General features: G+C 69.9%; 431 protein-coding genes, 7 tRNA genes, 1 pseudogene and 2 riboswitches (2 of these 441 only partly in view). Of the genes and pseudogenes, 241 read left to right on the forward strand and 198 right to left on the reverse strand.

The genetic code is table 11. The features are described from left to right. Together Q7X29_RS03520 and Q7X29_RS03525 are read right to left on the reverse strand one after the other, a co-directional pair. Positions 1-528, reverse strand: the beginning of a protein-coding gene (locus Q7X29_RS03520; protein ID WP_316573288.1) for a GMC family oxidoreductase. Its footprint begins 1,428 nt before the window's first position; the window shows 528 of its 1,956 coding nt (coding positions 1-528); its start codon is at positions 526-528; the stop codon falls past the left edge of the window. 110 nt (positions 529-638) lie between these two features. Further along, positions 639-1,040 carry a carboxypeptidase regulatory-like domain-containing protein gene (locus tag Q7X29_RS03525; protein ID WP_316573289.1) on the reverse strand — a complete coding sequence of 134 codons (402 nt, stop codon included), beginning with the start codon at positions 1,038-1,040 and terminating at the stop codon, positions 639-641. Between the two features lie 239 nt (positions 1,041-1,279). On the opposite strand from Q7X29_RS03525, the gene msrA reads away from it, so the two are divergent. The 3 genes from msrA to Q7X29_RS03540 are packed head-to-tail and all read left to right on the forward strand — an operon-like array spanning position 1,280 to position 3,268. Beyond that, positions 1,280-1,795 carry a peptide-methionine (S)-S-oxide reductase MsrA gene (gene msrA, locus Q7X29_RS03530; protein WP_316573290.1) on the forward strand — a complete coding sequence of 172 codons (516 nt, stop codon included), beginning with the start codon at positions 1,280-1,282 and terminating at the stop codon, positions 1,793-1,795. Between the two features lie 36 nt (positions 1,796-1,831). Next, positions 1,832-2,104: a hypothetical protein gene (locus Q7X29_RS03535; protein WP_316573291.1), complete on the forward strand. Its 273-nt coding sequence runs from the start codon at positions 1,832-1,834 to the stop codon at positions 2,102-2,104. 15 nt (positions 2,105-2,119) lie between these two features. After that, the gene (locus Q7X29_RS03540; protein WP_316573292.1) at positions 2,120-3,268 is read left to right on the forward strand and encodes a hypothetical protein; all 1,149 of its coding nucleotides are present in this window, start codon (positions 2,120-2,122) and stop codon (positions 3,266-3,268) included. A gap of 57 nt (positions 3,269-3,325) precedes the next feature. Here Q7X29_RS03540 and Q7X29_RS03545 read toward each other — a convergent pair whose 3' ends face one another. Continuing rightward, a complete protein-coding gene (locus Q7X29_RS03545) occupies positions 3,326-3,577 on the reverse strand; it encodes an excalibur calcium-binding domain-containing protein (protein ID WP_218717143.1) in 252 nt (83 codons plus the stop codon). A gap of 116 nt (positions 3,578-3,693) precedes the next feature. On the opposite strand from Q7X29_RS03545, the gene Q7X29_RS03550 reads away from it, so the two are divergent. Next, complete coding sequence (locus Q7X29_RS03550) at positions 3,694-4,728, forward strand: glycoside hydrolase family 18 protein (protein ID WP_316573293.1); 1,035 nt, start codon at positions 3,694-3,696, stop codon at positions 4,726-4,728. An 18-nt stretch (positions 4,729-4,746) separates the two neighbouring features. Here Q7X29_RS03550 and Q7X29_RS03555 read toward each other — a convergent pair whose 3' ends face one another. Both Q7X29_RS03555 and Q7X29_RS03560 read right to left on the reverse strand, forming a co-directional pair. Beyond that, on the reverse strand, positions 4,747-5,376 hold the full coding sequence (locus tag Q7X29_RS03555) for a nucleotidyltransferase domain-containing protein (RefSeq protein ID WP_316573294.1): 630 nt from the start codon (positions 5,374-5,376) through the stop codon (positions 4,747-4,749). An 85-nt stretch (positions 5,377-5,461) separates the two neighbouring features. Further along, positions 5,462-7,003 carry a bifunctional phosphatase PAP2/diacylglycerol kinase family protein gene (locus tag Q7X29_RS03560; RefSeq protein ID WP_255587327.1) on the reverse strand — a complete coding sequence of 514 codons (1,542 nt, stop codon included), beginning with the start codon at positions 7,001-7,003 and terminating at the stop codon, positions 5,462-5,464. Positions 7,004-7,167: 164 nt separating this feature from the next. Here Q7X29_RS03560 and gcvT point away from each other — a divergent pair, with 164 nt between their 5' ends. Both gcvT and Q7X29_RS03570 read left to right on the forward strand, forming a co-directional pair. Next, complete coding sequence (gene gcvT / locus Q7X29_RS03565) at positions 7,168-8,268, forward strand: glycine cleavage system aminomethyltransferase GcvT (protein ID WP_316573295.1); 1,101 nt, start codon at positions 7,168-7,170, stop codon at positions 8,266-8,268. Between the two features lie 26 nt (positions 8,269-8,294). Continuing rightward, on the forward strand, positions 8,295-9,392 hold the full coding sequence (locus Q7X29_RS03570) for a branched-chain amino acid aminotransferase (protein WP_316573296.1): 1,098 nt from the start codon (positions 8,295-8,297) through the stop codon (positions 9,390-9,392). A gap of 173 nt (positions 9,393-9,565) precedes the next feature. Here the strand turns inward: Q7X29_RS03570 and Q7X29_RS03575 are convergent, their stop codons facing one another. From Q7X29_RS03575 to Q7X29_RS03600, 6 genes are all read right to left on the reverse strand, one after another. Continuing rightward, complete coding sequence (locus Q7X29_RS03575) at positions 9,566-10,279, reverse strand: MBL fold metallo-hydrolase (RefSeq protein ID WP_218717139.1); 714 nt, start codon at positions 10,277-10,279, stop codon at positions 9,566-9,568. 132 nt (positions 10,280-10,411) lie between these two features. Further along, the gene (locus Q7X29_RS03580) at positions 10,412-11,161 is read right to left on the reverse strand and encodes an adenosylcobinamide-GDP ribazoletransferase (RefSeq protein ID WP_218717138.1); all 750 of its coding nucleotides are present in this window, start codon (positions 11,159-11,161) and stop codon (positions 10,412-10,414) included. Positions 11,162-11,330: 169 nt separating this feature from the next. Further along, the gene (cobT, locus tag Q7X29_RS03585) at positions 11,331-12,443 is read right to left on the reverse strand and encodes a nicotinate-nucleotide--dimethylbenzimidazole phosphoribosyltransferase (RefSeq protein WP_218717137.1); all 1,113 of its coding nucleotides are present in this window, start codon (positions 12,441-12,443) and stop codon (positions 11,331-11,333) included. A 39-nt stretch (positions 12,444-12,482) separates the two neighbouring features. Continuing rightward, a complete protein-coding gene (locus Q7X29_RS03590; RefSeq protein ID WP_218717136.1) occupies positions 12,483-13,016 on the reverse strand; it encodes a bifunctional adenosylcobinamide kinase/adenosylcobinamide-phosphate guanylyltransferase in 534 nt (177 codons plus the stop codon). A gap of 16 nt (positions 13,017-13,032) precedes the next feature. Further along, the gene (locus Q7X29_RS03595; protein ID WP_316573297.1) at positions 13,033-14,013 is read right to left on the reverse strand and encodes an alpha/beta hydrolase; all 981 of its coding nucleotides are present in this window, start codon (positions 14,011-14,013) and stop codon (positions 13,033-13,035) included. Positions 14,014-14,155: 142 nt separating this feature from the next. Continuing rightward, complete coding sequence (locus Q7X29_RS03600) at positions 14,156-15,136, reverse strand: helix-turn-helix domain-containing protein (RefSeq protein WP_316573298.1); 981 nt, start codon at positions 15,134-15,136, stop codon at positions 14,156-14,158. 86 nt (positions 15,137-15,222) lie between these two features. Between Q7X29_RS03600 and Q7X29_RS03605 the strand changes: the two genes are divergently transcribed. Beyond that, on the forward strand, positions 15,223-15,390 hold the full coding sequence (locus Q7X29_RS03605; RefSeq protein WP_316573299.1) for a hypothetical protein: 168 nt from the start codon (positions 15,223-15,225) through the stop codon (positions 15,388-15,390). 52 nt (positions 15,391-15,442) lie between these two features. Here Q7X29_RS03605 and Q7X29_RS03610 read toward each other — a convergent pair whose 3' ends face one another. Further along, the gene (locus tag Q7X29_RS03610) at positions 15,443-16,102 is read right to left on the reverse strand and encodes a DUF3043 domain-containing protein (protein WP_218717133.1); all 660 of its coding nucleotides are present in this window, start codon (positions 16,100-16,102) and stop codon (positions 15,443-15,445) included. A gap of 258 nt (positions 16,103-16,360) precedes the next feature. On the opposite strand from Q7X29_RS03610, the gene erpA reads away from it, so the two are divergent. Then, positions 16,361-16,717: an iron-sulfur cluster insertion protein ErpA gene (erpA, locus tag Q7X29_RS03615; RefSeq protein WP_067496006.1), complete on the forward strand. Its 357-nt coding sequence runs from the start codon at positions 16,361-16,363 to the stop codon at positions 16,715-16,717. Positions 16,718-17,020: 303 nt separating this feature from the next. After that, positions 17,021-18,010, forward strand: a complete 990-nt coding sequence (locus Q7X29_RS03620; RefSeq protein WP_255587322.1) for a carbohydrate kinase family protein — start codon at positions 17,021-17,023, stop codon at positions 18,008-18,010. A gap of 60 nt (positions 18,011-18,070) precedes the next feature. Here Q7X29_RS03620 and asnB read toward each other — a convergent pair whose 3' ends face one another. After that, positions 18,071-20,041, reverse strand: coding sequence for an asparagine synthase (glutamine-hydrolyzing) (gene asnB, locus Q7X29_RS03625; RefSeq protein WP_316573300.1), 1,971 nt, complete (start codon positions 20,039-20,041; stop codon positions 18,071-18,073). A gap of 353 nt (positions 20,042-20,394) precedes the next feature. Here asnB and ctaC point away from each other — a divergent pair, with 353 nt between their 5' ends. Both ctaC and Q7X29_RS03635 read left to right on the forward strand, forming a co-directional pair. Then, positions 20,395-21,516, forward strand: coding sequence for an aa3-type cytochrome oxidase subunit II (gene ctaC, locus Q7X29_RS03630; RefSeq protein WP_218717130.1), 1,122 nt, complete (start codon positions 20,395-20,397; stop codon positions 21,514-21,516). A 10-nt stretch (positions 21,517-21,526) separates the two neighbouring features. After that, positions 21,527-21,943, forward strand: coding sequence for a cytochrome c oxidase subunit 4 (locus Q7X29_RS03635; RefSeq protein ID WP_218717129.1), 417 nt, complete (start codon positions 21,527-21,529; stop codon positions 21,941-21,943). Positions 21,944-22,019: 76 nt separating this feature from the next. On the opposite strand, the gene Q7X29_RS03640 is transcribed toward Q7X29_RS03635, so the two are convergent. From Q7X29_RS03640 to Q7X29_RS03705, 14 genes are all read right to left on the reverse strand, one after another. Beyond that, a complete protein-coding gene (locus Q7X29_RS03640) occupies positions 22,020-23,291 on the reverse strand; it encodes an FAD-binding oxidoreductase (RefSeq protein WP_218717128.1) in 1,272 nt (423 codons plus the stop codon). Between the two features lie 51 nt (positions 23,292-23,342). Further along, positions 23,343-24,899, reverse strand: a complete 1,557-nt coding sequence (locus tag Q7X29_RS03645; RefSeq protein ID WP_316573301.1) for an alkaline phosphatase D family protein — start codon at positions 24,897-24,899, stop codon at positions 23,343-23,345. 113 nt (positions 24,900-25,012) lie between these two features. Next, positions 25,013-26,392, reverse strand: coding sequence for an ABC1 kinase family protein (locus Q7X29_RS03650; protein WP_255587321.1), 1,380 nt, complete (start codon positions 26,390-26,392; stop codon positions 25,013-25,015). 106 nt (positions 26,393-26,498) lie between these two features. Beyond that, positions 26,499-27,272 carry a sporulation protein gene (locus Q7X29_RS03655; protein ID WP_316573302.1) on the reverse strand — a complete coding sequence of 258 codons (774 nt, stop codon included), beginning with the start codon at positions 27,270-27,272 and terminating at the stop codon, positions 26,499-26,501. A gap of 80 nt (positions 27,273-27,352) precedes the next feature. Next, complete coding sequence (locus Q7X29_RS03660; RefSeq protein ID WP_218717124.1) at positions 27,353-28,081, reverse strand: lysophospholipid acyltransferase family protein; 729 nt, start codon at positions 28,079-28,081, stop codon at positions 27,353-27,355. Between the two features lie 116 nt (positions 28,082-28,197). Continuing rightward, positions 28,198-29,193, reverse strand: a complete 996-nt coding sequence (locus Q7X29_RS03665) for an ROK family protein (RefSeq protein ID WP_316573303.1) — start codon at positions 29,191-29,193, stop codon at positions 28,198-28,200. After that, on the reverse strand, positions 29,190-30,029 hold the full coding sequence (locus Q7X29_RS03670) for a hypothetical protein (RefSeq protein ID WP_316573304.1): 840 nt from the start codon (positions 30,027-30,029) through the stop codon (positions 29,190-29,192). The genes Q7X29_RS03665 and Q7X29_RS03670 overlap by 4 nt, the downstream gene beginning before the upstream one ends. Then, a complete protein-coding gene (locus tag Q7X29_RS03675; RefSeq protein WP_316573693.1) occupies positions 30,022-31,299 on the reverse strand; it encodes an ArsA family ATPase in 1,278 nt (425 codons plus the stop codon). The genes Q7X29_RS03670 and Q7X29_RS03675 overlap by 8 nt, the downstream gene beginning before the upstream one ends. Further along, positions 31,296-31,733 (reverse strand): SRPBCC family protein, encoded by a 438-nt coding sequence (locus Q7X29_RS03680; protein WP_218717271.1) that lies wholly within the window; start codon positions 31,731-31,733, stop codon positions 31,296-31,298. Before Q7X29_RS03680 ends, Q7X29_RS03675 begins: the two co-directional genes overlap by 4 nt. Before the next feature lie 50 nt (positions 31,734-31,783). Beyond that, the gene (locus Q7X29_RS03685; RefSeq protein ID WP_218717270.1) at positions 31,784-32,179 is read right to left on the reverse strand and encodes a polyketide cyclase / dehydrase and lipid transport; all 396 of its coding nucleotides are present in this window, start codon (positions 32,177-32,179) and stop codon (positions 31,784-31,786) included. 43 nt (positions 32,180-32,222) lie between these two features. Then, the gene (locus tag Q7X29_RS03690) at positions 32,223-33,350 is read right to left on the reverse strand and encodes a glycosyltransferase family 4 protein (protein WP_316573305.1); all 1,128 of its coding nucleotides are present in this window, start codon (positions 33,348-33,350) and stop codon (positions 32,223-32,225) included. A 102-nt stretch (positions 33,351-33,452) separates the two neighbouring features. After that, the gene (locus Q7X29_RS03695) at positions 33,453-34,466 is read right to left on the reverse strand and encodes a peptidase MA family metallohydrolase (RefSeq protein ID WP_316573306.1); all 1,014 of its coding nucleotides are present in this window, start codon (positions 34,464-34,466) and stop codon (positions 33,453-33,455) included. A 7-nt stretch (positions 34,467-34,473) separates the two neighbouring features. Next, on the reverse strand, positions 34,474-35,487 hold the full coding sequence (locus Q7X29_RS03700; protein ID WP_218717267.1) for an NlpC/P60 family protein: 1,014 nt from the start codon (positions 35,485-35,487) through the stop codon (positions 34,474-34,476). Positions 35,488-35,715: 228 nt separating this feature from the next. Then, positions 35,716-36,285, reverse strand: a complete 570-nt coding sequence (locus Q7X29_RS03705) for a C40 family peptidase (RefSeq protein ID WP_218717266.1) — start codon at positions 36,283-36,285, stop codon at positions 35,716-35,718. Between the two features lie 654 nt (positions 36,286-36,939). Between Q7X29_RS03705 and Q7X29_RS03710 the strand changes: the two genes are divergently transcribed. From Q7X29_RS03710 to Q7X29_RS03720, 3 genes are all read left to right on the forward strand, one after another. Continuing rightward, positions 36,940-38,796 carry a DEDD exonuclease domain-containing protein gene (locus Q7X29_RS03710; protein ID WP_316573307.1) on the forward strand — a complete coding sequence of 619 codons (1,857 nt, stop codon included), beginning with the start codon at positions 36,940-36,942 and terminating at the stop codon, positions 38,794-38,796. Positions 38,797-38,867: 71 nt separating this feature from the next. After that, a complete protein-coding gene (gene trpF, locus Q7X29_RS03715) occupies positions 38,868-39,419 on the forward strand; it encodes a phosphoribosylanthranilate isomerase (RefSeq protein ID WP_218717264.1) in 552 nt (183 codons plus the stop codon). Between the two features lie 4 nt (positions 39,420-39,423). Next, positions 39,424-39,699, forward strand: coding sequence for an Lrp/AsnC family transcriptional regulator (locus Q7X29_RS03720; RefSeq protein ID WP_218717263.1), 276 nt, complete (start codon positions 39,424-39,426; stop codon positions 39,697-39,699). Between the two features lie 13 nt (positions 39,700-39,712). On the opposite strand, the gene trpD is transcribed toward Q7X29_RS03720, so the two are convergent. Both trpD and Q7X29_RS03730 read right to left on the reverse strand, forming a co-directional pair. Beyond that, on the reverse strand, positions 39,713-40,774 hold the full coding sequence (gene trpD, locus Q7X29_RS03725) for an anthranilate phosphoribosyltransferase (protein ID WP_218717276.1): 1,062 nt from the start codon (positions 40,772-40,774) through the stop codon (positions 39,713-39,715). An 89-nt stretch (positions 40,775-40,863) separates the two neighbouring features. Further along, positions 40,864-41,283, reverse strand: coding sequence for a hypothetical protein (locus Q7X29_RS03730; RefSeq protein ID WP_316573308.1), 420 nt, complete (start codon positions 41,281-41,283; stop codon positions 40,864-40,866). A 179-nt stretch (positions 41,284-41,462) separates the two neighbouring features. On the opposite strand from Q7X29_RS03730, the gene ctaE reads away from it, so the two are divergent. From ctaE to qcrB, 4 genes are read left to right on the forward strand one after another with little or no spacing between them, the layout of a single operon-like run. Continuing rightward, positions 41,463-42,074 (forward strand): aa3-type cytochrome oxidase subunit III, encoded by a 612-nt coding sequence (ctaE, locus tag Q7X29_RS03735; protein WP_218717261.1) that lies wholly within the window; start codon positions 41,463-41,465, stop codon positions 42,072-42,074. Between the two features lie 56 nt (positions 42,075-42,130). Further along, positions 42,131-42,994, forward strand: coding sequence for a cytochrome bc1 complex diheme cytochrome c subunit (qcrC, locus tag Q7X29_RS03740; protein WP_218717260.1), 864 nt, complete (start codon positions 42,131-42,133; stop codon positions 42,992-42,994). After that, a complete protein-coding gene (gene qcrA / locus Q7X29_RS03745; RefSeq protein WP_255587357.1) occupies positions 42,991-44,130 on the forward strand; it encodes a cytochrome bc1 complex Rieske iron-sulfur subunit in 1,140 nt (379 codons plus the stop codon). The genes qcrC and qcrA overlap by 4 nt, the downstream gene beginning before the upstream one ends. Further along, positions 44,127-45,752: a cytochrome bc1 complex cytochrome b subunit gene (gene qcrB, locus Q7X29_RS03750; RefSeq protein ID WP_218717259.1), complete on the forward strand. Its 1,626-nt coding sequence runs from the start codon at positions 44,127-44,129 to the stop codon at positions 45,750-45,752. The genes qcrA and qcrB overlap by 4 nt, the downstream gene beginning before the upstream one ends. 70 nt (positions 45,753-45,822) lie before the next feature. Here qcrB and Q7X29_RS03755 read toward each other — a convergent pair whose 3' ends face one another. After that, complete coding sequence (locus Q7X29_RS03755) at positions 45,823-46,320, reverse strand: polyadenylate-specific 3'-exoribonuclease AS (RefSeq protein ID WP_218717274.1); 498 nt, start codon at positions 46,318-46,320, stop codon at positions 45,823-45,825. A 171-nt stretch (positions 46,321-46,491) separates the two neighbouring features. Here Q7X29_RS03755 and Q7X29_RS03760 point away from each other — a divergent pair, with 171 nt between their 5' ends. Further along, positions 46,492-47,877, forward strand: coding sequence for a class II 3-deoxy-7-phosphoheptulonate synthase (locus Q7X29_RS03760; RefSeq protein ID WP_218717258.1), 1,386 nt, complete (start codon positions 46,492-46,494; stop codon positions 47,875-47,877). Between the two features lie 160 nt (positions 47,878-48,037). Here Q7X29_RS03760 and pknB read toward each other — a convergent pair whose 3' ends face one another. Further along, positions 48,038-50,002 carry a Stk1 family PASTA domain-containing Ser/Thr kinase gene (gene pknB, locus Q7X29_RS03765; RefSeq protein WP_218717257.1) on the reverse strand — a complete coding sequence of 655 codons (1,965 nt, stop codon included), beginning with the start codon at positions 50,000-50,002 and terminating at the stop codon, positions 48,038-48,040. Positions 50,003-50,130: 128 nt separating this feature from the next. Between pknB and Q7X29_RS03770 the strand changes: the two genes are divergently transcribed. After that, a complete protein-coding gene (locus tag Q7X29_RS03770) occupies positions 50,131-50,499 on the forward strand; it encodes an Rv2175c family DNA-binding protein (RefSeq protein WP_218717256.1) in 369 nt (122 codons plus the stop codon). A gap of 197 nt (positions 50,500-50,696) precedes the next feature. On the opposite strand, the gene Q7X29_RS03775 is transcribed toward Q7X29_RS03770, so the two are convergent. Then, positions 50,697-52,730, reverse strand: coding sequence for a heavy metal translocating P-type ATPase (locus Q7X29_RS03775; protein WP_316573309.1), 2,034 nt, complete (start codon positions 52,728-52,730; stop codon positions 50,697-50,699). Between the two features lie 90 nt (positions 52,731-52,820). On the opposite strand from Q7X29_RS03775, the gene Q7X29_RS03780 reads away from it, so the two are divergent. Continuing rightward, a complete protein-coding gene (locus tag Q7X29_RS03780) occupies positions 52,821-53,180 on the forward strand; it encodes an ArsR/SmtB family transcription factor (protein ID WP_218717254.1) in 360 nt (119 codons plus the stop codon). 97 nt (positions 53,181-53,277) lie between these two features. Here Q7X29_RS03780 and Q7X29_RS03785 read toward each other — a convergent pair whose 3' ends face one another. From Q7X29_RS03785 to Q7X29_RS03800, 4 genes are all read right to left on the reverse strand, one after another. Then, positions 53,278-54,231, reverse strand: a complete 954-nt coding sequence (locus Q7X29_RS03785; protein WP_374104837.1) for a phytoene/squalene synthase family protein — start codon at positions 54,229-54,231, stop codon at positions 53,278-53,280. 62 nt (positions 54,232-54,293) lie between these two features. Further along, on the reverse strand, positions 54,294-55,946 hold the full coding sequence (locus Q7X29_RS03790; RefSeq protein WP_218717252.1) for an alpha-(1->6)-mannopyranosyltransferase A: 1,653 nt from the start codon (positions 55,944-55,946) through the stop codon (positions 54,294-54,296). Between the two features lie 101 nt (positions 55,947-56,047). Then, positions 56,048-57,622 carry a phytoene desaturase family protein gene (gene crtI / locus Q7X29_RS03795; RefSeq protein ID WP_316573310.1) on the reverse strand — a complete coding sequence of 525 codons (1,575 nt, stop codon included), beginning with the start codon at positions 57,620-57,622 and terminating at the stop codon, positions 56,048-56,050. Positions 57,623-57,629: 7 nt separating this feature from the next. Further along, positions 57,630-58,784, reverse strand: a complete 1,155-nt coding sequence (locus Q7X29_RS03800; protein WP_394358666.1) for a polyprenyl synthetase family protein — start codon at positions 58,782-58,784, stop codon at positions 57,630-57,632. A 278-nt stretch (positions 58,785-59,062) separates the two neighbouring features. Here Q7X29_RS03800 and Q7X29_RS03805 point away from each other — a divergent pair, with 278 nt between their 5' ends. Continuing rightward, positions 59,063-60,064 (forward strand): methylenetetrahydrofolate reductase, encoded by a 1,002-nt coding sequence (locus tag Q7X29_RS03805; protein ID WP_374104835.1) that lies wholly within the window; start codon positions 59,063-59,065, stop codon positions 60,062-60,064. On the opposite strand, the gene Q7X29_RS03810 is transcribed toward Q7X29_RS03805, so the two are convergent. Then, positions 60,054-60,641 (reverse strand): DUF2867 domain-containing protein, encoded by a 588-nt coding sequence (locus tag Q7X29_RS03810; RefSeq protein WP_316573311.1) that lies wholly within the window; start codon positions 60,639-60,641, stop codon positions 60,054-60,056. The two genes, Q7X29_RS03805 and Q7X29_RS03810, sit on opposite strands and share 11 nt — an antisense overlap. Positions 60,642-60,881: 240 nt before the next feature. Between Q7X29_RS03810 and Q7X29_RS03815 the strand changes: the two genes are divergently transcribed. Further along, entirely contained in the window at positions 60,882-61,775 is an 894-nt protein-coding gene (locus tag Q7X29_RS03815) for a hypothetical protein (RefSeq protein WP_316573312.1), read from the forward strand. A gap of 139 nt (positions 61,776-61,914) precedes the next feature. Here Q7X29_RS03815 and Q7X29_RS03820 read toward each other — a convergent pair whose 3' ends face one another. The 9 genes from Q7X29_RS03820 to Q7X29_RS03860 are packed head-to-tail and all read right to left on the reverse strand — an operon-like array spanning position 61,915 to position 72,322. After that, a complete protein-coding gene (locus Q7X29_RS03820) occupies positions 61,915-63,066 on the reverse strand; it encodes an LLM class flavin-dependent oxidoreductase (RefSeq protein WP_316573313.1) in 1,152 nt (383 codons plus the stop codon). Further along, on the reverse strand, positions 63,063-63,872 hold the full coding sequence (locus Q7X29_RS03825; protein ID WP_316573314.1) for a DUF1684 domain-containing protein: 810 nt from the start codon (positions 63,870-63,872) through the stop codon (positions 63,063-63,065). The genes Q7X29_RS03820 and Q7X29_RS03825 overlap by 4 nt, the downstream gene beginning before the upstream one ends. After that, positions 63,869-65,236, reverse strand: coding sequence for an NtaA/DmoA family FMN-dependent monooxygenase (locus Q7X29_RS03830; RefSeq protein WP_316573315.1), 1,368 nt, complete (start codon positions 65,234-65,236; stop codon positions 63,869-63,871). The genes Q7X29_RS03825 and Q7X29_RS03830 overlap by 4 nt, the downstream gene beginning before the upstream one ends. Next, complete coding sequence (locus Q7X29_RS03835; protein ID WP_316573316.1) at positions 65,233-66,357, reverse strand: LLM class flavin-dependent oxidoreductase; 1,125 nt, start codon at positions 66,355-66,357, stop codon at positions 65,233-65,235. The genes Q7X29_RS03830 and Q7X29_RS03835 overlap by 4 nt, the downstream gene beginning before the upstream one ends. Continuing rightward, positions 66,354-68,051: an ABC transporter ATP-binding protein gene (locus Q7X29_RS03840; protein WP_316573317.1), complete on the reverse strand. Its 1,698-nt coding sequence runs from the start codon at positions 68,049-68,051 to the stop codon at positions 66,354-66,356. Before Q7X29_RS03840 ends, Q7X29_RS03835 begins: the two co-directional genes overlap by 4 nt. Beyond that, positions 68,048-68,947: an ABC transporter permease gene (locus Q7X29_RS03845; protein WP_218717242.1), complete on the reverse strand. Its 900-nt coding sequence runs from the start codon at positions 68,945-68,947 to the stop codon at positions 68,048-68,050. The genes Q7X29_RS03840 and Q7X29_RS03845 overlap by 4 nt, the downstream gene beginning before the upstream one ends. Before the next feature lie 35 nt (positions 68,948-68,982). Further along, on the reverse strand, positions 68,983-69,996 hold the full coding sequence (locus Q7X29_RS03850; protein ID WP_316573318.1) for an ABC transporter permease: 1,014 nt from the start codon (positions 69,994-69,996) through the stop codon (positions 68,983-68,985). Between the two features lie 2 nt (positions 69,997-69,998). After that, positions 69,999-71,618, reverse strand: a complete 1,620-nt coding sequence (locus Q7X29_RS03855) for an ABC transporter substrate-binding protein (protein ID WP_316573319.1) — start codon at positions 71,616-71,618, stop codon at positions 69,999-70,001. Continuing rightward, positions 71,615-72,322, reverse strand: a complete 708-nt coding sequence (locus Q7X29_RS03860; protein ID WP_316573320.1) for an LLM class flavin-dependent oxidoreductase — start codon at positions 72,320-72,322, stop codon at positions 71,615-71,617. Before Q7X29_RS03860 ends, Q7X29_RS03855 begins: the two co-directional genes overlap by 4 nt. A 27-nt stretch (positions 72,323-72,349) precedes the next feature. Next, positions 72,350-72,443: riboswitch (SAM riboswitch) on the reverse strand. 212 nt (positions 72,444-72,655) lie between these two features. Here Q7X29_RS03860 and Q7X29_RS03865 point away from each other — a divergent pair. Then, positions 72,656-73,360 (forward strand): hypothetical protein, encoded by a 705-nt coding sequence (locus Q7X29_RS03865; protein WP_316573321.1) that lies wholly within the window; start codon positions 72,656-72,658, stop codon positions 73,358-73,360. Between the two features lie 454 nt (positions 73,361-73,814). On the opposite strand, the gene Q7X29_RS03870 is transcribed toward Q7X29_RS03865, so the two are convergent. The 5 genes from Q7X29_RS03870 to Q7X29_RS03890 all read right to left on the reverse strand — a co-directional run bounded on the left by Q7X29_RS03870 (position 73,815) and on the right by Q7X29_RS03890 (position 79,118). Then, a complete protein-coding gene (locus Q7X29_RS03870; RefSeq protein WP_316573322.1) occupies positions 73,815-74,987 on the reverse strand; it encodes a glycosyltransferase in 1,173 nt (390 codons plus the stop codon). A 1-nt stretch (position 74,988) separates the two neighbouring features. Beyond that, a complete protein-coding gene (locus tag Q7X29_RS03875; protein WP_218715920.1) occupies positions 74,989-75,735 on the reverse strand; it encodes an LppM family (lipo)protein in 747 nt (248 codons plus the stop codon). A gap of 158 nt (positions 75,736-75,893) precedes the next feature. Further along, a complete protein-coding gene (locus Q7X29_RS03880) occupies positions 75,894-76,586 on the reverse strand; it encodes a carotenoid biosynthesis protein (RefSeq protein ID WP_218715919.1) in 693 nt (230 codons plus the stop codon). Positions 76,587-76,917: 331 nt separating this feature from the next. Then, on the reverse strand, positions 76,918-78,495 hold the full coding sequence (locus Q7X29_RS03885; protein WP_316573323.1) for a phytoene desaturase family protein: 1,578 nt from the start codon (positions 78,493-78,495) through the stop codon (positions 76,918-76,920). Next, positions 78,492-79,118 carry a GNAT family N-acetyltransferase gene (locus Q7X29_RS03890; RefSeq protein ID WP_218715915.1) on the reverse strand — a complete coding sequence of 209 codons (627 nt, stop codon included), beginning with the start codon at positions 79,116-79,118 and terminating at the stop codon, positions 78,492-78,494. The genes Q7X29_RS03885 and Q7X29_RS03890 overlap by 4 nt, the downstream gene beginning before the upstream one ends. 116 nt (positions 79,119-79,234) lie before the next feature. Here Q7X29_RS03890 and Q7X29_RS03895 point away from each other — a divergent pair, with 116 nt between their 5' ends. From Q7X29_RS03895 to ftsZ, 15 genes are all read left to right on the forward strand, one after another. Next, the gene (locus tag Q7X29_RS03895) at positions 79,235-79,684 is read left to right on the forward strand and encodes an SAV_6107 family HEPN domain-containing protein (RefSeq protein ID WP_316573324.1); all 450 of its coding nucleotides are present in this window, start codon (positions 79,235-79,237) and stop codon (positions 79,682-79,684) included. 125 nt (positions 79,685-79,809) lie between these two features. Next, the gene (locus Q7X29_RS03900; protein WP_218715913.1) at positions 79,810-80,238 is read left to right on the forward strand and encodes a DUF3040 domain-containing protein; all 429 of its coding nucleotides are present in this window, start codon (positions 79,810-79,812) and stop codon (positions 80,236-80,238) included. 409 nt (positions 80,239-80,647) lie between these two features. Beyond that, the gene (gene mraZ, locus Q7X29_RS03905) at positions 80,648-81,079 is read left to right on the forward strand and encodes a division/cell wall cluster transcriptional repressor MraZ (RefSeq protein ID WP_218715918.1); all 432 of its coding nucleotides are present in this window, start codon (positions 80,648-80,650) and stop codon (positions 81,077-81,079) included. Positions 81,080-81,298: 219 nt separating this feature from the next. Further along, positions 81,299-82,297: a 16S rRNA (cytosine(1402)-N(4))-methyltransferase RsmH gene (rsmH, locus tag Q7X29_RS03910; RefSeq protein ID WP_218715912.1), complete on the forward strand. Its 999-nt coding sequence runs from the start codon at positions 81,299-81,301 to the stop codon at positions 82,295-82,297. Then, positions 82,294-83,364, forward strand: a complete 1,071-nt coding sequence (locus Q7X29_RS03915; protein ID WP_316573325.1) for a hypothetical protein — start codon at positions 82,294-82,296, stop codon at positions 83,362-83,364. Before rsmH ends, Q7X29_RS03915 begins: the two co-directional genes overlap by 4 nt. Then, positions 83,361-85,244 carry a peptidoglycan D,D-transpeptidase FtsI family protein gene (locus Q7X29_RS03920; RefSeq protein WP_316573326.1) on the forward strand — a complete coding sequence of 628 codons (1,884 nt, stop codon included), beginning with the start codon at positions 83,361-83,363 and terminating at the stop codon, positions 85,242-85,244. The genes Q7X29_RS03915 and Q7X29_RS03920 overlap by 4 nt, the downstream gene beginning before the upstream one ends. A 104-nt stretch (positions 85,245-85,348) precedes the next feature. After that, positions 85,349-86,953: a UDP-N-acetylmuramoyl-L-alanyl-D-glutamate--2,6-diaminopimelate ligase gene (locus Q7X29_RS03925; protein WP_316573327.1), complete on the forward strand. Its 1,605-nt coding sequence runs from the start codon at positions 85,349-85,351 to the stop codon at positions 86,951-86,953. After that, positions 86,950-88,449, forward strand: coding sequence for a UDP-N-acetylmuramoyl-tripeptide--D-alanyl-D-alanine ligase (locus tag Q7X29_RS03930; RefSeq protein ID WP_316573328.1), 1,500 nt, complete (start codon positions 86,950-86,952; stop codon positions 88,447-88,449). The genes Q7X29_RS03925 and Q7X29_RS03930 overlap by 4 nt, the downstream gene beginning before the upstream one ends. Beyond that, a complete protein-coding gene (gene mraY, locus Q7X29_RS03935) occupies positions 88,446-89,522 on the forward strand; it encodes a phospho-N-acetylmuramoyl-pentapeptide-transferase (protein ID WP_218716002.1) in 1,077 nt (358 codons plus the stop codon). Before Q7X29_RS03930 ends, mraY begins: the two co-directional genes overlap by 4 nt. Positions 89,523-89,572: 50 nt before the next feature. Then, positions 89,573-91,009: a UDP-N-acetylmuramoyl-L-alanine--D-glutamate ligase gene (gene murD, locus Q7X29_RS03940; RefSeq protein ID WP_316573695.1), complete on the forward strand. Its 1,437-nt coding sequence runs from the start codon at positions 89,573-89,575 to the stop codon at positions 91,007-91,009. Further along, positions 91,006-92,511, forward strand: a complete 1,506-nt coding sequence (ftsW, locus tag Q7X29_RS03945; RefSeq protein WP_374104814.1) for a putative lipid II flippase FtsW — start codon at positions 91,006-91,008, stop codon at positions 92,509-92,511. The genes murD and ftsW overlap by 4 nt, the downstream gene beginning before the upstream one ends. A 58-nt stretch (positions 92,512-92,569) precedes the next feature. After that, on the forward strand, positions 92,570-93,685 hold the full coding sequence (gene murG, locus Q7X29_RS03950) for an undecaprenyldiphospho-muramoylpentapeptide beta-N-acetylglucosaminyltransferase (RefSeq protein WP_308248323.1): 1,116 nt from the start codon (positions 92,570-92,572) through the stop codon (positions 93,683-93,685). A 119-nt stretch (positions 93,686-93,804) separates the two neighbouring features. Continuing rightward, positions 93,805-95,247 carry a UDP-N-acetylmuramate--L-alanine ligase gene (gene murC, locus Q7X29_RS03955; protein WP_316573696.1) on the forward strand — a complete coding sequence of 481 codons (1,443 nt, stop codon included), beginning with the start codon at positions 93,805-93,807 and terminating at the stop codon, positions 95,245-95,247. A gap of 8 nt (positions 95,248-95,255) precedes the next feature. Beyond that, positions 95,256-95,933 (forward strand): cell division protein FtsQ/DivIB, encoded by a 678-nt coding sequence (locus Q7X29_RS03960; protein ID WP_218716001.1) that lies wholly within the window; start codon positions 95,256-95,258, stop codon positions 95,931-95,933. 160 nt (positions 95,934-96,093) lie between these two features. After that, positions 96,094-97,347, forward strand: coding sequence for a cell division protein FtsZ (ftsZ, locus tag Q7X29_RS03965; protein ID WP_218716000.1), 1,254 nt, complete (start codon positions 96,094-96,096; stop codon positions 97,345-97,347). A 61-nt stretch (positions 97,348-97,408) separates the two neighbouring features. Here the strand turns inward: ftsZ and Q7X29_RS03970 are convergent, their stop codons facing one another. Continuing rightward, positions 97,409-97,954, reverse strand: a complete 546-nt coding sequence (locus Q7X29_RS03970) for an LppU/SCO3897 family protein (protein WP_218715999.1) — start codon at positions 97,952-97,954, stop codon at positions 97,409-97,411. A gap of 162 nt (positions 97,955-98,116) precedes the next feature. Between Q7X29_RS03970 and Q7X29_RS03975 the strand changes: the two genes are divergently transcribed. From Q7X29_RS03975 to Q7X29_RS04015, 9 genes are all read left to right on the forward strand, one after another. Then, on the forward strand, positions 98,117-101,290 hold the full coding sequence (locus Q7X29_RS03975) for a helix-turn-helix transcriptional regulator (protein ID WP_316573329.1): 3,174 nt from the start codon (positions 98,117-98,119) through the stop codon (positions 101,288-101,290). A gap of 102 nt (positions 101,291-101,392) precedes the next feature. After that, positions 101,393-102,124, forward strand: a complete 732-nt coding sequence (pgeF, locus tag Q7X29_RS03980) for a peptidoglycan editing factor PgeF (protein ID WP_316573330.1) — start codon at positions 101,393-101,395, stop codon at positions 102,122-102,124. Beyond that, positions 102,121-102,864, forward strand: a complete 744-nt coding sequence (locus Q7X29_RS03985) for a YggS family pyridoxal phosphate-dependent enzyme (protein WP_316573331.1) — start codon at positions 102,121-102,123, stop codon at positions 102,862-102,864. The genes pgeF and Q7X29_RS03985 overlap by 4 nt, the downstream gene beginning before the upstream one ends. Before the next feature lie 107 nt (positions 102,865-102,971). Then, entirely contained in the window at positions 102,972-103,727 is a 756-nt protein-coding gene (locus tag Q7X29_RS03990; RefSeq protein WP_218721087.1) for a cell division protein SepF, read from the forward strand. Positions 103,728-103,816: 89 nt separating this feature from the next. Next, positions 103,817-104,119, forward strand: coding sequence for a YggT family protein (locus Q7X29_RS03995; protein WP_019046242.1), 303 nt, complete (start codon positions 103,817-103,819; stop codon positions 104,117-104,119). A gap of 60 nt (positions 104,120-104,179) precedes the next feature. Then, positions 104,180-105,040, forward strand: a complete 861-nt coding sequence (gene wag31, locus Q7X29_RS04000; protein ID WP_218721088.1) for a DivIVA-like cell division protein Wag31 — start codon at positions 104,180-104,182, stop codon at positions 105,038-105,040. A gap of 83 nt (positions 105,041-105,123) precedes the next feature. After that, complete coding sequence (locus tag Q7X29_RS04005; protein ID WP_316573332.1) at positions 105,124-105,324, forward strand: hypothetical protein; 201 nt, start codon at positions 105,124-105,126, stop codon at positions 105,322-105,324. Positions 105,325-105,600: 276 nt separating this feature from the next. Then, entirely contained in the window at positions 105,601-108,732 is a 3,132-nt protein-coding gene (gene ileS, locus Q7X29_RS04010) for an isoleucine--tRNA ligase (RefSeq protein WP_218721090.1), read from the forward strand. Between the two features lie 305 nt (positions 108,733-109,037). Beyond that, positions 109,038-109,547, forward strand: a complete 510-nt coding sequence (locus tag Q7X29_RS04015; protein ID WP_255588518.1) for an NlpC/P60 family protein — start codon at positions 109,038-109,040, stop codon at positions 109,545-109,547. Positions 109,548-109,550: 3 nt separating this feature from the next. Here Q7X29_RS04015 and Q7X29_RS04020 read toward each other — a convergent pair whose 3' ends face one another. Beyond that, on the reverse strand, positions 109,551-110,426 hold the full coding sequence (locus Q7X29_RS04020) for a UTP--glucose-1-phosphate uridylyltransferase (RefSeq protein ID WP_218721091.1): 876 nt from the start codon (positions 110,424-110,426) through the stop codon (positions 109,551-109,553). A gap of 179 nt (positions 110,427-110,605) precedes the next feature. On the opposite strand from Q7X29_RS04020, the gene Q7X29_RS04025 reads away from it, so the two are divergent. The 3 genes from Q7X29_RS04025 to Q7X29_RS04035 all read left to right on the forward strand — a co-directional run bounded on the left by Q7X29_RS04025 (position 110,606) and on the right by Q7X29_RS04035 (position 115,837). Then, entirely contained in the window at positions 110,606-111,916 is a 1,311-nt protein-coding gene (locus Q7X29_RS04025) for a DNA polymerase IV (RefSeq protein WP_394358667.1), read from the forward strand. A gap of 57 nt (positions 111,917-111,973) precedes the next feature. Continuing rightward, positions 111,974-112,471, forward strand: coding sequence for a hypothetical protein (locus Q7X29_RS04030; protein ID WP_316573335.1), 498 nt, complete (start codon positions 111,974-111,976; stop codon positions 112,469-112,471). A 129-nt stretch (positions 112,472-112,600) separates the two neighbouring features. Then, on the forward strand, positions 112,601-115,837 hold the full coding sequence (locus Q7X29_RS04035; protein ID WP_316573336.1) for an arabinosyltransferase domain-containing protein: 3,237 nt from the start codon (positions 112,601-112,603) through the stop codon (positions 115,835-115,837). Positions 115,838-115,945: 108 nt separating this feature from the next. Here Q7X29_RS04035 and Q7X29_RS04040 read toward each other — a convergent pair whose 3' ends face one another. Continuing rightward, positions 115,946-116,830 (reverse strand): ADP-ribosylglycohydrolase family protein, encoded by an 885-nt coding sequence (locus Q7X29_RS04040; protein ID WP_308248643.1) that lies wholly within the window; start codon positions 116,828-116,830, stop codon positions 115,946-115,948. A 162-nt stretch (positions 116,831-116,992) separates the two neighbouring features. Beyond that, complete coding sequence (gene rarD / locus Q7X29_RS04045) at positions 116,993-117,916, reverse strand: EamA family transporter RarD (RefSeq protein WP_218721095.1); 924 nt, start codon at positions 117,914-117,916, stop codon at positions 116,993-116,995. Positions 117,917-117,951: 35 nt separating this feature from the next. Between rarD and Q7X29_RS04050 the strand changes: the two genes are divergently transcribed. Then, positions 117,952-120,375 carry a cation-translocating P-type ATPase gene (locus Q7X29_RS04050; RefSeq protein WP_218721096.1) on the forward strand — a complete coding sequence of 808 codons (2,424 nt, stop codon included), beginning with the start codon at positions 117,952-117,954 and terminating at the stop codon, positions 120,373-120,375. Between the two features lie 80 nt (positions 120,376-120,455). After that, a complete protein-coding gene (locus Q7X29_RS04055; RefSeq protein ID WP_218721097.1) occupies positions 120,456-121,274 on the forward strand; it encodes a PhzF family phenazine biosynthesis protein in 819 nt (272 codons plus the stop codon). 171 nt (positions 121,275-121,445) lie between these two features. Here the strand turns inward: Q7X29_RS04055 and Q7X29_RS04060 are convergent, their stop codons facing one another. From Q7X29_RS04060 to lspA, 3 genes are all read right to left on the reverse strand, one after another. Beyond that, positions 121,446-122,081 carry a hypothetical protein gene (locus Q7X29_RS04060; protein ID WP_308248640.1) on the reverse strand — a complete coding sequence of 212 codons (636 nt, stop codon included), beginning with the start codon at positions 122,079-122,081 and terminating at the stop codon, positions 121,446-121,448. An 88-nt stretch (positions 122,082-122,169) separates the two neighbouring features. Continuing rightward, the gene (locus Q7X29_RS04065; RefSeq protein WP_218721098.1) at positions 122,170-123,096 is read right to left on the reverse strand and encodes an RluA family pseudouridine synthase; all 927 of its coding nucleotides are present in this window, start codon (positions 123,094-123,096) and stop codon (positions 122,170-122,172) included. Beyond that, positions 123,093-123,710, reverse strand: a complete 618-nt coding sequence (gene lspA / locus Q7X29_RS04070; RefSeq protein WP_218721099.1) for a signal peptidase II — start codon at positions 123,708-123,710, stop codon at positions 123,093-123,095. The genes Q7X29_RS04065 and lspA overlap by 4 nt, the downstream gene beginning before the upstream one ends. Before the next feature lie 148 nt (positions 123,711-123,858). Between lspA and Q7X29_RS04075 the strand changes: the two genes are divergently transcribed. Further along, positions 123,859-124,749 (forward strand): hypothetical protein, encoded by an 891-nt coding sequence (locus Q7X29_RS04075; RefSeq protein ID WP_308248641.1) that lies wholly within the window; start codon positions 123,859-123,861, stop codon positions 124,747-124,749. Continuing rightward, positions 124,746-125,453 carry a hypothetical protein gene (locus Q7X29_RS04080; RefSeq protein WP_316573337.1) on the forward strand — a complete coding sequence of 236 codons (708 nt, stop codon included), beginning with the start codon at positions 124,746-124,748 and terminating at the stop codon, positions 125,451-125,453. The genes Q7X29_RS04075 and Q7X29_RS04080 overlap by 4 nt, the downstream gene beginning before the upstream one ends. Positions 125,454-125,457: 4 nt before the next feature. On the opposite strand, the gene Q7X29_RS04085 is transcribed toward Q7X29_RS04080, so the two are convergent. Further along, positions 125,458-126,318: an LLM class F420-dependent oxidoreductase gene (locus Q7X29_RS04085; protein WP_218721102.1), complete on the reverse strand. Its 861-nt coding sequence runs from the start codon at positions 126,316-126,318 to the stop codon at positions 125,458-125,460. A gap of 154 nt (positions 126,319-126,472) precedes the next feature. Between Q7X29_RS04085 and Q7X29_RS04090 the strand changes: the two genes are divergently transcribed. Next, positions 126,473-126,943: a VOC family protein gene (locus Q7X29_RS04090; protein ID WP_218721103.1), complete on the forward strand. Its 471-nt coding sequence runs from the start codon at positions 126,473-126,475 to the stop codon at positions 126,941-126,943. Between the two features lie 8 nt (positions 126,944-126,951). On the opposite strand, the gene Q7X29_RS04095 is transcribed toward Q7X29_RS04090, so the two are convergent. Then, on the reverse strand, positions 126,952-127,371 hold the full coding sequence (locus Q7X29_RS04095; RefSeq protein ID WP_316573338.1) for a Rieske (2Fe-2S) protein: 420 nt from the start codon (positions 127,369-127,371) through the stop codon (positions 126,952-126,954). Between the two features lie 174 nt (positions 127,372-127,545). Here Q7X29_RS04095 and Q7X29_RS04100 point away from each other — a divergent pair, with 174 nt between their 5' ends. Continuing rightward, positions 127,546-128,520: an NAD(P)-dependent alcohol dehydrogenase gene (locus tag Q7X29_RS04100; protein ID WP_218721105.1), complete on the forward strand. Its 975-nt coding sequence runs from the start codon at positions 127,546-127,548 to the stop codon at positions 128,518-128,520. A 6-nt stretch (positions 128,521-128,526) separates the two neighbouring features. On the opposite strand, the gene Q7X29_RS04105 is transcribed toward Q7X29_RS04100, so the two are convergent. Further along, positions 128,527-129,159, reverse strand: a complete 633-nt coding sequence (locus Q7X29_RS04105; RefSeq protein WP_308248642.1) for an LON peptidase substrate-binding domain-containing protein — start codon at positions 129,157-129,159, stop codon at positions 128,527-128,529. Between the two features lie 67 nt (positions 129,160-129,226). Then, positions 129,227-131,164: an acetate--CoA ligase gene (gene acs, locus Q7X29_RS04110; RefSeq protein WP_316573339.1), complete on the reverse strand. Its 1,938-nt coding sequence runs from the start codon at positions 131,162-131,164 to the stop codon at positions 129,227-129,229. A gap of 359 nt (positions 131,165-131,523) precedes the next feature. Between acs and Q7X29_RS04115 the strand changes: the two genes are divergently transcribed. The 6 genes from Q7X29_RS04115 to Q7X29_RS04140 all read left to right on the forward strand — a co-directional run bounded on the left by Q7X29_RS04115 (position 131,524) and on the right by Q7X29_RS04140 (position 137,777). Then, positions 131,524-133,152 (forward strand): peptide ABC transporter substrate-binding protein, encoded by a 1,629-nt coding sequence (locus Q7X29_RS04115; protein ID WP_218720673.1) that lies wholly within the window; start codon positions 131,524-131,526, stop codon positions 133,150-133,152. Positions 133,153-133,212: 60 nt separating this feature from the next. Then, positions 133,213-134,139, forward strand: a complete 927-nt coding sequence (locus Q7X29_RS04120) for an ABC transporter permease (protein WP_218720674.1) — start codon at positions 133,213-133,215, stop codon at positions 134,137-134,139. Then, positions 134,132-135,061 (forward strand): ABC transporter permease, encoded by a 930-nt coding sequence (locus tag Q7X29_RS04125; RefSeq protein ID WP_218720675.1) that lies wholly within the window; start codon positions 134,132-134,134, stop codon positions 135,059-135,061. The genes Q7X29_RS04120 and Q7X29_RS04125 overlap by 8 nt, the downstream gene beginning before the upstream one ends. Continuing rightward, positions 135,058-136,731 (forward strand): ABC transporter ATP-binding protein, encoded by a 1,674-nt coding sequence (locus Q7X29_RS04130; protein WP_218720676.1) that lies wholly within the window; start codon positions 135,058-135,060, stop codon positions 136,729-136,731. Before Q7X29_RS04125 ends, Q7X29_RS04130 begins: the two co-directional genes overlap by 4 nt. 123 nt (positions 136,732-136,854) lie before the next feature. Next, positions 136,855-137,019 (forward strand): hypothetical protein, encoded by a 165-nt coding sequence (locus Q7X29_RS04135; RefSeq protein ID WP_218720677.1) that lies wholly within the window; start codon positions 136,855-136,857, stop codon positions 137,017-137,019. 11 nt (positions 137,020-137,030) lie between these two features. Further along, positions 137,031-137,777 carry a Fic family protein gene (locus Q7X29_RS04140; RefSeq protein WP_218720678.1) on the forward strand — a complete coding sequence of 249 codons (747 nt, stop codon included), beginning with the start codon at positions 137,031-137,033 and terminating at the stop codon, positions 137,775-137,777. Positions 137,778-138,200: 423 nt separating this feature from the next. On the opposite strand, the gene Q7X29_RS04145 is transcribed toward Q7X29_RS04140, so the two are convergent. Further along, complete coding sequence (locus tag Q7X29_RS04145) at positions 138,201-139,061, reverse strand: HAD-IB family hydrolase (RefSeq protein WP_374104900.1); 861 nt, start codon at positions 139,059-139,061, stop codon at positions 138,201-138,203. Positions 139,062-139,409: 348 nt separating this feature from the next. On the opposite strand from Q7X29_RS04145, the gene ssd reads away from it, so the two are divergent. The 7 genes from ssd to Q7X29_RS04180 all read left to right on the forward strand — a co-directional run bounded on the left by ssd (position 139,410) and on the right by Q7X29_RS04180 (position 145,774). Then, positions 139,410-140,510, forward strand: coding sequence for a septum site-determining protein Ssd (gene ssd / locus Q7X29_RS04150; RefSeq protein ID WP_316573340.1), 1,101 nt, complete (start codon positions 139,410-139,412; stop codon positions 140,508-140,510). Further along, entirely contained in the window at positions 140,507-141,688 is a 1,182-nt protein-coding gene (locus Q7X29_RS04155; protein WP_316573341.1) for a TadA family conjugal transfer-associated ATPase, read from the forward strand. Before ssd ends, Q7X29_RS04155 begins: the two co-directional genes overlap by 4 nt. Before the next feature lie 1,212 nt (positions 141,689-142,900). Further along, positions 142,901-143,689 carry a type II secretion system F family protein gene (locus tag Q7X29_RS04160; RefSeq protein WP_316573342.1) on the forward strand — a complete coding sequence of 263 codons (789 nt, stop codon included), beginning with the start codon at positions 142,901-142,903 and terminating at the stop codon, positions 143,687-143,689. A 494-nt stretch (positions 143,690-144,183) separates the two neighbouring features. Then, on the forward strand, positions 144,184-144,762 hold the full coding sequence (locus tag Q7X29_RS04165) for a type II secretion system F family protein (protein WP_316573697.1): 579 nt from the start codon (positions 144,184-144,186) through the stop codon (positions 144,760-144,762). 72 nt (positions 144,763-144,834) lie between these two features. Then, positions 144,835-145,044: a DUF4244 domain-containing protein gene (locus Q7X29_RS04170; RefSeq protein WP_218720694.1), complete on the forward strand. Its 210-nt coding sequence runs from the start codon at positions 144,835-144,837 to the stop codon at positions 145,042-145,044. Positions 145,045-145,085: 41 nt separating this feature from the next. Further along, positions 145,086-145,400 carry a TadE family type IV pilus minor pilin gene (locus Q7X29_RS04175; protein ID WP_316573343.1) on the forward strand — a complete coding sequence of 105 codons (315 nt, stop codon included), beginning with the start codon at positions 145,086-145,088 and terminating at the stop codon, positions 145,398-145,400. Next, the gene (locus Q7X29_RS04180) at positions 145,397-145,774 is read left to right on the forward strand and encodes an Rv3654c family TadE-like protein (RefSeq protein ID WP_218720696.1); all 378 of its coding nucleotides are present in this window, start codon (positions 145,397-145,399) and stop codon (positions 145,772-145,774) included. Before Q7X29_RS04175 ends, Q7X29_RS04180 begins: the two co-directional genes overlap by 4 nt. Before the next feature lie 299 nt (positions 145,775-146,073). Here Q7X29_RS04180 and Q7X29_RS04185 read toward each other — a convergent pair whose 3' ends face one another. Further along, positions 146,074-148,464: a DEAD/DEAH box helicase gene (locus tag Q7X29_RS04185; protein ID WP_316573344.1), complete on the reverse strand. Its 2,391-nt coding sequence runs from the start codon at positions 148,462-148,464 to the stop codon at positions 146,074-146,076. A 434-nt stretch (positions 148,465-148,898) separates the two neighbouring features. Between Q7X29_RS04185 and Q7X29_RS04190 the strand changes: the two genes are divergently transcribed. The 5 genes from Q7X29_RS04190 to Q7X29_RS04210 all read left to right on the forward strand — a co-directional run bounded on the left by Q7X29_RS04190 (position 148,899) and on the right by Q7X29_RS04210 (position 154,134). After that, positions 148,899-149,105, forward strand: a complete 207-nt coding sequence (locus Q7X29_RS04190; protein ID WP_019044597.1) for a cold-shock protein — start codon at positions 148,899-148,901, stop codon at positions 149,103-149,105. A gap of 258 nt (positions 149,106-149,363) precedes the next feature. Continuing rightward, positions 149,364-152,303 (forward strand): type I DNA topoisomerase, encoded by a 2,940-nt coding sequence (gene topA / locus Q7X29_RS04195; protein ID WP_449411934.1) that lies wholly within the window; start codon positions 149,364-149,366, stop codon positions 152,301-152,303. 220 nt (positions 152,304-152,523) lie between these two features. Further along, positions 152,524-153,723 (forward strand): DNA polymerase III subunit delta', encoded by a 1,200-nt coding sequence (locus tag Q7X29_RS04200; RefSeq protein WP_316573345.1) that lies wholly within the window; start codon positions 152,524-152,526, stop codon positions 153,721-153,723. 57 nt (positions 153,724-153,780) lie between these two features. Beyond that, positions 153,781-153,853, forward strand: a tRNA-Thr gene (locus Q7X29_RS04205). Positions 153,854-153,945: 92 nt separating this feature from the next. Next, complete coding sequence (locus Q7X29_RS04210; RefSeq protein ID WP_218720700.1) at positions 153,946-154,134, forward strand: hypothetical protein; 189 nt, start codon at positions 153,946-153,948, stop codon at positions 154,132-154,134. Positions 154,135-154,140: 6 nt separating this feature from the next. On the opposite strand, the gene Q7X29_RS04215 is transcribed toward Q7X29_RS04210, so the two are convergent. Then, a complete protein-coding gene (locus Q7X29_RS04215) occupies positions 154,141-155,019 on the reverse strand; it encodes a hypothetical protein (RefSeq protein ID WP_316573346.1) in 879 nt (292 codons plus the stop codon). Positions 155,020-155,131: 112 nt separating this feature from the next. On the opposite strand from Q7X29_RS04215, the gene Q7X29_RS04220 reads away from it, so the two are divergent. Genes Q7X29_RS04220 through Q7X29_RS04230 form a run of 3 tightly spaced genes read left to right on the forward strand, consistent with a single transcriptional unit; the run spans position 155,132 to position 157,683 of the window. Next, positions 155,132-155,677 carry a dihydrofolate reductase family protein gene (locus tag Q7X29_RS04220; RefSeq protein ID WP_218720702.1) on the forward strand — a complete coding sequence of 182 codons (546 nt, stop codon included), beginning with the start codon at positions 155,132-155,134 and terminating at the stop codon, positions 155,675-155,677. A gap of 50 nt (positions 155,678-155,727) precedes the next feature. Continuing rightward, positions 155,728-156,309 (forward strand): ArsR/SmtB family transcription factor, encoded by a 582-nt coding sequence (locus Q7X29_RS04225; protein WP_218720703.1) that lies wholly within the window; start codon positions 155,728-155,730, stop codon positions 156,307-156,309. Between the two features lie 9 nt (positions 156,310-156,318). Next, complete coding sequence (locus tag Q7X29_RS04230; RefSeq protein ID WP_316573347.1) at positions 156,319-157,683, forward strand: alpha/beta hydrolase family protein; 1,365 nt, start codon at positions 156,319-156,321, stop codon at positions 157,681-157,683. A gap of 49 nt (positions 157,684-157,732) precedes the next feature. Here the strand turns inward: Q7X29_RS04230 and Q7X29_RS04235 are convergent, their stop codons facing one another. The 5 genes from Q7X29_RS04235 to Q7X29_RS04255 form a co-directional block, all read right to left on the reverse strand. Next, entirely contained in the window at positions 157,733-158,095 is a 363-nt protein-coding gene (locus Q7X29_RS04235) for a DUF1036 domain-containing protein (protein WP_316573348.1), read from the reverse strand. 4 nt (positions 158,096-158,099) lie between these two features. Continuing rightward, positions 158,100-158,291, reverse strand: coding sequence for a hypothetical protein (locus Q7X29_RS04240; RefSeq protein ID WP_218720706.1), 192 nt, complete (start codon positions 158,289-158,291; stop codon positions 158,100-158,102). A 43-nt stretch (positions 158,292-158,334) separates the two neighbouring features. After that, complete coding sequence (locus Q7X29_RS04245) at positions 158,335-158,640, reverse strand: hypothetical protein (protein ID WP_316573349.1); 306 nt, start codon at positions 158,638-158,640, stop codon at positions 158,335-158,337. Continuing rightward, positions 158,624-159,529, reverse strand: coding sequence for a zinc metalloprotease (locus Q7X29_RS04250; RefSeq protein WP_218720708.1), 906 nt, complete (start codon positions 159,527-159,529; stop codon positions 158,624-158,626). The genes Q7X29_RS04245 and Q7X29_RS04250 overlap by 17 nt, the downstream gene beginning before the upstream one ends. Positions 159,530-159,712: 183 nt before the next feature. Beyond that, a complete protein-coding gene (locus Q7X29_RS04255; protein ID WP_218720709.1) occupies positions 159,713-160,765 on the reverse strand; it encodes an alpha/beta fold hydrolase in 1,053 nt (350 codons plus the stop codon). A 208-nt stretch (positions 160,766-160,973) separates the two neighbouring features. Here Q7X29_RS04255 and Q7X29_RS04260 point away from each other — a divergent pair, with 208 nt between their 5' ends. Continuing rightward, complete coding sequence (locus Q7X29_RS04260) at positions 160,974-161,435, forward strand: DUF2752 domain-containing protein (RefSeq protein WP_218720710.1); 462 nt, start codon at positions 160,974-160,976, stop codon at positions 161,433-161,435. Between the two features lie 38 nt (positions 161,436-161,473). Then, complete coding sequence (locus Q7X29_RS04265; protein ID WP_218720711.1) at positions 161,474-161,659, forward strand: hypothetical protein; 186 nt, start codon at positions 161,474-161,476, stop codon at positions 161,657-161,659. Here Q7X29_RS04265 and Q7X29_RS04270 read toward each other — a convergent pair. From Q7X29_RS04270 to Q7X29_RS04280, 3 genes are all read right to left on the reverse strand, one after another. Beyond that, positions 161,644-162,999 carry a M1 family metallopeptidase gene (locus Q7X29_RS04270; RefSeq protein WP_218720712.1) on the reverse strand — a complete coding sequence of 452 codons (1,356 nt, stop codon included), beginning with the start codon at positions 162,997-162,999 and terminating at the stop codon, positions 161,644-161,646. The genes Q7X29_RS04265 and Q7X29_RS04270 overlap by 16 nt on opposite strands. Then, positions 162,999-166,925 carry a Pls/PosA family non-ribosomal peptide synthetase gene (locus Q7X29_RS04275; protein ID WP_218720747.1) on the reverse strand — a complete coding sequence of 1,309 codons (3,927 nt, stop codon included), beginning with the start codon at positions 166,923-166,925 and terminating at the stop codon, positions 162,999-163,001. Before Q7X29_RS04275 ends, Q7X29_RS04270 begins: the two co-directional genes overlap by 1 nt. Positions 166,926-167,081: 156 nt before the next feature. Continuing rightward, positions 167,082-167,516, reverse strand: coding sequence for a MarR family winged helix-turn-helix transcriptional regulator (locus Q7X29_RS04280; protein WP_218720713.1), 435 nt, complete (start codon positions 167,514-167,516; stop codon positions 167,082-167,084). Positions 167,517-167,811: 295 nt separating this feature from the next. Next, positions 167,812-167,926, forward strand: a riboswitch (SAM riboswitch). 48 nt (positions 167,927-167,974) lie between these two features. Between Q7X29_RS04280 and Q7X29_RS04285 the strand changes: the two genes are divergently transcribed. Further along, the gene (locus Q7X29_RS04285; RefSeq protein ID WP_316573351.1) at positions 167,975-169,291 is read left to right on the forward strand and encodes an aminotransferase class V-fold PLP-dependent enzyme; all 1,317 of its coding nucleotides are present in this window, start codon (positions 167,975-167,977) and stop codon (positions 169,289-169,291) included. A 58-nt stretch (positions 169,292-169,349) separates the two neighbouring features. Beyond that, positions 169,350-169,484, forward strand: coding sequence for an excalibur calcium-binding domain-containing protein (locus Q7X29_RS04290; RefSeq protein ID WP_316573352.1), 135 nt, complete (start codon positions 169,350-169,352; stop codon positions 169,482-169,484). A 37-nt stretch (positions 169,485-169,521) separates the two neighbouring features. On the opposite strand, the gene Q7X29_RS04295 is transcribed toward Q7X29_RS04290, so the two are convergent. Continuing rightward, the gene (locus Q7X29_RS04295) at positions 169,522-169,989 is read right to left on the reverse strand and encodes a flavin reductase family protein (RefSeq protein ID WP_255588399.1); all 468 of its coding nucleotides are present in this window, start codon (positions 169,987-169,989) and stop codon (positions 169,522-169,524) included. 93 nt (positions 169,990-170,082) lie between these two features. Beyond that, positions 170,083-170,781 (reverse strand): DUF998 domain-containing protein, encoded by a 699-nt coding sequence (locus Q7X29_RS04300; protein WP_316573353.1) that lies wholly within the window; start codon positions 170,779-170,781, stop codon positions 170,083-170,085. A 39-nt stretch (positions 170,782-170,820) separates the two neighbouring features. Here Q7X29_RS04300 and Q7X29_RS04305 point away from each other — a divergent pair, with 39 nt between their 5' ends. Further along, positions 170,821-171,525 carry a TetR/AcrR family transcriptional regulator gene (locus Q7X29_RS04305; RefSeq protein ID WP_316573354.1) on the forward strand — a complete coding sequence of 235 codons (705 nt, stop codon included), beginning with the start codon at positions 170,821-170,823 and terminating at the stop codon, positions 171,523-171,525. Positions 171,526-171,567: 42 nt separating this feature from the next. Here the strand turns inward: Q7X29_RS04305 and Q7X29_RS04310 are convergent, their stop codons facing one another. Continuing rightward, positions 171,568-172,044 carry a YbaK/EbsC family protein gene (locus Q7X29_RS04310; protein WP_218720718.1) on the reverse strand — a complete coding sequence of 159 codons (477 nt, stop codon included), beginning with the start codon at positions 172,042-172,044 and terminating at the stop codon, positions 171,568-171,570. A gap of 107 nt (positions 172,045-172,151) precedes the next feature. On the opposite strand from Q7X29_RS04310, the gene Q7X29_RS04315 reads away from it, so the two are divergent. The 5 genes from Q7X29_RS04315 (at position 172,152) to Q7X29_RS04335 (ending at position 177,235) form a co-directional block, all read left to right on the forward strand. Beyond that, positions 172,152-172,973 (forward strand): crotonase/enoyl-CoA hydratase family protein, encoded by an 822-nt coding sequence (locus Q7X29_RS04315; protein WP_218720719.1) that lies wholly within the window; start codon positions 172,152-172,154, stop codon positions 172,971-172,973. A gap of 93 nt (positions 172,974-173,066) precedes the next feature. Then, positions 173,067-173,561: a MarR family winged helix-turn-helix transcriptional regulator gene (locus Q7X29_RS04320; protein WP_316573699.1), complete on the forward strand. Its 495-nt coding sequence runs from the start codon at positions 173,067-173,069 to the stop codon at positions 173,559-173,561. Beyond that, on the forward strand, positions 173,558-175,330 hold the full coding sequence (locus tag Q7X29_RS04325; protein WP_316573355.1) for an MDR family MFS transporter: 1,773 nt from the start codon (positions 173,558-173,560) through the stop codon (positions 175,328-175,330). Before Q7X29_RS04320 ends, Q7X29_RS04325 begins: the two co-directional genes overlap by 4 nt. A 7-nt stretch (positions 175,331-175,337) precedes the next feature. Next, a complete protein-coding gene (locus tag Q7X29_RS04330; RefSeq protein WP_218720722.1) occupies positions 175,338-176,588 on the forward strand; it encodes a sensor histidine kinase in 1,251 nt (416 codons plus the stop codon). Then, on the forward strand, positions 176,576-177,235 hold the full coding sequence (locus Q7X29_RS04335) for a response regulator transcription factor (RefSeq protein WP_316573356.1): 660 nt from the start codon (positions 176,576-176,578) through the stop codon (positions 177,233-177,235). Before Q7X29_RS04330 ends, Q7X29_RS04335 begins: the two co-directional genes overlap by 13 nt. 7 nt (positions 177,236-177,242) lie before the next feature. On the opposite strand, the gene Q7X29_RS04340 is transcribed toward Q7X29_RS04335, so the two are convergent. Both Q7X29_RS04340 and Q7X29_RS04345 read right to left on the reverse strand, forming a co-directional pair. Continuing rightward, on the reverse strand, positions 177,243-178,769 hold the full coding sequence (locus tag Q7X29_RS04340; protein ID WP_316573357.1) for an alpha/beta hydrolase: 1,527 nt from the start codon (positions 178,767-178,769) through the stop codon (positions 177,243-177,245). Beyond that, positions 178,766-179,938 carry a serine hydrolase domain-containing protein gene (locus Q7X29_RS04345; protein WP_316573358.1) on the reverse strand — a complete coding sequence of 391 codons (1,173 nt, stop codon included), beginning with the start codon at positions 179,936-179,938 and terminating at the stop codon, positions 178,766-178,768. Before Q7X29_RS04345 ends, Q7X29_RS04340 begins: the two co-directional genes overlap by 4 nt. Positions 179,939-180,180: 242 nt before the next feature. Here Q7X29_RS04345 and Q7X29_RS04350 point away from each other — a divergent pair, with 242 nt between their 5' ends. Together Q7X29_RS04350 and Q7X29_RS04355 are read left to right on the forward strand one after the other, a co-directional pair. Further along, complete coding sequence (locus Q7X29_RS04350; protein ID WP_316573359.1) at positions 180,181-180,408, forward strand: hypothetical protein; 228 nt, start codon at positions 180,181-180,183, stop codon at positions 180,406-180,408. Positions 180,409-180,516: 108 nt separating this feature from the next. Further along, the gene (locus Q7X29_RS04355) at positions 180,517-183,486 is read left to right on the forward strand and encodes an AfsR/SARP family transcriptional regulator (protein WP_316573360.1); all 2,970 of its coding nucleotides are present in this window, start codon (positions 180,517-180,519) and stop codon (positions 183,484-183,486) included. Between the two features lie 193 nt (positions 183,487-183,679). Here the strand turns inward: Q7X29_RS04355 and Q7X29_RS04360 are convergent, their stop codons facing one another. Next, positions 183,680-184,168, reverse strand: coding sequence for an inorganic diphosphatase (locus tag Q7X29_RS04360; RefSeq protein ID WP_218720728.1), 489 nt, complete (start codon positions 184,166-184,168; stop codon positions 183,680-183,682). A gap of 163 nt (positions 184,169-184,331) precedes the next feature. Here Q7X29_RS04360 and dacB point away from each other — a divergent pair, with 163 nt between their 5' ends. The 4 genes from dacB (at position 184,332) to hpt (ending at position 188,754) form a co-directional block, all read left to right on the forward strand. Next, positions 184,332-185,789, forward strand: a complete 1,458-nt coding sequence (dacB, locus tag Q7X29_RS04365) for a D-alanyl-D-alanine carboxypeptidase/D-alanyl-D-alanine endopeptidase (RefSeq protein WP_218720729.1) — start codon at positions 184,332-184,334, stop codon at positions 185,787-185,789. 12 nt (positions 185,790-185,801) lie between these two features. Beyond that, positions 185,802-186,866: a zinc-dependent metalloprotease gene (locus Q7X29_RS04370; RefSeq protein WP_218720730.1), complete on the forward strand. Its 1,065-nt coding sequence runs from the start codon at positions 185,802-185,804 to the stop codon at positions 186,864-186,866. A 268-nt stretch (positions 186,867-187,134) separates the two neighbouring features. Next, positions 187,135-188,154: a tRNA lysidine(34) synthetase TilS gene (gene tilS / locus Q7X29_RS04375; RefSeq protein ID WP_316573361.1), complete on the forward strand. Its 1,020-nt coding sequence runs from the start codon at positions 187,135-187,137 to the stop codon at positions 188,152-188,154. 48 nt (positions 188,155-188,202) lie between these two features. Further along, entirely contained in the window at positions 188,203-188,754 is a 552-nt protein-coding gene (gene hpt, locus Q7X29_RS04380) for a hypoxanthine phosphoribosyltransferase (RefSeq protein ID WP_218720732.1), read from the forward strand. Here hpt and Q7X29_RS04385 read toward each other — a convergent pair. After that, entirely contained in the window at positions 188,751-189,350 is a 600-nt protein-coding gene (locus Q7X29_RS04385; RefSeq protein ID WP_316573362.1) for a TetR/AcrR family transcriptional regulator, read from the reverse strand. The two genes, hpt and Q7X29_RS04385, sit on opposite strands and share 4 nt — an antisense overlap. A gap of 120 nt (positions 189,351-189,470) precedes the next feature. On the opposite strand from Q7X29_RS04385, the gene Q7X29_RS04390 reads away from it, so the two are divergent. Next, a complete protein-coding gene (locus Q7X29_RS04390) occupies positions 189,471-190,301 on the forward strand; it encodes an SDR family NAD(P)-dependent oxidoreductase (protein WP_316573363.1) in 831 nt (276 codons plus the stop codon). Here Q7X29_RS04390 and Q7X29_RS04395 read toward each other — a convergent pair. From Q7X29_RS04395 to Q7X29_RS04405, 3 genes are read right to left on the reverse strand one after another with little or no spacing between them, the layout of a single operon-like run. Next, positions 190,289-192,190: a serine/threonine-protein kinase gene (locus Q7X29_RS04395; protein ID WP_316573364.1), complete on the reverse strand. Its 1,902-nt coding sequence runs from the start codon at positions 192,188-192,190 to the stop codon at positions 190,289-190,291. The genes Q7X29_RS04390 and Q7X29_RS04395 overlap by 13 nt on opposite strands. A 31-nt stretch (positions 192,191-192,221) precedes the next feature. Next, positions 192,222-194,132 carry a serine/threonine-protein kinase gene (locus Q7X29_RS04400; RefSeq protein WP_316573365.1) on the reverse strand — a complete coding sequence of 637 codons (1,911 nt, stop codon included), beginning with the start codon at positions 194,130-194,132 and terminating at the stop codon, positions 192,222-192,224. Between the two features lie 45 nt (positions 194,133-194,177). Next, positions 194,178-196,583, reverse strand: a complete 2,406-nt coding sequence (locus Q7X29_RS04405) for a serine/threonine-protein kinase (RefSeq protein ID WP_218720737.1) — start codon at positions 196,581-196,583, stop codon at positions 194,178-194,180. Positions 196,584-196,807: 224 nt separating this feature from the next. On the opposite strand from Q7X29_RS04405, the gene Q7X29_RS04410 reads away from it, so the two are divergent. Further along, complete coding sequence (locus Q7X29_RS04410; RefSeq protein WP_218720738.1) at positions 196,808-198,157, forward strand: amidase; 1,350 nt, start codon at positions 196,808-196,810, stop codon at positions 198,155-198,157. Here the strand turns inward: Q7X29_RS04410 and Q7X29_RS04415 are convergent. The 3 genes from Q7X29_RS04415 to Q7X29_RS04425 all read right to left on the reverse strand — a co-directional run bounded on the left by Q7X29_RS04415 (position 198,154) and on the right by Q7X29_RS04425 (position 201,821). Then, positions 198,154-199,050, reverse strand: coding sequence for a LysR family transcriptional regulator (locus Q7X29_RS04415; protein WP_218720739.1), 897 nt, complete (start codon positions 199,048-199,050; stop codon positions 198,154-198,156). The genes Q7X29_RS04410 and Q7X29_RS04415 overlap by 4 nt on opposite strands. Before the next feature lie 393 nt (positions 199,051-199,443). Next, positions 199,444-200,262, reverse strand: coding sequence for an SDR family oxidoreductase (locus Q7X29_RS04420; protein WP_218720740.1), 819 nt, complete (start codon positions 200,260-200,262; stop codon positions 199,444-199,446). Further along, a complete protein-coding gene (locus Q7X29_RS04425) occupies positions 200,259-201,821 on the reverse strand; it encodes an aldehyde dehydrogenase family protein (RefSeq protein WP_218720741.1) in 1,563 nt (520 codons plus the stop codon). The genes Q7X29_RS04420 and Q7X29_RS04425 overlap by 4 nt, the downstream gene beginning before the upstream one ends. A gap of 106 nt (positions 201,822-201,927) precedes the next feature. On the opposite strand from Q7X29_RS04425, the gene Q7X29_RS04430 reads away from it, so the two are divergent. Further along, positions 201,928-203,151 (forward strand): PucR family transcriptional regulator, encoded by a 1,224-nt coding sequence (locus Q7X29_RS04430; protein ID WP_316573366.1) that lies wholly within the window; start codon positions 201,928-201,930, stop codon positions 203,149-203,151. Here the strand turns inward: Q7X29_RS04430 and Q7X29_RS04435 are convergent. Further along, positions 203,136-203,408: a DUF2277 domain-containing protein gene (locus tag Q7X29_RS04435; RefSeq protein WP_189029638.1), complete on the reverse strand. Its 273-nt coding sequence runs from the start codon at positions 203,406-203,408 to the stop codon at positions 203,136-203,138. The genes Q7X29_RS04430 and Q7X29_RS04435 overlap by 16 nt on opposite strands. 97 nt (positions 203,409-203,505) lie before the next feature. Between Q7X29_RS04435 and Q7X29_RS04440 the strand changes: the two genes are divergently transcribed. Then, complete coding sequence (locus Q7X29_RS04440) at positions 203,506-204,354, forward strand: DUF1266 domain-containing protein (protein ID WP_218720742.1); 849 nt, start codon at positions 203,506-203,508, stop codon at positions 204,352-204,354. Between the two features lie 78 nt (positions 204,355-204,432). On the opposite strand, the gene Q7X29_RS04445 is transcribed toward Q7X29_RS04440, so the two are convergent. Continuing rightward, positions 204,433-205,368 carry a hypothetical protein gene (locus Q7X29_RS04445; protein ID WP_218720743.1) on the reverse strand — a complete coding sequence of 312 codons (936 nt, stop codon included), beginning with the start codon at positions 205,366-205,368 and terminating at the stop codon, positions 204,433-204,435. A gap of 276 nt (positions 205,369-205,644) precedes the next feature. Here Q7X29_RS04445 and ftsH point away from each other — a divergent pair, with 276 nt between their 5' ends. From ftsH to Q7X29_RS04540, 19 genes are all read left to right on the forward strand, one after another. After that, positions 205,645-207,990 (forward strand): ATP-dependent zinc metalloprotease FtsH, encoded by a 2,346-nt coding sequence (gene ftsH / locus Q7X29_RS04450; protein ID WP_316573367.1) that lies wholly within the window; start codon positions 205,645-205,647, stop codon positions 207,988-207,990. A 71-nt stretch (positions 207,991-208,061) separates the two neighbouring features. Next, positions 208,062-208,736, forward strand: coding sequence for a GTP cyclohydrolase I FolE (gene folE / locus Q7X29_RS04455; RefSeq protein WP_316573368.1), 675 nt, complete (start codon positions 208,062-208,064; stop codon positions 208,734-208,736). Further along, positions 208,733-209,605: a dihydropteroate synthase gene (gene folP / locus Q7X29_RS04460; protein ID WP_316573369.1), complete on the forward strand. Its 873-nt coding sequence runs from the start codon at positions 208,733-208,735 to the stop codon at positions 209,603-209,605. Before folE ends, folP begins: the two co-directional genes overlap by 4 nt. Beyond that, positions 209,602-210,024: a dihydroneopterin aldolase gene (folB, locus tag Q7X29_RS04465; RefSeq protein ID WP_218720636.1), complete on the forward strand. Its 423-nt coding sequence runs from the start codon at positions 209,602-209,604 to the stop codon at positions 210,022-210,024. The genes folP and folB overlap by 4 nt, the downstream gene beginning before the upstream one ends. Further along, positions 210,021-210,560, forward strand: a complete 540-nt coding sequence (gene folK / locus Q7X29_RS04470) for a 2-amino-4-hydroxy-6-hydroxymethyldihydropteridine diphosphokinase (RefSeq protein WP_316573370.1) — start codon at positions 210,021-210,023, stop codon at positions 210,558-210,560. The genes folB and folK overlap by 4 nt, the downstream gene beginning before the upstream one ends. Then, positions 210,554-211,027 carry a DUF3180 domain-containing protein gene (locus Q7X29_RS04475; protein ID WP_218720634.1) on the forward strand — a complete coding sequence of 158 codons (474 nt, stop codon included), beginning with the start codon at positions 210,554-210,556 and terminating at the stop codon, positions 211,025-211,027. The genes folK and Q7X29_RS04475 overlap by 7 nt, the downstream gene beginning before the upstream one ends. Before the next feature lie 68 nt (positions 211,028-211,095). Further along, a complete protein-coding gene (locus tag Q7X29_RS04480) occupies positions 211,096-212,268 on the forward strand; it encodes a DUF6779 domain-containing protein (protein ID WP_316573371.1) in 1,173 nt (390 codons plus the stop codon). A gap of 276 nt (positions 212,269-212,544) precedes the next feature. Next, the gene (locus tag Q7X29_RS04485) at positions 212,545-213,459 is read left to right on the forward strand and encodes a Rossmann-like and DUF2520 domain-containing protein (protein ID WP_316573372.1); all 915 of its coding nucleotides are present in this window, start codon (positions 212,545-212,547) and stop codon (positions 213,457-213,459) included. Next, complete coding sequence (gene panC, locus Q7X29_RS04490; protein ID WP_218720631.1) at positions 213,459-214,415, forward strand: pantoate--beta-alanine ligase; 957 nt, start codon at positions 213,459-213,461, stop codon at positions 214,413-214,415. Before Q7X29_RS04485 ends, panC begins: the two co-directional genes overlap by 1 nt. A gap of 14 nt (positions 214,416-214,429) precedes the next feature. Next, the gene (gene panD / locus Q7X29_RS04495; protein WP_218720630.1) at positions 214,430-214,849 is read left to right on the forward strand and encodes an aspartate 1-decarboxylase; all 420 of its coding nucleotides are present in this window, start codon (positions 214,430-214,432) and stop codon (positions 214,847-214,849) included. A 19-nt stretch (positions 214,850-214,868) separates the two neighbouring features. Beyond that, a complete protein-coding gene (locus tag Q7X29_RS04500; protein WP_218720629.1) occupies positions 214,869-215,651 on the forward strand; it encodes a type III pantothenate kinase in 783 nt (260 codons plus the stop codon). A 162-nt stretch (positions 215,652-215,813) separates the two neighbouring features. Continuing rightward, positions 215,814-216,410, forward strand: coding sequence for a cysteine dioxygenase (locus Q7X29_RS04505; RefSeq protein ID WP_316573373.1), 597 nt, complete (start codon positions 215,814-215,816; stop codon positions 216,408-216,410). A gap of 8 nt (positions 216,411-216,418) precedes the next feature. Then, positions 216,419-216,841 (forward strand): rhodanese-like domain-containing protein, encoded by a 423-nt coding sequence (locus tag Q7X29_RS04510; RefSeq protein ID WP_218720644.1) that lies wholly within the window; start codon positions 216,419-216,421, stop codon positions 216,839-216,841. A gap of 316 nt (positions 216,842-217,157) precedes the next feature. After that, entirely contained in the window at positions 217,158-218,624 is a 1,467-nt protein-coding gene (gene lysS / locus Q7X29_RS04515) for a lysine--tRNA ligase (protein WP_316573700.1), read from the forward strand. A gap of 115 nt (positions 218,625-218,739) precedes the next feature. Then, complete coding sequence (locus Q7X29_RS04520) at positions 218,740-219,102, forward strand: histone-like nucleoid-structuring protein Lsr2 (protein ID WP_019044650.1); 363 nt, start codon at positions 218,740-218,742, stop codon at positions 219,100-219,102. Positions 219,103-219,393: 291 nt separating this feature from the next. Next, positions 219,394-220,008: an FHA domain-containing protein gene (locus tag Q7X29_RS04525; protein WP_218720628.1), complete on the forward strand. Its 615-nt coding sequence runs from the start codon at positions 219,394-219,396 to the stop codon at positions 220,006-220,008. A gap of 126 nt (positions 220,009-220,134) precedes the next feature. Further along, complete coding sequence (locus tag Q7X29_RS04530) at positions 220,135-220,725, forward strand: anthrone oxygenase family protein (RefSeq protein ID WP_316573374.1); 591 nt, start codon at positions 220,135-220,137, stop codon at positions 220,723-220,725. Positions 220,726-220,806: 81 nt separating this feature from the next. Further along, positions 220,807-221,745, forward strand: a complete 939-nt coding sequence (locus Q7X29_RS04535) for an esterase/lipase family protein (RefSeq protein WP_316573375.1) — start codon at positions 220,807-220,809, stop codon at positions 221,743-221,745. Positions 221,746-222,025: 280 nt separating this feature from the next. Continuing rightward, on the forward strand, positions 222,026-224,593 hold the full coding sequence (locus Q7X29_RS04540; RefSeq protein ID WP_218720626.1) for an ATP-dependent Clp protease ATP-binding subunit: 2,568 nt from the start codon (positions 222,026-222,028) through the stop codon (positions 224,591-224,593). Between the two features lie 62 nt (positions 224,594-224,655). On the opposite strand, the gene Q7X29_RS04545 is transcribed toward Q7X29_RS04540, so the two are convergent. Next, positions 224,656-225,171: a DUF1877 family protein gene (locus Q7X29_RS04545; RefSeq protein ID WP_316573376.1), complete on the reverse strand. Its 516-nt coding sequence runs from the start codon at positions 225,169-225,171 to the stop codon at positions 224,656-224,658. 140 nt (positions 225,172-225,311) lie between these two features. On the opposite strand from Q7X29_RS04545, the gene Q7X29_RS04550 reads away from it, so the two are divergent. Then, positions 225,312-225,518: a hypothetical protein gene (locus Q7X29_RS04550; protein WP_218720624.1), complete on the forward strand. Its 207-nt coding sequence runs from the start codon at positions 225,312-225,314 to the stop codon at positions 225,516-225,518. Here Q7X29_RS04550 and Q7X29_RS04555 read toward each other — a convergent pair. Further along, positions 225,512-226,309: an LLM class flavin-dependent oxidoreductase gene (locus tag Q7X29_RS04555; RefSeq protein ID WP_316573377.1), complete on the reverse strand. Its 798-nt coding sequence runs from the start codon at positions 226,307-226,309 to the stop codon at positions 225,512-225,514. The two genes, Q7X29_RS04550 and Q7X29_RS04555, sit on opposite strands and share 7 nt — an antisense overlap. 9 nt (positions 226,310-226,318) lie before the next feature. Then, positions 226,319-226,588: an SHOCT domain-containing protein gene (locus tag Q7X29_RS04560; protein WP_316573378.1), complete on the reverse strand. Its 270-nt coding sequence runs from the start codon at positions 226,586-226,588 to the stop codon at positions 226,319-226,321. Positions 226,589-226,739: 151 nt separating this feature from the next. Between Q7X29_RS04560 and Q7X29_RS04565 the strand changes: the two genes are divergently transcribed. Next, a complete protein-coding gene (locus tag Q7X29_RS04565; protein WP_218720621.1) occupies positions 226,740-227,579 on the forward strand; it encodes a helix-turn-helix domain-containing protein in 840 nt (279 codons plus the stop codon). A 1-nt stretch (position 227,580) separates the two neighbouring features. On the opposite strand, the gene Q7X29_RS04570 is transcribed toward Q7X29_RS04565, so the two are convergent. The 3 genes from Q7X29_RS04570 to Q7X29_RS04580 all read right to left on the reverse strand — a co-directional run bounded on the left by Q7X29_RS04570 (position 227,581) and on the right by Q7X29_RS04580 (position 230,959). Continuing rightward, positions 227,581-228,771 carry an MFS transporter gene (locus Q7X29_RS04570; RefSeq protein ID WP_316573379.1) on the reverse strand — a complete coding sequence of 397 codons (1,191 nt, stop codon included), beginning with the start codon at positions 228,769-228,771 and terminating at the stop codon, positions 227,581-227,583. Between the two features lie 209 nt (positions 228,772-228,980). Beyond that, positions 228,981-229,664: a response regulator transcription factor gene (locus Q7X29_RS04575; RefSeq protein WP_218720619.1), complete on the reverse strand. Its 684-nt coding sequence runs from the start codon at positions 229,662-229,664 to the stop codon at positions 228,981-228,983. Further along, complete coding sequence (locus Q7X29_RS04580) at positions 229,661-230,959, reverse strand: sensor histidine kinase (RefSeq protein ID WP_316573380.1); 1,299 nt, start codon at positions 230,957-230,959, stop codon at positions 229,661-229,663. The genes Q7X29_RS04575 and Q7X29_RS04580 overlap by 4 nt, the downstream gene beginning before the upstream one ends. 212 nt (positions 230,960-231,171) lie before the next feature. Between Q7X29_RS04580 and Q7X29_RS04585 the strand changes: the two genes are divergently transcribed. Then, the gene (locus Q7X29_RS04585; protein WP_218720618.1) at positions 231,172-232,065 is read left to right on the forward strand and encodes an ABC transporter ATP-binding protein; all 894 of its coding nucleotides are present in this window, start codon (positions 231,172-231,174) and stop codon (positions 232,063-232,065) included. After that, positions 232,062-232,922 carry an ABC transporter permease gene (locus tag Q7X29_RS04590; RefSeq protein WP_316573381.1) on the forward strand — a complete coding sequence of 287 codons (861 nt, stop codon included), beginning with the start codon at positions 232,062-232,064 and terminating at the stop codon, positions 232,920-232,922. The genes Q7X29_RS04585 and Q7X29_RS04590 overlap by 4 nt, the downstream gene beginning before the upstream one ends. 3 nt (positions 232,923-232,925) lie before the next feature. Here Q7X29_RS04590 and Q7X29_RS04595 read toward each other — a convergent pair whose 3' ends face one another. Together Q7X29_RS04595 and Q7X29_RS04600 are read right to left on the reverse strand one after the other, a co-directional pair. Further along, positions 232,926-233,408: a DUF4240 domain-containing protein gene (locus Q7X29_RS04595; RefSeq protein WP_218720616.1), complete on the reverse strand. Its 483-nt coding sequence runs from the start codon at positions 233,406-233,408 to the stop codon at positions 232,926-232,928. A gap of 31 nt (positions 233,409-233,439) precedes the next feature. Further along, positions 233,440-234,048, reverse strand: coding sequence for a TetR/AcrR family transcriptional regulator (locus tag Q7X29_RS04600; RefSeq protein WP_218720615.1), 609 nt, complete (start codon positions 234,046-234,048; stop codon positions 233,440-233,442). Between the two features lie 109 nt (positions 234,049-234,157). On the opposite strand from Q7X29_RS04600, the gene Q7X29_RS04605 reads away from it, so the two are divergent. From Q7X29_RS04605 to Q7X29_RS04620, 4 genes are all read left to right on the forward strand, one after another. After that, positions 234,158-234,811 (forward strand): FMN-dependent NADH-azoreductase, encoded by a 654-nt coding sequence (locus Q7X29_RS04605; protein WP_218720614.1) that lies wholly within the window; start codon positions 234,158-234,160, stop codon positions 234,809-234,811. Beyond that, on the forward strand, positions 234,808-235,128 hold the full coding sequence (locus tag Q7X29_RS04610; protein WP_189029701.1) for a DMT family transporter: 321 nt from the start codon (positions 234,808-234,810) through the stop codon (positions 235,126-235,128). The genes Q7X29_RS04605 and Q7X29_RS04610 overlap by 4 nt, the downstream gene beginning before the upstream one ends. 55 nt (positions 235,129-235,183) lie before the next feature. Further along, positions 235,184-235,630: an SRPBCC family protein gene (locus Q7X29_RS04615; RefSeq protein ID WP_255588351.1), complete on the forward strand. Its 447-nt coding sequence runs from the start codon at positions 235,184-235,186 to the stop codon at positions 235,628-235,630. Between the two features lie 82 nt (positions 235,631-235,712). Next, complete coding sequence (locus Q7X29_RS04620) at positions 235,713-236,150, forward strand: OsmC family peroxiredoxin (RefSeq protein WP_218720613.1); 438 nt, start codon at positions 235,713-235,715, stop codon at positions 236,148-236,150. Positions 236,151-236,207: 57 nt separating this feature from the next. On the opposite strand, the gene Q7X29_RS04625 is transcribed toward Q7X29_RS04620, so the two are convergent. The 4 genes from Q7X29_RS04625 to Q7X29_RS04640 all read right to left on the reverse strand — a co-directional run bounded on the left by Q7X29_RS04625 (position 236,208) and on the right by Q7X29_RS04640 (position 238,231). After that, complete coding sequence (locus tag Q7X29_RS04625; protein ID WP_316573382.1) at positions 236,208-236,666, reverse strand: hypothetical protein; 459 nt, start codon at positions 236,664-236,666, stop codon at positions 236,208-236,210. Positions 236,667-236,702: 36 nt separating this feature from the next. Then, entirely contained in the window at positions 236,703-237,491 is a 789-nt protein-coding gene (locus Q7X29_RS04630) for a CbtA family protein (RefSeq protein WP_316573383.1), read from the reverse strand. Beyond that, positions 237,482-237,682: a CbtB domain-containing protein gene (locus tag Q7X29_RS04635; RefSeq protein ID WP_019044677.1), complete on the reverse strand. Its 201-nt coding sequence runs from the start codon at positions 237,680-237,682 to the stop codon at positions 237,482-237,484. Before Q7X29_RS04635 ends, Q7X29_RS04630 begins: the two co-directional genes overlap by 10 nt. Before the next feature lie 225 nt (positions 237,683-237,907). After that, a complete protein-coding gene (locus Q7X29_RS04640) occupies positions 237,908-238,231 on the reverse strand; it encodes an antibiotic biosynthesis monooxygenase family protein (RefSeq protein ID WP_218720610.1) in 324 nt (107 codons plus the stop codon). A gap of 55 nt (positions 238,232-238,286) precedes the next feature. Between Q7X29_RS04640 and Q7X29_RS04645 the strand changes: the two genes are divergently transcribed. Next, a complete protein-coding gene (locus Q7X29_RS04645) occupies positions 238,287-239,030 on the forward strand; it encodes an alpha/beta fold hydrolase (RefSeq protein WP_316573384.1) in 744 nt (247 codons plus the stop codon). On the opposite strand, the gene Q7X29_RS04650 is transcribed toward Q7X29_RS04645, so the two are convergent. After that, positions 239,027-239,905 (reverse strand): HhH-GPD family protein, encoded by an 879-nt coding sequence (locus Q7X29_RS04650; RefSeq protein ID WP_218720608.1) that lies wholly within the window; start codon positions 239,903-239,905, stop codon positions 239,027-239,029. The genes Q7X29_RS04645 and Q7X29_RS04650 overlap by 4 nt on opposite strands. Before the next feature lie 90 nt (positions 239,906-239,995). Here Q7X29_RS04650 and Q7X29_RS04655 point away from each other — a divergent pair, with 90 nt between their 5' ends. Both Q7X29_RS04655 and Q7X29_RS04660 read left to right on the forward strand, forming a co-directional pair. Then, positions 239,996-240,619, forward strand: a complete 624-nt coding sequence (locus tag Q7X29_RS04655; RefSeq protein WP_218720607.1) for a carbonic anhydrase — start codon at positions 239,996-239,998, stop codon at positions 240,617-240,619. A gap of 82 nt (positions 240,620-240,701) precedes the next feature. Then, positions 240,702-241,382 carry a hypothetical protein gene (locus Q7X29_RS04660; RefSeq protein WP_316573385.1) on the forward strand — a complete coding sequence of 227 codons (681 nt, stop codon included), beginning with the start codon at positions 240,702-240,704 and terminating at the stop codon, positions 241,380-241,382. A gap of 155 nt (positions 241,383-241,537) precedes the next feature. Here Q7X29_RS04660 and radA read toward each other — a convergent pair whose 3' ends face one another. Together radA and Q7X29_RS04670 are read right to left on the reverse strand one after the other, a co-directional pair. After that, the gene (gene radA / locus Q7X29_RS04665; RefSeq protein ID WP_218720605.1) at positions 241,538-242,938 is read right to left on the reverse strand and encodes a DNA repair protein RadA; all 1,401 of its coding nucleotides are present in this window, start codon (positions 242,936-242,938) and stop codon (positions 241,538-241,540) included. A gap of 79 nt (positions 242,939-243,017) precedes the next feature. Continuing rightward, positions 243,018-243,743, reverse strand: coding sequence for a hypothetical protein (locus Q7X29_RS04670; RefSeq protein WP_316573386.1), 726 nt, complete (start codon positions 243,741-243,743; stop codon positions 243,018-243,020). A gap of 352 nt (positions 243,744-244,095) precedes the next feature. On the opposite strand from Q7X29_RS04670, the gene carD reads away from it, so the two are divergent. The 6 genes from carD to Q7X29_RS04700 all read left to right on the forward strand — a co-directional run bounded on the left by carD (position 244,096) and on the right by Q7X29_RS04700 (position 248,755). Continuing rightward, positions 244,096-244,584 (forward strand): RNA polymerase-binding transcription factor CarD, encoded by a 489-nt coding sequence (gene carD / locus Q7X29_RS04675; RefSeq protein ID WP_019044685.1) that lies wholly within the window; start codon positions 244,096-244,098, stop codon positions 244,582-244,584. A 1-nt stretch (position 244,585) separates the two neighbouring features. Continuing rightward, positions 244,586-245,320 carry a 2-C-methyl-D-erythritol 4-phosphate cytidylyltransferase gene (gene ispD, locus Q7X29_RS04680; RefSeq protein WP_218720604.1) on the forward strand — a complete coding sequence of 245 codons (735 nt, stop codon included), beginning with the start codon at positions 244,586-244,588 and terminating at the stop codon, positions 245,318-245,320. Further along, a complete protein-coding gene (gene ispF / locus Q7X29_RS04685; protein ID WP_316573387.1) occupies positions 245,317-245,784 on the forward strand; it encodes a 2-C-methyl-D-erythritol 2,4-cyclodiphosphate synthase in 468 nt (155 codons plus the stop codon). The genes ispD and ispF overlap by 4 nt, the downstream gene beginning before the upstream one ends. Positions 245,785-245,916: 132 nt before the next feature. Continuing rightward, the gene (cysS, locus tag Q7X29_RS04690) at positions 245,917-247,320 is read left to right on the forward strand and encodes a cysteine--tRNA ligase (protein WP_218720602.1); all 1,404 of its coding nucleotides are present in this window, start codon (positions 245,917-245,919) and stop codon (positions 247,318-247,320) included. Further along, positions 247,320-248,303 carry a 23S rRNA (guanosine(2251)-2'-O)-methyltransferase RlmB gene (rlmB, locus tag Q7X29_RS04695; protein ID WP_218720601.1) on the forward strand — a complete coding sequence of 328 codons (984 nt, stop codon included), beginning with the start codon at positions 247,320-247,322 and terminating at the stop codon, positions 248,301-248,303. The genes cysS and rlmB overlap by 1 nt, the downstream gene beginning before the upstream one ends. Positions 248,304-248,476: 173 nt before the next feature. Continuing rightward, positions 248,477-248,755, forward strand: a complete 279-nt coding sequence (locus Q7X29_RS04700) for a DUF4190 domain-containing protein (RefSeq protein ID WP_218720600.1) — start codon at positions 248,477-248,479, stop codon at positions 248,753-248,755. A 3-nt stretch (positions 248,756-248,758) separates the two neighbouring features. Here Q7X29_RS04700 and Q7X29_RS04705 read toward each other — a convergent pair whose 3' ends face one another. From Q7X29_RS04705 to kstR, 10 genes are all read right to left on the reverse strand, one after another. Continuing rightward, positions 248,759-249,559 (reverse strand): enoyl-CoA hydratase/isomerase family protein, encoded by an 801-nt coding sequence (locus Q7X29_RS04705; RefSeq protein ID WP_316573388.1) that lies wholly within the window; start codon positions 249,557-249,559, stop codon positions 248,759-248,761. Positions 249,560-249,654: 95 nt separating this feature from the next. Next, positions 249,655-250,827: an acyl-CoA dehydrogenase family protein gene (locus Q7X29_RS04710; RefSeq protein ID WP_218720598.1), complete on the reverse strand. Its 1,173-nt coding sequence runs from the start codon at positions 250,825-250,827 to the stop codon at positions 249,655-249,657. Between the two features lie 63 nt (positions 250,828-250,890). Further along, entirely contained in the window at positions 250,891-251,757 is an 867-nt protein-coding gene (locus Q7X29_RS04715; protein WP_218720597.1) for a metal ABC transporter permease, read from the reverse strand. After that, positions 251,757-252,650, reverse strand: coding sequence for a metal ABC transporter ATP-binding protein (locus Q7X29_RS04720; protein WP_218720596.1), 894 nt, complete (start codon positions 252,648-252,650; stop codon positions 251,757-251,759). The genes Q7X29_RS04715 and Q7X29_RS04720 overlap by 1 nt, the downstream gene beginning before the upstream one ends. Before the next feature lie 5 nt (positions 252,651-252,655). Continuing rightward, positions 252,656-253,519 carry a metal ABC transporter solute-binding protein, Zn/Mn family gene (locus Q7X29_RS04725; protein WP_316573701.1) on the reverse strand — a complete coding sequence of 288 codons (864 nt, stop codon included), beginning with the start codon at positions 253,517-253,519 and terminating at the stop codon, positions 252,656-252,658. Positions 253,520-254,135: 616 nt separating this feature from the next. Further along, entirely contained in the window at positions 254,136-255,575 is a 1,440-nt protein-coding gene (locus Q7X29_RS04730; RefSeq protein WP_316573389.1) for a WXG100-like domain-containing protein, read from the reverse strand. After that, positions 255,572-255,874 (reverse strand): WXG100 family type VII secretion target, encoded by a 303-nt coding sequence (locus tag Q7X29_RS04735; protein ID WP_218720594.1) that lies wholly within the window; start codon positions 255,872-255,874, stop codon positions 255,572-255,574. Before Q7X29_RS04735 ends, Q7X29_RS04730 begins: the two co-directional genes overlap by 4 nt. Before the next feature lie 16 nt (positions 255,875-255,890). Further along, a complete protein-coding gene (locus Q7X29_RS04740; protein WP_218720593.1) occupies positions 255,891-256,205 on the reverse strand; it encodes a WXG100 family type VII secretion target in 315 nt (104 codons plus the stop codon). 201 nt (positions 256,206-256,406) lie between these two features. After that, the gene (gene otsB, locus Q7X29_RS04745) at positions 256,407-258,977 is read right to left on the reverse strand and encodes a trehalose-phosphatase (protein WP_316573390.1); all 2,571 of its coding nucleotides are present in this window, start codon (positions 258,975-258,977) and stop codon (positions 256,407-256,409) included. A gap of 312 nt (positions 258,978-259,289) precedes the next feature. Then, positions 259,290-259,904 carry a cholesterol catabolism transcriptional regulator KstR gene (gene kstR, locus Q7X29_RS04750; RefSeq protein WP_218720591.1) on the reverse strand — a complete coding sequence of 205 codons (615 nt, stop codon included), beginning with the start codon at positions 259,902-259,904 and terminating at the stop codon, positions 259,290-259,292. Positions 259,905-260,031: 127 nt separating this feature from the next. Between kstR and Q7X29_RS04755 the strand changes: the two genes are divergently transcribed. The 7 genes from Q7X29_RS04755 to Q7X29_RS04785 are packed head-to-tail and all read left to right on the forward strand — an operon-like array spanning position 260,032 to position 267,395. Beyond that, on the forward strand, positions 260,032-262,155 hold the full coding sequence (locus Q7X29_RS04755; RefSeq protein ID WP_316573391.1) for an acyl-CoA dehydrogenase: 2,124 nt from the start codon (positions 260,032-260,034) through the stop codon (positions 262,153-262,155). Positions 262,156-262,159: 4 nt separating this feature from the next. After that, entirely contained in the window at positions 262,160-263,242 is a 1,083-nt protein-coding gene (locus tag Q7X29_RS04760) for an acyl-CoA dehydrogenase family protein (protein WP_316573392.1), read from the forward strand. Continuing rightward, positions 263,227-264,390 carry an acyl-CoA dehydrogenase family protein gene (locus Q7X29_RS04765; RefSeq protein WP_218720588.1) on the forward strand — a complete coding sequence of 388 codons (1,164 nt, stop codon included), beginning with the start codon at positions 263,227-263,229 and terminating at the stop codon, positions 264,388-264,390. The genes Q7X29_RS04760 and Q7X29_RS04765 overlap by 16 nt, the downstream gene beginning before the upstream one ends. Positions 264,391-264,405: 15 nt before the next feature. After that, positions 264,406-265,359 (forward strand): bifunctional MaoC family dehydratase N-terminal/OB-fold nucleic acid binding domain-containing protein, encoded by a 954-nt coding sequence (locus tag Q7X29_RS04770; protein WP_316573393.1) that lies wholly within the window; start codon positions 264,406-264,408, stop codon positions 265,357-265,359. Beyond that, a complete protein-coding gene (locus tag Q7X29_RS04775) occupies positions 265,356-265,778 on the forward strand; it encodes a MaoC family dehydratase (protein WP_218720586.1) in 423 nt (140 codons plus the stop codon). Before Q7X29_RS04770 ends, Q7X29_RS04775 begins: the two co-directional genes overlap by 4 nt. Next, positions 265,775-266,944, forward strand: a complete 1,170-nt coding sequence (locus Q7X29_RS04780; protein WP_218720585.1) for a lipid-transfer protein — start codon at positions 265,775-265,777, stop codon at positions 266,942-266,944. The genes Q7X29_RS04775 and Q7X29_RS04780 overlap by 4 nt, the downstream gene beginning before the upstream one ends. A 10-nt stretch (positions 266,945-266,954) precedes the next feature. After that, positions 266,955-267,395, forward strand: a complete 441-nt coding sequence (locus tag Q7X29_RS04785) for an NUDIX domain-containing protein (RefSeq protein WP_218720584.1) — start codon at positions 266,955-266,957, stop codon at positions 267,393-267,395. Here the strand turns inward: Q7X29_RS04785 and Q7X29_RS04790 are convergent. Continuing rightward, entirely contained in the window at positions 267,365-268,042 is a 678-nt protein-coding gene (locus tag Q7X29_RS04790; protein ID WP_218720583.1) for a TetR/AcrR family transcriptional regulator, read from the reverse strand. The genes Q7X29_RS04785 and Q7X29_RS04790 overlap by 31 nt on opposite strands. Positions 268,043-268,105: 63 nt before the next feature. Here Q7X29_RS04790 and zapE point away from each other — a divergent pair, with 63 nt between their 5' ends. The 6 genes from zapE (at position 268,106) to Q7X29_RS04820 (ending at position 273,416) form a co-directional block, all read left to right on the forward strand. Further along, positions 268,106-269,071, forward strand: a complete 966-nt coding sequence (gene zapE / locus Q7X29_RS04795; RefSeq protein ID WP_316573394.1) for a cell division protein ZapE — start codon at positions 268,106-268,108, stop codon at positions 269,069-269,071. Positions 269,072-269,209: 138 nt separating this feature from the next. Next, on the forward strand, positions 269,210-270,145 hold the full coding sequence (locus tag Q7X29_RS04800; protein WP_308248606.1) for a DUF4129 domain-containing protein: 936 nt from the start codon (positions 269,210-269,212) through the stop codon (positions 270,143-270,145). Positions 270,146-270,215: 70 nt separating this feature from the next. Continuing rightward, a complete protein-coding gene (locus Q7X29_RS04805; protein ID WP_218720580.1) occupies positions 270,216-270,737 on the forward strand; it encodes a hypothetical protein in 522 nt (173 codons plus the stop codon). A 17-nt stretch (positions 270,738-270,754) separates the two neighbouring features. Further along, on the forward strand, positions 270,755-271,717 hold the full coding sequence (locus Q7X29_RS04810) for an AAA family ATPase (protein WP_218720579.1): 963 nt from the start codon (positions 270,755-270,757) through the stop codon (positions 271,715-271,717). Next, complete coding sequence (locus Q7X29_RS04815; protein WP_218720578.1) at positions 271,714-272,988, forward strand: DUF58 domain-containing protein; 1,275 nt, start codon at positions 271,714-271,716, stop codon at positions 272,986-272,988. The genes Q7X29_RS04810 and Q7X29_RS04815 overlap by 4 nt, the downstream gene beginning before the upstream one ends. Continuing rightward, entirely contained in the window at positions 272,985-273,416 is a 432-nt protein-coding gene (locus tag Q7X29_RS04820) for a hypothetical protein (RefSeq protein ID WP_218720577.1), read from the forward strand. The genes Q7X29_RS04815 and Q7X29_RS04820 overlap by 4 nt, the downstream gene beginning before the upstream one ends. A 7-nt stretch (positions 273,417-273,423) precedes the next feature. On the opposite strand, the gene Q7X29_RS04825 is transcribed toward Q7X29_RS04820, so the two are convergent. The 3 genes from Q7X29_RS04825 to kstD form a co-directional block, all read right to left on the reverse strand. Next, a complete protein-coding gene (locus Q7X29_RS04825) occupies positions 273,424-273,840 on the reverse strand; it encodes a pyridoxamine 5'-phosphate oxidase family protein (protein WP_218720576.1) in 417 nt (138 codons plus the stop codon). 100 nt (positions 273,841-273,940) lie between these two features. Further along, positions 273,941-274,801 carry a MaoC/PaaZ C-terminal domain-containing protein gene (locus Q7X29_RS04830; protein ID WP_218720575.1) on the reverse strand — a complete coding sequence of 287 codons (861 nt, stop codon included), beginning with the start codon at positions 274,799-274,801 and terminating at the stop codon, positions 273,941-273,943. A gap of 37 nt (positions 274,802-274,838) precedes the next feature. Further along, on the reverse strand, positions 274,839-276,518 hold the full coding sequence (gene kstD, locus Q7X29_RS04835; protein WP_218720574.1) for a 3-oxosteroid 1-dehydrogenase: 1,680 nt from the start codon (positions 276,516-276,518) through the stop codon (positions 274,839-274,841). A gap of 214 nt (positions 276,519-276,732) precedes the next feature. Between kstD and Q7X29_RS04840 the strand changes: the two genes are divergently transcribed. From Q7X29_RS04840 to Q7X29_RS04870, 7 genes are all read left to right on the forward strand, one after another. Continuing rightward, complete coding sequence (locus Q7X29_RS04840; RefSeq protein ID WP_218720573.1) at positions 276,733-277,518, forward strand: 2-keto-4-pentenoate hydratase; 786 nt, start codon at positions 276,733-276,735, stop codon at positions 277,516-277,518. 24 nt (positions 277,519-277,542) lie between these two features. Beyond that, the gene (locus Q7X29_RS04845) at positions 277,543-278,448 is read left to right on the forward strand and encodes an acetaldehyde dehydrogenase (acetylating) (RefSeq protein WP_316573395.1); all 906 of its coding nucleotides are present in this window, start codon (positions 277,543-277,545) and stop codon (positions 278,446-278,448) included. Positions 278,449-278,460: 12 nt separating this feature from the next. Further along, complete coding sequence (dmpG, locus tag Q7X29_RS04850) at positions 278,461-279,510, forward strand: 4-hydroxy-2-oxovalerate aldolase (RefSeq protein ID WP_316573396.1); 1,050 nt, start codon at positions 278,461-278,463, stop codon at positions 279,508-279,510. 153 nt (positions 279,511-279,663) lie between these two features. After that, a complete protein-coding gene (locus Q7X29_RS04855) occupies positions 279,664-280,023 on the forward strand; it encodes a type II toxin-antitoxin system RelE/ParE family toxin (protein ID WP_316573397.1) in 360 nt (119 codons plus the stop codon). Then, the gene (locus Q7X29_RS04860) at positions 280,010-280,303 is read left to right on the forward strand and encodes a helix-turn-helix domain-containing protein (RefSeq protein WP_316573398.1); all 294 of its coding nucleotides are present in this window, start codon (positions 280,010-280,012) and stop codon (positions 280,301-280,303) included. Before Q7X29_RS04855 ends, Q7X29_RS04860 begins: the two co-directional genes overlap by 14 nt. 312 nt (positions 280,304-280,615) lie before the next feature. Next, positions 280,616-281,491, forward strand: coding sequence for a DUF559 domain-containing protein (locus Q7X29_RS04865; protein WP_316573399.1), 876 nt, complete (start codon positions 280,616-280,618; stop codon positions 281,489-281,491). Positions 281,492-281,928: 437 nt separating this feature from the next. Then, on the forward strand, positions 281,929-282,594 hold the full coding sequence (locus Q7X29_RS04870; RefSeq protein ID WP_316573400.1) for a GNAT family N-acetyltransferase: 666 nt from the start codon (positions 281,929-281,931) through the stop codon (positions 282,592-282,594). Between the two features lie 502 nt (positions 282,595-283,096). Here Q7X29_RS04870 and Q7X29_RS04875 read toward each other — a convergent pair. The 5 genes from Q7X29_RS04875 to hsaA form a co-directional block, all read right to left on the reverse strand. Next, on the reverse strand, positions 283,097-283,642 hold the full coding sequence (locus tag Q7X29_RS04875; protein ID WP_218716589.1) for a YdeI/OmpD-associated family protein: 546 nt from the start codon (positions 283,640-283,642) through the stop codon (positions 283,097-283,099). 100 nt (positions 283,643-283,742) lie between these two features. After that, the gene (hsaB, locus tag Q7X29_RS04880) at positions 283,743-284,318 is read right to left on the reverse strand and encodes a 3-hydroxy-9,10-secoandrosta-1,3,5(10)-triene-9,17-dione monooxygenase reductase subunit (RefSeq protein ID WP_218716590.1); all 576 of its coding nucleotides are present in this window, start codon (positions 284,316-284,318) and stop codon (positions 283,743-283,745) included. 17 nt (positions 284,319-284,335) lie between these two features. Next, a complete protein-coding gene (gene hsaC / locus Q7X29_RS04885) occupies positions 284,336-285,241 on the reverse strand; it encodes an iron-dependent extradiol dioxygenase HsaC (RefSeq protein WP_218716591.1) in 906 nt (301 codons plus the stop codon). Next, positions 285,238-286,110, reverse strand: a complete 873-nt coding sequence (hsaD, locus tag Q7X29_RS04890) for a 4,5:9,10-diseco-3-hydroxy-5,9,17-trioxoandrosta-1(10),2-diene-4-oate hydrolase (protein WP_218716592.1) — start codon at positions 286,108-286,110, stop codon at positions 285,238-285,240. Before hsaD ends, hsaC begins: the two co-directional genes overlap by 4 nt. A 3-nt stretch (positions 286,111-286,113) precedes the next feature. Then, complete coding sequence (gene hsaA / locus Q7X29_RS04895) at positions 286,114-287,277, reverse strand: 3-hydroxy-9,10-secoandrosta-1,3,5(10)-triene-9,17-dione monooxygenase oxygenase subunit (RefSeq protein ID WP_218716593.1); 1,164 nt, start codon at positions 287,275-287,277, stop codon at positions 286,114-286,116. Positions 287,278-287,471: 194 nt separating this feature from the next. Here hsaA and Q7X29_RS04900 point away from each other — a divergent pair, with 194 nt between their 5' ends. Next, positions 287,472-288,650 (forward strand): Rieske 2Fe-2S domain-containing protein, encoded by a 1,179-nt coding sequence (locus Q7X29_RS04900; RefSeq protein ID WP_218716594.1) that lies wholly within the window; start codon positions 287,472-287,474, stop codon positions 288,648-288,650. Between the two features lie 2 nt (positions 288,651-288,652). Continuing rightward, positions 288,653-288,985 (forward strand): hypothetical protein, encoded by a 333-nt coding sequence (locus Q7X29_RS04905; protein ID WP_218716595.1) that lies wholly within the window; start codon positions 288,653-288,655, stop codon positions 288,983-288,985. Here the strand turns inward: Q7X29_RS04905 and Q7X29_RS04910 are convergent, their stop codons facing one another. The 8 genes from Q7X29_RS04910 to Q7X29_RS04945 form a co-directional block, all read right to left on the reverse strand. After that, positions 288,986-289,735, reverse strand: coding sequence for a DUF427 domain-containing protein (locus Q7X29_RS04910; protein ID WP_316573401.1), 750 nt, complete (start codon positions 289,733-289,735; stop codon positions 288,986-288,988). A gap of 41 nt (positions 289,736-289,776) precedes the next feature. Next, a complete protein-coding gene (locus Q7X29_RS04915; protein WP_394358658.1) occupies positions 289,777-291,033 on the reverse strand; it encodes an MFS transporter in 1,257 nt (418 codons plus the stop codon). Positions 291,034-291,050: 17 nt separating this feature from the next. Next, entirely contained in the window at positions 291,051-291,503 is a 453-nt protein-coding gene (locus Q7X29_RS04920; protein ID WP_218716597.1) for a MarR family winged helix-turn-helix transcriptional regulator, read from the reverse strand. Between the two features lie 126 nt (positions 291,504-291,629). After that, entirely contained in the window at positions 291,630-292,682 is a 1,053-nt protein-coding gene (locus tag Q7X29_RS04925; protein WP_316573402.1) for an acyl-CoA dehydrogenase family protein, read from the reverse strand. Between the two features lie 67 nt (positions 292,683-292,749). Then, entirely contained in the window at positions 292,750-293,763 is a 1,014-nt protein-coding gene (locus Q7X29_RS04930; RefSeq protein WP_316573403.1) for an acyl-CoA dehydrogenase family protein, read from the reverse strand. Positions 293,764-293,869: 106 nt separating this feature from the next. Further along, a complete protein-coding gene (locus tag Q7X29_RS04935; RefSeq protein WP_218716600.1) occupies positions 293,870-295,012 on the reverse strand; it encodes an acyl-CoA dehydrogenase family protein in 1,143 nt (380 codons plus the stop codon). Next, positions 295,013-295,882, reverse strand: a complete 870-nt coding sequence (locus tag Q7X29_RS04940) for an enoyl-CoA hydratase (RefSeq protein WP_218716601.1) — start codon at positions 295,880-295,882, stop codon at positions 295,013-295,015. Further along, entirely contained in the window at positions 295,879-297,429 is a 1,551-nt protein-coding gene (locus tag Q7X29_RS04945) for a FadD3 family acyl-CoA ligase (protein ID WP_218716602.1), read from the reverse strand. The genes Q7X29_RS04940 and Q7X29_RS04945 overlap by 4 nt, the downstream gene beginning before the upstream one ends. A 55-nt stretch (positions 297,430-297,484) precedes the next feature. On the opposite strand from Q7X29_RS04945, the gene Q7X29_RS04950 reads away from it, so the two are divergent. The 4 genes from Q7X29_RS04950 to Q7X29_RS04965 all read left to right on the forward strand — a co-directional run bounded on the left by Q7X29_RS04950 (position 297,485) and on the right by Q7X29_RS04965 (position 301,348). Then, the gene (locus Q7X29_RS04950) at positions 297,485-298,672 is read left to right on the forward strand and encodes an acyl-CoA dehydrogenase family protein (RefSeq protein WP_218716603.1); all 1,188 of its coding nucleotides are present in this window, start codon (positions 297,485-297,487) and stop codon (positions 298,670-298,672) included. Next, on the forward strand, positions 298,669-299,466 hold the full coding sequence (locus tag Q7X29_RS04955) for an SDR family oxidoreductase (protein ID WP_218716604.1): 798 nt from the start codon (positions 298,669-298,671) through the stop codon (positions 299,464-299,466). Before Q7X29_RS04950 ends, Q7X29_RS04955 begins: the two co-directional genes overlap by 4 nt. Positions 299,467-299,529: 63 nt before the next feature. Further along, positions 299,530-300,141, forward strand: a complete 612-nt coding sequence (locus Q7X29_RS04960) for a TetR/AcrR family transcriptional regulator (RefSeq protein ID WP_218716605.1) — start codon at positions 299,530-299,532, stop codon at positions 300,139-300,141. 46 nt (positions 300,142-300,187) lie between these two features. Beyond that, on the forward strand, positions 300,188-301,348 hold the full coding sequence (locus Q7X29_RS04965; RefSeq protein WP_218716615.1) for an acetyl-CoA C-acetyltransferase: 1,161 nt from the start codon (positions 300,188-300,190) through the stop codon (positions 301,346-301,348). Positions 301,349-301,402: 54 nt separating this feature from the next. Here Q7X29_RS04965 and Q7X29_RS04970 read toward each other — a convergent pair whose 3' ends face one another. Beyond that, complete coding sequence (locus Q7X29_RS04970; RefSeq protein WP_218716606.1) at positions 301,403-301,738, reverse strand: hypothetical protein; 336 nt, start codon at positions 301,736-301,738, stop codon at positions 301,403-301,405. A gap of 186 nt (positions 301,739-301,924) precedes the next feature. Here Q7X29_RS04970 and Q7X29_RS04975 point away from each other — a divergent pair, with 186 nt between their 5' ends. After that, the gene (locus tag Q7X29_RS04975; RefSeq protein WP_316573404.1) at positions 301,925-303,886 is read left to right on the forward strand and encodes a molybdopterin-containing oxidoreductase family protein; all 1,962 of its coding nucleotides are present in this window, start codon (positions 301,925-301,927) and stop codon (positions 303,884-303,886) included. 82 nt (positions 303,887-303,968) lie between these two features. Beyond that, positions 303,969-304,436 (forward strand): hypothetical protein, encoded by a 468-nt coding sequence (locus Q7X29_RS04980; RefSeq protein WP_316573405.1) that lies wholly within the window; start codon positions 303,969-303,971, stop codon positions 304,434-304,436. A 140-nt stretch (positions 304,437-304,576) separates the two neighbouring features. Here Q7X29_RS04980 and Q7X29_RS04985 read toward each other — a convergent pair whose 3' ends face one another. From Q7X29_RS04985 to Q7X29_RS05000, 4 genes are all read right to left on the reverse strand, one after another. Then, positions 304,577-305,662, reverse strand: a complete 1,086-nt coding sequence (locus tag Q7X29_RS04985; protein ID WP_316573703.1) for an NAD(P)H-dependent flavin oxidoreductase — start codon at positions 305,660-305,662, stop codon at positions 304,577-304,579. 71 nt (positions 305,663-305,733) lie between these two features. Further along, positions 305,734-306,534 (reverse strand): CoA-transferase subunit beta, encoded by an 801-nt coding sequence (locus Q7X29_RS04990; RefSeq protein WP_316573406.1) that lies wholly within the window; start codon positions 306,532-306,534, stop codon positions 305,734-305,736. Next, positions 306,531-307,409 (reverse strand): CoA transferase subunit A, encoded by an 879-nt coding sequence (locus tag Q7X29_RS04995; RefSeq protein WP_218716610.1) that lies wholly within the window; start codon positions 307,407-307,409, stop codon positions 306,531-306,533. Before Q7X29_RS04995 ends, Q7X29_RS04990 begins: the two co-directional genes overlap by 4 nt. Before the next feature lie 5 nt (positions 307,410-307,414). After that, complete coding sequence (locus Q7X29_RS05000; protein ID WP_218716611.1) at positions 307,415-308,179, reverse strand: enoyl-CoA hydratase family protein; 765 nt, start codon at positions 308,177-308,179, stop codon at positions 307,415-307,417. A gap of 69 nt (positions 308,180-308,248) precedes the next feature. Between Q7X29_RS05000 and Q7X29_RS05005 the strand changes: the two genes are divergently transcribed. From Q7X29_RS05005 to Q7X29_RS05025, 5 genes are all read left to right on the forward strand, one after another. Further along, positions 308,249-309,025, forward strand: a complete 777-nt coding sequence (locus Q7X29_RS05005; RefSeq protein ID WP_218716612.1) for an SDR family oxidoreductase — start codon at positions 308,249-308,251, stop codon at positions 309,023-309,025. 137 nt (positions 309,026-309,162) lie between these two features. Then, positions 309,163-310,077 carry an SDR family oxidoreductase gene (locus tag Q7X29_RS05010; RefSeq protein WP_316573407.1) on the forward strand — a complete coding sequence of 305 codons (915 nt, stop codon included), beginning with the start codon at positions 309,163-309,165 and terminating at the stop codon, positions 310,075-310,077. 201 nt (positions 310,078-310,278) lie between these two features. Beyond that, positions 310,279-311,538 (forward strand): hypothetical protein, encoded by a 1,260-nt coding sequence (locus tag Q7X29_RS05015; protein WP_316573408.1) that lies wholly within the window; start codon positions 310,279-310,281, stop codon positions 311,536-311,538. Positions 311,539-311,549: 11 nt separating this feature from the next. After that, the gene (locus Q7X29_RS05020) at positions 311,550-312,065 is read left to right on the forward strand and encodes an ImmA/IrrE family metallo-endopeptidase (RefSeq protein ID WP_019044757.1); all 516 of its coding nucleotides are present in this window, start codon (positions 311,550-311,552) and stop codon (positions 312,063-312,065) included. Then, positions 312,062-313,096, forward strand: coding sequence for a hypothetical protein (locus Q7X29_RS05025; RefSeq protein WP_218718693.1), 1,035 nt, complete (start codon positions 312,062-312,064; stop codon positions 313,094-313,096). Before Q7X29_RS05020 ends, Q7X29_RS05025 begins: the two co-directional genes overlap by 4 nt. 130 nt (positions 313,097-313,226) lie before the next feature. On the opposite strand, the gene Q7X29_RS05030 is transcribed toward Q7X29_RS05025, so the two are convergent. Together Q7X29_RS05030 and Q7X29_RS05035 are read right to left on the reverse strand one after the other, a co-directional pair. Beyond that, the gene (locus tag Q7X29_RS05030) at positions 313,227-313,643 is read right to left on the reverse strand and encodes a helix-turn-helix domain-containing protein (RefSeq protein WP_019044759.1); all 417 of its coding nucleotides are present in this window, start codon (positions 313,641-313,643) and stop codon (positions 313,227-313,229) included. Between the two features lie 365 nt (positions 313,644-314,008). Then, on the reverse strand, positions 314,009-315,172 hold the full coding sequence (locus tag Q7X29_RS05035) for a steroid 3-ketoacyl-CoA thiolase (RefSeq protein WP_218718694.1): 1,164 nt from the start codon (positions 315,170-315,172) through the stop codon (positions 314,009-314,011). Between the two features lie 132 nt (positions 315,173-315,304). On the opposite strand from Q7X29_RS05035, the gene Q7X29_RS05040 reads away from it, so the two are divergent. After that, complete coding sequence (locus tag Q7X29_RS05040) at positions 315,305-316,603, forward strand: cytochrome P450 (protein ID WP_218718695.1); 1,299 nt, start codon at positions 315,305-315,307, stop codon at positions 316,601-316,603. Positions 316,604-316,832: 229 nt separating this feature from the next. Here the strand turns inward: Q7X29_RS05040 and Q7X29_RS05045 are convergent, their stop codons facing one another. From Q7X29_RS05045 to Q7X29_RS05065, 5 genes are read right to left on the reverse strand one after another with little or no spacing between them, the layout of a single operon-like run. Beyond that, positions 316,833-317,255, reverse strand: a complete 423-nt coding sequence (locus Q7X29_RS05045; protein WP_316573409.1) for a nuclear transport factor 2 family protein — start codon at positions 317,253-317,255, stop codon at positions 316,833-316,835. Further along, positions 317,252-318,142, reverse strand: a complete 891-nt coding sequence (locus Q7X29_RS05050; protein ID WP_218718697.1) for a TIGR03619 family F420-dependent LLM class oxidoreductase — start codon at positions 318,140-318,142, stop codon at positions 317,252-317,254. Before Q7X29_RS05050 ends, Q7X29_RS05045 begins: the two co-directional genes overlap by 4 nt. Then, positions 318,139-319,308 carry a thiolase domain-containing protein gene (locus Q7X29_RS05055; RefSeq protein WP_218718698.1) on the reverse strand — a complete coding sequence of 390 codons (1,170 nt, stop codon included), beginning with the start codon at positions 319,306-319,308 and terminating at the stop codon, positions 318,139-318,141. The genes Q7X29_RS05050 and Q7X29_RS05055 overlap by 4 nt, the downstream gene beginning before the upstream one ends. Continuing rightward, positions 319,305-320,324, reverse strand: coding sequence for a thiolase domain-containing protein (locus Q7X29_RS05060; protein WP_218718699.1), 1,020 nt, complete (start codon positions 320,322-320,324; stop codon positions 319,305-319,307). Before Q7X29_RS05060 ends, Q7X29_RS05055 begins: the two co-directional genes overlap by 4 nt. Positions 320,325-320,333: 9 nt before the next feature. Continuing rightward, the gene (locus Q7X29_RS05065; RefSeq protein WP_218718700.1) at positions 320,334-321,308 is read right to left on the reverse strand and encodes a Zn-ribbon domain-containing OB-fold protein; all 975 of its coding nucleotides are present in this window, start codon (positions 321,306-321,308) and stop codon (positions 320,334-320,336) included. A gap of 61 nt (positions 321,309-321,369) precedes the next feature. On the opposite strand from Q7X29_RS05065, the gene Q7X29_RS05070 reads away from it, so the two are divergent. Both Q7X29_RS05070 and Q7X29_RS05075 read left to right on the forward strand, forming a co-directional pair. Continuing rightward, on the forward strand, positions 321,370-322,407 hold the full coding sequence (locus Q7X29_RS05070; RefSeq protein WP_316573410.1) for an LLM class F420-dependent oxidoreductase: 1,038 nt from the start codon (positions 321,370-321,372) through the stop codon (positions 322,405-322,407). A gap of 22 nt (positions 322,408-322,429) precedes the next feature. Further along, a complete protein-coding gene (locus Q7X29_RS05075) occupies positions 322,430-323,965 on the forward strand; it encodes an acyl-CoA synthetase (protein ID WP_218718702.1) in 1,536 nt (511 codons plus the stop codon). Between the two features lie 13 nt (positions 323,966-323,978). On the opposite strand, the gene Q7X29_RS05080 is transcribed toward Q7X29_RS05075, so the two are convergent. Further along, complete coding sequence (locus Q7X29_RS05080; protein WP_218718703.1) at positions 323,979-324,977, reverse strand: sigma-70 family RNA polymerase sigma factor; 999 nt, start codon at positions 324,975-324,977, stop codon at positions 323,979-323,981. Between the two features lie 153 nt (positions 324,978-325,130). Between Q7X29_RS05080 and Q7X29_RS05085 the strand changes: the two genes are divergently transcribed. Beyond that, positions 325,131-325,544 carry a VOC family protein gene (locus Q7X29_RS05085; RefSeq protein WP_218718704.1) on the forward strand — a complete coding sequence of 138 codons (414 nt, stop codon included), beginning with the start codon at positions 325,131-325,133 and terminating at the stop codon, positions 325,542-325,544. A 177-nt stretch (positions 325,545-325,721) separates the two neighbouring features. On the opposite strand, the gene Q7X29_RS05090 is transcribed toward Q7X29_RS05085, so the two are convergent. Next, positions 325,722-326,504: a crotonase/enoyl-CoA hydratase family protein gene (locus Q7X29_RS05090; RefSeq protein ID WP_218718705.1), complete on the reverse strand. Its 783-nt coding sequence runs from the start codon at positions 326,502-326,504 to the stop codon at positions 325,722-325,724. An 89-nt stretch (positions 326,505-326,593) separates the two neighbouring features. Between Q7X29_RS05090 and Q7X29_RS05095 the strand changes: the two genes are divergently transcribed. Then, positions 326,594-328,237 (forward strand): acyl-CoA synthetase, encoded by a 1,644-nt coding sequence (locus Q7X29_RS05095; protein WP_218718706.1) that lies wholly within the window; start codon positions 326,594-326,596, stop codon positions 328,235-328,237. A 58-nt stretch (positions 328,238-328,295) separates the two neighbouring features. On the opposite strand, the gene Q7X29_RS05100 is transcribed toward Q7X29_RS05095, so the two are convergent. Then, complete coding sequence (locus tag Q7X29_RS05100; protein WP_316573411.1) at positions 328,296-329,474, reverse strand: FAD-dependent monooxygenase; 1,179 nt, start codon at positions 329,472-329,474, stop codon at positions 328,296-328,298. A 98-nt stretch (positions 329,475-329,572) separates the two neighbouring features. Here Q7X29_RS05100 and Q7X29_RS05105 point away from each other — a divergent pair, with 98 nt between their 5' ends. Further along, on the forward strand, positions 329,573-330,157 hold the full coding sequence (locus Q7X29_RS05105; RefSeq protein WP_316573412.1) for a TetR/AcrR family transcriptional regulator: 585 nt from the start codon (positions 329,573-329,575) through the stop codon (positions 330,155-330,157). 8 nt (positions 330,158-330,165) lie between these two features. Here the strand turns inward: Q7X29_RS05105 and Q7X29_RS05110 are convergent, their stop codons facing one another. Genes Q7X29_RS05110 through Q7X29_RS05120 form a run of 4 tightly spaced genes read right to left on the reverse strand, consistent with a single transcriptional unit; the run spans position 330,166 to position 333,159 of the window. Further along, positions 330,166-330,555 carry a type II toxin-antitoxin system death-on-curing family toxin gene (locus tag Q7X29_RS05110; protein ID WP_316573413.1) on the reverse strand — a complete coding sequence of 130 codons (390 nt, stop codon included), beginning with the start codon at positions 330,553-330,555 and terminating at the stop codon, positions 330,166-330,168. Further along, a complete protein-coding gene (locus Q7X29_RS33030) occupies positions 330,552-330,815 on the reverse strand; it encodes a type II toxin-antitoxin system Phd/YefM family antitoxin (protein ID WP_218718770.1) in 264 nt (87 codons plus the stop codon). The genes Q7X29_RS05110 and Q7X29_RS33030 overlap by 4 nt, the downstream gene beginning before the upstream one ends. 29 nt (positions 330,816-330,844) lie before the next feature. Continuing rightward, positions 330,845-331,942 (reverse strand): acyl-CoA dehydrogenase family protein, encoded by a 1,098-nt coding sequence (locus Q7X29_RS05115; RefSeq protein WP_316573414.1) that lies wholly within the window; start codon positions 331,940-331,942, stop codon positions 330,845-330,847. A gap of 23 nt (positions 331,943-331,965) precedes the next feature. Next, the gene (locus Q7X29_RS05120; protein ID WP_218718710.1) at positions 331,966-333,159 is read right to left on the reverse strand and encodes an acyl-CoA dehydrogenase family protein; all 1,194 of its coding nucleotides are present in this window, start codon (positions 333,157-333,159) and stop codon (positions 331,966-331,968) included. A gap of 188 nt (positions 333,160-333,347) precedes the next feature. On the opposite strand from Q7X29_RS05120, the gene Q7X29_RS05125 reads away from it, so the two are divergent. From Q7X29_RS05125 to Q7X29_RS05180, 12 genes are all read left to right on the forward strand, one after another. Further along, positions 333,348-333,536 (forward strand): ferredoxin, encoded by a 189-nt coding sequence (locus Q7X29_RS05125; protein ID WP_019044780.1) that lies wholly within the window; start codon positions 333,348-333,350, stop codon positions 333,534-333,536. 43 nt (positions 333,537-333,579) lie between these two features. Beyond that, a complete protein-coding gene (locus Q7X29_RS05130) occupies positions 333,580-334,482 on the forward strand; it encodes a 3-oxoacyl-ACP reductase (protein WP_218718711.1) in 903 nt (300 codons plus the stop codon). 324 nt (positions 334,483-334,806) lie between these two features. After that, entirely contained in the window at positions 334,807-335,571 is a 765-nt protein-coding gene (locus Q7X29_RS05135) for an MlaE family ABC transporter permease (RefSeq protein ID WP_019044782.1), read from the forward strand. Positions 335,572-335,576: 5 nt separating this feature from the next. Next, entirely contained in the window at positions 335,577-336,428 is an 852-nt protein-coding gene (locus tag Q7X29_RS05140; protein ID WP_218718712.1) for an MlaE family ABC transporter permease, read from the forward strand. Between the two features lie 4 nt (positions 336,429-336,432). Next, positions 336,433-337,632, forward strand: a complete 1,200-nt coding sequence (locus Q7X29_RS05145; protein ID WP_218718713.1) for an MCE family protein — start codon at positions 336,433-336,435, stop codon at positions 337,630-337,632. Continuing rightward, on the forward strand, positions 337,629-338,657 hold the full coding sequence (locus Q7X29_RS05150; protein ID WP_218718714.1) for an MCE family protein: 1,029 nt from the start codon (positions 337,629-337,631) through the stop codon (positions 338,655-338,657). The genes Q7X29_RS05145 and Q7X29_RS05150 overlap by 4 nt, the downstream gene beginning before the upstream one ends. Continuing rightward, entirely contained in the window at positions 338,650-339,717 is a 1,068-nt protein-coding gene (locus Q7X29_RS05155) for an MCE family protein (protein WP_218718715.1), read from the forward strand. The genes Q7X29_RS05150 and Q7X29_RS05155 overlap by 8 nt, the downstream gene beginning before the upstream one ends. Beyond that, positions 339,714-340,976 carry an MCE family protein gene (locus tag Q7X29_RS05160; protein ID WP_218718716.1) on the forward strand — a complete coding sequence of 421 codons (1,263 nt, stop codon included), beginning with the start codon at positions 339,714-339,716 and terminating at the stop codon, positions 340,974-340,976. The genes Q7X29_RS05155 and Q7X29_RS05160 overlap by 4 nt, the downstream gene beginning before the upstream one ends. Next, positions 340,973-342,199, forward strand: a complete 1,227-nt coding sequence (locus Q7X29_RS05165; RefSeq protein ID WP_316573415.1) for an MCE family protein — start codon at positions 340,973-340,975, stop codon at positions 342,197-342,199. Before Q7X29_RS05160 ends, Q7X29_RS05165 begins: the two co-directional genes overlap by 4 nt. Next, positions 342,196-343,599 carry an MCE family protein gene (locus tag Q7X29_RS05170; RefSeq protein ID WP_218718718.1) on the forward strand — a complete coding sequence of 468 codons (1,404 nt, stop codon included), beginning with the start codon at positions 342,196-342,198 and terminating at the stop codon, positions 343,597-343,599. The genes Q7X29_RS05165 and Q7X29_RS05170 overlap by 4 nt, the downstream gene beginning before the upstream one ends. After that, on the forward strand, positions 343,596-344,333 hold the full coding sequence (locus Q7X29_RS05175) for a hypothetical protein (RefSeq protein ID WP_316573416.1): 738 nt from the start codon (positions 343,596-343,598) through the stop codon (positions 344,331-344,333). Before Q7X29_RS05170 ends, Q7X29_RS05175 begins: the two co-directional genes overlap by 4 nt. Beyond that, positions 344,330-344,815 (forward strand): h domain protein, encoded by a 486-nt coding sequence (locus tag Q7X29_RS05180; protein ID WP_255587827.1) that lies wholly within the window; start codon positions 344,330-344,332, stop codon positions 344,813-344,815. The genes Q7X29_RS05175 and Q7X29_RS05180 overlap by 4 nt, the downstream gene beginning before the upstream one ends. A gap of 46 nt (positions 344,816-344,861) precedes the next feature. On the opposite strand, the gene Q7X29_RS05185 is transcribed toward Q7X29_RS05180, so the two are convergent. The 4 genes from Q7X29_RS05185 to Q7X29_RS05200 all read right to left on the reverse strand — a co-directional run bounded on the left by Q7X29_RS05185 (position 344,862) and on the right by Q7X29_RS05200 (position 348,852). Beyond that, positions 344,862-346,313: a sensor histidine kinase gene (locus Q7X29_RS05185; RefSeq protein ID WP_218718720.1), complete on the reverse strand. Its 1,452-nt coding sequence runs from the start codon at positions 346,311-346,313 to the stop codon at positions 344,862-344,864. Then, positions 346,310-347,026, reverse strand: a complete 717-nt coding sequence (locus Q7X29_RS05190) for a response regulator transcription factor (protein WP_218718721.1) — start codon at positions 347,024-347,026, stop codon at positions 346,310-346,312. The genes Q7X29_RS05185 and Q7X29_RS05190 overlap by 4 nt, the downstream gene beginning before the upstream one ends. A 67-nt stretch (positions 347,027-347,093) precedes the next feature. Next, a complete protein-coding gene (locus tag Q7X29_RS05195) occupies positions 347,094-348,629 on the reverse strand; it encodes an alpha,alpha-trehalose-phosphate synthase (UDP-forming) (protein WP_218718722.1) in 1,536 nt (511 codons plus the stop codon). 64 nt (positions 348,630-348,693) lie between these two features. Then, positions 348,694-348,852, reverse strand: a complete 159-nt coding sequence (locus tag Q7X29_RS05200) for a hypothetical protein (protein WP_019044795.1) — start codon at positions 348,850-348,852, stop codon at positions 348,694-348,696. A gap of 172 nt (positions 348,853-349,024) precedes the next feature. On the opposite strand from Q7X29_RS05200, the gene Q7X29_RS05205 reads away from it, so the two are divergent. From Q7X29_RS05205 to Q7X29_RS05225, 5 genes are all read left to right on the forward strand, one after another. Then, a complete protein-coding gene (locus Q7X29_RS05205) occupies positions 349,025-349,858 on the forward strand; it encodes an alpha/beta fold hydrolase (RefSeq protein WP_218718723.1) in 834 nt (277 codons plus the stop codon). Positions 349,859-349,977: 119 nt separating this feature from the next. After that, positions 349,978-350,214 (forward strand): MbtH family protein, encoded by a 237-nt coding sequence (locus Q7X29_RS05210; protein WP_022565839.1) that lies wholly within the window; start codon positions 349,978-349,980, stop codon positions 350,212-350,214. 127 nt (positions 350,215-350,341) lie between these two features. Next, positions 350,342-350,413: transfer RNA gene (locus tag Q7X29_RS05215), tRNA-Thr, on the forward strand. A 160-nt stretch (positions 350,414-350,573) separates the two neighbouring features. Beyond that, positions 350,574-350,984: a DUF4189 domain-containing protein gene (locus Q7X29_RS05220; RefSeq protein WP_316573417.1), complete on the forward strand. Its 411-nt coding sequence runs from the start codon at positions 350,574-350,576 to the stop codon at positions 350,982-350,984. Positions 350,985-351,153: 169 nt separating this feature from the next. Continuing rightward, complete coding sequence (locus Q7X29_RS05225; protein ID WP_316573418.1) at positions 351,154-351,378, forward strand: hypothetical protein; 225 nt, start codon at positions 351,154-351,156, stop codon at positions 351,376-351,378. A gap of 69 nt (positions 351,379-351,447) precedes the next feature. Here the strand turns inward: Q7X29_RS05225 and Q7X29_RS05230 are convergent, their stop codons facing one another. Further along, on the reverse strand, positions 351,448-351,873 hold the full coding sequence (locus Q7X29_RS05230; protein ID WP_316573419.1) for an HIT family protein: 426 nt from the start codon (positions 351,871-351,873) through the stop codon (positions 351,448-351,450). A 14-nt stretch (positions 351,874-351,887) separates the two neighbouring features. Beyond that, positions 351,888-352,265 carry a PH domain-containing protein gene (locus tag Q7X29_RS05235; RefSeq protein WP_218718727.1) on the reverse strand — a complete coding sequence of 126 codons (378 nt, stop codon included), beginning with the start codon at positions 352,263-352,265 and terminating at the stop codon, positions 351,888-351,890. Positions 352,266-352,482: 217 nt separating this feature from the next. Here Q7X29_RS05235 and purD point away from each other — a divergent pair, with 217 nt between their 5' ends. Beyond that, entirely contained in the window at positions 352,483-353,760 is a 1,278-nt protein-coding gene (gene purD, locus Q7X29_RS05240) for a phosphoribosylamine--glycine ligase (protein WP_218718728.1), read from the forward strand. Between the two features lie 62 nt (positions 353,761-353,822). On the opposite strand, the gene Q7X29_RS05245 is transcribed toward purD, so the two are convergent. After that, on the reverse strand, positions 353,823-355,034 hold the full coding sequence (locus Q7X29_RS05245; RefSeq protein WP_316573420.1) for a M23 family metallopeptidase: 1,212 nt from the start codon (positions 355,032-355,034) through the stop codon (positions 353,823-353,825). A 190-nt stretch (positions 355,035-355,224) separates the two neighbouring features. Between Q7X29_RS05245 and Q7X29_RS05250 the strand changes: the two genes are divergently transcribed. The 5 genes from Q7X29_RS05250 (at position 355,225) to Q7X29_RS05270 (ending at position 360,239) form a co-directional block, all read left to right on the forward strand. Next, complete coding sequence (locus Q7X29_RS05250; RefSeq protein WP_316573421.1) at positions 355,225-356,385, forward strand: pyridoxal phosphate-dependent aminotransferase; 1,161 nt, start codon at positions 355,225-355,227, stop codon at positions 356,383-356,385. Positions 356,386-356,541: 156 nt separating this feature from the next. Further along, on the forward strand, positions 356,542-357,195 hold the full coding sequence (locus tag Q7X29_RS05255; RefSeq protein ID WP_218718730.1) for a TetR/AcrR family transcriptional regulator: 654 nt from the start codon (positions 356,542-356,544) through the stop codon (positions 357,193-357,195). A gap of 6 nt (positions 357,196-357,201) precedes the next feature. After that, positions 357,202-358,623 carry an adenylosuccinate lyase gene (gene purB / locus Q7X29_RS05260; protein ID WP_218718731.1) on the forward strand — a complete coding sequence of 474 codons (1,422 nt, stop codon included), beginning with the start codon at positions 357,202-357,204 and terminating at the stop codon, positions 358,621-358,623. Between the two features lie 96 nt (positions 358,624-358,719). Next, positions 358,720-359,142: an HIT family protein gene (locus Q7X29_RS05265; RefSeq protein ID WP_218718732.1), complete on the forward strand. Its 423-nt coding sequence runs from the start codon at positions 358,720-358,722 to the stop codon at positions 359,140-359,142. 164 nt (positions 359,143-359,306) lie between these two features. Further along, a complete protein-coding gene (locus Q7X29_RS05270) occupies positions 359,307-360,239 on the forward strand; it encodes an alpha/beta hydrolase (RefSeq protein ID WP_218718733.1) in 933 nt (310 codons plus the stop codon). A 68-nt stretch (positions 360,240-360,307) separates the two neighbouring features. Here the strand turns inward: Q7X29_RS05270 and Q7X29_RS05275 are convergent, their stop codons facing one another. Then, on the reverse strand, positions 360,308-361,342 hold the full coding sequence (locus Q7X29_RS05275) for a DUF2330 domain-containing protein (protein WP_316573422.1): 1,035 nt from the start codon (positions 361,340-361,342) through the stop codon (positions 360,308-360,310). A gap of 127 nt (positions 361,343-361,469) precedes the next feature. On the opposite strand from Q7X29_RS05275, the gene Q7X29_RS05280 reads away from it, so the two are divergent. After that, positions 361,470-363,617, forward strand: coding sequence for a S9 family peptidase (locus Q7X29_RS05280; RefSeq protein WP_218718734.1), 2,148 nt, complete (start codon positions 361,470-361,472; stop codon positions 363,615-363,617). A 101-nt stretch (positions 363,618-363,718) separates the two neighbouring features. Continuing rightward, the gene (locus tag Q7X29_RS05285) at positions 363,719-364,420 is read left to right on the forward strand and encodes a DUF2334 domain-containing protein (RefSeq protein WP_218718735.1); all 702 of its coding nucleotides are present in this window, start codon (positions 363,719-363,721) and stop codon (positions 364,418-364,420) included. Between the two features lie 52 nt (positions 364,421-364,472). Here the strand turns inward: Q7X29_RS05285 and Q7X29_RS05290 are convergent, their stop codons facing one another. Further along, entirely contained in the window at positions 364,473-365,849 is a 1,377-nt protein-coding gene (locus tag Q7X29_RS05290; RefSeq protein ID WP_316573423.1) for a glutamate decarboxylase, read from the reverse strand. Positions 365,850-366,025: 176 nt separating this feature from the next. Between Q7X29_RS05290 and Q7X29_RS05295 the strand changes: the two genes are divergently transcribed. The 3 genes from Q7X29_RS05295 to Q7X29_RS05305 are packed head-to-tail and all read left to right on the forward strand — an operon-like array spanning position 366,026 to position 369,247. Beyond that, positions 366,026-367,450 (forward strand): APC family permease, encoded by a 1,425-nt coding sequence (locus Q7X29_RS05295; protein ID WP_218718737.1) that lies wholly within the window; start codon positions 366,026-366,028, stop codon positions 367,448-367,450. Continuing rightward, complete coding sequence (locus Q7X29_RS05300) at positions 367,447-367,884, forward strand: hypothetical protein (RefSeq protein ID WP_218718738.1); 438 nt, start codon at positions 367,447-367,449, stop codon at positions 367,882-367,884. The genes Q7X29_RS05295 and Q7X29_RS05300 overlap by 4 nt, the downstream gene beginning before the upstream one ends. A 10-nt stretch (positions 367,885-367,894) precedes the next feature. Beyond that, complete coding sequence (locus tag Q7X29_RS05305) at positions 367,895-369,247, forward strand: dipeptidase (RefSeq protein WP_316573424.1); 1,353 nt, start codon at positions 367,895-367,897, stop codon at positions 369,245-369,247. On the opposite strand, the gene Q7X29_RS05310 is transcribed toward Q7X29_RS05305, so the two are convergent. Beyond that, a complete protein-coding gene (locus Q7X29_RS05310) occupies positions 369,248-369,892 on the reverse strand; it encodes an MBL fold metallo-hydrolase (protein WP_218718740.1) in 645 nt (214 codons plus the stop codon). Positions 369,893-370,071: 179 nt separating this feature from the next. On the opposite strand from Q7X29_RS05310, the gene purS reads away from it, so the two are divergent. Together purS and purQ are read left to right on the forward strand one after the other, a co-directional pair. Then, positions 370,072-370,308, forward strand: coding sequence for a phosphoribosylformylglycinamidine synthase subunit PurS (gene purS / locus Q7X29_RS05315; RefSeq protein ID WP_218718741.1), 237 nt, complete (start codon positions 370,072-370,074; stop codon positions 370,306-370,308). Positions 370,309-370,369: 61 nt separating this feature from the next. After that, positions 370,370-371,047, forward strand: coding sequence for a phosphoribosylformylglycinamidine synthase subunit PurQ (gene purQ / locus Q7X29_RS05320; protein ID WP_218718742.1), 678 nt, complete (start codon positions 370,370-370,372; stop codon positions 371,045-371,047). 99 nt (positions 371,048-371,146) lie between these two features. Here the strand turns inward: purQ and Q7X29_RS05325 are convergent, their stop codons facing one another. Continuing rightward, a complete protein-coding gene (locus tag Q7X29_RS05325) occupies positions 371,147-372,223 on the reverse strand; it encodes a substrate-binding domain-containing protein (RefSeq protein WP_316573425.1) in 1,077 nt (358 codons plus the stop codon). Between the two features lie 60 nt (positions 372,224-372,283). Between Q7X29_RS05325 and Q7X29_RS05330 the strand changes: the two genes are divergently transcribed. Then, on the forward strand, positions 372,284-372,715 hold the full coding sequence (locus tag Q7X29_RS05330; protein WP_218718744.1) for a MarR family winged helix-turn-helix transcriptional regulator: 432 nt from the start codon (positions 372,284-372,286) through the stop codon (positions 372,713-372,715). Here the strand turns inward: Q7X29_RS05330 and Q7X29_RS05335 are convergent, their stop codons facing one another. Then, positions 372,716-373,834: a serine hydrolase domain-containing protein gene (locus Q7X29_RS05335; RefSeq protein WP_316573426.1), complete on the reverse strand. Its 1,119-nt coding sequence runs from the start codon at positions 373,832-373,834 to the stop codon at positions 372,716-372,718. A gap of 7 nt (positions 373,835-373,841) precedes the next feature. Continuing rightward, positions 373,842-374,714 (reverse strand): helix-turn-helix domain-containing protein, encoded by an 873-nt coding sequence (locus Q7X29_RS05340; protein WP_308248494.1) that lies wholly within the window; start codon positions 374,712-374,714, stop codon positions 373,842-373,844. A 53-nt stretch (positions 374,715-374,767) separates the two neighbouring features. Between Q7X29_RS05340 and Q7X29_RS05345 the strand changes: the two genes are divergently transcribed. Continuing rightward, positions 374,768-376,060, forward strand: a complete 1,293-nt coding sequence (locus Q7X29_RS05345; RefSeq protein WP_316573427.1) for a M18 family aminopeptidase — start codon at positions 374,768-374,770, stop codon at positions 376,058-376,060. Between the two features lie 154 nt (positions 376,061-376,214). On the opposite strand, the gene Q7X29_RS05350 is transcribed toward Q7X29_RS05345, so the two are convergent. Continuing rightward, positions 376,215-377,525: a glycosyltransferase 87 family protein gene (locus Q7X29_RS05350; protein WP_308248495.1), complete on the reverse strand. Its 1,311-nt coding sequence runs from the start codon at positions 377,523-377,525 to the stop codon at positions 376,215-376,217. A 162-nt stretch (positions 377,526-377,687) separates the two neighbouring features. Between Q7X29_RS05350 and purL the strand changes: the two genes are divergently transcribed. Together purL and Q7X29_RS05360 are read left to right on the forward strand one after the other, a co-directional pair. Beyond that, the gene (gene purL, locus Q7X29_RS05355; protein ID WP_218718746.1) at positions 377,688-379,982 is read left to right on the forward strand and encodes a phosphoribosylformylglycinamidine synthase subunit PurL; all 2,295 of its coding nucleotides are present in this window, start codon (positions 377,688-377,690) and stop codon (positions 379,980-379,982) included. Between the two features lie 17 nt (positions 379,983-379,999). Then, positions 380,000-381,823 (forward strand): alpha/beta hydrolase, encoded by a 1,824-nt coding sequence (locus Q7X29_RS05360; protein WP_316573428.1) that lies wholly within the window; start codon positions 380,000-380,002, stop codon positions 381,821-381,823. Positions 381,824-381,871: 48 nt separating this feature from the next. On the opposite strand, the gene Q7X29_RS05365 is transcribed toward Q7X29_RS05360, so the two are convergent. Next, the gene (locus Q7X29_RS05365; RefSeq protein WP_218718747.1) at positions 381,872-382,162 is read right to left on the reverse strand and encodes a YiaA/YiaB family inner membrane protein; all 291 of its coding nucleotides are present in this window, start codon (positions 382,160-382,162) and stop codon (positions 381,872-381,874) included. Positions 382,163-382,306: 144 nt separating this feature from the next. Between Q7X29_RS05365 and Q7X29_RS05370 the strand changes: the two genes are divergently transcribed. Both Q7X29_RS05370 and Q7X29_RS05375 read left to right on the forward strand, forming a co-directional pair. Further along, complete coding sequence (locus Q7X29_RS05370; RefSeq protein WP_316573429.1) at positions 382,307-384,037, forward strand: alpha/beta hydrolase; 1,731 nt, start codon at positions 382,307-382,309, stop codon at positions 384,035-384,037. 166 nt (positions 384,038-384,203) lie between these two features. After that, positions 384,204-384,836 (forward strand): CPBP family intramembrane glutamic endopeptidase, encoded by a 633-nt coding sequence (locus tag Q7X29_RS05375; protein ID WP_316573430.1) that lies wholly within the window; start codon positions 384,204-384,206, stop codon positions 384,834-384,836. A 142-nt stretch (positions 384,837-384,978) separates the two neighbouring features. Here Q7X29_RS05375 and Q7X29_RS05380 read toward each other — a convergent pair whose 3' ends face one another. Continuing rightward, the gene (locus Q7X29_RS05380; protein WP_316573431.1) at positions 384,979-385,848 is read right to left on the reverse strand and encodes an alpha/beta fold hydrolase; all 870 of its coding nucleotides are present in this window, start codon (positions 385,846-385,848) and stop codon (positions 384,979-384,981) included. Between the two features lie 82 nt (positions 385,849-385,930). Between Q7X29_RS05380 and Q7X29_RS05385 the strand changes: the two genes are divergently transcribed. Together Q7X29_RS05385 and Q7X29_RS05390 are read left to right on the forward strand one after the other, a co-directional pair. Next, positions 385,931-386,563 (forward strand): TetR/AcrR family transcriptional regulator, encoded by a 633-nt coding sequence (locus tag Q7X29_RS05385; protein WP_218718750.1) that lies wholly within the window; start codon positions 385,931-385,933, stop codon positions 386,561-386,563. A gap of 81 nt (positions 386,564-386,644) precedes the next feature. After that, the gene (locus Q7X29_RS05390; RefSeq protein ID WP_218718751.1) at positions 386,645-387,040 is read left to right on the forward strand and encodes a sterol carrier family protein; all 396 of its coding nucleotides are present in this window, start codon (positions 386,645-386,647) and stop codon (positions 387,038-387,040) included. Between the two features lie 13 nt (positions 387,041-387,053). Here the strand turns inward: Q7X29_RS05390 and Q7X29_RS05395 are convergent, their stop codons facing one another. Further along, positions 387,054-388,484 (reverse strand): YhgE/Pip domain-containing protein, encoded by a 1,431-nt coding sequence (locus Q7X29_RS05395; protein ID WP_316573432.1) that lies wholly within the window; start codon positions 388,482-388,484, stop codon positions 387,054-387,056. Positions 388,485-388,629: 145 nt separating this feature from the next. Between Q7X29_RS05395 and purF the strand changes: the two genes are divergently transcribed. The 6 genes from purF (at position 388,630) to purM (ending at position 396,964) form a co-directional block, all read left to right on the forward strand. Further along, positions 388,630-390,177 (forward strand): amidophosphoribosyltransferase, encoded by a 1,548-nt coding sequence (gene purF / locus Q7X29_RS05400; protein ID WP_308248498.1) that lies wholly within the window; start codon positions 388,630-388,632, stop codon positions 390,175-390,177. Between the two features lie 255 nt (positions 390,178-390,432). After that, on the forward strand, positions 390,433-392,049 hold the full coding sequence (locus tag Q7X29_RS05405; RefSeq protein ID WP_255587836.1) for an ABC transporter substrate-binding protein: 1,617 nt from the start codon (positions 390,433-390,435) through the stop codon (positions 392,047-392,049). Positions 392,050-392,132: 83 nt separating this feature from the next. Beyond that, entirely contained in the window at positions 392,133-393,143 is a 1,011-nt protein-coding gene (locus Q7X29_RS05410) for an ABC transporter permease (RefSeq protein ID WP_316573704.1), read from the forward strand. Next, positions 393,143-394,099: an ABC transporter permease gene (locus Q7X29_RS05415; RefSeq protein ID WP_218718754.1), complete on the forward strand. Its 957-nt coding sequence runs from the start codon at positions 393,143-393,145 to the stop codon at positions 394,097-394,099. The genes Q7X29_RS05410 and Q7X29_RS05415 overlap by 1 nt, the downstream gene beginning before the upstream one ends. Next, a complete protein-coding gene (locus Q7X29_RS05420; protein ID WP_316573433.1) occupies positions 394,092-395,765 on the forward strand; it encodes an ABC transporter ATP-binding protein in 1,674 nt (557 codons plus the stop codon). The genes Q7X29_RS05415 and Q7X29_RS05420 overlap by 8 nt, the downstream gene beginning before the upstream one ends. A 119-nt stretch (positions 395,766-395,884) precedes the next feature. Beyond that, positions 395,885-396,964 (forward strand): phosphoribosylformylglycinamidine cyclo-ligase, encoded by a 1,080-nt coding sequence (gene purM, locus Q7X29_RS05425; RefSeq protein WP_019044841.1) that lies wholly within the window; start codon positions 395,885-395,887, stop codon positions 396,962-396,964. Positions 396,965-397,254: 290 nt separating this feature from the next. Here purM and Q7X29_RS05430 read toward each other — a convergent pair whose 3' ends face one another. The 4 genes from Q7X29_RS05430 to ygfZ form a co-directional block, all read right to left on the reverse strand. Next, the gene (locus tag Q7X29_RS05430; RefSeq protein WP_218718756.1) at positions 397,255-397,479 is read right to left on the reverse strand and encodes a DUF3073 domain-containing protein; all 225 of its coding nucleotides are present in this window, start codon (positions 397,477-397,479) and stop codon (positions 397,255-397,257) included. 175 nt (positions 397,480-397,654) lie between these two features. Further along, on the reverse strand, positions 397,655-398,605 hold the full coding sequence (locus Q7X29_RS05435; RefSeq protein WP_316573434.1) for an asparaginase: 951 nt from the start codon (positions 398,603-398,605) through the stop codon (positions 397,655-397,657). Next, a complete protein-coding gene (locus tag Q7X29_RS05440) occupies positions 398,602-399,270 on the reverse strand; it encodes an MOSC domain-containing protein (protein ID WP_316573435.1) in 669 nt (222 codons plus the stop codon). The genes Q7X29_RS05435 and Q7X29_RS05440 overlap by 4 nt, the downstream gene beginning before the upstream one ends. An 11-nt stretch (positions 399,271-399,281) precedes the next feature. Continuing rightward, positions 399,282-400,397, reverse strand: coding sequence for a CAF17-like 4Fe-4S cluster assembly/insertion protein YgfZ (gene ygfZ, locus Q7X29_RS05445; RefSeq protein ID WP_374104864.1), 1,116 nt, complete (start codon positions 400,395-400,397; stop codon positions 399,282-399,284). 110 nt (positions 400,398-400,507) lie between these two features. On the opposite strand from ygfZ, the gene Q7X29_RS05450 reads away from it, so the two are divergent. The 5 genes and pseudogenes from Q7X29_RS05450 (at position 400,508) to cydC (ending at position 408,252) form a co-directional block, all read left to right on the forward strand. Further along, on the forward strand, positions 400,508-401,410 hold the full coding sequence (locus Q7X29_RS05450) for an aminodeoxychorismate lyase (protein WP_218718760.1): 903 nt from the start codon (positions 400,508-400,510) through the stop codon (positions 401,408-401,410). A 177-nt stretch (positions 401,411-401,587) separates the two neighbouring features. Continuing rightward, complete coding sequence (locus Q7X29_RS05455; protein ID WP_218718761.1) at positions 401,588-403,084, forward strand: cytochrome ubiquinol oxidase subunit I; 1,497 nt, start codon at positions 401,588-401,590, stop codon at positions 403,082-403,084. A 9-nt stretch (positions 403,085-403,093) separates the two neighbouring features. Next, positions 403,094-404,122: a cytochrome d ubiquinol oxidase subunit II gene (cydB, locus tag Q7X29_RS05460; RefSeq protein WP_218718762.1), complete on the forward strand. Its 1,029-nt coding sequence runs from the start codon at positions 403,094-403,096 to the stop codon at positions 404,120-404,122. A 3-nt stretch (positions 404,123-404,125) separates the two neighbouring features. Then, a pseudogene (gene cydD / locus Q7X29_RS05465) lies at positions 404,126-405,958 on the forward strand (thiol reductant ABC exporter subunit CydD); the annotation flags it as partial. Positions 405,959-406,401: 443 nt separating this feature from the next. After that, a complete protein-coding gene (gene cydC / locus Q7X29_RS05470) occupies positions 406,402-408,252 on the forward strand; it encodes a thiol reductant ABC exporter subunit CydC (protein WP_316573705.1) in 1,851 nt (616 codons plus the stop codon). Between the two features lie 284 nt (positions 408,253-408,536). Here cydC and Q7X29_RS05475 read toward each other — a convergent pair whose 3' ends face one another. The 6 genes from Q7X29_RS05475 to Q7X29_RS05500 all read right to left on the reverse strand — a co-directional run bounded on the left by Q7X29_RS05475 (position 408,537) and on the right by Q7X29_RS05500 (position 412,752). Then, positions 408,537-409,229 (reverse strand): FABP family protein, encoded by a 693-nt coding sequence (locus Q7X29_RS05475; protein ID WP_218718765.1) that lies wholly within the window; start codon positions 409,227-409,229, stop codon positions 408,537-408,539. Between the two features lie 257 nt (positions 409,230-409,486). Next, complete coding sequence (locus Q7X29_RS05480; protein WP_022565856.1) at positions 409,487-409,792, reverse strand: DUF1416 domain-containing protein; 306 nt, start codon at positions 409,790-409,792, stop codon at positions 409,487-409,489. 4 nt (positions 409,793-409,796) lie between these two features. After that, positions 409,797-410,630 (reverse strand): sulfurtransferase, encoded by an 834-nt coding sequence (locus Q7X29_RS05485; protein ID WP_019044855.1) that lies wholly within the window; start codon positions 410,628-410,630, stop codon positions 409,797-409,799. 31 nt (positions 410,631-410,661) lie between these two features. Further along, the gene (locus tag Q7X29_RS05490) at positions 410,662-411,207 is read right to left on the reverse strand and encodes a DUF4395 domain-containing protein (protein ID WP_255587837.1); all 546 of its coding nucleotides are present in this window, start codon (positions 411,205-411,207) and stop codon (positions 410,662-410,664) included. A gap of 268 nt (positions 411,208-411,475) precedes the next feature. Beyond that, the gene (locus Q7X29_RS05495; RefSeq protein ID WP_218718766.1) at positions 411,476-411,910 is read right to left on the reverse strand and encodes a thioredoxin family protein; all 435 of its coding nucleotides are present in this window, start codon (positions 411,908-411,910) and stop codon (positions 411,476-411,478) included. Beyond that, positions 411,907-412,752 carry an LmeA family phospholipid-binding protein gene (locus tag Q7X29_RS05500; protein WP_218718767.1) on the reverse strand — a complete coding sequence of 282 codons (846 nt, stop codon included), beginning with the start codon at positions 412,750-412,752 and terminating at the stop codon, positions 411,907-411,909. The genes Q7X29_RS05495 and Q7X29_RS05500 overlap by 4 nt, the downstream gene beginning before the upstream one ends. 184 nt (positions 412,753-412,936) lie before the next feature. Here Q7X29_RS05500 and Q7X29_RS05505 point away from each other — a divergent pair, with 184 nt between their 5' ends. The 6 genes from Q7X29_RS05505 to pstB all read left to right on the forward strand — a co-directional run bounded on the left by Q7X29_RS05505 (position 412,937) and on the right by pstB (position 418,843). Next, a complete protein-coding gene (locus Q7X29_RS05505; RefSeq protein WP_218718768.1) occupies positions 412,937-413,698 on the forward strand; it encodes a winged helix-turn-helix transcriptional regulator in 762 nt (253 codons plus the stop codon). A gap of 68 nt (positions 413,699-413,766) precedes the next feature. Further along, positions 413,767-414,675, forward strand: a complete 909-nt coding sequence (gene mshD, locus Q7X29_RS05510) for a mycothiol synthase (RefSeq protein ID WP_316573436.1) — start codon at positions 413,767-413,769, stop codon at positions 414,673-414,675. A 294-nt stretch (positions 414,676-414,969) separates the two neighbouring features. After that, positions 414,970-416,079 (forward strand): phosphate ABC transporter substrate-binding protein PstS, encoded by a 1,110-nt coding sequence (gene pstS / locus Q7X29_RS05515; protein ID WP_316573437.1) that lies wholly within the window; start codon positions 414,970-414,972, stop codon positions 416,077-416,079. A 91-nt stretch (positions 416,080-416,170) separates the two neighbouring features. Then, complete coding sequence (pstC, locus tag Q7X29_RS05520; RefSeq protein WP_316573438.1) at positions 416,171-417,142, forward strand: phosphate ABC transporter permease subunit PstC; 972 nt, start codon at positions 416,171-416,173, stop codon at positions 417,140-417,142. After that, entirely contained in the window at positions 417,142-418,047 is a 906-nt protein-coding gene (pstA, locus tag Q7X29_RS05525) for a phosphate ABC transporter permease PstA (protein WP_218715898.1), read from the forward strand. The genes pstC and pstA overlap by 1 nt, the downstream gene beginning before the upstream one ends. Positions 418,048-418,066: 19 nt before the next feature. Further along, entirely contained in the window at positions 418,067-418,843 is a 777-nt protein-coding gene (gene pstB, locus Q7X29_RS05530) for a phosphate ABC transporter ATP-binding protein PstB (protein WP_218715899.1), read from the forward strand. 62 nt (positions 418,844-418,905) lie between these two features. Here pstB and phoU read toward each other — a convergent pair whose 3' ends face one another. The 4 genes from phoU to dusB all read right to left on the reverse strand — a co-directional run bounded on the left by phoU (position 418,906) and on the right by dusB (position 423,700). Further along, a complete protein-coding gene (gene phoU, locus Q7X29_RS05535; RefSeq protein ID WP_218715900.1) occupies positions 418,906-419,568 on the reverse strand; it encodes a phosphate signaling complex protein PhoU in 663 nt (220 codons plus the stop codon). 221 nt (positions 419,569-419,789) lie between these two features. Then, entirely contained in the window at positions 419,790-420,017 is a 228-nt protein-coding gene (locus tag Q7X29_RS05540) for a hypothetical protein (protein ID WP_316573439.1), read from the reverse strand. A gap of 252 nt (positions 420,018-420,269) precedes the next feature. Then, positions 420,270-422,342, reverse strand: coding sequence for an LCP family protein (locus tag Q7X29_RS05545; RefSeq protein ID WP_316573440.1), 2,073 nt, complete (start codon positions 422,340-422,342; stop codon positions 420,270-420,272). 194 nt (positions 422,343-422,536) lie between these two features. Continuing rightward, the gene (gene dusB, locus Q7X29_RS05550) at positions 422,537-423,700 is read right to left on the reverse strand and encodes a tRNA dihydrouridine synthase DusB (protein ID WP_316573441.1); all 1,164 of its coding nucleotides are present in this window, start codon (positions 423,698-423,700) and stop codon (positions 422,537-422,539) included. A 421-nt stretch (positions 423,701-424,121) separates the two neighbouring features. Here dusB and Q7X29_RS05555 point away from each other — a divergent pair, with 421 nt between their 5' ends. Next, positions 424,122-424,712, forward strand: a complete 591-nt coding sequence (locus Q7X29_RS05555; protein ID WP_218717538.1) for a hypothetical protein — start codon at positions 424,122-424,124, stop codon at positions 424,710-424,712. A 60-nt stretch (positions 424,713-424,772) separates the two neighbouring features. On the opposite strand, the gene Q7X29_RS05560 is transcribed toward Q7X29_RS05555, so the two are convergent. Continuing rightward, a complete protein-coding gene (locus Q7X29_RS05560) occupies positions 424,773-425,729 on the reverse strand; it encodes an acyl-ACP desaturase (protein ID WP_218717537.1) in 957 nt (318 codons plus the stop codon). Between the two features lie 229 nt (positions 425,730-425,958). Continuing rightward, positions 425,959-426,558 carry a DUF937 domain-containing protein gene (locus Q7X29_RS05565; RefSeq protein ID WP_218717536.1) on the reverse strand — a complete coding sequence of 200 codons (600 nt, stop codon included), beginning with the start codon at positions 426,556-426,558 and terminating at the stop codon, positions 425,959-425,961. 260 nt (positions 426,559-426,818) lie between these two features. Here Q7X29_RS05565 and Q7X29_RS05570 point away from each other — a divergent pair, with 260 nt between their 5' ends. After that, positions 426,819-429,872, forward strand: a complete 3,054-nt coding sequence (locus tag Q7X29_RS05570; RefSeq protein ID WP_316573442.1) for a toll/interleukin-1 receptor domain-containing protein — start codon at positions 426,819-426,821, stop codon at positions 429,870-429,872. 196 nt (positions 429,873-430,068) lie between these two features. Here the strand turns inward: Q7X29_RS05570 and Q7X29_RS05575 are convergent. Further along, positions 430,069-430,144, reverse strand: a tRNA-Lys gene (locus tag Q7X29_RS05575). A 795-nt stretch (positions 430,145-430,939) separates the two neighbouring features. Between Q7X29_RS05575 and Q7X29_RS05580 the strand changes: the two genes are divergently transcribed. From Q7X29_RS05580 to Q7X29_RS05595, 4 genes are all read left to right on the forward strand, one after another. Further along, positions 430,940-431,611 (forward strand): TetR family transcriptional regulator, encoded by a 672-nt coding sequence (locus tag Q7X29_RS05580; protein ID WP_218717534.1) that lies wholly within the window; start codon positions 430,940-430,942, stop codon positions 431,609-431,611. Positions 431,612-431,703: 92 nt separating this feature from the next. Further along, a tRNA-Glu gene (locus tag Q7X29_RS05585) sits at positions 431,704-431,776 on the forward strand. Between the two features lie 27 nt (positions 431,777-431,803). Then, a tRNA-Asp gene (locus tag Q7X29_RS05590) sits at positions 431,804-431,877 on the forward strand. A 58-nt stretch (positions 431,878-431,935) separates the two neighbouring features. After that, positions 431,936-432,012, forward strand: a tRNA-Phe gene (locus tag Q7X29_RS05595). A gap of 41 nt (positions 432,013-432,053) precedes the next feature. Here the strand turns inward: Q7X29_RS05595 and Q7X29_RS05600 are convergent. From Q7X29_RS05600 to Q7X29_RS05630, 7 genes are all read right to left on the reverse strand, one after another. Beyond that, positions 432,054-432,731, reverse strand: a complete 678-nt coding sequence (locus Q7X29_RS05600; RefSeq protein WP_316573443.1) for a TetR/AcrR family transcriptional regulator — start codon at positions 432,729-432,731, stop codon at positions 432,054-432,056. A 16-nt stretch (positions 432,732-432,747) separates the two neighbouring features. After that, complete coding sequence (locus Q7X29_RS05605; protein ID WP_218717532.1) at positions 432,748-433,731, reverse strand: NADPH:quinone oxidoreductase family protein; 984 nt, start codon at positions 433,729-433,731, stop codon at positions 432,748-432,750. A gap of 12 nt (positions 433,732-433,743) precedes the next feature. Beyond that, the gene (locus Q7X29_RS05610; protein WP_316573444.1) at positions 433,744-434,781 is read right to left on the reverse strand and encodes a phosphotransferase family protein; all 1,038 of its coding nucleotides are present in this window, start codon (positions 434,779-434,781) and stop codon (positions 433,744-433,746) included. Continuing rightward, positions 434,774-435,556, reverse strand: coding sequence for an SDR family oxidoreductase (locus Q7X29_RS05615; RefSeq protein WP_316573445.1), 783 nt, complete (start codon positions 435,554-435,556; stop codon positions 434,774-434,776). The genes Q7X29_RS05610 and Q7X29_RS05615 overlap by 8 nt, the downstream gene beginning before the upstream one ends. Further along, positions 435,556-436,776, reverse strand: a complete 1,221-nt coding sequence (locus Q7X29_RS05620) for an acyl-CoA dehydrogenase family protein (protein WP_218717530.1) — start codon at positions 436,774-436,776, stop codon at positions 435,556-435,558. Before Q7X29_RS05620 ends, Q7X29_RS05615 begins: the two co-directional genes overlap by 1 nt. A 110-nt stretch (positions 436,777-436,886) precedes the next feature. Beyond that, the gene (locus Q7X29_RS05625; RefSeq protein WP_316573446.1) at positions 436,887-440,108 is read right to left on the reverse strand and encodes an acetyl-CoA carboxylase family protein; all 3,222 of its coding nucleotides are present in this window, start codon (positions 440,106-440,108) and stop codon (positions 436,887-436,889) included. Between the two features lie 30 nt (positions 440,109-440,138). Then, a complete protein-coding gene (locus Q7X29_RS05630) occupies positions 440,139-440,771 on the reverse strand; it encodes a TetR/AcrR family transcriptional regulator (protein WP_316573447.1) in 633 nt (210 codons plus the stop codon). A gap of 120 nt (positions 440,772-440,891) precedes the next feature. Here Q7X29_RS05630 and Q7X29_RS05635 point away from each other — a divergent pair. Next, a tRNA-Asp gene (locus Q7X29_RS05635) sits at positions 440,892-440,965 on the forward strand. A gap of 56 nt (positions 440,966-441,021) precedes the next feature. Here Q7X29_RS05635 and Q7X29_RS05640 read toward each other — a convergent pair. From Q7X29_RS05640 to Q7X29_RS05660, 5 genes are all read right to left on the reverse strand, one after another. Further along, a complete protein-coding gene (locus tag Q7X29_RS05640) occupies positions 441,022-442,056 on the reverse strand; it encodes a hypothetical protein (RefSeq protein ID WP_316573448.1) in 1,035 nt (344 codons plus the stop codon). Positions 442,057-442,065: 9 nt separating this feature from the next. Then, positions 442,066-443,346 (reverse strand): hypothetical protein, encoded by a 1,281-nt coding sequence (locus tag Q7X29_RS05645; RefSeq protein WP_316573449.1) that lies wholly within the window; start codon positions 443,344-443,346, stop codon positions 442,066-442,068. Next, on the reverse strand, positions 443,346-443,654 hold the full coding sequence (locus Q7X29_RS05650) for a hypothetical protein (protein ID WP_218717525.1): 309 nt from the start codon (positions 443,652-443,654) through the stop codon (positions 443,346-443,348). The genes Q7X29_RS05645 and Q7X29_RS05650 overlap by 1 nt, the downstream gene beginning before the upstream one ends. A gap of 83 nt (positions 443,655-443,737) precedes the next feature. Continuing rightward, positions 443,738-443,920 carry a zinc ribbon domain-containing protein gene (locus Q7X29_RS05655; RefSeq protein WP_316573706.1) on the reverse strand — a complete coding sequence of 61 codons (183 nt, stop codon included), beginning with the start codon at positions 443,918-443,920 and terminating at the stop codon, positions 443,738-443,740. After that, complete coding sequence (locus Q7X29_RS05660) at positions 443,836-444,852, reverse strand: RNA-guided endonuclease TnpB family protein (protein WP_316573450.1); 1,017 nt, start codon at positions 444,850-444,852, stop codon at positions 443,836-443,838. The genes Q7X29_RS05655 and Q7X29_RS05660 overlap by 85 nt, the downstream gene beginning before the upstream one ends. Before the next feature lie 150 nt (positions 444,853-445,002). Here Q7X29_RS05660 and Q7X29_RS05665 point away from each other — a divergent pair, with 150 nt between their 5' ends. Further along, a complete protein-coding gene (locus Q7X29_RS05665) occupies positions 445,003-445,686 on the forward strand; it encodes a GAP family protein (protein ID WP_218717523.1) in 684 nt (227 codons plus the stop codon). A gap of 124 nt (positions 445,687-445,810) precedes the next feature. Further along, entirely contained in the window at positions 445,811-446,530 is a 720-nt protein-coding gene (locus Q7X29_RS05670) for a polyprenol monophosphomannose synthase (protein ID WP_255587442.1), read from the forward strand. Positions 446,531-446,585: 55 nt separating this feature from the next. On the opposite strand, the gene Q7X29_RS05675 is transcribed toward Q7X29_RS05670, so the two are convergent. Next, a complete protein-coding gene (locus Q7X29_RS05675) occupies positions 446,586-447,026 on the reverse strand; it encodes a DUF6069 family protein (RefSeq protein WP_316573451.1) in 441 nt (146 codons plus the stop codon). 153 nt (positions 447,027-447,179) lie between these two features. Between Q7X29_RS05675 and Q7X29_RS05680 the strand changes: the two genes are divergently transcribed. From Q7X29_RS05680 to Q7X29_RS05690, 3 genes are all read left to right on the forward strand, one after another. Further along, positions 447,180-447,731 carry a hypothetical protein gene (locus Q7X29_RS05680; protein WP_316573452.1) on the forward strand — a complete coding sequence of 184 codons (552 nt, stop codon included), beginning with the start codon at positions 447,180-447,182 and terminating at the stop codon, positions 447,729-447,731. 80 nt (positions 447,732-447,811) lie between these two features. Further along, positions 447,812-448,372 carry a copper chaperone PCu(A)C gene (locus Q7X29_RS05685; protein ID WP_316573453.1) on the forward strand — a complete coding sequence of 187 codons (561 nt, stop codon included), beginning with the start codon at positions 447,812-447,814 and terminating at the stop codon, positions 448,370-448,372. Continuing rightward, positions 448,365-449,570, forward strand: a complete 1,206-nt coding sequence (locus Q7X29_RS05690) for a Dyp-type peroxidase (RefSeq protein ID WP_218717520.1) — start codon at positions 448,365-448,367, stop codon at positions 449,568-449,570. Before Q7X29_RS05685 ends, Q7X29_RS05690 begins: the two co-directional genes overlap by 8 nt. Positions 449,571-449,588: 18 nt before the next feature. On the opposite strand, the gene Q7X29_RS05695 is transcribed toward Q7X29_RS05690, so the two are convergent. Both Q7X29_RS05695 and Q7X29_RS05700 read right to left on the reverse strand, forming a co-directional pair. Beyond that, positions 449,589-451,007: an HAD-IB family hydrolase gene (locus tag Q7X29_RS05695; protein WP_316573454.1), complete on the reverse strand. Its 1,419-nt coding sequence runs from the start codon at positions 451,005-451,007 to the stop codon at positions 449,589-449,591. Beyond that, on the reverse strand, positions 451,007-453,436 hold the full coding sequence (locus Q7X29_RS05700) for a glycerol-3-phosphate 1-O-acyltransferase (protein WP_316573455.1): 2,430 nt from the start codon (positions 453,434-453,436) through the stop codon (positions 451,007-451,009). The genes Q7X29_RS05695 and Q7X29_RS05700 overlap by 1 nt, the downstream gene beginning before the upstream one ends. Positions 453,437-453,629: 193 nt before the next feature. On the opposite strand from Q7X29_RS05700, the gene Q7X29_RS05705 reads away from it, so the two are divergent. Continuing rightward, positions 453,630-454,303: the 5' portion of a salicylate synthase gene (locus tag Q7X29_RS05705; protein WP_374104843.1), read on the forward strand. The gene runs 613 nt beyond the window's last position; only the first 674 of its 1,287 coding nucleotides appear in the window; its start codon is at positions 453,630-453,632; its stop codon lies off the right edge, out of view.

The raw sequence follows: 454,303 nt of genomic DNA on the forward strand, positions 1-454,303 counted from the left end.
GGCCGCCGCGCCCCCACCGGCGCCGGAGCCGACCACGACGACATCGCAGTCGAGGGTGGTCGCTTCGGTGTATCGCTGCGGGGTGAGCGCGGGCGCGGGGGCATCCGCCAGCGGCCCGGTCGGGGCGGGATAGCCGATCTTCTCCCACAGCGGGTTGGTCCCGGTCGGGCCGGGTGTCACGTTGTAGGCCAGCAGCGAGGCCTGCTTGAGCGCTTGGAACACCGCGCGCGCCGGCGCCAGCCCGGAATCGGCCAGCCGCAGCAGCGCGGCCTCGCGACGCTGCTGCGACAGCGACGAGAACCGGCGCGGGCCACTGCCGGTCAGCAGCCCGAAGACGCGGGAATCCCACAGCCCCAACAACATCGCCAGCTGCTTCTGATCTGCTTCCCGCGGATTGCGACCCAGGATCCGGAAGATCGTGTCGACCGTCCCGAGCTCGGTCGCCGGCGGTAGTTCGAACTCGTCGCCCGGCAGGAATGTGTCACAGATCAAGCCCAGCGCTGCCCGCTGCGCGGCTGTTGGTTCCATACGGAAACCACCCCTTCTCACTCTGGGGTGATTTGTATCACGGGTCGTGCGGGCGTGCTCGGTGTCGCCGGGTTTCGGGCCGGGCAGCGCGCACCCGGCCCGATCGGCGGCTAACGGCGGCCGGTGGCGACTGTGAACTGCAGTGTCTTCAGCGTCGGTGTCGACAGTTCGACATCGGCGGTGGCGGCCGTTTTCGCCGTGGCCTCGCCGGGGTAGGCCCTCACCTGGTAGCGGCCCGGTTGCAGGCCGCGGAAGCTCACCTGTCCGTCGGCGCCGGTGGACAGGTGCCGGTGGATGGTGTCGCCACAGGCGTCGAAACCGGTCAGGACCACCTCGCCGCCGGTGATCGGCTTTCGGGTGGACTCGTCGAGCAGGACCGCGTCGATCTGCCCGGTGGCCGCCGGGTCGGGCGTGCGTAGCGCTAGGTCGTTTTGTCGCGATTGTCTGGCTTCGCAGGTCGAGGTCTGCTCGACGGTGTCGGCGCTGCCGGGATGGGCTCCCGCGGTGGTCACCGCACCCGCTGTGAGAGCGACTGCGGCCAGTCCGATCATCGAATACCGGGCAACGACGCTACGTGGCATTTCGCCGACTTCCTCCTGTTTCCTGGGTGACGCTGGGGCACACATGGACGTTCCTGAGGTATCGCTCGCGCGGCGAGCCTACTGGCGGGAATTCCGGGGCCGACAGGGGAGTTCCATAGAGGCGGTTGTGGCCGTTCTGTGCGACCGTGGAGCTCAATGAAGGAGGACGCGTGACCGAAACCCGTAAGGCGATTCTGGCCGGTGGATGCTTCTGGGGCATGCAGGATCTGATCCGCCGTCAACCGGGCGTGCTGTCGACGAGGGTCGGCTACACCGGTGGCAGCAACGATCACCCCACCTATCGCAACCACCCCGGCCACGCCGAGGCCGTCGAGATCGAATACGACCCGGCGCAGACCGACTACCGGGCCCTGCTCGAGTTCCTGTTCCAGATCCACGACCCCACCACCAAGGATCGTCAGGGCAACGACATCGGCTCGAGCTACCGCTCGGCGATCTTCTACCTCGACGAGGACCAGCGCCGCACGGCGATCGACACCATCGCCGACGTCGACGCCTCGGGCCTGTGGCCGGGCAAGGTCGTCACCGAGGTGACCCCGGCGAGCACCTTCTGGGATGCCGAGTCGGAGCATCAGGACTACCTGATCCGCTACCCCGACGGCTACACCTGCCACTTCCCGCGCCCGGGCTGGAAGCTGCCCAAGCGGGCCGAGGCCGAGAAGTAGCCCTTCGCGACCCGTTCGCCCCGGTCTCGCGCCGGGGTGTTCGGTGCGGCGGTTCTTCCCGCCGAGTTTCCCGCATTCCGCACCGACGATCCGGCCGGTAATCGTGTCGAATTCGTTGCACCGCTGATTCCGTCGAAACACGGTGCCGTTTTCCCGTGGGCCTGGGCGGCCGAATTCCCCGCTGTGCCGGGCTCGGCGCAGGAAAACCGCACGTGGGGCGGGTGGTGTGAAATGATCGGACCCATCGGCGTGACCGTGGCGCCGGATCGGAAGACTCATATCGGCGGCTTCGGTCGTCGCACAAGGTGAGGGGATGCGATTCGGATGACGTATGGACAGCAGCAACCCGGGTATCCACCGGCGGGGCCGAAACTCGGTGTCGGCGACGCCATCGGTTACGGCTGGGACAAATTCAAGAACAACGCGGTGGTGTGGATCGCGATCGTGCTGATCGCGTTCGTCATCCAGGTGGCGATCAACTTCCTGTTCGGCCTGGGGAACACGACCGATACCGACTATGACGGTGGCATCAGCATCGGCTTCGGTATCTGGCAGTTCATCGGCACCGTCGTCAGCGCCGTCATCGGCTATTTGATCTCCGCCGCGTTCGTGCGCGGCGCGCTGCACGAAACCGACGGGCGCAAACCGGGATTCGGTGATTTCTTCCAGTTCACCAATGTCGGCGCGGTGATTCTGGCCGGCATTCTGGTCGGTCTGGCCACCGGCATCGGCTTCGTGCTGTGCATCCTGCCGGGTCTGGTGATCGCCTTCTTCACCTGGTGGACGATGCAATTCGTGATCGACCGGAACCAGGATGCGGTGACGGCGATCAAATCGAGTTTCTCGGCGATCTCGAGCAATGCCGGACCCCTGCTGCTGCTGACGCTGGCGCTGTTCGGCATCAATATCGTCGGCGCGCTGCTGTGCGGTCTCGGCCTGCTGGTGACGGTCCCGCTGACGATCATCGCCTCGACCTACGCGTACCGGGTGGTGACCGGCGGACCGGTCGTCGGCGCCGCGACCGCCGTCGCCGATCCCGGCTACCCGCAGCAGTACGGCGGGCCCGCAGGCGGATTCGGTCAGCCGGGTCAGCCCGGGTACGGGCAGCCGGGGTACCCCGGTCAGCCCGGTTACGGTGGCCCGGCTCAGGGGGGTCAGCCCGGTTATGGCGGCCCCGCTCAGGGCGGTCAGCCCGGCTATGGTGGTCCGGCTCAGGGCGGTCAGCCCGGCTATGGTGGCCCGGCTCAGGGCGGTCAGCCCGGTTACGGTGGCCCGGCCGAAGGTGGTCAGCCTGGCTACGGTGGCCCTGCGCAGGGTGGGCAGCCCGGGTACGGCGGTCCGGCCGAAGGTGGTCAGCCGGGTTATGGCACCCCCGGCACGAGCCCGGGCTACGGCACGCCGGGCGGACCCGAAGGCAGGCCCGACCTGGGCAAGCCGGGCGAGGGCCCCGGCAGTCCCGATATCGACCGCTGACCCCGCACAGGAAAGGGGGCGTGCGATGCACCGCATCGCACGCCCCCTTTTTTCGTGCTACTCGCAGCCGATGCCGTCACCATCACGGTCGAGGCCGTACTCGTCGGGCCCGATCACCTGGACGCGTCCGGTGTAGACCGGTCCGTTCCCGCTGCCGCCCTCGCAGTCGACATCGCTGACGATCGGTAGGCAGGGGGAGTAGGACTTGTGGCAGTTGCCCGACGGCTGGGCGGTGGCCACGGCCGGTGTCACGATCGCGAAAGCGAAGGCCGCGAGGGCGGCCGATCCCAGGGTGACGGCGAATTTCATGGTGCTCCGTTCAGTTGTACAGCGGCGCACAGCTTTTCACGGGCTGTCGGTTTGCCGGAAATCTGCGGATCGGTACCTGCGGGTAATCTGGGGTCTCGGGCGAGAGGGAGGCCGCGATGCGGGGGATGTGGCGGAAGTGGTCGTGGTGGACGCGGAGCGCGGTGCTCGTGCTCGTGGTGCTCGCCGTGGTGTCGCTGCCGGTCGCGGGGGTGGTGACGGCGTTGCTGGCGCACAACATCGGCGAGCAGTCCGAGCACGCGCGCACCCGGGGCAAGGACGCCTTCTGGCTCGGGCACGCGTGGGTGGACGGCCGCAAGACCGACGCCGATGTCGACCGGCTGGCGACGTTGCTGGCGGGCACCGGTATCCGCGATCTCTACGTGCACACCGGCCCGCTCGAACACGACGGGAGCCTGCGCGACGAGCTGGCGCCACGGGCGCGCTGGTTCGTCGACGCGGTGCACGCGAAGGTGCCGGGCGTGCGGGTGCAGTCGTGGCTCGGTGACATCGTGCGGCCCGAATTCGATGGTCTGGACGTGGAATCGGCGCCGTCGCGCGACCGCGTGGTCGCCTCCGCGCGCCGGGTCCTGGAATACGGCTTCGACGGAATCCACTACGACCTGGAGCCGATCCGGTCCGGCTCCCCGGGCTTCCTCGCGCTGCTCGACGCGACCAGGGCGGTGACCTCGGCGGCGGGGGTCCCGCTGTCGGTCTCGGCCCCGGTCATCGATCCGCTGCCCGGCCTGCACTCGGTGGGCATCGCGCTCGTCGATCACGGGAAATGGTGGAGCCAAGCCTATTTCGCCGAGGTCGCGCGCCGCGTCGAGCAGGTGGCGGTGATGTCCTACGACACCGCGATGCCGACCCAGGCCCTCTACAGCGGATACCTGGCCCAGCAAACCGAACTGGCCGCCGAGGTGACCCCACACGAGGTCGACCTGCTCATGGGCGCACCCGCGTTCTGGGCCGACGACCCCGGCCACGACGGGTCCTCGGAAACGGTGGCCGCCGCCGTCCGCGGCATCCGGCTCGGCCTGACCCGAGCCGACGCGGACCGGGCGAATTTCGGGGTGGCGTTGTACGTGGATTTCGCGGCCAGACCCCAGGACTGGACGGACTACCGGCAGGGTTGGTGCCGCCTGCCCGGCTGAATCGGACCCGGCCGAGGGTCAGGCCGCGGTCCTGCTCAGCCACGGGTGGTCGGGGTGGACCAGTTCCAGCCACGAGGTCAGGCGGGCGCGGCGCTGCTCGGACAGCAGCGGCAGTGCTCGGCGGAGATCGGCGTCGTCCTTGGGGCGGTGGGCTTTTGCCTTGAACAGCAGGACGACCTCCGGGATCAGGTAGGGGATGCCGGAGGGGGTGGTGCGGATCAGATCGGAGTAGGGGAGGGTGATCGTCGGGTCGCGGCGGCAGATCCAGGTGTCGCCGTCGTGGGGTTCGCGGAAGACGTCGAGGTGGAACGCGCCGGTGTAGGGATCGCGGAGCCAGGTCTGGTGCAGGTCGTCGCGGTCGGCGGCGCGGGAGTAGGGCCACAGGTGGCCGTCGCCGACGATGTCCCACTCGTATTCGGGGAAGGCGTCGGCGATCTCGGGGAAAGCCGTTCGGGGGACGGCGATCTCGATGTCGCCGTGCGCGCGGGAGATCCCGCCCGCGAACAGATCGATCGCCCAGCCGCCCGCGACCGCCCACGGCGCGAAGCAGGAGTCGAGACGGGCGGCGACGACGCTCGGGGTCCACGGGTCCCAGCGGCGGGTGGCTTCGGTGTCGGTGATCGGACGGGCGCCGTCCGGTGAGCTCATGAATCCATCATGTCCACAGGTGCGGGGGCCCGCGCAAGGTTGTTGTGGCCGATGGTGATCGAGGTGAGACGGGTTCGTGAGGAAATCAGCGACGGCGGTCGGTGAGCCAGGCCAGCGGACGGCGATGGTGCGGCCGCGCCCGGTTCTCCCAGCGCGGGTTGTCCTCGTTGCGCCGGTAGACCGGGATGCGGCCCGCGATGGTGAAGCGCAGATCGCGTGCGGTACCGACGACTTCGCCGTCGGCGGCCACCGACACGGGGACGTGCACGGCCACCGACAGCTCGTGCATCTGGCGCTCGCCGTAGACCCGGCTGTGCCCGATGGCGGCCAGCATCAGCGCGATGACGGCACGGGTGCGGGAGAACCGGACGTCGGCGCGCAGCCAGCGGACATCGAGCAGGCCTTCGTCCAGCCGGGACCGGAACGCCGGGACCGCGCCGTGCGGATGGTACGGACCGTTGCCGATGAACAGGAACCACAGATCGTGCCAGCGGTCGTCGATCCGGACGCGGGTCGGTTCGGCCCGGCGCAGCATGACGATCAGCGCCGCCGCGAACGCGGGCCACTTACCCCAGCGGTCCTCCCACTTCTCGCGCAGCCGGACCAGTTCGGGGTAGGCGCCGATGCTGGCGGTATTGATCAGGTAGTGGGTGCGCGGCCCCTCGGGGGTGTCGAACTCGACGGCGGCGATGTCGACTTCGACGGCCTCGCCCGCGCCGGTCGCGTCCACGACCTCGCGCAGGTCGTAGACGCCGAGGTCGCGCGCGAAGTGATTGAGGGTGCCCGCCGGGACGACGACCAGCGGCAGATCATTGCGCACCGCGACGGCCGCCGCGGCGGCGATGGTGCCGTCACCCCCGGCCGCGCCGACCGCGACGATCGAGGAGTCGACGGCCTCCTGCAACAGTTCGACGGCGTCGCGTCCGGGCTCGGTGTGCAGCAGGGTGGCCGCGGGCAGCGCCTCGGCGATGTCGGCGGTGGGGTCGTAGGCGGAGTCGCCGGAGCGCGGATTGATCAGCAGCAGTAGACCTTTGCCGTCGACCAGGGCGGGCGCGTCGCGCACCACGTGCGCGTCCGCCTCGTCGGATTCGCGGATCGGCCACCAGCGGCGGGTGGCCAGCGCGACACCGGTGCCGACGGCGGCACCGACGAGAACGTCGGACGGCCAGTGCGCGCCGGTGTGGATGCGCGAATAGGCGACAGCGGCGGCCACCGGGGCGACGGCGAGTGCGGTCCGCGGGCTCTCCAGGGCGACGGCGGTGGCGAAGGCCGCGGCGTTGGCGCTGTGCCCCGACGGGAACGACGACGACACCGGCGCGTCGATCAGGCGCCTGCCGTGCGGCATGAGTTCGGCCGGGGGACGTCGGCGCGGGATCAGTGACTTGAGCACCAGATTCACCGTGAAGCTCGACCCCGCCAGCGCGATCACCCCGCGCAGGGCGGCCCGGCGCGGTTGGCCGGGCTTGACCGCCAGCACCGCCGCCGCGGCCAGCCACAGACCACCGGTGTTGGCGGACTTGGTCAGGCGCAGCATGCCCCGGTCCACCGACGACTCCGGGATCCTGGACACGGTCTGGCTCAGCACCCGGTCCATCCGGGAGACGGTGCGGAACCTGCGGCCGGACATCTCACTCACGGCCACGACCTTACCGCCGTTGCCCGGCATCGGCTTTCGCGCGCGGGCGACCCGGACCCCGATGACGGCGGCCGGCACCGACGCCGACGTCGGGGCTCGGACCCCCCTGCTCGGAGGTTCGCGTGGTGCCGGGAGGGACCGATAAGCTCTCGGCCATGACCGACAACGCGCTGCTCGAGGGCCCCATCCACGCTGTTCACGTCGAACTCGGAGCAACCTTCGCGCCGTTCGGCGGGTGGGAGATGCCCGTGCAGTACGGCGGCACCGTCGGCGAGCACACCGCCGTGCGCACCACCGTGGGACTCTTCGACGTGAGTCACCTGGGCAAGGCCACGGTCGCCGGCCCCGGCGCGGCGGCGTTCGTGAACTCGGCGCTGACCAACGATCTGGCCCGGATCCGTCCCGGCAAGGCCCAGTACACGCTGTGCTGTGCCGCCGACGGCGGCGTGATCGACGATCTGATCGCCTACTACGTCAGCGACGACGAGGTGTTCCTGGTGCCCAACGCCGCCAACACCGCGGCCGTCGTCGCCGAGCTGCGCACCGTGGCGCCCGAGGGCGTCACCGTGACCGACGAGCACCGCGACTACGCGGTCTTCGCGGTGCAGGGCCCCCGGTCGACCGAGGTGCTGGCCGCGCTCGGCCTGCCCACCGACATGGAATACATGGCCTACGCCGACGCCGAATGGGACGGCCGCCCGGTGCGGGTGTGCCGGACCGGCTACACCGGCGAACACGGCTACGAGCTGCTGCCCCGCTGGGCCGACGCCGAGGCGGTCTTCCGCGCGCTCACCGCGCAGGTCCTCGCCGCGGGCGGCCAGCCGGCCGGGCTGGGCGCGCGCGACACCCTGCGCACCGAGATGGGCTACCCGCTGCACGGCCACGAGCTGTCCCTCGACATCACCCCGAACCAGGCCCGCACCGGCTGGGCCGTCGGCTGGAAGAAGCCGGAGTTCTGGGGCAAGGCGGCACTCGAGCAGGAGAAGGCCGACGGCCCGCGCCGCACCCTGATGGGTTTGAAGGCGCTCGATCGCGGCGTGCTGCGGCAGGGGCAGACCGTGCTGCGCGACGGCGAACCGGTCGGCGAGACCACCTCGGGGACGTTCTCGCCGTCGTTGAAGATCGGCATCGCGCTGGCCCTGCTCGACACCACCGCGAAGCTGGAACCGGGCGATGAGGTGGAGGTCGACGTGCGTGGGCGCAGGCTGCGCTGCGAGGTGGTCAAGCCGCCGTTCGTCGACACCAAAACGAAGTAATTCCGCGCAATGGATAGGATCGCATCATGACAGTCGCTGCACAGTTCACTCGTATTCCGCATCCGGCGCCCGTTTCGGCGCAGCAGCGGGAAGAGGTACTGGCGGCCCCCGGTTTCGGGCGGTTCTTCACCGATCACATGGTGTCGATCGACTACGCCGACGGCGCGTGGGGCAACGCGCGGGTCGAGCCGTACGGCCCGCTGTCGATGGACCCGGCGACCATGGTGTTCCACTACGGGCAGGCGATCTTCGAAGGGCTCAAGGCCTACCGGCAGCCCGACGGCAGCATCGCCACCTTCCGGATCGACGCCAACGCCGCGCGCTTCCGCCGCTCGGCCGCCCGGATGGCGATGGCCGAGCTGCCGGAGGAGCTGTTCGTCGAATCCGTGCGTCAGCTGCTCGACGTGGACGCCGACTGGGTGCCCGCCGCAGGCGGCGAGGACTCGCTGTACCTGCGTCCGTTCATGTTCTCCACCGAGGCGGGCCTGGGCGTCAAGCCCGCGGCGGCCTACAAGTACCTGCTGCTGGCCTCGCCGGCCGGCGCGTACTTCCCGCGCGGGGTGAAGCCGGTGCGGGTGTGGCTGTCCACCGAGTATGTGCGCGCGGCCCCCGGCGGCACCGGCGAGGCGAAGGTGGCAGGCAACTACGCCGCCTCGCTGCTGGCCCAGGCTCAAGCCACCGAAAAGGGCTGTGACCAGGTCGTGTGGCTGGATGCCTGCGAGCGCCGCTACGTCGAGGAGATGGGCACCAACAACCTGTTCTTCGTCTACGGCACCGGTTCCGAGGCCCGGCTGGTGACCCCGGAGCTGTCCGGCTCGCTGCTGCCCGGCATCACCCGCGACTCGCTGCTCACCCTGGCCGCCGATTCCGGCTACCCGGTCGAGGAGCGCAAGGTCTCGGTCGAGGAATGGCGCACGGGTGCCGAATCCGGCGAGATCAGCGAGGTTTTCGCGTGCGGCACCGCCGCGGTGATCACCCCGGTCGGCTGGGTGCGCTCGGCCGACGGCGAGTTCAGCATCGGCGGCGGTGAGCCCGGCGAGGTGACGATGGCGCTGCGCGACACGCTGACCGGCATCCAGCGCGGCACCTTCGCCGACACCCACGGGTGGATGCGCACGGTGTAATCGGAGCGCCGGCGCGCTCGAGTCGCGGCCACTTCTGTCCCGTCGGTCAGGCACCGTTGCTCGCTCCTGTGTCGCCTACGCAACGGCAACCCGACCGACGGGACGGCCGCGACGGCCGACTGCGTCGGCCTGCCCCTCCTCGAGGTCGGGGCGTGATGGCCGAGTTCGTCTGCCTAGCCCGGCATCAGGGCCTGCCACTGCTGCAAGGTCTGCGGGCGAAGGACGTAGTTGTTGTCGCGGATGGCCGACAGTTCGGCGCTGGGCTGTTCGGAGTACCAGTGGCCGGGGTAGACGACCGGGTTGCCGTCGAGGGCGGCCAGGTGGCGCAGGCTGCGGAACATCTCGTCGGAGTCGCCGCCGGGGAAGTCGGTGCGGCCGCAGCCGTCGACGAACAGGGTGTCGCCGGAGATCAGGCGGCCGTCGAACAGGAAACACTGGCTGCCCGGGGTGTGGCCGGGGGTGTGCAGTAACTCGATCTCGAGCGCGCCGACCTTCACCTTGTCGCCGTTGTCGTGGCCGGTCAGTTCGCTCGGCGCGATTCCGGTGGTCTGGGCGACCCAGTCCAGTTCCTGCTTGTTCACGTGCACCGCGACGCTGGTCTTCTCCAGCAGCTCACGCACGCCGCCGAGGGTGAAGCCGAGCATGGTGCCGCCGACGTGGTCGGGATGGTGGTGGGTGGCGAGCACGCCGGTGACGGTCATCCCGTCGGCGGTCGCGACGTCGACCAGGTCCGATGCCTTGTAGGCGGGATCGACGACGACGGTTTCGCCGGTCTCCCGGTCGCCGATCAGATACGCGAAATTGCGCATCTGCGTGGCGATCGGATCGCCGACGGCGTAATCCCGGCCGGACAGTAGCTGGCGGAAGTAGAGGCGCTCGGAAGACATGTCAACACTGTATTGCCACCGGTGTGCTGGGGGAGCACCCGAGTACCGATGAGCGGACTGTCTGTGCGACCACACAACCGCCGCCGTCCCGAGCTTGTGACCAATGCAGGTTTCACATCGCTGGGCGGTGGACTAACCCGCGAGCGAGAACCCAACGGCCGCAAGTGAAACAGTGATCTCGACGACGGCGCCGAGCACGTCGCCGGAGAGCCCGTCGAAGCGGCGGACGCAATGCCGGGTCAGCGTGATCGTCAGCGCGAGCACCGCGACGGTCACCACGGGGCCGAGCCAGAGGTTGGCTGGCACCGCGAATACCGCCGCCACCACGGCCGCCATCGGCCAGATCAGGACGGGGCCGAGCGGCTGGGTGCCCGCCACCAGCGTGCCGAACCCGGAGTCGGGGGCCGCGCGGATGCCGCGACGGCAGGCGAGCACCACGGCGACCCGGCCCAGGGCCACGGCCAGCACGATCGCGACCCACCGCTGCTCGCCGGCCAGCGCGGCGAAGGCGACGGCCTGGATCGCGATGGCGAAGATCAGCGCCGCCACCCCGAACGGTCCCGCGCCGCCGGACTTCATGATCTGCCTGGCCCGCTCGGGCGGACCGTAGCTGCCCAGGCCGTCGACGGTGTCGGCCAGACCGTCCAGGTGCATGCCCCGGGTGAGCAGCGCGAGCAGCCCGACGGTGAGCAGTCCGGCCAGCAGTGTGGTGAGCCCTGCGGCCACCGACAGCCGCATCGCCGCGGCGGCCGCCCCGCCGAGCAGCAGCCCGACCAGCGGCGCGAGCGCGATGGCCTGGCCCGCTGCCCGCCGGTCGACGGTATCGGGGCCGCGCACCGGCAGGACGGTGAGCCAGGAAACGGCCAGCCGCACGCTGTTCACGAGGCGCTCCGCGACCGCGGCGAACGGGTTATCGTCATGGGTCCGCGGTGGTGGCGGGCCCGGCCACCTCGCGCGACGCCACGAATCGCGGATCGGCACCGGGCGCGCTGGCACGACCTGGCGTGCACAGGGAACGACCTGCGGCTGACGGTGCCCGTCGCGACCGTGCTCACTTGCTCAGGTCGACGGCGTCCAGCTCGTCGGCGGTGCTGACGCCCGCGTCGGCGAAGGTCGACATCTCCGCGAGGGTGGCGACGGCGGCGCGCAGGATCGGCAGCGCGGTGAGCGCGCCCGAGCCCTCGCCCAGTCGCATGCCCAGGTCGACCAGTGGTTCCCGGCGCAGATGCTTGAGGGCCAGGTCGTGCGCCGGTTCGGTGGAGCGGTGGCCCGGCAGCCACCATTCCTTGGCGCCCGCGGCGAGGTCCTCGGCGACCAGGGCGGCGGCGGTGACGACGACACCGTCGAGCACGACCGGGGTCCGGCGGTTCGCGGCCTGGGCCAGGAATCCGGCCATGGCGGCGAAGTCGGCGCCCGCGGCGACCCGCAGCAGGTCGACCGGATCGGTGGCGACGGGCCGGGCCCGTCGCATGGCGTCGCGGATCGCGGCGACCTTGCGGATCCAGCCCGCGTCGTCGACGCCGGTGCCGCGGCCGACGGCGGCGACCGGCTCGGTGCCGGTCAGCGTCGCGATGAGAACGGTGGCGGGGGTGGTGTTGCCGATGCCCATGTCTCCGGCGATCAACAGGTCGGCGCCCGCGTCGATCTCCTCGTCGGCGATCGCGCGGCCCGCGGCCAGTGCGGCGGCGACCTCGTCGGCGGTGAGCGCGTCCTCCCGGTCGATCGCGCCGCTGCCGCGGCGCACCTTGTGCTGGGCGACCGCGGGATCGGTGTCACCGTCGACGGCGATATCGGCCACCCGAACCGTCGCCCCCGCGACCGCGGCGAGCGCGTTGACGGCCGCCCCGCCCGCCAGGAAGTTCGCCACCATCTGCCCGGTGACCTCGCTCGGGTAGGCCGAGACGCCGTGCCGGGCGACCCCGTGATCGCCGGCGAACACCACGACCCTGGCGCGCTCGAACTGCCGGGGCGGGCACACGCCCTGGCAGGCCGCGATCCAGTTGCCGAGGGTCTCGAGCCGTCCCAGCGATCCGGCCGGTTTCGTGAGCTGCGTCTGGCGCTGCTCGGCCGCCGCGCGGACCTGCGCGTCCGGGGCCGCGACCGGTCCGAATCCGTGTGTCACTTGCAAGCCTTTCGACAGGGGTGCCGGGTGTTCGACGCTCATCTTGCCCGGATCACGGTGCGTCGCGCCGACCGACCCGGCTCATTTCAGCCGGACCGGCAGCCCGGCCACTATCAGGAACGCCTCGTCGCACACCCGGGCCAGGTGCTGGTTGAGCGCGCCGATCTCGTCGCGGAACAACCGCCCGGAGCGGGTCGCCGGGATGACACCCAGCCCGACCTCGGGCGAGACGATCACCAGCCGCTGCCGGTAGGACTCGACGGCCGCGACGAGCGCGTCGCAGTCGGGGGCGACGGTGCCGCGCGGGGCGTCCCAGGCGGCGCGGGCGTCGAGGCGGGCGGTGAGCCAGGTGCCGATGTCGTCGAGCAGGGTCGCGGGCGCCGCGGTGGTGAGAACCGTTGCGGGCTCGGTGTTCTCGACGGTCGTCCAGTGCGCGGGCCGCCGGTCGCGGTGTCCGGCGATCCGGGCGGCGAAATCCTCGTCGGCCGGATCCAGCACGGCCGTGGCGAGATAGCGCACGGTGGTCGCCTCGGCCAGCAGGTTCTCGGCGAACGCGGACTTGCCGGAGCGGGCGCCGCCGAGGACGAGGGTGCGGGTCGGGGCGCTGGCTGGCATGCCAGCACGGTAGCAATCAGCCGACGCCGAGTGCGTCGAGGATCATCGGCCGGGCGGTGGTGATCGACTGCTGCCAGTACGGCCAGGTGTGGGTGCCGGTGCCGAAATCGACCCGTGCGGGAATGCCGAGGGCCGCGGTCCGGTCGCGGAAGATACTGGCCGCGATCACCGCGAACGCCTCGATGCCCGCCGCGTTGACGGTGTCGCCGACGCCGTTGGGCAGATCCAGCGGGCCGGGGACGCCGTTGCCGGTGGTGACGTAGATCGGCAGCCCGCGCAGCCGTTCGGCCTGGACGGTGGCGTCGTTGCGGCTCCAGGCGGGATCGCCCGCGGCGCCCCACATGTCGTCGATATTGAACCCGCCCTCGTCGAGCATGGCCGCGCGCATGGCCTGATTCCACAGCGGGTAGGCCGGGTTGAGGAAGCCGGAGAACGATCCGGCGAACCGGAACTGGTCACGATGATGGGCGGCCAGGGTCAGCGCGGCATTGCCACCCATGGAGACGCCGACGATCGCGTTGTCGGTGCGCGAGACGCCGTATCCGGCCAAGAAGTCCGGCAGTTCGCGGGTGAGGAAGGTCTCCCACCGGTAGGTCGTGGCCTGCCGATTGGTGCTGCTCGGGCGGTACCAGTCGGTGTAGAAGCTCGAGTGCCCGCCGACCGGGAACACCAAGGTGACGTCGTCACCGGCGAATCGGCGCAGCACGTCGGTGTCGGTGGTCCACTGGCTGTGATCGGACGGCGCGCGCAGCCCGTCGAGCAGATACAGCGCCGAGCTGCCACCGCGCGCGGCCCACTGCACCTGCACCCGCACCGGCCCCATGCTCGACGGGACCAGCAGCTCCTCGAAACCGCCTGCGGGAGTGCGCGTTACCGGTGCGGCGAGCGGTCCGGCGGTGGCCGTCGACAAGCCGATCGACGACAGGACCACGGCCGTCGTGACGACCGAGAGCGCTCTTGTCAGCGTCCGAAGATTTCCCCACCCAGCATGAAGCACCAGACCAGCCTGTCGATGAGCGCGCGGGACAGTCAAGGCGATGCTGAGGGTCTACAGGCCGACCGGGTGGAGAACTGTGCTGTTCGCCAAGGGATCGGCGGCGCGAGACCGGATCGCGCCACACGGCGCGCGCTCGCCCCCCCTACGAGGAGGCGGGCTCGCGGGTAGGGCCGCCGAAGCGGCGGCGGTATTCGGTGGGGGCGATGCCGACCTGGCGCTGGAAGTGGTGGCGCAGCAGTGCGCCGGAGCCGAAGCCGGACTGGTCGGCGATGCGTTCGAGCGGCATGTCGGTGGCCTCGAGCAGGTGCTTGGCGAACAGGACGCGCTGGGTGGTGAGCCACTTGACCGGGGTGGTGCCGGTCTCGGCGGCGAAGCGGCGGGCGAAGGTGCGGGTGGACATGCTGGATCGGGCGGCCAGCTCGTCGACGGTATGCGGGTGCGCCAGGTTCTCGGTGAGCCAGGTCAGCGTGGTCGACAGGCCCTCGGAGCGGCATTCGGGCACCGGCTGCTCGATGAATTGGCGCTGGCCGCCGTCGCGCTGGGGCGGCACGACCATCCGGCGGGCGATGCCGTTGGCCGCGGCGGTGCCGATCTCGCGGCGCACCAGGTGCAGGCAGGCGTCGATGCCCGCCGCGGTGCCCGCGCTGGTGATCAGGTTGCCCTCGTCGACGAACAGCACGTCCGGGTCGACGGTCGCGTCGGGGAACTGGGCGGCCAGGATGTCGACGTAGCGCCAGTGCGTGGTGCATTTGCGCCCGTCCAGCAGCCCGGCCGCGCCGGCCAGGAAGGCGCCGGAGCACACGGTCAGCACGATCGCGCCCGCGTCCGAGGCCGCCCGGACCGCCTCGACGACCCGCTCGTCGTAGCTGTGGCCGACGGTGAAGGGAAAGGCCGGGATGGCGACGAGGTCGGCGTGCACCAGCTCGTCGAGGCCGTACTCGGGCGTCACCGAGACGCCCGGCGTGGTGGAGCGCAGCGGCTTGCCGGGGGTGGCCCCGCAGACCTTGAAGTCGAAGCCGGGCAGACCGTCGGCGGTGCGGTCGAGCCCGAAAACCTCACAGACGACGCCGAATTCGAACATGGCGAGTTTGTCGTTGAGGACGACCGAGACCTTGGACAGCATCACCCCATGCTATCTGGCCGGATTTTTACGCACAATGACAGTACCGCCACTTTCGGCTGAAAACTGACGAGCGCAAAATTTCTGCCATGGTTACTTTTTCGATCGTCCTCGCCACCATCATCGGACTCGCCGTCCTCATCGGGCGCGGGACCGCCGGCTCGACCGGCGTCGTCGACCGCGACGCCCAGCGCATCGACGCCGAACTGGCCGCCATCGCCGGCTATGCCACCGACATCCGCCCCGGGCATCACTGAACGCGCGAATGCCGCCCCACCCGCGGGTGGAACGGCATTCGTGAGGGCGAACTCAGACGGCGTCGCCGGGGCCGACCCGCGGCTTGGGGGCGCGCATCTTGCGGATCTGCGAGGCGCGCACGAAGGCGTACCAGCCCAGCTTGAAGCCGGTGTCGGTGGTGTCGGGGTAGCGCTCGATCACCCGGTTGTTCACGATCTTGCCGAGCACGAAGCCCTCGATGATCATGAACACCATCATCACCAGCATCGCCAGCGTCACGATGGTCTGCAGCCCGGGGGCGACGAACATCGACAGGATCAGCACCAGCGCCATCGGCATGAACAGGCCGACCAGGTTGCGGCGGGCGTCGACCAGATCGCGCACATAGGCGCGTACCGGGCCCTGATCGCGGGGCAGCAGGTACTTGTCCTCGCCGGCCAGCATCCGGGCGCGGCGGTCCTGCACGGCGGCGCGGCGGTCGGCTGCGGCGGCCTTGCGGTCTTCCTTGGAGCCCTTCGCGGCCTTGCGGCGGGCGCGGGCTTCCTTGGCGGTCATCGGGGCGGGCGCCACCGGGCCGCGCCGTTTGCCTTCGGCCTCACGCCTTTTCGGGGTCGGGCGACCCTTGCCCGGGGTGGTGGAGGCGGGTGCGGTGGCGGTCTGTTCGACATCCGGCACCGAGGGGTCGACGGACTCGTCGATGGTGCTGGACTCGTCGCGACGGAACAATTTCACGTTCACCAGGCTATTCGATAGTGCCGAGCATCGGGAAATGCGGTCCGCCGAGCGGTGCGCCCGGTCTCATCGGCGCCCGGAGTGCGAGCTGGGTCACGCCGACGCGACGCGTACTGTGGGGTGAACCACCCAGGTCGAATCCACGCTGCGTGGCGGGGGTGGCAAAATAGGAATAGCAGCCGCCGCGATGGTGTTGAAATCAGTCGTGCGCTGTGCACCTGAGGTCCGTTACGCGGGCCGGCCGACTTAGGAGTGTCCATGACTGTGCAGAACGAGACCGCCACCGAGACCCACGGTGCGACGCTGACCGACGCTGCCGCCGCCAAGGCGAAGGCGCTGCTCGACCAGGAAGGTCGCGACGACCTCGCCCTGCGCATCGCCGTCCAGCCGGGTGGCTGTGCCGGCCTGCGCTACCAGCTCTTCTTCGACGACCGCGTCCTCGACGGTGACATCGTCGTCGAGTTCTCCGGCGTGAAGCTCGCCGTCGACCGCATGAGCGCCCCCTACATCCAGGGCGCCTCGATCGACTTCGTCGACACCATCGAGAAGCAGGGCTTCACGATCGACAACCCGAACGCCACCGGCTCCTGCGCCTGCGGCGACAGTTTCAACTAGCGGCTGGCGCCGCGGGTTTTCGGCAGTGTCGATTGGCGGCTGGCGCCGCGGGTTTTCGGCAGTGTCGATTGGCGGCTGGCGCCGCGGGTTTTCGGCAGTGTCGATTGGCGGCTGGCGCCGCGGGTTTTCGGCCTCGTAACCCCGCGACCGAGGGGCGATACTCCGGCTTCGCCGTGACGTATCGCCCCTCGGTCGCGGGGCGGCCGAAAACCGTAGCGCGGAGGTGAACCCCAGGGGGTGTGGCGCTTGCTACCGTTGAAGTCCGGGATCTGGTGATCTCGGGCTTTTCTGTTCCCGCGCCTAATGTCGAAGGGGCCTCGCCTCGTGTCTGTTGCTGTGTCCGCATCCATCGCCACCGACCACCTCATGCGTTTTCCCGGCAAGTTCGCCGACGTGCTGCTCGCCGATCAGCTCGACCATGTGTCCCTGAGTTTCCTCGTCGACGACCTGCAGATCCGCCGGGGCGGCGTGGCGGGCAACATCGCCTACGCGATGGGTCTGCTCAAGCAGCGGCCCGTGCTGGTCGGCGCGGTGGGCGCCGACTTCGCCGAGTACCGGCAGTGGCTCGAGTCCAACGGTGTCGACTGCTCGGCGGTGCACGTGTCGAGCACGGCGCACACCGCGCGGTTCGTCTGTACGACCGACGAGGCGATGGCGCAGATCGCCTCGTTCTACCCGGGCGCGATGAGCGAGGCGCGCGATATCGATGTCGCCGCCATCGCCGACGCGCACGATGTCGACCTGGTGCTGGTCGGCGCGAACGACCCCGAGGCGATGGTCGCGCACACCCGCCAGGCCAAGGCCCAGCGCATCGCCTTCGCCGCCGACCCGTCCCAGCAGCTGGCCCGCCTCGACGGTGAGCAGGCCGCCGAGCTGGTCGACGGCGCGGCCTACCTGTTCACCAACAAGTACGAGTGGGGCCTGCTGCTGCAGAAGACCGGCCTGACCGAGGAGCAGATCGCCGCCAAGGTCGGCATCCGGGTGACCACCCTGGGTTCGGAGGGCGTGCTCGTCGTCGACGCCGACGGCACCGAGGTGCGTGTCGGCGTGGTGCCCGAGGTGTCCAAGGTCGACCCGACCGGTGTCGGCGACGGCTTCCGCGCCGGCTTCCTCACCGCTCACCGCGCCGGCCTGAGCCTGGAGCGCGCCGCCCAGCTCGGCTCCCTGATCGCCGTGCTGGTCCTGGAGACCACCGGCACCCAGGAATGGACCCTCAACCGGGACGAGGCCGTCGAACGCCTCACCAAGGCCTACGGCGCCGACGCCGCCGACGAGCTGTCGGTCCTGCTGTAACCGAAAACCGAACGCCCCCTCGATCTGTCGATCGAGGGGGCGTTCGCGCGTCGCGGGGGACTACAGCGAGACCGGGTAGACCGGTTCCTGGATCTCCGGCTTGATCCGGTCCTCGACGAAGATGCCGTGCCAGACCATGAACACGAGCAGGGTCCACAGGCGGCGGCTGTGGTCGGACACCCCGGCCTTGTGGTCGCGCAGCATCTGCAGCACCGCGGCCTTGTCGATCAGGTGGTCGGTCTGGGACTCGGCGATCTGGGTCTGGGCCCAGTCGTAGAGCTCGGTGCCGCGCAGCCAGTGCCGCAGCGGGACCGGGAAGCCGAGCTTGGCGCGGTGCAGGACGTGGTCGGGCACGATCCCGTCCAAGGCCTGACGCAGCGCGTACTTCGAGGTCTCCTTGGTGATCTTCTGGTCGTAGGGCAGCCCCTGGGCGACGCGCATCACCTCGTTGTCCAGGAACGGCACCCGCAGCTCCAGCGAGTTGGCCATGGTCATCTTGTCGGCCTTGACCAGGATGTCGCCGCGCAGCCAGGTGAACAGGTCCAGGTGCTGCATCCGGGCCACCGGGTCCCAGCCCGCGGACTGGGCGTAGATCGGCGCGGTGACGTCCTGGTGGGTCCACTCGGGCCGGAACTCACGCAGCACCGAGCGCAGCTGCGCGTCGTTGAAGCTGCGGGCGTTGCCGTAGTAGCGGTCCTCGAGGGTGAGCGACCCGCGCTGCAGCAGCGACTTGCCGCGCCTGCCGTCGGGCATCTTGTCGCCGAGCTTGCCGACGAGCTTGCGCAGCCCGGCGGGCAGGTACTCGAACGGCTTGAGCGACAACGGCTCCCGGTAGATGGTGTAGCCGCCGAACAGCTCGTCGGCGCCCTCGCCGGAGAGCACCACCTTGACGTGCTTGCGGGCCTCCTTGGCCACGAAGTACAGCGGCACCAGGGCCGGGTCGGCGACCGGGTCGTCGAGGTACCAGACGATCTCGGGGATCGCGGCGGCGAACTCGGCGGGGGAGACCACCTTGACGATGTGGCGCGCGCCGATCAGCTCGGCGCTCTCGGCGGCCACGTCGACCTCGGAGTAGCCCTCGCGCTCGAAGCCGGTGGTGAAGGTGATGAGCTTCGGGTTGTGCCGCATGGCCAGCGCCGCGATGGCGGTGGAGTCGATGCCGCCGGACAGGAACGACCCGACGGTGACATCGGCGCGCATGTGCTTGGCGACGGAGTCCTCGAGCGCCGCGGCGATCTCGGCGTAGCGGGCCCGCTCGGCGCCCTCGGCGAACGGGCGGACCCGGAAGTCGGGGCGGAAGTAGCGGGTGGTCGTCGGCGCCTGCCCGACCTTCACGGTGGCGTAGGTGCCGGATTCGAGGCGGCGGATGTTGCGGTGCAGCGACTCGGGCTCGGGCACGTACTGCAGCACCGTGTAGTGCTCGAGCGCGCGCGGATCCAGTTCGTCGGAGAGCCCGAGCGGGCCGAGCAGTTCCAGGACGCTCTTCTTCTCGCTGGCGAAGGCGGTGCCGCCGGGGCCGGTCGCGTAGAACAGCGGCTTGATGCCGAACGGGTCGCGCGCCAGGAACAACTCCTGGGTCTCGGTGTCCCAGATCGCGAAGGCGAACATGCCGCGCAGCTTGCGCACGGCCTCGGGGCCCCAGAAGTGGAAGGCGGCCACGATGGACTCGCCGTCACCGTCGGTGGCGAAGATCTTGCCGTCGGGGAACTCGGCGCCGTGCTCGGCGGCCAGCTGCTCGCGCAGTTCCAGGTAGTTGTAGATCTCGCCGTTGAACGTCATCGCGTAGCGCTGCGGGTTGTCCGCGGGGCCCCAGCGCAGCGGCTGGTGCGAGTGCTCGATATCGATGATGGAGAGCCGGTTGAAGCCGAAGATCATGTGATCGTCGAGGGGCCCCCGCTCCGAGGCGACGCCGTGCCAGGTTCCCTTTTCATCGGGGCCGCGGTGCCGCTGGCAGTGCAGCGCGTCGTACACCTGATCGACCACCTCGGTCGTCGCCGGATCAGCTGTCAGGAATCCGAGCAGTCCGCACACGGTGTCGGCAACCTTCTCTCGTTCGATGATGGGGTGGCCGCTCCTCGGGCCGAAACGCTGTGTCCGAGTATGCCGCACACCCGGGCGACGCGCCGCGCCCAACCCGTCGCCGCGGTGCCCGCGACCCGCCGCGGACGGCAAACCGCAGGTCGCCGCCTCCGGTGCGGTCACAGCGGAGTGTCGAACACGACCCCGCGACAAGACAGCGCCCGCTTTGGTCTACGCTGCGTAGTACTCAGGTCCTTCTCAGGTGTGCAGGCGTCACAGCGGCAATACTCGAGGGCGGCCTGAAACGTGCTTGAAAGCGGTGTCGGAACGGGCGGATCGCGGCCCGGACGACGCAATGTGTCGGAATGTGTAGCGACCAGGAAGGCGTGAGCGTGGCGCACAAGGCGAGCGAAGAGATCGGGGCACGACCCGTTCGGGGTCGGCAGGGCCGCATCCTTCGACGGGCCGGGCTGGCGGTGTCCTTGGGGATCACTGCCGTCCTCGTCTCGGGCTGCTCGATCGACAATGTATGGCTGCGGTTCGGCTGGCCCTCGGGCATCACGCCGCAGGCCACCCGGATGCGGGAGCTGTGGACCTGGTCCGTGCTGGCCGCGCTCGCCATGGGCGTGCTGGTCTGGGGTCTGACCTTCTGGACCGTCATCATGCACCGCAAGCGCAAGGACTCCCCGGAGTTCCCGCGCCAGACGGGCTACAACGTGTCGCTGGAGCTGACCTACACGGCGATCCCGTTCGTGATCATCGCGGTGCTGTTCTACTTCACCGTGGTCGTGCAGAACTACGTGCACGAGAAGACGGACAACCCGGATGTCACCGTCGACGTGACCGCCTTCCAGTGGAACTGGAAGTTCGGCTACCGCAACGTCAACAACGTCGGTGGGCTGACCTGGAACGGCATCGACTCCGAGCGTGAGCTGGCGAACGAAGAGCAGCTGGCACAGTACGAGGAGCGCAAGAACGAAGAGGGTCACCCGCAGCCGGGTCCGTTGCACGGCAAGCCGGCCAACGACATCCTCTCGTACCTGCACTACGACAAGGTCGAGACCATCGGCTCCAGCACCGAGATCCCGGTCCTGGTGCTGCCGACCGGCAAGCGCATCGAGTTCCAGCTCGCCGCCGCCGACGTGATCCACGCCTTCTGGGTGCCGGAGTTCATGTTCAAGCGCGACGTGATGCCGAACCCGAAGGAAAACCAGTCCGACAACGTCTTCCAGATCTCCGAGATCGAGAAGGAAGGCGCGTTCGTCGGCCGCTGCGCCGAGATGTGCGGCACCTACCACTCGATGATGAACTTCGAGGTCCGCGCGGTCTCGCCGGAGAAGTACGCCAAGTACATGCAGGCGCGCATCGACGGCAAGACCAACGGTGAGGCGCTCGAGTCGATCGGCGAGTCGCCGGTGGCCACCTCCACGTACCCCTTCAACACCAAGCGTGACATCAAGAGCGCTTCGGTGAACGAGAGCAAGTGAGGATTCTGATATGAGGATCGAAGCACGGATCTTCGAACTGCTCACGGCGTTCTTCATCCTGGTGGGCATCGTCTACGGCTTCTTCACCGCTCAGTCGCGCACCGGCATCGAATGGGCCGGTACCACCGCGATCGTGCTGACCGCGGGCCTGTCGCTGATCATCGGCACCTACTTCCGGTTCGTCGCGCGCCGCATCGACCTGCGGCCCGAGGACTACGAGGAGGCCGAGATCGTCGACGGCGCCGGTGACCTGGGCTTCTTCTCGCCCGGCAGCTTCTGGCCCATCACCCTGGCCGCCGCCGGTTCGGTGACCGCGCTGGGTCTGGCGTTCTTCCAGATGTGGCTGATCGCCCTGGGCGTGGTGTGCGTGCTGGGTGCCGCCGCCGGCCTGGTGTTCGAGTACTACCTCGGCGCCGAGAAGCACTGAGCGACAGCTACACAGACACAAGGGAAGGGCCCCACCGGATTCCGGTGGGGCCCTTCCCTTGTCTGGGCGGATGGGGCTAGACGCTGTAGCGCAGCGCCTGCTCCGAGCGGCAGATGTCGTCGATGCCGGAGACGATCTCGCGCAGCTGCTCCGACGGCAGCGCGGAGGGGCGCAGGCGGCAGGTGAAGGTGATCAGGCCGTAGTCGGCAGGGGACAGGCCGCGGGCGGCCGCCTCGGCGCGCAGGTACGCCGAGCGCACGCCGTAGGTCATCGCGGAGATGACGGTGAAGCAGCCGGTGCGTTCCCGGTGGTTGGAGAACAGGTCGTGCAGGCCGTAGAACACCGAGCCGTAGTTGGCCAGCGGGGCGAACACGCCGACCCGGTAGGCCGGGCCGCGCTCGGAGGAGCTGATCACGGTATCGGCCAGGTACTCCGCGTCGCGCATGGTGAGCACCTTCGGCGCGAACATCAGCGCGCCCGCCGCCGCGTTGCGGACCGGCATGCCCGCGCGCCCGCCCGCCGCGGAGGCGATGGCGCCCAGTGACTTGCGGGTGCGGGTGCCGACCTCGCGCCGCGCCCGCAGGCCGCGGGTGGGGGCGGTGGGGTACAGGCTCGACCACTGGCCGAAGCGGACGGCGCCGAGGGTCACCTGGCCGGTGCCGACCGGGCGGGCCACCTTCAGCGGGGCGGTGTCGACCCAACGGCCGACCTGCAGCGCCGCGCTGCCCGGATTGGTGATCTCGGTGGTGGCGTGCTCGACGAAGGAATCGAAGTCGAGGAACCGGTCGGCGTCGGTGGTGAGCCAGGTGTGGTCCTTGTCCACCTCGACGACGTCGAGGGTCAGCGCGGTGATGATGCCCGCCCGGCCGCCCGCGCCGAGGATGCGATGGAACCGCTCGGTGTGGTGGCCGCGCCCGCAGGTGCCGATCCGGCCGTCGGGGTCGACGTACTCCAGGTCGACGATCTGATCGATGAACATGCCGTAGCGGTGCGAGGCGGTACTGACGCCACCGACGGAGGCGAAGCCGCCCGCGGTGATGTCGCGATGGTCGCCGACCACCGGCAGCCCGAGACCGTGCGCGCCGAGGCGGCGGTCGATCTCGGAGAGCTTGGCGCCCGCCTGCACCCGGACCGTCCGCCTGCCCAGGTTGATGTCGAGCACCGAGTTCATCTTGCGCAGCGAGAGCACCGCGCGCTGATCGGCCAGCCCATAGGACTCTTCGGTCTGCTCGCCGCCGCGAACCGTCAACCGTTCCGAACGATCGCGCGAATCACGTACAGTGCGAACGACATCCGCGGTGTCCCGGGGGAGATATTCTTCGGAGATGACGGAGTGCGGCGTGCCCATGACCGCATAGCTAACCACAGCTCGGCGATTCTTGCGCACGGTACCTCGGACCTACTTCCGCGTAGGCGCGAGTTGCTTCGTGAACAGGACTTTCCCGGTCGCGTCGCACAGGTTCACGGTCAGCTCGCCGGAGCGTCCGTCGATGCGGACCTCGCCGAAATGCTGGTACTGCGCGTCCAGCGGCGAGGTGTTCGGCGCGGGCGGCGCGTGCACGAACACCGCCTCCGGTCCGAAGGTGGGATCGAGCTCGTTCGGCCCGAACGCCCCGGCGTTGAGGGGACCGGAGACGAACTCCCAGAACTCGTCGAAATCGGGGAAGGCGGCGCGGGCGGGCGAATAGTGGTGCGCCGCCGTGTAGTGCACGTCGGCGGTGAGCCAGACGACGTCGGCGACCTTGTTCGCCTTGATCGCCGTGAGCACCTGGGCGATCTCGGTCTCGCGGCCGCTCGGCGCGCCGCCGGCGGCGTTGGCCGGGCCCTCGAAGGCGGTCTTGCCGTCGGGGACGATCAGGCCCAGCGGCAGATCGGCGGCGACGATCTTCCAGGTGGCCTTCGAATCGCGCAGGCCGGCGATGAGCCATTCGGTCTGGGCGGCGCCCAAGACGGTGCCGCGCGGTGCGGTGTTGGCGCCGTTGGCGTCCTTGTAGGCGCGCATGTCCAGCACGAAGACCTCCAGCAGCGGACCGTAGGAGATCTTGCGGTACAGGCGGCCGTCGACGGCTTCCGCGGGCTCCAACGGCATCCACTCGTGGAAGGCCTGCCAGGAGCGCGCGGCCAGGGTGTCCATGCTGCGCTCGGTGTAGCCCTTGTCGGCGGCCACGGTGCCGCCGGGGTACCAGTTGTTGGTGGTCTCGTGGTCGTCCCACTGCACCACCTGCGCGACGGCGGCGTTGAAGCGGCGGTAGTTGTCGTCGGTGAGGTTGTAGGCGTAGTTGCCACGGAACTGGTCGAGGGTCTCGGCGGGCGCGTTCTTGGCCTCGGCGGTGATGTTCTTCCAGACCCGGCCGTCGGGCAGCGTCACCGATTCCTTCAGCGCGTTGTCGGCGTAGATGCAGTCGCCGGAATGCAGGAACAGATGCGGGTCGCGGGCGGCCATGGCGGAGAAGACCTGCATGCCGCCCAGGTCGGGATTGATGCCGAAGCCCTGGCCCGCCACGTCACCGGACCACAGCAGGCTGATGTCGGCGGGTGCGGTCGGAGCCGTGCGGAAGACGCCCGTGAGGGTTTCCGAGCTCGCGCCGTCCTCGCCCTCCAGACGCACCCGGTAGTGCACGAGCTGACCGGCGGGCAGGCCGTTGACGCGCACCCGGCCGGTGCCGTCGGTGGCCGGGGTGAGCAGCGGACCGGTGAAACGCTTGACGTCGCCGAACTTCTCGGTCGCCGCGGTCTCCACGACCAGGGTCGCGGGCCGGTCCGAGCGCGCCCAGATGAGCGCGCCGTCGCTGCGCGGGTCGCCGACGGCGATGCCGTGGGTCAGTGTGGGCCTGGCCCGCACCAGGCCGGGGCCGTCACCGTCAGCGCACGCGGCCAGCGCGGGCGTGGTCACCAGACCGAGGGCGGTGGCGCGCAACAGGGTGCGCCGGGACATCGCGAAATCCGATCGAGCCATGGGCCTCACGGTGCATCGCCGGACGGAACACCGGGACGCGCGCGCGGCAACGCCACATGAACGGTGTCGTACGGATGGCTAACGGTCTCCGCCGCGCTAAGCCGCCCGCTGACCTACAAGCCCGCGGCGGCGGCGGTCTCCGGGTACCAGCGGGTGCACTCGGCGCGCAGCGGGACCTCGGTCTGGAGCTGGCACAGGACGGCGACACCGCCGAGGAAGGATCGCAGGATGGGGGTGTGGCCGGGCGGCATCGTCAACTGGCGCAACACGTTCGACAGGCGCAGGTCGGTGGCGAGGCGGACCTGGGTGCGCAACCAGTCGGCGGAGAGCGGGTAGGTGGGGGCCAGCAAGGCCTCGCGCACAGGGCGCAGGCGGGCGGCCACGGTGGCGATGTCGAGGTCACGGCCCGGGGCGACGAAACCGTGGCGGCGGATGGCGGCCTCGAGATCGGCGGGGGAGTCGGCGATCACCGCGGCGCCGACGTCGCCGGCGACATCGAGGAAGGCGGCGGGCCACGGCGTGCACGCGCCGAAGTCGACCACGCCCAAGCGGCCGTCGGGCATCCGCAGGAAGTTGCCGGGATGTGGGTCGCCGTAGACCAGACCGGCGCGGGCGGGCGCGGAGAACAGGAATCGCAGGATCAGCACGCCGAGCCGGTCGAGCTCGGCCGCCTCGCCCCGGACGATCAACCGTGACAGCGGGACACCGTCGAGCCATTCGGTGACCAGGACGTCGCCGCGCTGGGCGATCACCCGGCTCACCACCACATCGGGATCGTCGGCGAAGGCGGCCGCGAACACCCGCTGGTTGGCCGCCTCGCGGGCGTAGTCGAGTTCGGCGTTGATCTCCTCGCACAGCGCCTCGATCACCGGGCGGGTGTCCGCGCCGGGCAGCAGCGCCGTGAACAGCGGTGTGGCGCCGCGCAGGGCCTGCAGATCGGCCAGGACCGCCCGACGCGCACCGGGGTACATGACCTTGACCGCGACCGGGGTGCCGTCGTGCCAGCGGGCGCGATGGACCTGGCCGACCGAGGCCGCCGCGGCGGCGCGGTCGTCGAATTCCAGGAACAGCGAACGCCAGTCGGGGCCGAGCTGCGTCGCGAGTTCGCTGTGCACGGCGGCGGGCAGCATGGCGGGCGCCGAGTCGTGCAGCCGCGCCAGCGCCTGCCGGAACGGCTCGGCCAGATCGGGAGCCAGGCCCAGTTCGAGCAGGCCGAGCAGCTGACCCAGCTTGGCCACGCAGCCCTTGAGCTCGCCGAGCACCTGGAACAGATGCTCGGCGGTGCGGGCTCGGATGTCGCGGTCGACGTCCGCGGGCACCCGCCCGATCGCCTTCTTGCCGAACCCGGCGATGCGGCGGCCGGCGTAGGCGACCGGGACCGCCGCCAGCCGGGCGCCGCGCACGACCTTGCCGGTGGGGGGATGGCCGATCCGCGAATCCGTAGCGGAGCGGGCGAACGGCATCACCCTGCCCTCGGGATCGCGCCCGACCATGTCCACCTCACTGCCCCGCCGGAATGAGTCGACGCCTGCCCGGCGTCGTGTTCTGTGCAGGTTATCAACCGGGGTGGGCGGCGCGTAGCGGGTCGGCGCGGGTAGCTCAGCCGAGCGCGCCGAGCCCGTGCAGGACGCGGTGGATCTCGGCGGTCCAGTCCCGGTGGGCCAGGTGCGCGTAGTCGACCCAGAAGGTGCCGATGCCGTCGCGGTCCTCGCGGAACCAGCCGCCCTCGATGTCGGCTTCCAGGACGACGCTCATGCCGTGCTCGGCGGCGACGAAGGTGAGTTCGAGCTGGTTCACCCGCGGGAAGTGCGGCGAGCGACCGAATTCGATCTCCTGATAGAACGGCAGCAGCTGCGGCGTGCCCGCGATGGCGCCCGCCTCCACATCGGTGCGGCGCAACCCGAAACCCATGCGCCGCACGGCATCCAGCACGACGTGCTGGGCGGGCAGCGCCCCGATGCCGAGCGGGTCGGTATCGGTGGCGTCCACGGCGCCGTGGATGTCGACCACGGTGCGCAGTGCGACGCCGGCGCCCGGCAGGTGGTGACCGTCGAAGAAGGTGATCGGTGTCTCGAAGGGAACCGGTGCGGCGAACCGTAATTCGGCGACCGTGCCCGCGATCAGGGTGAACGGACCGGCCACCCCGGCCCGGCCGAAGCCGTGATCGGTGACATGCTCCTCGCCGTCGGCGTACTCACGCTCGACGCGGGTGACGAACTCGACGGCCACGTGCCCGATCGACTGGTCGACGCGGCCGCCGCGCAGCCGGATCACACCCTCGACGAGCCCGCCGGGTTGTGCACCCGGGGTGAACAATTCGGTTTCCACCTCGGCGCCGCCGACACCGGCCGCGGCCAGCAATTGCTTGAACATGCGAGCAGTCTGGCCGACGGCGCTTACGATCCGCTTACCGTCGGCCGGTGCTGTGGATCAGCTCATCGTGCCGCGGGCACTCAGCCGGCGGCGGTGTCCGGGATGCGGGTGGCCTCGAGCTGACGGTCGGTGGGGGCGACACCCTTCTTGAGGCTGTGCGCGTAGACGTCGACGTATTCCTGGCCGGTCAGGCGCATCAGCTCGTACATCACCTCGTCGGTGACGGCGCGCTCGACGAAGCGGTTGCCGCTCATCCCTTCGTAGCGCGAGAAGTCCAGCGGGGCACCGAACTTGAGGGTGACCCGGTGCCTGCGCCACTTGAACGGTCCGGGCGGGCTCACCTTGTCGGTGCCGATGACGGCGACCGGGATGACCGGGACGCCGGTCTCCAGCGCCAGCCGCGCCATGCCGGTCTTGCCCTTGTACAGGCGACCGTCCGGGGAGCGGGTGCCCTCCGGGTACAGGCCGACGAGCATGCCCTTGTCGAGCAGCTTGCGGGCCGCGTTGAGGGCGTCCTCGGCGGCGGAGGCGCCGCTGCGGTCGATCGGGTACTGGCCGGTGCCGCTGAAGAAGAACTTCTGCAGCCGACCCTTGAGACCGGGGGTGGTGAAGTACTCGGCCTTGGCGAGGTAGCTGATCCGGCGCGGGCTCAGCAGCGGGGCGAACAGCCAGTCCGCGAACGAGAGGTGGTTGCCCGCCATGATCGCCGGTCCGTCGGTGGGCACGTTCTCGACACCCTCGACCACGGGCCGGTTGTATAGATGCATGAACGGTCCCGGGAAGACGAACTTGAGCAGCCAGTAGAACATGGCGTCCTTTCTTCGGACCGGGATCGTGGTGTGCGGCCTCGTCGGAAAACGACTTTACCGCTGGTCGCAGGTCACAACCAACCCAGGACGGTAGCCGCAGTGCATGGTTGTGACCCTCATCTCCCGGTGCGACCCGCCAGCGGCGTGTCGACCGCCGCCCTGGCCAATTCGGCCGCGCCGATCATGCCCGCCGCCTCCCCGAGCTGGGTGGTGCGCAGCCGGGCCAGCGGGCGGTGCCCGGCGCCGGTGACCGCGCTCGCGTAGTGCTCGCGCGCCTCGTCGAGGAACAGCGGCGCCGAACTGCTCACGCCGCCGGCGATCACGACCAGATCGGGATCGAAGAGGTCGCTGACGAAGGCCAGGCCGAGGCCGAGCCAGCGCGCGAAGTCGGCCATCACCCGGACCGCGAGCGGGTCGCCGTCCTGGGCGGCGCCCGCCACCCGGCGGCCGGTCAGCGAGCCGGGATCGCGGATGACATCCTTGGCGAGCACCGAGCGCACCGGATCGGTGGCCAGCAGTTCGATCGCGGTGTCGGCCAGCGCGGTGCCACTGCAGTAGCGCTCCCAGCAGCCGCGTTTGCCGCAGGCGCAGGCGCGCCCCTCCGGCACCACCTGCAGGTGCCCGAGTTCGGGGGCGATGCCGTGGCTGCCGCGATAGAGCTTCCCGTCGATGAGCAGGGCGGCGCCGATGCCGGTGCCGATCGCGACCAGGACCACGGTGTGCCCGCCCGCGGCCGCCCCGAAGCGGTACTCGGCCCAGCCCGCGGCGTTCGCGTCGTGCTCCAGGATCACCGGCAGCCCGAGTCGCGTGGTCAGCCGCTGCGCGACCGGGGCGTCCTGCCAGGGCAGGTGCGGCGCGAACCGGACGGTCGAGCGGTCCTCGGAGATGAAGCCGGCCACGGCCAGGCCGACCGCGGCGATCGGATGCCTGCGCCCCAGCTCGCGGACCGAGCGGTCGATGGCGTCCTCGAGCGCGCGCGCCGCGTGCGGTGTCGGGGACTGCACGGAATCGAGCAGCTCGCCCTCGGCGTCGACGACCGAGGCGCGGATGTTCGTGCCACCGACGTCGACGCCGACGGTGAGCAGGTGCTGACGGTCGATCCCCTGGGTCATCCCCGGATCGTCACCGGAATGTCGACATAACGCGAGCGCGGCGCGCGGGCGGTCCGCGATCGATCGTCGCGGGGACGCTCGGCGGTGTCGGCCCGGGGCGGCGCCGGGGTCGCGAAAACGCCGGTGCCGGAGTCGCTCGGGACCTGCGGTCCTGCGGCGGTGCGAGTCGATGCGCCCTGCTGTCGGGGCGCGGCGTACTCGTCGACCCGGCGCGGCCGGGGAGTGCCCTCGGGGCGGGCCGAACCCCAGCGCAGGCGGGACCGGGCCGCGGTGTCGGAGGGGGCGGTGGCGTGCTGGTCGTCCCGGGACGGGTCCGCGGGCGCGGGGGGCCCCGCGTCGCTGTCCTGCGCCGCGCCGGGGGTCGCGCGGCCGTGGTGCTGAGCTCCGGCGGCGGGCCGGGTTCCGTCGCCGTCGGCGCCGTCGTGCTGTCCGTCGGCGTCGGGGGCCGGCCGGGCGTCGGTGGCGCCGTGCTGGTGCGGCCACGCGGGGTCGTGCGAATCATGGTGTCCGGCAGCGTGTTCGGCCCACTCCGGCGGCAGGACCGGCTCCACGGGGACACCGGCGAGCGCCTCGCGCAGCACCGTCACCATCGAGGTGCCGTGCTCGGCGAGGGCGGCGACCACGTCGTGGTGTTCGCCGCGCACCAGCGCCGCGGCCGCGCAGACCGGGCACCAGGCGCAGCCGCCGAGATCGGCCTGCCCGTCGGCAGCGGTGCGGCGCAGCACCGGTTCGACTCTGGCCAGCAGCACTTCGGCCAGCAGCCGCAGCTCCTCGGTGAACTCGGCGAAGCCGTCGGGGTGGTGGCCGCGGCGGTCGGACTGGGCGTCACTACTCATCTGCGGTGGCCTTCGTGTAGTTCGGATCGGCGGGCCAGACCTGCGGATCGGGCCGGAAGCGGACCACCAGATGACCGTCGTCGAGCTCGGCGCCCGCCACCGTGCAGCGTTGCAGCACCGGCGCGAGCCGTACGCGCGTGCGCACCCCGTCGGCTCCCACGATCAGATCGTCCTCCACTCGGCCCAGCCGCAAGGTGCCGGGATCGACTACCGGCAGCCGCATCCGCATCGCGTACACGGAGTCGACACCGGAGCCCGACTCCCATCGAACCATCGGTTCGCCCGATCGCGCGCTTTGAGCGTGCGGGCCGGGCAGCGTGTCGACCGCGTAGGAGAACGCCGAGAGCGAACTCAGCCCCGCCGGCTCGGCGCCCGCGTGCTGGGCGATCAGGATCGGGACATCGGTGATCTGCTCGTGCAGCCGCGCCACCACCTCGAGCTGCTCGGCGCGACGGTTGAGATACCAGTGCACGGCCGGATGGGCGTTCTCGCCGGGCGGCGGCACCTGCGGCAGCACCTTGTTCACCACGACGGCGTCCAGCCGCAGACCGAGCAGCGCGGCCGCCGAACGCACGCGCCGGGACTCGGCGACGGCCACCTGCTCGGGACCGGTGATCAGCCGGGCGCTGGTGCGGTTGCGGTCGGCGAGCAGGTCGCGAACCCCGGTGACCGCGGCGACGATCCGTTCGACCGTGGCCGCCAGCACCGCTTTGCGCAGATCGGGGCCGATCGCGCTCATCGTGCGTTCGTGGCGCGGCCAGAGCCGTTCCAGATAGGTGAGCAGGGTGTCCGGCGCGGTGACCAGGCGCAGCATGTCGGCCGAGGGCGGGCAGTCGACGACGATGACGTCCCAGTCGTCCTCCTCGGTGTACTGGGCGATCTCCACCAGCATCAGCAGTTCCTGCACGCCGGGCAGACCGGTCAGCTCGGCCGGGTCGATCGCGGTCAAGTCCACGCCGTGATCGTGGCCGCCGCCCTTGGCCAGCATCCGCACCACATCGCGGAACCGGTCCTCGAGCAGGGCGAGGGAATCGATCTCGATCACCTCGAGCCCGGGCGCCACCCTGGCCACCCCGGCGACGGTGCCCGGATCGTGCGGGAAACGGAAGCCGAGCGCGTCGCCGAGCGAATGCGCCTGGTCGAGCGAGGCGATCAGCACCCGCTGTCCGGCGCGGGCGTGGGCCATGGCCGTCGCGCAGGCCAGCGTCGTCTTGCCGACACCGCCCTTGCCGACGAACAGTTCGACGCGGGTACCGCCCGGGGCGCTCAGCCCTCGACCCGCTTCTTCAGTTCCTTCAAGGCCGTATCGGTGATCACCTTCTCGGCCTTCCGCTTGAACATGCCGATCATCGGGATGTTCAAGTCGACGGTCAGCTCGTAGACCACCTCGGTGCTGCCGTCGGGCCGTTCGCGCAGTTCGTAGCTGCCGTCCTGGGCCTTCTGCAGGTCACCGCTGAGCAGCCGCCAGCTCACCGCGTGGCCGTCGGCGCGCCAGGTGTAGGCCAGCACGTAGGTGTCCTTGACGACGCCGGCGTCGAGCACGAACCTGGCGGTCGCCGCCCGCCCGGCGGCGTCGGTGTCGAGCACCTCGACCGACTGCGCGGCCGCGACCCATTCCGGATAGGACTCCAGGTCCGCGATGACGGCCATCACCTGCTGCGACGGCGCCTCGATGACGATCGATCTCTGGGTCCGGTCGGCCATGGCGGACAACGGTTCCTTTCGTGCGGGACGAGCAGTCGGTGCCGGTGGCGTCAGGACGCCGCGGCGACCGCGGGCGCGACGCCGGCGGGTCGGCCTGCCTCGAGTCGAGCCTTCAATTCGAACGACATGTGCTTGCCCGCCACCCGGCGGGCCCGATTCGCCGCGGCCAGCGCGCGCGGGGTCAGCGGCTTGGCGGCGGTGGGCTCGGCGTGGAGGAAGTAGTGCAGGATGGCGCCCTCGGGGACGGCCTCCAGCCACACTTCCATGGTCCCGTCCAGCGGGCCCGCCACCGTCCAGCGGATGCCCTTGTCGCCGCGATCCTCCCGCACGTCGAGACGGAGATCGGGCCACCAGCGACGCCAGTTGTTCGTGGCGCTCAGCACGTCGGCGATCGCGGCGGGCGGCGCCGCGAGAAAGGTCTGATCTGCGACCTGGATACTGCTCACCTCGCTGAGCGTAGTGGACGCCACACCGGACGCGGCCGGGGTGTCACCGCAGCAGCTCCCGCAGCCGGGCGCCCTGACGGTCCCAATGCCAGTTCTGTTCCACCCACGCGCGCCCGGCGGCGCCCATGGCGGCCGCCTTGTCGCGGTCGGTGAGCAGTTCGACGAGGGCGTCGCTGATCTGCTCGGCGGAGCGGCCGTGTACGACCAGCCCGGTCTCGCCCTCCCGCACGGTCTCGGGCGCGCCGCCGGAACTGCCCGCCACCACCGGCACCCCGGTGGCCGAGGCCTCCAGGTAGACGATGCCGAGGCCTTCGACATCCAGGCCCGCGCCGCGGGTGCGGCACGGCATCGCGAACACGTCGGCGATGGTGTGGTGGGCGGCGAGCTCGCCCGAGGGCACCCGACCGGTGAACACCACGGAGTCGGAGACCCCGAGCGCCTCGGCCAGCCCCCGCAGCCGGATCTCGTAGGGGCCACCGCCCGCGATCACCAGGACCGCCCCGTCGACGCGTTCACGGATCTCGCTCATCGCCACGATCAGCATGTCCTGGCCCTTGCGCGGGACCAGGCGCGACAGACACAGCACCGTCGGCCGGTCACCGAGGCCGTAGCGAGCGCGCAGTTCGGCGCGCGCGCCCGGGTCGGGCCGGAACTCGGCCGGATCGACGCCCGGCGGCAGGTACTCGAGCGCGGCGCGCGGACCGAACGCCGAGGCGAACCGGCCCCGGGTGTACTTGCTGACATAGGTGACGACGTCGGTGTTCTCGCCGATCGAGCGCAGCACCTGCCGCGCGCCCGGCAGCATCGACCAGCCCACCTCGTGGCCGTGGGTGCTGGCCAGGATGCGCTCGGCACCCGCGCGGCGCAGCATCGGCGCCATCGCCGCCAGCGGCGCGGCCGCGCCGAACCACACGGTGTCGCAGTCGTGTTCGCGCAGCAGCTTGCCCGCGCGCTTGATCACCCCCGGCGTCGGCAGCATGAGGGTCGTCGGATGGCGAACGACGCGGAACTTCTGCGCGGCGTCGAACTTCTCGTGGCTGTCACCACGCCAGCGCGGCGCGTAGACGACCAGGTCGTCGGGCGGCAGCTGCTCGGCCAGCGCGTGCAGATAGGACTGGATGCCGCCCGGCCGAGGCGGGAAATCGTTGGTAACCAGCAGAGTTCGGGCCATAAGTGAACAACCTAATAGGTGAGTGTCACGGAGTGACTCGATGAGGGGTGGTGGTCGGGCGACGGGTGGGCGAGTGTCACGGAGTGACTCGATGAGGGGTGGTCAGACGGCGCGGCCCCGTAACCAGGCGCGCCAGCCGTCGAGCAGGTCGGTGCGCGAGGTGCCGAGTACGGCGGCGAAGGCGGCGTCCTGGGTCGCGGCGGACTGCGGGCCGGTCGCGAGCCGCTTGTACAGCGCGGTGAGGGCGGCCGGGCCGTAGCGGTCGGCGAGGAAGGCGCAGGCACTCCAGGCCGATTCGTAGGCGTAGGGGGCGTCGGTGCCGGTGAAGTCGGCGTCACCGATCAGATCGGTGGGCAGGGCGCCCGCGCGCAGCCGGGTGGTCAGCGTGGGGGCGATCTGGGAGAAGGTGCTGGCACCCGTGCGCTGGGCGACGTACTCGGCGTAGCCCTCGACCAGCCACAGCGGCGCACCGTCGGCGGTGGCCGCCCTGGTCGCGACGTGGGTCAGTTCGTGGCGCAGCAGCGTCGCCATGCCCTCGTCGCCGACGCGGCGGCGGGCGTCGGGATTGAACACGATCCGCTGATCGGTCGGCCGGGTGCCGGGCGCGTAGGAGCCGGTGAGCGACACCGCGGCCACATCGGCACCGGTCGAGGCGCCCGCCGCCCTGGTGAGCGCGGTGAACTCGGTGGGCGTGCCCGCGACGACGATCACCGGTGCGCGATTCCAGTCGGTGCCCCAGGCGGTGCTCACGTCGGCGATCGCCGGGGCGAGTTCCTGCTCGAGGACGTCGATGTCGGTGCGGTGGCCGGAGTGGGCGACCACGAGCGCGTCGGCCTCGTCGCCCGCGGCGACCCGGCGCACCAGGATCGGCCCGAACGGCTGCAGCTCGCGGCGGACCGGGGTCAGCCGGGGGTCGTCGATGCCCTCGGTGGTGTCGAGTACCTCGGCCTCGTCGGTGGCCAGCTGTAGCGGACCGGCGTTGCGCGGCACCAGGATCAGTGCGACGCACGCCCCGGTCAACAGCGTGACCGAGGCGAGCGTGAGCGCGAATTCGAGGCGGCCGTTGGCCGAGAACCAGGATCGTAGGCCGGAGGTACGGCGGGACGGATCGGTCACCGCCGGCTCAGTATCGCCGGGCCGAGTGGAAGGGGGTGGTGTTGATCGGCGCGACGGCCACCGGGACACCGAAGGTGGAGGCGTGCACCATCATGCCGTTGCCCGCGTAGATCCCGACGTGGGAGATCTCGGGATAGAACAGCACGACGTCGCCGGGCTGCAGGTCGTCCTTGGCCACCGGGGTGCCGAAGTTCGCCTGCTGGGAGCTGGTGCGCGGGACGTTCTTGCCCACCTGCTTGAAAGCCCACTGCACGAGCCCGGAGCAGTCGAACTGGTCGGGGCCGGTGGCGCCCCAGACATACGGGTCGCCGATGCGGGTCAGGGCGGCGGCCAGCGCGCTGGTGCCGCTGCCGGGGACCAGGCCCTGCAGCAGGGAGTCGCGGTCGAAGCCGGGCGGGAAGGGGGAACCGGCCAGGGTCGACTTGTCCTTGGCCGAGAGCGCGCCCCAGGCCTCGACGACCTGGGTGGTGGCCAGGCTGAGATCGTGGCGCTTGCGGTCGACGTCGGCGCGCACGGCCTCGGCGGCCGCGGTCGCGGCGCGGGCGGTGTCGGCGGCCGCGCGGGTCACCGATTCGGCGGCGGTGGCCGCGTCGGCGGCCTTCTTGAACTGGCGCACGCTGTCGGCGGTCTGCTGTGCGAGCACGTCCAGCGTGGACATCTTGTCCAGCAGCTGCTGCGGTGAATTGCTCGACAGCACCGCGAACATGCGATCGGTGCGGGCGCCGGTGTAGGTGGCGATCGCGGTGCGATCGATCATCGGCTGGAACTTGCGGACCTCGGCGCGGGCGGCGTCGGCGACGGCGGTGCTGGCGGCCAGCTTGTCGTCGGCCTCGCGCTGCACGGCCCATTTGGCGTCGAGATCGGACTGCGCGTCGAGCGAGGCCTGGTTGAGCACCTCGGCCTGCCGGGAGAGGTCGATCATCCGGGCGATGGCGTCACCGGCGGTGGTCGGCAGGGCGATCGGGTCGGCGAGGGCGGGGCCCGCGGCGTAGGTGGCGCACACCAGGATCGCGGCGGACATGGCTCCGGCGATGCCCCGCGCAACGCGTGGGTTCCGGTGGTGGTCAGTCACAGTGCGCCGTGCCCCGTTCTCTCGATGTCCGCCGATGCAGCGCCTTACCCGAACCGGATCCTCTCGTCCGGCGAGAAGGTCTCGATCAGGTTACGGAACCGCGTATGCCCGTGTCCAGTAGGCCACGGAGGGGTCACGGTGCGCCCTTCCCCGCGAACGACGCACCGTACCCGTCGATCAGAAGCGGCGAGCGCCCGCGAACGGCATCGAGGAGATCGGCGCCAGTTGGACCGGGGTGCCCGAGGTCGAGGCGTGCACGACGTTGCCGTCGCCCGCGTACAGACCCGAGTGGCCGCCGCCGTAGAACGACACGAGGTCGCCGGGCTGCAGGCTGTCGAGGGAGACCGGGGTGCCTGCGCCGAGCTGGGCGCCGCTGGTGCGCGGCAGCTCCATGCCGGCCTGCCGGTAGGCCCACTGGACCAGGCCCGAGCAGTCGAAGGCGTCCGGGCCTGCGGCGCCGTAGACGTAGGGGGAGCCGACCTTGCTCAGCGCGGCATCGAGAGCGATGTCGGCGGCGGTGGCGCGCGGCGCGGTGAAGGCCTGCGGGACCGAGGGGGTCTCGATGCCGGGGATGCCCTGCGGCAGCGGGATCTCGTTGGGCACCTCGAAGGTGCCGATACCGGGGACAGTGACCGGCGTCGCCGACGCGGGAGCGGCCGGCAGGAGGAACGCGCCGATGGTGGCAGCGCCGACGGCTCCGGCGGCAACGGCTCGCTGCGCCTGACGCTTGACGGTGTTGGTCGCCATGATGCGGGTACTTCCAATCTGCCCCACGACGCCGGGTCCGTATGACGCGGCGGGCTTCATCCCGTTGAACCGTTCGTGGCCGTGGGGACTCCGTGAGGTCTCGAAAAGGTTACGAAGACATCACGGTGGTTTGTAAAGTCGGACATCGGTCCGAGAGGCAATTCGGAAGATCTGCCCGAACTTTGTGTGCGAGCTGCGTCACACCAATCACGAAACGATAACGCCAGGTCGACTTCGGGCGGCTTCCGGACTGCCGCCCGGCGCGTCGTGGACGGCTTGTTCGCGGCCTATTGGTCTACCCCTAGGGGTGAACCCCCAGGTCGCCTCCGCGCGTCGACCCTCGAACCGGTCGGTCGACCAAGCGTGCCCGCGGGCGGCGCGCCGCCCGCTCCGGCGGCCGCCGATCGGTAATCGGTCTTACCCGATGAAATTCGGCCCGGTCATGTGATGTTCGGCAAACTGTGAGCCCGGTCTCATTCGAGTCTGATCAAGGTCATTTTGTTCGCATCGGAACGAAAGTCTCGCGGCGAATGGCCGGGCGCGGGCTTCTCGGCGGCGCCCGGCGAACCGGTTCCCGTGCGGCGCGCGAGGCCCGGCGCGGAACCGGGTTCGGCGACGGCGAGCGTGTCGTACCCCCGTCCTACGCTGCTCGCCGTGCCCGATCCCGTTCCGCTCCCGGCCGCCGCGCGTCAGCTGGCGTTCGACGAACTCGACACACCGCTCTACGACACCACCTTCGTCGTCGTCGACCTGGAAACGACCGGGACCAGCCCGGACGGGGACTCCATCACCGAGATCGGGGCGGTGAAGGTGCGCGGGGGAGAAGTGCTGGGGGAGTTCGCGACTCTGGTGAATCCGGGATTCGCGATCCCGCCCGCGATCGTGCAGATCACCGGGATCACCACGGCGATGGTGTACGAGGCGCCGCGGATCGAGGCGGTGCTGCCGGGTTTCCTCGAGTTCGCCGCCGGCGCGGTCCTGGTGGCGCACAACGCCCGTTTCGACACCGCCTTCCTCAAGGCCGCCGCCGCCCGGCAGGACATCGCCTGGCCGAATCCGCAGGTGCTGTGCACGGTCAAGCTCGCCCGGCGGGTGCTGACCCGCGACGAGGCGCCCTCGGCCCGGCTCGGCGTGCTCGCCCAGATCCTGGGCGCCTCGACCACCCCGACGCATCGCGCCCTCGACGACGCCCGCGCTACCGTCGACGTGCTGCACGCCCTGATCGGCCGGGTCGGCAACCAGGGCGTGCACAGCCTGACCGAGCTGCTCGACTATCTGCCCGGGGTGACCGGAACCCAGCGCGCCAAGCGCGCTTTCGCCGGTGATCTGCCGACCGCGCCCGGTGTCTACCTGTTCCGTGGGCCGTCCGACGAAGTCCTCTATATAGGGACGGCTGTCAACCTGCGCCGCCGTGTCCGCACCTACTTCACCGGTTCGGAGACCCGCGGCCGGATGAAAGAGATGGTGGCCCTGGCGATCCGGGTCGACCATGTGGTGTGCGCGCACGGTCTGGAAGCGGGGGTGCGGGAGTTGCGCCTGCTGGCCGCGCACGCGCCGCCCTACAACCGCCGCTCGAAATTCCCCCGGCGCGGCTGGTGGCTCACCCTCAGCGACGAAGCCTTCCCCCGGCTCACCGCGGTGCGCACACCGACGCGAACGGCATTGGGGCCGTTCGGTTCCCGCGCCGATGCCGTCGATGTGGCGGCGACGATCGCCGAGTTCGCCGGCCTGCGGACCTGCGCCACCCGGCTCACCCGCGCGGCGCGACACACCTGCCCGCCCGCCGTCGTCGGCGGTTGCCCGGCCGCACGCCCCGAGGTCGACCTGGACGCCACCGGCTACGCCCCGGCCGTGGACGCGGTGCGCGACCTGCTCGCCGGTCGCTCGGACGCGCTGCTGCGCGCCATGCTCGACCGCATCGAAACCCACTCCACCGCTGAGCATTTCGAGGCCGCCGCCCGCCTGCGCGACCGCGCCGCCGCCGTCGTCACCATGCTGCACCGCACCCAGCGTCTCGCCGCGCTGGCCCGGCTCGCGGAACTGATCGTCGCCCTGCCCGACGGCGCGGGCGGCTGGGAGTTCTCGGTGATCCGCTACGGCCGCCTCGCCGCCGCGGGCACCGCCCGGCGCGGCACCCCGCCCATGGCGGTCGTCGACCAGATCGTCGCGGCCGCCGAGACCGTCCTTCCGGACCTGGGCGACGCGGCGACCACCGGCCGCATCCGTCCGGCCGCCGCCGCGCCCGGCATGGACGCCCCGCCCGCCCACGATGCCCTGTTCGCCTGCGCGACCCCGCCCGACGACGACATTCCCCCGTTGCGCGGCGCCCCTCCCGAGGAGGTCGGCGTCATCGCCCGCTGGCTGGCCAAGCCCGGCGCCCGCATCGTCCGCACCAGCGAGGGCTATCGCGAACCCCTGCACGGCGCGGCCCGCTGGAAAGGCTGGGCCCAGCTGGCCCGCACCGCCGCCACCACGGTCGGCCCGGGGGAGCAGTACCTGGCCGAACGGTGACCGCGGGTCCGGAGGATCATGGAAGCGCCTGTCACGCCCCGGTGACGGCGGGAGAGAGGGCGAAGGCGCGAATGTTCGTGAAGGTGTGCGGTCTGACCACCGAGGAACAGATCGACTGGGCCGTCGAGCTCGGCTACTCCGCGATCGGCGTCATGGCCACGCCCAAGAGCAAGCGGTACCGCACGCCCGCGCAGGCCCGTGCCCTCGCCGACTACGCGCGCGGCCGGATCACCACCTTCGTCGTGGCTCTGGCGGCCGCCGAGGTCACCGAGGTGGCCGACGCCTTCGACGTCGTCCAGCTCTATCAGTGGGCCGACCTGCCCAACCTCGCGTTCTGCTCGTCCACGCCGCCCGCGCCCGAGCAGACCAGCGAGTACTTCTTCTACGACGCCAGCGCGGGCTCCGGGATCTTCGAGGAGTTCCCGGACTGGGTGCGCGCGCTGCCCGGCAAGGTGGTGCTGGCCGGCGGGCTCGATGCCGGCAATGTCGCCGAGACCATCGCCCGGCACCGCCCGTACGGCGTCGACGTGTCCAGTTCGGTGGAATCGGCGCCCGGGGTGAAGAGCCTGGAGCTGATGCGCCGGTTCAAAGCGGCCACCGAGCGGCCCGAAGTTCTAGGCTGATCCCATGATTACCGCGATCGTGCTGATCCAGGCCGAGAACTCTCGTATCCCCGAGACCGCGCAGGCTCTCGCCGACACCGCCGGAGTCGCCGAGGTGTACTCCTGCGCCGGTGACGTCGATCTGATCGCGATCGTGCGGGTGCGCGATCACGAGCGCATCGCCGAGGTCGTCACCAGCGGCATCGACAAGGTCCCCGGCGTAGTGCGCACCACCACCCACATCGCCTTCAAGTCGTACTCGAGCGCCGACGTGGAAGCCGGATTCTCGCTGGGGGAGTGAGGCTTTCGCGCGTTCAGGACTCGTCGAGGACCTGGGTGAGCTCGGCCCAGCTCTGCAACAGCTTCGCCGCCGCGCCGCTGTCCACCGCGGCGGCGGCGCGCTCGAGCCCGCCGGTCAGGGCGGCGTCCAGATCCAGGTCGACGTCGCCCGCGCCGCGCGAGAGATCGTAGGCGACGATCGCGGCCGCCGAGTTGAGCAGCACCGCGTCGCGCACCGCGCCCGGCGCGCCGGCGAACATCTCGCGCGCGATCCCCGCGTTGGCCACGGCGTCACCGCCGCGCAGCGCGTCCAGGTCCACCCGAGGGATGCCGAGGCGGGTCGGATCGAGCACGGTCTGCCGGATCCGCCCGCCGCTGACCACCCACACGTCGGTGACGTCGGAGGTCGTGATCTCGTCGAGTCCGTCGCGTCCGCGCACCACCAGCGCACTCGCGCCACGCTCGGCGAACACCCCGGCGATGACCGGCGCCAGGTCGGCGAAGGCGCAGCCGATCAGGCCTGCGCGCGGCTGCGCGGGGTTGGTGAGCGGGCCGAGCACGTTGAACACGGTCGGGATGCCGATCTCCTTGCGCGCCGGACCGGCGAAACGCAGCCCCGAGTGGAACAGCGGCGCGAAACAGAAGCCGATCCCGGCCTCGCGCACCGACCGCGCCACCGACTCCGGGCCCAGCGCCAGCTTCACGCCCAGCGCCTCGAGCACGTCGGCGCCGCCCGCCTTGGACGACGCGGCCCGGTTGCCGTGCTTGACCACCGGCACCCCGGCGGCCGCCACGACCACCGAGGACATGGTGGAGATGTTGACCGACCCGGAGCGGTCACCGCCGGTGCCGACGATGTCGACCGCGTCGCCGTCGACGTGCACCAGGCGGGCGTGCCCGAGCATGCCCGCGACCATCCCCGCCAGCTCGGTGGGGGTGGGGCCCTTGATCTTCATGGCGACGCCGAAAGCCGCGATCTGGGCGGCGGTGGCATTGTCGGTGAAGATCTCGTCGATCACCCAGGTCGTGTCGTCCGCGGCCAGGTCGCCGCCGTCGGCGAGGGTTCCGAGCACCTGGGGCCAGCTGCGCACGCTCATCTGCTCCGCATCTCCGTTCGACATCGCCATCGCGCAACTCTGATCGGGCGCGGCGGGGTAGCGCAAGCCTATTGCGCCGTTGGCTGAGTTTACGGCGCGGGACGCGGCGGTTGCAGCGCGTCCCAGCCGTCGGCGACGCCGTCGTGGCGTTGCGCGAGCCCGGCCATCCGCGATCGCTCCTGCGAACAGGTCAGCGGATCGAGGCGCTGCACCCGCTGCAACACGACCGGCACCAGCTCGCCCGCGGTGGTGTCCACGGCCTCGGCCCGCGCGTAGCCGTCGTAACCGGCGATCTCGGCGGCCTCGTCGATCCGGTCCGCGGGCAGGCGCAGGTGGTGGCGCAGGACCGCGTCGGCGTCCCGGTCGAGCTCGGAGGCCCGGTCCAGCGCCGCCGAGCAGGCTTCGGCGTCGTCGAAACTCGCCGCGACCACGACGAGATCGGTCCGCGCGGGGTCGAGCGACTCGCCCTGCCCGCCGAACAACCGCCGCCACATCCGCACCACGACCATCGCCGCCTCCTCGTCTCAGGTTATCCACATCCAACGCTGTCACAATGGGTCGTCACGTGATCGTCGCCAACACGCCGACGGAGGTCGTAGACCCCCTCTGTGCGTGGGTTTTCCGACTCCCGCGACAAACTTTCGTACCCGGGTACAGCTGTCGTACTACGAAGAGTCATACTTACCCCGTGACGACCGCAGTAGGCACCCCAGGATCGGCCATTACTCAGCGTGTGCATTCGCTGAACCGGCCCAACATGGTCAGCGTCGGAACCATCATCTGGCTGTCGAGCGAGCTGATGTTCTTCGCCGGCCTCTTCGCCATGTACTTCGTTGCGCGCGCGCAGGCGCACGGCAACTGGCCCCCGGAGCCGACCGAGCTGAACATGAAGCTCGCCGTTCCGGTGACGGCCGTGCTGGTCGCATCGTCGTTCACATGCCAGATGGGTGTGTTCGCCGCGGAGAAGGGCGACGTGTTCGGCCTCCGTCGCTGGTACATGATCACCCTGCTGATGGGCGCGTTCTTCGTCGCCGGCCAGGGCTACGAGTACTACCACCTGGTGGAGGAGGGGACCTCGATCTCCGGCAGCTCGTACGGCTCGGTCTTCTACATCACCACCGGCTTCCACGGTCTGCACGTGATCGGCGGTCTGATCGCGTTCGTGTTCCTGCTGATCCGCACCACGCTGAGCAAGTTCACGCCCGCCCAGGCCACCGCCGCCATCGTGGTGTCCTACTACTGGCACTTCGTCGACATCGTCTGGATCGGGCTGTTCGCCACGATCTACTTCGTCCGCTAGCGCGCGGGCGCACAGCATTTGCACAAGTCGGTTCCGTCTACTCCAAAGGGACACAGATGAGTTCATCTCCCCCGTCGGCCCCCGAGCCCGCCGGCCCTGACCACGGTCAGGCCACCAAGGCGCGTAAGCAGCGTCGCGTTCGCCGTCGTATCGCGGGTGGCCTCGCGTTGCTGGTTGGTCTGGTCGGAGCCGGCTTCCTCGCCGCGGCACTCACCCCCGCGCCTCAGGTCGCCACCGCGCACGAGGACCAGTCCGCGCTGATCCGCGAGGGCAAGCAGCTCTACGAGACCTCGTGCATCACCTGCCACGGCGCGAACCTGCAGGGTGTCGAGGATCGTGGCCCCAGCCTGATCGGCGTCGGCGAAGCCGCCGTCTACTTCCAGGTGTCCTCCGGCCGCATGCCGATGGTGCGCAACGAGGCCCAGGCCATGCGCAAGCCCGAGAAGTTCGACGCGCATCAGACCGACGCGCTCGGCGCGTTCGTCGCCGCCAACGGCGGTGGCCCCTCGGTGATCCGCGACGCCAACGGTGAGATCGCGCAGGAATCGCTGCGTGGCGACGACATCGCCCGCGGCTCGGAGCTGTTCCGCATGAACTGCGCCTCCTGCCACAACTTCACCGCCCGTGGTGGCGCGCTGTCCGGCGGCAAGTTCGCCCCGCCGCTGGCCGAGGCCAACGAGCAGCAGATCTACGACGCCATGCTCACCGGCCCGCAGAACATGCCGAAGTTCTCCGACCGGCAGCTGACGCCGGAGGAGAAGCGCGACATCGTCGCCTACGTCAAGAACGCCGCGGAAGAGAAGTCGCCCGGCGGCTGGGACCTCGGCGGTTTCGGCCCGGCGACCGAGGGTCTGGCGATCTGGGTTATCGGCATCACCGCCGTGGTGGGTGCCGCGATGTGGATCGGATCTCGCACATGAGTGGACAGGAGCACAACGACATGGGTCGGGAACCGACCGAAGCCGAACTGGACGCGATGACGCGTGACGAGCTGGTCGAGCTCGGTACCGCGCGCGACGGCGTCGACGTCGCGTACCGCGGCGAGCGCTGGCCGGTCCCCGGCACGCGCGCGGAGAAGCGCGCCGAGCGCGCGGTCACGTTCTGGTTCGCCATCTCCGGCCTGGCCGCCGCCGCGCTGATCGGTGTCTTCCTGTTCTGGCCGTGGGAGTGGAAGGGCAACGGCGACGAAGGCCATGCCGCCTACTCGCTGTTCACCCCGCTGGTCGGTCTGACCTTCGGCATCTCGGTGCTGGTCATCGGCATCGCGGTGGTGCTGATCCGCAAGCGGTTCATCCCCGCCGAGATCTCGATCCAGCAGCGCCACGACGGCCCGTCCGACGAGGTCGAGCGCCGCACCCTGGCGGCCGAGCTGCAGGACGCGCTCGACACCTCCACCCTGGGTCGCCGCAAGATGATGCTCGGTACCGCGGGCGCCGGCGTCGGCGTGCTGGGTATCGGCGCGCTGCTGGTGTTCGTCGGCGGCATGGTGAAGAACCCGTGGGCCAAGCGCGACAAGTCGCCGCTGTGGGTCTCGGGCTGGACCCCGGACTTCCCGGGCGAGACCGTCTACATCCGCCGCGACACCGGTCGCCCGCAGGATGTCGTGCTGGTGCGTCCGGAGGACCTGGACGCGGGCGCCATGGAGACCGTCTTCCCGTGGAAGGAGAAGTGGCGCGGCAACGAGCACGAGACGCTGCAGTCGCTGCGCGGCATCCGCAACGCGGTCATGCTGATCCGTCTGCGCACCGCGGACGCGGAGAAGGCCATCAAGCGCAAGGGCCAGGAGAGCTTCAACTACGGCGACTACTTCGCCTACTCGAAGATCTGCACCCACCTCGGCTGCCCCACCTCGCTGTTCGAGCAGCAGACCAACCGCATCCTGTGCCCCTGCCACCAGTCGCAGTTCTCGGCGACCGAGTGGGGTAAGCCGGTCTTCGGTCCGGCCGCCCGCGCGCTCCCGCAGCTGCCGATCACCGTCAACTCCGAGGGCTTCCTGGTCGCCAACGGCGACTTCATCGAGCCGCTCGGCCCGGCCTTCTGGGAGCGTCGTTCATGAGCACTCTGGTGGCGAACCAAGCCAACGAGATGGACGAGCGGTATCGCGCCGCCGCGTTCATGAAGCGGTCGATCAACAAGGTCTTCCCGACCCACTGGTCGTTCCTGCTCGGTGAGATCGCGCTGTACGCGTTCATCATCCTGCTGCTGTCGGGTATCTACCTGACGCTGTACTTCGACCCGTCGATGGCGCACGTGACCTACGACGGCGCCTACCAGCCGCTGCGCGGCGTCGGCATGTCGCGGGCGTACGAGACCGCGCTGAACATCTCCTTCGAGGTGCGCGGCGGTCTGTTCGTCCGGCAGATCCACCACTGGGCGGCCCTGCTGTTCGCGGCGTCGATCATCATCCACCTGTTCCGCATCTTCTTCACCGGCGCGTTCCGCAAGCCGCGTGAGGCGAACTGGGTGATCGGCTCGCTGCTGCTGATCCTGGCGATGTTCGAGGGCTTCTTCGGCTACTCGCTGCCCGACGACCTGCTCTCGGGTACCGGTCTGCGCGCCGCGTTCTCGGGTATCACCATCGGTGTCCCGGTCGTCGGTACCTGGCTGCACTGGCTGATGTTCGGCGGCGACTTCCCCGGCGACATCATCATCCCGCGCCTCTACATCGCGCACGTGCTGCTGCTGCCCGGCATCATCCTGGCGCTGATCGGCGCGCACGTCGCGCTGGTCTGGTACCAGAAGCACACCCAGTTCCCCGGCCCCGGCCGGACCGAGAACAACGTGGTCGGCGCGCGCATCGTGCCGGTGTTCGCCGCGGACCAGGGCGCGTTCTTCGCGTTCACCCTCGGCATCGTCGGCATCATGGGCGGCATCCTGCAGATCAACCCGATCTGGAACCTGGGTCCGTACAACCCGTCCCAGGTCTCGGCGGGCTCACAGCCCGACTTCTACATGATGTGGACCGACGGCATGGCGCGTCTGATGCCGCCGTGGGAGCTGTACCTGGGTCGCTACACGATCCCGGCGGTGTTCTGGGTCGCCCTCGTCATGGGCCTGGTGTTCACGCTGCTGATCGCCTACCCGTGGATCGAGAAGCGCCTCACCGGCGACACCACCGCGCACCACAACCTGCTGCAGCGTCCGCGCGACGTGCCGGTGCGTACCGCTATCGGTGCCATGGCCATCGCGTTCTACGTGGTGCTCACGCTGTCGTGCGTCAACGACATCATCGCGCTGAAGTTCGACATCTCGCTGAACGCGACCACCTGGATCGGTCGTATCGGCGTGCTGCTGCTGCCGCCGCTGGCCTACTTCGTGGCCTACCGGTTCTGCATCGGCCTGCAGCGCAGTGACCGCGCGGTGCTCGAGCACGGCATCGAGACCGGTGTCATCAAGCGCCTGCCGCACGGTGAGTACATCGAGGTGCACCAGCCGCTGGGCCCGGTCGACGACCACGGCCACGCGATCCCGCTGGAGTACCAGGGCGCTCCGGTGCCCAAGAAGATGAACAAGCTGGGTTCGGCGGGCAAGCCGGGCACGGGTAGCTTCCTGCGCCCCGACCCGAAGGCGGAGTCCGACGCCTACTTCGAGAACGAGCACGTCGAGGAGCACAAGATGCTCACGGCCCTCGCCGAGGAGCAGGCCCGCGCCAACGGTGACGAGCCGCACGGTCACTGACCGCGCACCGACGCACACGAGGAAGGCCCCGAGTCGCTACGACTCGGGGCCTTCCTCGTCATCTCGGTCGCTACAGCCGTGGGGTGCGCCGGTAGGCCTCGATCGCCTCGAACTTGGCCAGGTTGTGGCGGGCATCGGCCAGCGCGTCGTGGGCGTCGTCGGGGATCGGCGGCAGTTCGGGGCTGCCGTGCGCGGCCCAGTGCTGGCGCAGCTCGTTGGTGTAGCGCGGCATGCCCTTGGGCAGCGCGGTCATATCGCCCCAGAGCTGGCACAGCGCGACGTGGTCGTAGGCCGAGACCCAGGCCCACAGCTCCGGCTGCACGCTCGGGCGGGGCAGGAAGAACTTGAACAGGTCGTCGCGGATCTGCGCCCTGGTGCGATACAGCGGCGATCCCGCCGGCGGCAACTTCGGCAGCACATGTTTGCGCACCCACGGACCGGCCCGTCCCGCGTCGAATTCGGTGGAGACCGCGTAGTACTCGCGACCGTCCTCGCAGACGACGCCGATCGAGATCAAATCGATCGTGGTGCCGTCCTCGATGAATTCGGAGTCGTAGAAATATCGCAGGGAGATCGCCTCTTCGTGCCGGTGGGCGGCCGTGACCGTCCGAGGAGGACGACGCGGTCCGTGACCCACGATGGGTCGGGAGAAACCCTATGTCGATGGTTCGGCGACGCGACGAACGGGTAGCCGGTACGCCGGATATTCGCCGGGCGGCGAAAGCCGTATTCTGATCTGGTGACCTGGACCGTCGACGTACCCATTGACCGCCTGCCGGAACTGCCGCCGCTGCCCGCCGAGCTGCGCCACCGGCTCGACGCCGCCCTGGCCCGGCCCGCGCTGCAGCAGCCGTCCTGGGACGCCGACGAGGCCGCGACGATGCGTACCGTGCTCGAGAGCGTGCCGCCGATCTGCCTGCCCGCCGAGGTGGAGGAGCTCAAGACCCAGCTCGCCGCCGTCGCGCGCGGCGAGGCGTTCCTCATGCAGGGCGGTGACTGCGCGGAGACCTTCGCCGACAACACCGAGCCGCACATCCGCGGCAATATCCGCACCCTGCTGCAGATGGCCGTCGTGCTCACCTACGGCGCGAGCCTGCCGGTGGTGAAGGTCGCGCGCATCGCCGGGCAGTACGCCAAGCCGCGCTCCTCGGACACCGACGCGCTCGGGCTCACCTCCTACCGCGGTGACATGGTCAACTCCCTGGTCGCCGACCAGCAACTGCGCCGCCACGACCCCTCGCGCCTGGTCCGCGCCTACGCCAACGCCAGCGCCGCGATGAACCTGGTCCGCGCGCTGACCACCGCGGGCATGGCCGACCTGCACCAGGTGCACGACTGGAACCGCGACTTCGTCGCCCAGTCGCCCGCCGGCGCCCGCTACGAGGCGCTGGCCGAGGAGATCGACCGCGGCCTGCGCTTCATGACCGCCTGTCAGGTCAACGACCCGAGCCTGAAGTCGGCCCGCATCTACGCCTCGCACGAGGCGCTGGTGCTCGACTACGAGCGCGCGATGCTGCGGCTGAGCGAGTCCGAGACCGGCGAGCCGCTGCTCTACGACCTCTCGGCGCACTTCCTGTGGATCGGCGAGCGCACCCGTCAGCTCGACGGCGCGCACATCGCGCTGGCCGAGTTGCTGGCCAACCCGATCGGCCTGAAGATCGGGCCGACCACCACGCCCGATCAGGCCGTGGAGTACGTCGAGCGGCTCGACCCGCACAACGAGCCCGGTCGGCTCACCCTGGTCGCCCGCATGGGCAACGGCAAGGTGCGCGACGTGCTGCCGCCCATCATCGAGAAGGTGCAGGCCACCGGCCACCAGGTCATCTGGCAGTGCGACCCGATGCACGGCAACACCCACGAGTCCTCCACCGGCTTCAAGACCCGCCACTTCGACCGCATCGTCGACGAGGTGCAGGGCTTCTTCGAGGTGCACCACGCGCTGGGCACCCACCCCGGCGGCCTGCACATCGAGCTGACCGGCGAGAACGTCACCGAGTGCCTGGGCGGCGCGCAGGACATCTCCGACCTCGACCTCGAGGACCGCTACGAGACCGCGTGCGACCCGCGCCTGAACACCCAGCAGTCGCTGGAGCTGTCGTTCCTGGTCGCCGAGATGCTGCGCTAGTTCGGAGCGCTGGCGCGCTCGAACCGCCGCTGCGCGGCGATCCCTCCTCGAGGCCGGGATGTGCGGGGCCGGGAGTGCGGTGTGTGCCTGGGCGCGGTCAGCGGTGACCGCGCCCGGGCTTGTCCTTGTCCTTGTCGTCTTTGTCCGGGGCCGGATCTCTTCAAGGCAGGGCGGTGAGCGTCACGACGCTGCCCGCTTCCACGTTCGAGTTGAAGCCAGGGACCTGGCCGATCACCAGGGAACTGTCGGAGTCGGTGATGGACTTGACCTCGACTCGCAGGCCCAGCTGCTGGAGTTTGCTGCGGGCGTTGCCGACGGTCTGACCCATCACATTGGGCACCTTCACCGCGTTCGACACGATCAGCGTCACGCTGTCGCCGGACTGCAGGGTGGTGCCGACGGCGGGGTCGGTGCCGATCGCCTTGTCGCCCTCGATGCTCTTGTCGTATTGCACGCGGGTCTCGCGCACGGTCAGCCCGGCGGTGGTCAGGGCTCTGGCCGCCTCCTCGGCGGTCTTGCCGCGCACGTCCGGCACGTTGACCGGCTGCGAACCCTTGCTGCGGTACACCTTGACCTGGGCGCCCATCGGCAGGATGGTGCCCGGCGCCGGTTCCACTTTGGCCAGCGAGCCCTTCGGAGCGGTGCTCGGGGCCTCGCCGCTGTCGATCGGCTGCAGGCCCGCGTCGCGGATGGCCTGGTTGGTGGCGCTGATCTGGTCGCCCGGCGTGATGTCGGGCACGCGGGGCTTGCCGTTGGAGATCAGCACCGCGATGGTCGAGCTCTTGGTGACCCGCGACCCGGCCGACGGATCGGTGCCGACCACGCCGCCCACCGGGATGGTGTCGGAGGCCTTGTTGCGCAGGACCGTCTCGAAACCGGCCTCCTGCAGCACCGCCACGGCGCGTTCGGAGTCCATGCCCGCGATCGGCGGCACGGCCGTGTAGCGGCCCACGCCCAGCCACCAGCCGCCGATGCCGACCAGCAGGGTCAGCGCGGTGACGATCGCGGCCCAGACCACGCCGGTGCGGCGCGAGGGATTCTCGTTGGACGCGAACGGGTTGTGCTGTGGTGCGGGGGAGTGCGCGTGCTGGTAGTCGTCGGGGCGCGGGCGAGGCGCGGTGACCACCCTGGTGTGCTGTGGCTGGGCGTTCGGCATCGCGTGCGCGACAACGGGATTCGGGGTGACCGGGCGGTCTCCGGGGTGGTGTGCGTCGCCGGTGCGGTAGCTCTCGCTGAGGTGCTCGGCCGAATCGCGGGGCGCCGGAACCCGGTACGGCGGCAGATTCAGCTCCATGGCGATCATCTGCAGCTGCGCGGCCATCTCGTTGGCGTCGGCGTAGCGGCGCTCGGGATCGCGGGAGGTGGCCTTGGCGACCAGAGCGTCGAGTTCCGGCGGCACGCCGCCGATGAACTGGCTCGGCGGCGGCACGTCGTTCTCGACCCGCTGATACGCCACCGACAGCGAGTTGTCGCCGGTGAACGGCACCCGGCCGGTGAGCAGTTCGAAGATCAGGATGCCGAAGGAGTACACATCGCTGCGGGCGTCGGCGGTGCCGGTGGTGACCTGCTCGGGCGCCAGGTAGGCGGCGGTACCGAGGATGACGCTGGCCGAGGTGGTGTTGGCGGCGGCGACGGCGCGGACCAGGCCGAAGTCGGCGATCTTCACCTCGCCGGCGTCGGAGATCAGGACGTTCTCCGGCTTGATGTCGCGGTGCACGAGTCCGGCGTCGTGGGCGGTGCCGATGGCGCGCAGGACCGGCTCGGCGACGGCGCGCACCGCGTGCGGCGGCATCGGGCCGCGCTCGCGCAGCAGTTCGCGCAGCGTGCCGCCCTCGACCAGTTCCATGATCAGGAAGGGGTACTCGCCGTCGACGCCTTGGTCGTAGACGGCCACCAGCGAGGGGTGCTTCAGCTTGGCCACCGCGCGCGCCTCGAACTCGAAGCGGGTCAGGAACTGGGGGTCGCCGGCGAACTTCGGATCCATCACCTTGACCGCCACCGGGCGATCCAGCCGGGTGTCGGTGCCCCGGAACACCATCGACATCCCGCCGCGAGCGATCGGCGCATCGATGCGATAGCGCCCTTCCAGCATCTGGCCGATCAAGTGATGTCCTCCGGCTTTCACAAACTTCTCACCCCTCGCGACACTGCGACAAGCGACCAGGCCACCGTGTGCGGCCCCCACGATCGTAACCGGGTCATGATGGCATGCCAGCCGATGCACGCGAGGTCGCACGTACTACGGTTGTGCGAGTGAGTGCCTTCCCTTGCAGCGACGATGTGCTGCCCGACACCGAAACCGTCGTCTCGCTCCCCGAGGCCGCCGACATACTCGGTATCCCGGTCACCGCGGTGCACCAGTTGCTGCGTGACCACCAGCTCCTCGCGATCCGCCGCAACGGCGTCGCCGGCATTCCGTCCCGCTTCTTCGACGACAACGACGAGATCGTCCGGATGCTGCCCGGCCTCATCACCGTGATGCGCGACGGCAAGTACTCCGACGAGGACATCCTGCGCTGGATCTACACCGAGGACGACTCGCTGCCCGGCCGCCCCGTCGACGCCCTGCACGGCCCGCTGGCGCGCGAGGTCGTCCGCCGCGCCGCCGCCGAACCCTTCTGATCCCGCGCGTTCCTGCCGCCGCCCGCCGGCCCGGCCCATGGCGTGTCCGGTCGGCGGCCCGGTAGCCCGCATCCGTCGCTCCAGCCCTGATCCTCGTCAGCGGGCCTCGGTCCGCTTCTGTCGACCTGCGCCTGAGCTCGGTCGGCGGCGCGCCGGGTACGTGGCTCAGACCTGCGGCCCCGGGCAGACGCCAGCGCTCAGGATGCGCCGTGTCCGGCCGCCTGATCGTGTGCCCGCCGCCAGGCGGACGAGCGCAGCAGTCGCAGGCCGTTGAGGCCGACGAGGACCGTCGAACCCTCGTGCCCGAGCACGCCGAGCGGCAAGGGGAGATGACCGAGCAGGTCCCAGACGACCAGGACGCCGAGGAAGCTCGCCGCGATGGCGAGGTTGGCCAGCACCACCCGGCGCGCGCGCCGTGACAGCGCGATGACGGCCGGAATGGTGGTCAGGTCGTCCCGGACGACGATGGCGTCCGCGGTCCGCACCGTCAGATCCGAGCCCGCGCCTCCCATCGCGATCCCCACGTGTGCGGCGGCCAGGGCGGGCGCGTCGTTGATCCCGTCACCGACCATGGTCACCCGGTGGCCGCCCGCGGCCAGCTCCCGCACGGCCGTGACCTTGTCGTGCGGCAGCAGCCCGGCGCGCATCTCGCCGATCCCGAGCTGCCGGGCGAGCCGGTCCGCGGTGGTGGGGTTGTCGCCGGTCAGCAGAACCGGTGTGCTGCCGTTGGATTCGGCGAGCGCGGCCACCGCGCCCGCCGCCTCGGGGCGGACCTGATCGGTGAAGCCGAGCACCGCCACCGGTTCGTCGTCGCGCAGCATCACGACCGCCGTGCGGCCACGGGACTGCACCGACACGACGATGTCCGCGGCGGCGATCGAGCGCGTCGGCCTGGCGCTGGACCCGTGCCGCACTCGCGCGGCGTCCGCGACCGAGCTGAGATCGCCGGCGAGCACGGTGGGCGAGCCGATGCGCAGGTGGTGGCCGTCGACCCGCCCCGACACGCCACGACCGGGTTGTGCGGCGAAGTCGTGGACGACAGGGAAATCCAGATCCCGCTGCCGGGCAGCGCGGACGGTCGCCGCGGCCAGCGGATGTTCGCTCGGGTGCTCGACCGCGGCGGCCAGGCGCAGGATCTGATCCTCGGAGACCGCACTGCCCGGCAGCGGGTGGATCTCCACGAGGTCCGGGATGCCGCGGGTGAGCGTGCCGGTCTTGTCGAAGGCGACCCGGGTGGTCGCGCCCAGCTGTTCCATCACCACCGCCGACTTCACCAGCACGCCGTGGCGGCCCGCGGTGGCGATCGCGGCCAGCAGCGGCGGCATCGTGGCCAGGACCACCGCGCAGGGGGAGGCGACGATCATGAACGTCATCGCGCGCAACAGGGAATCCCGCAGCGGCGCACCGTAGATCAGCGGAACGATGAAGACGGCCAGCGTCGCGACGACCATGCCGATCGAATAGCGCTGCTCGATCTTCTCGATGAACAGCTGGGTCCTGGCCTTGGTGCGACCCGCCTCCTCGACCAGCGCCGCGATCCGCGCGACCACCGAATCCTCGGCCCGGCGCTCGACCCGGACCCGCAGCGCGCCGGTGCCGTTGAGCGTCCCGGCGAACACCTCGTCGCCGGTGGCCTTGTCCACCGGCAGGGGTTCACCGGTGATGGTGGCCTGGTCGACCTCGCTCGCCCCGTCGACGACCCGCCCGTCGGCGGCGATCCGGTCGCCGGGACGGATCAGGATCACCTCGCCGATCGCGAGATCGACGGCGGCGACGGTCTGTTCACCGTCGTCGGTGAGCCGGGTCGCGGTGTCGGGGGCGAGGGTGAGCAGGCCGCGCACCGAGTCCTCGGTGCGCGTGGTCGCCAGCGCCTCGAGCGCACCCGAGGTCGCGAAGATGACGATGAGCAGCGCCCCGTCCACGACCTGGCCGATCGCCGCCGCCCCGAGTGCGGCCGCCACCATCAGCAGATCCACGTCGAGGGTCTTGTCCCGCAACGCTTTCAGACCCGCCAGGCCCGGTTCCCAGCCGCCGGCGAGGTAGCAGGCCAGCAGCAGCGACCACCACAGCCAGGACGGTCCGCCGGTCAGCTTCGCGAGCAGACCGAGCGCGAACAGCGCGGTCGCCGTGGCGGCCCAGCGCATCTCGGGAATCGCGAACAGTCCGGTCCGCGTGGTCGAAGCGCGGGACGCGGTGACGGCGCGGGTCGGCGTGGCGGTGGACGAGACCACAGGGCACCTCCGAGGCGGGGAACGAGGACCCGAGAATAACAGATCATATGAAGAGATATTCATGTGTGCTGGTCCGCTACACTCCACGCCATGGGACACGGTGTGGAAGGCGGCCGTCCGGCGACGCGGCTGGACGCCGCGGCCGCCGCGCACGTGGCGACCACCCTGCAAGCGTTGGCCACCCCGAGCCGACTGCTGATCCTGTCCGAACTGCGCCAGGGGCCCCGACCGGTCACCGAACTCGCCGAGGCGGTGGGGATGGAGCAGTCCGCGGTGTCGCATCAGCTGCGGCTGCTGCGCAATCTGGGCCTGGTCACCGGCACCCGCGCCGGCCGCAGCATCGTCTACAGCCTCTACGACCAGCACGTCGCCCAGTTGCTCGACGAGGCTGTCTACCACAGCGAGCACCTGCGCCTGGGCCTGGCCGAACGCCCTGAGATCGCGGGCTGAACCGACGGCATCGGTCGGTGCCGGGGCTTGGCACGTCGGCGGACGGCCCGAGATCGCGGCAGTCCGATGATGTGACGCCGCGGGCCGCCCGGCCGCGTCAGCGCCGTACGGTGGCGAACCCCTTGGCGGCGACCAGGATTCGCCGACGGTTGGGCACCGTCGCCCTTCGCTGGAACACCTGGAAGTCGGCCCCCTCGATACGGTCGAGGATCTCGGCGTAGAGCGCCGCCGCCGTGCGGATCGCCGGCCGGACCCGGGGCTCGAGCAGCGCGATACCGGGCTCCGCGCGGCGGTAGACATCGCGATTGACGGCGATCAGATGCGCCAGCGCGCGGCGCAGCGGCTGATCGGTGCGCCCGGTGGCACGGCACGCGCGCAGGTGGGCTTCGTCGACGCCGAAGGCGGCCAGCTCCTCGGTGGGCAGGTAGATCCGGTCGCGGTCGAGGTCCTCACCGACATCGCGCAGGAAGTTGGTGAGCTGGAAGGCCTCGCCCAGCGCGGCGGCGGCCGGTTCGGCGTCGGCGACCGGGACGACCGTGCCGAGCACCGGCAGCAATTGCAGGCCGATGGCGGCGGCGGAACCACGCATGTACTCGCGCAACTCGGTCATGGTGGCGTAGCGGGTGCGGTGGCCGTCGGTGCCGGGCACGTCCATGCGCATGGCGTCGAGGAACGTCCAGAAGTGGGTGTGCGCGATGTCGTAGCGGGCGATGGTGTCGGCGGCGGCGGTCAGGATCTGCCGACGACGCGGGTCGCCGGTATCGATCACGCCCTGTTCGAGGGCGAGCCGGAATTGCCGTTCGACCAGATCGAGGTGCTGGGCCGGGCTCAGCTCCGAACCGGCGAGGTACGCGCCGTCGCGGGGGTCGAGGACCCGGGCCGGGTTGTCGGCGTGGTCGACGATGTCGTCCACCATGCGCGCGAAGGCGTAGAGCGCGTGCACGGCTCGGCGCCGCGGTGGTGTGAGCAGGGTGGTCGCCAGGTAGTACGTGCGACCGTGCTCGGCGGCGATGCGCCGACAACTCGCGTACGCGGCATCGAGCGGGATCACGGCGGCGTCGGCCGCCGGCCCGGTCAGGTCTTCCGGCGCGACCGCGCCCGGACCCCGATCGCTCATGCCCGGACGGTGGGCGCCGGTTCCCTGGTGACGGGCCGGGAACTGGCCGATCGCAGGTGCAGGGGATCGACGGTCCGCAGCGACACCGCGGCCACGACGGCGGCGAAGGTGGCCAGCGCGACGTGCCAGAAGTTGTACAGCCCGATCGACCCGTCCGGCTGGAACACCAGCATCAACCAGGTGCACAGCCCGACCAGCCACTGCAGGGTCACTGTCGACAGCGCGAAACCGGCGGCCAGCGCCAGCGGCCACGAGTAGTACCAGGGCAGCGCGGCGGGGGAGAGCAGCACGATCGCGACGAACGCGATCACGATGCCGAGGACGGCCTCCCGCTCGGAATGCCGGAACCGCCACCAGATGGCGACCAGCAACACCACCAGGGCGATCTTGCACAGTTCGCGGGTCACGCTGAGCACGGAGTCCAGGCGCAGCGGGGTCACCCAGGTGACCATGTGCGCCAGGATCGTCGGCAGCGAGAGCCAGTTGATGATCTTGTTGGAGCCCTGCAGCGCGGTGACCCAGCCGAACCCGACCCCCGCGATCACCGAGGCGGCGCCGAACACCAGCGCGAACACCCCGACACCGATACCGGCGATCTTGGCGAAGACGAACAGCGGATGCGGCATGTCCGCCGACGGGCGGGCCGCGTCGGGATGCTTCTGGTCTTCCGACACCTCGGGATCGGAGGCGCCCCGTTCGGCGGCCCGACGCTCCTTCTCGTGCAGGATCCAGATCCACACCAGGAACGGCAGCGCGACGCCCGCGGTGGCCTTGATGGCGACGCCGATCGCGACGACCACGATGCCGGCCACATGGTGGCGTTCGAGCACCAGCGCGATGCCCGCGCACATCAGCCCGACCATCAGCATCTCGTTGTGCACGCCGCCGATCAGGTGCACCAGCACCAGCGGATTGAGCACCGCCAGCCACAGCGCCACGGTCGGCTTCCCGCCCAGGTGCTTGGTCAGGTACGGCACCGCCCACATCATCAGCGCCAGGCCGGGCAGCATGACGACGCGCAGCGCGATGGTGCCCGCGATGACGTTGTCGCCGGTGAGCATGGTGAGCACCCGGCCGATGAGCAGGAACATCGGGCCGTAGGGCGCGGTGGTGGTGGTCCAGACCGGGCTCACGTTGTCCAGCAGCACACCGGGATTGGCGACGGGACCCACCTGATAGGGGTCGTAGCCGTCGCGCAGCAGCGCGCCCTGGGCGAGGTAGGAGTAGGCGTCGCGACTGAACATCGGCGCCGCGAACAGCAGCGGCGTGATCCAGATGCCGACGATGGCCCGCAGCTCGTTCAGCGTGACGTGCCCGCCGTCCTTGCCGAGGGTGTTGCGGCCCAGCCGAACCCACGCCGTGATCATCAGCAGGACGCCGATCCAGATGACGATCGTCGAGAGCGCGTAGCCGTGGCCGAACCGCAGCCAGGACAGGTGCAGTGCCTCGAGCAGCGGGTCGCGCTTGCGCACGGCGCCCGCGCCGAAACCGCCGAAGGTGATCATGACCGCGCCGAAGAACCCCATGACGGCCGCGTGGCCTTCGGGACTGCGGATGAAGTCACCCGCGGTCCGTAGCCGGGACCGGACGCCGGGATCGGTCCCGGTGGGCATGTGGCGCTGCGGCTCGAGGGTGCGCGTGGTGTCCATGGGGCCTACGGTCGTCTCAGGGGGCGGCATGTTCGGTCGGTCCCCCCGGATGGTCGGCGGTCGCAACCGCGAGCTGATAAGTCGGCCGTCAGTTTACGGCTTCACGTTGGAACACTAGCCCGGTGGTCGGTGGCGTTGCGCGTCCGGCTGCCGGTGATTCGTGCCGCGGCCAGCTTGCCCGACAGCAACGTGGTGGGCACGCCCACCCCCGGAGTGGTGCCGCAACCTGCGAGAACGACGTTGTCCACGCCCCTTGGCAGATTGCGTGGCCGGAACGGACCTGTTTGGCGGAACAGGTGTGCCACCGAGAACGGTGTGCCGGCGATCATGCCCTGCGCCGCCCAGGTGACCGGAGTGTCGACGTGGTCGATCCGGAAGTGCTCGGCGATCCCGGTGTAGCCGCGCCGCTCCAGCTCCGCGAGCAGTTCGCGCAGATAGGCCGGGGCGAGGCGGTCCCAGTCCAGCGGCGCGGCGTCCAGGTTGGGACACGGCGCGAGCAGCGAGAACGGTTCGTGGCGGCCGTCGGCGCGCTCGACGTACAGACCGGTGTCGGTCAGCGCGGGCCGGGTCAGCAGCAGGGACGGATCGCTCATGACCCGTCCGCGGCCGCGGCGCGCGGCGATCTCGGTGAAGGTCGTGGCCCAGGCGGCCCCGAAATCGATGGTGTGATGGGCCTGCACCGGCCACCGCGCGGCGACCTCGGCGGGCACCGTGCCGTGGGCCACCACCGCCGACGGTGAGGCCCGCAGACCGCGCCGGTAGCGCAGGCCGAATCGGGGCAGTGCGCCGAGATCGGCGGTGAGGACGACGGCATCGCAGGCGACCCGGCGGCCGTCGGCGGTGCGAACCGCCTCGGCGCGGCGGCCTTTGCGCGTGCCGGCCGCATAGTCGATCCCGACGACCTCGGCCCCGAGGAGCAGGTTGCCGCCCGCCGCCGTGAACGCCTCGGCGAGCGCGGCGGTGATCGCGCGCATGCCGCCCTCGGGGAAGTAGACGCCCAGGCAGGTGTCCATGTTCGGGATCGCGCCGTAGAGCGCCAGCGCCTTGTCCGGCACCGTGCCCGCGTAGAGCGCCTGGAAGGTGAACAGCCGGGCCAGCCGCTCGTCGCGCAGGTAGGACCGCACCCGCGGTCCCAGCTTGCCGAAGCCGCCGAGGCGGGCGAGCGCCGTCAGCCCGGCCCGTGCTTCGCCGCTGCGTACCAGGTCCAGCGGCGAATCGAAGTTCGCGTCCATGAACTCGTCGTACTCGGCGTCGTAGATCCGCCCCAGCCAGGCGCGCAGCCGCCGGTAGTTGCGGGCCTCGGTCGGTCCGCAAGCTCGCTCGACCTCGGTGGCCATCGTCTCGGCGTCGTCGTAGACGCGGATGTCGGTGCCGTCGGCGTAGCGGGCGTGATAGGCGGGCGCGAGGCGGTGCACGCGCAGGCCGACGTCCGCGCGCGTCTGCCCGACCGCGGCCAGCGCCTCGTCGATCAGCTCCGGCAGCGTGAGCACGGTGGCCCCGTTGTCGATCTCGTAGTCGTCGAACCGGTAGCGCCCGACCCGGCCGCCCGGATGATCGGCCCGTTCGAGCACGGTCACCTCGCGGCCCGCGCCGCGCAGATGCAGCGCCGCGGCCAGCCCGGCCAAGCCCGCGCCGACCACGACGACATGGTTCGTCTGTCCCACCACGCTTCTCATGGCGGGCTCAGGCGGTTCGGCGGGTGGCGGCCAGCGCCATGTCGTGCAGTAATTGCTTGGCCTGCGCGGTCGCGCTGCTCGTCGCCACGGCGCGCAGGCCGGTGTCGGTGAGCTCGGTGATCCGGCGTTCCACCTCGTCGACCGCGCCGAGCTCGGTGAGCAGCGCGCGCAGCCGGTCCACGGCCGCGTCGTCGAGATCGGTGCCGAGCCCGGTGCGGATCAGGGCCGCCGGTGCCGGCTCGGCGCGCTGCAGCGCCTCCGCGATGAGCACCGTGCGCTTGCCTTCGCGCAGGTCGTCGCCGGACGGCTTGCCGGTGACGGCGGGGTCGCCGAACACCCCGAGCAGGTCGTCGCGCAGCTGGAAGGCGATGCCGACATCGGTGCCGTAGGTCCGCAGCGCCGCCACCAGGGCGTCGTCGGCTCCGGCCAGCGCGGCGCCCAGGTGCAAGGGGCGTTCGATCGTGTACGCGGCGGTCTTGTACCGGTTGATCCGCAGCGCGGCCTCCACCGATTCGTCGCCACCGGCCTCGCCGTTGATGTCGAGCAACTGCCCGCCCAGCACCTCGGTGCGCATCCGCGCCCAGACCGGCGCGAACCGGGCCAGCGCGGCGGGGGCGAGCCCGGCCTCGTGGACCAGGTCGTCGGCCCAAGCCAGGGCGAGATCGCCGATCAGGATGGCGACGGCGCGGCCGTACTCGGCACCGTCACCGGGCCAGCCCGCCGCGCGGTGCCGGTCCTCGAACTCGATGTGCACGGTCGGGTAGCCGCGCCGGGTCTGCGAGGAGTCGATGATGTCGTCGTGTACCAGCGCGCACGCCTGCACCAGTTCCAGCGCCGAGCAGGCGGTGAGCACCGCGGCCGCGTCGGGTCCGGCCGGATCGCCGCCCGCGCCGAGCCAGCCGGTCCAGGCGAAGCCGGGCCGGGTGCGCTTGCCGCCCCGGATGACGAACTGTTCCAGCGCCTCGGCGGCGTCGACGAAGACCGGGCCGAGCGGCTCGACGATCTCGCGCCGGGACGCGAAGAAATCGGCCAGCACCTGCTCGACCGCGGCGACGAACGCGGGCGTGCCCGGCGTGAGCGTGACGAGATCGACCGAAGCCGGGGTGTCGGCGACGGACCGGGAAAGCGGGGTACCGATTCCGGCGGACAGGGTGGCCTCCAGGTGCGGAAGTGGGCGAGCGGATGGACGTCGATCGCACGCGGCGGCGCGATCACCGGCGTTCCGTCGCAGAATACGCGGGTGGCGCGGGGGTGTCGTCGGCGCACGCGGCCGCTGCGACCGACCCCACACCCGGCGATTCGGCGGTGTCTGCCCCTCGCGCGGATCGCGTTCAGCGGACTTGACGAACGAGCGGCAGGTCCGTGCCCGATTTCGGCCGGTCGCGGTCGTCGATTCCCGGTCGGCGCCGCGGTGCCGGGGCGCACCACTACACTGAACCGGTGACATTCGACGATGGACGGGGACGTTCGACCCCTGATCGACCCGCCCGGAAGCAGTCGATCGTCTCGAACACCCCCTCGGTGGTGCAGAGCCTGCGTGCCCACTCGGGCAGCGGCGTGCCCTTCTCGGTGGAGTTCAATCCGCCCCGCGACGCGGCGGGCGAGGCCCGGCTGTGGCGCGCGGTCCGCGAGTTCGAGTGCATGCACCCGGCCTATGTGTCGATGACCTACGGCGCCGGCGGCTCCACCAAGGACCGCACCGTGCGGATCACCGGTGAGCTGGCCACCGAGACCACGCTGCTCCCGGTCGCCCACCTCACCGCCGTCGGTCACAGCATCGACGAGTTGCGCGCGCTGGTCGGCTCCTACGCCGATTCCGGCATCCGCAACCTGCTCGTCCTGCGCGGTGACCCGCCGGGCGATCCGCTCGGGGAGTGGCGCAAGCATCCCGAGGGCGTCGAGTACGCCGAGGAACTGGTGCGCATCGTGCGCGATCTGGGCGACTTCCACGTCGGTGTCGCCTCGTTCCCGCAGGGGCACCACCGCTCGCCCGACCTCGACCACGACACCCGCCAGCTCGCCGCGAAACTGCGTGCGGGCGCGGAGTATTCGATCACCCAGATGTTCTTCGACGTCGAGCACTACTTGCGGCTGCGGGACCGGGTGGTGGCCATGGACCCGATCGAGGGCGCCAAGCCGATCATTCCCGAGCTGATGCCGATCACCTCGCTGCGTACCGTGCAGCGCGCCGAGGAACTCTGCGGCCGTCCGCTGGAGCCGTCGGTGCTGGCCCGGCTGACCCGCGCCGCGGGCACCGGCCCCGAAGAGGACAAGGCGGCCGTGCGCGCCGAGGGCATCCAGATCGCCACCGAGATGGCTCAGCGCCTGATCGACGAGGGCGCCCCCTGCCTGCATTTCATCACCCTCAACTTCGCGAAGGCGACCAGCGAGGTGCTCACCAATCTCGGTTACGGCGTGACGGCGGCCCCGCTCAGCGCGTGAGCGCGAGCTCGGTCCACACGCGTTCCCAGTTCCTGGTCATCGCCGGATAGACGATCAGGTAGCGGAACGGCTTGATGAAGGCCATATAGGCGCGCCCGAACACCCCGTTCGGCTTCACCAGCACCGCCATCTGCAGGTGGTAGCCGGGCCCGTCGTCGTCGGGCACCCACCCCAGGTGCATCACCCCGTGCACGGTGCCGTTGGCGATCTCGGCCGCGTACTCGTCGTCGAGCGCGTACAGGCTGGTGAACGGGCTCCCCGCGTCGTCGGGTCGCGGCAGTTCCCGCAGGTCGGCGGGCAGCCGATCCCGCAACGACGCCACCCGCCGCCCGGCCCCCGCCGCCTCCCGATCCCACCCCAGCACCGCCCCCAGCTTCCACCGGATCTCGAACAACACCCCGCTCACCCCGGAAGACTCCGACGCCCGCGCCGCCCGCAACGCCGCGAGCAGCGTCGGAAAGTCCCCCGCCGCCCCACCCGGCGTCCGAAACCGCCACACGTCCTCGACCTCGAAATCCGGCGTGATCTCGTGGATACGCCACCCCCGCCCGGTATGCGCCACTGCCGGAACTCGCATGAGAAACCCCTCTCCGTACGGATGCGTATGGAGGGAGCGTACCCCTGATATACGCCTACGTATAGATCAGATCCGCGCGGCAGCGGCAATCGATCGATCTCCGCTGCGCCTGCGGGCTGCGGACACGCCTGCGTCCAAGCCGACCCGACTCCGGATATTCCGGACAGCAAACGGCGCGGCGCACCAGACTCGCCGAACGCTGTTGGCGCATCACGAAATTCGCGACCTAGGGTCCCTGGCATGCCCAGCTACCTGCACGAAGGTGTCCTGGAGTTGTTCCGCGCGGACCTCACATTGGCCGCCACTCTGGTCGCCGAAGTCTGCGATGTTCCCGTGCCCGGCTACACCGGAGCGACCGCCGAACCTTGCGACTTCTCCGATATCGGACCCAAGGAGTTCCGCGGCGACCTGGCGCTCAGTCTCCACGACGCAGACGGTGCTGCTGTCCTCGGCATCTGTGTCGAGGTCCAGCTCTCGGAGAAGCCGCACAAGCGATGGAGCTGGCCGGTCTACCTGGCCACATTGCGCGCCCGGTTGCGCTGTCCCGTAGTACTCCTGGTCGTTGTCTCCAGTACTCGCGTAGCGGCCTGGGCGGCCGAACCGATCGACCTCGGCCACCCGGGCTTCGCCCTTCGGCCGCTGGTCGTCGGCCCCGAGCGCGTGCCACTGGTGACCGATCCCATGGAGGCCGCGTCCTCCCCGGAACGGGCGGTCCTCTCAGCCATGGCGCACGGCAACGGCCCCCACTCCGACGAGGTCTTCACCGCTCTCCTCGTCGGCCTGACGAAGACCGATGACGAGCGTGCGCGGATGTACCATGACCTGGTCGATGAGGTGTTGTCCGAGGCGGCCAGCCGACGGTTGGAGGAATTGATGACGATGACCTACGAATACCAGGGCCGGATCGCCCGTAAGTATGTCGAGCAGGGCCGACAAGAAGGCCGCGAAGAGGGCCGTGAAGAGGGCCGTGAAGAAGCCACCGCGGCCAGCATCCTGACGGTCCTCGGTACCCGTCGACTCGCTGTCTCCGACGATCAGCGGGAACGTATCCAGGGTTGCCGAGACCTGAACCAGCTCGATGCTTGGCTGAGACGCGCGATCGACGCGGCGGAGACCGCGGACCTCTTCGACTGATCCCCGTAGACCTTTCCGAGCTCGGGTCGGCGGGTACGGGAAGCCGCGTGCGGCGGCCCGTTCCCGTGTTGTGGTGCAACGTATTTCGTGAATGGACGAGGGGCGGCGCCGCGGTGGTCGCGGCGCCGCCCCTCGCAGTTCAGGCGGCGCGGGCGGTGCGTAACCCCCAGGCGTCGGCCAGGAGGCGGTGGGATTCCAAGCGGTCGGTGTGGTGGTGGGTGATGGTGGTGATCAGGAGTTCGCTGGCGTCGGTGAGCTCGGCCAGGGCCCGGAGACGCTCGGCGACGGTGTCGGGGGTGCCGACGATCTGGGCGGCCAGGCGGTCCTCGACGAGGCGGAGCTGGTCGGGGGTGAGGGGGGCGGCGGTGTCGGGGTCGAGGTATTCGCAGGCGCCGGAACCGCTGCGGATGCTGTGCACCCAGTGGCCGTAGGTGCTCGCGTGGTGGCGGGCGGTGTCCTCGTCGGCGGCCACGACCACGTCGGCGGAGACGATCACGTGGGGTTCGGCGAGGGTGGCCGAGGGCCGGAACGCCGCCCGGTACGCCTCGACCGCGTCCAGCGCGGTGCCGGGGGCGACGTGGTAGGCGGCGGCGAACGGCAGGCCGAGGCGACCCGCCAGTTCCGCGCTCTCCCCGGCGGTGCTGCCGAACAGCCACAGCTCCACCTCGGCTCCCTCGCCGGGAACAGCGTGCAGCGCTACGTCATTGGAGCCGATATAGCTTCCCTCGAGCAGGGCCCGCACGTCGGCGACCTGCTCGGGGAAGTCCTGCGCCTGCGCGCCGGGCTGCTGCAAGGCCTCGAGCGAGGCGGCGAACTTGGACCGGTCGGTGATCCCGCGCGGATCGAACGGCGGTGGCACCACCACGCCGTCGCGGATCTCGGTGCGCCCGACGAGGGCGTCGAGCACCGGCCGCCCGCCCTTGGTGGTCGAGGTCTCGGCCCCGAACTGGCTGCGCCGATGTCCCGACCGGCCCAACCCCACATCCAGCCGGCCCGGCGCCACCGCGTCGACGGTGCCGAACGCCTCGACGATCGAAGCCGAGGTGTGGTGGCCCACCTGCACCGCGCCGGTGCCGACCCGGATCCGGGAGGTCGCGGCCGCGACGAGCCCGAGCAGCGTCAGCGACGACGAACTGGCCACCGACACGAAGTGGTGCTCGGCCAGCCAATACCGGTGGTAACCCCACTGTTCGGCCCGGCGGGCCAGCTCGATGGTGTTGCGCACGGCCTGCGCGGCGGAGGACCCGGCGCTGATCGGCGAGAGGTCGAGGATCGACAGCGGAACGGTCACAGCGTCGGATCCTGTTCTCCCGCTTCGATCGCCACCCGCAGCCGGTTCTCGGCCGGCGCGACCGGGCACGTCGCGAAGTCGGTGAAGGCGCACGGCAGGTTGACCGCCCGGTTGAAGTCCAGCGTCACGGTCCCGTCGGCCTCGACCGCCCCGATCGTCAGCGACCGTGCCGCGGGGTAGGTGGTGACACCGCTGGTGGCGTCGGTGAACAGCACCTTCAGATCGGCGGGGGTGCCGAAGGCGACCAGCGTCTCGGTCGTGTCACCGATCCGGAATTCGATGGTGCCCGCGGCACTGTGGTGGTGTTCGAGTCCGTCGACGACCGCGCCGGTGGTGACGGTGCGCGCGCTGTCGAACGGGGTGAACCGCCCGGTGACGACCCAGCGCGGATCGGCCGGGTAGGCGGGCACGCCGGTGAACGCGGCCAGCGTCGGCGCGGCCGGGTCGTGCACCCGCACCGCGAACTGCCCGGAGCGCCGGATCACCTCGAAGACCCGCTCCTCGTTGAACACGCTCAGCCCGGGCGCGCCCTCGGCCGGGACCAGGATCTGCACGCCGCCGATCCGCTCGCCGTCGACGTCGAGCCGGTCGGCGGGCTGGGCGGTGATGAACACCTTCCCGTCGGTCACCCACCAGGTGCCCGGCAGGCCGTTGATGCGCTCGGGGCTGTCGGTGAGCCAGTGCAGTCCGGCGAGGCTGAGCCAGCCCAGCGGGTCGCGCAGGCCGTCCTCGCGGGCGTTGTGCCAGCGGTGCCAGTCGTCGGTGAACGTGGTTGCGGTGCTGGTGGTATCGACGGTGATCGTCATGACGCGCGTGCTCCTTCGGCGACGGTGGGGTGGTGGGGATGACGCAGACCGAGGTGGTCGCGCAGCGTGGTGCCGGTGTAGGCGGTGCGGAAACTGCCGCGTTCCTGCAATTCCGGCACCACCCGGTCGACGAACTCGTCGAGCCCGGCGGGGGTGAGGTGCGGGACGAGGATGAATCCGTCGGCGGCGTCGGACTGCACGTAGTGGTCGATCTGCTCGGCGACCTGGACCGGGGTGCCGATGAACTGCTGGCGCGTGGTGACCTCGATGATGAGCTCGCGGATGCTCAGGTTCGCGGCCTCGGCCTGCGCGCGCCACGCCTTCGCCACGGCCAGTGGATCTTTCGCGTGCCGCACCCGGCCGCGGGTGATCTCGGTCGTGGTGTCGGGCTCGATGTCGGGCAGCGGACCGTCGGGGTCGTAGCCGGACAGGTCGCGGCCCCAGACCTGTTCGAGGAAGGCGATGGCGGTCTGCGGGCTCACCTGCTGGTAGCGGATGTGCCTGGCCCGCTCGTGCGCCTCGGCCTCGGTGTCGCCGAGCACGAACGTCGCCGCCGGGAACACCAGCAGTTCGTCGTGGGAGCGGCCGTATTTCGCCAGCCTGCCCTTGATGTCGGCGTAGAACGCCTGCCCCGCCTCGAGGGTGCCGTGCACGGTGAAGATGGCATCGGCGGCCTTGGCGCCGAATTCGCGGCCCTCGTCGGAATCGCCCGCCTGCAACAGCACCGGATGACCCTGCGGGCTCGGTGGCAGCACGAACGGCGCCTCGATGTCGAACTGGCTGCTGCGGACGGCCGTGGTGGGGACCTCGTGGGCGAAGACGCCGCGCTCCCGGTCGATCACGAGGGCGTCGGCGGGCCAGCTGTCCCACAGTGTCTTCGTCGCCTCGACCACCTCGGCGGCGCGGCGGTAGCGGTCGCTGTGGTCCAGATAGCCACCGCGGCGGAAGTTCTCGCCGGTGAACGCGTCGGAGGAGGTGACGACGTTCCAGGCGGCGCGGCCGCCGGAGAGGTGATCCAGCGAGGCGAACTGCTTGGCCAGCTCGAACGGCTCGTTGTAGGTGCTGTTGATGGTCCCGGCGAGGCCGAGCCTATCGGTGACCGCCGCGACGGCGTTGAGCACGGTCAAGGTGTCCGGCCTGCCCACCACGTCCAGATCGTGGATGCGCCCGCGGTGTTCGCGCAGCCGCAGCCCCTCGGCGAGGAAGAAGAAGTCGAACAGACCGCGTTCGGCGGTGCGCGCCAGGTGCTCGAACGAGGCGAAATCGACCTGCGACTTCGACGCCGGATCGGCCCACACGGTGGTGTTGTTGACGCCGGGGAAGTGCGCGGCGAGATGGACTTGCTTGCGTGGCTTCGCGTTCACAGTGCTGCTCCTTGCGTGGTCGCGGCGGCATAACGGCTGGCCGGGCGGGGGAGGCCGAGCTGTTCGCGCAGGGTGCCCGTCGCCCGTTCGGGGCGCGAGGTGAGCGCGGCGAGGGTGGCGGGCAGCGCCAGCGGTCGCAGCACCACACCGTCGGCGACGGCCGAACCGCCGATCTCGTCGAGCAGGTCGTCGAGTTCGCCCGCGGTGCCGACCTGGGTGAGCCCGGGATCGTCGATCGGCTGCCCCAGCCACTGATCCAGCTCGCGGACCTCAGCCCTGGCCCGCTCGGCCGAATCGGCCAGGTGCACGGTGAGATCGAGCAGCACCCGGACCGTGTCCGGATCGCGGCCCGCCGCGGCGAGGGCGGCGCGCAGCGAAACGCGGTGCGCGGCGGCGGTGGCCAGATCGGGGGCGCTGATCCGCACGAGATCGGCGCGGCGCACGGCGACGTCGACGGCCACGGCGTCGTCGGCGCGCACCGTCACGATCGGCTGACCCTGCGGCGAGCGCGGCGTGATGGACGGGCCCTTCACCGAGAAGTGGTCCCCGGCGAAATCGATGTAGTGCAGGCGATCCCGGTCGATGAACCGGCCGGTGGGCACGTCGCGGATCTCGGCGCCGTCCTCCCAGCTGTCCCACAGCCGGGTCACCACCTCGATCGCCTCGTCGGCCTCGTGCCACAGGTCGGTGCGATCTTGAACCGCCTTGCGGCCGAAAGCCTTCGCCTCCTGGGCCGTGGCGGACACGCCCACTTCCCAGCCGGCCCGGCCCAGGCTCGCGAAATCGAGCGCGGCGATCGCCTTGGACACGTGGAACGGCTCGGTGTGGGTGAGCGGCGCCTGCGGGATCAGCCCGATCCGTCGGGTCAGCGGGGCGACGCGGGCGGCGATCGCGACGGCGTCGAGCCTGCCGCGGGTCACCGCGGTGCCGCCGTCCTGCAGGCCGAACGCGTCGGGCAGGAATATCGCGTCGGCGCCGAGCTGTTCGGCGCGCGCCACCACCTCGGTCCAGTAGCCGGCGGTGAACAGATCCTCGGCACGCGAGTCCGCGCGTCGCCAGGACGCGGGATGCGTTCCGGTGCCCGCGGTCTCGATGCCAAGGAACAGCGTGCCTTCGCTCATCGGGTGGGGTCCTTTCCGTCGAGGGGGTCGATCCGGACGCTCGGTGTGGGGATCGCGGCGAGCAACTCGCGCGTGTAGTCGTGCTGCGGATCGGTGAACAGGGTGGCGGTGGGCCCGGTTTCGACGATGCGACCGTGGCGCAGCACCGCCACCCGGTCGCTGATCTGCCGGACCACGGCCAGATCGTGGGAGATGAACAGGTAGCCGAGCGCGAGCTCGGCTTGCAGCCCGTCGAGCAGGTCGAGGATTTGCGCCTGCACCGAGGCGTCCAGTGCCGAGACCGGCTCGTCGAGCACGAGCAGGTCGGGCCGCAGGGCGAGCGCGCGGGCGATGGCGACGCGCTGGCGCTGGCCGCCGGAGAGCTCGGCGGGCCTGCGCGCGGTGAACTCGGCGGGCAGCGCGACCTGGTCGAGCAGTTCGGTCACCCGGCGGGTTCGCGCGGCGCGGTCGCCGACGCCGTAGGCGTGCAGGGGTTCGGCGATGATGTCGCCGACCTGCCAGCGCGGATCCAGTGACGAGTACGGGTTCTGGTAGACCACCTGGAAGCGCCTGCGCAGCTCGCGCAGCCTGCGCCTGCGCGCCCTGGTGAGGTCGTGCCCGTCGAAGGTCACCGTGCCGCTGTCGGGTTCGGTCAATCGCAGCGCGATGCGCGCGGTGGTGGACTTGCCCGACCCGGATTCGCCCACCAGCGCGAGGGTCTCGCCCCGGTCGAGGGTGAACTCGACATCGTCGACCGCGGTCACCTCGGCCGCGTGGAACCGTTTGTGCAGGGCGCGCACCGACAGCAGCGGCGACTCGGCCCTGGCCCGCGGCGGGCGGAAGCCGGCGGGCGCGAGCGCGGGGGAGGCGGCGAGCAGCCGACGTGTGTACGGATGCCGCGGATGGGTGAGCACCTGTGCCGCAGGACCGGATTCGACCACCTCGCCGCGTTCGAGCACGACCAGCCGATCGGCCCGCTCGGCGGCGACGGCCAGATCGTGGGTGATCAGCAGGACGGCCGTGCCGCGGGCCGCGATCCGTTCCGCCAGCCGATCCAGCACCTGGCGGGCCACCGTCGCGTCCAGGGCGCTGGTGGGCTCGTCGGCGATGATCAGCTCCGGTCCGCAGGCCAGCGCGATGGCGATCAGCACCCGCTGCCGCTGTCCACCGGACAATTCGTGGGGGAACTGCCGTGCCCGCAGCTCGGGTCGGTCCAGCCCGACTTCCGCGAGCAGGTCCAGCGCCTGCCACCGGGCGCCGCGCCGATCGGCGAGCCGGTGCACCAGCAGCGCCTCGGCCACCTGATCACCCACGCGCAGAACCGGATTCAGCGACAGTCCCGGATCCTGCGGCACCAGTCCGACCCGGGCGCCGCGCAGGCGCCGCAGCGCCTTCTCGTCGGTCGGGTCGACCTTCTCGCCGGCGAAGTCGATGCCGCCGGAGACGAAGCGCGCGGTATCGCCGAGCAGGCCGATCACCGCGTGCGCCAGCGTGGACTTGCCCGAGCCGGATTCCCCGACCAGCGCCACCACCTCCCCGCGCCCGACCTCGATCGAGGCGCCGCGCAGGGCGTCGACCCGGCCGGAGCTGGAGTGGTAGGCGATGCGCAGCTCGTCGACGCGCAGCAGCGGACCGGCCTGGCGCGCTGGAACTTCCGCGTGTGCGGCGGACGCTTCCGCCGCCGACGTCGGGTGTGTGGCCGCCGACTCGCTCATCGGGTCTCCGCCTTTCCCACGAACCGGCCGAGGCGCTGGGCCGACAGCACGACGGTGACGATGACCAGACCCGGCAGCGTCGTCAGCCACCACGCCGACGCGAGGAAGTTGCGGCCCTCCGAGATCAGCGAACCCCATTCGGGGGTGGGCGGTTTGGTGCCGTAGCCGAGGAAACTCAGCGACGACACCGCCAGTACCGCCATCCCGAATTCCACGGCGGCCAGCGCCAGCACGGGCTGGAACGAATTGGGCAGCACGTGCCGGGCGAGCACCGCGTACCAGCGCACGCCGGACGCGTGCGCCGCCTCGACATACGGCGCGTGCTGCACCCGCAGCACCTCCGAGCGCATCACCCTGGCGAAGTTGGCGATCAGCGAGATGCCGACGGCGAGCGCGACATTGCGGGTACCGAAGCCCAGCGCGGTCACCAGGGCCAGCGACAGCAGCAGCGCGGGGATCGAGAGCAGCACGTCGACGACCCGCATGATCGCGGTGTCGACGATCCCGCCCGCCGCGCCGGACAGCAGCCCGAGCAGCGAGCCGATCACCAGGGCGATCCCGACGGCGGTCAGGGTCGCGGTGAGCGAGAGCCCGGCGCCGTGCACCATCCGGGTGTAGAGGTCACGGCCGAGATTGTCGGTGCCGAACCAGTGCGCCGCGCTGGGCGCCTGGAACTTCTCGGCGGGCACGCCGGTCAGCGGGTCGCCGGAGGCGAACACCGACGGCGCCACCGCCCAGCCGACCGCGACGACGAGCACGACGCCCGAGAGCATCAGGCCCAGATGCCCGCGGACCCAGCGCGCCGCCGCGGCGGCACGGTGCGTCCGTACGTGGCTGTCGTCGGCCGCGTCGGGCCGCTCGGCGACCGTGCCACGGCGCACGAGGATGTCAACCATGGACGTTCCCTTCGGTCTCGATGGGCGGGGTGGGATCAGGCACTGTGCACCGCCTTCGCGGCAACATCGGCCTTGGTGTCCGGGAGCGCGGCGCGCGCGGTGGCCCGCCGCCTGCTCGCACCGGTGATGCGTGGATCGAGCAGCGGATAGAGCAGGTCGACGGTCAGATTCACCGCGACGAAGATCAGCGCGGACAGCAACACCACGCCCTGCACGACCGGGATGTCCTGGTTGAGCACGGCGGTCTGGGTCAGCCTGCCCACGCCCGCGCGGGCGAACACCGACTCCACCACCACCGAACCGGCGAGCATGGTGCCGACCAGCACACCCGCGATGGTGAACGCGGGCACGCTCGCCAGCCGCGCGACGTGGCGCCGCTGCACCCACCAGCGCGACGCGCCCTTGGCCAGCGCCACCTCGGCGAACGGCTGCCGCCAGGTCTGCTGCAATCCGGCCGCGAGCACCTGGGCGATCACCGCGCCGATCGGCAGGGCCAGGGTCAGCGCGGGCAGCAGGGTGCCGCGCAGCCCGGTCCCGCCGAACGCCGGGAACCAGTGCAGCCGGAAGGAGAACAGCTGCAACAGGATCAGGCCGGTCCAGAACGTCGGCACCGACACCCCCAGCGGCGGCAGCGCGTTGAGGGTGTTGCGCAGCCACGGGCGGCGGGTGTAGGTGGCGGCGAAGGCCAGCACCACCCCGCTGAGCGTGGCGAACAGCAGCGCCAGCGCGGCCAGCCCGAGCGTGGTGGGCAGCACGTCGCGCAGGGCCTCGGTGACCGGTTGGCCGGTGGTGATGGACCGGCCGAGATCGCCGGTCACCGCGTTGCCCAGCGCGGTCACGTACTGCTCCCACAGGGGCTTGTCCAGCCCGTAGCGCGCCTGCAGTTCCGCGATCGCCGCCTTGTCGACGGCGCTGCCGGGGCCGCCGCCGTCGGCGGCCATCGACACCGGGTCGGCGGGCAGCAGGTACAGCACGGCGAAGGAAATGGTGAACGCGGCCCACATCACCCAGATCGCCTGCAGCAGGCGCGAACCCACATAGCGGACCATGACTAGCGCCCGCTCAGCCAGGTATCGAAGAACTGCAGCCGGGCCGAGGCCTCGAACTTCAGATCCTGGGTGTTGGCGGCCGCGCCGATCGCCTGGGACAACTCGACGGTGGGCAGGTAGAGGCCGTTGTCGAGGATCAGCTGCTGCGCGGTCCCGAGCAGCGCGGCGCGGGCCGCGGGATCGTTGGTGGCCAGCTGCTTGTCGAGGGTCTCGTCCAGCGCCGGGATCGGGCCGCGCGCGTTGAGGTTGCGGCCGGTGAGCGAGAACGACGTGCGCAGGATGTCACCGTCGGCGCGGGTGGAGTTGCTGTAGAAGGAGTCGTAGTCCTTGGAGTTCATCTTGGCGGTGCTCTCCGGGCCCGAGACCAGATCGAGCGTCAGCTCGACGCCGACCTGCCGCAGCTGCTGCTGCACCAGCTCCAGGATCGCCTGGTTGCCCGCGAAGACCTGGCTGAAGGTCACCGAGAAGCTCAGGCGCTCACCGTTCTTCGCGCGGATACCGTCGGCACCGGGCACCCAGCCCGCCTGGTCGAGGATCGACTTCGCCTTGGCCGGGTCGTTGGGCAGCTTCGCCGACAGGTCCGTGTAGGCCGGGGTCGCCGAGGCCAGCGACGAGGTCGCGAACTTGAACTGCGGGCCGAGCACGGTGTCGACGAGCTGCTTGCGATCGAGCGCGGGCAGCAGCGCCTGGCGCACGGCCGGATCGCGCAGCGGGCCGCGATTGACGTTGAGCTGCAAGCCGAACGGCGTGCCGGGGTTGGAGGTGGACAGGATCCGGCCGTCGACGGCCTCGATCTGCGGCGCGTCCTGGGGCAGCGCGTCGCTGATCGCGTCGAGCTGGCCGGAGACGAGACTGCCGGTGCGCACGCCGGACTCGGGAACGACGGTGAATTCGATCCGGTCCAGGTAGGCCTCGCCCTGATGGCCGAACACCGCCGAGCCCCAGTGGTATCCGGCCCGCTTGGCCAGGGTCACCGAGACGTCCTGCCTGTAGGCGGCGTAGGTGAACGGGCCGCTGCCGATGTTGTCGCCCGCGCAGCGGGCCTCGGCCGGCTTGGCATTGGTCGCCCGGCCCAGGATGCCGAGCTGCGGCGTCGAGGAGGCCTGCAGGAACTGGGCGTTGGGCTGGCTGAACTCGACCCGGGCGGTGAGCTTGTCGACCGCCGTCGTGCCGACGTAGTTGGTCAGGTAGCTCGCGCCCAGCGGCGCCTTCGCACCGCCCAGCTCGACGATCGCGTCGAAGGTGTCGCGCACCGAATCCGCGGTCAGCGCGGTGCCGTCGCTGAAGGTGACGCCGTCGGCGAGGGTGAAGGTGAACACCTTGGCGTCGGGGCTGACCTCCCAGCTCTTGGCCAGCCAGGGGGTGATCGCGCCGGTCTTGGGGTCCTGGTCGGTGAGCGAGTCGACGATCTGGCGGGTGACGTAGATGGTCTGGTTCGACCCGGCCTGGGCCGGATCCGAGCACGACGGGGCCTGGGACAACCCGTAGCGCAGGGTGCCGCCGGGCTGCGGCGGACCGGCCTGCCCACCCGCGCCGCCGGTGTCGCTGCCGCACGCGACCACGGAGGTGGCGACAGCCAGGACGCCGACGGCGGCGGCGAAACGATGACGAGGACCGATCACGGGGTGACTCCAGAGAATTCGCGGCCTGCGGCCAGGGGACGGCTGGGAATGCGGCGGCGCAGTTCGGGCGCCACCTCGGCCTGGAACAGCTCGAGGCTGCCCAGGTAGTCGGTGTCGGCGCGACCGTCGCGTTCGGCGGAGAGATGGATCACCTCGTGGCCGAGCTGCTCGTGGTACCGGCCGACCTTGTCGATGACTTCCGGCGGGCTGCCGACCAGAGCGGAGCTGCGCGCGAGGAAGTCGTCGATGGTGTCGAACACCAGGGGCAGGCCCAGCTTTCGCGCCAGCGCGCGACGCGCCTCGAACAGCGGCGTGGAGACCGCTCTGGCCTGCTGGGAGGTGGCGGCGACGTGGAAGCCCACGGTGCCCGCGCCGACGAGCGCGTCGGCGGGGTCGCGGCCGTAGTGGGCCCAGCGCTGCCGATAGTGGCGAACCAGTTCGGCAGACGGCTCGATGGGGTTGGTGACGTCGGCCGAGAGCAGCGGATCACCGTGGCGCGCGGCCAGTTCCACCGACTCGCGGCTGGTCGCGCTGCCGTGCCGGATCCGGGCCTGCGCGGGGCCGTTGCCCTTGCCGATGATCAGCTCCAGCCGGCCATCCGCCAGGTTGTCCAGCGTCGCGTAGTCCTCGGACGCGCGCACCGGGTCGAACAGGCTGAGCGTGGTCACCGCCCGGGTCACCAGCGTGAACAACAGAAACTTCATGCGACAGCAGACCTCGCCACTCTTGCTCCTCCATCGAACCCGGCGGAAGCACCCACACCCGGGAACGGGCGGGTTGCTGCGACGTCATGGAGCCAGGTCTCTCGGTCGCTCTGGATGGTTGTGACCGACCACAGGGCCGGTACCGAATCAGCATGTGGCACTGCGGCGATACTTCACAACGGTAAGGATCAGCGTGAGCGCAGAGCTTGGAACCGGGGCGGCGCTGGTGCACACTGTCCGCGACGCGCCGACGAAACGACGCGCCTCACCTGCGCGGATTCCGCCGGATACGGGCGTAGCGTCGGATGTCTCCGCGTCGATGAGGAGTGCGTTGTGACCGTGCCGCGTCGTTTCACCGCCCTGACCACGCTGGCGGCCTGCGCCGCCGCGCTGCTGCTGGCCGCGCCCACCGCGGCGGCCGTGCCCGCGACGGTAACCAGGGATGCGCCCGCCGCCACCCCGACCGCCGGTCCCGGTGACCTGCTCGGCGCGTATCAGAGCGTCGTCGACACCCTGAAAGCGCTGGGCATCCAACCGTTCCTGTACCCGACGGTCGCCGCGAACTGCGCGGGCGACGGCCTCGGGCTCGTGCCCGCCGTCGCGGGCGCGGTGCCCGGCCCGTGGCCCGCCAACGCCGTGCAGATCCCCGGTCTCGACCTCACCGCCGTGAAATCGGGCCAGACGATGTTCACCTTCCTGCCCTACGGCCTGGCACCGGACACCGCGGCCACCGAGACCTCCGGCATGCAGGTGGCCTGGCTCAATATCAGCACCGGGCGCGGCGGGCTGGCCTCGATGGGCTCCATTGCCGACGTGGTGCGCGCGCTGGTCCCGCCCGAGGTCCCCGTCGAACTGCGCCCCATCGCCGAGACCGCGATCCGCGACTTCCTCTTCGCCGCCATCCCGGTCGGCGGTGTGCGGGCCGTCCCGGTCGACACCGGCCACGGCACCGTCCTGGCCGCCGTCTTCGGCACCACCGACAACGCGGGCCGCTCCTGCTTCTTCTTCCCGACCGTGGGGATCACCGAGGTTCCCTGAGGGCTCAGCGGGGACTCGACGGACTCGCACGCGCCGCCGCGCTCGGCGGCAAGCGGGTGGTCGACGCCACCAACGGCTTCGACGGTGTTCCTGGCCGCCATGCTGGTGCTGGTCCTGGCCGATGGATCAGCGCATGCGGCAGCCGCCTTCGCCGGGCACGCGCCGACGGCCCGATACGCACGCGCCTTCCACCGCCTGCGCGCGAAGGCCTTCGCCGACCCGATGTTCGAGGGTGGTCCCGCGGATCTGCTCTCTTCCTGCGTGGCGCCGGATCGCGTGGCGCCGGATCGCTTGGGGTTCGAGGATCTCGTGGCTGTGGCCGGATCTTCGTCGGGGCGGCAATCGCGATCTCGTCGACGGTATGTCGCGGCTGCGGCTGACCCTGACGACGAGCCGGGGGATGGGCGGCGAATTCTCGTTGCGGATCACCGATCGCTGAGCGCGGCCGGGCGCGTCAGGCGTGCTGGGCGCTCGCGGTCTCCGGCGCGACCAGTGGGCGCTGCTTCCAGCGCAGCGTGCCGGTGCGATGGCGGTAGTGCGACCGGGTCCACAGCGCCAAGTAGTGCGCCACGCCCAGCGGGTGGGCGAGCGCGGAGGTGAGGTCGGCGCGGGTCGGCCGCTGCCGGGTCTCGGTGGCGCGGGCGGCGAGGCGGCCCGCCACGGCGGCGAGGTAGCCGAGCAGTCCGGCGCGGCGGACCCGGCCGCGAGCGCAGAGCGCGGCCAGCGGCGGGATCCAGTAGGCCAGGGCCGCGAGCGCGCCCACCGCGGCGCCGGCGTCGACCCGGCCGCCGTAGGCCGACCACAGCCAGCGGGTGTAGCCCTCGGTGAGTTCGGCCGCGCCGTCGTACATCCGGGTGCCCGCGCTGGGGCCCGCGGCCACCAAAGCGGTGCGATGACCCGTCCGGCGCAGCGCTCGGGCCAGGTCGAGGTCCTCGGTGGCGCTGGCGGCGACGGCCGCGTGGCCGCCAGCGGCGCGATAGGCCGCGGCGTCGACGGCCAGGAACTGTCCGCACGCCACCGCGGTCGACGGGCGCAGACTGTGATTGGCCGGGCCGACCGGCAGCGTCGAGGCCCACGACCAGGCCAGCAGCGGCTGGACCAGGCGTTCGGTGGCCGAGCCGGACTCCTGCACCGGCCAGGCCGACACCAGACCGGCTCCACGCCTGCGCAATTCGGTGACCGCCGCCGCGATCGCGTGCGGGGCGAGCCGGACGTCGGCGTCGACGAAGACCAGGGCCGCGGCGTCGGTGCGGGCGGCCAGCCGCGCGCAGGCGGCGGCCTTGCCGGTCCAGCCGGGCGCCGGGTGGGCGGCCGAGCGCAGCACGGTGAACCGATCGTCACCGCCGATCGCGGCCGAGGCGGCTTCGTAGGTGTGGTCGGTGGAGGCGTCGTCGAGGATCAGTACGCGCAGCCGGGGGACGCCGGTCTGGGCGCGCAGGTCGCCGATCAGCTCGGGCAGGCGCTCGGCTTCGTCGCGGGCGGGCACGCAGACGGTCACCGGTTCGATCACCCCCGCGACCCGGCGCGGCAGGCTGCGCAGCGTGACCAGGTTGTAGGCGGCGGTGGTCGCGCCCAGCGCGGCGAGACCGGTGCCCGCCCAGGTCAGGTAGCGGCCCGCCGCGCCCATGTCAGCGGCCCAGCCTGCGGCTGGCGATCTCGCGCCACATCTCCTGCGGCGAGAAGCCGCCGCGCGGCGCGTTCGGCGGGCCGGGGTTGCGGTCGCGGAAGGCCAGACCGGCGATCAGCGCGGCGACGGCGAGGGTGATGCCGCCGACGATGCCCGCCCAGCCGGCGAAGGAGCGGGTGTTCGGGTCGGCGTACTTCACCTCGGCGCGCAGGGTCGAGGTCTCGCCCGCGGGCAGCTTCCAGGACACGGTGTTGTCGCCCTCGCGGGTGCCGTTGGTCTTGGCGACGCGGGCCGGGAACGCGATGGAGAACTGCACGTCCGAGCCGTGCGGCGGCACCGACTCCAGGTCGACGCGGCCCTTGAGGCTCACCAGATCGCCGGTGCGCTGGAACTCGAGGGTGAACATGCCCTGGGTCTGATCCGACAGGCCGCCGAGCTGGCCGACCTCGCCGAAGGACAGGTCGTCGAAGAACACCTGGGTGCCGACGAAACCGTCCTGGTTGTAGTTCTCGACGCGCACTTTCGCCGCCAGCTGGTCCGGCGCCTCGAGCTGCGGGCCCTTGTCGGTGGGGCCGGTCGGCACCACCGCGGCGACGATCCGTCCCGACACCCGGTCGTTGGACGACACGCCCATCGACACCTGCACGCGCAGGCACCCGGCCAGGGCGGGCACCAGCATCGCCAGCAGGACGGCGACGGCCGTGACGCGCCGGGTACGCGCGGAGCGACGCGGTGAAGGAGCGGGCATGTCGGCGACGAGACTCGGCTGCACGGATGTCATCGTGCCAGGCCCGGGCCCGAGAACCCACACGACGGGCCCACCGGGGGTGCCGAACAGGCGATTCGTCGTCGAATCGCGCGTGCGGCGGGGCGGACTCGGCGCCGGTCAGCCCGCTGTCGGGTACGTCAGGCCGTGCGGTCGCCGTGTCGCGCGAACCCGCGTAGCAGCAGCGGGATGCCGAGGGAGGCCAGGCCGAGGAACCCCCAGATCGCCGAGGCGGGTAGCCCGAGAAACACCGCGTGGGCCAGGGCCGAGCCGAGCCAGGTCCAGCCGAACACCGCCACCGGAACCGCCACCGACGGATCGTGGGCGGGCGGCACCCGCCGGTCGAGCACGGTCAGCAGCACCGCCATCAGCGTGGCGACCAGCGCCCAGCCGAGGTAGTTGGTGTACGGGATCTGGGGGAGTGCGGGCAGCCCCGCATCGGTGACGGCCCAGGTCCACTGGCCGTCGGCCACCATCTGCGGATCGAGGAACAGATCCCAGCCGACCGCGCCGACGACGAACAGTCCGCCGCGACCCCACGCCCGCGACGCGATCAGTCCCGCCACGATCCAGATCGGATACAGCCCGCCGGTCCACGCCAGCGGGACCACCAGTGGCACCTCGGCGAGCGCGGGCCCGATCCGGTCGACGGCATAGGCGTAATCGCCGAACGGAAACCCGGTCGCCGTGCCGACGATCTCGGCGGCGAGCCCGAGCCCGGACACGATGACGAAGAACCCGATGGCCCAGCGCGCGCCGCGGGTCGTCGCCGCGTGCAGGAGGGCGGTCGCCGCCGACAGTGCGACGACGACGATCGTGATCCGGTCACGCATGGTGCCCGCACTCAACGGATAGGCGATCTGCGCCAGGACCAGCAGGATCGCCGTGGCCGTCGGCAACGCGCGCGACGGCTCGGTGCGTAACCATCGACCGAACGCCGCCGCGCCCCGGCCCGGCTGGTCCGCGAGCCACCGAGGGTGCCGGGTATCGATCACCGGTTCCGCCTGCCGATCGACGACCTCGAACCACGCGCCGCCGTCGCCGAAGTCTCGTCGCCGCGCTCCAGCGCGCACCGCACCGCTGGCAGCCGATACCGCCGTCGTCGCGACGGGATCCGCCGCGACGATGCCGGGCCGCACGAGAACGACACGGCGAGTCCAGGTCTCATCGCCCGCGCGCGAACGGGAACCGGCGGATCCGGCGATCGCCGAGGACGAGCCGGGCGGCGCTGCGGCCGCTGGCCCCGGACACACCGCCGCCGGGATGGGTCGACGCGCCCGTCAGGTACAGGCCGGGCGCGCCCGGCACCCGCTGTCCCGACAACTCCGGCAGCGGCCGCCACAGCATCATCTGATCCAGCGACATCTCGACGTGCATGACATTGCCGCCGCGCAACCCCATCTCGCGCTCCAGATCGACCGGTGTCTGCACGAATCGTTGCCGCACCGACGAGGCGAAGCCGGGGGCGTACCGCTCGACCTCGGCGACGATCCGGTCCGCCTCGCGCTCGCCGTGTTCGGCCCAGTCGCTGCCGTCGGCCAGCGCGTAGGGATGCCACTGCGCCCACAGCGACAGCTGGTGCTCGCCGGGCGGCGCGATGGTGGGATCGAGCGCGCTGAAGCTCATCGCCAGCACCACCGGCCGGGGCGGCAGCGCACCACCGAGGGCCGCGCCGTGCGCGCGCCGCAGCTGGTTGCGGTCCGCGACGAGGAACTGCAGTCCGCGCGCGGATTCGGCGGGGCAGGCGCCGGGGTAGTCCGGGAGCCGGTCGGTGGCCAGGCGCACCACCATGCCGATGCCGGGGCCGACCCGGATCCGGCGCTGCCAGTCGTCCAGGGTGGCCGCGTCGAAATCGCCGGCCCGCAGCAGCTCCAGGGTCGCCAGGATGTGCGAGCCGGCGATCACGGTGTCGGCGTGCAGGTCCCGGCCCGCGGCGGTGCGCACCCGCCAGCCGTCGCCGATCCGGCGCAGGGCGGTGACGGCGTCGCCGGTGTGCAGCTCGCCGCCGTCGGCGCGCAGCCGGGCGATCAGGGCCGCGCTGAGCGCCCCACTTCCCCCCACGGCCCGGCCGGGCGGCAGCGTGTGCATGAGCGCGGCGAAACCGGCCATCGGCGCCGTCCCGGGTTCCGACATCGGCGGGCCCGACTGCGCGCCGAACCAGGCCAGCGACGCCTTGAGGCGTTCGTCGTCGAACCAGTAGTCCAGCAGCGCGTCCCCGGTCTGCAGGAACTCCCGCGACAGGGCGCTGCCGCCGTCGCGCGCGTCCAGGCCCCAGAACGAGCGGACGAGCCTGCCCGGCGTCGGGGGCCCGCCGAACGCGCGCATCACCCGCGCGCTGCGCTCGCCCCACACGCCGACGAAGCGGCGGTAGGCCTCGGCGTCGCGCTCACCGCAGGCCGCGGCGATCGAGGCGCAGGTCAGGTCGAGATCGCGATGGAAGACGAGCGGCGCGCGCACGCCGTCGGACGGCGTGAAACCCCAGGGATCGCAGTCGACGTAGCGCAGCCCGAAGCGGCCGAGCTCGAGCTCCTCGATGATCCCGGTGTGCCGGATCATGATGTGCGCCGAGGACCCGCGATCGACCAGATGACCAGGGAATCGCTCGACCGTCGAGACCGCGCCGCCGGGCACCGCGTCGCGCTCGAGCACCTGCACCCGCTGTCCGGCCTTCGCCAGATAGCAGGCCGCGACCAGCGCGTTGTGCCCCGACCCGACGACGACGGTCGTGCCCGCCGTCCTCACGCGCCGGACGGGGGCAGCGGCAGCCGCCTGCCCAGGATCGCGAACGGCCGGGTGTCACCCGCGAAGACGAAATTGCGGATCACATCGGTGAATCCGGCTCGCCGGTACAGCCGCCAGGCCCGGTTGTCCTCCTCGGGCACCTCCGGCGTCGACAGCAGCACGGCGGCCTCGGCGCGGTCGGCCAGCAGCCGCTCGAGCAGCGTCGAGCCGATCCCGCGCCCCTGCGCCGCCGGATGCACGTGCAGCTCGGTGAGCTCGAAGTAGTCGGCGAGCAGCTCGCGGGTCGCGGCCTCGGGCCAGCCACACCGGCGCATGCCGGTGTGCACCTGCTGATGCCACCACTGCCGCGGCGCGCCGCTGTAGCCGTAGGCGATCGCCAGGATCGGAGCGGTGCGCAGGTCGACCCCGCCCGAGTCGTCGGGCAGCACCGCGGCCACGGCACGCCAGCCGGCCCTGGTGGTGTGCTCGGTCCACATCGGGGCGCGGTGATGCTCGGTGCCGCGCGGATAGTCCATGGCGGCGACATACACCGACAGGGCGTCGTGCAGGCGCGCGCGCAAGGCGGCGACGCTGAGGTCGACGACGACGGGTGCTGGGGTGTGATTCGGCTTGACGGCTGTCATGGCTCTCGTCGATGGCGCGCTGGCGCGGAAGTTGTCGGTGGGTGTCCCTATATTCAATCTCAATTCAAACGTTCGAATGCTTGTTCGATCTGTGCGAGGGGCGAAAGGGGCAGCAGATGGCTGGTCGCAACGATGGTCGGGAGCACGCGGGGCACGACGGTCGCGCGGGCGGGCTGCTACGTCAGGCCGACGCCCTGCTCACCGATTCGGCCTGGGAACACGATCCGGGTGAGCGGTTCCGCACCGCCTATCTGGCCGCGCTGCGCGGCGCGGGCGCGATGATCGCGCTCACCGGCGCCGATCGGGCGCCGCGGGCGCGCTCGCGCAGCGCCTGGGTCCTGCTGCGGCGTGCGAGCCCCGAATTCGCGATGTGGGCGGACTACTTCGAGGCGCACTCGCAACTGCGGGCCGATCTGGAGGCCGGGCTGGACCGCGCGGTCACCGACACCCGGGCCGACGAGTTCTGCTCACGGGTGGGCGCATTCCTCTACGACGTCGACGATGCGCTGGTCGCCGCCGTCAAGACACGCCCGCAGCCGAGTCGCGACCGGGACATGACTGCTTAGTTATCACCGAGTAGGTGGTACGGCTTCGATCGAACTCGTATCATGGGGAGCAGATAGCCGCCAAGGTCGGCTACCCGTCGCCTACCCGGAGGCGACCAGCCACGCCTAGTGCCGGGGGAGGTACCGTGCCACTCTCCGAGCACGAGCAGCGCATGCTCGAACAGATCGAGAGCGCTCTCTATGCTGAGGATCCGAAGTTCGCCTCGTCCGTCCGCGGCGGACGTCTTCGCTCCACGTCGAGTCGACGCAGACTGCAGGCCGCGGCGTTGTTCGCCATCGGCCTGTTCCTGCTCGTCGCCGGCATCGCCGCCCCGTTCAAGCCGGGCGGTTTCCCGATCATCAGCCTCGTCGGCTTCATCGCCATGTTCGGCGCCGGCGTCCTGCTCATGATCGGCAACTCCCGCAGGTCCGCTCGGCCGGACTCGTCCGAGACCCCCGCCGCGGGCTCCGGCCCCACGGGCGGCTCGACCGGACGCGGTGGTCGTCCGCGCAAGTCCGGCGGCTTCTCCGAGCGGATGGAAGACCGGTTCCGCCGAAGGTTCGAGCAGGAGTAGCTCGGCGGTAGCCGAGGCGCAACAGCATCGAAGGCGGCGCCGCACCCGATCGGGTGCGGCGCCGCCTTCGCCTGTTTCGGCGGTGGGGGTCCGCCGGATCGATGGTCAGGGCGGTTCCCCCACTTTCCCCACCATTCCCCACCGCGCCCCCACGGCGCGCATCGCCGCCGGTAGCACCTGGGATGTTTGCTGAACGTTGTCGGAACCAGGGGTTGCCGACCCGCGCGGGTTGCCCGAACACGCGATAACCCCGAATCTCGGTGATAGCTGGCATGACCTGCGGAATTGTGTTGGCGGGGAGCGAGATCACCCGGGGTTTCGATTGAAAGTGGGGGAAAGTGGGGTAATGTGGGTCGCGCACTACAGGAGAGGCCGTACGGCGAGGTGATCCAGTAGGGAGGTGGCCGAGATGTTCCTCGGTACCTACACCCCCCGACTGGACGACAAAGGGCGACTGACGTTGCCTGCGAAGTTTCGAGACGAACTGGCGGGAGGGTTGATGGTCACCAAAGGTCAAGACCACAGCCTGGCCGTGTACCCGAAAGACGAGTTCACCGCGCTCGCGCGGCGGGCCGCAGCGGCGTCTCGAAGCAACCCGCAGGCAAGGGCTTTCGTCCGAGCGCTGGCGGCGGGCACCGACGAGCAACGTCCGGATGCACAGGGCCGGATCACGCTGTCGCCGGACCATCGACGCTATGCCGATCTCACGCGAGATTGCGTGGTGATCGGTTCGGTCGACTTCCTCGAGATATGGGACAAGCAGGCGTGGGAGTCCTACCTCGCCGAGCACGAGGAGGACTACGCGCAAGCCAGAGACGAGTCGCTGGGCGGGATCTTCTAGCTCGGAGCACGCGAGTGCTGCGAGGCCTCTGCCCGGGCGTGGACCCTGACGTACTTCCCCGACGCCAGGTGCCGCGCCTCGGTCAGAGACCTCGACGCATTCGCCGGTTCCACCGCAAGGGCGGTGGAGCGGCTTCATTCAGACCGCAATCTCATTCGAAAAGCACTGTGTGGCAAGGCGACCCGTCTGCGACGCGAGGCAGTATCCCGGGAGGTCGAGGTGAACCATGACACCGAGAACCCCCGTCATGTGCCGGTCCTGCTCACCCGCGCCGACGAGCTGCTCGGCCCCGCGCTGAGCGAGCCGGGCGCGGTCTACCTCGACGCGACCCTCGGCCTGGGCGGCCATGCCGAACACTTCCTGCGCACCTATCCCCATGCGCGCCTGGTCGGGCTCGACCGCGACACCACCGCGCTGACACTGGCCGGCGAGCGGCTCGCGCCCTACGCCGACCGGATCACCCTGGTGCACACCCGCTACGACGGCATCGCCGACGCGCTCAGTCAGGCGGGCCTGCCCGAGTTCGGCTCCGTGTCAGCGATTCTGATGGACCTCGGGGTGTCGTCGATGCAGCTCGACGAGGCCGATCGCGGCTTCGCCTACTCCGTCGACGCGCCGCTGGACATGCGGATGGACCCGACCACCGGCCCGACCGCCGCCGACGTGCTCAACACCTACAGCCACGGCGACCTGGCCCGGGTGCTGAAAACCTATGGCGACGAACGGTTCGCGGGCAAGATCGCCTCGGAGGTGCTGCGCAGGCGCGCGGTCACGCCGTTCAGCACCAGCGCCCAGCTGGTCGAACTGCTCTACGACACCATTCCGGCCGCGGCGCGGCGCACCGGCGGTCATCCGGCCAAGCGCACGTTCCAAGCCCTGCGGGTGGAGGTCAACGGCGAGCTCGACTCGCTGCGGGCCGCGCTGCCCGCGGCCCTGGATTCGCTGCGCGTCGGCGGGCGGATCTGCGTCATGTCGTACCAGTCGCTGGAGGACCGGCTGGTCAAACAGGAGTTCGCGCCCCGGATCGTGTCCAGGTCACCGATGGACCTGCCGGTCGAATTGCCCGGTATGGGACCGGAGTTCCGGATGCTGACCCGAGGTGCGGAGAAGGCGACCGAGTCCGAGATCGAGGTCAATCCGCGATCCGCGCCGGTGCGGATGCGCGCGGCCGAACGGATCGCGGAGAGGTCAGGGAGGACACAGGAGGGGACACGATGAGCGTGCGGACGAGCACCGTCGCCGTGCCGGGGCGTACGGCCCGTCGCGTCGAGGCGGCCGAACGGGTGAAATCCGGTGCCGCGCAGCGGGCCTACGCGCGCAAGCGCACCAGGGAGCAGCTGCTCGACGGGATCGAGCTGCCCGAACGGGGCTCGACGATGGCCGGGCGGATTCCCTTCGTCACCGCGATCATCGGGTTGCTCGGCTGCGGTCTGGCCCTGACGCTGCTGCTGACCACCCGCGCCGCCGAGGACAGCTACCAGCTCGGCGACGCCAGGGCGGTCAACCGCAAGCTCGCCGACGAGCGGGCCGCGTTGCAGCGCGAGGTCGCCGCCGCCGACTCCGCTCCCGAATTGGCCGCGCGCGCCAGGGAACTGGGCATGATCCCCGCCAAGGACCCGGCCCGGCTGGTGCTCGGTCCCGGTGGGGAGGTGACTGTCATCGGCACGCCGACGCCCGCGCAGGGCGCGCCGGTGCCGCCGCTGAACGGCCCGCCGACCACCACTCCCAACCCCGCGCCGGGTCACGCGCAGGCGCAGGGCGAGCGGGTGGTTCCGGTGCAGCCGGGCGCCTCGACCGCAGGCCCGGCCGCCCCGAGTGGAACCCCGGCGAACGTGCTGGCCGCGCCCGCCACCCAGGGTGGCGCACCCGCCGCTCCGGCGCCCGCCGCGCCGCAGGGCCCGGCCGTCGCGCCGCAGCCCGCCGTCGCTGCGGCGCCCGCGCCGCTGGCCCCGGTCGACGCCGCCCCGCCCGCCGACGGACAAGCACCCGCGCCCGCCGAGGGACAGGTACCCGCGCCCGCGGAGGGTCCGGCGCCCGCGCCCGCGGAGGGTCCGGCGCCCGCGCCGTTGGCCCCGGTGACCGTGCCCGACCGGGTCGACGTCGCCGCGCCCGTCGAGCAGGGCGCCCCCGTCGTCGAGCAGAGCATCCCCGGAGAGCAGGGCGAGCCGCCCGCACCGGCCGACACGCCGCCACCCGCCCCGGGTGTCGCGGCGGGCCTACCAGGCCGGGTCGCGGGGCCGCCGAGCGAGTCACCGCGGATCGTCGCTCCGGAGGGCGGTCGATGAGGCAGAGCGGGCCCGCGTCGCAACAGCGACGCGGGCCGGTCTCGTCGAGGGCCCGCCGTTCGGGGTCGCTCTCGCCGGACCGGCCGATCCGGTTGCGCCTCGGCGTCGGCCGGGTCACCCTGCTGGCGACGCTGGCGGTGGTGGCGCTGCAGTTGCTCTACATCCAGAGCCTGGCCGCGCCCGCGCTCTCGGCGCAGGCCGCCTCCCAGCGCACCACCAAGGAGACCGAGGCCGCCGTGCGCGGCCCGATCACCGACCGGCACGGCAACCAGCTCGCCTTCACCATCACCGCGAAAGCGCTGACCTTCCAGCCGGTCCGGGTGCGCCAGCAGCTGGCCGACGCCAAGAAGGCCAAGTCGAGCGCGCCCGATCCCGAACAGCGTCTGAAGGACATCGCCGAGTTCGTCCACGACAAGCTCGGCGCCGCGGCACCCAAGGAAGAAGAGCTGCTGGACAAGCTGCGCAGCGACAAGACCTTCACCTATCTGGCCCGCAATGTCGATCCGCGGGTGGCCTCGGAGATCCAGGCCAAGTTCCCCGAGGTCGGCGCCGAACGCCAGGACTTGCGCGAATACCCCGGTGGCGCACTGGCGGCCAATGTGGTCGGCGCGACCGGCTGGGACGGGCACGGTCAGATCGGCCTGGAGTCCGCGCTGGACTCGGTGCTCGCGGGCACCGACGGCTCGCGCACCTACGACCGCGGCTCCGACGGCGCGGTGATCCCCGGCAGCTACCGCGATCAGCAGCCCGCGGTGAACGGCTACGGCGTGGAACTGACCCTCGACGAGGACATGCAGTACTACGTCCAGCAGCAGGTGCAGCAGGCCAAGCAGCTCTCCGGCGCGTCCTCGGCCTCGGCGGTGGTGCTCGACGCCAAGACCGGCCAGGTGCTGGCGATGGCCAACGACAACACCTTCAATCCCGCACTGGGACCCCAGCATTGGGCCTCGGCCGATATGAGCAACCCCTCGGTCGCCGAACCGTTCGAGCCCGGCTCGGTGAACAAGATCGTCACCGCGGCCGCCGCGATCGAGTACGGGCTCACCACGCCCGACGAGGTGCTGCAGGTGCCCGGCTCGATCCGGATGTCGGGGGTCACCGTCAACGACGCGTGGCAGCACGGCACCGCGCCGTACACGACCACCGGCGTCTTCGGAAAGTCCTCCAACGTGGGCACTCTCATGCTCGCGCAGCGGGTGGGCGAGGACCGCTTCGCCGACATGGTCGACCGCTTCGGCCTCGGCAAGCGCACCGGGATCGGCCTGCCCGGCGAGAGCCCGGGCCAGGTGCCCGCGCGCGACCAGTGGTCCGGCGGCACCTTCGCGAACCTGCCCATCGGTCAGGGTCTTTCGATGACGACGCTGCAGATGACCGGCATGTACCAGGCCATCGCCAACGACGGCCTGCGCATCCCACCGCGCATCGTCAAGGCCAGGATCGCCCCCGACGGCACCCGCACCGAGGAACTGCAGCCCGACGGCGTGCGCGTGGTGAGCCCGCAGACCGCAAGCACCCTGCGCACCGTCTTCCAGGCGACCGTGCAGAAGGACCCGATGGGTTACCAGATGGGCACCGGCTCCCCGGCCGCCATCGAGGGCTACCAGGTGGCGGGCAAGACCGGCACCGCGCAGAAGGTCGACCCGGCCTGCCGGTGCTATTCGTCGTCGTCGTTCTACATCACCTTCGCCGGGATGGCGCCCGCCGACAACCCCCGCTACGTGATCGGCATGATGCTCGACGCGCCGATCCGCAGCTCCGACGGCAGCGGTGGCGGGTCGGCCGCGCCGCTGTTCCACAGCATCGCCTCCTGGGCGTTGCAGCGCGACCGCGTGCCGCCGTCACCGGAGCCCAAACGGCTGGTGCTGGAGGCCGGGCTCTAACTCCTCCGCCTAGGCACAACCCGCGTTGTCCATCCGACACCGCGCGTCGGTAACCTGACTGCTCGTCTCGCCCACGCGCTCGATCACTCTCAGAGAGGAGCCTTGTGCCCGCGCAGTCCAGCCCGCACGCGCTCCGGCCCACCACGCCGCCGTCGACGTCGCTGCGGGCCCTGCTGGACCTCACCGGCGCCACGGTGGCGACCCCGGTGACCACCGAAGTAACCGTCACCGGCATCGAGCAGCGGTCCAACGCCGTGCGCCCCGGTGACCTGTTCGCCGCGCTGCCCGGCGCGAACGCGCACGGCGCGCGCTTCGCCGCCGACGCCATCGATCGCGGCGCGGTGGCCGTGTACACCGACGCCGCAGGCGCCGCCCTGATCGGCGAGGTCGCCGTCCCGGTCCTGGTGCGCGAGCGGCCGCGCGCCGCGCTCGGCGAGCTCTCGGCCGAGATCTACGGCCACCCGAGCGACCGGTTGCGCATCATCGGCATCACCGGGACCTCCGGCAAGACCACCACGTCGTACCTGGTGGAGGCCGGGCTCGCCGCGGCGGGCCTGTCCACCGGGCTGATCGGCACCATCGAGACCCGCATCGGCGGCAGGCGGGTGCCCAGCGCGCTCACCACGCCCGAGGCACCCCAGCTGCACGCGATGTTCGCGGCGATGGTCGAGCAGGGCGTGCAGGCGGTCGTGATGGAGGTCTCCAGCCACGCGCTGGCGCTGGGCCGGGTCGACGGCGTGCGCTTCGCCGTCGGCGCCTTCACCAACCTGTCCCAGGACCACCTCGACTTCCACGCCGACTTCGAGGACTACTTCGCCGCCAAACGCAAGCTCTTCGACGCGGATTCGCCGGTCGCCGCGCGCATCGCGGTGATCTGCGTCGACGACGAGTGGGGCACCCGCCTCGCGGGCGACCTCACCGCGCCGGTCACGGTGTCGACCACCGGCGCGATATCGGAGGGCGCCACCTGGCACGTGACCGGTGACGTCCGCGCCACCGGCGGTGAGCAGGAGTTCACCGCGGCCGGGCCGGACGGCGAGCTGTCCGTGCGGCTGCGGCTGCCCGGCCGCTACAACGTCGCCAACGCACTACTGGCCGTCGCGACCTGCGCCGCCGCCGGGGTCGATCCGGCCGTCGCCGCGCCCGCGCTGGCCACGGTCGACGTCCCCGGCCGCATGCAGCGGGTCGAGCGTGGCCAGGACTTCCTCGCCGTCGTCGACTACGCGCACAAGCCCGCCGCGGTCGAATCGGTGGTGGCCACCCTGCGCGGCCACCTCACCGAGGCCGGGCAGGGCAGGCTGGCCGTCGTCGTCGGCGCCGGCGGCGACCGTGACGCGGCCAAGCGCCCGTTGATGGGCGCGGCCGCCGCACGCGGCGCCGACCTGCTGATCGTCACCGACGACAATCCCCGCACCGAGGACCCGGCGGCCATCAGGGCCGCCGTGGTGGCCGGTGCGCACGAACTCCCGGCCACCGACCGCGGCGAGATCCGCGAGATCGGTGACCGCGCGGCGGCCATCGCCGCCGCCATCGCCTGGGCGCGTTCCGGCGACGTGGTGCTCATCGCGGGCAAGGGCCACGAGGCGGGGCAGGAGATCCAGGGCGTCAAGCATCCCTTCGACGACCGCGAGGTGGTCGCGGCGGCGCTGGAAACCCTGCAGACACGACACAGTCCGCAGACGGACTCGGAGGACTTGACGGTTTCATGATCGAGATGACACTGCGGGAGATCGCGGACGTCGTCGGCGGCGAGCTGCACGACGTACCCGACCCTCAGGCACTGGTGACCGGTTCGGTCGAATTCGATTCGCGCCGAATCGGTTCCGGCGATCTGTTCCTCGCGCTGCCGGGCGCCAACTCCGACGGACACGACTACGCCGCCGCCGCGGTGGCCGCGGGCGCGGTGGCCGTGCTGGCGGCCCGGCCGGTCGGGGTGCCCGCGATCGTCGTCGCGCCGGACCTCGGCTCGGTCCCGGCGTCCTCGGTGGCGCTGAGCCACGACGGCGACGGCTCCGGCGCCGCCGTGCTGGCCGCGTTGGCCGCGCTGGCGCGGGCCAGCACCGAGCGGCTGGCCGAGCGCACCGGGCTGACCGTCGTCGGCGTCACCGGGTCCTCCGGCAAGACCTCGACCAAGGACCTGCTGGCCGCCGTGCTGGCACCACTGGGTCCGGTCGTCGCCCCGCCCGGGTCGTTCAACAACGAACTCGGGCACCCCTGGACCGCGCTGCGCGCCGGCCTGGACACCAAGTTCCTCGCGCTCGAGTTGTCGGCCCGCGGACCCGGCCACATCGCCGCGCTGGCGCGCATCGCGCCGCCGCGCATCGGCGTGGTGCTCAATGTCGGCACCGCCCATCTGGGCGAGTTCGGCAGCCGGGAGGCCATCGCCCAGACCAAGGGCGAGCTGGTCGAGGCGCTGCCCGCCGACGGGCTGGCCGTGCTCAACGCCGACGATCCGAACGTCGCCGCCATGGCGTCGCGGACCCGGGCCCGGGTCGTGCGGGTCGGTATGGCCGGTGACGCCGACATCCGCGCCACCGACGTGGTCACCGACGAGCAGGCTCGTGCCCGGTTCACCCTGCACGCGGGCGGGGAGTCCGTCCCGGTGCGGCTGGCCGTGCACGGCGAGCACCAGGTCGGCAACGCGCTGGCCGCGGCCGCCGTCGCGCTGGAATGCGGCGCCGACCTGGCCACCGTCGCCCAGGCGCTGTCCGGCGCCACCGCGGCCTCGGCGCGCCGGATGGACGTGCGCACCACCGCCGAGGGCGTCACCGTCATCAACGATTCCTACAACGCCAACCCCGACTCGGTGAAGGCCGCGCTCAAGGCGCTGGTCACCCTGGCCAAGGCGGGCGACGAGCCGCGCCGCAGCTGGGCCGTGCTCGGCGAGATGGGCGAGCTCGGCGACACCTCGGTGATCGAACACGACGCGATCGGCCGCCTCGCGGTGCGCCTCGACGTCGACCGGTTGATCGTGGTCGGCACCGGACGGCCATCCCGGGGAATGCACCAGGGCGCGGTGATGGAAGGCTCATGGGGCGAGGAGTCGATCCTCGTGCCCGATATCGACGCGGCGATCGCGCTGCTCGACGACGAGATCGCCGCGGGCGATGTGGTACTGGTCAAGGCGTCGAAGGCGGTCGGTCTGTGGGCCGTCGCCGAGCACCTGACCAGGGCAGGGGAAGGTAGCACGGAGGCGGCTCGATGAGGCAGATTCTATTCGCGGCGGGGATCGCACTGGCGGTGTCGATCCTGTTGACGCCGTTGCTGATCCGGGTCTTCGCCAGGCAGGGCTTCGGCCAGGAGATCCGGGTCGACGGCCCGGCCAGTCACCAGGCCAAGCGCGGTACCCCGACCATGGGCGGCGTCGCCATCCTGATCGGCATGTGGGCGGGGTACCTCGGCTCGCACCTGATCGGCATCGGCTACGACGCGGAGGGCCCGACGGCCTCGGGTCTGCTCGTGCTCGGGCTGACCACCGCGCTCGGCGTCGTCGGTTTCCTCGACGACTTCATCAAGCTGCGCAAGCAGCGCAACCTCGGTCTGTCGGCCGCGGGCAAGTACATCGGCCAGATCGGCGCCGCGGTCCTGTTCGCGGTGCTGGTGCTGCAGTTCCGCGGCCAGAACGGCCTCACCCCGGGCAGCAAGCACATCTCCTATGTGCGCGACATCTCCACGGTGTCGATGGGCGCGATCGTGTTCGTCGTCTTCGTCTGCCTGCTGGTGGTGGCCTGGTCCAACGCGGTCAACCTGACCGACGGCCTGGACGGTCTGGCGGCGGGCTCGATGAGCCTGGTGCTCGGCGCGTACGTGATCATCACCTTCTGGCAGTACCGCAACGCGTGCTCGACCAGCCCCGAGGCCGGCTGCTACGACGTGCGCGACCCGCTGGACCTGGCGCTGGTGTGTGCCGCCGCGGCCGCCGCGTGCATCGGCTTCCTGTGGTGGAACGCCGCGCCCGCCAAGATCTTCATGGGCGACACCGGCTCGCTGGCGCTGGGCGGCATGCTGGCCGGGTTGTCGGTCACCACCCGCACCGAGCTGCTGATGGTCGTCATCGGCGCGCTGTTCGTCGCCGAGGCGGCGTCGGTGGTGCTGCAGGTGGCGGTCTACCGCACCACCCGCAACCGGTTGTTCAAGATGGCGCCGTTCCATCACCACTTCGAATTGAGCAAGTGGGCCGAAACCACGGTGATCATCAGGTTCTGGATCCTGGCCGGCATCGCCGCCGCCGTGGGTCTCGGACTGTTCTACAGCGAATATCTCTCGCAGGTCGGGTGAGGACGAACATGGTCGAACACTCTCCCCGTGCCCTCCGCTCCCCGGGCCCCATGCTCGAATTCCTGCGTGGCCGTGACGTGCTCGTCGCGGGCTGGGGCGTCTCCGGGCGCTCACTGATCGAACCGCTGCGCGATATCGGCGCGCATCCGGTGGTCACCGACAGCGGCGCCAAGGCGCTGGCCGATGCCGCCGAGCTGGGTCTCGAGGTCGCCACCAGCGTCGAGCTGGAGACCGCCGATCTGAGCAGGTTCGCGCTGGTCATCACCAGCCCGGGCTGGCGACCGGATTCACCGGTGCTGGTCTCCGCCGTCACCGAGGGCATCCCGGTCTGGGGTGACGTCGAGTTCGCCTGGTGGGTCGACCAGGCCCGGATCTACGGCCCGGTCCGCAAGTGGCTGGTCATCACCGGCACCAACGGCAAGACCACCACCACCAATATGACGCACTCGATCCTGCGTGCCGCCGGCATCTCCAGCGTGGCCTGCGGCAACATCGGTCTGCCGATCCTGGACGCGCTGCGCCGCAATCCCGGCCCGCAGGTCCTCGCGGTCGAGCTGTCCTCGTTCCAGCTGCACTGGGCGCCGTCGGTGCGCCCGGAGGCCGGTGTCGTGCTCAATGTCGCCGAGGATCACCTCGATTGGCACGGCGGCCTGGACGCCTACGCCGCCGCCAAGGCGCGCGCGCTGACCGGCCGGGTCGGCGTCGTCGGCCTCGACGATCCGGTGGCGGGCTCGCTGGCGCGCAAGGCCAAGGCCCGTCGCACCGTCGGCTTCCGCATCGGCGTGCCCGCCGACGGCGAGCTCGGCGTGGTCGACGGCAAGCTGCTGGACCGCGCGTTCACCAAGGCCGCGATCCTGGCCGAGACCTCCGACATCAGCCCGCAGGGCCCGGCAGGCATCGCCGATGCCCTCGCCGCCTCCGCGCTGACCAGGGCGATCGACGTGGCCCCGCAGTTCGTCAAGGAAGGCCTCGCCGAGCACAAGGTGGGCCCGCACCGCACCGCGTTCGTCCGCGAACTCGGCGGGGTCGACTTCATCGACGACTCCAAGGCCACCAACCCGCACGCCGCGCGCGCGGCGATCATGGCGCACCCGCACGTGGTCTGGGTGGCGGGCGGTCTGCTCAAGGGCGCCAGTGTCGACGACCTCATCGACGAAGTGGGCGACCGGCTGGTCGGCGCGGTCCTGTTCGGGGCCGACGCGCCGGTGATCGCCGCCGCATTGGCGCGACACGCACCCGAGGTCCCGGTCATCGAGCTGGACGCGCGAGACGATGCAGGCATGGAGTCGTCGAGATCCCAGCGTGCCGAAGCGGTCATGGGCCGCGCGGTGCGCGCCGCGGCGGGTCTGGCCCGTGCCGGAGACACCGTGTTGCTCGCGCCCGCGGCCGCCTCCCTGGACATGTACGACGACTACACCCACCGCGGACGCTGCTTCGTGGACGCGGTGACGGCACTGGAAGACGGTGACATCGGGCGGGCACTATGACACAGACGCGCCCGGCTGAACCGTCAGCGCCCGGAGGAGGCAGCTTGCGTAACCGCGTAGGACGCCGGGGCGGACGGAACGCGGCACAGCCGGGTTGGGCGGGGGAGCGCTTCGGCGCGTGGTTGGCCCGCCCGCTCGCGTCCTTCCATCTGATCGTCACCATCGCGACTCTGCTGACCGTGCTCGGCCTGGTCATGGTGCTCTCGGCGTCGAGCGTCGAGGCCTACGCCGGCGGCGGATCGGCGTACGCGCTGTTCATCCAGCAGGCGATGTTCGCCGGCCTCGGCGCCATCGCCTTCTATATCGCGCTACGGCTGCCGTTGCGGCTGCTGCGGCAGTGGTCGTTCCCGATCTTCAGCATCTCGGTGCTCGCGCTGGTGCTGGTGCTGATCCCCGGCATCGGCGCCATCCACGGCGGCGCGCGGCGCTGGTTCGACATCGGCCCGCTGTCGATCCAGCCGTCCGAGGTCGTCAAGGTGACGCTGGTGGTGTGGGGCGCGCATCTGCTGGCCTCACGTCGTGGCGCCCAGCTCAAGGACATCCTGGTGCCGCTGGTGCCCGCCGGCCTGCTGGTGTGTCTGCTGGTGGTGCTGGAACCGAACCTGTCGACCACGATCGCGCTCGGCATCGTGTTGATGGCGCTGCTATGGTTCGGCGGGCTGCCGGTGCGGCTGTTCGTCGGGATCATGGTCACCGGTGTGGTCGCGGCGTCGGTGCTGGCGCTGTCGGCCGGCTATCGCTCCGACCGGGTGCGCGCGTTCTTCAACCCCGGTGACGACCCGCAGGGCGTCAACTACCAGGCGCGCCAGGCCAAGTACTCCCTCGCCGACGGCGGCATCTGGGGCCGCGGCCTCGGCCAGAGCCGCGCGAAGTGGAGCTACCTGCCGAACTCGCACAACGACTTCATCTTCGCCATCATCGGCGAGGAACTCGGCTTCCTGGGCTGCATGCTGGTGCTGGCGCTGTTCGCGCTGTTCGTCTACGCCGGTATCCGGATCGCGCTGCGGTCGGTCGACCCGTTCCTGCGGCTGCTCACCGCCACCGCCACCACCTGGATCACCGCGCAGGCGCTGATCAACATCGGCTACGTCGTCGGCCTGCTGCCGGTGACCGGTCTGCAGCTGCCGCTGGTGTCGGCCGGTGGTTCCTCGCTGGCCATCACGCTGTTCATGTTCGGCATCATCGCCAGTGCCGCCCGGCACGAACCGGAGGCGGTCTCGGCGTTGCAGGCAGGACAGGACGGCCGCGTGAGCCGGATGCTGCGCCTGCCGGTGCCCGAGGTGTACACACCGTTCAAGGCAGACGCCCCGCGCCGGTCCGCCTCGAAAGCCAGGGCCGAGCGGCCTCGTCCGGCCGCGCGCCGCGAGAGCCCGGCCCCCCGGCGCCGACGCGCCCCCCAGAGCCGCGGCACCAGTTCGCTACGGTCGACCCGAGCATGGGAACCGACCTATCCGATGCCGCACCGCCCGGTGAAGAGGCGGGCCGGAGGTGGCGATGCGTGACCACGCAGGCCCTCGTGAACCGGGCAAGTCGAACACAGAGAGAACGAGGTAGATCCACGTGAGTCACCCGCGTCCCGGGTTGTCGGTGATCGTCGCAGGCGGAGGCACCGCAGGCCATATCGAACCCGCGCTCGCCGTCGCCGACGCCCTGCGCGCGCTCGACGCTTCGATCCGGGTGACCGCGCTGGGCACCGAACGCGGACTGGAGACCGAGCTCGTTCCCGAACGCGGGTACCCGCTCGAGCTGATCCCGCCGGTCCCGTTGCCACGCAAGCCCTCCGCCGACCTGCTGCGTCTGCCCGGGCGGGTGCGCGCCTCGGTGAAGGCGACCAGGGCCGTCATCGATGCGGTGCAGGCCGACGTGATCATCGGCTTCGGCGGCTATGTCGCGCTGCCCGCCTACCTCGCCGCGCGCGGTGGCCTGTTCGGCCGCAAGCGGGCCGTGCCGGTGGTGGTGCACGAGGCCAACGCCAAAGCGGGCATCGCCAACAAGGTCGGCGCCAAGCTCGCCGCGAAGGTGCTGGCCGCCGTGCCCGATTCGGGCCTGGCCAACGCCCAGGTCGTCGGCATCCCGGTGCGCGCCTCCATCACCGGCCTCGACCGCGCGGCCCTGCGCGCCGAGGCCCGCGCCCACTTCGGCCTGCCGGCCGAGGGGCCGGTGCTGCTGGTGTTCGGCGGGTCGCAGGGCGCGCGCAGCCTCAACGAGGCCGTCTCCGGCGCCGCGCCGCAGCTGGCGGCCGCGGGCATCTCGGTGCTGCACGCGCACGGCCCGAAGAACAGTGTCGAGGTGAGCACCGCCGACGCGGCCGCGCCGTATGTCGCCGTGCCGTACCTGTCCCGGATGGACCTGGCCTACGCCGCCGCCGACGCGGTGGTGTGCCGCTCCGGCGCGATGACCGTGGCCGAGGTGTCGGCGGTCGGACTGCCCGCCTTCTACGTTCCGCTGCCGCACGGCAACGGCGAGCAGGAGTTCAACGCCAGGCCCGTGGTCGCGCAGGGAGGTGGCAGAATTGTCGCCGATGCCGACCTGACCCCGAAATACGTGATCGATGAGGTGATTCCGCTGCTGCTCGACCCCGCTCGACTCGCCGAGATGAGCCGCGCCGCCGCCGGCGCCGGCCATCGCGACGCTGCCGACACGGTGGCCAGGATCGTCACCGAGGTCGCCCGATGAGCGGTCAGCGGCCGGAGGCGGCAGCGGAGCACGCGGGCCGCCCGATCATCGGCGGTGGACGCAGCTCGAGCGGCGAGGATCTCGCGACGGCGCTGCCGCCCGAACTCGAACGGGTGCACATGGTCGGCATCGGCGGCGCGGGCATGTCCGGCATCGCCCGGATCCTGCTGGCCCGTGGTGGCGCGGTCTCCGGTTCGGATGCCCGTGAGAGCCGCGGTGTGCTGTCGCTGCGGGCGCGCGGCGCGCAGGTCCGTATCGGCCACGACGCCGACGCGCTCGACCTGCTGCCCGGCGGCCCGACGGTGGTCGTCACCACCTATGCCGCGATCCCGAAGACCAATCCCGAACTGGTCGAGGCGAATCGGCGCCAGATCCCGGTGCTGCTGCGCCCGACCGTGCTCGCCGCGCTGATGCGCGGGCACAGGACGCTGCTGGTCTCGGGCACGCACGGCAAGACCTCGACCACTTCGATGCTGATCGTGTCGCTACAGCACTGCGGCGCCGACCCGTCGTTCGCGGTCGGCGGCGAGCTCAACGAGGCGGGCACCAACGCCCATCACGGCAGCGGGGACATCTTCGTCGCCGAGGCCGACGAGTCCGACGGCTCACTGCTGCAGTACGACCCGGACGTCGCCGTGGTCACCAACATCGAATCCGATCACCTCGACTTCTTCGGCACCGACGAGGCCTACATCCAGGTCTTCGACGACTTCGCCGACCGGCTCGCCCCCGGCGGTCTGCTGGTGGTGTGCCTGGACGACCCCGGCTCGCTGGCGCTGGCGCATCGGGTCGCCCCGCGCCTGGCCGAGCGCGGCGTGGCGGTCCTGGGCTACGGCTCCGGCGACCTGTCGGCGTCCCCGGTGCCGGTCGGCGCGCGCCTGATTGATTGGCAGCCGCGCGATGTCGGCGGCATCGTCGAATTCGAGCTGGCGGGGGAGAGCACACCGCGCACGGTGCGGCTGTCGGTGCCGGGCAGGCACATGGCGCTCAACGCGCTCGCCGCGCTGCTCGCCGCCCGGGCCACCGGCGCCGATATCGACGAGATCGTGCAGGGGCTGGAGGGGTTCGGCGGCGTACACCGCCGGTTCCAGTTCACCGGCCGGGAGAACGGCGTTCGCGTCTTCGACGACTACGCCCACCATCCCACCGAGGTGCGCGCCGTGCTCGAGGCCGCGGCCCAGCTGGTCGCCCAGGAGGCGCGCGACGGCGCGCGGACCCGGCGCGGCCGGGTGATCGTGGTGTTCCAGCCGCATCTGTACAGCCGCACCGCCACCTTCGCCACCGAGTTCGGCACCGCGCTGAGCCTGGCCGACGAGGTCGTCGTGCTCGATGTCTACGGCGCGCGCGAGGAGCCGCTGCCCGGTGTCAACGGCGCGCTGGTGGCGCAGGCGGTGACGAGCCCCGTGCACTACCAGCCGGATATGTCGAAGGTGGGCAAGCAGGTCGCCGGGCTCGCGCAGCCCGGTGACGTGGTGATCACCATGGGCGCCGGCGATGTCACCATGCTCGGCAGCCAGATCCTCGACGGCTTGCGCGCCCGGCCGCAACAGGGCGGCCGGTGAGATTGCCGATGCCCGCCGCGCGCGGGTGGCGCGGCTACCGGCTCTGGACGGCGGTCGGCGTCCTCGTGGTCACGGTCCTCGTCGTTCTCGCGTGGTTCACCCCGGTGTTGTCGGTGCGGACCGTGCGCGTCGACGGCTTGGCCGCGGTCTCCGAGGAGGAGGTCCGCACGCGGCTCGAAATCCCGGACGGCCGTTCGATGTTGCGCATCGATACCACCGCGATCGCCCAGCGTGTGGCCGCGATTCCGAAGGTGCGTTCGGTGCGGGTGCAGCGCAAATTCCCCTCCACCGTGCTGGTGAGCGTGGTGGAACGAACACCGGTGGTGTACCTCGAATCACCGGACGGCGCGCACCTGATCGATGCCGAGAGCGTCGAATTCGCGATCGAGCCCGCGCCGCCGATCGGGGTGCCGAAGCTGCTCACCGAGGGATCCTTCACCGGGCCCGCGGCGGCCAGGGCGGCGGTGGACGTGCTGGTCACGCTGCCACCCGCCCTGTCGGTGCAGGTGGGTGAGGTTGTCGCACGGTCGAATTCGGACGTCTCATTGAACCTACGTGACGGTAGGAAGGTAGTGTGGGGCGGCACGGGCGACGGCGAGCGCAAAGCTGCCGTCGTGTTGCCGCTGCTGACCCGTGAGGGGACCGTGTTCGACGTGTCGAGTCCGAATCTGGTCACGGTAAAGTGAGCGACACTCTTTGTGGCACAAGATTCTGGCTCTCGTCTCGGCGCGCCTGCGCCGGGATCGCAGTGGCTGCGAATAGCGTTCCGCAGCAGTCGGATACTTGACATAACGCCAACCCTATGGTTGAGGTTGAGGGTTTAAGATCGAAGGAAGGCGAGAGCCCATGACGCCCCCGCACAACTACCTTGCAGTGATCAAGGTCGTCGGTATCGGCGGCGGCGGCGTGAACGCCGTCAACCGAATGATCGAACAGGGACTCAAGGGAGTCGAGTTCATCGCGGTCAATACCGACGCCCAAGCCCTGCTGATGAGCGATGCCGACGTCAAACTCGATGTCGGCCGCGAGCTGACTCGCGGCCTCGGTGCCGGTGCCGATCCGGAAGTCGGCCGCAAGGCCGCCGAAGACCACAAGGACGAGATCGAAGAGGTGCTCAAGGGCGCCGACATGGTCTTCGTCACCGCGGGCGAGGGCGGTGGCACCGGTACCGGTGGCGCGCCCGTCGTCGCCAGCATCGCCCGTAAGCTGGGCGCGCTGACCATAGGTGTCGTGACCCGGCCGTTCTCTTTCGAGGGCAAGCGGCGTGGGAACCAGGCCGAGGTGGGGATCAACCTGCTTCGCGAGTCGTGCGACACCCTCATCGTCATTCCGAACGACCGGCTGCTGCAGCTGGGCGACGCGGCGGTGAGCCTGATGGACGCGTTCCGCTCCGCCGACGAGGTGCTCCTCAACGGTGTCCAGGGCATCACCGACCTGATCACCACCCCGGGTCTGATCAACGTCGACTTCGCCGACGTCAAGTCCGTCATGTCCGGCGCCGGTTCGGCGCTGATGGGCATCGGCTCGGCGCGCGGTGAGGGCCGGTCGGTGAAGGCCGCGGAGACGGCGATCAACTCGCCGCTGCTCGAGGCGTCGATGGACGGCGCGCACGGCGTGCTGCTCTCGATCGCCGGCGGCTCCGATCTCGGTCTGTTCGAGATCAACGAGGCGGCCTCGCTGGTGCAGGAGGCGGCCCACATCGAGGCCAACATCATCTTCGGTACGGTTATCGACGATTCGCTGGGCGACGAGGTGCGCGTCACCGTCATCGCGGCCGGTTTCGACGGTGGCGGCCCCTCCCGGCGGGCGGTGCCCGAATCGCACAGCACCCGGGTCGGGTCCAACCCGATCGGCGCCGGGCGCGCGGGCGAGGTCGGCCAGGCGCGCAGCGAGGCTCCGGTCCGCGCGACCGAACCCGCCACCAGCGGGGTGTCGAGCGGGCGGACCAGCGCCCCGAGCTACCGCGACACCGAGCGGTATCGGGAGTCGGAGCGTCAGCGGGTCACCGAGCAGGCCATGAACCGCGTCAACAACCCCGACCAGGGCGATGACGGCGACGATGACGACGACATCGAAGTGCCGATCTTCATGCGCCGATAGCCAGGACAAACGAGAAGCGCCCGGACTCCGCGGAGTCCGGGCGCTTCTCGTCGTGCGGGCCTCAGCCCTTGGCGCTGCCCAGGCAGAACGTGGTCTTCGGGTCGTTGACCACCAGGACCGAGTCGGCGTCCTCGCCGCACAGCTGCTCGTCGACCTGACCGTCGATGCGCGAGACGACCTTGAAGTCGGCCTCGGTGGCGGTGCACGGCACGAACTTGTAGCCGGTCATCATGCCCTCGTTGTAGCAGCTGCCCTCCTTGAAGTTCGGGGCGAGACACAGGAACGCGAGGGTGCCGCCGCTGCCGAAGGTCTCCTCGTAGGAGGTGTAGTCCTCGTGGCACTCGACCTTCTGGTCGTGCACCTGCACGACCTTGTAGACGGCGGTCTCGGCCGAGCAGGGGACAGGCTCGGTCTTGGAGTCGATCATCGACGCCGAGATCACGTTGATGCAGTCACCGACCTTCGAGCGGGCGGTGTCGGACTTGCCCGCGTCCTTGGCCACCTCGGTGACCTTGTCCACGGCCGAGCAGCCCGCGGCACCGAGTGCCGTGACCGCCAGCAGTGCGAGCGCGAACCGCGAAACCATTCCCTTGCCGGTGAACGTCATGCGAACCTACTTTCTGAAGAACCTCACCGCGGACCCTTCGGCGGTGATCGGCCTCGCCCACCCAACCCCACGTCCGCCCGCGGAGCATCCGGGAAACCACGGCATTTGCTCGTCGGTGACCCGGGTTAGGCTCACCCCGGACAAACCGGGCAGGAAAGGGTGATGACGGTGATCGAACGCGCCTTCGTCGGCCGAGCCCCCGAACTGGCCACCCTGACCACGACCTTCACCGGCCCCGACGCCCCCTGGCTGCTGCTGGTGGAGGGCCCCGCCGGAATCGGCAAGTCCCGCTTGATCGCCCATTTCGCCCAGGCCGCGCCGTGCCGGGTGTTCTCGGTCACCGGTGCCGAGGACGCCCGCACCCAACCGCGCTACCTCGCCGACGATCTCGCCGAACAGCTCGATGACGTCGATCCGGCCGAGGAAGAACGCGCACGCGGCGCGGCGGTCGTTCCACCGGCGGCGTGGTCCTCGGCCGACGCCGAGGTGTCCGCGGCGGACGTGGTCGCCGACACGGCGCTCGCCCGGCGGATGCGGCGCGCGCTCGGCACGGTCGAGACCTTGCTGGTCGTCGACGACGCGCAGTGGGCCGACGCGGAATCGGTTCGGCTGCTGGCCTTCCTGATCCGCAATCGCCCGGTCGGCGGATTCCGGCTGCTTCTCGCGTTTCGCGACGGCGGCTGCCCGCCGTCGCTCACCCGTTTGCTGCGGGTGCCGCTGGTCCGCTCGGTCCATGTCCGGGTGCCGCCGTTCACCGGCATCGACGTCGACGGGCTGCTCCCGGGGGAGGATCCCCGTCGCCGCGCCCGGCTACTCGACGCGTCCCAGGGCAATCCGCTGTACCTGTCGCTCCTGGCCGACCTGCCCGACCGGGAACTGGAGCGGGCGCTGCGCGGGGAGAACCCGGATCCGACCTCGACCGATTACGCGGCGCTGGATCGCACGATCCGGGCCGAACTGGCCCAGCTGCCCGAGCTCGACCGGTCGGTCGCGCAGGCCGCCGCCGTGTGTGGCGCGCCGCCCGACCTCGAACTGCTGTCGGCGACCGCGGATCTCCCGGCGGTGACGGTGGCCGACGCGCTCGATGGGCTGGTCGGTCGCGGCGTCGTCCGGGTGATCGATGGCGCGGTGACCTTCGTCCACCCGCTGATCCGCACCGCCGCCTATCGGCTGGCGGGACAGGGCTGGCTGGCCCTGGCCCACCGCCGCGCGGCACTGGCGTTGCGCGCCCGGGACGCGCCGATGGCCGCGCGGGCCGCGCAGCTCGAGCATGCTCTGCTCGGCCGCGACGAGCTCGCGGGCGCCGAACTGCGGCTGGCGGCCGACCGGGTGCTCGCCGACGCGCCGGCCTCGGCCGCGCGCTGGCTCGCGCTCGCCCACCGGATCGCCCCCTCGGCCACCGATCCACTCGCCGACGCGGTGGCACTGGGCCGGGCACTGCTGCTCGCGGGCGCGGGCGAGCGCGCGGCGGCGGCACTCGCCCCGGCGGCCGCCGCACCGGGCCCGCATCAGCTGGAAGCGCTGCTGCTGGCGGCCCGGTGCGCCCGCATGTGCGGCCGGGTCGAGGAGGCCAGGACTCTGCTCGCCACCGCCGCGACCCTGCCTCGGCGCCGCGGTGACGGTCCGGTCCAGCTGGAGCTGGCCATCCTGGAATTGCAGGATCACCAGGACGCCGAAGGCCACGCCCGGCTCAACGCCCTGTTCGAGTCCGCCGAGATCGCGGACCCGGCGGTGCGGGCCGCCGCGACGGCGCTGCGTTGCCTCGGGTTCGTCGCCGACGGTCAGATCCGGACCGCCGCCGAGCTCTACCCCGACTGTCACCATGCCTTCGACGAGCTCACCGACGCCGGCTTCCGCGAGGTCGTCCACGCGGTTCCCGCCCTGGGCTGGTGCGCCTACTTCCTCGACCACGACCGCGACGGCCTCGCCCACCTCGACCGTGCCATCCGCGTCAGCCACCGTTTCGGCCGCAGCTACGCCCTGGCCGAACTCCAGACCGTCCGCGCCTACTCGCTGGCCAAACTCGGCCGACTCGACGCCGCGATCGCCGCCGCCGACGACGCGACCGATGCCGCCACCACCTTCCACCACCCCGACCTGCTCTCCTTCGCCGGCGCGGTCAAGCTCCGCACCCTGCTGCTCACCGCCCCCACCGACGCGGTCACCACCCAGTGGCACACGGTCGCGGCCCTGCCACGTCCCGCCATGCGCTGGTGGCGCCAGGTAGTCGAGACCACCCTCGTCGAAACCGCCCGCCCGCTCGGCCTTCCGACACCGGACCTCCAGGTGCCCGGTGCCCCGACCCGTCGAGTCTCAGCGCCCGGTCCGCCGGTCCCGGGTGCTCCGGCCGCCGGTTCGCTGGTCCAGGATGCGCCGGAGCCCGACGCCCCGGTGGTCCCTGACGCTTCGACCCCGACCGCCCTGGCCCCCGACACCCGCCCCGGCCCCCTGCATCCGACGCACCTGGCCCGGGCGGCCCATGCCGCGATCGCCGACGGCGACCTGACCACAGCCGCCGACCTGGTCGCCCGGGCGACCGCAGCGGCCGGCTACCGAACCTCGGCCTCCGCCACCGGCGAAACCGTTGCGGGCGATGCCGTTTCCACCGCGCCGGAGCTACCGCCCGAACCCGGCGACACGGAGTCGACGAGGACGCCCCTCGACGCCGGCATTGGCTCCGGCAGCCGGCAGTCGTCATCGCGAGGCGCGCACCACACCGACGAGAGCCCGGGTAGCACGGCTCAGGTGCTGCGCTGCGAGGGCCCGGATCACCTGGTCGCCGCGTCGCACCCCGTCGCCGCGTCGCACTCGGTCGCCGCGTCGCACCCGACCGACGAGGGTCTCGGTAGCCAGGTGGGCGCGGCCGCGCTCGCCGGTGCCGACTACGCCGTCGCCGTCGGTGATCTCGCCACCGCGGCAACATCGGCCGAGCGGGCGATCGCCGCGTTCACCCGCGCCGGAATGGTGGTCAACCGCGCGCAGGCCGAACTGCTCGCGGGTATCGTCGCGGGCCGCCGCGGCGACTTCGGCCAGGCGACCAGCCGGTTCGCCTCGGCACGCGCGGTATTCGCCGCCGCGGGCGCCCAGCGACTGCTGGCCGAGACCACCACGGCCCAGCGCAGCCTGGCCGGATCCCGCTCGCCCAGCCCCACCTCCCTCACCAGGCGCGAGCGGGAAGTCGCCGAACTGGCGGCCCACGGCCACACGAACAAGGACATCGCCGCCCATCTCTATCTGAGCCCCCGCACCGTCGAGGACCATCTCGGCCGCGTCCTGCGCAAGCTCGGCCTCACCAGCCGCGCGGGCATCGCCCGCAAGCTCGACGAACTGGGGTAGCGCGCTCCGCGCCGAGGCCGAACGATGTCACCGCGCCGAGGTTGACCGACGTCACCGCCCACGGGCGACCCACCCCGCCCGGACGGCACTACGCTCGAAGTCATGACTTCCGCACCCACCACCGTGACCGTCCGCCGGGTGACCACCACCCGCGCCGGTGGCTTCTCCGCCGCTCCGTACGACTCGTTCAACCTGGGCGATCACGTCGGCGACGATCCGGAAGCCGTGCGCCGCAACCGGGTTCGGCTGGCCGAGGGCATCGGGCTCACCCCGGACCGGCTGGTGTGGATGGAGCAGGTACACGGACGCAACGTCGAGATCGTCGACGGACCCCGCGCCGAACCGGTTCCGGTGACCGACGCGCTGGTCACCACCGTGCCGAACCTGGCCCTGGTGGTGCTCACCGCCGACTGCGTGCCGATCCTGCTCTCCGACGACGAGGCCGGTGTCATCGCCGCGGTGCACGCGGGCCGCATCGGCGCCCGGATCGGGATCGTGCCGCGGGTGCTCGAGGCGATGGTGTCGGTGGGCGCGAGGGTCGAACGGATCGGCGCCTTCCTCGGCCCCGCCGCCTCCGGCCGCCAGTACGAGGTCCCGGCCGCGATGCGGGCCGACGTCGAGGCCCACCTGCCCGGCAGCGCCACCACCACGGTCCGCAAAACCCCTGGTCTGGACCTGCGCGCGGGCATCAGCAGGCAGCTCACCGAGGCCGGCGTCGGCGGGATCGCCCTCGACCCGCGCTGCACCATCGAGGACAGGACCCTGTTCAGCCACCGCCGCGGCGCGCCGACCGGCCGCATCGCCGGCGTGATCTGGATGGACCCCACCGCATGAGCGCAGCGCGCGAGACCACCCAGGAGACCGCCCGCGCCCAGGAACTCTCGGCCCGGCTCGACGGTCTGCTGGCCCGCATCGACGCCGCCGTGGCCGCCGCGGGCCGACCGGCCGGTTCGGTCCGGCTGCTGCCGGTGACGAAGTTCTTCCCCTCCGCCGATGTCGACATCCTCTACCGCCTCGGCAGGCGCGAGTTCGGCGAGTCGCGCGAGCAGGAGGCCTCGGCCAAGGTCGCCGAGCTCGGTTACGACGACGTCGAATGGCACATGATCGGCCGTTTACAACGGAACAAGGCGCGCGCGGTGGCGCGCTGGGCGCACACCGTGCACTCGGTCGACAGCGAACGCCTGGCAACCGCGCTGGACCGGGCCGCGCGCGACGCCATGGCAGCCGGCGAGCGTACCGCGCCCCTGCGTGTCCTGCTCCAGGTGAGCCTGGACGACGACCCCGGGCGCGGGGGTGTCGCACCGGCCGATCTGCCCGCCCTGGCCGATCTCGTGGCGAAGGCTCCCGGCCTGCATCTGGCCGGTCTGATGGCGATTCCGCCCCTTGACGCCGCCAGTGATGCGTCCTTTGCGAATCTTGCGACTTTGCACACTTCGCTGCTGACTCGACACGCCGACGCCACCGAACTTTCTGCAGGTATGTCGGGTGATTTGGAATCTGCGGTCGAACACGGTTCGACGTGTGTGCGTGTCGGTACCGCCTTGATGGGCGCGCGACCGATAACCTCGGCGTAGCAAAGAAACCTCATCAGTCACATTCGACACATACGATTGGGCCGACGAGGCGCTGAGCAAGAACTTCAACACCCGGCCGCCACCGGGGCCGAAGGAAGGTCGACCAGATGAGCACGCTGCACAAGTTCAAGGCGTACTTCGGCATGGTTCCGCTCGACGAGTACGAAGACGATTACGTCGACGATCACGCCCCTCGCGGCGCCGACGAGCGCGCCGGTCGCCCTCGCCCGCGCAGCTACGACCGCTACGCCGAAGACCGATACGGCGCCGACCGTTTCGAGGACGAGGCCGACGACTACCCGCAGCCGGCCTACAAGTCGGCCTACCAGGCGCGTCGTGACGATTACGTCGCCGACACCTACGCCGACGATCGTTACGAGACGCCACGTCGCCCGACCAGGATCGAGACCGCGCCGTCGTCTGGTCGCTCGTTCCGGGCCGGCGGTGTCGCACCCGGCATGCGCGGCTCCACCCGTGGAGCGCTCGCGGTCGATCCCGACGCCGAGGAGCGCAGGCTGGAGGAGCGCATGCGCCCCGAGCCTGCCGCCGCGCGGCGGCCTGGGATCTTCGAGGACGGAGGTCCCTTGTCCAAGATCACCACGCTGCGTCCCCGGGACTACAGCGAGGCCAGGATCATCGGTGAGCGTTTCCGCGAGGGCAACCCGGTCATCATGGACCTGGTGGACCTGAGCAATGCCGATGCGAAACGGCTGGTCGATTTCGCGGCCGGGCTCGCTTTCGCGCTGCGCGGTTCGTTCGACAAGGTGGCGACGAAGGTGTTCCTGCTCTCACCCGCCGATGTCGACGTATCAGCGGAAGAGCGCCGCCGGATCGCCGAAAACGGCTTCTACAACCAGAAATAGACACCACATCCGCAACACCGTGATGGCCGCCCGCGCACTGCGCGGCGCGGCCATTTTGCACGCCGCCGATTTTGCGGCAGAGTGAAGACGTGGCCCTGTTCGCGGTTCTGTACCTGGTGCTTTTCATCTTCTGGCTGTTGCTGATCAGCCGGGTGATCGTCGAGTTCATTCGCAGTTTCGCGCGCGATTGGCGCCCGACCGGTGTGGTGGTGATCATCCTCGAAGTCATCTTCACGGTGACCGACCCGCCGGTGAAACTCCTGAGGCGGTTGATACCTCCTGTGAATCTCGGGGGTATTCGGCTCGATCTGTCGATAATGGTCCTGCTCTTCGTGGTGTTCATCCTGATGTCCATCGTGGGTAGGCTCGGGCAGCCCGTGACCTCCGTGTGACATACTGAATCGAGAAGACCGCTTGCTAGTTCTCCAAAAGACGCGTGAAGGGATCCTTCGATGCCGCTGACTCCCGCCGATGTGCATAACGTCGCGTTCAGCAAACCGCCGATCGGTAAGCGCGGCTACAACGAGGACGAGGTAGATGCCTTCCTGGATCTCGTCGAGCAGGAGCTGTCGCGCCTGATCGAGGAGAACGCCGACCTGCGTCAGCGGGTCGCCGAGCTCGACACCGAGCTGGCCGACGCCAAGAAGAACCGCGCGTCCGCGCCGGTCAGCGCCGTGAAGGCGCCTGTCCAACAGGCCCCGCCGCCGGCGCCGGAACCGATCGCGCCGCCGGTGCCACCCGCACCGCCCGCGCCGATGCCGGTCGCCGCCCCCGTGCGTGACAACTCCGGTCCGGACGCGAACATGCAGGCCGCGAAGGTCCTCACCCTGGCGCAGGAGATGGCCGACCGCCTCACCACCGACGCCAAGACCGAGGCCGAGGGACTGCTCTCGAACGCGCGGGCAAACTCCGAGCGACTGGTCGGCGACGCCCGTACCCGCTCCGAGGCGATGATCGCCGACGCGCGCCAGAAGTCCGACGCGATGCTGGCCGACGCGCAGAACCGCTCCGACACCCAGATCCGTCAGGCCAAGGACAAGGCCGAGGCCCTGACCGCCGATGCCGAGCGTCAGCACGCCGAGATCATGGCCACCATCACCCAGCAGCGCACGGTGCTGGAGAGCCGCATCGAGCAGCTGAAGACCTTCGAGCGCGAGTACCGCGTGCGACTGAAGTCGTACCTGGAGTCGCAGCTGGAGGAGCTGGAGAACCGCGGCTCGGCCGTCCCGGTCGACGGCGGCGAGTTCGCCGGCGAAACCAACGGTTCGGCCAACAGTCTGGCTCCCGCCTCCTTCGCCAAGGGCGGCAAGTAAACTGGACCCGGGTCACACGGCGCGCCGTGTGACCCGGGAAACGCCCAGCTTTCGTCGGGCTGCTCGGGTTCTTGGGAGTCAGCATGCTCGTCTTGACGCTCGTCCTCGCGGCTATCGGTTTCGGTTTGCTCGTCGCGGCGCTCGCCACCGGTTCGGTGCTGTGGGCCTGGGGGTGCATCCTGATCTGTATCGTCGGTGCCGCCACTCTGCTGGTGAGTGCGCTGGCCACCCGAAAACCCGAGAACGACCCGGTCCCACCTGGCCGACACGCCCGGCGGGACTGACGGCGCGAAATATCCGCTGGACGGTCCCGGTTAGAATCGAACAACACACGGCACTGATCCGGCCATCACCGGGGAGCCTTCGGAAGAACGGCGCTCGCGCTCAGTAGAACCGAACGGGTGAGCCCGTCACAGCTCACACAACGAGAGGCTCGCGCCGCTCCCTCGGGACGGCACGGGCAAGCGGGGTGGTACCGCGGTACGGCGCACCGGCGCCGACATCGTCCCCGTGCCCAGGATTCGCGCCGACGGCGCGGCGGCACGAGGAGCAGATCCGCGATGGCGGACGAGACAACCACCGGTGCGTACCCCCGGGTCGACTTCGGCGCCGGTTCCGGCGCGTCGTTCCCGGAACTCGAACAGCAGGTACTCGACTATTGGGCGCGCGACGACACCTTCCGCGCCAGCCTGGCCAACCGCGACGGGGCGGCCGAGTTCGTCTTCTACGACGGCCCGCCCTTCGCCAACGGCCTGCCGCACTACGGCCACCTGCTCACCGGCTATGTCAAGGACCTGATCCCGCGCTTCCAGACCATGCGCGGCAAGAAGGTCGACCGCCGCTTCGGCTGGGACACCCACGGCCTGCCCGCCGAGATCGAAGCCGAGAAGCAGCTCGGCATCACCGACAAGTCCCAGATCGACGAGATGGGGCTGGCCGAGTTCAACGCCGCCTGTAAGTCCTCGGTGCTGCGCTACACCGGCGAGTGGCGCGACTACGTGACCCGCCAGGCGCGCTGGGTCGACTTCGACAACGACTACAAGACCCTCGATCTCGACTTCATGGAGTCGGTGATGTGGGCGTTCAAGTCGCTCTACGACAAGGGCCTGATCTACCAGGGCTTCCGCGTGCTGCCCTACAGCTGGTACGAGCAGACGCCGCTGTCGAACCAGGAGACCCGCCTCGACGACGCGTACAAGATGCGGCAGGACCCCGCGGTCACCGTCGACATGCAGCTCGTCGTCCCGGCCGAGCATCCCTTCGCGGCCCTCGACGGCGCCAACGCGCTGATCTGGACCACCACGCCGTGGACGCTGCCGTCCAACCTGGCGATCGCGGTGCACCCCGACGTGCGCTACGTGCACGTGCGCGGCGCCGACGGCAAGCGCTATGTGCTTGCCGCCGAACGGGTCTCGCACTACGCCCGCGAGCTCGGTGACGAGCCGGAGGTGCTCGGCGAGTACGACGGCGCCGCGCTGGCCGGGCTGTCCTACCGACCGCCGTTCGACTTCTTCCTCGGCCACCCGAACGCGCACCGCGTGCTCGAGGCCGACTACGTCACCACCGACTCCGGTACCGGCGTAGTCCACCTCGCGCCGGCCTTCGGTGAGGAGGACATGGACGTCGCCTCGGCGAACGGGATCGAGATCGTCCAGCCGCTGGACCCGGCAGGCAAGTTCACCTCGATGGTGCCGCCGTACGAGGGCCTGATGGTCTTCGACGCCAACCCGGTGATCATCAAGGATCTCAAGGCCGCCGGAAAGCTGTTACGGCACGAGACGATCGAGCACTCCTACCCGCACAGCTGGCGGTCCGGCCAGCCGCTGATCTATATGGCCGTGCCGTCCTGGTTCGTCGCGGTCACCAAGTTCCGCGACCGGATGGTCGAGCTGAACCAGCAGATCAGCTGGGTGCCCGAGCACATCCGCGACGGCCAGTTCGGCAAGTGGCTCGAGGGCGCGCGCGACTGGAACATCAGCCGTAACCGCTACTGGGGCAGCCCGATCCCGGTGTGGGTCTCCGACGACCCGGCCTACCCGCGCCTGGACGTCTACGGCTCGCTCGACGAGCTCGCCGCCGACTTCGGCGTGCGCCCGACCGACCTGCACCGGCCCTACATCGACGAACTGACCCGGCCGAATCCCGATGATCCGACCGGCAAGTCGACCATGCGCCGGGTGACGGAGGTGCTCGACTGCTGGTTCGAGTCGGGCTCGATGCCGTTCGCGCAGGTGCACTACCCGTTCGAGAACAAGGACTGGTTCGACAGCCACTTCCCGGGCGACTTCATCGTCGAGTACAACGGGCAGACCCGCGGCTGGTTCTACACACTGCACGTGCTCTCGACCGCGCTGTTCGACTCGCCGTCGTTCAAAACTGTTGCCGCGCACGGCATCGTGCTGGGCGACGACGGGCTGAAGATGTCGAAGTCGAAGGGCAACTACCCCGACGTCAACGAGGTCTTCGACCGCGACGGCTCCGACGCGATGCGCTGGTTCTTGATGAGCTCGCCGATCCTGCGGGGCGGCAACCTCATCGTCACCGAGCGCGGCATCCGCGAAGGCGTCAGCCACGCGTTGCGCCCGCTGTGGAACGCGTGGACCTTCCTGCAGCTCTACGCCTCGAAGCCCGGGGTGTGGCGCACGGATTCGCCGCACGTGCTCGACCGCTACATCCTGGCCAAGCTCGCGGTCACCCGGGACGTGATCACCGAGGCGCTCGAGACCTACGACATCGCCGGTGCCACCGACGAATTGCGCTCGTTCGCCGACGCGCTCACCAATTGGTATGTGCGCCGGTCGCGTTCGCGGTTCTGGTCCGAGGACCGTGACGCGGTGGACACGCTGCACACGGTGCTCGAGGTGGTCACCCGCCTGGCCGCGCCGCTGCTGCCGCTGATCAGCGAGGTGATCTGGCGTGGGCTCACCGGCGAGCGCTCGGTGCACCTGGCCGACTGGCCGACCGAGACCGAGCTGCCGCACGATCCCGAGCTCGTGGCCGCGATGGACGAGGTCCGGGTGGTCTGCTCCACCGTGCTGAGCCTGCGCAAGGCGCAGAACCTGCGGGTGCGGCTGCCACTGGCCGAGGTCACCATCGCCGCGGCCGACGCGGAGCGGCTCACGCCGTTCACCGAGTTGATCGCCGACGAGGTCAACGTCAAGAAGGTCGACCTGACCACCGACGTCGACGCGCACGGCCGCTTCGAGCTGGTCGTCAACGCGCGCGCCGCCGGGCCGCGGCTGGGCAAAGAGGTCCAGACGGTGATCAAGGCGGTCAAGGCGGGGCAGTGGAGCGAATCCGCCGAGGGTGTCGTCACCGCCGCCGGGATCACCCTGCTGCCCGAGGAGTACACCCAGCGTCTGGTGGCCGCCGAACCCGAGTCCACCGCCGCCCTGCCCGGCAATGCCGGTCTGGTGGTGCTGAACTCGGTGGTCACCGAGGAACTGGAGGCCGAGGGCTGGGCCCGCGACCTCATCCGCGACCTGCAGGAGACCCGCAAGGCGCAGGGTCTCGAGGTGTCGGACCGGATCACCCTCACCCTGGAGGTCCCGGCCGAGCGGCTGGCGTGGGCGCGGACCCACCGCGATCTGATCGCCGGTGAAGTCCTCGCCACCACGCTCGATTTCGGCGCGACCGATGCCGAGGCCGCCGAACTCACCGGTGGGGTGAAGGCTCGGGTGCGCAAGGCCTGACCGGCGACAACGGCGGGGCGGGACCGGCTTTCGGTCCCGCCCCGTTCGTGTCCGCGCACCCGGCCGATGATAACGATGCTGAAAATTTGCTGAATGTGTGTGACAGTCCGTCGATCGTCGAGCACAATCGAGGTGTTACTGCTGATGCGCATGGAACCGCTGAGGCGGCAGTAGCTGTATGTTACGTCTGATCTCGTCCGAACACGGGTAGCTCGCCGGGTTCGCCCGATTCCGGGACGCCTGGCCCGGCGAGTTTCTCGCCACGCTCCGACGTCCGTAGGAACAGCGGGGAGGCGGAACAGCAAATGCGGCGAAAAGTCTTGCGACGGTTGGCCTTCGGGTTCGTCGCCACCACCATCACCACCCTCGTCCTCGCCGGGCCAGCCTGGTCGCAGACCGGCAGCGCGTCGGGCTCGGGCGGCTCCTCGTCCGGCAGCTCCAGTGGCTCCGGCGCGATCCCGTTACCCAGCGCGACCGGCATCGGCGCGCTCACCGCCGCTGCCACCCAGATCGGCAAGCCCTACGAGTGGGGCGCCATGGGGCCGCACGCGTGGGACTGCTCGGCCCTGGTGCAGTGGGCCTTCCGGCAGGTCGGGGTCAACCTGCCGCGCACCACCTGGGAGCAGGCGAAGGTCGGCATGCCGGTGACCTTCCGCGGGCTCGCGCCCGGCGATGTCGTCATCCTCAACGGCGACGGCTCGCACGTCGGCATCTACGCGGGGATGGGCCAGATCCTCGACGCCCACGACTGGGGCGTTCCGGTGGGGCTGCATCCCCTGCGCGAATTCGACATCTTCACGATCCGGCGCTTCTGAGCCTCAGTCGACCAGCTGACGCAGCAGCGGCCCGTACTCCGGGTGGGCGAGCGCGGAGGCGAACTGGGCGACCAGGTAGTCGGCCGGATTGCCGGTGTCGTACCAGCGACCCTGGATGACCTGGCCGTACACCGCGTGGTTGGCGGCGTAGTTGTTGATCGCGTCGGTGAGGTACACCTCGCCGGTCTGGTGGGTGTACCAGTTCTCGGTCTGGGTCTGCAGCTCCTCGATGATGCCCGGGGTCACCACGTACCCGCCGATGGCCGCGTACGCCGAGGGGGCGTCCTCGGGCTTGGGCTTCTCCATCAGGCCGGAGATGCGCAGCAGCCCGTCGTCGAGGTCCTCGCGGACCACCGGGACGCCGTAGCGCTGCGACTCGCCCGGCGCCATCGGCAGCAGCGCCAGCACCGGGCAGCCGGTGGACTCGTAGGCGGTGATGAGCTGCTGGGCGCGCGGCACCTCGGCGACGAACACGTCGTCGGGCCACAGCACCAGCATCGGCTCGTCACCGAGATTGCGGGCGGCGTTGAGGACCGGTGTGCCGTTGCCGTACGGACCGTGCTGGTCGAGGTAGGTGATGTGGCCTGCGCGCGAGAGCTCACCGACTTCCTCGACCGCGTCGGCGTAGGCGGACTTGCCGTCGGCGCGCAACTGCGCGACCAGCGCCGGGTTGGGGCGGAAGTGGTCCTGGATCAGCGACTTGCCGCTGCTCACGACGATGGTGATGTCGGTGATCCCGGAGGAGACCAGTTCACGGACGGTGTGCTCGATGACCGGCTTGTCGCCGACCGGCAGCATCTCCTTCGGCGTCGCCTTGGTCAGCGGAAGCAGCCGGGAGCCGATTCCCGCAGCCGGAATGACAGCCTTGCGGATCTTCATCCACCGATCATCACATATCCGACTGGGTGATCGCTGTGCCACAGCTGTCAACCGGCGGGGGAAAATGTGTCGGCCGCGCCGCGTAGATTGCGGGCGTGAGCACCGACGCCAACACCGCAGGCGCCCCGGCCAGGGCAGATGCGGCGGTCACCGCCCGCCGCTGGGTGCTGCACATCGATATGGACGCGTTCTTCGCCTCGGTCGAACAACTCACCCGCCCGACTCTGCGCGGCAGGCCGGTGCTCGTCGGCGGCGCGGGTCAGCGCGGGGTGGTCGCCGGAGCCAGCTACGAGGCACGGGTCTACGGCGCGCGCTCGGCCATGCCGATGCATCAGGCCCGGCGGTTGATCGGAGTGTCGGCGGTGGTGGTGCCGCCGCGCGGCGCGGTGTACTCGGTGCTCAGCGCCGCGGTGTTCGACACGCTGCGCGGCCGGATCCCGGTGCTGGAGACGCTGTCGTTCGACGAGGCGTTCGCCGAACCCGCCGAGCTGGCGGGCGCGAGTGTGGCCGAGGTCGAGCAGTACTGCGCCATGCTGCGCGCGCTGGTCACCGCGCGGACCGGGCTCACCGCCTCGATCGGCGCGGGAACCGGCAAGCAGCTCGCCAAGATCGGCTCCGGCCTGGCCAAACCCGACGGCATGCGGGTGATCTCGCCCGCCGAACAGGGCGGGCTGCTGGCCGGGCTGCCGGTGCGCAAACTGTGGGGGATCGGCCCGGTCGCCGAGGGCCGGCTGCGCAGTCTCGGCATCGAGACGGTCGGTGCGTTCGCGGCGCTGCCGGAATCGGAGGCCGCCTCGATCCTGGGCGGCAGCATCGGCACGGCGCTGCACCGGCTCGCGCGCGGCATCGACGACCGCCCGGTCACCGAACGCGCCGAGGCCAAACAGATCAGCGCCGAGAACACCTACGAGCGCGACATCGTCACGCTGCCCGAGCTGCGCGCGGCCATCACCGCCATGGCGGCGGCCGCGCACCGCAGACTCGACCGCGACGGCCGCGCCGCCCGCACCGTGGTGCTCAAACTCAAGAAGTCCGACATGAGCATCGTGACCAGGTCGTTCACCCTGCCCTATGCCACCGCCGACCTGACCACGCTGGCCGCGGCCGCGCAACGCTCGGCGATCGACCCGGCCGAACTCGGCCCGATCCGGCTCGTCGGCGTCGGCTACGGCGGGCTGTCGATGGTCCGCCAGGAATCACTGTTCCCCGAACTGGATCAGGCCGTTCCCGAGGACTTCGGCGTCGACCAGGTCGAGGCGGCCGCACCGGCGGGCGAGCCCGTCGACGCCCCCGATCCGCTTGCGGGACAATGGTTCCCCGGCATGGACGTGCGTCACCCCGACTTCGGCCACGGTTGGGTCCAGGGCGCGGGCTACGGCGTGGTGACGGTCCGATTCGAGACCAGCTCGACAGGTCCCGGCCCGGCGCGTACGTTTCCAGCCGACGATCAGGATCTGACGCGGGCAGATCCCCTCGACAGTCTCGCGTGAAGTAGCCTCGGCTACCGCGATGGAACCACTCCCACCTCGAACGCAAAGGACGAGCAGTTGAAGCTTCGTACGACCGGACGTGTCGCGATCGCCGGACTGGCCGTGGTCGCGGCCCTTGGCCTGAGCGCGTGCAGCGACGACAAGGGTGACAAGCCCGCCGCGAAGACCACCACCAGCGCCAAGGCTTCCGCCTCGGCTGCCGCGAACCTGCCCGCGGTGCCGACGGTCGAGCAGCTCAACGAGCAGCTGACCACGGCGTTGGATCCGTCGATCCCGAACGAGCAGAAGCTGGATTTCGTGCAGGGTGGTTCGGCGGATCCGGAGTTGCCGAACCGGTTGGCGCAGGCGGCCAAGGATGCCAATGTGCAGGTGCAGGTCACGGAGGTGACCTCGTTCGGTGACAGTGTGAACGCGAAGGCGAATTTCACGCTCAACGGTCAGACCAATGTGGTGGATGTGCCGTTCGTGGCCGAGGACGGTAAGTGGAAGGTCCAGAAGACCTGGGCGTGCGGGATGCTGACCAATCTGGGGCAGCAGTCGGTCGCCTGCGCCTGATTCTCCTGCCGCGAACCCCGGCCCCGCTGTCGTCGCGGCCGGGGTTCGCGCGTTCGGTGACCCTGATGGATCGCGTGTGACCAGCACGTGTTTCGCGAGCCGTCGACGGCGCCGCTACTATCGGGCCCCGTGGTAGAGACGATCGTGCGGCCGGGGCATCCGCCCGAGGATGTTTCGGACTCCGCGCGACGGGCCCGGCCCGACCGCTGGGTCCGCGTCGTCGCGATCGTCGCCGCGCTGGTCGGCGTGCTGAGCGCGATCGCCATCCCGTTCCTGCCGGTCCGGGTCGACACCGCGACGGTCGCCTGGCCGCAGCGCGGCGCGACCACCTCGATCGAATCCCCGCTGGTCGCCTACGCGCCCGCCGAGCTGACCGCCACCGTGCCGTGCGCGGCGCTGAGCGCGCTCGCCGAGACCGGCGGCGTCGCGGTGTCGACGATCCCGCACCAGTCCGCCGACAGGGAGAAGTACGGCTTCGTCGTCAAAGTCGTCGCCGACACACCCGAACGCGCGGGTCGCGTCGACGTGGTCTCCCGGTCCACGCTGCTGTGGACGGTGCCGCTGGCCGAGGTCCTGGGCAGCGGCTGCGCGATCTCGGTCGCCCTCACCCCGCAGCAAGCCGCGGTCACCGCGACCGGTCTCGGCGCGTCCGGGGTGGTGCTGCCCACCGACCTGCGTCCCCAGGTGGTCGGCGTCTTCAGCGAGCTGACCGGCGCGCCGCCCGCGGGCCTGGACGTGCGGGTGGTGGCCGATGCGCGCTACATCACCTCGCCGACCTGGATCAAGCTCGGCGTGATCGTGCTGTGCCTGCTCGCGACCGCGCTCTCGCTGTTCGCCCTGCACCGCCTCGACGCGCTCGACGGCCGCGCGGCCCGCCGGTTCCTGCCGCAGCGCTGGTGGCGCCTGCGGCCGGTCGACTGGCTGGTGTTCGCGGTCCTGGTCGTCTGGCACTTCATCGGCGCCAACACCTCCGACGACGGCTACATCCTCGGCATGGCCAGGGGCGCGCGCTCCTCGGGCACCATGTCGAACTACTACCGCTGGTTCAGCGTCGACGAGGGGCCGTTCTACACGCCCTACACCGACATCATCGGCTGGATCACCCATATTTCCGCGGTCAGCCCGCTGGTGCGGCTGCCCGCGCTCGGCGCCGGCCTGCTGACCTGGTGGCTGATCAGCCGCGAGGTGCTGCCCCGGCTCGGGACGGCCGTGCGCCGTCAGCGGGCCGCGACCTGGACCGCGGCGCTGGTGTTCCTGGCGTTCTGGCTGCCCTACAACAACGGCCTGCGCGCGGAGTTCGTCGTCGCGCTGGGTGTGCTGGTCACCTGGGTCTCGGTCGAGCGGGCCATCGCGACCCGGCGGCTGCTGCCGTTCGCGGTCGCGGTGATCGTCGCGGCGTTCACGCTGACCGGCGCGCCGTCGGGGCTGATCTGCCTGGGCGCGCTGGTGGCCGGTGCCCGCGTCGTCACCGCGGTGATCGTGCGGCGGGCCAAGACGGTGGGCTATCTCGCGCAGCTGCTGCCGATCCTGGCGGCGGGCACGCTGGTGCTGACCGTCGTGTTCGCCGACCGGACCCTGGCCGGCGTGCGGGAGATGTTCGAGGTGCACGGCAAGATCGGGCCGGGGGAGTCCTGGTTCTTCGAGTTCCTGCGCTACCAGTACCTGTTGCAGCTCAACGCCGACGGCTGGCTGACCCGCCGTTTCGGAGTCTTCGCGATGCTGCTCGGGCTGATCGTCTGCGCGGCCACCATGTTGCGCCGGGGTGGGCACATTCCCGGCACGGCGGTCGGCCCGACCCGCAGGCTGCTCGGCATCACCCTCGCCGCCATGGTGCTGATGATGTTCTCGCCGACCAAGTGGACCCATCAGTTCGGCGTTTTCGCCGGCCTGGCGACCTGTGTCGCCGCGGTGACCGCGGTGGCGGTGAGCCCGGCCGTGCTGCGGCCGCTGCGCAACCGCGCGCTGTTCGCCGCGGCCGTCTTCTTCGCGCTGTCGATGACCTTCGTCGGCGCCAACGGCTACTGGTACGTCTCGTCGTGGGGCATCCCGTGGTGGGACAAGCCGCCGAGCATCGCCGGCTACGGCATCTCGACCGCGTTCGTCGGGCTGACCGTGCTGTGCCTGGCCGCCGCAGCCTGGTTCCACATCCATCCGAGCCCGTCCACCCGGTCGTGGCCGCTGGCACGGGTCCCGGTGCTGGCCGTGGTCGCCGCGATGATGGTGCTGTTCGAGGTGGCCTCCTTCGCGAAGGCGACCCTGGCGCAGTACCCGGCTTACTCGCTGGCCGGGTCGAACCTCGAGGCCGCCTTCGGTGGCGGCTGCGGCATGGCCGACGAGGTACTCGTCGAGACCGACCCGAACGCGTCGATGCTCGCGCCGCTGACCGGCGACGTGGCGACCGCCCTGGCCGGTGACTCGACCGGGTTCCGGCCCGACGGCGTGGCCCCGGTCCTCACCTCCGACGAGGTGGAATCGACCACGGGCCAGGCGAATTCGGTCTCCGACGACCCCGACAAGCTGCGCGACGCCTCGACCTCGGCGGGCTCGGAGTCCCGGCAGGGCTCGCTGGCCCTGCCGTTCGGCCTCGACCCGGCGACCACGCCCGTGCTCGGCAGCTACCGCGCCGGTGCCCAGGAGCCCGCCGCGCTGACCACCGGCTGGTTCCGCCTGCCGGAGGGTCCGCGTGGGCCGTTGCTCGCGGTGTCGGTGGCGGGCCGGATCCGCTCGGTCGACGCCGACGGCATCGTGCATCCCGGCCAGGAATTGGCCGTCGAATACGGCACCGCGGCCGCCGACGGCACCGTCGCGGTGACCGGTCGGGTCGCGCCGATCGACATCGGTCCCGCGCCCATGTGGCGCAACCTGCGCGTCCCGCTCGACCAGCTGCCCGCCGACACGAGCGTGGTCCGCTTGGTCGCGCAGGACAAGGATCTGGGCCCCGATCAGTGGCTGGCGGTGACCCCGCCGCGGATGCCGCAGACCACCACGCTCAACGCCCTGGTCGGCAGCCGGACCCCGGTGCTGCTGGATTGGGCTGTGGGCCTGCACTTCCCGTGCCAGAACCACCTGCCGACCTACAACGGCATCGCGGAGCTGCCCACCTATCGCATCCTGCCTGACCGCAACGGCGCCACGATCACCAACCTGTGGCAGGGCCACGACGGCGGCGGGCCGCTCGGCTGGACCCAGCTGCTGTTCACCGGCCGCACCCTGCCGACCTATCTGAACAACGACTGGGACCGGGACTGGGGTTCGATCGAGCAGTACCTGCCGCTGGACACCACCGCGGTCCCCGCGCGACCGCAGGTCGACTCCGAGAACCGCTGGGGGACCTGGACTCCCGGCCCGATCATCACCGCCTGGTAGCCGGTACTCCGGCGCGGAAATCCGTCCGCGCCGGGTGCGGTGGTCGGGATGCCGTCGGCGGCACTCGGTGGGCGGCGCCTGCGTGGGAGCGTTGGCGCCGCGTCTTCCTCAACGGGAGTGGGCAGCGATGCGCTGGGCCAGATCCGGCAGATCGGCGCCGGTCAGGCCGGGATAACCGTGCAGGAGCGCCCGCCAGCGCGCCGGGACCGCGGACGCGCCCCAGCGAGCGCCGAGCAGACCACCGGCGATGGCGGCGGTGGTGTCGGTGTCGTTGCCGGCGCGCACACAGGCTTCCAGCGCGCGCGGCAGATGCTCGGGGGTCGACTGGTCGGTGGTGGTGATGGCCCACCACGCCGTCTGCAGGGCGTGCACCACCCAGCCGTTGTTCGGGAAGTCGGCCGGGGTGCCCTTCTCCGCTTCGTCGAGGCGGTCGTGCCAGTACTCGGATTGCCGTGAACCGCCGACGTATTCGCGCACGCCCTCGAAATCGGCGTGCAGCACCGCGTGCCGCACGGCGTAGGTCCAGATCTTGCACGCCTCGACGGCGTGCTCGTCGTAGTGCGTCAGCATGCCGATCCGGCCCGCCGCCGCGACGCAGGCCGCGGCATCGTCGAGATAGGCCAGCGCGACCGGCGCGGTCCGCATGAGCGAGCCGTTGCCGCCGGTGCGGCCCGACAGCGACATCGCCACCGCCTGCATGCTCAGCGCCGAGGACGGCCGGGCCGACAGCACGGTGCGGGTCTGGTTCCCGATATCGGGCGGCACGGAGTCGTACCAGGCGAGGAAACCCGCCGCGACCGCGTCCAGATCGATCCCCGGACCGTTCACCGCCGCCAGCACGATCGCCAGCGCCATCGAGGTGTCGTCGGTCCACTCGCCCGGCGCCCAGTGGAACGGCCCGCCCCCGATCATGTCGATCACCGCCCCCGGCCCCGGCACCGTGAACTCGTAGCCGGCCCCCAGCGCGTCCCCCGCGGCCCCGCCGACGAGCACCCCCGCCACCCGATCAGAGAACCCCGCATCATGCACAGAAACCCACCCCTCTCGGGCGCCCGCTCTCCGTGTGTCCAGCTGTCGAGCCTACCGGTCGGGTTGTGCGACACACCCAGCTTTCGCCCTCCGGCGCGCCCGTGTCGGGCGGCGGATTCGGCCCGGTCAGGGCGTGGTGACCTGGTCGACGGGAGCCGGGGCCGGGGTCGCGCGCCGGGCGCGTCGGTTGCGGCGCAGCGCGTCGGTGGTGAACACGGCCAGGGCGGCCCAGATGAGCGCGAACCCGGCCCAGCGGGAGGCGGGCATCGGCTCGTGCATGACCGCGACGCCCCAGGCCATCTGGAGGGCGGGGGTGAGGTACTGGAGGATGCCCATCGTCGAGAGCGGGACGCGCTGGGCGGCGACCGCGAACAACAGCAGCGGGATCAGCGTGACCGGGCCGGTGGCCAGCATCAGGCCGAAATGGGCCGGGGTGGAGGTGAATTCGCTGCGGCCGGTGGCCATCAGCGCGATCAGGAAGGCCAGGGCGAACGGCACGGCGACGATGCCCTCGGCGGCGATACCGCGCAGCGCGTCGAGCGTGATCACCTTCTTGACCAGACCGTAGGTGGCGAACGAACAGGCCAGGACCAGGGCGATCACCGGCGGCCTGCCGTAGTCGACGGTGAGCACCACCACGGCCAGCGCGCCGAGGCCCAGCGCCAGCCACTGCGCGCGGGTGAGGCGTTCCCGGAACAGCACCACGCCGAAGGCGACGGTGACGAGCGGATTGATGAAGTACCCCAGCGCGCACTCCACGACATGCCCGGAATTCACGCCGTACACATAGGTGCCCCAGTTGATCGCGATGGCCGCCGAGGCCGCCGCCGCCAGCCGCCAGGTCCGCGCGTCGATCCCGCGCATCTGCCGCAGCCGTCCGGTCAGCGCGAGCACGATCAACACCACGACCAGCGTCCAGATGATGCGCTGGGCCACCACCTCGGCCGCCGAGGCGAACGCCAGCAACCCGAAGAACGCGGGGAACATGCCCCAGATCAGATAGGCGCCGGCGCCGAAGACGACACCGGGCGGAGAGGGGCTGCGCTGCATTCATCCCATGTTACGACTGACGTAGCCTGACGAGCATGTCCATTTCCGTGCAGGAGCCCGCGGCGACGGGGCTCACCGCAGCACAGGTCGAGGAACGACGCCGCGACGGGCGAACCAACGATGTCCCGGCCAGAGCGAGCCGGTCCGTGCGCGAGATCGTGCGGGCGAACGTCTTCACCCGCATCAATGCCATTCTGGGCGTGCTGTTCCTGCTGGTGCTGTCCACCGGCTCGATCATCGACGGCATGTTCGGCCTGCTCATCGTGGCCAACAGCGCGGTCGGCATCATCCAGGAGATCCGGGCCAAACGGACTCTGGATCAGCTCGCGATCGTCAGCCAGGCCAAGCCGACGGTGCGCCGCGACGGCGTCGCCCACGAGGTAGCCCCCGGCGAGGTGGTCCTCGACGACCTGATCGAGCTGGGTCCGGGTGACCAGATCGTCGTCGACGGCGAGATCGAGGAAGCCGCCGCCCTCGAGGTGGACGAATCGCTGCTCACCGGTGAGGCCGACCCGATCGACAAGGGCGTGGGCGCCCCGGTGATGTCGGGCAGCTTCGTGGTGTCGGGCTCGGGCGCCTACCGCGCGACCAAGGTCGGCAGGGACGCCTACGCGGCCAAGCTGGCCGAGGAGGCCAGCAAGTTCACCCTGGTGCACTCGGAACTGCGCTCCGGCATCGACAAGATCCTCAAGTTCATCACCTACCTGCTGATCCCGGCGGGCGCGCTGAGCATCTACAACCAGCTGGTCTCCAGCAAGGAGTCCTGGCGACCCGCCGTGACCGGCATGGTCGCCGCGCTGGTGCCGATGGTCCCCGAGGGGCTGGTCCTGATGACCTCCATCGCGTTCGCGGTGGGCGTGGTGCGTCTGGGCAAGCGCAACTGCCTGGTGCAGGAGCTGCCCGCGATCGAGGGCCTGGCCCGCGTCGACGTGGTGTGCGCGGACAAGACCGGCACCCTGACCGAGAACGGCATGCGCCTGTCGCAGATCGCACCGCTCGGCGCCTTCGACGAGGACCAGGTCCGGCAGGTGCTGGCCGCCCTGGCCGGCGACGATCCGCGCCCGAACGCGAGCGTGCAGGCGATCGCCGAGGCCTTCCCCGACTCGCCGGACTGGTCGCAGACCGCCGTCGCCCCGTTCTCCTCGGCCAAGAAGTGGAGCGGCATCTCCTATGGCGCCCACGGTGATTGGCTGCTCGGCGCACCCGACGTGCTGCTCGATCCCGCCTCTGCCGACGCCGAGCGGGCCGAAGACCTCGGCTCCTCGGGCCTGCGGGTGCTACTGCTGGCCCGCTCCGACCGCCCGGTCGACGCCGACGACGCCCCCGGCCGGGTCGAACCCGCCGCGCTCGTCGTGCTCGAACAGCGGGTCCGCCCCGACGCCAAGGGCACGCTCGAATACTTCGCGAGCCAGCATGTCTCGATCAAGGTGATCTCCGGCGACAACGCCGTCTCGGTCGGCGCGGTCGCCTCCTCGCTGGACCTGCCCGGCGGCGACCACGCGGTCGACGCGCGCTCGCTGCCCGAGGACCGCGACGAGCTCGCCGACGTCCTCGAGCGCGACACCACCTTCGGCCGTGTCCGCCCGGATCAGAAGCGCGCCATGGTCGGTGCGCTGCAGTCGCGCGGGCACACCGTCGCCATGACCGGTGACGGCGTCAACGACGTGCTCGCCCTCAAGGACGCCGATATCGGCGTCGCGATGGGCGCGGGCAGCCCGGCCACGCGCGCGGTGGCCCAGATCGTGTTGCTGGACAACAAGTTCGCGACCCTGCCCTACGTGGTGGGCGAGGGCCGCCGGGTGATCGGCAATATCGAACGGGTCTCGAACCTGTTCCTTACCAAGACCGTGTACTCGGTGTTGCTGGCGTTCCTGGTGGGCCTGGCCGGTGTCGGTTCGCAGATCTTCGGCTACGACCCGATCGGCTATCCGTTCCTGCCGCGCCACGTCACCATCGCGGCCTGGTTCACCATCGGCATCCCGGCGTTCATCCTGTCGCTGGCGCCCAACAACGAGCGCGCCCGCACCGGGTTCGTCGGCCGGGTCATGCGCCTGGCGGTGCCCTCGGGCGTGGTGATCGGCGTCGCGACGTTCGTGTCCTACCTCATCGCCTACGCCGGGCCGGAAGCCTCGGAGACACAGAAGATCCAGGCGGGCACCACCGCGCTGATCACCTTGATCATGATCGCGGTGTGGGTGCTGGCGCTGGTCGCGCGGCCGTACGTGTGGTGGAAGGTGGTGCTGATCGCCGCATCGGTGCTGGCCTACATCGCGCTGTTCACCATCCCGTTCACCCGCGAGTTCTTCAAGCTCGACCCGTCGAACCCGCGACTGACGCTGGCCGCGTTCGTCTGTGGCGCGGTGGGCATCGTGCTGGTGGAGCTGGCGTGGTGGGTGCAGGCGCGGCTGTCCGGCAACACCGGCAAGTTCGTTCCCGCGGTGGGCGCCCAGGGCGCCTGAGGCCGCGCTGACCAGGCCGGGTTTGCCTCGAGAACCCTTGCGCCGGACGCACATTCGGTGTTGGAGTACCTTTGCGCACTATGGAGGTATTGCTGCACCAGATCGACGCGTTCACCGACGCACCGTTCTCGGGCAACCCGGCCGCGGTCATGCCGCTGCCCCGCTGGCTGCCGGACACGCTGCTGCAACAGCTGGCCGAGGAGAACAACCTCGCCGAGACCGCGTTCTACACCTCCGAGTTACCCCCGGACGCCGGCGGCCCGCCCGGCGAATGGCCCGCCTTCCACCTGCGCTGGTTCACCCCGGCGGTCGAGGTGGACATGTGCGGGCACGCCACCCTCGCCTCGGCCACCCAGATCATCGAGGACCTGCATCCCGAGCACGATCGGGTCAGCTTCTACACCCGCTCGGGCTGGCTGCACGTCGACCGCACCGACGACGACGAGTACGTGCTGGATCTGCCCGCGCTCGCCTCGGTGCGCGTCGACCCCGACCCGGCTCTGATCGCGGCCCTCGGCGTCACCCCGCTGCACGCCTACACCGGCCAGGACGAGGTGATCGTCCTCGGCTCCGAGGACGAAGTCCGCTCCGCCACACCGAATCTCGGTGCGTTCCCGGCGCTGGCCCGCGGCGCGATCATCACCGCGCCCGGCACCGCCACCGACTTCGTCTCGCGGCTGTTCGCCCCCGGTGTCGGGGTCCCGGAGGATCCTGTCACCGGTTCGGCGCACGCCCAGCTGGTTCCGCTGTGGAGCCGCGAGCTGGGCCGCACGACGCTGACCGCGCGTCAGCTCTCCCGGCGCGGCGGGACACTGCGCGCCGAACTCGCCGACGACCGGGTGCTGCTGCTCGGGCGCTGCCGCCGCTACCTCGACGGTGTGGTCACCTTGCCCGAGTGAGTCGGGCCTCGCGGAGACGGCAGGTACCTTCGTGCCGCGAGATCCCGTCGAGGTTCGATCCAGGACAGCGCGGCGTCTCTCCCGTCGGGACGGCGCCGCCGGATCGGCCGGAGGGCCGCCGGATGACTCGGGACACGTGGTCCGCCACGGACTCCTCGCGCGGGCCGGGGACTACTCGGTGGGGACGGGGGCGTCGTCCGGAGTCGGTGTGATCACCCCGGTCGACTCCGGTAGCAGCGGCGCCACCGCGAAGCGGCCCGCGATCGCGTCGGCGGGCAGCGCCTGCACCGCGCGGACGCCGGGTCGTGTTGCCAGCACCCGTAATTCGGGCAGCGTGCCGCGCACGACCAGGCCTGCGGTGCACGCGCAGCCCGCGCGCAGCCTGGCCTCGGTGACCCGGGCGATATCGGCGCTGCGCTGATCACGGAACCGCTGGGCGGCCACCAGTCCCGCCGCCGCGTCGGCGGACCGCACCGCGGGTTCGGCACCGGCCGGTGTCGCGACGGTGATCACCGGTGTCTGCACCCGATCGATCGGGACGTGCTGGATCACACCCGCGACGCGCAGGCCGTCGGCCGCGGCCGGGATCTGGGGCGCGGTCAGATAGTCGGTGAACGACACCAGCGCCCAGTGCGGGTCGGTGTCGGCGCCGTCGAGGGAGGCGCGGGCCTCGCGCAGATAGTCGTCGACCTGTTCGCCCTGCGCGGGACCGAGCCGATCGGTCGTCACGCCCGTCGACGGGCGTGGATTGAGGATGCCGAGCACGACGACGACCACGGCCAGCACCACGGCCGCGGCGATGGACACCGCCGTGCGCCCCGACAGTCGGCGATCCTCGGCGCTCCCGCGGTCGTCCGGCGCCGTGTCCGGCGCCGGTACGGACGACCGCGGGTCGTCAGGCATTGCGTAGTACGTCCAGTGCGCCGGCCAGGTCGGCCGGGTACTCGCTGGTGATCTCGAGCCAGCGACCGTCGGCGGGATGGTGGAAGCCCAGCTGACGCGCGTGCAGCCACTGCCGCTCCAGCCCGAGGCGCTTGGCCAGGGTCGGGTCGGCGCCGTAGGTCAGGTCACCGGCGCAGGGGTGGCGCACCGCGGAGAAGTGCACCCGGATCTGGTGGGTGCGACCGGTCTCCAGATGGACGTCGAGCAGGCTGGCCGACTGGAACGCCTCGATCGTGTCGTAGTGGGTGACACTCGGCCTGCCGTCGCCGGTGACCGCGAACTTCCAGTCGTTGCCGCGCGCCCGCCCGATCGGCGCGTCGATCGTGCCGCTGCTCGGATCGGGATGTCCCTGCACCAGGGCATGGTATTGCTTGTCGACCGTGCGCTGCTTGAAGGCGCGCTTGAGCATCGTGTAGGCGTGCTCGGACTGGGCGACCACCATCACGCCGGAGGTGCCCACGTCCAGGCGGTGCACGATGCCCTGCCGTTCGTGCGCGCCCGAAGTGGAGATGCGGTAGCCCATCGCGGCCAGGCCGCCGACCACGGTCGGGCCGGTCCAGCCGACGCCGGTGTGCGCGGCCACGCCGATCGGCTTGTCCACCGCGACGATGTCGTCGTCGGCGTAGAGGATCTTCATCCCCTCCACGGGGGTGGCCTCCACCGTCAGCTCGCGCTTGGGTTCGGGGAACACCACTTCCAGCCACGCGCCCGCGGTCAGCCGGTCGGATTTGCCCGCGGCGACACCGTCGAGCTGCACCGAGCCCTCCTCGGCCAGCGCGGCGACCGCGGTGCGCGACAACCCGAGCAGCCGGGACAGTCCCGCGTCGACCCGCATCCCGTCCAGCCCGTCGGGCACGGGCATAGTCCTGGTTTCCCTCATGCGGTCTCCTCTTTGTGGTTGCGACCGCTGCGGGTGCCGTCCGGCTCGAACCCGAACACGGTGAGCGCGACGAGCAGGATGGCGCCGCACACGATGGCCGAGTCGGCCACGTTGAACACCGGCCACCAGCCGACGGCGACGAAATCGACGACGTGGCCCTGCAGCGGGCCGGGGTAACGGAAGATCCGGTCGACCAGGTTGCCCAGCGCGCCGCCGAGCACCATGCCCAGGCCGATCGCCCACCACAGCGACCGCAGCGTGCGCCCGATCCGGATGACGCCGACCACCACGGCCGCGGCGATCAGGGTCAGCAGCCAGGTCATGCCGGTCGCCATCGAGAACGCCGCACCCGGGTTGCGGACCAGGGTGAAGCGCGCGAAATCGCCGATGATCGGCACCGATTCGCCCGGATCGATGAAGGCGACGGCGAGGCACTTGGTCAGCAGGTCGAGGCCGAACAGCACGACGGCGATGATCAGCAGCGTCGTCAACCGGCGGCGACCAGCGGGTTCGTCCGTTCCGGTGGCCTCGGGCACGGTGTCGGGGGCCGGTGCCGCCGAGTCGTCGCCCGTCTCGGGAACGGCAGCGTTGTCGGATGGCCGGTCTTCACTCACGCGACCATCATTCCCTAATGGCGATCGGTGCTGCGCCGCGGTGCCCGGGAGTCCCAGCTGTTACTCAGGAAGCGGTCGTACGCTGATGGCTGTGACGGTGTTGTCTAGTTCTCGCTTACCCCGCGTCGCGCGTCCCGGGGTGTTACTCGTGGCGCTCGTGCTCGGGTTCGCGACCTTCGGCGCGGGGTGCGCCGACCGCTCGGCATCGCCCGCCGATGTCGAGGGCCTCGAGCCGCTGGGCATCGGTAAGGAAGTGACGGTGCCGATCACGGCGGCGGTCACCACCCTGGTGTCGGCCGGCGACGAGCCGCGCGATCTGCTGCGACCGCGCTACCCGGCGGGCACCACGCAGGAGGTGACACTGCGCACCGACTACCGGATTCAGCAGCAGGTCAACGATCAGCCCGCGCGCGATTTCTCGCCCGCCGCGCTGACCATCCCGATGACCGCCCGCGCGGGCACCGATGGGGTCGACCTCACCGTCGGCACCGTCACCACGCCCGACCCGGCCTTGAACAAGGCGTTCACCACGGCCGACGGCTCGCACGCCGGTCTGGAGATGAGCGACCTCGGCGCGATCACCGAACTGCGGCTCGCGCCGTCACCGGATACTCCCAACACCGCGCGCGCGGCCCTGGAGCAGGCCTTCTATCAGGCCGTGTACCGCTCGATCGCGTTCCCGGACGCGCCGGTCGGCGTCGGCGCGGTGTGGACGGTGCACCAGGAGATCACCGGCGGCGTCACCCTCGATCAGATCACCACCGCCACCCTGACCAGCCGCGACGGCGACCGGCTCACCATCGACCTGCAGGTGACCCAGACCCCGACCGACAAGGTCTGGATGCTGCCCAACAACGCGGGCTCGCTCGACATCGAGGGCTATGTCATGGAGGGCACCGGCACGATCACCGTCGATCTCGGTCTCCCGCTGCCGGTCTCGGGCGCCATCGACGTCGGCGGTCAGCAGACCTACCGCGACGCGCGCAGCGTGAGCACCCTCGTGCAGACCCAGTCCACGCGCGTCTCCTGGACCGAATGATGCGCTCGACCCTGCTGCGCGTGAGCGCGGCCGCCTCGGCCTGCGCCGCGCTCGCCGGGGTCGTCGGGTGCGCTTCCGACGACGAGCAGGCCGGGTCCTTCCCGTCCGCGGTCAGCGCGGCGCCGGGCAACGGCACGGTCGTGCGTGATCCCGCCCAGCTCGCCGCCGGCCTGCTGGCGGCCGAGGATCTGCCCGGCGACTTCAGCGTCGTCCCGCCGCGCACGCCCGCCGGGGACACCGCGGCCGTCCCGCCCGCGGCGCCCACCGATCCGCCGGACTGCGGCAGGCTGCTCACCCCGATCGCCGAGCAGCGGCCCGGGTCGGCGGCCGCCGCCTCGGTCCAGTTCGCCGGGCCCAGCTATGCCACGATCGATATCGACGCCGCGAGCTATCCCGACGCGGCGCTGGCAGCCGCCTTCGACGCGCTCCAGGCGCAGCCGCGTCGCTGTGCCGCCTACACCGGCGACGACGCGGGCGTGCACATCGACTACCGCGCCGCCGGTCTCGACCAGCCGCCCGCGGGCGACGCGAGTTCGGCCTTCACCCTGACCGCCGCCAGCGAAGGGCTGACGCTCACCTCGGCGACGGCCCTGGTGCAGGTCGGCAACACCCTGGTCCAGGTGGTGGTCACCGCACCGGAGACCGTCGACCCGGGAGTGCTCGCCGACCTCACCGCCGCGCAGGTCCGCAAACTGCGCGGCTGACTCGTCAGCTGGTGGCGGGCACCGGCGGTGCGATCTTGCCGCCGAGATGGGCGATGTAGCCACGCACCTCGTCGGCCGAGCGGTCCGGCATGCCGAAGACCACCTCGGTGACGCCGAGTTCTTCCCACTGCGCGAGCTGGGCGGCGTCGTAGCGCCCGGCGAGTGCGATCACGCGCGGGGTGCCCTCGCGACCGGCTTCCCGCCAGACCCGGTGCAGCAGTTCGATCTTCTCGCCGAGATCGCCCTCGGTCGGGGTGGTGATCCAGCCGTCGGCGTGCCGGGCCAGCCAGCCGAAGGACTTCTCGGTGCCGCCCGCGCCGAGCAGGACCGGGATCGTCGGGCTGGTCGGCTTCGGCCACGACCAGCTCGGCCCGAACCGCACGAACTCGCCGTCGAATTCGGCTTCCTCCTGCGACCAGATCGCGCGCATCGCGTCGAGGTGCTCGCGCAGCACGGTGCGCCGCTTCTGCGGCGGAACGCCATGGTGGGCGAGTTCGTCGGTGTTCCAGCCGAATCCGACGCCGAGCTCGACCCGGCCGCCGGAGAGGTGGTCGAGCGAGGCGATGGTCTTGGCGAGGGTGATCGGATGATGCTCGGCGGGCAGCGCGACCGCCGTCGACAGCGTGATCCGCTCGGTCACCGCGGCCGCGGTCGCCAGCGCGACCCACGGATCGAGGGTGCGCAGGTAGCGGTCGTCGGGCAGCGAGGAGTCGCCGGTCTGCGGATGCGCCGCGGCCCGCACCACCGGGATGTGGGTGTGCTCGGGGACGTAGAACGCGTCGAAGCCGGCGTTCTCCGCCGCCAGCGCGGCATCGGCGGGCGTGATGCCCCGGTCACTGGTGAACAACACGAGCCCGTAGCGCATGTTCCGGCCCTCCGGATCAGACAACAAAACTGAAACAAGTTCTACCAGTCTTTCGGGCCGCTCGGAAGACCGCGCGCCCGACGGTCTTTCCCCGGCGGGACGAGGAGAATAGGCTCGAACGGTCCGAGCATCAACCGCGACACGGAGGTATCCGATGTCTGATGTTTCCCCCTTTCCCGCTGGTTATCCGCGTATCTGTCCCGGAATCTCGTGTGCGGGCGCCGCGGCCGCGATCGACTTCTACACCGCGGTCTTCGGCGCGACCGAGCGCATGCGGATGCCAGGTCCGGACGGCACCGTGGCGCACTGTGAACTCCTGATCGGCGACTCGGTGCTGATGGTCGGCGACCCGGCGCCGGAAATGGGTTTCCTCGACCCGACGGCGGTCGGCGGTTCGCCGGTCAACCTGATGGTCTATGTCCCCGACGCCGACGCCGCGTTCGCCGCCGCCCTCGGCGCGGGCGCCACCGAGATCAATCCGATGACCGACCAGTTCTACGGCGACCGCACCGGCGCCTTCGAAGACCCGTGGGGCCACCGCTGGACGGTGGCGACCCACATCGAAGACGTCACGCCCGAGGAGATGCAGCGCCGCATGGACGAGATGATGAACGCGGCGGGCTGACCCCGCCGTCAGGCCGGCACGATCGAATCACCCGACACCCGGACGGGTTTCGCCGGCAGCGGCGCCGTGGCAGGCCCCGCGGTGACGCTGCCGTCGAGCCCGAACCGGCTCCCGTGACACGGGCAGGCGATCGAGCCGTCGGCGACCGAGCCGACCCGGCAGCCCGCATGCGTGCACGTCGAGGACAACCCGACGAAGGTCCCCGCCGTCGGCTGTGTGATCACGGTGTCGCCCACGATCACCCCGCCGCCCACCGGCACATCGGCGGTCTTCGCCAACGCGCCCGTCGGCCCGCCCGCCGGGGCCTGTGCCCCCGCGGGCGCGCTCTCGTCCGTGCCCGCGCAGGCGGTCAGCGTGGCGGCCGCGGCGACGACCCCCGCGCCGACGACGACGGTCCTGCGGTCGAGCTGGATCTCACTACTGGTCATCGTGGAACTCCGATCGGAACTGGCGAGGGGAGCCGGTGGCCGGGCGTTCCGACCGCTCCCTATCGGTTCAACGGGACCGGCGGGTCCCGGGTTCGACCTCGGGACCGGATCGGGGCCCCTTCTCCGGGAGTTCCCCGATGCGGCCGGGACGGGTGCGGGCCTACTGTCACGCTCGTGAAGGCGATCGTGCAGCAGGTATACGGATCTTCGGCGATGCTGGAGGTGGCCCGGGTCGAGCGGCCCGTAGCGGGGAACGGGCAGGTGCTGGTCCGGGTGCGCGCGGCGTCGCTGAACGCGCGGGACTGGCACATCATGCGAGGCGATCCGCGGATCGCGCGGTGGATGGACCGGTCGGTGTTCGGGCGGCGTGGGCCCGCGCAGCCGATTCCCGGCGGGGACTTCGCGGGGGTCGTCGAGGCGGTCGGGGCCGGGGTGACAGATCTGCGCCCGGGCGAGGAGGTGTACGGCGAGTCGATCAGCGGCGCGTTCGCCGAGTATCTGGCGGTCGACCGGTCGGTGGTCGCCGCCAAGCCCGCGGGACTGAGCTTCGCCGAGGCGGCGGCGGTGCCGTTGGCGGCCAATACCGCGCTCACCTGTCTGCGCCACGTCGCGGCCGGGGACCGCGTGCTGATCATCGGGGCCTCCGGTGGGGTCGGCACCTTCGCGGTGCAGCTCGCGCTCGCCGCGGGCGCCGAGGTCACCGGGGTGTGCAGCACCCGCAATGTCGAACTGATTCGCGGGCTCGGTGCCGCGCGGGTCGTCGACTACACCCGCGACCCGGTGCCCGGCCGCTACGACACCGTCCTCGACCTGGCCGGCAGCCGGCGCCTGCGCGAGCTGCTGCGCCTGGTCGAGCCGACCGGCACCCTGGTCCTGTCCGGCGGCGGAAACTACACCGGCGGTAGCCTTTTCGGCCCGATCGGGCTCATGGCCCGCGCCCAGCTGAGCCGACTGTTCGTGCGCCCCACGATCCGGGTGCCGATGGCGAACCAGAGCAGCGCGGCGCTCGACGAACTCCGTGACCTGATCGACACGGGCCGAATCCGTCCGATCATCGACCGGACCTACCCGCTCGACGAGGTCCCCGCCGCGATCCACTACCTGGAAACCGAGCACGCCAGGGCGAAGATCGCGATCACCGTCGGCTGACCGCCGTCACTGCAGCCGGAACTCCATCATCGCGATCGCGTCGTCGACAGCGACGATGAGATTCTCCAGCCGGGTGTACGGGTCGGGCGCCGACAGGGCCGCCTGCCGGTCGGTCGGGCCGATCGGCAGGCGCGCGGCCAGCTCGTAGGAGCGCACCGTCGGGTCGTCGGACAGCCCGTCGAGCGAGGCCGACGGCGGTGGCCGCCGGATCCCGGAGCGGCGCGCGAGCTGCGCGGTGAGCGTGTGCAGCCGGTCGGCGCGTTTGCGCAGGTCGGCCAGCAGTTCGCTGTCGTCGGCGCCGACGCCGTCGGGCCACACCGACACCTCGGCTCGCGGATACGGCGCGTCGGTGAGCCACTCGTCGACCCGGATCCGCTCGGTGCCCGCGCAGCGCAACCGGAACCGCGAGCCCGACAGCTCGACGACATCGGTGATCCGGGCGAGGACGCCGAGGTCGGTCCGGACCTCGCCGCCGCCGACCTCGTGGCCCCGCGCGATGAGGACCACGCCGAACTCGGGCTCCCGCCGCCCGTCGAGGCAGTCCTCGACCAACGCGACATAGCGCGGCTCGAAGATCTGCAACGACAGCGGCTCGCCGGGCAGTAGGACCGCGCCCAACGGGAACATAGGGATCTCCACCCTCACAGCATGCCCGCTGTCGCGCAGACCGTGCCCATCCGACATGCGCGAGCGTCAGATCCCCGGGTCATCCCTTCGCGATCGCCTCGAACACGGTCGGGTCGACCAGCGTGGAGGTGTCGCCCAGCTCCCGGCCCTCGGCCACATCGCGCAGCAGTCGGCGCATGATCTTGCCGCTGCGGGTCTTGGGCAGCTCGGGCACCAGGTGGATCTCGCGCGGCCGGGCGATCGGGCTGATCTCCAGGGAGACAGCGGCCTTGAGCTCGGTGACCAGCGTGTCGTCCGGCGCGGCCGAGCCGGTGAGGATGACGAAGGCGACGATGCCCTGCCCGGTGGTCGCGTCGGTGGCGCCGACGACGGCGGCCTCGGCCACGGCCGGGTGTCCGACGAGGGCCGATTCGACTTCGGCGGTCGAGATGCGATGGCCGGACACGTTCATCACGTCGTCGACCCGGCCCAGGATCCACAGGTCGCCGTCGGCGTCGAGCTTGGCGCCGTCCCCGGCGAAGTACCACCCCTCGGAAGCGAAACGCTGCCAATAGGTTTCACGGAAGCGGTCCATGTCGTTCCAGATTCCGCGCAGCATCGACGGCCACGGCTGATCCAGGACCAGCAGACCCGAGGCGTCGTTGTCCAGCGGGGTGCCGTCGTCGTCGACCACCGTCGCCGAGATCCCCGGCAGCGGCGCGGTCGCGGCGCCCGGCTTGGTGGCGGTGACGCCGGGCAGTGGCGAGATCATGATGGCGCCGGTTTCGGTTTGCCACCAGGTGTCGACGATCGGGGTCTTGTTGGCGCCGAGGACGTCTCGGTACCAGCGCCAGGCTTCGGGGTTGATGGGTTCGCCGACGGAGCCGAGCAGGCGCAGGGTGGTGAGGTTGTGGGCGTCGGGGATCTCGCGTCCCCATTTCATGAAGGTGCGGATCAGGGTGGGGGCGGTGTAGTAGATGGTGACGCCGTATTTTTCGATGATCTCGAAGTGGCGGTGTTCGTTGGGGGAGTTGGGGGTGCCTTCGTAGACGACTTGGGTGGCGCGGTTGGCGAGGGGKCCGTAGACGATGTAGCTGTGGCCGGTGACCCAGCCGATGTCGGCGGTGCACCAGTAGATGTCGGTGCCGGGTTTGTGGTCGAAGACGTTGTGGTGGGTGTAGGCGGCTTGGGTGAGGTAGCCGCCGGTGGTGTGCAGGATGCCTTTGGGTTTTCCGGTGGTGCCGGAGGTGTAGAGGATGAACAGGGGGTGTTCGGCGGGGAAGGGCTGGGCTTCGTGGGACGGCGAAGCGGTCCCGACGGTTTCGTGCCACCACAGGTCGCGTTCATCGGTCCACGGCACCTCGGTACCGACCCGCCGCACGACGAGCACGTGCTCGACCGAGGACGGCACATCGCCCTTGGCGGCGAGCGCCTCGTCGACGGCCCCCTTGAGCGGCGCGGGCTTGCCGCGTCGCCACTGACCGTCGGTGGTGATGATCAGCCGGGCCTCGGCGTCGTCGACGCGCTGGCGCAGCGCCGTCGGCGAGAAGCCGGCGAACACCACCGAGTGGGTGAGACCCAGCCGCGCGCAGGCCAGCATCGACACGATCGCCTCGGGCACCATCGGCATGTAGATCGCGACGCGATCGCCCGCCTCGAGGCCGAGTTCGGTGAGGTAATTGGCGGCGCGGGAGACTTCCTCGAGCAGTTCGCGGTAGGTGATGTCGCGGGAGTCGCCCGGTTCGCCTTCCCAGTGGATGGCGACCTGGTCGCCGTGTCCGTCGATGACGTGGCGGTCGACGCAGTTGTAGGCGACGTTGAGCTCGCCGTCGGCGAACCAGCGCGCGACCGGGGCGTCGCTCCAGTCGAGCACCTGGGTGAACGGCGTGTGCCAGTGCAGCCGGTTGGCCTGCTCGGCCCAGAAGCCGTCACGGTCGGTCTCGCCGCGCTCGTAGAGGTCGGCGCCCGCGTTGGCGGAGGCGGCGAACTCCGCGCTCGGCGGATACGAGTCCTGGTGTCCTGCAGCGGTTTCGGTCATGTCGAATCAGCCTCACATGCCTGGTGCGGTCGGGTCGGTCGGGCGGGGCTCACCCCTGCTCCCTCGAGCGTAGTCAACCCGGTCGCGCTCTCGTCGGCGTTGTGTCGGCAAGGTTTCGGCACGGTCAATCGGCGCCGGTTCATCCGATGACTTCGCGGACAGACCGGCCGGTCGCGGGCTATCGTTTTAAATCAACCGTTCAGCTGATGGTTCCGAGAATTGTTCATATTTTTCTGCCGAACAGGAGGGGTTCGGCATTTTTTCCTGCGTTTCCGTCGAGTAACCGTACTGATACATGTGAAGCGAAAAAGGCTCGGTTCACTGAAAAACCGGGCCGAAGTGGCTAACCTCCGAGCGTTATGCCACGGGAATCGAACCGGGAGAGAGCGTTGAGATTCATCAGAGCGACCGCGCTGATCGCAGCGGGCCTGGCGGCCACAAGCCTCGGCCTGACCGCGTGCTCGTCCGACGACAGTGCTGACGCGAGCATTGTCACCACCAACGCGGGGGAACCGCAGAATCCGTTGGTGCCGACCAACACCAACGAGAACATGGGTGGTCGCGTCGTCGACCGTTTGTTCGCCGGGCTGAAGTACTACGACGCCACCGGTGAGGCGCACGACGAGATGGCGGAGAAGATCGAGACCGCCGATCGCAAGTCGTACCGGATCACCATCAAGCCGAACTGGAAGTTCACCGATGGCACGACGGTGACCGCCAAGTCCTTCGTGGACGCGTGGAACTACGGCGCGCTCGCCTCCAACGCTCAGCTGCAGAGTTACGTGTTCACCCCCATTGTCGGATTCGACGAGGTGAATGCCGAACAGCCCAAGGCGCAGACGATGTCGGGTCTGAAGGTGGTCGACGACCGCACCTTCACCGTGGAGCTGAAATCCCCCTCGATCGATTTCGAGAGCGCTCTCGGCTACGCCCCGTTCTATCCGCTGCCCGATGCCGCCTTCAAGGACATGAAGGCCTTCGGCGAGAACCCGATCGGCAACGGCCCCTACGCCTTCGGCTCCTGGGAACACAACGTCAAGATCGACCTGAAGCCCAACCCGGATTACCCCGGCGGCCGCCCGGCCAAGAACAAGGGCCTGCGGTTCGTCATGTACCAGTCCTTCGACACCGCCTACGCCGATCTGCAGGCGGGCAATCTCGACACTCTCGACACCATTCCCGACAGTGCGCTGACCTCGTACAAGAGCGATCTCGGCGACCGCGCGATCACCAAGCCGACCGCGCAGAACCAGCACATCGGCATCCAGACCACCGTGCCGCATTTCGGTGGTGAGGAAGGCGTGCTGCGCCGCAAGGCGATCTCGATGGCGATCAACCGCCCGCAGATCATCGACAAGATCTTCAACGGATTGCGCATTCCCGCCCGCGATTTCACCGCCTCGACGCTGCCCGGCTTCGACGGCAACCTGCCCGGCTCGGAGGTGTTCGACTACAACCCCGATCAGGCCAAGAAGCTGTGGGCGCAGGCCGACGCGATCTCGCCGTGGTCGGGCAAGTACACGATCACCTACAACTCCGACGGCGGCCACCAGGCCTGGATCGAGGCCGTGGCCAACAGCGTGAAGAACACCCTCGGGATCGACGCGGTCGCCAACCCGGTGCCCACGTTCAAGAACGTGCGTGACGCGGTGAACGCCAAGACCATCGGCACTGCCTTCCGCTACGGCTGGCAGGGCGACTACCCGACCATGATGCAGTTCCTGTCCTCGCAGTACTACAGCTACTCCGACACCAATAACGTCGACTACAACAACCCGGAGGTCGACCGCCTCTTCGACGCCGCCATGGCCGCGCCGACCCAGCAGGAGTCCTACAAGCTGATCGCCCAGGCGCAGACGATCATGATCAAGGACATGGCCGACATCCCGGTGTTCGACTATGTCGCCGCCGCGGGCCGATCCGACCGGGTCACCAAGGCCGAACTGGCCTGGAACGGTCTGTTCGACTTCGAGAACATCGAGAAGTAACCACTCGGTACTGGGCCGGGCCACCTCCGTGGCTCGGCCCCAGTCGTTTTCGGAGGAATGATGGCTTGGTACATAGTTCGGCGCCTGCTCCAGATGATCCCGGTCTTCCTCGGCGCGACGCTGCTGATCTACGCGATGGTGTTCCTGATCCCCGGCGACCCGATCAAGGCGCTGGCCGGGGAGAAACCGCTGACCCCGGCGGCCGAGGCGGCATTGCGCGCCCGGTATCACCTCGATCAGCCGTTCATCGTGCAGTATCTGCACTATCTGAAGGGGATTCTCACCCTCGATTTCGGCACCTCGTTCTCGGGGAGGCCGGTGCGCGAGGAACTCGAGCGCGCCTTCCCGATCACGATCCGGCTCGCGTTTCTCGCGGTGCTCATCGAGGGTTTCTTCGGCATCGTGTTCGGCCTGATCGCGGGCCTGCGCAAGGGCAAGCTCTTCGATTCGGCGATGCTGATCGCCAGCCTGGTGATCATCGCCCTGCCGGTGTTCGTCGTCGGTTATCTGGCGCAGTTCTTCCTCGGCGTCAAATGGGGGATCGCGCCGGTCACCGTCACCGGGAACGCGAGCCTGGGGGAATTGCTCGTTCCGGCGTTCGTGCTCGGGTCGCTGTCGTTCGCCTACGTGCTGCGGCTGACGCGTAACTCGGTGGCGGAGAACAAATCCGCCGACTACGTGCGCACCGCGACGGCGAAGGGGCTCGGCCGCAGGCGCGTGGTGACCGTGCACATCCTGCGGAATTCGATGATCCCGGTGGTGACCTTTCTCGGCGCCGATTTCGGTGCGCTGATGGCGGGCGCCATCGTCACCGAGGGCATCTTCAACATTCCCGGCGTCGGCGGCACCATCTACCAGGCGATCACCCGCGGCGAGCCGCCCACGGTGGTGTCGTTCGTGACGGTGCTCGTCGTGGTGTTCCTGGTGACCAACCTGATCATCGACCTGCTCTACGCCGCGCTCGACCCGAGGATCCGTTATGCATGAGAGCCAACAGCATTTCGTGGCCCCCGCCGACGAGGTGGAGGTGCTGGCCACCGACCGGGTGGTCGAGGCGGGCACGCCGACCAGCATCTGGGGCGACGCGTGGCGGCGGTTGCGCCGCAATCCGGTGTTCCTGGTCGCGGTCGTGCTGATCGTGCTGGTGCTGCTGGTCGTGGTGTGGCCGTCGCTGTTCACCAGCCAGGATCCGAAGCTGTGCCTGGGCGAGTTCGGCATGGACGGCCCCCGCCCCGGCCACCCGTTCGGTTTCGACAAGCAGGGCTGCGATGTCTACGCGCGCACCATCTACGGCGCGCGGGCCTCGGTCAGCGTCGGTGTCGGAGCGGCCATGCTGTTCCTGCTGGTCGGCGGGGTCCTCGGCGCGCTGTCGGGGTTCTACGGTGGCTTCCTCGACACCGTGGTCTCGCGGATCGCCGAGATCTTCTACGCCATCCCGATGGTGCTGGCGGCGATCGTGCTGTTGCAGCTGCTGCGGCCGACGACGGTGCTGACGGTGATCCTGATCCTCGTCGCCTTCACCTGGCCGCAGGCGGCGCGCATCGCCCGCGGCGCGGTGATCGAGGCCAAGAACAGCGAATACGTCACCGCGGCCAAGGCACTGGGAGTGTCGCGGCTGGGGACGCTGGTGCGGCATGTGCTGCCCAACGCGGCCGGTCCGCTGATCGTGGTCGCCACGCTGTGGCTCGGCGTCTTCATCGTCACCGAGGCGACCCTGTCGTTCCTCGGCGTCGGCCTGCCGCCCGACATCGTGGCCTGGGGCGCCGACATCGCCCGCGCGAAGTACGAGATCCGTACCTCGCCGATCCTGTTCTACCCGGCGGCCGCGCTGGCCATCACGGTGCTGAGCTTCATCCTGCTCGGCGACGCGGTGCGCGACGCGCTCGATCCGAAGGAGCGCACCCGATGAGTGACGCCACCCCGCTGCTCGAGATCCGCGACCTCGACGTGTGTTTCACCACCGACGGCACGCCGGTGCCCGCCGTGCGCGGGGTGAATCTCACTGTCTTCCCCGGTCAGACCGTCGCCATCGTCGGTGAGTCGGGGTCGGGCAAGTCGACGACCGCGCACGCGATCATCGACCTGCTGCCCGGCACCGGCAAGGTCACCGGCGGGCAGATCCTGTTCGACGGCACCGACCTGACCACGGCGTCGGAGAAGGAGATCGTCGCGATCCGCGGCAACGGCATCGGCCTGGTCCCGCAGGACCCGATGTCGAACCTGAACCCGGTGTGGAAGATCGGCTTCCAGATCCGGGAGACCCTGGCGGCCAATGGCATCGCCACCGGCGACGCGGCCCGCCGACGCGCGGTCGAGCTGCTCGCCGAGGCGGGCATGTCGGATGCCGAGCGGCGGGTGAACCAGTATCCGCACGAGTTCTCCGGCGGTATGCGCCAGCGCGCGCTCATCGCGATCGGGCTGTCCTGCCGGCCGAAGCTGCTCATCGCCGACGAGCCGACCTCGGCGCTGGACGTCACCGTGCAGCGGCAGATCCTCGGCCATCTCGAACAGCTCACCACCGAGCTGGGGACCGCGGTGCTGCTGATCACCCACGACCTCGGCCTGGCCGCCGAACGGGCCGAACACCTGGTGGTGATGTATCGCGGCCGGGTCGTGGAATCCGGACCGGCGCTGCAGATCCTGCGCGATCCACAGCACGCCTACACCAAGAAGCTGGTCAGTTCGGCGCCGTCGCTGGCGGCGCAGCGGATGTCGTCCTCGCGGCAGCGGGCCGCCGTGCGCGCGCAGGCCGTGGAGGTGGCCGAGGCGGGCGACAACGTCGGCGACACCGTGCTCGAGGTGCGGAACCTGACCAAGGCGTTCAAGATTCGCGGCAAGCGGCCGTGGCAGTCCACGGACTTCGTGGCCGTCGACGACGTGAGCTTCTCCGTCGACCGGGGGACGACCACCGCGATCGTCGGCGAGTCCGGCTCCGGCAAGTCGACCATCGCCCAGCTGGTGCTCGGCCTGCTCGAACCGACCGCGGGCAGCGTGGTCTTCGACGGCAAGGACGTGGCCGCGCTGGACACCAAGGGCGCGTTCGCCTTCCGCCGCCGCGTGCAGCCGATCTTCCAGAACCCCTACGGCTCGCTCGACCCGATGTACTCGATCTTCCGCACCATCGAGGAGCCGCTGCGGGTGCACAAGATCGGTACCCCGGCCGAACGGGAGAAGGCGGTGCGGGACCTGCTCGACAAGGTGTCGCTGCCGTCGTCGGTGCTGCGCCGCTATCCGAACGAGCTCTCGGGCGGGCAGCGTCAGCGGGTCGCGATCGCGCGGGCGCTGGCGCTCTCGCCCGAGCTGGTGGTCTGCGACGAGGCGGTCTCGGCGCTCGATGTCCTGGTGCAGGCACAGATCCTCACCCTGCTCAACGATCTGCAGGCCGAGCTGGGCCTGACGTATCTGTTCATCACCCACGACCTGGCGGTGGTCCGGCAGATCGCCGACAACGTGCTCGTCATGCGGGCGGGCAAGGTCGTCGAGACCGCGACCACCGACGAGGTGTTCGCGGCGCCCGCGCAGGACTACACGCGGGCGCTGCTGGAGGCGATTCCGGGACGGGAGCTGCTCACGGGGTGAGGTTCGGCGGGCGTTCCCGGTCCGGCTCCAGCCGGGCGAAACGCCGCGTCCGCGCAGTTCACCGGCGTACCGTGAGCGGGGTCCGAGGTGGTGCGGTGTGGATCGCAGGGGTAGGAGACGCCGATGGATCGCATTCAGGCCGAACGGCAGGCCGAGCTGGAATCGCGCAGGCGCCGGGCGCTGACCCCGGCTGCCAAGCGGTTGGCCGAGGAACTGTGGCCGGACCGCACCTGGCCCGGGGTGCGCGGACTGCACGTGGTCGTCGGCGGCGCGGTGGTCGGCCGGTAGCCTCGTATGCCGTGACTGATCCGCTGCAGCCCCTGGTCGACCTGCCCGGCGTGCGTGAGGCCGCCGACAAGGCCCGCGACGCGCTCGCCGCGGTGCATCGGCACAAGTCGAACCGCCGTGGCTGGGCGACGACCGCCGCCGAGGCGGCCGTGCGCGCCGCGCGGTCCTCGGCCGCCATCGAGGGCGCGAGCACCGACCTGCCCGCCGACGGGAAGGTCGGTGATCCGGTGCTGGCCGGCGCGCTGCGCGTCGGCCAGGCACTCGACGGTGACGCGCTGACGAACCTGGTCGGCACCTGGCAGCGCGCGCCGCTGCAGGCGCTGGCCCGGCTGCATCTGCTCGCCGCCGCCGACCTGGTCGCCGACGAGCAGGAGCTCGGCAGGCCGCGCGCGACGCCCGGCGTCGCCGAGCGGCTGGACATGCTGGTGCAGACCGTCCAGGCGAGCAAGGCGCCCGCGCCGGTGATCGCGGCGGTCGTGCACGGTGAGCTGCTGTCGCTGCGGCCCTTCGGCACCGCCGACGGTGTCGTCGCGCGGGCGGCGTCGCGCCTGGTGACGGTGTCGAGCGGGCTCGACCCGCGTAGCCTCGGCGTACCGGAGGTGTTCTGGCTGCGACGTCGCCAGGCCTACCTGGACGCGGCGGCCGGGTTCGGCATGGGCACGCCGGAGGGGGTCGGCGGCTGGGTGCTGTTCTGCGCGGGCGCGCTCGAAGACGGTGCCAGGGAGGCGAACTCGATCGCCGACGCGGCCGCGGGCTGAGGCTTCCCCACACATCGAAACGGGCGGCGTGCCGATTACTCGGCCTCACCGCCCGCTAGCACGGAACACCCGGTTACCAAGCGTGCTCGGTGGGTTGTGTTCGGTGGCCTCGGCGATCATCCGAACCCCGCCGGTTCATCCCCGCAACCTGTGCGAGGCGTTCGCCGACGACTGCCCGAATTTCGCAGGCCCACAACTCTTCTGCCCTTGTCGCGGCGCGCTCCGCGTGGGTGCCTGGCGTCCGTGCTGGGAAGGGTGGGATGGGAGGCGAAACCTTCTCTTCCGGCTCCGTCTTGGCCTTCCGTCCTTCCGTGACTCCATTCTTACACTGTGATGGCACTCACAGCAAGCGTATCGATGGCATCACCGGATAAGACTATTTTCGGGCGTGTCGGCGGGCGATTCATGCTGGGGATTCGCAGGTCAGCGACGTTTCCGCAGCAGTCGATAGCTGATCGCGCCGGCGACGATCGCGCTCAATCCGACGGCCGCGGTGGCGGCCACGGTGGTGGTCGACGGCGCCTGGAAGCGCGACCACAGCGACACCGGATTGGAGAAGGTGAGCACCGGCCAGCCCCGGGCGACGGCCTCCTTGCGCAGCGCGCGGTCGGGGTTGACCGCCGTCGGATGACCGACCGCGCTCAGCATCGGCAGATCGGTCACCGAATCGGAGTAGGCGTAGCAGCGGGACAGGTCGTAACCCTCTGTGGCCGCCAGCTTCTCGATCGCGGCGACCTTGCCCTCGCCGTAGCAGTAGAACTCGATGTCGCCGGTGTACTTGCCGTCCTCGACGACCATCCTGGTCGCCTCGGTATGCGAGGCGCCGAGCACCTCGGCTATCGGCGTGACGATCTCCTCGCCGGAGGCCGAGACGATCACGACGTCGTGGCCGCGGATCTTGTGGTCGGCGATCAGATCGGCGGCCTCGGCGTAGATCAGCGGGTCGACGAGATCGTGAAGCGTCTCGGCGACAATGGATTTCACCTGCTCGACATCCCAGCCCGCGCACATGTTGGCGAGGTTTGCCCGCATTCGTTCCATCTGGTCGTGATCGGCCCCGGAAAGCAGGAACAAAAAGTGCGCGTAGCTGCTCTCCAGCACGGCTCGGCGGTTGAGCAGACCCTGGGCGTAGAACGGTTTGCTGAACACGAACGCGCTCGACTTCGCGATCACCGTTTTGTCGAGATCGAAGAAGGCCGCGACGCGTCCGCCCGGCACCGCCGCTCGGCCCGACGCGGCGAGTCTTGTGTCCGGAAGCGGAGTCTGGTCACGTTCGGCCGTCACGACAACAGAATAGGCACGCCGCCCGCGGCGCGCAGGAACCGCCCGTCCGGGGCGGCTCGAGAGTTTGCCCCGGGGACGCCGGAGGCCGCGAATCGCCGAAAGATGGTGGCGAACGCTACTTGCGCCTGCGCCGGGGGATGGGTGTAGTATTGCTGGCACCTGGACATGGTCCAGGCGCGTTCAGCCCGACCCCCCGGGGCTGAACCCGACGGCCCCAGCCTCCTCCCCCCCGGCTGGGGCCGTCCTCTATTTCCGGGTAGATCGCCCGAGTTCTCCACACCCCCGAGTTATCCACAATCGCCGTGTGGCCGCTGTTGAGAAGTGTCGGGCTCGGCCACGCTGAGCTGCATGAACCTCCTCGCGGCCCCCTCAACCGCCGGACTCGCTCCCGCTCTGGTGCTCGTGCGTGACCCAAGGCTGCGTGCCGAAGTGCGCCGGGTCGCCGCGGCCGCCGAGCGGGTCACCGACGAGCGCAGCATGCCTGTCGGGCGGCACGCGTGGTCAGGAGCGGGCCTGGTGATCCTCGACACCGCCGCCGCCACCGTCGCCGCCGCGGCGGGCTGCCCGCGACGGCCGGGGATCGTGCTCGTCACCGAGGGCGAACCCGCGGTACCGGACTGGCAGGCGGCCACGGCGGTGGGTGCGGAGAGAGTCGTCGCGCTGCCAGCCTGCGCGGTCGCGCTGGTCGAGCAGTTCGCCGAGCACGCCGAGTCCAGAACCGGGGAAGGCGTGGTAGTCGCGGTCGCCGGGGCAGGCGGCGGCGCCGGAGCCTCGACTCTCGCTGCGGCCATCGCCCTGCGCGCGGCCGCTCGCGGATTGCGGCCGGACACGGTGCTGATCGACGGCGCGCCGCTCGACGGCGGCATCGACCTGGTGCTCGGGATGGAGAACGTCGCCGGATTGCGCTGGCCGGATCTGGTCATCGAGGACGGTCGGGTCTCCGCGGCGGCGCTGCACAACGCGCTGCCCGCCGCCACGGCCGGGCTGGCGGTGCTGTCGTGCGGACGGCACGGCGCGGGCCTGCCACCGACCGAGCTCACTCCCGGCGCGGTGCGTGCGGTCATCGAATCCGGCAGAGCCGCAGGGGATCTGGTCGTCTGTGATGTCTCCAGTGAACGTGGCCCCGCGGCCGACGCGATGGTCGATGCCGCCGATCTGGTGGTCCTCGTCGTCCCCGCACGGCTGCGCGCCGTCGCCGCGGCCGAGGTCGTCGCGGCCTACCTCGGGGAGCGAAATCCCAATCGCGGCTTGGTGGTTCGCGGACCGGCGCCGGGCGGACTGCGCGGCGCCGAAGTCGCCGAGGTGCTCGGACTGCCGCTGCTGGCCGCGGTGCGGGGGCAGGCCGGACTGGCCGCGCGGCTCGAACGTGGTGGGCTCAGCGTGCGCAGGCGCGGTCCGCTGCGCGACGCCGCCGACGCCGTGTTGTCGATGGTGGGGGCGCCGCGATGACCACCTTCGTCACCGTCGACCTGCTCGAGCGGGTGCGGGAACGGCTCGCTGAGCACGCGGGCGCCCCCGACGCGGCGCAGCTGGCCGCCGCGATCCGCGCCGAAGCGGGCGGCGTGCTCGCCGACACCGACCTGCTGCGCGCATTGCGTCTGCTGCAGACGGAGATGACCGGAGCGGGTCTGCTCGAGCCGCTGCTGCACGATCCCCGGGTCGCCGATGTGCTCGTCACCGGACCCGACTCGGTGTGGATCGACCGTGGTCACGGACTCGAGCGGACCGAGGTGCAGTTCGCCGACGAGGCCGCGGTGCGCAGGCTCGCCCAGCGGCTCGCCCTCGCCGCGGGCCGCAGGCTCGACGATGCCCAGCCCTGGGTCGACGGCAAGCTCGCCGGTACCGAGGCGACGCTCGGCGACGCTTTCGGTGTCCGCCTGCACGCGGTCCTCGCGCCCGTCGCCCACGACGGCACCTGCCTGTCCCTGCGCGTCCTGCGCCCCGCCACCCAGGGCCTGACCGCCCTGTCGGCCGCCGGATCGGTCCCGCCGTCCGCGCTCCGGCTGCTCACCGACATCGTGCGCGCCCGGCTGGCCTTCCTCGTCGTCGGCGGCACCGGCGCGGGCAAGACCACGCTGCTCTCGGCGCTGCTGGCCGCGGTGGATCCGGCCGAGCGGATCATCTGCGTCGAGGACGCCGCCGAACTCGCCCCCGTCCACCCCCACGTGGTGCGGCTGGTCGCCCGCACCGCCAATGTCGAGGGCGTCGGCGCGGTGACGGTGCGCGACCTGGTCCGCCAGTCGCTGCGCATGCGCCCCGACCGCATTGTCGTCGGCGAGGTGCGCGGCGCCGAAGTCGTCGACCTGCTCACCGCCCTCAACACCGGCCACGACGGCGGCGCGGGCACCGTGCACGCGAACTCCCCGCAGGAGGTGCCCGCCCGGCTGGAAGCCCTCGCCGCCCTCGGCGGCATGGACCGCGCCGCCCTGCACAGCCAGCTCGCCGCCGCGGTCCAGGTCGTCCTCCATGTCCACCGCCGCGCCGACGGCACCCGCGGCCTCCGTGAAATCGGTGTCCTCGAACGAGCCACCACCGGCATCCGCATCACCCCCGCCTGGCGCTCCGACGACGCCCCCACTCCCGCCGCCGCCGAACTCGCCCGCCTGATCGAGGTGCGACTCGGATGAGAACCACAGGCGCGGGAGCATGGCCGGTCCGCATCGACGGCGGTTCCCCGCAGGTCGACGACTCGAGCCCGGCCCGACGCGACGACCTAGCCCACGCACTGTGCTGCGGCAGCACCGTCAGCGAGCCCGCCGACCGCAGCGGCGATGAACCCGCTGGCGCGCATGCCGAGACGTGGCCGGTTCGCGAGACCGATGTGTTCTCGAAGGTCGACGATCGCTCGGCCCGGGACCTTGGCTCAACAAGCGATCGGCGGGTGGCTGGGATGCCGTGCACGAGCGTCGGCGTGTGGCCGGTGCATTGGGGCGGCACGTCGCCGGCGGGCAGTGGTCTCCGCGGGGCGACGGGTCGAGGACAAGCGGTCGACCTACCCGACGCGGGTGCCGCTGTTCCGCCGACCGGCGGAAGTGGCACGTCTTCGCAGGCCCGGAATCATTCGGTCCGCGCTCGCGGCCCGGCGCGGGTCAGCACGTCGGCTGGGTCTCGTTGTGTGCCCGGGTCATCGGCCACAGGTGCCGGTATGTGGCCGGTTCGCGCCGACCCCGGATTCGCACGGGCTGGAGACCATGGGTCGGTGCGAGCCGACGGGGTGCGAGGTCGTCGTGCGGGTGGAACCAGGAAATCGGTTCGGCTGCGTGGAGTGGTGTCGCGGGCCGTTCGCGTGTTAGCCGAAGTGACACGGTCTAAAAGGCTTTGGGGACGCGGTCGGCGAGGTGGCAGCGAACCTGCTGTGGTGCTGCCCGCCGATCAGGTGAGTTCTCCATCGACGGGATCGAGCGTGTGTCTGTGTACGGCTTCGCCTGGCGAGGAGGCCGGTGGGCCAGATCGCTCGGACGTGCAGGTCGGCGGGCCGGGTCGTTCGGGCGTGGGGGCCGGTGCTCCGGATTGCTCGGACGGGGAGGTCGGAGGGCCCAATCGCTCGGGTATGGAGCTCTGCGGCTCGGTTCGCTCGGGTGAGGAGATCGACGGTCCGGATCGCCCGGGTGCGGGGATCGTCGGCCCAGATCACCAGGTCGAGTTCGCCATCGATGTGGCGTTCGCGGAGGCGGAAGCGGTGCCGGCCGGTGGGTTGGCGCAGGGGACTGCACCGGACCTGACCATGGTGCAGGGGAGTGCTCCGCCCTCGTCGGCGGGCGAAGTGGCGCTGGTGTCCGAGGCGGGATCGACGCGAAACAGTCAGCGGTGCCATGCGACAGGACGGTACGGAGGTAGCGATGGTGGTCGGACTGCTCTGTTGCGCGGCGGCGGTGCTGATGCTTCCCGCGGCGGGCGATCGGCGGCGCTTTCGGCGGTTGTTCGATGTGGGCGGTGCGCGCGCGGTGCGACGGATACCGGTGACCTGGTGTGTGGGAATCGGGTTGGGGTGCATGGCCTTCGCGTGGGGAGTCGGGACGGGGCTGGCGGTGCTGATGGTGGGCGTCACCGTCGCGGTACGGAATCGGCGCGGTCGTGGTGAGCGCGTTCGGCGGGCGGAGTGCGGCCATCTGCTGGCCGGTCTCGAGGCGGTCGTCGGTGAGCTGCGAGTCGGTGCGCATCCGAGTGCTGCCGCCGAAGCCGCGGCCGCGGAGTCCCGTGGGGAAGCGGCTCGGGTGCTGGCGATCAGCGCGGGCCGCAGCCGGCTCGGCGGCTCGGGAGCCGATGGCTGGTTGCACCCGGAATCACCGGTCGCTGAGGAATTGTCGCGCGTCGCCACCGCCTGGCGGGTGGCCGAGGAGCACGGTCTCGCCTTGGCAGAGCTGCTGTCCGCGGCTAGGACCGATCTCCTCGGCCGCATCCGATTCCGCGACCGCACCGAGGCAGCCCTCGCCGGAGCTCGGGCGTCGGCCTCTGTCCTCGCCGGTCTACCCCTGGTCGGCATCGGCCTCGGCCAGCTGATGGGTGCCGCACCGCTCTCGGTCCTGTTCGGCTCCACCGTCGGCGAACTGCTCCTACCACTAGGCGCCGGCCTGGCCTGCTGTGGATTGCTATGGACAGATGTCATCACCCGACGGGGAACGGCATGACCGCCCCCGTCGCCACACTCGGCCGCACATATCGACGCCGACGCCCTCCTCGGGAACCGATCGCCACGGCGGTGGAACGCGGGATGCGGCCTGCGATCACGGTGATCAGGATCGGAGGCCCGTGGGACGCGGCTCTTATGCGCACGAGCCTCGAGAGAAACGACAGCATCGCGGTCCGCATAGGCAACGGAGCGTCTTGTGGCGAAATGCGTTCGGGCAGAGCCGTCGAGGGGCGCGGCGTGACCGGAGCTGAACAGCTCGACCTGGGAGATCGCACCCGACACCAGCGCAATTCGGGGCTCCTGTGGTCCAGCGACATCGCTGAGCGCCACGCCGACCGGCTCAGGTGGCGTCGCGGGACCAGCGCGTAATGCCTTGCTGGCGTGTGTGTTCAGCGCACGTGCCAGCAGTACGAAACGAATGCATCGTGGGGAGGGACTGCTGTGTACTACTCGGAAGGACCGCCATCGCCTGCCGCGCTCCTGGTCGCCGCGATGGCGGTGGCATTGCTGCCCGGTCGAGTGGCGGTGAGCCGACGGGTGCGGGCACTCGGGCGGGCACCGACCGCGGCGCGCGAGGTGGGGCGGGGAAAGGCGAAGCCCGACCCGCTGGGGTCTGCTTCGGCCTTCGATCTGCTGGCGGCGTGCCTCCGGGCGGGGCTGCCCTTGGCCGCGGCCGCGCGGGCTGGTGCGGGGACGGCGCCGCCGGTGTTGCGGGCCGCACTGCTCCGGGCGGCTGATCTGCTGGCCCTCGGTGCGGATGCGGCGACGGCTTGGGAACGGGCCGCGGCGGATGCGGTGGGGTCGGCTGGTGCGGACGAGGTCGAATCGCTGGCACGGATGGCGCGGCGCTCCGCACGCTCCGGTTCCTCACTCGCGGCTGCCGTCGGGGAGCTGGCGGATCAGCGGCGTGAGGCGGTGGCGGACGCCGCGGTCGCGCGGGCCGAACGTGCGGGTGTGCTGATCGGCGGGCCACTCGGGCTGTGCTTCCTGCCCGCCTTCGTCTGCCTCGGCATCGTCCCAGTCGTGATCGGCTTGGCGGATCGGGTCCTCGGCGACGGCGGCCTGCTGTGACCGGCCTCGACAGGGCCGACGAATCGTCACCACACGGATCGGCCGGGTGGTGTGGAAGGAGAGGGGATCACGATGACGTTCGTACGCGCCGTATATATAGGAGCGCGGACGCGGATCACGCGCCTGCTGATCGACGACGACGGTATGTCCACCGCGGAGTATGCGATCGGCACGATCGCGGCCGCGGCGTTCGGTGCGGTGCTCTACGGGGTGGTGACGGGGGACAGCATCGTCAACGCGCTGACCCAGATCATCGACAAGGCGCTCAACACGAATGTGTAAAACGGTGCGGCACAAGTATTCTCGGTGACGAAGCGGGTGCGGTGACGGTCGAGGCCGCCATCGCGCTCGCCGCGCTGGTGTGCGCGGTGGTGCTGTGCGTCGGAGCCTTGCTGGCCGCATCGACCCAGGTGCGTTGTGTCGACGCGGCACGCGAGGCGGCGAGGTTGGCCGCCCGTGGCGACGCGGTGCACGCCCTCGCGGCGGCTCGGAGCGTCGCGCCGCCCGGTGCGACAGTCGAGGTCCGGGGTGACGGAGACCGCATGGTGGCGGTGGTCACCGCGCGAACCGCGTTGTTGCCCGGTCTGCGGCTGCGCGCCGAGGCGGTCGCGACCACCGAGCCGGGAGTCGGTCGATGACCGGCGCGCGAGTGCGGGTCCCGGCCGGTGATGCCGGCGGGGCGACGGTGTTCGCGTGCACGGCGCTCGCGGCCTTGATCGCGCTGACCTTGGTGATCGGTCAGGTGGGCGCGGTGGTGGTCGGTCGGCACCGGGCGCAGGCGGCGGCCGATCTCGGCGCGTTGGGTGCGGCGAGTGTGCTGGCCGAGGGGGCCGAGGCGGCGTGCGCCGAGGCCGTGGAGGTCGGGCGGAGGATGGGTGTGCGGGTGGCGCGGTGTGTTGCCGAGCAGTGGGATGTCGTGGTCGCGGTGGAGGCGAATGCGTCATTCGGAGTGTTCGGCGCGCGCACCATCGCGGCCGCGGCACGCGCTGGACCGGTGGACGAGAGTGGGTGACGCGGAAGTGTTATCACTGGTCGGTGGTTGTTCCGCACCGAACTAATCCACAATTCCGCCGAGCTCTATTCCCTGAATTTCATGCACATTCTTTTATGAGGAGAGAACTAAACGAAAATAATGATGTGGCCTACTCCGGGGCGTCCGTCGGCAATGCACCAGTTAACAGAAGAGTTATCCTTTTTAATCGGGATACCACGGGCGGCGTCGGCGTCCTCGCTGGTCAACGCAAAAATGGTCGGGCGACCAGCATTCTTGAAGCGAGGTGTAGCGCCGGTCACGTCACCGGCGCGGCGGTATCACGACTTCGCCGCTGTGCCGGAGTGGGCTCGCAACTCGCCGAGGACGGCGACCAGGAGCCGGGCCGCCGCGTCCTTGTCCAGCGGATTGTTCCCGTTGCCGCACTTGGGTGACTGCACGCACGAGGGGCACCCGTCCTGGCACCCGCAACTGCGGATGACGCCGAGTGTGGCGGCCAACCAGTCGTCCAGCCGGGCGAATCCTCGCTCGGCGAAGCCCGCGCCGCCGGGTTGCCCGTCGTAGACGAACACGGTCGGCGCGCCGGTGTCGGGGTGCTCGGCGATCGAGACGCCGCCGATGTCCCAGCGGTCGCAGCCGGCGACCAGCGGCAGCATGCCGATCGCGGCGTGTTCGGCGGCATGCAGAGCGCCGGGGAGCTCGTCGTCGGAGATCCCGGCGGCGGCCAGGAGTCGGGGCGTGACGGTATAGAGGACGGCCTTGGTGTGCAGCGTCTGGGCGGGCAGATCGAGTTCGACCTGGTCGAGCACCTCGCCGGTGACCAGCGTGCGGAGGTAGCCGACGACCTGATTGGTGACCGCGACCTGCGCGGATGCGGTGGTGACGGCGCCGAAGACGCGCTCCTCGGTCACCGCGTCGATGGTGATCGAGGTGACCTGACGAGCACTGGTGGTGAAGCCGGGGTCCACCTCGTTGACGAAGGCGACGCCACCGTCGAGGTCGAGTTCGTCGACCAGGTAGGTCTCGCCCTGGTGCAGGTGCACGGCGCCGTTGTGCAGGGTCGCGGGTGCCCGGCCCGCGTCGGCCGTGCCGAGCAGGCGCCCGGATTCGGCGTCGACGATGGCCACCGGCGTGCCGAGTCCGCCGCGCACGTCCACGGCGTCGTGGGGATGGGTGTGCGCGGTGACGTGCCACCGTCCCGGCCCGCCGCCAGGGCCGGGGCGGTGCCGGATCAATCCCTCTTCGGCCAGGTCGGCGAGCACAGCACCGGCGCCGAGCTCGGTCACCTCGTCGTCGGTGAGCGGCAACTCCATGGCCGCGCAGAGCAGCTGCGGCCCCAGGACATAGGGGTTGTAGGGGTCGGTGATGGTGGCCTCGATCGGCCGGTCCAGCAGCGCTTCCGGGTGATGGACGAGATAGGTGTCGAGCGGATCGTCGGTGGCGACCAGCACCACGAGCGAACCCTGCAGCCGCCTGCCCGCACGCCCGGCCTGCTGCCAGAACGAGGCGACGGTGCCGGGAAAACCCGCGATGACCACGGCGTCGAGGCCCGCGATATCGACACCGAGTTCGAGCGCGTTGGTGCTGGCGGCGCCGAGCAGGGTGCCCTCCGAGAGCGATCGCTCCAGCTCCCGGCGGTCCTCGGCCAGGTAGCCGGCGCGATAGGCCGCGACCCGTTCCTGCAGCTCAGGGGCTCGTTCGGCGAGGACGCGGCGGGCGTCGAGCGCGATCAGTTCGGCACCCCTGCGCGAGCGGACGAAGGTGAGTGTCCTGGCGCCCTCGGTCACCAGGCTCGCCATGATCTTGGCGGCCTCACCGGTCGCGGTGCGGCGCACGGGCGCGCCGTTCTCGCCGGTCACCGCGGTGCTCAACGGCGGTTCCCACAGGGCGACGGTCCTGGCGCCGTGCGGCGAGGCGTCCGCGGTGACGGCGGTGACCGGTGCGCCGATCAGCCTCGTCGCCGAAGCCCCGGGGTCGGCACTGGTGGCCGAGCACAGGACGAACACCGGGTCGGCGCCGTAGAACGCGGCGAGCCTGCGCAGCCTGCGCAGCACCAGGGCGACATGCGAACCGAACACGCCCCGGTAGGAGTGGCATTCGTCGACCACCACGTAGCGAAGATTGCGCAGCACGCGCGCCCAGCGCTGATGCGAACGCAGCATCCCGACGTGCAGCATGTCGGGATTGGTGAAGATCCACCGGGCGTTGGCCCGTACCCACTGCCTGATCTCGGCGGGGGTGTCACCGTCGTAGCTCGCCGGATGGGCCTCCCGCAGGGGATTGTCGTGGATCAGCCCGCCGACCGCGCGCAGCTGATCGGCGCCGAGCGCCTTGGTGGGGGACAGGTACAGCGCGGTTGCTCGCGGGTCGTCGTGCAGGGCGGTGAGGACCGGCAGAAGGTAGCCGAGAGATTTCCCGGACGCGGTCCCGGTGCTGACGACGACGTGTTTTCCGGCCGCCGCCAGCTCGGCTGTGCGGGTCTGGTGCTCCCACGGCCGGTCGATCCCGGCCGCGTCCAGCGCTGTGACCAGTGCGGATGGCACCCATTCCGGCCAGTCGGTGGTCCGTGCGGGCCGGGCGGGCAGCTCGGCGACATGGGTCAGGGGGTTGCCGCCGGCGGCAGCCTCGACCAGGACACGATTCAGCAACGATCGCCCGTAGCTCTCGCCCGAAGTCGTCGGCTGGACCTCGGTCCGCTCTGCCGGATTCATCCCATCGCCCTCTCGCGCCACGCCGGAAGTGTGAAACGTGTGTGTGCGGCGAGCGCTACCTGCGATTTCGTAACCCAATAGCGACCTGGGTCACAGCAGGTTTGCTGGAAGCTCACCCGGTTATCGTGAAGCAAACAGACTGGAAGTACGGATTCACCCAATCTCTCCCTCACCTGCGCATTCGCAAGATCAAGAATTTTGCAAATTGTCGGTAACTCGACTGTTGAATTGCTCGTGGACATGGTTCACTGGGTCTCGGTCGCAAGCTTCTGTGTTCGAGGGACGGATCGAAAGTCCAAACCATCAGCAGGATCGATGTTGCGAACGCCGTGCTCAGGCTTTCCTTGCAGGGGGACCAACAGTACAGCGGTCGGAACGGACCCGGTGGACGAACCCAGTTGTCCGCCGTTCCGGTAAGAAAGAGAAGGAACAGAATGGCACAGGGAACTGTGAAGTGGTTCAACGCGGAGAAGGGGTTCGGCTTCATCGCGCCCGAGGACGGCTCCGCTGACGTCTTCGTCCACTACTCGGAGATCCAGGGCACGGGCTTCCGTACCCTCGAGGAGAACCAGAAGGTCGAGTTCGAGGTCGGCCAGGGCACCAAGGGCCCGCAGGCCACCGGCGTTCGCGCGCTCTCCTGAGCTGCGAATCGAAACAACGCCCGTCCCCCACCTCCTACGCGGAGGTGGGGGACGAGCCATTTCAGGGGTAAGGTCGCCCAGAAGTTCTCCGGGCCGAGCAGGCCGGAAACCCGCGGCGCCAGCCGCCGTGGACGCAGCTACCCAAGTGCGCAAGGTATAAACGTCACTGGTGGCGATGTCCGAACGTCGCGCCGTCTGCCCCAGCCGCGCACCGAGCGGACCTCCCGACGCGCGGATATAGAAGGAAGGTGTTCGCCGGTGGCAACACGAGACCGCAGTTCAGCCGACCAGGGGCGTCCCCTGCGTCGTCTCGTGATCGTCGAGTCCCCGACGAAGGCCCGCAAGATCGCGCCTTACCTGGGCCGCAACTACACCGTCGAAGCCTCGGTGGGTCATATCCGTGACTTGCCGCGCGGCGCCGCCGACGTGCCCGCCAAATACAAGGGGCAGTCCTGGGCCCGCCTCGGCGTCGACGTCGATCACGACTTCGAGCCGATCTATGTCGTCAGCCCGGATAAGAAGGCCAAGGTCTCCGAGCTCAAGAGCCTGTTGGCCGACGCCGACGAGCTCTATCTCGCCACCGACCCCGACCGCGAGGGCGAGGCGATCGCCTGGCACCTGCTCGAGACGCTCAAGCCGAAGGTCCCGGTCCGCCGAATGGTCTTCCACGAGATCACCGAGCCGGCCATCCTCGCGGCCGCCGCCGACACTCGCGAACTCGACAACGATCTGGTCGACGCGCAGGAGACCCGCCGCATCCTGGACCGCCTCTACGGCTACGAAGTCAGTCCGGTGCTGTGGAAGAAGGTCATGCCGCGCCTGTCGGCGGGCCGCGTGCAGTCCGTGGCCACCCGCGTCATCGTGCGGCGTGAGCGTGAGCGCATGGCGTTCCGCTCCGCCGAATACTGGGACATCGCCGCCAAGCTCGACGCCGGCGTCGACGAGAACTCCGATTCGACCAACCCGCGCACGTTCGGCGCGCGCCTGGTCCAGGTCGAGGGCGACCGGGTCGCCTCCGGTCGTGACTTCGGTTCCGACGGTCAGCTCAAGTCGGCCACCGGTGTCGTCGTGCTGGACGAGGCCTACGCGAACCGGCTGGCCGAGGCGCTCGACGGCGCCGACCTGGTCGTCTCCTCCGCCGAGGCCAAGCCGTACTCGCGCAAGCCGTATCCGCCGTTCATGACCTCGACGTTGCAGCAGGAAGCGGGGCGCAAGCTGCGCTTCACCTCCGAGCGCACGATGCGGGTGGCGCAGCGGCTGTACGAAAACGGTTACATCACCTACATGCGTACCGACTCGACCACGCTGTCGGAGTCGGCCATCGCGGCCGCGCGTTCGCAGGCCACGCAGCTCTACGGCGCGGAGTACGTCTCGCCGACGCCGCGCCAGTACACCCGCAAGGTCAAGAACGCGCAGGAAGCGCACGAGGCGATCCGCCCGTCCGGTGACACGTTCATGACCCCTGGCCAGCTGGCGTCCAAGGTCGACCAGGACGAGTTCCGGCTCTACGAGCTGATCTGGCAGCGCACCGTCGCCTCGCAGATGGCCGACGCGCGCGGCACCACGCTGACCTTGCGGATCACCGGCACCGCCCGGACCGGTGAGGAGTGCGTGTTCTCCTCCTCGGGCCGCACGATCACCTTCCCCGGCTTCCTCAAGGCCTATGTCGAGAGCGTCGACGAGGAAGCGGGCGGTCAGTCCGACGACGCCGAATCCCGGTTGCCCGCACTGGAAGAGGGCCAGGGCGTCACCGCCGTCGAGCTCACCCCGGACGGGCACAGCACCAATCCGCCCGCGCGCTACACCGAAGCGTCGCTGATCAAGACGCTCGAGGAGCTCGGCATCGGCCGCCCGTCGACGTACTCCTCGATCATCAAGACGATTCTCGATCGCGGTTACGTCTACAAACGCGGCAGCGCGCTGGTGCCCTCGTGGGTGGCGTTCGCGGTGGTCGGCCTGCTCGAGGCCTATTTCGGGCGACTGGTCGACTTCGACTTCACCGCCGCGATGGAGGACGACCTCGACGCGATCGCCGGTGGCCGTGAGCAGCGCGGAAACTGGTTGTCCAGCTTCTACTTCGGCGGTGATCACGGCGCCGAGGGTTCGGTGGCGCGCTCGGGTGGCCTGAAGAAGATGGTCGGCGAGCAGCTCGACGACATCGATGCCCGCGAAGTGAACTCGATCAAGATGTTCGTCGACGAGGAGGGCCGCGATGTCGTGGTCCGCGTCGGCCGCTTCGGTCCGTACCTGGAGCGGATGGTCGTCAATCCCGATGACCCGGACGGTGATCCGGTGTCGCAGCGGGCGAACCTGCCCGACGATCTGCCGCCGGACGAGCTGACCCGAGAGGTCGCCGAGAAGCTGTTCTCGACGCCTCAGGAGGGCCGCTCACTCGGCGTCGACCCGGTGTCCGGACACGAAATCGTCGCCAAGGAAGGCCGTTTCGGCCCGTACGTCACCGAGGTGCTGCCCGAGCCGCCCGCGCCGGATCCGGCCGCGACGCCGGCGAAGAAGACCGCCAAGAAAGCGGCCGAGGTCAAGCCGCGCACCGGCTCGCTGTTCAAGTCGATGGATCTGGCGACGATCACCCTCGACGACGCGCTCAAGCTGCTCTCGCTGCCGCGTGTGGTCGGCAACGACCCGACCTCGGGCGAGGAGATCACCGCGCAGAACGGCCGATACGGGCCCTACCTGAAGAAGGGCACCGATTCGCGCTCGCTGGCGACCGAGGAACAGCTGTTCTCCGTCACCCTCGACGAGGCGCTCAAGCTCTACGCCGAGCCGAAGCGGCGCGGTCGGCAGGCGGCGAGCGCGGCCCCGCTGCGGGAGCTGGGCAACGACTCGGCGACGAACAAGCCGATGGTGATCAAGGACGGCCGGTTCGGCCCGTACGTCACCGACGGTGAGACCAACGCCAGCCTGCGCAAGGGCGACGAGGTCGAGTCGATCACCGACGAGCGCGCGTCCGAGCTGCTCGCCGATCGCCGGGCCCGTGGTCCGGTGAAGAAGGCGGCCAAGAAGACGACCGCGAAGAAGGCCGCCAAGAAGGCGCCGGCGAAGAAGGCGGCGGCGACGTCGACCGCGACGAAGACCGCCACCAAGACCGCGGCCAAGAAGACCGCGGCGAAGAAGACCGCGGCCAAGAAGGCGCCCGCGAAGAAGGCGGCGTCGAAAACTGCTGGTACCGACGCGGACTGACACCGCGCGCGGACAGGGGGCGGGTTCCCGGCGGCTGGTCGGATCAGTCCAGGCGAGCGTCTCGGCCGCGCGGTCGGTCTCTCGGCGCCGCTGTGATGGCACGCGGGTGTTCGTCGCAGCGGCCATGATGGGCGAACAAGCGCTGCCGTGGCGGCCGGTCCGGGCCGCGGCGGTCCGGCCGTCCGGATCGATGTCGGACCACGCGGCTAGGGTGTAGCGCGTGGCAGGTGTCTTCGATCGACTGGTCGGCCAGGACGTGGTCGAGGCCGAACTGACGGCTGCCGCGACGGCGGCCCGCGCGGGCGTCGTGACCGGGGCGATGACGCATTCGTGGCTGTTCACGGGTCCGCCCGGATCCGGTCGGTCGGTCGCCGCGCTGTGCTTCGCCGCCGCCCTGCAATGCACCGACCCCGACGCCGTCGGATGCGGTCGCTGCCATGCGTGCACCACCACGATGGCAGGCACGCACGGTGACGTGCGCCGGATCATTCCCGAGGGCTTGAGCATCAGCACCAAGGAGATGCGCGCGATCGTGCAGATCGCGTCCCGGCGACCGAGCACCGGCCGCTGGCAGATCGTCGTGGTCGAGGACGCCGACCGGCTCACCGAAGGCGCGGCCAACGCCCTGCTGAAGGTCGTCGAGGAGCCGCCGGACCGCACCGTGTTCCTGCTGTGCGCGCCGACCGTCGACCCGGAGGACATCTCCGTCACCCTGCGATCCCGATGCAGGCACGTGCATTTGGTGACCCCGACCGTCCCCGCCATCGCGCAGGTCCTGCGCGAGCGGGATCAGCTCGACGCCGAGACCGCCGAGTGGGCGGCCTCGGTGAGCGGTGGTCATGTCGGCCGGGCACGTCGCCTCGCCACCGACGAGGACGCGCGCAAGCGACGTCAGCGGGCGCTGGCCCTGGTCAGCGCCACCGAACGGCCGGGCGCGGCCTACGCCGCCGCCGACGAGCTGGTGAAGTCGGCCGACGACGAAGCCAAGCAGATGAGCGCCGAACGCGACGACCGCGAACGCGACGAACTCGCCACCGCCATGGGCGCGGGCGGCACCGGCAAGGGCGCCGCCTCGGCCACCCGTGGTTCGGCGGGCGTGCTCAAGGAACTCGAGCGCCGCCAGAAGTCCCGCGCCACCCGCACCGGCCGCGATGCCCTCGACCGCGCCCTCATCGACGTGGCCGGGATGTACCGCGACGCTCTCGCCATGCGCTTCGCCGGCCGCGGGGTCGCCATCACCCTCACCCACCCGGACATGGCGGCGGAGATCACCGACCTCGCCACCAACGTCCGCCCCGAGGGCCTGCTCCGCAGCATCGACGCCGTGCTGGAGTGCCGGGAAGCCCTGGACCTCAACGTGAAACCCCGCTTCGCCGTCGCCGCCATGGTCGCCACCCTCATCGCCGCCCGCTCCACCTGACCACCCGTTTTCGCGTTCCGGCCGTTCCCGCGATAGACTCGCGTCGCCTAACGGCACGCCGCCTTAGCTCAGTCGGTAGAGCGCTTCACTCGTAATGAAAAGGTCGGGGGTTCGATTCCCCCAGGCGGCTCCGAGGTCACAGGCCCTTTCCGGGAATCCGGGAAGGGCCTGTGTGGTTTCTGGCGACGCGGTAGTCGCTCGCCGGTCGGCCACTTTCCGGTGGTGATGTACGTCTTCGCGACCCACGCGGCGTCCGGGAAGCTGGCGGTCTACGCCGTGTGTATCGAGGACGGGCGGGTCCTGCTCGCGCGGGGCGTGACCGCCGAGGGTATCGGTCTCGCCCTGGCGCGGACGCTGCCGGAGATCGGCCATGTCGCTCCGGTGGCGGTCGGCGGCCTGATTCAGCACTGATCCGGGTCACCCGCCGAGGAGGGTCCAGACCGTGTCGCGTTCCGTGGTGAGGTCGATGGGTGCGCCGGCGAGGGTGGTCAGCAGGGTGGGGAGGGGCCAGGTGGTGAGGTGGCCGTAGCGGGCGGAGTAGATGCCGACATCGGTGAGGCGGTAGGTGTCGGTGTGGTCGAAGAGGGCGTAGCTGATGACCTGGTAGAGGTCGGTGGCGCTGAGGGCGTCGGCGCGGTGGCCGGTGCGCTGGTTCTTCGGGCCGAGGTGGGTTTTGAGGTCGAGGAGCAGGCCGTCGCTGATGATGTCGGCGTCGGCGTTGCACAGCACCGAGGCGTCGAAGGTGGGGCCGGGAACGGTGGGTGGGCGCAGGTGGGGGAGCAGGTGCTGGTCGGCGATGCCGCGCAGTTCCCAGAGTTGGCGGATCGCGTCGGCGGGGGCGAGGGCGAGCAGGTGGTCGACGGTGAAGCGGTCGGTGGTGAGCAGATTCGCCAGCGCGGTATCGCGGAGTAGGCCGCGGCGGTAGACGTCGGTGCACAGGGCCAGGGCCCAGCAGGCGCGGCTGAGCAGGTCGACGTCGACCGCGGACGGGGCGACGGCCGCGCCGGCGGTATCGATCACCGACGCCACGACGGCCGATTCCCGGGGATGGCCGAAGAACCCGAGCAGCGGCAGTACCGGCTCGTGGTCGGGGACCAGCAGGAAGCGCACGGCGAAGTCGAAGGCGGCGCCGAGGGTGGCGGGGTTGGCGCCGCCGGTGTCGACCAGCAGTGGTCCGGCTCCGCGCCGATACTCGGCCTGCACCCCGCGGGTGTGCGGAAACCGCTGGTGCAGGTACTCGCGCAGCGGCGACGACGTGTCGCGCAGCGCGGCGGATAGGTTCGTGTAGACGTACACCGGCCTCCGTCCGACGGCAGAGTCGAGCGCTGCCTCGATGGTGCCACGCCGATGAATTCGCGCTGCTCATGCCGTCTGCATCACCAGGAGTCGTCGAGATCAGGAGGTCGGCATGCGCACACTCGCGATCACCCAGAACAGCACCGCCGACGGTGCGATCGAAATGCTCGGAGACTGGTTCGACCCGCAGGCCGACAACGCCGAACAACTCGCCGAACTGCACCGGCAGACCGCCGCGTCGGACGCGCTGGTGCTCGGCAGGCGCACCTTCGAGGACTTCCGCGCCTTCTGGCCGGCGCAGACCGATGACCGGACCGGCATCACCGCGTCGCTCAACCGACAGCGCAAATACGTCGTGTCGGCGACCATGACCGAGCCGGGCTGGGAGAACTCCACGGTGCTGGCCGGGGATCCGGTCGCGCGGGTCGCGGCGCTGAAAGGGCAGCCGGGCCGCGACATCGTCGTCACCGGGAGCATTCGGCTCTGTCACGCCCTGATCGGGGCGGGCCTGGTGGACGAGTACCGGTTGTTCGTTTACCCGACGGTGCAGGGCGGCGGTCGTCGGCTGTTCCCCGAGGGGTACGTGGCGGCCCGGTTGCGGCTGGTGGAATCCCGCGTGCTGGACGGCTCGGTCGTCTACTCGCGATACGCCGCCTAGTTGCACCATTCTCTTTGCACAAGAAATTATGCAAAGAGTACTGTGCATGTATGGCCGACGAGGTACCGCCCAGGGAGATTGCCGATCCCGCCGCGCTGCGCGCGCTGGCGCATCCGCTCCGGCAGCGCATCCTGCGCGCGCTGGCCGAGAAGGGGCCGGCCACCGCGACGGCGCTCGGTGCGCAGTTGGGTCAGAACACCGGGGCGACCAGCTATCACCTGCGTCAGCTGGCCGAGCACGGATTCATCGAGGAGGCGCCCGAGCTGGCGAAGGGGAAGGAGCGGTGGTGGCGCTCACCGCCGAAGGACCTGCGCTACCGGCTCGACAAGGACCAGCCGCCGGAGCTGCGCGAGCTGCTGGAAGGGCTGGTCGCCCAGCACATCGCCGAGGATGTCGAGCTGTTCGGGCGGTTCCGGGCCGAACGCGCCGAGCTCGGCGACTGGGCCGACACGATGCCGTTCTCGCGCGGCGCGATCTACGCCACTCGCGAGGAACTCGACGCCTTTTGCGAGGAGTACCTCGCGCTGCTCAAACGCTTTCAGGCCACCCATGCCGCGGGCAGGCCCGGCGCGCGCCGGGTGCTGACCCGGTTCATCGCGTTCCCGGCACCGGGGATGACCGACAGCGAGTAGGGATTCACCGTGTTGCTTCGTATCGCACTGCTCGCCACCCTGATCGCGGCCCTCGTCGCAACCGCTCCCACGGCCGCCGCGCAGGACCCCGCCACCACCGATATCACCATCACCCGCTCGGATGGCACCACCACGCCCGGCACCGTCCACGCGCCCGCGGGCGCCACGGGACGGCCGGGCGTCGTGCTGGTGCACGGCTCCGGCACCGCGCCCAGTCCCCAATACGCCCTGGTCGCCGATGCTTTCGCGCGTGCGGGCATCGTCGCGTTGCGCTATACCAAGCGAGCTGAGGACTACACGCCCGCCCACCGCGACTTCTCCCTGCTCGCCGACGACGCGCTGTCGGGCATCGCCGCGCTGCGGGGCCGGCCCGAGGTCGACCCCGCCCGGGTCGGGCTCTGGGGACTCTCCGAAGGCGGCTGGGTCGCGCCGCTGGCGGCCGCGCGCTCGGCCGACGTCGCGTTCCTGATCACCATCGGCGCCAATTCCGGCGCGCCCGCCGCCCAGCAGACCTGGGCCAACGAGACCAGATTCGCGGCGGCGGGCGTGCGCGGATCGATGATCGAGGTGCTGGCGCGCAACGGAATCCGCCAGCTCGCCGGGGCGGGTCAGTTCGCCCAGGCCGACTACGACCCGGTGCCGGTGCTGGAACGGATCCCGCAGCCGGTACTCGCGATCTGGGGTGACAGGGACCGGCTGACCCCGCCCGGCGACAGCCTGCGCGACTTCCAGGCGGTCTTCGATCGGGTCGGCAAGGTGAACTACACGCTGCGCACACTGCCGAATGCCCAGCACGCCGCCTTCACGACGACCGATGGCTTCGACAAGGGCGCCGGCCTCGCGCCCGGCTACGCCGAGCTCATGGGTGACTGGGTGAACGGGTTGCCGGGATCGGCGCACGCGCAGGCGGATCGACCTGCGGCGCAAGGGCATTCGGTGACGCCGTTGCCGCCCCTGGCGTGGTGGGAGTCCACCGGGGTCCAGTTGGCACTGCTGCTCGGGACCGTTCTCGCGCTCGGCGGGTACGCGGTGACCGGCTTCGCCCGGAGCTGGCGACTGTCCCATGGCCTGCCAGGGCGAATCCTGGTGACGGCGGCGGGGATCGGGATACTCGGCACGATCGCCCTGTTCGTGTTCGTTGCCTCGACCAAGGCGACGTCGTTCGGCCCGTTGCTGTTCGGGCGCACCCTGCCCTGGGTGGCGTTGCAGCTGGTCTCGGTGTGCGCGGTGGTGGCGCTCGGCGTCGTCGTGGCGCGGCGGCAACGCCTGCTCGACGGCGTCGGCACGGGCGGCCGGGTCCGCTGGGCGCTGCTGGTCTGCGGCGGTGCCGGATTCACGCTGTGGGCGGTGTACTGGGGACTGCTGCTGCCCTGAGAAACGCGAAAGGTCCCGACCTGCTGGTCGGGACCTTCCGGATCGGGGTTCAGGGGTTGAGATTCACGGTGTGCGTGTTGTGCAGATTCGAGCCGACGAACACCCGTCTCATGTTCACGATGTCCCACGTGGAGGTTCCGATCAGGAGGCAGGAGTCGAACCGGTCGAAGGGATTGACGTAGACCCGAGGGCCGTTCACGTCACCCCACCACGCGCCGTTGCCCGCTCTGGCGTAGTAGTACGCGGCGTCGTATTTCGTCCAGATCGCGGTCTTCGACTCGCCGGGATTCAGATTCCACCAGCCGTGCGTCGCCCAGCCGCCGTACTGGCCGGGGCAGGAATCCGGGTCCACCTGCATGACCGCGACGGAAACCACCAGGTGGTAGTTGTTGCGAAAAGCCAACCAAGGCATCGGACTACCCCTTCTGCTCGAGTGGTGGGGCCGGCAGACTCGCGGCCTCGTGGAACGGCGCGGCCACACTCGCACCCGCGCTCGCGGGCGTTTCCGGGCGCTCGGCCCGATGATCTTCCGAGGTGTACGCACCCACTTCGCGCACGGCCGGGGCCTGCGCCGCAGCGAGCTGCCCCGTTTGTGGTTCGGCGGTCATGAACTTCACCTTTCTTCTGATTCGGCTACGGCGAGACCGCTTTTCAGCCTCGCTGGACGGTCACCGACAACTCCCGTGGCGTCGCGCCGTGGAAGGGATCGCCGGTCATCAGCAGTACTGTCGAGTCGCCGGGCGTCAGCGCGGCGAGCACCACCACATCCGGCGGACCTTCGGGCGCGAGCACCCGTCCGTCCGGGAGCGGGGTCGCGTCCCGGTAGACGCCGAGCACCTCGACCGTCGCGCCCGAGATCACCCGGGCTCCCGCGGCGGGCAACAGCGCGATGTCGCCGGGCGCGAGCTCCAACCGTTTCCCGATCGGACCAGCGCGCAGATCAACCAGCCGTGGCATGCGCCTGTGCGAGCGCGGATTCCACGCTGACGTCCTCGCCCTCGTCCCAGTCCGCGGTCTCGGTGAAGAACGGCCACAGCGTCGGGTAGATGGAACGGGCGAACACGCGATCGGCGGCATTGATGTCCAGGCCACCGCGAATCGGCTGCCCGTCGGTGGTGATCGTGCCGGGCAGCTGGTAGCACATGATCGAGTCCTGGTCGGCGTTCGGCGTGGCCATGATCGAGCGTTCGTCCAGCGGGGTCAGGACATTCGAGCGCGTCTGCTGCTCGCTCCACCCGTAGGTGTCACGGAAGTGCGCGATCGTCTTGGCGACGTCGAGCCTGCCGATCAGCGCGCGGCGCAGATGCTCGTGCGGGAAGCCGAGGGTGTGGCCGGTCTCGTGGCGCACGACCCGCTTGTACTCGCTCTCCGGCGTGGCCATCGTGAAGCCCTGCAGGTTCATCGTGGGGCGGTGCTGCGGGATCAGCAGGACGTCGGTGCCGAGATAGGACCAATAGCCCTGGCCGGAGCGGGAAATGCGCACCTGACCGGTGCCGTTCGTCAGCACGAAGGTGACGCCGATGCCCCAGGCGTTCATATGGGTGAGAATGCGCTGTTTCAGGTCGCTGGCCGTCGCCTCCATGAAGCTGACCGACAGGGTGCGGCGCTGCATGCCCCAGTACTTCGAGGTCAGCACCGCCAGTTCGGCGACCTGCGGCAGGCCGCCCTCGGTGGCCGCGCTCTGAGTGAGCGGCGCGTTCACCGGATTGAGCAGCGTGGCGACTTCGGCCGCCCGCTCCAGCAGCCGGGTCGGCAGCGCGGGGATCACGCAGCCGGGCTCCTCGACCGGGGCGGGTTCTTCGTGGTGACCGTTGCCGTGCGGCTCCTGGTCGGGGGGTGTACGCATCGGATCCTCCTCATCGAAACAACCGTGGGGTTGTGACTGTGGCACGGAGAATCGGTGCGGGTCCCGCGTAGTCGACTACTCGATCCGGGCTCGAAAAAGGCCCCCGACCTGGTGGTCGGGGGCCATTCTTCGAGTTTCTCCCGAGTCGAGCGCCGTTGACCGGCTCAGGAGAACCGACTCGGGTCAGCGGGCGGCGACGTTGCGGCGGGTGGCCCGAGAGTTGGTGGCCGACAGCATGATCTGACGCAGGATCGCGTCGAAGGCGGCGGTGTCCTCGATATTGCTGAGGTGCCCGTGCGGCAGCACGTGGAAATCGGCCAGGTGGCCGGTGCGGCGCAGGATGTCGACGATCGAGCGGGACATGCGCTGCGGGAGCAGCCGGTCCTGCGCGCCGGCCAGGACCGTGGTCGGCACGGTCAGGTTGGCGGTGCCTGCCGACAGGTCCATGTCGGCCATCGCGGCGGCGTGACGGCCACGCGCGAGCGGACGGCAGGAGCGGATGATGCCGACCGCGAAGTCGATCTCCTCGGCGGTGGCCTCGGGGGTGAGGATGCGGTAGCGGAACAGCTGCTCGGTGAACCAGCCGCCGGGGATCGGCAGCGGCGCGAACAGCAGCGACTCGCTGACCGGCTGCGGCATGCGCACCGGCGCGCCCAGGACGGTGACCGGGTACTCGGCGACGGTGAGCTGCTTGTTGAGCACCGGCAGCAGATCGGTTTCCCAGCGGATGTCGCCGTTGGCGGTATTGGCCAGCAGCACGGCGGCGGCGCGCTCGGACACCTGCTCGGGGTGATGCTTGGCCCAGGCCTGGATGGTGAGACCACCCATGCTGTGCCCGGCCAGAACCGCCTGCTCGCCCGGGCGCAGCGTCGCGTCCAGGACGGCGGCGAGGTCGCCGGCCAGGGTGTGCTCGCTGGGGGCGACGGTGCCGAGGGTGGACTCGCCGTGCCCGCGCTGGTCGTAGCTGACCACGCGGTACTCACCGGCGAAGGCGGTGATCTGCGGGTTCCAGTATTCGATGCTGCAGGCCCAGCCGTGGATGAGGACCAGGGTGGGCGCGGTCTCGGGGCCGTAGACGTGGACCCGGAGGTCGGCGCCGTCCGCGGTGGTCACCGGGACGACCTGGTGGGCCACGGTGGGGGCGTTGAGTTTCGCTGTCGCGAAGCTCCGGGTACGCAGCCCGGCACGGAACTGTGCGGTGAGTACGCCTACCGTCATCATCGACTTTGCAAGCATGTCGGCACTCCTTTGTGTCGTAGGCCACCGTACAGTGCGAGCTGGGGTGCTAGCTAGTGTTAGCGGGTCACAGTGTCCCATTTGTTGTGAACTGGGTCACCAGCCGCGCCGTCATTGTGAAATCGCCCGAGATCGCCGGAAAATTACAGCGTGGCAGCGCGATCCGGGCATGCTGGCGGCCCCGGGCGGGCGCGGCTACCGTAGGAGCGTGGACAGCACGCCCGTCATGGCCGATTTCTCCGGCGCCCCGCACCGGGAACCGGCACGCCCGGCCTGGCAGCGTTTCGCCCCGCCGCTGATCGCGGCCGGACTCGGCGTCGGCACGCTCGCGCTGCTGCATTTCCGCGATCCGCACGTCGAGGGTTCCTACGGGCTGTGCCCGGTGTACGCGCTGCTCGGGGTGTACTGCCCCGGGTGCGGCGGGATGCGGGCGATGCACAATCTCACCGACGGCCGGATCATCGATTCACTGCACAGCAATCTGCTGGTGTTGCCGCTGGTCGTCGCGTTCGCGGTGTTCGTCGTCGACTGGCTGTTGCGCGCCCGGCGCGGACAACGCTGGCGCGTACCCGGGCTGAGTCCGGTGCTGGTGTGGTCGTTCTTCGGTCTGCTCGCCGTCTATACCGTCCTGCGCAACACGCCGTGGGGAACCTGGCTCACCCCCGTTTGATACTGGTGCGCGCGCGGATCGGCGGGCAATCTGGAGGCATGCGCGATTCACTGAAGGATCGAGTCCGACAGAAGTTGATGCGTCAGCTCGCCGAGGACGGCCCCGACCCCGAACGCGACGACTCCCGCAGCATCTCGGTGGCCGACGATCTCGAGGCGCTGGAGATGGTGCCGTCCGACGATCCGCTCGTCGAGGAACTCGCGCAGCGTTACCTGGTCTTCTGATGCGCTTGGCCGCCCAGCGGCGGTAGCTGCGGCAGCGGTTTCGTGCCGAGCCAGACCGCGAACAGCGGACGCAGCGGCGACACGCTGTAATGGCCTGCCAGATCCACGAATTCCTCGGTGGTCACCGAGGCGTGGCGATAGCGCGCGGTCCATTCCCGGATGAGTTCGAAGAACAGGTGGTCGCGCAGTTCCAGCCGCAGCGCGTGCAGGGTGAGCGCGCCGCGCTTGTAGACCCGGTCGTCGAACATGTCCTTGGGGCCGGGATCGCCGACGATGATGTCCTGCGGCTGACGGGCCAGGTTCGCGCGCGCCGCCCTGGCCAGCTGGTCCGCGGTCGGGCCGCCCGCGGCCTCCGACCAGATCCACTCGGCGTAACAGGCGAAGCCCTCGTGCAGCCAGATGTCACGCCACTGCTTCAGTGTCAGGCTGTTGCCGAACCACTGGTGGGCCAGCTCGTGCGCGACCAGCCGCTCCGACCCGCGCTTGCCGTCGCAGTGATTGGCGCCGAACACCGAGATGCCCTGTGCCTCGATCGGGATGTCGAGCTCGTCGTCGGTGACGACCACGGTGTAGTTCTCGAACGGGTACGGGCCGAACTTCTCGGTGAACAGCGCCATCATCTCGGGCTGCCGGGCGAAGTCGTGGTCGAAGTTGGCGCGCAGCCGCTGCGGGATGACGGCCTGCATCGGCACCGGCTCCCCGGGCGCGCCGATCCGGTGCTTGCGGTAGGCGCCGATCTGGATGGTCGCCAGGTAGCTGGCCATCGGCTCGGGCGCCTCGTACACCCAGGTGGTCTGGCTGGCCTTGGCCTGCTTGCGGACCAGGGTGCCGTTGGCGAGGGCGTAGAACGGGCTGTCGGTGGTGATCGAGATCCGGTAGGACGCTTTGGAACTCGGGTGGTCGTCACACGGGAACCAGGAGGCGGCGCCGTTGGGCTGACTGGCCACCAGCGCGCCCTCGGTGAGTTCCTCCCAGCCGACCTCGCCCCACGGCCCGCGTACCGGTCGGGGCGTGCCCGCGTACTGGACGGTGATCTCCAGGACGCCGCCCGCCGGGATCTTCTGCTGCGGGGTGAGCGCCAGCTTGCCCTGCTGATGACTGAACTTCGCGGCCTTGGCCCCGTTGACGAACACCTTCGACACCGTCAGCGCCTGCGACAGATCGAGGGTGAACCAGGGCCGCACCGCGGTGGTGACCGCGATGATCACCGCGCGCCCGGTCAGTCGATTGCTGGCGGGCCGGTAGCCGAGCTCTAGTTCGTACCTGGACACGCGGTAGCCGCGATTGCCGTTCTGCGGCAGGTAGGCGTCGATCGGTTCCTCGTAGAACTTGCTCCGCATCAGGCGGCTCCGCGCTGCCTCGACTCCGACGTCGAGGCGGTACCGGTCCACGGCGAGATGGGGTTGCCCCACCAGCGGGTCGACGGCGGGACCACGTCGCCGCGCATCACCAGGGACGCCGGTCCGATGGTGGCGCCCGCGCCGATGTGGGCGGCGGGCAGGGCGACGCAGTGCGGGCCGAGAGTGGCGCCCGCGTCCAGTGTCACCGTGTCCATGGACATGATGCGGTCGTGGAACAGATGGGTCTGCACCACACAGCCGCGTTCCACGGTCGCGCCGTCACCGAGTGTCACGAGGTCTGCCTCCGGAAGCCAATAGGACTCGCACCATACCCCGCGGCCGATCTTGGCACCGAGTCCGCGAAGCCACAGATTCATTACGGGAGTACCCGTGGCGGCGCGGGCGAACCAGGGTGCGGCGACGGTCTCGACGAAGGCGTCGGAGACCTCGTTGCGCCACACGAACGAACTCCACAGCGGATGCTCCACGGCCCGAATCCGCCCGACCAGCAACCACTTCGCGGCCACCGCGATGGCACCGGCCACCGCGCCGGCGGCCATCAGGACCAGGCCGGACAGCAGTGCCGCGACCAGGTAGTCGGAATGCTGGGCGATCAGGGCCAGCACGAACAGCACGCCGAGGCCGATGGCGAAGGTCACCATCACCGGGATCAAGCGGCAGGTCTCGACGATCGCCCTGGCCACCTTCAGCCGCAGCGGCGGATCGAAAGTGCGTGAGGTGTCGCTGGATTCGGCGGCCCGGCGTAGTCGCACCGGCGGGCTGCCCAGCCACGACGAGCCTGCCTTGGCCTTGCTCGGCGCGGCCGAGAGCACCGCCACCAGGCCGTTCTTGGGCACCCGCCGACCGACCGCGGTCATGCCGGAGTTGCCGAGGAAGGCGCGCTTGCCGACCTTGGCCTCGCCGATGCGCAGCCAGCCGCCGCCGAGTTCGTAGCTGGCGATCATGGTGTCGTCGGCCAGGAAGGCGCCGTCGGCGACCACGGTGAACTTGGGCAGCAGCAGCACCGTCGACGCCTCGACGTTCTTGCCGATCCGCGCGCCGAGCAGGCGCAACCACAGCGGGGTCAGCAGGCTGGCGTAGAGCGGGAACAGGAAGGTGCGGGCCGAATCGAGCAGGCGTTCGGTGGCCCACACCTGCCACCCGGTCCGGCTGCGCACCGGGTGGTAGCCCTCGCGCAGGCCGATGCCGAGCAGGCGCACGGCGATCACGGTCGCGGCGGCGTAGACGGCGAGGCTGAGCAGGGTGGCCACCGGCAGGATGGCGAAACCGCGCAGCGCGGCGGCGCCGATGGTGGTCTCCTCGCGGACCCACCAGGCGATGAAGGTGCCGCCGACGGCCAGGCCGAGCACGGGCATCGCGGCCAGCGCCATCGAGGACAGGCCGAAGACGATCAGCCAGTGCCTGGCGCGTTCGGGGGAGTGATCGGGCCAGCGGCGTGGTGCCTTGCCCGCCTTCGTCGCGGGCGAGCCCGCCCATTCCTGTTCGGCCTTGACCTTGCCCGATACCGCGGAACCGGGGGCGATCTCGGCCTTCTTGCCGATCTTGGTGCCGGGCAGCAGGATCGAGCGCGCGCCGATCACCGCGCCGTCCCCGATGGTGATACCGCCGATGTGCACGACGTCGCCGTCGACCCAGTAGCCGGACAGATCCACCTCGGGTTCGACGCTGGCGCCGTCGCCGAGTTCGAGCATGCCGGTGACCGGCGGCAGGGTGTGCAGGTCGACGCCCTTGCCGATCTTGGCGCCCAGTGCCCGCGCGAACGGCACCATCAGCGGTGCGCCGGAAAGGCTTTCGGCGCCACTGGCCTCCGACAGGCGTACGGCCGCCCACAGGCGCAGATGTACCCAGGAGCCGCGCGGATAGGTGCCGGGGCGCAGGCCTGCCAGCAGCACGCGCGCGCCTGCTACGCACAGCGTCATCCGGCCCAGCGGCGAGATGAACAGCACGAATGCCAGCACGATCCACCACCAGGACAGCCGCGGCAGCCACGGCAGCGAGGCGGACCAGCCCGCGATCGCCGACACCGCGGCCAGCCAGGTGACCCACTGCAAGCCGGTGAGGGTGGTCAGCGGGAGGGTGGCCAGCACCTGGGTGATCTGCGCGCGCAACGGCGTCGGCGCGACGACGCGCACGTCGACGGCCGCCACCGGCGCGCTCCCGTCGAGCAGTTCGACGAGCGAGCCCAGGCGCGGATGGTCGTAGAGATCGGCGACGGTGACGTGCGGATACCGCTCGCGCAACGCGCCGACCAGCTGGGCCGCCGCCAGCGAGCCGCCGCCCAGGTCGAAGAAGTCGGCGTCGAGATCGGCGGCCTCGGCGCCGAGGATGGCGTCCCACAGCCCGGCCACCCAGGCCGCCGTGCCCGCGAGACCGGACGGGGCCGGTTCCTCGGTGCTCGGCAGCGGCCAGGGCAGCGCGTCGCGGTCGACCTTGCCCGAGGTGCGGGTCGGCAGGTCGGGCACGACCGCGAGGCGGGGCACCAGCGGGGCCGGAAGCTGTTCGGCCAGAATCTCTCTGGCCTTCTTGACGTCGAAGTCGGGGCCGGCGCCGGTGAGGTAGCCGACCAGGATCTTGTTGCCCGCCTTGGTGGTCCGGATGGCGGCGGCAGCGCCGCTGACCCCGGGTAGATGCTGGAGGGCGTTGTCGATCTCGCCCAGCTCGATGCGGCGGCCGCCGATCTTGATCTGGTCGTCGGCCCGGCCGAGGAAGATCAGACCCTGGTGATCGTTGCGAACCAGATCACCACTGCGATAGGCGCGTTCCCAGCCCAGCGAAGGCAGCGGGGCGTACTTCTCGGCGTCCTTGGCCGGGTCCAGGTAGCGGGCCAGGCCGACGCCGCCGATGACGAGTTCGCCGGTCTCGCCCTCGGGCACGGGATTGCCCTGCGGGTCGACGACCGTCAGGTCCCAGCCGTCCAGCGGCAGCCCGATGCGGATCGGCATGCCGCCGTCGAGCAGCGCGGCGCAGGCGACGACCGTGGCCTCGGTGGGGCCGTAGGTGTTCCACACCTCGCGATCGGCGCCGCCGGCGAGCCGTTCGGCCAGCTCCGGCGGGACGGCCTCGCCGCCGAAGATCAGCAGGCGCACCGAGTCCAGCGCCTCGGCGGGCCAGGTGGCGGCCAGCGTCGGCACGGTGGAGACGATGCTGATCTCGCGGCGCATCAGCCACGGGCCCAGGTCGGCGCCGGTGCGGACCAGGTCGCGCGGGGCGGGGACCAGGCAGGCGCCGTGGCGCCAGGCCAGCCACATCTCCTCGCAGGAGGCGTCGAAGGCGACCGACAGCCCGGCCAGCACCCGGTCGCCGGGGCCGATCGGGGCGCGCTGCAGGAACAGTCGGGCCTCGGCGTCGACGAAGGCGGCGGCATTGCGGTGGGTGACCGCGACGCCCTTCGGGGTGCCGGTCGAGCCGGAGGTGAAGATGATCCAGGCGTCGTCGGCGGGAGTCGGCAGGGTGTTCCAGTCCGAGGCGGGCGTGCGGCCCGCGGCGGCGGTGGCCGACTCGATGCCCGCGGCCGTGGCCAGCGCGCTCACCCTGGCCTCGCCGAAGACCAGCCGGGCCCGCTCCTCCGGGTCGTCGGCGTCGACGGGAACGTAGGCGGCGCCGCAGTAGAGGACGGCCAGGATCGTGACGTACAGCGCGGCGCTGCCCGAGGGCATCCGCACGCCGACCCGGTCGCCGGGGCGCACCCCCGCGGCGGTCAGCTCGGTCATCCTGGCCTCGATCGCGGCGATCAGCTCCATGTAGCTGAGCACGACGGTGCCGTCGTCGATCGCCGGTGCGTCGGGGTGGGCCAGGGCGGTGCTGGTCAGGATGTCTACCAGGGTGCGCGGCGGCGCGGCCAGATCGGCGCGCAGGAGTGGATCACGCAACCGGCTCGCCGGGTCCTCAGTGCGTGGCTCGAGCATGGCGCTCAGTCCACCTCTCATCGGTCGACCCCCATCGGTGGTGTTTGTTGTTTCACGGGCGGGTTACCGGAGGGCAAACGGGATGGTCACCAGATGCCAACGGTACTCGGAGAAGGTGTGGCCGGACGGCAGCGCGAGGCGTGCCGCCGGCGCCGATCACGACGGCGAATCCGGTGATTCGCCGAGCGCGGTCAGCGTCAGCCGGTGCAGGGTGCGCTGTTCCTCGGGATCGAGCCGCTCCAGCACGCGCGCGGTGGCGTCGGCGATGAGGCGGTCGGTGCGCTTGCACTGCTTGCGCCCGGCGTCGGTGATCCGCAGCCGGTATTTGCGGCGGTCCTTGCCGTCGCGGGTGCGTTCGACCAGGCCGGCGCGTTCCAGCGCGTCGATCAGCCGGACGACTTCGCTGCGGTCGATGCCGAGGGCGTCGCCGACCTTCTTCTGCGTCAGGTCGGCGTTCTCCTCGATGAAGGTGAGCACCCAGTGATCGCGCAGCGGGACGTCGATCTCGGCGTGCAGTGCCTTGGTGAGCCGTCCGAGCGCGTACACCGGATAGCGCGGCAGGCCGCGGACGGGGTTCGAGTTCGTGGACATGATCGGCAACCCTAACAGATAGTGGGGGAACTCAATCATTTGGGTCATCCATCATGGATGAGGCAGATTGTTGGGCGATTCGCGGGCGGGTGGCAATCCGGCGGCAATCGGGTCTCGGCCGGGATGTCCGATTCCTTTGTGGCCGTGAGGATTACCTTTCGGATGTCGGAACCGGTCACGGCGCGGGTCGGTGGGGCGGGTCGTCGCCGTCGCGAGCGCGGCGGGTGCCACCGGTTCCGACGGGCCGATCGTGGGTGGTTGACAGCTCGCCGGATCGTCTGCCACTCTCGAAACAGGTCACGAGTACCAGCGACAAGCCCCGGCTAGCTGGTCGGCAACCCTCCTCCGCGGTGGGGTGCTCCGGGTGACGACCAGGCCGCCGTCCGCAGTGGGCGCGGCAAGCGCGGACTCGCAGCACCCTTTTCGGGAACGAGTCCCTGAGCCGACGGGATTTCGTCATGACCGCAGTAATCGACCCCACCTGTGCCCTGGCCACCGTCTCCGGTGCGGACCTGCGGGTTCCGCTCGTGCAGGGCGGGACCAAGGACTACGCCAACTTCGACTACGCCGCGAGCGCACCGGCCTTGCAGCAGGTCACCGACCGGATTTCCAAGCTGCTGCCGTACTACGCCAGCGTGCATCGCGGCGCCGGATACGCCTCGCGGATCTCCACCGAGTGCTACGAGGCGTCCCGTGGCGCGGTCGCCCGGTTCCTCGACGCCGCCGACGACCAGGTCGTCGTGTTCACCCGCAACACCACCGATTCGCTGAACCTGCTGGCCGGCTGCGTGCCCGGCGAGACCGTGGTGCTCGATATCGAGCACCACGCGAACTTCCTGCCGTGGACCGCGCACGGGCGCCGGGTCGTGCGGGCCGCCGATACCGTCGAGGAGACGATTCGCCGGGTCGTCGCCGAATTGTGCAGCAAGCCCGCCGCTTTGCTCGCGGTGACCGGCGCCTCCAACGTCACCGGTGAGGTGCTGCCGCTGGAGCGGCTGGCGACCATCGCCCACCTGTGCGGCGCGCGGATTCTCGTCGACGCGGCGCAGCTGGCGCCGCATCGCCGGATCTCCCTGCGCGAGACCGGCGTCGACTACCTCGCCTTCTCCGGGCACAAGCTGTACGCGCCGTTCGGCGCCGGTGTGCTGGTCGGTCGGCGGGACTGGCTCGACGCCGGCGAGCCGCACCTGGCCGGTGGTGGCGCGGTGCGCGAAGTCGGTGTGGCGCAGGTCGACTGGGCCGCGGCGCCGCAGCGGCACGAGGCCGGTTCGCCGAATGTGCTCGGCGCGGCCGCCATCGCCGCCGCCTGCGACGCGCTCGCCGCGATCGATCCGGAGGAGCTCGTCGCCCACGAGCGGTTCCTGGCCGACCGGTTGCGCGACGGGCTGGGTGCGATCCCGGGCGTCGAGCTGATCCGCATCTGGTCCGACAGCCCGGACTGTGTCGGCATCGTCGCCTTCACCGTGGCCGGCTATGCCCCCGGTGAGGTCGCCGCCTACCTCTCCGCTGAACACGCCATCGGTGTCCGCGACGGCCGCTTCTGCGCCCACCCCCTCCTCGCGGCCCTCGGCCTCGACGCCGCCCTGCGCGCCAGCATCGGCCTCGGCACCACCGCCGACGACGTGGACCGCTTGATCACCGCCGTCGCCACCCTCGTCGAATCCGGCCCCACCTGGACCTACGCCGCCACCGACGGCCTCTGGAACCCCACTCCCGAAACCCGCCCCCTCTCCGGCGCCGCCCTCACCGGCGCCGCCCCCTGCCTCATCGGCTGAGCCGCCACGGTGCGGTCGGACGTGCGTGTCCGGCCGCACCGCTCTGTCCCCATCGGGAATGTGCCCCGGTGATCCCTACAAGAACTGCGCTGCCGCGCGCGCCGCGGGCGCGGCGCCGCTCCACCGTGGCGAGCCCGGCTACAGATCCGGCTTGGACGCCGACGGTGACGGTATCGCTTGCGACAGGGGCTGACCTGCCGATCGGCGCCCCGGCTCGCGCAGCGGCGTTGTCAGGTGTCGAGGGCGGTGGGGCGGTGGTATCTGCCGTTGTAGTAGAGGAGGGGGGCGGCGGACGGGGATTCCCTGGTGTCGTCGTGGACTCGGGTGACCAGGCCTACGGCGAGGGTGTGGTCGCCGATGTCGATGAGTTGGTGGAGGGTGGCGCGGAGCCAGATGGGGGTGCCGTGCAGGACCGGTTCGCCGGTGTCGAGGGTGGTCCACAGGGAGCGGTCGGTGAAGCGGTCGGCGGCGGTACGGGAGAAACGGTGGGCCAGGTGGTGCTGGTGTTCGCCGAGGAAGTGGATGACGACCGAGTCGGCCGCGCGCAGGGCCTCGATGCTCGAAGACGTATGGGCGATGTTGAACGACACCAGCGGCGGTTCCAGCGACAGTGAGGCGAAGGACGTCGCCGTGAAGCCGACGGGGCCCGAGTCCGCTCCGATCGTCACCACGGTGACGCCGGCCGGATAGTGCCGCATCGAGGCCCGATACTGCTCAGCGGTGATCCCGCTCAGATCATCGGGGACGACCAGTTCGGCCGGAATACGTCGCGCATCACCCACCGCCCCAAACTACGCCTGCGGCGCGACCGCACCCATCGCCCGGTCGTCGCGCTGTGCGCCGATCGCGCCGGCCTTGTCTTCGGTGAGCACGCGGAACGCGAACACGACCTGCCACAACCCGATGAACAGGGTGGGCAGCCGCTCATAGAGCCCGGCGGAGGAATCCGCACCCGCCACGGTGTTTTCGAACGCAACGAAGAACGCGCCGACTGCCGCCAGCGACAGGACGCCGGTGGCGACCGAGAAGGCTGCCCAGCCGCGGAAGGGGCGACCCGCGGCGGCGAACGCGGCTACCGGGAACGCCAGGAAAACCACCAGCGCGCCCATGCTGTGCACCGTGCCGATCGCGGTGACGGCATCGGACTCACCGGCGGGGAATCCGAGCGCAGGGTCGGTGGGGGCAACGCCGATCAGGACCAGCCCCGCTCCCGCGACGAGCAGCGACACATATCCCGAAGTCCGGATGGCCGCCGAACGCCGGAGCGCCTCGGCGAAGCACAGGGTCAGCACGCCGTAGACGACGAAGTTCGCGATTTGTATCCAGCCGTGCCGGCCAAGGCTGAGCGTGCTGATGGTGTCGTGCGAGGAGTCGTAGTCCGGCTGCACCGCACCGTTGACGAGATAGGTCAGGACGAAGAGAACGGGACCGGTCGCACCCGCCGCCACCATGGCATGCGTACAACGTATACTCATGTGTACAACGTACACGGATTGTGCGTACGTAGTACACACGAGAGAGAATCAGGCGTGACATTCCTCTGGGAACGGCTTGCGCAGGCCACCGGCGCACCGGGTAAGGCTCTGTCCGCTCAGCGCATCGCCGCGACGGCGGTGGCCGTTGCCGACGCCGACGGACTCGACGCGATCACCATGCGCCGCCTCGCCGCCGAGCTGGGCGTCGCGCCCATGGCCGCCTACCGCCACGTGGCGAACAAGGACGAGGTGCTGGAACTGATGGTCGACCTCGTCTACGGCGAGATCGACCTGTCCGCCGGGATCGACTGGCGCACGACCCTGCGCGAGATGGCACTGGCTGTCCGCGCTCTGATCCTGCGCCACCCGTGGCTCACCCGCCTGTCGGCCCCGCAGATGGTCTACGAGCTGACACCGCATCGCATGGCGCTGACGGAACTGGCTCTCGCCGCACTCCACGACGACCTCGGCCTCGACCTCGATACCGCGATGGCGGCCTGTCGCACCGTCTCCATGTATGTCCAGGGCGCGACCAGCGCCGAAATCGGTCTGCGCGACCTCATGGACGATCGCGGCTGGACCACCGGCGCGGATGCCCGCGCGGGTCTCGCCACACACCTGCGGTGGCTTCTCGACACCGGCCGCTATCCGACCTTCCAGCGTTACGCCCAGGCGGCGGACCGCAAAGACGACCTGCGATGGCAGTTCGAAACCGGCCTCGATCAGGTCCTCGACGGAATCGGCTGCGCCGCACACTGAATCGCCCGAACCGATTCACCGGCGTGGCAAAGCGCCTCGGACTCAGTCGACCTCGATCGGCAACCCGGCGGTGATCCGGACGAGTTCGCGGAAGTTGGTGCGGAACACCGTGTTCGGATGTCCACCCGCGGCCCACACCTCGGTGTGCTCGGCCAGGGCGGTGTCGACCCAGGTGGGCAGATTGGTGGGATGGCCGACGGGGGCGGTGCCGTCGATCGGCTGGCCGGTGACGCGCTCGACCAGGGCGGTGGGCGCCGGGGTGAGCCTGCCCTCCAGGCGTTTGCCGGTCCGCGTCAGATCGACCTGATGGTGGTCGGCGACCAGCAACAGGACGGGGTCGTCGTCGAGCAGGAAGACCTGCGAGGTGGTGATCGCGGTGGGCGGGGCGCCCAGAGCGCGGGCGGCATCGGCCGCGGTGGCAGCGGGCGTCTCGGGCGAAACGATGACGCCGTGATGCCCGCGGGCGATGAGCGTATCGGCGACGCGGCATGCGACCGCCGGTAGAGACGACCTGCGCATGAAATCCAGAGTAGGACGATTGCGGGAAATATGCCGGGGGAGCGGGATTTTGGGGTTCATCCCAGGGGCTGCGCACATCCCTGGCGGCGCGCCAATAGACTCGGCCCATGACTGAATGGCAGGCCTTCACCGTCGAGATCGCCGACCACGTTGCCCAGGTCACACTGACCGGGCCGGGTAAGGGCAACGCGATGGGACCCGATTTCTGGCGTGAGCTGCCGGAGATCTTCCGCGAGCTCGACGCCGACCCGCAGGTGCGGGCCGTGGTGCTCACCGGCGCGGGCAAGCACTTCTCCTTCGGGCTCGACCTGGCGGCGATGGGCGGCATGCTCGCCCCGGTGCTGGCCGACGACGCCAAGGCCGCGCCGCGCACCGAGTTCCTCAAGGTCGTGCGCGGTATGCAGGACTCGGTGACCGCGGTCGCCGAGTGCACCAAGCCGGTGATCGCGGCCGTGTCCGGCTGGTGCATCGGTGGTGGCCTCGACCTGATCGCGGCCGCCGACATCCGGCTGGCCAGCGAGGACGCCAAGTTCAGCCTGCGGGAGGCGAAGGTCGCGATCGTCGCCGACATCGGCTCGCTGCAGCGTCTGCCCGGCATCATCGGCGAGGGCAACCTGCGCGAGCTCGCGTACACCGCCAAGGACATCGACGCCGCGCGCGCCGAGCGGATCGGCCTGGTCAACGAGGTGTTCGCCGATCAGGAGGCCGTCGTCGCGGCCGCGCACGCGATGGCCCGCGAGATCGCCGACAACCCGCCGCTGGTGGTGCAGGGCATCAAGGACGTGCTCGAGCACCGGACCGCTCCGGCGGTGGCCGACGGCCTGCGCTACGTGTCGACCTGGAACGCGGCGTTCCTGCCGTCCAAGGACCTCACCGAGGCGATCACGGCGGTGTTCCAGAAGCGCGCGCCGGAGTTTAAGGGCGAGTAAAGGCAGTATAAACGGTTGCCCCGGCGACCGTTCTGTCTACATACTTGCATCACACAACTAATTGATTGATGCAAGTAAAGGTGAACTGAAGTGATGGACAACGAGCCCGCGATCGACGCGATCGCGGTCCAGCTCGTCCGGCTGCACCGGCTGCGGGACCGGACGCTGGCCCAGATCAAGGACCGCTCCGGCATCGACCCGGCGGGCTTCGTCGTGCTGTTCCGGCTGGTCTGTGACGGGCCGATGCGCTCGGGCGCGCTGGCCGAGGCGGTGCACTCGGACGCGTCGACGGTGAGCAGGCAGGTGGCCCAGCTGGTCGACCGGGAACTGGTGCGCCGCGTCGCCGACCCCGACGACGGCCGCGCCACCGTGCTGGAGGTGACCGACCAGGGCCGGGAGGTCGCCGAGCGGATCCGAACCCGGCGTCGCGAGTCGGTCGCCGTCGTCACCGAGGACTGGTCGCCCGAGGATCGCGCGACCTTCGCCGCGCTGCTGACGCGCTTCGTCGACGACTACGACGTGGCCCGCCCGACCCTGCTGACCCGCTCGACCGCGCTCAGCGCTACCGCGATGGAGAACGATTCGTGACGACAACCGCGGCCCCGGTGGAATCACCTGCCGGCTTCACCCACCGCCAGATCCTGACCATCCTGTCCGGCCTCATGCTCGGCATGCTGCTGGCCTCGCTCGATCAGACGATCGTGTCGACCTCGATCCGCACCATCGCCGACGACCTGCACGGCTACTCACTGCAGGCCTGGGCGACGACGGCCTACCTGATCACCGCGACGATCAGCACCCCGCTCTACGGCAAGCTCTCGGACATGTTCGGCCGTAAGCCGTTCTTCCTCACCGCGATCGGACTGTTCGTCATCGGCTCGCTGCTGTGTACGTTCGCCACGTCGATGTACCAGCTGGCGGCCTTCCGCGCGTTCCAGGGTCTGGGTGCCGGCGGGTTGATGTCGCTGGCGCTGGCCATCATGGGCGACATCATCAGCCCCCGCGAACGTGCCCGCTACCAGGGCTACTTCCTGGCCGTGTTCGGTATCTCGAGCGTGCTCGGGCCGGTGCTCGGCGGTCTGCTGGCCGGGCAGGACACCATTCTCGGCGTCACCGGCTGGCGCTGGGTGTTCCTGGTGAACGTGCCGCTGGGCCTGCTCGCGCTGGTCGTGGTGACCCGGGTGCTGCAACTGCCGCGCAAGCCGCACGCCACCCACCGCATCGACTTCGGCGGCGCGCTGGTGCTCGCGATCGGACTGGTCCCGCTGCTGATCGTGGCCGAGCAGGGCCGCGAATGGGGTTGGGGCAGTACCGCGTCGGTGGTCTGCTATCTGATCGGCGCCGCGGGCGTCCTCGGGTTCGTCGCGGTCGAGAAGGTCATGGGCGATGCGGCGATGATCCCGTTGCGCATCTTCACCAACACCACGTTCGCGCTCGGCGTGGTGATCTCGTTCGTGGTCGGCGCCGCCATGTTCGGCGGCATGCTGCTGCTGCCGCAGTACCTGCAGGTCGTGCGGGGCGCGGGACCCACCGAGGCGGGTCTGCAGATGCTGCCGATGGTGCTCGGCCTGATGACCGGTTCGATCGTGTCGGGTCGGCTGATCTCGAAAACCGGCCGCTACCGGGCCTTCCCGGTGATCGGCGCGACGGTGCTGACCCTCGGCCTGTTCCTGCTGCACCTGCTCGACGCCGACAGCCCGCTGTGGCTGGCGATGATCTTCATGGCGCTGGCCGGCTTCGGTCTCGGCAACCTGCTCCAGCCGATGACGCTGGCGCTGCAGAACGCGTTGCCGCCCGAGGACATGGGCGTGTCCACCGCCTCGGCCACGTTCTTCCGGCAGATCGGCGGCACGCTCGGCGCCGCAGTCTTCCTGTCGATCCTGTTCTCGCTGCTCACCCCGAACATCACCGAGCGGATGCAGCAGGCGGCCACCGATCCGGCCTACCAGCAGGCCGTGGTCGCGGGTGCGCAGAGCGGCAACCCGGCCGATGCCGCGCTGGCCAAGGGCCTGCTGGCGCACGACACCTCGGCGGCGGGCCAGGTGCTCGAGGACAGCTCGATCATCCAGCAGCTGAATCCGGTGCTGGCCAAGCCGTTCCAGGTGGGCTTCGCCGATTCGATGTCGACGGTGTTCCTGGTGGCGACCGGGGTCGCGCTGCTGGCGCTGCTGCTGGTGCTGTTCTGGAAGGAGGCCCCGCTGCGGATGCAGGGCGGCATCCAAGCCGCCGGTGACACCAAGGCCGCCGACGGCGCGGGCGCGCTGGTCGACACGGCGGCGCAGTCCAGTGCCGCGGACGCCGACCACAGCGCCGACGACGCGGGCGGCCGGGTGCGGGCCGCGGCGCCCCCGGCATGATCGAGGGATGAATCGAACCGACAGCGGCGCGGCGGCGCGGCGGGTACGCCTGCTGCCCGCCGCTGTCGGCTATCTGCTGATCGGCGGGGCGACCGGGCTCGCCGCGCTGTTCGCGCTGGCCGCGCTGGCCGTCGTCGCCGCCATGAGCCTGATCGGGATCGGGATCCCGGCGCTGCCGGAGGCGGTGAGATTGATCCGCCCCCTGCTCACCCTGGAACGGCGCAGGGCGGGGCACCGCCTCGGCACCCCGATCACCTCGGCCTACCGGCCGCTGACCGGTGACCTGCGCGAACAGCTCGCGACCCTGGCCGCCGACCCGGCGAACCGCCGCGACCTCGCCTGGCTGGTGCTGCACGGCGTGATCGGGCTACCGCTGGCCGCGCTGGCGGTGGCCCTGCCGTTGAGCGCGGTGCAGCATCTGGTGCTCCCCCTGCTCTGGTGGGCGGGGGTGGACGGGTTGCCCGGCAGCAACGGGCTGGTCGTCGTTTCCTGGCCCACGGCGGCCCTGAGCGTGCTGATCGGTCTGGTGTTCGGCGCCCTCGCCCTGCGCTCGCCCGAGGCGGCGACGGCGCAGGCGAAGCTCGCGCGAGCGCTGCTGGCGCCGGACGAGCACGCCCTGCTGGCCGACCGGGTCGCCGAACTCACCGCGACCAGGGCCGCCGCCCTCGACGCGCACGGCGCCGAACTGCGCCGCATCGAACGCGACCTGCACGACGGCGCCCAGGCCAGGATCGCGGCGGTGATCATGCAGCTCGGGCTCGCCGAGCAATTGCGCGGGCGCGACCCCGACGCGGCGGACCGGATGGTGCGCACCGCCCAGGACACCGCGTCGGCGGCGCTGGCCGAACTGCGGGACGTGGTCCGCAGCGTCTACCCGCCGGTGCTCTCCGATCGCGGCCTGGCCAGTGCCGTCTCCGCGCTGGCCGCGCGCAGCCCGATCCCGTGTGTGGTGGAGCTGAACGGGATCACGCGACGGCCGATGGCGGTGGAGGCGGCGGCCTACTTCGTCATCGCCGAGGCCGTCACCAACGCCACCAAGCACTCGGGGGCCGCGACGCTGTCGATCGAACTGGGCGGACCGCCGCAACTGCTGATCGTGGCGATCCGCGACGACGGCGTCGGCGGGGCGACGGTGACCGAGGGCGGTGGCCTGGCCGGCATCCGGCGCAGGGCCGAGGCCCTCGACGGCCGGATGACGCTGACCAGCCCCGCCGGTGGGCCTACGCTGGTGCGCGTGGAGTTGCCGTGCGGGTCATGATCGCCGAGGACGACGCCCTCCTGCGAGAAGGCCTGGTCCTGCTGTTGAAGACCGCCGGGATCGAGGTGGTCGCCGCCGTCGACAATGCCGACGATTTCCTCGCCGTGGTCACCGCCGACCGCCCGGACGCGGTGGTGGTCGACGTGCGGCTCCCGCCGACCTTCACCGACGACGGCCTGCGCGCCGCCGTGCGGGCCAGGACCGTGCACCCCGGGCTGCCGGTGCTCGTCCTGTCGGCCTATGTCGAGGACAGCTACGCCGCCGAACTGCTCGGCGACGGCGCGGGCGGGGTGGGCTATCTGCTCAAGGAGCGGGTCGGCAAGGTCGACCGGTTCCTGGATTCGCTGCACCGGGTCGCCGCCGGCGGCACCGCGATGGACCCGGAGGTGATCGCGCAGCTGCTGGTGCGTCGCCGCGTCGACGATCCGCTGTCGACGCTGACGGCCAGGGAACGGGAAGTACTCGCGCTGATGGCGGAGGGCCAGGACAACTCCGCCATCGCCGCCGGGCTCGTCGTCACCGAAGGCGCTGTGCTCAAACACATTCGCAGCATCTTCGCCAAGCTCGGCCTGGCCGCCGACGAGTCCGGCCACCGGCGGGTGCTCGCGGTGCTCGCCTATCTCAACGCTCGTCCCGGTCGGCCGTGAACGCGCGTCACCGCACCGCGCCGGACCCGGGCCGCTCCGACGGCGACCCGGCCTCGTCGCGGCAGGTCAGGTCGGTGCCGGGCAGAGTCCCGTCGAGCAGGTAGGTGTTGACGGCAGCGCTGACACAGCCGTTCGGGTAGTTGCCGTAGATCCAGTGGATCGGCACGTCCGGCAGGGTCACCAGCCGTGAGCCGCGCAGTGCCCGGTGCATGACCTGAGCGCCCGCGAAGGTGGTGCGCGTATCGCCGGTGGACTGCACGATCAGACTCGGCACCGCGTTGTCGATCACCGTGGTCGGCTCGACCGGCGGCGCCCAGAACGCGCACGGCGTGATGTTGTTCGCGAACGCGCCGAACAGTGGCTGCTCGGCCCGGCTCGCCTCGATATTGCGCCGGTACCAGTCTGGATCGCGCGGCACTTCCGCGTCGCCGCAGAGCACGGCGGTGGCCGTGGAGAGGTCGCGCGGCTGGGCCGTCAGCATGAACGCGAGCGAGGCGGCCAGCCCCGGTTCCGGTATCACCGTGACGCCGTCGGCGGCGTCGGCGAGCTGACGCAGTTGCGCGGCCAGCAGCGGATACTTGCGTGGATCGTCGAGTTCGGCGAACAGCAGCGTCGGCAGGCTGTGCTGGTCGACGGTGAATTCGCCGATCCGGATCGGCCGCTCCTTCGCCCGGCGCACCATCGCCTGCACCGACTCGCGCACGGCGGAACGATCTGTGCCGAAACGGTATTCGCCGTCGCGCGCCGCGGTCCAGTCCGCCCACAGGTCGAAGGCGGCCTCGTTGACCGGACCCATGGCGCGCAGCATTTCCGACGCGCCGTAGTGCTCGGGGTCGACGGCGCTGTCGAGGACGAAGCGGTCGGCGCGGTCGGGGAAGAGCTGAGAGAACACCGCGCCGAGGTAGGTGCCGTAGGAGGCGCCGAAATAGCTGATCCGGTCCTCGCCGAGCACCGAGCGGATGAGGTCCATGTCGCGCGCGGTATTGCGGGTGGTGATGTGGCGCAGGCGGGGACCCTCGTTCGCCGCGCACTGGGCGGCCAGCCCAGCCTGGCGGGCGGTGCTCGTGGCGAAGTCGCCCGCGTCGAGTCCGGCGGACTGGATCCAGAACCCCTCCTGCCAGCGGCAATTCACCGCGGCGGAGCGGCCGATGCCGCGCGGGTCCATGCCGATCAGGTCGTAGCGGGCACGGACCTCGGGTGTCATCCCGGCGCTCAGGTCGATCGGGTAGCCCAGGCCGGGGCCACCCGGGCCGCCCGGGTTGGACAGCAGCACGCCGTGGCGGCGCGCCGGATCGGTGGCGGGCAGGCGGGAGATGGCCACGGTCATCGTCTCGCCCCCCGGCGCCGAATAGTCCACCGGCACGGTGACATCGGCGCACTGCGCGCCCGCCGGGTCGAGGCGGGGGTCCTCGCAGGATCGCCAGGACAGCGTCTGCCGGCGGAAGGAGTCGAGCGGGTCGGCCGAAGCCGGTGCGGCGGTGAGTAATCCGAGAACGGTGGCGGCGGTGAGCGCGGCCGTCGTCAGGCGCTTCATGCCGCGCACACGATCGCGTCGAAGGCCTGGTCGACGAGTTTCGCCTGTTCCTCGCTGCCGGGCAGCTGGTTCACCGTGAGGGTGACCGCGACGCCGTCGGCGGTCGTGCCGGTGTGGGTTCCGAAGCCGGGGATGCTGCCGCCGTGCCCGCTCACCTGGTCCCCGCAGGACGCGGTGCGCTGGATCAGGCCCAAACCGTAACCGGCCGTGGGCATCCGATCGAAGGGCACGGTGCGGCGCATCTCGTCGAGCTGGGCGGGAGCCAGCAGCTTGCCGTTCAGCAGGGCGGCGAAGAAGCGATTGAGGTCGGCGCCGGTCGAGATCATATCGCCCGCGGTGTCGGCCCAGGAGGGATCGAGTTCGGTGAAATCGACTCGAGTGCCGTCGATGTCCTGATAGCCGCGCGAGTGCGGGGAGCGCAGGCCGGTGTCGCCGGACGCGGGCGTGTAGGTGTCGCGCAAGCCGAGCGGTTCGATGATCCTGGTCGCGATCTCGGCGGCCGCCGGACGGCCGGTGACCTGCTCGATCAGCATGCCGAGGAGCACATAGTTGGTGTTGGTGTACACGGCGCGGGCACCCGGCTCGTACTGCGGCGGCATCGTCATCGCGATGCGCACCAGGTCGGCGGGGCTGTGATGCTGTCGCCGCGCGGCTTCGGTAGCGATGTCGAGCTGCGGGGAGCCGGGGTCGGTGGGCTTGCTGGGATCGCCGCTGGCCAGATACTCGGGCAGGCCGCTGGTGTGCTGGAGCAGCTGACGCACGGTGACGCGATCCCCGTCGTTGCCGTTGCCGTGCACGACCCCGGGCAGATAGCGCTCGACGGGCGCGTCCAGCTCGACCTTGCCCTCGGCGACCAGCTGCAGCAGCACGGTCGCGACGAAGCTCTTGGTATTGCTGCCGATCCGGACGAAGGCTCCGTCGGGAATCGGCGCGCCGGAGGCGATGTCGCCGACGCCCGCGGTGACGGTACGTTCGCCCGCCGGGGTGGTGATCACGGCCTGGGCGCCGGGGAAGCCCGCCCGCACCAGTGTTTCGAGGGCCTGTCGCACCTCGGGCCCCGGCGCCGTCGGCGGCGCGCTCTCGCCACCACACGCGGGCACGGCGAGCAGCGCGACGGCGCACGCTCCCGCGGCGACGATGCGGTGGGACCTGCTGCGAAATAGGGTCATGAGCTGCGCTTTCCTCCTGCTGAGACGGTGCCTGCCTGACTGTTTCGAGCGTAGGAAGACCAACCCGCCGCGCCCATGCCGCGCGCGCCCGAATCCGAGGTGGTGCCAGCACTACCAACCCAGGGGTGGGGAAGGTGAAACGCCCATGGTGGGGGCGGAAGTCCCCCTAGGGGTGGCTGTTTCGGCGGCTGCGCGCCCATAACGTTCATCTCGTCGAAAACGAACGCAGAGGAGCGAACGACATGCGCATCAAAACCACCATCGCCGCCGGACTGCTGGCTGCCGCGACCGTCGCCGGGGTGTCGACGGTCGCCGCGGGCAACGCCGCCGCCAGCCCTTACGGCACCTACTACGGCACCTACGCCACCCTCGCCGCCTGTCGCGCCGACGGCGAGTCGTCCTACACCGGCGGCTACTACTGGGAGTGCACCGAGAACTGGGACGGCTGGGACCTCTACATCTGGTACTGAGCTACCTGATCGTCCGACCCAGGGGCATCCGGCGACGCCGGGTGCCCCTTCTCGGTGTTCGGCTAGATTGTCGGTCTGAGTTCCCCCAGTGAGAGAGATTGGCCGCGCATGCTGACGTTCGCCGTGCTCGGTGAGATCCGTGCCTGGCGCGCTGGGATCGAGCTCGACCTCGGCTCCCGGCAGCAGCGCGCTCTGCTGGCCGCCCTGCTGCTGCGCACCGGCCGCTCGGCCACCGTCGACGAACTGATCGACGACGTCTGGGGCGAGAACCCCACCGCCAGCGCCGTGGGCGCGCTGCGCAATCACATCCTGCATTTGCGCCGGGTCCTCGAACCAGGGCGCGTGGCGGGGGAGCCGCCGCAGGTGCTGGTCGCGCTCGGCGGCGGCTACGCGCTGCGGGTGCCGGTGGGCTGCGTCGACATCGAACAGGTCGACGACTTGATGCTCACCCCGCACTCCGACCCCCAGACCGCGGGCGACACCGTCGACGCCGCCTTGCGGTTCTGGACCGGCACCCCGCTGGCCGGACTGCCCGGCCCCTTCGCCGAGCGGCAGCGCGCCCACCTCGCCGACCGCAGGCTCGTCCTGCTGGAACAGCGCGCCGAACTCGACCTGCGCCGGGGCCGCTATGCCGAGGCCGTCGCCGACCTCACCCCGTTGTGCGCCGAGCACCCGCTGCGCGAACGGCCCCGCGCGCTGCTGATGACGGCGCTCTACCACGCCGGTCGCCAGGCCGAGGCGCTGCGCGTCTACGCCGACACCCGCCGCGAACTCGTCGACCAGCTCGGCATCGAACCAGGGCGCGAACTCGCCGATTTGCACCGGCGCATCCTGGCCGGTGAGCTGAGCACGCCGCGCGAGCCTGCCGCGCAGGTCCGGCCGCGGGCGCCGCAGCGGGTCGCGCAGTTGCCCGCCGACGTCGTCGACTTCACCGGCCGCGCCGAGGTGGTCGACCTGCTCGCCGCGCGGCTCACCGCGACGGGGACCGGGGTGCCGGTCTGCGCGATCGGCGGGATGGGCGGGATCGGCAAGAGCGCACTGGCCGTGCACGTGGCGCACCGGGTGCGCGAGCGATTCCCCGACGGGCAGCTGCACGTCGACCTGCACGGCTTCGCCGCCGATCACGCCGGCGGCGCCACCGCCGCCGACACCCTCGGCGACTTCCTGCGCGTGCTCGGTGTGCCGGAGGGTGAACTCGCCGCGGGCGCCGCCGAGCGCGCGGCCCAGTTCCGCAGCCGGCTGGCCGGGAAACGGGTGCTGGTCGTCCTCGACAACGCCCGCTCGGTCGACCAGGTCGCGCCGCTGATTCCCGGTACCCCCGGCTCGGCGGTGCTGGTCACCAGCCGTTCGGCGCTGCCCGAGCTACCGGGCACCACCGCGGTGCGCCTCGACGTGCTCACCGACACCGAGGCGCACAGCCTGCTCGCCGGGATCGCGGGCCGCGACCGGATCGCGGCCGAACCCGAGGCGGTCGCCGCGGTGCTCGGCGCCTGCGGTGGCCTGCCGCTCGCGGTCCGCATCGTCGGTGCCCGGCTGGCCGCGCGCCCGGCCTGGACGGTGCGGATCGTGGCCGAGCGGTTGCGCGACACCGCGCAGCGGCTCAGTGTCCTGCGCACCGGCGAACTCGCCGTCGAGCTGGCCTTCCGGATCAGCTACGACCAGCTCGACACCGGTCACGCGCGCGCGTTCCGGATGCTGGCGGTGCCCGAGGTCGGGGAGATCTGCACCGAGGGCGCCGCCGCGATCCTCGGGATCGAGGTCGCCGAGGCCGAGCAGGTGTGCGAGGACCTGGTCGACCTGAACCTGCTCGAGACCACCGCGCCCGGCCGCTACACCTATCACGACCTGCTGCGCCTGTTCGCCAGGGAACTGCCGGTCACCGGTGCCGCCGACCCGCCGCTGACCGCGCTGCGCAGGCTGCTCGACTTCTACCTCGCCACTGTGAAACAGGCTGTCGCCGTCTGTAATCCGGGCACCCGGCTGCCCGAGCACCTGCGCCCGACCGCCGCGCCGGGCGTCCGGTTCGCCGACGAGCACGCGGCCCAGGCGTGGCTGGCCGGACAGCGGCACAACCTGGTCTCGCTCTATCGCCAGTGCGCGCAAGCCGGTGGCCCGGTGCTGGCCCCGGCCGCCGATATCGCCTGGGCCACCGCCGAACTCATCGACGGCGGCGCGAACTGCATCGAGGTCGCACGGGCGCTGGAGGAACTGCTCGACGCCGCGTTGTGCGCGGGTGACCGCTCGGTGGAATGTCGGGTGCGGGTCGCCCTCGGCGCGCTGTTCGCCTATTCGCTCGGCGCGCTGCGGCAGGGGCGCGACCATCAACGCATCGCGCTGTCGCTGGATCGCGGCACCATCAGCGATGCCCGGCTCACCGCGTTCGCCGCGCAGCTGCTGTCGTCCTCGACCCGGCGCGGCACCGAAACGGCCGCGCCGCTGGCCCATTCGGCGCGGGCGATCCGGCTGGCCCGCCGGGTCGGCGACCGGGCGATCGAATGCGCGTGCCTGGTCCACGAGGTGAAGACCTACTCCGACGCGGGCGATTTCCCGGCGGCCAGGGAGCGCGCGGTCACCGCGCGGGCGCTGGCCGCCGAGCTGGGCAACCGGTCGCTCGAGGTGATGGCGACGCACGAACTCGGGGTCACCCTGGTCTATCAGGGGGAGACGGCCGAGGGGGTGCGGCTGTGCGAGGAGGCGGTCGCGCTCGGCCGGGCCGGCGGGATCGAACTGCGGCTGGGCTGGGCGCTGTCACGGCTGGCGCACGTGCTGCTGATGGCAGGCCGGGCCGCCGACGCCGAACCCGTCGTCGACGAGGCGATCCAGGTGCTCACCCGTGCGATCGGGCCGCTGACCAGGGCCAGAGTGCTGGTGCTCCAGGGGCTGATCAAACAGGCCACCGGGAAACCGGGTGCGGCGGAGGAGTCCTTCACCGCCGCGGCGGAGTCGTTCGAGACGATGCAGGATCCGCAGCTGACCCACGAACGGCTCGACGCCGAACTGGAGGCGCCGGTGATGGCGCTGCTGCACGATCATCTCGCCGCGCTGCGCGCCCGCCGGGACATCATCGCCGCGTCATAGCGGCGTCATCACGGGGCGCGAATATTCGTGAGGCACTGGCGAACACAAGTGTTCACGCGATAGATTGCCCTATGTACCCGGTTGTCGCGACAGCGAGCCGCGTCGTCGCCGGGGGGTCGGCGGCCCGGACCGGGACAACGAGAACGGGATGTCCGAACTGCTCCGGACATCCCGTTCTTCGTGCACCGTCAGCTCAGTGGCCGGCTTCCTTCAGGCGGGTGAAGGACTCGTCGATGACCTTCTCGGCCTCGGCGCGGCCCAGCCACTCCGAACCCTGGACGAACTTGCCCGGCTCCAGGTCCTTGTAGCGCTCGAAGAAGTGCTTGATCGCCGACAGCTCGAACTCCGAGACGTCGCCAAGTTCCTGGATGTGGTCCCAGCGCGGGTCGCCCGCGGGCACGCACAGCACCTTGTCGTCGCCGCCGGCTTCGTCGGTCATGCGGTACACGCCGATCGGACGGGCTTCCACGATCACGCCGGGGAAGACCGACTCGGGCAGCAGCACCAGCGCGTCCAGCGGATCGCCGTCCTCGCCGAGGGTGTTCTCGATGAAGCCGTAGTCGGCCGGGTAGCCCATGGAGGTGTACAGGTACCGGTCGAGCTTGACCCGGCCGCTCTCGTGATCGACCTCGTACTTGTTCCGAGAGCCCTTGGGGATCTCGATGGTGACGTCGAACTCCACGCCATCTCCTTGCTCGTTCGAGTGCTTCTCTGCCGAATCGCCAGATCGTTCTGGGGAACCGTTGCGCAACGAGGATAGTGTGGTGTGCTGGTACACCGGTGCGGCAGGCGGCTCAGCGCGCAGTCGAGGCGTGTCGGGCGGCGTTGAGGGAGAGACGACGGTCGTGATCGGTCCGAGCGAGAACAATCCGGGAGCGACGGCGCAGCGCCGACGCAAGTCCACGTGGATCTGGGTATCGGCGGTGGTGGTCGCCCTGCTGGTGATCGCGGGCGGGTTCGTCGCCATCGCGCGCCCGTGGACTCCCGAGTTCCGCCACGGCGGGCTCACCGTGGCCCCGCCGCCGTCCACCGATCAGCCCGTCGCCGAGGTCACCCCGGCCAAGTCGGACGCGCCCGCGCCGACGTCCGCCGGGATCGCCGCCGCGCTCGCGCCGGTCGTCGGCAGCCCCGACCTGGGCAGCTTCGCCGGTCAGGTGACCGACCCGACCAGCGGCGCGGTGCTGTGGAGCCAGGATCCGGCCAAGGCGATGATCCCGTCCTCGACGGCGAAGGTCATGCTGGTCGCGGCCGCGCTGCTCACGCTGCCCGACGATCAGCGGGTGGCGACCAGGGTCCTCGCCGGTGCGCCGGGGGAGCTGGTGCTCGTCGGCGGCGGCGATCCGACCCTGACCACCAGGGCCGACGGCGGCTACTACACCGACGGCGCCCGGATCGCCGAGCTGGCCGCGCGGATCAAGGCGACCGGCAGGCAGGTCAGCGCGATCGTCGTCGACACCTCCGCCTATCGCGGGCCGACGATGGCCTCGGGCTGGGACCCGGTCGATATCCCCGAGGGCTCGATCACCCCGATCGAGCCGATCATGCTCGACGGCGGGCGGTTCGATCCGTCGGCCGACTACTCGCCGCGCACCTCTACTCCCGCGCTCGACGCCGGACGCGCGCTGGCCGCCGAACTCGGCGTCGACCCCGCCGCGGTGCGGGTCGGTCCGGCCGCGCAGAACGGCGCCGAGATCGCCAAGGTGGAATCGGCGCCGCTGCGAGTCCGGTTGCACGACATGATGATCCACTCCGACAATGTGCTCGCCGAGACGATCGGGCGGGAACTGGCGGTCGCGACCGGGCACGAGGCGTCCTTCGCCGGGGCCGTCGCCGCCACCACCGCGGCGCTGACCAACGCCGGATTCGACATCGCCGGACTGCATCTGGCCGACAACAGCGGGCTGTCCGTCGACGACCGGGTGCCGCCGCGGCTGCTCGACGCCATCATCGCCACCGCCGCCGAGCCCACCGGCGACGCCGCCGTGGCACCGGCCGGAACGCAGGCCAAGCCCGAGAACGACCCGCGCGCAGCGGCTCTCGCGCCGCTGCTGGACGACCTGCCGGTCGCGGGCGGTACCGGGACGCTGGCGCCGCGCTTCGTCACCCAGAACCGCCAGGGCGCGGGCTGGGTGCGGGCCAAGACCGGAACTCTGAGTGTCGCCAGCGCGTTGGTCGGATATGTGCTCGACCGCGACGGCCGGGTACTGACCTTCGCGCTGATGTCCAATGATCGGTTGCCGGAGGTCAGCAGGCCCGCCCTCGACGCGGTGGCCGGTGCCCTGCGCAACTGCGGATGCTCCTGAGAGCGGGTGGCGATGACCGAGGACAAGACCGGGCGCACGACCTCCGGATTCAGCGGTGCGGTGGACTGGCGGCTCGCCGCCCGCACCGGCGCCGTGCTCGCGCCCGCCGGACCGCGCACCTCCCGGCAGACCGCCGAACAGGTCGTCGCCGAGCTGGCCACCGCGTCGGTGCGGGCCGAAGGGCCGGTGCGTGAGGTCAGCGGACTGCTCGACGACCGGCCGGTGCCGGAGGCCAGGATCGTCGATCGGCCCGGCTGGATCGCCGCCGCCGCCGATTCGATGGCCGTGCTCACCGGCACCGAGGCCGTCTCGACCACCGGCAAGCTCGTCGGCAAGCCGGCGGGGTTGCAGGCCGGGACCATGCTGGCGTTCCTGTCGACGGCGATCCTCGGCCAGTACGACCCGTTCACCGGGGAGGACGGCACGCTGCTGCTGGTCGCGCCCAATATCCTCGGCGTGGAGCGGGCGCTCGGCGTCGACCCGGCCGACTTCCGGCTCTGGGTCTGCCTGCACGAGGTGACCCACCGGGTGCAGTTCTCCTCGGCTCCGTGGCTGGCCGACTACATGCGCGCCAATGTCGACATCCTCAGCGAGGTCGGTGAGGAGCCGATGAGCGAGATGCTGAGCAGGCTGCTCGCCGAGGTCCGCCAGCGGCGCAACGGCGACACCGCCGACGACCCCAACAGCCGTGGCGTCGTCGGCCTGCTGCGCGCCGCGCAGGCCCCGCCGCAGCGCGAGGCGCTGGACCGGCTGCTCATGCTCGGCACGCTGCTCGAAGGCCACGCCGATCACGTCATGGACGCTGTCGGACCCGCCGTCGTCCCGACCGTCGCCGATATCCGCCGCGCCTTCGACCAGCGCCGGAAGAAGCCGACCAACCCGGTGCAGCGGCTGCTGCGCGCGCTGCTCGGGGTGGACGCGAAGGTCGCCCAGTACGTGCGCGGGAAGAAGTTCGTCGACGCGGTGGTCGAGCGGGTGGGCGTCACGGAGTTCAACACGGTGTGGACGAACGCGGAGACGCTGCCCCGTCTGGACGAGGTGGACGATCCGGGCCGCTGGATCGCTCGCGTGCTGTAACCGCCGCTCCGGGATTTCCGGCCCGCCACCGGGGTTTCGTCGGCGGCCGATGGTGCCGCCGTGAGTGGGTTCGCCCGTCCCCGGCGCGTCACCCAGGTGCTCGCGATGGTCTGTTGCGCCGGGTGGCTGGGTAGCCTGCGTGCATGGGGATCATGCCCGGGGCTGTCAGGCCGTTGCCGAATCGGCGGCTGTTCGCGGGTGGGGAGCGGACTCATCGTGGTGCCGTGGTGGTGGGGCGGCCTGGGGTCGGCCGCTCTCGCGGTGCTCGATGACGGGCCGGCGGCGGCTTCCGGAGACTGCCGCGGTGCTGGCCGTGCGGCGGGGCGTGCGGGACTGGGTCGCGGCGCGGGGTGGGCCGAGGCCGGTGGTGGTCGGGCTCTCCGGCGGCGCCGATTCGCTGGCGTTGGTCGCGGCCGCTGTCGTCGAGGCGGGAGACGTGACGGCGGTCGTGGTGGATCATCGGTTGCAGGACGGGTCGGGGGAGGTGGCCGCACGGGCGGCCGAGCAGGCGCGGGCATTGGGGTGTGTGGACGCCGAGGTGCTCGCGGTCGAGGTCGGGCGCGACGGTGGGGTCGAGGCGGCGGCGCGGGCGGCCAGGTACGCGGCCCTGGAGTCGGTGCGCGGGGAGCGGCCGGTGCTGCTCGGACACACCCTCGACGATCAGGCCGAGACCGTCCTGCTCGGGTTGGCACGCGGGTCGGGCGGGCGTTCGCTCCAGGGCATGGCGGCCTGGAACGCACCGTGGGGGCGGCCGTTGCTGGCGGTGCGGCGGGCACGGACGCGGCAGATGTGCGCCGATCTCGGCATCGAGCCGTGGGAAGACCCGCACAACCTCGATCCGGCCTACACCCGGGTGCGGGTGCGCACCGAAATCCTTCCGCTGCTCGAGGAGGTACTCGGCGGCGGGGTGGCGCAGGCCTTGGCGCGCACGGCCGACCAGCTGCGGGCCGACGGCGAGGTGCTCGACGTGCTCACCGCCGACCTGCTGCGCGCGGCGATCGTGCCCGAGGGTGGCCCCGGCGACACTGATCGACCGGCACTGTCGATCGAGATCCTGGCCACTGCCGCCCCCGCGCTGCGGCGCCGCGCGATCCGGGCCTGGCTCGCCGAACAGGGCATCGGCGGCGTGCTGAACGCTCATTTACAAGCGATCGACGAACTCGTGAGCAACTGGCGCGGCCAAGGCGGGGTGGCGGTGGCCGGCGGCAGCAGGGACCACAGGTTGGTCGTGGCGCGCGCGCATGGCACGCTGACGGTACGCGCGCAGCCGCGAAACGATGCCACATAATGGATCGGCCCGGTCGGGATCGACACCACTGAAGGGAAACCCACTTCCGTGTACGGAGACGACATCGCATCGGTGCTGATCACCGAAGACGAGATCAAAGCCAAGATCGAAGAACTGGCCGAGATCGTCGCGAAGCGATACCCGCCGGATTCCCCCGAGGGCGACCTCCTGCTGGTCTGCGTGCTCAAGGGCGCGATCTTCTTCATGACCGACTTCGCCAGGGCACTGCCGATCCCCACCCAGCTCGAGTTCATGGCCGTCTCGTCCTACGGCTCGTCCACCTCGTCCTCGGGCGTCGTGCGCATCATGAAGGACCTGGACAAGGACATCGCGGGCCGCAACGTGCTGATCGTCGAGGACATCATCGACTCCGGTCTGACCCTGTCCTGGCTCAAGCGCAACCTGTCCACCCGCAACCCGGCCTCGCTGGAAGTGGTGACCCTGCTGCGCAAGCCCGACGCGCTGCGCACCCCGGTCGACGTCGCCCACGTGGGCTTCGACATCCCGAACGAGTTCGTCGTCGGTTACGGCCTCGACTACGCCGAGCGCTATCGCGACCTGCCCTTCATCGGCACGCTGGACCCGAAGGTCTACTCCTAGTCCACCGGCGCGAAGGCGCGCAGGACCGTCTCGACCAGGGCATCGGCGAAGGACGCGTCCAGCGTGCCGGAGCGCGGCAGCCAGCGCTGGGTGATCGGTCCGTAGAGCAGGTCGACCACCAGATCCAGGTCGGCGTCGGCCCGCAGTTGTCCGGCGCGCTGCGCCGCGGCCAGCCGCCGGACCTTGGCCGCGTGCACCGGCTGTTCCAGTTTCTCGCGATAGAGCGCGGCCAGCGTGGGATCGTTGATGACCTCGGTGAGCACGGCGCGGATCGGCGCGTCGAACGCGGGATCGGCGAATTCGGCGACCGTCGCGCGCAGCACGGTCTTCAGGTCGGCCGCGATGTCACCGGTATCCGGCAGCTCGACGCCGCCGCCGTCGGGGTTCTCGCTCTGCGCGAGCAGGGCGTCGAAGACCACCGCGCCCTTGGACGGCCACCACCGGTAGATCGTCTGCTTGCCGACCCCGGCGCGCGCGGCGATGGCCTCTATGGTCAGCTTCGCGTAGGCGGTCTCGCCGACGAGTTCGCGGGTCGCGGTCAGGATCGCCGACCGGGACCGTTCGCTGCGGCGGGCGCTGTCGGGGGTTCGTGCCATGGGCGCGAGTCTAGCCTGGAATAAAACGAGACGTTCCGTCTTGACAATCGCGCGATCAGGGCCCATCCTTGACGTCAGTAAGCGAGACGAACCGTCTCGTCGCATTTGAAGGAGGCTCGCATGACCCGCGCAGACAACGAAGCCCGCACCTGGTTCATCACCGGCGCCTCGCGAGGACTCGGCCGGGCCTTCGCCGAGGCCGCCCTCGCCGCCGGTGATCGGGTCGTCGGCGTCGCCCGTGATGTCACGCCGCTGGCCGACCTGGTCGCCGCCGCCGACGGGCGACTGGTCACCTTCGCGCTCGACGTCGCCGATCGCGCGGCCGTCTTCGCCGGCGTGCGGCGGGCGTTCGACGCGTTCGGCCGGCTCGACGTGGTCGTCAACAACGCGGGCGGCGTGGTGCTCGGCATGCTCGAGGAACTCACCGAGCAGCAGGCCCGCGACCATCTGGACGTCAACTTCTTCGGCGCGTTGTGGGTGAGCCAGGCCGTGGTGCCGCTGCTGCGCGAGCAGGGGTCCGGCCACATCCTCCAGGTGTCCTCGATGGGGTCGGCGGGCGGCTTCGCGGCGACCGGCGTCTACAGCGCGGGCAAGGCGGCCCTCGACGCGATGAGCGAGGCGCTGGCCATGGAGGTGGAACGGTTCGGCATCGCCGTCACCATCGTGCAGCCCGGCGGCTACGAGACCGGTTTGTTCACCACCGGGCTCACCATGACCGACCAGCACCCGGCCTACGCCCCGGTCCGCGCCTGGCTCGAGGAGATGTGGAGCGAGTCGAAGGACGCCGACCCGGGCGCGGCCGCGGCCGTCGTCATCCGCCTGGTGGACATGGACGCGCCGCCGAAGCGGATCGTCCTGGGCGACGCGGCCTTCGACATGGTCGCCGACCTCGGCGCGGCCCGCACGGCCGAACTCGCGAAGTGGGAGGAGTTGAGCCGTCAGGCGGGCTGAGGCCGGGTGCCGACCACCCGCAGCAGCGCGCGGATATCGCCCTCGATGGCGCGGAACAGCACGTAGCAGCCGGCGAAGCCCAACGCCCCGCCCACACAGATGGCGCGGAGCAGGGTGGTGGTCGACAACAGATCGGGTATCGGCAGGAAGGTCGCGCTCGCGATCGCGAGCAGGGGAATCGACGCGGCCGTCATGAGATAGCGGTGACAGTGCCCGACCAGCCCCGTCAGCGCCGCGCCGTCGGCGCGGAAGTCCTGTCCGTGGTGCACGAACAGCGGGTAGACGCAGCGCGTGAGATAGAGCGTGATCAGGAAGAACGGGTAGGTCATCGCGATGGCCGCGCTGATCGCCGCCGCGATGAGGAAGTGCACCGCCGTGCGCACGGTCAGGCCGTTGCCCGTCAGCGCGATCGTGACGGCGAAGACGACGGCCGCCGACAGCCACAGAACGACCGCCACCGCGACGGCCTGATTGCCGAATTGCAGGCAGTCGCGCCGGGCGCGGTCGAGCGCGCCCGGCGAGCACCGCAGGCCCGCCCGTAATCGCCGGGGCACGATCAACAGCCGCCGGGCCAGGTAGATCAGCGTCACGGCGCCCATCGAGAAGAAGAGCACGTTCGTCACGCCCGCGACCGTCAGCAGGGTCGACCTGGTGCCGGGGTCGAGCCGGTCGACGATCAGCGCGGTGTTCAGCCGGGCGTTGTAGAGCGCGGCCAGCAGGTTGGGGAGCGCGATCGACAGCGCCAGGATGGGAAACAGGTACGGGCGCAGCCGGGCGCGCAGGCAGGTCGGCGGCGGGTCGACGAGGTCGCGGGCGCGCGGGTCCAGACAGAGGTCGAACTGCGCGGCGAGGACACCGCCGTCGGGCCAGCGATCCGCGCGGTCGGCGGCCAGGCAGGTCAGCAGGACCCGGCGCAGCGCGGCGGGGCAGTCGGCGGGCACCTGCGCGAGCGCGGCGGCGGTGACGCCGTCGTCGCGACGTTCCAGGGCGGCGTCCAGGGCGATCTCCGGGCGCAGCTCGTCGAGCGGGACGGTGGTGTCGTCGAAGGGTTTGGCGCCGGTGAGCAGTTCCCACAGCAGCACGCCGAGGGAGTAGATGTCGGCGCGGGTGTCGAGGTCGGCGGCGGTGCGGTCGTAGCCGGGGTGGCAGGCTTCGAGCTGTTCGGGGGACATGTAGGCCAGTGAGCCGCCGAAGTAGGACACCGGGTCGGTGTCGGTCGAGCGACTGAAGCTGATGTTGAAGTCGGCGAGCTTGGGGATGCCCTCGGCGGTGAGCAGGACGTTGGCCGGTTTCACGTCGCGGTGCAGGACGCCGTTGCCCGTCGCGTGTCGCAGGGCGGCGGCCAGCCTGCTGCCCAGCCAGGCGACCGTTTCCGGCCAGCTCAGGCCGGCGATCTCGGTGCGCACGGCCGAGTCGGTGGGGCGGATCTCGCCCTTCTCCTCCATCGCCGTGTCGACGGCGTCGAGCAGCAGGGCGCTCGTGCGCTCGGCCGGCGGGGTCGCGCGGACCCAGCGCAGCACCCCGAGCAGGGTGCCGCCGGGCAGGAACTGCATGTACAGCAGCCGCAATCGCGGTGAGCCGTCAGCGGGCGCGTCGAGCACCTGCTGGTCGAACACGCGCACGATGTAGTCGTGGTCGAGCTGGGCCAGCGTCTGTGGCTCGCTGCCGGTGTCGGCGGAGATCTTCACCGCGACCAGCCGCTGCATCGATCGCTGCCGGGCCAGGAAGACGCGAGCGAACGCGCCGGACCCGAGCTCGGTGAGCAGGTCGAAATCGCCGATCCTGGTGCCGACCGCGATCCGGTCGAGTCCGCGCCGATCGGTCGGATGCGCCGCGCCGGTGCGGTCGAGCGCGGGTCGGGTCGCCTCGACGGTGCGTGTGGAGCTCACGCCGGGGGTACGGACGCGACCGTTGGGTGGTTCATCGCGATCTCGGCGGACCCGCGCGGGGGTAGCCGGACCCGGTCACCCGCAGCAGCGCGCGGATATCGGATTCGATGATCCGGAACAGCACATAGGAGCCGACGAAACCGATCATCCCGCCCACGCAGATCGTGCGCAGCGGGGTGAGCGTGGTCAGCAGATCCGGGACCGGCAGGAATGTCGCGCTGGCGACGACCAGCAGCGGAATCGACGCCGCGACCACCAGGTACCGACGGCACCGGGCGGCCAGTGCCGTCAGCGAGCCGCCGTCGTCGCGGAAGTCCTGGCCGTGGTGCAGGAACATCGGATAGACGCAGCGCAGCAGGTACAGCGTGATCAGGAAGAACGGGTACGTCATCGCCACGGCGGCGCAGATCGCGGACACCAGCAGCAGGTGCACCGCGGTGCGGACCGGCAGGTCGCCGTCCGCGACGCCGATGGTGATCGCGTAGATCACCCCCGCCGCGACCCACAGCACGAACACCACCGCGATGGCCAGATGGCCGAGTCGCAGACAGTCCTGTCTGGCCAGTTCGAGAGCCCGGGGCGGACAGTGCCGTCCGGTGCGCAGCCGGTGCGGGATGGTCAGCAGTCGGCGCCCCAGATAGATCAGCGTGGCGCCGCCCGCCGAGAAGAAGATCAGGTTGGTGAGGTCGGCGACGTCGCGCTGAGTGGCGCGGGTGGCGGGGTCGAGCCTGCTGTGGATCAGGGTCGTGTTCAGCTGTCGCTGGTAGTAGGCGGCCAGCACGTTCGGGATCGCGATCGACAGCGCCAGGAGGGGAAACAGGAACGGCCGCAGTCGGATTCGCCAGCTGTTCGGTGGCGGGTCGACGAGGCCGCGCGCGTGCTGATCCAGGCACAGGTCGAATTGGGCGGCCAGGATCGCACCGTCGGCCCACCGCTCGGCGCGGTCGGGGGACAGGCAGGTCAGCAGGATGCGGCGCAGGGCGGCGGGGCAGTCGGCGGGGACCTGGTCGACGGCCGCCGCGGTGGCGCCTCCGGCCCGGCGCTCCAGGGCGGCGTCCAAGGCGATCTCCGGGCGTAGGTCGTCGTCGGGGACGGTGGTGTCGTCGAAGGGTTTGGCGCCGGTGAGCAGTTCCCACAGCAGCACGCCGAGGGAGTAGATGTCGGCGCGGGTGTCGAGGTCGGCGGCGGTGCGGTCGTAGCCGGGATGACACGCCTCGAGCTGTTCCGGCGACATGTAGGCCAGTGAGCCGCCGAAATACGAGACCGGACTGGTGTCGGTCGAGCGGCTGAAGCTGATGTTGAAGTCGGCGAGTTTGGGCACGCCCTCGGCGGTGAGCAGCACATTCGCCGGTTTCACGTCGCGGTGCAGGACGCCGTTGGCCGAGGCGTGCCGCAAAGCCGACGCCAACCGGCTGCCCAGCCAGGCGACCGTTTCCGGCCAGCTCAGGCCGGCGATCTCGGTGCGCACGGCCGAGTCGGTCGGGCGGATCTCGCCCTTCTCCTTCATGGCGGCGTCGACCGCGTCGAGCAGCAGGGCGCTCGTGCGCTGGGCGGGTGGCGTCGCGCGGACCCAGCGCAGCACGTCGAGCAGGGTGCCGCCGGGCAGGAACTGCATGTAGAGCATGCGCAGCCGGGGCGAGCCGTCGGTGGGATCGTCGAGAATCTGCTGGTCGAACACGCGCACGATGTAGTCGTGGTCGAGCTGGGCCAGCGTCTGTGGCTCGCTGCCGGTGTCGGCGGAGATCTTCACCGCGACCAGCCGCTGCATCGATCGCTGCCGGGCCAGGAAGACGCGAGCGAACGCGCCCGTGCCGAGCTCGGTGAGCAGCTCGAAGTCACCGATCCGCGCGCCGACCTCGATCCGGTCGAGCCCACGTCGGTCGGCCGGGTACGCGGTCTCGAGCGCGGGCCGGGTCGCCTCGGTCGTGCGTGTGGAGCTCACTACGGGTGGTACGGCCGCGGGCATCCGCAGGGTTCATCCCGGCGGTCAGCTCACGACCCGCTCCAGCGCGGCCAGGTCGGCCTCGAGCTGACGGAACAGCAGGTAGGAGCCGACGAAGGCGACGATGCCGCCGACGCACAACACCCGGACCGCCACGATCACCTGGGTGATGTCGGTGGGCGGCAGGAAGGTCACGCCCGCCACCGCCAGCAGGGGGACCGACGCGGCGACCGCCAGGTACCAGGTGCACCGACGGCTGAGCGCGCGCAGCCAGATGGCGTCGTCGGTGCTGATCTCGCCGTGCCGCAGGAAGATCGGGTAGATGCAGCGGACCAGGTAGAAGGTCACCAGGAAGAACGGGTAGGCGACCGCGATCGCACCGCAGACCAGCAGCGAGGCCAGGAAGTGGATGACCGCGTGCGCGGGCACATCGCCCGAGGCCAGGCGCAGGGCGATCGGGAAGGTGATGCCGGACAGGGCCCACAGCGAGAACGCGACGACCACCGCGCGGTCGCCCAGGCGCAGGGTGTCGTGTCTGGTGCGGCGTAGCGTCGCCGGGTCGTAGCGCTTGCCGTGGCGCATGCCCCGCGGCACCGACAGGACGAATCGGGCCAGGTAGATGAGCAGGACGGTGCCCGCGGGGAAGAACACGAGGTTCACCCCGGCGGTGATCACCACGAACGATTGCTGCGCGGTCTCACTGAGCCTGCTCACCACCAGCGTCTGGTTGTGCACGATGTTGTACCAGGACGCCAGCGCGTTCGGGATGCCGATGGCGATCACCATCACCAGCAGCGGCAACCGGCGCAGCATCATCCGCCAGCTCTTCGGCGGCGGGTCGACCAGGTCGCGGGCACGCTCGTCCAGGCACAGGTCGAACTGCTTGGCCAGCACCGCGCCGTCGGGCCAGCGGCGGGAGCGGTCGGGTTCCAGGCAGGTCAGCAGGACCCGGCGCAGGGCGGCCGGGCAGTTCGCGGGCACCCGGTCCAGCGCGGCCGCGTCGACGCCGCCGGTGCGGCGTTCCAGCATGGCCTCGAGGGTGGTCTCGTCGCCGCCGCCCGCGGCCTCGGCGGTGCTGTCGTCGAAGGGCTTCGCGCCGGTCAGCAGTTCCCAGAGCACGACGCCGAGGGAGTAGATGTCGGCGCGGGTGTCGAGGTCGGCGGCGCTGCGGCCGAGCCCGGGATGGCAGGCCTCGAGCTGTTCGGGCGACATGTACGACAGCGAGCCGCCGAAATACGACACCGGGCTGGTGCCCGCGACGGTGCGGCTGAAGCTGATGTTGAAGTCGGCGAGTTTGGGCACGCCCTCGGCGGTGAGCAGGACGTTGGCGGGCTTGACATCGCGGTGCAGCACGCCGTGCGCGGCCGCGTAGTCGAGGGCTTCGGCCAGCCGCCTGCCCAGCCAGGCCACGGTCTCGGGCCAGGTCAGGTCGGCCAGTTCGGTGCGCACGCTCGAGTCGGTGGGGCGGATCTCGCCCTTCTCCTCCATCGCCGTGTCCACCGCGTCGAGCAGCAGCTTGCCGCTGCGCTCCTCGGGTGGGGTCGCGCGGACCCAGCGCAGCAGGCCGAGCAGCGTGCCGCCGGGCAGGAACTGCATGTAGAGCAGCCGCAGGCGGCGGGCCGCGGACGGCGCCGAGTCGGTGTCGAGCAGCTGCTGGTCGAACACGCGCACGATGTAGTCGTGGTCGAGCTGGGCCAGGGTCTGCGGTTCGGTGCCGCGGTCGGCGGAGATCTTCACCGCGACCAGCCGCTGCATCGAGGTCTGCCTGGCCAGGAAGACCCGCGCGAACGCGCCGGCACCGAGCCCGGTCAGCAGCTCGAAATCACCGATCCGCTGGCCGATCTCGATCCGGTCCAGCGGCTCGAACCGGCCGGGTCCCGACGCGTCGGCGGTCGCCGCGGCGGTGGCCGCAGCGGTCGCTGTCGCGGTGAGATCGAGCTCGGGCGTGGTCACCTGGGTAGTACGACGCGACGCGGGCGGTTGGTTCACCGTCGGGTCGGGATCGTCGGTGCGGTGGGTGCTCTGCTCGAGCTCATCGGTGTTGAGCAGACCACGCAGACTCGGCGCCTGATCCGGATATTCGCGCAGGCAGTCGCGGGGGTCGACGCGTTCGCCGCTGTGTCTGCGAATGACGAATTCCTCGAAGACCAGCCCGGCGGGCAGGGTCGTGCGCGCGAGTTCGGGGAACTCCGCGCAGTAGTCGGCCAGGCGCTTGCGAGCGACGGTCTCGCCGGCGTGCTGCAGCCACCGGTGCCGCAGATCGACGCGGATCAGCGCGTGCAGTGCCTGCCTGCGCAGGGTCATCGCGTCGGGCAGGAACTCGGAGATGTCGGGCGGCCGGCCGGTCGATCCCCATGCCGCGGCGAACGCCTCGACCATGTCCGCGCGCACGTTCGTTGCCGGACCGGCGCTCGTGTCGGGCCCGTCACCGCTTCCGGTGTTATCGCTCATCCAAACCGACCTAAGGTTCGCGCGGATCGGAGCGAAATTCCTTCCGCCACACCCGACACCATCGGCCCCCGAGCCGTACCCGAATGATACTTTGCGCCTCGAGAGCAGATCACCCGAATTTCGACGACCATGCGACGGGGGCGAATCCGCACATGCACGATGACCTCACAGCGGTAGCATGGGAGTCCGTCGACGACGACGGCGTGACGGACGCTGAGGTGGCGATGAACTCTTCCCGCCCCCCCGCCGACGAATACCCCATCGGCGGCCCGGCTGCGGCGCTGGCTGCCCGGGTACGCGCGGGCACGATCACGCCCACCGACGTGGTGACCGAGGCACTGACCCGTATTTCCTCGGAGAATCGCAAGATCAACGCGTTCACCGTCGTGCGCGCCGAACAGGCACTCGCGGAGGCGCGTGAGCTGACCGACCGCGACGAACTGGACGAGCTGCCGTTGGCCGGCGTGCCGGTCGCGGTGAAGCAGAACATCGAGGTCACCGGGGTGCCGACCAGGACCGGTTCCGCCGCGACCGCGGCGGAACCGGCGTCGGCCGATCATCCGGTGGTGGCCCGGCTGCGCGCCGCGGGCGCGATCGTCGTCGGGGTGACCGCGATGCCCGAACTCGGGCTGTGGGCGACGACCGACGAGGACGGGACCGTCACCCGCAATCCGCGCGATGTCGGCCGGTCCGCCGGTGGGTCCTCGGGCGGGGCGGCCGCCGCGGTCGCCGCCGGACTCGTGCCGATCGCGCACGGCAACGACGGCCTCGGTTCGATCCGGGTGCCCGCCGCGGCGTGCGGTGTCTTCGGGATCAAGCCGGGTCGACAGGTGGTGCCCGCCGAGATCGGCGTCGACTCCTGGGGCGGCATGGCCGAGAACGGGGTGCTCGCGACGACCGTGTCGGACGCGGCGCTGGCGCTGTCGGTGCTGGCGGGCCGATCGGATCTGGCCGAGCTACGCGCGCCCCAGCGACTACGCATCGGACTTGCCGTGGCACCGCCGTCGCGACTGGTCCGGGTGGATCGACACTGGACGGCGGCAGCGCGCACGGCGGGTGCGCGCGCGGCGGCGGCCGGTCACCTGGTGGAACCGGTCGAGCTGCCCTACGGCGACGCGGCGCTGATGATGCTGCTGCGCTGGCCCAGCGTCGGCCTGGGCGATGCCGCCCGGCTTCCGCACCCCGACCTGCTGCAACGCCGTACGAAGCGGCATCTCGCGGTGGGCAGGCTGATCCGGCGGCTGCGGTTGGTGCGCCCGGACCAGGTCGACCGGACCGAGGCGAGGCTGGTCGACTTCTTCGAGAACTTCGACGTGGTGATCACCCCCACGCTCGCGGCGCCGCCGCCCAAGGCCAAACAGTGGAGTGGGCGCGGCTGGACCGCGAATGTCCTCGGCTCGGTGCGCTACGCGCCGTTCACCGGCATCTGGAATCTGGTCGGCTGGCCCGCCGCGTCGGTGCCGATGGGCACCCATCCCGAGGCGCACACCCCGCTCGCGGCGCAGCTGGCCGGTCCGCCGGGCAGCGAGGCCACCTTGCTCGGCCTCGCCGCCCAACTGGAACTGTCGAACTAGACCGCGATCGGCTGCGGCTGCGGCTGCGGTTCGGAGAACCCGCCGTCGACGGCGCGACCGGCGAATTCCAGGATGGTGGGCCTGGTGTCGTCGGCGCGCCACGCCACCGCCAGCTCACACGGGGTGAGTCCGGCGACCGGACGCGCGGTCAGACCGGGCCAGCGGTACATCGGCACGTTGTTCTCCGCGAGCAGGCACACGCCCAGGCCCAGGCTCACGGCCTCGAGCTTGTCCTCGGGGGTGGCAGCCTCGGCGCCGATCTTGGCGGCGCGGCCGCCGCGGGCGTCGTTGCCGAGCCAGAAGTCACGGACCGCGCCCGCCTCGGTCGGCAGGGCGACGAACGGCTCGTCGAGCAGATCGGCGAACTCGATCGTCTCCTGCTCGGCGAGCGGGTGGTTCTCGGGCAGCAGCACCCAGCGTGGCTCGGTGCGCAGCACCTGCCAGCGGTAGCGATTGGGGTCGGGCAGCGGCAGCCACACCAGGGCCAGGTCGGCCTGGCGGCCCGCCAGGCCACTGGACGGGTCGTTCCAGGAGGCGGCGTGCAGGGCCAAGCGGTGGCCGCTGGCGCTCTCCAGGTCGTTGAGCAGGCCCCGGCCGAGGGCGGACTGGATGCCAACGCGCAGTACTTCACCGGCTTCCTGCAGGGAGACGTTGGTCACCTCCCACAGCTCCAGGATCTTGCGTGCGCCTTCGAGGAGTTCCTTACCGGCGACGGTCAGGGCGACACTGCGCTGGTTGCGGTCGAACAGGACCACGTCGAGCTGGCGTTCGAGCTGGCGGATCTGGCGTGAGAGCGTCGGCTGAGCGATGTGCAGCCGCTGAGCGGCGTTGGTGAAATGCAGTTCCTCAGCGACGGCGACGAAATACCGCAGATCGCGCAAATGCGGGTCCATAGCACCTTGCTATCAGAATCGGTCGGGAAATTCCAGCCAAAACGGGCAAGGAAGTTCGCGTAGGTGGATCAAAACAGTCACCAGGTTGGTATCGCACAGCATATGGCCTGACATGGTGCGCTGCATCATTGAGACGTCATTTGTGTGCGATCGACCGGCCGTGCTCGGCCGGCGCGGGTTTGCTGGGCGGTTGACCAGCGAAAATGCGTCGGGACTCACACGAACCGGCGCGCTGTGGCGTGCGCCGGAGCGGTCGCGGCGAGCGGGAAAACAGACCGCTGACCACTGTCCGCGCAGGAAAGCCTGGCGCGCAGTGAGTTTCGTCACAAACAGGTTTCGGTGTGTGGAATCCGGCCGCCGCGACCCGTGCGCGGGCGGCCGGATGGCGGCCACTCAGCTCTCGCGAGCACGCTCCTCGTAGGCCCGCCGCGCCGCCGTGTCGACATCGCCGAGGAAGACCGTGCTCGACCCCAGCGCCCGGCCGAGCGCGTCGCCGACCGCCTCGGGCAGCAGGTTCACGAACCGGGACAGATACCCCGCGAACGCCGACACCCGCACCTTGGACCGCGGCGACCCGATCAACCCCTCGATCGCCGCGGCGATCTGGTCCGGTTCGGCCGGCTGCAACAACCAGTTGGTCTGCACCCCGGCGCCCAGCTCGGTCTTCGTCAGCGTCGGCAGCACCGCCGAGAAGCGCAGACCCGACCCGCGATACTCCTCGCGCAGGGTGTCGGTGAAGCCGAGCACCGCGTGCTTGCTGGCGTTGTAGGTCGCCAGCCCGGGGATGTGGGTCTCGCCGGCCAGCGAGGCGATGTTGATGACGTGCCCGCGCCCACGCGGCAGCATCCGCGCCAGGCCCAGCTTGGAACCGAGGATCACGCCGTAGACGTTGATCTCGAGAATCCGGCGGGTCACCCGGTCGGGCTCGTCGACGAGCAGGCCCGTCGGCATGATGCCCGCGTTGTTGATCAGCACGTCGATCGGGCCGACGGTGCGCTCCACCTCGTCGAGGAAGGCCTCGAACGAGACCGGATCGGTCACGTCGAGGGCGCCCGACAGCGCGAAATCGCCCGCCGCCTTCACCGCCGCCTCGTCGATGTCACCGATCGCCACCCGCGCGCCGTGCTCGCGCAGCCGTGTGGCCGTGGCGAGTCCGATGCCGCGGGCGCCGCCGGTGATCACGACGACGAGATCGCGGACCGCCGTGCTCATTTGCCGCTCTTGAGTCGCCACACCGCGGGCAGGTCGATCCGGCGCAGGCCGCGCGCACCGGCGACCCGCATCGCACTCACCATGACGACGAGCTTGTTCATGTCGTACGGGTACCAGAACAGCTCTTTGCTCATGGTCGGCAGCTTCGGCTTGGTCATCGCCTGCGCGCGGCAGTACTTGCGCACTCCCGCCGCCCCGCCCCAGCGCGCGCCGACACCGGACAGACCCCAGCCGCCCATCGGCATCGCCGGGTTGAACAGGTTCGAGAACACGTCGTTGATATTGACCGCGCCCGCGTTCAGCTGCCGGGCCACGCGTTCGCCGCGCGCCTTGTCACCGGTCCACACCGACGCCGACAGGCCGTAGCTGGAATCGTTGGCCAGCCGGATCGCCTCGGCCTCGTCGGCCACCTTCATCACCGGCAGCGTCGGGCCGAAGGTCTCCTCGGCCACGCACGACATCGAATGGTCGACGTCGACGAGCACGGTCGGCTCGAAGAAGGTGCCGACCCCGGTGCGCTTGCCGCCGGTGGTCGCCCGCGCGCCCGCCGCGATCGCCTCGTCGACGTGGCGCTGCACGATCCGCACCTGGTTCTCGTTGGCCAGCGCGCCCACGTCGTTGTTCGATTCCCGCCCGTCCTCGCCCTGGCGCAGGGCGGCGACGGCGGCGGTCAGCTTGGTGACGAACTCGTCGTAGACCGGCGCCTCGACGTAGACCCGCTCCACCGAGATGCAGACCTGTCCGGCGTTGAACATGCCGCCGAAGGCGATGCCGTGCGCGGCGCGGTCGATGTCGGCGTCGGCCAGCACGATGGCCGGGTCCTTGCCGCCGAGCTCGAGGCTGTAGGGCACCATCCGCTCCGCGCAGGCGGCCGCGATCTTGCGGCCGGTCGCCGTGGAGCCGGTGAACTGGATGTAGTCGGCGTTCTCGACGACAGCCGCGCCGGTCGCGCCCGCGCCGGTGACCACCTTGAACACCGGCGGCGCGCCGATCTCGGCCCAGCCGCGGGCCAGCTCGACCGCCGACAGCGGCGTCACCTCCGACGGCTTGAGGATCACCGCGGCACCGGCGGCCAGCGCCGGGAACACGTCGATCGCGGGCATCGCGAGCGGGAAGTTCCACGGCGTGATCACCCCGACGACCGGGTACGGCCGGTAGGCGACGGTCAGCGACTTCACCCGGGCCAGCGGGCTGTGCGGGGAGGGATGCTCGTCGGCGAGGAACTTGCCCGCCCGGCGCGCGTAGTAGCCGAGGAGGTCGACGGCGAAGGCCGGGTCGATGAGCGCGTCGACGCGCGGCTTGGCGGTCTCGGATTGCAGGACCGCGGCCAGGTGCTCGGTGTTGTCGATGAGCCAGTCCTGCATCTTCAGCAGCCACTTCTTGCGGCCCTCGGGCCCGATGGCCTCCCATTCGGGCTGGTAGAGGCGTAGTTCCCGGACCGCGGCCGCCACTTCGTCCGGCGCCACGATCGGCACCGAGCCGGTCTGCTCGCCGGTTGCCGGATTGCGTACCGCGATCACCTGGGCGTCGGCCGCGGCGGTCTGGTCGAGTTCGGTCACTGTCGTGCTCCCCACTGCGTTGTGTGAATCAGTTCACCATCTATCAGCCTGGCACAATGAGAGCGCGGATTCTTGGCCGTTCACGTCAACGAAATCGGGTCTTTTGGTGTCTGGAGAACAAATCAGCGAACAGGTGCGCGGCTGGTTCGCCGAGTTCGTGTTCGATCTGCTGCGCACGCAGACCATGGACCGGATCGTCGCCCGGCTCGACGCGGCCGTGCTGGCCGCCTCACCCGAACTCGACGACCCCGATCTGCGCCGCGACCTGGCCGCCAGCACCCGCGCGCACGCCCGGGTCGTGCTCAGCGGCCTCGCCACCGACAGCGACGACCTCATCCTGCCCGAGGAGGCGCACGTCCTGGCCAGGACGATCGCCCGCCGCGGTCTCGACATCCGGGTGCTGCTGCGCGCGTATCAGGCCGGCCTGGCCGAGACCCTCACGGTGATGACCGAGACCGTCGACGAGGGACAGGTGCCGCCGGATCTGGAACGCACGGTCCTGCTGCGCCTGTTCGAGCGGTCGACCACCTGGATGGGGCTGTCGATCGAGCAGCTCACCGGCACCTTCATGGCCGAGCGCGAACGGGTACTGCGCGATGCCCTCAATACCCGCACCGAACTGGTGCGCGCGCTGCTGGCGGGCACCGCGGTCGACGTCGACCAGGCCTCGATCGGCCTCGGATACCGGCTCTCGCAACGTCATCTGGCGTTCCTGCTCTGGATCGGCGACGCGGGCGGCGAGGAACCCGGCGGCCTGCTCGACCGCACCGCGAGCAGGATCGCCGCCACGCTGGGCGCCACCGGCCTGCTCACCGTCGCGGCCAGCGCCAGCGGGCTGTGGGCCTGGGCGGCGGTCGAGGACGACGCCGAGATCGCCGAACGGATCGCGCGCTGCGAGGTGCCCGCGCCGGTACGGGTGGCGTTCGGGATGCCGGGCGCGCACGTCGACGGTTTCGCGGCCAGTCATCGGGAGGCCGTCGCGGCACGGCGGGTCGCCGAGCACGGCACGGGCGCGGTCACCAGTTACCGCGAGGTCGAGATCGCCTATCTGGCCGGGATCGACACGGCCGCGATGCGCGGGCTGATCGCGCGCGAACTGCGCGGGCTCACCGGCGCCGACCCGGTCGCGACGCGGCTACGCGCGACTCTGCACGCCTATCTGCGCGCACAGCGCAGCCCGGAGGAAGCCGCGCGCGCGTTGGGCGTGCACAAGAACACGGTGCGCTACCGGATCGCCCGGGTGGAGGAGATTCTCGGACACCCGGTGTCCGAGCGCGCGCTCGCGCTGGAGGTGGCGCTGGACTGCGTCGCCGCCTACGGGGTCTCCTGAACCGCGCCGTCCCTGGCCGCGATCCGGCGCAGCGGCGGTTCGGTGGGCGGGGGGACCCGGCGATCGGGGAGCTCGGCCAGCAGCGTCGTGGTGGCCGCGGCGATGGCCGCGACGGCCTTGTCGACCGCGGGTTTGGTGGTGCTGCTCAGCCCGGAGATGCCGCCGACTTTGCGCACGTATTGCAAGGCGGCAGCGTAGATCTCCTGCTCGGTGGCGGCAGGCTCCAGACCACGCAAGACGGTGATATTTCTACACATGTCAGAACCATAGACCTGTGTGGCAGGTCACGGCAGGCCAAGAAAGGAGATTCGCTCCTAGGCCCAGGACGGCACCCGCCGCACTAGACTCGGCCCCATGCCTGCCAGGGGAGTACCAGCGCTGACCACCTTTCCCTACCCGGAACTGGACGGCCGCGAGGAAGACCACTGGTCCGGAGCCGGTGTGAGCGACGATGAACTTCGCGCGCTGGCGCTGGGCGCCTTCTACTCCACCCGCTGGGACGCCTTCCACGACGCGATGCTGCTCGGCCCCGAGCGCGAGCACCCGCTCGGGGATCGCCGCGAACTCGCCATCGACACCCTCACCGGCGCGTGGGGCATCACCGACGGCACCGAGGCGCGCGCGTCGATGGAACAGCTCCTCGATGGCATGCACGCTCCGCTCTACGCGCTGGTGCATCCGCTGGTGATGGCCTCGATCAACGCCAGCGAACGCGACCGCTTCGGTGAGCGGGCCGATCGTCATCGCGCCTTCCTACGCCAGGTCGGCTCGTTCCGCGGCATGGACAACCCCGAGGCGCTGGTCCGCGACTACGACATCTGGGCCCAGGCCATCAAGATCGGTTTCACCGACCACCTGGCCCGCCCGCTGCCCAACGACATCTCCGCCTGGGACCTGGCCCGCGTCGTCGCGGTCGCCCGGATGGCGTTCACCGCCGGCTACATCGATGCCGATGTCGCGTGGGAGTACTGCATGCGCGCCCTCGCGCCCGCCCAGCGCCGCTACCGCAACTGGCGCCAGTTCGGCGACGCCTACCTGGCCGGCTGGACCTACTGGCAGGCCACCGAGGACCTCGCCGAGCTCAAGAACGGCGGCGTCGACCGCCGGATGGAATTGCTACGGCTGTGGACCCGCCCGACCAGCCCGTGGCGCCGGATCGAGTTGAACGAGCCCGAACAGAAAACCGACACCGACGAGGGCTGAGTTCTCGCAACGTCGGCGCGTTCGCGCCCCTGAGGTCCCGCCCCGCCTCGCGGTCGGGCGGGGCAGGGCGGTCCCCGGTTACAGACTGCGCAGGATCCCGCGCCCGTAGCGCTGGAACTGGGTGTCGTCGACCATGCCGAGCGAATGCCGCTCGACCAGCAGTTCCCACTCCGCGTAGAGCTGGGAGACGCCCGGGTCGGCGGGCCCGGCCGCGCCGTCGGCGGCCTGCCTGCGCACGGCGAAGTTGACCGCGCAGGTCACCCGTTCGGTGTCGGCCCGGTCGGCGCCGGCGAAATGCAGCGTCCGGTTGCCGTCGCTGACGTCCATGCCCGAGCCGCCGTGCCTGGTGTCGATCTCGCCGGGCGCCGAGCGCGCGCCGTCGACGGTGCGGGCACCGAGGATCGCGGCCACGGCCAACTCGTGGGCGTAGCGTTCGCCGCTGCCGATGGAGATGAACAGCAGCCGGGTGGTGGTCGCCGCGAGCAGACCGGTGCCGTTGCCCGCGGGCGGCGCGGCGACGGCGATCGCGGTCTCGAGCACGTACTCGTCAGGGGTGACGTAGCGGTGCAGCGCGTTGATCGCCGAGCGGGCCTCCTTGCGCGGCGCCATCCGGCGCACCGCGCGCTCGACATCGGCCCTGACCGGCCCCGACTTGCCCCATTCCGGGGCGGGCGGGGTGAGGTCCGGCGCCGCGACGTCGATGCGCTGGGTGGCCATGATCTGGTCGTTGATCCGGTCGACGATGCCGAGCGCGGCGGGCACGTCGTGTTCGGCGATGAGGACCGGTAGCGGGGTGCGGTCGGCGGGCACGCCGGTGAGCACCGGGGTGGGGTAGCGCAGGTAGATCTCGATCACCACCGCGTCGTCGGCGCGCCGGTTCAGCCGCACCTTGAGCAGGTCGGCGATGGGAACATCGAGAACCCGTTCGCCATCGGTACCCGGCCGCAGAACGGTGAGACGTCCACTGCCGTGGCGCAGAATCGCTGTGGGTGTTCGTAGCTCGACGATGTCCATACCCCCTGCGCTGTAGTTGTGTCGTCGCCCACGATAAGGCGGGCATGACATGATTGTGGCCACTTGCAACAACGCGTTCGGAGCTTTCGGGAACCGTTCCCCAGCTCTGAACGTTGACCAGTGCAACTGCACCAGCAGCCGAACTGCGCGATGTATCGAACTAGACCGTACGCGGTAACGTGGCATGTCCGCATCCGAAACCCGCCGATCTCGACGCTTCGCTAGGCACACCCGGAGAAATAACCGGAAAGGACTGGGCCGTCCGGCCGACGCTCTATGAACCGCAAGACAGTGTTTCGCACTTTGGCGATCATCTCGGGCATCATGCTGATGATCTGGCTGTTCAGCTTCCTCAGCGATGACACGCGCGGCTGGGAGAGCGTCGACACTTCCGTGGCGCTCAGCCAGCTGAACGACAAAGCCAACGTCAAGAACGTCCAGATCGATGACAAGGAGCAGCAGCTCCGCATCGAACTGAACAATGGCAACGAGGCGACGAACAACAACACCAAGATCGTCGCCAAGTACCCGGGCGGCGGTGAGACGTCGGCGCAGATCTTCGACGCGGTGCAGAAGTCCGGCGCGAAGTACGACACGGTGGTCAAGCAGGAGAGCTGGCTGTCCCAGCTGCTGCTGTTCATCGTGCCGATGGTGCTGCTGGTCGGCCTGTTCATCTTCGTGATGTCGCGCATGCAGGGCGGTGGTCGCGGCGGCATGATGGGCTTCGGCAAGTCCAAGGCCAAACAGCTGTCCAAAGACATGCCCAAGACCACGTTCGCCGATGTCGCCGGCGCCGACGAGGCCGTCGAAGAGCTGTACGAGATCAAGGATTTCCTGCAGAATCCGGCCCGCTACCAGGCCCTGGGCGCGAAGATCCCGAAGGGCGTGCTGCTCTACGGTCCCCCCGGAACCGGTAAGACGCTGCTCGCGCGCGCCGTCGCCGGAGAGGCGGGCGTCCCGTTCTTCACCATCTCCGGCTCGGACTTCGTCGAGATGTTCGTCGGTGTCGGTGCCTCGCGCGTGCGCGACCTGTTCGAGCAGGCCAAGCAGAACAGCCCCTGCATCATCTTCGTCGACGAGATCGACGCGGTCGGCCGCCAGCGCGGCGCCGGCCTCGGCGGTGGCCACGACGAACGTGAGCAGACCCTCAACCAGCTGCTCGTCGAGATGGACGGCTTCGGTGACCGCACCGGCATCATCCTGATCGCGGCGACCAACCGCCCCGACATCCTCGATCCCGCGCTGCTGCGGCCCGGCCGCTTCGACCGGCAGATCCCGGTCGGCAACCCCGACCTGGCCGGTCGTCGCGCGATCCTGCGGGTGCACTCGCAGGGCAAGCCGATCTCGCCCGACGCCGACCTCGAGGGTCTGGCCAAGCGCACCGTCGGCATGTCCGGCGCCGATCTGGCCAACGTCATCAACGAGGCCGCGCTGCTCACCGCGCGTGAGCACGGCTCGGTCATCACCGGTGAATCGCTGGAGGAGTCGGTCGACCGGGTCATCGGTGGTCCACGCCGCAAGAGCCGGATCATCAGCGAGCACGAGAAGAAGATCACCGCCTACCACGAGGGCGGCCACACCCTGGCGGCCTGGGCGATGCCTGACATCGAGCCGGTCTACAAGGTCACCATTCTGGCGCGCGGCCGCACCGGCGGCCACGCCATGACGGTGCCCGAGGACGACAAGGGCCTGATGACCCGCTCGGAGATGATCGCCCGGCTGGTGTTCGCGATGGGTGGCCGCGCGGCCGAGGAACTGGTGTTCCACGAGCCGACGACCGGCGCGTCCTCCGACATCGACCAGGCGACCAAGATCGCGCGCGGCATGGTCACCGAGTACGGCATGAGCGCGCGTCTCGGCGCGGTCCGCTACGGCCAGGAGCAGGGCGACCCGTTCCTCGGCCGCTCGATGGGCGTCGCGTCGGACTACTCGCACGAGGTGGCCCGCGAGATCGACGAGGAGGTGCGCAACCTGATCGAGGCCGCGCACACCGAGGCCTGGTCCATCCTGAGCGAGTACCGCGAGCAGCTCGACGCCTTGGCGACCGCGCTGCTCGAGCGCGAGACCCTGCACCGCAAGGATCTCGAAGAGGTGCTGGCCGGGGTCGAGAAGCGGCCGCGGATCACCGCGTTCAACGACTTCGGTGACCGTCTTCCGTCCGACAAGCCCCCGGTGAAGACCCCGGGCGAGCTGGCCGCCGAGCGCGGCGAGCCGTGGCCGCCGGTGCAGCCCGCGCCGGTGCCCGCCGGTGCTCCGCTGGAACCCGCCAACGGCTATCCGGCGCAGCCGCCGCAGTACGGCCAGCCCGCCCCGCCCGCCAGCGGCTACCCGCTGCCGTCCGCGCCGACCCAGGCGATCCCGCGGCCGCAGCAGGGCACGCACGGCTCGCGGCCCGACTACGGCGCTCCGGCCGGCTGGTCGGCGCCCGGGTGGCCGCCGCGCGACGAGCCGCAGCAGCAGCCGCAGGCTCCGCAGGGCCAGGGCGGTGCCTGGGCCCCGCCGGAGCAGCCGCGGCACGCCGGTGGCTTCCAGCCGTGGGGTGAGCCGCCTGTCGCGCCGCCGCAGCAGCCCGGCACCGAGCCGGAGAACAACGACTGGGAAGGGCCGAACGGCCGCCGCTGACCGGCGGCCAACTACGCTCGACCGTCGGATGCCGGACCATCACCGGCGTCGACATGTGGAGGTGCGGAGAAGTGTCGGCCAACAAGAAGGTCGCTGAGCCAACAGGGAACGGGTCGATCGCCGACGGCGAACTCGGCTCGACGAGCCCGACGGACCTGACGGCGCTGGCCACCGGTCGTCCGTTCGATCAGGACCGGGCCGAGCGCGCGGTCAGGGAACTGCTGCTCGCGGTCGGCGAGGATCCGGACCGTCCCGGTCTGCTCGACACCCCGGCCCGGGTGGCGCGCGCCTACCGGGAAATGTTCGCCGGGCTCTACACCGAGCCCGACGAGGTACTGGCGACGACCTTCGACGAGGGTCACCAGGAGCTCGTGCTGGTCCGCGACATCCCGATGTTCTCCACCTGCGAGCACCACCTGGTGTCCTTCCACGGCGTCGCGCACGTCGGCTACATCCCGGGCACCCACGGCCGGGTCACCGGCCTGTCCAAGCTGGCCCGCGTCGTGGACCTCTACGCCAAACGCCCGCAGGTGCAGGAGCGGCTGACCAGCCAGATCGCCGACGCGGTGATGCGCAGGCTGGATCCGCGCGGCGCGATCGTCGTGATCGAGGCCGAGCACCTGTGCATGGCCATGCGCGGCATCCGCAAGCCGGGCGCGAGCACCACCACCTCGGCGGTGCGCGGCCTGTTGCAGACCAACGCCGCCTCGCGTTCCGAGGCGCTGGACCTGATCCTGCGCAAATGAGCGAGCACCTCGTGACCGCGCCGCGAGGTGGCCGCTCGTGTGTGGTCATGGGTGTGGTGAACGTGACCGGGGATTCGTTCTCCGACGGTGGCCGCTATCTCGATCCCGACCTCGCGATCGCGCACGGTATCGCGCTGTACGCGGCCGGTGCCGACATCGTCGACGTCGGCGGTGAGTCGACCAGGCCCGGCGCCGACCGGGTCGATCCGGCCACCGAGGCGGGCCGGGTGGCCCCGGTGATCCGCGGTCTGGTCGCCGCGGGCGTGCCGACCAGCGTCGACACCATGCGCGCCGAGGTCGCCGAGGCGGCGCTGGACGCCGGTGTCGCGGTGATCAACGACGTCTCCGGCGGGCGCGCGGACCCGAACATGGTGAAGGTCGTCGCCGAGTCCGGGGTGCCGTGGATCCTCATGCACTGGCGCGCGGGCGCCGACTACCGCCACACCGGCCCCGCCGACCACTACGACGATGTCGTGGCCGAGGTGCGCGCCGAGCTCAGCGCCCAGGTCGACCTGGCCGTCGCCGCCGGTGTCGCCCCCGAGCGGCTGATCCTGGACCCCGGCCTCGGCTTCGCCAAGAACGCCGAGCACAACTGGGAACTGCTCGGCGCGCTGCCCGAGCTGGTCGCGGGCGGGCTGCCGATCCTGATCGGCGCCTCCCGGAAACGTTTCCTCGGCGCGCTGCTGGCCGACGCGTCCGGCCCGCGTCCGCCGGACGGCAGGGAGACGGCCACCGCCGCGGTGTCGGCGATCGCCGCCAGCCAGGGCGCGTGGGGTGTGCGGGTGCACGATGTGCGTGCCTCGCTGGACGCGATCGCCGTCGTCGACGCGTGGCGCCGAGCCACTGCCGCCCGAGGAGTCTCCCGATGAACTCACCGCTGCTGCCCCCGCCCGCGGGTAGGCCCGCGACCTCGCGGATCGAGCTGCGCGGTCTGCGCGTGTTCGGCAGGCACGGCGTGTTCGACTTCGAACGCCGCGACGGTCAGGAGTTCGTCGTCGACCTGACGGTGTGGGTCGATTTCGCCGCGGCCGCCGCCTCCGACGACCTGGCCGACACCGTCGACTACGGCGCGCTGGCCGAGCGCGCGGTCAACATCGTCGCCGGTCCGCCGCGCGATCTGATCGAGACCGTGGTCTCCGAGATCGCCGACGATGTGATGACCGACCCGCGCATCGAGGCGGTGGAAGCCGTGGTGCACAAGCCGTCCGCGCCGATTCCGCACACCTTCGCCGACGTGCGGGTGGTGGCGACGCGCTACCGCACGATCGAGCCGGGGCCGCGCCGATGAGTCGCGCCGTCCTGTCGATCGGCTCGAACCTGGGCGACCGGCTCGGGCATCTGCGCGATGTCGTTGCCGCGCTGGGGGAGCGGGCGCTCGCGGTCTCGCCGGTCTACACGACCGCGCCGTGGGGCGGCGTCGAACAGGACGACTATCTCAATGCGGTTGTCGTGGCCGAGGATCCGGGCTTCGACGACTATGCCTGGCTGCGGTTCGGCCAGGACCTCGAGCAGGCGTCGGGCCGGGTCAGGGAGATCCGGTGGGGCGCGCGCACACTCGACGTCGACGTGGTCACCTGCACCGACGACACCGGCGGCGGGATCGTCCGCGCCGGCGATCCCGCGCTGATCCTGCCCCATCCGCAGGCCCACCACCGGGCGTTCGTGCTGGTCCCGTGGCTCGATGTGGAGCCGTCGGCGCGGCTGCGGGTCGACGGCGTCGACGTGCCGATCGCCGAGCTGCTGGCCGGCCTCGCGCCGGCCGAGCGGGCCGGGGTGGTGCGAACCGATCTGGTGTTGCGGGACGAGAGCGCTCGCCCGTGCTGAAGCCGACCAGAGTGCTCGATCTGGCGCTGAACGTGGTGGTCGCCGCGGCGATCGCCTGGATCGCCACCCGCTTCGCCTATTCGACCTTCCCGACCATCTCGGTCGCGGCGGGCGCCTCGCTGCTGCCGGTCGCCGCGATCGAGGCGGCGCTGGGCTTCGTCATCAAGGCCAAGATCGCCGACGAGAAGATCGGCGACGGCCCGAACGAATTGCATCCGATCAACGTGGCCCGCGCCGCGGCGCTGGCGAAGGCCTCGATGCAGGTGGGTTCACTGGCCGCCGGGGTGTGGCTCGGCTTCCTACTGTGGGTATTCCCACAGCGCGGCACCCTGACGGCGGCCGCCGCGGATTCGCCGGGCGCGGTCGTCGGCCTGCTCGCCGGTTCCGCCCTGGTTGCTGCGGCTTTGTGGCTGGAGTATTGCTGCCGGGCCCCCGAGGAACCGCCGGACGAACCCGCTACTACCTAGCAACTTGCGGATGGAATCACCGCCGGGTTCGGTGGGCCGACCAGCAGTTTCCGGCTACCCTGGCCCACATGGTTTCACCCTCCCGTAGCACTCCGCCCCGTCGACGGCGGGACGACGCGGGAAAGCTCTTCATCGGCGCCCTCATTCTCCTAGGCCTGACGGCAAGCGTTTTCCTGATCTTCAGCGAAAACGTCCAATACGTACGAGTAGGCCTGGTAGCGGCCCTGTGGGCGGCGGTGATCGGCGCCCTCGCGGCGACCCGCTACCGCAAGGACGCGGCGGTCGACAAGGCGAAGGTGCGCGATCTCCAGACGGTGTACGAGTTGCAGCTCGAACGCGAGATCAACGCCCGCCGCGAATACGAGATGGGGGTCGAGGCGCGGGTGCGCGCCGAAGTCGGCGCCGACGCCTCGGAGATCGCCGCGCTGCGCGCCGAGCTCACCCTGCTCCGCCAGAACCTGCAGGTCCTCTTCGACGGCCCGCTGCCCGACGAGCAGCCTGCCCTGCAAGCCGACGCGGTCCGCATCGATGCCCTGCCCGCCGGTGGCTTCGACGCGTTCGACGACGCGGACCACGATTTCGCCGATAGCCCGGTGGATGCCAACGCCGCCTGGTTCGGTCCGTGGCAGCAACCGCCGAGCGCACTGAAACCCGTCTTCATGCAGCCGGTTTCGGCCAATTTCGCCGACCCCTACGACGACCCGGTCACCGCCGAGACCTCCGCCGTCCAGCTCGACGACTATGCCGAGGCCCAGCAGGCCGAGGCCACGCAGCCCACGTCGGCGCCCGCCGCGCCGACCCCGCCGCCGTCGAACGGCAAGACCCCGCCGCCGCGCCTGTCGGCCCCGAACACCCGCAAGGTCGACGACTTCGGCGCGACGATCACCGACAGCGCCCCGGCCAACGGCGTCACCGGCTCGCAGGCCGCCACCGCCGCGACAGCCGCGGCCGCCGCCGACAGCGCCCCGGCCAACGGCGTCACCGGCTCGCAGGCCGACAGCGCCCCGGCCTCGCCCGAGCCCGCCGCCGACGACTCGGCGCCGGACAGCACCGACGAACCCGGCGCCGAGATCCCCCCGGCCGCCGCCGAGACGCCGGCCGCACCCAAGCCCGCCGACACCACCCCGACCGTCGGCACCAGCTCCCGCCGCCGCCGTCGCGCCGAGGAAGAGGGCGCCCCGCGCCTGTCTGTGGCGGATATCATGGCGAACCTCCAATCGGAGTCCAGCTCGCGATCCTGAGTAGTCGATCGCGGGATAGTCTGGAACACGACTAGCCCGTGACGACGGGTTTTCGCGTCGTAGCTGGGTCACTCGCCGGGGACGGGCGAGGTCGACTCGTGCTGTGGTGCCGGCCGCCGACGCGGCTGAACCCGCCGCACGAGTCCGGCCGAATGTCGCGCAGAGGCGGGCAAGCTATTCTCGATCCGTAACGTCCGGTACCCGCCCTGCGGGACTGGAACGCAAATCGAGAGGACAGTGTTGACCTCGAGAAGTGTCAATTCCGATGGCGCGAACGTGGGTGTCGACCCTGCGCCCGCACGACTGACGGTGGGAATCGTCTCGGCGGGACGGGTGGGTTCGGCCCTCGGTGTCGCGCTCGAGCGAGCCGGTCACGTGGTGTTCGGTGTCGCCGCGATCTCCGATGCCTCGGTGCACCGGGCGCGGACGCGGCTGCCCGATTCGCAGATCCTGCCGGTGGAGCAGATCGCTCAGCGCAGTGAGCTGCTGCTGCTGGCGGTCCCCGACGCCGAGCTGGCCGGGCTGGTCCGCGGCCTGGCGAGTGCCGGTGTCGTGCGCCCCGGCACGATCGTGGTGCACACCGCAGGCGCGCACGGTGTCGGCGTGCTGGCGCCGCTCACCGCGCAGGGCGCGCTCGGCCTGGCCATCCACCCCGCGATGACCTTCACCGGCCACGACGAGGACATCGATCGCCTGGCCAACGCCTGCTTCGGCGTCACCGCCGCCGACGAGGTCGGCTACGCGATCGGCCAGGCGCTGGTCATCGAGATGGGCGGCGAGCCGGTCAAGGTGGCCGAGGAGCAGCGCACGCTGTATCACGCCGCCCTCGCGCACGGCGCCAACCACCTGGTCACGGTCATCGTCGATGCGGTCACCGCCTTGCGCGCGGCCATGGACGGGCCGGGCCTGCTCGGTCAGCCGGTGGTCGACGATCAGCCCAACGGCCTGCCGGAACGTCTGCTCGCCCCGCTCGTGTCCGCCGCGCTCGACAACGCCTTGCGCCGGGGCCAGGCCGCGCTGACCGGCCCGGTCGCGCGCGGCGACGTCGACGCGGTCGCCGCGCACCTGTCCGCCCTGGCTGCCGTGGACCAGCGCCTGGCCGCCGCCTATCGCGCGATGTCGCTGCGCACCGCCGAACTCGCCCAGACCAATCCGGCCCTGCTGGACCTGCTCGCCAAGGAAGGCCACTGATGGAACCCAGACAAGTGCACCACCACCAGGGCGGCGCGCGGGCGACCGGCGCGTACCAGCCCGGCGTGCTGACCGTGCACCACAGCCCCGAGGTCGTCGACACGGTGACCAAGGCGCTGCGGGGCGCGGGCCGCACGATCGGTTTCGTGCCGACGATGGGCGCGCTGCACGAGGGTCATCTGCAGCTGGTCCGTCAGGCCAAGCTGACCAACCAGGTCGTGATCGTCTCGATCTTCGTCAATCCGCTGCAGTTCGGTGCGAACGAGGACCTCGACGCCTACCCGCGCACCCTCGACGCCGACCTCGAACTGCTCCGGCACGAGGGCGTCGACCTGGTGTTCGCGCCGTCGGTCTCCGACATGTACCCCGAGGGCCCGCGCACCACGGTGCTGCCCGGCCCGATCGGCGCCGAGCTCGAGGGCGGCAGCAGGCCGACGCATTTCGCGGGCATGCTCACCGTCGTCGCGAAGCTGCTCAATATCGCCCACGCCTCCGAGGCGTACTTCGGCGAGAAGGACTACCAGCAGCTCACGCTGATCCGGCAGATGGTCCGCGACCTGAACATGGACGTGAAGATCGTCGCCTATCCGACGGTCCGCGAGCCCGACGGTCTCGCACTGTCCTCGCGCAACCGCTACCTCGACGCCACCCAGCGAGAGGCGGCGCTGGGCCTGTCGGCCGCGCTGGCCGCGGGCAGACACGCCGCTGGCCTCGGCCCGGAGGCGGTCGTGCGGGCCGCGCGCGCGGTGCTCGACGCCGTCGACGGTCTGGACGTGGACTACCTCGAACTGCGCGACAGCAACCTGGGCCCCGCGCCCACCGCGGGCAATGCCCGGCTGCTGGTCGCCGCCAAGGTCGGCGCCACCCGGCTGATCGACAATGCCCCGATTGTTCTCGGCGCCCAGATCGACGGGCACCCCGACGCGAACTCCCTGCCTGCCGCGCAGGCGAACTGAGAAAGGCGACGACGATGTTGCGCACCATGATGAAGTCGAAGATCCACCGTGCCACGGTGACCCACGCCGACCTGCACTACGTGGGTTCGGTGACCGTCGACCAGGATCTGCTCGACGCCGCCGATCTGCTCGAGGGCGAGCAGGTCTGCATCGTCGACATCGACAACGGCGCCCGCCTGGAGACCTATGTCATCGCCGGTGAGCGCGGCTCGGGCGTGATCGGGATCAACGGCGCCGCCGCCCATCTCGTGCACCCCGGCGACCTGGTCATCCTGATCGCCTACGGCCAGCTGGACGAGCAGGAGCTGCGCGACTACGACCCGAAGGTGGTCTTCGTCGACGACCGCAACCGCCCGGTGGAGCTCGGTTCGGACCCGGCGCACGCGCCCGAGGGTTCCGGCCTGACCTCCCCGCGCTCGCTGTCGTTCGCCTGAGCGCGGCGGGGGGACAGCGATGCTGCTGACGATCGACGTCCGCAACACCGGAATCGAACTCGGTCTCTTCTCCGGCAGCGGCGAGCACGCGACCTTGGCGCGGCACTGGCGCATCCACACCAATCCACTGCTCACCGCCGACGAGTTCGCGATGCAGGTGCGCGGTCTGATCGGTGAGGAGCTCGACCAGGTGGTCGGCGTCTCGGCGTTGTCGACCGTGCCGCCGGTGCTGCGCGAGCTGCGCACCATGCTCGCGCGCTACTGGGCGCACGTGCCGCATGTGCTGGTCGAGCCCGGCGTGCGCACCGGCATCCCGCTGCTGGTGGACAACCCGAAGGAGGTCGGCGCCGATCGCATCGTCAACTGCCTGGCGGCCTATCGCCGCTTCGGCGGTCCCGCGATCGTGGTCGACTTCGGCACCGCGATCTGCGTCGACCTGGTCTCGGCCAAGGGGGAGTTCCTCGGCGGCGTGATCGCGCCCGGCGTGGAGATCTCCACCGAGGCGCTGGTCGAGCGCAGCGCGCTGCGCCGGGTGGAGCTGACCCGCCCGCGCTCGGTGCTGGGCAAGAACAGCATGGAGTGCATGCAGTCCGGGGCGGTGTTCGGTTTCGCCGGCCTGGTCGACGGCCTGATCGATCGCATCCGCGACGAGTTCGACGCCTTCTCCGGCACCGATGTCACCGTCGTCGCGACGGGCGCGGGCGCGCCGTTGATCGTGCCGGAATCGGAGACCATCGATCAGCACGAGCCGCATCTGACGCTGACCGGTCTGCGCCACGTCTACGAACGCAACAAGAAGTGACTGTGGCGCAGGTCATTTTCGCCGTAGCGCGCGTCGACTGCTAAACTCACGCTCGTGTACTTCCGTGTGAGCACCCAGGAGTGTTGTCGAGGCTGACCTGCCTCGACCGTTCGAGGCTGACGTTTTCCCCTCGACCGTTTCACACCTCCTGGAGATTCGCTCATGCGTTCTTCCGTCCTTTCCCTTTCCTCCGCGCGCGACGGCTACTCCGCGACACCCCCGCTCGACCGGGCGGTGGCTTCGGCGTTGCCGACCCGGCTGCGGCCCGCTGACCTGCTGCGACTCACCGATGAGGGCGCCGAAGACGTCCTCGCCGGTCGCTACGATCACCTGCTGCCCGCCGACGGGGTCTGGCCGACGGAAAAGCGCTGGGCCACCCGGCTGATCGCCGACGACGAGGTCGATGTCTGGCTGATCAGCTGGACGCCGGGTAAATCCACCGAATTGCACGATCACGCCGGTTCGCTGGGCGCCCTCACGGTGCTCAGCGGCGCGCTCTCGGAATTCCGCTGGAATGGCTCGGAGCTACGCAGGCGCACCCTGGCCGCCGGCGATCAGGCCTCGTTCCCGATCGGCTGGGTCCACGACGTGGTTCGGGCGCCCGCCGCCGCCGAATCCGTCGGTCCGCTGGATCCGACGCTGAGCGTGCACGCCTATTCCCCGCCGCTGTCGGCGATGTCCTATTACGAGGTGACCGGCCACGGCACCTTGCGGCGAACCAAAACCGTCCTCACCGACCAGCCCGAAGGTGACCTGTGATGAGTCGTTTGACGATTGATCAGATGCTCGAGAACGCCCGCGCCGACCTACGCAGGCTCTACGTCTACGACCTGTCCGCGGCTTTGGCCAGGGGCGCGATTCTGGTCGACATCCGCCCGGCCGCGCAGCGGGTTCGGGAGGGTTCGCTGCCGGGTGCGCTGGTCATCGAACGCAATGTCCTGGAATGGCGACTGGATCCGACCTCCTCGGCGCGTTTGTCGCTGGCCGTCGACCACGACGTGGAATGGATCATCTTCTGCTCGGAGGGCTACACCTCGAGTTTGGCCGCGGCGTCGTTGCAGCAACTCGGTTTGCACCGCGCCACCGATCTCATCGGCGGCTACCAGGCACTGAAGTCCGCGGGGTTGCTGACCGTCGCGGTGGGGGCGCCGCACTTTGCCCGTGAGGTGAATGCGCTCGCCTCGTTGTAGCGACGCCGGGCCGGTGGCCGGACCGCCCGACCGGCGGTCCGGCCACTGCTCGTTCGGGGCCCGGCGGCGGATGGGTTGGGTTGTCCGCGTGCGGATTCGGGGGCCGCGGTGGCGGCGTTTTGTTTCGATGGTGTGACGTGGATTGCATTCGGCCGAGGAATGGCCGGTGCGGTGTCCGGTTACCGTGGAGTTCGGTACGGGCAGGCCGCAATAGCATTTCCGGCGCACGCTACTGTTATCGGATGTGAGCACCCCTAACCCCGCCGATACCGGCCGCGCCGTCAGTTCCGCCGTGGACAGTGATGTTCCCGAGCAGATGCGGATTCGCCGGGACAAGCGGGAACGGCTGCTCGCCGAGGGCGGCGAGGCCTATCCGGTAGTGGTCCCGCGCACCCACACGCTGGCCGAAATTCGGGCCGCCTACCCGGATCTGGAGCCCGATACCCAGACCGGCCTGCAGGTCGGCATCGCGGGGCGCGTCATTTTCGTCCGCAATACCGGCAAGCTGTGCTTCGCCACCTTGCAGGAAGGCGACGGCACCAAGCTGCAGGCGATGATCAGCCTCAACGGCGTCGGCGCCGACGCGCTGGCCGCCTGGAAGTCCGATGTGGACCTCGGCGACTTCGTGTTCGTGCACGGTGAGGTCATCTCGTCGCGGACCGGTGAATTGAGCGTGATGGCCGATTCCTGGTCGATGGCGGCCAAGTCGTTGCGACCGCTGCCGGTGGCGCACAAGGAGATGAACGAGGAGTCGCGCGTCCGGCAGCGCTATGTCGACCTGATCGTGCGCCCCGAGGCCAGGGAAATGGCCCGTACCCGCGTGAACGTGGTCCGCGCGCTGCGCACCGCGCTGGAGCGCCGCGGCTTCCTCGAGGTCGAGACCCCGATGCTGCAGACCATCCACGGCGGCGCCGCCGCGCGCCCGTTCGTCACCCATTCCAATGCGCTGGACATGGAGTTGTTCCTGCGTATCGCGCCGGAGCTGTTCCTGAAGCGCTGTGTGGTCGGTGGCCTGGAGAAGGTCTTCGAGATCAACCGGAACTTCCGCAACGAAGGCGCCGACTCGACCCATTCGCCCGAGTTCGCGATGCTGGAAACCTACGAGGCTTACGGCACCTACGACGACTCCGCGAAGATGACCCGGGAATTGATCCAGGAAGTCGCGCAGGAGGCATTCGGCACCCTCGTGGTGACACTGGCCGACGGCACGGAATATGATCTCGGTGGCGAGTGGACGACGGTCGAGATGTATCCCTCGCTGTCGGAGTCGATCGGGGTGGAGGTCACTCCGGAAACCACTGTCGAGGAATTGCTCGCGCTCGCCGATCGGGTCGGTCTGGAAATTCCCGCGGGCAAGGGCTACGGTCACGGGAAACTCGTCGAAGAACTGTGGGAACATGCGTATGGCGACAAGCTGTACGCGCCGACTTTCGTTCGCGACTTCCCGGTGGAGACCTCCCCGCTGACCCGTCAGCACCGCAGCAAGGGCGGCGTGACGGAGAAGTGGGACCTGTATGTTCGCGGCTTCGAGTTGGCAACGGGCTATTCGGAACTGGTCGACCCGGTGATCCAGCGGGAACGGTTCGTCGATCAGGCCAGGCTGGCCGCCGCGGGCGATGACGAGGCCATGGTGCTCGACGAAGACTTCCTCGCCGCGATGGAACACGGCATGCCGCCGACCACCGGAACCGGTATGGGAATCGATCGGTTGTTGATGGCACTGACCGGTTTGGGAATCCGGGAAACGATCCTGTTCCCGATTGTCCGGCCGAGTAGTCGCTGACCAGTCGATTTGCGAGGTGAAGACCTCGTGTTGGAATTTTCGTAATTAGAGGTATTCTTGCCTCGGGTATTCGGCCTGGAGGCAGGCTTGACGATTTCGAGAGGACGTTCATCTCATGGCAAAGAAGGTCACCGTTAGCCTGATCGACGATGTCGACGGTGAGTCCATCGCGGACGAGACCATCGAGTTCGCTATCGATGGCGTGTCGTACGAGATCGATCTGTCCGAGGCTAACGCGGCGCGGCTGCGCGAAGGCTTGGACGAGTGGGTCGCCAACGCCCGTCGCGTGAGTGGCCGTCGCCGGGTGAAGGCGGCAGGGGCGCCGGCACCGCAGGGGAAGAGCCGCGTTTCCATGGACCGCGAACAGAGCGCCGCAATTCGTGAATGGGCCCGTCGCAAGGGCCACAAGGTCTCCGCTCGCGGCCGCATCTCGGCCGACATCACCGAGGCGTACAACAAGGAAGTCGGCAAGGCCTGAATTTCGACGGCGGTCCGGGGTTGCTGACGCGGCGATCCCGGACCGCTCTGCTGTCAGCGGTGTACTCCCAGGTCGGGACATGCGTCGGCGGTCTCCCGGGGACTCCTGGAGAGATAGACTGATGTTCGTGCGCAAGGTTTTTCAGGTCGGCGAGGGCCGACGGTCCGACCCGATTCGGCGAGTACATGGGTAACTCACCGGGTACGGGCGAACTGGCGACGCTGTCACCGCCGCCCGCCGACGTTTCTGTCGACGCGCACGAGTCCGGCCTGAATCGCGGAGAGGCGGGACATGTCTAGTTCTTTTCTACGGTATACCGATGACACCGGGCGGCAGCACGAGCTGGCGCTCGAGCCCGAGCAGCAGCGGTTCACCATCGGCCGCAATGTGCAGGCCGACCTCGTCCTCGGCTGGGACGCCGAGGTCTCCCGGCTGCACGCCGCCGTCGAATACCTGGGCGCGCACTGGACCATCGTCGACGACGGTCTGTCCCGCAACGGCACCTTCGTCAACGGTGAGCGCCTGATCGGCCGGCGCAGGCTGAGTCCGGGCGACCGGATCCGGGTCGGCACCACGCTGGTGCATTTCTTCGATTTCGGCGGGGTCGTCGACGACGCGACGCACACCGCGTCCGGCTCCATTCCGACCATGCGCTCGCTGACCGAGACCCAGCGCGCGGTGCTGATCGCGCTGTGCCGCCCGTACAAGCACGGCACCGGCTTCGCCACGCCCGCCTCCAATCAGCAGATCGCCGAGGAATTGTTCCTTTCCATCGACGCGATCAAGACCCATCTGCGCGCGCTGTTCGCGAAATTCGGGGTGGAGAACCTGCCGCAGAACCAGAAACGCACCCGGCTGGCGGCGCTGGCCATGCAGAGCGGGATGATCTCCGACCACGATCTGTGAGGTCGCGACGCTCGCGCAGGTGCGTGAGCGTCTGAACCATGTCGGCGAGCCGCGTGACACTGTTGACTTACTCGTAACACCGGAGCACACGGATCGAGCTCCGGAACACGAGTCAGGAGACAGCACATGTTCGCACTTCGGATGGCCGCCATGGTTCTGGCGCTGATCAGCACCGGCCTGATCGCGGGCGTTTTCTACGCCTACGCGATCTCGGTGATGCCGGCCCTGGCGCGGACCGGCGATCGCACGCTGATCGACGTCATGCAGAAGATCAACGTCGTGATCATCAACCCGTGGTTCATGCTCGGCTTCCTCGGCACGGTCGGGTTCACGGCGCTGGCCGCGGCCCTGACGCTCGGCAAGGAGCACCGGAGCACGCTGATCTGGCTCGGGGTCGCCCTGGCGCTCAACGTGATCGCCTTCGCCGTCACCTCGGCGCTGAACGTGCCGCTCAACGACGCGCTCGCCGCGGCGGGCGACCCGTCGGCGATCGCCGACACCGCGGTCGTGCGCGCGGATTTCGAGGCGGCGTGGGTGCGCTGGAACATCGTGCGGGCGGTGCTGCACACGGCGGCGTTCCTGGTGCTGTGCGGCGCGCTGTTCGCGGCGGGCGTGCAGCAGGGGAAGACGAGCTCGCCGGCCGCCGGGCAGCCGGTCGCGCAGGCGATGGTCGCGCCGATGGCCGGTGGCTACGCGCCCGCGCCGTTCCAGCGTTGATGGCGATCTGCCAATAGGGCCACGCAATCACTAGAACGTGTTCCATGATGATCGGAACACGTTCTAGTGAGGAGTCGTTTCATGCGACGTAGTTCGAGATCGTTGCTGGTACTGGCCGCTGCCGCACTGCTGGCCTGGGGGAACGCGGGCACCGCCGCCGCCGAGTACCCGGTCGACTACAACTTCTTCGCCGGGATCGCCCCGGAACTCACCACGCCCGGTGGATCGCTACCCGGCGCGAACGATCCGGGGTGCGTCCCCTCGGCCGAGCATCCGAATCCGGTGGTGCTGCTGCACGGCACCGGCGGTGGGGGACAGACGAATTGGGGCGTGTACGCCCCGCTGCTGGCCAACGAGGGCTACTGCGTCTACTCGTTCACCTTCGGCGCCTACGGGCTGCCCTGGCCGGTCTCGGCGATCGGCGGGATGCGTCCGATCGAGCAGAGCGCCGCCGAGGTGTCGGCCTTCGTCGACGGGGTGCTCGCGCGCACCGGCGCCGCGCGGGTCGACTTCGTCGCCCACTCGCAGGGCAACATCGTCGGCAACTACTACATCAAGCGTCTCGGCGGCGCCGCCAAGGTCGACAAGCTGGTCGGCATCGCCCCACCCTGGCTCGGCACCAACGCGCTCGGCGCGGGCGATATCGCGGCCTACAGCCGCGCGCTGGGCGCCGGTCCCGCCTTCGACGCGGTCGCCACCTCGCTGTGCCAGGCCTGCGGGCAGATGCTCACCGGCGACGAGTTCATGGTCGCCCTCAACGCCGACGGGGTGTACAGCCCGCAGGTCACCTACACCAATATCGTCTCCGCGCTCGACGAGCTGGTCGTGCCGCACACCTCCGGTCTCGTGCCGGGTCCGAACGCCACGTCGGTGGTCGTCCAGGACGGCTGCGCCCAGGACTACTCCGAACACATGGCCATCGCCGGCAGCCCCCGCGCGGCCGGTCACGTCCTCAACGCCCTGGATCCGGCCCGTCAGGCCCCGGTCCCGTGCGAGTTCGTGCCCCCCTTCACCGGCTGAGGCCGTCACCCCGGCGACATATTTCGCTGTAGGCAAAACTCTGAGGGAAACGAATGCCGCGACGTGCGCGTTATGAGTGAATGACCATGTTGCCGCCGGTCATCAATAGGGTGGACCGGCGGCGGCGGAATCCCCTGCCAACTAGAGTGGAGGCGGGGGCCGCAACCCCCGGGCTTCATGGCAGGCTGACGGCGACAGTTGTCGGTCCGACGCCCTAGGTTGTACCGAGCACACTGCGGCGTCTGTTGCCAGAATGTCGGAGCAGGAGAGTGAGGGAGCGATGTTCGAGAGGTTCACCGACCGCGCGAGGCGTGTCGTTGTCCTGGCCCAAGAAGAGGCCCGGATGCTCAACCACAACTACATCGGCACCGAGCACATCCTGCTTGGGTTGATCCACGAGGGCGAGGGCGTGGCGGCGAAGTCGCTGGAGTCCCTTGGCATCTCGCTGGAGGGTGTGCGCAGCCAGGTCGAGGAGATCATCGGTCAGGGCCAGCAGGCGCCGTCCGGTCACATCCCCTTCACCCCGCGTGCCAAGAAGGTGCTGGAGCTGAGCCTGCGCGAGGCGCTGCAGCTCGGCCACAACTACATCGGTACCGAGCACATCCTGCTCGGTCTCATCCGCGAGGGCGAGGGCGTCGCCGCCCAGGTTCTGGTCAAGCTCGGTGCCGACCTGAACCGCGTCCGTCAGCAGGTCATCCAGCTGCTGTCCGGGTACCAGGGCAAGGAGCCCGTCGAGGGTTCCGGCTCGCGTGGTGAGGCGGGCACTCCGTCCACTTCGCTGGTGCTCGACCAGTTCGGCCGCAACCTCACTCAGGCCGCGCTCGAGGGCAAGCTCGATCCCGTCATCGGCCGCTCGAAGGAAATCGAGCGCGTCATGCAGGTGCTGAGCCGCCGCACCAAGAACAACCCGGTCCTGATCGGTGAGCCCGGTGTCGGTAAGACCGCGGTCGTCGAGGGCCTGGCGCAGGCCATCGTCAACGGTGAGGTCCCCGAGACCCTCAAGGACAAGCAGCTCTACACCCTCGACCTGGGTTCCCTGGTCGCGGGCAGCCGCTACCGCGGTGACTTCGAAGAGCGCCTGAAGAAGGTGCTCAAGGAGATCAACACCCGCGGCGACATCATCCTGTTCATCGACGAGCTGCACACGCTCGTCGGTGCGGGTGCTGCCGAAGGCGCCATCGACGCGGCCTCGATCCTGAAGCCGAAGCTGGCCCGTGGCGAGCTGCAGACCATCGGCGCGACCACCCTCGACGAGTACCGCAAGTACATCGAGAAGGACGCCGCCCTGGAACGCCGCTTCCAGCCGGTGCAGGTCGGCGAGCCGACCGTCGAGCACACCATCAACATCCTCAAGGGTCTGCGCGACCGCTACGAGGCGCACCACCGGGTGTCCATCACCGACGGTGCCCTGGTCGCCGCCGCGACGCTGGCCGATCGCTACATCAACGACCGGTTCCTGCCGGACAAGGCGATCGACCTCATCGACGAGGCGGGCGCGCGCATGCGCATCCGCCGGATGACCGCGCCGCCGGACCTGCGCGAGTTCGACGACAAGATCGCCGATGCCCGCCGCGAGAAGGAGAGCGCGATCGACGCGCAGGACTTCGAGAAGGCCGCGCGCCTGCGGGACAAGGAGAAGCAGCTCGTCGCCAAGCGCGCCGAGCGTGAGAAGCAGTGGCGTTCCGGTGATCTGGACGTCGTGGCCGAGGTCGACGACGAGCAGATCGCGGAGGTGCTGGCCAACTGGACCGGCATCCCCGTCTTCAAGCTCACCGAGGAGGAGACCACCCGTCTGCTCCGCATGGAGGACGAGCTGCACAAGCGGATCATCGGCCAGGAGGATGCCGTCAAGGCCGTCTCCAAGGCGATCCGCCGCACTCGCGCCGGCCTGAAGGATCCGAAGCGCCCCTCGGGCTCGTTCATCTTCGCCGGTCCGTCCGGTGTCGGTAAGACCGAGCTGTCCAAGGCGCTGGCGAACTTCCTGTTCGGCGACGACGACGCGCTCATCCAGATCGACATGGGCGAGTTCCACGACCGCTTCACCGCGTCGCGGCTCTTCGGTGCCCCTCCCGGGTACGTGGGCTACGAAGAGGGCGGCCAGCTCACCGAGAAGGTGCGCCGCAAGCCGTTCTCCGTGGTTCTGTTCGACGAGATCGAAAAGGCGCACCAGGAGATCTACAACACCCTCCTGCAGGTGCTCGAGGACGGCCGTCTCACCGACGGTCAGGGTCGTACGGTCGACTTCAAGAACACCGTGCTGATCTTCACCTCGAACCTGGGCACCTCCGACATCTCCAAGGCCGTCGGCCTGGGCTTCACCCAGTCCAACGCCGAGGGGTCGAACTACGAGCGGATGAAGCTCAAGGTCAACGACGAGCTGAAGAAGCACTTCCGCCCCGAGTTCCTCAACCGCATCGACGACGTGATCGTGTTCCACCAGCTCACCAGCGAGCAGATCGTGATGATGGTGGACCTGATGATCAACCGCGTCGCCAAGCAGCTGAAGAACAAGGACATGGCGATCGAGCTGACCGACCAGGCCAAGAGCCTGCTCGCCAAGCGCGGTTTCGACCCGGTCCTGGGTGCGCGTCCGCTGCGTCGCACGATCCAGCGCGAGATCGAGGACCAGCTGTCGGAGAAGATCCTCTTCGGCGAGATCGGCGCGGGCCAGACCATCGTGGTCGACGTCGAGGGCTGGAACGGCGAGGGCCAGGGCGAGGACGCCAAGTTCACCTTCGCCGGCAAGGCGAAGCTGACCAAGGCTCCCGCGGGCGACGACAAGCCCGAGGTCGTCCTGACCGGCGCTGCCGAGGGCACCGCGCCCGAGGCCGCCGCCTCCGGCGAGTAACCAGCTGAACCGAACGAGGCCCGCTCCTGGATTTCCAGGGGCGGGCTTCGTCGTTCGATCGGTCAGCCGAAATGCTGGAGGAAGCCGGACCCGCGCTCGGCGGCGTATCGGAACACGTGCTCGAGGCCGTCGTAGTGGTGGCGCAGGTAGTGCAGTCCGCTCTCGCCGTCGCGGACCCAGATGTTCGGGTACACCTCCGCCGCGTCCATCGCCGCAGCATCGAAGAACAGGGCCAGCTCGTCGAACGGGTAGCGGCCGAGGACCTTCGCCGTGGCGGACACGTCGTCCGGGTGCCAGGCGAAATAGTTGTCATCGGCCAGCGGACGGCCGGTCTCGATCAGATCGATCCCGATATTCGCCTGGGCCAGCAGGTATTCCAGGACGGCCCACGCCTTGTCGAGGTAGCCGCTCGGTCCGCCGTCCTGGACCCGCAGGCCGTCGAGAAAATCGTCCGGCCACTCGGTCGTCGTGGCCAGCCGCTCCAGCTCCACGGCACTCACCCTGGTGAACGACATGATCACCCCCATGGAGAACTCCTTTTCCGCCCGGTGATGTCCGCCGAAGCTAGCAGTGGTCACCGACACCGCGCGCACGGTATCGAATCCGGCTGGGCGCCGCGATCTTTCGCTCGGGCCGATTGCTAGGTTCGTCGATGTGTTCGGGTGGGTAAAGGCGCGTGGCGCCGCAGTGATCGTGCGAGCGCGCCGACGCGAGCCGGGTGCTGCGCGCCGCGGCGCCGACGCTGCGCGCCCAGCCGTTCGAGGCGCCCTTCTTCACCTACACCGCCAACAGCCAGCAGTACCTGAACGGCGACGGCATGAAGCTCGACCTGTCCAAGGCGACCGTCACGGTGACCGACGATCCGCAGAATCCGCGCTACATCGTCGGTCTCGTCGTCGAGGCCTACTGGAGCGCCATCTACTGACGCCCGAGCGCGAGGTCGAGGATCGGCGCGAACGCCTCGGCCAGTTCACCGGGGACGATCAGTTCGTCGATTCCGTAGCGCGCGCTGCGGGATTCGAGGATGTCCACAGCCGCCTGGGGATCGCTGGGGAGAAGTCCGGCAGCGCCCGCGTCGCGGAGCTTGTCCGCGGTGTGGCCGAGGCGGGCGCTGAGCCAGTGCGGCAATCGCTCACCGACACCGACCAATTGGAGGGTGCACCGCACGTCGCGGTCGGTGTGTTCGGCGATCGCGGCGACCATGTCGGCCAGGTCGTCCTCGGTGGCATCCGGGGCGGCGGCCAGCAGGATCCGGTCGGCGTGAGCGGCTGCGGTGGCGAGCATGCGCGGGCCGTTCGCGGCGATCACGAGCGGCGGGGCCGGGTCGACCTGCGCCCGTATCGCGGTCGCGGTGTCGATCAGATGCTGTCGTCGTTCGCTCGCCGAACCCCAGGGCATGCCGAGCCTTTCGGCCTCGCCGCGGGCGTCGGGGCGGCCGGTGCCGAGGCCCAGCTCGAATCGGCCGTCCGAAAGCAGTTGTAGCGCGGTGACTTCCCGCACGGTCGCTCCGATGGTGCGCAAGGGCGCCGCGAGGACGTTGGGCCGCAGTCGCAGCTGCGTCGTCACCGCGGCCGCAGCGGCCAGCGCGGGCAGTGGTGAGGGGGTGTAGAGCGTGTCCGGCAGCAGGACGGTGGCATAGCCCCGCTGCTCGGCGTCGACCACCGCGCGCGTCCACTGGGCCCCGGACCGGGGCGTCAGCACGATCCCGAATCGCATCGCGATCTCCTACTTCTGCTCGCGACGGCGAGGTTCGCTGAGCACGGCGAGCCTGCTGCGGTACTCGGACTCGCTGATCTCGCCCCGGGCGAACCCGGTGCGTAGCGCCCCGATCCCGCCGCCGCGCCCCGCGCACCGCCTGCGTGCGAAGAACAGCACGGCGATCACGGTGATCCAGAACAGCAGCGGGAAGATCCAGAAGAAGGGCCAGGGATGCCAGCCCCCGTCGTAGTGGTCGGCCAGGAGGGTCAGCGTCGTCGCGCTGTCGAAGGTGTTCATGACTTCAGCCTGCTCGCGACGGCCGCCGCGGGCATCGGCCGCGCGACCCGATCCCGGCTACGTCCACGGGCGTAGTGCCGGGCGCTGTTTCGCGGCCGCACCGGCTCCGAGCTGCCTTGGTACCGTGAATCCGTCGGAGATCCCCCGGAGGATGTGCACGGTGACGCTGATCGAATCTGGTGCGAGCGGCCTCGACAATGTGCTCGCCGGCCTGCAATGGCGCTTCGCGGGCCGGGACGAATTCGCGCTCACCGCGGGCGGTGGGGAGTTCATCGCCGGTGAGCCGAGCGCGCTCGTGGTGACGGAGGGCCTGGTCCGGGTCGAAGGTCTGGGCACGGCAGAGGATCTGGCCTGCGGTGACTTCCTGTTCGTTCCGCGTGCGGACCGCTTCGCGATCACCGCCCTGTCGGAGGGCACCGTGCTGCGGGTGCGGCTCGCATCGGCCGCGACCAGTGGCGCGATGGACGCGCTGCCGCAGCGGGTGCTGCTCACCGAGTTCGTGCGACACGCGCCACTGGCCGCGACCATGTTCGAGCATCTGGTGCGCGAATGCCCAGATCCGTTCGGTGTGCAGGGCGACCGGGTCGCGACCCTGATCGCGTCGATGGCGATCGAGTCCTGGCATGCGCGCGGGTGCGCGCCCAAGCGCTGGTTGTTGCGGGTGAACGAGCCGGGAGTGGCACGCGCGGTGGCCGCCATGCACGCCGATCCCGGGCAGGAGTGGACGGTCGAGGCGTTGGCGCGGGTCGCGCTGGCCTCGCGGTCCGGGTTCGCGGCGCGGTTCCAGGCGGCCACCGGGCTCACGCCGGGGCGGTATCTGACGAAGCTGCGGGTCGAGCGGGCCCAGGTGTACCTGGCCGAGCACAACGTGTCGGTCGGCGCGGTGGCGCGGCGGCTGGGTTACCGCTCCGAGACCGCGTTCGGCCGGGCCTTCCGCAGGCATACGGGCCACACGCCGTCGCAGTGGCGGCGCGTGGCCCGCTCGGCCTGAGCTAGGACCGCGCGGCGCGGCTGAGCGAGACCCGCACCAGTACGCCGCCGAGCACCGCCGCCAGCGCCGCGAGCCCGTAGGTCGCCGCCAGGCCGATGCTGTCGACCCCGCGTCCGCCGACCGCGGAACCGAGGATGATCGCCAGCTGGAAACCGCCGACCACCAGCCCGCTGCCCGCCTCCATCCGCTCGGGCAGCACCCGCGACACCCACACCTGCACCAGGTTGAGAATGCCGCCGAACGCGCCGCCCCACACCACCACCGCCACATAGCCGAGCACCGGCACCGCGCCGGAGACGACGATCGCCAGCAGCGACAGCCCGATCGCCGTCGGCACCGCGACCAGCAGGACACCGAGCTTGCGGTCGGCCAGCGAGCCGAGCAGGAAATTCCCGAGCAGGCCGCCGACACCGAACAGCGCGAGCAACACCGGAATCGCCGACGGTCCCGCCTCGAGCAATTCGGCCAGCGCGGGCCGGATGTAGGTGAACCCGGCGAAATGCCCGCCGATCACCGCGACCACGCTGACCAGCCCCAACGCGACCCCCGGCGCCCGCAGCGCCGCCCCCATCGCCGCGAACCCGATGCCCTTGCTCGGCGCGATCGGCGGCAACATCACCCGCACCGCCACCGCGGCCACGACGGTCAGTCCCGCCGTCACGAGGAACACGGTCCGCCAGCCCGCGTATGTGCTCAGGAGCACGCCCAGCGGCACCCCGGCCACGGTCGCGACGGTGGTGCCCGAGTTCACGATCATCATCGCCTTGCCCAGACGGTGGGCCGGCACCAGCTGCGCGGCGATCACCAGCGCCATCGACCAGTACCCGCCGACGGCCACGCCGAGCAGCAGCCGCGCGAGCAGCAGCAGCGCGATATTCGGCGCCACCGCCACCAGCACGTTCGACACCGCGGCGCCGATGGTGAGCACCAGCAGCAGCGTGCGCCGGTCGGCCTTCGGAAACAGCGAGCCCAAACCCAGCGCGGCGAGCAGCGCGGTGAGCGCGGTCGCGCTCACCGAGAGCCCGACCACCCCCTCCGGTACCCGCAGGTCCTCGGCCAGCGCGGTCAGTACTCCCGGTGGCAGGAACTCCGCGGTCACCAGCGTGAAGCTGCCCAGGAACATGGTGAGCAGCGCGGGCCATGCGCGGCGGCCGGTCTCCGGCGCCGCCTCGATGGTCGATGTCGTCGTCATGCCCGGTGCAACAACGTTTCTCGCCCCCGCTCGCGACCCAAACGCCACGGGAAGCGACTCGAACGCCAGGCTTCACGCGAAGCTCCGCTGTCGCCCTTCGCCTCGCTGTCCAGCGGGCGCCCGGTGAAGAACAGATCGACACCGGCGGGGACCGTCCGCCGTGCCCGCTTCCCGGCCTCCGGCCTGGCACGTAGTGGGGAGGACCCGGGCTATTGCCAGCCCGGGCGGACCAAACCGGATTCGTAGGCGAGGACGACCAGTTGGGTGCGGTCTCGGGCGTCGAGTTTGGTGAGGATGCGGCTGACGTGGGTGCGGGCGGTGGCGGGGCTGAGATAGAGGCGGGCGCCGATCTCGGCGTTGGTGAGGCCCTCGGCGACCAGGGTCATCACCTCGCGTTCGCGGTCGGTGAGGTCGGCGAGGGCGGCGGGCGGGGGTTGTTTGGCGTGGGTGGAGAACTCGGCGAGCAGGCGACGGGTGACGCCGGGGGAGAGCAGGGCGTCGCCCTCGGCGACCACCCGGACCGCGCGCAGCAGGTCGGCGGGTTCGGTGTGTTTGACCAGGAACCCGGCCGCGCCCGCCCGGATCGCCTCGAAGACGTATTCGTCGAGTTCGAAGGTGGTGAGCACGACGACGCGGACCTCGGCGAGCTTGGCGTCGTCGGCGATCATCCTGGTGGCGGCCAGGCCGTCGAGGATAGGCATGCGGATGTCCATGAGCACCACGTCCGGGACGAGCGCGCGGGTCATCCGCACGGCCTGCTCGCCGTTCTCGGCCTCGCCGACGACCTCGATGTCGTCCTGCGCGTCGAGCAGCGCGACGAACCCGCCGCGCACCAGCGCCTGATCGTCGGCGACGAGCACCCGCGTCTTGGCCGCGCCGGACTGTTCACTCATGCGCTCGCCTCCGTGCCGCCGGACGCGGATCCCGCCTGCGCCGACACCGGCCGGGCGGGCAACCTGGCCGCCACCCGGAACCCACCGGACGGCCGCGGCCCGGCGGTCAGCGCGCCGCCGAGCGCGTGCGCCCGTTCCCGCATCCCGATGATCCCGTTCCCGCCTGCCCCGGTGCGCACGGCCGTACCGGTGGGCCGGGTGTTGTCGACGGTGATGTCCACCGATTCGGGCGTGTAGCGCAGGGTGATCAGCGCGGCGGCGCCCGGCGCGTGCCGCACCACATTGGTCAGCGATTCCTGGATGATCCTGGCCGCCGCCACATCGATCACGCTGGGCAGCTTCTTGGGCGTGCCGATGATCTTGGTATCGACGGCGAGACCGGTCGCGCGGGTGCGTTCCAGCAGGGTGTCGAGGTCGTCGAGCGACGGCACCGGCGCGCGCGGGGCCGGCCGCGGCGGCGGGACGGGTGCGACCGGCGGCGGCGAATCGGCCACGGCGGCAACGGTATCGACGGGTTCGGTCACCACGGGCGCGACCGGGGCACCGCTACGAATGGCGTGCAGCAGGGTGTGCACCTCGGCCAGCGCCTCCTTGGAGGTGGTCTTGATGGTGGCCAGCGCCGCCGCGGCCTGCTGCGGTTTGCGGTCGAAGAGTTCCAGCGCCACCGAGGACTGCACATTGATCAGCGAAAGACTGTGCGCGAGGACATCGTGCAGTTCCCTGGCGATGGCCAGCCGCTCCTCGCTGGCGGCCCTGGCCCGCTGCGCCTCGTCGTCGCGGCGCGCCGCCTCGGCCCGTTGGCTGCGCGCGACCACGACGGCGCGCCGCTGCCGCACGCCCTCGGCGATCGCGACCAGGATCCCCATCCAGGCCAGCAGCCCGAAGACCTGCCAGGCGCCGGTCTCGCGCCCGAGCAGCGCGGGTACCGGCCAGACCATGGTCAGGTAGCCGACCACGACCAGAGGATAGGTACGCCAGCGTGATCCGTTGACCGCCGCGCTCACGAACGCGATCACCAACGACAGGAAGATCGGCCCGTACCCGTAGTCGCGCAGCACATACGCCACCGCCGCCAGCAGCGCGACCAGCAGCACCGGCTCGGGCAGCAACCGCCGGAAGCCGAGCGCGATCGGACCGGCGAGCAGCAACAGATACGCGAACGCGTCGAGCGAACGCACGCCGGTCTGATGCGCGTTCGCCCCGGAACTGCCGGCCAGCTGGATCAGCGCGACCACACCAGCCAGGCCCCAGTCCTGAACGACCGAGCCACGCTCCCACTTCGCAGACGCTCCCACCTCTGTCACCCTATTGCGTAGTCGCGCCGCTCGCGTCGGCCTGCGCCCGTAATTCCGGCGCGAACCCCGTCACCACGCCGGATCGGCCGCTCGGGCGCCCGCCGAGGCGAATATTCAGCGGCGCGGACGCCGAGGGTAGGCCGCGCGGCGTAGCGCGGGAGACGCTGCGCGACGGATGCCCGAGGACCCCCGTCGCGCGGATTCTGATTCCCATGAACGATTCGATCGTGGTCACCGACGGGCTGACCAAACGCTATGGCGCCCACCTCGCGGTGGACGCGGTGAGTATGCGGGTCGCCGCGGGGGAGATCTACGGCTTCCTCGGCCCCAACGGCGCGGGCAAGACCACCACCCTGCGCATGCTGGCGGGCCTGATCCGGCCCAGCTCGGGCACCGCCCTGGTGCGCGGCCTGGCCCCGGGCGACCCGGCGGTGCTGCGCCGCATCGGGGTCCTCATCGAGGGCCCCGGCTTCTACCCTTACCTCTCGGGCCGCGACAACCTGCGCGTGCTCGCCCGCTACCGGGGCCATCGCGCCGCCGACGTCGAGCGGGCGCTGGCCCGGGTGGGCCTGGCCGACCGCGCCGACGACCGTTTCCGCACCTACTCGCTCGGCATGAAGCAGCGCCTCGGCGTCGGCGCGGCCCTGCTCGGCGACCCCGATCTGCTGATCCTGGACGAGCCGACCAACGGCCTCGACCCCGCCGGACTGGCCGAAATGCGCACGCTCATCGTCGATCTGGCCGCCGACGGGCACACCGTGCTGCTGTCGAGCCATCAGCTCGCCGAGGTGCAGGAGATCTGCCATCGGGTCGGCGTGATCTCCGGCGGCCGGCTGCTCGCGGAGTCGACCGTGGCCGAATTGCGGGGCAGCGCAACGCTGATCGTGCGCGCCGAACCCGCCGACAGCGCGCTCACGGCGATCCGCGCCGTCGCACCCGCCCGGGCGAGCGTCGACGGGATCAGGGTCGAGACGACGGCCGCGACGGCGCCCGCGGTGGCGCGCGCGGTGGTGGCGGCGGGCGCCGATCTGCTGGAACTGCGGGTCGACGAGAAATCCCTGGAAGAAGTGTTCTTCGAGATGACGGCTGTGGAGGTCGCGAAATGACCGGTGTGACAAGGGATCTGTGGGCGAGCATGCGCGCGGAGGCGGTGCGGCTGGGTCGCTGGCCCGCCTTCTGGATCGTCCTGGGCGTCTGGCTCCTGCTGAACCTGACCTTCGCCTACCTGTTCAACTACCTCGCCTACACCTCGGGGGAGGGCGGCGCCATGTCCGACGGCCTGCCCCGCGACGTCCTGCTCGGCCAGCTCTTGCCCGCCGCTGTCTCCGAGGTCTTCACCCAGGGTATGGCGATGTTCGGCGGCGCGCTGATGCTGGTGCTCGGTGCGCTCGCGGTCGGCAGCGGCTACGGCTGGGGCACCTGGAAAACCGTCTTCACCCAGGGCCCGAGCCGTCCGGCGGCCATCGGTGGGCTGCTGCTGAGTCTGCTGGTCGTGGTGGTCGCGCTGGTCTGCGCGGCGTTCGCCGTCGACCTCGGTGTCGCCTCGCTCATCGCGGTGAGCGAGGGCCGACCGCTGGTGCTGCCGACGCTGACGCGATCCGTGCTCGGCATCGGTTCCGGCGCGGCCATCCTGGGCATGTGGACGCTGGCCGGCGCCCTCGTCGGCGCGATCGCCCGTGGTCCGGCGCTCGCCGTCGGCCTCGGCCTGATCTGGGTGCTCGTCGTCGAGAACCTGCTGCGCGGAGTGGCGGGCGTCTTCGGTCCGATCGAGACGGTCACCGACCTGCTGCCGGGTACGGCCGCGGGTTCGCTGGCGGGCGCGATGCGCACGGTCGGCGGCCCGGCGACCCCCGGTGTCCTCGACATTCTCAGCCGCGGCGAGTCACTGGCCCTGCTCGGCGCGTACGTGCTGGTCTTCGGCGGCGGCACGATCTGGCTGATGACGCGCCGCGACCTGACCTGACGCTCAGGGCCACCCGACCGGGTTCGACACCGACTCGCGGGAGATGCCCGAATCCGTCTCGGGGAATCCACCGTAGAGCTTGTCGTGCAGGTGGGCGAAGAAGTAACACAGCTCCTCGCACTCGGCGTCGGGCACGGCGACCTCCGGGTCGGCGCGCACGGCGTCGTAGTGGTCGCGGCCCATGGCGACGATGAAGCCGCGGGCGTACAGGAAACCGTCGTCGGAGCCGTCGGTGATGGCCTGGATGTCGGCGCGGTCGATCTCGTAGAGCGCCCGCTCGGCGACGCGATCCAGGGCGGTCAGTTCGGCGCTGGTGAAATCGGTGCTCAGCGAGCGCAGGGCATCGATGAACCGGCCGAGGAGGTCGTGGTCGTACTCGCCGTCGAGCAGGGCGCGCCGGGAATCGGCGGAACCAGCGCGCTCCCAGGCGGTTTCGATCAGAGCCCAGAATCGGGCGGCTTCGGTTTCGGTCGGAAGTGTCGTCACCCGCGTGACGGTAGCCGCAGGGACCGACAGTTCAGGGCCGGTCGAGCAGCTTGTGGGCGAGCACGCTCAGCCCGTCGACGATCTGCGCCGCCGACAACCCGCGCTCGCGCTGTTGCAGATAGACCTCGGCGGCCAGCGGTGCGAGGACCGGGTCGACCAGGGAATCCGGGTGGGCGACACCGGCGTCGACCAGCAGCGCCCGGACATGCGCCGACCAGAACCCGTAGGCGCCGGTCGCGAAGCGCGCCCCACCGGTCTCGGCTCCGAGGACGAGATGCGCGTGGGCCGTGAGCAATTCGATCATCGCGGCATAGAACGCCGCGAGCCGCTGCGCCGGCGGTGCGCCCGGGCCCAGCGGCGGGTCGCCACGCAGGAGGTGTTCCTGCAGCGTGCGCTCGTGTTCGTCGAGCAGGGCGACGGCGATGGCGGTGCGGTCGGGGTAGCGGCGATAGAGGGTGCCGCGGCCGACGCCCGCCGCCTTGGCGATGTCGTCCATGGTGACCGTGCGCGGGTCGCGGGTGGCGAAGAGTTCGGCGGCCGCCGCCAGCACCTTGGCCCGGTTGCGGGCCGCGTCGGTGCGCTCGGCGGGCTGCGGTGCGTCCAGCGCCGCGCCGGTGAGCAGGTCGGATCGAGGCTCCATGCGCTCGACTGTAGCCCAGAATCGAATATGTGGACAAGCTGTCCACTTGTGTTCTATGGTCGGGACATCAACAAGCGGACATGATGTCCAGTTCTCGAAAGGCTCGGCCATGACACACCTGCTGCACCTCGACGCCAGCGCTCGTCCCCACTCGGTCAGCCGCAGGCTCGGCGCGGAATTCGTCGAGTCCTGGCGCGCCGCGGAGCCGGACGGCCGCTACACCTACCGCGATCTGGCGACCGATCCGGCGCCGTTCATCGGCGAGGGCTGGACCGAGCTCTGTGACGCCGTCCTCGCCGCGGGTAGCACCGACCTCGACCGGCTCCCGGAACTGGCCGTGACACCCGCCGCCCAGGCCGCGTGGCAGATCGTGGAACCGCTGCTCACGCAGGTGCTCGCCGCCGACGTGATCCTCATCGGCACCCCGATGTACAACTACTCGATTCCGGCCACGCTCAAGGCCTGGCTCGACCAGATCACCTTCCCGCGAATGTCACTGGGGGAGCGCAGGTTCGTGGTGGTCAGCGCGCGCGGCGGCGCCTACTCGCCGGGTGCGCCCAAGGCCGCGTTCGACTATCAGGAGCGCTACCTGCGCGACTTCTTCGCCGGCCACTACGCCGTCACCGACACCGTGTTCGTCCACGCCGAACTCGCCAACGCCGTCCAGGATCCGAACCTGGCCCACCTGCGCGACGCGCACGAGGCCTCGCTCGCCGCGGCGCTGACCGACGTTCGCCTGCTCGCCAAGGATTACGTGAAATGAGCTGGGTAGTACTCGGCCTCGCCGGCCTCGTCGAGATCATCTGGTCGCAGACCATCAAACCCACCGAGAACTTCACCAAACTGGGGCCGACGCTGCTGTGCATCGCGCTCGGATCGCTCGCGGTGTATCTGCTCTCGCGGGCCATGCACACCCTGCCCGTGGGCACCGCGTACGCGGTGTTCACCGGGATCGGCGCGCTCGGCGCGATCAGCCTCGGGGTCCTCGTGCACAAGGACCCGCTCAGCGCGGGCCGGATGCTGGCGCTGGCGCTGATCCTGGGCGGGATCGTGCTGGCCCGCGTCACCAATCCCGAGTGACGCTGTCGCGCACCCGATGCGGCGAACGGCCGGTCCGAGCCGGTAAGGTCGGCTGATGGACCAGCCAGTTCGCCCCCCGGATCTGTCTGCGCGACCGCACGAGCTCACGGTCGAGCGCGTGATGAAAGCCTCGCCCAGTCTGCTCTACGCGGCCTGGACCCAGGGCCTGGACCTGTGGCTGGCGGTTCCCGGATCGGTGCTCGGACGGCCCGGCGTCAACGAACCCCTGTACTTCGACACCGGCACGGCCGACAAGCGCAATCCGCACTACGGCCGCATCCTGCTGCTGGAGCAGAACCGCCGGGTCGAGTTCACCTGGGTCACCGCCGCCACCGACGGCGTGGAGACCGTGGTCGCGGCCGAATTCCTGAAGCAGCCCCGCGGTATCCGGCTGCGCCTGCGGCACTCCGGGTTCCCCACCGCCGCTATCCGCGACCTGCACCAGCAGGTGTGGCCGGAGATGCTCGAACGCCTCGACGAAGTCACCGGTACCGTCGCCTGAGGCGCGAACCCGGGCCGGATCGAGCCGGGATCCGAGTAGGTTCGTCATCGGACGCAACACCCAACGAATCGAAAGGATCGGCATGCCGACTCGTAGCGCACGCACCCTCTGGGCAGGCGGACTGCAGGATGGTTCCGGGCAGGTCGAACTGGTCAGCTCCGAGGTGGGCAAGTTCGACGTGACCTTCCCGCGTCGCGTGGCCGACGCCGCCGATGGCACCAGCCCGGAAGAGCTGATCGGCGCCGCGCATTCGTCGTGCTACTCGATGGCGCTGTCGGCCGAGATCGCCAACGCGGGCGGCACGCCGGAGAGCCTGGACGTCACCGCCGATGTGACGCTGGGCCCGGACCCGGCCGGTGGCTTCCGGATCAGCAAGATCAAGCTGACCGTGCGCGCCGTCGCCGCCGGTCTCGACGCCGAGGGCTTCTCCGCCGCCGCGACCGCCGCGAAGAACGGCTGCCCGGTCAGCAAGGCCCTCGCGGGTGTGGCCGAGATCGAGCTGGACGCCGCACTGATCTGATCACCCCGGTGGGCGGCATCTGGGACGCAGATGCCGCCCACCGGCGCGTCCGCGGGGCTAGCGCTGGGTGAACCAGCGGTGCGCCGCCGGCGTGTACATGGCTGGAATCGCGATAACCACCGCCAGGACGTGGACGGTACGGCAGCCGGCCAGCACCGCCGACGACGGCGACAGCCCGGCGAACAGCGCGCCGAAATCGTCGGTGGACAGCAGGACCGCCAGCGGCTCGATGATCAGCGAGACCAGGCCGACCACGCCGATCCCGACGGTGAGCAGCGCCCGCGCGACGCGACTGCCGTGCACCATGTACAGCGCTACCGCCGCGACGACGAGATAGATCGCCAGCCGCGGCAGCAGCCCCGACGCGGTCGCCGCGAACTCACCCCCGCCACGCACGGCGCGCAGCAGTCCTTCGGCGGCGCCGGCGGCGAGCGCGGTGACGAGACCGCCGAACGCGACACTCACCGCGCGCGGCCGGGAGTCGGAAACGAAAACGGAAAAGGCAGTGCCGGTCATGTCACCGACACTGCCTTCACGCGATACCCGCGAGGATCACCCTGCGGTAGCGACCCGCTCTGCTACCGGAGTGCTACGCCGCGAAGCGAATTCGGTCAGCGCGGCGAACGCCAGACCGAGCGAGACCCACAGCGTGGTGGTCTCGGCCAGTGACGCCACCCGGAACCGCCACAGCAGCGTCGCGGGGAAGTCGTCGGCCACCTCGTTCACGCCCGGCAGCAGCACGTAGCCGACCGTGGTGACCAGCACGAACGCGAGCACGCCCGCGATCAGCCGGAGCGTGTCCAGCTGTCCGGCCAGCGCCCGGTACGCGGCGACCGACGCCGCGACGGCGAGCAGGCCGAGCACGACGGCGGCGACCCACAGCCAGGTGCGGTCGTTGATGGTCTCCGGATCGCCCACCGCCGGTGGGTTGGCCGGATATTTGAAGAACGGCACCGCGACGATCGCGGCCCACGCGAATCCCGCCGAGGCCAGCGACAACGCGACTCCCGACAGCGTGGTGAACCGGCGGGCGACGTTGACGGCCGCGGCGAACAACGCGCCGAACGCCATCCCGGCCAGGCCGAGGGCGAGGAACTGACCCGCCTTCTGACCGTTCCGGCTGACCAGCGGTTCTTCCTCGTCGCCGTGCGAATGGCCCTGGGGTTCGGCCGCCTCGTGCGGATGATCGGCCGGGGCGGCGGCAGCTTCTTCGATGGCGATCGCGGCGTCCACCTGGGGCTCGCCGACGAAGTAGCCCACTGTCGCGGCCAGCAGGCCGGCGATCAAGCCGGCCAGCAGGCCACGTAACAGCAGGGTTTTGAGCGATCCGGTCAGTGGCACGGAACACCCAGCAGGTGACGTCCGTCGTGCATCAGCTCGTGCAGGAACATCCCGCTACGCGAGACGGCCCCCTGATCGAAACCGACCAGGTACAGGGCGAGCAGTGCAAGCAGAACGACACCGACCGTGACGAGCACGGTTGCCAGGGTGTCCAGGCCGGTAGACCGGCTGGGTGAATGCGCGATAGCCATTCGGGTCCTCCTCAGGGATACGCGTCCCATGGTCGAAGTGTGGTGCGAAGGTGCCGGTGTCTGGCTCTCCGGCACCGGGGACCCGGTACGTGGATACAGTGGCGCGACCGCTCCGGATTCTCACCGGAATTACCGCGCACCCTCGCGTATGTTCCCTCGCACTGTGACAGTCGCCAGGCGCCCACGTCAATACGCGCATCCGCATGTCCAGCGGAAACGCCGATGTCAGGCCTTCGCGGGGACGTCGAGGACGACCTCGAACTCGAGCAGCGACGCACCGGTCGAGACCGGCTTCGGGCGCTCGCCCTCGCCACCGCTGCCCGCGTGCGCGGCCCGGGCCGGACCGTCGCGCCACGCGGCGAAGGATTCCTCCGAATCCCATTGCGTCACCACGAAATACCGGTTGTCGCCGGCCACCGGGCGCAGCAACTGGAAGCCGAGGAAACCGGGGGAGTTCTCCACCGCGTGCGCGCGGGCGGCGAACCGCTTCTCCAGCTCCGGGCCGGCACCTTCGGGGATCTCGATCGCATTGATCTTCACAACAGCCATGAGCCGACAATACGACCGCGCGGGAAACATCCCGGTCTGGGGCACAATCGGCAGGGTGTTGTACGACGAAGGCGGGACCGGCGTCCCGATCCTGCTGCTGCACGGGCTGATGGGCAGCGCGCGCACCTGGACCGATCAGCTGCCGTGGCTGCGCGAATACGGCCACCTCTACACCGTCGACGCCGCCGGACACGGTCGCGTGCCACCCGCCGAGCTCACCACCGAGGCGTTCGTCGCCGATCTCGCCGAGCTCACGGCCGCGATCACCGAGCCGATGGTGATCGTCGGGCATTCGATGGGCGCGATCCACGGCTGGGTCTTCGCCGCCACCCACCCCGCGCGGGTCCGCGCCCTCGTCGTCGAGGACATCGCCCCCGATTTCACCGGCCGCACCGCCGCGCACTGGGCCGAGCTGATCCACTCCTGGCCGCAGCCCTTCGCCGACGAGCGGGCGGTGCTCGACTACTTCGGGCCGGTCGCGGGCACGTATTTCCTGCGCGCGTTCATCTCGGGACCCGACGGCTATCGGCTGCACGGCGAGGTCGACACCTTCCGCGCCATCTCCGAGGAGTGGGGGACCAGGGACTTCTGGACCGAATGGAAGTCGCTGGAAATTCCCACGCTGCTGATCGAGGGCGAGCACACCATCACCCCGCCGGGGCAGATGCGCACGATGGCCGAGGTCCACCCGGACGCGGAGTACGCGGTCGTCGCGGGGGCCGCGCACCTGGTGCACGACGAACAGCCCGAGGCCTATCGCGACCTCGTCGGCCGCTTCCTGCGCCGCGTCGTGGGCTAGCCCGTCGCCCCGCCTTCGCCGGCCAGCGCGAACAGGCCGTCCTCGGTCTGCTCGATCAGGCCGTCGACCAGCAGCGAATCCAGTGCCCGCGCCCGCTGGCCGGGGTCGCGGGTCCACGCGAGGTCGAGGCGAACCCGCTCCACCGGCCCCGACGCGTCGCGCAGGACATCGAGCAGCCTGCCGCGTGCCTGCCGATCGGTGCCCTCGTACTTCTGCACCTTGCGGGCCACCGCGGCGGCGGGCTTGCCCGCGTCGACCCACGCGCACGCGGGCAGCGGGCAGTTCGCGCAGTCGGGGTTGCGGGCGGTGCAGATCAGCGCGCCCAGCTCCATCAGCGCCGCCGAGAACTTGGCGGCGCGCGGCACGGAGATCGGCAGCAGGGCCGCGGTTTCGGCGAGATCGCGCGAGGACGGATTGCCCGGCTCGCGCCCGTGCACGGCCCGCGCGACCACCCGGCGGACATTGGTGTCGACCACCGGGACGCGCTGACCGTAGGCGAAGCAGGCCACCGCGCGGGCGGTGTAGTCACCGATACCGGGCAGGCTCAGCAGCACCTCGACGTCGGTGGGCACCACGTCGCCGTGCTCGACGGCCAGCACTCGCGCGCACTCGTGCAGCCGCAGGGCCCGGCGCGGATAGCCCAGCTTGCCCCAGGCCCGCAGCACCTCGGCCTGCGAGGACGCGGCCATCGCCGAGGGCACCGGCCACCGCGCCACCCATTCCCGCCAGATCGGCTCGACCCGCACCACGGGGGTCTGCTGCAGCATGATCTCGCTCATCAGGATGTGCCAGGCGGTTGCCTCCGGCTGGCGCCACGGCAGGTCACGTGCCGTTTCGGTGAACCAATCCACCAAGACTTCCGCGTCGATACTCACTGTTCCCGTTCCGCCTCAGCCAGGCCATCTTTGCCGACGCGTAACGCGGCGGACTCGCTGGTAACCCTCGGCCTGTGCACAATGATCGGTATGCCTGGTTCCAATCCGATAAGCGCCTGGAAGTCGTTGCGCGAAGGCAATGAACGCTTCGTCAACGACACCCTGCTGCATCCTAGCCAGGGCGCCGCCGACCGAGCCAAGCTCGTCAGCGGCCAGCATCCGCACGCCATTCTGTTCGGCTGCGGTGACTCCCGGGTGGCCGCCGAACTGATCTTCGATCAGGGGCTGGGCGACATGTTCGTCGTGCGGACCGCGGGTCACGTGGTGGACAGCTCGGTGCTCGGCTCGATCGAGTACGGCGTCGAGGTGCTCGACGTGCCGCTGATCGTCGTCCTCGGACACGACAGCTGCGGCGCCGTGAAGGCCACCATCGACGCGCTCGACGGTGGCGAGGTCCCCGGCGGATTCATCCGCAGCGTGGTCGAACGCGTCACGCCGTCGATCCTGGTCGGCCGTCGCGAGGGCCTCACCTCGATCGACGAATTCGAGGCCCGCCACGTCGTGGAGACCAGCAGGCTCCTGATGCAGCGGTCGATGATCATCTCCCAGCGCGTCGCCACCGGTCAGTGCGCGATCGCGAGCGTCACCTACAAGCTCGAGGACGGCCGCGTGCACCTGCGTCGCGTCGTCGGGAACATCGGCGAGGTGGTCTGAACCGGGCGATCGGTTCGGTTCACCCCCACGACACGCCGAGGTCATCGAGCGCGGCTCCGCGCGGTGCGCTTACCGTTGAGGCGTGCTGGAACCGAATGGACCGCTGCCACCGGAGATCTACTGGCGTCGCCGCGCACTCGCCATCGGCGTCATCATTGTCGCGCTCGCGATCGTGATCTGGCTCGTCACGATGGTGGCGCGCGGTGGTGACTCGTCCGGCGATACCGCCGCGGCCACGTCGACCACCACCGCGGCGGGCAGTTCGGCGTCGACCAGCAGTTCGGCCGAGTCGAGCAGCGCGACGTCGAGCAGCGCCGCCGCCACTTCCAGCGCCGCGGCGAGCAGTTCCGCGGCGGATCAGCCCGCGGCACAGCCGTGCAGTGATCAGTCGCTGGCCCTGAAGGTGACCGTCGGCCAGCCGACGTACCGGGTGGGTGATCAACCGGGGTTCGGCACGGTCATCACCAATATCTCCTCGGCGCCGTGTTCGCGCGATCTCGGTCCCGGCCCGCAATTCCTGGTCTACACCCTCGACGGGCAGCGCCGTCTGTGGGCGAGCAACGACTGCAACCCGGATGGACCGCCGGAAGTGAAGACGCTCAAGGCAGGCGAGCAGCTGTCCTACAAGGGCACCTGGTTCGGGACGACGTCCCAGCCGAACTGCGCCGGTGATCGCCTCCAGGTGCCCGCGGGCGCCTACATGGTGGTGGCGCAGCTCGGTGCGGTGCGCAGCGCCGCCGAGCCGTTCAACCTCGCGACCTAGCCGTCGGCGCCGGTGCGTGTCCGGCATTGTGCGGGTGCGCTGTAAGTCACATGTTCAAGTCGGGTGGATTTGCAGGCTTCGCATGCTCACCGACTATGTCAATGGTTGTTGGCACGGGAATGGCCGATATCGGCCATATCCCGGGTTTGCCGGAGTTATTCCACGGGGACCGGATCCCGGGGTGCGCGCGATTTGCGGAGCTGCGCCAAGCGCAGCGCCGAGCGGAGATCGCCGACCTCGTGGATACGCATCGAACCGGTCTTGGTTTTCTCCGAACCAGGCGGCACCAGAGCGGTGGTGAAACCGAGTCGCTCGGCCTCGGCGAGCCGCCGGCCCAGCCCGGTGACCTTGCGGACCTCGCCCGCCAGCCCGACCTCACCGAGGATCACCCAGCCCGCGGGCAGCGCGATATCCGCCTCGGCGGAGGCGATGGCCAGCGCGATGGCCAGGTCGGCGGTCGGCTCGATCAGGCGCATGCCGCCGACGGTGGCGGCGTAGACATCGTGTTTGCCGAGAAACACCCGCCCGCGGCTCTGCAGGACGGCCAGCACCATGGCGACGCGGTTGTAGTCCAGGCCGCTCACCGCGCGCCGTGGCTGCGGGATCTCGGTCTTGACGGTCAGCCCCTGCACCTCCGCGACCAGCGGGCGTTTACCGTCCATCGCGACGGTCACCGCCGTGCCGGGGACGGTGTCGGTGCGGTGGTGCAGGAACAGACCCGACGGATCGTCGACGCAGGCGATGCCGTCCTCGTGCAATTCGAAACAGCCCACTTCGTCGGCGCTGCCGAAACGATTCTTGATGCCGCGGATCATGCGCAGCGTCGAATTCTTGTCGCCCTCGAATTGCAGCACCACGTCGACCAGATGCTCGAGCGTGCGCGGGCCTGCGACATTGCCGTCCTTGGTGACGTGGCCGACCAGCAGCACCGCGATTCCGGTGGCCTTGGCCAGCGAGGTCAGCGCCGCGGTCACCGCGCGGACCTGGGTGACACCGCCGATCACGCCGTCCACCTCGGGCGCCAGCATCGTCTGCACCGAGTCGACCACCAGCAGCGTCGGCCGCACCTGTTCCACGTGCCCGAGCACGATCGACAGGTCCGATTCGGCGGCCAGATACACCCGGTCGTGCACCGCGCCGGTGCGATCGGCGCGCAGCCGCACCTGCCCGGCGGACTCCTCGGCCGTCACGTACAGCGAGGTCTCGTCGCGCTGGGCGGCCCACCGGTGCGCGACCTCGAGTAGCAGGGTCGACTTGCCGACGCCCGGTTCGCCCGAGAGCAGCACCACCGACCCGGGCACCACACCGCCGCCGAGCACCCGATCCAGCTCGCTGACCCCGGTCGAGCGGGCCTGGGTGACCTTGGCGTCGATCTGTGACAGTGGCGCCGCCGCCGTGCTCGGCAGCATCGCCCGCCTGCCCGGCGCCGCGGCGGCCGCGGAGACCGCCACCTCGTTCACCGTCCCCCAGGCGCCGCAATCCGGGCACTTACCCACCCATTTGGACACCTCGTGCGAGCACGCGGTGCACCGGAAGACTGCTTTGGTCTTGGCCACACGCGCACCCTACGGACCGGCTCCGACAAAAAGAAAAGCCGCCGCGGACCACCGCGACGGCTTTCTGTTCGGCCTGGTCTCAGTGACCGGCGCCCTCGGGGGCCGGGCCGGACTTCTCGTTCTCGACGCGGTCGACCTCGGCGGCGTCGACCGGGACCGACACCTGCACGGTGCCCGCGTCCTTGAAGTTGAAGGTGACGTTGTAGGTCAGGCCCGGGTAGATCTGCTTGCTCAGGCCGGTGATCTCGATCGTGCCGGGCTTGGCCTCGGGATCGATCGAGGGGACGTCCTGACCGGCCGCGGACGTGGTCGGGGCCGCGGAGGTGGTCGGGGCCGCGGACGTGGTCGGCGCGGCGGAGGTGGTCGGGCTGGCGCCGTGGTGATCGTCGCCCTGCGCGTCACCGGTGACCTTGACCGGGCCGGCGACGACGATCTGCTGCGGCTTCAGCACGAACTTGGGGTCGCCCGCCGGGCCGGTGAGCTTGACGGTGCCCAGGTCGGTGGTGACGCTGGTCAGCTCGTCGGTGACGGTCTCGCTGCCGTTGATGATCGACAGCGCGATCACGGCCTTGCCGCCCTTGTCGTGCTCGGCCGGGGAAGCCGGGTAGATGATGTGCACGTTGCGCAGGGAGATCGGGCCCACGTCCGCGTGGTTGCCGTTGATCGCGGCGGCCTGCGACGAGGTCTGGGTGTGCTGGCCGGCACTGCAGCCGCTCAGGGCGATACCCGCGGCAGCGGCGAGCGCGGCAACCGTCGCCATGCGACGTCGCGCCGACGGGGCGGTCACAGCTTTCAGGGCAGTCACGGTTTGTCCTCCATGTCGACCGGGCTCACTCCGTCCACACAGCGGATCGGAGGGTAGTAACTAGGCAGCGTAGTAGTTCGCTTCGCGCGCGTGGCGTCCGGGCTCGCGACGCGCGGGCGCGGAAGTAACAGTTCGGTGTCTCGCGCCGGGTTGCCGGAGTGGTGCCGGGGGAGTGCGACGCGGATACGGCTCGCTGTGCTGGTGGTTAACCCGTTCTGGCGCAACACAATGCACACCAATTCCGCGTTGTCAACCCCTACGATGGCCTCGTTGTGGCCCTGACCTGCACAGTTGATCGCGCCGTTATCGAGTCGCATGTTAAACTGTGAACATCGAAAGGGGCACGGGACACATGATTTTTAAGGTCGGAGACACCGTCGTTTACCCCCACCACGGAGCGGCGCTGATCGAAGCAATCGAGACCCGCACCATCAAGGGTGTGCAGAAAGAGTATCTGGTCCTGAAGGTCGCGCAAGGCGACCTGACCGTTCGGGTTCCCGCGGAGAACGCCGAATATGTCGGCGTCCGTGACGTCGTCGGCCAGGAGGGTCTCGACCGCGTCTTCCAGGTGCTGCGCGCGCCACACACGGAGGAGCCGACCAACTGGTCCCGCCGTTACAAGGCCAACCTCGAGAAGCTCGCCTCGGGCGATGTGAACAAGGTGGCCGAGGTCGTGCGCGACCTGTGGCGTCGTGAGCAGGATCGCGGCCTGTCCGCCGGTGAGAAGCGGATGCTGGCCAAGGCTCGCCAGATCCTCGTCGGTGAGCTCGCGCTCGCCGAGGGCACCGACGACGGCAAGGCCGAATCGCTGCTCGACGAGGTCCTCGCCGCGGCTTCCTAGAGTGCGACCTGTCGTAGCACTGGTCCCTGCCGCCGGTCGTGGCGTGCGCCTGGGTGAATCCACCCCGAAGGCGTTCGTCCCGGTCGGCGGCACACCTATGGTCCGGCTGGCCGTCGACGGGCTGATCGCGTCCGGTGCGGTGCACCGGGTCGTCGTGGTCGTGCCCGCCGAGCTGGTCGAAGCCGCGTCCGCTCTGCTGTCAACCACCTCGCTGACCGGCGGTTCGATGCCCCCTGTGCCGGTGCAGGTCGTCGTTGGCGGCGCCGAGCGCACCGATTCGGTGCGCGCCGGGATCGCGGCCGCGCCCGATGCCGCGTTCTATCTCGTGCACGATGCCGCTCGCGCGCTCACTCCACCGGAGCTGATCGCGCGAGTGGCCGCCGAGCTGCAGGCGGGCAGTCCCGCCGTCGTGCCCGCCCTGCCGGTCGTCGACACCGTGAAATCGGTCGACGACGCGGGCGTGGTCACCGGCACCCCCGAGCGCGCCCACCTGCGGGCTGTCCAGACTCCCCAGGGCTTCGCCGCCGACCTGCTGCGCGAGGCGTACGCCACCGAGGTCGGCGCGACCGACGACGCCGGCCTGGTCGAACGCCTCGGCGTCGCCGTGCGCACCGTCGCAGGCGACCCGCTCGCCTTCAAGATCACCACCCCGCTCGACCTGCGCCTGGCCGACGCGTTGCGCGCCGATCGCGCCGCCGACGTTCCTCGGCCCGCCGAGCAGGCGGTCGCGCGATGAGAGTCGGCATCGGCAGCGATGTGCACCCCATCGAGTCCGGTCGTCCCTGCTGGATGGCCGGTCTGCTGTTCCCCGACGCCGACGGCTGCGCCGGGCACTCTGACGGCGACGTCGCCGCGCACGCGCTCTGCGACGCGCTGCTCTCGGCCGCCGGTCTGGGCGACGTCGGCGCGGTGTTCGGGGTCGGCCGTCCCGAATGGGCCGGGGTCACCGGCGCCGCCATGCTCGCCGAGGTCCGCAGGCTGCTGACCGAGGAGGGCTTCACGGTCGTCAACGCCGCGGTGCAGGTCATCGGCAATCGCCCGAAGATCGGCCCTCGTCGCGCCGAGGCCCAGAAAGTGCTCGGCGAACTGCTCGACGCGCCGGTCTCGGTTTCGGGCACCACCACGGACGGTCTCGGGCTGACCGGCCGCGGCGAGGGCATCGCGGCCATCGCCACCTGCCTGATCACGGCATGTTCGTAGCCCGCACGGGCCCCGAAGATTTCCTGCCGCACCACGCGTTCTCGCCGCTTCGTCCGGCCGTCGGACAATCACGGCGAGCCACGAACCGGCCGGTCATCTCCACCACCATCCCACCGACTAGGATCGAATGCCGTGACCTTGCGCCTTTTTGACACCGACACGCGGACCCTGCGGGAATTCACCCCGCTGGTCCCCGGCCGTGCTTCGGTGTATCTGTGTGGGGCCACCGTGCAGGGTCAGCCCCATATCGGGCACGTGCGCAGCGGCGTCGCGTTCGACGTGCTGCGCCGCTGGCTGCTCGCGCACGACTACGACGTCTGGTTCATCCGCAATGTCACCGATATCGACGACAAGATCCTGAACAAGGCCGCCGAGGCGGGCAGGCCGTGGTGGGAATGGGCCGCCACGCACGAGCGCGCTTTCGACGCGGCCTACGAGGTGCTCGGCGTGCTGCCGCCCTCGGCCGAGCCGCGCGCCACCGGCCACATCACCCAGATGGTCGGGCTGATGGAACGGCTGATCGAGCGCGGTCACGCCTACGCCGCCGACGGTGACGTCTACTTCGACGTGCTGAGCTGGCCGAACTACGGCGAGCTGTCCGGCCACAAACTCGACGACGTGCACCAGGGCGAGACCCCGACCCGCGGCAAGCGCGATCCGCGCGATTTCACGCTGTGGAAGTCGGCCAAGCCGGGCGAGCCGAGCTGGCCGTCGCCGTGGGGCCCCGGCCGTCCCGGCTGGCACCTGGAATGCTCGGCGATGGCCGAGTTCTATCTGGGTCCCGAATTCGATATCCACTGCGGTGGAATGGATTTGATTTTCCCGCACCACGAGAACGAGATCGCTCAGTCCAAGGCGGCCGGTGACGGTTTCGCCCGTTACTGGCTGCACAACGGCTGGGTGACGATGAGCGGGGAGAAGATGTCGAAGTCGCTCGGCAATGTGCTCTCGGTGCCCAATGTGCTCAGCCGGGTCCGGCCGGTGGAATTGCGTTTCTATCTGGGCAGCGCGCATTACCGCTCGATGCTCGAATATTCGGACAAAGCGCTCGACGACGCGGTCGCCTCGTATCAGCGCATCGAGGCATTCGTGCATCGTGTGCTCGATCGGGTCGGCGAGGTCCCGATCGGTAAATGGACCGACGGATTCGCCGCCGCGATCGACGACGATCTGGCGATTCCGAAGGCGCTCGCCGAAATTCACCACGTGGTGCACGAGGGTAATCGCGCGTTGGAGGCGGGCGCGGTGGAGACCGCGGCCGAGCTGGCCGGTCAGGTCCGGGCGATGCTGGGCATCCTCGGCGTCGACCCGCTCGATCCGCACTGGTACACCCCGGCCGACAACTCGGCGGCACTGGACGCGCTCGATGTGCTGGTCCGCTCCGAGCTGGATCGCCGGGCGAGCGCGCGGGCGGAGAAGAACTGGGCAGAAGCCGATGCCGCACGGGATCGGCTCGTCGCAGCGGGTATCGAGGTCACCGATACCCCGCAGGGGCCGGAATGGTCGCTGGGCGCAGCTAGCGGAAAGGCGAACTGATGGCAGGCAATTCACAGCGACGCGGAGCGATCAGGAAGGGCGGCACCAAGAAGGGTGCCGTCGTCGGTTCCGGCGGCAAGCGCCGTCGCGGCCTGGAGGGCCGGGGCGCGACGCCGCCCGCCGAGGCCCGCACCAAGCATCCCGCCGCCAAGCGCGCCGCGGCCGCCGCCAAAGCCAAAGCGGCGCAGTCCCGTCCGACCGGCAAGGGCGGTGTGCCCCGCGCGGGCCGCAAGTCCGACGACGGCCCCGAGCTGGTGCTCGGCCGCAACCCGGTGCTCGAGTGTCTGCGTGCCGAGGTGCCCGCGACCGCGCTCTACGTGGCCGTCGGCACCGAGAACGACGACCGGCTCTCCGAGAGCGTGCAGCGTGCCGCCGACATGGGCATCTCGATCCTGGAGGTGCCGCGCACCGACCTGGATCGGCTCAGCGCCAACGGTTTGCACCAGGGCGTGGCCCTGCAGGTGCCGCCGTACCGCTACGCCCACCCCGACGACCTGATGGATCGGGTGAAGGTCTCCGGCGAGCCGGGTCTGCTGGTCGCGCTGGACAACATCTCCGATCCGCGCAATCTCGGCGCGGTCATCCGCTCGGTCGCCGCGTTCGGCGGTCAGGGCGTGGTCATCCCGCAGCGGCGCAGCGCCAGTGTCACCGCGGTGGCGTGGCGGACCAGCGCGGGTGCGGCGGCGCGCCTGCCCGTCGCCAGGGCGACCAACCTGACCCGCACGCTGAAGGACTGGGCGTCGCAGGGATTCCAGATCGTCGGCCTCGACGCAGGCGGTGACACCCCGCTCGACGAGTTCGACGGCAGCGTGCCGACCGTGGTCGTCGTCGGGTCCGAAGGCAAGGGCCTGTCGCGGCTGGTGCGCGAGAACTGTGACTCGATCCTGAGCATCCCGATGGCCGGTCCGGTCGAGTCGCTCAACGCCTCGGTCGCCGCCGGTGTGGTCCTGGCCGACATCGCCAGGCAGCGCCGTCTGGGCTGAGTAGTCGGAGCGCCGGCGCTCGAATCGCGGCACCTGATCGGCGGGTCGGCCGCGACGGCCGACTGCGTCGGCCTGCCCCTCCTCGAGGTCGGGGCGTGCGTGGCCTGGTTTGTTCGGTGGGCCGGGCGCGTAGTGCTGCGTCAGCGGCCCTCGTGCACAGTAGAATTCGGTGCGTGGCGATACCCAACCAGCCGATCGGTGAGACGGTCGAGCACCCGCAGGCCAACCTGATCCTCGTGCTCGGGCTGCTCAGCCCGTTCTGCTGCGGGATCTTCGGGCCGATCGCGTGGGTGCTCGGCAAGCGGGCCCTCAACGAGATCGACGCGTCCTACGGTGCCCTGTCCGGGCGCTCCCAGGTGATGATCGGGTACATCGCGGGCATCATCGGCACCATCTTGATGGTGCTGTTCGCGATGCTCTACCTCGCGGGGTCCTGCAACGGGAACTTCTGAGCCTCAGTCCAGGCTGGGGCGCCCCTCGGGGGCGTCCCAGGCGGGCCACTCGGCGCTGATACTGCCGGTCCACTTGGGCTGACGGCGCTCCTTGAACGCGGCCATCGCCTCGCCGCCGTCGATGCTCTTGGCGACGTGGGCGTTGAGTTCGGATTCGAGCTGCCCGACTACGGCGGGCGTCATGCCGAGGCTCTCCCAGATCAGCCGCTTGGTCAGTGCGACCGGCAGCGGCGCTGGCCCGTTGGCGATGTCGTGGGCGACCGCCATGGCGGTCGGCAGCACCTCGCCCGCGGGCAGGCTGGCATTGGCCAGGCCCATCGACTTGGCCTCGTCACCGTCGAAAGTGCGTCCGGTGAGCATGATGTCGGCGGCGTTGGCCAGCCCGGCCAGCCGCGGCACGGTCCAGTGCGCGTAGCCGTCGGCGAGCACGCCGCGGCGGACCTGGCTGAGCCCGTAGACGGCATCGCGGGCGAAATACCGCAGGTCGCACTGCAGGGCCAGGGCCAGCCCGATGCCGACGGCATGGCCGTTGACGGCCGCGATCACCGGCTTGCGGACCTGCCACGGCGGCGGATCCAGCGTCACCTCGCCGTTGACCCGGGCGGACAGATCCGCGCCCGCGCAGAAGGCGGGCGCGGTGCCGGTGATGACGACGGCGCGAATCGAGTCCTCGCTGTCGCACCGGCGCAGGGCCGCGCTGAGCTCGGCGGCCATCGTCGGGGTGACGGCGTTCTGCTGCGCCGGCCGGTTGAGCGTGAGCACGGCGACTCCGGCAGCGACATCGACGAGCAGTTCCGAACTCATGGGATCGAATGGTACTAGCGGCGCGGCGTCGGCGCCGGAAGTGGCGGCTCGCGCAACCACGTCGTCATCGGCCCGGCGCGGGATCGGATTGTGCTTCACTCCCGCAGCAAGTGCTTGCCGATGGCGTACTTGTGGACCTCGGTCGGGCCGTCGTAGAGCCGGAACGCGCGCATGTCCCGGAACAGCATCTCCACCACCGTCTCGTCGCTGATCCCGATCCCGCCGAGCACCTGCACACAGCGGTCGGTGACCTTGAACAGTTCCTCGGAGACATAGGACTTGGCCATCGACGATTCGTGCCTGGCCTGCTGGCCCTGATCCATCAGCCAGCAGCTGTGCCAGATGGTCAGCCTGCACTGGTGCAGTGCCACCTCGTTGTCGGCGAGCATGAACGACACGCCCTCGTGCTCGCCGATCGGCTTGCCGAACGCGGTGCGGGTGCGCGCGTAGTCCAGGGCGATGCTCTGCGCCCGTTCGGCCGCGCCGAGCCAGCGCATGCAGTGGGTGAGCCGGGCGGGCGCCAGCCGCAGCTGGGCGTAGCGCAGGGCCTGGCCGGTGCGGCCGAGCACGGCCGAGGGCGGCAGGGTCAGGTTCTCGAACCGCACGACGGCGTGCCCGCCGACGTAGTTGCGGTCCATGGTGTTCATGATCCGCTCGATGACGATGCCTTCGGTGTCGCCGTCGGCGAGGAACAGCGTCGGCCCGGCGGGCAGGTGCGGGTTCTCGGTGAGGCGCGCCATGATGATCCAGGTCTTGGCCCCGTCGGCGCCGGTGATCAGCCACTTGCGCCCGTTGATCACGAAGTTCTCGCCGTCGAACACCGCCTCGGTGCGCAGCTGCCCCGGATCGGAGCCCGCGCCGTCGGGTTCGGTCATCGCGAACACCGAGCGCTGCTCGCCGCGGATCATCGGCATCAGGTACTGCTCGACCTGATCGGGGTCGGCGACCTTGCCGAGCAGGAACATATTGCCCTCGTCGGGCGCGGCGCAGTTCATCGCGACCGGGCCGAGCGTCGACCAGCCCGCGGCCTCGTAGACCACCGCCTGCTCGACATGGGTCAGGCCGAGCCCGCCGTATTCCACCGGGGCCTGGACGGTCAGCAGCTTCTCGGCCCTGGCCAGGTCGACGAGTTCGGCGCGCAGGTCGTCGGTCGGCCCGTGCGCGGTCAGGCGCGGATCGCGTTCGAACGGCACGATCTGTTCGGCGACGAAGGCGCGGACTCGATCCCGCAGGGCGGCCAGATCTTCCGGGACGGCGAAGTCGATCATGCTGTGTAGTCTGCTCGCCCGTGCCCCGGTTCGGGCAATTTCGGCCCCAAGTGGCACCAAATTTCAGCGAGCGGCGACCGGCCGCCGACTGCGGTGGCCGATGACCCGGCACACCAGATAGATCGTGAACGAGATCCCGGTGACGAAGGTCGACACCGGCACTCCGGGCGCCAGCGACAGCAGCAGCCCGCCCACGGCGGCGACCTCGGCGAACACCAGCGACAACACCGTCGCCCGCAGCGGGCTCGCGGTCAGCTGCGCGGCCGCCGCGGCCGGGGTGATCAGCAGCGCGAGCACCAGCAGCGCGCCGACGATCTGCACGCCGAAGGCGGCGGTGATGCCGAGCAGCACCGCGAACACCACCGACAGCGCCCGCACCGGCACCCCGCGCGCCACCGCGACCTCGGGATCGGAGCTGGCGAACAGCAGCGGCCGATAGATCACCGCGAGCACGGCCAGCACGGCCGCGGTGCAGGTGACCAGCAGCGCGAGCCCGTCGTAGCCGACGCTGGCGACCTGGCCGGTGAGCAGTGAGAACTTCGAGCCCGCGCGGTCCGGGGCGAGCCACAGGAACAGCACCGACAGGCCGAGGCCGAACGAGAGCACCACCGCGATCACCGAATCGCGTTCGCGCGCACGGGAACCGAGCCAGCCGAACAGCACGGCGGCGACCACCGACCCGGCGATCGCGCCGATCCCGACGCCGACCCCGGCCAGCAGCGCCGCCGACGCGCCGGTCAGCGAGAGCTCGCTGGTGCCGTGCACGGCGAACGACATCTGCCTGCTGACGATCAGCGGCCCGATCAGTCCGGCGAGCAGCCCGAGCAGCGCGCTCGCGAGCAGCGCCTGCTGGACGAAGTCGTAGCCGAGCAGGTCGGCGGTGGTGCCGACGTCGAACATCTGGTGCAGAACCTTGTCGAGCTTGTCCATCAGGCGGTACCGCCGAGCGCGTCCATGTCGTCGCCGGTGCCGACGACGACGAGCCGATCGCGCACCCGCAGCACCTCGACCTCGGTGCCGTAGAGCTCCGAGAGCGTCGCCGAGGTCATCACCTCGTCGGGAGTGCCGATCCGGAACTCGCCGTCGACCAGGTAGAGCACTCGGTCGACCATCGGCAGGATCGGGTTGATCTCGTGGGTCACGAACAGCACCGCCGTGTCGTGTTCGCGGCGGCGCTTGTCGACGAGTTCGGCGACCAGCCGCTGATTGGCCAGATCCAGGCTCAGCAGCGGTTCGTCGCAGAGCAGCACCGCCGGGTCGCCGACGAGGGCTTGGGCGACCCGCAGCCGCTGCTGCTCGCCGCCGGAGAGCGTGTCCAGCGGGGCGTGCGCGAAGCGCTGCGCGCCGACCGCGGCCACGGCGGCCTCGATCTTGCGCGCCCGCTCCTTGCGGCCACGCCAGCCCAGGCCCCACCGGTGCCCGTCGACGCCGAGCCCGACCAGATCGCGGCCGCGCAACTGCACCCCGGCGTCGATCGTCTTCTGCTGCGGGACGTAGCCGACGCCCGGATTGCCGGTGCCCGCCGGCTTGCCCGCGACTTCCGCACGGCCCGAACCCAATTCGAGGAGCCCGAGCAGTACTCGCAGCAGCGAGGTCTTGCCCGACCCGTTGGGGCCGAGGACGGCGATGAATTCACCGGGCGCCACGTCGAGATCGAGGTCGCGCCACAGCGTGCGCTCGCCGAACGCCAGCGTCGCCGCGCGCAGACGGATCGCCGGGTCGGTGCTCGCCCGTGGCGCACCCGCCGCGGGCGTGGTGCCGCCCGACGTTGTCGCCGGGTGCGCCGCGGTGACGGTCCCTGCCGCTTCCTCGGTCGTGGACATGGCGATCAGCGCAGCGCCGCGGCGAGCGCCTTGGCGTTCGCGGTCTGCCACTGGACGTAATCCACCCCGGCGGGCAGGGTTTCGGTCACCTCGACGACGGCGACGCCCGCGGCCTGCGCGGTGGCCCGCAGGTCCTGGGTGATCTTGTCCTGGGTCTGGGTGTTGTAGATCAGCGCCTTGACCTGCTTGCCGGTGATCAGGTCGCGGGTGGCGGCCACGGCGGCGGGCGCCGGGTCGGTCTCCTGCTCGATCGCTTCCTGGAACTCGTGCGGGGTCTTGTCCTGCGCGGTCGCGGCCAGCAGCAGGTAGTGCGCGAGCGGCTCGGACTGGGCGACGGGCGCGTTCGGGTGCTGGGTGGCGATGGTGCCGGTGATGGTGCTGACGCCGATCAGCTGGTTCTTGAAGGTTGTCGCGCGCTCGGTGTAGGCGGCGGCGTTGGCGGTGTCGACCTCGCCGAGCTGGGCGGCGATCCGGTCGGCGACCGCGGCGACGGTGGTGACGTCGTACCAGACGTGCTCGTTGTCGTCGCTCTTGTCGGCCCGCTGCTCGAACGCCTCGACGGTCCGCTTGTTCTTGCCCGAGATGGCCTTCTCGATGAACTCGTCGTAGTGCCCGCCGTTGAACACCACGAGATCGGCGTCGCTGATCTCGGCGGTGTCGGTGGCCGAGGTCTCGAACGAGTGCGGGTCGGCGGCGGGATCGCTGATGATCGAGGTGACCCGGACATCCGGCCCGGCGACCGCGGTCGCGATGGAGCCCCACACATTGGTGGAGGCCACGATCGACAGACCGTCGGAATCCTTCGAGCCGCCCCCGCAGGCCGTGAGGACGACCGCGGCCGCCACTCCCGCCGTGAGACCGGCACACATGCGGGCGAATCGACTGTTCACGCGGTACTCCTGGCCGTGCGCGATCAGGCACGGGGTGCTGTGCCCTAGATCATAATGGAAATCGTTACCGTTTTACTTTAGCAGGAACGAGTACTCGGTACGAACCACACGGAAAAGCCGGGCTCGAGTCCGAGCCCGGCTTTCCGGTACGCCGTCAGACCGGGACGTCGGCCGGCTGGCTGAGCAGCGGGGCGCAGCGCAGCAGGCCGAGGTGGCTGGCTGTAGGGCTTGGGCGAGCGAGCGGAGTCAATGGTGCCTGCCGCCCTGTTGAAGAGCCGAGGCTCATCCGTAGTACTTGTGCGCTGTCTCGGGAAGTTCCCCCGTCGACCCGATCTTACGCAGGATTGCTAGTGCGATCTGCCGGAGGAGGTTGGGATCGACGCCCTGCGCTGAGCCGGTTCGCCCCCCGTCGACTCCCAAGGTCAGGTCGCCGATCGAAGTACCGTTCTGCGTGCATGGTCGTACAGTCATGGTGTCCGGATACACACGAACAAAACCCTCATGTTTGACTGCGCCCCCGTAATCGGACTCCCAGCGATAAACGGTTGTTCTCGGCTGCCGCCAAACTCCGATCGAATAGGCCATCCTGTCCCTCTCAGTTGCTCCACTGGTAGCCTAGTCCGTCTCGTGCGGCGGACTCGGGGTCCCAGCGGAATCCGGCATCAATGGTTGCCTGGTGCGCGTTCTTATAGCTAGGTCCGTTCGCGCGCATGTAGTTGGACTCATACAACTCGTGCCGCAACAGATCGACATCGGACGAGTGGGGATTTCCTGATTGCAAGCGTTGCCAAGCTTCTGCCATCCGAGGGTTGGCTTCGAAGCGGCCCATCGTCCCCGCGTCGTACGAGTCCAGTAGATGCTCTTCCCTGAAGACATGGTTCTTGATCTGCTCGATATCCGATCGTGAGAATCCGTACTGCTCCGTGTTCCGGGCAATATCATCGATATCGGCGTCACTGCGACGGATCGCATCGTAAGCCGAGTCCGCCCACTCATACTCGAAGTCGGCGTCGTTGCGAGGTCTGCGCAACTCGCCACCGGTCTGACGTGGGTCTGGTCTCCTGAGTCGATCACGAAGGTCGACAATATTCTGCTTTGCCCTGGACATTGCTGCAGCGGCATCATCGCTGATGCCCTTGAGCTGCAACGCTTTACGAGCACGCCATGCGGACACGGCGTTCTTGATCTTCACGGACCAGCGACGGGCTGATTCAACGGCTTTAGCGCCGGCGATCAGCCCGCCGACCCCGGTCAAGCAGGTCGCGATGACGGTGATGGCGACGTCTATCGCGGCCTCTTCGATAATAGATTCGATGAATCCTTTGATCTCGTCGCGGAGTTCCTGGATGGAGTCTTTGTAGTCGGTGCACGACTTGCTGATCTGGATGCACGCGGTGAGGAGCTCGCCGATCGAGGTCTCGATGGTTTTCAGGTCCTGCCGGACCTGGGCCGCATCGGTGGAGGTCACGCCCTCGAACAGACTGGCGGCGATAGTGATCTTGTCCTTGGCGTTGGTGTTCTGGTAGATCCGACCGAGGCGGTCCCAGGCGTCGGCGGCTTTGGCCAGGGTGTCCGTATTACCGTCGGGGAGCGGGCAGTTGATGGCGTCGAGGACGTCGATCGCGGTTTGCGCCAATCCCTGTGGAGTGCCGCCGGCCGCCGATGCCGGGAGGGCGTAGGGCCCGAAGGTCGCGGTTGATGCCTTGTCCGCAGGTCGTTCGGGCTGTGCGGCGCCCTTGAGATTGGCGTCGGATTGGGCGTGCTTGAAGCCGATATCGTTGAGCGCGGTGCCGTAGGCCCGCAGAGTCTCGTACGTATGGCCGTAGAAGGCAACCGCGTCGCGGGCCGACTGGTCGTAGGACGCCGCCCACGCCCGCCCGTCCTCATCACGGCCTGCCATCATGCCGTAGCCGTTGAGCTCGCTGAAGATGTAGGTGAAGCTGTCGAAGAGGGCGGCGGCAGCGTCGAAGCAGTTGACTGCGGATTGGTAGTAGACCTTCGGATCCACGTCCACTCGCGACACGGTCGGTGTCATACTCCCAGAATTTTCAAAGTCTCGATGCCTGCATCGGTATAGCTCTGGTGTGCGGATTTGGCGGCTGTTTCCAGCGCTTCCAATCCTTCCTGCATGTCGGTCACCCCGGCGCGCCACTCCGTGTGCGCTTCGCGGTATGCGGCCGCGGCCTCACCGGACCAGACGTCGTCGACTTCTTTCGACTTCGCGTCGAGCGCTGTCAGCACATCGGCAACTGCTGCCAGATACCCGCGCATACGCGCAGTCAACTGTTCCAGCTGGTCGAGATCAACCGAGAATGCAGGAGGTTCAGTAGTCATCAGGCATCGATGTGGTTCAGATGTTCAGCTGGTAGGTCTCTGCGGCATTCGACTCATCGGTCGACTGCAAGGTCTCGGCGGTCACCCCGAGCTTGTCGGCCAAGTCGAACAGCGCATCCCAAACCTGGTCGGCACCCTGGTGGAACTCTTCCCATCCGGCAGTGAACACGCCGGCGTTGTTCCCGGACCAGGTATCGATCGTTGCGCGCATATCGGTCACCAGTGATGCGTACCCAGCCTTGCATTCCGACGCCACCTGATAGGCCAACCGTCCGAACGCCTTGACCACCTCAGGTTCGACCGAGAGCGCCGAAGAATCCGTCGTCGACATCGCGAATTGCCCCCCGGGTACATGGCCGCTACTTGAGGTGCGACCGCTCTGTGGACCGTATTTGCAGACCGCTCCGTGCGTCAACCGGATGAATCGTCGGTGGCCTGAGGGATGGGAAAGATCACAAGGTGAGGCATAGAGCTTGGCCAGAACGCCGACAAGCCGGGCTCGGAGTCCGAGCCCGGCTTGTCTGATGACCTTTTACACCAGGACGTCGGCCGGCTGGCTGAGCAGCTGAGCGCAGCGCAGCAGGCCGAGGTGGCTGTAGGCCTGGGGGTGGTTGCCGAGGGAGCGTTCGGCGACCGGGTCGTACTCCTCGCTCAGCAGGCCGGTCGGCCCGGCGGCCGCGACCAGCTGGGCGAACAGCGCCTCGGCGTCCGAGCGCCTGCCGATGAGCAGGTAGGCCTCCACCAGCCAGGCGGCGCACAGGTGGAACCCGCCCTCGCCGCCGGGCAGGCCGTCGTCGTGGTGATAGCGGTAGACCGTCGCACCGCTGCGCAGCTCGGCCTCGGTCGCGACCACCGTGGCGGCGAAACGCGGGTCGGCCGGGTCGATCAGCCCGCTCAGGCCGATGTGCAGCGTCGCGGCGTCGAGGTCGGTGCCGTCGTAGGCGGCGGTGTAGGACTGCACCTCCTCGTTCCAGCCCTTCGCCTTCACCTCCTCGGCGATGACCTCGCGCAGCGCGGCCCACTCGGGATCGACCGGGCGATCGAACCGCGCGGCCAGGGTCAGCGCGCGATCGATCGTGAGCCAGCCCATCACCTTCGAGTACACGTGGTGGCGCGGGTTGCCGCGGATCTCCCAGATGCCGTGGTCGGGCTCGGTCCAGCGCCGCTGTACCGCAGAGACCATGGCGTGCACCAGTTCCCAGTCGGCGTCGGGCAGCGCCTTGACCGCCTCCACCGCGCCCTGGCGTTCGCGCTCGTGCGCCATCGAGGTGATCAGGTCGACGATCGGCCCGAACACATCGAGCTGCACCTGCATGTTCGCCGCGTTGCCGACGCGCACCGGCCGCGAACCGGCGTAGCCGGGCAGCAGGTCGATGACGGCCTCGGGCGGCAGGGTCTCGCCGTAGATCGTGTACAGCGGGTGCAACCGCTCCGGGCCGGGCAGCGTGTCGAGGACCCGGTGCACCCAGCCGAGGAATTCCTCGGCCTCGGTGAGCGAGCCCAGCGTCACCAGCGCCTGCGCGGTCAGCGAGGCGTCGCGCAGCCAGCAGTAGCGGTAGTCCCAGTTGCGCACGCCGCCGATGTCCTCGGGCAGCGAGGTGGTGGCCGCGGCCAGGATCGAGCCGGACGGGCGGTGCACGAGCCCGCGCAGGGTCAACGCGGAGCGCTTCATCAGATCCGGCTTGAGCGGGGGCAGCTGCAGCCCGGCCGCCCACTGCGACCAGTACTGCTCGGCCAGCTGCCTGCGCTGGTGCTCGGGGGTCATCGAGGGCGCCAGATCGGCGGTGCCGCAGCGCAGTTCGAGGACCACCGGCGCGCCGGACGGGTCGACGACCGCGCGCGCCTGCTCGTTGGTGCCGTCGGAGCTGATCTCCCACTCCACCCCGGGCGAGCGCAGCACCATCGGATCGTTGGTGCCGCTGACCCGCAGGCCGTTGGGCACCGCCTCGATGCGCACCGGCACCTGACCGAATTCCGGTCGCGGCGCGAACGTCACGACGGCCTTCGCGTCGCCGGTGATCACCCGGGTCAGGTCGGTGCGGTCGGGGGCGACGTCGTGCGGCAGGTAGTCGGTGACCTGCAGGCTGGCCCACCGGGTCTGGACGGTCATGGTGCCGTCCACATACCGCTGCGACAGCGGCAGACCGGACCGCTCCGGCGCCACCGTGAAGTGTCCCGCGCCCGCGCCGCCGAGCAGGTGCGCGAACACCGCCGCGGAATCCGGCTCGGGGTGGCAGAACCAGGTGACGGTCGCGTCCGGGGTGAGCAGCGCGACCGAGCGCGGGCTGGCCAGCATGCTCAGCCGTTCGATCCGGGGCGCGCTGGCACCGGCCAGCCAGGTCCGGCGTTCCTCCACCAGGAACGCCAGCGCGCGCGCCACGTCCTCGGTCGAGTCGACGCGCAGCTTGGCCAGGCTCTCGCCGTCGCCGACCTTGATGCCGACATCGGGACCCGACAGCACCCGGAACGCCTTCTCGTCGGTGACGTCGTCGCCGAAGAAGACTGCGGCCGAGGCGCTTTCCTGGTGCCGAATGGTGTCGAGGGCGGTGCCCTTGTCGGTGGGGATCACCGCGAGCTCGATCACCGCCTTGCCCTCGGTCACCTGCACGCCGACCCAGCACGCCGGACCCTGACGCGCGGAATTCAGTGCGCGCCTGCCGATCTCGGGGCTGGCGTTGCGCACGTGCAGCGCGGCGCTGGCCGGTTTCATCTCCACGGTCACGCCGGGATTCTCGGCGGCGATCTGGGTGAACGCGGAGTTGATCTCCGTCAGCAGTTGCTTGGCGTCGTTGTCGATCGCGTGCACGAAGCCCACGTCGAACTCCGAACCGTGGCTGCCGATCAGCTGCACCTCGACCGGCAGGCGCGAGAGCGCGGCCAGATCGCGTAGGGCCCGACCGGAAATCACCGCGGCGGTCGTGTTCGCCAACCCCGCCAGCGCGCGTAACGCGCTGACCGATTCCCGTTGGGGAAACGCTTTCGCCGGGTCGGACACGATCGGGGCGATAGTCCCGTCGTAGTCCGAGGCAACCAAGAGCCGTGGCACGCGCGCAACCGACGCCAGTGCACGGCGGACATCCAAGGGCAGATCCTGTGCGCTCACGCATCCAACCTAGTGATCGGAGGAGTTGATCAGGGGGCGCGAAAAACAATACTGCGTCAATTTTGCCGCGCGAGCGGCGCGGCGGGTTGTGCGCTCCGACGGCGCCCGGTTCCTCGCGACCGCGTCGCTAATTCCGGGCCTTTCGCCCATCGAGGCGGACCGGGTTCGCCGAGCTCATGGTGCCCGCGAGCCCGGCGGAGAGGCCCTCGGGCCCGGTAGATGCATGGTTCCGCATATGCGACGTCGGCTATGCATCTTCCCAGGGGAAGGCGCACAGCCGACGTGTGTCAACGGGCATGGGTGATTTGTGGTCTATCCGCGATCGCCCAGCAACAGGTCGACGGTGAGCTCGAGTCGTTCCGTGACGTCGGTCGCCGAAGCGCGGCGGGTGAGCCACGCCACGAGGTTGGACAGCCACACGTCGGAGATGACCCTGGCGATGGCGAGCTGACGCTCGTCGGGTTCGCCGTCGCTCATCGCGCGGGCGAAGACCCGGTCCATCACCTTGCCGACCCGATCGACCTCGGCCGCCGCCGAGGCGTCGGCGAACATGAAGGCGCGGGTCATGGCCTCGGTGAGCAGCGGGTCGCGCTGCATCATCCGGGTGATCTGGGTGAGCAGGCCGTGCATGCGCTCGGACGGGCCGTCACCGGGTAGGGGGCGGCGCTTGCCCTCGAACTGCTCGAATTCCCTGGCCAGCGCGGAGACCAGCAGGTGCACCTTGGACGGGAAGTACCGGTACAGGGTGCCGACGGCGACGTCGGCCCGTTCGGCCACCGCGCGCATCTGGACCGCGTCGTAGCCGCCCTTGGACGCCAGCGACAGGGTGGCGTCGAGGATGCGCTTGCGACGCTCACGCTGTGCGTTGGAGCTCAGCTCGTCCTCGGACAGTGTCGTCACGGTGGGCGTGGGGGCCGGACTGTCCATCGTGGAAACCCTTTCGCTGCGAGCGCCTGAAAACACGGGCCAAGTGTAGGTCTCTTGACTTACACCCGGCCCGGATATTAGAACATGTTCTAGGAGTGGGAGCCACGCCGGAAGGGCGGTTTTTCTTGTGACCATCGCCACCACTGACGAGCATAAAGCCGCCGCGGAGTCGCTGCGGGGCTGGGCGAGTTCGGTCGCGCCGATTGCAACAATGCGGGCCGGCGGTGCCGGTAGCTGGCGCCAGTACTGGCCCGCGCTGACCGAGTTCGGCCTCTTCGAGGTCGCGCTCGACGAGCAGCACGGCGGCCTCGGCGGCACCGTCGCCGATCTGGCCGTGCTGCTGGAACAAACCGCCGACGACCTGGTCGGCGGCCCGGTACTGGCCACCGCGCTGGCCGCGCTGATCACCAAGGGCGCGGTGACCGACGGCGCCCCGTGCGCCATCGCGGTGCCCACCGAGGAGCTCACCGCGAAGGCGGGGCGCACCGATGACGGCTGGATCGTCACCGGCACCTGGGACCACGTCTACGGCGCCGACGCCGACACCCAGGTGCTGCTACCCGCGAACACCGTCGACGGCGTGCGCTGGCTGCTGATCCCGGCGGCCGATGTGACGATCACCACGCTGGCGAACGCCGATCACACGGTGCCGCTGGCCCGGATCACCGCCGCCGACGTGGCGGTGGCCCAGTCGCACGGCTTCGAGTCCGCGGCCGACGTCACCGATCTGTTCGTCGCCCTCGCGGTCGCCGAGCTGGCCGGCGTCGCGGGCTGGTGCCTGCGCACCGCGGTCGACTACGCCAAGGTCCGCGAGCAGTTCGGCAAGCCGATCGGCAGCTTCCAGTCGATCAAGCACATCTGCGCCTGGATGCTGTGCCGCACCGAGCTGATCCGCGCCGTCGCCGCCGACGCGGCCGCGGCCATCGACGAGGGCGGGGCCGAGCTGCCGATCGCGGCCGCCGTCGCCGCGGCCACCGCACTCGACGCGGCCGTCGACACCGCCAAGGACGCCATCCAGGTGCTCGGCGGCATCGGCTTCACCTGGGAGCACGACGCGCACTTCTACCTGCGCCGGGCCAGTGCGCTGCGGCAGCTGCTCGGCGGCTCCGCGCGCTGGCGGGCCAGGGTCGCCGAGCTCACCAGGGCCGGGCAGCGCCGCACCACCGGCGCCGAGCGCGTGCTCGGTGACGTGGCGGGCGACTCCGCGCTGACCGCCGAGATCGCCGCCATCGGCGCGCTGTCGCCCGAGCAGCGGCAGCGGGCGCTGGTCGAGGGCGGCTTCGTGATGCCGCACTGGCCGAAACCGTATGGGCGCGAAGCCGATCCGATGACCTGCCTGCAGATCGCCGAGCAGCTGCGCCGCGCCGACCTGACGACCCCCGATCTGGCGGTCGCGGGCTGGGCGGTGCCGACGCTGCTGCGCTACGGCACCGAGGCGCAGATCGAGCGGTTCGTCTGGCCGACCCTGCACGGCGAGGTCACCTGGTGCCAGCTGTTCAGCGAACCGGGCGCGGGCTCGGATCTCGCCGCGCTGCGCACCACCGCCGAGAAGGTCGACGGCGGCTGGGTGCTGCGCGGCCAGAAGGTGTGGACCTCGCTGGGATCGGAAGCGAACTGGGGCATCTGCCTGGCCCGCACCGATCAGACCGTGGCCAAGCATCGCGGGATCAGCTACTTCCTGGTCGACATGCACGCCGCGGGCGTACAGGTGCGTCCGCTGGTGACGATCACCGGGGAGGCCCGCTTCAGTGAGGTCTTCCTCGACGAGGTCTTCGTTCCCGACGACGGCCTGGTCGGTGCGCTGAACAACGGCTGGAAGATCGCCAGGACCACCCTGTCGGCCGAACGCGTCGCCATGGGCGGCGGCGGCATCGGCGGCGCGCTGGAGGCGCTGCTGGACCGTTTCCCGGTCGGCGGATGGGGAACCGAACTGCGTGAGGACCGTTTCGGCGAGCTGATCGCCGCCTCGATTGCTGGCTCTTTGCTGGAACAGCGAATCGCGGTGGCGACGATGGCGGGCGTCGACGCAGGCGCCCAAGCCAGCGTGCGCAAACTCGTCGGTGTCCGGCATCGGCAGGACCTGGCGGAGTACGCCCTGGAACTTTCTGGCCAAGACGGTTCCCTGGAAGACGAAGCCCTGAAAGAATTCTTGCTCACACGCTGTCTCTCCATCGCGGGCGGTACCGAGCAGATCCTGTTGACCGTGGCCGCCGAGCGGATTCTCGGCCTGCCGCGCGATGCGGACAGTTAGCTCGATGAGGGAGGACGCCGTGGATTTCACCCGCGACGAAAGCGCCGACGCCGTAGCCGAGGTGGTCGTGAGCCTGCTCGAACGTGAGCAGGCCCGAGATATGGAATTGTGGCCGAGCCTGATCGACTCCGGCCTGCTCGCGGTCCCCGTGCCCGAGCAGTTCGGGGGCGACGGCATGGGCCTGCTGGAGGTATCGGCCCTGCTCATGGAGCTGGCCACCGACGCGGTGGCGGTGCCCGCGCTGCCGACCTTCGGGTTCGGCGTGCTGCCGCTGCTGCCGTCGCTGTCGGCGGAGCTGGCCGGCCGCGTGGTCGCCGAGGTCGGCAAGGGCACCGTGCTCACGGCCGCGCTGAGCGAGCCGGGCGCGCCGTTCACCACCGCGCCGACCACCAAGGCGGTCCGCGACGGTGACACCGTGCGGATCACCGGCCGCAAGGTCGGCGTGATCTACGCCGAACAGGCGCGCTGGATCCTGGTGCCCACCGACGCGGGCGTCGCGCTCGTGGAATCGGTCGCGCCGGGGCTCGAGCTCCTGCCGGTCGCCGGGTCGGCCGGGATCCCGGAGGCGACGGTGGTGCTCGACGACGTCGAGATCCCCGCCGATCAGCTGCTGCCCGCCGACGTGCTGCCCCGGCTGCACCGCTACGCGCTGGCCACCATCGGCGCGGTTGCCGACGGGCTGCTCAAGGGCGCGCTCACGCTGACCGCCGAGCATGTGCGCACCCGCGAACAGTTCGGCAGGCCGCTGGCCGAGTTCCAGGCCGTGGCCCAGCAGATCGCCGATCTGTACGTGGTCTCGCGCACGCTGCACGTGGCGGCGGAATCGGCGTGCTGGGCACTGGCCACCGACGACGCGTCGCCCGAACACCAGCACCGCGTCGACGAGGACCTCGAGGTGCTCGCCTACTGGGCGGCGGCCGAAGTTCCGCGCGCCATGCAGAAATGTCATCACCTGCACGGTGGACTGGGCGTGGATATCACCCACCCGATGCACCGCTACTACTCACAGGCCAAGGATCTCGCCCGTCTGCTCGGTGGCGAGGGCCTGCGCCTCGACCTTCTGGGAGCAAGATGTTCATCGATCTGACCGCCGAACAGCGGCGGTTGCGCGAGGAATTGCGTTCCTATTTCGCCGATCTCGTCACGCCGGCCGAACACGCCGCGATGGCGATCAACCGGCACGGCGACGCCTACCGCGAGGTGGTGCGCCGGATGGGCCGCGACGGCTGGCTCGGCGTCGGCTGGCCGAAGGAATTCGGCGGCCAGGGCTTCGGCCCGATGGAACAGCAGATCTTCTTCAACGAGGCGGTGCGCGCCGATGTGCCGCTGCCCCTGGTGACGCTGCTGACCGTCGGCCCGACGCTGCAGAAGTACGGCACCGACGCGCAGAAGAAGAAGTTCCTGCCCGGAATCCTCTCCGGCGACATCCATTTCGCGATCGGCTACTCCGAGCCCGAAGCGGGTACCGACCTGGCCGCGCTGCGCACCACCGCGGTGCGCGACAGCGACGGCGACTGGATCGTCAACGGCCAGAAGATCTTCACCACCGGCGCGCACGAGGCCGACTACGTCTGGCTGGCCTGCCGCACCGGTTCGGTGGAATCGCGCCACCGCGGCATCACCATCCTGATCGTCGACACCAAGGATCCGGGCTACTCCTGGACCCCGATCATCACCTGCGACGGCGCCCACCACACCAACGCCACCTATTTCGACGATGTCCGGGTGCCGGCGGAGATGCTGGTCGGCGAGGTGGACCGGGGCTGGCGGCTGATCACCACCCAGCTCAACCACGAGCGGGTCAGTCTGGGTCCGTCGGGCAAGATCGAGCAGCTCTACGACCGCCTGCACGATTGGACGGCGCGGCATCAGCTGCTCGGTGAGCCCGAGGTCCGGCGCGCGCTCGGCCGGGTGCGCACCATGGTGCGGCTCAACGAGTTGCTGAACTGGCAGGTCGCGGCCGCGGATCCGGCCGCAGCGCAGAACACCGTGATCGCCGACGCCTCGGCCACCAAGATCTTCTCCACCGAGTCGCTGCAGGAGGCGGGCCGCGTGGTCGAGGAGATCGTCGGCCGTTACGGCGATCCGGCCGAGCCCGGCACCGCCGAGCTGCTCGACTGGCTGGACCGGCGGACCAAGCAGAACCTCGTCGTCACCTTCGGTGGCGGCGTCAACGAGATCATGCGCGAACTGGTCGCCTCCGCGGGCCTAGAACTGCCGCGCGTCCCCCGATGAACTAAGGAGCAGGGCGTGCCGGAAAGCATCACCCCCGAAGACATTCCCGAAGCGCTGGCGAAGCTGGCCGCGGCAGGCGAGTCCGCGCCGCGGGCCGGGCGCGACCCGGTGAACCAGCCGATGATCCACAACTGGGTCGAGGCGATCGGCGACACCAACCCGATCTACGTCGACGAGGCCGCGGCCAAGGCCGCCGGTCACCCCGGCATCGTGGCCCCGCCCGCGATGGCCCAGGTGTGGACGATGAACGGGCTGCACGGCGTGCGCACCGCCGACGACCCGCTCGGCCTGGCCACGCAGTTGCTCGACGACGCGGGCTTCACCTCCGTCGTCGGCACCAACTGCGAGCAGACCTACCACCGCTACCTGCGACCGGGCGAGGAGGTGACCGTCGCCAGCCGGCTCTCGGAGTTCAAGGGCCCCAAGCGCACCGGGCTCGGCGACGGCTGGTTCCTCACCTTCACCACCACCTGGTCGGTCGGTGACGAGGTGGTCACCGAAATGCTGTTCCGCATCCTGAAATTCGTGCCCGCCGCCAAGGAAGCCGCCGCGGCGTCCGACATCGCGGTCGCGCCCGCCGAGCGGGTCGGTCCGGTCATCTCCAAGGACACCGAATTCTTCTGGGCCGGTACCGAAATCGGGGAACTGCGCATCCAGCGCCTGCCCGATGGTTCGCTGCGGCATCCGCCGATTCCCGCCCTGTGGCAGGACAAGGCCGAGACCACCGATTACGTCGTCGCCGCGGGAACCGGCACGGTGTTCAGCTTCGTCGTGCACCACGCGCCGAAGGTGCCCGGCCGCGACCTGCCGTTCGTCGTCGCCCTCGTCGAACTCGACGAAGGGGTGCGCATGCTCGGTGAGCTGCGTGGCATCGAACCGGGCGAGGTCGCCGTCGGCGTGCCCGTCCGGGTCGCCTTCGAAAAGCTAGCCGACGGAACAGTTCTGCCCTACTGGGAGGCCGCGCAGTGACCGCCACGACCGAACCCGCCGCCGTCGCGGTGGGCGACAAGCTACCCGAGCTGGTGATCCACGCCGATCCCACCTTCGTGATCAGCACGGCCCTGGCCACCAGGGATTTCCAGGACGTGCACCACGACCGCGACAAGGCCGTCGAGCGCGGGTCCAGCGACATCTTCGTCAACATCCTCACCGACACCGGCCTGGTGCAGCGCTTCGTCACCGACTGGGCCGGGCCCAGCGCCCTGGTGAAGTCGATCGCGCTGCGCCTGGGGGTGCCGCTGTACGCCGGTGACACACTGACCCTCTCGGGCACCGTCACCGCGGTGTCCGGCGCGCTGGTCACCCTCGATGTGCGTGGCCGCGACAGCCTCGGTGAGCACATCACGGCGACCGCGGTGATCGCCCTTCCCTCTCTGGAGAACTCATGACGGGCCTGTCCGGGCATGCCGCCATCGTCGGCATCGGCGCCACCGATTTCTCGAAGGACTCCGGCCGCAGTGAGCTGCGACTGGCCGCCGAGGCGGTCAGCGCGGCGCTGGCCGACGCGGGTCTGACGCCCGCCGACGTCGACGGCCTGACCACCTTCACGATGGACACCAACACCCAGGCCGCCGTGGCCAGGGCCGTCGGCATCCCGAGCCTGAAGTTCTTCAGCCACATCGGGTACGGCGGCGGCGCGGCCTGCGCGACCGTGCAGCAGGCCGCCATGGCGGTGGCCACCGGAGTCGCCGACGTGGTGGTCGCCTACCGCGCGTTCAACGAGCGCTCGGGCGCCAGGTTCGGGCAGTTCTCGCCCGCGCTGGCGGCCGCGCCGACGTCCTCGGGCATCGACGCGGGCTGGGCCTACCCGCAGGGTCTCGGCACCCCGGCCGCGCAGGTCGCGATGGTCGCGCGCCGGTACATGCACGTCACCGGCGCGACCAGTGCCGACTTCGGCGCGGTCGCGGTGGCCGATCGCAAGCACGCCGCGGTGAACCCGAACGCCTTCTTCTACGGCAAGCCGATCACGTTGGAACAGCACCAGGATTCGCGCTGGATCGCCGAACCGCTGCACCTGCTCGACTGCTGCCAGGAGTCCGACGGCGGCGTGGCCATCGTGGTCACCAGTGCCGAGCGCGCCCGCGACCTGCCGCAGCGTCCCGCGATCATCGCGGCCGCCGCCCAGGGCAGCGGCGCCGACCAGTACGTGATGACCAGCTACTACCGCGACGCGATGACCGGCCTGCCGGAAATGGGCCTCGTCGGTGACCAGTTGTGGGCCCAGAGCGGCCTGAGCGCGGCCGATATGCAGGCCGCGATCCTCTACGACCACTTCACTCCCTTCGTGCTGATGCAGCTCGAGGAGCTGGGTTTCTGTGGACGTGGCGAGGCCAAGGACTTCATCGCCGACGGCGCCATCGAGGTCGGCGGCAGGCTCCCGCTCAACACCCACGGCGGCCAGCTGGGCGAGGCCTACATCCACGGCATGAACGGCATCGCCGAGGCGGTCCGCCAGATCCGCGGCACGTCGGTCAACCAGGTCGCGGACTTGGAGCGCATCCTGGTCACCGCGGGCACCGGCGTTCCCACCTCGGGGCTGGTGCTCACTTCGTAGGCTCGACCGGGTGACCCCACGCCACCTGGTCGACGTCCACCTGCTGCTGATCCGCGACGGCGCGCTCCTGCTGAGCCTGCGCCGCAGCGGTGACGAGTACGACCACCGGTGGCATCTGCCGTCGGGAAAACTGGAGATCGGCGAGTCGGTGACGGCCGCCGCCGCACGGGAAGCCGCGGAGGAGGTCGGGGTCGACATCGACCCCGCCACGCTGCGGCTGATCCATGTCGCCCACGTGACCGCGCCCGGCCGCGACGCGCGGCTCGGGCTGTTCTTTCGCGCCGATCGCTGGCAGGGCGAGCCTTTCAATCGGGAACCCGATAAATGCTATGCGGTGCAGTGGTTTACGCCGCACGAACTCCCCGCTGATCTGATCGAATATTCCGCTCTCGGAATCGCGGCGATGAATTCGAAGGAGCCTTATTCCGAATTCGGTTGGGCAGACGCCTGATCGGATGGGGAAGCATGCTCGGCCGATTCGGCCACGCCGGTCAGGAATATCGACAGGGGGCGAGTGAGTTGCTCGATGCTGTCGGTCGTACCCGCCGGTACCTCGGCGCGCACGCCGGCGACCCGGTCGAAGACGAGACCTTCCAGTAGTGCGAGGAAGTCGCAGGCCGTGTCGCCGGGCCGGGGTGAGCCGAGGGCGGTGAACAGCTCGGTGGCCCGGTCGACGGAGAACAAACTGCCTGCCAGGCGGGCGCGGAGCTCGGGTTCGGAGAGCGTCTCGACGATCAGCGCATGCCGGGCGATCAGCTCGTTGCGGCGCCGGGCGAGCAGCTGATCCAGCCAGGCGGCGACCCCGCGCGCGACCGCCTCCGGTGCCCCTTCCCGGTCGGCGGAGGTGGCCTCCGCTGCGGGTTTGCTGCGCGGACCGGGCCCGCCGCGCGCCGCGGCGAAGTCGGCGCGCGAGCGTGCGGTGATCCCGTCGGCGACCGCCTCGACCAGCGTCTGCCTGGTGCGGAAGTAGTAGGACGTGGAGCCGAGCGGTAATCCCAGCCGGGCATCGAGGGCGCGATGGGTGAGGGCGCGAATCCCGCTGGTCGCGATGAGGTCGATCGCGCCCGTCACGATCCGTGCGCGCCGGTCTGTGGACATCGTCACCTTCCCTGGTCGCCGATTCGCCAATCCTCTACAACTGTAGAGGACGAGGAGGTTGGCATGACATCCGAAGCGGTTGTCCTCGATCCGGCGCAGGTCACGGCTGCCGCGGCGCTGGTCGCGCTGCTCGACCGGCACGGCAGGCCACGCAAGCGGCACCGCGGCGTCTACCTGCACGGCAGGCCGGGCCGGGGCAAGACCATGGTGATGGACCGGTTCTTCGCGGCCGCCGCACCGGAGCGCAAGCGCCGCTACCACTTCCACACCTTCTTCGCTGAATTGCACGCCACCACCCACGCCCTCGGTTCGATCGAACGGGCCGTCATCGCGCTCCTCGGCGAGGCCGACCTGGTGTGTTTCGACGAGTTCCACGTGCACGACATCGGCGACGCCATGCTCATCGCCCGGCTGCTCGACACCCTGTTCGCCGGGCGCCGGACCCTGGTCGTCACCTCGAACTACCCGCCTGCCGAGCTGCTGCCGAATCCGCTGTTCCACGACCGATTCGTGCCGACCATCGAGCGCATCCTCGCCCACCTCGACGTCGTCACCCTCGACGGTCCGCTGGACTACCGCACCATCGGCGCCCATCGGGACAGCGGTTTCCTCGCGGGCCGGTACGTTCTGGACGCCGAAGCGCCGACGGCGCGGGGCCAGGACCTCGACCTGGGTGACGGCCGAACGGTGCGCGCGCTCGCGGTCGGGCCGGACGCCGTCACCTTCGACTTCACGCACCTGTGCGGCGCCCCGACCAGCGCCGCCGACTATCTCCGTCTGACCAGGCGATTCGGCCGGTGGACGCTGCGTGGGGTCCCGCCGCTGCGCGAGGTGCCGCCGGACTGGGCGATGCGTCTGGTCAACCTTGTCGATGTCCTCTACGACGCCGACCTGCCCTGCACCATCCACGCCCGCGAGCCCGCGCCCGAGCTGACCGCGGGCGTGCCGGCGGTTCCCGATCTGGCCAGGACGGCGAGCCGACTGGGGGAGTTGCCGCTGGTCGACGCGGCGATCGTTCGCACCGCGTAACAAGACACGGAATTCGGGGGGACAATAAAAGGGGAGGTCATCCAAACTATCGATTTCCTCCCGAGCGAACCACTCGGCGTGTAACTATGTGGCTGTTTTGTGCAGGCTCTGGGGTTTGGTGGTACAGCTGTGATCGGGGTGAGTCAGCCCATTCCGCGGGCGATCGTCGTGATCGCACTGCTCGTCGCTGCGACGATCGCGTTGCAGGGTTACCTCCCCGGTGCCGGACCCGCCGAATCGAACAGCACGCCCTCGCCACTGTTGGTGGCGGTGATGCCGGTGCTGCTGCTGGTATCCGTGGTGATCCTGGTCGCCGGGGTGATCGCCAGTCAGCATCGCCTCCCGCTGGCGATGCCGCAAGCCGAACGCGAAGCGGCGCCGCGTTTCCGGTGGCGCAGGCTGGCTCTGCTGGGTCCGATCGTCCTCGCCGCGATCGCGTTGGTCTTCGCGGGCGGTGTGACCGCGCTGTTCCTGCTGCCCGGCGCCCGCCCGATGCGCCCGGCCGCCGAGACCCTGCCGGAAGGCTCCGGCCCCGTCCCGACGCCGACCGACGCCCCCGCCCCCGATCCGGGCACCGGCGCCGCCGAACTCACCGGCACCGCGCTCATCATCGCGGCCGTGCTGGCCGTGGTGCTGATCGCGGTGGCGCTGCTCGGGCTCGTCGTGGTCGCGGTCGCCACCCGGCGCGAACCCGCGCCCGCCGCCGCCGTCCAGCCCGAGGTCACGCCCAGCGCGGTCGACTCGCTCACCAGGGCCGCGGAGATGGGCCTGGCCGCGATGAACGCGCCCGGCCAGGACCCGCGCACCGCGATCATCGCCTGCTACGTGGCCATGGAGCGCGGACTGTCCAGCGACCGCGCCGCCCGCCCGCAAGCCTCCGACACCCCCATGGAAGTGCTGGCCCGCGCTTTCGAAAGCGGTGTGCTGCACGATGCTTCGGCGCGCGAGCTGGTCGCGCTGTTCGAGGAGGCGCGGTTCAGCCCGCACTCGATGCTCGAATGGCAGCGCATGCGCGCCGAACAGCTTCTCCGCATCGTCCTGTCGGATCTGCAGCGAAGGTTGGTACCGGCATGAGCGGTCAGCGCCAGGAGTCGGCAGCTCGCGTCACCGCGCGGGGCGCCCGAGCCTGCCGAATGGAGTCAGCATGACATCACCGGAATCCGGTGCGGCGGTGAACCGTTCGGCCGTCATCGTCACCGCGGTCGTGGTGGTGCTGCTGATGGAGGTCGCGCTGGTGCGGTTGGCCCGCGACACCGTGCTGCTCGCCGTCGCTCTGCCGGTGGCGCTCACGCTGGCCACACTGTTGTGGTCGCTGCGGCATCGCGTGGTGCGCGAGGAACCGCTGACCGAGTACATCGACAACGGCCCGGCCGAGATGCTCGGCCGCTGGCACGCGCGCGCGGAGATGCTGACCGCCCGCGCCGACGGCACCCGCGCCGACTGGGACCGCCACCTGCGGCCCCTGCTGGCCAAGGAATTCGAGTTGTCGACCGGCCTGCGGGTCGCCAAGAACCGGCGGGCCACCGAGGTGGCCGGGCAGCTGCAGTTCGGACCCGAACTGTGGCGCTGGGTCGACCCGGCGAATTCCGCACTGCGCGACCAAACCGGTCGCGCGCCGGGAAAAGAGGCGCTGGACGAGATCCTGCGCCGATTGCAGACGATGTGAGGGGTTAGAGGCCACCGATGACCATGCCGTTGAACGTGACCGTCCAGCGCTCCGACGCCGTGCTGCGTGAGCTGGGCCGAGTCGTGGTCGGCAAGCGAGATGAGTTGCAGCTCATCATGATCGCCGTGCTGTCCGGAGGACATGTTCTCATCGAGGACCTGCCAGGTCTCGGTAAGACGCTGATCGCGCGGTCCTTCGCGGCCGCGCTCGGCCTCGATTTCACCCGCGTGCAGTTCACGCCTGATTTACTGCCCGCCGACCTGCTCGGCTCGACGATCTACGACATGTCGTCGGGCCGGTTCAACTTCCGTCGCGGTCCGGTTTTCACGAATGTTCTGCTCGCCGACGAGATCAACCGCACCCCGCCCAAGACGCAGGCGGCGCTGCTGGAGGCCATGGCCGAGGGGCAGGTGAGCATCGACGGCGAAACCTTCCTGCTGCCACAGCCGTTCATCGTGCTGGCCACCGACAACCCGATCGAGTACGAGGGCACCTACCCGCTGCCGGAGGCCCAGCTCGATCGGTTCGCGATCCAGCTGCGTCTGGGCTATCTGTCCGAGCAGGACGAGACGCAGATGATCCGGCGCAGGCTCGAGCGCGGCGCGACGCCGCCGCAGGTCGGCCAGGTCGTCGACGCGCAGGGGCTGATGGAGATGCGGCAGTCGGTCGAATTCGTCACCGTGCATCCCGATGTCGTGAACTACGTGGTGGCGCTCGCCTCGGCCACCCGCAGCCACCCGCAGGTCGAGGTCGGCGCCAGCCCGCGCGCCGAACTCGATCTGGTGCAGATGTCGCGCGCCCGGGCCCTGCTGCTGGGCCGCGATTACGTGATCCCCGAGGATGTGAAGGCGCTGGCGGTGCCCGCGATGGCGCACCGCATCACCCTGCGTCCGGAGATGTGGGTGCGCCGCATCCGGGGTGAGGACGTCATCGCCGAACTGTTGCGCCGGCTACCGGTGCCCCGCGCCACCAGCACATGAAGCACCGCGACGAATCCAGGACGGTCGAGGTCGACCTGCGCTGGCGGCCCGCCCCGCTGGTGTTCATCCTGGCCGGGTGCGCCGCGGCGGCGCTGGTCGTCGCGGTGTTGCGTGGGCAATGGCAGCTGGTGGTCTTCGCCGCCCCGATGCTCGGCGTGCTCGCCACCGCGCCCTGGCAGCAGAACCCGACCAGGATCCAGGTCGACGGCAGCGGCACCGTGCGCTGCTTCGAGGGCGAGGTGGTCGGCTGCAACGCCGCGGCCTTCGTCGAGAGCGGACACGCGCTGCTGCGGATGACACCGATGCCGCTGACCGGCCTCGAACTCGAGATCGAGGAGGCCCACGATTCCGGCGGTGCTCCAGCCGGCCTGGAGCTGGCGCTGTCGGCGGCGCGCTGGGGCCGGTATCCGGTGCAGGTCAAGGTGTCCGCGCTGAGCCCGGCCGGGCTCGCGGTGGCCACCGCCGAGCTGCCCGCCGCCAAGCTGTATGTCTACCCGATCGCCGATCCACATCGAATGCGCCTGCCGCGCACCGAACTTCCCGACCGGATCGGCACCCATCTGACCCGCAAGCACGGTCCCGGTGTCGAATACGCCGACATCCGCGCCTACGCGCCCGGCGACCAGTTGCGCACCGTGAACTGGCCGGTCAGCGCGCGCCGCGGCAGGCTCTACGTCACCGAACGATTCACCAATCGCTCCGCTGACGTGGTCGTCCTGGTCGACACCTCCCAGCAGGCGCCCGGCCCGGCCACCGCCTCGCTGGAGCTGTCGGTGCGCGGCGCGGCGCAGGTGGTGCAGTCCACCCTGCAAGCCGGGGACCGGACCGCGGTGGTGTGCCTGGGGGATTCGCCGCGCTGGCTGCGCCCCGATATCGGCCGCAGGCAGTTCTACCGGATCGTCGATACCGTGCTCGGCGTCGGTGACGAGCACGTCGAGACCACCGGCACGCTGGCCCCGCACGCCGCGGTGCCGATCGGCGCGATCGTGGTCGCGTTCTCCACCCTGCTCGACACCCAGTTCGCGCTCGCGCTGATCGACCTGCGCAAACGCGGCCACGTGGTGATCGCCGTCGACGTGCTGCGCGGCACCCCGTTCGAGGACGGTCTCGACCCGACCATGGCCAAGATGTGGCAGCTGGAGCGGGCCTCGATGTATCGCGACATGGGCACCGTCGGCGTCGACATCATCGCCTGGCCCGCCGACACCAGACTCGACCAGGCCATGCGCCTGCTGCCCGACCATCGCCGAACAGTGCGGGTGCGCCGATGACCAGATTCCTCGCCCTGCTCGCCGGCCTGCTGCTGGTCGCCGCCGTCGCCCTGATCAACCCGTATGCCGGGGTGGCCGCGCTCGCGCTGGTCATCGTGAGCTGGTGGTGGCGGCCCGCCGCCGTCGCCGCGGTGCTGGTGGTGATCGCCGCGCTCGCGTTCGCCGACGTCGGGGTCGTCGCCGCGGCCGCGACGGGCCTGGTCGCCACCACCTACCTGCTCAACGCGGCCGTGCTGCACGCGCCCGAAGGCGTGGTGCCGACGACGATTCCGTCGGTCGGCGGCGCGGTGCTGTTCACCATCGCCGCCGCCACCGCCGCCCTGGTCCCGGTGGAACTGGTGTGGGCGCCGCTGGCCGCGCCCGTCCTCATCGTCCTCATCTACGCACTGCTCGTCGGCGGCCTCACCCAGCGTCCGCCCGCCGGGTAGCCGCGCGCTACCCGATCAGCGCGCCCAGCCAGTGCTCGGGCTCCAGCCAGACCGTGACGTGCTCGCCCAGCTGCTCGTGGGCGAAGACCAGGTACTGCTCGAGGGCGTCGCCGCTCAGATACCGGCCGGCCATCTCGGCTATCTGCGCGGCGGTCGACGGCCGCACATCGGCGACCGCGCCCTCGACCGACACGTACTTCACCTCCGGCGCGACGGTGTCGACCATCAGGCCGAATCGCCCTGCCGCGGTGATCGCTTGCATCTTCGCCGACGTGGGCAGGGTGGTGATCCACGGTCGGCCACCAGGGGTGTAGGCGTACCAGATGGGAACGGTGAGCGTGCCCCGATCGGGGGTAGCGACCGACAGCGCGGCCACATGCGGTCGCGCGAGAAACTCTTGCTTTTCCGAGTGTGTGAGCGCCATCGTCCGATGGTCGCACCGCGCACCGACAACTCCGGTGCGCGAGCGAACGCCCTGGTGACGAGGCCGGCGTGGGCCGGACCGGCACCAGGGCGTCGCCGGATCAGGCGATCGTCAGCGCGATCTCGCCGAGCACCGGCGCGTCCTCGCGCTCGACCACGGTGGCGGCGCCGATCAGCTCGTCGCCCTCGCGCCAGACCTTGATCCGCAGCGTCTCGCCCGGGTACAGCACCCCGGCGAACTTGGCCCGGAAGCCGCCGACCCGGCTCGCGTCACCGTCGAGCAGGCCGTCGGTGAGCGCCTTGCAGACCACGCCGTAGGTGCACAGGCCGTGCAGGATCGGCGCGGGGAACCCGGCGCCCTTGGCGAACTCCGGGTCCGAGTGCAGCGGGTTGCGGTCGCCGCAGAGCCGGTAGAGCAGGGCCTGCTGCGGCAGGGTCGGGGTGACGAGTTCCGCGTCGGGCGCCCGATCCGGCAGCGCGGCCTTGGCGCTCGGGCCACGCTCGCCGCCGAAACCGCCCTCGCCCCTGGCGAAGATCGAGGACCGGACCGTCCACAGCGGCTCGCCGTCGGAGCCGACCACGGTGTCCTCCCGGACGATCACCGCGTTGGCGCCCTTGTCCCAGATCTCGCTGATCCGGCCGGTGCTGGTCGCCTTGCCGCTGGCTGGAATCGGCTTGTGCACCACCACTTCCTGGTGTCCGTGCACGACCTTGGCCAGGTCGATCTCGATACCGGGGAAGCTCACCTTCGGCGCCTCGGTCTCGCCGAGGGTCGGGGCCACCGTCGCGAAGGTCGGCAGTACCTGGGGGGCGCGGTCGTCGAGATAGGTCAGCTCGACCGGGTCCGTCGGGTGCGCGCCGGCGCCGAGGCCGAGGTGGTAGAGCTGCACGTCGGTGGGCGTCCAGCTGAACTCCCGCGTCGGTGTCGGCGCACCGAGCGCGGTCTGGAGGTCGATGGGCATGGTGCTTACTCCTGCGTGGTCGGGAACTGTGCGTGCGTCACGCGGTGGCCTTGGCCTTCTCGGCGATGTCGAGCACCGCGAGATAGGCGAAGGTGATCGCGGGTCCGATGGTCGCGCCGGGGCCCGCGTAAGTGTGGCCCATCACCGGGGCGCTGGTGTTGCCCGCGGCGTAGAGGCCCTCGATCACCGAATCGTCTTCGCGCAGTACGCGACCGGCGGTGTCGGTGACCAGGCCGCCCTTGGTGCCGAGGTCGCCGGGAACCATCTTGGCCGCGTAGAACGGGCCCTGCGAGATCTCGGCCAGGCACGGGTTGGGCTTGACGGTGGGGTCGCCGTAGTAGCGGTCGTAGTGGCTGTTGCCGCGACCGAAGTCCTCGTCCTTGCCCGCGGCGGCGAAGCCGTTGAACCGGGTGACGGTGGCGCTCAGGCTCTCGGCGGGCACACCGATGCGCTCGGCCAGCTCCTCGATGGTGTCGGCCTTGACGATGTAGTCGTTCTCCAGCCAGCGCGAGGGGAAGCGCTGACCCGGTTGCAGCCCGGCGAAGATGTAGCGGTTGCGGTAGCGCTGGTCGAACACCAGCCAGGCCGGGATGTTCTCGCCCGGACCAGCGCCCTGGCCGTATTCACCGCCGTACATGGTATGCACCGCCTCGACATAGGGCGCCGACTCGTTGCCGAACCGCTCGCCGCGGTCGTTGACCATGATGGTGCCGGGCAGATTGCGCTCGGCGAGGGCGAACCAGGGCTTGCCGCCCTTGAAGATGGTCGGACCCCACCAGGCGTCCTCCATGAATCCGACCGTCGCTCCCGCTGCCATGCCCGCGACGATGCCATCGCCGGTGTTGGCCGCGGCGCCCGTTGTCCACTCAGTGGTTATCGGCTGCCGCTGGTACTTGGCGCGCATGTCGGCGTTGTGCTCGAAGCCGCCGCTGCCCAGGACCACGCCGTAGCGCGCGGTGAAGGTGACCGGCTCGCCGTCGACGGTGGCCTTGACCCCGGTGACCTTGCCGTCGGTGACCACCAGATCGGTGAGCGGGGTGTTGAGCAGCACCGGAACGCCCGCGTCGAGCAGGCCCTTGCGCATGGCGGCGATGATCGCCTGACCCATGCCGAGCAGGTGCTTGCCGGTGAACTTGGCCAGGTAGGTACGGGCGCCGACGCGCAGTGCCCGCATCATGCCCTTGGGGTGACGCTTGATCAGGTTGAGCCGGACGAAGTCGGCCTGCATGACCACCACGTTCAGCGGCGCCTTGGCGTAGGGCGGTTCCAGGTTGGCCAGTTCCGCCCCGAGCACCTTGCCGTTGAACGGCGTCGGCTCGCACGAACGCCCCTGGCCCAGGCCGCCCGGAGCCTCCGGGTAGTAGTCGGAGTAGCCGGGCACCCACTTCATCTTCAGCGGGGTGTGATCGAGGACGAAGTCGAAGGCCTCGGCGCCGCGATCGAGGTAGGTGTCGATCTTCTCCGCGGGCACCACGTCGCCGATGATGCTGTGCAGATAGGTGCGCGCGTCCTCGCGGTCGTCGGGTCGGCCGGAGGCTTTCAGCGCCTTGTTGCCCGGAATCCAGACGCCGCCGCCGGATCGGGCCGTCGACCCGCCGTAGTGCGCGGCCTTCTCCAGCAGCACGACGCTCAGTCCCTTGTGGGCCGCGGCGAGGGCGGCCGTCATCCCGGCGGCGCCGCTACCGACGACCACCACATCGTATTCCCGATCACTCATGTGCAACACGTTATAGAAGCGTTTGGCGGTTTGACAGTCCAAACTGGAACTTGTTCCAGTGGGCTCGGCGTTTCCGCTCCACATACTGGAACGTGTTATAGAAATCACGCACGGTGGCATTGTATTGTCAGGTGAACGGCTGACGATGCTCCGGGAAACCGGTTACAGTTTTGACGTCGTGATCCATCCCGCCCGTGCTGCCTAGGAGGTCCGCGTGCTGCCCGACGCGGTACGAACTCAACTCGCCGACGAACTGGCCCGCGCCGAAGACGATCGCGTCGCCGTGTCGCCGCTCGTCGACCGGTTTCCCGATATCGACGTCGTCGACGCCTACGAGATCCAGCTGCTCAACATTCAGCGTCGGCTGAAGGCGGGTGCCAAGGTCGTCGGCCACAAGGTGGGGCTGTCGTCGAAGGCGATGCAGGAGATGATGGGCGTCGACGAGCCCGACTACGGTCATCTGCTCGCCGAGATGGAGGTCTTCGAAGACGTCCCGGTCGACACCTCGAAGTACCTGCTGCCGCGCGTGGAGGTCGAGGTCGGGTTCGTGCTCGGCGCCGACCTGCCCGGCGAGGACTGCACCGAGGCCGATGTGCTGGCCGCGACCGTCGCCTACGCGCCCTCGATCGAGCTGATCGACTCGCGCATCAAGGACTGGAAGATCGGCCTGGCCGACACCATCTCCGACAACGCCTCCTCGGCCGGTTTCGTGCTCGGCAAGGAGCGTGTCGCCCCGGGTGACATCGACATCAAGGCCATCGATGCCGTGCTGACCCGCAACGGCGAGGTCATCGCGGAGGGTCGCAGCGACGCCGTCCTCGGTGACCCGGTGATCGCGGTCGCGTGGCTGGCCCGCAAGGTCGCGACCTTCGGGGTGCGGTTGAAGAAGGGCGACATCGTGCTGCCCGGTTCCTGCACCCGCGCCATCGACGCCCGCCCCGGTGACGACTTCCTCGCCGAGTTCACCGGACTCGGTTCCGTCCGTTTGCGTTTCAGCTGAACCAGACTTCCCAAGGAGTACACCGTGACCAGCAAAGTCACCGCCGCGATCGTGGGGTCCGGCAATATCAGCACCGATCTGCTCTACAAGCTGCTGCGCTCGGACAAGATCGAGCCGCGCTGGATGATCGGCATCGACCCGGATTCGGAGGGGCTGAAGCGGGCACGCGGGCTTGGTCTGGAAACCTCCGCCGAGGGCGCGGACTGGCTGCTCGCCCTCGACGAGAAGCCGGATCTGCTGTTCGAGGCCACCTCCGCCTACGTGCACCGCGCGTACGCGCCGAAATACGAGGCCGCGGGCATCCGCGCCGTCGACCTCACCCCCGCCGCGGTCGGCCCGGCCGTGATTCCCCCGGTGAACTTGGATTCGCTGCGGGACGCGCCGAACGTCAACATGATCACCTGTGGTGGCCAGGCCACGATTCCCATGGTGGCGGCCGTGTCCCGCGTCGTGCCGGTGGCCTACGCCGAGATCGTGGCATCGGTGTCCTCGGTCTCGGCCGGTCCCGGAACCCGTGCCAACATCGACGAGTTCACCAAGACCACCTCCAAGGGCGTCGAGACCATCGGCGGCGCGCAGCGCGGCAAGGCCATCATCATCTTGAACCCGGCCGAGCCGCCGATGATCATGCGCGACACCATCTTCTGCGCCATCCCCGAGGACGCCGATCGGGATGCCATCGCCGAGAGCATCTTCCGCATGGAGAAGTCGATCCAGGAGTACGTGCCCGGCTACCGGCTGCTCAACGATCCGCAGTTCGACGAGCCGTCGGTGATCTCCGGTGGCATGGCCAAGGTGTCGATCTTCGTCGAGGTCGAAGGCGCCGGCGATTTCCTGCCACCGTACGCGGGCAACCTCGACATCATGACCGCCGCCGCCACCCGCGTGGGTGACGTGCTGGCCGACCAGATCATCTCGGCTCGGGTGTAAGGAGATTCGACCATGAGCAATATCCTGAAGCCCTTCTCGGGCGAACTCGATGTGCGTGTCACCGACACCTCGCTGCGCGACGGCTCGCATCACAAGCGGCACCAGTTCACCGTCACCGAGGTGCGCGATATCGTTGCCGCCCTGGACGGTTCGGGCGTCCCGGTCATCGAGGTAACCCACGGTGACGGCCTCGGTGGGTCCTCGTTCAACTACGGTTTCTCGAAAACCCCTGAGCAGGAACTGATCAAGGCCGCCGCCGAGACCGCCAAGCAGGCCAAGATCGCCTTCCTCATGCTGCCGGGTGTCGGCGTCAAGGAAGACATCAAGATCTCCCAGGACAACGGCGCGTCCATCTGCCGCATCGCCACGCACTGCACCGAGGCCGACGTCTCGATCCAGCACTTCGGCCTGGCGCGCGAACTCGGCCTCGAAACCGTCGGCTTCCTGATGATGGCCCACTCCACCACCCCGGAGAACCTGGCCAAGCAGGCCCGCATCATGGCCGATGCCGGCTGCCAGTGCGTCTACGTCGTCGACTCGGCCGGTGCGCTCGTCCTGGAACAGGTCTCCGACCGCGTCTCGGCCCTGGTCGCAGAACTCCGCGACGACGCCCAGGTCGGCTTCCACGGCCACGAAAACCTCGGCCTCGCTGTCGCGAACTCCGTCTACGCCGTACGCGCAGGCGCCACCCAGATCGACGGCTCGGCCCGCCGCTTCGGCGCAGGCGCCGGCAACCTGCCGGTCGAAGCCTTCATCGGCGTCTGCGACAAACTCGGCATCAAGACCGGTGTCGACTTCTTCGCCGTCACCGACGCCGCCGAAGACGTCGTCCGCCCCGCCATGCCCGCGGAATGCCTCCTCGACCGCCAAGCCCTCATGATGGGCTACGCCGGCGTCTACTCCAGCTTCCTGCGCCACGCCGAACGCCAAGCCGAACGCTACGGCGTCTCCGCCGCCGAAATGCTCGTCCGCGCAGGCGAACGCAAGCTCGTCGGCGGCCAGGAAGACCAGCTCATCGACATCGCCCTGGAACTCCAGCGCGAAACCACCGCCTCGGCCTGACCCCACACCCCCTGACGGCGTGACCCGACCCGGGTCACGCCGTTCGGCGTTTCCGGTCAACCGGATCCGCCGGCGCCCGGACACCGTGTGCCCTTCCTGTCGGATATTCCATTTCCGCATGACTATCTTCCCCCTGGGTATAGCATCAACGCTATGGGTTGGGGTAGCGTTGAACTGGAACCTGAGGTGCGTGAATGGTTGGAGAAGCTTCCGGCCGACATGTTCGCTCACGCCGCGTTCTACATCGACTTGCTGCAGGACGCCGGACCGTTGCTGGGCGAACCGTATACGAGACAGCTCGACCGGAAACTCCGGGAGTTGCGTTTCTATCTGGGATCGGACGCGGTGCGGGTGACGTACTGGATCGCGTCGGGGCGCAGAATCGTCTTGCTGACGGTCTTCGTCAAGACACGGATGGTTGAGCGACGTGAGGTAGCTCGGGCGCGCGGTGCAATGCGGCGTTGCGATGCCGAGTGGCATGTTCTGGAGGAGGGCAACGATGACGGAGCGTAGTGAGTGGGCTGACCTGCGGGATCAGCGCCTGAAGGAGCCCGGCGCAGCCGAGGCGTACGACGCCGCGCGGCTCGCCTTCGAGCTCGGGCGAACCATCCGGGGTATGCGGGAAGGCCGCGGCTGGAGCCAGTCCGTCCTGGCGGACGCGGCCGGCATGACGCAGTCCGCGGTCGCCCGCTTCGAAGCAGGCGGAACGGTCCCCAGCCTGCCCGTACTCGAGCGCCTCGCTCGAGCCCTCGACGCCGACCTCGTAGTCCAGGTGCGTCCCCGCGTCGCCTGAGCCGCGATCGACCTGCGCGGACAGCACTGGATGCTGCGCGTGATCTGGGAACTCGAACCAGACCTTCTCGGCTTCCTCGACCTCCGCCGCCGCATGGCAATTCGCTCGTCGAGCATCCCAACAACAAACCCCCCACCGGCGACCGGCAACGGCCGAATCCCCTGGCGCCCCACCCGCTAGAGCGTTGGACGATTGATCACCACGCTGTGGTGTGAGTATCGGTCGGGAGCGGCCCGCCACCAGAGCGTGGTGATCAACTGTCCGGGTGTGGGGTCGGTTGTTTGGCGGTGTGGTGGGGGATCATGGCTGGTTATGGGGGTGTTCGAGGGGGCTTTTGTTGGGTCGTGGGCGGTTGCTGCGGGGGTGGTGACGCGGTGGGAATTGCGGCACGACTTCGATCGGGTGGCGCACGACGTCTATGTTCGGCGGGGGTATCGGCTCGATGCGGTGGGGCGAGCCAAGGCGGCGGCGCATTGGACCAAAGGGGCCGGTGTGCTTGTCGGGTTTTCGGCTGCCGCGATGTTCGGAAGCAAGTGGATTGAAGCTGAGCTTCCTGCCGAGATCGCGGTGCCGACCTATCGCCGGCCGCCGGAGTGGATCAGGACTCGCCAAGCTCGGATAGTTGAGCACGAGCAATGCGTTGTCGACGGGTTCCCGGTGACGACTCCGAAACGAACGGCGTTCGACCTCGCGCGTCGGCTCCCCACGCGCAGTGCGGTTCCGGTACTCGACGCCCTGTGCCGGGCAACGAAACTCGACCCGGACGCCGTTATCGCGCTCGCCGCCGAACACAGGGGTGAGCGCGGGTGTGCGCAGGTGCGCAGGGTTATGCCGCTGGTCGACCCGGGCGCCGAGTCGCCCCCGGAGTCACTCACCAGATTATTGATCGTCCAAAGCGGTCTCCCGGCGCCGAGCACCCAGATCGTGGTTCGCGACAGCGGTGGCGAATTCCTCGCCCGCCTGGACATGGGCTGGCGTCGATGGCGGGKCGCCGTCGAATACGACGGCGCCCACCACTGGACCGACCCGTCCCAGCGCACGAAAGACATCGACCGCTCCGCGATCCTCGCCGAACACGGCTGGCGAATCATCCGAGTAAGCGCGAATCTCCTCTACCGCCGCCCCCACCACATCCTCGACCGCATCCACGCCGCCCTCACCGCCAGTGGCGCCCGTCTGGACAGTTGATCACCACGCTGTGGTGGCGGCATCGGCCGAGAGCAGCCCGCCACCGCAGCGTGGTGATCTTGGTTCAGTGGCGGGGGAGGTGGCCGTCGACGTGGGTGAGGCGCTGGTAGCGGAGTCCGGTCGTCCTGCCGCGCCGCATACCAGCTTTCGAGGGAGGTCCGGAGGGGGGACGAGTCGTGGCGACGACGCGGCGGTTGCCGCTGATGGGCCGCGCTCGCTCGCGAAAGTCGCTGGACAGGGGCGATATAAGTAGGGCATGGGTGAAACTGTGGGGACGTTGTTCTGTGGGGTCGAGATGGCTGCTCGGGTCGAGCGGTCGGAGGTCGATGCTATTGCCGGGGCGGCTCGGGCAGGGGTGGAGCGGGCGCCGGGGGGGTGGGGGGTTCGTACGGGAGTTCGCCGGTGGGGCCGCGTGTTTCGCGGAGGTGGGGTCGCCGTTGAACAAAGTCGTGGGGGTCGGGTTCGGTGGGGCGCCTTCTTCGGGGGAGTGGGCGGCGGTCGAGGCCGCGTATGCGGCGGTGGGGGTGCCGGTGCAGGTGGAGCTGGCGCATCTGGGGGATCCGCGGATCGCGGCGGAGTTGACCGGGCGGGGTTATCGGTTGATGTCGTTCGAGAATGTGCTCGGTATGGAGCTGGCCGGGCGTAGCTGGACCGGGCCCGAGCGGGTCGAGGTGCGCCGCGATGAGGACGGCTTCGATCTCTGGCTCGATGTCGTGGTCGACGGGTTCGCGCATCCCGATGACGCGGGTGTTCCCGCGCACGAGGAGTTTCCGCGCGAGGCGATCGCCGCGGTGATGCGGGATATGGCCGCTATCGACGACACCCGTCGCTACGTCGCCTACCGGGACGGCGTGCCCGCCGGGGGCGCCAGCATGCGCACCGGCGGCGGCGTCGCTGCGCTCGCGGGCGCCGCGACTCTACCCGCGCATCGCAGGCACGGTGTGCAGACCGCGCTCCTGTCGGCGCGCCTGAACGAGGCGGTGGCAGCGGGGTGCGACCTCGCGGTGATCACGACCCAGCCGGGCTCCATGTCACAACGGAACGCGCAGGGCCGAGGGTTCTCGCTGCTCTACACCCGCGCGGTATTGGTCAAAGAGGTCTGACGGCCGGGGCCCGCACACCGCTTGCTCTGCGCGATGGACGGTTCAACCTCGGCGCTGAGTGCTTGGTGTGGGGGACTGTGTGCGGTGGTGGTGCTTGGTGTGGGGGACTGTGTGCGGTGGTGGTGCTCGGTGCGGCGGCCGTCCGCGCTGGTTGTGCTCGGTGCGGGGCACTGCCCGCGCTGAGTGCTCGGCGTGGCGGCCTGTGTGCGGTGGTGGTGCTTGGTGTGGGGGACCGTCCGCGTTGGTTGTGCTCGGTGCGGGGCACTGCCCGCGCTGAGTGCTCGGCGTGGCGGCCTGTGTGCGGTGGTGGTGCTTGGTGTGGGGGACCGTCCGCGTTGGTTGTGCTCGGTGCGGGGCACTGCCCGCGCTGAGTGCTCGGCGTGGCGGCCTGTGTGCGGTGGTGGTGCTTGGTGTGGGGGACCGCCCGCGCTGGTGGTGCTCGGTGCGTATCTGCGGTCGTGTTCGCTACGAGGCGTTGACAACCTTGGCGACCCGCGTCGGGCTACAAGGCGTTGACGGCCCGGGCGACCCGCGTGGCGCGTTCGGTGGGGGTGGTCGCCTTGAGGATCGGCAGGAACAGCCGGTACTGGTCGGAGCGGCCGAGGGCAGCGTAGGCGGCTCGCGCCGCGGGCGCGTCGGCGAGTGCGGCGAGCAGGTCGGTGGGGGTGTCGGCGGTGCGCTGGCGCTCGTACGCCCCGGCCCAGCGGCCGTCGGCGACGGCTTCCTCGATCGCCGCGAACCCGGCGGGCCGCATCCGGCCCGCCGCGATGAGGGCCTCGGCCTTGGCGACGTTGACCTGCGACCACGGGCTGCGGGCCCGGCGCGGGGAGTAACGCTGCAGGTAGTGATGGGCATCGAGGCCGCGCCGATGACTGTCGATCCAGCCGTAGCAGAGCGCGCCGTCGAGGGTTTCGGTGATGGTCACCGAGGGTTCGGGGGCGCCCTTCTTGGCGATCCGCACCCAGACCTCACCGGCGGTGTCGTGATGGGTGGCCAGCCACGAATCCCAGTCGCTCGCTGCGGCACAGGTGATGTAGTCGATGGTCATACGAACTATCATCCGGCTCAAAGTGCTCACCGAATGAGCACTTAAAAACGACGGAAACGGGTGCGGCCGCGCATCGTGTGGGCGGCCGCACCCGCGGGACTCACAGCCAGGTGTCGAGGCTGGTGGTCGTGAGGAAGTGATCCAGGTCCGCGCGCCAGGGCGCGGGCGTGGTCTTGTCCGGCTCGATGCCGGTGTACTGACCGCGGTAGAACAGCAGCGGACGACCGTTGGTGGTCTCCGACTCCGCGAGCGCCCGCACCCGGCCGATGACGATGTAGTGGTCACCACCGTCGACGACCGAGTCGACCGTGCACTCGATGGTGGCCAGCGAATCGTCGAGCACGGGCACACCCAATTCGGAGGTGTGCCAGGCGACTCCGGCGAACTTGTCGGTCTCGCGCGAACCGAACCGCGCGCAGGTCGGCTGCTGTGCCTCGGCGAGCACGTTCACACAGAACTTGCCCGCCGCCTCGATCGCCGCCCAGGAGCGCGACCCCTTGGTGGGGCAGAACAGCACCAGGGGCGGGTCGAGGGACAGGGCGGCGAAGGACTGGCAGGCGAAGCCGATCGGCTCACCCGCCGGATCGAGCGCGGTGATCACGGTGATGCCGGTGCAGAACTGCCCCAGCACATTACGAAATTGCCGGCCGTCGATCGCCGGTGTCTGTTCGGTCATGTCCCTCGCCGCCATTCCTATTGCTGCTTGAATCCGACGGTGAAGTCGTGACCCCACAGGCTGACCGCGGTGGATTCGCGGGCGATCCAGTCGTCGTCGTCGACTTCGAGTCCCTCACAGCCGAATTCGATATCGAATCCGCCGGGCGTCTTCATGTAGAAGGACAGCATCTTGTCGTTGATGTGGCGGCCGAGGGTGGCCGACATCTTGACCTTCTTGCGCAGGGCGCGGTCCAGGCAGAGGCCGACGTCGTCGGAGTTCTCCACCTCGACCATGAGGTGCACGATGCCGGTCGGGTTGGGCAACGGCAGGAACGCCAGCGCGTGGTGGCGCGGGTTGCAGCCGTAGAAGCGCAGCCAGGCCGGGTCGCCGTCGGCGGGACGACCGACCATCTGCGGCGGCAGCCGCATCGAGTCGCGCAGCCGGAAGCCGAGGACGTCCTGGTAGAACGCCTGCGCCGCGGCGTCGTCGGTGCAGGTCAGCACGACGTGGCCCAAGCCCTGCTCGGCGGTGACGAACTTGTGGCCGTAGGGGCTCACGAAGCGGCGGCCCAGGTACTGCGCGCCGTGGAAGGCCTCGAGGGTGTTCCCGGACGGGTCCTGGAACCGGATCATGCCCTCGACGCGACGCTCACCGAGCTCTTCCTTGGTGCCTTCGGTGTAGGCGACGCCGGCCTTGGCCAGGGTCTCGCGCAGCTGCTGCAGGCCGGGAGCGTCGGTGACCTCCCAGCCCGAGACCAGCAGCCGGTCCTGTTCACCGGGGACGATCACCAGTCGCGCGGCGAAATCGTCCATGCGCAGGTAGAGAGCGTCGGGATTCAGCCCGGTGCCCTCCATCATGCCGAGCACCTTGAGGCCGTACTCGCGCCAGGCCGCCATGTCGGTGGCCTCGATGCGCATGTAGCCCAGGGCACGAATACTCATTGCTTCTCCTCGAGGAAATCGACCGTGAGCCGGTTGAATTCGTCGAACTTCTCCAGCTGCGCCCAGTGGCCGCAGCCGCCGAACACGTGCAGCTGCACGCGCGGGATGACCTTGGTGGCCACCAGCGCGCCGTCGAGCGGGTTCACCCGGTCCTCGCGGCCCCAGATGAGCAGCACTGGCTGACGCAGCTTGTACGCGTCCCGCCAGAGCATGCCCTTCTCGAAGTCGGCGCCGGCGAAGGACTTGCCCATCGCGCGGACCGCGGCCAGCGATTCGGGCGTGCTCGCCAGGGCGAACCGCTCGTCGATCAGTTCCTCGGTGATCAGCGACTGGTCGAAGACCATGATCCGCAGGAACTTCTCCAGGTTCTCCCTGGTCGGCGCGTAGCTGAACGCCGAGAGCAGCTTGACGCCCTCGGTCGGGTCGGGCGCGAACAGGTTGGTGCTCAGCCCGCCGGGGCCCATCAGCACGAGCTTGCCCGCGCGCTTGGGGTTGTCCAGGGCGAAGCGCACCGAGGTGCCGCCGCCGAGCGAGTTGCCCAGCAGGTGCACCCGCTCGGTGATCTGCAGGTGATCCAGCAGGGCGAGCAGCGCGGTGGACGCGTGCACGAAATACTGCGGATGGTCGACCGGCTTGTCGGACTTACCGAAACCGGGCTGGTCGAGCGCGATCACGTGGAAGTTCTCGGCCAGCACCGGGATGTTGCGGGCGAAGTTCGACCACGCCGAGGCGCCGGGCCCGCCGCCGTGCAGCAGCACGATCGTGGGGCCGTTGCCGACACCCGCCTCGTGGTAGTGCAGCTTCAGCTCGGGGGTGACCTGCGCGTAGCGGGAGGTCGATTCGTAGGTGATTTCAGCGGTCTGGGTCATCGGCTACACCATGGCGTCGGTGACGGGCAGGCCGAACTCGTGCGTGCCGTACATGACGTAGGCGCGCTCGGGATCGTTGGCCGCGTGCACCCGACCGGCGTGCGCGTCGCGCCAGAAGCGCTGCAGCGGCGTGCCGTTGGCCAGGGCGGTGGCGCCCGAGGACTCGAAGAGCTTGTCGATCGAGGCGATCACCCGGCCGGTCGCGCGGACCTGGTCGCGGCGCGCGCGCACGCGCAGATCGAACGGGACTTCCTGGCCCGCCTGCAGCAGCGCGTACTCCTCGGCGACATTGCCCGAGAGCTGACGCCACGCGGCGTCGATGTCGCTGGCCGCCTCGGCGACGCGCACCTTGGCGAACGGGTCGTCCTTGGCGTTCTCGCCGGCGAAGGCCGCGCGCACGCGCTTGCCCTGGTGCTCGACGTGTGCCTCGTAGGCGCCGTAGCCCATGCCGACGATCGGCGTGGAGATGGTGGTGGGGTGGATGGTGCCCCACGGCATCTTGAACACGGCGTCGGTGTTCTGCTCGAGGCCGGGCGCGCGGCCCTCGCTCATCGCGCGGAAGCTCAGGAAGCGGTGCGACGGGACGAAGACGTCCTCGACGACCACGGTGTTGGAGCCGGTGCCGCGCAGGCCGACGACGTTCCAGACGTCATCGATGCGGTAGTCCGAGCGCGGGATCAGGAAGCTGCCGAAGTCGACCGGCTTGCCGTTCTTGATCACCGGACCGCCGAGGACCGCCCAGGTGGCGTGATCGGAACCCGAGGACCAAGCCCACGAGCCGCGCACGATGTAGCCGCCGTCGACCGCCTGGCCCGCGCCCATCGGGGCGTAGGAGGACGAGATCCGCACGTCGGTGTCCTCGCCCCAGACGTCCTGCTGGGCCTGCTGGTCGAACAGCGCGAGGTGCCAGTTGTGCACGCCGATGATGCCGGCCACCCAGCCGGTGGACCCGCAGGCGCTGGCGATCTTGCGCACGGTGTCGTAGAAGACGACCGGGTCGGCGGCGTGGCCGCCCCACTGCTTGGGCTGGAGCAGCCGGAAGAAACCGGTCTCCTGCAGCGCCTTCATGGATTCATCGGGAATGCGGCGCAGGTCCTCGGCCTCCTGCGCACGTTCACGCAGTGTCGGCAGCAGTGCCTCGACCCGTTCGGTCACTTCTTGCGTCATTTCGGAGCCCGCTCCTGCCTTGTCGGATCGACAACCGGTTCTTGTTCGACTCTGAGATTAGAACAGGTTCTCATTTCTGTCGAGAAGATCGCCCTACCTCGGATATAACAGGGGCTCGGAGCGAACTTCGCTGGATAGCTGGCGTGAAGCGCCCTCGTTTTGTAACGTGTTCTAGTGAAGAAGGAGGGTTCGGGATGGCAGTCAACCCCAAGGTGAGGGAACTCGATGTCGGCACCACGCCGACCAGGTTTGCGCGCGGCTGGCACTGTGTCGGCCTCGCGAAGACCTTCCGCGACGGCAAGCCGCACGCGATCGAGATCTTCGGGACCAAGCTCGTGGTGTGGACCGACACCAACGACGAGATCCGGGTGCTCGACGCCTACTGCAGGCATATGGGCGGCGATCTGAGCATGGGCACGGTCAAGGGCGACGACATCGCCTGCCCGTTCCACGACTGGCGCTGGGGCGCCAGTGGCAAGTGCACGTCGATTCCCTACGCGCGCCGCGTTCCGCCGCTGGCCCGCACCAGGAAGTGGACGACGCTCGAGCGCAACGGCCAGCTGTTCATCTGGCACGACCACGAGGGCAACGAGCCGCCCGCCGAGGTCACGATCCCGCACATCGAGGGCCCCTACACCGATACGGAGGGCAACCCCAGCGAGGATCATGACGGCGGCTGGACGCCGTGGACGTGGAACACGATGCGCATCGAGGGCTCCAACTGCCGCGAGATCATCGACAACGTCGTGGATATGGCGCACTTCTTCTACATCCACTATGCCTTCCCGACGTACTTCAAGAACGTCTTCGAGGGTCATGTGGCGACACAGTTCCTGGAGACCAAGGGCAGGCCGGATATCGGCATGGCGGCCAAGTACGGCGGTGAGACGCTGCTGAAGTCGGAGGCGTCCTACTTCGGCCCGTCCTACATGATCAATCCGCTGGTCAACATCTACGGCGGGTACGAGATCAAGGTCGTGCTGATCAACTGCCACTACCCGGTCAGCCAGGACGAGTTCGTGCTCCAGTACGGCCTGACCGTCGAGAAGCCCAAGGGCATCGACGACGCGACCGCCGAGAAGCTGGCGGCCTCGATGACGGAGTTCTTCGGCGACGGCTTCCTGCAGGACGTCGAGATCTGGAAGCACAAGTCCAAGGTCGAGAACCCGCTGCTGTGCGAGGAAGACGGCCCGGTCTACCAGCTGCGCCGCTGGTACGAGCAGTTCTACGTCGACATCGCCGAGGTCACCGACAAGATGACCCAGCGCTTCGAGTTCGAGGTCGACACCACCAAGGCCAACCAGGCCTGGGAGGCCGAGGTGGCGGAGAACCTGCGCCGCAAGGCCGAGGCAGAAGCCGAAGCGGGCGTGTAACCATGTCACCGACCTGGGCCAAGGCACCCGACTTCGCCGATCAGCCCGTGCGGCAGGCCGCGGTACGGGCCCAGACCACGGTCGACAAGCAGCACTATCTGGACGAGGGCCTGACACCGTTGCGGTGTCAGGCCTGCCAGTCCGAGGTTCTGGTGCGCAAGTCCAGCGCGCACCAGACCTCGGTGCAGTGGACCGAACGACCGGACACACACTGCCCGGTCTTCGCCCAGCTCAGCGCGCACGGCGCGCGGCCGGGCAGGCCGGAATCGTGCCCGTCGCTGGAGAAGTCCATCAAGTGGGCGGTCGACGAGGGCGTGCTCGAGATCCCCGAATGATCAGCTGAACGGGGAGTGGGGGCGGTCCTGGCGGACGCCGTCGAGGTAGATGTCGACCTTCTCGTTGTAGAAGCACGCCAAGCCGGCGATCTTCTGGCTCTCCGGCAGCGGCGTGCGATAGATCCACACGATGTCGCGGTGCTCGGTGCCGTCGACATCGACGTGCCAGTAGTCGGCCGTGCCCTTGTACGGGCAGCTGGTGTGCGTGTCGGAGGGGGTCAGCAGATCCATCCGGACATCGGGTAGCGGCAGGTAGTACCGTGCGGGCAAGCCGGTTTCGAAGAGGATGCGCGGCGAGGACGAGTCGGCGACGGTGACGCCGTCGATCTCCACCCGTACATTGCGCGAACTGCCCAGGATGTCGACCCGGGAATACGGGTCACGGGGGTGGACGAAGATCGGTTCGTCCTCCTCGAACCAGTCGAACCTCGCGAAGTCGAGGCGGACAGCGTCTTTCAGGTCCGGCAGCGGTGAGTCGAGGTAGCGCAGCGCCGCTCCGTCGGCGCGCAGGCCGCCGCAGGCCACGTCGTAGCCGGTGCCTTCGCCACGGCTGGGGGAGTGTTCGTCGATCCCGTTCGGTGCCAGATCCGCTCTGACATCGGTCAGCGGGACGTAGTAGGTCGGGTAGTAGGGGATCTCCCAGACCAAGAGGGGCCGCAGCGTGTCGGCCACCAGTCTGCCGTCGAGATAAGCCCGCACGCGCTTGTGCGCCTGCTCGACCCGGACGCGCCCGCGCTTGTCGTCGCTCATGTGCTCGACGCTACGCCGCGACCGCGCCAGCGCTCCATGACTCAATCGCCGACGGTGATGGCCTGTGCTTCCTCGACGCTGTGCGGCGCCGGGTCGTGGTCGTCGATGTGAGCCAGGGCGTTGCGGCCGACGAACAGCGCCGCGACGGCGGCGGCGGTGCAGGCGGCGCCGAGCCAAAACGGCAGCGAGACGCTGTGCTCGCCGAGCTTGCCCGCCACCCACGGCGCCGCGGCGCCGCCGGCGAACCGGACGAAGCTGTAGGCCGCCGAGGCGGTGGAGCGCTCGACCGGGGCGGAGATCATCACGGCCTCGGTGATCAGCGTGTTGTTCACGCCGAGGAACAGGCCGGCGATGACGACGCCGACGATCAGCACGGCCTTGTGCTCGGTGAACATGCCCATCACGGCCAGGTCGGCGGCGAACAGCGCCAGCGACAGCGCCATCATCGGCAGGGTGCCGAAGCGCGCCTGCAGTTTCGGCGCGAGGAACACCGAGGCCAGCGCCAGCAAGATGCCCCAGCCGCAGAAGATGAAGCCGATCGCGTAGGTGCCCATGTCCAGCGGGAACGGGGTGTAGGCGAGCAGGGTGAAGAAGCCGAAGTTGTAGAGCAGCGCGGTGATGCTCACGGTCAACAGACCCTTGTGCCGCAGCGCCTTGAACGGCGCGCTGATCGAGGTCGGCTCGGCCGGTTTGGGCATCTCGGGCAGCAGCACCACGATCGCGATGAAGGCGATCGCCATCAGCACGGAGACGCCGAAGAACGGTCCGCGCCAGCTGATGCCGCCGAGCAGGCCGCCCAGCAGCGGGCCGGTCGCGATGCCGACGCCGAGCGCGGCCTCGTAGAGGATGATCGCCTTGGCGACGCCGCCGGTGGCCGCGCCGACGATGGTGGCCAGCGCCGTCGCGATGAACAGCGCGTTGCCCAGACCCCAGCCCGCGCGGAAGCCGATGATCTCGCCGATCGTGCTCGACATGCCCGCCAGCGCGGCGAACACCACGATGATCGCCAGGCCCGACAGCAGCGTCTTCTTGGCGCCGAAGCGGCTGGAGACGACTCCGGTGATCAGCATGGCGAGGCCGGTGACGGCCATGTAGCTGGTGAACAGCAGCGAGACCTGCGACGGGCTCGCGTGCAGCTGTTCGCCGATCGGCTTGAGGATGGGGTCGACCAGGCCGATGCCCATGAACGCGATCACGCTCGCGAAGGCGACGGCCCAGACGGCCTTGGGTTGTCCGGCGGAGGAGGTGGTTGCGGCGGCGGCGGTGTCGTCGGCGCGAGTCAACGGGGAAAGGCTCACTGGCGCTCCTGGTTGCATCACTGATGACCGCGGGCAACCGCACGCAGGGCTGTCAGCAGGTCGTTCATGTCGGTGTCGAGCCGGATCAGGCGATCGAGATCGAAGTCGGCCAGTCCGGGCGCCATGGCGGCCGCGAAGGCGCGCCTGGCCTCGACGAGGCGGTTCCGGCCCGCCGGGGTCAGTTCGATGAGAACCGCCCTGGAGTCCTGTGGGTCCCTGGTGCGGGAGGCGAAGCCGTCGGCGACGAGCCGACCGATCAGCGCCGTTGCCGCCGGTTGGGAACATCGATCGATCCGGGCGAAGTCGCTGACCCGCAGGCCGCCGTGTTCGTCGAGCACGGCGAGGGCACGCAGGACCGCGCGGGGCAGATCGTCGTCGCTGATCGCCCCGGCGAGCCGGGTGAGCCGTCCGGCAGTGACCAACAGGTCGACCACGATGTCGTCCGGGGAGGGCTGCTCTGGGGGCTGCACGAAGAATATTATTGCATAAGCTAACTATCTAAATCCAGCGATCCGCGCTCCGGGACGGTGACATCTCGCACAACATGCCGAAAGCCCTGGTCGCGGGGTCGCGACCAGGGCTTTCGATGGGTGCGGTCAGGCGGCCGCGGCCGGGCGACGGCCGGTGCCGAAGAGCTCGGCGGTGGCGTGGGCCCGCTTGAAGTACAGGTGGGCGTCGTGCTCCCAGGTGATGGCGATGCCGCCGTGCAGCTGGATCGTCTCGGCGGCCACGTGCGTGAACGTCTCGGTGCAGTGCTTGCGGGCGACGTAGACGTCCTCGGCGGCCGAGTCGCTGTGCTCGGCCACCGCCTGGGCGGCGGCCAGCGCAGTCGACTCGGCCGACTCCACCAGCACGTACATATCGGCCATCCGGTGCTTGAGTGCCTGGAAACTGCCGATCGGCCTGCCGAACTGCACGCGCGAGGCGGTGTAGGCCACCGTCATCTCCAGGCAGTGCCTGGCCGCGCCGACCTGCTCGGCGGCGAGCGCGGCCCAGGCGATCTCGCGCAGACGGGCGCGCAGGGCCGCCGGGTCGGCCGTGCCGATCCGCGTCGCCGGGGTGTCGGTGAAGGCGATCACGGCCAGCTTGCGGGTCGGATCGAGGGCAGGCGTCGGGGCGACGACGACGCCGGGAGCGTCGGCCGTCGTCTCGAACAGGCCGTCCTCGGTGAGCACGAGCAGCAGGTCGGCCTGGGCGCCGTGCAGCACGTAATGCGCCGCGCCGTTGAGCTTTCCGTCGCTCGCGTCGACGCCCGAGGAGTCCCAGCCCGCGGCGTCGGCCCAGCACAGCGCGGCGGTGCGGGAACCGTCGGCCAGGTCCGGCAGCAGCCGGGCGCAGGCCTGCTCGTCGCCCGCGAGCAGGATCGCCTGCACGCCGAGCACGGCGGAACCGAGCATCGGCACCCCGGCCAGGGTCCGGCCCAGTTCGCCCACCACCATCAGCGATTCGACCAGTCCGGCGCCCGCGCCACCCCATTCCTCGGGCACCGCGAGCGCGGCGACGCCGACCTGCTCACACAGCATGGTCCACAGCTTCGGGTCGTACCCGAGGTCGGTGTCCATGGCCGCGCGCACCGCGGCGGGCGTGGCGTGCTTGGCCAGCAGCGCGCGGACGGAGGTGCGGAATTCGAGTAGTTCATTCGATGACATGGGGTTCCTCGGCAGAGTCGGTGATGGTCACCGCGTCGGTGGGTACGGGGAGTGGCATCCGCTCGCCTCAGACCGCCGCGGGTTCGGCCGCGCGCAGCGCCTCCGCGATGCGGCCGCGGTGGAAATCGGCGGTGCCCCAGGCGGTGCGCAGCGCCGCCACCTTGGTGATCCACAGCGACAGGTCGCATTCGGCGGTGTAGCCGATCGCGCCGTGCACCTGCAGACCGGCGCGGGAGGCGCGGTGAGCGGCGTCGCCGCAGGCCACGAGGGCTGCCGACACGTCGCGCGCGCGATCGTCGGAGTCCAGCGTGAGCGCGGCGCGGTAGAGCAGCGGCTCCGCCAGATCCAGGGCGATCAGGACATCGGCGAGCTGCTGCTTCACGGCCTGGAATTCGCCGATCGCGCGACCGAACTGCTTGCGCTGCTTGGCATAGGTGGTGGTCTGGTCGAGCAGCGCGCGGCCCGCGCCGAGCAGCTGGGCGGCACAGGCGAGGACGCCGAGGTCGAAGGCGTAGCCGATCGCGTCCGCGACGTCGTCGGCCACGGTCTCCTCGGCCTCGACGGCGACCAGCTTGCGAGCCGGGTCGATCGAGGCGAGCGGACCGACCGAGGCGGTGCGGCGGCCGACCGACAGCCGCGCGCCGTCCGCGACCAGCACCAGATCGGCGACATCGGCATCGAGGGTGATGCCGCGGTGCGTGCCGCCGAAGCTGACGGTGCCGAGCAGCGCGCCGCCGGCGAGCGCGGGCAGCCAGCGCCGCGCCGGCTCGGCGTCCGGGAGACGCTGCAGCAGTGCCGGAATCACCGCGGCCGATTCGATCACCGGGCCCGGCGCCGCGGCCCGGCCCAGCTCGACGAGTGCGACGACGAGGTCAACGGGAGTGGCTTCGGCGCCGTCGTACTGCTCGTCGACGATCAGGCCGAAGGCACCCATCTCGGCGACCTGCCGCAGCAGCGCGGTGCCCTTGGCGGGGTCGCCCGCCGCCCAGGCGCGGGTCGCGGCCGGTACCTGCGCGGCGTCGAGGACCTTGCGCAGTTCGGCGGCGAAGTCCAGCTGTTCGGTGGCGAGTGCGAACTTCATCGCGGAACTCCTGTGGTCGAACGGGTGGCTGCCCGGTACGCGACCGGGCGGCGGTGGGTATTCGGCGCGCCCAGCGGCCGGGCGGGCGGACCCGAGGTCGGGCGGTTCATCGCTTGCTCTCCCGCGGCAGGCCCAGGATGCGCTCGGCGATGATGTTGCGCTGGATCTCGTTGGTGCCGGCGTAGATCGGGCCCGACAGCGAGAACAGGTAGCCGTCGGTCCACGTGCCGGTCAGCTCGGCGGCGGGGCCGAGCAGGTCGAGCGCCGTCTGGTGCATGGCGATGTCGAGTTCGGACCAATACACCTTGGTGATCGAGGACTCGGCGCCGAGCTGGCCGCCGTCGGTCAGCCGGGTGACGGTGCCGAAGGTGTGCAGCCGGTAGGCCTCGCTGCCGATCCAGGCGTCCACCACGGCATTGCGCGCGGCGGTGTCGCTGGGTTCGGTCGTCTCGGTCCACAGGTCGATCAGTCGCTGCGCGGTCGCGCTGAACCGGCCGGGGCTGCGCAGCGACAGGCCGCGCTCGTTGCTCGAGGTCGCCATCGCGACCCGCCAGCCCTCGTTCGGGGCGCCGATCACGTCGCGGTCGGGGACGAAGACGTCGTCGAGGAAGATCTCGGCGAAGCCGGGCTCGCCGTCGAGCTGCGGGATCGGGCGAACGCTCACGCCGTCGGCCGAGAGCGGGAACATCACGTAGGTCAGACCGTGATGACGCTGCGCCTCGGGGTCGCTGCGGAACAGGCCGAAGGCCCAGTCGGCGTAGGTGGCGCGCGAGCTCCAGGTCTTCTGGCCGTTGAGGATCCAGCCGCCCTCGGTGCGGCGCGCGGTCGAGCGCAGGCTCGCCAGGTCGCTGCCCGATTCGGGCTCGGACCAGGCCTGGGCCCAGATGTCGTCACCGCGCGCCATCCGCGGCAGGATCCGGGCCAGCTGCTCGGCGGTACCGTGCTCGAACAGGGTCGGGGCGAGCAGGAAGATGCCGTTCTGGGCGACGCGCCCCGGCGCACCCGCCGCGTAGTACTCCTGCTCGAACAGCACCCACTCGAGGATGGAGGCGTCGCGGCCGCCGTACTCGGTGGGCCACGACACCGCCGAGAGGCGGGCCTCGGCCAGCGTGGCCTCCCAGGCGCGATGGGCTTCGAAGCCCGCCGCGGTGTCCATGGACGGCAGCGGTTCGCTGGGGACGTTGGCGGCGAGGAACTCGCGCACCTCCAGCTGGAACTCCCGGACTGCCGGGTCGATCTCGAGGTCCACTTACTTCGTCCCGTTCTGTTCGGTCGCGGCGCCCTTCATCGAGCGGGCGGTCATCCCGCCGAGCGAATCGGCGCCGACTTCGGCGTTGTGCGCGTGTGCGAAATGGTGCAGCCCGAAGACCGAGTCCATGCCGGAGCGCATGCCCATCAGGTCTTCGGCCTGGTTGACGGCCTTCTTGGTGAGCGCGAGCCCGAACTGCGGCATGGCGGAGATCTTCTCGGCCAGCGCCATCACCTCGGATTCGAGGTCCGCGCGCGGCACGACCCGGTTGACCATGCCCCACTCCTTGGCCTGGGCGGCGTCGAACCGGTCACCGGTGAAGAGGAACTCCTTGGCCGCGCGCGGACCCATCACCCACGGATGCGCGAAGTACTCCACACCCGGAATGCCCATGCGGACAACGGGATCGGAGAAGAAGGCGTCCTCGGAGCAGACGATCAGGTCGCACACCCAGGCCAGCATCAGCCCGCCCGCGATGCAGGCGCCCTGCACCATCGCGACGGTCGGCTTGGGGATCTCGCGCCAGCGCCGGCACATGCCCAGGTACACCTCGGACTCGCGGGCGAAGCGCTGATCGCCGCCCGCGCGGTCCAGATGGTCCCACCACAGCGCGGCCTTGTTCTCGTAGTGCACGTCGTGGTCGCGGCCCGGGGTGCCGATGTCGTGGCCCGCGCTGAAGTGTTTCCCGTTGCCCGCCAGCACGATCACCTTGACCTCGGGGTCCTCGACGGCCCGCACGAACGCGGCGTCGAGGGCGTAGGTCATCTTCGAGTTCTGCGCGTTGCGGAACTCGGGCCGGTTCATGGTGACGACGGCGACCGATCCGCGCACCTCATAGGTGACGACCTCGGCGTCGGTTTCGGGACTCACGACTTCTCCTCACGTAGCTCACGCTTGAGCACCTTGCCCGCCGCGCTGTAGGGCAGCTGGTCGCGGAACTCCACGAGCCGGGGCACTTTGAAATTGGCCAGGGTGGACGCGGCGAAGGCGATCACCTCGTCCGCGGTCAGCGTCGAGCCGGCCTTGCGGACGACGACGGCCTTGCCGACCTCGCCCATCCGCTCGTCCGGCACCCCGATGACCGCCGATTCGGCGACACCGTCGAGCCGGGCCAGGGTCTGCTCGATCTCGGCGGGATACACGTTGAACCCGCCGGTGATGTACATGTCCTTGAGCCGGTCGGTGATCTTCAGGTAGCCGCGCTCGTCGACGACGCCGATGTCGCCGGTGTGCAGCCAGCCGTCGGCGTCGATGGCCTCGGCGGTGGCCTCGGGGTCGTCGAGGTAGCCGAGCATCACGTTGGGGCCGCGCAGCAGCACCTCACCGGCCTCGGACAGGCGCAGCTCGAAGTCGGCGATCGGGCCACCGCAGGTGTTGGCGATGGTGGCCGCGTCGTCCTCGGGTCGGCACATCGTGCCGAAACCGGCCGACTCGGACAGCCCGTAGGCGGTGATGACCACCTCGAAGTCGAGGTCCTCGCGCATCCGCTCGATCAGCACCACCGGCACCGTCGCCGCGCCGGTGACCGCCACCCGCAGCGAGGACAGATCGCGCTCGCCGCGCTGGGGATGCTCGAGGATGGTCTGGTAGATCGTCGGCGGGCCGGTCAGCACGGTGATCCGCTCGGACTCGATCAGCGCGAGCGCGGCGGGCACGTCGAAGGTGGCCTGTGGCACGATCGTGGCCCCGGTGACCAGGCACGCGAGGATGCCCGCCTTGTAGCCGAAGTTGTGGAAGAACGGCGGGATCATCAGGTAGCGGTCGCCGGTGCGCAGCGTCGAGCACTCGACCCAGCCGCGCACCACGCCCAGTGCCTGCCGATGCGCGACGAGCGTGCCCTTGCTGCGACCGGTGGTTCCGGAGGTGAACAGGATGTCGGAGATGTCGTCGGGGGAGACGGCGTCGGCCCGCTCCTCGCCCGCCTCGGCGGACACGGTCTCGGCCAGTTCCAGCAGCGCCGGCCAGCTCAGCGACGCGTCGTCGGTGGCGGACTCGCCCTCGACCGGGATCACCACGACGGTGCCGATCTCGAGGTCCGGGGCGGCCGCGCGCAGTTCGGCGGCGCGATCGCGGCCGAGGAACGGCCCGGCGACGAACAGCGCCTTCGCGTTCACCCGGACCAGCACGTCGGCCGCCTCGGCGGCGACATAGCGGGTGTTGAGCGGCACCAGCGCGGCGCCGACGGAGTGCGCGGCCAGCGCCGCGACCACCCAGTGGTGGGTATTGGGCGCCCACATCGCGACCCGGTCGCCGCGGTCGATACCGCGGGCGATCAGGGCGCGGGCGGCGATCCGGACCTGGTCGAGCAGGTCGGACCAGGTCAGGCGGGTCGCGCCGTCGATCAGGGCCGGCTCGTGCGGATGCGCCGCGGCGACGTCTCGCAGTGCCTGCGGGGTGGTCTGTGCAGGGGTTGTCACGGGGTCCTCACCAATCGGCTAACAAAGCAAGTGCTTGGTAGGTTATCCTACCGACGTGGGCGTGATCCAGACCTCAGATTCCGATACCGCGACCTCCGACGCGGAGTTTTGCGCGGAAATACGCGACTGGCTGGCCGAAAACCTGGCCGGAGAGTTCCGTGACCTGCGCGGCACCGGCGGGCCGGGGCGCGAGCACGAGTTCTTCGAAGAGCGGCTGGCCTGGGACCGGCACCTCGCCGCGGCGGGCTGGACCTGCCTCGGCTGGCCGGTCGAATGGGGCGGCCGCGGTGCCAGCGTGCGCCAGCAGGTCATCTTCCACGAGGAGTACGCGAAGGCCGACGCGCCCGCGCGGGTCTCGCACGTGGGCGAGGAACTGCTCGGCCCGACGCTGCTGGCCTTCGGTACCGAGGAACAGAAGAAGCGGTTCCTGCCGGGCGTGCGCTCGGTCGGCGAGCTGTGGTGTCAGGGCTACTCCGAACCGGGCGCCGGCTCCGACCTGGCCGCGGTGAGCACCACCGCGCGCCTGGACGGCGACCGGTGGGTGATCAACGGCCAGAAGATCTGGACCTCGCTCGCGCACGTCGCCGACTGGTGCTTCGTCATCGCGCGCACCGAGAAGGGGTCGAGCAGGCACAAGGGCCTGTCCTATCTGCTGGTGCCGATGAATCAGCCGGGCATCGAGGTGCGCCCGATCGAACAGCTCACCGGCACCTCCGAATTCAACGAGGTGTTCTTCGACGACGCCGTCACCGAGGCCGACCTGGTCGTCGGCGAACCGGGCGACGGCTGGCGCATCGCCATGGGCACGCTGACCTTCGAGCGCGGCATCTCCACGCTCGGTCAGCAGATCCGCTTCGCCCGCGAACTCGCCGACATCGAGGCACTGGCCCGGCGGACCGGCGCGGCGGACGACCCGCTGATCGCCGAGCGCATCGACAACGCCTGGGTCGGCCTGCGGGTCCTGCGCGCGCACGCGCTGCGCACCATGAGCGAGGACGTCGACGACGCCGGTGGCGCGTCGGTCTCGAAGCTGTTGTGGGGCAACTGGCATCGCGGACTCGGCGAACTCGCCATGGCGGTGCAGGGCGCCGCCGGGCTGGTCCTCGGTCCCGACGACATGACCGCATGGCAGCGGCTGTACCTGTTCAGCCGCGCCGACACGATCTATGGAGGTTCGAACGAAGTGCAGCGCAACATCATCGCCGAGCGTGTGCTCGGCCTGCCGCGGGAGGCCCGCCCGTGACCGGTCCGCTCTCTGTCCCGCCGCCGTCCATCCCCGGCCACGGCCTGCTGACCGGCCGTAAGGCCGTCATCACCGCCGCGGCGGGTACCGGCATCGGCTCCGCCACCGCGCGCAGGCTCCTGGAGGAGGGCGCTGACGTCGTCGTCTCCGACTGGCACGAGCGCAGGCTCACCGAGACCGCGGAGCTGCTCGCCAAGGAGTTCCCCGAGCGCAAGGTCGGCGCCGTGGTGTGCGATGTCCGCGACACCGCGCAGGTGAACCAGCTGCTCACCGACGCCGCCGCCGAACTCGGCCGGATCGACGTCATGGTCAACAACGCGGGCCTCGGCGGTGAGACGCCGGTCGTCGACATGACCGACGAGCAGTGGGACCAGGTCCTCGACATCACCCTGACCGGCACCTTCCGCTGCACCCGCGCCGCGCTCGGGTACTTCCGCTCGGCGGGCCACGGTGGCGTGATCGTCAACAACGCCAGCGTGCTCGGCTGGCGCGCGCAGCACGGTCAGGCGCACTACGCTGCCGCCAAGGCCGGCGTGATGGCGCTGACCAGGTGCAGTGCGGTGGAGGCCGCCGAGTTCGGGGTGCGGATCAACGCCGTCGCGCCGAGCATCGCGCGGCATCCGTTCCTGGACAAGGTCAGTTCGACCGAGCTGCTCGACGCCCTGAGCGAGCGGGAGGCCTTCGGCCGCGCCGCCGAGCCGTGGGAGGTCGCCGCGACGATCGCCATGCTGGCCAGCGACTACACCTCGTACCTGACCGGCGAGGTGGTCTCGGTGAGCAGTCAGCGCGCATGATGGGCGGCCCCCGAGCGCGGAGTTTCCGGAAACCAAGCAAATGCTTGGTTGTAGGATGACGTTGTGACCGCATCCGACACCGTGAAACGTTCTCGCCGCACCGAGCTCCTCGACCTCGCCGCGAACCTGTTCGCCGAGCGTGGACTGCGCGCCACCACGGTGCGGGACATCGCCGACTCGGCGGGCATCCTCTCCGGCAGCCTCTACCACCATTTCGACTCCAAGGAGTCGATGGTCGACGAGATCCTGCGCGGCTTCCTCGACGACCTGTTCGGCCGCTACCGCGAGATCGCGGCCGCCGGACTGAGCTCGCGAGAGACCCTGGAAGCCTTGGTGATCGCCTCCTACGAGGCCTTCGACCGGCACCACGCCGCGGTCGCCATCTACCAGGCCGAGGCCAAGAACCTGCGCGATGTGGAGCGTTTCGCCTACATCCGCGACTTCAACACCGAGTTCCGCGACCTGTGGCACCGGGTGCTCACCGCCGGCGTCGCCGACGGCAGCTTCCGGCCCGAACTCGACGTCGAACTGGCGTTCCGCTTCCTACGCGACACCGTGTGGGTCGCGGTGCGCTGGTACACCCCCGGTGGCCCGATCACCGTGCAAAGCCTTGCTCAGCAATATCTCACCATCGTGCTCGACGGGCTGACCGTGCCCGGGAGCACCGCGAAATAGGAGTTCCATCATGACCGCATCCGCCGAGCGCCGCCCCTATGCCCCGCTGCGGGAGGCCTATGTGATCGATGCGGTGCGTACCGCGGTCGGCAAGCGCGGTGGCGCGCTGGCCGAGGTGCACTCCGCCGATCTCGGCGCGGCCGCGCTGCGTGGTCTCGTCGAGCGCACCGGCATCGACCCGGCGATCGTCGACGATGTCATCGTCGGCTGCGTCGACAACCTCGGCCCGCAGGCGGGCAACATCGGCCGCACGATGTGGCTGGTCGCGGGGTACCCCGAAGAGGTGCCCGGCGTCACCGTCGACCGGCAGTGCGGTTCCAGCCAGCAGGCGATCAACTTCGGCGCGCAGGCCATCATGAGCGGCACCGCCGAGGTCATCGTGGCGGGCGGCGTGCAGAACATGAGCGCCATCCCGATCGGCGCCGCCATGCTCGCGGGCAAGCCGTACGGCTTCGAGTCCTCGTTCATCGGCGCGAAGGGCTGGGATTCGCGCTACGGCACCGGCGAGGTCTCCCAGTTCAAGGGCGCCGAGATGATCGCCGAGAAGTGGGGCATCACCCGCGAGGACATGGAGCGCTGGGCGCTGCAGAGCCACGAGCGCGCCAAGGCCGCCATCGCCGCGGGTCGCTTCGACAACGAGATCGTGCCGGTCGGCGACTTCACCGTCGACCAGGGTCCGCGCGAGACCAGCCTGGAGAAGATGGCGAGTCTGCAGCCGCTGTCGGAGGGCAGCCCGCTCACCGCGGCGGTCGCCAGCCAGATCTCCGACGGCGCCAGCGCCACCCTGCTCGCCTCGGAGTGGGCGGTCAAGGAATACGGCCTCACCCCGCGCGCCCGCATCCATCACGTCAGCGCGCGCGGCGCCGACCCGATCTTCATGCTCAGCGCGCCGATCCCGGCCACCCAGTGGGCGCTGGAGAAGACCGGCCTGACCATCGACGACATCGATGTCATCGAGATCAACGAGGCCTTCGCGCCCGTGGTGCTGGCCTGGATCAAGGAGATCGGCGCCGATCCGGCGAAGGTGAACGTCAACGGCGGCGCCATCGCCCTCGGACACCCGCTCGGCGCGACCGGCGCCAAGCTGTTCGCCACCCTGCTCAACGAACTGGAGCGGGTGAACGGCCGCTACGGCCTGCTCACCATCTGCGAGGGCGGCGGCACGGCGAACGTGACGATCATCGAGCGGCTCGACGCGGACAAGTAGTCCGGACGAGTTCTGGAGGTCCTCGGCGGATTTCCGCCGGGGACCACACGTCGTTCACCACCAATAGGTCACCACATCCCATCGCTGGAGCGTGCCCGGGAAATCGCAGTGCGCCCAGGATTGCTGGCCGTCCCACGCCATGTTGCCGCGGCGTTCGTAGGTGGCCCAGCTGCTGCCGAACCAGCCCCACCACTGCCTGCATTCGATCCGCACCTGATGCCGGATCGGCCAATAACACTGCGAGTACGCCGAGGTGTTGTTGACCGGATAGGCCGAGCATCCCGACGGACCCCATTGCGCCTGGACCGGCGCCGCGCCCATCACCACCCCCGCGCCGAGCAGCGTTGCCGCCGACGCGCTCACCATCAATTTCTTGCCGAACGTTCTCATCTCCTACCTCCCACCGAGCGTGGGGGCACGATGCCCCGACCTGTGGCAGGGCCTCCGCGCGTCTAGATCTCCGGTGATGACGCGTCCGCGAAACCACCCTTACGTGACTTACATCACATTCCAGCCGGTTGGTGTTACCCTGATCGCCGCCCGGCGGGTGTCGTGCCCCCGGCTTACGATGAACGGGTGAAGGTGCTCGGCGCGTGCCCGCTCGACTGCCCCGACGCGTGCTCGTGGGTGGTGACCGTCGAAGACGGCGAGGCCACCGGGCTGCGGGGGAACAAGGACCATCCGGTGACCCGTGGCGCGTTGTGCGTCAAGGTCAATCGCTATCTCGAGCAGGTCGGCTCGCCCGACCGGCTGCGCTATCCGCTGCGCCGGGTCGGGCCCAAGGGCTCGGGCCGCTTCGAGCGGATCAGCTGGGACGACGCGCTCGACGAGATCGCCACTCGGCTCACCGGCATCGTCGAGGAGTTCGGCGGCGAGGCGATCTGGCCGTTCCACGGCACCGGCAGCCTGGGCTACCTGCAGGGACTCGAGGGTTATCCCGGTCGCCGGATGTTCAACGTCCTCGGTGCCTCGCATCACGCCGCGACGATCTGCTCCGTCGCAGGCGGCACCGGCCTGCGCTACACCCTCGGCACCTCCGGCGGCATGGATCCCGAGGACTTCGCCAAGTCGGAGCTGATCCTGCTGTGGGGCACCAACCCGCTCACCTCCGGTCACCATCTGTGGAAGTTCGTGCAGGACAGCGGCGCCTACCTGGTCTCGATCGATCCCGTGCGCACCAAGACCTCGGAGCGCTGCGACGAGCACATCGCCCCGCTGCCCGGCACCGATGCGGCGCTCGCGCTCGGGCTGCTGCACGTCATCGTCTCGCTCGGTGCGCAGGACGACCGGTTCATCGCCGAGCACACCGAGGGCTGGCCCGAATTCCGCGAGCGGGTCATGGAATTCACCCCGGAGCGCACCGCGGCGATCACCGGCGTGCCGCGGGAGCGGATCGTCGCGCTCGGCGAGCGGATCGCCCGCACCCGGCCGACCGCCATCCGCGCGTCCCAGGGCATGCAGCGGCACGCGGGCGGCGGCATGGCGCTGCGGGTGCTGGCCTGCCTGCCCGGTGTCACCGGCGACTGGGCGATTCCCGGTGGGGGACTGCACTATTCGACCAGCGGTCATTTCCGGCTCGACGACGCGGCGCTGGTCCGCGACGATCTGCTGCCGCATCCGGTGCGCACCCTGTCGATGACCCGGCTCGGCGAGGCCCTGCTCGAGACCGAGGACCCGCCGGTCAAGGCGCTGTTCGTGATCGGCGCGAATCCGGTCGGCTCCAATCCCGATCAGCGCCGGGTGATCGAAGGGCTCTCCCGCGAGGACCTGTTCACCGTCGTGCTCGAACATTTCGGCACCGACACCGTCGATTACGCCGACATCGTGCTGCCCGCCACCATGCAGCCCGAGCACCTCGACGTGATCGCCGGTTACGGCCACCTCTACCTGGTCTGGAACGAGCCCGCCGTCGAGCCGCCGGGCGAATGCCTGTCCACCACCGAGACCTTCCGCAGGCTTTCCCGCCGCCTCGGTCTCACCGAACCGGCGCTCTACGACTCCGACGAGGAACTGGCCAGGCAGCTGCTGAAGGGCCACGACCTCGACCGGCTCAGGGCCGACGGCTTCCTCAAGATCCAGCCCGGCTCGGTCCCGGCGGGCAAGCTGCAATTCGTCTCGGCGCGTGCCGAACTGGCCGGCCACGATCCGCTCCCGGACTACACCCCGCCCGCCGACCCCGGCGAGGGACTGGTGCTGATCTCCGCCGCCTCGCACTACTTCCTGAACACCTCCTTCGGCGGCAATCCCGAATTGCGCCGCCGAGCCGGCGAATCCAGCATCACGCTGCACCCCGACGACGCCGCGGCCCGCGGTATCACCGACGGTGAGCCGGTCCTGGTGTCCAACGCGCGCGGGTCGTTCGAGGCGGTGGCCGAGGTCTCGGACCGGGTCCGCCCCGGCGTCGCCGGGACGACGAAGGGCCGCTGGGCCAAGTTCACCAACGGCGCCACCGTCAACGCGACCATCGCCGAACGGGATTCGGACTACGGCGGCGGCGCGGTCTTCCACGACAACCGCGTCGAGGTGCGGCCGCGCTGACGCGGGGTGGTCGGTGCTGGTGATCCGCGACCGAAGGTGCCACGCTGGATCGAACCCGAACGGCGACGAAGGGACGACAGCGATGCATCAGCACCTCGGCCGTGCCGCGATCGTGGCGGCAGCGGCCTGCGGACTACTTCTCGGCACGACGACGACGGCGGCCTCGGCCGCCACGACGATGGCCCCCACCTACACCCTGGCCACCGGCTGGACCTGCGCAGGGCAGGTCGACGGCACCGCCATTCCCGGCCCCAGCGACTACAGCGGTCCGGGCGAGGCCGCGGTGTATCTGCGCGGCACCTTCTGGAGCGCGACGCCCGGTTCGCACGAGAGCGGCTGCTCGGTCACCGCCACGGTGGACTGGCGCAATCTCGACACCGGTGCGAGCGGTTCGGTCGCGACCGTCGTCGTGGGCGGGCCCGCCGGGCAGACCGGCCCCGCGGTCGACGTCGTACTGGCCACCGGCCCCGGCCGGATCGAGGCGACCGTGCGCACCACGCCGCTGGCGCATCTACCCGCCACCACGCAGTTCACCGTCTTCGCGCTCTGAGCCGAAAAGCGCACCGGACCCGATGCGCACCTCGTGAGTGCGACACCGGGTCCGGTGTTCGATCGCCCCAGGGGACCGACGGTTGGCTCTGGGCCGTCGATCGGGGCGAGCTCGGGGAGGGAGCCGGGTACGGCTCCGGGTCAGTGGGCTTCGGCGGCGGGCTCGATGGTCAGCGCCGAGACGGCCGCGATCCGGGCGACGGCGTCGGTGACGATGCCGTCGATCAACTCGGCCACGGTCGGCAGGCTGTCGATGATGCCGGTGACCTGGCCCGCGGGCAGCACGCCCGCGTCGGTACGGCCCTCGACCAAGCCTGCCTTGGTCAGCATCGCCGAGTTCGCCGCCATCACGACCTGGGACCAGCTCAGGTCCTTGGTCTTGCGCATGGCGAGGCCGTCGCGCATCAGCGTCGACCACTTCATGCCGGTCATGGACTTGAACTTGGCCGCGTTGCCGACCGCGGCGGACAGTCCGCGCCAGCCGCCGGAGTGTTCCAGCTTCTCGACCAGTTCGGTGTTCAGCATCCGGTGCGGCATGCCGTCGACCTTCACCGAAACCACCGTGTCCTGCAGGCCGCGCGCCAGGTACTCCTGCTTCACGGCCTCGGGGACGGTGCTCTCCTGGGTGAGCAGGAAGCGGGTGCCCATCGCGACACCGGCCGCGCCGTAGGACAGCGCGGCGGCCAGGCCGCGACCGTCGAAGAAGCCGCCGGCCGCGACCACCGGGATGTCGACGGCGTCGAGCACCGACGGCAGCAGCAGCGTGGTGGCGACCGGGCCGGTGTGCCCGCCGCCCTCGCCGCCCTGCACGATCACCGCGTCGGCGCCCCAGGAGGCCACCTTCACCGCGTGCTTGGCGGCACCGATCGACGGCACCACCACGACACCGGCGTCCTTGAGCTTGGCGATCAGGTCTTTCTTGGGCGCGAGCGCGAAGGAGGCGACCTTGACCCGCTCGCGGATGAGCAGGTCGATGCGCTCGGTGGCGTCGGTCGCGTCAGCGCGGATGTTCACGCCGAACGGCTGGTCGGTCAGCGACTTGGTCTTGGCGATCGCCGCCTCGAGCTCCTCGTAGGTCATCGTGGCCGAGGCCAGGATGCCCAGGCCGCCCGCGTTGGCGGTGGCCGCGACCAGGCGCGGACCGGCGACCCAGCCCATCCCGGTCTGCACGACCGGATGCTCGATGCCGACCAGCTCGGTCAGCGGGGTTCGCAACCGCGCGCTCACATTGTCTCCGCTCGGCGTGCTCGGGCGGGCCGCGTGGTCACGCTCCGTTGCCGCCTCCGGCCGCTGACCGCTCACGCCGCCACCTCCTTCTCCCGGAAACCCTTGGGGTCGAGCACGGTACGGATGATCCGCAGCTCTTCCTCGGACGGCAGCCTGGTCTCGTCCGCGGTGCCCAGCTCGGCGATCTCGAAGGAGGTGTTCTCGGCGACCTCGTCGGCGCTCACGCCCGGGTGCAGCGACAGCGCGCGCAGGGTGTGGTCGGGACCGTTGAAGTCGAACACGCCCAGGTTGGTCACCACGCGGTGCAGGTGATGGAAGCGATAGGCGGGGTTCTCGGGATCGATACGGTCGTAGCCGATGCCGGAGATGATGTCGACCTGGTCGACGAACACCCGCTTGTTGTGCCGGGGCACGAAGTAGCTGGTGGCGTGGTTGATGGTGTTGCCCGGCGCGCCGCGCACCCCGAACATCTGCCGGGTCGGCTGCTGCAGCGGACCGAAGGCCGACAGGTTCTGGTTGCCGAACCGGTCGATCTGGTTGGCGCCCATCACCACGTGCCGACGGCCGGAGGCCACCACGTCGAACACCTTGGAGAACGGAATCCAGCCCTCGACGGGGGCTTTCGCGCCGATCGCCGGAACCTCGGCGAAGAACAGCGCTTCGCCGTCGGACAGCAACAGATCGGGCTCGAAGGTGAGCCGGGCCAGTCGCGCGCCGATGGTGGTGACCGTCGACATCGGGCTCGCCATGATCTCACCGGCCCCGCGGAAGATCTCCGCGGCGGCGACGACGCAGACCTCAGCACGAGTAATGGGCCCGCCCGTCTCCAGGCCGCCACCCTTCACGGAATCGCCTAGCGATGCTGAACTCATTTCTGCTCCTCGGCGAAAGCGTGGACGGCGGCTTGGTATTCGGCTTCGGAGACATCCAGGTAGCGAGCCTTGAACTCGGCCCACGACTCGGGCGTCTGCGCGGCGGCCACGTAGTGCTTCTGGAACTTCTCGTCGCGGCCGTAGCTGCCGGAGAAGGTGAAGTGCGCGCCACCGGGCGACTCGACGACGCCGTCGACCAGCATGCGGTTGAGGATGATCGACTGCTGCGGAACGGCTTTCACCAGTTCCTCGGTCTCGACCAGGCGATCCACCGAGACGTAGCGCCGCTCGGCGGCCAGGCAGTACAGGTCGTCGAAGTACGGGTCGACGCCGGTGTAGGCGGCATTGCCGTGCTTGTCGGCCAGGTCCAGGTGCACGAAGGAGGCGTCGAGGTTCAGCGCGGGCATCGCGACCAGCGTCTCGGTCCGTCCGTCGGCGGCCGGGTACGGCGACTGGATCGTCTTCAGCTCGCCCTCCCAGAAGTCCAGCACCGAGGACCCCAGTCCGGCCCGGATCGGCAGGAACGGCAGCCGGGCCGCCGCGGCCTGCAGACCGCACTTGACCATGCCCTCGTCCATCTCGCGCACGGTGATCGCGCCCTCGGTGCGCGCCTTGGCGAACCACGGATCGTAGAAGGGCGCCGAATCCAGCGAGACGAAGCCGTAGTACGCCTTGCGCACCTTGCCCGCCGAGCACAGCAGGCCCAGGTCGGGGCCGCCGTAGGTGACCACGGTCAGGTCGGTGACGTCCGAGCGCAGCAGCGCGCGCACCAGCGCCATCGGCTTGCGCCGGGAGCCCCAGCCGCCGATGCCGATGGTCATGCCGCTGCGCAGCTCGCCGACGACCTCGTCGAGCGTCATTCTCTTGTCGCGCATGGCGTCTACTTCTCCTTCTTCTGCGCGGCGAGATCGTCGTCGAAACGCGCCCGGATCTCATCGGCGACACCGGCGAGGTTGAGCTCCATGGTGAAGCCCTGCTCGTAGCGGTAGGAGCGGTGGACGTCCTGCACGTCGATGCCGTTGAGCGCGCGCTTGGCGGCCCGGATCACGCGGCCGTCCTTGTTCGCGATGTTCTTGGCGACCTCCATGGCCGCGGCGTCGAGTTCGGCGCGCGGCACCACCTGGTACACCGAGCCGAAGTGGTGCAGCTGCTGAGCGGTGAGCTTGCCCGCGGTGTAGAACATGGTCCGCATCAGGTGCTGGGGGACCAGCCGGGCCAGGTGGGTGGCCGCGCCGAGCGCGCCCCGGTCCACCTCGGGCAGGCCGAAGGTGGCGTCGTCGGAGGCGATGATGACGTCGGAGTTGCCGACCAGGCCGATGCCGCCGCCCAGGCAGAAGCCGTTGACGGCGGTCACCACGGGCACCTCGCAGTCGTAGACGGCCGCGAAGGCGTCGAAGCACCCGTGGTTCGCGCGGATCAGCGCGGTGTGGCCGGTGTCGGCGTTCATCTCCTTGATGTCGACGCCGGCGTTGAAGCCGCGCCCCTCGGCCCGCAGCACGACCACCCGGGTCTCCGGATTACGGCCTGCCGCCCGGACCGCGTCGGCCAGGGCGAACCAACCGTCGGACGGTAGTGCGTTGACCGGCGGGTAGTCGACTGTGACGACTTCGACGCCCTCGGTTTCGGTGTGACGGTTTATCCCCATCGCAAGTCCCATCGTGCGCGCCCCGGCGAACCCGAGACAAAGCAAGCAATTGCTTGGTAGGTTAGCACGGTGGCTGTAGAAATCGACCTTTCCGAGCAGATCGTTCTGGTGACCGGTGGCGTCCGCGGTGTCGGCGCCGGTATCAGCCGGGCCTTCCTCGCCGCGGGCGCGACCGTGCTGACCTGCGCGCGCAGGCCCGCCGACGAGCCGATCACGGTGGGCGAGCGTGGCACGGAGCACTTCTCCTGCGATGTGCGCGATCCCGACGCCGTCGCCGCGCTGTTCGAGCAGATCCTCGATCGGCACGGCCGGGTCGACCATGTGGTGAACAACGCGGGCGGTGCGCCGTTCGCCATGGCCGACGCCGCGAGCCCGCGGTTCCATCAGAAGATCATCGAGCTGAATCTGCTCGCGCCCCTGCTGATCTCCCAGCACGCCAACGCGGCGATGCAGAAGCAGGACGCGGGCGGCTCGATCGTGATGATCACCAGCGTCAGCGGGCACCGCCCGTCGCCGGGCACGGCCGCCTATGGCGCGGCCAAGGCGGGTCTGGACAACCTGGCGTCCTCGCTGGCCGTGGAATGGGCGCCCAAGGTCCGGCTGAACTCGGTGGTCGTCGGCCCGGTGGAGACCGAACTCAGTCACCTCCACTACGGCGATGCCGACGGGGTGGCCGCCGTCGGCCGGACCGTCCCGCTGGGCAGGCTGGCCAGCCCCGCCGACGTGGGCAGCGCCGCGATCTTCCTGGCCTCCCCGCTGGCCGCGCACATCAGCGGCGCCACCCTGCTCGTCCACGGCGGCGGCGAACGCCCGGCCTTCCTGGACGCCGCCAACGCCAACCACTAGACCCGACCACCTCGGTTTCGGCCGCCTCGCATCCGAGGGGCGGGACGGAACGCCGAAGGCGCAGTGTCGCCCCTCGGATGCGAGGTCACGAGGCCGAAACCCGCGGCGCCAGCCGCCAGAGAAACAGGAGCTTTCCTATGGACGACCAGCAGCAGATCTGCGCGGGCCGCACCGTCATCGTCACCGGCGCAGGCCGCGGGATCGGCCGCGCGCACGCGCTGGCCTTCGCCGCGGCGGGCGCGCGCGTGGTGGTCAACGACGTCGGCACCGCGCTCGACGGCGCCGCGACCACCGAGACCCCGGCCCAGCAGGTCGTCGACGAGATCGTCGCCGCCGGTGGCGAGGCCGTGGCCAACTACGACGACGTCGCCGACTGGGCGGGTGCCCGCAACCTGATCCGGCAGGCCGTGGACACCTTCGGCGGGCTCGACGTGCTGGTCAACAACGCCGGTTTCGTGCGCGACCGGATGTTGGTCAACCTGGGCGAGGACGAATGGGACGCGGTGGTCCGCGTGCACCTCAAGGGCCACTTCGCCACCATGCGGCACGCGGCCGAGTACTGGCGCGGTGAGTCCAAGGCCGGTCGTCCGGTGGACGCCCGCGTCATCAACACCAGCTCCGGCGCCGGTCTGCAGGGCAGCGTCGGGCAGGGCAACTACGGCGCGGCCAAGGCCGGTATCGCCGGTCTCACCCTCACCGCCGCGGCCGAGTTCGGCCGCTACGGCGTGACCGTGAACGCCATCGCGCCCGCGGCCCGCACCCGGATGACCGAGACCGTCTTCGCCGACACCATGGCCGCCCCCGATTCGGGCTTCGACGCCATGGCGCCGGAGAACATCTCCCCGCTCGTCGTGTGGCTCGGCAGCACCGAGTCGGCCGGGGTGACCGGCCGGATGTTCGAGGTCGAGGGCGGCAAGGTGGCACTCGCGCAGGGCTGGCGCCACGGTGCCCCGGTCGACCGCGGCGCCCGCTGGAACCCCGCGGAACTGGGTCCGGTGGTGGCCGAACTGATCGAGAAGAGCACTCCGCCGGAGCCGGTGTACGGCGCATAGCAAACTCCATGAGCGCAGGCCGGGGAAACCTCCCCGGCCTGCGCTTATGGCATGTCACACACGTTCAGGGGGCTGGACGACTCTTGCTCTCTTCTGCGTGGAAGCAGGGGTGGGTTTACTATGGGCTACTGTTCGTCGATCCCGGAATGTGTCGCGACCGGGGGTAATGCTGCGCTGAAATACTAAGGGGATGACAAGCGCATGGCCGTTGGTCGCATCTTGCGCGTACTTGCCGCTGCGAGTGTGCTGGCCGGTTCTGCTCTACTGGGGCCGGCGGTCGCCGTCGCCGCACCGGAAAAGCCACCGACTCCCGCCGCTCAGGCGCCCGGGAGCGGCAGCAGTGGCCAGGGCAACGGTGACAGCGGTCAGAACAACGGCGGTCAGCACACCGGCAACGGCAAGCCCGCCGAACTGCGGCTCCCCAGCGGTTCCGGCGGCGGCGAGCAAGGCAACAGCGGCCAGAGCGACACCGGCGCCGATCCCGCCGGCCCGGCCGATCCACCGCACCCCGCGGGTGCGCAGGTCGCCGGCGAGGGTGAGTGGCAGCCGCTGACCATTCCCGGCCAGGTCGCCCAGGACATCCCGAAGAAGGACGTTGCCGGAACCGGGTCCGCCTCGGGTTCCGCGGCTGCCGGTTCCGCGGCGGGCTCGGCCGCCGCGGGCGCCGTCCTCGGCACGGGTTCGGCCGGTCTCGGCCTGCTGCTCGGTACCGGTTCGGCCGGCGTCGGCGCGATTCTCGGCACCGGCTCGGCGGGTGTCGCCGCGGTCCTCGGTACCGGTTCGGCGGGCGCGGGCGCCGTGCTCGCGACCGGTTCGGCCGGCGCGGCCGCGGTCCTCGGTACCGGTTCGGCCGGCGCGGCCGCGGTGCTCGGTACCGGTTCGGCCGCTGTCGGTTCGGCCGCGGTCGGCACCGGTTCGGCCGCGCTCGGCCTCGGCTCCGCGTTGCTCGGCACGGGTTCGGCCGCGGTGGGTTCGGCCGGTATCGGTTCGGCCGCTGTCGGTTCCGCCGGCGCGGGTTCGGCCGCGGTGGGTTCGGCCGCCGTCGGTTCCGCCGCGGTGGGCTCCGCTTCGCCGCTGCTGTTGCTGCTGATCCCGATTCCCTCCGTGCCTGCCGCGCCCGCTTTACCGCCGATCGCGATCCCGGCCGCGCCCGCCGCGCCTTCGGTCCCGAATATCGCTGTGGCGGCACCGGTTCCGGCCGCGGCACCGCCCGCCGCCGAGGCGCCGGCGCCGCCGCCCGCTGCCGCCGCGCCTGCGCCCGCCGCGAAGCCGAATCCCGAGTTCAAGCCGACCAGCGACAACAGTGGTCTGCCCGAACCCGAGCTGCTGTCGGTGATCGGTGGCCTGATCGCGTTGACCCTGGCCGGAACCGGTTCGGGCGCAGTGAGTTTCCAAGGTGCCGCGGCAGCCCAAGCTCGGGTGAACGCGGCGCGTGCCGAATTCTTCGGACCGAGGTCGTAAGGGGATCTTCGATGAGCAAGAGCAAGACCCAGAGCACCTCCAGGTCCTATCGCCGCGTCGCCGCCGCCGTCGACGCCGTATGCGCGGTAGCCGCCGACTCCGACGCGACCACCCTCGATGAGGTGGTCGCGGCGATCTCGCTGGAGCGTCAGCGCGAAATCGAGATCACCAGTGCGCAATTGGGCCCGGGCGTGTGCGGTCAGCGGCGGTTCTACCCCGAACGCGACATCATCGTCCTGGCCGACGCCCTGCCGAGCCGCGATCACACCCTCGCGCACGAACTGGGCCATATCGTCTTCGACCACGAGGGTGCCCCCGCGGTCGAGACCACCCTCGAGGTCAGCGACGACCTGATCGCCTACATGCTCAGCCAGCGCGCCCACGCGCAGATCGTCGACGACGGCGCCGACGATCTCGCCGAGTGGGAGGCCGAGACCTTCGCGGCCATGCTCATGACCCGGCTGCGCGTATTCAACAACCGGGGCGCAGGCGTCTCGGTCCTTCGATTCGATGAGGCACTCGGATGACACTCTGGTTGACAGCCCTGCTGGTCTGGGTTGCCGCGGGTGCGCGAGTGGGGCGCGTGCTGGTGAAGCCCGCGACGACCGCCCGCGTCGCCATCGTCGTCGCGGTCTCCGCTGTCGCGCTCGCGGCGACCGTCGCCATTCCCGATATCGCGGTGGCGATCGATAATCTGCTGCCCGGCGGGGTGCGTAGCGGGTGGTTGTCCACCGGCATCGTGGATTCGGCGTGGATTTTGTTCACCACCGCCACCTCGGTGGTCGCCTCGGCCGCGTGGCCGGTGGTCTCGCGCCGCAATCTGCGCCAGATCGCCATGGTGGTCTACGGCATCGGCGCGCTCGCTATCGCCATCACCCTGGGGTGGTCGTTCACCTTCGGCTGGATCGTGGTCGCGCTCGGCGCGGTGTTCGTCGTGACCACCGGTCTGCGCAATCTGGACTGGACCACCCTGGGTCGCGGTATCGCGATCTACACGGCGGGAACGGCTTTGGTGGCCGTGCTCGCGGTCGCCAACGCGGGCCGCGCCTTCCAGCACGCCGAGCCCACCCCGCCCGGCGAGCCGACCTGGGGCTGGCAGGCCTGGGAGATCGCGAGTCTGCTCATCGCGTTCGGTGCGGTGTCGATCGTGATCGAGTTGTGGTGGCGGGCCCGGATTCTGCTGCGCCGGATCCGGCCGCTGCACAAGCTGATGATCGGCCGCTTCCCCGATGTGGTCGCGCCCGAACAGAACGCCACGTCGACGCAGCTCAAGGCATCCGACCACGTGGCCCAGGTGATGGACGCGCTGTACCTGCTCTCCGGCAGCGGCATCGTCATCCCGGCGGCGGGCGAGCCGCCCACGTCGGTCGCGGAGCGGGCCGCGGTCGTCGCCGAGTGGGTACGAGATCCGTTGGGGGACTTGTTCGTCGACGCGCGCTGGATCGCGCCGCCGCCCGGGGTCAGCCCGCGCGGTTGGGTGCTGGCGATCGCGTCCGAGTACGACGCGGCGGTCGCCGCCGCCGGCGCCGCGCCGAAGAGCACCGCCGCCTCGAACTGAGCCGGGCACAGAGAACGGGCCTGAGCTGGTGGATCACACCGTCTCAGGCCCGTTCACTGTGCACGTATCCGTCTTTCACGGCCGGTCCCAGGACACCATCAGGTGCGTCAGGCCGACCGCGCTGTGGTTCCTATTCCGTTCCGTCCGGCGGAATTTCGGGCAAACCTTCGCTGGCCCGCAACTTCTCCGCCATGGAGGTGAGCAAATTCTGTGATTCTTCCGAGAGGTCGAATGCCCTGCTGGACAGTCGACGCAGCCCGTAGCCCTGCAGCTGCGCGAGCAGCTCCAGGTCGTGATCGATCTTGGCCGCGTAGATGTCGTTGAAGAAGTAGTCAGGCTTGACCTTGAAGAACTTCGCCAGGGCGGCCACCGTCTCGTCGGACGGGTTCGTTCGTTGTCCCGACCGCAACTGCGAGAGATACGGCTTCGAGATCGGATGCCCGGAGGCAGTCAGCGCAGCCGCAACCTCTGCGTTGGTGTGCGGCTTGCGCCCCGGGGGATGCACGGTTTCGAACAGCTTGTTCAGCCGCGCCGCGAAATCAGCCATTGTGAGCCGCCCAATTCCCTTCACTGTACTAACAGTCGTTATCTCGGATACGTATCATTGATATTAGCGGCTCAGTAACTGAAAACCTACGCCTGATTCGGGATTTCTCTACGGTTTCCGACGCTCACCTGCGTGCAGGGGCCGCGACGGTCGCGTTTGCGGGTCACGCCAACGACTCTTGTGGAGCCGGAGGGTGTCCGGGTTCGTGCCCGTCGCGGGGGTCTTCAACCTTAGGTCGATGGTAGCCCAATGTTAGCTGATGTCTCATGTTCCCCCTCGCCCCCTGGATTGTGTGGCGTACGACACGTTCCGGGCGCCCTGGGATGAATGTTCAACCTGGGCGCCCGGTTTCGGTGATCGTCAGTCTACAGGCGTTCGATGATCGTTCCGGTCGCGAGTGCGCCGCCTGCGCACATGAGCACCATGGCCGTGCCCTTGCCGGTCCGCTCCAGCTCGTGCAAAGCCGTGGTGATGAGCCGGGAACCGGTGGAGCCGACCGGATGCCCGATTGCGATCGCGCCGCCGTTGACATTTACCCGGTCCATGTCCGGCTGGTGTACAGAAGCCCACGAAAGTGCAACGGAGGCGAATGCTTCATTGATCTCGAAAAGGTCGATATCCGAAATCTTCATTCCGGAGCGCTCGAGCAGCCGGGTGCACGCCTGCACCGGGCCGTCGAGGTGGAACTCCGGCTCCGCGCCGACGAGCACCTGGGTGTGGATGCGCGCCCGCGGCCGCAAACCCTTGTTGCGCGCGACGGTTTCGTCCATCAGCAGTACGGCGGCGGAGCCGTCGGAGATCTGCGACGAGGTGCCCGCGGTGTGGATGCCGTCGGCGACGACCGGCTTGAGCGCGGCCAGCCCCTCGAGCGTGGTGGCGCGCAGACCCTGGTCCCTGGTCACCTCGAGCTTCTCGCCGGTGGCATTGCCCTCGCTGTCGAGCACGGGCGCCGAGATCGGGAGCACCTCGCGGTCGAAGCGGCCCTCGGCCCAGGCCTGTGCCGCCAATCGCTGTGAGCGCACACCGAATTCGTCGATATCGGTGCGGGTGATGCCGCGCCTGCGGGCGATTCGCTCGGCCGCGCCGAACTGGTCGGGCAGGTCGATCGACCACGACGCGGGCCTGCGTGTGCCCGCCTCGGTGCCGACGTTCGCGCCCAGCGGCACCCGGCTCATGGCCTCGACGCCACAGGCGACGCCGACGTCGATCGCGCCGGTGGCGATGAGGCCCGCGATGAGGTGGTTGGCCTGCTGGGCCGAGCCGCACTGGGCGTCGACGGTGGTGGCGCCGGTCTGCCAGGGCAGCCCCGCGTGCAGCCAGGCCACCCGGGTGACGTTGTTGGACTGCTCGCCCGCCTGGGTGACGCAGCCGCCGATCACCTGCTCGACCTCGGCCGGGTCGATGCCGGCCCGATCGAGCAGGCCGCGCTGGGTCAGGCCGAGCAACTCGGCCGCGTGCAGTCCCGAAAGCTGTCCGCGGCGCTTGCCGATCGGGGTACGCACGGCCTCGACGATCACGGGTGTGCCCATGTGATTCTCCCTCGTAACTGCAACAAGTTCTGTTTCTAGGCCCAGGGTAAAACCGCGTGGTTCTTCCGTCACGGCAACCCCTGTGCTTGAATGATTGTAGAACGTGTTTCAGTTTGTCGAAGGAGACATCTGGTGGTAGATCCGCGCACCGAACACGCCGGCCCCGGTCACACGACGGGTTCCCGGCCGAACCTGCCGGACGGGTTCGACGTCACCGACCCCGATATCTACGCCGAGCGTGTCCCGGTGGAGGAATTCGCCGAGCTGCGGCGGGCCGCCCCCATCTGGTGGAACGCGCAGTCGCCGGAGGTCGGCGGTTTCCACGACGACGGCTTCTGGGTGGTGAGCAAGCACGCCGACGTCAAGGAAGTGTCGCGACGCAGCGACGTGTTCTCCACGTACGAGAACACCGCCATCCCGCGCTTCAACGACGACATCCAGCGCGAGCAGATCGAGCTGCAGCGCTTCGTCATCCTCAACAAGGACGCGCCGGAGCACACCAAGCTCCGCAAGCTGATCGCCAAGGGCTTCACCCCGCGCGCGGTCAACGGCCTGCGCGCGGAGCTGTCGGACCGGGCCGAGAAGATCGTGAAGGCCGCCGCCGAGGCGGGCTCGGGCGACTTCGTCACCCAGGTCGCGTGTGAGCTGCCGCTGCAGGCGATCGCCGAGCTGATCGGCGTGCCGCAGGAGGACCGGATGAAGGTCTTCGAGTGGTCCAACGACATGACCGGCTACGACGACCCCGACAACGTCGACATCGATCCGGTCGCCGCGTCGATGGAACTGCTCGGCTACTCGTACCAGATGGCCGAGGCGCGCAAGGCCAACCCGACCGACGACCTGGTCACCACGCTGATCGAGGCCGACGTCGACGGCGAGGCGCTCACGCCGGAGGAGTTCGGCTTCTTCGTCATCCTGCTCGCGGTCGCGGGCAACGAGACCACGCGCAACGCCATCAGCCACGGCATGATCGCCTTCATGGAGAACCCCGACCAGTGGGAGCTCTTCAAGAAGGAGCGCCCGGCCACCGCGGTGGACGAGATCATCCGCTGGGCGACCCCGGTCACCTCCTTCCAGCGCACCGCGCTCGAGGACACCGAGCTCGGCGGCGTGCAGATCAAGAAGGGTCAGCGTCTGGTGATGCTGTACCGCTCGGCCAACTTCGACGAGGACGTCTTCGAGAACCCGGAGAAGTTCGACATCATGCGGGCCGACAATCAGCATCTGGCCTTCGGCGGCACCGGCGCGCACTTCTGTGTCGGCGCGAACCTGGCCCGGCTCGAGGTCGACCTGATCTTCAACGCGATCGCCGACCACCTGCCCGATATCACCAAGATCGGCGACCCCAAGCGCCTGCGCTCGGGCTGGCTCAACGGCATCAAGGAACTGCCGGTCGACTACAAGACCGCGGGCTGCCCGGTCGCGCACTGAGTTTTCGGAGCGCTGGCGCGCTCGAGGTCGCGGCCTCTTGGTCCCGCCGGTCAGGCACCGTTGCTTGCTCCTTCGTCGCCTACGCAACAGTGCCTGACCGGCGGGACGGCCGCGACGGCCGACTTCGTCGGCCTGCCCCTCCTCGGGGTCGGGGCGTGGTGGTCGGTTTGTCTTGATATGCAGAAAGCCCCGGTACCTCAACGGTGCCGGGGCTGTTCTGTGTGCTGTGTCAGGACACGGGACGGGTGGTGGCCATGGCGCGGTCCACCTCCCAGAACGCGCGCAGGGCGGCGATCTTGCCCTCGGCGTCGACCTTGTAGGTGAACACGCCCTCGGCGTCGATCACGTGGCCGGCCATGGTCGTGCGGATCATTCCGATGAAGGCGATCTCGTTGCCGCAGGCGAAGGAGTCCTCGAAGAGGAACTCGATCGACTCGGTCAGCGCGATCGCCTTGTCCCAGAACGCGCCGATCGCCTCGTGGCCCCGGTGGCCGACGCCCTCAGGGTCGAAACCCGAAGGGCCGACGGGATCTTCGACGATCCCGTCGGTGGCGAACAGGGCGACCCAGGCCGCCCGGTCCTTGGCGCGCACCGCGGCCTGGGAGGCCAGGCCCGCCGCGCGCGCCGAGCGGTCGACGGCTGTCTCGGTCATGACTCGTCCTTCCCGATGACGGGGTCGGCGATGTACTTCGCGGCGAACTTGCGCAGCGAGTCCTGCTTGGCGGCGAGTTCGCCGTCGAAGCCGATGCCGTCGGACAGCCACGGCACCACGATGGTGTCGGTGACGCCCGCGTCGGCCAGATCCTGGTAGCCGTCGCGGCCGAACTTGTCGATGCACACGGCCTGGATCTCGAACGGCACGTCGGACCGGTCGTACTCCGCGCGCAGTTCGCGCAGGGTGGCGATGGTGGTGACCAGATCGTCGAACTTCATCATCGCCGAGGTCCAGCCGTCACCGATCTTGGCGGCCCGGCGCAGCGCCGGACCGGTGTGCCCGCCGACGTAGAACGGCACCCGCTCGCTCGGCGCCGGGCTGATCTGCAGCTCGTCGAAGTCGAAGAACTCGCCGTGGTACTCGACCATGCCGCCGTCGAGGACCAGCCGGATGATCTCGATCATCTCGTCGACGCGGGCGCCGCGGCGGGCATACGGCACCCCGCACCACTCGAATTCCTCCGGTGCCCAACCGATCCCGATGCCGAAGCCGAAGCGGTTGCCCGACATGTTGGCGATCGAGCCGACCTGGCGGGCCAGCAGCAGCGGATTGCGCGAGCCGAGCTTGAGGACATTGGTGTAGAACCGCAGCGTGCTGGTCACCGCGGCCATCGACGCCGCGGCGATCAGCGGGTCGACCCACGGCGTCTCCGGACCCCAGAACCGGCTGCCGTCCGGCGTGTACGGATAGTCGGCGGCCTGTGACTTCATGTAGAACAGCGAGTCGGGCAGGCCGATCGAGGTGAATCCGCACTCTTCGGCCGTCTTGGCCAGCTCGGTGAGCTGGTCGAGCGGGCTCAGCGCGACACCGAGGGTGAACTTCATTCCGGTCGCTCGCTTCCCACGACCCACATCGAGAAGTACTGGGAGCCACCGCCGTACGCGTGTCCCATCGCCTTGCGGGCGTTCTCGACCTGGTAGGCGCCCGCCCGGCCCATGACCTGCTTGGCCGCCTCGGCGAAGCGGATCAGGCCGGAGGCGCCGATCGGGTTGGAGGAGAGCACGCCGCCGGACGGGTTGACCGGGATCCGGCCGCCGATCTCGGTCTCGCCCTTGTCGGTGAGCTTCCAGCCGTCGCCCTCGGCCGCGAAGCCCAGGTTCTCCAGCCACATCGGCTCGAACCAGGAGAACGGCACGTAGATCTCGGCGACGTCGATCTCCTCGAGCGGATCGGTGATCCCGGCGGCCTTCCACAGCGCGGCGGCCGCGTCCCGGCCCGCCTGCGGATTGACCTGGTCACGACCGGAGAAGGTGGTCGGCTCGGTGCGCATCGCGGTGCCGTGCACCCACGCGACCTTCTTGCCCTGGGCCTCGACCGCCGCCGCGGCCTCGGCATTGCCGATCACCAGGGCGCAGGCGCCGTCGGAGGACGGACAGGTCTCGTCGAAACGGATCGGGTCCCACAGCATCTGGGAGGCGAGGACCGACTCGAGGGTGATGTCGGGCTGGTGCAGGTGGGCGAGTGGGTTCTTCGCGCCGTTGCGCCGGTCCTTCACCGCCACCATCGCGCCGATGTGCATCGGGGCGTTGGAGCGCCGGATGTAGGAGCGCACGTGCGGGGCGAAATAGCCGCCCGCGCCCGCGCCGACCGGCATGGTGAACGGCACCGGAATCGACAACGCCCACATGGCGTTCGACTCCGACTGCTTCTCCCACGCGATCGCCAGGACCTTGCCGTGCACGCCGGCCTGCACCAGGTTGGCGGCCACGACACCGGTCGAGCCGCCCACCGAGCCGGCGGTGTGGACGCGCAGCAGCGGCTTGCCGATGGCGCCGAGGGCTTCGGCGAGATACAGCTCGGGCATCATGACGCCCTCGAAGAAGTCGGGCGCCTTGCCGACGACGACGGCGTCGATCTCGTCGATGGTCAGGCCCGAATCTTCGAGCGCGCGATCGATCGCTTCACGGCACATGCCCGCCATGGACACGTCCGCGCGCTTCGTCACGTGATGAGTTTGGCCGGTGCCGAGCACCGCCGCGGGGAAGCTCATCGTGCCTCCGATTCCAGAACGGCGACCAGGTTCTGCTGCAGCGCGGGGCCGCTGGTCGCATGAGCGAGGGTCCGGTCGGCGGTGCCGGAGATGATGGCCGTGGCGGCGTTGCCGATCCGCTCCAGGCCCGCCGCGAACATCGGGTTGCCCGCGAGCGCACCGCCGGACGGGTTGACCGGGGTCTCGGGGGACAGGCCGATCGCCTCGGCCAGGATCAGCTGCTGATGGCTGAACGGCGCGTGCAGTTCGGCCAGATCGAAGCTGGTCTCACCGCGGGTCGCGGCCGCGGCCGCCCTGGTGGTGGATGGCGAGCGGGTCAGATCGCGGCCACCGAGCGCCTGGGCGTCGATATTGTGCGCGATCCCGGTGATCCACGCGGGACGCTCGCACAGCTCCCTGGCCCGGTCGCCGACCGCGAGCACGATCGCGGCCGCGCCGTCGGTGATCGGGGCGATATCGTGCGCCCGCAGCGGATCGGCGACATACGGTTCGGCGAGCAGGGATTCGATGTCACCACCGGCGACGGCGGCCATCTCCCGCTCGGTCCAGCGGCCCGCGTCCAGTCCGGCGCGCGCCTGCAGGCCCGCGACCGAGACGGCGTCGGGCCACAGCGGACCGACCAGATACGGATCGAGCTGCCTGCTCAGCACCTGCCGCAGGGTGCCCGCCGACGACTTGCCGAAGCCGTAGACGAGCGCGGTCTGCGCCTGACCGGAGAGCAGCTTCACCCAGGCCTCGTAGAGCGCCCACGCGGCATCCATCTCCACATGCGACTCGTTGATCGGCGGCACCGCGCCGATCGCGTCGACGGCGGAGATGAACGAGAACGCCCGTCCCGCCAGGTAATCCGAGGACCCGGAGCACCAGAAGTCGATATCGGTCTTGGTGATGCCGAGGTCGGCGTAGAGCTGCTGGAAGCACGGCACGAGCATCTCGACGCCGTTGGTGGTGCCGAAGGTCTCCGGCACGTGCGGTGCGTGGGCGAACCCGACCACCGCGATTTCTGGTGTACTCAACGTCGCCTCTCAGAGGTGGTGCTGGTAGGACTCGTACGGGGCATCGGGCTCGCCGCTCGGCCGGAAGTGGTCGATATTGGCCAGCGCGTGGCCCCATTCCGCACGCGGTTTCCACACGGCTTCGACCCGCATGCCCATGCGTACCTCGGACGCCTCGCAGCCGAGGACCAGGTGCAGGAACGGGATGTCGGCGCCGTCGAGGAGCACGTAGGCGGCCACGTACGGCGGCTTGATCCGCTGGCCGAGGAACGGCACGTTCACGATGCAGAAGGTGGTCACGGTGCCCTTGTCGGGCAGCTCGACCAGGTCGTCGGTGGGCGTGCCGTCGGTCGGGTTGGCACCGCGCGGCGGGAAGTAGACCCGCCCGCCCGCCTCGGAGCGGCCGCCGATCAGCTTGCCCTCGGCGAGACCGCGCAGGTAGGCGCTCTCCTGCGGCGACGCCGTGTGCTTGTAGTGCATGTCGACCGGTGTGGTCAGCATGGTCACCGGCTCGGCGGTGTCCGCGGACGTCTCGGCCGGTGCCGCGGCACCTTCGCCCGGCTCGAAGCAGGCGATGTCGTGGATCGTGCCGGTCCGTTCCTCGGCCCAGCGCACCCGCACCCGCAGGCCCGTGCGCACCTGGCTCGGGTCGGTCACATCCAGCGCGTGCAACATCGCCGTGTCGGCGCCGTCCAGCTGGACGAGGGCCCACGCGAACGGGCGATCGAACGGCTGTCCGGGCAGCGGCTCGGCCACCCATGTCCACGACTGCACCGTGCCGGTCGGTTCGACCTGGACCAGCTCGGCCAGCGGGGCCGAGGTGATCGGGTCGTATTCCTGCGCCGGCACCAATACCCGGCCGTCACTGCCACGCACGCCGAGTATCCGGCGGTCGCGCAGTCCGGTCAGAAAGGCGCCGATGATGGGTCCGACGGACCTGGTGTAGTCGAACTGCACCCGAAGGGGTGCACTCAATACTTCCACTGCGGTATTCCCCTGGGTCACGATATCGAGTAGAACAGGTTCTTATTCTGCTGGCAAGGATTCGCCGGAAAGGGCGTCGGTCATGAAATTCGGACTGCAACTCGGTTACTGGGGTGCGCAGCCGCCCGCCAACGCCGGCGAGCTGGTGATCGCGGCCGAGGAAGCGGGCTTCGACGCGGTGTTCGCGGCCGAGTCGTGGGGCTCGGACGCCTTCACGCCGCTGGCCTGGTGGGGCTCCTCGACCGAGCGGGTGCGCCTCGGCACCTCGGTCGCGCAGCTCTCGGCCCGCACGCCCGCGGCGGCGGCGATGCACGCGCTCACCCTCGACCACCTCAGCGGCGGCCGGGCCATCCTCGGCCTCGGCGTCTCCGGCCCGCAGGTGGTGGAGGGCTGGTACGGGCAGCCGTTCGCGCAGCCGCTACGCCGCACCCGTGAGTACGTCGACATCGTGCGCAAGGTGCTGGCCCGCGAGGCCCCGGTGACCTCCGATGGCAAGCACTACGGCCTGCCCTACACCGGACCCGGCGCTACCGGGTTGGGCAAACCGCTCAAGCCGATCGTGCACCCACTGCGCGCCGACCTGCCGATCTGGCTGGGTGCGGAGGGGCCGAAGAATGTCGCCCAGACCGCCGAGATCGCCGACGGCTGGCTGGCCATCTACTACGCCCCGCGCCTGGCCGGCATGTACAACGAGTGGCTCGACGAGGGCTTCGCGCGGCCGGGCGCGCGGCGCGGCCGGGCCGATTTCGAGATCGCGGCGAGCGCACAGGTGGTGCTCACCGACGACCCGGCCGCCGAGATCGAGCGGATGCGGTGGGTCACCTCGCTCTACATCGGCGGTATGGGCGCGCCGGAGCTGAACTTCCACGCGCAGGTCTACAAGCGGATGGGCTACAGCGCCGAGGTCGACGAGATCTCCGCGCTGTTCCAGTCCGGCCGCAAGGCCGAGGCCGCCGCCGCGGTGCCCGACGAGCTGATCACCGACACCGCGATCTTCGGCGACGAGGCGCACGTGCGCACCCGGTTGAAGGAATGGGAGGACGCCGGCGTGACGATGATGCTGATCTCGGTTTCCGATGCCGAACAACTTCGTCGACTCCAAGCCCTTGTAACCGAGTAGAACAGGTTCTAAATTCGATGGGGTGAGCAGCCAGCAGACAACGGAAGTCCTCGGACTGTGGAATATCGCCGCGGCCGATCCCGAGCGGATCGCCGTCGTCGACCCGGACGGCAGGGAGATCACCTATCGAGAATTGGCCACCCTCGCCAACCGCTACGCCAACGGACTACGCGGCATCGGATTGCGCACCGGCGACGTGGTCGTCAGCATGCTGCACAACGGTGTGGAGGCGATCGCCGCGTACTTCGCCGCCTACCAGGCGGGCCTGTACATCGTCGCGGTGAACTGGCACCTCACCGCGCCGGAGATCGCCTACATCCTCGGCGACAGCGAGGCCTCGGCCTTCCTGGCCAGTGAGCGGTTCGCCGCCACCGCCGCCGAGGCCGCCGACCTCGCCGAACTGTCCGCCGACGCCCGCTTCTCCGCGGGCACCATCGAGGGTTTCCGCCCGGTGTCGTGGCTCGGTGCCGCCGACACCGGTCGTCCCGACGAGCGTTCGGTCGGCGCGCCGATGCTCTACACCTCGGGCACCACCGGGCGCCCCAAGGGCGTTCGCCGCCCGCTGACCGGCGCCGATCCCGACCAGGTCCCCGCGCCGAACAAGGCCTTCTTCGCCCTGTTCGAACTCGCGCCCTACGACGAGCACGTGCACATCTGCGGCTCGCCGCTCTATCACACGGCCGTGCTGAACTTCTCGACGATCTCCATCCAGATGGGCCACAAGCTGGTGCTGATGGACAAGTGGGACCCCGAGGACATGCTCGCCCTGATCGAGCGGCACAAGGTGACCCACAGCCACATGGTGCCCACCCAGTTCCACCGCCTGCTCGCCCTGCCCGAGGACGTGCGCGCCCGCTACGACGTGTCCTCGCTGCGCAGCATGGTGCACGGTGCCGCGCCGTGCCCGCAGGCCACCAAGCGGCAGATGCTCGAGTGGTGGGGTCCGGTCGTCACCGAGTACTACGCCGCCACCGAGGGCGGCGGCACGGTGATCAACGGGACCGAGTGGCTGTCCAAGCCCGGTTCGGTCGGCAAGGCCTGGCCGTGGTCGGTCATCAAGATCCTCGACGAGACCGACGGCTCCGAACTGCCCGCGGGCAAAGAGGGCATGGTCTACATGAAGATGGGCGTCTCCAGCTTCGAGTACCACCACGCCAAGGAGAAGACCGAGGAGTCGCGCGTCGGTGACCTGTTCACCGTCGGCGACATCGGCTACCTCGACGAGGACGGCTACCTGTTCCTCTGCGACCGCCGCTCCGACCTGATCCTGTCCGGCGGCGTGAACATCTACCCGGCCGAGATCGAGGGTGTGCTGATGAGCCACCCGAAGGTGGCTGACGTGGCGGTTCTCGGTGTGCCCGACCCGGATTGGGGCCAGCAGGTCAAGGCGTTCGTGCAGCCGGTCGACGGCACCGCGGGCGACGAGGCGCTCACCGCCGAGATCCTCGAGTTCGCGGCCGGTCAGCTCGCCAAGTACAAGCTGCCCCGCACGGTGGAATACCGCGCGGAGCTGCCCCGTGATCCCAACGGCAAGCTGTACAAGCGCCGCCTGCTGTGAATGATGTTCCCGCTCAGACGGCTTCGCGCCACTCCGGCGCGAGCCCGAAGAGCGGGAACAACTTCTCGGTGTCGAGGAAGAAGTTCAGGCCCGAGATGATGTCGCCCTCGAGCTCGAGCACCGTGATCGACCACGGCACCCACACGCCGGGCTCCTCGCTCGGCTTGTAGTGGCCGAAGGCGGGCAGCCCGTTGGCGCCTTCCAGGGGAACCATCCGCGAATTGCGGCACGCGCTGCCGGTGCTGAGCATGAACGCGGCCACATTCTCCGGCCCGGAGATCCAGAGATCGAACGGCGGCATCGACAGCGCCACATCGGCTTTCAGCAGGGTGGTGAGCGCGTCCATGTCGTAGGCCTCGAAGGCCTTCACGAAATCGTCGACCAGCTTGCGCTGCTCGGGATCGCTCTCGTCGAACCCGTCGGTGACGGTCGGCTGCACCTTCGACATGGTGGCGCGGGCCCGTTGCAGCGCGCTGTTCACCGACGCGGGCGACATCATCAGCGCCTCGGCGGTCTCGCCCGCGGAGAAGCGCAGCACCTCGCGCATGATCAGGATGGCGCGCTGGGTGGCGGGCAGATGCTGGCAGGCGGCCACGAAGGCCAGGCGCAGCGTGTCCTTGGCCGAGGCGTGCTCGGCCGGATCGGCGCCGAAGGCCAGGGCGTTGGGGATCGGCTCGATCCACACGTAGTCGGGCTGCGGGGCGGGCAGCGGGGAGTCGGGGCGACCCGGACCGTTGAGGTCCATCGGTCTGGCTCGGCTCTGCGGCCGGTCGAGCATGTCCAGACAGATATTGGTGGCGATTTTGTACAGCCACGAGCGCAGACTCGCGCGGCCCTCGAACGAATCGTAGGAGCGCCAGGCGCGGGTGAAGGTCTCCTGTACCGCGTCCTCGGCCTCGAACGAGGAGCCGAGCATGCGGTAGGCGTACGCGCACAATTCGCGCCGGTGAGTTTCGAATTCGGCCAGTACGGCGGGGTCCGGGCCGGTGGTAGCGGTTGTGGCGTCGCTCATAGTTTCCCACGATGCCACAGGGGTCCGACAGCCGACAGAGGAGAAAACGGACCAGCGAGATTCCGGGAAGTTCACCGCTCGGCGATGAATCGGCGGGCATCGCGGCGTCTACAGGAACGAGACCGCAACGACGCCCCCGAAAGGCTGACACCCATGAGCAGCAAGATGATCTTCATCAACCTCCCCGTCGCCGACCTCGACCGCTCGAAGAGCTTCTACGAGGCGCTGGGCTGGAAGGTCAACGAGGACTTCACCGATCAGAACGCGTCGTGCATCGTCATCGACGACAACATCTGTCTGATGCTGCTGACCAAGCCGTTCTTCTCGACCTTCAGCACCCGCCCGATCGCCGACACGATCACTACCGCCGCCGCGGGCTACGCGCTCTCGCTGGCCAGCGCCGAGGAGGTCGACGCGCTGACCGACGCGGCCGTCGCCGCCGGCGCGACCGAGCAGGTCAACGAGGACAAGCGCGCCCAGGAGGCCCAGGTGGGCATGCACGGCCGCACGTTCCTCGACCCCGACGGTCACCAGTGGGAGCCGTTCTACATGAACTACCCGGGGTAGTTGGAGCGCCGGCGCGCTCGAGTTCGCGGCCCCTTGTGTCCCGTCGGTCGGGCATCGTTGCTCGCTCCTACGTCGCCTACGCAACGGCACCTGACCGGCGGGACGGCCGCGAACCGCCACTGCGCGGCGGCCTCTCCTCGAGGTCGGGGCGCAGCGGCAGTGCGACCGGCGACCGTCCTACTGCCCGGTGAAGTTCGGCTTGCGCTTCTCCGCGAAGGCGCGCGGCCCTTCCTTGGCATCGGCGGATCTGAACACCTCGATGCCGATCTTCGCCTCGATGGGGAACGCCTCGTTCTCCGGCATCGCCTCGGTTTCGCGCAGCGTGCGCAGCATCGCCTGGACGGCGAGCGGGCCGTTGTCGGCGATCTGGCCGGCCAGCGCCAAAGCCTTGTCGAGGGCGGTGCCATCGGGGACCACGTGGCCGATCAGGCCGATCTCCTTGGCCTCGGCGGCAGTGATGTGGCGACCGGTCAGCAGCAGATCAGCGGCCACCGTGTACGGGATCTGCCGGGCCAGCCGCACCGCGGAACCGCCGAGCGGGAACAGGCCCCAGCGGGCCTCGGAGACGCCGAACTTGGCGCTTTCCCCGGCCACGCGCAGATCGGTGCCCTGCAGGATCTCGGTGCCACCGGCGATGGCCGGGCCCTCGACCGCCGCGATCAGCGGCTTGGACAGTCGCCGCCCCTTCAGCAGCGCGGGGAGGTAGGCGGGGTCCCAGCTGCCCTCGGAGGCGGTGTCCCCAGGATGCTGTGAGCTCATCGCCTTCAGGTCCATCCCGGCGCAGAAGGCCCCGCCCGCGCCGGTGAGGATCGCGACGCGGATATCAGGATCGCTGTCCACCTGGTCCCAGGCGTCGCGCATGATCGCCATCATCTCGCCCGAGAGGGCGTTGCGCGCCTCCGGTCGATTCATGGTGACGATGAGGACGTGGCCTCGCTTCTCGACCAGACAGTGGGCCATTCGATATCTCCTGACGTTCGAGCTGTGTCACGGCGCGCTGACGCGCCACCCCCTTGTCAGAAACAGTAACACGTTCTATTTTTGTTCCTGTGAGCTACAACATAGCCGATCTCGTCGAACACGCCGTCGACCTGATGCCCGACCGGATCGTGCTGGTCGGCGAACATCGCGAGTCGACCTACGCCGAACTGGAGGAGCGGGCCAACAAACTGGCCCACTACCTGCTGGAACAGGGTGTGAAACCCGGCGACAAAGTCGGAATCTACTCCCGCAACACTGTCGAAGCCGTCGAAGCGATGGTCGCGATCTTCAAGGCGCGGGCGGTGATGATCAACGTCAACTACCGCTACGTCGAGAACGAGTTGCTGCACATCTTCGACAACTCCGACATGGTCGCGCTGATCCACGAGCGCCGCTACACCGACAAGGTGCAAGCGGTCCTGCCCAAGGTGCCCGACCTGAAGACGGTGCTCGTCGTCGAGGACGGCACCGACGGGCCGACCGCGCCCGGCACCGTGGAGTACGAGGCGGCGCTGGCCGCCTCCTCCGGTGAGCGCGACTTCGGCGAGCGCTCGCCCGACGACATCTACATGCTCTACACCGGCGGCACCACCGGCCTGCCCAAGGGCGTGATGTGGCGCCACGAGGACGTGTGGCGGGTGCTCGGCGCCGGCATCAACTTCATCACCGGCGAGTACACCAAGGACGAGTGGGAGCTGGCCAAGATCGGCGCGGCCAACCCGCAGATGGTGCGCTACCCGATTCCGCCGATGATCCACGGCGGCGCGCAGTGGGCCACCTTCCACAGCCTGTTCGGTGGCGGCAAGGCCGTGATGATCCCCGAGTTCAGCGGGCACGGGGTCTGGCAGGCCGTCGACAAGCACAAGATCAACCTGATCTTCATCACCGGCGACGCGATGGCGCGGCCGATGCTCGACGCGCTCGAGGAAGGCAACCCGGAAACCGGTGAGCCCTACGACCTCTCGTCGCTGTACGTGCTCGCCAGCAGTGCCGCGCTGTTCTCGCCGCCGCTGAAGGACAAGTTCCTCGAGCTCCTGCCCAACCGGCTGCTCACCGACTCCATCGGTTCCTCGGAGACCGGTTTCGGTGGTCTGGCCACGATCGCCAAGGGCCAGACCCACACCGGCGGCCCGCGGGTGAAGATCGACGCGGCGACCCAGGTGCTCGACGAGGAAGGCAATCCGGTCGAGCCGGGTTCCGGCGTCGTCGGCCTGCTGGCGCGCAGCGGCCACATCCCGCTCGGCTACTACAAGGACGAGGTCAAGTCGGCCGCGACGTTCAAGGAGTTCAACGGCGTTCGCTACGCGATCCCCGGCGACTTCGCGCGCGTCGAGGAGGACGGCACCGTCACCATGCTCGGCCGTGGTTCGGTCAGCATCAACAGTGGTGGCGAGAAGATCTACCCCGAAGAGGTCGAGGGCGCGCTCAAGGCGCATCCGGACATCTTCGACGCGCTCGTCGTCGGTGTCGAGGACGCGCGCTGGGGACAGCGGGTGGTCGCGGTCGTGCAGTGTCGCGGTGACAAGCGCCCGACCCTGGCCGATCTGAAGCCGGTGCTGACCCAGGAAATCGCGTCGTACAAGCAGCCGCGCAGCCTGTGGTTCGTCGACGAGATCAAGCGCTCGCCCGCGGGCAAGCCGGACTACCGGTGGGCCAAGGCGCAGACCGACGAGCGACCTGCCGACGAGCACGCCGACGCCGGCTCGGCGTAGGTATCGACAGGGAGCGGGGCCCTTCCGGCGATGTCGCCGGAAGGGCCCCGCTCGTGTGTCAGCGGTTGGCGAGTTCGGCGAGCTGGTAGGCCAGCTTGCCGCGAACCGCGGGGATGCCGGTGAGCAGGCGCAGCGCGGTATTGCGCGCGGTGCGAGCCGGCGCCGATTGCAGGGTGGCCATGCGGGTCATCCGGTCGGTGAAGGCGACGACGTCCAGCGCGATCGGCCTGCGCACGGTCTCGTACTCGTCCAGCAGCGAATCCGGTTCGCCTGATACCACTTTCGCCAGCAACTGGGCGAGCAGCGCGGCGTCCTGGATTCCGGTGTTCATGCCCTGGCCGCCCGCCGGGCTGTGTACGTGGGCGGCGTCGCCCGCGAGCAGGACCCGGCCCGCGCGGTAGTGGTCGGCGACGCGGTGGTGCACGCGGAACCGCGAGCTCCACAGCACTTCGTCGACCCGTACCTCGCCCGCCGGACCCCGGGCGTCGAGGAGAGTCTGGATGTCGTCGAGGGTCGGGTGCTCGGGAGCCTCGTCGACGGTGGCGACGACGCGGTAGCGCTGCTGCGCCGCGTCGGGCAGCGGCGCGACCACGGTGACGCCCTCCGGTGAAAGATGCAGCGAAACTTCGGTTCGCGGGGTCGGCCAGCTCATCCGGACATCGGCGAGGACGAACGACGCCGGGTAGGTGTCGCCGGTGAAGCCGATGCCCGCCTGCTCGCGGACGACGCTGTGCATGCCGTCGGCGCCGATCAGGTAGTCGGCGGTGATGGTGCCCACCGCGCCGTCGGCGGTGGTGTACTCGACTGTCACACAGCCGTTCTCGTCGGTGACCCGCTCGACGGTGAGCGGGCGGTGGACGGTGCCGCCCAGCTGGTGCAGCCGGTCGAGCAGGACCTGCTCGGTGACGTCCTGGGGGATCATCAGGGTGTAGGGGTAGCCGGTCGGCAGGTCGTCGAAGGCGATGGTGGCCAACGTCTTCGGGCCGTCGTGCACCTTGAAGGTGGGGACCTTGATGCCGCGCGCGACGAGTTCTTTCGCGATGCCGAGTTCGTCGAGCACCTCCAGGGTCCTGGCGTGCACGACCGCGGCGCGCGAGGTGTTGGCGCCTTCGCCGAGCCGATCGACGAGGACGTGGTCGACGCCCGCTTCCGCGAGCACGATCGCGGCGGTGAGACCGGCGGGGCCCGCGCCGACGATGACAACGGACGTGGCTTCGGGCAGGGAGGTGGCGGTCATGACGACTCCTGGTCAACGCTTGTTTGCCAACGCTTGTAGGCATAACGGTAGGCCGAGGTGCTCGCGATGTCAACAGTTGTTGGCCTACACTTGTTGGCGTGAAGTCCGCCGAGCAGAATTCCCCGGTCCGCCGCTCCGACGCCACCAAGGCCGTCATCCTCGACGCCGCCCGCGCGCGGTTCGCCGTCGACGGTTATGCGAAGGCGACCATCCGTGCCATCGCCGCCGACGCCGAGATAGACCCGTCCATGGTCATGCGCTATTTCGGGAACAAGGACGGGCTCTTCGCCGCGGCCGTGCAGATCGACCTGGACCTGCCCGACCTGGCCGCGGCACCTCCCGATGCCATCGGTGAGGTGCTGGTCCGGCGGTTCCTGGCGATCTGGGAGGGCCACGACAGCGCGGTCATGCTGATCTTGCTGCGCTCGGCGATCACCGACGACAAGGTGGCCGACCGCGTCCGCGCGATCTTCGCTGAACAGGTCCTGCCCGCGGTCCTGTGCTTCGGCGACCCCGCCGACGCCCCCCGCCGCGGCGGCCTGGTCGTCACCCAGCTCCTCGGCCTCGCCCTGTGCCGCTACATCCTGCGCCTACCCCCGGTCGTCGAGATGCACCCCGATGCGATCGTCGCCGACGTCGCCCCGGTCATCCAGCGCTATCTCACCTCGTCGCCGATCGACTGATCGGGGAACTACTGCTTCAGGACGGCTATCAGGCGGGCGGCGATGGTCGAGACGTCGTCGATCTTGCCGCTGGCGACATCGATCATGAGGTCGTAGGCAAGGTCTTCGTCGAGCGCTGTCGTATCGATCCCGTTGCGGGCCAGGAAGATGATCGCCGCGGCGATGGCGAGCCGCTTGTTCCCGTCGACGAGCGGGCGGTTGGCCGCGATCGAATGGAGCAGCGCCGCAGACTTCTCCCAGAGCGTCGGATAGGCGTCGGCGCCGAAAACTGTGGCCTGCGGACGGGCCGCGGCTGAAGCGAGCAGGCCCGCATCGCGGACAGTGTGCTGTCCCGTCACATCGTCGGCGATGGCGCGGAGATCGGCGTCGGCGAGGTAGTAGATCTCCGCCGCGGTCATTCGGCGAGCCTGTCGAGCAGGCTCCTATGACGCTCGGCGAATTGTTTCGATAGTGCCCGGACCTGGCTGTCGGCCGCTTCGGCCATGGACTCGGGTACCACGGCGGCAACGCGTCGGCCGTGCCGAGTCAGATGCACGACCTTGCCGGACTCTGCGGCCGCGATGACCTCTGCCAGGCGATCCCGCGCTTCACTGACGGGGATCTCCCTTGACCCGAACCTCGCTCGTCGGAACGACAGCGGGCCGGGCTGATCGAACAGCCCGGCCCGCCGCCGTCACCGGTTGGGGTTCAGCCCGCCAGTTCCGCGCCGAGGGCGAGGAGGTGGGGAGTGGCGCCGCCGAGGGCGAATTCGTGGTGTTTGGCGGCGGTGAAGTAGTTGTGGACGATGTGGTCGCGGTCGATGCCGAGACCGCCGTGGACGTGGACGACGGTGTGGGCGACCTTGTGGCCCGCGTCGGCCGCCCAGAACTTGGCGATGTGGATGGCCTCGGCGGCGGGGAGGTCCTCGGACAGGCGCCAGGCGGCCTGGGTGACCGTCAGGCGCAGGCCGCCGATGTCGATGTAGGCGTCGGCGAGGCGCTGGGCGACGGACTGGAACGAGCCGATCGGCTTGCCGAACTGCTCGCGGGTGCGGGTGTGCTCGGCGGTCAGCTCGAGCGCGCGCTCCAGGGTGCCCAGTTGCAGGGCCGAGAAGCCGAGCCAGGCGTGTTCGCGCAGCCAGGTGAGGACGTCGGCGCCGGACTCGATGCTGCCGAGCAGAGTGGCCGGGGTGGCGGCGAGCTCGACGACGAATTCGGGGCTCAGGTCGACGACCTGTTGGGCGGTGCGGGTGACCGAGGCGTGGTCCGGGTCGATCACGAAGACGCCGACACCGTTGGAGGTGATGGCGGGCACCAGGATTCGCTCGGCGCGATCGGCGTAGGCGACGGTGGTCGCGGTGCCGGTCAGCGTCCAGGCCGCACCGGCGGGCTCGGCGACGATGCCCGGCGCGGCGGTGGTGGCGCGCAGTTCCTCGGCCAGCGCCGCGGTGAGCACGACCTCGCCCCGGCCCGCTCGCGCGGCCAGCTGACGCTGGTCGGCGTCGCCGAACTTCGCCAGCGCGCCCGCGCCGATGACGATCGACCACAGGTAGGGGACCGCGGCGACGACGCGGCCGAGTTCACGCAGGATCGCGGTCTGCTCGAGCATGCCGAAATCGCTGCCGCCCAGGTCTTCCGGCAGGGCCGCGGCCAGCACGCCGGTCTCGGCGAGCGACTTCCACAGCTGCTCGTCGTAGCGGCCCGCGGTGTCGAGCTCGCGCAGGCGGTCGGCGGTGACCAGCTTGGCGCAGATCTCGCCGGTCAGCCGGGCGAGATCGGTCTGGGCTTCGGTAGGGGTGAAATCCATGAGGGGATACCGGCTTTCTCAGGTCAGCGGGCGGACGCGGGCTGGCGCAGGGCGGTCATGGCGATGATGTCGCGCTGCACCTCGTTGGTGCCGCCGCCGAAGGTGAGGATCAGCGCGGCCCGGTGCATCCGCTCGAGCCGGCCGAGCATCGCCGCGCCGGGGGAGTCCTGGCGCAGGTAACCGTGCGAGCCCACGACCTCCATCAACAGGCGGTAGGCCTCGGTGGACAGCTCGGTGCCGTAGACCTTGCACGCGGAGGCGTCCCACGGCTTGGGCGCCGCCTCGCCGCCCTGGTCGGCACGGCTGGCGATCTCCCAGTTCAGCAGCTTGAGGTATTCGACCTTGGCGTAGACGCGCGCCAGGTTCAGGCGCACCCACTCCTGGTCGATCACCCGCTTGCCGTCGGGTCCGGTGGTCTCGCGCGCCCACTGGACGGTCTGGTTGACCGCGAGCGAGAGCGGCCCGGCCGAGGTCAGCGCGACGCGCTCATGGTTGAGCTGGTTGGTGATCAGCGACCAGCCGCCGTTCTCCGGCCCGACCATCGAGGAGGCGGGCACCCGCACGTCCTGGTAGTAGGTGGCGCTGGTGTCGGGCCCGGCCATCGTGTGCACCGGCGTCCAGGAGAAGCCCTCGACGTCGGTCGGCACGATGAACATCGAGATGCCCTTGTGCTTCTTGGCCGTCGGGTCGGTGCGCACCGCCAGCCAGATGTAGTCGGCGTAGGCGATGAGGCTGGTCCACATCTTCTGGCCGTTGATGACGAAGTCGTCGCCGTCGCGCACCGCGGCGGTGCGCAGCGAGGCCAGGTCGGTGCCCGCGCCGGGCTCGGAGTAACCGATGGCGAAGTGCAGTTCACCCGAGGCGATCTTGGGCAGGAAGAACTTCTTCTGCTCCTCGGTGCCGTACTGCATGATCGTCGGCGCGACCGAGTTGAGCGTCAGGAACGGCACGGGCGCGCCGGCGATGGCGGCTTCCTCGACGAAGATCAGCTGATCCATCGTCGTGCGGTCCTGGCCGCCGTACTCCTTGGGCCAGCTCAGCGTCAGCCAGCCGTCGCGGCCCATCTGGCGCACGACCTCGCGGTAGACATTGCCCTCGCCGTACTCGCCGGTCTGCAGGCTCAGCGCCGCGCGCCGTTCCGGCGTCATCAGCTGGGCGAAATACTCGCGCAGCTCGGCGCGCAATTCTTCCTGCTGCGGCGTATACGCGACGCGCATGGTTCCTACCTCGGTCTCAGCTGCGAAAACGGACGTCGGCGGGGCGCAGGGGGTGGGCCCCGCCGAAACCGATCATTGCATATGAACTGGAACATGTTCCAGTATTGACAGTGAATCGGCAGCTGTTCCGCCTCGCGGACCGTGCTGTCTGGGTTAGTGTCGCGGAGACCGCGTGGAAGGAAGTTCTCATGAAGATCATCGTCGATTTCGACCGCTGCGAAGCGAACGGCGTGTGCGTAGGAATCGCCCCTGACATGTTTGAACTCGATGACGACGACAACCTGCACGTGCTCGAGGGCGATGTGGCCGACGATCGCGTCGCCGACGTCGAGGAGGCGGTGGCGCAGTGTCCCAAGGCCGCGCTGAGGTTGGCGTGATCGACTCTTGTCGGATAGTGAAACACGTTCTAGAGTCGGCCCGATGAGTGTGATGCAGACTTCACTGGACGGCCGGGTCGCGATCGTGACCGGCGCAGGCGCCGGTCTCGGCCGCGCCGAGGCCCTCGCGCTGGCCGCGGCGGGTGCGGCGGTGGTCGTCAACGACCTCACCGAGGATGCCGCCGCCGAGACCATCGCCGCGATTCGCGAGCTCGGCGGCAAGGCGGAGTTCGTCGGCGGCAGCATCGCCGAGCGCGCCACCGCCGACGCCCTGATCTCGACCGCCCAGGAATCCCTCGGCGGCCTCGATATCGTCGTCAACAACGCGGGCATCACCCGCGACCGCATGCTGTTCAACATGTCCGACGAGGACTTCGACGCGGTGATCGCCGTGCACCTGCGCGGACACTTCCTGCTCTCGCGCAACGCGGGCGCCTACTGGCGCGCGGCATCCAAGGCCGCGGGTGCGCCGGTCTACGGTCGGCTGGTCAACACCTCCTCGGAGGCGGGCCTGCTCGGGCCGGAGGGCCAGGCGAACTACGGCGCGGCCAAAGCGGGCATCACCGCGCTGACGCTGTCGGCCGCGCGTGGCCTGTCCCGCTTCGGTGTGCGGTCCAACGCGATCTGCCCGCGGGCCAGGACCGCGATGACCGAGGCCGTGTTCTCCGAGGCGCCCGAAGGGTCGGTCGACCCGCTCGCGCCCGAGCATGTCGCCAAGCTCGTCGCCTACCTCGCCTCGCCCGCCGCCGACGCGGTCAACGGCCAGGTCTTCGTCGTCTACGGCCCGATGGTCGCCCTGATGGCGGCTCCCGAGGTGGAGGCCCGCTTCGACGCCGCGGGCGCCGAATGGTCCGAGGCCGACCTCGCCTCGACGCTGCACGGCTACTTTGCCGAGCGTCCCGCCGACCACACGTTCTCGGCCCGCTCGCTGCGCGATCTGGGCTGATCGCCGAACCACCGATTTGCCGGGTGTTGGCTCGCCGCGCGCCACGACGGGCATGTCTGCCGAGTTGTGTTGATCACAGGTCCAGGTGTTGGTAGACATGAGCTTCGGGGTGTGTGACGGCTCACAGGAGGTAAAAGGCATTCGGTCAGTTTTCGTTTCAGTTTCGACGGCACATTTCGTGAAAAAGTCCTGGTAATAGTCTCCCCAAATGGCAGACATCAACAGGAACATGTTCTAGTCTTTGGGCAGTCTTCAGAACGGGGTGGCAGTGCAGTACGGGTACGCGGGTCGATCGATCCGCCCGTCCAAGAAGGAGGAATTCGCGTGAACGACCTCCTTGCTGTCCCGTTGCGGGCGGTCGGCGGATTCTTCGAACTCGGCGCGGACGTGGCCAAGGCCGCGGTCCGGCGCCCGTTCCAGTGGCGTGAGTTCATCGACCAGTCGTGGTTCGTCGCTCGCGTGTCGATCGTGCCGACGCTGTTGGTGGCGATCCCGTTCACGGTGCTGGTTGTCTTCACTCTCAACATCCTGTTGCGCGAGATCGGTGCCGCCGACCTCAGTGGGGCGGCTGCCGCGTTCGGCGCCGTCACGCAGGTCGGGCCCATCGTGACGGTGCTGATCGTGGCCGGCGCGGGCGCCACCGCGATCTGCGCCGACCTCGGTGCGCGCACCATCCGCGAAGAGATCGACGCGATGAAGGTGCTCGGCATCGACCCGGTCAGCCGCCTGGTCGTGCCCCGCGTGCTCGCCTCGATGTTCGTGGCGTTGATGCTCAACAGCCTCGTGTGCACCGTCGGCATCGTCGGTGGCTTCGCCTTCTCGGTCTTCCTGCAGGGGGTGAATCCCGGTGCGTTCGTCAACGGCATTCCGCTGCTGACGAATCTGCCCGAGCTGATCATCTCGGAGATCAAGGCCGGTCTGTTCGGGCTGATCGCCGGAATGGTCGCCTGCTATCTCGGATTGCAGGTGAAAGGCGGCCCCAAGAGTGTCGGTGACGCGGTGAACCAAACAGTGGTGTTCGCCTTCATGGCCCTGTTCGTGGTGAATGTTGTCGTCACCGCGATCGGCTTGAAATTCACGGTGCGGTGACCGAAATGGCATTCATTGTTCGCAGCAAGTTCCCGCGCACGGTCCGTCGTTTCGAGCGCGCCTCGAAATCCGTGGATTCCCTGGGTGACAAGGCGATCTTTTTCGTCAAGGCGCTCGCCTCGGTGCCGCGCGCACTGGTGCACTACCGCACCGAGACCATCCGGCTGATCGCCGAGATCAGCATGGGCAGTGGCGCTTTGGCGGTGATCGGCGGCACGGTCGTGATCGTCGGCTTCCTGACGCTGATGGCGGGCGGCACCATCGCGGTGCAGGGCTACAGCTCGCTCGGCAATATCGGCGTCGAAGCGCTGACCGGCTTCTTCGCCGCCTTCATCAATGTCCGCATCGCCGCGCCGGTGATCTCCGGGATCGGTCTGGCCGCCACCATCGGCGCCGGTGCTACCGCCCAGCTGGGCGCGATGCGGGTGGCCGAGGAAATCGACGCGCTGGAATCGATGGCGATCCGGCCGGTTCCATTCCTCGTCGGTACCCGGGTGCTGGCCGGCCTGATCGCGATCGTGCCGCTCTACGCGCTCGCGGTGATCGCGTCCTTCCTCGCCAGCCGCTTCGCGACGGTGGTGATCTACGGACAGTCGGCCGGTGTCTACGACCACTACTTCTCGACGTTCCTCATTCCGAGCGACATTCTGTGGTCGTTCATCCAGGCGATCGTCATGGCGCTGGCCGTCATGCTGATCCACACCTACTTCGGTTTCACCGCCGCGGGCGGCCCGGTGGGCGTCGGTGTCGCGGTCGGTAACGCGGTGCGGGCCTCGCTGGTCGCGGTCGTCACAGTGACGCTGCTGATCTCGCTGGCCATCTACGGCACCTCCGGCAACTTCCACCTCTCGGGATAGCGCGATGGATACCAATCGGTTCGTTGCCGCCATGCAGGGCGGGCTCGGGCGCAAGCTCGCCGCGCTCGCGCTGGTCGGCCTGCTCGTCGCGGGCGCCTGGCTCGCGATAGCGCTGTTCCAGGGCGCGTTCACCAACACCGCTGTGGTGCTGGTCGATACGCCACGCACCGGCCTGGTCCTCGACCCCGACGCCAAGGTGAAGGTGCGCGGTGTCGAGATCGGCCGGGTCACCGACATCGACCTGCGCGCCGACGGGGCCCAGCTGCGGCTCGAAGTCGACCCCGACCAGCTGAAACTGGTGCCCGCCAACGCCGGCGTCGACATCCGCTCGACCACGGTGTTCGGTGCCAAGTACGTGAACTTCGTCGTCCCCGAGCAGCCGTCCGCCACGGCGCTGGCCCCGGGCAGCACGGTGGCGGTGAGCTCGGTGACCGTCGAGTTCAACACGCTGTTCCAGCATCTGTCCGATGTGCTCGCCCAGGTCGAGCCGGAGAAGCTCAACGCGACGCTGACCGCGCTGGGCACCGCGCTGGAAGGCCGAGGCGACAAGCTGGGCGATCTGCTGGTGCGTTCGGATCGCTATCTGCGCGAACTCAATCCGTACCTGCCGACCCTGCAGTCCGATCTGGACAAGACCGCCGCCGTGACCGGCCTCTACGCCGAGGTCACCGATCCGCTGTTGCGCACGGTCGACAACGCGACCGGTACGTCGCAGACGATCACCGAGATGCAGGGCCAGCTCGACAACGTGCTGGTCAACGTGATCGGGCTGTCCGACACGGTGGGATCGGTACTGCGCGAGAACGAACGCGATCTGGTGACCGCGCTCGACCTGCTGCGGCCGACGACCGGCCTGCTGTTCGAGTACGCCCCCGCACTGCGCTGCATCATCGACGGCCTCGGCCCGCTGGTGCCGATCGCCGAGGAGATGATGGGTGGACGACTGCCGGGTGTCGGCATGAACGCCAGCTTCATGCTCGGTGCCCAGCCCTACACCTATCCGAACGACCTACCCAAGGTGAACGCCACCGGCGGCCCGCGCTGTGAGGGCGTGGTGGACCGGGTACCGAACAGCCATTCGAACTATCTGGTGACCGATACCAGCGAGGGCACGGTGTACACGCCGAACACCCAACACGAATTCCACGGTGTGCCAAAGGTATTCCAGCTGCTGCTGGACGGATTGCCGGGAGTGACGCGGTGAGGAACACGGGAACGACGATCAAACTGGCGATCTTCACCGTGGTGATGACGCTGGTGTTCGCCGGCCTGGCCATCGTCTTGAGTCAGGCCCGGTTCTCCAGCGAGAACGGCTATCGCGCGGTGTTCACCAGCTCCTCGGGCATGTTGCCGGGCGCCAAGGTGCGCATCGCCGGTGTGCCGGTGGGCTCGGTGACCTCGGTGAAGGTCGGCGACGACAACTTCGCGCACGTCGAGTTCGACGTCGACACCAAGTACGCGGTGCTGGCCAGCACCCGGGCGGCGATCAAATACGAGAACCTGGTCGGCGACCGCTACCTGGAACTGATGGAGGGGCCGGGCTCGGCTCGGCGCCTGTCCGATGGCGACACCATCGGTCGCGAGCAGACCTCGCCCGCACTGGATCTGGACCTGCTGCTCGGCGGATTCAAGCCGCTGCTGCGCGGGCTCGATCCGGCACAGGTCAACGACCTCACCGAGGCATTGCTGCAGATCTTCCAGGGACAGGGCGGCACGCTGGTCTCTCTGCTGAACAGCGGCGGGAACTTCGCCAGGACCCTGGCCGACCGGGACGCGTTGATCGGCAGCGTGATCGACAACCTGAACACCGTGCTGGCCACCATCGCCGACCGCGGTGATCAGTTCGCGACCACCATCGACGAACTGCAGCGCCTGGTCAGCGACCTGTCCGCGCAGCGTGACCCGATCGGCAACGCGTTGCCGCGGATCGCGGGCGCGACCCAGGAGCTCAACGACCTGCTGGTGCAGGCTCGCCCCGATCTGCGCAACACCATCGAACAGACCGGCAGGCTCGCCACGAATCTGGACGAGGGCTCCGACCACATCGAATGGGTGCTCGGAAAGCTGCCGGACACCTACAAGAAGCTCATCCGGATCGGTGCCTATGGTTCTTTCCTGCAGCTGTACATCTGCGGTACCAACTTCCTGATCAGCGGCCCCAACGGCGAGCCGATGGAAGTTCACGCACCGGGTCTGCAGGCGACCGGAAGGTGCACGCCCAATGAATGAGAACAAGTCGTCAGCGGCGACGATCGGTATCGTCGGTGTGGTTCTGGCGGTGACGATCTCGCTCGCGACGCTGCAATTCACCGAGCTGCCCTTCATCCGTTCGGGAGCGACCTTCACCGCGAACTTCCTCGATGCGGGCGGCCTGGTGCCGGGCGACCCGGTGCACGTGGCCGGTGTGCGTTCCGGCGAGGTGCGGCAGGTCAGCCTCGACGGTGACAAGGTCCTGGTGAAGTTCGACCTCGACGAGTCGATCGTGCTGGGCGAGAAGACGACCGCCGCGATCAAGACGAACACGGTACTCGGCCGCAAATCCTTGGACGTGGTGCCGAACGGTCCCGGCGCGATCGACACCGGCGACACCATCCCGCTCGACCGCACCACCTCGCCCTATTCGCTCAACGAAGCACTGAGTGATCTCGGCGGGACCGTGCGCGATCTCGATCTGGATCAGGTCGACCAGACCCTCGACACCCTGTCGACGGCCTTCGCCGATACCCCGGGCCCGCTGCGCAACGCGCTCGACGGTGTCACCGCGTTGTCGCGCAGCATCAATGTGCGCGACCAGGCGCTGACCGACCTGCTGGCCCGGGCGCAGAACGTCACCAAGATCCTGGCCGACCGCAGCACCCAGCTCAATACGCTGCTCATCGACGGCAACGAACTGCTCGGCGAACTCGATCGGCGCCGCGCGGCGATCAACCAGCTCGTCGTCTACATCGACGACGTGGCCAGGCAGCTCTCCGGCCTGGTCGCCGACAACGAGCCGCAGATGCGGCCGACGCTGGACCGCCTGAACTCGGTGCTCGCGCTGCTCCAGCGCAACGAACAGAACCTCAACCAGGCACTCGACGGCCTCGGCCCCTACGCCGCAGCGCTCGGCGAACAGGTCGGCAACGGGCCCTGGTTCAACGCCTACGTGGTGAACGCGACAAGTACCGAATTGCGTCCGCTCGTCGATGCGCTGGTCTGGCCGGAACAGGTGCCGCAGGACGTGATCGACATCTTCACCAACCCGAGGACGCCCTACATCGCTCCTGCTGAAAAGGATCCCCCGCGATGAGCTTGAGCCAGCAGGTGCGCGGGTTGCCGCGCTGGACGATCGCGGTGGCGGTGGTGGTGATCGCGGCATTGGTCGCGGTCGGCGTCTACCTCGTCACCGGCGCCGGGAAGAACACGGTGACCGCGTCGTTCACCTCCACCACCGGCCTGTACGCCGGCGACGAGGTCCGGGTACTCGGCGTCACCGTCGGCAGCATCGACTCGATCGAACCGGGCAAGGGCCAGGTACGAGTGAAGATGAGCATCGACAGCGATGTCGATCTGCCCGCGGACGCGCGCGCCGTGATCATCGCGCCGTCACTGGTGGCGGCCCGCTTCGTGCAGATCGCGCCCGGCTACAACGGTGGCCCGAAACTGGCCGACGGGGCCCAGATTCCGCTCGAGCGCACGGCGGTGCCGGTGGAGTGGGACGAGATCAAGGCCGAGCTGACCAAGTTGTCGGCGGCCCTCGGTCCGGTCGGTGACGACGAGCAGGGCTCCTTCGGCCGCTTCGTCGACACCGCGGCCGACAACCTCGACGGGAACGGGAAGAAGTTCCGCGACACCCTGCGTGAACTGTCCGCGACCATGACCACCCTGTCCGACGGGCGAACCGACCTGTTCGGCACCATTCGCAACCTGCAGAAGTTCGTCGAGGTGCTCTCGGCGAGCAACGAGCAGATCGTGCAGTTCAGTGGCCGCCTGGCGTCGGTGTCCTCGGTGCTGGCCGGCGCGTCGCAAGAACTCGGCGCCGGGCTGGACAGTCTCGATGTGGCGCTCGCCGATGTGAAGCGGTTCCTCGACGGCACCGGCGGCGAGCTGACCGAGGGTGTCGAGCGGCTCGCCGATGTCACCCAGACGCTGGTCGACAAGCGGCCCCAGCTCGAACAGGTGCTGCACTCCGGCCCGACCGCGATGGTGAACTTCTATCAGCTCTACAAGCCCGCTCAGGGCTCGCTCACCGGCGCGGTCGCCCTGAACAACAGCGCGAGTCCACTCAGCTTCCTGTGTGGTTCGATCCGGGCGCTCGAGAACAACAACTCCGACAAGTCCGCCGACCTGTGCGCGGAGTTCCTGGCACCGGTGATCAGTTCGCTGGCTATGAATTACGTGCCGGTCATGACCAACCCGGCCAGCGGCGTGACGGCTTTCCCGGAGCAGCTGGTGTACAGCGACCCGAGCCTGGCCGGTGCCGGCCAGCCGAACTCGGCGCCCGCCGCCGCCCCGATCACCGTGCCCGAAGGTCTTGCCGGGCTTGCCGTTCCAGGAGGACAGCGATGAGGCGCCAACGCGCACTCGCCGGGCTGGCCGTCGGCGTCGCCGTCGCGCTCGGCACCACCGGCTGTCAGTTCGACGGGCTCAACTCCCTGCCTATGCCCGGTTCCGAGGGCCGCATGGCCGGCTCCTACACGGTGCGGATCCAGATGCCCAATGTCACCACCCTGACCCGGAATTCGCCGGTGCGGGTGGACGATGTCGAGGTCGGCAACGTCACCGGGATCGAGGTCGAGGGCTGGCACGCGCTGGTGACGGTCTCGCTCAACCCCGATGTGCGCCTGCCCGCCAACGCGGTCGCCAAGATCGGCCAGACCAGTCTGCTCGGCAGCAACCACGTCGAGCTGTCCGAGCCGACGACGGTCGCGCCGACGGGCCAGTTGCGCGACGGCGACGTCATCCCGCTCGAGCGGGCCGGCGCCTATCCGACCACCGAGCAGGTGCTGTCCTCGTTGTCGGTGGTGCTCAACGGCGGTGGTATCGCCCAGCTCGAGACCATCACCACCGAGCTGAACGCGATGGTGAACGGCCGCGAGGCCGAGATCGCCGACCTGTTGCCCCAGCTCAACGAGCTGACCACCGGTCTGGAGCGGCAGACCGGCAGCATCATCGCCGCGATGGAAGGCCTGGACCTGCTCGCGGTGCGCCTGGCCGATCAGCGTGACGTGATCGCCGAGGCGATCGAGCAGATCCATCCCGCGCTCACCGCGCTGGCCGACCGGTCGGCGAACATCACCACCGCGATCACCGCGCTCGGTGAGCTCGGCGACGTCAGCGAACGACTCATCAAGACCAGCGGCGACGATCTGGTGGCCAATCTCCGCAGTCTCGGTCCCGTGCTGAAGACGCTGGCCGACACCGGCAACAACCTGGTCCAGGCGCTGGGCATCCTGCCGACCTTCCCGTTCCCGATCCGGAACATCGACAACGCGATCATGGGCGACTACATGAACTTGTTCATCACGTTCGACCTGACCGCCAGTCGGCTCGACAGCAACTGGCTCACCGGCACTCCGCTGGGCGGTCGCTTCGGTGGCGTCGAAGGCGTCGTCGGCTCGTTCGCGCCGTCGACCGCGACCGACGCGGGCAACCCGGCGACCACGCCGCTGGGCGCACCGGCGAGCCCGGGGCCCACGCTCAATCTGCCCGGGCTGCCGCCCATCCCCGGTCTGCCCGCCATCCCCGGACTCACCGCGCCACTGCCGGGCCAGGAAGGGGCGGGTCGATGAAACTCACCCGGTTCGTGCGAGCCCAGCTCGTGATCTTCGCGGTGCTCACGGTGATCGGCCTCGTCGTGATGAGCGTCAGCTACCTGCAGTTGCCCGCGATGTTCGGCATCGGCCGATACGCGGTGACCGTGCAGCTGGCCGCCACCGGCGGTCTCTACCCCACCGCGAATGTCTCCTACCGCGGGCAGAACATCGGCAAGGTCGAGGCGGTCCGGCTGACGACGGCCGGAGTCGAAGCGGATCTGTCGATCGACAGCGACTACAAGGTGCCCGCCGATGCGAGCGCGTGGGTGCGCAGTGTCTCGGCGATCGGCGAGCAGTACGTCGACCTGGTGCCCACCGAGCAGCCGTCGGAGGCGAATCTGCGTGACGGCTCGGTGATTCCGGAGCAGCGTACCCATCTGCCCCAGGACGTCGGCACGATGCTGGACCAGGCCGACAAGCTGCTCCAGTCGGTCGCCGACACCCGCCTGCGGCAGGTCATCGACGAGGCATTCCTCGCCTTCAACGGCGCGGGCCCCGATCTGCAGCGGTTCATCGACTCGGCCGCGCTGCTGGTGCAGCAGGCCGAAACCGATATCGAGCCCACCAAGAAGCTGCTCGACCAGATCGGTCCGCTGCTGGACACCCAGACGCGTTCCGCGGACGATATCCGTTCCTGGACGGCGGATCTGGCCACGGTCACCGATCAGCTGCGCGAGCACGATCCGGCCCTGCGCAGCCTGTTGAACAACGGCCCTTCCGCGATGGAAGTGGTGAACAAGCAGTTCCAGGGGCTGCGCCCGACCCTGCCGCTGCTGGCCAGCAACCTGGTGAGCCTCGGACAGGTCGGGGTGACCTACAACGCGAGCGTGGAGCAGCTCCTGGTTGTCTTCCCGCCGCTGATCGCGGCGCTGCGGACCGCTATCCGCGGGCCGATCCAGTACGGCGTGATGGTCGACTTCATGACTGTGCTCAACGACCCGCCCGCCTGCACCACCGGCTTCCTGCCCGCGGATCAGTGGCGGGAACCGAGCGACCTGACCCCGATGGACACCCCACCCGGGCTCTACTGCAAGGTGCCGCAGGACTCGAACATCGCGGTTCGCGGCATCCGCAACACCCCGTGCATGGAATTCCCCGGCGTCCGGGCACCCACGCCCGAACTGTGCCGGACGGGGTTCGTGCCGCAGGGCAACAACCCGCCGTTCGGGCCGGTTCAGCCGGTCGCTCCGGCGTCGGCACCGGCAGGCGCATCGACGGGCGGTGTGACCCCCGCCGCAGCGCGCCCCTATGATCCGTCCACGGGCAGCTATCTGGGCACGGACGGACGCACGTACCGCCAAGGTGACATCGCCGAGGACGGCTCGGGCACCGTGCCGGCCAGCTGGCAGGCGATGTTGGAGGAGCAGCAACGATGAACGACAACGACAACCGCCGCCCGCGCAGGCGGGCCGCGCGCTCGGCCGGGCCACCGGTCGAGGAGACGGCGGCCGAGACAGTCACCATCAGTAAGAGCGAAACCGCATCACCGTCGGCGGCGCTGGACGCGGAGGCCACGGCGAAGATCGCCGGAAACTCGGCCGCCGGCACAGCGGTGAAGCCGGCGGATGTCACCGTCCAGCTCGCGGCGAGCGAGCCTGCCGAAACCGGCGGCGCGGCGGCGCCTCGCGCGCGTGGCGGCATCCTGGCGCTCGCCGCGGCGATCCTGCTCGTCCTCGCCCTGGTCGCCGGGGCCGGCTACGCGGCCTTCACCGCCTACTCGGTGAACCGGGACGAGGATCTGCGAGCGCAGTACACCGAGACCGCCCGTCAGGCGGTGCTGAACCTCACCACGATCCGCGCGCAGACGGCCAAGGAAGACATCGACCGCATCCTGGCGGTGGCCTCCGGTGACTTCAAGACCGAGTTCGACGGTCGCGTCGATCCGTTCATGGACGTCGTCAAGCAGGCGAATGTGGTCTCCTCCGGCGAGGTCGTCGAATCGGGCATCGTCACCGCCGACGCCGACTCCGCGCAGGTTCTCGTCGCCGCCAAGCAGACGGTGAGCAACAACGGCTCGCCCGAACCGCAGTCGCGGCAGTACCGATTCCGGGTCACCGTGTCGAACAGCGACACCGGCATGACCGTGTCGAAGGTGGAGTTCGTCGGATGAGCCAGCGTATGAAGATCGTCTTCGGCGGCCTCGCCGCCCTCGGCCTGATCGCGGCGGTGGTGCTCGGGGTGAGCGGCTACCAGCTGTGGCAGCACGACCGGACCGAGCAGGCCCGCAGCGACGCGATGAGCACGGCGAGCCGCACGGTCAGCGCCATGTTCACCTACGAGCCCGCCACCGTCGACACCGAGCTGCCCAAGGCGGCCGACGGCCTGACCGAGTCCTTCCGCAACGACTACCTGAAGCTGATCAAGGAAGCCATCGCGCCGGGCGCGAAGGAGAAGCAGCTCACCGTCAAGGCCACGACCCAGGCCGAGGGCATCGTCTCGGCCGAGCCCGAGCATGCGGTGGTGCTGCTCTACCTGAACCAGCTGACCACCAGCAAGGACACCCCGAACGGCACCGCCTCCGGCAGCCGGGTGCGGGTAACGATGGACAAGTCCGGGGACCGCTGGCTGGTCGCACAGGTCACGCCGGTCTGAATCCCCGCGAGAATCGCTGTTTCCGTGGCCGTCGGCCCGGCCTGACTCAGGCCGGGCCGCGGTTGTCTCGGGGTAGCCGCACGACGAAGGTCGCCCCGCCGCCCGAGGTCCGCCGCACCCGGACCGTGCCGCCGTGTGCGGCGACCAGCGCGGCCACGATGGACAGCCCGAGGCCCGTGCCGCCGCTGCTGCGGGTGCGTGAGGAGTCGGCGCGATAGAACCGCTCGAAGATCCGCGCCGATTCCTCCGTGGACAAGCCGGGGCCGGTGTCGGCGACTTCGAGGAGTACCTCGTCCTGGGCGGGGGTCAGTCGCACCGTGATCGCGGTGCCGTCGGGGGTGTGGGTCCGGGCGTTGTTGAGCAGGTTGGTCAGGATCTGGCGCAGCCGGTGGTCGTCGCCCAGGATCTCCAAGGTGCCCGTGCCGTCGGCGATCTCGAGGGTGATCGGCCGGTGCTCGCCCTGCGCGGCCTCCACCGCGCGAGCGCTGTGCACGGCGTCGCCGGCGATCGCGAGCAGGTCGACCGGCGTCAGGTCGACGGGGCGTTGCGCGTCGAGCCTGGCCAGCATGAGCAGGTCTTCCACCAGCAGGCCCATCCGCTGTGCCTCGTGTTCGATGCGATTCATGAACATCGCCGGATCGCCGGTCGCGCCCTGCCGGTACAGCTCGGCGAAACCGCGGATGGTGGTGAGCGGAGTGCGCAGTTCGTGACTGGCGTCGGCGACGAAACGCCGCATCCTGGCCTCGGATTCGCGCGCGGCGGCCTCGGAGGCCGCGGTCGCGGCGAAGGCCTGCTGGATCTGGGTGAGCATGCTGTTGAGCGAGCGCGAGAGCCGGTCGACCTCGGTGTCGGTGCCGCGCACCGGAACCCGGCGATGCAGTTGACCCTCCGCGATCGCCGCCGCGGTGGCCTCGACCCGGCGCAGCGGCCGCAGACTACCGCGCACCACGAAGTAGGCGGCCACGGCCAGGGCGATCAGCACGATCGCGCCCACCACCAGCTGCAACACGACGAGATTGCGCACGGTCTCGATGTTCTCGGTGAGCGGCCACGCCACGGTCGCGGTCGCGCGATGCCCGTTGACGGTCAGCACGCGCCACTGATCGGTCGAATCGCCCTGTGAGCCGACGGTGACCGGTTGGAGCGCAGGGGGATTCGGGAGGTCAGGAGTGGCGTCGGTGCCGAAGACGTTGTCCAGTGTGATGTTTCGGGTGCCGTCGGTGCTCGCGGCGGTGAGGTAGTACCGTCCCGGCGGCTGCCGGTCCGACGACGGGGTGGGCAGGGGTGGCGCGGGCAGCCCGACCCGGCGCTCCCATTCGATCGCGGCATCGGTCAACTGCTGGTCGGTGCGGTTGCGCAGCGAGTTCTCCATCGCCTTGGTGACGACGAAACCCGAAGCGATCAAACCGAATCCGGCCAGGGCGACCAGCATCAGCACCAGCGTCACGCGCAGCGGGATCGCCGAGAACCTGCGGGCGACGCGGGCGCGCAGACTCATCGCGCGGCCGGCTCCCGCATGACGTACCCGACGCCACGCAGGGTGTGGATCAACCGCTGTTCACCGGTGTCGACCTTCTTGCGCAGATATGACACGTAGGTCTCCACCACGCCGACCTCACCGCCGAAGTCGTAGCGCCACACGTGATCCAGGATGCGGGGTTTGCTGAGGACGCTCCCCGCGTTCACCATGAAATAGCGCAGCAGCGTGAACTCGGTGGGGGACAGGGCGACCGGCTCGCCCGCCTTCCACACCTCGTGGGTGTCGTCGTCGAGTTCGATGTCGGCGAAGCGCAGCCGGGTACTGGCCTGTTCGGGTGCGGTCCGGCCGGAGCGGCGCAGGATCACCCGCAGCCGGGCCACCACCTCCTCGAGGCTGAACGGCTTGGTGACGTAGTCGTCGGCGCCCAGGGTCAGGCCGGTGATCTTGTCCTCGACCTCGTCGCGGGCGGTCAGGAACAGCACCGGCGCGTCGATGCCGTCGGCGCGCAACCGGCGCAGCAGGCCGAAGCCGTCCATGCCGGGCATCATCACGTCGACGATCAGCGCCTCCGGGCGGAACGCGCGGGCCTTGTCCAGGCCCTCGGCGCCGTCGCTCGCCGTCGCTACCTCGAAACCCTGGTAGCGCAGGCTCACCGCCAGCAACTCGACGATCATCGGTTCGTCGTCGACGACGAGCACCCTGGCCTCGGGTGCTTCCGGCACACCGCTCATGGATCTCATGGTCCACCACCCGGCTGGGAGGTGGCTGCCACCACGCTGTGAGGTCGCTGTGAGCGCCTCAGCGCGACTCGCGGTACACGTCCTCGTCCTCGCTGAGCAGGGCCGCCCCGGCGACGTTGCCCTGGGAGAGGGCGTCGAGGAAGGCGCGCGCCCAGCGTTCGACGTCGTGGGTGAGCACCTGGCGGCGCATCGAGCGCATCCGGCGGCGCTTGGTGTCGCGGTCGTCGTCGAGCGCGCCGATGATGGCGTCCTTGACGCTGTCGAGGTCGTGCGGGTTGCACAGGTAGGACTGGCGCAGCTCGGCCGCGGCGCCGGTGAACTCGCTCAGCACCAGGGCGCCGTTGAGGTCGCTGTGGCAGGCCACGTACTCCTTGGCGACCAGGTTCATGCCGTCGCGCAGGGGCGTGACCAGCATGGCGTCGGCGGCGACGAAGAAGGCGATCAGTTCGTCGCGGGGGATCGGGCGGTGCAGGTAGTGCACGACCGGGTAGCCGACCCGGGCGAACTCGCCGTTGATCCGGCCCACCTGGCGTTCGATGTCGCCGCGCATCTTGATGTAGCTCTGCACCCGCTCACGGCTCGGGGTGGCCAGCTGCACCATCACCGTCTCGGCGGGGTCGACCCGGCCCTCCTCCAGCAGTTCCTGCAGGGCGTTGAGCCGGATGTCGATGCCCTTGGTGTAGTCCAGGCGGTCGACGCCGAGCATGATGTTCTTCGGATTGCCCAGCTCGGCGCGGATCTTGGCGGCCCGCTCCCGCACCGACCGGCGCCGGGAGTGTTCGTCGAGCTCGGCGGAGTCGATCGAGATGGGGAACGCGCCGACACGCACCGTGCGGAAGCCGACCTGCACGACGCCCAGCTTGGAGCGCACGCCGATGGTGCCCCGGGAGGTGGGCTGACCGGCTAGTCGGCGGGCCAGGTAGAGGAAGTTCTGCGCGCCGCCGGGGAGATGGAAGCCGATCAGGTCGGCACCGAGCAGGCCCTCGACGATCTCGGTCCGCCACGGCATCTGCATGAACAGCTCGACCGGCGGGAACGGGATGTGCAGGAAGAAGCCGATGGTGAGGTCGGGCCGCAGCATGCGCAGCATCTTCGGTACCAGCTGCAGCTGGTAGTCCTGCACCCAGACGGTGGCGCCCTCGGCGGCCACCTTCGCGGTCTCCTCGGCGAACCGGCGGTTGACCTCGACATAGGCGGCCCACCAGGCCCGGTCGTAGACCGGACGCACGATCACATCGTGGTAGAGCGGCCACAGCGTGCCGTTGGAGAACCCCTCGTAGTAGTCCTCGACCTCCTGCGCCGTCAGCGGCACCGGGTGCAGTTCCAGACCGTCTTCGATGATCGGCTCGACTTCGACGTCCGGGACGCCCGCCCAGCCGACCCACGCCCCCTTGTTGCTGCGCAGTACCGGTTCCAGGGCGGTCACCAGACCACCCGGGCTGCGCTTCCACCTGGTCGTTCCGTCGGGCAGGCGCTCGAGGTCGACCGGCAGCCGGTTCGCGACGACGACGAACCCCGAGCCCGCACCGGTCGGTGTGGCCGCGACGGACTCGCTGTTCTCGGACGGACGGTCGTTGGACTGTTTATCGATCATCTGGTCCACTCACGCATCCTTTGCGCGTCGCAGGGTTCGCTTTGAGGTTGTGGTAGTCGGAGGGTCAGCTGGGGCCGATGCCGAGCATCGACAGCAGCATCCGGCACTCGTCGGCGTCTTCGGCGTATGCCGCGACGACGCGCTGTGCCTGGCGAGCGGTCTCGTCGGCCAGTGGCTCGAGCTCGTCGTCGGCGATGTCGTTGGCGCTGCTCTTGGCGGCCATAGTGGTTCGTCCTCCCGGTTTCCAAACGCTCTGCGTGCGAGTAGTCAATACTATCGGTCGCCCGTGCACGGCCGATGAACTCCCGACCCGATCACCCCACCCCGGTGCAGGGTCGTGGCGGTCCCGTTACCGTGAGTGTCGGACAGCTCAACCCCGCAGAGAGGTTTGTTTCATGCCAGTGGCCACGGTGAACGGCATCGCACTGAACTATCAGGTCAAGGGCGACCGTACCAAGGGCACCGACGTCAAGGGCGGCGGTCCGCTGGTGGTGTTGATCATGGGCACCGGATCGCCCGGTCGGGTGTGGGAACTCCATCAGGTGCCCGCGCTGGTTGCGGCCGGGTACCGGGTGTGCACCTTCGACAACCGGGGTATCGCGCCGTCGTTCGAGGCGCCCGGCGGCATGCGGATCGAGGAGCTGGTCGCCGACACCGCGGCGCTGATCGAATTCCTCGACGAGGGTCCCGCGCTGGTCGCGGGCACCTCGATGGGTGCCCGGGTCGCCCAGGAACTGGCGCTGGCCCGCCCCGACCTGGTCCGCAAGGCCGTGTTCATGGCCGGGCACGGCAGGCTCGACCAGTTCCAGAAGACGCTGTCGGCCGGTGAGCAGGATCTCGACGCCGCCGGTGTGCAGCTGCCCGCCAAGTTCGAGGCGGCGCTGACCGCGGTGATGAATCTGTCGCCGGCGACCATGTCCGACACCAATGCCGCCCGCGACTGGCTCGACCTGTTCGAGTTCACCGGCGGGCCTGCCACGCCGGGCATCCGCGCGCAGCGGGCCATGGATCACGAGTTCAACCGGGTGGCCGCCTATCGCGCGATCACGGTGCCCTGCCTGGCAATCGGCTTCGCCGATGATAGGATGATTCCGCCTTATCTGTCGCGGGAAGTCGCCGACGCCATCCCCGGCGCCAGGTACCAGGAAATCCCGGACACCGGCCACTACGGCTACCTGGAACGCCCCGAGGCGGTCAACAAGATCCTCCTCGATTTCTTCGCGGCTTGACCGCCGAGGCTGAGGTAACCACCTACACGTAACGTCAGCCTTGCTAGGGTCGACACAACGCCCGGGGTTCGCCCCCCGAAGCGATCCCGTACACAGCGCCAGTATCCAGTGAGGTGAAATTGAGCACCAACCCCTTCGACGACGAGGACGGCCGCTTCTTCGTTCTGGTCAACGACGAAGAGCAGCACTCCCTGTGGCCCGCGTTCGCCGAGGTCCCGGCGGGTTGGCGTGTCGTGTTCGGCGAAGAGAGCCGGGCCGCGTGCGTCGAGTACGTCGAGAAGAACTGGACCGATATGCGTCCCAAGAGCCTGCGCGACGCGATGGCCGCCGACGATGCGGCCCGCGCCCAGTCCTGAGCAGTAACACCGATACTGCGCCGGGACCTCGCTGAGCGCGACGGCCGCGTGGCACCTCTACCGATGCCACGCGGCTGCCGCGTCCCGCTATGATGGTCGCTGCCCTTCGGGGCGCCTGTTCGTACCCGCCTCCTTAGCTCAGTGGTAGAGCACCGCTCTTGTAAAGCGAAGGTCGTCAGTTCAATCCTGACAGGGGGCTCTCCCAGAACCCGACCCGGACAACGGGTCGGGTTCTTTGTCGTTCGTGGTGCGCGACGGCAGATCGTGCCCAAGACTTTTGGGGCCGCCTCGCGTCCATGCGCTGCGGTATCTTCCATGCGATCGCCGCACCAGCCGGCGCGCAGAGGGAGACGCTCCACATGTTCGACAAGTCCTTTGCGGCCGCCGTGCTCTCGGTGAGCGCCGCTGCCGTCCTCGCGGCACCGCCCGCCACCGCCGACCCGGTCAACTGGGGCGCCGTTTCCCTCAGCGTGTGGGGCAACGTCTACGCGTTTTCGGTCAACCACCCCACGGAAGCCGACGCGATTCGAGCCGCGGACCGAGCGTGCAAGGGTCAAGGCATCATCGACTGCCGGACGATGGTGACGTTCGCGGACGGCTGCGGTGCGGTCGTGACCAGTCCGCTCGCGATCGTCGCGCGATTCCCGATCGTGGGCTTCGGTAAAGGGGCGAACCCAGGGGAGGCGATCGCGGACGCCACCCGCAACCTCCCCACCGGCACCGGGAGCGCCGGTTCGTTCGATCGTGACCACGCCTGCACCTGGCTGTGATCGACAGGCCGCCGGCTCGGTCCTGACGTGGCTCCGAGTTGTTCGTAGCGCGCGACGGCAGCTCGTGCCCCAGAAAGCAGGGGCGATCGATCCACTCCGAAACAGTGGCGTTTCTCACTAGGCTCACTCGCACGCCGAACCCCGGCGTACCTGTTCGAGAGGGATCCTCGTGAAACGCTTCGCCATCCTCGCCGCCGCGGTCACCGCGTTCGGCGCCGCCTCCACCGGGCTCGCCACCGCGACCCCGGCGCAGTCCGCCTCGGGTCAGCCGACGACGGCCCAGCCGGTCGTCCTGCAGACCGGCTCGGCCGTGATCGACCTGCTCGCCTACTTCGCCGCGGGCTGCTTCGGCAGCTGGAGCCCCGCCCCGCCCCCGCACTGCGTCACGCAGTGACCGCTCGATCCTGACCGGTCAGGCCCCCGACCTGTGCCGACGCGGCGGGGGCCGTACGGTCTGGCCGCCTCAGGCCGGGACGTTGGCCTCGTAGCCGAGTTCCCGGAGGGCGGCCTTGATCTTGGCCTGGGCCTCGTCGAGGGACTCGGGTGTGGGGGCGGTGTCGGCGCCGGAGATGTCGAAGTCGCCCATGGTGTAGGCGGGGAAGACATGGGTGTGCAGGTGGGGGACCTCCAGGCCGGCGATGAGCAGGCCCGCGCGGGGCGCGTCGAAGGCGATGCGGACGGCCTGGCCGATCTTCTGGGCGAGGCCGGTCAGGCGCGCCATGACGGCGGGGTCGACGTCCTGCCACTGGTCGATCTCGGCGCGCGGCACGATGAGGGTGTGACCCTGGGTGACGGGGGCGATGGTGAGGAAGGCGACGAATTCGTCGTCCTCCCAGACGAAACGGCCGGGAAGCTGTCCGGCGATGATCGCGCTGAAGACGGATGCCATAGCGGCGAGCCTAGCTAGATCGCGACGAAATGCGACAGGATGCCCTGCACCTCGTAGATGTCGACCTGGCGGTTGAACCGCTGCCTGACCGGCTCGTTCCCGCTGCCGATCCAGATGTGGAGCTCGGCGTCGAGATCGAAGGTGCCCGCGGTCTCGACGGCGAAATGGGTGATCGAGCGGTAGGGAATGGAGTGGTAGCTGACCTTGCGGCCGGTGACGCCCTGCTTGTCGACCAGGATCAGCCGGCGATTGGTGAACAGCATCGCGTCGCGCACCAGCAGGTAGGCCGAATAGACCTGCTCACCCTGGCCGAACAGCTTGGCGTACTCCTGCTGCGCGGCGGCCGGGTCGATCCGGCCCGCATTGCCCATCATCCCGTCGAGCAGACCCATGCTTGCTCCCCTCGCCTTCCCCGGCGGCTGTGTCGTCGCGCCAGCCCCATTGTCCCCCAAGTGAACCCGATGCGGGTGGTGTGCGCGGGTGAATTCCCGACGCCGGGGCAGGGTTCGGATCCGTCGCCGCGGCCCGGTGACCGCTACCGGATATCGCGACGCGGTAGCGGGCTGGGGCGTGCGCAGCGGGCGTGAAGAGCGCGACTAATCTGTGACCGTGCGCGTACTCGTCATCGGTTCCGGAGCCCGTGAACATGCCCTCGTCCTGGCGCTACGCCGGGATCCGTCGGTGACGGCGGTGATCGCCGCCCCGGGCAATCCCGGCATCGGACAACATGCCGAACTACGTCCGGTCGACCCGTGCGCGGCCGAGGACGTCGTCGCGCTGGCCACCGAGGTCGCCGCCGATCTCGTGGTGATCGGCCCCGAGGTGCCGCTGGTGCTCGGCATCGCCGACGCCGTGCGTGCGGCCGGATTCCCGGTCTTCGGCCCGTCCAAGGACGCGGCCCGGATCGAGGGCTCGAAGGCGTTCGCCAAGGACGTGATGGCGGCCGCCGGTGTGCGGACCGCGCACAGCGAGATCGTCGACACCCCGGCCGACCTGGACGCCGCGCTCGATCGCTTCGGTCCGACCTGGGTCGTCAAGGACGACGGGCTGGCCGCGGGCAAGGGCGTCGTGGTGACCGACGACCGTCGCGCGGCCCGCGATCACGGCGCCGAGCTGCTCGAACAGGGCCACCCGGTGCTGCTCGAGTCGTTCCTGGACGGCCCGGAGGTGTCGCTGTTCTGCCTGGTCGACGGCGAGACCGTGGTCCCGCTGCTGCCCGCGCAGGACCACAAGCGCGTCGGCGACGGCGATTCCGGCCCGAACACCGGCGGCATGGGCGCCTACACGCCGCTGCCGTGGCTGCCCGAGGAGACGCTGACCGAGATCGTCGAGGATGTGGTGAAGCCGGTCGCGGCCGAGCTGGTCCGCCGGGGCAGCTCGTTCTCCGGGCTGCTGTACGCCGGTCTGGCCGTCGGCACCAACGGTCCCGCGGTCGTCGAGTTCAACTGCCGCTTCGGCGATCCCGAGACCCAGGCCGTGCTGGCCCTGCTGGACAGCCCGTTCGCCGAGCTGCTGCACGCCACCGCCACCGGTCGCCTGGCCGAGGTCGAACCGCCGCGCTGGAAGGACGGCTCCGCGATCACCGTCGTGCTGGCCGCCGAGAACTACCCCGCTCGCCCGCGCACCGGTGACGTGATCACCGGCGCCGAGGACGGTGCGCTGGAAGGCGAGACGCTGGTGCTGCACGCGGGCACCGGGCAGCGCGAGGACAAGACGCTGGTCTCGGCCGGCGGCCGGGTGCTCAATGTGGTCGGGGTCGGCGCCGATCTCGCCGAGGCTCGCGAGCGCGCCTACGCGCGGCTCGCCCAGATCAAGCTGCCCGGCAGCCACTTCCGCACCGATATCGGCGCGACCGAGGTGGTCGTCCCGGAGCGCAAAGCGCAGTAGCGCGCGAATCGCGAACGAGGGGCATCGGGTCCGGAGCGGGTCCGATGCCCCTTGTCGTGTCGTCAGGTGAGCTGGAGGCCGTGCGTGGCGAGCCAGGCCTGCGGGTCGACGTGGTTGCCGTTCTGGACGATCTCGAAGTGCAGGTGCGGGCCGGTGGAGTCGCCGCGGTTGCCGATGCGGGCGATCTGCATGCCCGCGGGGACCCGTTCGCCGGGGGAGACGAAGAAGTCGTACATGTGGCCGTAGATGCTGATGGTGCCGTCGTCGTGCCGGATGCGCACCCACAGGCCGAAGCCCTGGGCCGGACCCGCTTCGACGACCGTGCCGTCGGCGACGGCGTAGATGGGGCTGCCGATGGGGGCGGCGATGTCGATGCCGCGGTGCATGGTGCCCCAGCGGGAGCCGAAACCCGAGGTGAACGCGCCCTTGGCGGGCAGACTGAAGCCGCCGAGGGAGGGGGTCGCCCCCGGCGTCACGGTCCCGGGGACCACCGGCGCCCGCGTCCCCATCCAGTCCTGCCACTCGCCCGAGGCCGCGGCCGCCGCCTCGGCCTTCGCGCGCTCGAGGGTGGCGCGGGCCGCCGCCGCGACCACCGCCGCCTCGCGCCGCTTCTCGCCGTTGGCGATGGCGGCGAGCAGGCGCGTCGTCGACTGCGGATTCGGCGCGAGTTCCGGGACGTAGGCGATCGCCACGCGCTGCGCCTCACCGGGCGCCAGCGGGCCACCCTCGACGTCGTCGCCGATCCGCCCGTCCGCCGCCACGACCACCGCCACGATCGCCACACCCGCGATCAGGACGCGCTGCTCGATCAGTACCCGCCGCACCCGATCCCGGCTCGGCCGCCGCGCCCACAGCGCCTCGGCCCGCGCCTTCGGCCGCAGCCAGAACACGGTGCGCACCTCGCCCGCGCGCAGTTCCCCGGCGATCTCGGCGACCGTCGGATGCTCGCCGATCCAGGTCGCCACGCGCTCGCGGACACCGCTCTTCGACGGTAGCTGCTCGCGCCAATTCGCCTGCAGAACACGGCCGTTGATGCTGACTACGCGCTTCCCGGCGCTCGGCGCCGCAGGGGCGTCGAGTGCCCGGGTGCTGTGCTCGGCGGCTGAGGCGCTGGGGTCGTCGGTGGTGACTCGCTGGTGCGCGGTGGTCTCAGCGGCTGCGGGCCGCGCGGCTTCGGCGCGAGGGTCGGTCTCGGTAGCCGCTGGGCTCGCGGCGACGTCGGCCGCCTGCGCGTTCGGCCCGGCGGGAGAGTTGTCCTCGACCGGCGACGCCACGACACGATCCACTGTGTCCGTCTTCGCCCGCCGCACTCGCCCCGCCGTCCTTACCCACTCCATGGTGCCCCCGCGACCCTGCCCCGACGCGGCCTAACCCGCTGCGCCGGTGGCTGCGTCTTCGCTGTCGGAGCCATTCTGCCGACCATATCTGTCAACGCGCGCAATCGGGTGCTCTACCGTCACTCGGGTGTCCAGAGAATCGCGCCGGTCGACCATTCCCCCTTTCTACGTGATGGATGTGTGGAAAGCCGCTGCTGAACGGGCCAGGTCGCACGGAGACGTGCTGGTGCTGGCGGCGGGACAGCCCTCGACGCAGGCGCCGGCACCGGTGCTGCGGGCGACCAAGGCGGCGATCGAGCACGAGCTGCTCGGGTACACCGAGACGTTCGGCATCCTGCCGCTGCGCGAGGCGATCGCCGAGCACCACCGGGAGACCTACGGCTACGACGTGCACCCGGACGAGGTCGTGGTGACCACGGGGTCCTCGGGGGCGTTCACGCTGATCTTCCTGGCCGCCTTCGACGCGGGCGACACCGTGGTGGTGGCCCGGCCGGGATACCCGGCCTACCGCAACACCCTCACCGCGCTCGGCTGCGAGGTGATCGAGCTCGACTGCGGCCCGCAGACCCGCTTCCAGCCGACGGTCGCCATGCTCGAGGCACTGCCGGAGCCGCCCGCGGGCCTGGTGGTGGCCAGCCCGGCCAACCCGACCGGCACCATGATCGACCCGGCCGAGCTGGCCGCGCTGGCGCGCTGGTGCGAAGACCACGGCACCCTGCTGATCTCCGACGAGATCTATCACGGCATCACCTTCGACGACGCGACGCCGACCGCCTCGGCCTGGGAGTTCTCCCGCGCGGCGGTGGTGATCGGCTCGGTGTCGAAGTACTTCTCGATGACCGGCTGGCGGCTGGGCTGGATGCTGGCCCCCGCCGACCTGCGCCCGGCGCTGCAGCGGCTGGCGTCGAACATGACGGTGTGCCCGCCCGCCATCTCCCAGTACGCCGCCGTGCACGCGTTCGGCGCGGAAGCCAAGGATGAGCTGGACGGCCACGTCCGCCGGTACGCGCGCAACCGGGCGCTGTTGCTGGAGGGTCTGCCGAGTATCGGCATCACCGAACTCGCCCCCGCCGATGGCGCTTTCTACGCCTATGCCGATATCGGTCACTTGACCAACGATTCCCGGGCCTGGTGTGCCGAGGTGCTCGAGCACACCGGCGTCGCGCTGGCACCCGGTCTCGACTTCGACACCGTGCACGGCATTCGCACTGTTCGCTTCTCCTTCGCCGGCGCCACCGACGACATCGCCGCAGCGCTGGACCGGTTGGGAAGGTTCCTGAAGGGCTGATCGGCCGCGCTGTCAACAGTGATGTGCGACAACAACTTTGCCTAGTACGAACACTTCCGTGCCGGGATGCGGTAAAACTCAGTTATCCCGATTTCCCGCGTTTCCCCGATGACGATTGCGCACGGTTGAACTGATGATGACTGGCACGATGGCACGGTGACCACCGCGACGACCCCGAAAGGCGAACGGCGTCGCCAGGCCCTGGTGGCGGCGGCGGCTGAACTGTTGCTCGAAGGCGGCTTCGACGCTGTACGACATCGCTCGGTGGCGTCGCGGGCCGATCTTCCGCTCGCCTCGACCACCTACTACTTCGAATCTCTGGAAGATCTGATCGCCCGGGCCGTCGAATTCAGCGGCGCGATCGAACTCGACGCCATGCGTCGCCGGGTCGGTGAGGTCAGCCATCGCAGGCGCGGTACCGACGCGACCGTCGACCTCGTCCTCGACCTGCTCGTCGGCCCCGACGACAGCGACCTCGACGCGCGCGGCCAGCTGATCGCGCGCTACGAGCGCTCGGTGGCCTCGGCCCGGCATCCCGAGTTACGCGAGGTCCAGCTCCGACTACGCACGCAGCTCGAAGAACTGCTCGCCGACGTGCTGCGCCGCTCCGATCGAGTGGTGCGCCCCGAGCAGTTGCGCAGGCTGGTCGCCGTGGTGGACGGCGCGGTGGTCGCCGCGCTGATCGAGGGTCACCCGGAGCCGAGGCGGCCCGCACGGGCCGGTCTGCTGGAGATGATCGACATCGTCGCCCCGCCCGTGGTGCCCAACATGATGCCCCAGCAGCTGGAACGGGCGCGGCAACTAGACTGAGTGTTCGTGAGCCTTGTCCCGAACGTCCTCGCCACCCGATACGCCAGCCCGGAGCTCGTCGCGCTCTGGTCGCCCGAGAACAAGATCGTGCTCGAGCGCAAGCTGTGGCTCGAGGTGCTGCGGGCGCAGTCGGCACTCGGCATCGATGTCCCCGCGGGTGTGCTCGACGACTACGAGCGCGTGCTCGAACACGTCGACCTGGCCTCGATCGCCGAGCGTGAGCGGGTCACCCGCCATGACGTGAAGGCGCGCATCGAGGAGTTCAACGCGCTGGCCGGGCACGAGCACGTGCACAAGGGCATGACCAGCCGCGACCTCACCGAGAACGTCGAACAGCTGCAGATCCGGCTCTCGCTCGAGTACGTCTACGACCACGGTGTCGCGATCGCGGCCCGGCTGGCCGAGCGCGCCGCGGAGTACCAGACGCTGGTGATGGCGGGCCGCTCGCACAACGTCGCCGCGCAGGCGACCACCCTGGGCAAGCGCTTCGCCTCCGCCGCCGACGAGGTGCTCGTCGCGCTGACCCGCCTGCGCGAGCTGATCGACCGCTACCCGCTGCGCGGCATCAAGGGCCCGATGGGCACCGCCCAGGACATGCTCGACCTGCTCGACGGCGACGCGGGCAAGCTGGCCGCGCTCGAGCAGCAGGTGGCCACGCATCTCGGCTTCGCGAAGGTCTTCACCAGCGTCGGCCAGGTCTACCCGCGCTCACTCGACCACGACGTGCTCTCGGCGCTGGTGCAGCTGGGCGCCGGGCCGTCGTCGTTCGCGCACACCATCCGGCTGATGGCGGGCCACGAGCTGGTCACCGAGGGCTTCCAGCCCGGCCAGGTCGGGTCCTCGGCGATGCCGCACAAGATGAACACCCGCTCGTGCGAGCGCGTCAACGGCCTGCAGGTCGTGCTGCGCGGCTACGGCTCGATGGCGGCCGAGCTCGCGGGCGCGCAGTGGAACGAGGGTGACGTGTTCTGCTCGGTGGTGCGCCGCGTCGCGCTGCCGGACGCGTTCTTCGCCGTCGACGGCCAGATGGAGACCTTCCTGACCGTGCTCGCCGAGTTCGGCGCATACCCGGCGGTGGTCGCCCGCGAGCTCGACCGGTACCTGCCGTTCCTGGCCACCACCCGCATCCTGATGGCGGCGGTGCGCGCGGGCGTCGGTCGCGAGACCGCGCACGAGGTCATCAAGGAGCACGCCGTCGCGGTGGCGCTGGCCATGCGCGAGCAGGGTCGCGAGCCCGACCTGCTGGACCGGCTCGCCGCCGACGACCGGATGCCGCTGGACCGCGCCGCGCTCGATGCCGCGCTGGCCGACAAGTCCGCGTTCATCGGTGCCGCGTCCGACCAGGTCTCCGAGGTCATCGCGCAGGTGCAGAAGCTGGTCGAGGCCAACCCCGAGGCCGCGCGCTACACGCCGTCGCCGATTCTCTGACGCACGGTGCGTGTCAGCCCGCCGCTGTCGCTGTTCCAGCACCGGCGGCGGGCGATCGCACGGCGGCTCCTGGCGCGGTTTCGCTACCGTACCCGGGTGAATCCGTACACGATCTTCGCCGACATCATCGCCGGGCAGGCGCCCGCCTCCAAGGTCTACGAGGACGATGATGTGCTGGCGTTCATGGACATTCGTCCGGTGACGCCGGGCCATGTGCTCGTGGTCCCGAAGGCGCCCGCGCCGAGCCTGGCCGATCTCGATCCCGCCCTCGGCGGCAAGCTGTTCCAGGTCGGGCAGCGGATCGCGGCCGCGTTGCGGGCCAGCGAAGTGGCCGCCGACGGAGTGAATTTCTTCCTCGCCGACGGCGTCACCGCCGGGCAGGAGATCTTCCACGTGCACCTGCACGTGATCCCGCGGACGCCGGGCGACGGCTTCGGCCTGCGGGCGCGCCCGACCTCGCCCGCGCGCGCCGATCTCGACTATCTGGCCGGGTCGATTCGCGGCGCCCTGTCCCGCTGACCTGCCTTTCCGGGCGAACCGGTCATTGCATACCGGTAAGTTTGCTGAAGAAACGCCCGAATCGCCGAATGCTCTCAGTTCGTTCACCTGTGGGTTACTTTGGACTGTCATTGGCATGCGGTAATGGAGGGTGGGACGTGCGTCGTACAGGTGTTGCTGCTTCAGTGCTGGCTTTCGCCATCGCGTTGATCGGACCCGCGGTGGTGAACCCCGCCCCCGCAGCTGCTGCCCAGATCGTCGGGGTGAACAACCTCAGCCCCACCCGCACCGCGATCACGGTCGCCTCGCCCGCGATGGGGCGCAATATCGACCTGCAGGTGCTGCATCCGGCGGGCGGCGGCTCGCGCTCGACCTACTATCTGCTCGACGGCCTCGACCCCGGAATCGGCCAGAGCACCTGGACCAACGCCACCGACGCCGAGGCCTTCTTCCGGAACAAGAACGTCAATGTGGTCATGCCGACCGGCGGGCAGGCCAGCTACTACTCCGACTGGATCTCCGACGACCCGCGCTTCGGCCGGTACAAGTGGGAAACGTTCCTCACCCAGGAGCTGCCCGGCCTGATCGACGCGGAGTTCGACGGCAACGGGGTCAACGGCATCGGCGGCCTGTCCATGGGCGGCAACGCGGCCTACATCCTGGCCGCCCGGCACCCCGGGCTGTACCGGGCCGTCGCCGGCTACAGCGCGTGTCCCGACAGCGCGATGGCCGCGGGCGCGATCATGTTCTCCATCGCCAACCGTGGCGGCAATCCGCTCAACATGTGGGGCGCGCCCGGCAGCCCCGAGTGGGCCTCGCACGATCCGGCCCTGATGCTCGAGGGTCTGCGCGGCAAGGCGCTGTACATGTCCACCGGCACCGGCATTCCCGGCCCGCACGAGGCCGAACTGAAGCCGCAGCTGGCGGAGAACATCTTCCTCGGCGGTCCCATCGAACTCGGCGTCAACACCTGTATGGTCGCCTTCGACCAGCGGCTGCGCGGCGCGGGCATCGGTGCCAAGATCGACTACCACCCGGTCGGCACCCACTCCTGGTCCTACTGGCAGGACGCGCTGCACGCCTCCTGGCCGACCATCGGCCCGGCGCTGGGGGCCTGAGAGTTCTTCCACGCGGCCCGGTTCGACGGCTTTTCCAGCCCGAGAGCCGGGCCGCGCCGCGTTCCGGGCTACCTGGTCCGGCGCCGGAGCACGACACCGGCGAGCACGCCGATCACCGAGAGCCCGGCGATGATCAGCACGTAACCCGCGGGGAAGCCCAGGATCTCGACATACTCCCGGCGCACCACCCGATCGCGGACGGTGTCGTCGTTCGCGGCGGGGCCGAAGGCGAAATCGGTGGTGATGGCCGCGGGCCGGGGAATGCTGACGGCGAGTTCGGTGAGGTAGGACTTGCCCGCCGCGAGGGCTTTCAGGTCGGGATCGGTGAGTTCGGCGACGGGGGCGGCGAATTCGGTGATGGTGGATTGTGTGGCGGTGTCGGCGTCGGTGCGCGTCACCCGGTGGTCGCCGAAGACGTAGAGGTGCACCGACTGGTGGCCGGTGGCCGCCGCGGACATGCGCATCGGATAGACGAGCCGGTCCGAGTCGAAGGTCAACCGGACCGGATCCAGCGCGCCGGAGAGCGGTTTCGCGCTGGTCAGGCGCATGGCCACGAAGGACCAGCCCTCGCGGAGATAGGGGTCGAGGGTGGCGCTGACCTCGGGGCGCAGTTGATAGCCGTTGGCGTCCAGCCATTCCCGGACGCCGGTGAGGTCGCCGCCGCGCAGCGTCGTCGCCTCGAGCGGGCCGAGTTGGACCTGTCCGAGTACCTCGGGCCCGGAGCCGGGCGCGGCGCCGGAGGTGTCACCGGAGGAGTAGTCGCTGCCGAACCAGCGGTGCTCGGTGACGACCTCGGGCGCGGTCAGCCGGGACAGCTCGCTGAACGAGGCCGCGGTGCCCGCCGAGACCGTCGCCGGTGTCGGTGTGGGGACGATCAACGCCGCGTCGTCGCCGTCGAATTGCATTCCCAGGCGCATGAGCACGGTCTCGCGGGTACCGTCCCACCCGAGCACCGCCGTCTCGCTGTCGACCCGCGCCGAGTTCCCGCCGCTGACCACGCCACCGCACGCACAGGCGGTCGCGGGAGTCACCGCCGCGGACCCCGCCGCCAGCACCACCCCGACACTCACGACGAACGATCGAATCGCGTACCGCATCCCCATGCGAGCAGGCTACGCACCCACCGGCGCGCGCACATGCGCAGAAATACTCAGCCGGGCGGGCCCGGCCCGGTGGCGGCCCCGGCCGAGTTGGCGGGCCCGGCCGCAAAGGTCCGGCTACGGTGGACCCATGGCTGGCGAGAATGAGACGGTGTCGGCGCCGATCGCGAAGAAGGTGCCCTTCGAGCGGGTGCATCACGGCGACACGTTCGTCGACGAGTACGAGTGGCTACGGGACAAGGAGAATCCCGAGGTCATCGCGTACCTGGAGGCCGAGAACGCCTTCACCGAGGCGCAGACCGACCAGTTGCAGCCGCTGCGGGACAAGATCTTCGACGAGATCAAGGCGCGGACCCAGGAGACCGACCTGTCGGTGCCGACCCGGCTGGGCCAGTACTGGTACTACTCGCGCAGCTTCGAGGGCAAGCAGTACGGCGTGCACTGCCGCTGTCCCATCGCCGCCGAGGCCGAGGGCATCGACGCGTGGACCCCGCCGCAGCTCGAGGTCGAGACCGCGATCGCGGGCGAGGAGGTGCTGCTCGACAGCAACGTGCTGGCCGAGGGCCTGGACTTCTTCGCGCTCGGCGCGTTCTCGCTCAGCCACGACGGCACCCTGCTGGCCTACTCCGTCGACAGCACCGGCGACGAGCGCTACACCCTGCGGATCAAGGATCTGCGCACCGGTGAGCTGCTGCCCGACGAGGTGGCGGGCGCCGCACCGGGCGCGACCTGGTCGCTGGACGGCACGCACATCTTCTATCAGACCGTCGACGAGTCCTGGCGGCCCGACACCGTGTGGCGCCACCGCGTCGGCACCGCCGCCGACGCCGACGTGACGGTGTTCCACGAGCCCGACGAGCGCTACTGGGTGAGCGTCGGTGCGACCCGCTCCGAGAAGTACCTGATGATCTGGCTCGGCTCCAAGATCACCACCGAGGGCTGGGTGCTGGAGTCCGACAACCCCGAGGGCGAGTTCCGGGTGCTGCTGGAGCGCCGCGAGGGTGTGGAGTACTCGGCCGAGCACGCGGTGATCGGCGGCGAGGACCGCTTCCTGATCCTGCACAACGACGTGGTCGACGGCGTGAAGGCGGAGAACTTCGTCCTCGCCGAAGCGCCTGCCACCGATCCGTCGGACATGACGATCCTGATCGGGCACCGCGAGGACGTGCGGCTCGAGGACATCGACGCCTTCGCCAACCACCTGGTGCTCGGCTACCGCCGCGACGCGCTGCCCCGCCTGTCGGTGTGGCCGCTCACCGCGGAGGGCTACGGCGAGCTCACCGAACTCGACTTCGGGCTCGAATTGTTCTCCGCCGGTGCGGGTTCCAGCCCGGAATGGGAACAGCCGACGCTGCGGGTCGGCGTCACCTCCTTCATCACCCCGATGCAGGTGTTCGACTACGTGCCCGCCACCGGTGACCTGCTGCTGCGCAAGGAGCAGCCGGTGCTCGGCGGCTACGACGCGAACGACTACGAACAGCACCGGGATTGGGCGGTCGCCCACGACGGCACCCGGATCCCGATCTCGATCATCAAGCGGCGCGGGCTCCCGGCGGGCCCGAAGCCGATGCTGCTCTACGGTTACGGCTCCTATGAGGCCAGCATCGATCCGTCGTTCTCGGTCTCGCGGCTGTCGCTGCTCGATCGCGGCATGGTGTTCGCGGTGGCGCACGTGCGCGGCGGCGGTGAGATGGGCCGGCTCTGGTACGAGCACGGCAAGACACTGCTGAAGAAGAACACCTTCACCGACTTCGTCTCCTGCGCCGTGCATCTCATCGACAGCGGTGCCACGGCGGCGGATCGGCTGATCGCCGACGGCGGCAGCGCGGGTGGCCTGCTGATGGGCGCGGTCGCCAATCTGGCGCCGGAGCTGTTCACCGGCATCCTCGCCAACGTGCCGTTCGTCGACCCGCTCACCTCGATCCTGGACCCGTCGCTGCCGCTGACGGTGATCGAATGGGACGAGTGGGGAAACCCGTTGGCCGACAAGGACGTCTACGAGTACATGAAGTCGTACTCGCCGTACGAGAACGTCGAGGCCAAGGACTACCCGGCGATCCTGGCGATCACCAGCCTCAACGACACCCGCGTGCTCTACGTCGAACCGGCCAAGTGGATCGCCAAGCTGCGCGCCACCAAGACCGGCGACAGCGAGCTGCTGCTCAAGACGGAGATGAGCGCCGGCCACGGCGGTGTCAGCGGGCGCTACGAGAAGTGGAAGGAAGTCGGCTTCGAGTACGCCTGGGTCCTGGACAAGGTCGGTCTGGCGGACGCGTAGCTGAGCGAGCACCGGCGGCGGTGGTGAGGCGTGCGCGGATGTTCGTCGGGGCGTCATCGGTGGAGCACGCGGGTGTCACCTGGGGCTGACACCGTAGGTCCATGAACGCTGAGCTGATCGTTTCCGTATCCGGGATCCGGGACACGACCCGCGATGCCGCGATCGAGTTCGCGGCGGAGATGGACCAGCGGGATGTGCGGCTGTCACTGCTGGTCGCGCCCCGGTTGAAGGGCAAGTACCGGCTGGTCGACGATCCGGCCACGCAGTCCTGGCTGCGCGGTCGACGGCTCGCGGGCGACGCGATCGTGCTGCACGGCTACGACCAGGCCGCCACCAAGAGCCGTCGCGCGGAGTTCGCGAGCCTGCCCAGGCACGAGGCCACCCTGCGGCTCAAGGCGGCCGACCGGGTGATGGAACAGGTGCAGCTGCGCACCCGGCTGTTCGCCGCGCCGCGCTGGGACGCCTCGGCCGGTGCGCTGGCCGCGCTGCCCGAGGTCGGCTTCCGGCTGGCGCTCGGCCTGACCACCGTCCTCGATCTGGAACGTGAGGTGGCCCAGCGCGCGCGGGTGTACGGAATAGGGGAGGGATTCCGTGCCGAGCCGTGGTGGTGCCGGGCGCTGGTGATGGGCGCGGCGCGCACCGCCCGGCGTGGCGGCGTGCTGCGGCTGGCGATCTCGGCCGCGCAGTTGCAGCGCTCGGGCCCGCGCCAGGCGATGCTCGACGCCGTCGACCTGGCGCGGTATCACGGCGCCCGCAGCGACGTGTACCGCTGGGAGCCGTTCACCGCGGCCAGGGCTGCCTGACCGGCCGTCGCCGCGCGCACATCGGCGATCACGCGCGCGGCGACGGCCCCTGTCACGGCACCTCGGGCGCGCCGTCGTGGGTGAATCCGCCCGCCTCCGAGCGAGTCAGGGGCGTGCGCCGCGGGTTGGTCGCGAGCTGGTGCAGACCCCGTTCGATGTCGGCGAGCAGCAGTTCGACCATGTCGACGGTGAAGCCGTGCCGGAACACCGCGCGCATGATCGTCTCGTCCTGCCGGTCGGCGGGCAGCGGATAGGCGGCGATGAGCCAGCCGCGGGCGCGCAGCCGGTCCGACAGGTCGTAGAGGTTGTAGTCGACGCCGTCGGCCAGTCGCCACGCCACCGCGGTGATGCCCCGCGCCGGTTCGGCCGCGTGGATCAGCTCGAACGGGCCCATGGCGCCGATGCGCTTCGCGAAATGCCGGGCGACCAGGTAGATCGTCGACTGCACGCGGGTGTAGCCGGCCCGGCCGAGCCGGATGAAGTTGTAGTACTGGGTGATCACCTGGCCGCCGGGCCGGGAGAAGTTGAGGTTGAACGTCGGCATGTTGCCGCCGAGGTAGTCGACGTCGAAGATCAGCTCCCTGGGCAGATCGGCGGCCTCGCGCCAGATCGCCCAGCCGACCCCGAGCGGGGCCAGCCCGGTCTTGTGCCCCGAGGCGTTGATCGACTTCACCCGGGGTAATCGGAAGTCCCACACCAGATCCGGCGCGGTGAACGGGCCGAGGAAGCCGCCGCTGGCCGCGTCGACGTGGATCGGGATGTCCGGGCCGCCGCCGGCGTGCAACCGGTCCAGCGCGGCGCTGATCGCGGCGACGTCCTCGAACAGACCGGTGAAGGTCTGACCGAAGGTCGGCACCACGGCGATGGTGTTGTCGTCGCAGTACGTCGGCAGGTCGTCGGGGTGCAAGGTGTAGCGGTCGCCGCGCAAGGGGACTTGGCGCAATTCGACATCGAAGTAGCGCGCGAACTTCTCCCAGCACACCTGCACCGGCCCGGTCACCAGGTTGGGCACGCCCGTGCCGCCGCGCGCCCGCCAGCGGAACTTCGCCGCCAGCCCGCCGAGGATCGCCGCCTCGCTGGAGCCGGTGGTGGAGGTGCCGAGCGTGGTCGTGGGATCGGGCGCGTGCCACAGGTCGGCGAGCATGCGCACACAGCGTTTCTCCAGCTCGGCGGTCTGGGGGTACTCGTCCTTGTCGACGATGTTCTTGTCCGTCGACTCGGCCATCAGCGTGCGCGCCTGGTCGTCGATCCAGGTGGTGCAGAAGGTCGCCAGGTTCATCCTGGCGACGCCGTCGAGGAGCAATTCGTCGTGCACGATCTCGTAGGCGACATCGGGAAAGAGTTCGTAGGCGGGAAAACCGCCGTGCGGGGCGGGACGGGTGAAACCGGGAAGGCTGAAAAGGTCATGGGGATCGTGATTCTCGGCCACTGTTCCTCCAGTCGGCGGATCCACTGCCAGGTGTTAGCTCTGCCGGGTATCTGCAACGATTCCGTTGCATATGTGCTCGTTTCGAGCCTACCGGGAGGATGCTCGGCAGTTACTATGCTTGAGCAGTTGATCAAGGGTTTCCGCTAGTTGTGCATACACAGCAGGAGGCAGCGCTGATGACGGGCACCGCGACGAAAGCCGCGACGACGACGAAATACTTGTCCTGGGTGACATTGGCGCTGATGACCACGAGTTCGGTGGCCAGCCTCCGCTCGGCACCCACGATGGCGATCTACGGACTCGCCTGTGTATTCCTCTACATCATTCCCGCGATTCTGTTCCTGCTGCCGACTTCGCTGGTGGCCGCGGAACTCGCTTCGGGCTGGGACGGCGGCGTCTACAAATGGGTCGGGGACGGGCTGAACAAGCCGCTCGGCTTTCTCGCCGTCTGGTGCCAGTTCGCCATGACGATCTTCTATTACCCGAGTCTGCTCGCTTATGTGGCAAGCACTTTCGCGTACATCATCGATCCGTCGCTGGCGTCCAACGGGCTCTATGTGGCCATCGTGATCATCACCGTCTATTGGGCCGGTGTGTACGTGTCCTCGCAGGGCACCAAGACGGTGGCCGGGCTGTCGAGCATGGGCCTGGTGATCGGCACCTTGATCCCCGGCACCATTCTGGTCGTGCTGGGCCTGGTGTTCCTCGCGCAGGGCAATCCGTCTGCGGCGCCGATGGATTCGAGCCACCTGCTCCCGGCCTGGACCGGACTGGCGAGTCTGGTGCTGATCGTGAACAACTTCCTGTCCTACGCGGGCATGGAGATGAACGCGGTGCACGTGTCGTCGCTGAAGAATCCGGCCAAGGAATTCCCGAAGGCGATGTTCCTGGCGATGGGCCTGGTGCTGGTCATCTTCATCCTGCCCGCGCTGGCGATCAGCTGGGTGGTCCCCTCCGCGAGCCTGAGCCTCACCGCGGGCGTGATGCAGGCCTTCGACGGATTCTTCAGTCACTTCGGCGTCGGGTTCCTCACCCCGATCGTCGGCATCGCGCTGGTGGCGGCCGCGGTCGGCGGCATGCTCACCTGGCTGGCCGGGCCGTCCAAGGGCCTGTTGCTGATCGGGCGCAGCGAGGGCTACCTGCCGCCGTGGCTGACGACGATGAACAAGCACGGCGTGCAGCAGAACATGCTGGTGGCGCAGGGTGTGTTCACGACGTTCATCGCGCTGCTCTACGCGTTCATCCCGAATGTCTCCAGCGCCTACTGGATTCTGTCGGTGATCACGACGCAGGTGTATCTGATCATGTACGTGCTGATGTTCGCGGCGGCCGCCAGGCTGCGCCGCAACGATCCCGATCATCCGCGCGGCTACCGGGCGCCCGCCCTGTTCGCGCTCTGCGGTCTCGGCGCCGCGTCCTCGATCGCGGCATTCGCGATCGGCTTCGTGCCACCCTCGCAATTCGGCGCGGGCAGCCCGTGGGTGTATCTGCTCATCGTCGGCGGCGGCATGGGCATCGTCGGGCTGCTGATCCCGTACCTGTTCTACCGAAACCGCAGGGACAGCTGGAAACTCGCTGTCCCGGAAGGGGAGAAGGCATGACGACCGGAGACGCCCCCTACCGCAAGCGGCGCTGGATCTACATCACCACGGGCGTGCTGCTCGTGGTGTTCGCCCTGATCGGCTTGCTCACCTTCAGCGAGATCCGCGAGAACACCCAGGCCACCGCCAAAGCCGAACAGCTGCACAACAATCTGCTCGCCGCGGGGCTGCCCGCACCCGAGCCGAACGTGATCGCGGACGCGCTCGGCGACGACGGCGGCTCGGTCTGCCAGGACCCGAGTTCGCCGCTGATCAAGGCGAAGTACCAGGCCTCGATCACCAACGGCGCGGCCGGGCCGGGACAGCGTCCGGTGATCGGCCCGCGCGACACCACCCAGGCGGTGGCCCTGACCATCGCCGTCTATTGCCCGGATCGGCTGCCGGACTACCTTTCTCATCTGGACACCCTGAAGCTGGACGACACCACGAAGTGAGGCCGAAGCGATGACCGATACCCCCGAAGTGGCCGCCCTGCGCACCACCATCTCCGGGTTGATGGGCCAGGCGAAAGCGGACCTCACCCAGCTGGTTTCGCTGAAGTCGGTCGCCGACCCGCGCCAGTTCCCGCCGGCGGGGTGCGAGCAGACCGCGCAGTGGGTGGCCGACGCGTTCGCCGCGGCGGGGCTGACCGAGGTGGGTCTGCACGAGACGCCCGACGGCAGCAAGGCCGTCATCGGGCACAAGCCGGGTCCGCCGGGCACGCCGACGGTGCTGCTCTACTGCCACTACGACGTGCAGCCGCCGCTGGGCGACGACGCCTGGCACACCCCGGTGTGGACGCTGACCGACAAGGACGGCCGCTGGTACGGCCGCGGCGCCGCCGACTGCAAGGGCAACATCGTCACCCACCTGACGGCCCTGCGCGCGATCGGGCCGGACTTCCCGATCGGCATCAAGGTGGTGTCGGAGGGCTCGGAGGAGCAGGGCACCGGCGGGCTGGAGAAGTTCGTCGTCGCCAATCCCGACCTGCTCGCCGCCGACGTGATCCTGGTGGCCGACTGCGGCAATTTCGCGGTCGGCGTGCCCACCTTCACCCAGACCTTGCGCGGGAACGTGAACGTCGTGGTCACGGTGACGACGCTGGCCGGGCCGATGCACTCGGGCATGTTCGGCGGCCCGGCGCCGGACGCGCTGGCCGCGATGATCCGGCTGCTGTCGTCGCTGCGGGACGAACACGGCAACACCACCATCGACGGGCTCACCGACGACCAGAAGTGGACCGGCGTGCAGTACCCGGCCGAGGACTTCCGGGCCGACGCGGGCGTGCTCGACGGCGTCGACCTGCTCGGCAGCGGCACCGTCTCGGACATGGTGTGGGCGCGGCCCGCGCTGACCGTGCTCGGGATGGACGTGCCCGCCGTCGTCGGGTCCTCGGCGGCCATCCAGCCGAGCACCAGGGCCAGGCTCAACCTGCGCATTCCGCCGGGCACCGAGCCCAAGCAGGCGCTCGACCTGCTGGAGAAGCACCTGCGCGCGCATCTGCCGTGGAACGCCCGGCTCGACATCGAGGTCGAGGCGCTCGGCGAACCGTTCGTCGCCTCCGAGCGGGGCCCCGCTCGGTCGGCGCTGGAACAGGCCATGGCGACCTCCTACGGCAGACACGTGACCACCGAGGGGCAGGGCGGGTCGATCCCGCTGTGCAATGTCTTCGCCGACACCTACCCCGACGCCGAGATCATGCTGATCGGCGTGGAGGAGCCGAAGTGCCTGATCCACGCCCCCAACGAGAGCGTGGACCCGACCGAGATCGAGCACATGGCGCTGGCCGAGGCGCTGTTCCTCAGCACCTATCGCTGATCAGAACTGCGCCTGGTCCTCCGGCTGGATCACCCGGAATTCGGTGCCGGCCGGGGCCATCTCGGTCAGCCTGCCGAAGTAGATGCCCTGCGCCGTCGGCTCGACGATCCCGAAGTGGACCGGGACGGCGGTGCGGGGATTGACCGCGCGCAGGTAGTCGACGGTGTCCCAGATCCGCATCCACGGCGCGACCGCCGGGATCGCCAGCACGCCGACCGGGACCGGCGGCACCCAGAGCGAGTCGCCCGGGTGGACCAGCTGGGCCGGGTCGGCCGCGGTGCCGAGCTGGAAGACGGTGTTGTCGATCACCGGGATGTCCGGGTGGATCACCGCGTGGCGACCGCCACCGCCGGTGATCTGCAGGTCGCCGATGTCGAGCACCTGGCCCGCCGAGACCGGCTCCCAGCCCTCACCGCGCTGCTGGGCGGTCTGCGGGTCCGACAGCAGGCGGGCGGTCGGGTTGGCCTCGATCAGCGCCTCGATCCGCGCCGGGTCGATGTGGTCCGGGTGCTGGTGGGTCACCGCGATCGCGTCCAGTCCGGTGATGCCCTCGAAGCCGTGCGCGAACGTGCCGGGATCGAACAGCACTTTCACACCGTGCAGTTCCACGAGGATGCAGGAATGACCGAAGTGGGCGATGCGCATAAGCCGATGCTATCGCCGCCGATGCCGGTGGGCCCGGAGGCGGGAGCGGAGCGTGGCCACGCAGGGCCTCGGCGGTCGGCGTCGTCGAAGACAGCCGCCGCGACCCCGGAACGCGGGCACGACGGCCGGGTCAACTAGGATTTCCGAGGTAACCCCCCACACCACATGAGGAGCAACGCGTGGCACGAGTCGTGGTCGAGGTCATGCCGAAGGCCGAGATCCTGGATCCCCAGGGACAGGCCGTGGTCGGCGCGCTCCCGCGTCTGGGATTCGCCGGAATCTCGGATGTGCGGCAGGGCAAGCGATTCGAGCTCGAGGTGGACGACAGTGTCTCCGACGCCGAGCTCGAGCAGATCGCCGAGGCGCTGCTGGCCAACACGGTGATCGAGGACTGGAAGGTCGTTCGGGTCTCATGAGGGAGCACAGCACAGCCGCCCACGCGGTCATGCCGGAGCCGAGCGTCAGCGAGGCGCGGGCATGAGCGCACGCATCGGCGTTATCACCTTCCCCGGCACGCTCGACGACGTCGACGCCGCTCGCGCGGTGCGGCTGGCCGGCGCCGAGGCCGTGAGCCTGTGGCACGCCGACGCCGACATCAAGGGCGTCGACGCGGTCATCGTGCCCGGCGGCTTCTCCTACGGCGACTACCTGCGCTGCGGCGCCATCGCCCGGTTCGCGCCGGTGATGGGCGAGGTCGTGCGCGCGGCCGGTCAGGGCCTGCCGGTGCTGGGCATCTGCAACGGCTTCCAGGTGCTGTGCGAGGCCGGGCTGCTGCCCGGCGCGCTGACCCGCAACGAGGGCCTGCACTTCATCTGCCGCGACGAGTGGCTGCAGGTCGAGGCGACCAACACTGCCTGGACCTCCCGCTACGAGCCGGGCGCGCAGATCCTCATCCCGCTGAAGTCGGGCGAGGGCCGCTACCAGGCCTCCGCGCAGGTGCTCGACGAGCTCGAGGGCGAAGGTCGCGTGGTGTTCCGCTACGCGGGCGACAACCCGAACGGCTCCCAGCGCGGCATCGCGGGCATCTCCTCGGCCAACGGCCGGGTCGTCGGCCTGATGCCGCACCCCGAGCACGCCACCGAGGCGCTGACCGGTCCGAGCGACGACGGTCTCGGCATGTTCTTCTCGGTGATCGACAGCCTCATCAACGCTTGAGTTTTGGCGCGCTGGCGCGCTCGAGGTCGCGGCCCCGCGGGACGGCCGCGACGGCCGCTGCGCGGCCTTACCCTCCTCGGGGTCGGGGCGTGGTGGTCGTCAGGGCAGCTGGTCGATGATGTCGAAGTCGACGCCGTCGGCGCGAGCCAGGTGCGCAGGACCGATCGCCTGGTTGCCGAGGAAGCCGTTGCGGGTGGACGGGCCGTCCAGGACGATGCCGTCGTCGAGTCTGGCCGCGATGGTCGGCACGTCCAGGGTGCCGACGGTGTCGGCCAGCGTGCGCAGCAGGTGGACGGCCTCGTAGGTGGAGTTGCTGAACGTGGTCAGCGCGGGGGCGAAGGCGCCGTGGTGCTCGCGGTAGCGGGTGCGGCGGTCGCGGCCGTCGGCGGTGTGCTCGTCGACGAAGAAGCTCGACGCGACGAACATGTTGGCATTGGCCGCCGGACCCGCGCTCAGCAGCACGTTCTCGTCGACGGCGGGGCTCAGCCGCGGCATGATCGCGGGCAGACCGGTGGCGGTGAACTGGCGATTGAAGCGCGCGGTGTCGGCGCCGACCATCAGGATCAGCACCGCGTCGGCGCGCAGCAGCGCCGGGCTGTCCAGGAACGGGTGGAAATCGGTGGTGCCCAGCGGCACGTACTGCTCGAGCACGAGATCGGCCAGTGTCGGCAGCGCCCGGCGCAGCGCGTTGACCGTCTGCCGGGGCCAGATGTAGTCGTTGCCGATCACCGCCCAGCGGCGAACGCCCAGCTCACGAGCCATCCAGGCGACGGCGGGCACGGTCTGGTGATCGGGATGCTCGCCCACCAGCAAGACGCCGGGGCGCTCGTCGGGCAGGCCCTCGTGGTCGGTCGCGTAGAGGTAGGGGACACGGCCGTCGACGGCGTCGGCGACGGCGCGACGCACCGCCGAGGTGTGCCAGCCGGTGATCGCGCCGACCATTCCGGTCGCCAGGAACGCGTCGACTTCGGCGGCCACCTCGTACGGCGGCCGACCGCCGTCGAGCGTTGTCAGCCGAATTTCGCGACCCAGAATTCCTGTCCCGCTATTGATTTCGTCGACGGCCAGGGAAATGGCGGCGGTGCACGAAGGTGCGATGATGCCACCGGGGCCCTGAGTGGGCACGATCGAGAGAATCTCGATCGTTTCGTCCCGACTCTCGTCGAACGTGGGCATTCTGTACTCTAACGCCTAGTGCGAACAGGTTTGTTCGAATGAATGTGTCGGCAGGTGGGAATGCAATCGGTGTCCATCATAAGTGGGTGTTCCACGCTGCACGGCGCGCTGCGCTCGGCAGAACGTAACTGGGTGCGCCAGCTGGAATCGGCGTTGTCGGCCGACAATCTCACGGCCGATCACTGGGCGATTCTGTCGCAGTTGTCGACCGACGACGGCATGACCATGTCGGAATTGGCGGCGGCCGCGCGGCTCGCGCCGTCCTCGGCCACCCGGCACGCCGATCATCTCGCCGAGCGCGGGCTGATCTTCCGGGTCGCCGCCACCGACGACCGCCGCCGGATCCTGATCGGGCTCAGCAGCCTGGGGGCGAAGCTGGTCACCAAGATCCGCGCCGAGGAACAGCTCGCCGAGGAAGAGCTGCGGGCCCGCCTCGGCGCGCGGCGCTACAGCGAGCTGTCGGCCGCGCTCGGCGTCATCGCCGAGCTGTAGTCACCCGCCCAGCGCCAGCTGGGTGAAGGCGCCCAGCGCGTCGTCGATCGGATGCGGTTGCGGTCTTCCCGTGGCGTCGAGGCGGTTCCAACGCTGCAGGTTCACCGCGAAGGACAGCTGCCGGGTGCCGCCCGCGCTGGTCATCGAGGTCGCGCCGCCGCCCCACACCGAACCCTCGTGGCCCCAGTAGGTGCCGAGGCCGGGCACCGTGGTCTTCTGCAGGCCGAGACCGTAGTCGCCGGTCTTGCCGTCGAAGGCGATGACCGGAACGGTTCGCCGCATCTGCGCCAGCGACGCGCGGCTGATGATCTCGCCGGCCAGCAGCAGCCCGAAGAAGCGGTTCAGATCGGCGACGGTCGAGATCAGCGACGCCGCGCAATCGGTCCACGACATGTCGAAGACGCTGTAGTCGCGCGGCGGGTCGATCATGCCGAACCATGCCTCGTAGTGCCGCGAATGCGGTCCGTCGATGGTCGGGCCTGCCGGGAGCTCGGTGTCGGGCAGATCGGCGGGCTCGATGATGGCGCGGGTGATGTAGTCGGGCGCCGAGATGTCGGTCACCGCCGCGATCAGCTGGCGCAGAAGCAGGTAGTTGGTGTTCGAGTACACCCCCGGTGTGCCGCCCGGCGCGCCGGTGGCGGGTGCGCCGACGCCCATCGCGATCAGCTCGGTCGGCGCGAATCGGGTGAACCGGTGGTCGTCCAAGCTGGCCGGGGTCGTCTTCGCCACGGCGGGAAAGGCCGCGAGCGAGGGGTAGGCCATGGGCAGGAAGTCGGGGAGACCGCTGGTGTGGTTGATCAACATCCGGACCGTGATCGCCGTACCTCGGTCGCCGGGAACCAGTCGCGGCAGATAGTGGCCGATCGGGGTGTCGAGCGTGATGGCGCCCTCGTCGACCAGGCGTAGCACCGCGGCGGCGGTGAACGTCTTGGTGATGCTGCCGACGCGGTGGCGCAGGTCGGGAGTGACGGGGCGGCCGGTGTCGACGTCGGCGACACCCGCCGCGCCGCGCCAGATCCGATCGTCGGCGCGTACCTCGGCGAAGACGCCGGGCAGGCCCGCGTGGTGGATGGTCTCCAGGGCGATCTGGAGCTTGTCGGGATCGAAAGTGGTGGTCACGGCACAACTATCGGCCGAGCGCCCCCGCCGGGTCTTGGACGAATCTTCCCCAGGCCCGATAGCGGTGCTGGGCGACGGTGGGCAGATAGCGCGGCACCAGCGACCCCGGCGTCTGGTCGGCGAAGGTCGACACGTCCCGGCACAGATGGGCCTGATCGGTGTACCCGCAGGCCGCCGCGACGTCGGCCGCGGGCCTGCCGGCCAACAGACCGTCGACCGCGGACCGGAACCGGACCAGCATCGCCGCTCGCTTGGGGGTCAACCCGATCTGGGATTCGAACCGCGACCACAGCCGCTTGTGGCTCCAGCCGAGGGAGGCGGCGAGCTCGCCGATGCGCACCTGGCCGCCGGTGGTGAGGATGCGGCTCCAGCTCGCGAGCACCTCCGGGTCGGGGGTCCGCGTCGGCCGGTCGCACTGCGCGAGAAACGTTCTGGTGACCGCGAAACGGTCGTCCCAGGTCGGGGCGGACGCGAGCCGCTCGCGCAGCCGCCGGGCCCGTGAACCCCACAGGTCCTCGACGGCGACCGCGCCCCGGCCCAGTTCCGTGGGGGACACGCCCAGCAGCGAATACGCCCGGACCGGCGACATCCGGACCTCGACGCACGCGGCCCGCTCCCCACGCACCCGCATGGCCGCGAGGGGAAGCCCGGCCACGAAGCCACCGAGGGTGCGGCTGCCGAACGCGTCGTCGACGCGCAACCCGCCACCCCCGAACTCGATCAGCACGGTGACCGAGGCCGCCCCCGCGACTCGCAGATCCACGCCGGCCCCGCCCGCGTCGCGGTAGCCGATGATCCCGGCACCCGCTGTCATCGCATCGGCCGGACCTGCGAATTCCCAGTCCCGCTCGGACCGTCCGCCGACGTCGACTCTGTCCACCCGTCCAGGTTACGGAAGGCAGGGCGGCGACCTCGCGGGCTAGGATCGCGGCTGTGCCTGTATCCCTGACTGCGGCCACGGCGAGTGGCTTGTGCGCGTTCATCGATGCTTCGCCCTCGCCGTTCCATGTGTGCGCGACGGTCGCCGCCGAGCTGGCGGCGAACGGGTTCACCCCGCTGGCCGAGGCGCGGTCGTGGGAGAGCGCGGGCGGGAAACACTATGTGGTGCGCGGTGGTTCGCTGATCGCGTGGGCCGACGAGGACGCCGCGCCGGCCGACCCGTTCCGGGTGGTCGGCGCGCACACCGACAGCCCGAACCTGCGGGTGAAGCAGCATCCGGATCTGGCGACCGCGGGCTGGCAGCTGGTCGGGCTCGAGCCCTACGGCGGCGCGTGGCTGAACTCCTGGCTGGACCGCGAACTCGGCCTCTCCGGCCGGCTGAGCGTGCGCGACGGCGCCCGGATGAGCGACGTGCTGGTCCGCATCGACGACCCCATCCTGCGGGTGCCGCAGCTGGCGATCCACCTGTCCGAGGATCGGCGCGGGGTGACGCTGGACCCGCAGCACCACGTCAACGCGATCTGGGGCATCGGCGACGCCCCCGCCTCCTTCCTGGATTTCGTGGCCGAACGCGCCGGCGTCGACGGCGCCGACGTACTCGGCTGGGAACTGATGACCCACGACCTCGCGCCGAGCACCCTGGTCGGCCGGGACAACGACCTGGTGAGCGCGCCGCGCCTGGACAACCAGGGCACCTGCTACGCCGGGCTGCAGGCGTTCCTCGCCGCCGTCGACGAACCGGGCGCCGCGACGCCGGTGCTGGTGATGTTCGACCACGAGGAGGTCGGCAGCCAGTCCGACCGGGGCGCGCAGTCGGATCTGCTGCCCGCGGTGCTCGAGCGCATCGTGCTCGCCCGTGGTGGCGGTCGGGCGGATTACCTCGCGGCGCTGGCCGGTTCGGTGGTCGCCTCCGGTGACATGGCCCACGCGACCCACCCGAACTACCCCGAGCGCCACGAACCCGCGCACCGGATCGAGGTCGGCGGCGGGCCGGTGCTCAAGGTCAACCAGAACCTGCGCTATGCCACCGACGCGGCCGGGGCCGGGGCGTTCGCGCTGGCCTGCGCCCAGGCGGAGGTTCCATTGCAGCGCTATGTGCATCGCGCGGATCTGCCCTGCGGGTCGACCATCGGACCGATGACCGCGGCCCGCACCGGCATCTCCACCGTCGACGTCGGCGCTCCGCAGCTGGCCATGCACTCGTGCCGTGAACTCATGGGCGCCACCGACGTGTCCGCCTACGCTTCCGCGCTCGCCGCGTTCCTCACCCCGGCCGCCGTGGACTGAGCGGACGCCGGTGCGCTGCACCGTCGGCAGCGGCCAGGGGAGCAGCGGCGCGACTCCGGGCGAACCGTGGTGGTGGCCGAGGTCGAGCCGCGACGGGTCCCCGCGTGGCGGCCCGCCGGTCCGATGTGACCGGGTCGCCGCGCGAATTTCCCCGTCAGGCGGTGGCGAGTTCCGGTGCGGCGGGGGCTTTCCTGGCGGGGTGGTAGGTGATCACGGCGTAGACGATCACCGCGAACGTCGCCCACACGTAGGCGCTGCCGATGATCTGCTGCCACCACGCCCAGTCGAGTTCCTTGCCGCCGGAATGCGGCAACACCCACTGCGGTCCGATGATGAACATCACGGTGAACAGCGCGACCACGGCCGTGAACCCGCGCGAGCGCCGGCGGGTGACCTGGTCGACGGCGACGACGAGCGCGGGCGCGACCCACACCCAGTGGTGCGACCACGAGACCGGCGAGACCAGCAGCACGGCGGCGGCATTGACCAGCAGCGCCGAGACGTCCTTGCCGGCGCCGATGAGCCGGTACATCCACACCGCGGCCAGCGCGACCGTCACGGCCGACAGCGCGATCCACAGCCCGGTGGCGATCGACTCGTCGAGCCCGAGGCGGAACAGCGTGCCCTTGATCGACTGATTGCCCGCGAAGTACGGCGTCCCGATGCGGCCCGTGTCGGTGACGGTGTGGAACCAGTACTCCACCGAATCGGCCGGGAACAGCAGGAACCCGATCCCGACCGCGCCCACGGCCGACGCGACCAGGGTGATAGCCGCCTTCCAGTCCCGTTTGAGCAGGAAGTAGAGCAGGTAGGCCGCGGGGATCAGCTTGATCGAGACCGCGATGCCGATCAGCATGCCGCGCGGCCAGAACGGTTTGCGCACCAGGATGTCGAGGGTGATCGCGGCCATCAGGATCAGGTTGATCTGGCCGAAGTTGAAGGTCTGGCGGACCGGCTCGAGGAACTGGGCCAGGCCGAGCCCGGCGATCACCACGGTCAGCACCGCGATCCGGTCGAGCTCGGGACGCAGCCGGACCAGCACCAGCCACAGCGCGATCCCCAGACTCAGCAGCGAGGTCACCAGCACGACGACCTCGGCGACCGGGATCGGCATCAGCGCCAGCGGCACGAAGAACGCGGCGGCCAGCGGGGGATAGGTGAAGGGCAGACCGAGGCCGTAGACCGGCGGCATCGGCCCGTACAGGTCGCCGCCGTCGAGCCAGACCCGGGCGCCGTTGCGGTAGACCCGCAGGTCGATGTAGCCGTGCCACCAGTGCGCGAGCAGCGCCACCGCGGCCGAGACGACGAACAATCCGATCGCGGCGGCCAGCCAGCGCAGCTGTCGGTCACGGGTGGAGAGCCCGGGTGGGGGTGCCGCCGGTCCGGCCGGAGTGGAACTCGGCACCGCGTCATGCGCGGGAGCAGTCGACTCGACCTGCTCGGCAACCCCCGGACTCTCGTTCACGGCGTCAGACTAACGGGTGCGTAGCCTGGCGAAGCGTAGGTGTGACCAGGCCGGGTGCGAGGTCTGTCACTTGTTCGCAACACGGGCCCGAGCGGGCGGCCTCGGCATAGCCAATTAGACTCTGTAGTCAAGTTCCCCCGGCCGAAAGGACCCTGGTCTCCCGTGACACTGCAGGTCGACACCGTCGCCACCGCCGCAGCCACCCCGGATGCTCCGCAGCCGTACAAGGAACTCGGTCTCAAAGACGACGAGTACGCCCGCATCAAGGAGATCCTGGGCCGTCGGCCCACCGACGCCGAGCTGGCGATGTACTCCGTGATGTGGAGCGAGCACTGCTCCTACAAGTCCTCCAAGGTGCACCTGCGCTACTTCGGTGAGACGACCACGCCCGAGATGAAGGCCTCGATGCTGGCCGGCATCGGCGAGAACGCCGGTGTGGTCGACATCGGCGACGGCTGGGCCGTCACCTTCAAGGTCGAGAGCCACAACCACCCGTCCTACGTCGAGCCGTACCAGGGCGCGGCCACCGGCGTCGGCGGCATCGTGCGCGACATCATGGCGATGGGCGCGCGCCCGATCGCGGTGATGGACCAGCTGCGCTTCGGCGCGGCGGACGCGGCCGACACCCGTCGCGTGGTCGACGGCGTCGTGCGCGGCGTCGGCGGCTACGGCAACTCCCTCGGCCTGCCGAACGTCGGCGGCGAGACCGTCTTCGATGCCTCCTACCAGGGCAACCCGCTGGTGAACGCGCTGTGCGCGGGCGCGATGCGCGTGGAAGACCTGCACCTGGCCTTCGCCTCCGGCGCGGGCAACAAGATCATCCTGTTCGGCGCGCGCACCGGACTCGACGGCATCGGTGGCGTGTCCGTGCTGGCCTCGGACACCTTCTCCGGCGAGGAGACCGGCACCGGCCGCAAGAAGCTGCCCGCCGTGCAGGTCGGTGACCCGTTCACCGAGAAGGTGCTCATCGAGTGCTGTCTCGACCTGTACAAGGCCGGACTCGTCGTCGGTATCCAGGACCTCGGCGGCGCCGGGCTGTCCTGCGCCACCTCCGAACTGGCGGCGGCCGGCGACGGTGGCATGCACATCGACCTGACCAAGGTCCCGCTGCGCGCCAAGCACATGACCCCCGCCGAGATCCTGTCGAGCGAGTCGCAGGAGCGCATGTGCGCGGTCGTCACTCCCGAGAACGTGGACGCCTTCATGGCCGTCTGCAAAAAGTGGGACGTGCTGGCCACCGTCATCGGTGAGGTCACCGACGGCGATCACCTCGTCATCACCTGGCACGGCGAGACCGTCGTCGACGTGCCGCCGCGCACCGTCGCCCACGAGGGTCCGGTGTACGAGCGCCCGGTGCAGCGTCCCGACACCCAGGACGCGCTGATCGCCGACACCACCGCCACGCTGCCCCGGCCCAAGACGGCCGACGAGCTGCGCGAGACCCTGCTGACGATGATCGCCAGCCCGCAGCTGTGCAGCCGCAAGTGGATCACCGAGCAGTACGACCGCTACGTGCGCGGCAACACCGTGCTGGCCGAGCACGCCGACGCCGGCGTGGTGCGCATCGACGAGGAGTCCGGCCGCGGTATCGCGCTGGCCACCGACGCCTCGGGCCGCTACACCAAGCTCGACCCGTACACCGGCGCGCAGCTGGCGCTGGCCGAGGCCTTCCGCAATGTCGCCACCACCGGCGCCACCCCGAAGGCTGTCACCAACTGCCTGAACTTCGGTTCGCCGGAGGACCCGGGCGTGATGTGGCAGTTCCAGCAGGCCGTGCGCGGTCTCGCGGACGGCTGTGCGGCCCTGGGCATTCCGGTGACCGGCGGCAACGTCAGCTTCTACAACCAGACCGGCAAGGATGCCATCCTGCCCACCCCGGTGGTCGGCGTGCTCGGCGTGATCGACGATGTGCACCGCCGCATCCCGACCGGCCTGGGCCTGGAGCCGGGCGAGTCGCTGATTCTGCTCGGCGAGACCAACGACGAGCTGGACGGTTCGATCTGGTCGCAGGTCGTGCACGATCACCTCGGTGGCGTGCCGCCGAAGGTCGACTTCGCCCGTGAGCAGCTGCTCTCGGAGGTGCTCACCTCGGGTTCGCGCGACGGCATGATCTCCGCGGCGCACGACCTGTCCGAGGGTGGCCTGGCGCAGACCGTCGTCGAGGCCGCGCTGGCGGGCGAGACCGGGTGCCGCATCGTGCTGCCCGAGGGCTCGGACCCGTTCGTGCAGCTGTTCTCGGAGTCGGCCGGGCGGGTGCTCGTCGCGGTGCCGCGCTCGGAGGAGACCCGCTTCACCAAGATGTGCGACGCGCGGCAGCTGCCGTGGGTGCGCATCGGCGTGGTCGACCAGGGCTCGGATTCGATCGAGGTGCAGGGCCAGTTCTCGGTGACACTCGCCGAATTGCGTGAGGCGTTCGAGGGCACCCTGCCTAAGCTGTTCGGAGCGCACACCGCCTGATCGGATGGGAGTCGAGCTTGACGACAGAGGATACGAGCTCGACTCCCACCGAGGCGGCGCACGCCAACCCCGCCGCGCCGGACACTCCCGCGGCGCCGGACACCCCTGCGGCGCCGGGCAACCCGGTCCTGCGCGGAATCCACCTGGTCGAACGGTTCTTCCACCCGAACTACACGGGGCTCGTCGTGGCCACGGTGTTCTTCTGCTGGTCGCTGACGCCGTCGCTGCTGCCGCGTGACTGGTTCTTCCAGGGCCTGGTCAGCGGCATCAACGCCACCATCGGCTACGGCATCGGCTGCGCGCTGGCCTGGGCCTGGCGGAAATGGGTTCTCCCCAGGATCACCCTGCCGGACCGGCTCGCCGACGTCTGGGCGAAGCGGCCGAGCTGGACGTCGATCGCGGTGAAGTCCGTGATCGTGCTGGGCTGTTTGATCGTCTCGATCGCGCTGAGCGTCCAGTCCGCGCACTGGCAGCACCAGATCACCGATCTGATGGGGATGGAACCGATCTCCGATTCGGGCTACCCGCGCACCGTGCTGGTGGGTGCGGTGGTGGTCGGCCTGCTGATCTGGATCTCGCGCGGGGTGGTCCGGCTGGTGCGTGCCGTCGCGCGCGGCCTGAACCAGTGGGTCCGGATTCCGGCGTCGTTCGCGCGACCGCTCGGCGTGATCATCGTGATGATCGCCGCCGTGCTGCTGTTCAACGGCGTGCTGGCGAAAGCCTTCTTCACCGTGGCGAATTCGGCGTTCAGCGCCCGCAACAGCCACACCTCCGCGCACGCGATCCAGCCGATGCTGCCCGAACGTTCCGGCAGTCCCGAGTCTTTGGCCAAGTGGGACACCCTCGGCTCGGAGGGCCGATGGTTCGTGGCCAACGCGCCGACCGCGCTGGCCATCGGCCAGGTCACCGGAAAGCCCGCGCGCGAACCGATCCGGGTGTACGCCGGGCTGGAATCGGCCGACGGCTTCGAGGCCCAGACCGACCTGGCCGTCGCCGAACTCGACCGCACCAAGGCCTTCGAACGGGAAGTGCTGGTGGTGATCAGCACCACCGGCACGGGCTGGGTCGACTCGACCAGCGCCGAGTCGATCGAGCTGATGTACAACGGGGACAGCGCGTTGGTCGCGACGCAGTACTCCTACCTGCCCAGCGCCCTGTCGTTCCTGTCCGACCGTGACAAGTCGATGACCATGGGCCGCCTGCTGTTCGACAAGGTGTACGAACGCTGGGCGGCGCTGCCCGAGGACGCCAGGCCCAAGCTGCTGGTCTACGGCGAGAGCCTCGGTTCGCAGGGCTCCGAGGGCGCGTTCTCCGGCCTGGCCGACATCCGCAACCGCACCGACGGCGTGCTCTGGGTCGGCCCGCCCAATTCGAACCGGCTGTGGGCGGAGTTCGTGCGCAGGCGCGATCCGGGCACCGAGGAGATCACCCCGATTTTCGCGGACGGGCTCTCGGTGCGCTTCGCCGCCAGCGCCGATCAGCTGGCGAGGCCCTCGGACAACTGGACCGACCCGCGCATCGTCTACCTGCAGCACGCGTCCGACCCGGTGGTGTGGTGGTCGCCGGATCTGCTGTTCTCCGAACCCGACTGGCTGCGCGAGAAGCGCGGACCCGATGTGTCCCCGGCGATGTCGTGGTATCCGATCGTCACGTTCTGGCAGGTCGCGGCGGATCTGCCACGCGCGCAGACGGTATCCAACGGGCACGGCCACAACTACGGCAATGTCGTGCCCGACGCGTGGGCCGCGGTGGCCGAACCACCGGACTACACACCGGAACTGGCGGCGCGGATCAAGGCGTTTCTGGTCGAGTCGGCCGCCACCGAGCATCAGCTGAAGTAGCCGGGCCGGGCAGCGCCGAACCCCTCGATCGGGGCTGCCCGGTCCCGGCTACGACACTGTTCGGAACGGATTGTGCTCGGCGATCAGCTGTTCCAGCCGCGCCTCGTCGATCCGGCCGATCAGGGACTGGGCCTCCTGCTGGTCGCGCACGACCTTGGCGAGGGTGAAGCAGCTGGTGACGAGGAACAGCCCGGACATCGCGAGGAATCCGCGCTGCCAGGCGTCCAGCGGCAGGTAGGCGATCCCGGCGCCGGTGCCGATCAGGCTGACGCCGAACGCGATCGCGGCCTGGACCATGTACGCCGAGGTGTTCTTCGGCTTGGCATTGGGTGTGCTCATGGGAATCAGTGTGCTGACCGGGGGATTGTCGCGGGCGCGTGAAACTACTCGAGTGCGATGGGTAGTTGCCGAACACCGCCGGGAGTGACCGACCCACCATCCACAACGCCCCGCGGCGCCGAACCGGGCAGCCATACTGGGTGGGTGTCCGCGACCGGCTCCACCCTCGTGACGTTGCGTGCGCGCGGCGCCGAGCTGCTGCGCCGCGTCGAGGACATCGTCGACCTCAATTACCCCGGTCTGGTCCTGGCGACGCTGTTCTTCGCCCTGTCGGTGACGCCGTCGCTGGTCCCGCGCGACTGGCTGTTCCAGGGCTTGATCAGCGGGATCAACGCCGCGATCGGGTACGGGCTCGGCTGTGTGCTCGAATGGATCTTCCGGCGCTGGGTGCGGGCGCGGATCCCGATCCCGAGCCCGTCGGATCGGCTGCGGTACGCCATCAAGGCGACCGTGCTGGTCGTGTGCGCGCTGGTCGCGGCGGTGATGCTGGTGCAGTCGGCGCGCTGGCAGCGCGAGATCACTTCGCTGATGGGGATGGCCGGGACGACGACGCCCGCCTACCTGCGCACCGGGCTGCTCAGCGTGGCCGTCGGGATCGCCGTCGTCGCCGCCTACCGCACGATCCGGACCCTGGTGCTCGTGCTGGCCCGTCAGCTCAACCGCTGGGTGCGGGTGCCGCGCGAACTCGCGCCCGCCGCCGGCGCGCTGGTGCTGGTGGTGTTCGCGGTGACGGTGTTCAACGGTGTCGCCTCGCGGGCGTTCTTCGCGGTGGCCAACTCCGCGTTCAGCGTGCGCAACGACCACACCTCCGACTACGCGCTGCAGCCCGTGAAACCGGAGCGCTCGGGCAGCGCCACCTCGCTCGCGCCGTGGCAGACCCTCGGGTACGAGGGCCGCTGGTTCGCCGCCAACGGACCGAGCGCCGACGACATCACCGAGGTGACGGGAAAGACCGCGCGCGAACCGATTCGGGCCTATGTCGGGCTGGAATCGGTGACCGGCGAGCAGACCGCCGCGCAGCTGGCCGTCGCCGAACTCGAGCGGACCAACGCGTTCGACCGCGAGGCCATGGTGGTGGTCACCACGACCGGGACCGGTTGGGTGAACGCGACGGCGGCGGGCGCGATCGAATACCTCTACGACGGCGATACCGCGATCGTGGCCACGCAGTACTCCTATCTGCCCAGCGTGTTGTCGTTCCTGTCGGACCGGGAGAAGGCCGCCGCGGCGAGCCGGGAGCTGTTCGACGCGGTGTATCAGCGCTGGCTGGCCCAGCCGGAGGGGCAGCGGCCGAAGCTGTTCGTCTATGGGGAGAGTCTGGGGTCGCAGGGTTCGGAGGAGGCGTTCGACGGGCTCGGTGACCTGCGCGAGAAGGTCGACGGGGCGCTGTGGGTCGGGCCGCCGAACTCGAATCGGCTGTGGAGCCAGTTCGTCGACCGGCGTGACCCCGGTTCACCCGAGGTGGCCCCGGTGTACGCCGATGGGCTCGTCGTCCGATTCGCCGACGACGCAGGCGATCTCGGCCCCGCGGCGACCTGGCGCGAACCCCGCATCGCCTACCTGCAACATCCGTCCGACCCGATCGTGTGGTGGTCGGCCGATCTGATCCTGACCCAGCCGGACTGGCTCAGCGAACCGCGCGGACCGGATGTGTCCACCCAGATGCGGTGGGCACCGTTCGTGACGTTCTGGCAGGTCACCGCGGATCTCACCAACGCCCAAGGGGTTTCGGACGGGCACGGCCATCGTTACGGGAGCCTGGTGCTGGACGGGTGGTTGGCGGTGGCGGCGCCGCCCGGGGTGAGCGGGGACGTCGTCGAAAGTATCCGGGCCGCACTGGATTCGGCGGACGAGTTCGAGCGGGCCGTCAAGTGAGCAGGGGCGCGCGGGTGCTTGCGTATCGCGCGTCCTGCGGCGGGTGGTCTGCCCGGTGGGCGTCGGCGAGCGCTGGTCGCGGTGTCGCGTTCGAGTGCTGCGAGCTTCGGTGGTGAGGCGCTCCGCGCGGCGCAGCTGGGGACGCGCACCCGGTCTGCGGGAGCGGATGCGAGTGGGTGCGGCCCTGGGTCTGCCGCTGCTGTGGAGTAATCGGCTGCTCCCCGCGTCGCGCCTTCGGCTGCGTGGCCGCACCGCGGCCAACCTCGGGTTCGCGGCGAGCTACGCGCTGGTGTTCGGGGGGCGGCCGAACTGGTCGTCGGCCAAGGGTTTTCGCTGGGGGATGGGCGGTGCCGCGCTGGTGTTCGCCGGTTACGGTGTGGCGCTGGCCGTTCCGGCGCTGCGCAAGGTGCCGCTCGAGGTCGCCGAGCGGGTGCCCGAGACATCCACGCTCGAATGGGTCGCCCTGCACATCCCCGTCGGCACGGTGCTCGCCGAGGAAGCGATGTTCCGCGGCACCCTCGATCCACTGCTCGACGACGTCGCGGACCCGCGCGTCGCCGCGGCGGTCGGCGCGCTCGATTTCGGTCTGTGCCATATCCGTCCGGCGCGGGCCACCGGCGAATCGGTGCCGGGCACCGTCGCGCTCACCACCCTCGCCGGACTGGTCTTCAGCGCGCTGCGCAGGCACACCGGCAGCGCGACCGCCCCCGCCCTGCTGCACCTGGCGATCAACGCCGGGGGAGCGATGCTGCCGCTCGTGGCGCAGCGGATCGAACTCCGCTCGGGGCGTGGCGTGTGACCGCCCTCCGTGCATTGCGCCTGGCACTGGGTGATCGCCTTGTCGACAGTGCGGACCATCCCGGGTGACTACGGGTTGTGGCCGGATGCCACCGTCACCGTGATGCGTTTCTGGTCCAGTTCGCCAGCCGAATCGGGCATGGTCAGGTGGTGGCGACGAAACCGGCTACGGCGTCGGTGAAGGCGTCGTTGTCGTCGCCGGCGGCGGTGTGGGCGGCGGCGGTGATCTCGGCCAGGCGGGCGTGGGGGGCCAGGGCGAGGAAGGCGGCGGCGCCCTCGTCGCTGACCACGTCGGACTTGCCGCCGCGGACCAGCAGGACCGGGATGGTGAGTGCCTCGGCGGCGGCTTCCATGTCGGCGATGCGGGCCTGCGGGTTGTCCTCGAGGCCGCTGAGCAGGTCAGGGTCCCAGTGCCAGTACCAGCGGCCCTCGCGCTGACGCAGGTTGCGCAGCAGGCCGTCGGCGTTGTCGGGGCGCGGCCGGTGCGGGAGGTAGGCGGCGACCGCGTCGGCGACCTGATCGAGGGTGTCGAAGCCGTCGCGGTGTCTGCCGAGGAAGTCCATGACGCGTTCCACGCCTTTGGATTCCGAGCGGGGCACGATGTCGACGAGCACCAGCGCCCGGATCGCGGCGCCGGCGGGGTCGGCGGTCGCGAGCAGGCCGGTGATGCCGCCCATGCTGGCGCCGACGACGACCGCGCCGTTGTCGGGAGTGGCGCCGAGCTGATCGAGCACGGTGAGCAGATCGCCGACCATGGCGTCGCGGGTGTAGTCGCGGGTGGGCGACCAGTCGCTGTCGCCGTGGCCACGGGCGTCCACCGCGACGACGTGCATGCCCGCCGCGGCCAGGGCGCGGCCGGTGCGCTTCCACGAGTGCCGGTTCTGGCCGCCGCCGTGCAGCATCACGACCAGCGGGCCGCCCGGAGTGCCGAAGCTGTCGGCGACCAGGGTCAGCTCGTCGGAGCTGCGCAACCGCAGCGTCGTCGGTTCGGTCGGCTCGGTGGAGCTCGGCATGACACCTCCTGAACATGGTTCACTGTGCTGAACGTTGTTCAGAATGTAGCGTGAAGCCCCGATCGAAGGGAAGTGGGGACCAGTGGCCGAATCGAGCCGGGCGGAGCGGCGTGACGAGATCGCCGAGGCGAAACGCGCGATCATCCTGCGCGCGGCCAGGACGATCTTCGAGGCCGACGGCGTCGACGCGGCCAATATCCGGGCCATCGCCACCGCGGCCGGCTACACCCCCGGCGCGCTCTACGCCTACTTCCCGAGCAAGGAGCACATCTACGCCGCGCTGCTCGGCGAATCGCTGGCCCGGCTCTCGGCCGAGGTGGCGGCGGTGACCACCCTCGACGACCCCGCCGCCCGGTTCCGCGCCGCGGGCCTGGCGTTCTTCGACTTCTACGACGGCAACCCCCGCGACCTGGACCTGGGCTTCTATCTCTTCCGCGGCGGCATCCGCCCGCACGGTCTCGGCGCCGAACTGGACGCCGGCCTCAACGCGGCCATGCTGTCCGGCCTCGGCCCGATCGTCTCCGCGGCCGTGGAACTCGGTGCCACCGAAGAACGCGCCCGCGTCATCACCGCCGATGTCCTGGCCCACCTGTCCGGCCTGCTCCTGCTCGCCCACACCAAACGCCTCGCCCTGCTCGGTGGCGTCGACGCGCGCCGGATGATGGTCGAGTACCTCGACCTGCGCATCGACGCCCTGCGCGCCGGACGCGGCTGATCGATCCGCGGCGCCGTCCGCACCGATGCTCGGCTCCCGCCGCCTCGTCGGCGACCGGTCGCGATCGGTAGCGTTGCGCGAATGGCGGGACGGAAGACAGTAGATCCGGCGGAGGTGCGCGCCGCGGTGACCGCCGTGGCCGACTGGTTGCGTTCGGCCGACGCGCCGGGGCCGGAGCGAAGCGTGCTGGCCGCGGCGGTGCGGGGGACCGCGCGGGCGCTGGCGGCGGACGCTCCCGGCCACTCGGTGGAAGTCCGGGTGCCGCCGTTCGTCGCCGTGCAGTGCATCGAGGGCCCACGGCACACCAGGGGGACGCCGCCGAACGTGGTGGAGGCAGACCCGCGCACCTGGTTGTTGCTTGCCACCGGATTGCTGGCGTTCGACGACGCGGTGGCCGCCGGCGTGCTGTCGGTGTCGGGGACGCGCGCAGGCGAGATCGCGGCGTGGCTGCCGATCGTGCCGGTCGATCCCCGGTGACACCGGCGCGCGGTCAGTCCGTCTTCGTCGTGTCGATCAGGTTCTCCCGGTGCAGTCCCTTGACGTCGTAGTACCTGGTGATCACGATGCCGCCGACCACGGCGAGGCCGAGCCCGAGCAGCGCCATCCAGATTCCCCGCCCGAGTCCGGCGGTGTAGTCGGATTCGAAGTACAGGATCGAGCGCATGCCCAGGTACACCTGGTGCATCGGCTCGAATTCGGCCAGCCAGGCGATGTAGGTCGGGACCGCCTGGATCGGGACGGTGCCGCTCGACGAGGGCAGACCGAGAATGACGAACACGGCCAGGTTGATCAGCAGGCCGGCGGTGCCGAAGGCAGCCAGCGACGCCATACAGGTCATGCCCACCGCGACCAGCGCGAGGACGGAGTACAGCAGCAGCTGCGTCGGCTGGTTCCCGGCGACACCGAGGACCTTCGCCACGGCCAGGTAGAGCAGCGAGATCACCACGGCCACGACGATCATCACGCCCCACTTGATCAGCAGGGTGTGGAACCGTGAGATCGGCGTCGGCGGATAGTGCACGTACCAGGGGCCGTACTCGGTGGGCTGGAAGCCGAGTTGGGCGTCGACCATCGTGTGGATGACCATCGCGCCGACCACACCCGCCATCAGGATCAGCAGCGCGTAGAAGAACGCGGTCAGGCCGAGGCCCGAGCCTTTGCCGAGCGGGCGCCATTCCTGCTCGACCACCTGGATGGGCTGGGCCAGCGTCAGCTGGGCGGCGCCGGAGATCTCCGGTGTCGGCGCGCCCGCGGGCGTCGCGGCGAGGGTGTCGCGGACCCGCGTGCTCAATTGCTGCCCGACCTGCTTGTTCACCTCGGCCATCGCCCGCGCCCCGATGCGGGTGACGATGCCTGCCGAGTACGGGCCCATCCCGGAGTTGGTCTGCACGGTGATGATCGGGCGCTCGATCTCGCCGCCGACCACACTGCCGACGCCGAGAATTCCCAGCCGTTTGCTGAAGTCGCTGGGAATGATGACGGCACCGTAGATCTGGGCGGTGCGCATCAACCGCTCGGACTCGCTGATCCCGACCACGCGCAGATCGACCTGGTCGGCGGGCACCCCCGCGACCAGGGCATCGGCGACCTGCTTACCGAAGTTCACGTGCTCGGTCCGGCCGCCGGTGTCGATGGTGTCGCCGACGTCCTGGTTGACCAGCACGATCGGGAAATCGTGCAGATTCCCCTCCGGATCGGCGATATAGGCCAGGTACATGATGCCGAGCAGAGACAACACGACAGCGAGGACAGTGGTCGGCGCCACGAGAATCCTGACCCACTGCCGCCGCGAGATCCCGACTGTGGCCGATCTCGCTCCACCACCGGGCGAGGTATCGGAATCCTTCGGCGCCGAATCGGCGTTGACGGTGGGTAACGCCGGGGAATCGGCTGATTCGTGCGCACTGTCATCGGTGGTCACGATCGGCACGGTAGCAGCTGTGCCCCCGGAATCTGGGTGATCGCACACGGTCGATTGCGCCAGGTTTGCGCCGCGGTGTACGTCGAGACCCTGAACACCCGTAGAATGACGGGTGCCCCCAGCCCGCCCGAACAGGGAGCAAACGGTGAATGACCCCCACGAGCCCGAGAACGAGCCCCGCGAGGAGTGTGGCGTCTTCGGCGTCTGGGCTCCCGATGAGGACGTCGCCAAGCTCACCTACTACGGCCTCTACGCCCTGCAGCATCGCGGGCAGGAGGCGGCCGGTATCGCCGTCTCCGACGGCTCCCAGATCCTGGTCTTCAAGGATCTCGGCCTGGTCTCCCAGGTCTTCGACGAGCAGACGCTAGGCGCGATGCCGGGGCATATCGCCGTCGGTCACTGTCGCTACTCCACCACCGGTGGCGTCACCTGGGAGAACGCGCAGCCGATCTTCCGCACCACCGCCGTCGGCTCCGGCCTGGCGCTCGGCCACAACGGCAACCTGGTCAACACCGCCGAACTGGCCGGTCGCGCACGCGAATTGGGCCTGATCGGAGCGGGCGTGATCGACGGTCGCCCGCAGATGACCGGCGCGACCTCCGATTCCGACATCGTCACCGCGCTGCTGGCGCACGCCGCCGCCGACTCGAGCATCGAGCAGGCCGCGATGGAGCTGCTGCCGCAACTGCGCGGCGCGTTCTGCCTGACCTTCATGGACGAGCACACCCTCTACGCCGCGCGTGACCCGCACGGCGTGCGCCCGCTGGTGCTGGGCAGGCTCGACCGCGGCTGGGTGGTCGCCTCCGAGACCGCCGCGCTCGACATCGTCGGCGCCGCGTTCGTCCGCGAGATCGAGCCGGGCGAGCTGCTGGCCATCGACTCCGACGGCGTGCGCTCGATGCGCTTCGCCAACCCCGAGCCCAAGGGTTGCGTCTTCGAGTACGTGTACCTGGCTCGCCCCGACACCACCATCGCCGGCCGCTCGGTGCACTCCACCCGTGTGGAGATCGGCCGCAAGCTGGCCAAGGAACATCCGATCGAGGCCGATCTGGTGATCCCGGTGCCCGAGTCGGGCACGCCCGCCGCGGTCGGCTACGCGCAGGGCTCCGGCATTCCCTACGGCCAGGGCCTGATGAAGAACGCCTATGTGGGCCGCACCTTCATCCAGCCGAGCCAGACCATCCGCCAGCTCGGCATCCGGCTCAAGCTCAACCCGCTGCGCGAGGTGATCCGCGGCAAGCGGCTCATCGTCGTCGACGACTCGATCGTGCGCGGCAACACCCAGCGCGCGCTGATCCGCATGCTGCGGGAGGCGGGCGCGCTGGAGATCCACGTCCGCATCGCCTCGCCGCCGGTGAAGTGGCCCTGCTTCTACGGCATCGACTTCGCCTCGCGCGCGGAGCTGATCGCCAACGGCACGGGCGCCGACGACAGCTACGTCGACATGGTCGAGAACGTGCGCCGCTCGATCGGCGCCGACAGCCTCGGCTACATCTCCACCGAGGGCATGATCGCCGCCACCGAGCAGCCGGCCACCCGGCTGTGCACCGCCTGCTTCACCGGCGACTACCCGATCCCGCTGCCGCAGGAAGCGGCCATCGGCAAGAACGTCCTCGAGGGCATGCTCTCGGGTCAGCCGGAGGCGAAGCTGCTGGGCGAGAACGTCAATGTCGACGCGCTGAGCAGGCCGTAGCGCCGCGTCGCAGTCCAGGAGGGGCCGGTCAGGATAAACCTGATCGGCCCCTTTTGCGTTGTGTACGTGAATAATTCCGGTCAACGATAATTACGTAAGATTAGTTCATAACATCCCCGCAATTTTTCGCCCGATTTGAAACTGGGCGGTAATGGTTCGCCTGTACGGTCCCCCGATATATCGCTGGCTCACCGCGTGGTCGCCGCTCCTGTGATCCAGGCGCGGCGACGACGCGGCGTTCGAGAATGGGACCTGATGTTGAACAGTGCAATGAGCGCCCGCAGGAATCGCGCGAAACAAGTTGCCGCAGTAGGTGTCGCGGCGGTGGTCGCGGCCGCGCTGGCGGGCTGCGGTTCGGGGCGCACCGATGAGGCGGGGTCCGGGGCGGGGCTGGTCGTCGGCACGACGGACAAGATCTTCTCGCTCGACCCGGCGGCGGCCTACGACAACGGCTCGCTGCTGGTGGAGAACCAGATCTATTCGTATCTGCTGAATTTCGCGCCCGGCGACACCACGCCCAAGCCCGACGCGGCGGAGAAGTGCGAGTTCAGTACGCCCACCGTGTACACGTGCAAGATCAAATCCGGGCTGAAATTCGCCAGCGGAAATCCGTTGACCGCCAAGAGCGTCAAGTTCTCCTTCGACCGGATGCTGAAGATCAACGATCCGCACGGTCCCGCCTCGCTGCTCGGCAACCTCGACAAGACCGAGGTGGTCGACGATCTCACCGTCGCCTTCACGCTGAAGGTCGCCAACGATCAGACCTTCCCGACGATCCTGCCGACCCAGGCCGGACCGATCGTCGACGAGCGGGTGTTCCCGGCCGACAAGGTCGCCACCGACGACGAAGTCGTCCAGGGCAAGGGCTATTCCGGCCCGTACACGATCACCAGCTACGACAAGAACAAGCTGGTCGAGTACCAGGCCAACCCGGACTACCAGGGCATCCTCGGGACGCCGAAGAACTCCACGGTCTCGACCAAGTACTACGCCACCTCCGACAACCTCAAACTGGACCTGCAGAACGGCGCCATCGACGTCGGCTACCGCTCGTTCACGCCCACCGACATCGACTCCCTGCGTGCCGACTCCAAGGTGAAGGTGACCGACGGTCCCGGCGGCGAGCTGCGCTACATCGTGTTCAACATGAACACCATGCCGGGCAACACCCCCGAGCAGAAGCTGGCCGTGCGCAAGGCGCTGGCGTCCTCGGTGGACCGCGAGGCGCTGGCCTCGGCGGTGTACAAGAACACCTATCAGCCCGCGTACGGCTATGTCCCGCAGGGGATGACGGGTGCGGCCGAGCCGCTCAAGCAGCTCTACGGCGCCAAGCCGGACAAGACGCTGGCGGCGAAGTTCCTCGCCGACGCGGGCGTGGCCACACCGGTGACGCTCAACCTGCAGTACAACCCGGACCACTACGGTTCCAGCTCCTCCGAGGAGTACGCCGCGGTGAAGTCCCAGCTCGAGGCCTCCGGCCTGTTCAAGGTGAACCTGCAGTCCACCGAATGGGTGACCTACCAGAAGGAACGGGCCTCCGACGGCTACCCGATGTACCAGTTCGGCTGGTTCCCGGACTTCCCGGACGCCGACAACTACCTCTCGCCGTTCTTCGGCCCGAACAACTTCCTGCAGTCGCACTTCGAGAATCCCGGCATCAACGCCCAGCTGACCGCCGAGACCACCGAAGCCGATCCGGCCAAGCGGGTCGAGCTGTTGCGCAAGATCCAGACCGATCTGGCACAGAACTTCCTGCCCACGCTCCCGTTGCTCTCGGGTAAGCAGGTCGCGGTGTCCAAGCCCGGCGTCTCCGGCGTCGATCAGACCCTCGACGGCTCCTTCAAGTTCCGGTTCACGGTACTGAGCAAGTGAGTGACGTTCCCGCCGCATCCGGATCGCTGATCCGGGTGCGGCGTTTCGGGTGGACGCGCGGCGGGGGTTCCCGCCAGGTGGCTCTGCTGCGGTACCTGCTGATCCGGCTGCTGCTGATCCTGCCGACCGCGTGGTTGCTGGTGACGGTGGTGTTCTTCCTGATGCGGGTGATCGGTGACCCGATCAGCGCGGCCATGGGCGGCAGGCTGACCCAGGATCAGATCGAGCAGCGCAAGGAGGCCGCGGGGCTCAATCGACCGATCCTGACCCAGTACTGGGAGTACATCACCGGCTTCCTGCACGGCGATTTCGGACGGACCCAGGACAATCAGGCGATCGGCGATGTGGTGATCACCTACGGCGCCGCCACGTTCGAGCTGGTGTTCTGGGGCTTGCTGGTCGCCTTCGCGGTCGGTGTGCCGCTGGGCAGATACGCGGCGACGCATCGGGATTCGACGTCGGACGCGGTGCTGCGGTTCGCCGCGGTGCTGGCCTACGCGGCCCCGGTGTTCTTCGTCGGCATGCTGCTCAAGCTGATCTTCTCGGTGTGGCTGGGCTGGTTCCCGGTCGGCGGGCGGGCGAGCACCGACGTGGAACTCGCGCTCCAGCACGTCTCGCCGAAGACGAACATCCTGATCATCGACTCGATCCTGTACGGCGAACCGTCCTACGTGCTCGACGTACTCGAGCACGCGGTGCTGCCCGCCGTCGCGCTCGGCCTGCTCACCGGCGGCATCTTCCTGCGGCTGGTGCGGGTGAACCTGATCCAGACGCTGCGCAGCGATTTCGTCGAGGCGGCGCGAGCGCGCGGACTGTCCGCACGGGTGGTCACCGGCAGGCACGCGATGCGCAACGCGCTGATCCCGATCATCACGGTGATGGGGATGTGCATCGCGATGATGCTCGGCGGCGCGGTGCTCACCGAGACCACCTTCGAGTGGAAGGGCCTGGGCTATCAGCTCGCCGAGTATCTGCGGGCGCGGGACTTCATCGCGGTGCAGGGCATTGTCGCGTTCATCGCGTTGCTGGTCGCGGTGATGAGTTTCGTCGTCGACGCCGTCGTCGCGCTGATCGACCCGAGGGTGAGGTTCTGATGAGCACCGCAACGGTGAAGCGGCGCCGGATACCGGGCGCCGGGCTGCTGTCGATGACCGCTGGGCTGCAACGGATCACGCTGATCACGGGGCTGGTGCTGGTCACCGGCTTCGTCTTCGTCGCGGTGTTCGCGCCGCTGCTCGCGCCGTATGGGCTGGCCCAGAACAGCGCCGACGGTGTGGCTTTCGTGCCACAGCAGGGGCCATCGGCCGAGCACTGGTTCGGTACCTCGGTGCGCAGCGAGGACGTGTTCTCCCGGGTGCTGTTCGGCGCGCGCACCGCGCTGCTGGTGATCGTGATCGCGGTGGTGCTCTCGCTGCTGGTCGGCGTGCCGCTGGGGCTGCTGTCGGGGTACGTCGGGCGCTGGGTGGACCGGGTGCTGGTGCTGGTCATGGACGCCATCTACGCGTTCCCGACGCTGCTGCTGGCGATCGTGGTGTCGATCGTCGTCGCGGGCGGCACGTCGAGCAGTCTCGGCGGCATGCTGTCGGCGGCGATCGCGATCACGGTCGTCTATGTGCCGCAGTACTTCCGGGTCGTGCGCAACGCGACGGTGGCGGTGAAGACCGAGCCGTACGTGGACGCGGCGCGGGTCACCGGCGCCTCGACGGCGCGAATCATGTTCCGGCACATCCTGTCCAACGTCACCGGCTCGCTGCCGGTGATCATCACCATCAACGCCGCCGACGCCATCCTGACGCTGGCCGCGCTCGGCTTCCTCGGCTTCGGCATCGAGCCGACCCAGGCCGCCGAGTGGGGCTACGACCTGAACAAGGCGCTCAACGACGTGTCCAACGGGATCTGGTGGACCTCGATCTTCCCCGGCACCGCGATCGTGCTCGTCGTGCTCGGGATGACGCTGGTCGGGGAGAGCATCGACGAGACACTGAACCCGCTGCTGCGGACCCGGCGCGCGGTCACCACGGTGGACGAGAAGGAGACGGCCGATGACTGAGACCGCAACCCGAACACCCGCGCTGTCGGTGTCGGGACTGTCGGTGACCTTCGCCACCGACAGCGGGCCGGTCGCGGCCGTGCGCGAGGTGTCCTACGAAGTGTTCCCCGGCGAGGTGCTCGCCATCGTCGGCGAGTCCGGCTCGGGGAAGTCGGTCAGTTCGCGCACCGCGATCGGGCTGCTGCCGCACACCGCCCAGGTGCGCGGGCTGGTCACCCTGGGCGACCGCGCGGTGACCTCGATGACCGAGAAGCAGCTGACCGCGCTGCGCGGCGGCGAGGTCTCGATGGTCTTCCAGGAACCCGCCCGCGCGCTGGATCCCCTGTTCACCGCGGGCTTCCAGATCTGCGAAGCCCTGCGCGCGCACAGCGGGACGAGCCGCAAGGACGCCCGTGCCAAGGCGATCGAGCTGTTGCGCACGGTCGGGCTCCCCGATCCGGAGCACCGGGTCGACTACTACCCGCACCAGCTCTCCGGCGGGCAGAAGCAGCGGGTGATGATCGCGATCGCCATCGCCTGCGAGCCCAAGGTGATCATCGCCGACGAGCCGACCACCGCGCTCGACGTCACCGTGCAGGCCGAGATCCTGGAACTGCTGCGCGACCTGCGCGACCGGCTGGGCAGCGCGATCGTGCTGATCACCCACAACATGGGTGTGGTCGCCGACCTGGCCGACCGGGTGGTGGTGATGCGGGCGGGCGAGGTCGTCGAACAGGCGCCGGTGCACGAGCTGTTCGCCAGCCCGCGCGCCGAGTACACCAGGGCGCTGCTCGATGCCGTCCCGCATCTGGGCGCGGCGACCATCGAGCGGCCGGCGATCGACCCCGAGGCCGAGCCGGTGCTCGAGGTGCGCGATCTGGTCGTCCAGTTCCCTGGGCCGTTCGGACGCCCCGCGTTCCGGGCCGTCGACGGGGTGAGCCTGCGGATCCGGCCGGGGGAGACCCTCGGGCTGGTCGGGGAGTCGGGATCGGGCAAGTCGACGATCGGCCGGTGCGTGGCGGCGCTGCAACGGCCGACCTCGGGGCGGGTGCTGATCCGCGGGCAGGACATCGCCGAGCTGTCCCAGCGCAAGCTGCGCCCGATCCGGCGGCGCTTCGGGTTCGTGTTCCAGGACCCGGCCGGCTCGCTCAACCCGCGCCTGACGATCGGCGAGTGCGTGGCCGAGCCGATGGTGGTGCACCGCACCGGCGACCGGGCCGCCATCGCGGCCAGGGTCAGGACGTTGCTCGACGACGTCCAGCTGCCCGCGGGCACCGAGAAGCGCTACCCACACGAGCTGTCCGGTGGGCAGCGGCAGCGGGCCAGCCTGGCCAGGGCGCTGGTGCTCGATCCGGACCTGCTGGTGGCCGACGAGCCGACCAGCGCGCTCGACGTCTCGGTGCAGGCCGCGGTGCTCGAGCTGTTCGCGCAGCTGCAACGCGAGTGCGGCTGGGCCTGCCTGTTCATCAGCCACGATCTCGCCGTCGTCGACCAGCTCGCCGATCGGATCATGGTGCTGCGCGAGGGATCCTGCGTCGAGGAAGGCGACAACGAACAGATCCTGCGCCATCCGCGCCACGAGTACACCCGCCGTCTCGTCGCCGCGGTTCCGGTTCCCGACCCCGTCCAACAGCGCGGTCGCCGAGCTGAGATCGCCGCCACTTTCGCCACGGAGCTGGAACAATGAGCACATGAGGGAGCGCAGCGGGCGAGTCGGGGGCAGGAGCCGAACGACAGCTGAACCGGCGGATCACTTAGAGTTACTAGGCATCTGTCCGCCGATTCGGTTTGGAGCTTTCCCCCACAATGACTGAACAGACCCCCAGCGGTGCCGGCGCTTCCTACGCCGCGGCAGGCGTGGACATCGAAGCCGGTGACCGCGCCGTCGAATTGTTCGGACCATTGGCGAAGAAGGCCAGCCGACCCGAGGTGCAGGGTGGGCTAGGCGGCTTCGCCGGCCTGTTCGCCCTCAAGGGCGGATACCGCGAGCCGCTGCTGGCCGCGTCCACCGACGGTGTCGGCACGAAGATCGCCGTCGCCCAGGCGCTGGACAAGCACGACACCGTCGGCCTCGACCTGGTCGCCATGGTCGTCGACGACCTGGTGGTCTGTGGCGCCGAGCCGCTGTTCCTGCAGGACTACATCGCCATCGGCAAGGTCGTCCCGGAGAAGGTCGCCGAGCTGGTCTCCGGCATCGCCGAGGGCTGCATCAAGGCAGGCTGCGCGCTGCTCGGCGGCGAGACCGCGGAGCACCCGGGCCTGATGGACCCCGACGACTACGACCTGTCCGCCACCGGCGTCGGCGTCGTCGAGGCCGACTCGGTGCTCGGCCCCGACCGCGTGCGCCCCGGCGACGTCGTCATCGCGATGGGCTCCTCGGGCCTGCACTCCAACGGCTACAGCCTGGCCCGCAAGGTCCTGCTCGACATCGACCGGATGTCGCTGACCGGCTATGTCGAGGAGTTCGGCCGCACCCTCGGTGAGGAACTGCTCGAGCCGACCCGGATCTACGCCAAGGACTGCCTGGCGCTGATCGCCGAGACCGATGTGCGCACCTTCTCGCACGTCACCGGTGGTGGTCTGGCCGCCAACCTGGCGCGCGTGCTGCCCGCCGGCCTGGTCGCCGAACTGGACCGCGGCACTTGGAACCCGGCGCCGGTGTTCAAGATGATCGCTCAGCGCGGCCGGGTCGAGCGGGTCGAGATGGAGAAGACGTTCAACATGGGCGTCGGCATGGTCGCCATCGTCGCGCCCGAGGACGCCGATCGCGCGCTGGCGGTGCTCACCGCCCGCCACATCGACTGCTGGACCCTGGGCCAGGTCAAGAAGGCCGCCGACGCCGACGCCCCGCGCGCCGTGCTGCTGGGCGATCACCCCAGGTTCTGACGCACTCCGTCCACCACGTGAGCCGGGTCGCCGCCGCGACCCGGCTCACGTCTTTGCAACGGCGTGTTTTGTTCGCCGTAGGAACGGCTATCCCTCACGAGTGGGGTAGGTGCCCGTCGGCTCGGGGCGGTCGGGGTCCCGAGGCGGCGAACACGACGAGCGTCCTGTGTGTGCACAGGACGCTCGTCGTCTATTCGGATGTTCGCCGTACTGCTGCGAGCCTGGGTCGCTGCCGGAACAACGGTTGAAGGGGGAGGCCGCGTGGCCTCCCCCTTTTCACCGGCGTTCGATCAGCGACGCCAGCTGTCGTAGTCGTCGTCCTCGTTGTTCCAACGGGACGGCGAATCGTCTGCGTCGTGCTCATCGGAAAGTACGCCGCCACTCCTTGGTTGGGAGTGGAGCGGAGTGCTATCCGACAGCTCGCGCTGAAGGCTCGCGAAGTCGGTCGGCGCGGAGCTGTACTTGAGCTCACGTGCGACTTTGGTCTGCTTTGCCTTAGCCCGGCCACGGCCCATGGCTGACCCCCTCGCGTCACTGCGGGGCGGCCTGGGGTTTGTTGGCGGCCCCGTTCGAATTAATACTCTTCCTGACAGACACTTTAGCGTGTGTTAGACGGTCGCGCTCCCAGGAGTGGGTGAAGAACTGCCGAACCGCCGCCGTTTGCCCCTTCTTCGCCCAGACCGCCTGGTCTCAGAGCACGCCCGGGATCGCGCGGATGACGCCGACTCTGGCGTCGCCGCCGAGCACCGCGGTGGCCGCGAGCTCGGTGTGCTGGTCGGTCCAGTCGACCCCGAGTCTGCGCAGAATCGCCAGCGTCAGCGGCATCCGGGCCCGGTCGTGACCGTCGTCGATCTTGTACGCGAAGGCCCTGCCGTCGGGCAGCGCGCCGGCGTGCACACCGTCGGCGCCGATCTTGCAGAACAGGCCGGGGGTGGCCGCCATGGCCAGCAGGTCCGGGCCCTTCGTGCCCGAAATCACTCGCGGATTCGCCCGAACGGCATCGGCGATCCGGCGCGGCGCGGTACCGGGCTCGGCCGTGGTGAAGCCGGCGAACGCGCGCGCGAGATTGATCAGCGAGACGGGCACGATCGGCAGGCCGCAGCCGTCGATGCCCAGGTCGGTCTCCGGTTCGCCGGTGACGTCGGCGACGGTGGCGAGCACGGCCTGCTGCAACGGGTGCTCGACCTCGAGATACCCGGTGCGCGGCCAGTCGTTGATCACGCAGGTGGCCAGCATCGCCGCGTGTTTGCCCGAGCAGTTCATGTACAGCGGGCTCGGACCCGAGCCGGTGAGCGCGGCGGCGCGGGCCCGTTCCTCGAAGGGCAGGTCGGGCGGGCAGGCGAGGTCGGACGGGGTGAAGCCATAGCGGTCGAGCAGCCTGCGGACCAGGACGATGTGGTCGGGCTCGCCGAAATGGGAGGCGGTGGCCACGGCCAGCTCGGCGTCGTCGACGGGGTCGAAACCGTTGCGCAGCAGGGTCAACGCCTGCATCGGCTTGTTGGTCGAGCGGGGGAAGATCGGGCCGTGCACCTGGCCGAGTTCGAGCGTCGGCGTGCCGTCGGCGTCGAGCACGACCACCGATCCGCGGTGCACGCACTCCCGGAAGCCCGAGCGGACCACCTCGACCAGTTCCACGCTCATGGGCTGACCTCCACGGTGACGCCGGCCCGGGTCCGGGTGTGCCGGTCGATCTGCATGCGGACATCGTCGGAGATGGTCGGCTCCTCGGTGCGCAGGCGCTCCAGCAGGGCGGGGTCGGCGCCGGTGAACAGATCGCGCACGGTGATGCCGTGGCCGGGCACCGCGACCACGCGGACCTCGTCACCCGCGCCGATCGTGCCCTCGGTGAGGACCCGGAAGTAGGCGCCGGTATCGGACTGGAGCGTGAAGCGCTTGACCCACTGCCGCTCACCCGCCCACTGCTGGAAGGTCGAGCACGGGACGCGCGGGGCGCTGACCTCGAGCAGGGTGTCGCCGATGGCCAGGTGCGCGCCGAGCACCGCGTCGCTGATCGGGAGCCCGCTCAGCCGCAGGTTCTCGCCGAACCAGCCCGCGGGAAGCTCGCGGTCGAGTTCGCTCGCCCAGCGGCGGGCGTCCTCCTCGGCGTAGGCGTACACGGCCTGATGCACGCCGCCGTGGTTGACGGTGTCGCAGACGTGGTCGCCGGCCAGGCCGAGCACGCCGACCGCGACCCGCCCGTCGACCGGGCGCTTGTCGATCGCGGTGCGGCCGACGCGGGTACGCACCTCGAGTTCGGCGTGCACGACGCACACGGCCTCGACCCGGCCGGTGTCACCGACACGCATGAGCTCGCGGCTCATCGCCCGCGCAGCCGGTCGACAGCGGCCCGGCCCGCCTGCACGACATCGTCGGCGGGGATCGAGTCGGGGTCGATGGCGGCGGCCATGGAGCCGACCACCAGTTCGGTGCCCGCGGGGACCGACCGTTTGATCAGCGCCAGCGCGATCGGGCCGAGTTCGTAGTGGTCGACGACCGTGCCGAGCCTGCCGACCGTGCGGCCACCCGCGGTGACGTCGTCGCCGACGGCGGGGCGTTCGTCGGCGGAACCGTCCAGGTGCAACAGCACCAGGTTGCGCGGCGGCTTGCCCAGATTGTGCACCCGGGCGACCGTCTCCTGGCCGCGGTAGCAGCCCTTGTTCAGGTGCACCGCGCCGTGCTCGTCGACGCCGCCGATCCAGCGGGCCTCGTGCGGGATGGTGCGCTCGTCGGTGTCGACGCCGATCCGGGGCCGCAGCTCGGCCACCCGCAGGGCCTCGAACGCCCACATCCCCGCGGGCTCGGCCCCGGCCTGGGTGAGCTTGGTCCACCAGGTGGTGAGCTCGGCGCGGGGGACGACGAGATCGAAGGAATCGGCGCTCGGCCACGGCATGCGGCGCAGGAAACCGCCGCCCGGCAGGGCGACGGCGGCGTACACCTCGGGCAGCGCCTCGACACCGAGCGCGTCGAGCAGCGTCGCGACGCGGGGACCGAGCAGGCTCAGCACGGCGTAGTCGGGCGCGGCCTCGGGCTTGGCGTCGGCCCAGAAGACCATCTTCTGGAGGAACGACAGCAGGTCGGCGCCGCGCTCGGCCTCGGTGTCGAGCCAGACGGTGCCGTCGAGATCGGTGAGTACGAAGTGGTGCAGCACCCGGCCGTTGAGGTCGAGGTCCAGATTCTCGGCGCTGTGCCCGTCGGGCAGCGCGGCGATGTGCTGGCTGGTGATGGTGTGCAGCCAGCTCAGGCGCTCGGCGCCGGTGATCCTGGCGACGCTGCGATGCGAGCGATCGACCACCGCGACCCGCTGCGCGGCGGCCTTCTGTTCGCCGAACGGATCGCCGTAATGCCAGGCGACGGCGGCGTCCGGGGAACCCGGAGCGCCCGCGACGGCACCCGGAGTGTGGAGAACAGGACTGGGGGCGACAACCACCGACACATCGACCACTGTAGGCGCGTCTACCGACACACGCCGCAGCCGGGCGTCCGAGCACGCCCCAATGTGCGCAGCCGTAGGCATAACGGACCGATAACGCCTACGCTCGTCACATGGGAGAACGGGTTCTTGTGACACTCGACGGCGCGGTCGCTGATGCGGACGCGCCGTCGCTTTATGCCGACGACATCGGCGCACTGCGCGGCGATGGCGTCTTCGAAACTATTTTGGTGCGCGGCGGCACGGCGACCGCGCTGGAATTCCACTTGGCCAGGCTGCGGCGGTCGGCGCAGGCGCTGGATCTGCCGGAGCCGGGGCTGTCGAAATGGCGCTCCGCGGTGGAGGTCGCGGTCAAGGAATGGGGCTCCGAGGAAGAGGGCATGCTGCGGCTCATCTACACCCGCGGCCGCGACTCGGAATACGACGCGCCGACCGGCCTGACCTCGACCGACCCCAAGCCCACCGCGTACGTGCTCGTCTCCCCGGTACCGGCCCGCGTCGCGACCGCCCGCGCCGAAGGCGTCAAGGTGATGTCGCTGGCCCGTGGCATCTCGGTCGACCTCGCCCAGGCGGCGCCGTGGCAGCTGCTCGGCGCGAAGACGCTGTCCTACGCGACCAATATGGCCGCGCTGCGCTTCGCCCGCCGGATGGGCGCCGAGGACGTGATCTTCCACAGCACCGAGCATCGCGTGCTCGAGGGCCCGCGCTCGACTGTGGTGATCGCCCGCGACAAGCAGCTCATCACCCCGCCGGCCAAGAGCGGAGTGCTGCCCGGGGTCACGCAGCGTTCGCTGTTCGCGGTCGCGGAGAAGCAGGGCTGGGAGTGCAAGTACCAGTCGCTGTTCACCGCCGACCTGTTCGACTGCGACAGCATCTGGCTGCTGTCGAGCATCACGCTGGCCGCGCGGGTGAACCAGCTCGACGGCGTACGCATGTCGGCACCGGATAATGCGCAGGAAATCATCGATATGGTGGATCTGGGGATCGAACGTCCGGGGACCATCGGCGACTGGTGAGTCGTGTGAGGGGCACGGGTGGGCGTGCCCCTGCGGCGCCGGGATCGCCCGGTCGGACCGCGTATATCCAATCGTGCAGCAATTTTCCGGCGTGTCGTGGCGGTTGTCACGCTCACCAGCGGTAGATCCAGGCGTACGATCTACTACGACTTGTCGTAGTAGAAGCTGGAGGGTCGGATGGACATTGTGGACGTCTCCCGGTGGCAATTCGGTATCACCACCGTCTATCACTTCATCTTCGTTCCGCTGACCATCGGCCTCGCGCCGCTGATCGCCATGATGCAGACCGCCTGGGTGATCACCGGCAAGGAACACTGGTACCGGCTCACGAAGTTCTTCGGCAAACTGTTCCTGATCAACTTCGCCATCGGTGTCGCGACCGGCATCGTCCAGGAATTCCAGTTCGGCATGAACTGGAGCGAGTACTCCCGCTTCATCGGCGACATCTTCGGCGCGCCACTGGCGCTGGAAGCGCTCATCGCCTTCTTCATGGAGTCGACGTTCATCGGCCTGTGGATCTTCGGCTGGACCCGGCTCCCGAAACTGGTGCACCTGGCGACCATCTGGATCGTCGCCTTCGGTGTGAACGCCTCGGCCTACTTCATCGTCGCCGCGAACTCGTTCATGCAGCACCCGGTCGGCGCGCGCTACAACCCCGAGACCAAACGCGCTGAGCTGGAAAGCATCTGGGCGCTGCTCACCAACAACACGACGCTGGCCGCGTTCCCGCACGTCGTCGCGGGCGCGTTCCTCACCGCGGGCACCTTCGTCGCCGGGATCGCCGGCTGGTGGATGGTGCGCAACGCGCGCAGCGGCGACCCGGCGAAACTCGAGGACGCGCGCACCATGTGGCGGCCGGTGGGGCGGGCCTCGCTGGTGGTCGTCGCGCTGGCCGGTGTCGCGGTGATCTTCACCGGCGACATCCAGGGCAAGCTGATGTTCCAACAGCAGCCGATGAAGATGGCCTCGGCGGAATCGCTGTGCCACACCCAGACCGACCCCGACTTCTCCATCCTGACCGTCGGCACCCACAACAACTGCGACAGCGTCACCCACGTGCTCGAGGTGCCCTACGTGCTGCCGTACCTGGCCGAGGGCCAGTTCACCGACGTCACCCTCGACGGCGTCGTCGACCTCCAGCAGACCTACACCGTCAAGTACGGTCCCGGCGACTACCGGCCGAACCTGTTCGTCACCTACTGGTCCTTCCGCGCCATGATCGGCCTGGCCGCCGGTTCGGTGCTGCTGCTGCTCGTCGGCTTCTGGGTGACCCGCGGCGGCCGGGTGCCCGACCAACGCTGGTTCTCCTGGCTGAGCCTGATCGCGATTCCCACGCCCTTCCTGGCCAACAGCGCGGGCTGGGTGTTCACCGAGATGGGCCGTCAGCCGTGGGCGGTGGTGCCCAACCCGACCGGCGACCCGAACATCCGGATGACGGTGCAGCAGGCCGTCTCCGACCACGCCCCGGCGACGGTGATCTTCTCGCTGATCGTGTTCACCCTGCTCTACGGCGTGCTGGCGGTGGTGTGGTTCTACCTGATCCGCCGGTACACGATCGCCGGGCCGGACGAGCCGACGCCGCCGACCCCGGGCGACGGGCCCGACGGCCCGGACACCGGCAGGCATCGCAAACCGGAAGAGCCTGCCGTCGAGCAACTTTCCTTCGCTTACTAGGAGCCGGTGATGGATCTGCAGCAATTCTGGTTCGTCCTGATCGGCGTGCTCTTCACCGGCTACTTCGTGCTGGAGGGCTTCGACTTCGGCGTCGGCATGCTGATGCCGATCATCGGCAAGGGCTCCGATGCCCGCAGGCGCGTGGTGCTCAACACCATCGGTCCCGTGTGGGACGCCAACGAGGTGTGGCTGATCACCGCAGGCGGCGCGATGTTCGCGGCGTTCCCCGAGTGGTACGCGAGCATGTTCTCCGGGTTCTACCTGGCGCTGTTGCTGCTGCTGGTCGCGCTGATCCTGCGGATCTGCGCGATCGAGTACCGCGCCAAGATCAACGATCCGAAGTGGCGGACCTGGTGCGACATCGGCATCGGGATCGGCTCCTGGATCCCGGCGCTGGCCTGGGGCTGGGTGTTCGCGAACCTGGTGCGCGGCGTGCCGCTGAACGACAAGCGCCAGATCGTCGGCTCGGTCTGGGACCTGCTCAGCCCGTACGCCCTGCTCGGCGGCCTGGCGACCGGCATCCTGTTCGCGCTGCACGGCGCGGTGTTCCTGGTCCTCAAGACCGGTGGCGAGGTCCGCGACGACGCGCAGCGCATCGTCCGGCTGCTGCTGGTGCCGACCGCGGTGATCGTCGGCGCGTTCGGGCTGTGGACCCAGCTCGCCTACGGTGCCGGCTGGACCTGGGCGGCGCTGGGCGCGGCCGTGCTCGGCCTGGTGCTCGCCGGCGCGGCGAACGTGGCCGGGCGCGACGGCTGGGCCTTCGTGGGCACCACGCTCACCGTGGCCTCGGCGACCGTGCTCATCGTCGGCTCGATGTACCCGAACGTGCTGCCCTCGACCATCAGCCCGCTGTACGACCTGAACATCTACAACGCCTCCTCCAGCGCCTACACGCTGAAGGTGATGAGCTGGGCCGCCGTGCTGGCCACCCCGGTGGTGCTGGTCTACCAGGGCTGGACGTACTGGGTGTTCCGCAAGCGGCTGACCGTCGAGCAGATTCCGGCGCCGACCGGGCTGCCGCTGAGCAGCAAGGACTGAGCGATGGCACGGGCGGACGCGGCCGGGTCGGCCGCAGCGCGCGAGAGCGCAGGCCGTCGTCCGCCCGTCGACCCACGGCTGTGGCGCTACGCCCGCTCGGTGCGGCCGCACCTGGTGGTGTCGGTGCTGCTCGCGCTGGTCATCACGGCCACGATCGTGGCGATGGCGGTGCTGCTCGGCCGGGTGCTCGCGGGGGTGATCACCGATCCCGGCAAGCGTGAGTTCGCCGCGTGGACGGGCGAATTGCTCGGCCTCGTGGTCGCGATCGCGGTGCGCACGGCGGCGAGCTGGTGGCAGGCGCGGCTGGCGCATCGGGCAGGCGCCACGGTGGTCGCCGAGCTCGAGTCGGCGGTGCTGCGGGCCGGAGCCGAGCTGCCGCCCCGCGAACTCGACGCCCGCCGGACCGAGATCGCGGTGGTCGTCGGGAACGGGCTCAGCGGGTTGCGCGGCTGGTTCACCGGTTATCTGCCCGCCCTGCTGCTGGCCTGCCTGGTGCCGCCGATCGTGGTGGTGGTCATCGCCTTCCACGATCCGACCTCGGCGCTCATCGCCATCATCACGGTGCCGCTGATCCCGCTGTTCATGATTCTCATCGGCCTGCTCACCCAGGGCCGTGCCGAGGCGACCCTCGCCGCGACCACGCGCCTGTCCGACCAGCTCCTCGACCTGTTCGCCGGGATGCCGACACTGCGCGCCCTCGGCCGTGAGGGACCCGACGGGCCGAGCATGGTGCATCAGGTCCGGGCACTGGGGGATTCGCTGCGCCGGCGGACCATGCGGGCGCTGCGGATCGCCTTCCTGTCCTCGATGGTGCTGGAATCGCTGGCGACCCTGAGCGTCGCCCTGATCGCCGTCGCCATCGGTCTGCGGCTGGTCTACGGCGAGATGACGTTGTACGCCGGGCTCGTCGCGCTGATCCTCGCGCCGGAGGTGTACTGGCCGCTGCGGCAGGTGGGGGAGAAGTTCCACGCGGCGCAGGACGGGATGGCGGCGGCGGACAAGGCCTTCGCGGTGCTGGCGAATTCGGCTCCTGGGCACACGGATTCGATGGGCTCCCGGTCCGGCGGGGCGGTTCCCGGCGCCCGCGCGATCGGTGGGGCCGAAGACGCCGTCGCGGGTGACCCCGGGATAGGCGTCGAGGGTGCCGAAGCGATCGAGCGCGGGGGCGATGCTGGGCCTGCCGACGGCAGGGGTTCGCGAATCACGGTGCGCGGGTTGACCATCGCCGCGCGATCCGGGAACGCGCCGGATCGCCTGACCGCTGAACTGGCCCCGGGCCTGGTCACGGTGCTCACCGGACCGAACGGGTGCGGCAAATCGACCACGCTACAAGCGATTCTGGGCCTGATCTCGCCCGAGGCGGGCGCGATCCTCGTCGACGGCGCCGACGTCCGCACCCTCGACCCGGACAGCTGGTGGGCCCGCATCGCCTGGCTGCCCCAGCGTCCGGTGCTGGTCCCGGGCACCCTGCGCGAGAACATCGCACTGCTCGGCGCGCACTCCGCCACCGACCTCGACGAGATCAGCGCCGCGACGGGATTCGACGCGGTGCTCGACGAACTCCCCGACCGCTGGGACACCAGGGTCGGCCAGGGCGGTCTCGGCCTGTCCCTCGGCCAGCGCCAACGCCTCGCCCTCACCCGCGTGCTGGCCGCCCGCCGCCCCATCCTCCTGCTCGACGAACCCACCGCACACCTCGACTCCCACAGCGAACAGCGGGTGCTGGCCACCCTGCGAGCCCTCGCCGCCGCGGGCGCGACCGTCGTCGTCATCGGTCATCGCCCGACCGTGCTGGCCGCCGCCGACGTCGTCGTGGAGGTGGAGGGAAGCAGCGCGCCCGGCGCAGGTGCCTCCGACGACCCCGGTCCGCCGGCTGTGCCCGGCACCAGCACGTCGCCCGATACCTTGCCGGACAATGGCATCGACAGCGAGTGCACCGACCGCGACCACGGCGCCCGGGCGACCGATGTCGGCGCGGAGTCGCGCGGCGAAGTCGCGGATGGTGGACGGGCGGCAGCGGACGCAGAGCGTGTGTTGCCGGACAGTCCGGCGGACGCCATCGGTGAATGCGGTGAGGCCGCGTGGAGCGACAGCGCCGCAACCTGCGGGTGCGGCGCGGTCGGTGCCGAAGGGGGATCGGGCGGTGAAGCGGGCTCGAAGGGCCGAGGCCGGGGCGGTGCGGTGGTTCGTGGGGTGGCGGGGGTGTCGGTGTCATGAGTGGAATCGGTGCGGTGCGTGGGGGTTCCGGGCGCGGGTCGCTGGTGCGGGATCTGCGGGAGATGTGGCAGTTGCTGGCGCTGTCGCCGTGGCGGGTCGTGGTGGCGATCGCCTGGGGTGTGGCGGCGCTGGGCAGCGGGCTCGCGCTGGCCGCGCTGGCGGCCTGGTTGATCGCGCGGGCCTGGCAGATGCCGCCGGTGCTGTATCTGAGCGTGGCGGTGGTCGCGGTTCGGGCACTGGGGATCTCGCGCGGGCTGTGCCGCTACCTGGAGCGGCTGGCCAGCCATGATGTGGCGCTGCGGGCGATGACCTCGGCGCGGACCACGGTGTATCGCACACTCGCCCACGCGGATCTCTGGTGGTGGGGTGGGGCATCGGCCGATCGTCCGGAGATGACGGGGTCGGGCCGACGGACCGACCTGCGGGCGACAGCGGGCACAGGCCGTGATCAAAGGGAGCGCGCAGGCGATCTGACAGAACCCTCGGACCGGAGTGGCGACTTGGGGGAGTCTGCGGGCGGGAGCGGCGATCGGGGTGCGATTTCGGGTGGGGGCGGGGATCTGCGGGAGATGCGACGGGGTGATCTGCTCGTGCGGATCGGTGCCGATATCGATGATCTCGGTGCGGTCGTGGTGCGGGTGCTGGTCCCGGTCGCCGTCGCGGTGGTGTTGTCGATCGCGGCGGTGGTGCTGATCGCGTTCATCTCCGTGCCCGCGGCGGGGATTCTGGCTGTCGCCCTTGCTGTTTCGGGGATGCTCGCACCGTGGCTCGCGGGGGTGGCGGCGCGGGAGGCCGAGCAGGCGGTGCGGGCCGATCGCGCGGCGTTCACGGCGGAGGCGGTCACCGTGCTCGACCACGCCGCCGAACTGCGGGTGGCGGGCAAGCTCGATGCCGCACTCGCGCAGGCGGACACGGCGATCGAGCGCGCGGTGCGGGCGGAGGACACCGCGGCGGCGCACAGCGCGTGGGCGGCCGCGGCCACTCCGCTGTCGATCGGCGTCAGCGCGCTCGGCGCCCTGCTGGTCGGCATCGCGGCCTACGGGCCCACCGGCGGACTCCCCGGCGGCATGACCCCGATGGCCCTCACCATCCTGGTCCTCGTCCCTCTCTCGGCCTTCGAAGCCGTCGGCGCCCTCCCCACCGCCGCGACCACCCTGACCACCTCCCGCGCCGCCCTCCGCCGCCTCCGTGCCGCCGAGAGGGCCACGATCACCGACGCACCGCTCTCACCCGCCCGCACCGCGACGACGTCCCACGCGGCCGAGGCGACCGGCACGGCCGGGCACAGCGCCGTGGCCCGCACCGAAGCGGACTCGCAGCGAGGAGCCGTCGAGGAATTGTCCTCGTCGTGGATTCCGCTGCCGGAGGGCCGTCGGATCGTCGTCGTCGGGCCGAGCGGGGCGGGCAAGACGACCTTGCTCATGGCGTGGGCCGGCCTGTTCGACACCCCGCGCGAGGGCGTCACCTTCTTCGCCGAGGACGCCCACCTGTTCGGCACCTCGATCCTGGAGAACCTGCGTGTCGCCAAGGGTGATCTGACGGAGACCGACGCCGAGGCCGCGTTGCGCGCCGTCGGACTCGGTCCCTGGCTGGCATCGCTGCCCGAGGGGGTACACACCGGGCTCACGGCCGGGGCGGCCACGGTCTCGGGCGGCCAGCGCCGCCGCCTGCTGCTCGCCCGCGCGCTGGTCGCCCCGGCACGCACCCTGCTGCTCGACGAGCCCACCGAACACCTGGCCGCCGCCGAGGGGGAACAGCTGCTGCTGGACCTGCTCGACGCGGACAGCGGACTGGTCGCCCCGGATCGGACGGTCGTTGTCGTCACCCACCAGCTCCCGGCTTACCACCGGGCCGACACGGTCGTCACCGTCGACGCGACCGGCGCCTGCCACGTCGTCCACCCCGCGCGCTGACCGGCATCCGCCCAGCTCAGAGCCGCGAGAAAATCAATTGCCGACCTCGCGCCGCACCGATAGATTCATCGGTACACAAGAGAGGAGGTGGTCTGAAGAATGTATGTTCATCGGATGCGTGAGGTGGCTGCCCGCTAGCAGCTCCACTGCGGGAGATTCCCCAGCGGTGCGCTGAGCGAATCCCAGGCAGTCACCCGGCCCCCGAGCCCCCGGCCTATCCAACCGGGACCACCGTGTTCTCGAACGCGGCGGAATGGCTCGGGGGTCGCTCCATTTGAGATCTGTCAGCCGATGTAGCGCTGCAAGCGGGCCGAGAGCCGGGGCTCGAGGGCGCCGTCGGCGTCGACTCGTTCCTCCACATAGGCCAGGTCACCGCCGTCGACGATGCCGTAGAGGCGCTTGGCGCCGCCGACGACCGCGCCGGACTGGCTGCGGATCACCACATCGGTGGCCAGCTCCCAGGAGGACTGGGTGCGGGCGGTGCCGTAGAACAGCTCGACGATGCCGTTGCTGTGGGTGAGCAGGAGTTCGAGCATCTCGTCGTCGCCCTCGGTGCCGACGCGCCAGAAGCCGCTCTCACGCAGATCGGGGCGTTCGAAGTTGCCCTCGCCGTCGAGCTTCCAGGTCTGCGACTCCCAGACCAGGTAGTCGCCGCCGTCGTGCGAGACGACGATCTGCTGGCCGAAGCGGTAGTCGCCGTCGGCGGAGTGGTTGCCCTCGCCCTCGCCGCGCCACACGCCGACCAGCGGCAGCAACGCCAGCATGGCGTGGTTCAGATCGGGACCCTCGCGCAGATTCGCGGTGTCCTCGGGCAGGGGAAGACCCGGCAGGACCGAAATGTTCCGGACGCCGGTCTCTTTCGCCCGTTCGGCGGCGACGTTGACTGCCTCGTCACCGCTGCGACGCTCGGCCGGAGCGCCTTGCTCTGTGCTCGCTCGCTCGGCCGGATCGGAACCTTCGCTCGCGAGCCCGCTCATGACGCTGCTCCCATGGAGTCCTGAGCGGCGGCCTGCGTGGTTACGCTGCGCTGCCGCCTCCGGCCGCTGACGCTCATGACTCGGTGAAGAGCCGGTAGAAGACGTACAGGCCGAACCAGCCGATGAGGATCGACACGGCGATGAGGAGAATCTCGAAGAAGAGGACCACGAATCGGAGTCTAGCGAGTCCGGTGAGCGGACACGAAAACGGCCCTGGTAGTTCCCGCACAGGAACTACCAGGGCCGTTGTGAGGTTCTTACTTCGCGACCTCGACGTCCACCGAGTGGATGCCCGCGCCCTCGGGGCGGACCTCGGCCGAGCCGTTGCCCGACGAGGACAGCGCGCGCAGGGTCCACGAACCCGGCGCGGCGAAGAAGCGGAAGTCACCGGTGCCGGAGGCCACGACCTCGGCGGTGAAGTCACCGTTGCCGTCGAGCAGACGCACGAACGCGCCGCCCACCGGCTGACCGTCGGCGCTCAGGACACGGCCGGTGATGACCGTCTCCTTCTCCACGTCGACGCCGGCCGGGATGGCCTGACCCTGGGTAGGTGCTGCACACATAGATTTACGCTCCCAACTCGATAGGTGCACCGACGAGCGAACCGTATTCGGTCCAGCTGCCGTCGTAGTTCTTGACGTTCTGGTGGCCGAGCAGCTCCTGCAGCACGAACCAGGTGTGCGAGGAGCGCTCACCGATGCGGCAGTAGGCGATGGTCTCCTTCTCGCCGTCCAGGCCCGCGTCCTTGTACAGCTCGGCGAGCTCGGCGTCGGAACGGAAGGTGCCGTCCTCGTTGGCCGCCTTGCTCCACGGCACGTTGATCGCGCCGGGGATGTGGCCGGGACGCTGGCTCTGCTCCTGCGGCAGGTGCGCGGGAGCCAGGATCTTGCCGGAGAACTCGTCGGGCGAACGCACGTCGACCAGGTTCTTGGTGCCGATGGCGGCGATGACCTCGTCGCGGAACGCGCGGATCGAGGTGTCGGGGGCGGCGGCCTTGTACTGGGTGGCCGGGCGCGAGACCGCGTCACGCGAGAGCGGGCGACCGTCGAGCTCCCACTTCTTGCGGCCGCCGTCGAGCAGCTTGACGTCGTTGTGGCCGTACAGCTTGAAGTACCAGTAGGCGTACGCCGCGAACCAGTTGTTGTTGCCGCCGTACAGGACGACGGTGTCGTCGTTGGCGATGCCGCGCGCGGAGAGCAGGTCGGAGAACTGCTCCTGGTTCACGAAGTCGCGACGAACCTGATCCTGCAGGTCGGTCTTCCAGTCCAGCCGGACGGCGCCCTCGATGTGGCCACCCTCGTAGGCGGAGGTGTCCTCGTCGACCTCGACGAAGACGACGCCGGGGGCGTTGAGGTTCTCTTCGGCCCAGTCAACGGAGACCAGGACATCGGAGCGAGCCATGTTGTTCCTTTCAGAGATGACTTGCAGGGGTTCAGTTCGATGCCGGGCCGGCGGAACTGGCGTCAGGCCCGGAGGAGGCAGCCTGCGTAACCACGGAGGGCCAGCCAGTTTCGCCGGACGATGCAGTGGACCGGCGGAAGCGGGCCACCAGGGGGTAGATCTGGCAGCCCAGGCAAACCCCGAACGCCGCGTTCAGGAACGCCGCGAACAGAGCGAAGCCGGCGAATACCGCGCCGACGATCGGGGAGCCGAGCACGAAGCCCAGCAGGGAGAGACCGGCGAACGCGAAGCCGAGCAGCTGCGCGAAACGCAGCGGCGGCACGGGCTCGGTCTCGGTGGTCGGACCGTTGCGCGGCGCGATCAGCGCGGCGTAGATCCGGCCGTAGGGGTGCTTGGCGGGGCCGCCGGAGGCGCCGATCGCGAACACCACGGCCTGCAGGCCGATCAGGATCGCGGCGGCGGTGGTCGAGAAGGCGGCGGTGACGAGCACCAGCACCAGCACGCCGGTGGTGATCCAGGCCACGAAGCGCGGCCCGCGAACATCGACGCGAGGTGGGGATTCAAGGGAAGTGGTCATCGTGCGAACTCCTGCGCTGAGTTGAGTCAGTGGGAACTGCAGTTCGCCGGGGGATCGTGTCGATCACTCGCGCGGCGGACAGAGGTCGGCGTCAGGAATCTCGGGAGAGAAGCCGACCGTTCAGCGGCACAGGCAGCAACAACCACCGAGCCGACACAGATCAACTGTGCGGCGTCGGGTGAGCATCAGCTCGTGGTCGGATTGCACGGGGAGTAGTTTACCCGGTCTCGTCGGGAAATGTCCCGGCCCCCCGGAACAGGGGGCCAGATCACACTGTCAGCGGTTCCAGCGCGGTGCGCAGATCGCCCGCCTTCGGCACGCCTGAGATGCGAAAACGCTCCTTGCCCTCGGCGTCGAAGACGAAGGTCGTCGGCAGCGACAGGACGTTGAGTTCCCTTGCCAGCGCGGGGTCGGCGTCGATGTCGATCTCGATGTCGCGCGGGGCGTTCGGAGAATCGGACAGGTCGGCGGTCACGCCGGCGACCACGCGGCGAACCGCGTCGCAGGGGCCACACCAGTCGGCCGAGAAGTGCAGCACCGCGGGGGTCGCCCCGGTGACGCCCGCCGCGTCCAGCAGGCGAGCGCGCTGGGCGGTCTCCGGGTCGAGGGTGGCCGGGCGGACCCGGCCCTGGTTGCGCCGCAGCAGCAGGCCGACCGCGACAGCGGCCAGCACGACGGCGGCGAGGATGGCTAGTTCGATCATGGTTGTAGCAATCGGTCCAGGTCGATGGTCAGGGAGCGGCCGACACCGTAGACGATGATCTGACCACCCTTGGCCTCCACTTCGGTGGGGGCGATGCCGAACGGCAATTCCTTGGTATCGATGGTACGGCTGAAGCGCTCGAGCACCGCGGGCTTGTCGACGTCGAGGATGTCGGTCTTGGTGGTCGAGACCGGCGTATCCGCGGTGGCGGAGCGGTCCTTGTAGAAGCGGGTGGCCTGGATGCGGATCTTGTCCCCGTCCAGCATCAGATCGGCTTCGACCTGTACTTCGACCCGAGTCGTGTTGTTGCCCGGGGTGACGCCCGGCGCGAGCACGCGGCCGTTGGCCGCCACCGGAAGTGTGCCCTTGAGCACATGGGCGCCCGCGGTGGTCAGGCCGGAACCGCCCGAACCGCCGGTACCGTCGGCCTTGTCGGCGGGCGGGCCGAGGACCTGCAGATCGGGGATGCCGAACAGGCGGCCGAGCTCGGTCGGCTCGATCGCCATCTGGGCCTCGACCCGGTCGACCTGTACCGCGCGCGCCGTGCCGTCGAGCAGCTCGCTCGCCGAGGCGTGCAGTCCGTAGAGATTGGCCTCCAGAGCGATCTCGCCCGGAATATCGGGGCGCATGCTGCGGGCGCGGACCAGGACGTCGTCGTAGCGCCCCGACACCGCCTGGGCGATGAAGGGGAATCCCTTGATGGTCACTTCGGGGTCGGCCGACAGATCGGCTCCGGCCCGCAGTTGCCGCGACACGTGGTACTCGGTGTAGGCGGCGGCGCCGAAATCGATCACCACCGCCACCCCGGCCAGGCACAGCAGCCCGATGATCAGCTTGCGCATGCGAGCCAGCCTATCCGGCGCTACGGTTCGGGCGAAGCGCGCGCCGACGCGTTACCTCGCGGCCACCATGTTGCGAGGTCATGGCCGCGCACGCGCTAATGTTGCAGACGACTTACCTGTGTTTCGGCGACGTAGCTACGCGGCTGCTGTCGTCCGCGGAGCCACGAGATAGGAGGAGAGCCCGGTGGAGCTGCTCCTACTGACCTCCGACCCCAACCCCGATGCGGTGTTGCCGTCGTTGTCGCTGCTGGCGCACAACGTGCGGCCCGCGCCGACCGAGGTGTCGTCCCTGCTGGAGGCGGGCAGCGCGGATGTCGCGCTGGTCGACGCCAGAACCGACCTCGCCGCGGCCCGTGGACTGTGCAGGCTGCTCGGCAGCACCGGATCCTCGGTGCCGGTCGTCGCGGTGCTGACCGAGGGCGGTCTGGTGGCCGTCAACGCGGACTGGGGCCTGGACGACATCCTGCTGCCCGGCACCGGTCCCGCCGAGCTGGACGCGCGGCTGCGGCTGCTGGTCGGCCGCAACGGTGGGGTGGCCAGCCCCGAGAACACGGGCAAGATCACCCTGGGAGAGCTGGTGATCGACGAGGGCACCTACACCGCGCGGCTGCGTGGTCGCCCGCTCGACCTCACCTACAAGGAATTCGAACTGCTCAAGTACCTCGCCCAGCACGCGGGCCGGGTCTTCACCCGGGCCCAGCTGCTGCAGGAGGTGTGGGGCTACGACTTCTTCGGCGGCACCCGCACCGTCGACGTGCACGTGCGGCGCCTGCGCGCCAAGTTGGGCAGCGAGTACGAATCGCTGATCGGCACCGTGCGCAATGTCGGCTACAAGGCGGTGCGCCCGGCCAGGACCCCCGCGGCCAAGGGCGAGGTGGTGAGTTTCCCGGACGAGGACATCGACGGCGACGACTCACTGGCCCCGCTCAACGGCACCGCGCAGTAGTCGCGCCGAGCAGCGCCAGGACGGCGCGGCGCGGCATCGGCCCGTCGCGCACAGCGAGGAGGACGTCGATGCCGCACACAGCAACCCTGACGTGGACCGAACGGGTCGAGCCGGAGAGCGTGCCGCTGGTGCGTGAGCTGCTGGCCAGGGCGAAGGCCGCCGATGGCGTCGCACCGGTGTCGGAACAGGCGGTGCTTTCTCTCGCCGAGGCCGATCCGGCGACCAGGCATCTGCTGGCCGAACGCGCGGGCGAGATCGTCGGCTACGCCAATCTCGTTGCGGCACATGACGAACACCCCGCGATGGCCGAGGTCGCGGTCGACCCGGCCGCGCGCGCCGCCGGCGTCGGCACCGCACTCGTGCGCGCCGCGCTGGCCGAGGGCGGCCCCGGCGCGCGGGTGTGGGCGCACGGCGACCTGCCCGCCGCCAAGGCGCTCGCGGCCGGCCTCGGACTGGCCACGGCGCGGGAGCTGTGGCAGATGCGCCGCTCGCTGGCAACGCCGGAGCTACCGGAACTGGTGGTGCCGGACGGGCTGGTCCTGCGCAACTACACCGGCCCCGCCGACGACGCCGAACTGCTGCGCGTCAACAACGCCGCCTTCGCCTGGCACCCCGAGCAGGGCGGCTGGACCGAGCGCGACATCGCCGCCCGCCGCGCCGAGTCCTGGTTCGACCCGGCCGGGCTGTTCCTGGCCTTCGATGCCGCCGACCCGGACCGCCTGCTCGGCTTCCACTGGACCAAGGTGCATCCCGACGCCGCCCCGGCGGGCGAGGTCTATGTCGTCGGCATCGATCCGGCCGCGCAGGGGCGTGGCCTGGGCCGACTGCTGACTCTGGCCGGGCTGCGGCACCTGCGCGCGGAAGGGCTGGCCGAGGTGCTGCTCTACACCGAGGCCGACAACACCGCCGCCGTGCACACCTACACCCGCCTCGGGTTCGCGCCGGCGCATATCGACGTCGCCTACTCGGTCGCCTGACCGACTGCGAGGCACCTCACAGTCGCGGTGAATTCTTCGGCGCCGCTGAATAGTGCGCGGCTGACCGGGTACGCGCGAGTAAAACTGGGGCAAACGTCACATTCCTCGCCCTAATCGCGCCGGGCTGTTCATTTTGCGTTAACCCACGTCGGGCCAACTGTCAACCGGGCGACCTTAGGTTACTTCTGGGCGGCACAGTCGTCGCCTGGTGCGCGCGTTTCCCGCGATCCGCACCGCCCAACTCGCCCGGGCCGGTGAGGGACCGAGCGAGTCGTCAGCAATGTCGGAGGAAAAGTGAACTTCAAGCGCACCAGTGCCCTGGTCGGCGTCGTCGCCGTGGGCGCCATGACCCTGGCCGCCTGTGGCAGCGATGAGAACACCAACGGTGCCGCGGACGGTGCCAACACCAGCATCGACTGCGGTGGCAAGAAGGCGCTCAAGGCGAGTGGCTCCTCGGCGCAGAAGAACGCCATGGAGCGTTTCGTCGCCGCCTACGAGGCCAACTGCGACGGCTTCACGCTGAACTACACCTCCAGCGGTTCGGGCGCGGGCGTGAACGAGTTTCTCGGTGGCCAGACCGATTTCGGTGGCTCCGATTCCCCGCTGAGCTCGAAGAAGGAAGAGCCGGCCAAGGCGCAGGAGCGTTGCGGCGCCCCGGCGTGGAACCTGCCGACCGTCTTCGGCCCGATCGCCATCACGTACAACATCGACGGCGTGACCGACCTGGTCCTCGACGGCCCGACCGCCGCCAAGGTGTTCAACGGTGCCGTCACCACCTGGGATGCCCCCGAGATCAAGGCGCTGAACCCCAACGCCAAGCTGCCCTCCGAGAAGATCGCCGTGATCTTCCGCTCCGACGAGTCGGGCACCACCGACAACTTCCAGCTCTACCTCGACGCGGCCTCGGATGGTGCGTGGGGCAAGGGTGCGGGCAAGACCTTCAACGGTGGCGTCGGCGAAGGTTCGAAGGGCAATGAGGGCACCTCGGCCGCGGTGAAGAACACCAAGAACTCGATCACGTACAACGAGTGGTCCTTCGCCAAGGCGCAGAACCTGTCGATCGCGCAGATCATCACCTCGGCGTCCAAGGACCCAGTGCAGTTGAGCACCGAGTCGGCGGGCAAGGCGATCGACGGCGCCAAGATCAAGGGCGAAGGCAACGACCTCGTCCTCGACGTCAGCTCGTTCTACAAGCCGACCGTCGCCGGCGCGTACCCGATCATTCTGCCGACCTACGAGATCGTGTGCTCGAAGTACTCGGATGCCGAGACCTCGAAGGCCGTCAAGGCGTTCCTGACCTCGGCCGTCACCAACGGTCAGAACGGGCTCGACACGGCTGGCTACGTCGCCATCCCGGAGCAGTTCAAGACCAAGCTGACCACCGCGATCAACGCCATCTCCTGATCGCTTCCAGGCCATGACCACGCACCCTGAGGTGACCGCAGCGGGCTCGTCGAATTCGACGAGCCCGCGGGCGGCCGGAGATACTGCGACTATGCCGACCGAACCGAAAATCGACAAGGCCCCTGACGGGCGTCGTACCGGCCGACTGAACGCCGAGACGATCTTCCGGTGGCTGGCCACCGCGGCCGGCGCGACCATCGTCGCCGCCATCGCGTTGATCGCGTTGTTCCTGCTGATCCGCGCGGTCCCCTCGCTCAGGGCTGACGAGGTCAACTTCTTCACCAGCACCGAATTCTCCACCAACGATGCGAACAACCTGCGCTTCGGCATCCGCGATCTGTTCATGGTGACGGTGCTGAGCTCGGTCTTCGCGCTCATCGTCGCGGTGCCGATCGGCGTCGGTATCGCGCTGTTCCTGACGCACTACGCGCCGTCGCGACTCGGCAGGCCGTTCACGATGCTGATCGACCTGCTCGCCGCGGTGCCGTCCATCGTGTTCGGTCTCTGGGGCTTCCTGGTGCTGGCGCCGCAGATCGCGCCGGTCCAGCAGTTCCTCAACGACAAGCTGGGCTGGTTCTTCCTGTTCTCCGACGGCAACGTCTCGATCGGCGGCGGTGGCACCATCTTCACCGCCGGTGTCGTGCTCGCGGTGATGATCCTGCCGATCATCACCTCCGTCGCCCGCGAGGTGTTCGCGCTGACCCCGCGCGCTCACATCGAGGCCGCGCAGGCGCTCGGCGCCACCAAGTGGGAAGTCGTGCGGATGACCGTGCTGCCCTACGGCCGCAGCGGTGTGATCGCCGGTTCCATGCTCGGCCTCGGCCGCGCGCTCGGCGAGACCATCGCGGTCCTGGTCGTGCTGCGCACCGCGAGCCAGGCCGGTGAGTGGTCGCTGTTCGACGGCGGCTACACCTTCGCCTCCAAGATCGCCTCCGCGGCCTCGGAGTTCAGCTCGCCGCTGCCGACCGGCGCCTACATCGCCGCCGGCTTCGTCCTCTTCGCGCTGACCTTCGTCGTCAACGCGCTGGCCCGCCTCGCTTCCGGCGGAAAGGTGAACGGCTGATGACCAGCACAACGACCCTCGACAAGCCGGTCAAAGCGCCCACGTTCCGCCACGTCAGCACCGGCAGGCGGATCAAGAACAACATCGCGACCGGCCTGGTCACGCTGTGCTTCGTGATCGCGCTGATCCCGCTGGTGTGGGTGCTCGGCCTGGTGGTCACCAAGGGCATCACCGCGATCCTGTCCGCCGATTGGTGGATGAACTCGCAGAAGGGCATCCTGCCGGATCAGACCGGCGGCGGTGTCTACCACGCGATCTACGGCACCATCGTGCAGTCCGCGGTGGCCTCGATCATCGCGGTGCCGCTGGGCATCATGGCCGCGGTCTACCTGGTCGAATACGGTCGCGGCCGGCTCGCCAAGGTCACCACCTTCATGGTCGACATTCTCGCCGGTGTGCCCTCGATCGTCGCCGCGCTGTTCATCTTCGCGCTCTGGATCGCCACCTTCGGCATGCCGCAGAGCTCCTTCGCCGTCTCGCTGGCGCTGGTGCTGCTGATGCTGCCGGTCGTCGTGCGCAGCACCGAGGAAATGCTCAAGCTGGTGCCCGACGAGCTGCGTGAGGCGTCCTACGCGCTCGGTGTGCCGAAGTGGAAGACCATCCTGCGGATCGTCATCCCCACCGCGGCGCCCGGCATGATCTCCGGCATCCTGCTGGCCCTGGCCCGCGTCATGGGTGAGACCGCGCCGGTGCTCGTGCTGGTCGGCTACAGCAAGTCGATCAACCAGAACATCTTCGACGGCAACATGGCCTCGTTGCCGCTGCTGATCTACCAAGAGCTGGCCAACCCGGAGGCCGCCGGTCGCGAACGTGTCTGGGGTGCGGCGCTCACGCTCATCCTGATGATCGCGGCGCTGTACCTGGCCGCCGCCGGCGTCAACAAGCTGCTCACCCGGAACCGATAGAAGCGAACGGATAACTCAGATGGCCAAGCGGATCGACGTCAAAGATCTCAACATCTACTACGGCGCCTTCCACGCTGTGTCGAGCGTGGAGCTGACCGTGCTGCCCCGCAGCGTCACCGCCTTCATCGGTCCCTCCGGTTGTGGCAAGTCGACCGTGCTGCGTTCGCTGAACCGGATGCACGAGGTGACCCCGAACGCCCGCGTCGAGGGCGCGGTGCTGCTCGACGGCGAGGACATCTACGGCGCCAACATCGACCCGGTCGGCGTGCGCCGCACCATCGGCATGGTGTTCCAGCGCCCGAACCCGTTCCCCACCATGTCCATTCGCGACAACGTGGTGGCGGGTCTGAAGCTGCAGGGCGTGCGCAACAAGAAGGAACTCGACGAGGTCGCCGAGCGCTCGCTGCGCGGCGCCAACCTCTGGAACGAGGTCAAGGACCGGCTCGACAAGCCGGGCGGCGGCCTCTCCGGTGGTCAGCAGCAGCGTCTGTGCATCGCCCGCGCGATCGCGGTCTCGCCCGACGTGCTGCTGATGGACGAGCCCTGTTCGGCGCTGGACCCGATCTCCACCCTGGCGATCGAGGACCTGATCACCGAGCTGAAGAAGGAATTCACCATCGTCATCGTCACCCACAACATGCAGCAGGCCGCGCGGGTGAGTGACCAGACCGGCTTCTTCAACCTCGAGGCCCAGGGCAAGCCCGGCAAGCTGATCGAGATCGACGACACCGAGAAGATCTTCTCCAACCCCACCCAGCGCGCCACGGAGGACTACATCTCCGGCCGCTTCGGCTAGACACCACCACGAGAAAGCCCCCGCCTCCGATCGGAGTGCGGGGGCTTTCTCGTTGCCGTGTCCTAGCTTTCGAGATCCTCGTCGCCGGGCAGGACGCCGGTCACCAGGAAGATGACGCGGCGGCCGATCTCGACGGCGTGGTCGGCGAAGCGCTCGTAGTAGCGGCCGAGCAGGGTGACGTCGACGGCCGAGGCGACGCCGTACTTCCACTCCCGGTCCATCAGCAGGGTGAACAGGTGGCGGTGGAGATCGTCCATCGCCTCGTCGTCCTGGTTGAGCTGGGCGGCGCGCTCGGGATCGCGGGTCTCGAGCACCTCCTTGGCGCCCGCGCCCATGTTGACCGCGATCCGGCCCATCTCGGCGAAGTAGCCGTTGACCGACTCGGGCAGGGCGTGGTTGGGATGGCGACGCCGGGTCACCTTGGCCACGTGCAATGCCAGCGCGCCCATCCGGTTGACGTCGGCGACGATCTGGATGGCGCTCACCACCTGGCGCAGGTCGCCCGCGACGGGGGCCTGCAGCGCGAGCAGGGCGAAGGCCTTCTCCTCGGCCTCGGTGATCATCACCGAGATCCGGTCCTGCTCACCGATGACCTGCTCGGCCAGGGCGAGGTCGGCCTGCAGCAGCGACTGGGTGGCCTGTTCCATCGCCTGGCCAGCGAGACCGGCCATCTCGCCCAGAAGATTGGCGAGATCGGCCATTTGCTCGTTGTAGATGACACGCATGATTGCAGACCCTAGTGGGTACCCTCGGCGCTGTCACCCAACGGCGGGTTAATGCCGTGTGGCAGTGTCGTGCCAGCTCAGCGGGGTTTGCTACGTAAAGGTCTCGTCGGCAGCGGATCGGCCCCCATGCGGCGCTGCGGTTCTCTTTCGGACCGCGGGTAGGTCACCCGGCCGGCCGACAGCCTCCGCTGAGGCCGCCCGGGAACCCGTCGCCGTCCGAACTAGCGGGTGATGATCCAGTATCCACTCGGCGTTTGCGCGCAGTAGTACGTGAACGGCGGGGCGTCGTAGGTGCCGTTTTGGGTCTTGGCCCGGATCGCGGCCCAGCATTCGTCCGAGGACGCGTAGAGTCCGTCCATTTCGACTGCGGCCGCGACTCCTGGGAACAGGGTCGTGATCCCCACAGCGGCTGCCCCGATAACGAGGGCGGCCGAAATCGTCTTCTTCATAGCTTTCTCCCCACAGTCGACAGCACGGCCCGATTGAGTCGGAGACTCAATTCCCTTCCGCGCCAATGGTGTTCGGTTGATCTACACACTTGGACGCGAGGGAAAGCCACCCGGTTCCATGGTGTGACATACACCACAAAATGTCACGACGAAGTGGGCAGCGCTCGATGGGGGAATGGATCTTGCCCGCAGCGACCTGATCAGACGCCCGGCACCCGACGCTGGGGTGGTGGCGGATGGCTGCGTGGCGGGTCAGTCGCAGCTGGTGTCGGCCGCGTTCATGTGCTCGAGGTCGGACGGGAGGGCCACCGGTGCGGCCGCGATCGCTTTGCCGGTCTCCACGTTGGGGATTTCGGTACCGACCGCGGTGGGGGTACGGACCTGTCCGGCGAAGCTCGAGCCCAGGATGACCTCGACGATCCCGTCCAGGGTGTCGTCGCGTTCGATGACCGCGCCGGGGATCGAACTGGCCACAGTCGCGGCCGCCGCCTCGTTGCCCATCGAGTAGTGCACCACCGTCGACTCGCTGCCGTCGGGGTAGTTCCCGACGCTGTAGATCCCGAAACCCATCGTGCTGAGCTTGTTGGCGGCCTGCTGTGCGACGCCGGTGCGGCCGGTTCCGTTGGATACCCGAACCGACACCGACCCAGGGCTGACGGCCTGCACCTTGGGCGCCTGCGTCGGCGGCGGTTCGGCCGAGCTCGTGACCGGCGGGGCGGTCTCTTCCCCGGGCAGCGGCTGGTCGTCGATGATCGCGCGGAAGATCGCCTTGATATCGGACTCGCGCGGAATCTCGTTGCCGTACGAGGTGGTCCCTGCGGTCGGCGCGGTAATGAACGTCACCGCACCGGCATTGACCTTCTGCAGCGATCGGCCGAGCAGCATCAGGTCCTGGGTGCCGACGCCGTCGACGAACGTGTGCTGCCGGAACGCTTCGACGAAGCCTTGCAGCTTGCCCGGGTCGAGCAGCACCTTGCTCGACAACGCCCCGCGGAGCAGGGCGGCCAGGAACTGCTGTTGCCGGTGGATCCGGTCGTAGTCGCTGCGCTCCTCGCCGACGACATGGCGTGCGCGCACGTAGTTGAGTGCGGTCTCACCGTTGACGCGCTGCTTGCCCGAAGTCTCCAGGACCGTGCCGAGTACGCCGTCGATGATCGGCTTGGTGGAGCAGACCTCGACGCCGTCGACCTGGTCGACCATTGCCTGGAATCCGGCGAAGTCGATGCCGATGAAGTGGCCGATACTCAGACCCGACATCTTGCGCACCACGTCGACCAGGCAGCGGGGGCCGCCGAGCGCGTAGACGGCATTGAGCTTGTCGCCCATCGCCAAGGGGAACTTCTGATCGGTGTAGGCGGCCTTCTCGTTGTCCCAGCCCGCGCACTGTGGCCGGGTGACGTCGAGGTCACGGGGGAAGGAGACAACGACGACACGCGAACGGTTCTTCGGGATGTGCACCAGCATGACCGTGTCGGCGCGCGCGCCTTCGGCGTCGTCGGTGGTGCCCGCGCCCAGGTCGGCGTTGACGCCCGCCCTGGTGTCGGTGCCGACGATCAGATAGTTCTCGTCACCGAGCTGCATGTCGCCGTCGAGCACGTCCTCGGTGGCGCCGTCGAGGGCCGAGACCTGGGTGAAGCTGTTGTTGGTGGCACGCAGGTAGCTCCAGCCGCCACCGGTGACGACCAGTGCCAGCACCGCGAAGAAGGTGCACGCGACCCGGCCCGCCATCCGCGCCTGCTTGCCGCGGCGGCCGTCGGCGTCGGGGCGGCGCGGCGGTGCGGCGCCCGCCGCGGACTTGACCGGCCGGGCGCGCTGCGGCGGCTCGGCGGAGACCGCGGGCAGGATGTCGGTGGCCGGGTCGCCGATCGGATCGTGGGTCCGGCGGGGCGGGGTCGGCTTGCGCGGTGCGCGGCCCGCCTCGGGGGTCTGGGCGGGCAGTGCGGTGGTCGCGGTGCGGTCGGCGGGGGATTCGGCGCGATGGGGGGCGCCCACGATGTCGTCGACGACGGGCGAGCTGTCGGCGCGCGGGGATAGATCGGGGCGCTGGGTGGGCCGGGGCGCCTGCTCGCGAGCGCGGCGGCCCGCACGCGAACCCTCGGCCTCGGGGGCGGCGTTGCGCCTGCCGCGCCGGGTTCGTTCGCTGTCGACCCGGTCGACGAGGTCCTGCACCGTCAGTGGGGCCGCACCGGGGTCCTGGGTCGCGTCCGCGTGCCGGGAACGTCGCGCGCCCGGCTCCGGCTGCTCGGTGGGTTCGGCCGTCGGATAGCGCTCCCAGGGGGCGCGACTTCCGGGCCGGGGCGTTCGCCCACGCCGATCGTCACCCACCAACGAACCTCACTTCTCTAGCTGCCGCAGCATGCGCGTCATCGTCCCGGCTCCGAGTCGAACCGCAGCCGAACGATGTCCGCAATGATAACGATTCCGCCACGAGTGGCCACTCCTGTGCACAACAGATTCGCTGACGATCTCGTTGCGACGCTCTGACCGGCGGGGAAAGCGGAAGGTCGGCAGGGGAGAAATCAGCCGCCGCTGTGCATCACGTCGGCCGCGGCGGGGACGGTGTCGTCCTCGGGGTCGTCGAGCCAGCCGTCGGGGAGGGCGACTTTGGTCTGCGGGGAGCCCTGGCGGCCGCGGGGGCCGAGGGCGTCGGTCGGGAAGGGGACCGCGGGGTCGAGCTGGGCGACGAGGTCCTCGAGCTGAGCGAGCCGGGACACGGTGGCGAAGCTGCGGCGCAGCTGCGAGCCGACCGGGAAGCCCATCAGATACCAGGCCATGTGCTTGCGGATGTCGCGCATCGCCTTGTCCTCGCCGTCGTGGGCGGTGAGCAGGGTCGCGTGCCGGATCAGGATCTCGCCGACGCGGCCCAGGGTCGGGCCGTCGGGGATCGGCTCGCCGCGCAGCGCGGCGCTGAGTTCGGCGAACAGCCACGGGCGGCCGAGGCAGCCGCGGCCGACGACGACGCCGTCGCAGCCGGTCTCGTTCATCATCCGCAGGGCGTCGTCGGCGGAGAAGATGTCGCCGTTGCCGAGCACGGGGATGGTGGTGACGGCTTCCTTGAGCCGCGCGATGGCCGACCAGTCGGCCGCGCCGGAGTACAGCTGGGCCGCGGTGCGGGCATGCAGGGCGACGGCGGCCGCGCCCTCGGCCTCGGCGATGCGGCCGGTGTCGAGGTAGGTGAGGTGGTCGTCGTCGATGCCGATGCGGAACTTGAAGGTCACCGGCACGCCTGCGGGTTCGGCCGCGGCGACCATCTCCTTGACGATATTGGCGAAGAGCCTGCGCTTGTACGGCAGCGCCGAGCCGCCGCCGAGCCGGGTCACCTTGCGCACCGGGCAGCCCAGGTTGAGGTCGATGTGATCGGCCCAGCCCTCGCCGACGATGATCCGCACCGCCTCGCCGAGCGTCTTCGGATCGACGCCGTAGAGCTGCATCGAGCGCGGGTTCTCGTCGTCGTCGAACGACATCATGTGCAGCGTCTTCTCGTTGCGCTCGACCACCGCGCGGGCGGTGATCATCTCGCAGACGTAGATAGACGTCGCGCTGCCGAACTCTCGGCACAAGGTGCGGAACGCGCGGTTGGTGATGCCCGCCATCGGGGCGAGCACCACGGGCGGATCGACCGGGTAGGGCCCGATCCGCAGCGGCGTCGTCACCTGGGGCATCGTCGTAGTCACGCTGGCCATTGTCTCATCACCCGAGGTCGCGACCGAAAAAAGCCCTGGTGCGGCCGATCACAGCGAGAACGAGCACCCGAACCGAGCACCGCGACGCGCCCGGCCCCGGCCGGGCACGCCTTCTGCGTTCCGCCCGCCACGCTGCCCGAGGGGCCGGCGCTGCGGGGCGATCTGTTCGGCCCGCTGACCGGCGTCGCGGGCTGACCGCAGCACTTCGGGGGCTGAGCGGCGCGAGTGTGATCGATATCGCCCACTACCTGTTTCGTGTGGTTACAGCATCATGACCGCCCTCGCGAGCGGTCGGGTGTGAGCAACACGACAGCGTTCGGCCGTGGCCGATCGCTGCGCGCGCTACGGCTCAGTAACCTGTGACTGCTGGCACCGTCGCCTCCGGCGGTGCGCTGTCCCCACGTAATCGGAGAAACCACCCATGGCCGAACCCGCTGACGACGCCACCGACCCGACCGAGCCCGCCGCCGCGCCCGCGCGGCCGGACAAGGGGACGGTCGCCGTGCAGATCTCGTCGCTGATCGGCGGCGCTGTCATCGCCGTCCTCGCGATCATCGCGATCGTGCTCGGCGTGCTGCTCGGCTCGGCGCGCTCCGAGCTCTCCGATATCGAGGCCCAGAACGCCGACGACGCGAAGGCCGAGCAGATCGCGCTCGACTATGCCGTCGGCTCGGCGACGCTGAACTATCAGGACGTCAACGCCTGGGTGGCCAAACTGAAGGCGGGCACCTCGCCGGAGCTGTCCAGCAAGTTCGAGGCGACCGGCGACAAGCTGGAGCAGATCATCGTCCCGCTGAAGTGGACCTCCAGCGCGACGCCGATCACCGCCAAGGTGATGTCGCACGAGGGCGAGGTCTACAAGGTGGCCGCGTTCGTCGACGTCAGCACCACCAACGCCCAGAATCCCGACGGCCTGCGCAACACCGTCACCTACAACATCACCGTCGACGCCGGCAAGGACTGGAAGATCACCGACGTCGGCAGCACCGACGGCGCCCTGCCGACCAAGTAGCCCCACCGACGACAACAGCGCCGCCCTCCGAACACGGGGGCGGCGCTGTGTGGTTGTCGGCTAGACGCGCGCCAGCTCGAGCTTCTTGGCCTCGCGGGCCAGCATCTTGTCGCGCTGCTCCTCGAACTTGAGCACATCCTGGCCCAGCTTGTCGAGGAAGGCGGCGAGCCGCTCACGGGTGGCCTCACCGCGCGCGGTGAAGTCGGTCCGTTCGAAGATGTTCCACTTCTTGAGCACCGGCTGCACGACCTCTTCGAGGTGCTGACGCAGGTCGTAGATGCCGTGCTTGGCCATCAGCACGCCGTTGCGACGGAAGTTCGGCATGCCCGCGCCGGGCATCTGGAAGTTCTCCACGATCAGGGAGATGGCCTCGATCGCCTGGTCGGGGCTCAGGTCCAGCGCCGCGCCGCACAGGTTGCGGTAGAAGATCATGTGCAGGTTCTCGTCGGCGGCGACGCGCTGCAGCATGCGGTCGGCGATCGGGTCGTCACAGACCTTGCCGGTGTTGCGGTGGCTCACGCGAGTGGCCAGCTCCTGGAACGTCACGTAGGCGACCGAGTGCAGGAAGCCGGCGTCGACCTCGGTGGGGGAGGCGAATCCGTTGGTCATGTGGATCATGCGGGCGTTCTCGAGGGCGACCGGGTCCACACCGCGGGTGACCACCAGGTAGTCGCGCATCACGATGCCGTGCCGGTTCTCCTCGGCGGTCCAGCGACCGACCCAGGTGCCCCAGGCGCCGTCCTGGGAGAAGTTCTCGGCGATCTCACGGTGGTAGGACGGCAGATTGTCCTCGGTGAGCAGGTTGGTGATCATGGCCGCCTTGGCGACCTCGTTGAGCTTGGACTGCTCCGGATCCCAATCGACGCCGCCCATGGCGGCGAAGTTGCGGCCCTCATCCCACGGGACGTAGTCGTGGGGATGCCATTCCTTGGCCAGCGACAGGTGCCGGTTGACGTTTTCTTCGGCAACCGGCTCCAACTCTGTGAGCAGTTCGAGTTGAGTCAGATCCCTTGCCATGTAAAAACCCTTCGCTGTCGTGCTTACGGTCGAACGTCGCGATGCGGCCATACCTTACGGCACCGTAGGTGTGATGCGAAACGCAACTGAGCGGAATTCTGCCGAGTTTGAGCAACGCCACAACCTCGTCCGACGCCGTCTCGTCGTGCTGACGAGTCTAGGTGTTCGGCCCGCAGCGTAGGGACTATCGCTGCGGGCCGCACGGTGTTAGCTCCCGGTGGGAAACCTCTCAGCGCTTGCCGCCGAGCAGGCCGCCGAGAATGCTGCCCAGACCGCCGCCCGCGTTCTTCGCCAGCGCCTCGCCGATCACGCCGCCGAGCCCGCCGCTGCTGGTGCTGCCACCGATCAGCCCGCCGAGCAGATCGCCGAGGCCGCCGCCGGAGGCCTGCGGCTGCGGGGCGGGCGCGGGCGCGGCCGCGCCGCCACCGCCGGTGAGCTGCTTGGCGACATAGGCCAGCACGATCGGCGCCAGGATCGGCAGCAGCTTGCCGATCAGGTCGTTGCCGCCGGTCCCGCCGGTGCCGCCGAGGGCGCTGATGACGGTGTTCTTCTCGTCGCCGAAGACGTTGTCGACGATCTTCTCGCCGTCGGCGACGTCCACCTGCTGCAGATCGACGGCGCCCTCGCCCTCGACGAGCCCGCCGTGGTTGTCGAGCGCGCCCAGCAGCGACGCCGCGCCCTGCGGTTCGGCCGCGTTGGCCTGCAGCCCGCCGAGCAGCGTCGGCAGCGCGGCCTGGACGGCGTTGGTCGCGGTCGCCTGGTCGACGCCGAGCTGGTCGGCGATCTGGGCGATCGGTACTTGGGAGAGCAGGTCATCGAAGGAAGTCATCGGCTCCGCCTGTGTCGAGGTAGTCGCACGCTGCGCGTGCTCGGCCCGGTAGTGCCCGGGTCGGGCTCAGGGTAGGGGACCGAGATGGCGGAACCGGGGGTTTCGGCGGCGTCTGCGTCTGGCGCGTCGCCACGTGACGTTGGCCATCCGCCCCGTGGGAGTCGGCCGCCGCCGAACCCGAGTAGCCGGGTACGCGTGCCCCGCGCCCGCCGAAGTCGGACCGTGGAGAAAACGAGCCAAGGGCGTTGGGAGTGAGGACGATGGCCGAGCAGACGATGATCGCGGCGGATCCGCCGCCGAGTCCGGCGCCGCCTCCGGCCTACGACGCCTTCCTGTCCTATTCGCACGCCGACCGCGCGATCGCCGCCGGCATCCAGCGCGGTCTGCACCGCATCGGCCGCCGCGTGGGCCGCCTGCACGCCCTGCGTGTGTTCCGCGACGCGACCGACCTGACCGCCAGTCCCGATCTGTGGGGCAAGGTCGCCGAGGCGATGGACCAGGCCCGCTACTGCATCGTCGTGCTGTCCCCGCATTCGGCCGCGTCGGAGTGGGTCGACCGCGAGATCGGCTACTGGCTGCGCACCCGCGGACCGGATCAGCTGCTGTTCGTCGTCGCCGGCGGACAGGTGAAGTGGGACCGCGACACCCACCGCTTCGACCCCGCGCGCTCGACCGTGGCGCTACCGGTCCTGACCCAGCCGGGGTCACTGCCCACCGAGCCCCTCTACGTCGACGTCACCGAGGACGCCCCATGGGACCCGCGAGCCGCGCTCTTCCGCGAGAAGCTCACCGACCTGGCGGCGCCGATCCACGGCAAGCCGAAATACGAACTGGCGGGGGAGGATCTGCGGGAACAGCGGAGATTCCGGCGGTTGCGTCGCGCCGCCGTCGCCGGGCTGGTGCTGCTCACCGTCCTCGCCTTGGTCGCCGCGTTCATCGCCATCGACCGCCAGCAGGAGGCGGTGCGCCAACGCAACCAGGCGATCGGGCTGCGGTTGATCTCCGACACCGAGTCGATGCTGGGCGGTGCCCGACCACGCGACGACGTGCGCGCGATCCAGCAGACGCTGGCCGCGCGCCAGATCACGCCCGACTTCGACGAGGGAGCGTTGCTGCGGACGCTGAATGCCGAAGTGGCGGTGGACAAGATCGTGCAGACGGGCAAGCCCTACGATCCGCTCTACCTGCCCGAGGACCTCGGGGTGCTGGGCGACTACATCCGGACGGTCAAGCCGGACATGGGCATAGCGTTCAGCCCGGTCGGCGACCGAATCCTGACCATCGGCATCGAGATGCGGCTCTGGGACGCGGCGACCGGATCTCGGATCGATCGGGACTTCGAGGCGCCGTCGCCCGGATCACGCGCGCTGTTCGCCGCGGCGTTCAGCCCGGATGGTCGGCGGATCGCCGCCGCCACCGGTGACGGCCCGATCCGGATCTGGGACGTCGAGACGGGCAGGCTCGTAGGCACGCCCTTGGCCGGTTACGACACGGCCCCGAACAGCGTCGCCTTCTCGCCGGACGGCGGGTCGATAGCAGCCTCCGGAAAGGACGGCACGATCCGGTGGTGGGATATCGCCGACGGCCGGACGGCGGTCTTCACCGGCCACGACGGACCGGTGCACGCCGTGGCATTCAGCCCGGACGGGCGCGACCTCGTCTCGGGCGGCGAGGACACCACCGTGCGGATCTGGAAGGTCGGGTCCCCCGGGGACGGCCCCGAGACCTTGCGCCGGCACACCTATCCGGTGAAATCGGTCGCGTGGAGCCCCGACGGCCGGCGCATCGCGTCCGGCAGCGTCGGATTGGCCAAGGCGGCGGAAGTGGCGCCCGAATTCGGTACGGCGCTGCTGCTCTGGGATGCGCGGACACGTCAGCCTGTCGGCACACCGCTGGTCGGGAACGAGGTGCTCGTCAATGCGGTCCAATCCGTCGCGTTCAGTCCGGACAGCAGCACGTTGGCATCCGGGTCGTCCGACAACACGGTCCGGCTGTGGGACGTCGGCTCCGGGCGTGCCGAAGGGCAGCCGCTGACCGGCCATGCGGGGATGGTCATGGGTGTGGCCTTCAGCCCTGATGGCCGGCGCCTGGCCTCCACGGCGGGGGACGGAACGATGCGCGTGTGGAACGTCGGCACCCCCGGTTCCGGGTCGCTCGGCGCTCCCTGGCAGCAGGCAGCGGGATCCCCCAAGCCGGGTTTCGGTCCCGTGCTGGCGTTCGAGAGGGACGGTCGGCGGTTCGTGAAGATGGAAGAGGGGACCGCCACGGTCTGGCTGACGGACACGCAGACCGGCGACAGTCTCGCTCTGGTGGACTTCCCCGACGGCTCCGGCGCCCGCGCCGCGCTCAGTGGAGACGGCCGTCTCGTCGCGGTCGCCGGGCCGGACAAGACCGTCACCTTCTACGACACCGCGACCGGTGCGCGAATCGGTCGCCCGCTGACCGGTTTCGCGGAGCCGGTCAGTGCGCTGGAATTCGATGCCGGCGGTGCGCGTCTGGCCACTGTCACGCTGGCCAACGTCCTCCAGTTGTGGGACACCGAGACCGCGGCCGCCGTCGGCGGCCCGTTCGAAGGGCTGCCCGATGCCGATGGGGTCGTACTCAGCTCGGACGGTCGCCTTCTCGCCGGCACCGACGGCCGGACCGTACGCCTGTGGAACACCGAGACCGGCGCCACGATCGGCGAACCGATGACCGGCCACACCTCAGACCTCAGCAGCCTCGAGTTCGACGCCACCGGCACTCGCCTGCTGACGCACAGCCCCGATTCGGTCCGCCTGTGGGATCTGCGCACCGGAGCGCTCGTCAAAGAAATCCAGGCGACGTCGATCTGGTCGGTGGCGATGGCTCCCGACGGTTCCCGCTTCGTCACCGGTGAGGAAACCACGTTGCGCCGGTGGGACCTGCGGACCGGCGAGCAACTCGGCCCCGCGATGGAAGGCCACACCGCGATGGTGCGCAGCGTGGCGATCAGTGCCGACAGCCGCTACATCGTCTCCGGTTCCAGTGATCAGACCTTGCGTTTCTGGGACCTCGGCGACGGCCACCCCCTCGGCGAACCCTTGCACGGGTCACCGGGCTGGATCGAGAGCGTCTGGCTCTACGCGGACGGTTCGGGCGTCCTCACCAGGAGTCAGGACTTCGGCAACAACTCGGCCCTGTGGACTTGGCCCGGTCCCACCACCTGGGCGGACCTGCTGTGCGACAAACTGACTTTCGAGATGAGTCGGCAGCAGTGGGCGGATTGGGTTTCCCCCGACCTGGAATATCGCTCCGGCTGCCCTGGCCTTGCGCCCCGTCCGGACGAAGGATGACACCGCTGAGCGTGGCGGGAATCACAAGAACTCGCACCGGCGGACCTCGGGTCCACGCACGGGGAATCTCGACGAGCGAGCCTCGGGAGTGATTGTCGGCGGGATGTCTCGGCGGCGGTACCCGCGCGAAGTCCTGGCCTGCGGGCGGCCTCGATGGCTCGCAGTGCCTATCCCCGCAGGTCAACCAGGAAAATCATGGTGCCCCCTGTAGGACTCGAACCTACGACCTAGTGATTAAAAGTCACCAGCTCTACCAACTGAGCTAAAGGGGCGCGGTGGGGAGTCTAACCGACACCGTGCCGTCGGGCCGAATACCGGTCCCCGGCCCCGTCGCGGCCCGGGGTCGGCGCTGGTGGGCGCCGGTAACGAACCGTCGGAGTCCGACGATTCGTGGTAAACAACTGGTACCCATCACCGTTCGCGCTTCCGGTGTCGGCATGGTATCGAATACTGTTGTATCGCAACAGTTTTCGATGAGCAGGGGTTTCGTGGCCGATGAGGTGGTCCGGTGTGGGCGCGGGTCTCGCGACCGGCGGGCGAACAGCAGGGGGTTCGCGCGCGGGTGGTGGGCCGGGTCAACCGGGCTGTGCGCCTATGGAATTCGTAGCTTACGAAACCAATTCGGTTGCGCCTCGTTTGCTGGACTGGATAACCGAACCGGATGTTCGGATGGGTGTTCCATTTGCCGCGTGTCGGCTGCGGAATGCGGGTACGGTGATCGCCTGGTGAATTTCGGAACAATCACGGGTGCTGCGTTATCCGACGGCCCGGTGCTGGGTGCGGTGTCGCGGAATTCATCGAGGGTTCGAAGTGCCGGGGCACACGCGGTGGGCGCGCGAATCTTCGGCAAAGGGGCAGTCGTTACCGCAGGAGGAGGCGGTTCTCACAGGTAGTTGGGCCCGAGTGTGCACCCCCTGCGGCGCACTCGGGCAGGCGAACTATACCAGCCGGAGGGGTACCGGCTTTTCTGCGAGATTTCATACCGAAAGTATGTAATAAAACCACAATTCGCGCTATCGGTTGGTTATTGATCGTTAGCGACGAGAAGGTTCGGAGGCGTTTCGAGCATGGCACGGCAGCAAGAGCGGGCGCGCCGGACACGCGCGGCGATAATCAAGTCCGCGGCCGTCGAGTTCGGGAAGAGTGGATATGCCGCGGCATCCCTCAACCGCATTCTGGAGGGTTCGCGCGCGACCAAGGGCGCGATGTACTTCCACTTCGACTCCAAGGAGGATCTGGCGCGCGCGGTCCTGGAGACCGCGGTCGAGCGCTACCGCATCTGTGCGGAGCGCTGGCTGGCCCGCGCCGATCTGGGGCCGCTCGACGTCCTGCATGGGATGGTCGACGAGATCGCGCTGCGGCTCGAGCACGACACCATCGTGCAGGCCGAGTACCGGCTCGTGATCGAGCCCGAGTTCCACCGCGACGCGGGCAACGGTGGCGGCCGCATCGTCGGCCGGGCCACCCGGGTGCTGGCGGTGCGCGCGATCGACGACGGACAGCTGCGTGCCGACGCCGACCCCGATCGCTTCACCCGCACCCTCTCCGCGGCCCTGGCCGGCCAGCGCTATCTGGTCGACCCGATCGCCAACGGGTCGGCCGCCGACCTGCGCGCCCGGTTCGCCGAGGTGCTGGAGGTTATCGTGGAGGCGATGGCGACCCCGGTGTGGATCCAGAACTTCCGCAGCGACGGGTGGCGTTCTCAGGCGCGCCTGGACGACCTCGGTTTGGGCGCCTGACCAGCCGATTTGGAAGTCTGCGCACACCTGTCATAAGCTATGCGAGCTCCCAACGGAAACGTTGAAAGCCGGTCCGGAGAGATCCGGGACGAGCCCCCTTCGTCTAGCGGCCTAGGACGCCGCCCTTTCAAGGCGGTAGCGCGGGTTCGAATCCCGTAGGGGGTACAGTCTTCGGACTGTGTAGTACAGCAAGGCCCTGTGGCGCAGTTGGTTAGCGCGCCGCCCTGTCACGGCGGAGGTCGCGGGTTCGAGTCCCGTCAGGGTCGCAAGTAAGCGCCGGAGTGATCCGGCGCTTCGCGTATGGCATTCAGTACGGGTGCCTGCGGCCAGGTAGCTCAGTTGGTACGAGCGTCCGCCTGAAAAGCGGAAGGTCGCCGGTTCGATCCCGGCCCTGGCCACCACGAAATCCCCTCACCAGTTCCTGGTCGAGGGGATTTTCTCGTCAGCGGGTGGGCATGCGCAGGGCGTTCACCCAGAGGCGGGTGACGGTGTAGACGATGTCTTCCAGGGGGCGGGGTTCGCCGTCGAGGTGGCCGTCGGCGACGACGAAGTAGTTGAAGGCCAGGCGGCTGACCATGCCCGAGAGGGCGCGGGAGGTGAGCATCGGGTCGAGATCCGGGTCGGCCAGGCCGCGCTGCTGCAGGTCGGCGATGCTGCGGGCGTTGCGCTGGATGAAGGCGTCGGCGCGGTTCTGGCGCAGCTTGCTGAACTCGGGATCGATCGTGGCGACCTGCTCGAGCAGGCCCATCAGCTTGGCATTGCGCCGGTAGGCCTCGAAGTAGGCGCGGTTGCTCGCCTCGACGATGGAGGCCGGGTCGTCGTCACCGGCCACATGCTGCAAACCGGGATGCAGCATGTCCTCCTGGGCGTGCTCCAGGATCGCCGCGAAGATCTCTTCCTTGCCGGCGAAATAGGTGTAGAAGGTGCCCGAGGAGCAGTTGGCTTCCTGGGTGATGTCGACCAGCCGGGTGTCGAGATAACCCAGCCGCTCGAAGACCTTGCGGCCCGCGTCGATCAGGGCCGCCCGCGTCCGCAGACCGCGCGGGGTGGCGGGTAGTTCACGCAGCAGCGAAGTGCGCGCCATCGAGGGCAGCGCGCCTTCGCTGTCGGTGTCGTCCATGCAGTATTTATAGCGCTCAGGGCTGGAAGACGACGCGACCGACCGTGCTGCCGTCGCCGAGCCTGCCGAGGCCATCGGGCACCTCGGCCAGCGAAAGCCGCTCGCTGATCAGCGGTTTCAGCTGTCCCTCGGCGGCCAGCCGGGTCAGTTCGGCGTGGCAGTCCGCGATCGCCTGCTGGTTGTACTGCTTGTACAGGCCCCAGTGCAGACCGATGATCGAGTAGTTCTTGATCAGCGCGTGGTTGAGCGCGGGCTGCGGGATGGTGCCGCCGGCGAAGCCGATCACCAGGATGCGGCCCTCGAAGGCGACGCATTTGGTCGACTTGGCGTAGGCGTCGCCGCCGACCGGGTCGTAGATCACGTCCGCGCCGCGCCCGCCGGTGAACTCCTTCACGATCGGCACGAAGTCCTCGGTGTGCCGATCGATGACGAGGTCGGCGCCGAGGCGGCGGCAGTACTCGGCCTTGTCCGGCCCGCCCACCACGCCGATCACCGTCGCGCCCGCGGCCTTGCCCAGCTGCACGGCGGTGCTGCCGACGCCGCCCGCGGCCGCGTGCACCAGCAGCGTCTCGCCCGCCATCAGCTGGGTGCGCCGGTGCAGCGCGAACCAGCTCGTCTGGTAGCCGATGGACAGCGCGGCCGCCTCGGCGTCGTCGAGCGCCGCCGGTGCGGGAAAGACGTTGTCCGCGTCCAGGACCGCCAGTTCGGCGAACGCGCCGCCGGGCAACGTCGTGGTGCCGACGACCCGATCGCCGACCGCGCACCGGGTGACATCGGCGCCCACCGCCACCACCGTGCCGCACAGCTCCACACCGGGCGTGAACGGCAGCGGCGGCTTGATCTGATACTGCCCTCGGCACAGCAGCACGTCCGGGAAGTTGGCCGGGGCGGCCAGTACCCGCACCAGCACCTGGCCGGGGCCCGCGACGGGGTCGTCGACGTCGTCGAGCCGCAGTACCTCGCGCGGTTCGCCGAGTTCGCGCACCTGCCAAGCCTTCATGATGATCTCCTGTCAGATTCCGGCGTCGTCGGCGACGTCGCGGGCCAGCCGCACCACGGCATCGATGCGTTCGACGGTCGGCGTGCCCGCCGCCGCCTTGTTCGCGGGGGTGTCCTGTGCCCGGCGCAGCACGCCCTCGGCGATGATCGCGAGCTTCCACAGGCCCAGGACCTGCCAGTACCGCAGCGCGGCCGGGTCGCGGCCGGTCAGCTCGAGGTACATCCGCGACATCTCGGCGCGGTTCGGGAAGCCGTCGAGCGCGGACGCGGGGAAGTCGCCGCCGATCAGCTCGCCCGGCTCCGCCCAGTAGGCGAGCATGCTGCCCATATCGGCCAGCGGGTCGCCGAGGGTGGACAGTTCCCAGTCCAGCGCGGCCGTCACGGCGCCGGTCTCGCGCGAGGTGATGACGTTGCGGAGATGGAAATCGCCGTGCACAAGACACACTTCGGTCTGCTCCGGTACCGCGGCGGCGAGGCGGCGGGTGAGGTCGTCGAGCTCGGGCAGGTCCCTGGTCTTGGACCGTTCCAGCTGACCGCTCCAGCGCTTGAGCTGACGCGGCGCGTACGGGGTGTGCGCGGCGAGGTCGGCCAGGCCGACGGCGGCCGGGTCGACCGCGTGGATGCGCGCGAGCGTGCGCGGCAGCGATTCCGCGATGGCCCGGCGGCGCTGCGGTGTGAGCGATTCCGCGATCGGCATGGTGTCGACCACCTGCCCGTCGACGTACTCCATCAGCACCAGCGGCGCGTCGACCACGTCCGGATCGGCGAGCACCCCGAAGATCCGTGGCACCGGCACCTCGGTGGACTCGAGCGCGGCGATGATCCGCGCTTCCCGCACCACATCGTGGGCCGAGGCCAGCAACGTGCCGAGCGGCGGCCTGCGCAATACCCACCGCCGGTCTTCGGCATCGGTGACCAGGTAGGTCAGGTTCGATTGGCCGAGCCCGATCCGGTCGAAGCGCAGCGGTGCGGCGCACTCGATGCCGAGCGTGCCGAACCAGCTGGTCACCACGGCCGGGTCGATCCCGACGACGTCACGTGTGTCAGACACCGAGCGATGCTCCGCTCCGGAACAGCGGCGCGTCGCCGAGCCGCTGCCCGCCGTCGATCACCATGACCTCGCCGGTGATCCAGCTCGCGGCGTCGGAGACGAGGAACGCCACGGCGGCGCCGATGTCCTCGGGCTCGCCGATCCGGTCCAGCGCGGTGGCGCCGGCGACCGACTCCTCATGGTTCTTCCACAGGGCCTCGGCCAGCTTGGTGCGGACGACGCCCGGCGCGATCGCGTTGACGCGCACCTTCGGCGACAGCTCCAGCGCCATCTGCTTGGTCAGATGGATCAGCGCGGCCTTGGACGCGTTGTACAGGCCGATGTCGGGCTCCATGGTCAGCCCGCCGATCGACGTCGTGTTCACGACGGCGCCGCCGTGCTCGCCCATCCAGGCCGCGGTGACCAGCGAGGTCCACAGGATCGGTGCCCACACGTTCACGTCGAAGGTCTTGGCGAACCGCCCGTGGTCCTGGCCGGTCACCGGGCCGAAGGCGGGGTTGGTGCCCGCGTTGTTGACCAGGATGTCGACGCTGCCGAAGCGCTCCACGGTCAGCTCGACGCACCGGCGGGCCGCTTCCTCGTCCGTGGCGTGCGCGGCGACACCGAGGGCGGTGCCGTCCACCTGCGCGGCGGCCGCGTCGGCGGCTTCCTGGGTGCGCGCGGTCAGCACGACGGTCCCGCCCGCCGCGGCGATGGACCGGGCGATCGCCAGCCCGATGCCGCGCGAGGCGCCGGTGACGATGGCGGTGCGCCCGGTCAGGTCGAGTCCGGTCATCAGTTGCTCTCCTTGCTGCGGTACTTGCTCAGTTCCTGGCGCGCGATGGCGCGCTTGTGCACCTCGTCGGGGCCGTCGGCCAGGCGTAGGGTGCGCAGCTGGGCCCAGGCCATCGCGAGGGGGAAGTCGTCGGTGACGCCACCGGCGCCGTGTACCTGGATCGCGCGGTCGAGGACCTTCAGCGCGATGGTCGGCGCGGCCACCTTGATGGCGGCGATCTCGGTGCGGGCTTCCTTGTTGCCGACGGTGTCCATCAGGTGCGCGGCCTTGAGCGTGAGCAGCCGGATCATCTCGATCTCGATGCGCGACTCGGCGATCCAGTCCTGGATATTGGCGTTCTCGGCGATCGGCTTGCCGAAGGTGACGCGCGACTGCGCCCGCTTGCACATCATCTCCAGCGCGCGTTCGGCCATGCCGATGCTGCGCATGCAGTGGTGGATGCGGCCGGGCCCGAGCCGGGCCTGACTGATCGCGAAGCCCTCGCCCTCACCCTTCAGTACGTCGGCCACCGGCACGCGGACATCGGTGAAATCGATCTCGGCGTGGCCTTCGCGCTCCTGGTAGCCGAACACCGGCAAACCGCGCACGATCGTGACGCCCGGCGCGTCGATCGGGACGACCATCATCGACTGCTGTCGGTGCGGTGCGGCGGTCGGATCGGTCTTGCCCATCACGATCAGCACCTTGCAGTTGCGGTGCAAGGCGTTGGTGGCGAACCATTTGCGGCCGTTGAGGACGTACTCCTCGCCGTCGCGCACCATCGACAGTTCCACATTGGTGGCGTCGGAGCTGGCCACGCCGGGTTCGGTCATCGCGAACGCGGAGGCCATGGTGCCGTCGAGCAGCGGTTCGAGATACTTCTTCTTGTGCTCCTCGGTGCCGAACAGCTCGAGCACCTCCATGTTCCCGGTGTCGGGGGCGTTGCAGTTGCAGGCCTCCGAGGCGAGATGGCTGCGGCCCATGATCTCGGCGAGCGGCGCGTACTCGAGGTTGGTCAGGCCGGGGCCGCGACCGGGATGCGGATGGAAGAGATTCCACAGACCGCGCCGCTTGGCCTCGGCCTTGAGCTCCTCGAGGATCGGTGGCTGGAAGTGCGGGTCGCCGGACTCCCGCATCTGCTCGTCGTAGACGGCTTCGGCGGGGTAGACGTGCTCGTCCATGAAAACGAGCAGGTCCGCGCGGTATTTCTCGGCGCGCTCGGAGAGATCGAACAGCGACATGGGGTGCTCCCGATGGTCGGCGGTGACTTGTCAGCGAACCTATTAGAAGTTGACGTCAACTTCAAGTTTATGGGTGTGCGATCGCCCGGCCGGGCGGTGCCGGGGCTACCTCACGGCCGATTCCGGACCAGCGTGGTGATCCAGGCACGGGTGTCGGCGGGGTCGATCACGTCGTCGAGTTCGAACCCGGTCGCCGCGGTGAGCGCCTTGCCCTGCTGATAGGCCAGGGCGAGCAGCTGCCCGAACAGCGTCTCGCGCTCGGCCGGATCCGCGACGGCGGCCAGCTCCTTGCGGAAGCCCAGACGCACCGCGCCCTCGAGCCCCATCGGCCCGATCTCGCCGGTCGGCCAGGCGACGGTGAAGTTCGGCGCGCGGAAGTGCCCGGCCGCCATCGCCATCGCGCCCAGGCCGTAGCCCTTGCGCAGGATGATGGTGCCGAAGGGGACGGTCAGCCGGGCGCCGAGTACGAACAGATCGCTGAACCGGCGCACCGTCGCGGTCCGCTCCGCGTCCGGGCCGACCATGAATCCCGGTGTGTCGCACAGGGAGACGATCGGCAACCCGAACGACTCGCACAATCCCAGGAAGTCGCCCATCTTGTCGGCGGCCTCGGCGTCGATGGCGCCGCCGAGATGATGACTGCTGTTGGCCACCAGGCCGAACGGCACGCCGTCGACCCGGACCAGCGCGGTGACGACGCCGACTCCGTAGTCGGGCCGCAGTTCCAGGATCGAGCCGAAATCGGCGATCGCCTCGATCGCGCGGTGGATGTCATAGGCGCGCAGGCGATTCTCCGGCACCACATGCCGGGCCAGGCGCGGATCGGGCGCCTCGAAGTCCTCGACCGGGCCCTGGAAATAGCCGAGGTACTGCTTGGCCAGCGCGACCGCGTGCGCCTCGTCGCGGGCCACCAGGTGCACGACACCGTTGCGCCGCTGCACCTCGATCGGCCCGATGTCCTCGGGCCGGTACACGCCGAGCCCGCCGCCCTCGATCATCGCCGGGCCGCCCATGCCCAGATTGGCGTCCGGCGTCGCGATGATGACATCACAGACCCCGGCCAGCGCGGCATTGCCGGCGAAGCAGCGGCCCGACACGATCGTCACCAGCGGCACCCACCCGCGCAGCGCGGCGAGCGCGCGGAAGGTCGGCACGTCCAGACCCATGCCGGTCACGTCGGTGTCGCCGGGCCTGCCGCCACCACCCTCGGCGAACAGCACCACCGGCACCCGCTTGCGGGCGGCCAGCTCGAAGGCGCGGTCGGTCTTGGCGTGATTGTTCTTGCCCTGGGTGCCCGCGAGCACGGTGTAGTCGTAGGAGACCACCACGGCCTCGGCGGCCGCAGTGCCGAAGCGGTCCGCGCCGATGGTGGCCAACCCGGTGACCAGGCCGTCGGCGGGGGTGTTGGCGATCAGGTCCTGCTCGGAGCGCCTGCTGCGCTGCGCGGCGACGGCCAGCGCGCCGTACTCGACGAAGCTGCCCGGGTCGACCAGGTCGGCGATGTTCTCCCTGGCCGTGCGGCGGCCGAGCCGGTGTCGCTTGGCCACCACGTCCGGGCGAGCTTCGTCCAGTGTGACGCGGTGGCGCGCGCGGATCTCGTCGACGTCGGCCCGGGCGCGCGCCGGGTCGAGCTCGGCCTGCGCGGCGCCGGTGGCGTCGGCACCGGTGGGGGCGATGATCACCAGCGGATCGCCGGGCGCGACGACCTGGCCCGGGCGGACCAGCACCCGGACCGTGCGCGCGGCGGCCGGTGCGGCGAGCACGTGCTGCATCTTCATCGCCTCGAGCACGACGAGCTGTCCGCCCGCCGCGATCTCGACATCCTCGCCGGTCACCTCGACCACGGTGCCCGCCAGCTGCGCCCGCACCGCCTCCTGCCCCGGATACAGCTCGACCGCCGCGACCGCGAGCTCCGGCTGCCCGGCCTCGGCCGCCGCGACCAGCGTGGCCAGGTGCTCGCCGAGATAGGAGGTCGTGACGGTGCCGGTCTGGAATCGGCGGTCGGTGAGCACTTCCCGCAGGAAGCCGCTGTTGGTGCGGAGGCCGTCGACGGTGAATTCGGCCAGTGCGGTCGCCGCCTTGCGCGCGGCGGCGGGGAAGGAGTTCCCCCTGGTGCGGGTGATCACCTTGGCCAGCAGCGAGTCGTAGCGCGGGCTCGGGGTGAGGCCCGGTCGGCCGAAGGTGTCGACGCGCACGCCCGGACCGGTGGGCGGGGCGAAGGCGGTCAGCGTGCCCGCCGTCGGCACCGCCGATCCGTCGGGCGCCATGGTCTCCATGTTCACCCTGGCCTGAATGGCGATGCCGTCGGCGGCGGCCGGTTCCCCTTCGGCTCGGGTTCCGTCCGAGACGATTCCGCTCGGCAGGCCCAGCGCGTCGAAGGTCGCGCCCCGGGCGATGTCGAGCTGGACCGCGACCAGGTCGACCCCGGTCACCTCCTCGGTGACGGTGTGCTCCACCTGGATGCGCGGATTGACCTCCAGGAAGACGAAACGGTCACCGGCGACCAGGAATTCGACGGTGGCCAGGCCGCGATAGCCGACCCGCGCGCACAGCCGGGCCGCCGCCTCGTGCAGGCCACGGCGCAGCTCGTCCGGAAGACCCTGCGCCGGAGCGATTTCGATCAGCTTCTGATGCCTGCGCTGCACACTGCAATCCCGGTCGCCGAGCGCGAGCGCGGTGGTGCCGTCGCCGGCCGCCGCGGCGACGACCTGCACCTCGATGTGCCGGGCGTCGGTCATCAGCGCCTCGGCGAACACCGCCGGATCGCCGAAGCCGAGCTCCGCTTCGGCGGCGCACTGCCGGTAGGCGTCGTCGAGCTCGGCGGCGGTGCGCACCACGCGCATGCCGCGCCCACCGCCACCGGCCAGCGCCTTGATCATGATCGGGCCGGATTGGGCCGCGAAGAACGCGCCGACCTCGGCGAGCGTGCTCGCGCCCGCGGTGGCGGGCAGCACGGGGACGCCGGCGGCGTCGGCGCTCCGGCGGGCCGCGGACTTGTCGCCGAACAGGTCAAGGACGGCGGGGTCGGGGCCGACGAAGGTGTGGCCCGCCGCCGCGCAGGCCCTGGCGAACTCGGCGTTCTCGCTCAGGAAGCCGTAGCCGGGGTGGATGAGCTCGGCGCCGGATTCCTTGGCGGCGGCCAGGATCGCGACATGGTCGAGATACGGTGCGGGTCCGGCGCCGGTCAGGCAGATCGCCTCGTCGGCCGCGTGCACAGGGGGAGTGGCGGCGTCGTCCTCGGCGTAGACCGCCACGGTGCGCAGGCCGAGTTCGGTGGCGGTGCGGATGATGCGCAGGGCGATCTCGCCGCGATTGGCGATCAACAGGGTCATGGGCGTCCTCGATGTCGTCGACCGTGCCGGTCAGGGAGCTCGGTGGGGTTGCTCGGTGAAGCCGATCAGCCGGTGGGCGATGGCGATGTGGTCGGTGACGAACTGGGCGCGCTCGTCGGCGCGTACGCGGGCGGCGCCGATGAGCAGTGCGTCGGACAGGGTTTCGACGATGCGCGGCAGCGGCGCGCACGGGTCGATCGCGCCCTCGGCGTCGACGCGTTCGAGAAAGGTGATGAACCGCTGCCGCAGGCGTTCCCGCATCCGGGTCCACTGCGCGCCGATCGCCGGGTCCACGTCGGCGCGATGCTCGATCAAGGTCCCCAGGGCGCCGTTGGCGAACACCGCCTCCGCGAACGCCCGCGTGGTGGCGGCGATGACCTCCGCAGGCGCGGTGACCGCGACGTCGACCACCAGTTGCGCGTCCAGGAACCGCGCGCACACCCGCTCGGTGATCGCCTGGAACACCTCGTCTTTGGAGGAGAAGTACGCGTAGAACGTCGCCCGCGAGACCCGCGCCCGCGTGGTGATCGTTTCCACCGAGGTCTGGTCGTACCCGAGCTCGGCGAAACACCCCGCCGCCGCGTCGAGCAATTCGCCCCGCCGTGGCCCACCACTGTCCTTGCGGGCCGACCGGGCCCGCTCCTGCGCCGCACTCGTGGTCACCGCCCGAGTGTCGTTGACATTGACGTCAATGTCAACGCTTCCTCGCGGGCCCCACCTGCGTGATTACCGCCCACACCGTTCCACCGGGTACAGTCCACCCGCGATGTAGCGATACATCACGGCCCTGTGGCGCAGTTGGTTAGCGCGCCGCCCTGTCACGGCGGAGGTCGCGGGTTCGAGTCCCGTCAGGGTCGCAAGACAATCCCCGCATCGAGCATCGGTGCGGGGATTTCTGCGTTCGGGGGCGAAGTCAGCGGCGGTGGTCGATGCTGGTGATGCGGTAGCGGCCGGGGGCCACCTCGGCGGTGCGCATGGTCTGCTGGATCTTCTCGATGGCGGTGTCGCCGGGCCACTGCTGCTGGACGGTGACGTTCCAGACGGTGGGGTCGGTGGAGTCGGCGCGGGTGATGTGGATGCAGTACTTGACGCCGGTGGGGAAGGTGGAAATGCCTGCGGCCAGGGCTGATTCGTCGCCCACGTGAGCGTCGTCGGTGACGTAGGTGCGGGCCTTCGCGGCATCGCGGTCGACGTAGTAGCTGTATTCGAAGCCGAGGATGGCGCCCTGCGGGGTGGCGGTGTCGCCGCGTTCGGCGCTGATCGTGATGGACTGGCTGCGGAAGGACTCACAGCCCGCCACCGCGTGCGCGGGCAGCGGGGCGACGGTGGTCGCGGTGGATCCCGTGGTCGGCGAACCGGAGACGGAGGCCTGTTTCGCCGCGACCGGTTTGTCGCCCGAGCCGAGGAAGATGTTCGCCGCCAGACCGAGCACCACCACGAAGATCAGCGCGCCGACGATGCCCTTCACCGCGGCGGCGGCCTTCGCCCGGCCGTGCGGATCGTCGTAGCGTTCGTCGTCGTACTTCTTGCGTGGCCTGCGCGCGATCGGGCCGCCACCACCGAAGTCCTTGAGCCGCGGCAGCACCGGCATCTCGACCCGATCACCGCTCTGCTCGGTCGCGGTGGCGGTGGCCCAGTCGTTCCAGTCGACGTCGTCGGTCCGGCGCGGCGGTTCCTCGACGGGCGCCTCGTCGTTCCAGTCGTTCCAGTCGCCGGTGAACCCGTCCTCCTCGGCGGCGGTGCGATAGATCGGCTCGGTCGGCGCGGTGGTGAGCGCGCCGGGAACGTCGTCGTAGTGTTCCGGCTCCGGTGGCGGCCAGGTCTCCGGATTGGTGCCGATGGTCTGCGGCTCGGCCTCACGCCGCCGCCGGCGTCGCCGTTTGCCCTGCGGACGACGGCGCGCCGGATCGGCGGGCGAGGCGAAATAGGCCCCGAACGGGTTGTCCATCCGGCGCCCTTACGCCGTAGCCGGGACGACTCCCGGCTGCCCGTGCTTGGGCGCGGCCGACGGGCGCTCGCTCTCCTGATCCTGTTGCGGACGGCTCGTCGGCGGAATCACCCCGGTCTGGCTCGGCTGCTGCTGCGCGGGTGCGGGCGCGGCGGGGGCCTGCTGCTGGGGCTGCTCGACGACCGGCGACTGCACCGTGGGCGCCGGTGTCGTCGGCGCCGCGGGCGCGGGCTTGGTCGCGGTGCCGTTGCCGCCGGAGGTCTCCGGTTTGGTGGTGGTGTCGCCGTTGCCGAGGCCGGCGAACAGGCCGCCGGAGTTCCCGCCGCCGTTGGTGGACGGGCTGGTCGGCGTCGGTGTCGTCGTGGCCGGCGTGGTCGCCGTGCCCTCGGTGCCCGTGCCGGTGACATTCGCGGCGAGGGTGTCGATCCCGGTGGTCGCCAGTTCGGCGCCCTTGTCGATGCCGTGCATCGCGACCTCGGCGATCTTGTCGATCAGATGCGTGCCGAAGGTGACGCCCGCGTCGATCGCCGCGGTGCCCAGCGAGACGCCACCGTCGATCAACGCCTCCTGCAGCGCGATCTGCGCCGCCGTCGCCGGATCGGTGGTGGTCGTGGTCGTGTCGGTATCGATGGTGTTCGTCGACGTGCCGCCGGTGCCGAGAACGTAGACGCCCGGCGACACCTCGACCGCGCCCGGCGGCACGGTGACCCCGTTGGTGCCGCCGAGATCGGAGGTCAGCTCCTTGGTGTTGCGGGTGTGCTCGTCCATCTCGGTGCTCGCGGTCCCGACGACGGTGACGGCCTCCTGGATCGCCTCCTCCGCCAGCGCGACGATCGCGTCCAGGTTGTTGCCGTTCACCGCGGGTGCGGCGGCCTTCGCCTTGGCGCGGAAGTCGGCGATGATCGCGTCGACCTTGGCCGCCGCGGTCGACTGGGTCGAATGCGCCTGGCCGAGCAGGGTGCTGAGCTTCTGGCCGCGGTCGGCGGCCGCCGACACCTCGGTGGCGGTCTGGCGCAGGGCCGGGGTGGCGGGCGCCGCAGTATCGGTCGACTCCAGCGCGTACAGGCCGAGCCGGTGCGGGTCCTCGGTGGCGCTGGTCGCGGCGCTGGCCGTGGTCAGGGCGTTGACCACGTCGGTATCGGGGTCGGCGGAGGTGTTGGAGCCCAGCGATTTCCGCAGCTCCAGCAGCGGCACCTCGAGCAGGGCGACCACCGGCGCGATCTTGGCCTCGGCCTCCTCCTGCGTGATCGTGCTCAGTGTGGTCTCGGTGACCAGGGATTTCGCGCGCATCACGCCACCTCGCTCTCGATCGCGCCCAGGTCGCCCGCCAGCCCGCTGTCGACCCCGGTGACGTTGGCGCCGTACTGATTCAGGATGTCCTGATACGCGCTGACCAGATTCCCCGCGGTACTCAACGTCGACGCGTGCGCCCCCGCGGCCGCCGTCCACGCGGCCGCGAATTCCTTCCCCAGCACCCCGAGCCCCGACAGGTCCACCCCCGCCGCCGTCGTCGTGCTCGTCGCCGCTTCTCCGAGTAGATCCGCGACCCGAGCAGCAGCGCGCTGATACGCGTCGAGCGCTGATGGGTCGAATGACATTTCCGCCACGATGTCTTCCGTTCCATGAAGCCAGACAATGTGTCCCGGTCATCGACTCGCCGTCTTGCGACGACGAGGTTGAGTCAGTGACTCTTCCCGAGGCAGTCTCCCCGCACGACGAGGTCGTGTCCGACAGGAGTTCCTTCGGGCTGCTCCCGCACCAACTGTACGGTGTCGGCCGCTAGCGCGGCGAGGTTTCTCGCGGCGTCGACGTCCCGGTCGAGGGTGTAACCGCAGGCCTTGCAGACGTAGCTGCGTTCGGACAGGGCGAGCTTGGCTTTCGCCGCGCCGCATCCGGAACATGTCTTATGACGATCGTGTCGAACTCGGCAACCAGACGGGTGGTCAGCTTTTGCTGTGTATCGCGGCGCCGGTTCGCGACTCGGGTATGCAGTGTGTCGGCTCGCGCATGGGCCTTGGTCCAGCGCCGGGACGGCATGAGACCGCCGCGCCGATCGGGGCCCTGTCGGCGTGCGATCTGCCGCTGCACCCGCCGCAACGACGTCTGCATGCGGTCGAGGTGTCGTGGATTCGGCACCTGTTCGCCGGTGGACAGCACGGCCAGCGACTTGATTCCCAGGTCGACGCCGACTGTCCGGTTCCCCGCACGGGAACGAGGGGCCGGGTCCCGCAACTCGACCGAGAATGACACGCTCCATCGGCCCCTCCCGAAGCTCAGCGTGGCCGAGCGTATCCGGGCAGACCCGCAGGCCACCTTCCGCGCCAGCTTACGAGTGGACTCATGGGTGCGGACCGGACCGATCACCGGCAGTTTGATGTGTCGGCGATCGGCCCCCAGCCCGAATGCGCCGGTGGTGAACCGGCACGTCGGACGCGTTCGATGTTTCGACTTGAAGCGAGGTAGCCGCGTGAGCCCGGCGCTGTAGTTCTTCAACGCAGTGGCGAGGTTCGCGCAGCCGGAGGCATACGCTTCCTTACTGTTCTCCGCCCACCACGGGGCCACCTCGCCTTTGGCCGCATTCCAGGCCTTGCGCAAGCTGTACGCCGAGGCGCTGATCCATGGGGTCAACTCGTCGGGCGCCAGGCCATACGACTCCTCGGCCCGGCGTTGGGACCAGTTCGCCAGCACACGCGCCAGACACCAGTTGAAGGCCAAGCGTTGTGCACCACAATGCGACCGCATCGCATCGGCCTGCGCGTCGGTGGGGTCGAGTGCGAAAACGAACGCGCGGATCATCGCGCGTCGTCGTCGGCGGTGGAGGTCGCCACTTCCCCCGGAGTGTTCGGTCTCACCCGGTCATTGTCACTCGTGCCGTCCTCGATCGCAGCTTCGCGAGGTCGGCGGTCGTCGGCTCGACCGTGACCGGCGAGTAGGGTCGCGGGGGTCATGGGTGTCCTGCTGATCACGTTGCTCGGGTTTGCGGTGGTCGACGCGTTGGATGTGCTGTTGGTGGCGATCACGACGGCGGTGGTGGCGGACAGTCGGTTGGCGCGGCGGTCGCCGGTGGTCGGGGGGCTCAGTTTTCTCGGTGGCGTGTTCGCGGTGTCGGTGGCGTTCGGGATCGCCACGGTGCTGGGGATCGATTTCCTGGTCCGGCTGTTCGACTTCGAGCTGACGCCGCTGCTGCGGTACTGGGGTGAGCTGCTGATCGGTGTGGTGCTGATCGTGGTGGCGGCGTTGCCGATGGACACGACGATGGGCAGCGGCGGGCGCTGGGTACGGCCGGTGCGGAAGTATCCGTGGTTGATGGGGGTGGTCGGGGTCACGCTGGGGCTGGCGAAGGTGCCGACCTCGGTGCCGTACCTGGCGGCGCTGGCGATGGTGTCGGCGCAGCGTCCGCTGCCGGTGGTGTGGCCGCTGATCGTGGTCGCGTACTGCGCGATCGCGCTGCTGGTGCCGCTGGTGGTGCTGGCGCTGGCCCTGCGCACGACTCCGCGCGCCCGCCGGGTCTACCGGGTGCTGGTGCGGGCGATCACCCGCTACGGTCCGCCGGTCGTCCGGGTGTTGTTCGTCGTTTTCGGCGTGGTCCTGGTGGTCGACGCGCTGGTCCACGCCCGCCAGCTGTGGTGACGCGGCCACGGCCGCTCAGGTTCGCGTCAGGTCGATCGAGTACGGTCATAACGAATCGATGACATGCTCGCGCACCCGTTCGGTGGGTCGCGCAGCGTAACCAGGTGAGCAGGGAGGGCGACCCTTGAGGGTTACCGTTGTTGTGCCGACCTACAACGAGCGGGAAAATCTGCCGGTGGCTGTGGAGCGGCTGACGGCACTGCCGGTTCCCGATCTGCACGTGCTGGTGGTGGACGACAACTCACCCGACGGCACGGGGGAGGTGGCCGACAAGCTGGCCGCCGAGCTGCCGAACGTGGTGAGCGTGCTGCACCGCACCGAGAAGGACGGCCTCGGCCGCGCCTACATCGCCGGCATCACCCAGGCCCTCGACGAGGGTGCCGACGTGGTGATCCAGATGGACGCCGACCTGTCGCACCCCGCCGAGGTGATCCCGGCGATGCTGGAGAAGCTGAGCTCCGCCGATGTCGGCGTCGTGCTGGGCTCGCGCTACGTCCCCGGTGGCTCGACCGCCGCGGAGTGGAAGTGGTACCGCAAGGCGCTGTCGGCCTGGGCGAACTTCTACGTGAACCTGATCCTGCGTCTCGGCGTGAAGGACGCGACCGCCGGCTTCAAGGCGTGGAAGGCCGACACCCTGCGCGCGATCGACGTGGCGTCGATCCGCAGCAACGGCTACTCGTTCCAGGTCGAGATGAACTACCGCGCGATCAAGAAGGGTTACACGATCGCGGAGGTGCCGATCCGGTTCGAGGAGCGCACCCTCGGCGCGTCGAAGATGAGCCTGAAGGTGCAGCTGGAGTCGGCGCTGATGCCGTGGAAGCTGCTGTTCGGCCGCTCGGTCTAGGACTTACGGCGAAGGGCCCCACCGGTTTCCGGTGGGGCCCTTCGTCATGTTCGGACTATCCGGTGGTGATGCCGCGGCGCACACCTTCCAGCGCGACCACGATCGCCGGCACCAGCACAACGTGCATCACCGACAGCGCGATGGTGGAGGCGGTGTCGAAGTCGGCGTCGACGGTCAGCGCGATGGTCGCGATCGACAGCAGCGACCCGACGACGGCGGCGACCCGCAGCACGCCGGTCCACAGGTAGGACACCGCGACCGCGACCGTCAGGCCGATCAGCAGCGGCACGGACGACATCAGGACCACCCCGCCGGGGGCGACATCGGAGACCTTCCCCGCGTTGGTCATGGTGAAGTCACCGCCCGCCGCGGCGCCGATCGCCCACACGATCAGGTTGAGCGCGACGGCGGCGACGACGCCGCCCAGCACGGCGACGGGGCGGGACAGCGCGGGCAGGGTCAGGGTGCGGGTGGCGGGGGCGGTGGTGGTGGTCATGTCGTTCTCCCTCATTCGGTGGTGAGACCATCATCAAACCTAAACAAATATTGAGGTCAAGCCGTCGGTCGAAATCTTTCGCTTCGCATCGATGAGACGCTGGTCATAGGCCCTGCGCCCGGTCACTACGACAGATGGTCGTAGCATGGCGGGGTGCGTTCACCGAGGGATCACACCGCGCGCTTACGTGGCGCCGCGGTGGGTGCCGCCTCCGGTGCGGTCGCCGTCCTGGCGCACGGACTCGGTGGCGCGAGCTCGGTTCCCGGCGGATCGTCGGTGGCCCTGCTGCTCGCAGCCTGCGCGCTGATCGGCGTCATCGCCTCGGCGCTGCCGCGCGGGAACACGCCGCTGGCGACGATGGCCGTGCTGGCCGTCGGCCAAGGCGTCGGGCACACCGCGCTGTCGCTGGGACACGCCCAGCATCACCACGCCTTCTCCGCCGCCATGCTGGTCGCCCACCTGGTGGCGATCCCGGTGGGCGCGCTCGCGATCCGCGCCGCCGAGGTCGGGGTGCGCCGGGCGATCACGAGCGTGCGACGGCTGGTCCTCGCGCTGGATGGTCCGCCTGCCCCGTCCGCGCGACCGTCTCCGCTGCCCCGCGCCGACGAGCGCGCCCTCGCGCGGCACCTGCTCCGGCGACCCGGGATCGGGCTGCGCGGTCCGCCTGCCGCAGGTCGTACCGCACTTCACCCCGTTCCGGCGTAGCCGCCGACATCCGCCGACGCGGCGGATGATTCGCCGTGCCGGTCCGGGTCCTCACCTCACCCGATGATCGGAGATCTGCCGTGTCCGCATTCCCGCATACCCTCCTGCGTTCGCCCCGCGCCGCCCGCCGGCTCGGCGCCGCGACCGCGCTGTCCGTCCTCGCCGTCTTCGCCACCGCCTGCTCGGACGCCGAGCCCGCGCCCGCCGCGCCCGCCGCGGCGGGTGACCGGATCACCATGAGCGACCAGTGGATCAAGGCCGCCGACTCCGGCATGTCCGCCGCCTTCGGCAATCTGAAGAACACCGGTGACGCGCCGGTGACGTTGGTCGCCGCGACCAGCCCCGCCTCGGATCGGGTCGAGATCCACGAGGTGGTCCCGGACAGCACCGGCGCCAAGACCATGCGCCCGAAGGAAGGTGGCATCACCATCCCCGCGCACGGCGAGGTGACGCTGAAGCCCGGCGCCGAGCACCTGATGTTCATGGACCTGAAGCAGCCGCTGCGCACCGGCTCGGAAACCTCGCTGACCCTCACCTTCGCCGACGGCTCGAGCACCGTCGTCACCGCGCAGGTGCGCGACTTCGCCGGCGGCAAGGAGAACTACGCGCCGGGCACCGAGAACTCCTCGCACGGTGGCTGATCCGCAGACCAAGCTCTCCCGCCGGCGATTGCTCGGCGGGGGAGCGGCGGCGGCGGGCGTGGTCGGCGCGGCCGGGATCGGCTGGGGTGCGGCCGGTCTCGCGCAGCGCGAACCCGAACGCGACGACGCGCTCGAGGTCGTCCCGTTCTACGGCGCCCATCAGGCGGGCATCGAGACGACCCCGCCCGGTCATGTCGCCTTCGCCGGTTTCGACCTGGCGCCGGGTGTCGGCCGCGAGGACGTCATCGGGCTGCTCCGGATCTGGACCGACGACGCGTCCCGGCTCACCCAGGGTCGGCCCGCGCTCGCCGACACCGAACCGGAGCTCGCCGTCCGCCCCGCGCGTTTGACGATCACGGTCGGTTTCGGCCCCGAGCTGTTCACCGCTGTCGGCCTGACCGAACGGCGGCCGAGCTGGTTGCGGCCGCTGCCGCCGTACCCCATCGACCGGCTCGAACCCGCCTATACCGGCGCCGATCTGGTGCTCCAGGTCTGTGCCGAGGAGGCGACGACGGTCGCGCACGCCGTGCGGGTGCTGTCCAAGCACGTGAAGTCGCTGGTGACGGTGCGCTGGGTGCAGCGCGGTTTCCGGGACGCGCCGCGCGGCCAGACCATGCGCAACCTCATGGGCCAGGTCGACGGCACCGTCAACATCGCCCCGCGCACGGTCGACTTCGATCGGCTGGTGTGGGACGACGGCACGTCGACGCCGTGGCTGGCCGGTGGCTCCTCCCTGGTGCTGCGCCGCATCGCCATGGACCTCGACACCTGGGACGAGCTCGACGCCGACGGCCGGGAACTGACGGTCGGCCGCCGGGTGTCCAACGGCGCTCCCCTGACCGGCACCGCCGAACACGACGAGCCGGACCTGGCCGCCGTCGACCGCAACGGCATCCCGGTCATCCCGCCGTCGTCGCATGTCGCCAGGGCCAGGCACACCCACGCCGGGGAACGGTTCCTGCGCCGGGGATTCAACTACGACGAGGCCCCCGCGCCGGGGCAGGTGTCGAACTCGGGCCTGCTGTTCGTCGCCTACCAGCGCGACATCGCCGCCCAGTACCTCCCGGTCCAGGCGCGCCTGGCGGAATTCGACGCGCTGAACCAATGGACGACCCCGGTCGGCTCGGCGGTCTTCGCCATCCCACCCGGTGTCCCCGGCCCTGGTCGCTACCTCGGCCAGCAGCTGTTCGAGGGGTGAGACCGCGTCCGGCCGGGCTCAGTCGGCCTGCGGCCAGTCCAGCAGGGTGTTCTCGAACAGCCGGCGGACGCTTTCGACCTCGTCGTCCATGTCGGTGGGGTCCCAGCCGGAGACGTCGATGGGCGGCAGTACCGCGACATCGACGACTCCGGACCGGGCGATCGGTGAATCGCGCCAGGCGATGTCGCCCGCGTTACGGATCACCACGGGGATCACCGGGACGCCGGCCTGGATGGCGATGTGAAAGGCGCCCTTCTTGAACGGGCCGACGCCGGGCGTGTAAGACCGGGTGCCCTCCGGCGCGACGGCGATGGACAGGCCGTCGCGCAGGGTCGAGACCACCGGCGCGAGCGCGGCTTTGGCGCGTTCGGTGTCGGTGCGATCGATGAAGGTGACGCCGACGAACCGCATGAGCGGGCCGAACAGGGGATGGTTGGCGAGTTCCTTCTTGCCGATGCCGGTGACCGCGCCGTCGAGCACCTTGGGCACGATGATCACGTCGAACTGGCTCTGGTGGTTGAACAGGAACACCGCGGGGCGCGGGGAGCGGGCGTGCTCGGCGCCGACGACCCGCAGCCGCACATCGATCGCCGCCAGGGTCGCGGTGGTGCCGTCGTGCATCAGCGCGTCGGCCATCGCCTGACGCTCGCGGGTGTAGCTCTTGCGCAGCACGCCGACCAGCGCGCCGCCGAGGAGCGCGGCGAATCCGGCGAGGGTGCGCAGGTAGTCGACCGGCCGTGGGGCCTGCCGGGGCCGGAACGTCAGCGCGGGCCAGCCGCGTTCGGTGGCGAGCTCGGCGAGTTCGGGATCCGGGTCGACGACCGTCGGGATCTCGGCCAGGTCGAGCAGCGTCAGATCGGTGATGCTGTCGGCGTAGGCGTAGCCGATCTGCACCTCGGCGGCGGCGGCGAATTCGGCCACCGCCTCGGCCTTCTCGACCCGCCACAGCGGCGCGCCGTCCGGCTGCCCGGTCACGACCCCGTCGCGCACGGCCAGCTGGGTGCACAGCACGTGGTCGATGCCGAGCCGCTCGGCGGCGGGCTGCACCTGGAAGCGGGTGAGCTCGCTGACCAGCACCACCGTGTGCCCGGCGAGCTGATGCGCGCGCACGAGCTGCCACGCCTCGGGGAACAGCCGCCCGTAGATCTCCCGGCGGAAGGCGCTGCGGCCCAGCTCGTCCAGCTCGGCCTCCGACATCCCGGCCCAGCTCCGTTCGACGGCTTGCAGGAACCGCCCGAAGTCACCGTCGCCGCCACCGCGCCGAATGCCCCCGAGCAGTGCGGCCCGGCGCGCGTCGCCACGGCGCAGCACCCGGCTCGGCAGCCCACGGCGGGGCAGCCCGTCGACGACGGTGCCCCCGAAGTCGAACACGGCGGCGACGCCCGGTCCCTGCGGACCCGACCTGATCGCGGCGACGGCCGCGGCGAGGGTGCCCATCAGATCGTGGTCCGGTTCGACGGGTCGAGGCTGGCCGCGCGCGCGATGCGCTCGCCGAGATCACGCAGCCGATCGGCGAATTCTTTTCTGCGCGCGATCAACTCGTCCTCGGCACCCTCGGGGGCTGGGCCGATCAGTCCGTGGTTGGCCGCCAATTTCCAGGCGCTGGTGAACAATTCGGTCGACACCGACTCGGGGCTGTGCAGCCGCTGCTGCAACAGCATCTGCTTGCCGACGGCGACGCACTCGTCGATGAACTCCTTGCGATCGATCGTCGCGTCGGCCGGGCGCGCGGCCAGTCGCTCGGCCACCACGAGCTGGGCGTCGAAGAACGAGCGCAGGACGCGATGGGCCATCACGAACCCGGAATCGGTGAGCGCGCCGAGGAATTGACGATCCAGCCGGTCGTCGGGGGTGTTCTCGTCCCATTCCGGCACGATCAGGCGCACCTCGTCGATGATCTGCTCGGCGAATTCCTGGCGTTCGGGGAAGAAGAACTCGAACTTGAGCAGGTCGCGCAGCGCGAAGGCGGCCTTCCAGGCCGAGCGCAGCGGGTCGTCACCCGGTTCCTCGACGGCGGTGAGCGCGGCCAGCTCGAGGATGGCGCGGTTGACGAACCAGTGCACCGCGCTGTTGCGATAGAAGGCGGCCTCCAGGTGCGCGCCCGGTTCGATCGCGTAGACCGGTTCCAGCCCACCGCGATACACGGTGACCACCCCGGCCAGCGCGAGCTGTTCCAGCACTACACGCAGGCCCTGGTCGTCGCGCAGGGCGGACAGCTCGCCGCTGGGCAGGCCGCGCTGGGCGATATAACCGAGCACCGGGTCGACCACGGTGCGGACCTGTCCGAGCGTCAGCGCGCGCTCGTGCACGCCGAGCAGGGCCAGGGTGACCAGCGCGTTCACCGTGATCGGGGTGACGGCGTTGATCCCGACGGCGACGTCGAAGGCCAACCGCTGCACCGCTTTGCGCTCGGTCTCGCTCAGCGCCGACTCGTCGGGAACGCTTGTCGCGCCGGTCGTGGTGTCGCGCAACGGGATGGTCGTCGGCCGCTGGTCGAGCGGATCACCGTGCGCGCCCAGCCGTTCCCGCGCCGAGAGCGGCTCGCCGAAGCGCACATACACGCGTCCGGCCGAATGCTGCTGGCTGCGGACATATCTGGCGAGCCAGCCGATGCCCTCCGGCTTCTTCTTGCCGCCGGACTGTTCGCTGGCGATCGCCCCCAGCTCGTTGAGCCGCTCGTAGGTGATCGACACCGGCACCAGCAGCACGTCTTCGACGCGGCGTGAACGGACCGCGGCGGCGAGGTAATTGAGCAGGCCGTAGCGCGGCGGCCGCAGCTTGCCGGTGCGGGTGCGCCCGCCCTCGAAGTACCACTCCATGTTGAATCGCTTGGCCAGCAGATAGGCGAAGTACTCCTCGACGACGGCCTTGTACACCTCGTCGTCGCCGAAGCTGCGGCGGATGAACACCGTTCCGGTGCGCCGCGCGATCGGGCCCATCGGCCAGAAGTTCAGGTTCGCGCCGCCGATCACGTGATTGGGGGGGAAGTCGTTGCGCGCCAGCACGTCACCGAGGACGAACGCGTCGACGTAGGAGCGGTGCGAGGGCAGGAACACCAGCGGGAACTTGCGGTTGAGCTTGCGCAACGCGTCCAGGCCGTGCAGGTCCGTGTCGACCTTCCAGGTCGAGGCGTGCACCGGCCGCATGGCCTGGGTGAACAGGTCCGAGACCAGTCGGCTCTGCGCGGCGACGAGCTCGCGCAGCGCCTTCTCCGCGTTGCGGTACACCTGGTCCGGCTCGGAGCCGATCTCCTCGGCGATGTAGTCGAGTTTGCGCTGGAATTCGGGGGAGTCGAGGATCTCCTCGGCCACCAGCTGCGGCACCTTGTAGCGGTCGCCGATCACGGTGCGTTCGGCCCGTTCCAGCGCCACCACGGCCGCGCGCACCACCGACCGCGCGAACGGATCGGCCGAGCCGGCCCGCAGCAGGGCGGCGGCCTCGGGGTTGTTGGTGCGCAGTTCGCTGAGCCGGGCCGGCGCGCCGACGAGCACCCGGTGCCGGTCGGGTTCGGTGCGCAGCAGCCTGCGCTGGACCAGTCGATTGGGCTTGCGGGGGTTGGTGAGCAGGGCCAGATCGGCGAAGGTGACCCGGCGGACGCCGTCGCGCTCCGGCGGCAGCCACAGCACCCGGACCGGGACGACGAGTGGGTCGTCGTGCCTGCCGACCAGGCGTTTGGTGATCGCCTTGGCGTCGAGGTCGAGCTGGGTCACCGGGGCGTCGGAGCCGATGTCGCGGGCCAGCCCGCCCTCGGCGATCCAGTTGCCGATCAGTTCGCGTTCGACGCCGGAGGCCGCGTCGACCAGGGCGACCACCGAGTCTGCCCCGGATCCCGTTCGCGGGCCGCGCCGCCCACCGATGTCGATCATCCCTCCATTCAAGCGGCAGTTCCGCCTCGGCGCACCGAACTTCGACGACAGCGCGTGGCGGGGACCGCTCGGGGTGGCATAGGTTACCCAATGCTGGGCTGGCCAATCGACGAGGTAATGCTAACCTAACCCGAAGAAGTTAGGTCAGCATTACCTTGGAGGATCGTTGTCGTCGACGGAGCAGCCCGTACGGGTGGAGTATGTGACCGATCCAGCGGCAGCGATGTCTCGTCTGGCGGCGGCGGACCGCTTCGGTGAGTACGTGATGTACGAGCAGCCGGGGGAGTGGGTGTTCGCCGCCGATCCGCTCGGCAGCGTGGAACTCGACGCCGGTGAGCTGCGCACGGTGTGGGGCGGCAAGACCACCGCGCGCGCGTGGACGGGCAGTCCCGCGCAGGTCGTCGACGCCGCGCTGGCCGAACTGCCGCTCGACGGCCGCAACGCCTTCGGCTGGATCGGATTCGAGTTCTGCGCGTACTCGCTGGCGGCCACCCGCTACCTGAACCAGCGGACCCCGCTGGCGCACCTGATGATTCCGCGGATCGAGGTGCGCATCGACGCCTCCGGCGTGCGGATCAGCGGTGCGACCCCGGGGGAGGCGTGCGATATCCACGACCTGATCGCCGCGTCGCAGGGCACCGACCTGCCGGTCGCGCACCCCGTCGACGTGCGGCCCGACCCGACCGGCTACCAGGACCGCGTCGCCGCAGCGGTGGCCGAGATCCGTTCCGGCAGCTACCAGAAGGTCATCCTGTCGCGGAAGGTCGCGCTGCCCTTCGCCGTCGATGTGCCCGGCACCTATCGCCTCGGCCGCGCCAACAACACCCCCGCCCGTTCGTTCCTGCTGCGCCTGGGCGGGCTGGAAGC

Origin of the sequence: Nocardia canadensis, from assembly GCF_032656385.1 — a bacterium.
Taxonomy (GTDB): domain Bacteria; phylum Actinomycetota; class Actinomycetes; order Mycobacteriales; family Mycobacteriaceae; genus Nocardia; species Nocardia canadensis.

Excerpts from the sequence above, each read along its gene's own strand:
- Q7X29_RS05665 (WP_218717523.1), top strand. The coding sequence starts at position 445,003 with ATGGGTGTCCTGCTGATCACGTTGCTCGGGTTTGCGGTGGTCGACGCG.
- Q7X29_RS05490 (WP_255587837.1), bottom strand. The coding sequence starts at position 411,207 with ATGACCACTTCCCTTGAATCCCCACCTCGCGTCGATGTTCGCGGGCCG.
- crtI (WP_316573310.1), bottom strand. The coding sequence starts at position 57,622 with ATGAGAAGCGTGGTGGGACAGACGAACCATGTCGTCGTGGTCGGCGCG.
- Q7X29_RS03655 (WP_316573302.1), bottom strand. The coding sequence starts at position 27,272 with ATGTTCAAGCAATTGCTGGCCGCGGCCGGTGTCGGCGGCGCCGAGGTG.
- Q7X29_RS04855 (WP_316573397.1), top strand. The coding sequence starts at position 279,664 with ATGGGTTGGGGTAGCGTTGAACTGGAACCTGAGGTGCGTGAATGGTTG.
- Q7X29_RS03875 (WP_218715920.1), bottom strand. The coding sequence starts at position 75,735 with ATGCCCGCTCCTTCACCGCGTCGCTCCGCGCGTACCCGGCGCGTCACG.
- Q7X29_RS04715 (WP_218720597.1), bottom strand. The coding sequence starts at position 251,757 with ATGGACAAGCTCGACAAGGTTCTGCACCAGATGTTCGACGTCGGCACC.
- murD (WP_316573695.1), top strand. The coding sequence starts at position 89,573 with ATGCTCGAATTCCTGCGTGGCCGTGACGTGCTCGTCGCGGGCTGGGGC.
- Q7X29_RS05495 (WP_218718766.1), bottom strand. The coding sequence starts at position 411,910 with ATGATCGAACTAGCCATCCTCGCCGCCGTCGTGCTGGCCGCTGTCGCG.
- Q7X29_RS04015 (WP_255588518.1), top strand. The coding sequence starts at position 109,038 with ATGCGGCGAAAAGTCTTGCGACGGTTGGCCTTCGGGTTCGTCGCCACC.
- Q7X29_RS03730 (WP_316573308.1), bottom strand. The coding sequence starts at position 41,283 with ATGGTCGTGGTGCGGATGTGGCGGCGGTTGTTCGGCGGGCAGGGCGAG.
- Q7X29_RS03815 (WP_316573312.1), top strand. The coding sequence starts at position 60,882 with ATGCCCAGCTACCTGCACGAAGGTGTCCTGGAGTTGTTCCGCGCGGAC.
- Q7X29_RS03825 (WP_316573314.1), bottom strand. The coding sequence starts at position 63,872 with ATGACGATCACCGTCGATACCACCAGCACCGCAACCACGTTCACCGAC.
- Q7X29_RS04560 (WP_316573378.1), bottom strand. The coding sequence starts at position 226,588 with ATGAACACCTTCGACAGCGCGACGACGCTGACCCTCCTGGCCGACCAC.
- Q7X29_RS04155 (WP_316573341.1), top strand. The coding sequence starts at position 140,507 with ATGACCACCTTCGTCACCGTCGACCTGCTCGAGCGGGTGCGGGAACGG.
- Q7X29_RS04355 (WP_316573360.1), top strand. The coding sequence starts at position 180,517 with ATGCTGACGTTCGCCGTGCTCGGTGAGATCCGTGCCTGGCGCGCTGGG.
- Q7X29_RS04640 (WP_218720610.1), bottom strand. The coding sequence starts at position 238,231 with ATGGCTGTTGTGAAGATCAATGCGATCGAGATCCCCGAAGGTGCCGGC.
- Q7X29_RS03690 (WP_316573305.1), bottom strand. The coding sequence starts at position 33,350 with ATGGCCCGAACTCTGCTGGTTACCAACGATTTCCCGCCTCGGCCGGGC.
- Q7X29_RS04285 (WP_316573351.1), top strand. The coding sequence starts at position 167,975 with ATGACCGCAGTAATCGACCCCACCTGTGCCCTGGCCACCGTCTCCGGT.
- Q7X29_RS05030 (WP_019044759.1), bottom strand. The coding sequence starts at position 313,643 with ATGGCTGATTTCGCGGCGCGGCTGAACAAGCTGTTCGAAACCGTGCAT.
- folP (WP_316573369.1), top strand. The coding sequence starts at position 208,733 with ATGAGCGAGCACCTCGTGACCGCGCCGCGAGGTGGCCGCTCGTGTGTG.
- mshD (WP_316573436.1), top strand. The coding sequence starts at position 413,767 with ATGCCGCACACAGCAACCCTGACGTGGACCGAACGGGTCGAGCCGGAG.
- Q7X29_RS04555 (WP_316573377.1), bottom strand. The coding sequence starts at position 226,309 with ATGCGATTCGGGATCGTGCTGACGCCCCGGTCCGGGGCCCAGTGGACG.
- Q7X29_RS05650 (WP_218717525.1), bottom strand. The coding sequence starts at position 443,654 with ATGTCATTCGACCCATCAGCGCTCGACGCGTATCAGCGCGCTGCTGCT.
- Q7X29_RS05700 (WP_316573455.1), bottom strand. The coding sequence starts at position 453,436 with ATGATCGACATCGGTGGGCGGCGCGGCCCGCGAACGGGATCCGGGGCA.
- Q7X29_RS05015 (WP_316573408.1), top strand. The coding sequence starts at position 310,279 with ATGGCCGTTGGTCGCATCTTGCGCGTACTTGCCGCTGCGAGTGTGCTG.
- Q7X29_RS05140 (WP_218718712.1), top strand. The coding sequence starts at position 335,577 with ATGGCATTCATTGTTCGCAGCAAGTTCCCGCGCACGGTCCGTCGTTTC.
- Q7X29_RS04765 (WP_218720588.1), top strand. The coding sequence starts at position 263,227 with ATGTTCATCGATCTGACCGCCGAACAGCGGCGGTTGCGCGAGGAATTG.
- Q7X29_RS05415 (WP_218718754.1), top strand. The coding sequence starts at position 393,143 with ATGAGCACCGCAACGGTGAAGCGGCGCCGGATACCGGGCGCCGGGCTG.
- Q7X29_RS05620 (WP_218717530.1), bottom strand. The coding sequence starts at position 436,776 with ATGTCGCTGTTCGATCTCTCCGAGCGCGCCGAGAAATACCGCGCGGAC.
- Q7X29_RS04970 (WP_218716606.1), bottom strand. The coding sequence starts at position 301,738 with ATGAGAACGTTCGGCAAGAAATTGATGGTGAGCGCGTCGGCGGCAACG.
- Q7X29_RS05070 (WP_316573410.1), top strand. The coding sequence starts at position 321,370 with ATGAAATTCGGACTGCAACTCGGTTACTGGGGTGCGCAGCCGCCCGCC.
- Q7X29_RS05280 (WP_218718734.1), top strand. The coding sequence starts at position 361,470 with ATGGCTGGCGAGAATGAGACGGTGTCGGCGCCGATCGCGAAGAAGGTG.
- qcrA (WP_255587357.1), top strand. The coding sequence starts at position 42,991 with ATGAGTGGACAGGAGCACAACGACATGGGTCGGGAACCGACCGAAGCC.
- kstD (WP_218720574.1), bottom strand. The coding sequence starts at position 276,518 with ATGAGTGATCGGGAATACGATGTGGTGGTCGTCGGTAGCGGCGCCGCC.
- Q7X29_RS04600 (WP_218720615.1), bottom strand. The coding sequence starts at position 234,048 with ATGGAGCCTCGATCCGACCTGCTCACCGGCGCGGCGCTGGACGCACCG.
- ctaC (WP_218717130.1), top strand. The coding sequence starts at position 20,395 with ATGTGTAGCGACCAGGAAGGCGTGAGCGTGGCGCACAAGGCGAGCGAA.
- trpD (WP_218717276.1), bottom strand. The coding sequence starts at position 40,774 with ATGAGCGTGCGCAGCTGGCCCCAGGTGCTCGGAACCCTCGCCGACGGC.
- Q7X29_RS03680 (WP_218717271.1), bottom strand. The coding sequence starts at position 31,733 with ATGGCCGACCGGACCCAGAGATCGATCGTCATCGAGGCGCCGTCGCAG.
- Q7X29_RS04370 (WP_218720730.1), top strand. The coding sequence starts at position 185,802 with ATGACCGAGGACAAGACCGGGCGCACGACCTCCGGATTCAGCGGTGCG.
- Q7X29_RS03705 (WP_218717266.1), bottom strand. The coding sequence starts at position 36,285 with ATGGCGACCAACACCGTCAAGCGTCAGGCGCAGCGAGCCGTTGCCGCC.
- Q7X29_RS05365 (WP_218718747.1), bottom strand. The coding sequence starts at position 382,162 with ATGAGCACACCCAATGCCAAGCCGAAGAACACCTCGGCGTACATGGTC.
- Q7X29_RS03620 (WP_255587322.1), top strand. The coding sequence starts at position 17,021 with ATGTCGAAGGGGCCTCGCCTCGTGTCTGTTGCTGTGTCCGCATCCATC.
- rarD (WP_218721095.1), bottom strand. The coding sequence starts at position 117,916 with ATGCAGCGCAGCCCCTCTCCGCCCGGTGTCGTCTTCGGCGCCGGCGCC.
- Q7X29_RS04120 (WP_218720674.1), top strand. The coding sequence starts at position 133,213 with ATGGCTTGGTACATAGTTCGGCGCCTGCTCCAGATGATCCCGGTCTTC.
- Q7X29_RS05375 (WP_316573430.1), top strand. The coding sequence starts at position 384,204 with ATGCGAGTGGGTGCGGCCCTGGGTCTGCCGCTGCTGTGGAGTAATCGG.
- mraY (WP_218716002.1), top strand. The coding sequence starts at position 88,446 with ATGAGGCAGATTCTATTCGCGGCGGGGATCGCACTGGCGGTGTCGATC.
- cydC (WP_316573705.1), top strand. The coding sequence starts at position 406,402 with ATGTGGCAGTTGCTGGCGCTGTCGCCGTGGCGGGTCGTGGTGGCGATC.
- Q7X29_RS05165 (WP_316573415.1), top strand. The coding sequence starts at position 340,973 with ATGAGGCGCCAACGCGCACTCGCCGGGCTGGCCGTCGGCGTCGCCGTC.
- Q7X29_RS04625 (WP_316573382.1), bottom strand. The coding sequence starts at position 236,666 with ATGACCGGCACTGCCTTTTCCGTTTTCGTTTCCGACTCCCGGCCGCGC.
- Q7X29_RS05180 (WP_255587827.1), top strand. The coding sequence starts at position 344,330 with ATGAGCCAGCGTATGAAGATCGTCTTCGGCGGCCTCGCCGCCCTCGGC.
- Q7X29_RS03895 (WP_316573324.1), top strand. The coding sequence starts at position 79,235 with ATGGCTGGTCGCAACGATGGTCGGGAGCACGCGGGGCACGACGGTCGC.
- Q7X29_RS05455 (WP_218718761.1), top strand. The coding sequence starts at position 401,588 with ATGGACATTGTGGACGTCTCCCGGTGGCAATTCGGTATCACCACCGTC.
- Q7X29_RS04255 (WP_218720709.1), bottom strand. The coding sequence starts at position 160,765 with ATGCTTGCAAAGTCGATGATGACGGTAGGCGTACTCACCGCACAGTTC.
- Q7X29_RS04620 (WP_218720613.1), top strand. The coding sequence starts at position 235,713 with ATGCCGACTCGTAGCGCACGCACCCTCTGGGCAGGCGGACTGCAGGAT.
- Q7X29_RS04910 (WP_316573401.1), bottom strand. The coding sequence starts at position 289,735 with ATGAGCGACGACAAGCGCGGGCGCGTCCGGGTCGAGCAGGCGCACAAG.
- pstC (WP_316573438.1), top strand. The coding sequence starts at position 416,171 with ATGCCGACCGAACCGAAAATCGACAAGGCCCCTGACGGGCGTCGTACC.
- Q7X29_RS05115 (WP_316573414.1), bottom strand. The coding sequence starts at position 331,942 with ATGGATTTCACCCCTACCGAAGCCCAGACCGATCTCGCCCGGCTGACC.
- Q7X29_RS03660 (WP_218717124.1), bottom strand. The coding sequence starts at position 28,081 with ATGTTCTACTGGCTGCTCAAGTTCGTCTTCCCGGGACCGTTCATGCAT.
- phoU (WP_218715900.1), bottom strand. The coding sequence starts at position 419,568 with ATGCGTGTCATCTACAACGAGCAAATGGCCGATCTCGCCAATCTTCTG.
- Q7X29_RS05010 (WP_316573407.1), top strand. The coding sequence starts at position 309,163 with ATGGACGACCAGCAGCAGATCTGCGCGGGCCGCACCGTCATCGTCACC.
- Q7X29_RS04445 (WP_218720743.1), bottom strand. The coding sequence starts at position 205,368 with ATGGACATCGTCGAGCTACGAACACCCACAGCGATTCTGCGCCACGGC.
- qcrB (WP_218717259.1), top strand. The coding sequence starts at position 44,127 with ATGAGCACTCTGGTGGCGAACCAAGCCAACGAGATGGACGAGCGGTAT.
- Q7X29_RS05130 (WP_218718711.1), top strand. The coding sequence starts at position 333,580 with ATGAGTGTGATGCAGACTTCACTGGACGGCCGGGTCGCGATCGTGACC.
- Q7X29_RS04815 (WP_218720578.1), top strand. The coding sequence starts at position 271,714 with ATGAAGCACCGCGACGAATCCAGGACGGTCGAGGTCGACCTGCGCTGG.
- Q7X29_RS05205 (WP_218718723.1), top strand. The coding sequence starts at position 349,025 with ATGCCAGTGGCCACGGTGAACGGCATCGCACTGAACTATCAGGTCAAG.
- Q7X29_RS04345 (WP_316573358.1), bottom strand. The coding sequence starts at position 179,938 with ATGACCCTATTTCGCAGCAGGTCCCACCGCATCGTCGCCGCGGGAGCG.
- cobT (WP_218717137.1), bottom strand. The coding sequence starts at position 12,443 with ATGAGCGTCGAACACCCGGCACCCCTGTCGAAAGGCTTGCAAGTGACA.
- Q7X29_RS03860 (WP_316573320.1), bottom strand. The coding sequence starts at position 72,322 with ATGAAGTTTCTGTTGTTCACGCTGGTGACCCGGGCGGTGACCACGCTC.
- Q7X29_RS04310 (WP_218720718.1), bottom strand. The coding sequence starts at position 172,044 with ATGCGCAGGTCGTCTCTACCGGCGGTCGCATGCCGCGTCGCCGATACG.
- Q7X29_RS04225 (WP_218720703.1), top strand. The coding sequence starts at position 155,728 with ATGGCCGACGAGGTACCGCCCAGGGAGATTGCCGATCCCGCCGCGCTG.
- Q7X29_RS05570 (WP_316573442.1), top strand. The coding sequence starts at position 426,819 with ATGGCCGAGCAGACGATGATCGCGGCGGATCCGCCGCCGAGTCCGGCG.
- Q7X29_RS04220 (WP_218720702.1), top strand. The coding sequence starts at position 155,132 with ATGCGCACACTCGCGATCACCCAGAACAGCACCGCCGACGGTGCGATC.
- Q7X29_RS04925 (WP_316573402.1), bottom strand. The coding sequence starts at position 292,682 with ATGTCATCGAATGAACTACTCGAATTCCGCACCTCCGTCCGCGCGCTG.
- Q7X29_RS04050 (WP_218721096.1), top strand. The coding sequence starts at position 117,952 with ATGTCCATTTCCGTGCAGGAGCCCGCGGCGACGGGGCTCACCGCAGCA.
- Q7X29_RS04830 (WP_218720575.1), bottom strand. The coding sequence starts at position 274,801 with ATGCCCATCGACCTCCAGACCGCGCTCGGTGCGCCGACACCGACGCGG.
- purM (WP_019044841.1), top strand. The coding sequence starts at position 395,885 with ATGACTGAACAGACCCCCAGCGGTGCCGGCGCTTCCTACGCCGCGGCA.
- Q7X29_RS05220 (WP_316573417.1), top strand. The coding sequence starts at position 350,574 with ATGTTCGACAAGTCCTTTGCGGCCGCCGTGCTCTCGGTGAGCGCCGCT.
- Q7X29_RS04170 (WP_218720694.1), top strand. The coding sequence starts at position 144,835 with ATGACGTTCGTACGCGCCGTATATATAGGAGCGCGGACGCGGATCACG.
- Q7X29_RS05295 (WP_218718737.1), top strand. The coding sequence starts at position 366,026 with ATGACGGGCACCGCGACGAAAGCCGCGACGACGACGAAATACTTGTCC.
- Q7X29_RS03930 (WP_316573328.1), top strand. The coding sequence starts at position 86,950 with ATGATCGAGATGACACTGCGGGAGATCGCGGACGTCGTCGGCGGCGAG.
- cydB (WP_218718762.1), top strand. The coding sequence starts at position 403,094 with ATGGATCTGCAGCAATTCTGGTTCGTCCTGATCGGCGTGCTCTTCACC.
- Q7X29_RS03915 (WP_316573325.1), top strand. The coding sequence starts at position 82,294 with ATGAGCGTGCGGACGAGCACCGTCGCCGTGCCGGGGCGTACGGCCCGT.
- Q7X29_RS03970 (WP_218715999.1), bottom strand. The coding sequence starts at position 97,954 with ATGACGTTCACCGGCAAGGGAATGGTTTCGCGGTTCGCGCTCGCACTG.
- Q7X29_RS03665 (WP_316573303.1), bottom strand. The coding sequence starts at position 29,193 with ATGACCCAGGGGATCGACCGTCAGCACCTGCTCACCGTCGGCGTCGAC.
- Q7X29_RS03645 (WP_316573301.1), bottom strand. The coding sequence starts at position 24,899 with ATGGCTCGATCGGATTTCGCGATGTCCCGGCGCACCCTGTTGCGCGCC.
- Q7X29_RS04635 (WP_019044677.1), bottom strand. The coding sequence starts at position 237,682 with ATGGCTATCGCGCATTCACCCAGCCGGTCTACCGGCCTGGACACCCTG.
- Q7X29_RS05615 (WP_316573445.1), bottom strand. The coding sequence starts at position 435,556 with ATGACCGGACTCGACCTGACCGGGCGCACCGCCATCGTCACCGGCGCC.
- Q7X29_RS05435 (WP_316573434.1), bottom strand. The coding sequence starts at position 398,605 with ATGAGCGTGGAACTGGTCGAGGTGGTCCGCTCGGGCTTCCGGGAGTGC.
- Q7X29_RS04820 (WP_218720577.1), top strand. The coding sequence starts at position 272,985 with ATGACCAGATTCCTCGCCCTGCTCGCCGGCCTGCTGCTGGTCGCCGCC.
- Q7X29_RS04990 (WP_316573406.1), bottom strand. The coding sequence starts at position 306,534 with ATGAGTTCAGCATCGCTAGGCGATTCCGTGAAGGGTGGCGGCCTGGAG.
- Q7X29_RS04810 (WP_218720579.1), top strand. The coding sequence starts at position 270,755 with ATGACCATGCCGTTGAACGTGACCGTCCAGCGCTCCGACGCCGTGCTG.
- Q7X29_RS05675 (WP_316573451.1), bottom strand. The coding sequence starts at position 447,026 with ATGACCACCACCACCGCCCCCGCCACCCGCACCCTGACCCTGCCCGCG.
- Q7X29_RS04415 (WP_218720739.1), bottom strand. The coding sequence starts at position 199,050 with ATGGACCCGCATTTGCGCGATCTGCGGTATTTCGTCGCCGTCGCTGAG.
- Q7X29_RS04615 (WP_255588351.1), top strand. The coding sequence starts at position 235,184 with ATGGACCAGCCAGTTCGCCCCCCGGATCTGTCTGCGCGACCGCACGAG.
- Q7X29_RS04705 (WP_316573388.1), bottom strand. The coding sequence starts at position 249,559 with ATGAGTTCGGAACTGCTCGTCGATGTCGCTGCCGGAGTCGCCGTGCTC.
- Q7X29_RS04005 (WP_316573332.1), top strand. The coding sequence starts at position 105,124 with ATGCTCGTCTTGACGCTCGTCCTCGCGGCTATCGGTTTCGGTTTGCTC.
- Q7X29_RS05160 (WP_218718716.1), top strand. The coding sequence starts at position 339,714 with ATGAGCTTGAGCCAGCAGGTGCGCGGGTTGCCGCGCTGGACGATCGCG.
- Q7X29_RS05200 (WP_019044795.1), bottom strand. The coding sequence starts at position 348,852 with ATGGCCGCCAAGAGCAGCGCCAACGACATCGCCGACGACGAGCTCGAG.
- Q7X29_RS03845 (WP_218717242.1), bottom strand. The coding sequence starts at position 68,947 with ATGGTTGACATCCTCGTGCGCCGTGGCACGGTCGCCGAGCGGCCCGAC.
- kstR (WP_218720591.1), bottom strand. The coding sequence starts at position 259,904 with ATGGACAGTCCGGCCCCCACGCCCACCGTGACGACACTGTCCGAGGAC.
- Q7X29_RS03960 (WP_218716001.1), top strand. The coding sequence starts at position 95,256 with ATGCCCGCCGCGCGCGGGTGGCGCGGCTACCGGCTCTGGACGGCGGTC.
- zapE (WP_316573394.1), top strand. The coding sequence starts at position 268,106 with ATGACATCCGAAGCGGTTGTCCTCGATCCGGCGCAGGTCACGGCTGCC.
- Q7X29_RS04655 (WP_218720607.1), top strand. The coding sequence starts at position 239,996 with ATGCCTGGTTCCAATCCGATAAGCGCCTGGAAGTCGTTGCGCGAAGGC.
- Q7X29_RS05285 (WP_218718735.1), top strand. The coding sequence starts at position 363,719 with ATGAACGCTGAGCTGATCGTTTCCGTATCCGGGATCCGGGACACGACC.
- Q7X29_RS04900 (WP_218716594.1), top strand. The coding sequence starts at position 287,472 with ATGGCAGTCAACCCCAAGGTGAGGGAACTCGATGTCGGCACCACGCCG.
- Q7X29_RS05600 (WP_316573443.1), bottom strand. The coding sequence starts at position 432,731 with ATGGACGACACCGACAGCGAAGGCGCGCTGCCCTCGATGGCGCGCACT.
- Q7X29_RS04720 (WP_218720596.1), bottom strand. The coding sequence starts at position 252,650 with ATGTCCACGACCGAGGAAGCGGCAGGGACCGTCACCGCGGCGCACCCG.
- Q7X29_RS05405 (WP_255587836.1), top strand. The coding sequence starts at position 390,433 with ATGTTGAACAGTGCAATGAGCGCCCGCAGGAATCGCGCGAAACAAGTT.
- Q7X29_RS04190 (WP_019044597.1), top strand. The coding sequence starts at position 148,899 with ATGGCACAGGGAACTGTGAAGTGGTTCAACGCGGAGAAGGGGTTCGGC.
- panC (WP_218720631.1), top strand. The coding sequence starts at position 213,459 with ATGGAACCCAGACAAGTGCACCACCACCAGGGCGGCGCGCGGGCGACC.
- Q7X29_RS03545 (WP_218717143.1), bottom strand. The coding sequence starts at position 3,577 with ATGAAATTCGCCGTCACCCTGGGATCGGCCGCCCTCGCGGCCTTCGCT.
- Q7X29_RS04405 (WP_218720737.1), bottom strand. The coding sequence starts at position 196,583 with ATGAGCGATAACACCGGAAGCGGTGACGGGCCCGACACGAGCGCCGGT.
- Q7X29_RS03890 (WP_218715915.1), bottom strand. The coding sequence starts at position 79,118 with ATGACAGCCGTCAAGCCGAATCACACCCCAGCACCCGTCGTCGTCGAC.
- Q7X29_RS04125 (WP_218720675.1), top strand. The coding sequence starts at position 134,132 with ATGCATGAGAGCCAACAGCATTTCGTGGCCCCCGCCGACGAGGTGGAG.
- Q7X29_RS04480 (WP_316573371.1), top strand. The coding sequence starts at position 211,096 with ATGGTTTCACCCTCCCGTAGCACTCCGCCCCGTCGACGGCGGGACGAC.
- Q7X29_RS04130 (WP_218720676.1), top strand. The coding sequence starts at position 135,058 with ATGAGTGACGCCACCCCGCTGCTCGAGATCCGCGACCTCGACGTGTGT.
- pstB (WP_218715899.1), top strand. The coding sequence starts at position 418,067 with ATGGCCAAGCGGATCGACGTCAAAGATCTCAACATCTACTACGGCGCC.
- Q7X29_RS03670 (WP_316573304.1), bottom strand. The coding sequence starts at position 30,029 with ATGAGTAGTGACGCCCAGTCCGACCGCCGCGGCCACCACCCCGACGGC.
- Q7X29_RS05475 (WP_218718765.1), bottom strand. The coding sequence starts at position 409,229 with ATGAGCGGGCTCGCGAGCGAAGGTTCCGATCCGGCCGAGCGAGCGAGC.
- Q7X29_RS05560 (WP_218717537.1), bottom strand. The coding sequence starts at position 425,729 with ATGGCAAGGGATCTGACTCAACTCGAACTGCTCACAGAGTTGGAGCCG.
- Q7X29_RS04330 (WP_218720722.1), top strand. The coding sequence starts at position 175,338 with ATGAATCGAACCGACAGCGGCGCGGCGGCGCGGCGGGTACGCCTGCTG.
- Q7X29_RS04825 (WP_218720576.1), bottom strand. The coding sequence starts at position 273,840 with ATGGCGCTCACACACTCGGAAAAGCAAGAGTTTCTCGCGCGACCGCAT.
- Q7X29_RS05440 (WP_316573435.1), bottom strand. The coding sequence starts at position 399,270 with ATGCGTGTCGGTGACACCGGCCGGGTCGAGGCCGTGTGCGTCGTGCAC.
- hsaB (WP_218716590.1), bottom strand. The coding sequence starts at position 284,318 with ATGACCGAACAGACACCGGCGATCGACGGCCGGCAATTTCGTAATGTG.
- Q7X29_RS05230 (WP_316573419.1), bottom strand. The coding sequence starts at position 351,873 with ATGGCATCCGTCTTCAGCGCGATCATCGCCGGACAGCTTCCCGGCCGT.
- Q7X29_RS04250 (WP_218720708.1), bottom strand. The coding sequence starts at position 159,529 with ATGCGTACACCCCCCGACCAGGAGCCGCACGGCAACGGTCACCACGAA.
- Q7X29_RS03560 (WP_255587327.1), bottom strand. The coding sequence starts at position 7,003 with ATGTCCGGCCGCAGGTTCCGCACCGTCTCCCGGATGGACCGGGTGCTG.
- gcvT (WP_316573295.1), top strand. The coding sequence starts at position 7,168 with ATGACCGACAACGCGCTGCTCGAGGGCCCCATCCACGCTGTTCACGTC.
- Q7X29_RS04535 (WP_316573375.1), top strand. The coding sequence starts at position 220,807 with ATGCGACGTAGTTCGAGATCGTTGCTGGTACTGGCCGCTGCCGCACTG.
- dusB (WP_316573441.1), bottom strand. The coding sequence starts at position 423,700 with ATGGCCAGCGTGACTACGACGATGCCCCAGGTGACGACGCCGCTGCGG.
- Q7X29_RS05000 (WP_218716611.1), bottom strand. The coding sequence starts at position 308,179 with ATGGGGATAAACCGTCACACCGAAACCGAGGGCGTCGAAGTCGTCACA.
- Q7X29_RS05025 (WP_218718693.1), top strand. The coding sequence starts at position 312,062 with ATGACACTCTGGTTGACAGCCCTGCTGGTCTGGGTTGCCGCGGGTGCG.
- Q7X29_RS04235 (WP_316573348.1), bottom strand. The coding sequence starts at position 158,095 with ATGCCTTGGTTGGCTTTTCGCAACAACTACCACCTGGTGGTTTCCGTC.
- Q7X29_RS05325 (WP_316573425.1), bottom strand. The coding sequence starts at position 372,223 with ATGCCCACGTTCGACGAGAGTCGGGACGAAACGATCGAGATTCTCTCG.
- Q7X29_RS04530 (WP_316573374.1), top strand. The coding sequence starts at position 220,135 with ATGTTCGCACTTCGGATGGCCGCCATGGTTCTGGCGCTGATCAGCACC.
- Q7X29_RS05645 (WP_316573449.1), bottom strand. The coding sequence starts at position 443,346 with ATGCGCGCGAAATCCCTGGTCACCGAGACCACACTGAGCACGATCACG.
- Q7X29_RS04240 (WP_218720706.1), bottom strand. The coding sequence starts at position 158,291 with ATGACCGCCGAACCACAAACGGGGCAGCTCGCTGCGGCGCAGGCCCCG.
- Q7X29_RS05540 (WP_316573439.1), bottom strand. The coding sequence starts at position 420,017 with ATGAAGAAGACGATTTCGGCCGCCCTCGTTATCGGGGCAGCCGCTGTG.
- Q7X29_RS05020 (WP_019044757.1), top strand. The coding sequence starts at position 311,550 with ATGAGCAAGAGCAAGACCCAGAGCACCTCCAGGTCCTATCGCCGCGTC.
- Q7X29_RS05190 (WP_218718721.1), bottom strand. The coding sequence starts at position 347,026 with ATGAGCGGTGTGCCGGAAGCACCCGAGGCCAGGGTGCTCGTCGTCGAC.
- Q7X29_RS03920 (WP_316573326.1), top strand. The coding sequence starts at position 83,361 with ATGAGGCAGAGCGGGCCCGCGTCGCAACAGCGACGCGGGCCGGTCTCG.
- Q7X29_RS05380 (WP_316573431.1), bottom strand. The coding sequence starts at position 385,848 with ATGCCGAGCTCCACCGAGCCGACCGAACCGACGACGCTGCGGTTGCGC.
- Q7X29_RS05055 (WP_218718698.1), bottom strand. The coding sequence starts at position 319,308 with ATGAGCTTCCCCGCGGCGGTGCTCGGCACCGGCCAAACTCATCACGTG.
- Q7X29_RS05125 (WP_019044780.1), top strand. The coding sequence starts at position 333,348 with ATGAAGATCATCGTCGATTTCGACCGCTGCGAAGCGAACGGCGTGTGC.
- rlmB (WP_218720601.1), top strand. The coding sequence starts at position 247,320 with ATGGCAGGCAATTCACAGCGACGCGGAGCGATCAGGAAGGGCGGCACC.
- Q7X29_RS04570 (WP_316573379.1), bottom strand. The coding sequence starts at position 228,771 with ATGACGACGACATCGACCATCGAGGCGGCGCCGGAGACCGGCCGCCGC.
- Q7X29_RS05640 (WP_316573448.1), bottom strand. The coding sequence starts at position 442,056 with ATGGACAACCCGTTCGGGGCCTATTTCGCCTCGCCCGCCGATCCGGCG.
- Q7X29_RS04280 (WP_218720713.1), bottom strand. The coding sequence starts at position 167,516 with ATGTCCACGAACTCGAACCCCGTCCGCGGCCTGCCGCGCTATCCGGTG.
- Q7X29_RS05485 (WP_019044855.1), bottom strand. The coding sequence starts at position 410,630 with ATGGCTCGCTCCGATGTCCTGGTCTCCGTTGACTGGGCCGAAGAGAAC.
- Q7X29_RS04930 (WP_316573403.1), bottom strand. The coding sequence starts at position 293,763 with ATGAAGTTCGCACTCGCCACCGAACAGCTGGACTTCGCCGCCGAACTG.
- Q7X29_RS04090 (WP_218721103.1), top strand. The coding sequence starts at position 126,473 with ATGTCTGATGTTTCCCCCTTTCCCGCTGGTTATCCGCGTATCTGTCCC.
- erpA (WP_067496006.1), top strand. The coding sequence starts at position 16,361 with ATGACTGTGCAGAACGAGACCGCCACCGAGACCCACGGTGCGACGCTG.
- Q7X29_RS03780 (WP_218717254.1), top strand. The coding sequence starts at position 52,821 with ATGGGACACGGTGTGGAAGGCGGCCGTCCGGCGACGCGGCTGGACGCC.
- Q7X29_RS03575 (WP_218717139.1), bottom strand. The coding sequence starts at position 10,279 with ATGTCTTCCGAGCGCCTCTACTTCCGCCAGCTACTGTCCGGCCGGGAT.
- Q7X29_RS05450 (WP_218718760.1), top strand. The coding sequence starts at position 400,508 with ATGGGAGAACGGGTTCTTGTGACACTCGACGGCGCGGTCGCTGATGCG.
- Q7X29_RS03835 (WP_316573316.1), bottom strand. The coding sequence starts at position 66,357 with ATGAGCGAAGGCACGCTGTTCCTTGGCATCGAGACCGCGGGCACCGGA.
- Q7X29_RS05390 (WP_218718751.1), top strand. The coding sequence starts at position 386,645 with ATGGCGGGACGGAAGACAGTAGATCCGGCGGAGGTGCGCGCCGCGGTG.
- Q7X29_RS05175 (WP_316573416.1), top strand. The coding sequence starts at position 343,596 with ATGAACGACAACGACAACCGCCGCCCGCGCAGGCGGGCCGCGCGCTCG.
- Q7X29_RS03790 (WP_218717252.1), bottom strand. The coding sequence starts at position 55,946 with ATGGACACCACGCGCACCCTCGAGCCGCAGCGCCACATGCCCACCGGG.
- Q7X29_RS03850 (WP_316573318.1), bottom strand. The coding sequence starts at position 69,996 with ATGGTCCGCTATGTGGGTTCGCGCCTGCTGCAGGCGATCTGGGTGATG.
- folK (WP_316573370.1), top strand. The coding sequence starts at position 210,021 with ATGAGTCGCGCCGTCCTGTCGATCGGCTCGAACCTGGGCGACCGGCTC.
- Q7X29_RS04905 (WP_218716595.1), top strand. The coding sequence starts at position 288,653 with ATGTCACCGACCTGGGCCAAGGCACCCGACTTCGCCGATCAGCCCGTG.
- Q7X29_RS04565 (WP_218720621.1), top strand. The coding sequence starts at position 226,740 with ATGTGCACGGTGACGCTGATCGAATCTGGTGCGAGCGGCCTCGACAAT.
- Q7X29_RS04095 (WP_316573338.1), bottom strand. The coding sequence starts at position 127,371 with ATGACCAGTAGTGAGATCCAGCTCGACCGCAGGACCGTCGTCGTCGGC.
- Q7X29_RS03550 (WP_316573293.1), top strand. The coding sequence starts at position 3,694 with ATGCGGGGGATGTGGCGGAAGTGGTCGTGGTGGACGCGGAGCGCGGTG.
- Q7X29_RS04265 (WP_218720711.1), top strand. The coding sequence starts at position 161,474 with ATGCGCGATTCACTGAAGGATCGAGTCCGACAGAAGTTGATGCGTCAG.
- Q7X29_RS04165 (WP_316573697.1), top strand. The coding sequence starts at position 144,184 with ATGGCGGTGGCATTGCTGCCCGGTCGAGTGGCGGTGAGCCGACGGGTG.
- Q7X29_RS04245 (WP_316573349.1), bottom strand. The coding sequence starts at position 158,640 with ATGCCACGGCTGGTTGATCTGCGCGCTGGTCCGATCGGGAAACGGTTG.
- Q7X29_RS04575 (WP_218720619.1), bottom strand. The coding sequence starts at position 229,664 with ATGAGTGAACAGTCCGGCGCGGCCAAGACGCGGGTGCTCGTCGCCGAC.
- Q7X29_RS04390 (WP_316573363.1), top strand. The coding sequence starts at position 189,471 with ATGACCCGCGCAGACAACGAAGCCCGCACCTGGTTCATCACCGGCGCC.
- Q7X29_RS04295 (WP_255588399.1), bottom strand. The coding sequence starts at position 169,989 with ATGCGGCACTATCCGGCCGGCGTCACCGTGGTGACGATCGGAGCGGAC.
- Q7X29_RS05605 (WP_218717532.1), bottom strand. The coding sequence starts at position 433,731 with ATGAAGGCTTGGCAGGTGCGCGAACTCGGCGAACCGCGCGAGGTACTG.
- Q7X29_RS04805 (WP_218720580.1), top strand. The coding sequence starts at position 270,216 with ATGACATCACCGGAATCCGGTGCGGCGGTGAACCGTTCGGCCGTCATC.
- Q7X29_RS05090 (WP_218718705.1), bottom strand. The coding sequence starts at position 326,504 with ATGGCCCACTGTCTGGTCGAGAAGCGAGGCCACGTCCTCATCGTCACC.
- Q7X29_RS04740 (WP_218720593.1), bottom strand. The coding sequence starts at position 256,205 with ATGTCGACGACGGATTCTTCGGCGCTCTCGGTCGAACCTGAGGTGGTC.
- Q7X29_RS05625 (WP_316573446.1), bottom strand. The coding sequence starts at position 440,108 with ATGACCCTGTTGATCGCCAATCGCGGCGAGATCGCCCTGCGCATCATC.
- Q7X29_RS04185 (WP_316573344.1), bottom strand. The coding sequence starts at position 148,464 with ATGAATCCGGCAGAGCGGACCGAGGTCCAGCCGACGACTTCGGGCGAG.
- Q7X29_RS05195 (WP_218718722.1), bottom strand. The coding sequence starts at position 348,629 with ATGATCGATAAACAGTCCAACGACCGTCCGTCCGAGAACAGCGAGTCC.
- Q7X29_RS05555 (WP_218717538.1), top strand. The coding sequence starts at position 424,122 with ATGGCCGAACCCGCTGACGACGCCACCGACCCGACCGAGCCCGCCGCC.
- panD (WP_218720630.1), top strand. The coding sequence starts at position 214,430 with ATGTTGCGCACCATGATGAAGTCGAAGATCCACCGTGCCACGGTGACC.
- Q7X29_RS04590 (WP_316573381.1), top strand. The coding sequence starts at position 232,062 with ATGACCGGTGTGACAAGGGATCTGTGGGCGAGCATGCGCGCGGAGGCG.
- Q7X29_RS04115 (WP_218720673.1), top strand. The coding sequence starts at position 131,524 with ATGCCACGGGAATCGAACCGGGAGAGAGCGTTGAGATTCATCAGAGCG.
- Q7X29_RS04435 (WP_189029638.1), bottom strand. The coding sequence starts at position 203,408 with ATGTGTAGAAATATCACCGTCTTGCGTGGTCTGGAGCCTGCCGCCACC.
- Q7X29_RS05300 (WP_218718738.1), top strand. The coding sequence starts at position 367,447 with ATGACGACCGGAGACGCCCCCTACCGCAAGCGGCGCTGGATCTACATC.
- Q7X29_RS03555 (WP_316573294.1), bottom strand. The coding sequence starts at position 5,376 with ATGAGCTCACCGGACGGCGCCCGTCCGATCACCGACACCGAAGCCACC.
- Q7X29_RS05080 (WP_218718703.1), bottom strand. The coding sequence starts at position 324,977 with ATGAGCGACGCCACAACCGCTACCACCGGCCCGGACCCCGCCGTACTG.
- Q7X29_RS05420 (WP_316573433.1), top strand. The coding sequence starts at position 394,092 with ATGACTGAGACCGCAACCCGAACACCCGCGCTGTCGGTGTCGGGACTG.
- Q7X29_RS05170 (WP_218718718.1), top strand. The coding sequence starts at position 342,196 with ATGAAACTCACCCGGTTCGTGCGAGCCCAGCTCGTGATCTTCGCGGTG.
- Q7X29_RS03540 (WP_316573292.1), top strand. The coding sequence starts at position 2,120 with ATGACGTATGGACAGCAGCAACCCGGGTATCCACCGGCGGGGCCGAAA.
- Q7X29_RS05035 (WP_218718694.1), bottom strand. The coding sequence starts at position 315,172 with ATGGGCACACCCGTGATCGTCGAGGCCGTGCGTACCCCGATCGGCAAG.
- Q7X29_RS04760 (WP_316573392.1), top strand. The coding sequence starts at position 262,160 with ATGAGGGAGGACGCCGTGGATTTCACCCGCGACGAAAGCGCCGACGCC.
- Q7X29_RS04410 (WP_218720738.1), top strand. The coding sequence starts at position 196,808 with ATGAACTCTTCCCGCCCCCCCGCCGACGAATACCCCATCGGCGGCCCG.
- Q7X29_RS03810 (WP_316573311.1), bottom strand. The coding sequence starts at position 60,641 with ATGCGAGTTCCGGCAGTGGCGCATACCGGGCGGGGGTGGCGTATCCAC.
- Q7X29_RS04540 (WP_218720626.1), top strand. The coding sequence starts at position 222,026 with ATGTTCGAGAGGTTCACCGACCGCGCGAGGCGTGTCGTTGTCCTGGCC.
- Q7X29_RS04385 (WP_316573362.1), bottom strand. The coding sequence starts at position 189,350 with ATGGCACGAACCCCCGACAGCGCCCGCCGCAGCGAACGGTCCCGGTCG.
- Q7X29_RS05120 (WP_218718710.1), bottom strand. The coding sequence starts at position 333,159 with ATGCGCGTCGCGTATACGCCGCAGCAGGAAGAATTGCGCGCCGAGCTG.
- hsaC (WP_218716591.1), bottom strand. The coding sequence starts at position 285,241 with ATGAGTATTCGTGCCCTGGGCTACATGCGCATCGAGGCCACCGACATG.
- ftsZ (WP_218716000.1), top strand. The coding sequence starts at position 96,094 with ATGACGCCCCCGCACAACTACCTTGCAGTGATCAAGGTCGTCGGTATC.
- Q7X29_RS04520 (WP_019044650.1), top strand. The coding sequence starts at position 218,740 with ATGGCAAAGAAGGTCACCGTTAGCCTGATCGACGATGTCGACGGTGAG.
- purQ (WP_218718742.1), top strand. The coding sequence starts at position 370,370 with ATGAGCGCACGCATCGGCGTTATCACCTTCCCCGGCACGCTCGACGAC.
- Q7X29_RS04055 (WP_218721097.1), top strand. The coding sequence starts at position 120,456 with ATGGAGGTATTGCTGCACCAGATCGACGCGTTCACCGACGCACCGTTC.
- ftsW (WP_374104814.1), top strand. The coding sequence starts at position 91,006 with ATGACACAGACGCGCCCGGCTGAACCGTCAGCGCCCGGAGGAGGCAGC.
- Q7X29_RS05660 (WP_316573450.1), bottom strand. The coding sequence starts at position 444,852 with ATGATCCGCGCGTTCGTTTTCGCACTCGACCCCACCGACGCGCAGGCC.
- Q7X29_RS05580 (WP_218717534.1), top strand. The coding sequence starts at position 430,940 with ATGGCACGGCAGCAAGAGCGGGCGCGCCGGACACGCGCGGCGATAATC.
- Q7X29_RS04160 (WP_316573342.1), top strand. The coding sequence starts at position 142,901 with ATGGTGGTCGGACTGCTCTGTTGCGCGGCGGCGGTGCTGATGCTTCCC.
- Q7X29_RS05045 (WP_316573409.1), bottom strand. The coding sequence starts at position 317,255 with ATGACCGAGACAGCCGTCGACCGCTCGGCGCGCGCGGCGGGCCTGGCC.
- Q7X29_RS03590 (WP_218717136.1), bottom strand. The coding sequence starts at position 13,016 with ATGCCAGCCAGCGCCCCGACCCGCACCCTCGTCCTCGGCGGCGCCCGC.
- Q7X29_RS04585 (WP_218720618.1), top strand. The coding sequence starts at position 231,172 with ATGAACGATTCGATCGTGGTCACCGACGGGCTGACCAAACGCTATGGC.
- Q7X29_RS04350 (WP_316573359.1), top strand. The coding sequence starts at position 180,181 with ATGCGCATCAAAACCACCATCGCCGCCGGACTGCTGGCTGCCGCGACC.
- Q7X29_RS03640 (WP_218717128.1), bottom strand. The coding sequence starts at position 23,291 with ATGGGCACGCCGCACTCCGTCATCTCCGAAGAATATCTCCCCCGGGAC.
- Q7X29_RS04980 (WP_316573405.1), top strand. The coding sequence starts at position 303,969 with ATGCATCAGCACCTCGGCCGTGCCGCGATCGTGGCGGCAGCGGCCTGC.
- Q7X29_RS03635 (WP_218717129.1), top strand. The coding sequence starts at position 21,527 with ATGAGGATCGAAGCACGGATCTTCGAACTGCTCACGGCGTTCTTCATC.
- Q7X29_RS03975 (WP_316573329.1), top strand. The coding sequence starts at position 98,117 with ATGACGGTGATCGAACGCGCCTTCGTCGGCCGAGCCCCCGAACTGGCC.
- Q7X29_RS05145 (WP_218718713.1), top strand. The coding sequence starts at position 336,433 with ATGGATACCAATCGGTTCGTTGCCGCCATGCAGGGCGGGCTCGGGCGC.
- Q7X29_RS04275 (WP_218720747.1), bottom strand. The coding sequence starts at position 166,925 with ATGCTCGAGCCACGCACTGAGGACCCGGCGAGCCGGTTGCGTGATCCA.
- Q7X29_RS05305 (WP_316573424.1), top strand. The coding sequence starts at position 367,895 with ATGACCGATACCCCCGAAGTGGCCGCCCTGCGCACCACCATCTCCGGG.
- Q7X29_RS03990 (WP_218721087.1), top strand. The coding sequence starts at position 102,972 with ATGAGCACGCTGCACAAGTTCAAGGCGTACTTCGGCATGGTTCCGCTC.
- Q7X29_RS03600 (WP_316573298.1), bottom strand. The coding sequence starts at position 15,136 with ATGCTGTCCAAGGTCTCGGTCGTCCTCAACGACAAACTCGCCATGTTC.
- wag31 (WP_218721088.1), top strand. The coding sequence starts at position 104,180 with ATGCCGCTGACTCCCGCCGATGTGCATAACGTCGCGTTCAGCAAACCG.
- Q7X29_RS05565 (WP_218717536.1), bottom strand. The coding sequence starts at position 426,558 with ATGACTTCCTTCGATGACCTGCTCTCCCAAGTACCGATCGCCCAGATC.
- Q7X29_RS03840 (WP_316573317.1), bottom strand. The coding sequence starts at position 68,051 with ATGAGCGAGTCGGCGGCCACACACCCGACGTCGGCGGCGGAAGCGTCC.
- Q7X29_RS04290 (WP_316573352.1), top strand. The coding sequence starts at position 169,350 with ATGTGCCCCGGTGATCCCTACAAGAACTGCGCTGCCGCGCGCGCCGCG.
- ispF (WP_316573387.1), top strand. The coding sequence starts at position 245,317 with ATGAGAGTCGGCATCGGCAGCGATGTGCACCCCATCGAGTCCGGTCGT.
- Q7X29_RS03880 (WP_218715919.1), bottom strand. The coding sequence starts at position 76,586 with ATGCGTGACCGGATCACGATCGTCGTCGTCGCACTGTCGGCGGCGACC.
- Q7X29_RS05330 (WP_218718744.1), top strand. The coding sequence starts at position 372,284 with ATGCAATCGGTGTCCATCATAAGTGGGTGTTCCACGCTGCACGGCGCG.
- Q7X29_RS04710 (WP_218720598.1), bottom strand. The coding sequence starts at position 250,827 with ATGATCGACTTCGCCGTCCCGGAAGATCTGGCCGCCCTGCGGGATCGA.
- Q7X29_RS04270 (WP_218720712.1), bottom strand. The coding sequence starts at position 162,999 with ATGCGGAGCAAGTTCTACGAGGAACCGATCGACGCCTACCTGCCGCAG.
- Q7X29_RS05480 (WP_022565856.1), bottom strand. The coding sequence starts at position 409,792 with ATGTGTGCAGCACCTACCCAGGGTCAGGCCATCCCGGCCGGCGTCGAC.
- Q7X29_RS03605 (WP_316573299.1), top strand. The coding sequence starts at position 15,223 with ATGGTTACTTTTTCGATCGTCCTCGCCACCATCATCGGACTCGCCGTC.
- qcrC (WP_218717260.1), top strand. The coding sequence starts at position 42,131 with ATGAGTTCATCTCCCCCGTCGGCCCCCGAGCCCGCCGGCCCTGACCAC.
- Q7X29_RS05310 (WP_218718740.1), bottom strand. The coding sequence starts at position 369,892 with ATGCGCATCGCCCACTTCGGTCATTCCTGCATCCTCGTGGAACTGCAC.
- folB (WP_218720636.1), top strand. The coding sequence starts at position 209,602 with ATGAACTCACCGCTGCTGCCCCCGCCCGCGGGTAGGCCCGCGACCTCG.
- Q7X29_RS05110 (WP_316573413.1), bottom strand. The coding sequence starts at position 330,555 with ATGACCGCGGCGGAGATCTACTACCTCGCCGACGCCGATCTCCGCGCC.
- Q7X29_RS04735 (WP_218720594.1), bottom strand. The coding sequence starts at position 255,874 with ATGACTACTGAACCTCCTGCATTCTCGGTTGATCTCGACCAGCTGGAA.
- Q7X29_RS04610 (WP_189029701.1), top strand. The coding sequence starts at position 234,808 with ATGAGCTGGGTAGTACTCGGCCTCGCCGGCCTCGTCGAGATCATCTGG.
- hsaD (WP_218716592.1), bottom strand. The coding sequence starts at position 286,110 with ATGACCCAGACCGCTGAAATCACCTACGAATCGACCTCCCGCTACGCG.
- Q7X29_RS04875 (WP_218716589.1), bottom strand. The coding sequence starts at position 283,642 with ATGACCATCGACTACATCACCTGTGCCGCAGCGAGCGACTGGGATTCG.
- pgeF (WP_316573330.1), top strand. The coding sequence starts at position 101,393 with ATGACTTCCGCACCCACCACCGTGACCGTCCGCCGGGTGACCACCACC.
- Q7X29_RS03700 (WP_218717267.1), bottom strand. The coding sequence starts at position 35,487 with ATGTCCGCCGCGATCCTGGTGTGCGCCACCTACGCCGCGGGCCCCGCC.
- Q7X29_RS03570 (WP_316573296.1), top strand. The coding sequence starts at position 8,295 with ATGACAGTCGCTGCACAGTTCACTCGTATTCCGCATCCGGCGCCCGTT.
- Q7X29_RS04340 (WP_316573357.1), bottom strand. The coding sequence starts at position 178,769 with ATGAAGCGCCTGACGACGGCCGCGCTCACCGCCGCCACCGTTCTCGGA.
- Q7X29_RS04420 (WP_218720740.1), bottom strand. The coding sequence starts at position 200,262 with ATGAGCACGGCGGTCCGCGATCTCGTCGTCGTGATCACCGGCGGCGCC.
- Q7X29_RS04315 (WP_218720719.1), top strand. The coding sequence starts at position 172,152 with ATGACTGAATGGCAGGCCTTCACCGTCGAGATCGCCGACCACGTTGCC.
- Q7X29_RS04440 (WP_218720742.1), top strand. The coding sequence starts at position 203,506 with ATGCCTGCCAGGGGAGTACCAGCGCTGACCACCTTTCCCTACCCGGAA.
- Q7X29_RS05275 (WP_316573422.1), bottom strand. The coding sequence starts at position 361,342 with ATGGGGATGCGGTACGCGATTCGATCGTTCGTCGTGAGTGTCGGGGTG.
- Q7X29_RS04500 (WP_218720629.1), top strand. The coding sequence starts at position 214,869 with ATGCTGCTGACGATCGACGTCCGCAACACCGGAATCGAACTCGGTCTC.
- Q7X29_RS04780 (WP_218720585.1), top strand. The coding sequence starts at position 265,775 with ATGACGGGCCTGTCCGGGCATGCCGCCATCGTCGGCATCGGCGCCACC.
- Q7X29_RS04605 (WP_218720614.1), top strand. The coding sequence starts at position 234,158 with ATGACACACCTGCTGCACCTCGACGCCAGCGCTCGTCCCCACTCGGTC.
- ileS (WP_218721090.1), top strand. The coding sequence starts at position 105,601 with ATGGCGGACGAGACAACCACCGGTGCGTACCCCCGGGTCGACTTCGGC.
- Q7X29_RS04020 (WP_218721091.1), bottom strand. The coding sequence starts at position 110,426 with ATGAAGATCCGCAAGGCTGTCATTCCGGCTGCGGGAATCGGCTCCCGG.
- dmpG (WP_316573396.1), top strand. The coding sequence starts at position 278,461 with ATGAGCAATATCCTGAAGCCCTTCTCGGGCGAACTCGATGTGCGTGTC.
- tilS (WP_316573361.1), top strand. The coding sequence starts at position 187,135 with ATGACGGGCCGGCGGCGGCTTCCGGAGACTGCCGCGGTGCTGGCCGTG.
- Q7X29_RS04025 (WP_394358667.1), top strand. The coding sequence starts at position 110,606 with ATGGACGCGTTCTTCGCCTCGGTCGAACAACTCACCCGCCCGACTCTG.
- Q7X29_RS05500 (WP_218718767.1), bottom strand. The coding sequence starts at position 412,752 with ATGCGCAAGCTGATCATCGGGCTGCTGTGCCTGGCCGGGGTGGCGGTG.
- Q7X29_RS05155 (WP_218718715.1), top strand. The coding sequence starts at position 338,650 with ATGAATGAGAACAAGTCGTCAGCGGCGACGATCGGTATCGTCGGTGTG.
- Q7X29_RS05185 (WP_218718720.1), bottom strand. The coding sequence starts at position 346,313 with ATGAGTCTGCGCGCCCGCGTCGCCCGCAGGTTCTCGGCGATCCCGCTG.
- Q7X29_RS04790 (WP_218720583.1), bottom strand. The coding sequence starts at position 268,042 with ATGTCCACAGACCGGCGCGCACGGATCGTGACGGGCGCGATCGACCTC.
- Q7X29_RS03985 (WP_316573331.1), top strand. The coding sequence starts at position 102,121 with ATGAGCGCAGCGCGCGAGACCACCCAGGAGACCGCCCGCGCCCAGGAA.
- Q7X29_RS05085 (WP_218718704.1), top strand. The coding sequence starts at position 325,131 with ATGAGCAGCAAGATGATCTTCATCAACCTCCCCGTCGCCGACCTCGAC.
- Q7X29_RS04085 (WP_218721102.1), bottom strand. The coding sequence starts at position 126,318 with ATGCGCTACGGGCTCGTGTTGTTCACCAGTGACCGGGGCATCACGCCC.
- Q7X29_RS04725 (WP_316573701.1), bottom strand. The coding sequence starts at position 253,519 with ATGTGTGCCGGTCTCACGGCGGGAGTGGCGGCCGCGGTCGTCCTCACG.
- Q7X29_RS05100 (WP_316573411.1), bottom strand. The coding sequence starts at position 329,474 with ATGACCGCCACCTCCCTGCCCGAAGCCACGTCCGTTGTCATCGTCGGC.
- mraZ (WP_218715918.1), top strand. The coding sequence starts at position 80,648 with ATGTTCCTCGGTACCTACACCCCCCGACTGGACGACAAAGGGCGACTG.
- Q7X29_RS04860 (WP_316573398.1), top strand. The coding sequence starts at position 280,010 with ATGACGGAGCGTAGTGAGTGGGCTGACCTGCGGGATCAGCGCCTGAAG.
- Q7X29_RS04080 (WP_316573337.1), top strand. The coding sequence starts at position 124,746 with ATGATGCGCTCGACCCTGCTGCGCGTGAGCGCGGCCGCCTCGGCCTGC.
- ftsH (WP_316573367.1), top strand. The coding sequence starts at position 205,645 with ATGAACCGCAAGACAGTGTTTCGCACTTTGGCGATCATCTCGGGCATC.
- trpF (WP_218717264.1), top strand. The coding sequence starts at position 38,868 with ATGTTCGTGAAGGTGTGCGGTCTGACCACCGAGGAACAGATCGACTGG.
- hsaA (WP_218716593.1), bottom strand. The coding sequence starts at position 287,277 with ATGACGCAAGAAGTGACCGAACGGGTCGAGGCACTGCTGCCGACACTG.
- Q7X29_RS04525 (WP_218720628.1), top strand. The coding sequence starts at position 219,394 with ATGTCTAGTTCTTTTCTACGGTATACCGATGACACCGGGCGGCAGCAC.
- pstA (WP_218715898.1), top strand. The coding sequence starts at position 417,142 with ATGACCAGCACAACGACCCTCGACAAGCCGGTCAAAGCGCCCACGTTC.
- Q7X29_RS05050 (WP_218718697.1), bottom strand. The coding sequence starts at position 318,142 with ATGAAGTTCACCCTCGGTGTCGCGCTGAGCCCGCTCGACCAGCTCACC.
- Q7X29_RS03870 (WP_316573322.1), bottom strand. The coding sequence starts at position 74,987 with ATGGGCGCGGCGGGCCGCTACCTGACCTGGGCGGGCACCGGTCTCGCC.
- Q7X29_RS05430 (WP_218718756.1), bottom strand. The coding sequence starts at position 397,479 with ATGGGCCGTGGCCGGGCTAAGGCAAAGCAGACCAAAGTCGCACGTGAG.
- carD (WP_019044685.1), top strand. The coding sequence starts at position 244,096 with ATGATTTTTAAGGTCGGAGACACCGTCGTTTACCCCCACCACGGAGCG.
- Q7X29_RS04505 (WP_316573373.1), top strand. The coding sequence starts at position 215,814 with ATGCGTTCTTCCGTCCTTTCCCTTTCCTCCGCGCGCGACGGCTACTCC.
- Q7X29_RS04180 (WP_218720696.1), top strand. The coding sequence starts at position 145,397 with ATGACCGGCGCGCGAGTGCGGGTCCCGGCCGGTGATGCCGGCGGGGCG.
- murC (WP_316573696.1), top strand. The coding sequence starts at position 93,805 with ATGGTCGGCATCGGCGGCGCGGGCATGTCCGGCATCGCCCGGATCCTG.
- lysS (WP_316573700.1), top strand. The coding sequence starts at position 217,158 with ATGCGGATTCGCCGGGACAAGCGGGAACGGCTGCTCGCCGAGGGCGGC.
- Q7X29_RS05235 (WP_218718727.1), bottom strand. The coding sequence starts at position 352,265 with ATGGGTCTGCTCGACGGGATGATGGGCAATGCGGGCCGGATCGACCCG.
- Q7X29_RS05695 (WP_316573454.1), bottom strand. The coding sequence starts at position 451,007 with ATGGGCACCCTCGCCGCGGCCGTCGCCGCGATCAGGTCGGGTCCGCAG.
- Q7X29_RS04135 (WP_218720677.1), top strand. The coding sequence starts at position 136,855 with ATGGATCGCATTCAGGCCGAACGGCAGGCCGAGCTGGAATCGCGCAGG.
- ssd (WP_316573340.1), top strand. The coding sequence starts at position 139,410 with ATGAACCTCCTCGCGGCCCCCTCAACCGCCGGACTCGCTCCCGCTCTG.
- Q7X29_RS03720 (WP_218717263.1), top strand. The coding sequence starts at position 39,424 with ATGATTACCGCGATCGTGCTGATCCAGGCCGAGAACTCTCGTATCCCC.
- Q7X29_RS04995 (WP_218716610.1), bottom strand. The coding sequence starts at position 307,409 with ATGCGCGACAAGAGAATGACGCTCGACGAGGTCGTCGGCGAGCTGCGC.
- Q7X29_RS04730 (WP_316573389.1), bottom strand. The coding sequence starts at position 255,575 with ATGACACCGACCGTGTCGCGAGTGGACGTGGATCCGAAGGTCTACTAC.
- Q7X29_RS04320 (WP_316573699.1), top strand. The coding sequence starts at position 173,067 with ATGGACAACGAGCCCGCGATCGACGCGATCGCGGTCCAGCTCGTCCGG.
- Q7X29_RS04065 (WP_218721098.1), bottom strand. The coding sequence starts at position 123,096 with ATGAGGGAAACCAGGACTATGCCCGTGCCCGACGGGCTGGACGGGATG.
- Q7X29_RS03650 (WP_255587321.1), bottom strand. The coding sequence starts at position 26,392 with ATGGTCGGGCGCGATCCCGAGGGCAGGGTGATGCCGTTCGCCCGCTCC.